Here is a 461373-nt window from a genome sequence, read left to right as displayed (position 1 = left end):
CCTCGACGACGCGGCGCTGGCCGGGCTGGCGCGCGCGTCGGTCGAGGCCAGCAGGGCCCCGGACGACGTCCGCGCCTCGTTGCTGCGTGGGATCGAGGCGTGGCTCGCCGGCACGAACCCCTCCTGATCACCTCCCCCTGTTCGTGATCATGCAATCCCGCCACCCCAGGCCTGCACCGCTCGCCCGCAGGATGCTGGGTTGTTGGCGCGACACGCCGCAAGAAGCCCGAGAAGCACAGCATTTTGTAGCGGCGGGAGGGTGGCGGGATTGCATGATCACGGGGGGAGGGTGGCGGGATTGCATGATCACGGGGGGAGGGTGGCGGGATTGCATGATCACGGGGAGGGGGTTAGAGGGAGCAGCCGACGAGGACGGGCTCGGTGACGAGCTCGACGCCGAAGCGGGCCCGGACGCCATCGCGGACCTCCCGGGCCAGGGCGAGCAGGTCCGCCGCCCGTGCACCGCCCCGGTTGGTCAGGGCCAGGGCGTGCTTGGTGGACAGCGACGCCGGCCCGGGCAGGCCGTGACCGCGACCGAACCCGGCGTGCTCGATCAGCCAGGCGGCGCTCGTCTTGACCCGCCCGTCCCCTACCGGAAAGCGGGGGGCCGCGGCCGGCAGCCGCGCGGCGTCCGCGGCGTCCAGGACGGGGTTCGTGAAGAACGACCCGGCGCTGCACGTGTCAGGGTCGGCCGGGTCGAGCAGCATCCCCTTGCCGGCGCGCAGCCCGAGCACTGCGGCCCGGACGTCGGCGAGCGGCGCCCGCTGCCCCACCTCGACCCCCAGCGTGCGGGCCAGCTCCGCGTACCGGACCGGAGCCGACAGGTCACCCAGCGGCAGCTGGAACGTCACCTCGAGGACGACCCAGCGGTCCGGCTCAGCCTTGAACCGCGACCAGCGGTAGCCGAACCCGCAGTCGGCAGCGGCGAGTGTCCGGACCCGCCGCTCGACGCGGTCCCACGTGCGCACGGTGGCGACGGTGCCAGCGACCTCCTGGCCGTAGGCGCCGACGTTCTGCACCGGGGTCGCCCCGGTGGACCCGGGGATCCCCGACAGCGCCTCCACCCCCGACCAGCCCTCGGCGACCGCCCGGGCGACGACGTCGTCCCAGGAGTGCCCGGCGGCCACCCGCACGGTCGCGCCGGAGCAGGCGTCGGCCGACAGCACCTCCAGGCCCACGCTGCGGACGAGGACCGCGGTGCCGGCGAAGCCGGTGTCGTCGACGAGCAGGTTGGACCCGCCGGCCACGAGCAGCACCGGCTCCCCCGCGTCGTCCGCGTCCCGCACCGCCGCGACGAGCTGGTCGGCGTCGCGGGCCTCGACGCAGCAGCGGGCAGGCCCCCCGACGCGCAGGGTCGTCAGCTCGGACAGCGGAGGGCAGCTCACGAGCACGGCAGGCTAGTCGCCGGCGGACGACGGACCCGGCTGCACCGGCGTCCCGGCCGGGGTCGACGGTGCGGCGGGCCGGGCGGCCGGGACGGCGGCGGCGGCCGGGACGAGCAGGACGGCGACGACGAGCAGCGCGGGCAGCACCCCGAAGCGGTCACCGAGCAGGCCGAGCAGCGGCGGGCCGGCGAGGAACGCGACGTACCCGATGGTGGCGACGACCGACACCCGGACGGCGGCGCGGGCCTCGTCGTCCGCGGCGGCGCTCATCCCGACGGGAAACCCGAGCGAGGCACCGAGCCCCCACAGCAGGATGCCCAGGACGGCGGTGACGAGCGACCCGCCGAGGACGAGGACGAGGACGCCGGCGGCCGCCACCCCCGTCGTCGCGTAGAGCACCGGCACCCGGCCCCAGCGGTCCAGGGCAGCCGGCCCGGCCACCCGTCCCACGGTCATCGCGGTGACGAACAGCGCGAACCCGAGCGCGCCGACGGCCGGGGAGACCCCGTACCCGTCGACGAGGGCGACCGCGAGCCAGTCGTTCGCGGTGCCCTCGGTGAACGCCATGGCCAGGACGAGCACGCCGATCAGCAGGGTGCGGGGCTCCCGCCAGGCGGCCAGCGCCCGCGCCCGGGGTGGGCCGCCGGGCTCGGCGCGGACGACGGGCAGGAAGGTGCGGACGGCGAGCAGCGCGCCGGTGAGGACGACGACGGCGAGCGTGCCGAGGTGCGCCGCGACCGGCAGCCCGACGGCGGAGGCACCGGCCCCGGCGGCGGCCCCCGCGACGGTCCCGATGCTGAACCCGGCGTGGAAGCGGGGCATGACGGTGCGCCGCAGGCGTCGTTCGACCGCGGCGCCCTCGAGGTTCATCGCGACGTCCCAGGCCCCCGAGCCGAAGCCGAGCAGGAAGAGCCCACCGCCGGTGAGGGCCACCTCGCCGAGGACGCCGGCGCCGACACCGGTCAGTGCCAGCCCGGTCGCGGCCACCGCGGCACCGACGGCCACCGTGCGGGCGGCACCGAGCCGGGCGGTCACCGCCCCGACGGCGGGCAGGGCGAGCACGGCACCGGCGGACAGCGCGAGCAGCAGCAGGCCCAGGCGGCCGGGGGTGAGGTCGAGCGCGGTGCGGATCTCCGGCACGCGGGAGACCCAGGTCGCGAACGCCAGGCCGTTGAGGGCGAAGACGGCGAGCACGGCGGTCCGGGCGCGCCGGGCGTCGTCGGTGCTCAGCGCCGCTCCAGGGCGTCGCGCCGGACGACGGCGCGGGCCCGGGACAGGACGGGCCGGCCCTCGCAGGTCACGGTGAGGTCGACGCGGACGGTACCCGCCTCCTCGTCGACCGCCCCGACGGTGCCGACCACCTCGACGACGGCCGCGCCGGGGTCGGGCACGACCACGGGCCGGGTGAACCGGACGCCGTAGTCGAGGACCGCGCCGGGGTCACCGCACCAGTCGACGACGAGCCGGACCGCGGTCGCCATCGTCAGCATCCCGTGGGCGATGACACCGGGCAGGCCCACCTCGCGGGCCACCCGCTCGTTCCAGTGGATCGGGTTGAGGTCGCCGCTGGCGCCGGCGTACCGGACGAGGTCCGCGCGCTCCAGCGGGTAGCTGGCCCGGCCGATCTCGGTGCCGACCTGCAGGCCGCTCACGACTGCTGCCCCCGGACGACGAGCACGGACACCGCGGTGCACACCGGCTCACCGTCCTCGGTGGCGATCTCGTTGCGGGTGGTGACCATGGCGTGGCCACCGGCCTCCCGGACGGCGTCGACGTGCAGGGTGGCGACGAGCCGGTCCCCGGCAGTGATCGGCCGGTGGTGGGTGAAGTGCTGCTCGCCGTGCACGACGCGGGAGAAGTCGATGCCGGCGGCGGGGTCCCGTACGAGACGGGCGTCGCTGCGCTGGGCGACGACGACGGCGAACGTGGGCGGGGCGATGACGTCGCGGTACCCGAGGGCCCGGGCGGCGTCCGGGTCGGTGTGGGCCGGGTGGGCGGCGCCCACGGCCTCGGCGAAGGCCCGCAGCGCCTCGCGACCCACCTCGTAGACCTCCTCGGGTGGGTACTGACGCCCGACGAACGAGGTGTCGACGCCCATCGCTCCTCCTGCGGCGGGTCCTGCTGGACCCGCCGTGTCAGCGGGTCTCGCGGTGGGCGGTGTGCTTGCCGCAGCGCGGGCAGAACTTCTGCATCTCCAGCCGGTCGGGGTCGTTCCGCCGGTTCTTCCTGGTGATGTAGTTCCGCTCCTTGCACTCCACGCACGCCATGGTGATCTTCGGACGGACGTCGGCAGTCTTGCTGGCCACGGGACGGTGCCTTCTCTCGCGGGGTCGGAGGGGCTGCGCGGGCGGGCACAGCCGAGCAGGCCGAGGATACGTGCTGCCCAGGGCCCGGGTCGAATCAGGCAGCCCTCGAGCCGGGCAGCGGGCCCCTCGGCCCGTGGTAGCGGGGGCGGGAGTCGAACCCGCGACACATCGATTATGAGCCGATTGCTCTAACCACCTGAGCTACCCCGCCGGGCGTGCCCCGCCCCGCAGGACGAGGGCACCGCAGAGCCCCAATAGGGAATCGAACCCTAGACCTTCTCCTTACCATGGAGACGCTCTGCCGACTGAGCTATTGGGGCGGCAGTCGCAGAGGCTACACGCCGGTCCGCGGCGACGGGAAATCGGCCCCGCCGACGTCCCGGCCGTCCCGGACGGCGCCCCGGGACGACGCAGGGGCGCCCCCTCGGGGACGCCCCTGGCCGCGGTGGCAGGTGCAGGATTCGAACCTGCGAAGGCTGTGCCGGCTGATTTACAGTCAGCTCCCTTTGGCCGCTCGGGCAACCTGCCGCGGGTGCGCCGCAGCACCGGTCTGCGGCGGCTGGAAGGATAGCAAGCCGACGAGGTGCCGCCGAACGGAGCGGCCCAGCCCCCCAGTGCGAGGAGGATCCGTGCCCAACGAGTCGTCGTTCGACGTCGTCAGCAAGGTCGACCGGCAGGAGGTCGACAACGCCGTCAACCAGGCCGCCAAGGAGATCTCCCAGCGGTACGACTTCAAGGGCACCGACGCGTCGGTCGCCTGGAGCGGCGAGGTGATCCGGATGAGCGCCAACAGCGAGGAGCGGGTCAAGGCCGTCCTCGACGTGCTGCAGACCAAGCTGATCAAGCGCGGGGTCTCGCTCAAGGCCCTCGACGCCGGGGAGCCGCGCGCGTCCGGCAAGGAGTACCGGATCGACGCCCCGCTCAAGGAAGGCTTGTCCCAGGAGGTCGCCAAGAAGATCACCAAACTCGTCCGGGACGAGGGCCCCAAGGGGGTCAAGACCCAGGTCACCGGCGACGAGGTGCGGGTCTCCAGCAAGAGCCGGGACGACCTGCAGCAGGTGATCGCCCTGCTCAAGGAGGCCGACCTCGACGTCGCCCTGCAGTTCGTCAACTACCGCTGAGGGCGCCGACCCGGCCACGGTGACCCTCAGGTCCGTACCAGGCTGACCCTCAGGTCCGTACCAGCGTCGTCGCCGTGAGCGGCCGGTCGGCGGGGACGACCTCGCGGCCCAGCGGCAGCAGCGAGATCGGCACGAGCTTGAGGCTGGCGATGCCCAGCGGGATCCCAATGACGGACACGAAGAACGCGACCGCGGAGACGACGTGCCCGAGGGCGAGCCACCAGCCGAACAGGACGAGCCACAGGACGTTGCCGATCCCGGCGCCCAGCCCGGCGTCCGGGCGGCTGACGAGGCGGCGTCCGAACGGCCACAGCACGTAGCCGGCGGTGCGGAACGCCGCCACGCCGAACGGGATCGTCACCACGAGCAGGAACGCCACCAGCCCCGCGACGGCGTAGCCGACGGCCATCCAGAAGCCGGTGACGACGAGCCAGACGACGTTGAGGACGACGGCGAGCGGGCCGGTCGGGCTCACCGCGGGTAGCCCGCCATCGCCTCGAGCCGGGCGATCCGCTCGGCCATCGGCGGGTGGGTGGAGAACAGCTGCGACACCCCGCCCCCCCGGAACGGGTTGGCGATCATGAGGTGGCTGGAGCTGACGAGGTCCCGCTCCGGCGGCAGCGGCAGCTGCCGGGTGCCGGCCTCCAGCTTGCGCAGGGCCGACGCCAGCGCGAGCGGGTCACCGGTGAGGCGCGCGCCGTCCTCGTCGGCGTCGTACTCCCTGGTCCGGCTGATGGCCATCTGGACCAGGCCGGCGGCGATGGGCCCGAGGATGAGCATGAGCATCGCCGAGACCGGGTTGCCGCCACCGCGCTCCCGGTCCCCGCCGCCGAAGAACATCGCGATGTAGGCCAGGTAGGTGATGACGCTGGACATCGCGGCGGCGACCGAGGAGGTGAGGATGTCCCGGTTATAGACGTGCATGAGCTCGTGACCCAGGACGCCGCGCAGCTCGCGCCGGTCGAGGATCTGCAGGATGCCCTCGGTCACGCAGACCGCGGCGTTGGCCGGGTTGCGGCCGGTGGCGAACGCGTTCGGCGCCATCGTCGGCGAGACGTACAGGCGCGGCATCGGCTGGCGGGCGGCGGTGGCCAGCTCGCGGACCATCGCGTACAGCTCCGGCTGCTCGGCCTCGCTCACCGGGCGGGCCCGCATCGCTCGCAACGCGATGCTGTCGCTCTTCCAGTACGCGATGCCGTTCATGGCCAGGGCCAGGACCAGCCCGATCGTGAGGGCGGAGGAGTCCCCGCCGAACAGCAGCCAGCTCGCGCCCAGCACGACCGCCCCGAGCAGGCCGAAGAGCATCGCCGTCTTCAGCCCGTTGAAGTGCCGGTGACCGACCATCGACGGTTGCAACCTCCTCGTGCGTGGGGACGTACCCCGTCTCTGTCGCCTGCTCCAACGCACTGTGGCACGGCGCCGTTCCCGGGGCGGCCCGGCGCGCGGCAGGTCAGCCCAGCGGGCCGGTGAAGGGCGCGGCGACGAGCCCGGGCAGCACCGGCAGGAGCACGACGACCGCGAACGCGGCCAGGTAGACCCCGGCCAGGCCGCCGAAGGCGACGACCGGCCACAGCGCGGCGAGCGCGACGTCCAGGCCAGTCACGCGTGCCCCGCCGGCGGGCGGCGTCCGGGCCGGGCGGGCCGGGACGCCTGCTCGACCTCCTTGGCCGGCGGGGCGCCGGGGTCGGGTGCGGGCGGGGGCGGCACGGTCCACATCCACTCGCGCAGCCGCTCCCGCTCGTGGGTGAGGTCGGCGATGTCGTACTCGCTGTACTCGAAGTGCGGGCTCCAGAACAGCGCGTCGAACGGGCAGACCTCGACGCAGATGCCGCAGTACATGCACAGCGAGAAGTCGATGGCGAACCGGTCCAGGACGTTGCGCTGCCGGGCCCGCGCCGCCCCCTCGACCTGGACGGACTCCTTGTGCGAGTCGATGTAGATGCACCAGTCCGGGCACTCCCGGGCGCACAGCATGCAGACGGTGCAGTTCTCCTCGAGCAGGGCGATCACCCCGCGCGAACGCGGCGGCAGGTCCGGCAGCACGTCCGGGTACTCGGCCGTCGACGTCCGCTGGGTGAGGGTGCGCAGCGTCACCGCCAGTCCCCGCGCCAGCCCCCGCAACGGCCCCCGCCCCGGCGATCTCTGGAGGCTTTCCGGGGTCTCGGAGGCCGGCTTGACCCCGGAATCCCTCCAGAGATCGGTGGCAGGGGGATCGGTGGCAGGGCGGTCGGTGGCAGGGGGATCGGTGGCAGGGCGGTCGGTCACAGGGCCACCACCAGGACGCCAGTGAGGGCGAGCTGGCCGAGCGCGACGGGCACGAGCACTCCCCACGCGAGGCGCTGCAGCTCGGCAACGGCGGCGACGGCGAAGACCACCGCGGCCGGCGCCTGCCACAGCAGCCACCACGGGCTCCACGCCTCGACGATCCCGCTGAGCCGCAGGGTGCCGGCGGCCATCGCCACGCTCGTCGCGGCGAGCACCAGCGGCAGCTCGTGGAACCCGCCGGCGTACATCGGGCCGAGCCGGCGCCGCATGTGCGCCATCACCTTGTGCTCGAGCTGGCCGGCCACCCGCGGCAGGACGAGGAAGGCGGCGAGCACGGACACCGTCCGCAGCGCGATCTGCCCGATCACGGCGTCGGGTCCGCGGGGTTGCCGTCCGGCTGCCTGGCGTCCTCCCGGAGGGGACCCCAGGACGGGTCGGGCACGCCCGGCGGCAGCAGCGTGCGGCGGCTGGGGGCGGCGTGCCCCTGCCCGCCCTCACCGGGCTCCTTGGCGCCCGGCCACGGCCGGGCCGCCCGCGCGGCGAGCTGGAACGACTTGCGCAGCGGCGTGCCCTCGAACCCGTCGGGCAGCAGCAGGGGGCGCAGACCCAGCCCGGAGGGGTCGGTGAACCCGGTGAACTCCACCCCGAACATCTCGAACGTCTCCCGCTCGTGCCACGCCGCGCCGGCCCACAGCCCGGTCACCGACTCCAGCACGAGGTCGTCGGCGGGCAGCCGGGTCCGCAGCAGCATCCGCCGCAGCCCACCACCTCCCGTCGTGCCGCTGGCGACGAGGTGGACGACGACGTCGACCGCCGGCGGGTCGGCGTCCGGCTCGTCCACCGCGGACAGCCAGTCGAACAGGTCGTGGCCCAGTGCGTCCCGGGCGTGCCGCAGGGCGGCACCCCACGCCTGGCGGGGGACGACGTAGCACGGGGTGCCGGTCGCGTCCTCCTGCTCGACCGGTCCCCCGACGACCTCGGCGAGCGCGTCGCGGACGTCGCTCACGGCGTGCCACCGGTGTACCGCTCGCCGAGGTGCTCGTCGGCGATCTTGTCCTGCAGGGCGACGATGCCCTGCAGGAGCGCCTCGGGCCGCGGCGGACACCCGGGTACGTAGACGTCGACCGGGATGATCTGGTCGACGCCCTTCGTCACGCAGTACGAGTCCCAGTACGGTCCGCCGGAGTTCGAGCACGCCCCGAACGAGATGACGTACTTGGGCTCGGGCATCTGCTCGTACAGCCGCTTGATGGCGGGGGCCATCTTGTCGGTCACCGTGCCGGAGACGACCATGAGGTCGGCCTGGCGTGGGCCGGGCGCGAACGGGATCACGCCGAGCCGGATGAAGTCGTGCCGGGCCATCGACGCGGCGATGAACTCGATGGCGCAGCAGGCGAGTCCGAAGTTGAACACCCACAGGCTGTACCGGCGTCCCCAGTTCAGCACGACGCGCACCGGGTCCCCGGTCACCCGCTGCAGCGGCCCGACGCCGGGAGTGGGCAGGTCTACTGCCACCGCAGCACCCCCCGCCGCCACGCGTGCAGCAGCCCGACCGCCAGCACGCCGAGGAACAGGTACGCGTAGAGGTAGTAGCGGACCCGGGTGTGCGCCCGGCCGGTGCCGACCGGGTCGACGCCGCACTCGTACGTCGTCGACTTCGCCGGCGTCGGCACGCTGGGACGCAGCAGCCGGTTGGCGCCCATCCCGGCCACGACGAACAGCACTCCGGCGGCGAGCACCGCGCCCACGACGACGGAGGGCTCGGCTCCGGACGCCTCACCAACCACACCAGGACTGTAGTGCGGCCGGCCGTACTCTCGGGGGGTGCTCGCTCCCGCCGGCGCCCGGTCCGGTGCCGTCCTGCTCGCCGTGGCGCTCGCGGTCGGCGCGTGCTCCGGCGACGGGTCCGCCCCCGTCCCCTCCGGCGCCACGTCGCCGCCCGCGGCGACGTCAGCAGTGACGTCAGCAGCGCCGTCCGCGGACGCGGCGGTGACGGTCACCGGCGTCCCGGAGGACCTGACCGCCGTCCTCACCGACCTCTACACCGGCGCCCAGGTGCCGGCGTCCGCCACCGCCGCCGAGGCACTGGCCGACCGCGCCCCGGCGGACGACGAGGTGCGCGCCGAGGGTGCGACGGGGACGTGGCGGCAGGAACGGGTGGCCGTGGTCGTCGCCGGGCCGAGCGACCGCCAGGACGTCACGCTCGCCGTGGACGGCGGGGACGGCTGGCGGGTCGTCGGCGGCTGGTGGCCCTCCCTCGCCGTCCCGGAGCCGTCCGTCGGCCCGGTCCCCCGGCTTCTCGCCGTCGTCGGCTCCGACGCCCGCCCCGGGCAGGACCCGGCGCGGGCCCGCGCCGACAGCCTGCACGTCGTGGGGGTGGACGGGACCGGAGCCGGGGGTGTGCTCGGCATCCCCCGCGACACGTGGGTGCCGCTGACGACCGGCGGTGAGGGCAAGATCAACAGTGAGCTGGCGCGTGGCGGCCCGGACGCGCAGCTGCAGGCGCTGGAGTCGTTCACCGGCCTGGACCTCGAGGGGCAGGTGGTCACCGGCTTCGAGGGCTTCGTCGCCGTCGTCGACGCGCTGGGCGGGGTCGAGCTCACCCTCGACCGTGCCCTGGTGGACCGGTTCGCCAAGCTGGACCTGCCCGCCGGTGAGCTCCTCCTGGACGGCGAGGACGCCCTGGCCTACGCACGGACCCGGATGACCCAGCCCCGCGGGGACATCGACCGCCAGCTCAACGGCGGCACCGTGCTGCTCGCCGCGGGCGCGGCCGTCCAGTCCGCCGGACCGCTGGCGGTGCCCGGGCTCATCGAGGCCGCCGACCCGCACCTCGTCACCGACCTCACCGCCGAGCAGGTGCTCACCCTTGCCGGAGCCGTGCTGACGGCAGACCCGGCGCGGGTACCCAACACCGTCGTCCCGTCCCGGCCGGGGACGACGGCCGCCGGCACGAGCATCGTCGTCCCGGAGCCGGAGGCACGCGGCGTCCTCGCCGGGCTGGCCGACGGGGCCCTGACGCCGTGACGCGCTCAGGTACTGGGCGGTCGCAGCGACTCGGCAAGCCGCTCCAGCCGGGAGGCGGAGGACGCCGCCTCCTGGTTGGCCGCCTCCACCTCGGCGTGCACTTCCTCCCGGTGGACGGTGACGTCACGAGGCGCTCGCACTCCTAGCCGGACCTGGTCGCCACGCACCTCCAGGACCGTGACGACGACGTCGGCCCCGATCACGATGCTCTCGTGGAGCCGGCGGGTCAGTACGAGCACACGCCCGACCCTAGCGCGCCCCGGCCCCGTAGGCAGTGAGCTCGTGGGTGCCGACCGGGGAGGCCCCTCGGCGGCGCAGCGAGTAGATGAACGCGAGGACGCGAGCCACCGCGGTGTACAGCTGCGGTGGCACCTCGTCCCCCACCTCGCAGCCGGCGGCCAGTGAGCGCGCCAGCGGGACGTCGCGGACTATCGGCACCCGGTGCTCCTGGGCGCGACGGCGGATGGCGGCCGCGATCTCGCCGGACCCCTTGGCCACCACACGTGGCGCTCCCCGTTCCGGGTGGTACTTCAGCGCCACGGCGACGTGCGTCGGGTTCACCACGACCACGTCCGCCCCGGCGACGTCGGCCATCATGCGGTTGCGGGACATCTGCAGCTGGCGCTGACGGATCGCGCCTCGGACGTGCGGGTCACCCTCTGACTGCTTCATCTCCTGCTTGACGTCCCGCATGCTCATCCGCATGTCCTTGGCGAAGTTCCGCTTCTGCACGGCGTAGTCGACGGCGGCCAGCAGGAGGCCGGCGATCGCGGTGTTGCGCATGAGCGTCACCGTGGCGTCTGCGGCGAGGGCCACGCCGCCCTGGATACTCAGCCCGTCGATGTCGACCAGGCGGGGCAGGACCGAGGCGAGCGTCTGGTAGCCCACCGCGGCCAGGACGGCGAGCTTGAGCACCGACTTCCCGGCCTCCCAGAGCCCCTTGGCGCCGAAGAGCCTCTTGATCCCTTGCACCGGGCTCACCCGGCTCTTCTGGGGCTTGAGCGCCGCCGGCGTGAACGCGACGCCGACCTGGGCGAGACTGGCGACGGTGCCGATCACAGCCAGCACCCCGACGAGGAGCGCGATGGCGAGCAGGCCGTCACGCATCGCGGTGCCGAACAGCCCCAGCGCGACGTCGATGTCCGGGGCGCTCACCAGGTCGGCCACCCCGCGGACCGTCTGCCGGAAGCTGCCGACGACGGACGAGGCGGTGTGCTCCAGCAGCAGCGTGACCGCGAGGATGCTCAGCCACGCCGCGAGCTCCGGGGTCTGCACGACCTGACCCTTCCGGCGCGCGTCCTTGAGCTTCTTCGGCGTGGCCTTCTCGGTCTTGTCGGACTTGTCGCTCACGGCGCGCCCCCGTCCGTCGGCTGGCCGCCGTCGAACACGCCGAACAGCCGGGCGTGCTCGCGGGCCGCGTCGTTCGTCACGGCGTCCACGGCGCCCGGCAGCAACGGGATCGTGAGACCGACGAGCACCAGCGCCAGCGCGATCTTGAGCGGGAAGCCGAGGATGAAGACCTCCATCCGCGGGGCGGCCCGGCTCAGCAGGCCGAGCACCACCTCGGCGAGAAAGAGCGCGGCGATCAGCGGCAGGGCGATCTGGACGGCGGCCACGAAGAAGGCGCCGAGGTCGTGCACGAGCCGCTCGGCGAGCAGCGCCCAGTCCCCCGGCCACGACGGAGTGATCTCGAAGGACGCGAGCAGCCCCCGCACGAGCAGCAGGTGCCCGTCGATGACGAACAGCAGCGTCAGGGCCAGCAGCTGGTAGAGGCGGCCGAACACGGCCTGGTTGACCCCCGACAACGGGTCGACCATCGCGCCCAGGCTGAACCCGACCTGCATGTCGATGAGCTCGCCGGCGGCCTGCACGGCGCTGAAGACCAGGAGGGTGACGAAGCCGAGCGCAAGTCCCATCAGCACCTGGAGCAGGGTCGCGCCGATCAGAGCCGACACCTCCGGCGGTGGCACCTGGTCGACGAGCTGGGGTGCCACCGGGATCGCCAGGGCGAGTGCAACGGCGACCTTGACCTGGACCGGGATCGTCCGGCCGTTGAACGGTGGCACGAGGACCAACCACGCCGACGTCCGCAGCAGCGCGAGCAGAAAGCTCGTCAGCAGCGCCGCCGAGGCCTCGACGACCATCAGCCGTCGATCAGACCAGGGATGGCGTCGAAGAGCCCCTGGGTGAAGTTCACCATCTCGTGCAGCATCCAGTTGCCGCCGAGGAGCAGCACTGCGGCCACGCCCAGCACCTTCGGCACGAAGCTGAGGGTGAACTCCTGCACCTGGGTGACCGACTGGAACAGCGAGACGAGCAGGCCCAGCGCGAGGGTGACCAGCAGGATCGGTCCGGCGATCTTTCCGGCGACGATGACCGCCTGCATGGCGATCTCGATGACAGCGGTGTCGGTCATGGCGGTCCCTGAGGTGGTTGGCGGTCAGGCATAGCTGTTCAGCAGCGACTGGGCGATCAGCGACCAGCCGTCCACCAGGACGAACAGCAGGATCTTGAACGGGAGGGAGATCAGCACCGGCGGCAGCATCATCATCCCCATCGACATCAGCGTGGAGCTGACGACGATGTCGATGACGAGGAACGGGATGAAGATGATGAAGCCGATGATGAAGGCGGTCTTCAGCTCGGAGATGACGAAGGCCGGGACGAGGGTGGCCATCGACACGTCCTGCGGGGTGTCCGGACGCTCCGCCCCGCTGGCGTCCATGAACAGGGCGAGCTCGTCGCGGCCGACGTGGGCGAGCATGAAGTCCCGTAGCGGGGCGATGCCGTCGGCGTAGGCGGTCTCCTGGTCCTTGAGCCCGTCGAGGAACGGCGACAGCCCCTCCGACCAGACCTCCGACAGCACCGGTGACATCACGAAGAGACTGAGGAACAGCGCCAGCCCGACGATCACCGGGTTCGGCGGGATCGCCTGCAGCCCGAGGGCGTTGCGGGTCAGCGACAGCACGATCGCGATCCTGGTGAAGCTGGTCATGAGAACCAGCAGGGCCGGCGCCAGGGAGAGCAGGGTGAGGCCGAGGATGACGATGATGGCCTGGCTGGGGACGGCGTCCGGGTCACCGTCCAGCTCGATCGTGACGGCCGGCTCCTCCGGGGCGACGGCAGCGGCGGCGGGGTCGGCGCCGACCAGCACGGCCGCACCGAGGGCCAGGAGGCTCAGCAGCACCAGGGCGGCGCGGTGAACGCCGCTCATCCGCGTCGCACGGTCCGGTCGCGCAGCGACTGCACCGCACTGCGCACGTCCAGCTGTGCCCTCGGGCCACCGGGGCCGGGGTCGTCCGGCGTCGCGAGGTACGCGGCGAGCCGCTCAGCGTCCAGCTCGGCCAGCAGGTTCACCTGGGTGTCGGTGACCCCGAGGACGAGCGGGACGTCGGCCACGCGCACCACCACGACGGAGGCGTTACGGCCGACGCCGTAGCGGTCCAGCACCTGCACCGCGCGCTGGGAGCCGGGGCGGGCGGCGGGCCCGCCCGAGAACCGGCGCAGCAACCGGGCCGCGACGAGCAGCAGCCCCAGCACGGCCGCGAAGGACAGGACGGCACGCAGCACCGTTCCCACGGACGAGACGTCGTCCACTACCGCCCCTCAGCGACGGGCGGAGTCGCCGGACGCCCCGACGATCTCCACGATTCGGATGCCGAACTCCTCGTCGATCACCACGACCTCGCCGCGGGCGATGAGGGTGCCGTTGACGAGGACGTCGACCGGGCTGCCCGCAGCACGGTCCAGCTCGACGACGGACCCGGGGGTCAGGGCGAGCAGGTCGCGCACCGTCATCCGGGTCCGGCCGAGCTCGGCGGTGACACCCATCGGGACGTCGTGCAGCAGGTCCAGCGAGCGGTCCCGGGCGGGAGGGCGCCGGGAGGCGACGAACGGCTGGAACGACCCGCTGCTGGCGCCGGTCGCCGACTCGGCGCGCTGGGCGGGGACCGGTCCGTCGTCCGTCTGCTCCCCGGCCTCGACGCCGGTCAGCAGCAGGGCGACGGTGGCGACCGGTGCGCCGTCGGCGACGAGCCCGGCGGCAGCGAAGCTGGCACCGGCCGCCCGCTCGCTGAGGGCGATCGCCAGGTCGACCTCGCGGGCGGCCTGCAGCTGCACGCCGCGGCCGGCGAGCAGCTCCAGGGCGTCCCGGACGTCGGCGAGCAGCGGCTCGAGCGCCCCTGCCAGGTCCTGTCGGCCCACCGGCCCGTTCTCCAGGCCGTCAGCGAGGTCGGCGGCCAGGAGCAGCACGAGGCTCCCCCGCAGGCCACCCTCGAGGGTGGCGACGACGGCACGGGCGTCCGGTCCGGGGTGGAACCGCTCGTCCGGCAGCGCCGCGCTCAGCGGGTTGTCGACCGCCAGGTCGCCGGCCGCTGACAGGCCGCGGGCCACCGCCGTGGCGCAGGCGACGACGGCGTCGCGGGTGCTCTCGGACGTGGTCGGGGTGTCGGTCATCGGTTGTCCTTCCCGGCGCCGGGCTGGGCCCCGGAGTCGACGATCATGGCGGCGAGGCGGCGGCCCTTGCCGCCGGAGACTGCGTAGGCGACGTGGGTGCCCTCGGCGGTGACCGAGAGCGGTGCGGAGACCGGGTGCCGAAGCGGGACGACGTCCCCGACCTGCAGGTCGACGATCTGGGCGGAGGTGAGCACGACCGGGTCGAAGCGGACGGCGACGTCCACCAGCGCCGAGCGCATCTGCTCGGCCAGGGCGGCCGCCGCCTGCTGCGGGTCGACGCCGCTGCGGTCGGAGAACAGCGACTGGCTCGTGACGTTCTCCAGCGCCGGCTGGACGGCTGCGTGCGGCAGGGCGAGGCTGGCGCGGCCGGCGACCGCGCCGATCCGGATCTGCAAGGAGAGCACGACCATCATGTCGGTGGGCGCGGCCACCTGGGCGAAGTGCGGGTTGGACTCCAGCTGGGTGACTTTGGGACGCACGTGGCTGAGGGACTCGAAGGCGTAGCCGATCTCGTGCACCACCCGGTCCAGCACCTCGCGCACGAGGGGGACCTCGATGTCGGTCAGTGCCCGTTGGGGCTGCTTGCCGTCGCCGGTGCCGCCCAGCATCCGGTCGACGATCGCCATCGTGACCTCCGACGGCAGCTGGAGCAGTGCGGTGCCCGGCAGCGGCTCGAGATCGACGAGGGTGAGCAGGGTGGGGTTGGGTGAGGACCGGACGTACTCCTCGTACGCCATGTGCTCGATCTGCCCGAGACCGACGTGGCTGACCGACCGCAGGGAGATCGACAGCACCGTGGTGAACTGGCGGGCGAACGTCTCCCCCACGATGTGCAAGGCGCGAACCTGGTCACGGCTCAGGGTCCGCGGGCGACGGAAGTCGAAGGCCTGGAGACCGCCGGAGCGGCGAGAGGCCGCAGAGGCCTGCTCGCGCTCCGCCCCGGGCTCATGCTCGAGACGGTCGCCGTCGGCGGTCCCCTCCACCTGTGCGATCAGGCCCTCGATCTCGGCCAGTGGCATCTCACTGCGAGGTAACCCGGTCCCCGGCTCCTTCGCGGTGTTCTCCGACGTGGGCACGATGGCTTCTTCGGCACCAGGGGCCCCCCGACTTGAGGTCTGCCTCGTCCCCCTTTTTGCCGCTCCTGCGCGAGGGACGTGCCGCTACTGCATGAGGAACCGCTACTGCATGAGGAACCGCTACTGCATGAGGAACTGGGTGAAGTACACCTCGAGGACCTCGCCGTGGTACCGCTCGGCGACCTGAGCCGACAGCTCCGCCTTCGCGGCCTGCCGGCCGTCGGTGCCGATGAGCTCGTCGTAGGTCTTGCCGGAGAAGTACGTGATCGCCTGGTCGAGGGCTACCGCGCCGTTGACCTCCGCCTCTGCTTCGTCACCGCCCTCGCTGAGGGGCAGCTGCAGGGCCAGCCCCACCTTGAGCAGCCGTCCGTCGGCGAGGTTCAGCGTGATCGGCTCCAGGGTGGTGACGGCACCCGGCTGCGGTGCCTCCTCGGCGTGGGCCTCGTCGGAGGGCCGCAGCAGGAACCACCAGGCGGCGGCGAGGACGACGACGAGGACGATCCCGCCGACGACGACGAGGCGGCGGCGGCGGTTCGGTGTGGTGACGGCGCCCGTCTCCTCGTCGGGGGCGGTGGCGGTAGGTGTGCTCATGTGGGTCTCCTGGGACGGCGCGGGCTGGGCGTCAGGGCTCGGGCGTCAGGGCTCGGGCGTCAGGGCTCGGGGGTCAGGGCTCGCCAAGGGCCAGCGGAGCAAGAGCGAGGACGACGACCTCCACCCGGCGGTTGACCTGTCGGTTCGACGGGCTGTCGTTGGGCGCGAGCGGCCGTTGGTCGGCGTAGCCGCTGGCGGAGGCACGGGCCGGGTCGAGCCCGTGCCGGTCGAGGAGGTACCGCAGCACCGTGGTGGCGCGAGCGGTGGACAGCTCCCAGTTGGACGGGAACGGCGCCGTGGAGATCGGCACGTTGTCGGTGTGCCCGTCGACGGTGACGGCGTTCGGCAACGGGGCCAGGGCGGGGCCGATGGCGTCCAGCACCTCCCGACCGTGACTCTGCAGGTCGGCCTCCCCCGGCATGAAGAGCACCTCGTCGGTGACGATGGTGACCACGAGTCCCCGCTCGTCGTACCGGAAGCTGACGGCGTCGCCCATTCCTCGGGCGTCCAGTGCCTGCTGGATCTGCTGGCGGACCCTCTCCAGGGAGGCCATCTCGAGGCTGGCGCCGTCCGCGGACGTGTCGGCGCCGTCCGCTGTGCCCGGGTCGGTCTCCTCGACGTCGCCGGGCCGCACGGCTGGGGCGGCGAGCGCCTGCCGCACGGTCTCCTGCAGGTTCTCCGGGCTGTACTCGTCGACGCCGGGTTGCAGCGGCGCGTCGCCGACGGACGCGCCTGTGGTCAGCAGGCCGGACCCGCCGTCCATCAGGCTGGGCCCGGTGCCGAACTGCTCGGCGAAACCGGCTTTGAGCTGCTCGTACTTGCGCTGGTCGACCTGGCTCATCGAGAACAGCACGATGAACAGCACCATGAGCAGCGTCACCATGTCGGCGTAGGTGACCATCCACCGCTCGTGATTGCCGTGCTCCTCCTCCTCGTGGGCCGGCCCCTGGCGGCGGCGCGCGCTCACGCCGCCTCCTCGGCCGGGGCGCGGTCCTGCTCCTCCTTGACGGTGCCGGGCGGCAGGAAGGACCGCAGGCGGCGCTCGACGAGCCGAGGGTTGCTTCCGGACTGGATCGCCATGATTCCCGCGACGGTCAGCTCCATCTGCCGAACCTCGAGCTCGGTCAGCCGCCTGAGCCGGCTGGCGATCGGCAGCCAGATGAGGTTGGCGCTCATCACACCCCACAGCGTGGCGACGAAGGCTCCGGCGATGAGGTGGCCGAGCTTCTCCGGCTCGCTGAGGTTCTCCAGGACGTGGACGAGTCCGATCACGGTGCCGACGATGCCGATGGTCGGCGCGTAGCCGCCCATGTCGGCGTACAGCTGCGCGTCGGTCTTGCCTGCGTTGCGGACCGCCGCGACCTCGATGTCGAGGATGTCGTGCAGCTCGTCGGGCTCGGTGCCGTCGACGAGGAGCTCCAGGCCGCGGCGCAGGAACGGGTCGTCGACCCGCTGGGCCCGTTCCTCGAGGGCGAGCAGGCCGTTGCGACGCGCGTGCTCGGCGAGCTCCACCATCAGCGCGACCGGCTGCTCCGGGCGGGGCGCCTTCGCCGTGAACGCTCGCTTGAGCGACTTGAGGGAGCCGACGAAGTCCCGGGTCAGGCCGCCGGCCAGGCCCACGCCGAGGGTTCCGCCGAACACGAGGATCATCGGTGGCAGCAGGATGATGCTCATCGGACTGCTGCCCTCGAGGAACACCGAGAGCAGCACTGCGCCGAAGGCGGCGGAGATGCCGATGATGGTTGCCGGGTCCATCGTCAGTCCTCGTCCGTGACGGGCAGCAGCCGCAGCGACGGCGACGGCACGGCCGTCTCACCGGTCGTCTCCAGCAGATGAGCCCGGGCCAGCACCGACGCCCGGAAGTCGCGGACCAGGTCCACGAGCTGCGGGACCGACTCCGCGATCACGAGCTTGGTCCCGTCGGACAGGGTCAGGACGGTGTCCGGGGTCGCTTCGGCGCGTTCGATCAGGTCCGGGTTCAGCGCGAACCGCGCCCCGTTCAACCTCGACACGAGGATCACGGCGACTCCACTCCCTGGACGGCGTGTCGGCGGTCGTCCGTGACCGCCGCCGGCGGGTCGCCCCACCGCTTCTCCTCTTCCCCATCGACGCGGACGTCGTGAATCTGAGGAGTTGCCGGGTCACAGCGACCCGCCGGCCCCTCCCCCGGCTACCGCTTGAGGTTCACCAGCTCCTGGAGCATCTCGTCCGAGGTGGTGATCGTCCGCGAGTTCGCCTGGAAGCCGCGCTGGGCGACGATGAGGTTGGTGAACTCCTGGGCCAGGTCGACGTTGCTCATCTCGAGCATCCCGCTGGCCAAGGTGCCGTACCCGTCCTCACCGGGCGCACCGAGCTCGGGGGCGCCGGAGTTCACCGTGGCCCGGTACAGGGAGTTGCCGGTCTTCTCCAGACCACCGGGGTTGTTGAACGTCACCAGGGCGATCTGGGCCAGGTCCTCGTTGCCGCTGGCGAACACGCCGACGAGGGTGCCGTCGGGCGAGATCGTGTAGGAGAGCAGCCCCTCGCCGGCGCCGTTGGTCTCCGGCCGCACGACCGGCGCGCCGTCGACGCCGAGGATGCGGCCACCGCCAGGCGTCACCAGGGTGCCGGTCTGGTCGAAGCTGAGGTTGCCGGCCCGCGTGTACAGGGTCTCGGCGCCCAGCTGGACGACGAAGAAGCCGTCACCCTCGATGGCCAGGTCCTCGGCGCGGTTGGTCACCTGGACGGCGCCCTGCCCGAAGTTCTGGGTGATCGCGCCGACCCGGCTGCCGAGGCCGACCTGGGCCGGGTTCGTGCCGCCCAGCTCGGCGCCGGGTGCACCCGCACCCTGAACCGTCTGGCTCAGCACGTCCTGGAACACCGTGGAGCTCGACTTGAAGCCGGTGGTGTTGACGTTGGCGATGTTGTTGCCGACGACGTCCATCATCGTCTGGTGGCCGCGGAGCCCGGAGACTCCGGAGTACATGGAACGCAGCATCTCTCTTCTCCTGTCAGGGTTTCTCAGACCTGGGGCGGCGTGCCGGTGGCAGCGCCGATAGCGGTGACGCGGGCCATCGGCACCTGGACGTCGCCGATGGTGAGGACGGCGCCGGCGGCGTCGAACCGGGCACCGCTGACGGTGCCGCTGACCTCGCCGACGGCGTCGTCGTAGTAGGTGACCTCACGGCCCACCAGCGAGCTGGCGCCGAGCATCCGGTTCGCCGACAGCAGCTCGGCGTTCGTGGACGCCATCTCCTCGAGCGTCTCGACCATCGTGAACTGGGCGGTCTGGGCGAGGAACTCGGTGCTGCTCGCGGGGTTCAGCGGGTCCTGGTACCTCAGCTGGGCCACCAGCAGCTGGAGGAATGCGTCCTGGCCCAGGTCGTCCGGCTTGGCGGCGGGGGCTGCCGGTGCGGACGAGGCCGCCGTGACGGCGAGCGCCGCCGGGACTGCGGTGCTGCTCTCAATCATCTGATCTCCTGTCCTCCGGTCTCACAGCCGGACGTCGATGGATCGCCGCGGGTGGCCGTCAGAGCCGCGTTCGGCGAGACGGTGCTCGGTGGGCGCTGTCGTCACGGACCCGTCGGTGCCCGGGACGCCGGGGACCGCCGGGTCCGCGTCGGGCTCTTCCGGGCGCCCGTCCGTGGCCTCGCCGGAGGCAGCGTGCTGGCCTGCGGTCTCCTCGTCCTCGCCGTGGTCGGGGCCGACCTCGAGGTCCGTGACCAGCAGCCCCGCGGTCTCCAGCTGGGCGCGCAGCTCGGGCATAGCCAGCCGGACGGCCTCGACCGCGGCATCGCTGGCGGCCAGGACGGAGACGGTGACCTGGTCGCCGTCCACCCGGACGTCGACACGCACCGCGCCGAGCTCGACCGGGTGCAGCGACATGCGCAGGACGTGGTCGCCGTCAGCACCTTTCAGGGCGGCGACGTGCAGGCCCAGGTCCGCCGGCGGCACCGGCAGCGGGGTCGGCACTGCTCGCGCCGTGACGGCGTGTCGGGTCGTGGCAGGAGCTGCGGTGGTCGGTGCGGACGACTGGCCCGGGGCGGCCGGCTCGGCGTCCCGCTCCGCCTCCGACTGCGACGTGGTCGGCGCCGAGGCCTCGGCGCCGTGGCCCGCTGGGGCCGCAGTCGGCGCGGGCGCACTGTGCACCTCCCCGGCCGGTCGGACGCCGGACCGTGAGGACTCCGACCGGACCTGCGCGGCATGCTCACTGCCCTCCACGTCGCCCGCCGCCGTGTCGCCGGACGCCGCGGCGGCCGTCGGCGTCCCAGCGGGGCTCGTCCCCGGTCCACCGGTCTGCGGTGGACCGACCGTGGGCGCCTCCGCCTGCGACACGTCGGCCGACGGTGCGACGGTGACCGGCACGGCTGCCGGCGGCGTGGCCGGGACAGCGAGGTCGAGCGGGTCCGATCCAGCGTCCGCGTCTGCGGCTACATGCGCGTCCGCGTCCGCGTCTACGTCTACGTCTACGTCTACCTCTGCCTCTGCCTCTGCCTCTGCCTCTGCCTCTGCCTCTACCTCTACCCCTACCTCTACGACGGCGACGGCGACGGCGGCTGGCAGCGACCCGGGTGCCGGCTCCCCGCCCTCCGGCCCCTCGAGGGGCGCCCCCGGACCGGTGACACCCTGCTCAGCGGCCTGAGGCTCGGGAGCGGTCGGGGAGGTCAGTGCGGCCAGCACACCCGCGAACGCCGTGGCGGTCACGGGATCGTCCGCACCGGGTGGTTGCCTCGTGCCCGCACCGCTGCGGGATGCCGTGGCGTTGATGACCGTGCCGATGCTCATGGCGCCGCCAAAGTGTCGGTGATCTTCCGGACGTAGGCCTGGGTCTCCGCGTACGGTGGAATCCCGCCGTACCGGCGAACCGCTGCCGGGCCCGCGTTGTAGGCCGCCAGCGCCAGGTCCACCGAGCCGAAGGTGCCGAGGTGCTGCGCGAGGAGCCGTGCAGCGCCGTCGACGGCCTGGGCCGGGTCGAACGGGTCGGCGACACCCAGCTCCTTGGCGGTGCCGGGCATGAGCTGCATCAGCCCCTGGGCGCCGGCGTGGCTCACCGCTCGCGGGTTGAACGCGGACTCGGCCTTGGCGACGGCTGCCAGCAGCGCCGGGTCGACACCGTGCTGGCGGCCCGCGGAGACGAACAGGTCCGCGTACGGCGTCCCCGCCGGCAGGACGCCGCCCGCCCAGACGGGGGCCGGCAGGCCGCCGGTCGCGGGCACCGGTTGGCCAGGACCGTCCGGCAGGACCCGGCGGATCGCGGTCGGGGTCTCGTAGACGTCCTGGACCTTGACGACGTCGCCGCTGGACGGCGCGACGATCATCTGTCCGTTGCCGAGGTAGATGCCGATGTGGTCGACCGGGTCGTTGAATGCCACCAGGTCACCGGGACGGGCCTGCGCGAGGCTGGGCACTGCCGTGCCGGCTCTCGCCTGGTCCCGGCTCACCCGGGGGAGGTCGACACCCAGGTCGGCGTAGGTACGCTCGACGAGACCGGAGCAGTCCAGACCCTGGGCCGGATCGGTGCCGCCCCACAGGTACGGCACACCGAGGTACTTGCGGGCGGCGGCCACCACGTCGTCGCCGGTGACGCCCCACGGCTGCGCCGAGGACCCCGACCACGACGGCGACGACGTCAACCCGGCGGTCGCCCCTGCCGTCGAGGGGCTCCACGGCCGGAACTGCGGCCCGGGCGGAGCGCCCCCGGTGGCTGCGAGCGCGGACTGGAAGGCGGCCCTGAAGTCGAGCTGCCCGACCGGCGGCGCGGCCGGGGACGCGTCCCCGGACCGGGCCTGCGGCACCGCGGGAACCATGGCGGCGAAGCGGCCCTGGATCTCGGCGATCCGACCGTGGATGGTGGCGAGCCCGGTCACCGAGGCCTCCTGGGGGACGGTGCTGGAGCGGGGGCGGTGGACCGCTGCTGGTGCCGGGCCCCTGCTCGTTCGTCGTTCGCGCGCTGCTCCGCCTTCAGCAGCTCGGCCGCGGCCGCGGCGCGGCGCCGCTCGTCCCACCGCTCGACCGCCGACACCCGGCGGTCGGCGTCCAGCACGTCGGCGCGGCGGGCGGCGAGATCCTCCTCGGCTCCACGCAGGATCGCGCTGGCCTCGGTGATGGCGAGGGCGCGGCGCAGGCCGAGGTCGTGCACGGCGACCAGCTCACCGGCGCTGAGCTCTGCGCCTGGGTCCCCGTCGGCGAGCCGGGCGGCAGCGTCCCGCGCGGCTGCCCGGGCCTGCTGGACGCCGGCGGAGGCGGCCAGGGCGGCGGCCCGGGCGGTGTCACGCTGGATCCGGCGCACTCGCAGGACGCCGTCGAGCCGGCCGCTCACGAGCCGTCCCCAGGACGGGCGAGCAGCGCCCGCAGCGCCGCCCAGCTCTGGTCAACCGGCACCGTCTCGTCGGTGGCCTGCTGCAGGAAGGCGTTCGCCGCGGACTTGAGCTGCAGGGCGCGGTCGACGGTCGGGTTGCTGCCGGCCGCGTAGGCGCCGATCTCGACGAGGTCGCGGGCGTCGCGCTCGGCGGCGAGCAGTCCGCGCAGCTCGGTCGCCGCGGCCCGCTGCTCCGGCGTGGTGAGCACCCGGTCCAAGCGGCTGACCGACTCCAGCACGTCGATGCTCGGGTAGTGCCCGGACGTCGCCAGTCGGCGGGACAGCACGACGTGCCCGTCGAGCAGCGACCGGGCGGCGTCGCCGATCGGGTCGTTGAGGTCGTCGCCTTCGACGAGGACGGTGTACAGGGCGCTGATGCTGCCGGTCTCGCCGGCACCGGCACGCTCGAGCAGCCTGGGCAGCAGGGTGAACACGGACGGCGGGTAGCCGCGGGTGGTCGGCGGCTCGCCGGCGGCCAGGCCGATCTCGCGGGCGGCCATCGCCACCCGGGTCAGGCTGTCCATCATCAGCAGGACGTCGCGACCGGCGTCCCGGAACCACTCCGCGATCCGGGTGGCGGTGAGGGCCGCGCGCATCCGGACGAGTGGCGGCTCCTCCGCGGTCGCCACGACGACGACCGCGCGGGCCAGGCCGTCGGGGCCGAGGTCGTCCTCGATGAACTCGCGCACCTCCCGGCCACGCTCGCCGACCAGGGCGAGCACGACGACGTCCGCGGCACTCCCCCGGGCGATCATCGACAACAGGGTCGACTTGCCCACCCCGGAACCGGCGAAGATGCCGGTGCGCTGCCCGCGCCCGAAGGGCACCAGGGTGTCGAGGGCCCGGACCCCGAGCGGCAGGGGGGTGGTCACCCGCTGGCGTCGCAGCGGGTGCGGCGGGACGCCGTGCACGGTGACGCGTTCAAGGTCGGGCGGCAGCGCGCCGTCCAGCGGCCGGCCGAGGCCGTCGAGCACCCGGCCGAGCAGGGCAGGGCCCACCGGGACGGTCAGCGGGGCCGAGTCGGCCTCCACGGGGGCGCCGGCCCGAACCCCGGTGAGGTCTCCGAGGGGCTGGCAGACGAGGGTGTCGGCGCGGACGGCGACGACCTCGGCGGGCACCAGGTCGTGGTCGCCGCGCTCGATGTGCACGGCGTCGCCGATCGCGGCCTCGACGCCCTCCACCTCGACGGTGCTGCCGAGCAGCTGGCGGACCCGGCCGGTCACGCGCGGCCGGGCGGCACCGGCAGCCGCGGCGACCCGGTCGGCGAGCAGTGCGGCGACGCTCATCCGCCGAGCACCTCCCGGACCCGCTCGAGCGCGGGGCCGAGGCGCGCGTCGACGTGCCGGCCGGCGGAGTCCGCGAGGCAGTCGCCGACTGCGACCGTGTCGTCGGGGACGATCTGGACGGTGCGCTCGGGTGCCAGCAGGGAGAGGTCACCCAGGGCCGCGACGTCCGCCGGGTTCATCCGGACGACGACCTCGGCCGTGCCGGGCAGCAGCGCCAGGGCGCGCGCGATGGCCTCCGTGCCGGGTGAGCTGGCCAGGGCGAGCTCAGCGCCCAGGAGCATCTCGGCGAGGTCGACGGCCGCGCGGGCCAGCGCGTCCTGGACCTCGATGAGAGCCACGGCCTCCCGCGCCAGCAGGTCCCGGGCGGCCTCCTCCAGAGCGGCGACCGCGCGGGCCGACGACGCGCGTCGCCCGGCCTCGACCGCCTGTCTGCGACGCTCCGCCTCGTCGGCCGCAGCGGCGGCCTCCGCTGCGGCGACCCGGCGGCCCTCCTCGTAGCCGGCGACGTACCCGGCGGCGCGTCCCTCCTCGGCGGCCTGCCGGGCCGCCCGGTCGACGACCTCGGCAAGCACCGGGTCGTTCAGCCGGGGGTCGGCCCGGCGTCCGGCGTAGGGACTGGTGCGCAGGTCGACGTCGAAGCGGGCCGGCCGGCACTCGCGGGCCCGTTCGCCGCGCAGCGGCGTACTTGTCAGCAGCACCTCAGACGACGAACTCATCGCGCTCCCCACGGCTCACGGTGATCTGGCCGGCCTCCTCGAGCGCCCGGATCGCCTGCACGATCTGGCCCTGGGCCTCCTCGACGGCGCGCAGCCGGACCGGGCCGAGCAGCTCGATCTCCTCCGTGAGGTTGGTGGCGGCCCGCTGCGAGAGGTTTCTCATGACCTTGTCCCGGACGTCGGCGCGCACGCCCTTGAGCGCGGTCGCGAGGTCCTTGGTGTCGACCTGGCGGAGCACGACCTGCACGGACCGGTCGTCGAGGTTGACGATGTCCTCGAAGACGAACATGTGGCTGCGGACCTCCTCGGCGAGGGCCGGGTCGCGCCGCTCGAGGCCGTCCAGGATGAGCCGCTCGGTGCCGCGGTCGGAGTGGTTGATGATGTCGACCAGCGGTTGCAGGCCACCCGGCTGGGCGTAGTCCGCGGACTGCAGCACGGACGAGAGCTTGCGTTCCAGCACGGTCTCGACCTGCCGGACCACCTCCGGTGAGGTGCGGTCCATCAGCGCGAGCCGGTGGGCGACGTCCGCCTGCAGGTCCTCCGGCAGCGCGGAGAGCACGGCTGCGGCGGGGCCCGCCGGCATGTGCGCGAGCACGAGCGTGATCGTCTGTGGGTGCTCGTCCTGGAGAAACGACAGCACCTGCTGGGGGTCGGCACGGCGGAGGAACTGGAAGGGCATCTCGACGAGCGAGCTCTGCAGGCGCTCGAGGATCTGCCCGGCGCGCTCCGCACCGAGGCTCTCCTGGAGCACCTCGCGGGCGAACTCGATGCCCCCGCGGCTGTAGTAGCGGCGGGCCTGGGCCAGCTCCTGGAACTCGGTGAGGACCGAGTCGACGGTGTCGCTGCTCACCGAGCCGAGGCGGGCGATCTCACCCATCACCAGCTCGACCTCGCTGTCCCGCATGGACCGCAGCACCTTGGCCGAGTGCTCCGTGCCGAGGTGCAGGATGAGCACGGCGGCCTTCTGGACTCCGCTGAGCTCCTGCGCCGCCGGGTCGACGACGACGTCGGACGTGGTGACGGCCACCGGTCAGCCCCTCCGGTCCGCGAGCCAGCCGCGCAGCAGCTGGGCCACCTCGTCGGGCTGCCGCTCGACGAGATCGTTGATCTCGGTCTGGACGGCGAGGCGCCGGGCCTCCTCGGGCTGGAGCTGCCGCGGGACCTGGGCCGGCTGGTCGGCCGCGGTCAGGGCGCCGCGCTCGTCGGCCCCGGTGAGCTGCTCGGCACGCTGCTGCTCCTCGATCCGCAACGGGTACAGGGGGATCGGTACCGGTGTGCGCTCCCGGCGGCGCAGCGAGCGCAGTGCGACCGCGACCAGAGCGCCGACGACGACCAGGATCACCCCGGTGCGGATCATCGACATCATCTGCTCGCGCTCAGCGGCAGCGGCGGCAGCGGCAGCGGCCTCCTGCGCGGCGTCCGCCGCGCTGGTGTCGAAGGCCATCTCGTCGATGGTGATGACGTCGCCGCGGCCGGCGTCGAGCCCGACCGCCGCCGCGACGAGCTCCTGCACCTCGGCCGTCTGGACGGTGCCGGCGGCGGCCTGGTCGAGCACGACGGCCACCGACAGACGCTCCACCGTGCCGGGGGCGGCCGTGACCTCCTCGGTGGTCTTGCCCACCGCGTACGTTCGCTCGGTCTGCTCCTTGCCGTACTCGCTGTCGCCGCCGCCCTCGGGCAGCTCCACGTTCTCTGGTCCGAGCACCCCACCGACGGGGACGCCGGTTCCGGTGTAGTTCTCCACGGAGATGCTCTCGCTGACGGCCGGCGCCTCCGGGTCGGTCTCGAACGACTCCGTGACCGTGGTGCGCTCGTCGTAGTCGAGAACCGCGTTGACGCGCACGACGGAACCGCCGGGGCCGAGCACCTTGTCCAGCATGTCCTGCGCCGAGTCGGCAAGCTGCTGCTCGAAGGCGCGGGTCTGCTCGGACCGCGCGTCCTGCGCAGCGGCCGCCGCGCCGTCCTGCCCGGGCTCGTTGAGGACGTTCCCGGCGCTGTCGGCGACGGTGACGGCGGTGGGGTCGAGGCCCTCGACGCTGGAGGAGACCAGGTGGACGATGGCACGGACCTGACCGGAGTCGAGGGTCTTGCCCGGCGCAGGGGTGAGGAGCACCGAGGCGGAGGCCTGCCGGACGTCGTCCTGGAACAGGGGCTCCTCGGGCATCACCAGGTGCACCGAGGCGGCCTGCACGGAGTCGATGGTGGAGATCGTCGCCGCGAGCTCACCCTCCAGCGCGCGCTGGAAGTCGACGCGCTGACGGAACTCGCTCGTCGTGACGCCCTGCTCGTCGAGCAGGGCGTAGCCGGTCGGCGCCTGCTGCGGCAGCCCGGCCGCGCTCATGTCCAGCCGAAGCTGCTGCACGTCGGCCTGGGGGACGAGCACGGTGCGACCGCCGTCCGCCAGCTCGTACGGTGTGCCGGCGGCACTGAGCTCCTCGACGACGGCGGCGGCGTCGGCGGACTCCATCCCCGAGTAGAGCGGCACCATCGTCGGCTTGGCCGCCCAGGTGGCGAACAGGACGCCGCCGAGGAGTACCGCGAGAACCGCGACCACGGTGACGGCCTTCTGGCCGGTCGTGAAGTCCGCGAACATCTCACGGAACCGGCGGGCAGTCGCGGACAGCTGCCCCGGCATCAGATCTGCATCCGCATGATCTCGGTGAACGCCTCCACCGCGCGGTTACGGACGGCGACGGTCAGCTCGGTGGCCACCGCGGCCTGGGTGCTCGCGATCGTGTAGTCGTGCACGTCGGTCAGGTCCCCGGTGGCAGCGGCCCTGGCCAGCTGGTCGGAGGTGGTGTGCAGGTCCTGCAGCGCCGAGATCTGGCCCGAGAGCATCGCACCGAAGTCGGCGGCCAGCTCCTGCCCGGTGGCGGGTGCGGCCGCCGGGGCGTCGGCCCCGGGCAGGGTCGGCAGGACGGGCGGGGTGGTCAGGCCGCCGACAGGTGGAATCGACACGGTCACTTCCCGATCTGCAGAGCGTGCATGTACGTGTCACGGGCGCGGTCGACGACCGTGAGGTTCGCCTGGTAGGCGCGCTGGGCGATCATCAGCTGGACCATCTGGTCGCCGAGGTCCATGTCGGGGTACCGGACGTACCCGTTCTCGTCGGCCAGCGGGTGGTCCGGCTCGTGCACGAGGCGTCCCTCGGGGTCCCCGAAGGTGGCCCCGGCGACGCGAACGCCGCCGCCCTCGCCGTACTCGTCGGCCTGGACGACGACCATCCGGGCCTGGAAGGCGGCCTGGTCGGTGCCGGTGACGGTGCTGATGTTGGCGATGTTGTCCGAGACGGCGTCGAGCCACTTGCGGTGCGCGAGCAGACCGGACCCGGAGATCCCGATGGCGCCGAAGACGCTCATCGCTGCAACGCCGTCCGCAGCAGCTGGAACTTGCCGCTGACCGCTTGGGCGATCATCTGGTACCGCAGGCCCGTGTCGATCAGGGCGAGGGTCTCCTGGTCGAGGTTCACGTTGTTTCCGTTCGTCCGCGTGGGCTCCAGGGAGCGCGCGACGGTCGGCTCGGCCAGCGAGCCGTCACCGTCGGCCATGGCGTCGCGCAGCGCCGACTCGAAGTCCACACGTCCCGCGAGGAAGTGCGGTGTCTCCACGTTGGCGATGTTGTCCGCGATGATCCGCTGGCGCAGCGCCAGGCCACTCAGTGCGCTGTGCAGCACGTCCAAGGTCGGCTGGGTCACGCCCTGGTTCTCGGAGCCGGGGGCCGGCCTCCTTGAGTTCTCGTCGGGGCATTACCCCCGAATGGCCCAAGACGGCTGGGCCAGTGGCGCTGCCGGGGCGGGCTCCGCGGCGGGCTGCTGTGCCAGCGGTACCACGGTGAGCCGCCCGTTCACCCGGGTGGCGACGACGCGGAACTGGTCCCTCGTCGTGGTCACGACGTCCGCGCCGGAGCGAACCCGCACCGAGCGGCGCATCACCTGGCGGGCGACGACACGGCCGGGCTGCTCGTCGAGCTCCGGCCGGTCGAGCTGGCGCAGCCGGTCGGCGATCTCGCCGACACGCCGCCGCAGCGAGGCCTCCAGCTCCAGCAGCCGGTCGGCGGCCTCCCGCCGGCGACCCTGCAGCTCGGCGATCCGTTCGGGCTCCTGGCGCAGCGGGGTCGTCGTGGCCAGCACCCGCTCGAGGACGGTGCTGTGCTCGCGCAGCTCTGCCGTGAGCAGGGCGAGGAGCTCCACCTCCTGAGGGCTGCGGCCGATGGTGATCTCCGTGGGGATGCCGGCGATGGACCCGATCTCCCCGGCGATCACCTCGACCCCGGCGTGCACCACGCCACCTGCGAGCCGGTTTCGCGACGACGGGAGCACGAGACGGACGCCGGCGAGGATCTCGGCCCCGAGCGTCTCGTGCTCGACGACCACGGAGTCCCCGGCCTCGACGCGTCCCTCCCGGACGGTGCCGATCTTGACGTTGCCGTTGCACCGGACCCGTGCCCGGTCACCGACCAGGGCGCCACGGATCCACACCATGGTGCTGGCGTCGATCCTGGCGTGGTCGACGTCTCCGAGGACCACGACCTTGCCGGTCGCCGTGACGAAGAAGTCGGGGAGCACCGACCCGTGCACGATGACGTCGCCGGCGAAGTCGATGGAGCCGGTGGAGAAGTCCACGTCGCCCTCGACGACGAGGTCCGGGCGGACGGACACCTTCTCCCCGACGATCTCCAGCAGACCGTCGATCCCGGCGTGCAGCCGCGTCCCGTCGTCGCTGACCCACACGTTGTCACCCTCGGGGAAGACCGCCGGCTCCCCGGCGGGAGCCTCGATCACCTCACCGTGAACGTCCCGCCCCGGGACCCCTGGCAGGGGCGGGACGAGGACGGCGAGCAGCTGACCGGCGCGCACGTTCGGCATCCGTGCGACGGAGTGGAAGTCGACGCTGCCGTCGTCCCGGACCCGGTGGCGCAGCTCGTGGTCGACGGAGACCTCGTACTCGAGGAATCCCGGCCGACCCTCGGTGGGAGGCCACCCGGAGGCCACCTGGTAGCTCCCCGGGCGGTCGAGGGGGAGCGTGGCGAGGAGGTTCCGGTCGACCCCGAGGCGCACGCCCGCGTCCCGTAGCGCACGGTCGACGTCGTCGTGGCTGAGTCGGGGTTTCCGCGCGCCCGGCGGCTCGACGTGCAGGACGGCGGTGAGACCGTCGTCACTCACCTCGACCGTGAGCCGGCCGTCGGCAGACGCCGGGCCGAGGACGGCGACCGCACGAGGTTCGCCGTCGACGAGGGTCGCCTGGAGGGCCTCCAGGTCAAGCCGCTCACAGCCGTGCTCGTCGGCCTGGCGGACGGCCTGCTCGAAGGTGAGGTCCTCGCCCGGGTCGGGCACGGCCCACACGTACCCGTCGGCCCGGTGCTGCCACCGCACTGTCGTCCTCCTGTCCGGCGGCGGGCTTCAGCCGGTCCGGTCGACGAAACGGGCGGGGGCCGGGCCGGCGGCGGGGCGAAGCCGTCGAGCGACGTCGCTGTGACGGCGGACGCCGGTCATCGCCGCGGCGAGCCGCCGCTCGACCTCGCGGCTCTCGGTCAGCAGCTCCAGGGCCCGGGGCACCAGGTGGCGCGGGAGGGGCCCGAGGCCGGCAGGAGGCTGGAACGGCACCGGGACCGCGCCGTCGTCCAGGGCCTGGCGCTGGGCGGCGAGGGACGCCGCGAGGTCGCGCAGGCACGCCTCCCACGACGGCGCGGTCATGGCGACACCGTGGCCAGCGCGGCCTGCCGCCACGCGTCGCGGAGCTCCTCGGCGATCTGCCGGCACGGGGTGATGCGGGTGACGTCGCGGTCGACGTTGGCGGCGACCAGCTCGCCGTGCAGGAACGCGTAGAGGTCGGCGAGCCCGGCAGCGGCGTCCCAGGCGTCGAGGTCGAGGCTGGCACGTAGCTCCAGGACGATCTCCTGGGCGTGCAGGAGCGCGTCGCGGGCGTCGCCAGCGGGTGCGCCGCCCTGCTCGACGAGAGCGCGCTCAGCGGTGACGAGGTCACGTACCAGCCGGTCGTAGAGCATGACCAGCAGCCGGGCGGGGGACGCGGTGGTCACCGAGTCGCGGGCGTAGCGGCTGCGGGCCAAGGCGCTGGTGCTCATCAAGAGTTCCCCATCCAGTTCGTGGACAGTCCGGCGAGCTGGCTGGACAGCCAGCTGCTCTGCTGCTGGGCGGCGCTGAGCGCGGTCTCCATCGCGGTGAACTGCCGCAGGAGCGTCTGCTCGCGCATCTCCAGCCGCCGGTCGTAGTCGGCGATGCGGTCGGTGAGGCCCTGGACCTGCCGGTTGCGGGAGTCCAGCGCCGAGGTGATGAGGCCGGGGCCGCCCTCGGCGGACTGAGACCGGGTGGCGTCCCCGGCGACGGCGTCGAGTCGGGCGGCCAGGCCGGGAGCGGAGTCGGTGCCGGCACCGATCGCGGCCTGGACGCCGGCCGGGTCGGCGGCGTACGCCTCGGCGAACCTGGCCTTGTCGAAGGTCAGCGTGCCGTCGCGGGTCACGGTGATCCCGGCAGCGCCGGCGCTGCCGTCCCCGCTGCCGCGCACCGCGTCCACGATCCGCTGCTGGAGCAGCCGGGGCAGCGAGTCGCCCATCAGCACTCCCGCGCTCCCGGTCTCGGCGTCGTAGGCAGTGAGGCGGGAGATCTCACCGAGAGCGGCGTTGGCGGCCGAGACCATCTTGTCCACCTTGGCGGTGATGGCGTCGACGTCCGGGCCCACCTCGACGGTGACCGCCGCGCTCGGGTCCGCCTGCTTGAGGGTGAGGGTCACCCCGTCGAGCAGGTCGCTGACCGTGTTGCTGCTGCGCGTGACGAGGTACCCGCCGGGGCCGCCGACGAGCAGCTCGGCGTCGGTGCCGGCGGACGTCTGGGTCAGCGGGCCGAGCGCCGTGGTGAAGGGGTCGGAGCCGTCGGCTGTCGCGGTGACGCTCACCGTGTCGGTGCCCGTGCTGGTCAGCACGAGCCGGTAGCTGCCGGGGGTGTCCTGCACGGCACTGGCCGTGACGCCGGCGTCGGCGTCGTTGATCGCCTTGACCAGGTCGGCGAGGCTGGTGCCCGCCAGGGTGAGGTCGGTCGTGGAGCCACCTCTGGTCAGCGTGATCGCCGTGGTGGTGACGGCGCCGTCCGTGGGGGACGACACCGTGGCGGTTGAGGTGCTGACCTGGTCGGTGGCCAGCTGCTGCACCGCGACCGTGAGCCGGGCGGCCGGCGCCCCCGGGGTCGCGGTGACACCGACCCGGGCGTCGTCGCTGGAGGTGGCCCTGGCCGCCGTCCAGGTGGCAGCCTCGGCGGCGGCCTCGGCGGCGTTGCCGATGAGCGAGAACTGGGTGTTCAGGCCCTGGTAGCCGGTGATGGTCGTCTTGAGCTGGGACTGCTGATTCGCCAGCCGCACCTGGGGGGCGCGCTCCAGCTGCATGAGCTGCTGGACGAGCGCGGTGGTGTCCAGGCCGGAGACCAGGCCGTCAATGCTGACCATCGCGGTCCTCCTTACGGCGCTGGACGTCCATCGCCCAGGCGATGAGGTCGAGAACCACCTCGGGCGGGACCTGCCCGACGACCTGGCGGGTGTCGGCGTCGACCAGCCGGACGACGCGGTGGCCGGTCTGCTCGTGCTCGGCGAGCTCGGCGACCACGCGGTCGGCGGTGACGCCGGCCTTGTCCACGGCGGACTGCGCCCGTGCCACCAGGGCGTCGGTGGACGGGGCGGCCGGCAGGCCTGGGCGCTGTCGCGGCAGGTCCGCCGAAGCGGCCGGGTGGAGCGGGACGGTGCTCACGAGGTCTCCTCAGGGGTGGAGCGGGCTGGTGCCCGCCCCACCCCGACCAGGGGAGGTGGGTCAGCCCAGCAGACGCAGGACGCTCTGCGGGACCTGGTTGGCCTGGGCCAGCATGGCGGTGCCGGCCTGGGACAGGATCTGCGCCCGGGTGAAGGACGTCATCTCCTTGGCCATGTCGGTGTCCCGGATCCGGGACTCCGACGCGGTGAGGTTCTCGGCCGCCACGTTCAGGTTGTTGATCGTGTGGTCGAGGCGGTTCTGCACCGCACCGAGGGTGGAGCGCTGAGAGGAGACCGAGTCGATCGCCGTCTGGATCGTGGTGATCGCGCTGCTCGCGGTCGCCGCGTCCGTGGAGACGTCGAGACCGGTGGTCACGCCCGTCGCACCGTCGAGGGTCCCCACACCGAGGGTTTGCGCGTCCATCGCCCCGATCGAGACCGAGAGCGTCTGGTCGGCGTTGGCACCGATCTGGAACTGCGCGGCGGTGAAGCTGCCGTCCAGCAGCTTCTTGGTGTTGAACTCAGTGGTGTCGGAGATCCGGGTCAGCTCCGACGCGAGCTGGTCCACCTCCTTCTGGATCTGTGTCCGGTCGGCAGAGGTGTTCGTGTCGTTGGCGGACTGCACCGCGAGCTCACGCATCCGCTGCAGGATCGAGTGCGACTCGTTGAGCGCGCCCTCCGCGGTCTGGATCAGGCTGATGCCGTTCTGGGCGTTGGCGACGGCCTGGTTGAGGCCCTTGACCTGGCCGCGCAGCTTCTCGCTGATGGCCAGGCCGGCGGCGTCGTCGGCAGCGCGGTTGATCCGCAGGCCCGAGGACAGCCGCTCCAGGCTCTTGGAGAGCTGGCCGTCGGTGACCGACAGGTTGCGGTACGCGTTGAGCGCCGCGACGTTCTGGTTGATCTGGAGACCCATGGTCGTCCTTCCTCCGTGAGTTGGTCGCCCGGTGCGGGCGCCGGGGTCCCGTCCGTGGGACTCCGGGTGGTGCCTGGCACGCCGTCCGTGGCGTGCCGGGTGCTCATTCGGCGGCGGCGACCTCTTCCTGAGCGGATCCGCGGAACTTTTCCCGGCCGGACGACGCCGTCCGCGGGGCGGGCACGCTGACCCGGGTCCGGTAGTCCGCGTGCGCCGCGACGGCCGCGTAGTAGGCGGCCCGGCGGCGGGCGGCCGCACCGTCCAGGCGCGGCTCCCGGGCACCGGCACCGGCGTCCAGCTGGGCGGCGATACCTTCCCGCATCAGCGCTACTGCCTCGGCGCGCATCTGGGAGATCCGCGACTCACTGACCCCCAGCTCGGCGGAGAGGGCCGCCATCGGCAGGTCCTCGAAGAAGTACCCCTCGACGACCCGACGCAGCCGGTCGGGCAGGCACTCCACGGCGGCCAGCAGGTACGCCTGCCGCTCGCGTTCGAGGATCACCTGCTCGGGGGTGGGCGCGCCGTCGGGCAGCTCGGCGGCGACGTCCCGCGTCTCGGCGACGTGCTGGTAGCTCAGCACGACGGAGCGGTGGACGTCGTCGTCGACCCCGTCGAGGTCCCGCACGGAGATGCCCAGGGCGGCGGCGACCTCGGCCCGCTCCGGCCGGCGTCCGAGCTGGCAGGTCAGCTCGTCGACGACCCGGTCACGGCGGCGCACCTCGGCACGCACGGAGCGGGCGGCCCAGTCCATCCGCCGCAGCTCGTCGAGCAGGGCACCGCGGATCCTCGTGCGAGCGTACGAACCGAACGGGCCTCGCTCGGGCTGGTAGGAGCGCACCGCCGCGACGAGCGCGGCGTTCCCGGCGGAGACCAGGTCGTCCCGGCTGACGTGACGTGGCAGCCGGCCCGCCAGCTCCGCGACGAGGTAGCCGACCACCGGGAGGTGGTCACGGACCAGTGCGTCCTCGTCCGCCGAGGACAGCAGCGACTTGGGCACGAGGACTGCCTCGGGGCGGCGCCGTCCGTGGTTGAGCCGTGACGGCGGGCGTTCGACCGAATTCACCCGTTCGCCACGGCACCGGCCGGCTGTCTCCGGTCCGCGGGCCGGCCCCGCGCTGCGGAACTGCTCAGGTCTTTCCGCAGCGTGCCGATGGTGCAGCTGTCAGCGCAGCACGGGCCGTCGTCGACGGCCGGACGGATCGAGGGTGGAGTGACCGTGGGCGAAGCCTTGGGCGAGGTGTCCAGCACGCTCTGGCGGGAGCGAGAGCTGCTCGAGCTGCTCCAGTTCAAGCTGGAGGAGGAGCAGCTCGTGCTCGCTGCCCAGCGCAGTCGCTGGCTGCCGCACGCCACCCGCGAGGTGGAGATGGTGCTCGAGGAGATCAAGCGCGCGGAGCTGGCGCGGGCCGTCGAGGTGGAGCGGGTCGCCGAGCTGCTGGGCCTGGCGGCCGCGCCGAGCCTGCACGAGCTCATCGAGACGGCCCCGGCCCCCTGGGGTGACATCCTGGCCGAGCACCGCAAGGCCTTGATGGCGGCGACCGAGGAGATCCAGTCCCTCGCGAACGCCAACCGGGACCTGCTGCAGGCGGCTCACCGGGCAGCGCGCGAGGCGCTCGCCGCCCTCAGCGAGCCGGAGACCACCCGCACCTACACCGCCTCCGGACGCGCGTCCCGCCCCTCGGGACCCCGACTCGTCGACGGGGCGATGTGAGGTGTCGAACTTCTCCGGTCTGAACATCGGGCTGTCGTCCCTGTACGCGCAGCAGCGCGGCCTGCAGGTGACCGGCCACAACATCGCCAACGCCAACACCGACGGCTACAGCCGCCAGCGGGTGGACCTGTCGGCCAACCACGGCCCGGTGAGTCCTGCCGTCCACTCCCGCTGGTCGGGTGCCGGCAACGGCGTCACCGTCGACGGCACGGACCGCGTCCGCGACGAGTTCCTCGAGGGCCGGGCGCTCGTCGAGCACGGCCGCGACGCGGCCCTCCGCGCCGTCAACGGGGTCCTGCGCGAGGTGGAGACCACGTTCGCCGAGCCGGGAGACATCGGCCTGCAGGCGCAGATGTCCGACTTCTTCAACGGCTGGGACGACGTCGCGAACAACCCTGACGACCTGGCGGCCCGCACCCAGCTCCTGGAGCGGGCGGAGACCCTGGCAACCGGCCTGAACCGGGCCGCGGCGGGCCTGACGGGGCTGCGTGACGTCTCCGTCCAGCAGCTCGACGCCCTGACCGAGGAGGTGAACGCGACGGCCACCCGGGTGGCCGAGCTGAACCAGGCAGTCTCGGTGGCGACGCGCAGCGGCCTGTCCCCCAACGACCTGGCCGACCAGCGGGACCGGCTGGTCAGCCAGCTGGCCGACCTCGTCGGCGCGACCCGCCAGGTCGACCAGGACGGCATGGTGACCGTGCTGGTCGCCGGCCGCCCTCTGGTCAGCGGTCCCGACACCCTCGAGCTGGAGCTCTCCGGCACCGACCCCGCACAGCTGACCTGGGCCGCGGACGGAGCCGCTGCCAGCATCATGGGTGGCCAGGTGGGCGGGCTGCTGTCCTCGGTGAACGAGATCCTGCCGCGCCATGCCGCGCGTCTCGACGAGATCGCCGCGGCCCTGGCGGACACGGTGAACACCGTCCACGTCGACGGGGTGGACCAGGCCGGGAACGCCGGGCAGCCGCTGTTCGTGTCCGCGTCGGGGCCGCTCACCGCGACCAGCATCCGGGTGGGCCTGTCGGACCCGACTCAGCTCGCCGCCGCGGAGAGCGGGTCTCCCGCGGGCAGCCGGAACGGCGGGAACGCGATGAGACTGGCCGAGCTGGCGGGTGCGACCGGCAGCTCGGACACGCTGTACCGGGCGTACATCGTCGACCTCGGCGTGGAGGTGCAGACCAGCCTCCGGCGCGTCGACATCCAGGCGCAGATGACGGCCCAGGTCGACGCCGCCCGGGAGGCCGTCTCCGGTGTCAACCTCGACGAGGAGATGACGAACATGATCACGTTCCAGCGGGCGTACGAGGCGGCGGCGCGATTCGTCACGTCGGTCGACCAGATGCTCGACACGCTCATCAACCGCACCGGCCTGGTGGGCCGCTGAGCCGGCCCGGCCGCCTGGCAGGAGACTCCCGTGACCGCGTTCCGCATCACCCAGCGCACCGTCGCCCAGACGTCGTTGCAGGGGCTGCAGGGCAACCTCGACCGCATGCAGCAGCTCCAGGAGCAGCTCTCCTCCGGGCGCTCGCTGAACCGGCCGTCGGACTCCCCTACCCGCACGGTGCAGGCCATGCAGCTGCGCGGCGACAACGCCCGCACCGAGCAGTACGCTCGCAACGCCGAGGACGGCCTGGGGTGGCTGGCCACGGCGGACACCGTGCTGACCCGCAGCCTCGACCTGGTGAACCGCGCCCGGGAGGTGACCGTCGCCGGGATGACGGACGCGATCCCTCCGGCGGCACGCGAGGCGATGGCCATCGAGATCGACAACCTGCGGCAGGGACTGCTCGAGGTCGCCAACACGAGGTACCTCAACGTGCCCCTGTTCGGGGGCACCACCTCGGGCGTGGCAGCGTACGACCCCGCCACCGGCACGTACGTCGGGGACAACGGCGTCCTCAAGCGCACCGTTGCCTCCGGGACCGCGGTCGAGGTGTCCTTCACCGGACCAGCGGTCTTCGGTGACGACGGCGACCCGTCCCAGCTGTTCGCCGTCCTGGACCGCATCAGCCAGCACCTGCGCACCGACGCCGACGCGGACGGCGCCGTCGACCCGAAGGTCAACATGGAGGACCTGACCACCGATCTCGGCGACCTCGACACGGCGATCGACCGGATGCTGTCGACCCTCGGTCAGGTCGGCGCGCGGTTCAACCGGGTGGAGACGCTGCGGGACAACGCGGACGACAAGGTCCTCACCGGGACCAGCCGGCTCGCCGAGACCGAGAGCGTCGACCTGGCCAGGACGATCGTCGACCTGCAGCTCCAGGAGGTCGCCTACCAGGCCGCGCTCGGTGCGACGGCACGGGTCATCCAGCCGTCGCTCGTGGACTTCCTGCGCTGAGGCGTGGAATGCGCTCAGGCGTGGATACAGTCGCTGCCGTGCTGACCGATCTGCCCGGCGAGCTCCCGGAGATCACCATCCCTGCCGGGATCGTCGGGTTCCCCGGAGCCCACAGGTTCGCGCTGGTCTCCGTCTCCGACGACGTGCCGTGCTTCGTGCTGAGGAGCCTGGACGACGAGAACGCCCAGTTCGTCGTCGTCCCGCCCACCGTGTACTTCCCCGAGTACGCGCCCTCACTCGACGACGGCACCGCCACCTCCCTCGGGCTGGAGGACGCCGAGGACGCGCTGCTGCTGTCGGTGGTGACCCTCGGCGAACGGGCTGAGGACTCCACCGCGAACCTGTTCGCGCCCATCGTCGTCAACGCTCGGACCCGGACCGCGGCCCAGGTGCTCCTCACCGGCTCCCCGTACCAGCTGCGCGAACGACTGCCCTTGTCCTGACCTGCGACGCGCTCCGGTGGCAACCGGACGGATCACGGCTTCGGGAACCGCCCAACCTGCCCGAGACCCGCCGACCGGCTCAAGACCCGGCTCAAGACCGGGCAGTCCCGATCCGACACCACAGGTGTGGGCCGCACCGTGATGAAGACCGCCATCCCCGCCGCCGTCGTCCTGATCGTCGTCATGCTCGTCGTCCCGCTGCCCGCGGCGGTGCTCGACATGCTGCTGGTGGTCAACATCACCGCCGGTGTGCTGATCCTGCTCATGAGCATGTCGGTGAAGCGGCCGCTGGACTTCGCGATCTTCCCCTCCCTGCTGCTGATCGCCACGATCTTCCGGCTCGCGCTCAACGTCAGCTCCACACGCCTCGTGCTGCTGGACGGCTACGCCGGGAAGGTCATCGACGCGTTCGGGCACGTCGTGATCGGTGGGTCGCTCGTCGTCGGCATGGTGGTCTTCGCCATTCTGGTCCTCGTCCAGTTCATCGTCGTGACCAACGGCGCGGGCCGGGTGGCCGAGGTGTCCGCGCGGTTCACCCTCGACGCGATGCCCGGCAAGCAGATGGCGATCGACGCCGACCTGAACTCCGGTCTGATCGACGAGGACACCGCCCGCACCCGGCGCGCCGAGGTCACCGCGGAGGCTGACTTCTACGGGGCGATGGACGGCGCGTCGAAGTTCGTCAAGGGTGACGCCATCGCCGGCATCCTCATCACCGTCATCAACCTCGTCGGCGGCTTCTTCACCGGCGTCGTCCAGCGTGGGATGCCGATGGGCGAGGCGGTCAACACCTACAGCCTGCTGACCGTCGGCGACGGCCTCGTCGGGCTGATTCCTGCGCTGCTGATCTCGGTCGCCACCGGGATCATCGTCACCCGCTCCACCTCGGACGGGGACATGGCCAGCGACCTGGTCGGGCAGTTCTCCCGCCAGCGCAAGGCGCTGCGCCTCGGCGGGGCCGCGGTGTGCCTGCTCGCCCTCGTGCCTGGCCTGCCCATGATGCCGTTCCTCGTCGTGGGCGGCGCCGTGCTGCTGGCGACGCTGCGCATCCCGGACCCCGACGCCCCTGCCGTCGCGACGGACGACGGGCACGCCGAACCAGCGGCCCCGGCGGCGGACTCCCCGGAGGCGCTGGCCGCCGAGATGCGCGTCGAACCGCTGCAGCTCGAGGTGGCGTACGACCTCGTCGACCTGGTCGACGTGGCCAGCGGTGGGGACCTGATGGACAGGATGCGGGCGCTGCGCCGCAAGATCGCCCTCGAGCTCGGGATCGTCATCCCCCTGGTCCGTACCCGTGACAACCTGGACCTGCCCCCGCACACCTACGCCATCCGGGTCCACGGAGTGGACGTCGCGAGAGGCGAGGCCCCGGCGGGGCACGTGCTGGCGATCGGGGACGACCTGGGATCGCTGCCGGGGGCCCCCACGACCGAGCCCGTCTTCGGGCTGCCGGCGCGCTGGGTACCGGCCGAGTTCGCGCAGCAGGCCGAGATCGCCGGCGCCACCGTCGTCGACCGGGCGTCCCTGCTCATCACCCACCTGGCCGAGGTGGTCCGCGAGCATGCCGGTCGCCTTCTCAGCCGCGAGGACGTCAGGTCACTGGTCGACATGGTGAAGAGGAGCCACCCGACGGTGGTCGAGGAGCTCACCCCCTCCCAGCTCTCGCTGGGCGAGGTGCAGCACGTGCTGCAGGCACTGCTGGACGAGCAGATCTCGATCCGGGACCTGCCCCGGCTCTTCGAGGCGCTGTCCGAGCGTGCCCGCACCTCCAAGGACCCAGAAGCCCTGGTCGAGGCCGCGCGGACGGCGATCGGCCCGGCGATCTCCTCGGCCCTCGCCGAGGACGGCCGGCTGCGGGTCGTGACCTTCGAGCCGCTGACCGAGCAGCGACTGCTGGAGTCGCTGCGCACCGGCGAGGGCGGCAGCTTCCTGGCGCTGGGGCCGCAGGACGCCGAGCAGCTGATGATCGACCTCGCCCAGGTGTCCCAGACCGCTGAGCAGGCCGGTGAGCAGGTGGTGCTCGTCTGTGCGCCGCAGGTGCGGGCGGCAGTGCGGCGACTGGTCCGGGTCACCGTCCCCCGCATGCCGGTGATCGCCTACTCCGAGCTCTCCAGCAGGCTCCAGATCGAGACGAGAGGTGTGATCGACCTTGCCCGGGATGCAGTTACAGCTTGAGGGACCTGACCTCGACGAGCTGCTGGCTCGGGTGCGCCGAGAGTGCGGTCCCGAGGCCCGCATCGTCCAGGCTGACCGGGTGCGCACCGGGGGGATCGCCGGCTTCTTCAGCCGAGAGCGGTTCGAGGTCCTCGTCGAGGTCGAGGACGTGACCGACCCGACGGAGCTGACCGACACGACCGAGCTGCCCGACCCGACCGGGCTGCCCGACACGACCGGGCTCACCGACACCACCGGGCTCACCGACACCACCGAGCTGACCGAGATGGCCGACCGGGTCAGCACGGCGGAGCGCTTCGCTGCGCTGCGACGTGACAGTGACAGTGACAGGGCCAGTGCCAGTGCCAGTGCCAGTGCCAGTGACGAAGCACAGACCGCCTCACCCGAGGAGCCGGCCGCAGCACCGGCAGCCGCACCACGAGCAGCCGCATCACGAGCAGCCACACCACCTGCCACCGCGAGGCCCGCCGTGTCGACCGAGTCGGCCTCGTTCCGAGAGGTGCTGACCAAGCTCACCAGGCTCTCGGGGGTCGAGGACCGCTCGGGCCTGCCGGCACCCGGCGGCCCCGTACCGGACGGACAGGCACTCACCTCGATGGTCACAGCGGTCATGCGGCTCCCCGAGCCGCCCGCTGCCCGGCTCGGCGACGGGGACGTCCTCGCCCTGGTGGGCGAGACGACCGCCGCGATGCGCCTCGCACGTGACGTGGCGGCCGAGACCCGGCTACCGGCCGACGCGATCACGCTGGTGAGTCGCGGGGGGCCGACCGAGCGGCTTCCCGCCAGACTGCGGGCCAGCGGCCCGGAGAGTGCAGCGCAACGACGGGCCCAGTGGAGCCGGCGAACCCACCCGACGATCGTCGTGGTGGACGCGCCGCTCAGCCTTCGCGGCGTGCAGTGGGCAGCGGAGACCCTCAGTGCACTCCAACCGTGCACGACGTGGGCGGTGGTCGAAGCGTCCCGCAAGCCGGAGGACGTCAGGGCCTGGGTCGAGCGGCTGGGCCGTGTCGACGCCCTCGCCGTCGACGACCTCGACTCGACAGCGGACCCGGCATCGGTACTCGCGGTCGGCGTCCCCGTCGCTCGCCTCGACGGTCGGCCCGCGACCCGCAGTGCGTGGGCGGGCGTGCTGGCCGCACGGCTCGCCGACCAGGGGGCCCGGTGACCGCGGACGACGGCCGGCTCGAGGCCCGAGCATGGCCCAGGGAGGGCACACCGCTGCAGGTGCGGCTCGGCGCCGACCCGGCGCTCGCGCAGAGTCTGGCGCGGGCCTTGACCAGGCACGACCTCGTCGTGTCCGCACCCGTGCGGCTGATCGGCGGGTCCGCGGTCACGGCGCTGCCTCCCGAGGACGGGCGCGTGATGCTCTTCTGGGAGAGCCCCGCGGGCCGAGGGTCGCTCGCCGCACAGCTGCAGGACCATGACCGGCACGACTGGGTCCTTCGTCCCCTGGGCCCAGGGCAGCTGCAGCAGCGCCGGGCGGCGGTGCGCGAGAAGGTCCGGCTGCCGATGACGTTCACGGCGGGCGCTGCGGAGGTCCCGGGGCACACCGTCGACATCAGCGAGACGGGGCTGCGCGCCGTGCTCGTCAGCGAGCCGCCGACGGGCCGGGCGACCGTTGTGCACCTGACGCTGGACGGCGTCGACCTGTCCGTGCCGTTCGTGGTGCTGCGGTGCGAGCAGACCGACAGCGGGACGTGGGTGGTGACCGGCCGCTTCAACCACTCACCACGTGTCGCCGACGTCATTCGCCGGTACGTCTTCACCCGGCAGCGCCAAGCAATCCGGAGAGGGCTGTAGATGGAACCGACACCACCGCCTGCCACCCCGGGGCCTCCGGTGGGGATCGTCCTGCTCGGCACCCTGCTGATCGCCGTCCCCCAGCTCCCGGCCCTGCTCTCACAGCACGAGCCGCTGGAGTCGTTCGCCGTTCGCATCCTCGCGGCACTGCTCATCAGCTGGGCAGGGTGTGAGGTGGTGTACCGGGTGATGCACCACTACGCGCTGCGGAACGCCCTGGCTGCGCGGCAGGAGGAGGATGCGCCGGAGCGGCCCCCGGGGGGCCAGCGACGAGACGACCAGCCGGCGGGACTCCCCGACGACTGAGGACCGAGCCGCTCCTCGAGCACGCCGTCGAACTACCTGTTCAGGCGCACCTCGTCCATCCGGCGGTCCAGCTCGGCGTTGGCCGCGTCGATGACCTCGTGAAGGCTGTGCCGCAGGCGAGAGATGCCGCGCTCCAGCTGCGTGATCCGCTCGATGGCCGCCTGGAGGCCCTCGTCGGACAGCGATGCCGGCACGCTGGTCCGCGGGTCGAGAGCGGCCGCCTCGCACTCCTCCACGGAGTCCGTGACCGCCTCGACGGAGCCGACGGAGCGCTCCGCGACCCGCGCCGAGGTCTCGGCCAGGGCGGGAGCCAACGAGGCGACGAGCTCCTGCATCGTCCGAGCACCGGAGCCGTACACGCCGTCCTCGGCCCGCTGCCGTCGCTGGCGGTCCATGATCAGCACGTCCAGCCGGCCCTGGAGCAGGCGGCGCACGTACGACACCCGGTCCTCGCGAGTCTGGGTCTCGTCCCGACGGGCCCGGATCTCCTCCTCGTCCATGTCGTCGAACCCCAGGACGAGGGCGACGTCGAGGAGGCGCTCGCCGTGCCGCGGGTCCCCGTCCTCGAACGGCGCACGGAGCCCGCCCTGCGGGGAGCTGGCCGGAGACGGCCGATCAGGTGGCACTGTCAGCGCACCTCGCTCGCGGTCGGTGGGACGATCACACCGTCATGGTCGGCCGCTGTCCCGGATTTCTGAGCAGAGTCCCTCCGGGATCACCCACGAGGACCATCACTGGTGGGCGATCGGCCCCGGACGTCCCCCCGCACCTCGTCGACCGTGCCGACGGCACCCTGACGCCGTGAGCGAGTGACCGGTCCAACACCTACCATCGACGTGGAGCAGGCAGAATGCTGGACGACGGAACGTTGACGAGGACATGACGACCAAGCTGGTGCAGCGCGTCGAGCGCGTGGTGATCCGGTTCGCCGGCGACTCCGGCGACGGGATGCAGCTCACCGGCGACCGCTTCACCGCCGAGACCGCGTCCCTGGGCAACGACCTGGCCACGCTGCCGAACTTCCCCGCGGAGATCCGCGCGCCGGCCGGCACGCTGCCCGGCGTGTCGAGCTTCCAGCTGCACTTCGCCGACCACGACGTCCTCACCCCCGGCGACGAGCCCGACGTCCTCGTCGCGATGAACCCGGCAGCCCTGCGGGCCAACCTCGCCGACCTGCCCCGCGGCGGCACCGTCATCGTCGACTCCGACGCGTTCGGCGCCCGCGCACTGGCCAAGGTCGGGTACGCGACCAACCCCGTGGAGGACGGCAGCCTGGAGTCCTACCGGGTGCACGCGCTGCCGCTGACCTCGATGACCGTCGAGGCGCTGAAGCCGTTCGGACTGTCCCGCAAGGACGCCGAGCGGTCGAAGAACATGTTCGCGCTCGGGATGCTGTCGTGGTTGTACGACCGGGGTACCCAGGGCACCGAACGGTTCCTGCGGACGAAGTTCGCCACGAAGCCGGACATCCTCGAGGCGAACCTCACCGCGTTCAAGGCAGGGTGGGCGTTCGGGGAGACCACCGAGGCGTTCGCCGTCCGCTACCAGGTCGCGCCCGCGCCGGCGAAGCCCGGCACCTACCGGAACATCACCGGGAACGTCGCCCTCGCCTACGGCCTCGTCGCCGCGGCGCACCGCGCCGGCCTGCCGCTCGTCCTCGGCTCCTACCCGATCACACCGGCCTCGGACATCCTGCACACGCTCTCGGGGCTCAAGCGGTTCGGCGTCACGACGATGCAGGTCGAGGACGAGATCGCCGGGGTCGGGGCCGCGCTCGGGGCCTCGTTCGGCGGCGCCCTCGGGGTGACGACGACGTCCGGACCGGGTCTGGCCCTCAAGAGCGAGACGATCGGCCTGGCCGTCTCCCTCGAGCTGCCCCTCGTCGTCGTCGACGTCCAGCGCGGCGGCCCGTCGACGGGTCTGCCGACGAAGACGGAGCAGGCAGACCTGCTGCAGGCGATGTTCGGGCGCAACGGGGAGTCGCCGGTCCCGGTCGTCGCGCCCGCCTCGCCGACGGACTGCTTCGACGTCGCGTTCGAGGCGGTCCGGATCGCGACGACCTACCGGACGCCGGTGCTGCTGCTGTCCGACGGGTACCTCGCCAACGGCTCCGAACCGTGGGCGGTGCCGGACGTCGCCTCCCTCCCCGTCATCGACGCCGACCAGGCCACCGCGCCGAACGGGCTCGCCGACGACGGGGTCACCCCGGCGTTCCGGCCCTACCTGCGCGACCCGCAGACCCTCGCCCGGCCGTGGGCGGTGCCCGGCACCGCCGGGCTCGAGCACCGCATCGGCGGGCTGGAGAAGGCCGACGTCACCGGCGAGATCTCCTACGACCCGGACAACCACGACCGGATGGTCCGGCTGCGGCGGGCGAAGGTCGACGGCATCGACGTCCCGGCGCTCGACGTCGACGACCCGGACGGCGCCGCGCGCGTCCTCGTCCTCGGCTGGGGGTCCAGCTACGGACCGGTTGCCGCCGGCGTCCGCGCCGCCCGGGAGAGCGGGCTGTCCGTCGCCCACGCCCACCTGCGTCACCTCAACCCGTTCCCGGCCAACCTCGGCAGCGTGCTGCGCCGCTACGACCGGGTGCTCGTGCCCGAGATGAACCTCGGCCAGCTCGCGCTGCTGCTGCGCGCCCGGTACCTCGTCGACGTCGTCGGCTACAACCGCGTACGCGGGCTGCCGTTCACCTCCGGCGAGCTCGTCGACGCGATCTCGCAGCTCGCCCAGGAGGTCCAGCCCGACCCCGCCCACGACACGGAGGTCCCCGCGTGACCACCGACCTCGGCACCCCCGCGCACCGCACCGGCCTGGACGCCGTCCCCCGGCTGGCCGAGGGTGTCTCCCTCGGCAAGAAGGACTTCACCTCCGCCTCCGAGGTGCGGTGGTGCCCCGGCTGCGGCGACTACGCGATCCTGGCGGCCGTCCAGTCGTTCCTGCCCGAGCTCGGCATCCGCAAGGAGAACGTCGTCGCGGTCTCCGGCATCGGCTGCTCCTCACGCTTCCCCTACTACCTCGACACGTTCGGGATGCACTCGATCCACGGCCGCGCGCCGGCGATCGCGACCGGGCTGGCGACGGCGCGCCCCGACCTCAACGTGTGGGTCATCACCGGCGACGGCGACGCGCTGTCCATCGGCGGCAACCACCTCATCCACGCGATGCGCCGCAACGTCAACCTGACCATCCTGCTGTTCAACAACCGGATCTACGGGCTGACGAAGGGCCAGTACTCCCCGACGTCCGAGATCGGCAAGGTCACCAAGTCGACACCGGCGGGCTCGGTGGACGCCCCGTTCAACCCGGTCTCGCTGGCTCTGGGCGCGGAGGCCACGTTCGTCGCCCGCACCCTGGACTCCGACCGCAAGCACCTCACCTCGGTGCTGCGGGCCGCCGCCGAGCACCGCGGGACGGCGCTGGTGGAGATCTACCAGAACTGCCCGATCTTCAACGACGGCGCGTTCGACGTGCTCAAGGACCGGCAGGAGTCGACGGCCCGGCTCATCCACCTCGAGCACGGCCGCGAGGTGCGCTTCGGCGCACCGGAGGCCGAGCGGGTGGTGGTCCACCGCCCGGACGGCGGGCTCGAGGTCGTCGACGCCGCGGACGCCGGTGACCGGCCCGTCGTCGTCCACGACGTCGCGGCCGAGGACCCGACGGCGGCGTTCGCGCTGTCCCGGCTGGACGACCCGACGATGCAGCACGTGCCGGTCGGGGTGTTCCGCGCCGTCCAGCGACCGACCTACGACCACCTCGTCCGAGCTCAGGTGGACGACGCGCGGCGGGCCGCGGGTGGTGGCGCGGACGACGAGGACCTCGCCCGCCTGCTCGCCGGCTCCGACACCTGGACCGTCCCCTCCTCTCGGTGACGATCCACTCCCCCCTTCGTGATCATGCAGTCCCGCCACCCTCGGCCGGCATCTCTTCGTGATCATGCAATTCCGCCACCCTCGACCCGCGCCCCCTCGTGATCGTGCAATCCCGCCAGCAAAATGCTGGATTCGGCACGGTTTTCGCGGCGTGTCGCGCCACCAACGCAGCATTCTGCGAGGGGGGCGGGGGGACTTGGAGGCGGGGAACAAGGGTGGCGGGATTGCATGATCACGGGTGGGGGTGGGTGGGGGCTGCGGAGTGATCAGGAGGGGGACGGGCGAGTGGTCGGGTAGCGTTCGCCCGTGACGTCCCATGAATCCGAGGTCCACCGCGGCACGCTCTACGGCGCAGCGGCCTACCTCCTGTGGGGGGTCTTCCCGCTGTACTTCCCGCTGCTGCGGCCGGCCGGCGCGATCGAGATCCTGCTGCACCGCGTGGTGTGGTCGCTCGCCGTCTGCCTGGTCCTCGTCGTCGTGCTGCGGACGTGGCGGGAGGTCCGGGCGGTGCTGCACTCGCCGCGGGCGCTGGGCATGCTCGCTGTCGCCGCCGCCGTCATCGCGGTGAACTGGGGGACCTACATCTACGGAGTCAACTCCGGCCAGGTCGTCCAGGCGTCGCTGGGCTACTTCATCAACCCGATCGTGACGGTGGCGCTGGGCGTGCTCGTGCTCGGTGAGCGGCTCCGCAGGGCGCAGTGGGTGGCGATCGCCATCGGCGCCGTCGCCGTCGTCGTGCTCACGATCGACTACGGCGGACCACCGTGGATCGCGCTCACCCTGGCGTTCTCCTTCGGCGTCTACGGACTGGTGAAGAACCGGGTCGGCCGCGGCGTCGGCGCGCTGACCAGCCTCACCGTCGAGACCGCCGTCCTCGCCCCGGTCGCCCTCGTCGTCCTGCTGTGGCTGGGGGCGTCCGGCAGCAGCACGTTCACCACCGAGGGGACGTCGCACGCCCTGCTCCTGGTGACCACCGGCCTGGTCACGGCGGTCCCGCTGCTGTTCTTCGCCTCCGCGGCCAGACGCGTGCCACTGACGACCATCGGGCTGCTCCAGTACCTCGCACCGGTGCTGCAGTTCACGATCGGCGTGCTCGTCTTCCGCGAGACGATGCCACCGTCCCGGTGGGCCGGCTTCGCCCTGGTCTGGACCGCGCTCGTCGTGCTCACCGCGGACACGCTGCGATCGAGCCGGGCCCGCGCGCGGCTCGCTCGTGCGGCCGAGGCTGCGGCGACCTGAGACAGCGCAGAGCACCGAGGTTTCACGTCCGGTTCATCCGGCTTTCGCTGGCGGGGGGTGGGTGCGGCTCCTAACGTCGCACGGGTCCGCTCGAGCCATCCCGGAGGTTCCTGTGACCCTCGCTCCCGAATCCCCGCGGCGCCTGCTGCGGATGCTCGGCCACACCCAGGGCACCCGCAGCGCGACCGTCTGCCACTGGAAGTGCGCCGACCAGTGCGCGGACGCTCACGCCGTCCGCAGCAGCTCCCCGACCTTCGCCGAGGTCGCCGAGACCGCGCTCTCCCGCCGTTCGGTACTGGCCGGGGGACTCGGCGCTCTCGTGCTGGGTGGCATCGCCACCGGCGTCCCCGCGGCTGCGGCCCCGCCAGCCGGTCACGGTCAGGGGCCCGTCGCCACCCGGCCTGGCAGCGGACTGTCCTTCACCCCACTGGACCCCGCTCCTGCCGCGGACGTCGACGAACTGACCGTACCCGCCGGGTACGACTGGACGGCGATCATGGCCTGGGGCGACCCGGTGGTCGCCGGCGCGCCGCTGTTCGACTTCGACCACCAGAGCGCCGAGGCCCAGAAGCAGCAGTTCGGCTACAACAACGACTTCCTCACGTTCATCCCCCTGGCCGGGCGCAACCGGGCCCTGATGGTCGTCAACCACGAGTACACCAACGACGACCTCATGTTCTCCGGCGTCCCGGCCGACGAGGCGGAGCGCGTGGAGCGGCTGGCCATCGCCATGGCCGCGCACGGCATGTCTGTGGTCGAGGTGGCCCGGCGTGGCCCCCGCCGGCCGTGGGAGCCCGTGCCGCGCTCACGGTACGGACGCCGGATCCACCAGCAGACCGAGTTCCGCCTCACCGGCGCGGCCGCCGGCTCGACGTACCTGCGGACGTCCGCGGATCCGAGCGGCACAACCGTCCTGGGCACGGTGAACAACTGCGCCGGCGGGACGACGCCCTGGGGCACCGTGCTCTCCGGAGAGGAGAACTTCCAGGGGTACTTCAAGCGCAACGCCGACCTCGACCCGCGCAACGCCCTCTACGGGATCAGCTCGACCGGGCGCGGCTGGGACGCCGTCGAGCCGCGCTGGGACCTGGCGAACGAGCCCAACGAGGTCAACCGCTTCGGCTGGATCGTCGAGCTCGACCCGAGCGACCCGACGTCGACACCTCGCAAGCACACCGCTCTGGGACGTTTCAAGCACGAGGGCGCGACCGTGAGCATCGCCGCCGACGGCCGCGCGGTCGCGGTGATGGGTGACGACGAGGGCGGGGAGTACCTGTACAAGTTCGTGTCCCGCGACCGGTTCCAGGACGGTCCGAGCCCTGCGGCCCGCCGCCACAACATGACCCTGCTCGAGGAGGGCGACCTGTACGTCGCCCGTTTCGAGGCGGCGGGGGACCCGGCGGCGACCTACGACGGCACCGGCACGTGGCTGCCGCTGGTCGTGGACGGAGAGTCCAAGGTCCCCGGCTTCACGGTGGATGAGGTGCTGGTGTTCACCCGGGCAGCCGCCGACGTCGTCCAGCCGACGCCGATGGACCGGCCCGAGGACGTGGAACGCAACCCCGGCAACGGGTTCGTCTACGCGGCTCTGACCAACAACGCCGGCAGGACGACCGCGGACCCGGCCAACCCCCGGACCCCCAACCGGTACGGCCAAGTGGTGGAGCTGCAGGAGCGGGAGGCGACGGACCTGGAGTTCACGTGGTCCCTCGTCGTGGTCTGCGGAGACCCGCAGGACCCGACCACGTACTTCTCCGGATACCCCAGGGAGCAGGTCTCCCCGATCTCGAGCCCGGACAACGTCGCGTTCGACTCGACTGGCAACCTGTGGATCTCCACCGACGGGCAGGGCAACCTGGGCCTCAACGACGCGCTGCACCTGGTGCCGGTCGAGGGCCCCGAACGAGGGCACGTGCAGCAGTTCCTCGCCGTCCCGACCGGTGCGGAGACCTGCGGTCCGGTGATCGACGACGAGAGCTCGTCGGTGTTCGTCGCCGTCCAGCACCCCGGCGACGTCGACGGGGCCACTCCGGAGCAGCCGGCGTCCACGTTCCCGTACGGCCGGACCGTCTATCGGGCGGACAACGTCAAGGGCCCGCGGCCGGCCGTCGTTCAGGTGTACCGGACACGCTGAGCCAGCGACCTGCCGGGCCCACGCCGCGGTCTGCCTCGGTGTGGGCCCGGCCGCGTCTAGCGGGTGCGGTCGGCAACGCCCCGGGCGAAGGCCTCCAAGGCGTCCCGGGCCGCGCCGGCAGGCAGCGGCGCCAGCGCGTCGACCGCCTCCTGCGCCCAGGACTGGGCGGCGGCCCGGGCCTCCTCCGTCGCCGGGTGCTCGCGCAGCTCCCGGACGACGTCCGCGAGGACCACGTCGTCCGACAGGTCGCCGTCCAGCCGCTTGACCAGCCGCCGCGCCGCGGCCTCGCCGCGCTCGGCGGCCCGCCGCACGAGCAGCACCGGCAGGGTCGGGACGCCCTCGCGAAGGTCGGTGCCCGGCGTCTTGCCGGTGTCCGCGCCGGCGAGATCGATGACGTCGTCGGCGAGCTGGAAGGCGATACCGACCCGCTCCCCGTAGGCGACCATCACCTCGATGACGTCCCGGCCGCAGCCCGCCAGCTCGGCGCCGAAGCGACCCGACGTGGCGATGAGCGAGCCGGTCTTGTCCGCGAGCACCTGCAGGTAGTGGTCCACCGGGTCCTGGCCGGGTCGCGGTCCCACCGTCTCGTGCAGCTGCCCCAGGCACAGCCGCTCGAACGTGGCCGCCTGCACCCGGACGGCCTGCGGCCCGAGCCCAGCCACGATCCGCGAGGCACGGGCGAACAGCAGGTCCCCGGTGAGGATGGCGACGGAGTTGCCCCACACCTGGTGGGCGGCGGGCGCCCCCCGGCGAACCGGCGCGGAGTCCATGACGTCGTCGTGGTAGAGGGTCGCCAGGTGGGTGAGCTCCACGACGACGGCCCCGTCGACGACCTCCGGGCGAGTGGGGTCCCCGAGGTGGGAGGCGAGCAGCGCCAGCATCGGTCGCACCCGCTTGCCCCCCGCCTGGACGAGGTGCCGGGACACGGAGTCGGCGAGCTCGTCGGTGTGCGCGACGGCGTCGAGCAGCCGGGACTCCACCTCAAGCAGCCTGGTGGTGATGTCCTCGGCCAGCACAGGGTCCGCCGCCGGGACGTCCCAGACGCCGTCCACCGTCCCCGCGCGGGCGGAGGGGGCTCCGCTCACGGCAGCGCCAGGGTGCTGGCCGCCAGGTCGAGCACGGGTGCAGGCAGCACGCCGAGTACGAGGGTGACCGCGGCACCGATCGCGATGGCCGCACCCATCAGGGGACTGGGCAGAGCGACCGCGGTCGGCGTCGCCGGGGGCGGCGAGAAGTACATGAGCACGATCACCCGGACGTAGAAGAACGCGGTGACGACGCTGACGAGGACCCCGAGGACGGCGAGCCAGGCGTACCCGCCCTCCACGGCGGCGAGGAACACCGCGTACTTGCCGGTGAACCCGCTGGTCAGCGGGATCCCCGCCATCGCCAGGAGGAACAGCGTGAACACCGCGGCCAGCACCGGGGCGCGGCGGGCCAATCCGGCCCACTGGGACAGGTGGGTGGCCTCACCGGTGACGTTGTCGGCGGCGTCCCGCTCGCGGACCAGCGAGATGACGGCGAAGGCGCCAAGGGTCATGAAGCCGTAGGCCAGCAGGTAGAACAGCACGCCGGTGATGGACAGCTCGCGGGCGCCGGCCACCGTCGACGTGGCCATGGCGGTGAGGATGAACCCGGCGTGCGCGATGGACGAGTACGCCAGCATCCGCTTGATATCGGTCTGCACGACGGCGACCACACCACCGACGATCATCGTTGCGGCGGAGATCACCGCCACGACGAGCCCCCAGTAGTCCTCGAGCACGGGGATGGGCAGGGCGTAGAACAGCAGGTGGAGGATCGCGCCGAACGCGGCGACCTTGGTGGCGGCGGCCATGAACCCGGTGACCGGGGTCGGGGCGCCGGTGTAGACGTCGGGCGTCCAGGCGTGGAACGGCACGGCGCCGACCTTGAACAGCAGACCGGACAGCACCAGGACGATGCCGGTGACGAGCATGAGGCTCGGCGCGCCCTGCGGGTCCGCGAGCAGCTGGGTCGCCCCGCCCTGGGACATCCGGGCCAGCATGCCCGGCAGGGAGACCGTGCCGGTCGTCCCGTAGATGAGCGCGGCGCCGTAGATGAACAGCCCGGAGGAGAACGCTCCCAGCAGGAAGTACTTGACGGACGCCTCCTGGGAGAGCAGCCGGCGCCGCCGGGCGAGGCCGGCGAGCACGTACAGCGGCAGCGACAGCAGCTCGAGGGCCACGAACATCGTCAGCAGGTCGGCCGCCGTGGCAAAGATGATCATGCCGCCGAGGGCGAACATCATCAGCGGGAAGACCTCGGTGGTCTGCAGTCCCGCCCGCCGGGCGGCCTCCTCGTAGTCCGAGCCGGGCACGGACGCCGCCTGCGGGGCGAAGGCGTCCCCGCTGTCCCCGCGCTCGGCGACCGTGAGCACCGCGGTGAGGCCGAGGACGAGCAGCGTGCCGGTGAGGAAGAGGCTGATCCGGTGGTCGAACAGCGCCGAGCCGCCGACCAGGTCCTGGCCGACGGTGTCCCACCGCAGGGCGACGACGACCACCGCGGCCGCCAGCGCGACGACGGCCACGGCCAGCTGGACGACGCGCCGACCGCGCCGCGGGGCCAGCGCCTCGACGAGCACGCCGAGGACCCCGGCACCGAGAACGATGAGCGCCGGCGCCAGCGCGGCCCAGTCGATCTCCGGCGGGGTGAACGTGGTCACCTGCGCGGCGAGGACGTTCACTGGTCATCCCTTCCAGCAGTGGCGGCACCGGGCACGGTCGGCTCGGGGTCGGTCACGCCGACCTCCTGCATGGTCCGCTGCACGGCGGGGTCGAGGACGTCGAGGACGGGCTTGGGGTACACGCCGAGCGCGACGATGATGGCGAGCAGCGGGGCGACCACCCAGGCCTCGCGGGCCCGCATGTCGGGCAGCGCCTTGACCGGCTCGGTCGCCGGCCCGGTGAACATCCGCTGGTAGGGCAGCAGGATGTAGACGGCGGCGAGGATGACGCCGAGGGCGGCGACCACCGCAGCCCACTGCCAGCGGGCGTAGGTGCCGGCGAGCACGAGGAACTCGCTGACGAAGCTCGACAGGCCGGGCAGCGCCAGGCTGGACAGGCCCGCGACGAGGAACGTGCCGGCGATGACCGGCGCGACCCGCTGGACGCCGCCGTAGTCGGCGATCCGGGCGGTGCCGCGCCTGGCCACGAGCATCCCCATGATGAGGAACAGCGCGGCGGTGGTGAACCCGTGGTTGACCATGTACAGGGCCGCGCCGTTCTGCGCGGTCGAGGTCATCGCGAAGATGCCGAGCACGATGAACCCGAAGTGCGACACCGACGTGTAGGCGATGAGCCGCATCATGTCCGTCTGCCCGATGGCGACGAGAGCGCCGTAGAGGATCGAGATCACCGCCAGGACGGCGATCGCCGGGGCGGCCCACCGGCTCTCCTGCGGGAACAGCGGCAGCAGCAGGGTCAGCATCCCGAACGTGCCGACCTTGTCCAGGACGCCGACGAGCAGCACCGAGGTCCCGGGCGGCGCCTGGCCCGCGGCGTCCGGCAGCCAGGTGTGCACCGGCCACATCGGCGCCTTGATGGCGAACGCGATGAAGAAGCCGAGGAACATCAGCCGGCCGGCGGTCTCCCCGTGGTCGAGGCCGACGAGGTTCTCCACCAGGAAGCCCTCGGGACCACGGGGGCCGGACAGGTACAGGGCGATGACGGCGACCAGCATGAGCAGCCCGCCGAGCAGGCTGTACAGGAGGAACTTCACCGCGGCGTACCGCCGCTGCGGTCCACCGAACATCCCGATGAGGAAGTACACCGGGATGAGCATCGCCTCGAACAGCACGTAGAAGAGGAAGACGTCGCGGGCCGCGAAGACCCCGATCATCATCGTCTCCACCAGCAGCAGCAGGGCGAAGAACGTCCGCGTCCGGGCGGGGTCGGTGCCCGCGTCGTGCCAGCCGGCGAGGACGACGACGGGGGTGAGGACCGCGGCGAGCGCGATCATCGTCAGCCCGATGCCGTCGATGCCGAGGGCGTAGGACACGCCGAGCTGGGGGATCCACGGGTACGTCTCGGTGAACTGGTGGGTGCCGGCCGCGGCGACGTCGAACGTCAGCGCCATCGCGACGACGACGAGGAGCGTCAGCAGGGACACGCCGAGCGCGAGGGGCCTGGCAAGCCGGCGGGCGGAGGCCGGCAGCAGCCAGAGCACGAGCGCCCCGACGAGCGGGATCAGTCCCGCCGTCGTGAGCCAGGGGAAGCCGGAGCTCAGCACGTCACCTCACCACCAGGAGCATCAGCAGGACGAGTACGACGCCACCGAGCATCGAGGCGGCGTAGGAGCGGACGAACCCGGTCTGCAGGCGCCGCAACCGGTTGGCCACGCCCCCGACCGCGGAGGCGACCCCGTCGACCGCTCCGTCGACACCACGGCTGTCGACGAACACGAGCGAGCGGGTGAGGTACTGGCCCGGGCGCATGAACACCGCCTCGTTGACGTCGTCCTGGAACAGGTCGCGCCGGGCGGCGCGGGTGGCCAGGGAGCCGCGGGGCGCGGTGACCGGGACCTCGGACGCCGCGTACTGGCGCCAGGCGAGGAAGGTGCCGACGGCGACCAGCAGCAGCGTCAGACCGGTGATGACCGGGACCGGCAGCACCGGGTGGGCCTCGTGGTCGTAGCCGACCGCCGGCTCCAGCCACGAGGTGAACGCCCCACCGACGACGAGCAGCCCACCGAGGGCGACCGAGCCGATCGCGAGCACGACCATCGGCACGGTCATCAGCGCCGGTGACTCGTGCGGGTGCTGCTGGGGGTCCCACCGACGTCGGCCGTGGAAGGTCATGAAGAACAGCCGGGACATGTAGAAGGCGGTGAGCCCGGCGGTGAGCAGGGTCACGGTCCCGAACACCCACGGCCGCCAGCCCTCGCCGACGAACGCGGCCTCGATGATCCGGTCCTTGCTCCAGAAGCCGGACAGGAACGGGAACCCGATGATCGCCAGCCAGCCGGCGCCGAAAGTGAGCCACGTCGTCCGCATCTGACCGGCGAGCTCTCCGAAGCGGCGCATGTCGACCTGGTCGTCCATGCCGTGCATGACGGAGCCGGCGCCGAGGAACATCCCGGCCTTGAAGAAGCCGTGGGTGACCAGGTGGAAGATCGCGTAGACGTAGCCGACCGGGCCGAGCCCGGCGGCGAGCATCATGTAGCCGATCTGCGACATCGTCGAGGCCGCCAGCGCCTTCTTGATGTCGTCCTTGGCCATACCGACGACCGCCCCGTACACGAGGGTGATGGCGCCCACGACCACGACGACGAGCTGGGCGGTCGGCGCACCCTCGTAGATGGGACCGGAGCGGACGACGAGGTAGACGCCCGCGGTCACCATCGTCGCCGCGTGGATGAGCGCGGACACCGGCGTCGGACCGGCCATCGCGTCACCCAGCCAGGACTGCAGCGGGAACTGCGCCGACTTGCCGGCGGCGGCGAGCAGCAGCATGAGGCCGATGAGGGTGAGCAGCCCCTCGGAGGCCTGACCGGCGCCACCGAGGACCGTGCCGAAGTCGACCGCGCCGAACGCGGCGAACATCGCGAAGATCGCGATGAGCATGCCGAAGTCGCCGACCCGGTTGACGAGGAACGCCTTCTTGGCGGCCGCCGCGTACGCCGGGTTGTGGTTCCAGAACCCGATGAGCAGGTAGGACGCGAGCCCCACGCCCTCCCAGCCGACGAACAGCAGCAGGTAGCTGTCGGCCAGCACGAGCAGCAGCATCGCCGCGACGAAGAAGTTGAGGTAGGCGAAGAACCGGCGCCGGTCGGGGTCGTGCTCCATGTACGCGACCGAGTACACGTGGATGAGGGAGCCGACGAAGGTGACGAGCAGGACGAAGGTCATCGACAGCTGGTCGACGAGCAGCCCGGCGTCCAGGGTGAACGCCCCGGCCGGCACCCACTCGAACAGGTGGACCGAACGGGCCCGCTCCTGCGCCGGCGAGCCGAGCATGGCGACGAACACGGCCGCCCCGACGGCGAAGGAGGCCCAGCTCAGCGCGACGGCGAACCAGTGGCCCCACCGGTCGGTGCGACGACCACCGAGCAGGAGCACGGCGGCACCGAGCAGCGGCAGCGCGACGAGCAGCCACGCGGCGGACTGCAGGCCGGTCGCCGGCAGCACGTCGGCCGCGGCAGCAGAGGCGGTGATCACAGGCTTTCGCTCCTCGGTCCGTCTCTAGTACTTCAGCAGGTTGGCGTCGTCGACGGACGCCGACCGGCGGGTCCGGAAGATCGTGACGATGATGGCCAGCCCGACGACCACCTCGGCGGCGGCCACCACCATGACGAAGAAGGCGATGACCTGGCCGGACAGGTCGCCGGTCATCCGGGCGAAGGTGACGAACGCGAGGTTGGTGGCGTTGAGCATGAGCTCGACGCCCATGAACACGACGATCGCGTTGCGGCGCACCAGCACGGTCGTCGCGCCGATGGCGAACAGCAGCGCGGACAGCGCGATGTAGCTGGTGATGGTCATCGGTCCGCTCCGTCCTGCCGCCCCTGCGGCGTCCCGGGCTCCTGGTCGGCGTCGGACACCTCCGTGCTGGCGTCGCCGGCCTCGTCGGTCGGGAACTGCGAGCCGGTGACGCCGCGGCGGTGGTCCGGCCCGATCTCCGCCTCGATGACCCGGACGTCGTCCCGGAACCGCAGCGGCGACGTCGTCTGGCCGCGGGCCCGCAGCACCCGGGAGACCGACAGCTCGCTGGGGGTGCCGTCGGGCAGCAGCGCCGGGATGTCCACCCCGTTGTGCCGGGCGAACACACCTGGGGCGGGCAGCGGCGTGACCTGGGTGCCCTCACGGACCCGGCGCGCCGCGAGCTCGCGCTGGGTCACCCGCGGGGTGAGCCGCGGCCGGTGGGTGAGCAGGACGGCGCCCAGCGCGGCGGTGACGAGCAGCGCACCGGTCAGCTCGAAGGCGATGACGAAGTCGGAGAACACCAGCCGGGCGATGCCGACCGGGTTGCCGTCGGCGTTGGCCTCGGCGAGGCCGACCGGCAGCGGCGCATCACGCACCTCGGTGCCGAGCAGCCCGCTGCCGGTGACTCCGGCGACGAGCACGACCGCGAGCCCGATACCGGCCAGGAAGGACGGCACCCGGTGCCCTCGGATGGTCTCGACGAGCGAGTCCGAGGAGTCGACCCCGACGAGCATGAGCACGAAGAGGAAGAGGATCATCACCGCGCCGGTGTAGACGATGATCTGGGTGACGAAGAGGAACGGCGCCTCCTGCGCCGCGTACAGCACCGCCAGGGAGATCATCACGAACACGAGCATGAGCGCGGCGTGCACGGCCTTCTTGGCGAAGAGCAGCCCCAGGGCGGCGATCACCATGAGCGGCGCGAGCACCCAGAACAGCACCGTCTCCCCGGTGCCGAGGTGCGCCTGGGTCGCCGGGTCGAGCGGCACCTGGGCGAGCGCCGGCGCGGTGAGCAGGCTGGCGGGACTCATCGGGCCTCCTCGCCGTGCGCGGCCGCAGCGGCCGACCGCTGGCGGACCCACTGCTCCTGCTCCGGTACCGCGCCGGTGACCTCACCGCGGTAGTAGCTCTGCTCGTCGGTGCCCGGGACCATCGGGTGCGGCGGCGCGAGCATCCCCGGCTGCATCGGGGCGAGCAGGTCCTGCTTCTCGTAGATGAGGCCGACCCGGCTGGGGCCGGCCAGCTCGTACTCGTTCGTCATGGTCAGCGCACGGGTGGGGCAGGCCTCGATGCACAGACCGCAGAAGATGCAGCGCAGGTAGTTGATCTGGTACACGCGGCCGTACCGCTCACCCGGTGAGAACCGGGCCTCCTCGGTGTTGTCGGCGCCCTCGACGTAGATGGCGTCGGCCGGGCAGGCCCAGGCGCACAGCTCGCAGCCGATGCACTTCTCCAGCCCGTCGGGGTGCCGGTTGAGCTGGTGGCGACCGTGGAACCTCGGCTGGGTCGGGACCTTCTCCTCCGGGTACTGCTGGGTCTCGACCTTCCGGAACATGTTGCCGAGGCTGACGCCGAAGCCGGCGACCGGGGCGAGCAGCTCGGAGAGAAAGCCGCCCTGGCGGTCGTCGTCGTCCTCGCGACGGCGCAGGTCCTTGGACTCAGCCACGGGTGTCCTCCTCGGACGGGGTCGGGGTGTCCGACGTGGTGGTGGAGCCGACGACGGCGGTCTGGCGCATCCGCCGTGGTGAGGCGGGGAGCTGCTGGCCCGGCAGCGGGGGCACCGGGTGGCCGCCGGCGAACGGGTCGAACTCGCCCTGCGGCGGGCCGGCGTCCTCCTCCTGCGGGCTGGGCCACAGGAAGCTCGCGGCGACGAACACGGCGGCGACGCCGACGATGACCCACAGGACGGTGCTGAGGCTGACGTCGGTGAACTGGCGCACGCCCTGGAGCACGGCGACGGCGACGACCCAGGCCAGCGCCGAGGGGATGAGCACCTTCCACCCGAGCTTCATGAACTGGTCGTAGCGCATCCGGGGCAGGGAGCCGCGCAGCCAGATGAAGAAGAAGATGAACAGCCACAGCTTGGCCGTGAACCACAGCAGCGGCCACCAGCCCTCGTTGGCACCCGGCCAGATCGGGCCGCCGAGCGGCCACGGGGCCTGCCAGCCGCCGAGGAAGAGGGTCGTCGCCAGCGCCGAGACGGTGAACATGTTGATGTACTCGGCGAGGAAGAACATCGCGAACTTCATCCCGGCGTACTCGGTGTGGAAGCCGCCGACGAGCTCACCCTCGGCCTCGGGCAGGTCGAACGGCAGCCGGTTGGTCTCCCCGACCATCGACACGACGTAGATCACGAACGCCGGCAGCAGGGTGACCGCCCACCACAGGTTGGCCTGGGAGGCGACGATCTGGGACGTCGACATGGACCCGGCGACGATGAAGACGCTGACCAGGGACAGGCCCATCGCCAGCTCGTAGCTGATCACCTGGGCGGTGGACCGGACCCCACCGAGCAGCGGGTAGGTGGACCCGGAGGACCAGCCGGCCAGCACCAGCCCGTACACGCCGATCGACCCGATGGCCAGGACGTAGAGCACTGCGACCGGCAGGTCGGTGAGCTGGAGCGGGGTGACGATGTCGGTGAACGGGATCCGCACCTCGGGCCCGAGCGGGATGACGGCGAACGCGAGGAACGCGGGGGTCGCCGACAGCGCCGGTGCGAGCAGGTACACCCAGCGGTCCGCGCCGCGAGGAGCGAAGTCCTCCTTGAACATGAGCTTCGCGCCGTCCGCGATGCTCTGCAGGATGCCGAAGGGGCCGGTCCGGTTCGGCCCGAGCCGCAGCTGCATCCGCCCGATGATCCGGCGCTCGGCCCAGATCACGATGACGACGTTGACGACGAGGAAGACGAAGACGAAGAGGATCTTCCCGAAGATGACCCACCCGTTGTCGTTGCTGAAGTCCGCGGACGGGACCGCGGTGGACGCCAGCAGGTTCACGCCTGCACCTCCTCGACGGCGTCGGCCGGGACGGCCGCGACGCGCACGACGGACCCGGCGCCCGCACGCAGCGTCGCGTGCACGGAGCTGCCTGGTGAGTTGGTCGGCAGCCAGACGACCCGGTCGGGCATCGCCGTGACGACCACCGGCAGGCGGACGGCGCCGGCGTCGGTGGCGACCTCGACCAGGCCGCCGTCGTCCACACCGGCCTCCGCCGCGGTGGCCGCGGACAGCCGGGCGTGGGCCCGCTGGGCGGTGCCGGCCAGGAACGGCTCGCCGTCCTGGAGGCGTCCGGCGTCCAGCAGCAGGTGCCAGGTGGCCAGCACGGCCTCTCCCGGGGCCGGTTCGGGCGGGCGGACGGGCTCGGCGGGGGCGGCGGCGAGGCGGCCGCCCTCCCAGGCGCCGAGCTCGGCGAGCTCGCCACGGACGGCCTCGACGGTGGGCGTGCCGAGGTCGACACCCATGGCGGCGGCCAGCTCGTCGAGCACCCGCAGGTCCGGCAGCGCGCGGGACTGCAGGGTGCGCTCGAACATCCGCCAGCGGCCCTCCCAGCTGAGGAAGGTGCCGGACTTCTCGGCGACCGGGGCGACCGGCAGGACGACGTCGGCCCGGTCGGTCACCGCGGACAGCCGGACCTCGAGGCTGACGAGGAACGGCACCCGGCCCAGGGCGGTGAGGGCCAGCTCGGGGTCGGGCAGGTCGACCGGGTCGACGCCGCCGACGACGAGCGCGCCGAGCTCACCGGACGCCGCGGCGGCGAGCATGGCGGTGGTGTCCCGGCCGGGGGCGTCCGGCAGCGAGACGGGCGTGCCCCAGGCGGCGGCGGTGTCGACGCGAGCCTCGGGGTCGGCGACCGGCCGCCCCCCCGGCAGCAGCGTCGGCAGGGCGCCGGCCTCCAGTGCGCCGCGCTCCCCGGCCCGGCGCGGCACCCAGGCCAGGGCGGCGCCGGTGGCGTCGGCCAGGGCGGCGGCCGCGGTGAGCCCGCCGGGGACGGCGGCGAGCCGCTCCCCGACGAGGACGACCGCGCCGGGACGGCGCAGCAGCTCGGCGGTCTCGGCGACCTCTGGCGCCGACGCGGCGAGTGCCCGGAGCACCGACGGCTCGGTGCCGGGGGCGGCCTCGACGAGGGCCCCGGACAGCTTGGTCAGCCCCCGGGTGGCCATCGGCGCGACCGCGGCCACCTGCAGGCCGTGCTTGCGGACCGCCTTGCGGAGTCGCAGGAAGACGATCGGCGACTCCTCCTCGGGCTCGAACGCGACGAGCAGCACGGCGGGCGCCCGCTCGAGGTCGGCGTAGGTGACCGGCATGCCGGCGCCCGCGACCCGTGCGGCGAGCACGTCGGCCTCCTCGGCCGAGTGCGGCCGGGCGCGGAAGTCGACGTCGTTCGTGCCCAGGGCGAGGCGGGCGAACTTGGCGTAGGCGTACGCGTCCTCGACGGTGGCACGGCCGCCGACGAGCACCCCGACCCCAGCGGGCTGCCCGGCGGCGTCGGCGGCGGCGTCCCGTGCGGCGGTCAGTCCCCGGGCGGCCACGTCGAGCGCCTCGCTCCAGGAGGCCGGCACGAGCTGGCCGGTGTCGGCGTCCCGGACCATCGGGGTGGTGACCCGGTCGGCGGCGGTCTGCCAGGTGAAGGCGAACCGCCCCTTGTCGCAGTTCCACTCCTCGTTGACCGCCGGGTCCTCCCCGGCCAGTCGGCGCAGCACCGTGCCCCGGCGGTGGTCGACGCGCAGGGCGCAGCCGGAGGCGCAGTGCTCGCACACCGACGGCGAGGAGACGAGGTCGAACGGGCGGGCCCGGAACCGGTAGGCGGCCGACGTCAGCGCACCGACGGGACAGATCTGGATGGTGTTGCCGGAGAAGTAGCTGGCGAACGGCTCACCCGCCTGGTCGAGCACGGACTCGTCGGGGACGTGGATGCCGAGCACGGCCGGGGAGAACGTGCCGATCTGCTGCTGGGCGCCGCGCTCCTGCAGCTCGATGAACGGGTCCCCGGCGATCTCCTTGGCAAACCTCGTGCAGCGCTGGCACAGGACGCAGCGTTCCCGGTCCAGCAGCACCTGGCTGGAGATCCGGATCGGCTTGGGGAAGGTGCGCTTGACGTCGACGAACCGGGTCTCCGGGCGGCCGTTGCTCATCGCCTGGTTCTGCAGCGGGCACTCCCCGCCCTTGTCGCAGACGGGGCAGTCCAGCGGGTGGTTGATCAGCAGGAACTCGAGCTGCCCCTGCTGCGCCTTGTCCGCGACCGGGGAGGTGACCTGGGTCTTGACCACCATCCCCTCGGTGAGCTCGATCGCGCAGGACGGCTGCGGCTTCGGCATCGGCCGCAGGGAGCCGTCGGGGCCGGGCGTGGCCACCTCGACGAGACACTGCCGACAGGCCGCGACCGGGTCGAGCAGCGGGTGGTCGCAGAACCGCGGGATGGCCACCCCGAGGGTCTCGGCGGCACGAATGATCAGCGTCCCCTTGGGCGCACTGACCTCCATGCCGTCGATGACGGCGCTGACCGTCTCGACCGGCTGGTCGGTCCGCGGCGTACCGGTGGTGGAGGTCATCAGGCGTCAGCTCCGGCGAAGACGGTGGCGGCGACCGGGTCGAAGGGGCAGCCGCCGTGAGGGTTCCCTGGCCCCGGGAGGTGGCGGAGGTACTCCTCGCGGAAGTGCTGGATGCTCGACGTCACCGGCGACGTCGCGCCGTCGCCGAGCGCGCAGAACGCGCGGCCGAGGATGTTGTCGCACTGGTCGAGGAGGTTGTCGAGGTCCTGCTCGGTGCCCTGCCCGGCCTCCAGGCGACGCAGCACCTGCTTCATCCAGAACGTGCCCTCGCGGCACGGGGTGCACTTGCCGCAGGACTCGTGGGCGTAGAACTCGGTCCAGCGCAGGACGGCGCGCACGACGCACGTGGTCTCGTCGAAGATCTGCAGGGCCCGGGTGCCGAGCATCGAGCCGGCCCCCGCCACCCCCTCGAAGTCGAGCGGGACGTCGAGGTGCTCCTCGGTGAAGATCGGCGTGGACGACCCACCGGGGGTCCAGAACTTCAGCCGGTGGCCCTCCCGGACGCCGCCGGCCATGTCGAGCAGCTCACGCAGGGTGACGCCGAGCGGGGCCTCGTACTGGCCGGGGTGGGTGACGTGGCCGGACAGCGAGAACAGCCCGAAACCGGTCGACTTCTCGGTGCCCATCGAGGAGAACCAGTCGGCGCCGTGGGCGACGATCGAGGGCACCGAGGCGACCGACTCCACGTTGTTCACCACGGTCGGCCGCGCGTACAGCCCGGCGACCGCGGGGAACGGCGGCTTGAGCCGGGGCTGGCCCCGGCGGCCCTCGAGGGAGTCGAGCAGCGCCGTCTCCTCACCGCAGATGTAGGCGCCGGCACCGGCGTGCACGGTGATGTCGAGGTCGAAGCCGCTGCCGAGCACGTTCCTGCCGAGGTAGCCCTTGGCGTAGGCCTCCTCGACGGCGTGCATCAGCCGCCGGTAGACGTGCACGACCTCCCCGCGCAGGTAGATGAAGGCGTGGTGGCAGCCGATGGCGTAGGACGTGATGATCGCGCCCTCGATGAGCAGGTGCGGCGAGGCCATCATCAGCGGCACGTCCTTGCACGTGCCCGGCTCGGACTCGTCGGCGTTGACGACGAGGTACCGCGGTCCGCCGTCGGGCTTGGGCAGGAAGCCCCACTTCATCCCGGTCGGGAAGCCGGCGCCGCCGCGGCCGCGGAGCCCGGAGTCCTTGACCAGCTGGACGAGGTCCTCCGGAGAGCGGGTGAGCGCCGTCCGCAGCGCGGAGTAGCCGTCGTGGCGCTCGTAGGTCTCCAGGGTCCAGGACCGCTCGACGTCCCAGGTACGGGACAGCACCGGGGTGAGTTGCGTCGCCATCTCAGCCCTCCTCGCTCGTGCCCTCGGCGGGCTCTGTGCCGGTCGCCTCGTCCTGCGGCCCGGCGGTGGTGTCACCGGACGGCTTGCCGGCCGGAGCCCCGCCCCGGTCGTCCTCGCCGGCCGGGACCGTGGGGGCGTCGTGAGCGCTGCTGCGCTCACGCGGCGGCTGCTGGCCGGCCGCCAGGGCGGGGCCACCACCGGCCGCGCCGTCACGCCCGCCGCCGGCGGGCACGCCGCGCTCCGGCGTCCACCCCTGCTGGCGGGCCACGACGTTGCCGCGCAGCGTCGCGTCACCGGCGCCGACGCCCTCGTCGGCGCGCCCGTCGGGGAACCCGGCCAGTACCCGGGAGACCTCCTTGAACGTGCAGACCTTGGCGGCGCCGCGGGTCGGTGCCACGTCCTGCCCGGCGCGCAGCCGGTCGACGACGTCCCGGGCCGACTCCGGGGTCTGCCGGTCGAAGAACTCCCAGTTGACCATCATCACCGGCGCGTAGTCGCAGGCCGCGTTGCACTCGATCCGCTCAAGGGTGATCGAGCCGTCCTCGGTCGTCTCGTCGTGCCCGACGCCGAGGTGCTCGGAGAGCGCCTCGTAGATCGCGTCGCCGCCCAGCACGGCGCACAGGGTGTTCGTGCAGACCCCGACGGTGTACTCGCCGTTCGGGTGCCGCTTGTACTGCGTGTAGAAGGTGGCGACGGCGGACACCTCGGCCGCGGTGAGGCCGAGCAGCTCGGCGCACAGCGCGATCCCGTCTGGGCTGACGTAGCCCTCCTCGGCCTGCACCAGGTGCAGCATCGGCAGCAGCGCGGAGCGCTCCTGCGGGTACCGGGACATGATCTGACGCATGTCGGCGACCAGCCGCTCGCGCGTCGGGACGTCGTAGGCCATCAGCGGTCGACACCACCCATCACCGGGTCGATCGAGGCGACGGCGACGATGACGTCGGCCAGCTGCCCGCCCTCGCACATCGCGGCCACCGCCTGCAGGTTGTTGAACGACGGGTCGCGGAAGTGCGCCCGGTAAGGTCGAGTGCCCCCGTCGCTGACGAGGTGGACGCCGAGCTCGCCCTTGGCGGACTCGACCGCCTGGTAGACCTGCCCGGCCGGCACCCGGAAGCCCTCGGTGACGAGCTTGAAGTGGTGGATGAGCGCCTCCATCGACGTACCCATGATGTGCCGGATGTGGTCGAGGCTGTTGCCCATCCCGTCGCCGCCGATCGCGAGCTGGGCCGGCCAGGCGATCTTCTTGTCGCCGACCATGACCGGGCCGGGGGCCATCTCCTGCAGCCGGTCGGCGCACTGCTCCACGATCCGCAGCGACTCGCGCATCTCCGCGATCCGGATCCGGAACCGGCCGTAGGCGTCAGCGGTGTCCCACGTGACGACGTCGAAGTCGTAGGTCTCGTAGCCCAGGTAGGGCTGCGTACGGCGCAGGTCCTGGGGCAGCCCGGTGGCGCGCAGGATCGGGCCGGTGACGCCCAGCGCCACGCAGCCGGCCAGGTCGAGGTAGCCGACGCCCTGCATCCGGGCCTTGAGGATGGGGTTCTCCAGCGTGAGCCGCTCGAGGTCCCGGATCCCGCGGTCGATGAGCGGGACGGCCTCGCGGATGCTGTCCAGCGCGCCCGGGGGGATGTCCTGGGCGACCCCGCCGGGACGGATGTAGGCGTTGTTCATCCGCAGGCCGGTGATCAGCTCGATCACCTTGAGCACGTACTCCCGGGTGCCGAACCCGTTGGTCATGACGGTCGTCGCGCCGAGCTCCAGGCCACCGGTGGCGACGGCGACGAGGTGGCTGGAGATCCGGGTGAGCTCCTGCATCATCACCCGGATGACCTGGGCACGCTCCGGAACGTCGTCCTCGATGCCGAGCAGCCGCTCGATGCCCAGGCAGTAGACGGCCTCCTGGTGCATCGGCGTCAGGTAGTCCATCCGGGTGCAGAACGTGACGCCCTGCGTCCAGTTCCGGTACTCCATGTTCTTCTCGATACCGGTGTGCAGGTAGCCGACGCCGCACCGGGCCTCGGTGACCGTCTCGCCCTCGATCTCGAGGATCAGGCGCAGCACCCCGTGCGTCGAGGGGTGCTGGGGCCCCATGTTGACGACGATGCGCTCCTCCTGGAGCGCCGAGGCCTCGGCGGCGAACTCGTCCCAGTCGCCACCCTCGACGGTGAACGACGGCAGGCCCTCGCCCTCGTCGGCCGGGCCGGTGGCGTACGGGTCCCGTGGACTCGTCGGCGTCCCGCCGGGTGCGGTGCTCATCGGTACGACCTCCGGGTGTCCGGCGGCGGGATGGTGGCGCCCTTGTACTCCACCGGGATCCCGCCGAGCGGGTAGTCCTTGCGCTGCGGGTGCCCGGGCCAGTCGTCGGGCATCTCGATCCGGGCCAGGGCCGGGTGACCGTCGAAGACGATGCCGAAGAAGTCCCACGCCTCGCGCTCGTGCCAGTCGTTGCCCGGCCACACCGACACCAGTGACGGGATGTGCGGGTCGTCGTCCGGGCAGACGACCTCGAGCCGCAGCCGCCGGTTGTGGGTCAGGGACAGCAGCGGGTAGACGGCGTGCAGCTCGCGCCCGGCGTCCTCGGGGAAGTGGACGCCGGAGACCCCCATGCACATCTCGAAGCGCAGGTCCGGGTCGTCGCGCAGCGCACGGGCCACCGCGAGCAGGTGCTGCCGACGCACGTACAGCGTCATCTCGCCCCGGTCCACGACGACCTTCTCGATCGCGGCGTCCCACCCCGGCCCGCCGTCCTCGCCGAGCACCTCGGCGAGCACGTCCGCCGCCTCGTCGAACCAGTCCCCGTACGGGCGCGTGCTCGGCCCGGGCATGACGACGGTGCGGACCAGACCGTTGTAGCCGGAGGTGTCGCCGGGCCCGGACACGCCGAACATGCCCTTGCGGACGCTGACGACCTCAGCGGTCGGCTCCGTGGTGGCCGGCAGGTTGTCCGAGCCGGCCTCAGCGGCCGCACGGGCCGGGGTGCGGTCGGCGCCCTCGGGCACGTCGTGAGTGCCGTCAGGTACGTCGTCGGTGGCGTCGCTCACCGCAGCAGCCCCTTCATCTGCGAGCTCGGCGTGGCGGCCAGCGCGGCCTGCTCAGCAGCCCGGGCCGCCTTCACGCGATTGGCGCCCAGCGGCATGTGCTGGATCTGGTCGTGCAGCTCGAGGATCGCGTTGAGCAGCATCTCCGGGCGCGGCGGGCAACCGGGCAGGTAGACGTCGACCGGCACGACGTGGTCGACGCCCTGGACGATGGCGTAGTTGTTGAACATCCCCCCGGACGACGCGCACACGCCCATCGAGATGACCCACTTGGGCTCCATCATCTGGTCGTAGATCTGCCGCAGCACCGGAGCCATCTTCTGGCTCACCCGGCCGGCGACGATCATGAGGTCGGCCTGGCGCGGGGTGGCCGCGAACCGTTCCATCGCGAACCGGGCGATGTCGTACTTCGGGCCGCCGACGGCCATCATCTCGATGGCGCAGCAGGCTAGGCCGAACGTCGCCGGCCACACCGACGACTTGCGGAGGTACCCCACCAGCTGCTCGACGGTCGACAGCACGACGCCGCTGGGCAGCTTGTCCTCGATCCCCATCAGCTCTCTCCTGTCAGTCCCACTCGAGCGCGCCGCGGCGCCACTCGTACACGTACGGAACGGTGATGAGCACGAGGAAGCCCATCATCGCCACGAGTCCGAACAGAGCGAGCTCCCGGAACGCCACCGCCCACGGCACGAGGAACACCACCTCGATGTCGAAGACGATGAAGGTCATCGCGACGAGGTAGTACTTCACCGGGAAGCGGCCGCCGCCGGCGGCCTGCGGCGTCGGGTCGATCCCGCACTCGTAGGCGTCGAGCTTGGCGCGGTTGTAGCGCTTCGGTCCCAGGATCGCGTTGGCCACCAGCGAGAAGACGACGAAGCCGGCGGCGAGAGCCAGTAGTCCGAGGATCGGGATGTACGGGTTGATCACGTCAGACATGCCCGTCTCGCTCCTCTGCTCGCACGGTCCGTGCGCCGTGGTCGGTGCGCTGTCGTAGGCCTGGCCCGACCGAGGCGGCGCCCATCCTAGGGGCCTGCGGTTTGGGGCACGCGGCGGGGCGGTCGGGGGTCATGCGGCCGGCGCGATCCGGGTCAGGCCGTTGATCAGCCGGTCCATCGCGTCCCCGCCGCGTGGGTCCGTGAGGTTCGCCAGCAGCTTGAGCGTGAACCGCATCAGCAGCGGGCGCGGCAGGCCGTAGCGGGTGGCGACCTTCATCACGTGCGGGTTGCCGATGAGCTGGACGAACACCCGGCCGAGCGTGTAGTAGCCGCCGAGGGCGTCCTTCATCACCTGCGGGTAGGCCTGCAGCGCACGCTCCCGAGCGGCGGCGTCCGGACGGGCCAGCGCCTGGGTGACGACGTCGGCGGCCAGCCGGGCGGACTCCATCGCGTAGGCGATGCCCTCCCCGTTGAACGGGTTGACCATGCCACCGGCGTCACCGAGCAGCAGGACCCCGTCGGTGTAGTGCGGCGTCCGGTTGAAGCCCATCGGCAGGGCGGCGCCTCGGACCTCCCCGACCTGGTTGTCCTCGGTGTACCCCCACTCCGGCGGCATCGTCGCCACCCACCGGCGCAGCAGCTCCTTGTAGTCCACCGTGCCGAAGGCCGAGGAGGAGTTGAGGATGCCCAGGCCCACGTTCGACGTCCCGTCCCCGACGCCGAACACCCACCCGTACCCGGGCAGCAGGTTCGACCGCTGCGGCTCGCCGTCCCACAGCTCCAGCCAGCTCTCCAGCCAGTCGTCGTCGTGCCGAGGGCTGCGGAAGTACGTCCGGACGGCGACCCCCATCGGCCGGTCGTCCCGCTTGGCCAGGCCGAGCGAGAGCGCGAGCCGGGCGGAGGTGCCGTCGGCAGCCAGCACCACGGGGGCGCGGTAGACGACCTCCTCACCGGTGCGCCGTCCGCGCTCGTCGACCGGGCGGGCGGTGACCCCGACGACCCGGCCGGTGGCGTCGTCCCGCACCGGACCGGTCACGTTCGTGCGTTCGAGCAGGGTCGCGCCCGAGGCGACGGCGTGCCGGGCCAGCGCCTCGTCGAAGTCGAGCCGGGGCCGCACGAGGCCGTAGTCGGGGAACGTGGCGAGGTCCGGCCACGGCAGCTCCAGGCGCATCCCGCCCCCGAGGATCCGCAGCCCCTGGTTGCGGATCCAACCGTCCTCAGACGGGGTCGGCAGGCCCATGGCGATGAGCTCCTTGACCGCACGGGGAGTCAGGCCGTCGCCGCACACCTTCTCGCGCGGGAACGCGGTCTTCTCCAGCAGCAGGACGTCGACGCCGGACCGGGCGAGGTAGTGCGCGGCGGTGGAACCGGCCGGGCCGGCGCCGACGACGATGACGTCGGCCTCGGCCGCCGTCGGGGGCCTGGGGGTCACGGTGCCTCACTCGTCGCCGTGGCGGGTCGGGTGCTCAAGGTGCTCGGGGTGCTCAAGCTGCTCAAGGTGCTCGGGGTGCTCAGGACGGACGCGGCGCTTGTGAACGTGTTCACGAAGTCCCCGGAAGTCTACGCCTCTACCGGACGGACGGCCCGGTGGAGGGCCACGATCCCCCCGGTGAGGTTGCGGTAGGCGACCTGCTCCCAGCCGGCGCCGCGGACGACGTCCGCCAAAGCCCGCTGGTCGGGCCAGGCCCGGATGGACTCGGCGAGGTAGACGTAGGCCTCGGGGTTCGACGACACCCGCCGGGCCACGCTCGGCAGGGCGCGCATGAGGTACTCGGTGTACACCGTCCGCCACGGCGCCCACGTCGGGTGGGAGAACTCGCAGACGACGAGCCGCCCCCCGGGACGGGTGACCCGCAGCATCTCGGCGAGGGCACGCTGCGGCTCGACGACGTTGCGCAGCCCGAAAGAGATCGTCACCGCGTCGAAGACCCCGTCGGCGAACGGGAGGCGGGTGGCGTCCCCGGCGACGAAGGACAGGTCGGGCCTACGGCGGCGGCCCACCTGCAGCATGCCGAGGGAGAAGTCGCACGGCACGGTGCGGGCCCCGGCGTCCGCGAACGGCTCGCTGGAGGTGCCCGTCCCGGCGGCGAGGTCGAGGACGGTCTCCCCGGGGCGGGCGTCCACCGCGCGCACCACCGCCCGGCGCCACAGCCGGTCCTGGCCCAGGGACAGGACGTCGTTGGTCAGGTCGTAGCGGCCGGCCACGCCGTCGAACATCGCCGCGACCTCGTGCGGCTGCTTGTGCAGGTCGGCGCGGCTCACGTCGGCACAGGGTACGGCTTAGTCTGTGCGCCGATGAGCGCCCTCCCCGCCGCCGGTGCGCGACTCGTGGCCCGCACCACGGCCCTCGACGTCGCAGGCGAGCTGCTCTCCTACCTGCCGCCGCCCTCGGACGACGACCCGCCGGTCGCGTGGGTGCGCCGGGGCGAGGGGATGGTCGGCTGGGGCGAGGCGCTGCGGGTGGACCTGGCCGGGCCGGACCGGTTCGCTGACGCGGCCCGGGTGTGGGCGCGGGTGTCCGCCGACGTCGCCGTCCGCGACGACGTCCGGCTGCCCGGCACCGGGCCGGTCGCGTTCGTCTCGTTCTCCTTCGCCGACGACTCCCCCGCCGGCGGCGTCCTCGTCGTCCCCCGGGTCGTCGTCGGACGCCGTGGTGGGACGTCCTGGGTGACGGCGGTCGCCCCCGAGGGTGCGCTGCCCGCGCCGGCCGCCCCGGCCCCGGCCGGTGCACCCGAGTCGCCGGGACAGGTCCGGTTCGCCGACGGCGTCCGGTCCGGACCGCAGTGGGCGTCCGTCGTCCGGGAGGCGGTGCGCCGGATCGGCGCGGGTGAGGTGGACAAGGTCGTGCTCGCTCGCGACCTGGAGGCGCAAGCGGACCGGCCGGTCGACCCACGACACCTGCTGACCCGCCTGGCCGCGCGGTACCCGTCGGTGTGGACGTTCGACGTCGACGGGCTGGTGGGCGCGACCCCGGAGCTGCTCGTGCGGGTGGAGCGCGGGCTGGTGACGTCGCGGGTGCTGGCCGGGACGATCCGGCGGACCGGGGACGACGAGCGGGACCTCGCGCTGGCCGGGTCCCTGGCTCGGTCGAGCAAGGACCTCGAGGAGCACGAGTACGCGGTGCGCTCCGTCGTCGAGGCGCTGCAGCCGTACTGCACGAGCACGAGCGCGCCGGAGTCGCCGTTCGTCCTGCACCTGCCGAACGTCATGCACCTGGCCACCGACGTCGCCGGAGTACTCGCTGCGGGCTCGGCGTCGCTGCTCGAGCTCGGCGCGGCACTGCACCCCACCGCAGCCGTCTGCGGCACGCCGACCGAGGCCGCCGCCAAGCTCATCGCCGAGCTGGAGGGGATGGACCGGGACCGCTACGCCGGCCCGGTGGGCTGGGTGGACGCCCGCGGCGACGGGGAGCTGGGGATCGCCCTGCGCTGCGCCCGGCTCGACCCGGCGGACCCGCGACGACTGCGCCTGTTCGCCGGCTGCGGCATCGTCGCCGGCTCCGACCCCGAGGCCGAGCTCGCCGAGAGCGACGCCAAGCTCGTGCCGGTGCGGGACGCCGTCAGCCCCGACCCCACCCCACCCCCACCCCCACCCCCACCCCATCCGTGATCATGCAATCCCGCCACCCTGTCGGCCACCGTCCGACTCGCAGAATGCTGGGTTGGTGGCACGACACGCCGTAAGAGTCGTGCCGAATCCAGCATTCTGCGGGCGTCGCCGATGCTCCGCGGCGATGGTGTGCAGCGACCTCGACGGCCCACCTGACCTCTCCTCCCCGTGATCATGCAATCCCGCCACCCAGGCCCGGGAGGTGGCGGGATTGCATGATCACGGGGAGCGGAGTGTGGGGCCAGGGGTGGCGGGATTGCATGATCACGGGGAGCGGAGTGTGGGGCCAGGGGTGGCGGGACTGCATGATCACGGGGAGGGGATCGTGGCCGTCAGGGGACGGTGTACACGGCGTCCCGGGAGTAGCCGGCACCGACGGTGAGGTCGTACTGGAGCAGCCGGTAGTCGGCGAGCACCGCCTGGGCGCGCGGACCGAGCGCCTCGACGTCCGGGACCACGCGCCCCTCGCCGTCCAGCACCGCCAGTGTCCCCAGCGCCGGGACCTCCGCCTGCACCTCGGCCAGCAGCGCGTCGAGCGGAGTCAGCGGCGCACCGGTCGCGGCGATCAGCTGCGGCACGAGCAGGTTCGGGCTGATCGGGTGCTCCGGCCGCACGGGCTCGGTCTCGAAGTTCGCGAACACCACCCACGGGGTCGAGTACTGGGCCAGGCGGTCGTTCTGCGCGAGGACCTCCGCCGGCCAGATCGGCGCGAGGTGGTCGCCGTAGTAGAGGACGACGGTGCGCTCGGGCAGTCGGTCGAGCTCGGCGGCCAGCTCGGCGAGCGCGGCGTCGCTGTGCTGCAGTCCGCGGACGTACTGCCCGAGCGTCTCTGCCTGCTCGGCGCTGAAGGAGCCCTCCACCGGCACCGGGTCGGAGTACCCGCGGTGCGGCACGTGGTTCTGCATCGTCACGACGTTCACGAGCATCGGCTCGGGCTCCGCGCGCAGCTCGTCGACGAGCTCCCGGAACACGGCCGCGTCGGAGACGAACGGGGCGTCCTCGATGGTGCTGCGCTGCGTCATCGTGTCGCGGAACTCGGCGCGGTCGAAACCGAGCGCGGGGTACACGGCGTGACGCTGGTAGAACTCCCCGACGTAGGGGTGCAGGGCCAGCGTCGGCCGGTCGGCGAACCGGTCCAGGTAGGACGGGAACGACGACGCGCGGGACACGAGCATCTGGAACGGGCTGTGCACCTGCGCCTGGTAGCTCGCCACGGCCAGACCGGTGAGCGCCTCGAACTCCACGTTCGCCGTCCCGCCGCCGTAGCCGGACACGAGCAGGGTGCCCGAGCTGTTGTCCGCCATGAGCTCGTGCAGGAACGGCAGCGGGTCCTCGGCCAGGTCGACGCCGTCCAGTCGGGTGGGGTCGGCGGTGCTCTCGGCCAGGACCAGGACGACGTTCGTGTCGGCGAGCGCGTCCTCGTCCCGTCCGACGTTGGCCGCCACGGCAGCCGCGCGGTACCGCTCGACGACCTCGGCGACCGCCTCGGGACCGTAGCCCGGTGGCTCGTCCATCGCGGTGGCCGGCAGGTTGTACAGGGCGCCGGCGACGAAGCCGTTCTTGGCGTAGTTGTCGAGCTGGCTCCACGGCGCCCAGATCGCACCGGCGCGTTCGTACACGTCACGCAGCGGGTTGCCCTCGACGTTGAAGGTCGCCGCGGTGACCACCACCACGCCGGCGACGAGCCCGGCGACGACTCGCAGGCCCGCCACGAGGCGGCGCCGCTGCCGGGTCGGCGACCGTCGTCGTCCCGGCCGGCGGACCAGTCGCGCCACCTGCCAGGTGACGAGGACGGCGGCCGCCATCGCGGCGACCAGGGCGAGCGCGGTGCCGGTGCCGATGCTCTCCACCAGCAGCCCGGCCTGGCGCAGGTAGACGACGTCGGTCGGGAACAGCGGCTCGGAGCGCAGGCTCATCTTGGCGTCGGCGGCGAACGCGACGAACCCGGTGGCCGCGAGGGTCAGGCCGGTGGTGAGCCACAGCCGCCCGGTGACCGCGTGGAGCAGTCCGACCACGCCCCAGACGACGGCGCCGCTGACGGCCAGGACGGGTCGCGGCAGCTGCTCCAGCCGTTCGGCGGCGCCCACCCACGGGTCGTTGAGGGCGTGCGCCCACTCCAGGACGAGCAGGACGACGAGGGCCAGGACGAACGTGGCGGTCACGTGACCGAGGACGCGTGGCCACAGCCGCGGCTGGGACCGGTGCGGCCCGCCCGCCGGACGCCGCTCGCGCACGGGTGGCGCGGGGCGGGTGGCACCGGGGACGGACACGACGGTCGAGAGTACTGCTGCGCCGCTCAGCGCGGGCCGTTCACCGCCACCCGGACGGCGTCCGCGACCCGCGCCTGCAGGGCGCGACGAGCGGACCGGTCGGCGCGGACGTGCAGCACGGAGCGTCCCGGCGGCGGGTTGGCGAGCGCCGTCCGCAGGTCTGCGAGGTCGACGGCCGGCCGGTGCGGGACGCCGATCCCCCGGCACAGCGCGGCGACGTCGCTGCCGTGCGGGGTGCCGAACACCCGCTCGAACACCGTGGCGAACCGCTCGTCCCCGTGCTCGAGCAGACTGAAGATGCCGCCGCCGTCGTCGTCGAGCAGCACGACTTGCAGGTCCGGCTCCGGCTCTGCGGGGCCGGCGAGCAGGCCGTTGAGGTCGTGCAGGAACGCGAGGTCGCCGACCAGCACCCGGGTCCGCCGGCCGGTCGCGAGCGCCACCCCGCTCGCCGTGGACAGCGTCCCGTCGATCCCGGACAGGCCACGGTTGGCCAGCACCCGCCGCGGCCGGTCCCACGGGGCGCCGGCGAGGTCGAGGTCCCGGACCGCGTTGGACGCGGCCGCGACGAGGACGTCGTCCGGGGCGGTGGCGCGGGCGACCTCCCGTGCCAGGACGAGGCCGTCGAGCGGCCGCGGTGCTCCCTGCGCCCGGTAGGCGGCCCGGTCGACGGCGTGGTCGGCGGCGTGGTCGACGGCGTGGTCGGCGGTGTGGTCGAGGACGTCGTCGAGGGCAGCCGTCGCCAGCCGGCCGGCACGCCGCCAGGACTCGAGCCAGCCGCCGTCGTCGCCTCCGGCGCCGGCACGGACGGCGGGCACCCGGCGCACGGCCCGTCCGGCGCGGGGGTCGTCGGCGCGGGGGTCGTCGGCGTGCCGGACGACGTGCACCACCTCGACGTCGTCGCGGGCCAGCAGCCGGGTCACCGGACGGGACAGCGTCGGGCGGCCCAGGACGACGACCCGCTCGACCCGGCCGCCGAGACCGGGCTCGTCGAGCAGCAGCCGGTAGGGCCCGATCGCGTGCGGCCCGCCGCGAGCACCGGACGACGGCTCGGCCAGCAGCGGCCAGCCGGCGGCCTCGGCGAGCCGGCGGGCGTCGTCCCCGGCCCCGGCCCCGGCCACGACGACGGTCCGCGGACCGGCGGCAAGGACGACGGCGGCCGGGTGGTCGGGGACGTCGTCCCGGGCCGGGGCGGCGGGACCGGCCGCAACCGTCCCGGGAGCGAGCGGGTCGTCGTCCACGGCCCGCGGGTCGTCGTCCGGGACCGGCGGGTCGTCGTCCGGGACCAGCGGGTCGTCGAAGGCGAGGTCGACGTGCACCGGGCCGGGGCGGCGGCCACCGGTCCCGCGCGCGGTGGCCACCGCGTCCCGGACGGCACCGGCGAGGCGCCCGGGCGGGTCCTCGGCGGGGACGTCGAGGGCCAGCCGGACGGCGCCGCCGAACAGCCCGGCCTGCAGGGCGGTCGTCTGGTTGGCCCAGGTGCCGCGCAGCCGGTGCGGCCGGTCGGCGGAGAGCACGAGCAGGGGCACGGCCGACTCGTGCGCCTCGAGCACGGCCGGGTGCAGGTTGGCGACGGCGGTGCCGGACGTCGTGACGACGGCAGCCGGCGCCGGTCCGCCGAGGGCCAGGCCGAGGGCGGTGAACCCGGCGGCCCGCTCGTCGACCCGGACGTGCAGCCGTGGCCCGCCGGCGGCGTCCGCGGCGGCCAGGGCGTACGCGAGCGGCGCCGAGCGCGACCCGGGGCACAGCACGACGTCCTGGACGCCGGCCTCGCGCAGTGCGGCGACGACGGCCCGCGCCGCGGCGGTGGAGGCGTTCACGTGCCGGACCCTCCAGTGCGGAGCAGACGGTGGCACCGGGCGACCCGGTCGAGCCACCGGTCCCGGGTGGCCGGGTCGGCGGCCAGGCGGGCCAGCCGTTCGGGGTCCGGCTCGACGGGCTGCACCGGCAGCGACCCGTCACGGACGGCGAGGTCGGCCACGTCGTCGGCGAGCAGCCCGCCGGTGCCGAGCCCGCAGGCCAGCTCGAGCCGCGGCAGGGCGGCGGCCGCGGCCACACCGGCGGCGATCCCGACCGCCGTGTCCAGGGCGCTGGACACGACGACCGGCAGGCCGTGCCGGCGCTCCAGCACCTCGGCGACCGCGAGCAGGCGGTGCACCCCGCCGAGCGGCGCGACCTTGAGGACGGCGACGTCGGCGGCACCGGCCCGGGCCACCGCGAACGGGTCCTCGGCTCGCCGGATGCTCTCGTCGGCGGCGATCCGGACGCCGATGCCGGCCCGGGCGAGCCGGCTGCGCAGGTCCGCGAGCTCGGGCACCGTGCGGCAGGGCTGCTCGGCGTACTCGAGGTCGTGGACGGCCAGGGCGGTGAGGGCCTCGAGCGCCGTCTCGACGTCCCAGCCTCCGTTGGCGTCGACCCGGATCCGCCCGGTCGGGCCGAGCAGGCGACGGACCTGCGCGACCCGGGCGACGTCGTCCGCGAGTCTGCCGCCGGCGGCGACCTTGACCTTCGCCGTGGTGCACCCCGGGAACCGGGCCAGGACGCCGGCGACCTCCTCGGGTCGGACGGCGGGCACGGTGGCGTTGACCGGGACGGCGGCCCGCAGGGGCGGGGGTGGCTCGCTCCAGCCGGCGTCGACGGCTGCGGCGAGCCAGGCCGCCGACTCGGCGTCGTCGTACTCGGCGAACGGGGCGAACTCGGCCCACCCGGCGGGGCCGTGGAGCAGGACGGCCTCGCGCTCGTCGATCCCACGGAACCGGACCCGCATCGGCAGCCGGACGACGACGGCGCCGTGCAGGAGCTCCTCGAGCGGGGGGACGACTCGCGGGACGAGGGTCGGGGTGTCAGTCGTGCGCACGCGCCGCTCCCTGGGTCGTGCCGCGCAACCGGTCCAGCCGCGCCATCGCCGGCGTGGCCAGGACGCCGTGGACGACGATGGAGGCGAGCACGGTGAACGCGACGACCGACCACAGCTCGCGGGCCTGGTCGAACCCGGTCTGCGCGGTGGCGTAGGACAGGTAGTACAGGGTGCCGATGCCACGGACACCGAAGAACGCGACGACGCGCCGTTCGTTGCCGCTGAGTCGCGGATCACCGAGCGGCAGCCGCCGCGACAGGCTCAGTCCCGCCGTCAACGGACGGAGGACGAGCAGCGCGACCAGGCCGACGACGACGCCCTGCCAGGTGAGGTCGGCGAGCAGCCCCCAGGACAGCGAGGCACCGAACAGCAGGAGCAGGAGCAGCGTGAGCAGGTGCTCGAGCCGGCTGATGAAGTCGTGCATCGTCGCGTGGAAGGCGTGCCGGCGCTCGTAGGACCGCAGCGCCAGTGCCGCGGTGAACACGGCGAGAAAACCGTAGCCGCCGACGACCTCGGTGAGGCCGTAGACGACGAACGTCGCAGCCAGGGCCAGGGCGGGCTGCCCGGTCTCGGCCAGCCGGAGCGCGTCGCTGCGCGACCGGAACGCCATCCGGGCCAGCAGCCACCCGAGGGCCCACCCCAGCAGGGCACCGACGGCGACCTTCCCGACGAGCTCCCAGGCGAGCCAGCGGCCGAGCCCGTGCTCGCCGGAGGCGAGAAAGACTGCGAGGTAGACGAACGGGAACGCCAGCCCGTCGTTGAGGCCGGCCTCGCTGGTCAGCGCGAACCGCGCCTCGTCGTCCTCGTCCACCCGGTCGCGGGCGTCCCCTTCGCCGGCGCTGTCACCGCCACCGGGCCCCTCGACCTGGACGTCACCGGCGAGCACCGGGTCGGTGGGCGCGAGGACGGCCCCCAGCAGGACCGCGGTGGCCGGGGCCAGGCCCATCACCCACCAGCCGAGCAGCGCGGCCAGGGCGATGAACAGCGGCATGCCGACGGCGAGCAGCCGCCAGGTCGACGCCCAGCCACGCAGTCCGAGCGGGCGGTCCAGGGCGAGACCGACGCCCATGAGCGCGACGATGACACCGAGCTCGGTGAGCCGCTCGGCCACCACGGGGTGCTCGACCGGGGAGACCACCACCTCGCCGGGCAGCGGCAGCAGGCCGATGAGGACGCCGGCGGCGACGAACGCCATCGGCACCGACATGGCGCGGCGGCTGACGAGGCCCGGCAGCACGACGGCGACGAGCAGCGCGATCCCCCCGATGAGGTAGAGGGCGTCGCCGGGGAGCTCCACGACCGCAGAGCCTAGGCGACCGGCAGTGACTCACCCCGGCGCCGCCGCAGGCCGCAGCGGCAGGCCCCTATCCTCGGACGCCGTGAGCGCGCAGCCGGTCTCGGAGACGTTCGACCCGTCGTCCTGGCGGGAGGTCGAGGGCTTCGGCGACCTCACCGACGTCACGTACCACCGGCACGTCGTCGACGGCCGGGACGCCGGGACGGTCCGGGTCGCGTTCGACCGTCCCGAGGTCCGCAACGCGTTTCGGCCGCGCACGGTCGACGAGCTGTACCGGGCCCTCGACCACGCCCGGATGACACCGGACGTCGGGTGCGTGCTGCTCACCGGCAACGGTCCCAGTCCGCGTGACGGCGGCTGGGCGTTCTGCTCCGGCGGCGACCAGCGGATCCGCGGCCGGTCCGGCTACCAGTACGCCAGCGGCGAGACCGCCGAGACGGTCGACGCCGCCCGTGCCGGCCGGCTGCACATCCTCGAGGTGCAGCGGCTGATCCGGACGATGCCGAAGATCGTGGTGGCGGTGGTGAGCGGTTGGGCGGCCGGCGGGGGGCACAGTCTGCACGTGGTCTGCGACCTGACGGTCGCCAGCCGGGAGCACGCCCGGTTCAAGCAGACGGACGCCGACGTCGGGTCGTTCGACGGCGGCTACGGCTCGGCCTACCTGGCCCGCATGGTGGGGCAGAAGCGGGCGCGGGAGATCTTCTTCCTCGGCCGGACGTACACGGCCGAGGAGATGCGCGAGATGGGTGCGGTGAACATCGTCGCCGACCACGTCGACCTCGAGCGGACGGCGCTCGAGGTGGCCCGCGAGATCAACGGCAAGAGCCCGCAGGCGCAGCGGATGCTGAAGTTCGCGTTCAACCTCGTCGACGACGGCCTCATGGGCCAGCAGGTGTTCGCCGGCGAGGCGACCCGGCTCGCCTACATGACCGACGAGGCGGTCGAGGGGCGTGACGCCTTCCTGGAGAAGCGGGACCCCGACTGGTCCCCGTTCCCCTGGTACTACTGACCCACCCACTCAACCCCTTTCCGTGATCATGCAATCCCGCCACCCTCCCAGCGCGCGCGCCACTCACTCAACCCCAATTGGTGATCATGCAATCCCGCCACCCAGCGCCCACCCTTCTGCGCAGAGAATGCTGGGTTGGTGGCACGACACGCCGACAAACCAGCGCCAGAGCCAGCACTCTGTGAGCCTGCGGGTGGCGGGATTGCATGATCACGGGGGGCGTGGGGGGTGGCGGGATTGCATGATCACGGGGCAACGGGGGGTGGCGGGATTGCATGATCACGAGTGGGGGGTTCTTGGCTGGCCACCGGGCGGGGGGTGGAGTCAGGCAGGGGGTGGAGTCAGGCAGGGGGTGGAGTCAGGCAGGGGGTGGAGTCAGGCGGGAGCTGGGGAGAGACCGTCGTGCAGCAGGTGGTGACGCAGCGCCGCCCGCAGCACCGCCGTTCCGACCGGCGTCGCACTGACCCGGTCCTGCGGCTCGGTCCGCAGCAGCCGGAGCACCCGCCCCGCCTCGATCGACTCGTGCAGCACGTGCCGGCACAGCCCGAGGTCCGGTGCCCCCGACACGGTGCGCCACCCTTCGTCGGCGTAGACCTGCTGGACCGTGCGGGCGAGGTCACCGACCACCGCCTCCCCGTCCGCGGCGAGCGCCAGGGTGAGCACCTCACGAGCCACCGCCTCGGCGTCCCGCGGTGTGCCGAACCAGCGGTCGGCGACCGCGGTAGCCAGCCGCTCCGGGTCGCTCGCGGCCGCGCGGCCGGCGACGGTCAGAGCCAGCGCGCCCCGGTGCACTCGCACGAGCCCGGTCCGCTGCGCCACCCGCCGCAGCCGGGTCAGGTACGGGTTCTGGTGCTCCGGTGAGGTCGCGGAGGGATGGTGGTCGACGCCGGCGGTCACGGCCCAGGCCCGGACGACGTCCCGCGGGAGGTAGCCGCGCGCCGACAGCCGGACGGGCTCGGCAAGAACCGCCAGCAGCGCCTCCAGCAGCGGCATGTCACCGGGGCGACCGGTGAGCCGGTCCGGGACGCCGGAGGTCAGCACCTCGCGCAGCGGCTCGGCCAGCTCGGCCAGCACCGGGGACCGGTCGGTCCACGCGGCGAGCCGTTCCGAGGCGATGCCGTGCAGCGGGCGCAGCCCGGCCGCCTCGCGGAACGGCGCCGTCAGCACGGCGTCCGTCAACCCGGTCCGGACCGCGCGCGAACCCCTCCCGGCGGCCGTGTGAGCGCCGGAGACCATCGACAGCTCGAGGGCGTTGGCCACCCGCTCGTAGGTGTCGGCCTCCGCCGGGCCCATCACCGGCCCCCAGGTGATGAGGTCGGTGTCCGGGGGCTGGATCCCCGAGGCGCGAAGGGCGGCGGCGTAACGGTTGGCCCAGTCCTCGAGGTCGTCCACGGCGAGCAGCACCTCGCGGGTGGTCTCGCTGCGGGCGAGCTCGGCGTACCGGCCCAGGCCGGCCGCGGCGAGCACGTCGCCGAGGCCCCGAGCCAGCCGGACCGTCCACTGCGGGGACCCGTCGCTGCGGCGGGCGAGGACGTCCCACAGGTACATCTGCAGCCACCACTGGCTGACCTCGCGGGCGTCGCCGGTCCCCTGCGTGAGGTCCTCCCAGGCAGCCCGGACGGCGTCGGCCAGGTCGGGCTCCCGACGAGCGACGTCCTGCAGCGCCGACTCGACCCTCGTGTCCACGGCACGAGCCTGCCACTGGTACCCATGGTGCGTGGACAGGGTGCAGCGGGTCGGTGTGCCGACCGGTGACGACGTGCTGAGGTTGCTGCCCGCGCTGGCCGACGCCCTGAGCGGGAGCGGCCCGGCGCTGCTCCCGGTGCCACCTGGCCCGACGGCCGGGCCGCTGCTCGCCGTGGCCCGGGTGGACGAGCCGGTGGCCGAGGGCACCGCCCTGCTGCTGGCGACGTCCGGGTCCACCGGAGCACCCAAGGTGGTCGAGCTCGGCGCGGACGCCCTGCGCGCCTCGGCTGTCGCGACCACCACTGCGCTGGGCGGTCCGGCCCGGTGGCTGCTGGCACTGCCGGTCGCCCACGTCGCCGGGTGGCAGGTGCTCGTGCGCAGCGTCGTGGCCGGCACCGAACCGGTCGTGCTGGACGTGAGTCAGCGCTTCACCCCCGCAGCGTTCGCGACGGCGGCGGGGCGGCTCGGCCACACCCGCGCCTGCACCGCTCTGGTGCCGACCCAGCTGCACCGCCTGCTGGCGGACCCGGCCGGCCGGGAGGCGCTCACCCGGTTCGCCGCGGTCCTGGTCGGCGGGGCGGCCACGTCCCCGGCCCTGCTGGGACGGGCCCGCGCCGCGGGCGTCGCCGTGGTGACGACGTACGGGATGACGGAGACCGCGGGCGGGTGCGTCTACGACGGACGGCCGCTGGACGGCGTCCGGGTGGCCGTCGAGGACGACGGCCGGGTCCGGCTGGGCGGGCCGGTGCTGGCCCGCGGCTACCGCGGGGACGACTCCGCGACCCGGGAGGCGTTCACCGAGGACGACGACGGCCGGTGGTTCCGTACCGCCGACGCCGGCCGGATCGACGACGGGGTGCTCAGCGTCTCCGGGCGGATCGACGACCTCGTCGTCACCGGCGGCCGCAAGGTCGCCCCGGCGGCGATCGAGCGGGTCGTCGGCGAGCTGCCGGACGTCGAGGCGTGCCTCGTCGTCGGCGTCCCGGACGCCGAGTGGGGGCAGGCCGTGACGGCACTCGTCGTCGGCGCGGCGGACGCCGCGGCGGTCCGCGCGCACGTGACCGCGCGGCTGGGCGCCGCCCACGCCCCTCGGCACGTCCTGCACGTGGCGGAGCTGCCGCTGCTCGGGATCGGCAAGCCGGACCGGGCCGCCGCGGTCGACCTCGCCACCCGGGCGCTGGGCAGCGGCGGCTAGCCTGCCCGCCCGTGGCCACGCTCGCGCAGTGGGTCGAGGGCGCTCGACCGCGGACCCTGCCGGCCGCCGTCGCCCCGGTCGCCGTGGGAACCGGCGCCGCGGTGGGGCTCGGCGCGACCGAGCCGGTGCGGGCGCTGCTCGCCCTCGTCGTCGCCCTCGCCCTGCAGGTGGGAGTGAACTACGCCAACGACTACAGCGACGGGGTGCGCGGCACCGACACCGACCGGGTGGGCCCGCTGCGGCTCGTCGGGTCGGGTGTCGCCGCCCCGCCGGCTGTGCGCAACGCCGCCGTCGCGGCCCTCGGGGTGGCCGCGGTCACCGGGTTCGTCCTCGTCGCGCTGTCCGGGTCGTGGTGGCTGCTGCTCGTCGGGGCGGCCGCCGTGGTCGCCGCCTGGACGTACACCGGAGGACGCCGCCCGTACGGCTACGCCGGGCTCGGCGAGGTGTTCGTGTTCGTGTTCTTCGGCCTCGTGGCGGTGCTCGGGACGACGTGGACCCAGGCCGGCGAGGTGTCCTGGCCGACGCTCGCCGGCGCCGTCGGGGTCGGTCTGCTCGCCTGCGCGGTCCTGGTCGCGAACAACCTGCGTGACGTGCCGACGGACGCCGCCGCCGGGAAGCGGACCCTCGCCGTCCGCCTCGGTGAGCGGCGCACCCGCTCGCTGTACGTCGTCCTGGTCGTCGGCTCCCTGGCCGCGGCCCTGCTGGCAGCGGTCACCGGCCGCCCCGGCGCGCTGCTCGGGCTGCTCGCCGTCCCGCTGGCGGTCACGCCGGTGCGCACGGTGCGCGGCGGGGCGACCGGGCCCGCGCTCGTCGCGGTGCTGCGGGACACCGGTCGGTTCGAGCTGGCCTACGGTCTGCTGCTCGGGGTGGGGCTGGCGCTGTAGCGAGGAACCCTGCTGCGCGCAGCACGCGCAGCACGCGCCGTACGCGCCGTGCCGCCACCCCACCTCACCCAGAATGCTGGGTTGTTGGCGCGACACGCGGGCAGACCTGGACTGGATCCAGCATTCTGTGGGCCAGGGTGGCGGGATTGCATGATCACGGGGAGGACGTGCAGGGTGGCGGGATTGCATGATCACGGGGAGGGTGGGGCGGCGGGGTGAGGGGCGGCCTAGCCTTGAGGACGTGTCCCCGTACCTGAAGTACACCGTCCTGCGGCTGGGCCTCTTCGTCGCCGTCCTCGGCGTGCTCTTCGTGCTCGGCGCGCGCGGGTGGCTGCTCGTACTCCTCGCGGCGGTGGTGTCCATGGCGCTGTCGTTCGTCGTGCTCGGCAACGCCCGGGAGGAGATGACCACCGCCATCGCGGCGCGGACCCAGCAGCGGACGACGCAGCGGCGAGGACGGCTCGACCGCGCCATCGACGAGGACGCCGCCGCCGAGGACTCCTCCCTGGAGCGGCCACCCGTCGACGGGGACCGCTGACCGCCGGCCCGTGCCCGTACGCCCGCGACGTACAGTGGTGAGGTGCTTCGAGCGCTCGCCGTCCTGCTCGCGATCGGCCTGACCGTCTACGCCGTCGTGGACTGTCTGGGCACGGACGAGCGCGAGCTCCAGGGCCTGCCTCGCAGTGTCTGGCTGCTCGTCATCCTGCTGCTGCCGGTGTTCGGACCCATCGCCTGGGTGCTGCTGGGCCGTAACCACGCCGACCCCGGTCCCGCACCCCGCGGCGGCCAGACGGTGGCCCCGGACGACGACCCGGACTTCCTCCGGCGGCTCGAGGACCGCAAGCGGCAGCAGGCGCAGGAGGAGCGGCTGCGCCGCTGGGAGGAGGACCTGCGCCGCCGGGACGACAACGGCGGTGGCCGCCAGGAGCCGTGAGCGGCGGCCCGCGCCTCAGCCGATCCCGGCGTAGGAGTGGTTGCCGGGGAAGAAGACGTTGACGATCCCGAAGTTCACGAGGACCGCGGCGTACCCGGCCATCGCCAGGTAGGCCGCCCGCCGCCCGTCCCACCCGCGGGTCGCCCGGGCGTGCAGGTACGCGGCGTAGACCACCCAGATGACGAACGTCCACACCTCCTTGGGGTCCCAGCCCCAGTACCGTCCCCAGGCCACCTCGGCCCAGATGGCACCAGCGACCAGGGTGAAGCTCCACAGCGGGAACGACACGGCGATGAGCCGGTAGGCGAGGCGCTCGAGGTCGGCGGCGGACGGCAGCGCGTCCATGAAGCGGCCGCCGCGCGGTGGGGCGCCGGCGGCCCGGGCCCGCTCCCGGCGGTCCTGGACCAGCTGCAGCACGTTGACCGAGAAGGCGATCGTGAACAGGGCGCTGGAGATGAACGCGACCGAGACGTGGACGATCAGCCACTCGCTCTGCAGTGCCGGCGCCAGCGCACTCGCCTGGGTGTACATCGTCGTGACGGCCAGTCCCAGGGTGAGCAGCACCGGGCCGATGACGAAGGTGCCGAGGTAGCGCAGGTCGCGCCAGGCCAGGGCGACCAGGAAGACCCCGGTCACCACCGCGGCCCCGGAGATGGAGAACTCGTACATGTTGCTCCACGGCGCCCGCTGCACGGACAGGCCGCGAGCGAGCACCCCGCCGACGTGCAGCAGGAACGCCAGCCAGGTCAGCGCCACGGCGATCCCGGCGGCGCGGCGGCGTCCGCCCGGTCCCCCGGCGGCGTCCGCAGCACCGGGCTCGGCATCCGCGGGCGGCGGCACGGACTCGACGGGCGGCGGCACGGACTCGACGGGCGGCGAGACGCCGGCCCCGACGGACGCCAGCTCGCGCTCGGGCTCGGACGCCGTCCGCCCGGCGGTGCGTCCGGTGCCGGACAGGTCGACGGCGAAGGCCAGCAGGGCCACGGTGTAGACGACGATCGCCGAGTACACCAGGGCGTCGCTGAGCAGGGCCAGGTCCACGGTCATCCTCCAGTGCGGGCGGGGGCGCCGACCGAGCGCTCGAGCAGGTCCCGCTGGAGCGCCTCCACCTCGCCGGCCAGGCCGGCGTCGTCACCGCGTGCGAGCCCGGCGACCTCCACGACGGTACGCCCTTCGTCGTCCCGGCCGGCGCGCACCCACACCCGGCGGCGCGGGACGAACAGGGACGCGACGAGCCCGGTGATCGCGAGCACCGCGAAGGCCAGCGCCCACCCCTTCGCCGGGTCGGCGCGCACGGTGAGCCCCGCGAACCGGTCGAGGGAGACGAACTCGACGGTGCCGGCGCCGTCCGGCAGCTCGGCGCTCTCACCGGGCGCGAGGGCGACGGTGAAGGGGGCGCCGTCCGGGGTCCGCAGCTGCTCCATCCCCTCGGTGTCGAGCTCGTACACCGACTGCGGCACACCGTCGTCCAGGCCGAGGTCCCCGACCCACGCGGACAGGAACAGCCGCGGGTCCCGCGCGTCGGGGAACACCGAGACCGGGCCGAGCTCGGGGTCGACGACCGCCGTCGGCAGGAACAGCCCGCCGAGCCCGATCTGCTGCGGAGCGGCGTCGACGACCTTGACCACCCCGGTCGAGGAGTAGTTGTCGTCCTGCGCCAGGAACGGCACCTGGTCGTCGAACGCGACCCGGCCCTCGCCGTCGGTGACCCGGATCCGCGGCGCGTACCCGTTGCCGGCGAGGTACACCTGGGCGTCACCGATGCCGAGCGGGCCGTTGACCTCGATCGTGCGCTGCTGCGGCTGCGCGCCCGGCTCGGGGACGACGGTGACGTCCGCCTCGAACAGCCGCGGCGCGCCGAACTGCGAACCGCCGGCCTGGTCCTCGAAGCGGACCCGCAGGTCGTCGACGGTGAGCCGGAACGGCGGCAGGTCCGCCGGGTCGAACCACACCCCCGGGTCGAAGGTGTCGTAGTCGGCCAGGGAGTTGGCGAAGGCCTGGCCGACCGGGACGACGACCTGGCCGCGATAGCCCACCAGGCCGCCCAGGGCGACCGCGACGAGCAGGCCGACCAGCGACAGGTGGAACAGCAGGTTGCCGGTCTCCCGGGCGTAGCCGCGCTCGGCGGCGACCGCGTCGTCCCGGCGGACCACCCGGTACCGGCGACGGCGCAGCAGCCGCCGGGCGGCCTCCAGCACCTCCTCGGGGGCGGCGTCGGTGACGGCCAGCCGGTGGGCCGGCATCCGGGCCAGGCGGCGGGGCGTGCGCGGCGGGTCGGCCCGCAGGGCGCGTGCGTGGGCGAGGGTGCGCGGCACGACGCAGCCGATCAGCGAGACGAACAGCAGCAGGTAGATCGCCGAGAACCACGGGGAGGCGTAGACGTCGAAGAACCCGAGCCGGTCCAGCCACGGACCGAGCGTGGGTCGTTCGGCGAGGTACTCCTGCACCGCCACCGGGTCCACGCCGCGCTGGGGGATCACCGACCCGGGGACGGCGGCGACGGCCAGCAGTAGCAGGAGGAACAGCGCGGTGCGCATCGAGGTGAGCTGGCGCCAGACCCAGCGCGCCCAGCCTGCCGCCCCCAGCGTGGGGCCCACGGGTGCGGTGCTCACCTCAGATGATCGTCTCGAAGCCGGCAATGGTTCCCTGCAGCGCGGTCATCCACGTCGTCCAGACCCCGCTGACGAGCAGCAGCCCGACGACGACGAGCATCGCCCCGCCGGCCCGGGAGATCGCGAGCCGGTGGCGCCGCAGCACGTCGAGCGTGCGCACACCGCGTCCCAGCCCAGCGGCGACGACGAGGAACGGCAGGCCGAGCCCGAGGCAGTACGCGACGGTCAGCACGGCGCCGCGGCCGGCCGACCCCTGCTGCAGGGTGAGCCCGAGCACCGCGGCCAGCGTCGGCCCCACGCACGGCGCCCAGCCGAGGCCAAACACGACGCCGAGCAGCGGGGCGCCGGCCAGCCCGGCAGCGGGCCGCCACGGCAGCCGGCGCTCCCGCTGCAGTGACGGCAGCACACCGAGGAACACCACGCCCATCACCAGGACGACGACGCCGAGGACCCGGGTGAGCTCCGCCGTCCACTGCTGCAGCAGGCCCCCGAGCCCGCCGAAGGCGGCGCCGAGGGTGACGAAGACGGCGGTGAAACCGAGCACGAACAGCGTGGCGCCGGCGAGGACCCGGCGCCGCGGCTGGTCCTCCAGGTCCTGGCCGGTGAGCCCGGTGACGTAGCCGAGGTAGCCGGGCACGAGCGGCAGGACGCACGGCGAGGCGAAGGAGACGAGGCCGGCGAGCGCGGCGACCGGCAGGGCCAGCAGCATCGGGCCGCTGAGCACGGTCTCGGCGAAGGTGCTGCCGATGCTCACTCGGCACCCCCGCCGGCCTCGGCCAGCACGTCGTCCAGCAGGCCGCGCAGCGTCGAGCCCTCCACCCGGCCGAGCACGCGGGCGGCGACCCGGCCCTGCCGGTCCAGCACGAGGGTGGTCGGCACCGCCTGCGGCGGCACCTTGCCGCGCAGGGCGAGCAGCGCCTCCCCGGAGGTGGCGTCGAGCAGGCTGGGGTAGCCGATGCCGTAGGTGCGTTCGAAGGCCGTGGCGTTCGCCGCGTCGTCCCGGGTGTTGATCCCGAGGAAGCGCACCCCGTCGTCGGCGTACTCGGCCGACACCTCGGCGAGGTCCGGGGCCTCGGCCCGGCACGGGGCGCAGGCGGCGTACCAGACGTTGAGCACCACGACGTCCCCACGCCACGCCGCCACGTCGACCTGCTCGCCGTGCGTGCTCTCACCGGCCAGCTCGACCGGGTCCTCCCGCTCGCCCGGGGCGAGGGTGGTGATGGTGCCGTCGCCGGAGACGTAGTTCTTGGCGTCCCCCGCCCGGGCCTGCTGGGACAGCGGGTCGGACGCCGTGCAGCCGGTGACCGCGAGCAGCACCGCCACGGCCGGCGCGAGGGCTCGGACCGTCCGGTTCACGCCCCGGCCACCTTGTTCGCCCCCGGCAGCAGGTCACCGGCAGGTTCGGAGTAGCTGGTGCCGACGATTCGGCCGTCCTCGTAGTGCAGCGAGGTGAGGCTGGCCAGGGAGCACTGCCGCCGACGCGGGTCGTGCCACAACCGGCGCCCCTCCACGGCGCTGCGCGCCGTCCAGATCGGCAGCTGGTGGCTGACGATGACCGCCTCCCGGCCCTCGACGTGGGCGGCAGCGTCGGCGGCGGCGGCCAGCATCCGCTCGGCGATGAACCGGTAGGACTCCCCCCACGAGGGCCGCAGCGGGTTGCGCAGGTGCCACCAGTGCCGGGGATGGTGCAGCGCCCCGTCGCCGACCCCGAACGTCAGCCCCTGGAAGTGGTTGCCCGCCTCGATCACCCGGTCGTCGGTGTGGACCGGTAGGCCGTAGGCGTCGGCGGTCGGCCGGGCGGTCTGCTGGGCGCGCTCCAGCGGGGAGGCGACGACGAGCGCGACGTCGTGGCCGGCGCCGACCAGGTACTCGGCGACCCGCTCGGCCATCGCCAGACCGAGGTCGGACAGCCGGTACCCGGGCAACCGCCCGTACAGCACCCCCTCCGGGTTGTGCACCTCGCCGTGGCGCAGCAGGTGCACGGTCGTCCTCGCCATGGCCCCAGTGTCCCAAACCCGGTGACGCTGGGGTCCGGCGGTCGGGGTCCGGCGGTCGGGGTTCGGCGGTCAGGGTCCGGCGGTCAGCGTCCGGAGGCGGCCGCCGCCGCGCGGGCGGCGTGCGGCAGCGCGTCGAGCACCTGCTCGACCGCCGCGTCGTCGTGGGCGGCGGAGAGGAACCACGCCTCGAACGCGCTGGGCGGCAGGTGGACGCCGCGAGCGAGCATCTCGTGGAAGAACGCGCGGAACGCCCCGAGGTCCTGGTCGCGGGCCGCGTCGTAGTCGTGCACCGCCTCGCGGGTGGTGAAGAAGACGCTGAACATGCTGCCGGCGTGGTTCACCAGGTGCGGCACCCCGGCGGCCGTGAGCGCCTCGGACGCCGCCGCGGACACCGTGGCGGCGGTGGCGTCCAGGTGCGCGTAGACGTCGTCGGTGCAGCCGCGCAGGGTGGCCAGGCCGGCGGCGGTGGCGACCGGGTTCCCGGACAGGGTGCCGGCCTGGTAGACCGGCCCGGCGGGCGCGAGGTAGGCCATGACGTCGGCCCGGCCGCCGAAGGCCGCGGCGGGGAACCCCCCGCCCATGACCTTGCCGAAGGTGTAGAGGTCGGCGGGCTCGACGTCCGGCTCGCCGGCCGCGGCGCGGCGGGCGGCGGCCAGCCCGTGCCAGCCGGAGCGCGACACCCGGAAGCCGGTCATCACCTCGTCGCTGATCAGCAGGGCGCCGTGCGCCCGGGTCAGCCGGCGCAGCGCGGCCTCGAACTCGGGGAGCGGCGGGACCACACCCATGTTCCCAGCGGCGGCCTCGGTGATGACGGCCGCCACCCGCTCACCGTGCTCGGCGAGGGCCCGCTCCAGGGCTGCGACGTCGTTGTAGGGCAGGACGATGGTCTGGGCCGCGCTGGCACCGGTGACCCCGGGGGTGTCCGGCAGGGCGAAGGTCGCCACCCCGGAGCCGGCCGAGGCGAGCAGCGAGTCAACGTGGCCGTGGTAGTGGCCGGCGAACTTCACCACGAGCTCGCGGCCGGTGACGCCTCGGGCCAGCCGGACGGCGCTCATCGTCGCCTCGGTGCCGCTGCTGACCAGCCGCACCTGCTCGACCGGCGCCACCCGGGCCACGATCTCCTCGGCGAGCGCCACCTCGCGCTCGGTCGGCATGCCGAAGGAGAAGCCCTGCCCGGCGGCGTCCCGGACGGCGTCCAGGACGTCGGGGTGGGCGTGACCCAGGATGAGCGGGCCCCACGAGCAGACGAGGTCGACGTACCGCCGCCCGTCGGCGTCCTCGAGCCACGGCCCGTACCCCCGGGTGGCGAAGCGCGGAGTGCCCCCGACCGCGCGGAAGGCCCGCACCGGGGAGTTCACCCCACCGGGGATGACGGCGCGGGCCCGCTCGAAGAGCGACTGCGAGGCGGGGGCGTCAGCGGGGTAGGGCTGCCGGCTCGTCACGGAGGAGGTCGTCACGGTGGCGATTGTCCCGCTCGCCCCCCACACCCACCCCATCCCCCCCTTCGTGATCATGCAATCCCGCCACCCACGGGCACGACCCTGGTCAGGTCTCCCGCAGGTGGGCGGCGACCTTGGCCATCGCGGACCCGAAGGCCGCGACCTCCTCGGGGGTCATCTGGTCGAACAGGTGGCTGCGGACGCCCTCGACGTGCACCGGGGCGGCCGCGACGAGCTCGTCCCAACCGGCGTCCGTCATGACGCACAGGACGCCGCGCCGGTCGCCGGGACAGGCCTCGCGCCGGACCAGGCCGCGCTGCTCCATCCGCCGGGCGGTGTGAGTGAGCCGGCTGCGGGAGTGCACGAGCCGGTCGGCGAGCTGGCTCATCCGCAGCGCGCGCTCGGGGACCTCCGAGAGCCGCACGAGGATCTCGTACTCCGGCAGGGACAGTCCGCTGCGCTCGTCCAGCTCGCGGGAGAGCCGGTCCCACAGCCGCTGGTCGGCCTCGAGAAAGGCGCGCCACACGCGCTGCTCCTCGGCGTCCAGCCACCGGACCACCCCGTCACCCTACCCCTCGTGATGAGCCCGAACCCCCTGTTCGTGATCATGCAGTCCCGCCACCCACCCGGCCCCCGGCCGGGCTCGCAGAATGCTGGGTTGGCGGCGCGACACGCCGGCACAGCAGCGCCGAACGCAGCATTCTGTGCTGGAGGGCCATGAGGCGTTCCTGCAGTCCGGCATCCCGAGCCCGCCACTCTCGGCGGCGCGCAACGGACGAGCGCCGCGGTGGCCGCCACGTCTCCTGAGGACGAGACCTGCCACCGCGGCGCCGGGGAGGTGGCCCGAGGTCAGGACTGCTTGATGGCGCTGACGTCGAACGCCAGGCGGACCTTCCTGCTGACCAGCACGCCGCCGGTCTCCAGGGCGGCGTTCCAGGTCAGGCCCCACTGCTCGCGGTCGACCTCGGTCTCACCGGAGAAGCCCGCCCGCTGGTTGCCGAACGGGTCGGTGGCCACGCCGGTGAACTCGACCTTGAGAGTCACCGGCTTGGTGACGCCCTTGATGGTGAGCTCGCCGTCGACGAGGTAGTCCTCGCCGTCCGGGCGGACGCCGGTGGTGCGGAAGGTCATCTCCGGGTAGTTCTCGACGTCGAAGAAGTCGGCGGAGCGCAGGTGCGCGTCCCGGTCGGCGCTGCGGGTGTCGACCGAGGCGACCTGGATGGTCGCGGTGGCGCTGGAGTCGGCGGGGTCGTCGCCGATGACGATCGTGCCCTGGACGTCGTTGAACGTGCCGCGGACCTTGGTGACCATCGCGTGCCGGGCGGTGAAACCGACCTCGGAGTGCGCCGGGTCGACGACGTACGTCCCGGGGGTCAGGCCGGCGGGCAGCTGGGTGGTGGTGGTCTCGCTCATGCTCGGGCTCCTTCACGTGGTCGGGGCCGGTGCCGTGACGGCGTCCGGCAGGGACGTGAGCGGGAACCTCCTTGACGATTCAACTATTCCGGGCGTCTCGCGTCCTGAGCACCGCGGCGTCCGCCGAGGCAGGTGTCAGCCGGCCCGCAGCAGGCGGGCGGCCTCGACGGCCCAGTAGGTCAGCACCGCCCCGGCGCCGGCGCGGTGGACCGACAGCAGCGTCTCCAGGACGGCGGCCCGCCGGTCGATCATCCCGGCGGCCGCGGCGGCCTCGACCATCGCGTACTCCCCCGACACCTGGTAGGCCCACACCGGGACGTCGACCGCGGCCGCGACCGCGGACAGGACGTCGAGGTAGGGCAGCGCGGGCTTGACCATGACGACGTCGGCGCCCTCGGCGACGTCCAGGCGGACCTCGCGCAGCGCCTCGACGGCGTTCGCCGGGTCCTGCTGGTAGGTCCGCCGGTCCCCCTGGAGCGCGGAGTCCACGGCGTCACGGAAGGGCCCGTAGAAGGCGGAGGCGTACTTGGCGGCGTAGGCGAGCAGCAGCACGTCGCTGCGACCGGCGTCCTCCAACGCCGCCCGGACGGCGCCGACCTGGCCGTCCATCATCCCGGACAGCCCGAGCAGGTGAGCCCCGGCGTCGGCCTGCGCCAGCGCCATCGCGGCGTAGCGCTCGAGGGTCGCGTCGTTGTCCACCCGGCCGCGCTCGTCCAGCACACCGCAGTGCCCGTGGTCGGTGAACTCGTCGAGGCACAGGTCGGCCATCACGACGGTGCGGTCCCCGACAGCGGCGGTGACCGAGCGCAGCGCCGCGTTGAGGACGCCGTCCGGGTCGGTGCCGCAGCTGCCGACCGCGTCCCGTTCGGCCGGGACGCCGAACAGCATGACCCCGCCCACGCCGGCGTCCACGGCCTCACCGACGGCGTCGACGAGCGAGGACGGGGTGTGCTGCACCACCCCGGGCATGCTGCTCACCGGCGCCGGTTCGCGCAGCCCCTCCTTGACGAAGAGCGGCAGCACGAGTCGCTCCGGGGCCAGCCGGTGCTCGGCCACGAGCGAGCGCACCGCCGCGGTGGAGCGCAGCCGCCGTGGACGCTCCGCCGGGTAGGGCATCAGCGGGCCTTGCGCCGCGCGGACGGACGCCGCTCGCTGGGCCGCAGCACCGGCTCGCCCGCCTCGAGCGCGCTGGCCCGCAGCCCGGTGCCGTACTCGGCCAGGGCGTCGACGAGGGCGGCGCTGCTCGCCTCGGGTGCCAGCACGTCGACTCGCAGCCCGTGCTCCTCGGCGGTCTTCGCGGTCGCCGGCCCGATGCACGCCACCACGGTCGAGGGGTGCGGCTTGCCGGCGATGCCGACGAGGTTGCGCACCGTCGAGGACGACGTGAAGACCACGGCGTCGAACGCCCCGGTCTTGATGGCGTCGCGCACGGGTGCGGGCGGCGGGGCGGCCCGCACGGTCCGGTACGCGGTGACGTCGTCCACCTCCCAGCCGCCCGCCTGCAGGCCGGCGACGAGGGTGTCGGTGGCGATGTCCGCCCGGGGCAGGAAGACCCGGTTGATGGGGTCGAGCACCTCGTCGTAGGGGGGCCACTCGGCCAGCAGGCCCTGAGCGGACTGCTCGCCGGAGGGCACGAGGTCAGGTTCGATGCCCCACTCGCGCAGCGCCTGAGCGGTGGCTCCGCCGACGGCCGCCACCTTGAGCCCGGAGAACGCGCGGGCGTCCAGGCCGAACTCGACGAACTTCTCCCGGACGGCGCGCACGGCGTTGACCGAGGTGAAGCCGATCCACTCGTACCGGCCGGTGACCAGGCCCTTGACCGCCTTCTCCATCTGGTGCGGTGTGCGTGGCGGCTCGACGGAGATCGTCGGCACGACCTCGCTGACCGCCCCGTACGCGGCGAGCCGCTCGACCGTGGGACCGGACTGCTGCTGGGTGCGCGGCACGAGCACCCGCCAGCCGAACAACGGCTTGGTCTCGAACCAGGACGCGTTCTCGCGCACCTCGACGCCCGGTCCGACGACCCCCACCAGGCTCCCGGTCAGCACCGTGCCGGCGGAGCGCAGCGTCGCCGAGACCGAGCCGAGGGTGGTGACGACGGTCCGCTGCTCGGTGGTCGTGCCGGCCGCCGTGATCACGATCTGCTCGTCGGCTCCGCGCCCGGCGTCGACGAGCACCTCGGAGGCGACGACCATGTCGTCCGGGCCGCCGAGGAGCACGAGGGTGTCGGCGCTCGAGGTCAGCGAGTCCGCGACGATGCGGCCGGTGGCGTCGACGACGTGCACGGTGCTGGTGCCCCGGGTACCCAGCGGGACCCCCGCGTAGACCGGTACCGCCACGGACGGCGAGACGCCGGGGACGACCTCGAACGGCACCCCGGCCTTGCGGCAGGCCACCATCTCCTCGGCGATGCCGGAGAACGTGACCCCGTCCCCGTCGAGCAGCCGGACGACGCGCTGACCGGCCTTGGCAGCGCGGACCAGCAGCCGGGCACGGGCGGCGTGGCTCAGCGGCTGGCCGTTCTCCGCGAACGTGGCGTCGATGAGCTCGACGTCGGCGCAGGTGCGCTCGGCGAGGCGCTGCGCGGTCGATCCCTGATCGACGACGACGACCTCGGCGGAGGTGAGCAGGTCCGCTGCCCGGGCGGTCAGCAGGCCCGGGTCACCCGGCCCGGCGCCGACGAACGCGACGGTGCCGAGGGGCTTCTTCTTGGCGGTGCGGGCGGTCACGTCTCAACCCTCCCGGCGGCCGGGGCCGCCGTGTCGTGGTGCGGTTCTGTCGTCTGGTCTGCGGTGGCGGGGTGGCCGCTCAGCACTGCGGCGACGAGGTCGGCGGCGCCGTCCTCGAGCAGCTCGGCGGCGAGCCGGCGGCCGAGGCCGGCGGCGTCGTCCGGTCGGCCGGTGGCGGAGCGGCGCAGCGTCCGGGAACCGTCCGGGGCCGCGACGACCGCCCGAAGGAACAGCTCAGGGCCCTCCTCGCCCTCGGCCAGGTCAGCGAGCGCCCCGACCGGTGCGGTGCACCCGGCCTCCAGGGCCGCCAGCAGGGCCCGCTCGGCCGTCACCGCGCAGCGGGTGGCGGCGTCCTCCAGCGCGGCGCACGCCGCGAGGGTCTCCTCGTCGTCGGCTCGGCACTCCAGCGCGAGCGCGCCCTGCCCGGGGGCGGGCAGCACCTGCAGCGGGTCGAGCACCTCGCTCGCCTCGCCGGCCCGGCCGACCCGCAGCAGCCCGGCCCGGGCCAGGACGACGGCCTCGAGGCGGCCGTCGGCGACGAGGCGGAGCCGGGTGTCGACGTTGCCGCGGACGTCGACGACCTCGAGGCCCAGACCGAGGGCGCGCAGCTGTGCCGCGCGACGTGGGGAACCGGTACCCACCCGGGCGCCGGCACCGAGCTCGCCGAGGGTGGCGCCGCCGCGAGCGACGAGGACGTCCCGCGGGTCCTCCCGGGCGGGGACGGCAGCGAGCACGAGGGCGTCCGCCGGCGCCGTCGGCAGGTCCTTGAGGGAGTGGACCGCGAGGTCGACCTGCCCGGCGAGCAGCGCCTCCCGCAGCGCGGAGACAAAGACGCCCGTGCCACCGATGGACGACAGGGACGCGGTGGAGGTGTCACCGGTCGTGACGACCTCGACGAGGTGGACGTCGCGGCCGGTGGCCGCGCGCAGGGCGGCCGCCACCTGCTCGGACTGGCTGCGGGCCAGCACCGAGCGGCGGGTGCCCAGGCGCAGCGGACGCGCGCCGCTCACGCGTCCCCCTCCCGCGTCGTCGCGGGCGCCGGCGGCGCCGAGCGCAGCACGTCGCTCACGGTGGCCACGCCGCTGATGTCGAGCCCGAACAGCTCGCGCAGCGCCGCGGCGTACGAGGCGCCGCCGGGCTCGGTCGCGGCGAGCCGCTTGACCTGGACGGTCGGGGTGTGCAGGAGCTTGTCGACGACGCGGTTCACCGTCTGGGCGACCTCGGCCTCCGTCTGCGGGTCGAGGTCGTCGCCGAGCCGCTGGCGCAGCCGGTCGAGCTCGGCGCCGACGACCTCGCGCGCGAACCCGCGCAGGGCGACGACGGTCGGCGTCACCTCGGCGGCCCGCTGCTCGGCGAGGTAGGCGTCCACCTCCTGCGCGACGATCGCCCGGGCGGCCTCGATCCCGTCACCGGTCGCGGTGCCGGCCAGGCGCTCCCCCAGGTCGCGCAGGGCGACGAGACGGACCCCGGGCAGCCGGGCGGCCCCCGGGTCGACGTCCCGCGGCAGGCCCAGGTCGAGGACGAGCTGCGGTGCGCCGCCGCGGCGACGGTTCGCCTCGCGCAGCAGCGCCTCGGTCAGGACGTAGCCGACGGCGCCGGTGCACGACAGGACGACGTCAGCGTCGGCGACGGCGTCGGCGAGGGCGTCGGCGTCCTCGAGGGTGAGCCAGTCGCCGCCCACGGCCTCGGCGAGGCGGGCGGCGCGGGCGGCGGTCCGGTTGGCGATCGTCACCGAGGTCGCGCCCATCCGCTGCAGGGTGGTGGCGGCGAGGGCGCTCATCGCGCCGGCGCCGACGACGAGGGTCCGTGCCTGCTCCAGCGGCCCGACGACCTGCTCGACGTCAGCCAGGCCCGCTTCGACGAGGGAGTGACCAGCGTGGTCGAGGCCGGTCTCGGTGTGGGCCCGCTTGCCGACCCGCAGCGAGTGCTGCAGCAGGGGGTCCAGGGTGCGCCCGACGGTGCCGTCCTCCTGGCCGCGGCGCAGCGCCGCCCGCACCTGGCCGAGCACCTGGGACTCTCCCACGGCCATCGAGTCGAGTCCGCAGGCCACCTCGAACAGGTGCTGGACGGCACGGTCGGCGTAGTGGACGTAGAGGTGCTCGGTGAGGTCCTCCAGCGGGACGCCGATCCGGTCGGCGAGCGCGGAGCCGACGTCGGCGACCCCGCCGTGGAAGGTGCTGACCGCGGCGTACACCTCGAGCCGGTTGCACGTCGCGAGCACAACGGTCTCGTGCACGTACTCCCCCGCGGCGACGGTGCGGGACAGCTCTCGGGTGCCGTGGGCGTCCAGGGCGGCGCGCTCGATGAGGTCCAGCGGCGCGGTGTGGTGGGACAGGCCCATGACGAGCACGCTCACGGCGCCACCGCCATCCCGCGGACGGCGTCCGCGGCAGCCTTGCGCTGCTCGTGGAAGGCGAGGATCTGCAGCTCGGTGGACAGGTCCACCTTGCGCACCTCGACGCCCGCCGGGACCTGCAGCACGACCGGGGCGAAGTTGAGGATGGCGGTGATACCGGCCGCGACCATCCGGTCGCACAGCGGCTGGGCGGCGCCGGCCGGGGTGGCCAGCACGCCGATCCGTGCCCCGGTCGAGCGGACGACGTCCTCGAGGTCGTCGACGTGGCTGACCTTGAGCCCCGCGACGTGCTCACCGACGACGTCCGGGTCGGCGTCGAGCAGCGCCGCCACGGTGAAGCCACGGGACAGGAAGCCGCCGTAGTTGGCCAGCGCGTGCCCGAGGTTGCCGATCCCGGCGATCACGACCCGCCAGTCCTGGGTCAGGCCCAGCTCCCGGGAGATCTGGAACATGAGGTGGTCCACCTCGTAGCCGACCCCGCGGGTGCCGTAGGACCCCAGGTACGACAGGTCCTTGCGGAGCTTGGCCGGGCCGACCCCGGCTGCCTCGGCGAGCGCCTGGGAGGACACCGTCGCCACACCCTTGGCAGCGAGCGTGGTCAGTGCCCGCAGGTACACCGGCAGCCTCGCAACCGTCGCGTCGGGCACGCCGCGGGAGGCGGTCGGCGGACGGCGGCGAGTGGTGGTGGGGACGACGGTCACGGCGTGCGCCGGCTCCTAGCAGCAGGGAGGCAACGAAGACTGGAGACGTCCCAGCGTAGGCGTTTGTGAACGCACGCACAAAGTCGCCGGAGCATAGCGGGGCCCCGGCAGGCGGCGTCAGGGGGTCCGGCGATACCGGCGGAGCCAGGTCGGCCCGCGGCGTGGGCCGGTCAGCGCAGCACGCAGACGGTCCGCGTCGACGGTCCAGTACGCGTGCCGCCGGCCGTCGACGAGCACCACCGGGACCAGCTCGGAGTACTCCGCGAGCAGGACCGCGTCCTCGTCGACGGAGCGCTCCTGCCACCCGACCCCGGTCTGCTCTGCGACCCGGCGGACCACCGCGCGGGCGTCGTCACACAGGTGGCAGCCCGGTCGGGTCAGCAGCTCGACTCGGACGACGGCAGGCACCGGCCAAGGGTGGCACGTCGCCGCCCCGGGGGCGAGCTCGGGCGATCCGGCTCAAGCCTCAGCGTGATCAGACCGATACGGAACGTGTATGTCGTGTGACCCATCAGCCTGAAGGAGCGCCCCGTGACTCGTCGAGTGACCGCCTCCGGCGTCGCGCTGGCGCTGGTCCTGGCGCTCATCGGCGCCACCGGGCTGCTGCTGGCGCCGACCGCGCACGCCTCCGGGGGCGCCTTCGTCTCGATGATCAACTCGGCGCGGGCCTCGGCCGGGCTGCCGGCCCTGTCCAGCCGGAGCGACCTGACCTCGGTGGCGGCGGCGTGGAGCCGACAGATGGCAGCCAGTGGCACGCTCGCCCACAACCCGGCCCTGGCCTCCCAGGTCTCGGGGTACCGCTACGTCGGGGAGAACGTCGGGTACGGCCCGGACGCCGCGACCATCCACCGGGCATTCATGGACTCGCCGTCCCACCGCGCCAACGTGCTGGACAGGGACTACACCGAGGTCGGCGTGGCCGTCGTCGAGTCGGGGGGGCGACTGTGGGTCACCGAGGTGTTCCGGGCCCCGGCCGGCGCGACGGCGGCGGCGAAGCCGGCCTCGGGAGACGGCGCGGCAACCGGCCGGTCCGGCGGCTCGTCGGGGTCCGGGACGGCGACCGCGCCCTCGACCCGGTCGGGGACGACGTCCGGGTCGGGGACGACGTCCGGGTCGGGGACGACGGGCCGCGCCCGACCGGCCCCGCCGCCCCCGCCGTCCCCCGAGGAGCTGCTCCGCCGCCGGGCGGCCGCCGCGGCGGCCGGTCCGGGCACCGCGCCGGCCGGCGACCCGGTCCAGCAGGCGCTGCGCTTCGCGGATGTCCTGCGAGCCGTGCGGAGCTGACTGTCCGCCGCCTACGCTGAGGCCGATGGAGCTGTGGCGAACCCGGCGCACCCGGGTCCGGGACGCGGCGTCCCAGGCCGCCCGCGCGTCCGCTGCCAGTGCGTCGACCGCCGAGCCCCGCATCCCGGACCCGGACCCGGTCGCGGCGGCGTTCTTCGACGTCGACAACACCGTCGTCCGCGGCGCCAGCCTGTTCTACCTGGCCCGGGGGATGTACCGGCGCCGGATGTTCCGCTTCCGCGACATCCTTCGCTCTGCGTGGCAGGAGCTGTCCTTCGTCGTCCGAGGGGAGAACCTCGGCCACGTCGCCGACGCCCAGCAGCGCGCCCTCGAGCTGGTCGCCGGGCGCTCGGTCGCCGAGCTCACCGCCCTCGGGGAGGAGATCTACGACGAGGTCATCCGGCGCAAGGTCTGGCCGGGGACCCGCGAGCTGGCCCGTGCCCACCTCGCGGCCGGCCAGCGAGTCTGGCTGGTCACCGCCACCCCGGCCGAGGTCGCCGAGGTGATTGCGCGCCGGCTCGGCCTCACCGGCGCGCTGGGCACCGTCGCCGAGCAGGAGGACGGCGTCTACACCGGCCGCCTCGTCGGCGAGGTGCTGCACGGGGAGGCCAAGGCCCGGGCGGTGCGTGCCCTGGCTGAGCGGGAGGGGCTGGACCTGGCCGCCTGCGCCGCCTACAGCGACTCGGCCAACGACCTGCCGCTGCTGTCCGTCGTCGGGCGCCCGGTCGCGGTGAACCCGGACAAGCGGCTACGGGCGGTCGCCCGACAGCGAGGCTGGGAGATCCGGGACTACCGGCGGGGCCGCCGGGTGGCGCGGGTCGGGGTGCCCACCCTCGGCGCAGGAGGCCTGGTCGCAGGTGCCGCGACGGCGCTGGCCCGTCGCCGGCGTGCCCGCCGGCTCCTCACCGACAAGCCCTGACCCCCCACCCCAACCCCTCCCCCCGGTGATCATGCAATCCCGCCACCCTCCCCCCCGGTGATCATGCAATCCCGCCACCCTCCCCCCGGTGACAGAATGCTGTGCTCAGCACATCGTGACCGGCGTGTCGCGCCACCAACCCAGCATTCTGCGAGCCCGGCCGGCAGCCGGTGGGTGGCGGGATTGCATGATCACGGAGGGGTCAGAAGAAGTCACAGAGGGGTTGGAAGAAGTCACGGAGGGGTTAGAAGAAGACGGAACGGCGCTGCACGAGCAGGGAGTAAAGGGTCTGCTGGATGGTCTCGCGGACCTGGTCGGCGAGGTCGAACACGAGCATCGGGTCGTCCGCCGCGCCCTCGGGGTACTCGTCGGTCGCCACCGGCTCGCTGAACTCGATGAGCCACTTCGTCGGCAGCGGGACGAGCCCGAGCGGACCCAGCCACGGGAACGTCGGGGTGACCGGCACGTACGGCAGGCCGAGCAGCCGCGCCAGCGTGGGCATCGTCGCGAGGATGGGGTAGATCTCCTCGGCCCCCACGATCGAGCACGGCACGATCGGGGCCCCGGTGCGCAGCGCGGCGGAGACGAACCCGCCGCGCCCGAACCGCTGCAGCCTGTACCGCTCGCTGAAGTGCTTGCCGACACCCTTGAAGCCCTCCGGCCAGACGCCGACGAGCTCGCCCCGGGACAGCAACCGCTCGGCGTCGGCGTTCGCCGCGAGCGTGGACCCGGTCTTGCGGGCCAGCTCACCGATGAACGGGGTGGCGAACACGAGGTCGGCGCCGAGCATCCGGAGGTGGCGGTGCGCCGGGTGCTCGTCATGCACCGCGACGAGGGTCATCAGGGAGTCCAGCGCGACGGTCCCGGAGTGGTTCGCGACGACGAGCGCACTACCGGTCCGGGGGATGTTCTCGATCCCCCGGACCTCGACGCGGAACCACCGGCGGTACAGCGGCCGCAGCAGCCCCAGCAGCACGGAGTCGGTCAGCTCGGCGTCGAAGCCGAAGTCGTCGATCGTGTAGTCGCCGGTCAGCCGTCGGCGCAGGAAGGCCAGGGACCGGGCGAGGTACTCCTCGACCTCGTTCGGAGTCGGCGCCTCACGCAGCTCCTCGGCCAGCCGGTGGCCGACGTCCTCGGCCTCCCGGCGCAACCGGGTCCGGCGGTCCTCGTGCTCGGCCGCTGGGGGCTCGGACGCCGAGGCGTGCTCGGCGGCCGCCGGGCCCTGGATGAGCGGGGTGGTGCGGCGTCGGCGTCGGACCCGCTCGTCCCCGGCGCGCGCCGCGCCGACGGCCACGGCGTCCGCCCCGAACGGGAGCACCCGCGCATCAGGCACCACGCACCGCCTCCACCAGCGACTGCGCCCGGCGCAGGGCGGGGGACACGGTGGACAGCACGGTCCGCTCGGCCACCTCGACCACGGCCGGCGACAGCGGCCCGCTCAGGTCGCGGGACCGGACGAAGTCCTCGACCGCCTCCTTCGTCGTCCACCTCGGTTCGAGCCCCAGGTCGGCGCGCATCCGAGTGGTGTCCAGACCGCGGCCGTAGGAGAGGAACCGGACCTGGTCAGGGGTGAAGTCGAGCAGCCCGGCGGAGCGCACCGCCGAGCCCAGCGCCGACATCAGCGGGGCAGCAACGGGAATCGCAGGACGCCCCGCCATCCGGACGGCCTGGTGAACGGTGACGAACCCGTCGCCCGCCACGTTGAGGAAGCCGGTGACGTCACCGAGGGTCGCCAGTCGCAGCGCCTCAAGCCCGTCGTCCTCGTGAACCACCTGGAACCGCGGGTCGAATCCCAGCACGGTGGGCACCACCGGCAGCTCGAAGTAGTCGGTCAGCGCCGTGCGCACGCGCGGACCGATGAAGTTGGCGAGCCGCAGGACCGCGACGTCGACGTCGGACCGGCGACGGGAGAACCCGCGCACGTAGCCCTCCACCTCGACCGAGTCCTTGGCCCAGCCCGTGCGGGGCATCACCTTCGGGCCCATGTCCTCGGTGAACAGCGCCGGGTCGCGCGGGCTGGCCCCGTACACCCCGGCAGTGGACTTCACGACGAGGCGTCGCAGGCTGGCCGCCTTCTGGCAGGCAGCCAGCAGCTGCATGGTGCCGATGACGTTGATCTCCTTCATCGACGCCCGCCCGCCGGCCGAGGTGGGGGTGGCGATGACGTTCATGTGGACGACGGTGTCGACCTCTGCGCGGGCGATCACCTTGGCGATCACCGGGTTCCGGATGTCGGCGCGGACGAACTCCGCAGCCCCGATGGCGTGCGGAGGCGGGACGACGTCCACGCCGATCACGCGGGAGATGCCGGGGTCGCGCGAGAGCATCGAGGCGAAGCGGCCGCCGAGGTACCGGGACACCCCGGTGACCAGGACGACGTCCGCCATGCTGTCCTCCCTGTGCCACGACGCCCGCCACGACGGGGCGTGACGGGCGTCGACGTCCGGCCGGGTACCCGGCCCGACGCTACTTCTTGTTACGACGCTGGTGGCGTGTCTTGCGCAGCAGCTTGCGGTGCTTCTTCTTCGCCATGCGCTTGCGGCGCTTCTTGATGACGGAGCCCACGCGGTTCCTCGCAGTCGGTCTGGGCACCCACCGGGTGCCGGCTTTGTCTCCGGCAGGCGCGCGCCGCCCTGTCCTGCAGCGTCCGGCATCCGCCTGGTCCAGGAGCAGCCTACCGTCCGCGGACGACGGCAGCCTCCGGCGACGCCGGTCAGGCGGTGCCGACGAACCTCAGGCGGTGCCGACGAACCTCAGGCGGTGTCGACGAAGGAGTGCCGCAGGTAGTCGTCCACCGCCTGCTCGGGCACCCGGAACGAGCGGCCGACCCGGACGGCGGGCAGCTCACCGGAGTGCACCAGCCGGTACACGGTCATCCTGGACACGCGCATGATCGCCGCCACCTCGGCGACAGTGAGAAACCGCACCTCGTTGAGGTCTCGGTCAGACGCCATCTCGCACCCGGTCCTTCGCCAGCACGGCCTCGGCCGCGCCGGCACCATGCCTGCACGCCCACCCGTGTCCCAGAGCGCACACCCTAGGGGCTGCTGTGACCGGTGGGAAGTCAGCGGACGACGACCGTCCCCCGGCCGGGTCAGTCGAACCAGGGGTCGAGACCGTGCAGCGGGAACACCGCCTTGCGGGTCGCCATCACGGCACGGTCGACGGCGTCCTCCGGGTCGTAGCCGATCTCCCAGCCCCGCCACCACGGGTCCCGACCGTCCGTCATCCGCAACGGGCCCTGCCGCTCGAGCCGCACCCGGACGTAGTCGAGCCACTCCTGCGGCACCGGTGTCGCCGGGTCCACCGGAGCGTGGGCGGCGATCCCGACGAGGTGGGACCACGCCCGGGGGACGACGTCCACCAGCTCGTACCCGCCCCCACCCGTGGCCACCCACCGCCCGTCGCACACCTCGTGCGCCAACCGGTGGAGGGACTCGGCCGCGACGCGCTGGGCGTCCAGGGAGACCGCCAGGTGTGCCAGCGGGTCGAGGAAGTGCGTGTCACAACCGTGCTGGGTGACGAGCACGTCGGGTCCGAAGGCGCGCACCACCGGGTGGACGACGGCGTGCACGGCCCGCAACCACCCGCCGTCCCCGGTGCCGGGCGGCAGCGCGACGTTGACCGCCGACCCCTCGGCGCCGGACCCTCCGATCTCGTCGGGGAAGCCGGTACCGGGGAACAGCATCCGCCCCGTCTCGTGCACCGACACGGTGAGCACCCGGGGGTCGTCCCAGAACACCGCCTGCGTGCCGTCCCCGTGGTGGACGTCGACGTCGACGTAGGCGACCTTGCGGGCCCCGGCCTCCAGCAGCCGCCGGATCCCCACGGCGACGTCGTTGTAGACGCAGAACCCGCTTGCCCGGTCGGGCATCGCGTGGTGCAGGCCGCCGGAGAAGTTCACGGCGTGGAGCACCTCACCGGACCACACCTCCTCGACGCACTCGACGGTGCCGCTGACCACCCGGGCGCTCGCCTCGTGCATCCCCGCGAACCCCGGATCGTCGTCGGTGCCGATGCCGTGGTCGAGGTCCACGAGAGTGGGGTCCTGGGACACCGCGCGCACAGCCTCGACGTACGTCGCCTCGTGCACCGTTCGGAGCAGCTCGTCGGGTGCGGCGTCCGCCCCCGCGACTCGCACGCCGGGGACGTCGAAGAGACCGAGAGCCTCACAGAGCCGTGCTGTGAGCTCGAGTCGCACCGGGGCCATCGGGTGCGTCGGACCGAAGTCGTACCGGGCGAACGCCGGCTCCCAGACCACACGCACGCCACTCGCCATGACGTGACGCTACCGCCCCGCCTGCCACGCAGCGCCGCCTGCCTGCCCGCAACGCCGCGTGGCGGTAGCGTCGGCGCGCCGGTGGGTGCCGCCGGTCCCGGTCTGCGAGGAGTGCCAGCCCATGACGTCCGCCGAGACGCACCCGCGGCAGCGTCCGGTGCGCCGCAGCGGGCGCTCCAGCGGGCGCCGCTTCGGCGCGCTGTGGTGGCGGGACGCCATCGACGACGCGGCTCGGTCCTCCCCGGCCCGGCTGGCGCTCACGGTGTTCGTGTTCGTCATCGCCTTCTTCACCGCCCTGCTCTCCCTGCCGTTCGCCACCGAGAGCGGGCAGCCCGCCCCGCTGGCCGACGCACTGTTCGTGGCCACGTCCGCGGTGTGCGTCACCGGACTCACGACCGTCAACATCCCGGAGTACTTCTCGCCGTTCGGCGAGGGGGTGCTGCTCGTCGCCATGCAGGTCGGCGGCATCGGCGTGCTCACCCTGGCGTCGATCCTCGGCGTTGCGGTCTCGCGCCGGCTCGGTCTGCGGACCCGGCTCATCGCCGCGAGCGAGACGAAGGCGTTGCGGCTCGGCGAGGTCGGCTCCCTGCTGCGCACCATCCTCATCGTCTCGCTCAGCATCGAGGCGGTGCTCTTCGTCGTCCTCACCTCGCGCTTCCTGGCCCTCGGCGAGCCTCTGGCCCAAGCCAGCTGGCACGGCGTGTTCTACGCGGTCTCGTCCTTCAACAACGTCGGCTTCATCGCCCACCCCGAGGGCCTCCAGGAGTTCGTCGGCGACCCGTGGTTCGTGCTCCCGATGGCCGCGGGCGTGTTCGTCGGCAGCCTCGGGTTCCCCGTCCTGCTCGTCCTCCTGCGCTCCTGGCGGCCGCGCGAGTGGGACCTCCACACCAAGATCACCCTCACCGCGACGACGGTGCTGCTGGTCCTCGCGTTCGTCGTCCTGGGCGCCATGGAGTGGCGCAACACCGCCACCCTGGCCCGCCTGGACGTCGGGGAGCGGCTGCTCGCGACGCTGTTCCTGGCCGTGATGCCACGTTCCGGGGGCTTCTCCACGGTGGAGACCGGGGCGATGAACCCCGAGTCGTGGCTGGTCACCGACGCGCTCATGTTCATCGGCGGCGGCAGCGCGTCGACCGCGGGCGGTATCCGGGTGACGACGTTGGCAGTGCTCGTCCTCGCCGTCGTCGCGGAGGCCAGGGGAGACGTCGACGTCGAGGGCTTCCGCCGACGGGTGCCCGCCGGAAGCATCCGGATCGCCGTCACGGTTCTGCTCGTCGGCGCCACGGTCGTCCTGCTGTCGACGATCGGCCTCATGGCGATGACGAACCACACCCTGGACCGGGCGCTGTTCGAGACCATCTCGGCGTTCGCGACCTGTGGGCTGTCCACCGGTATCACCGGTGACCTGCCCGAGGGCGCGAAGTACCTGCTGACCGCAACGATGTTCGTCGGGAGGACCGGCACGATGACACTCGCCGCCGCCCTCGCCCTGCGGGAGCGCCGCAGGTTGTTCCGGCTACCGGAGGAGAGGCCCATCATTGGCTGACAAGAGGCTGCACGAGGACGCCGCGCTGGTCGTCGGGCTGGGACGATTCGGCAGCGCCATCGCCGACGCGCTGAACCGGCTGGGGCACGAGGTGCTCGCCGTGGAACGCAACCCTGACCTGGTCCAGGAGTGGTCCGGCCGGCTCACCCACGTCGTGGAGGCGGACGCGACAAGCATCGACGCGCTGCGCCAGCTCGGCGTCGAGGACTTCCCGATCGCGGTCGTCGGTATCGGAACCTCCATCGAGGCCTCCGTGCTGGCGACGGCGAACCTCGTCGACCTGGACGTCAAGCAGATCTGGGCCAAGGCCATCACGCCGTCCCACGGCCGGATCCTCGAGCGGATCGGCGCCCACCACGTCGTCTACCCGGAGGCGGACGCCGGTGAGCGCGTCGCTCACCTCGTCAGCGGCAAGCTGCTCGACTACATCGAGTTCGACGACGGCTTCGCGATCGTGAAGATGCGGCCGCCGAAGGAGACCCAGGGGTTCACGCTCGCCGAGTCCAACGTGCGCCGCAAGTACGGCGTCACGATCGTCGGGGTGAAGTCACCGGGGCAGGACTTCACCTACGCGCTGCCGGACACGATGGTCACCTCGCACGACACCCTCATCGTCTCCGGGCACACCGAGCTCATCGAACGGTTCGCAGCCCGCCCGTGACAGGTGGGCGGGACTGCCCTCCCACCCTTTCGTGGTCAGTCGAAAATCCCCTGTTCGTGATCATGCAATCCCGCCACCCACCGGCCACCGGTCCGCTCACAGAATGCTGGGTTGGTGGCGCGACACGCCGGCCAAGTTGTGCCGAGCGCAGCATTCTGTGGTGTGGCTGGGGCGCCGGTGGCCTGGTCGGCGACGACGTCACGTGCTGCCGGCCTGTACGACCAGCAGGTCCGCCACGACGGCGCGACCTGGGGAGACTTCCTGTCCACCGGCGTCCGGCGGACACACCCTGATGATCTTCCGGACGACGGCGCCACCGTCGACCTCGGCCCCGAGCTGTACCCCGTCCTCGGTGCACGCACTGGCTGCCACCCCCGGACATGACACGCAGCCGGCCGACAAGTACCCGACCACGCCCCCTCACAGAATGCTGCGCCCGTCACCGTTCTGCCGGCGTGTCGCGCCACCAACCCAGCATTCTGTGAGCGGGCGGTGGGGGCTGGGGTGGCGGGACTGCATGATCACGGGTGGGTCGTGCGGGGTGGCGGGATTGCATGATCACGAAGGGGGTTGGTGAGGAGGTGGCGGGGGTGGTTACCAGGGAGGTCAGGCGCTACCGGAGGACAGCTCACGGGAGCGGTCCCGGGCGGCCTCCATCGCGGTGAGGAACGCGGCCCGCACCTTGTGGTCGTCGAGCTGGCGCAACGCGGCCATCGTCGTCCCGGCCGGGCTCGACACCTGCTCGCGCAGGACGGTGGGGTGCTCGCCGGTCTCGCGCAGCATCGTCGCCGCGCCGTAGAGGGTCTGGACGACGAGCTCGGTCGCGGTCGACCGGGGCAGCCCGAGCAGCACGCCGGCCTCGATCATCGCCTCGACGACGTAGAAGATGTACGCCGGCCCGGAGCCGGAGATCGCGGTGACCGCGTCCTGGTGGTGCTCGGGCACCCGCAGCACCCGCCCGGTGGCCCGCAGCATGGCCTCGGCCCGCTGCAGGTGCTCCTCGTCGCAGTGCGCGCCGGGGCTGACCGCGGCCATCCCCTCGTCGACGAGCGCGGGGGTGTTCGGCATCACCCGCACGACCGGCGTGCCCGCCGGCAGCCGGGACTCCACGAATGCGGTCGAGATCCCGGCAGCGATGGACACGACGAGGGCGCCGGGGCGCAGTGCCCCGGCGATCTCCTCGAGCAGGGCCGCCATGTCCTGCGGCTTGACGACGAGGACGACGGTGTCCGCGAGCGCCGCGGCCCCGGCGTTGTCGAGCACCCGGACGCCGTAGCGCTCGGCGAGCTCGGCGGCGCGCTCCGCCCGCCGCTCAGTGATCACGATGTCGTCGCTGCTCCACCCGGCGCGCAGCAGCCCCGAGACGAGGGTCTCCCCCATCACCCCGGCGCCGAGCACCGCCACCGTGCCGTTGTCGCCCACCGTCATCCTCTCGTCACCAGCGACCGCAGGAAGAACCCGACGTTGGCCGGCCGCTCCGCCAGCCGCCGCATGAAGTAGCCGTACCAGTCCTGCCCGTACGGCAGGTAGACCCGGACGGTCTCGCCGAGCGCGGCCAGGCGCCGCTGCTCGTCGGGCCGGATCCCGTAGAGCATCTGGAACTCGTACCCGCCCCGGTCCCGGTCGTGCCGGACGGCGAGCGCCCCGGCGATGTCGATGAGCCGGGGATCGTGGGTGGCCACCATCGGGTAGCCGGGGCCGGCCATGAGCACCTTGAGGCAGCGCACGTAGGAGCGGTCCACCTCGTGCTTGTCCTGGAACGCCACCGACGCCGGCTCGTCGTAGGCGCCCTTGCAGAGCCGGACGCGCGACCCGACGGTGGCCAGGTCCCGGCAGTCCGCCTCGGTGCGGCGCAGGTACGCCTGCAGGACGGCGCCTACCCACGGGAAGTCCGCCCGCAGGGTGCGCAGGGTCTCCAGGGTGGCGTCGGTCGTCGTGTGGTCCTCCATGTCGAGGGTGACCGTCGTCCCGGCCGCGGCGGCGGCCTCGCAGATCGTGTGGGCGGCCGCGGTCGCCACCGCGGGACCGTCCGGGCCCAGCGCCTGCCCGACGGCGGACAGCTTCACCGACACCTCGACCGCGCCGTCCGCGGTGAGCCCGGCGTCGGCGAGCCGGCCGAGCAGGGCGATGTAGGCGTCCCGGGCGGCGTCCGCCCGGTCGCGGTCGGTGGTGTCCTCGCCGAGGTGGTCGACGGTGACCCGCAGCCCGCCGGCGAGCAGGCCGCGGGACGCCTCCACGGCGTGCTCGGAGCCGGTGCCGGGGACGAAGCGGCGCACCACCGCGCGCGAGCCCGGGGCGCGTTCCACGACCGTGCGCACCCCGGGGCTGCGGGCGGCCTGCAGCAGCACCGTGCGCAGCGCGTTGTCGAGCATGCGCCGCAGGGTACGCGGGGACCGGCGGGCGCCGGCGTCAGCGCCCGGCCGGGTCGCTCGCCGCAGGGGCGGCCAGGTGCAGGCGGGCGAACGCCAGGGACTCGGCCAGGTCGTCGTCCCGCTCCGCCGCCGAACGCGCCCGGCGGGTGCTGACCTCGACGACGACCGTGCCGGTGAAGGAGATCTCGGCGAGGTGCTCGAGCACCTCCCCGGCGGGCTGCGTGCCGCGCCCGGGCACCAGGTGCTCGTCGCGGGCCAGGCCGACGCCGTCCGCGAGGTGCAGGTGGCGCAGCCGGTCACCGAGCGCCCGGGCCATGACCAGCCCGTCGACGGACGCCGTCGCGGTGTGCGACAGGTCGAGGGTGACGTGCTGGTAGGCGTGCTCGGTGGGGTCCCACCCAGGTGCGTAGGCCATGACCTCCCGGGTCCCGGCCCGCCACGGGTACATGTTCTCGACGGTCACGGAGACGTCCGTGCCCTGCTGGACCTCGGCGACGCCGTCGACGAAACCGGCCGCGTACTCACGCTGCCAGCGGAACGGCGGGTGCACGACGACGGTGGAGGCGCCGAGCTCGTCGGCCATCCGCACCGACCGGGTGACCTTGCCCCACGGGTCCCGGCCCCAGACCCGTTGGGTGAGCAGCAGGGTGGGCGCGTGCACGGAGAGCACCGGGACGCCGTAGTGCCGGGACAGCCGCCGCAGCGCCTCCGGGTCCTGGCTCACCGGGTCGTTCCAGACCATGACCTCGACGCCGTCGTACCCCAGGCGGGCGGCGGCCGCGAACGCCTCCGGGCAGGGCAGCGGGTACACCGAGGCGGTGGACAGCGTCACCGGCACGTCCGGCGTCCGCACCGGGCACCGCTGCTGGCTCGGGTCCACGACCGCCAAGGGTAGATACCTCAGCGGCTCAGCGTCCTGCGGCCATCCGGTCGATCCGGCGCAGGATGATCCCCTCGCGCAGAGCCCACGGGCAGATGCGCAGCTCGGGCACCTCGAGCAGGTCCATCGCCGCCTCGGCGACGACGGCGCCGGCGAGCAGCTGCGGTGCCCGCTCCACGGACACCCCGGGCAGCCGCGCCCGCTCGGCAGCGGGCATCCGGGCCAGCCGGGGCACCAGTGCGGCCAGGTCGTCTCGGCGCAGCACCCGCTGGACGTAGAGGCCCTCGCTGCTCGGGGCCGCGCCGGCCACCCGGGCCAGGGACCGGAACGTCTTGCTGGAGCCGACGACGAGGTCCGGCGTGCCGGGCTTGCGCAGCGGGCGGACGATCTCGGCGACCTCGGCGCGCACGAGGCGGCGCAGGTCCTTGACCTCGCGCGGGTGCGGTGGGTCGTGCCGCAGCCGCTCGCGGGTGAGACGACCGGCGCCGAGCAGCAGGCTGAACGCGACGTCCGGCTCCTCGTCGATGCCAATCGACAGCTCCAGCGAGCCGCCGCCGATGTCGAGCACGAGCAACCGGCCCGCCGACCAGCCGAACCAGCGACGCGCGGCGAGGAAGGTCAGCCGGGCCTCGTCGTCCCCGGGGAGCACCTGGAGGTCGACCCCGGTCCGCTGCCGGACGGCGCTGAGCACGGCCTCGCCGTTGGAGGCCTCGCGGACGGCGGAGGTGGCGAAGGCGAGCAGCTCCTGGCAGCCCTGCTCCTCGGCGACCTCCGCGGCCTCGGCGACGAACGTGGCCAGCGCGTCCACGCCGTCCGGGCGGACCGACCCGGCGGCGTCGAGGTGCTCGGCGAGGCGCAGCGTCCGCTTGTGCGACGTAGCCGGCCACGGGTGCGCTCCGGGGTAGGCGTCGACGACGAGCAGGTGGACGGTGTTGGAGCCCACGTCCAGCACGCCGAGCCGCATACCGAGCGACGCTAGCCCTGCCGGGCCCGCGCCGGGGCCGCCGGTCCCGCCGGCTCGTCGCGCCGTACCCTGCCGGGATGGCCGAGACCCCGCTCGACGTACCCCGGCTGTGGGTGGAGTTCCCCGATCCCGAGCACGACCCGGACGCCGGACCGGCGCCCCAGGTGTTCCGGGTCGACGTCACCTGGCTGACGTCGTCCTGGACCTGCGTGTTCGGCCGCGGGTGCCGCGGGATCTTCGCCGACCGGCCAGCCGACGGCTGCTGCACGCTCGGGGCGCACTTCTCCGACACCGACGACGAGCGCCGGGTGGGGCGCTGGGTGCGCGAGCTGGACGACGCCACCTGGCAGCGCCGGGACGCCGGGCGGCGGCGGGCCGGCGGCTGGGTCGAGGTCGACGAGGACGGCGCCCGCAAGACCCGCGTCGTCGACGGCGCCTGCGTGTTCCTCAACGACCCGGACTTCCCCGGCGGGTACGGCTGCGCGCTGCACCACCTGGCCGCCCGGCGCGGCGTGTCCTACGTGGAGACGAAGCCCGACGTGTGCTGGCAGCTGCCGCTGCGCCGGACCTACCGGACCGTCGAGCGCCCGGACGGGACCAGCTACCTGGAGGTGAGCATCGGCGAGTACGACCGCCGGGGCTGGGGCGAGGGCGGTCACGACCTCGACTGGTACTGCACCGGCAGCCCCGAGGCGCACGTCGCCGCGGTGCCGATCTACCGCTCCAGCGAGGCCGAGCTGCGCGAGCTGGTCGGGGACGCCGCGTACGCGGAGATCGTCCGGCACTGCGAGGCGCTGCGCCCGCGCCGTCGCAGCCTGCCGCTGTACGTGCACCCGGCCACCGCCGCCGCCCGCGGCGAGGCCCGGCGGCCGTGAGCCGGCCGGGCACGCGACGGTGAGGCTGCCGGGCACGGTCCCGAGCCCGAACATCTGGGACCACCCGGACGTCTACGAGGCGGAGAACCGGGGCGTCGACCCGGACGGGGTGATCGAGGCGGCGATGCGCGCCCGGCACGACTGGGCCGGGCAGGTGCTCCTCGACGTCGGCTGCGGCACCGGGTTCCACCTGCCGTACTTCGCGGCGGACGCCGCCCGGGTGGTCGGGGTGGAACCGCACCCTCCGCTGCTCGCCCGGGCCCGGCACCGGGTGCGCGACCTGCCCACGGTGCAGGTGCTCGCCGGGACCGCCCAGGCCCTGCCGCTGCCGGACGCGTCAGTGGACGTCGTGCACGCGCGGTGGGCGTACTTCTTCGGGCCCGGCTGCGAGCCCGGCCTCGCCGAGCTGGACCGGGTGCTGCGCCGCGGCGGTACGGCGTTCGTCCTCGACAACGACGCGACCCGCTCGACGTTCGGGGCCTGGTTCCGGCGTGCGCTGCCCGGGTACGACCCGGCCGCCGTCGAGCGGTTCTGGGCCCGGCGCGGCTGGCAGCGCGAGCCGCTCGACATCCGCTGGGAGATGCCGGACCGAGCGGTGTTCGAGGCCGTCGTCCGGATCGAGTTCACCCCCGCGCTGGCCGAGGAGATCCTGGCCGAGCACTCCGGCAGCGGCGTCGACTACGCCGTGAACCTCTGGTGGCGCACGACGCCGAGCTGACCGCCCCCAGGCCCTCGCGAACTGGTCCTCAAGGCGCAGCGGTCACGCTGTCGGTGGCGCCACCTACGGTGACGCCATGACGAGCAAGGCGTCCCGCCCACGAGCCGGTTTCCGCTGCGCCGAGTGCGGGTGGGAGACGTCGAAGTGGGTGGGCCGGTGCGGGGAGTGCCAGGCCTGGGGCACGGTCGAGGAGACCGCGGCCGCCAGGGCCCGGACGGCGACCGCCACCCCGGTGGGCAACCCGGCCCGGCCCATCGCCGAGGTGGACGTCGATGCGGCCCGCGCCCGCCCGACCGGGGTGGCCGAGCTCGACCGCGTGCTCGGCGGCGGCCTCGTCCCGGGCGCCGTCGTCCTGCTGGCCGGGGAGCCCGGGGTCGGCAAGTCGACGCTGGTCCTGGAGGTCGCCTCGCGGGCCGCCCAGGACGGCCGCACCGTGCTCTACGTGTCCGCGGAGGAGTCCGCGGCGCAGGTGCGCCTGCGCGCCGAGCGGATCGGCGCGCTGCGACCCCGGCTGATGCTCGCCGCCGAGACCGACCTGGGGACCGTGCTGGGCCAGATCGAGCAGGTGCGCCCCGACCTGCTGGTCGTCGACTCGGTGCAGACGGTGGCCTCGGCGGAGGTGGAGGGCTCGGCCGGCAACGTCTCCCAGGTCCGGGAGGTCGCCGCGTCCCTCATCCGGGTGGCCAAGGAGCGCGGGACGGCCACCCTGCTCGTCGGCCACGTGACCAAGGACGGCTCGATCGCCGGGCCGAGGGTGCTCGAGCACCTCGTCGACGTCGTCTGCCAGTTCGAGGGCGACCGGCACTCCCGGCTCCGGCTGGTGCGGGCCGTGAAGAACCGGTACGGGCCGACCGACGAGGTCGGCTGCTTCGACCTGTCCGACACCGGGATCGTCGGCCTGCCGGACCCGAGCGGACTGTTCCTGTCCTCCGGCGACACCCCCATGCCAGGCACCTGCGTGACCGTCACCCTCGAGGGACGCCGTCCCCTGGTGACCGAGGTGCAGGCGCTGGTCGCGCCGTCGTCCGCGGCGAACCCGCGCCGTGCGGTCAGCGGGCTGGACTCCGCCCGCGTCGCGATGGTCGTCGCCGTGATGACCCGGCGTGCCCGGCTGGCCCTCGCCGGACAGGACGTCTACGTGGCCACGGTGGGCGGGGTGCGCCTCGGGGAGCCGGCCGCCGACCTGGCGACTGCCCTGGCGCTGGCCGGCGCGGTGCTGGACCGGCCGCTGGCCGCCGGGACGGTCGCCTTCGGCGAGGTCGGGCTCGCCGGCGAGGTGCGGCCGGTGACCGGGCTGCAGCGCCGCCTCGCCGAGGCCGCCCGGCTCGGCTTCACGGCCGCCGTGGTGCCCCGCGGCGCGGCGGACGTCGGACCGGCCCCCGAGGGGATGCGCGTCATCGAGGTGGAGGACATTCCCGGGGCGCTACGACAGACCCGGCTGCACGCGCTGTGAACGGGATCTGCACGAGTTGGGCACGGACCTGCACACCAGACCGTGGACCGGCCGGGTCGTCCGGCGTCACGATCTTTGCGACGCAGGCGCAAACCGGCTCCCCTAGCCCTAGCCGCGTTCCAGCACGTCGAGGGGGTCCAGACGGGTGGCTCGCCAGGCCGGGTAGGCACCACCGAGGAGCAGAACGAACGTGAGCCCGAGCGCGAGTCCGGGCAAGGCGGCCGGGCGCAGAATGGCTAGGTCAACCTGGAAGGCAGTCTCCCCGAACCGCGTCACCCAGCCGGAGGTGAGCAACAGCAGAGCTAGCGTGAGACCCAAGCCGCTAGCCATGATGATGAGGATGTCGGCGAGGATGAGCCAGGCGACGTTCCAGCGCCGTGCGCCGACGGCGCGCGCCAGGCCGAAGAACCACGTACGGTCCCGAAGCACGATGAGTTCGGCGACAAGCAGCCCGATCCCACCAATCAGAAGAACGCCCCAGCCGATCAGGCCGTACACCAGCTGGATCCCGTCAGAAGCGGAGCGCACGAGGTCCCCGGAGTCCCCCCTGAGGACGACGACGGAGTTCTCTGTGCGGATGGAGGCCTGGGCGGCGGCATCTGCAAAGGCCTCGTGGAGTGCACTGCTCAGCTCCAGAGTCTGGTCTTGCGCAAGGCCGGTCGTGACGACGAAGACGTACTGCGGTGGCTCGGGCTGGGACAGGCGCAGCTGCTGCTCGTAGAGCGGATCCACGACCAGATTGGCACCGAAGCTCCTGTCCTCATAAGGAGTCGCCTCCCGAAGCGCCGTGTTGGGCACGACTAGTCCCGCCAGGCACAGGTCGGCGTCGGTGAAGCTGACACCGCCGTTGCGAAACGGAGCCGGCCCGCCCGCTTCGTCGAGGAGGACTACGGCGGAAACCGCGCCGAACTGCTCGAACGGGGGGCACTCCGGCTGGACGGACGGGAAGTGAACGGCTACTTGAAGTGCCCGCTCAGTGAACGGGGCGACTGCTCCCTGCACGGCCCGTAGCTGCTGGTCGACAGTTAGGCCGAGCTCGGGAGAAGGCTGGATACTGTATGTGCCGGCCACGCCCAGATCGGACTCGATGGCCGCGGTCAGGTCGGCGGTCGATGCCCTGGCGAGCTCCGAGACGGCCAGGAAGACGGTAGTACTGATCGTGACGAGAACGGTGAGCAGGACGAACTTGAGCTTCGAACGGGCGTTGACCGCGGCGGCCAGGCGTACGGTCCGCCATGCCACGGTTAACACCGGACCTGCGCAGCGGGGTGCCCGTCGGCCGTTATACGGCCACGCGCGAGAGTGATGCAGCGATCCGCCCTACGGGCGATATCTGGGTCGTGAGTGACCACGACGACGGCGGTGCCCAAGGACTCGGGTAGGGAGTACAGCGCGTCCGCCACCGCTGACGCCGTGTCCTCGTCCAGGTTCCCGGTAGGTTCGTCGGCAATCAGGAGAGGCGGAGCCGCAAACAGGGCTCGGGCGATCGCTACACGTTGCCTTTGCCCACCCGACATCTGCGAAGGGTGCCGATGAGCCAGCTCCGGAATGCCCAGTGCCTCCAGCAGCTGGGCAGCGCGGGCGCGAGCGCGACGACGGGGCACGGCGCCGCTGAAGTACCAGGGCAGAAGCACGTTGGTCTCGGCGGTGAACCCCGGATCGAGATGGAAACTCTGGAACACGGTCCCTACAGCAGAGCCCCGCAGCCGGGACAGCGCTGGGTCCGACAGCGCACCGGCGTCCCGGTTCCCGATCAGGACGCGACCGGCGGTCGGACGTCTGAGGAGGGACAGCACCGAGACCAACGTTGACTTTCCGGACCCAGACCGGCCCATCACGGACGTCGAGGTGGCCGGGCGGACGTTTAACGTCACGTCCTCAAGCCCCTGCACCGAACCGCTGGGGGTGTCGTAGCGGACACTGACACGATCCAGGGCTACCACGGGGTCATCGGCCATGACCTGTTTCCAGCCTCGCTTCACGGTGAGGACACGGGAATGAGCGCGTCTCCGGACTCCAGCCCCTCAGCGATGACTCTGCGAACCCCATCGGTGACTCCCACCACCACGGCCCGGTCAACGACAGCAGCGCCCTCCCGGATGCGGGCGATGTAGTCCTGCCCGGTCGCGTCCAGCCCGATGTAGATGAGTGGGACGGCGATGACGTCGGCTTGGCGGCTCGAGGTGAGGGTGAGCACGGCCGGCAACCCCGCCGCAGTTTCCACATGAGGGGGAAGACGGCAGTGCACGGCAGACGTCGCAACAGAGTCCGCGTCGTCGCTTGCGGCGGGCAACGCTTCGAGCCATACGGCCATGCATTCCGATTGGCGCTGGCCCAGCACGGTTTCCACCGTTGCGGTACCCGAGAACTCCAAGGCTCGGTAGCGCAGTTCCTGCAACGGCTGAAGGGTCACGACGACGTCCAAACCGGCGGTCTCGACGCGTGCCGCGCCGCCATCGACCTGAACCGTTCCCGCTACCGGCGCGGTCACCTCCCCGGACCGGGCCATGGCCAGCCTGCGCCGGGACTCCTCCACGGTCCCGCCCAGCCTGTCGTCGGCGGTTTCCACGATCTCCAGGGAACCCAGTCGTCCTCCTTCGAGCACGTGCGTGCCGGAGGTGACCGCGGGTGTGAACTGCGTCCCAGGAGGGACGTCGATCCCCACCACCGGACTGCTTGCAACGATCCCGTCAAGCCGGTAGGTGACCTCGAAGGCCGACGGCTGGACAGTCAAGGCAGTGTCAGCTGTTGACGACGGAGGCGCCGTGCCGGGTCCTGCCGCCAACCCCGTCGGTTCATCGTCACCGCTGCAACCCGCCAGTATCGTGAACGACGCCACTGCCAGCACCGCAGTGGCCAGTCGGCGCGAGGTCACAGCCCCCCCTCGACAACCTCAGCTATCGTTGGACCGTTGTAGTCTCCCTGTTCGGCCGGAATCCACACACCGCACCCCGACGGGTCGGTCAGCCGGTCTCGCAGCAGTGTGATGTCGCCGCTGGCCAGATCCTGCTGGACCATCTGAATGTCGCGGTCCATGTCAACCGCCGTCGGTGACGGGTACGCCGGCACGGGCTGCGGCGGTAGCTCCGGCGCGACGCCAGTGCTTATCCACTCTCGGTATGCGGCCAAGGCGTCCCTGCACATGATGAAGTTGCGCACCATCCCTTGGTAACGAGCCAACGCAACGGCGGGCTCGTCACCGGCGACCCGGTCTTGTGCCACCGGGGAGGCCAGCACCTCCTCCACCACATCAGTCGCCAGCCCGGCGAAGGCCTGGTCCGAGGTGCTGGGCGTCTCGTCGTTGCTCAAGGAGCAGCCCGCCAGGACGACAGCCATGACTGAAGCCAGTCCCACCACGGAATGCAGTCGACGGAGCACGACAGGTCCACCCCCCTTAGCCACACTCAGAATGCGTGAAGGTCTGCAATGCCCACTGGAAAGACAGAGACGGGCCGTGCCGGGCGCCGAGAGTCGCCCGGCACGGCTGACGGTCACGGGGTAACGGTCCAGGCCAGGGTGGTGTTGCCCAGCCCGGGGAGAATGCCGTTGCAGTTCTGGTCGGAGACCGTCCGGGTCCTGAACGTATAGTTGCTACTCGCTACGCTGGTCCAGCTCACGGTTCCACCGTCGGTGGCGGCCTTCCGGCTGAAGGAGTTGCCGTTACTCGACACAGCCCAGTAGTACCGGTTGTTGTTCGGGTCCGTATCCCTCTGCTTCACGCTCATGGTGCCGCCGTGGGCAGACCTGCTGCCAGCACGGCGCTGGCGATGCTGCGGATCTTCATCCCTCTTGTCCTCTCCCTTGTCCCCCGAGGACTGGACTTCGGGATGAGCCCTACCCCCGGTGAGGGCGCGCGCCCTCACCGCGAAGACTCGGCGGGGAGGCCCGGTGTTGTCAAGCACCGAACTGCAGCAGTCTCCTGGGTCAAAGCACTGACCCACAGAGCTGCGCCCGGACTGGAGTCGAGACCCAAGACCTGCTCCGTCGATGGAAAGAGTCAGTTCGATCGGCCCATGGTTCTGAACTGCCGGCGTGCCCTTCCCGCACGTCCAGGGTCTGCGCAACGTCGGTCGCCCAACGGATCGCGGAAGGGCCGGCTTGTACCTACCACTCGGTGCCGGCGAATCAGGGCGCCAGCGCCAGACGCACAGCCGCAATACACTGCCCAAGGTCCCGGCACCCGCGGGGACGCCCCGTAACCGAGCCGGGAGGTCACCATGGCGGGGGAACGCTCCGAGGACGAGCTGCTGCTCGCCACGCTCGCCGCGGTGGCTCCCGGCACGGAGCTGCGTGACGGCCTGGAGCGGATCCTGCGCGGCCGGACCGGCGCGCTGATCGTGCTCGGCCAGGACCGGACGGTCGACTCGCTGTGCAGCGGCGGGTTCTCCCTCGACGTCGACTTCTCCGCGACCCGGCTGCGTGAGCTGGCGAAGATGGACGGCGCCATCATCTGCGACCGCGAGGCCTCGAAGGTGCTGCGCGCCGCCGTCCAGCTCGTCCCGGACCCGGCGATCGAGACCACCGAGTCGGGCACCCGGCACCGCACGGCGGAGCGAGTGGCCAAGCAGACCGGCTTCCCGGTCATCTCGGTGAGCGCGTCGATGAACATCGTCGCCCTCTACGTGGGCAACCGCCGGCACGTGCTGGAGCAGTCCGAGGCCATCCTCGCCCGCGCCAACCAGGCCCTGGCCACCCTGGAGCGGTACAAGTCCCGCCTCGACGAGGTGACCGGCACGCTGTCGGCGCTGGAGATCGAGGACCTCGTCACCGTGCGGGACGTGGCCTCCGTCGTCCAGCGCCTGGAGATGGTCCGCCGGATCTCCGAGGAGATCGCCGGGTACGTCGTCGAGCTTGGCACCGACGGCCGCCTGCTGGCCCTGCAGCTCGACGAGCTGATCGGCGGGATCGGCCCGGACCGTGAGCTCGTCATCCGCGACTACCTCGACTCCGCCAAGCGCCCGCGCACCGTCGAGGAGGTGATGGCCGACCTCGCGACGCTGGACTCCGCCGAGCTCGTGGACCTGGCGCAGGTGGCCAAGGTGCTGGCGCTGACCGTGGGCTCGGAGTCCCTCGACGGCGCTGTCACTCCGCGGGGGTACCGCCTGCTGAGCAAGGTGCCGCGTCTGCCGGGCGCGATCGTCGACCGGCTGGTCGACCACTTCGACGGTCTGCAGAAGCTCCTGGCGGCGAACATCGAGGACCTGATGACCGTGGACGGCGTCGGCGAGCAGCGGGCCCGTGCCGTCCGGGAGGGCCTGTCTCGGCTGGCAGAGTCCAGCATCCTGGAGCGCTACGTCTGACCCTGATCAGCCCAATCTGATCAACTCAGCGTGAACACCGCCGGCTCGCCGGCGTCCCCGCCGACGACCGGCGTCACCTGGTAGGTGCCAGGCCGCACGTCGGGCAGGTCGTCCGCGCAGTCCGGGGTGGACCGCAGCCGCTGCCAGCTGACCGAGATGTCCTCGGTGGCACCCGGGGCGAGCGACACCGGGTCACCGGGCGCGGAGTCGCGGCAGTCGGCGCTGGACCAGATCCGGTCGCTGCCGGAGGTGACGACGAGCTCGACGGCGTCCGCGGCGCCGACGTCCACGGTGCACGGAGCGGTCGCCGAGCTCGCGACGGCGACCACGAACCTCGGGACGTCGTCGGGCCCGTAAGCGGTCGCGTCGGTGGACACGGTCACCGACAGGTCCTCAGGCGCGCAGGCTGCTGCGACGCCGCCGGACGCTGCGGTGTCGGACGCCGTGGTGTCGGACGCCGTGGTGTCGGACGCCGTGGCGCCTGCGCCCTCCTGCCCGTCCTGCCCGGCCTCGGCCCCGCCACCGAGCAGCGTCCACAGCACGGCGACGACGGCGACCGCGGCGAGGAGCAGCACCACCCGCCGCCGCCAGTAGACGGCCGGACGGTGCGGACCCACCGGGTGCAGCAGGGTGCTCACGCCCCGACGGTAGGCCTGGCCGGGCGCAGACGGTCAGCACCACGCCGCACCGCTGCGCGGAGTGCCCCCCGGCATAGGGGAGGATCGGTGCCGATGCCCAGGTCCGACCTGCACGCCCCGGTCACCGACTGGTACACGCGCGCCGCGCGGGACCTGCCGTGGCGCCGTCCGGGGACGACGCCGTGGGGCGTGCTCGTCAGCGAGGTGATGCTCCAGCAGACCCCGGTCGCCCGGGTGGTGCCCGTCTGGCAGCGCTGGGTCCAGCGGTGGCCGGAGCCGGCCGACCTCGCTGCGGCAGCCCCGGGGGACGCGGTGCGCGCGTGGGACCGGCTCGGTTACCCCCGCCGGGCGCTGCGGCTGCACGCCGCCGCGGTGGCCGTCGTGGAGCGCCACGGCGGCCGGGTCCCCGGCGACCACGACGTGCTGCTGGCCCTGCCCGGGGTCGGCGGCTACACCGCGGCGGCCGTCGCCGCGTTCGCCTTCGGCCGGCGGCACCCGGTCGTCGACACGAACGTGCGCCGAGTGCAGGCGCGGGCGGTGCGCGGCGCGGCGCTGCCCGCCCCGGCGCTCACCGCCGCCGAGCGCCGCCTCGCCGAGCAGCTGCTGCCCGACGACCCCGCCGCGGCGGCGACCTGGTCGGTGGCGGTGATGGAGCTCGGCGCGCTGGTGTGCACCGCGCGCGGGCCCCGCTGCGGCCAGTGCCCGGTCGTGGACCGGTGCCGCTGGCACCTCGCCGGGCGGCCGGCCGCCACCACGCCGGTCCGCCGGTCACAGCCGTGGGCCGGCACGGACCGGATGGTGCGGGGCCGGCTGCTCGCGGTGCTGCGGGGCGCTGACCGCCCGGTCGCGGCGGCAGAGCTGGCGGCAGCGTGGCACGACGACGACCAGCGGGAGCGGTGCCTGGCCACGCTCGTCGCCGACGGGCTGGCCGAGCTGCGGCCCGGCGGCACGGTCGCCCTACCCGGTGGTGCGCCGTGACCGGGACGGGCCCACCGGTGGGTGAGGAGGACCTGCTGCGCGCGGTGGCCGAGCGGGCGGCCGCCCGAGCGGTGCTCGGGTCGGCGCTGGCCGGGCTCCTGGCCGGACTGCTCGCGCTGGCGTTCCTGTGGCTGTCCGGCAGCAGGGTCGACGCCTCCACGGTGCCGGTCGTCGTGCTGCTGGCCATTGGGCAGCTGGCCGGGGTCGCCGCGGCGGGGTCCACCGCGCTGCGGCTCCGCGACCTGCGCTCCGGGGTGCCGGTGCGCGCGACCGCCGAGCGGGCGCAGCGGAGTCTGCGGACGCTGGCCCGGGTGACCGGGGTGGTCGGCGCGCTGACCGCGGTGGCGATGCCGGTCCTGCTCGAGCCGCGGGCGACGGCCTCGTTCACCGCGCTCGCCGGGCTGGGGGTGCTGGCACAGGTGGTCGTCGTCCTCACCGTCGTGCGCCGGCCGCTGAGCCGGGTGGCGCAGGCGGCTCACAGGTAGCGCAGCATCCGGGTGTTGCCGAGGGTGTTCGGCTTGACCCGGGCGAGGTCGAGGAACTCCGCGACCCCGTCGTCGTGGCTGCGCAGCAGCTCGCCGTAGACGTCCGGGGCGACCGGGGTGCCGTCGATCGGCTGGAAGCCGTGGCGGGTGAAGAAGTCCACCTCGAAGGTCAGGGTGAACACCCGCCGGACGCCGAGCTCGCGGGCGTCGGCGAGCAGCGCCTCGAGCAGGGCCCCGCCGACACCCCGGCCCCGGTACGCCTCGTCGACCGCGAGGGTGCGGACCTCGGCGAGGTCCTCCCACATGACGTGCAGGGCGCCGCAGCCCGCGAAGCACCCGTCGACCTCCGCGACACGGAACTCCTGGACGGACTCGTAGTAGGCGACGGCGTCCTTGGCGACGAGCACCCGGGCCTCGGCCAGCGGCTGGGTGAGGGCGCGGATGTCCCGCACGTCGGCGGTGCGGGCCCGCCGCACGACGATCCGGGACGAGGAACCGGACGCCGGCTCCGCGGACGGCCCGGTCACCGCCGCCGGTGCCCGGCCGGCACCGCGCGGCGGCGGGGCTCACAGTCCATGCCGGGATTGTGCCAGGCAGCGTCCGGCAGGTCAGCGGTGCTGGCTCAGTCCCGCCTGCCGGTCGTCGTCCGGGGCCTCCTTGGCGCTCTCGGCTGCCCTCCGCTCGGCGGCCCTGCGCTCGGCCTCCTCCGGGGGCAGCACCCTGCGCCAGCGCTTGGTGCGCAGCGGCGGGCGCTCCCCGGCGTCCTCCCGCAGCGCGGCGAGAATGCTGTAGATCATCACGTAGCCCATGACGAAGAACGGCAGGCCGACGACGATGATCACCTGCTGCAGGGCCTCCAGGCCGCCGGCTCCGGTGGCACCCAGCAGGGTGCCGGCGACCAGGGCCACGGAGGCGGCCCAGAAGAGCCGCTGCCGGGTGGGGGCCGGGTCCTCGTGGCCGTTGGCGATGGTGTCCATCACCAGCGCGGCGGAGTCCACGGACGTCGTGAAGAAGATGACGACGAGCAGCACCGCGATCACCGACATGACGGTGGTCAGGGGGAAGTTCTCCAGGAAGACGAACAGCGCGGCGGCGACGTCCCCCTGCTCGACGACGGGCTCGACGAGTGTGCCGGGTGCGGTGCGCTCGATGTCGAAGGAGGCCCACCCGAACACGCCGAACCAGATGACGCTGAACCCCACCGGCACGGCCAGGACGCCGAGGATGAACTGCCGGATGGACCGCCCCCGCGAGATGCGGGCGATGAAGATGCCGACGAACGGCGACCACGAGATCGTCCAGGCCCAGTAGAAGACCGTCCACCCGTTCTGCCAGCCGGAGTCGTTCACGGCGTCGGTCCAGAACGCGAGCTCGGGCAGCCAGGCCAGGTAGGTGCCGGTGGACTGGATGACGCCCTTGAGCAGCAGCAGGGTGGGGCCGGTCGCGACGACGAAGAACAGCAATCCGACGGCCACGGCGATGTTGATGTTCGACAACCGCTTGATGCCGCGGTCCAGACCGACCGCGACGGACACCATGGCGATCGCGGAGACGGCGACGATGATGAGGATCTGGACGACGCGGCTCTGCTCGACACCGAACAGCGCACCCAGCCCGCTGTTGATCTGCAACGTGCCGAGGCCGACCGACACGGCGACCCCGAACATGGTGCCGACGACCGCGGTGACGTCGATGAGCGCGCCAAGGGGGCCGTGGATCCGGTCACCGAGGATCGGGTGGAAGATCGAGGACACCCGGGGCGGCAGGTTCCGTTTGTACATGAAGTAGGCGAACGCCAGCGCCGGCAGCGCGAAGATCGTCCAGGTGTGCAGCCCGAAGTGGTAGAGGGTGAACGCCATCGCCTCCTCGAAGGCCGCGACGGTGCCACCCTCGACGTCCTGCATCGGCGGGTTCGCGAAGTGGTTGATCGGCTCGGCGACACCCCAGAACATGAGGATGGTGCCGATGCCGGCGGCGAAGAGCATGGCGAACCACGCGGGCCCGGAGTGCTCGGGCTGCTCGTCCTCGGCTCCCAGGCGCACCCGGCCGAACCTGCTCGCGGCCATGTAGACGAGGAAGACCAGGAACACGGTGACGCCGAGGACGTAGAACCAGCCGAGGTTGTCCAGGATCCAGCCGGTGACGCCGGCGAAGAAGGTGTCGACCGGCTCGGTGAACGCGATCGTGCCGATCACGAAGAGTGCGGTGACCGCTGCCGACGAGAAGAAGATCACCGGACTCGTCCGCAGACCGAGGGAGTCGTGGAGCCGGGTGAGGGCCGCTCGCATGCCTGTTCCTCCACGGATGCACTGTCGTCGGGGACTGGTCGGCTGGCGTGTCACTGGCCCGCGCACCGGCCCGCACGATCCCCTCACGCTCCGGCCTGCGGCGCAACCCGGCACCCGTAGGGTCGGCGCATGACCGTCCCCTCTCGTGGAGTCCTCGTCACCGGCGCGTCCCGCGGTATCGGCGCCGCCGTCGCTCGCGCCTTCGCTGCCGCCGGTGACCGGGTCGCCGTGGCGTACCGGGGCGCCGACGACCGCGCCCGTGAGGTCCTCGAGTCGTTGGCCGGCACCGGCCACGTCAGCATCCGCGCCGACGTCGGCGACCCGGCCCAGGTCGCCCGCATGGTCGACGACGCGGTGGCCGCTCTGGGCCGGGTCGACGTGCTCGTCAACAACGCGGCACTGTTCACCACCGACCCGGCCGGGGGCAGCCGCCGCATCGACCACCCCGTCGACGCGACCGACTACGACGCCTGGGTGAGCGCCTGGCGTCGCACGATCGACGTCAACCTGCTCGGAACGGCGAACGCCAGCTGGTGCGTGGCCCGGCACATGCTCACCGTCCCGCCGGCGGACGGGCTGCCGGTGGGCCGGATCGTCAACGTCGGCTCCCGCGGCGCCTACCGCGGGGAGCCCGACGTCCCCGCCTACGGGGCGAGCAAGGCGGCGGTGCACTCCCTCGGCCAGTCCCTGGCGCTGTCCCTGGGCCGGCACGGGATCGCCGTCACCTCGGTCGCACCGGGGTTCGTCGCCACGGACATGGCTGCCGGCGTCCTGGACGGCCCGGAGGGTGACGCCGTCCGCGCGCAGAGCCCGTTCGGTCGTGTCGCCGAGCCCGAGGAGGTCGCGGCGGCCGTGCTGTGGCTGGCGTCCCCGCAGGCGGAGTGGGCCTCGGGGGCGGTGCTGGACCTCAACGGCGCCTCGTACCTGCGCTGAGTCGTACCCGCGCTGACCCCCCGGAGCGAGTGCTACTCCAGCCCCAGGTACGCCTCGATCACCCGCTCGTCCCGGAGCAGGTCGGCCGCGACCCCGTGGTGGGCGACCTCGCCGGTCTCGAGCACGTAGCCGTAGTCTGCCGCGCGCAGCGCCCGCCGGGCGTTCTGCTCCACGAGCAGGACCGTCGTCCCGTCCGCCCGGATCTCCTCGATCACCCGGAACACCTCGTCGACCACCTTTGGCGCCAGGCCCATCGACGGCTCGTCGAGCAGCAGGACGACGGGGTCCGCGACAAGTGCCCGGGCGATCGCGAGCATCTGCTGCTCGCCCCCGGACAGGGACCCTGCCTGCAGGTGGCGCCGGTCGCCGAGCACCGGGAACCGGTGGTACATCTGCGGGATGCGCTCGGGCCGACCGCGGCGGTGCCAGGTGCCGAGCTGGAGGTTCTCCTCGACCGTCAGCGTCGCGAGGATCTCCCGGCCCTCCGGGACCTGGACCAGGCCGGCGGCGACGAGGCGGTGGGCCGGGGTGCCCGTGATGTCGTTGCCGTCGAAGACCACGCGGCCTCCCCGCGGTCGGACGAGGCCGGCGACGGCGTTGAGCACCGACGTCTTGCCCGCCCCGTTGGCGCCGACCAGCGTGACGAGGGAACCACGAGGGACGTCGAACGAGACGGATCGCACCGCCTGAACGTGCCCGTAGGCGACGACGAGGTCGCGCACGCTCAGCAGCGGGGCGGCGTCGGTGCCCGCCTTCGGCCCCGGCTCAGCCACGGGAGGCCTCCTCCTGGGAGGACACGTCGCCGTGCCCCTCCGACCCCAGGTACGCCTCCACCACCCGCGGGTCGCGGGCGACGGCGGCCGGCTCCCCCTCCGCGATGACCATGCCGAAGTTGAGGACGAGGATCCGCGTGCACGTCTCCAGCACCATCCGCACGTTGTGCTCGATGAGCAGCACGGTGATGCCGTCTGCCGCCAGGGACCGGATGAGGTCCGACAGCGCTGCCGCCTCGACCTGGTTCATCCCGGCGGCCGGCTCGTCGAGCACGAGCACCGCCGGGTGCGCGGCCAGGGCCCGGGCGATCTCCAGGCGCCGCTGGTCACCGTAGGACAGGTCCCCGGCGCTGACGGCGGACTTGTCGGCGAGACCGACACGGGCCAGCTGAGCGGCGGCGTGGGCAAGGGTCCGCCGCTCGTCACGACGTGCCGACGGCAGCCAGGCCAGCCGACGGAGCAGCGTGGGCGGAGTGATCCGGTGGGCGCCGACGAGAACGTTCTCCAGAGCCGAGAGCCGGTCGAACAGCTTGATCTGCTGGAACGTGCGGCTGACTCCCGTGAGCGCCACCCGGTGCGCGGCCACGTTGCCGCTCAGCCGGAGCCCGAGCACCTCGATCGAGCCAGAGCTCGCCGGGACGAGCCCGGTCACCATGTTGACCAACGTCGTCTTGCCTGCACCGTTCGGCCCGATCAGGCCGAGGATCTCCCCGGCACGGATCTCGAGGTCCACGTCTCGGACGGCGTTGACGCCGCCGTAGTGCTTCCCGACGCCGCGCAGCCGGACCAGCGAGGTGCCCGGTGGCGGCAGCGGGGGCAGCTCGGGTGGCGCAACGCCCGTCATCGCCGGTAGACGCTGCCTGCGGCGCGGGATGAGACCCGAGAGCCCGCCGGGCAGGAAGAGGATCACCACGAGGAGGAGCAGACCGCTGATGAACGGGCGGATCCACCCCGCCTCGATCCCCACCGCGCGCTGGAGCTCGGGCAGCAGCGTGAAGAACGCCGAGCCGAGGAGGGGGCCGACGACGAAGGCGACGCCACCGACCACCGCGGTGACGAGGCCGTCGATCGCGGCGGCGAACCCGAAGTCCCCGGGCTCGGCGAACCTGGCGAAGTGGGCGAGGAGGACGCCGTAGAGGCCGGCGACGGCTCCGGACACGACGAACGACGCCATCCGGTACCGCGACACGTCCACGCCCATCGCTCGCGCCGCGAGCTCGTCCTCCCGGATCGCCTCGAGTGCCCGCCCGAAGCGCGAGGAGCCCGCACGCCAGAACCAGTAGGCCACGAGGGCGAGCGCGATCCAGGCGTGCGGCACGTCGACGAGCTTCGGGAAGGACAGGCCCTGGGCGCCGCCCGTCCACTCCTGGTTGTTCAGCACGATACGGACGACCTCGCCGAACCCGAGCGTGGCGATGGCCAGGAAGACGCCCCTGAGCCGCATGACCGGCAGGCCCAGCAGGAACGCGACGACCGCGCCGGCGGCCATCCCGGTCACCACGGCGACCAGCAGCGGCGGCACCACGCCGAGCAGCGGCTCGTCCGGCACCGCGAGCGAGGACCCGAAGGCGCCCAGGGAGGCCAGAGCGGCCTGGGCCAGACTGAGCTGACCGGCGAGGAGGACCGCGTAGTACGAGTAGGCGAGGATGGCGGTGAGCGCGACGAGGGTGATCGTCGCCGAGTAGTCGTCGAGCACTCCCAGCATCAGACCTCCCGAACCCGCTTGCCGCCGAAGAGGCCTTGGGGCCGCAGCAGGAGGATCGCGAACAGCAGGCCGAAGGCGACGACGTCGCGCCAGGACGATCCGACGTACATCACGGCGAGCACCTCGGCGAGGCCGAGGAGCAGTCCGCCGACGAGCGCCCCGGGGAGCGATCCCATGCCGCCGACGACGATCACCGCTAGGCCTTTGAGCTCGATGTTGAAGCCCATCGAGATCTGCGCCGTGTTGACGTTGAGGGCGAACAGGACACCCGCCACCGCCCCGAGCGCCGAAGAGATCGCGAACGTGACGGAGGTGATCCGGTCGACGTTCACCCCCAGCACCCGTGCGGCGTGCGGGTTCTCCGCGACGGCCCGCATCCCGCGCCCGAGCCTTGAGCGCTGGACGAGCACGGCGAGGGCGACCATGAGGCCGAGCGACACCGCGAGGATGACGACCTGCAGCACCGAGACGACGGCGTCGCCGACCTGGAAGCGAACGTCGGGGAAGGCACCCGGCGGGAAGCGCGTGGTGTCCGGACCGTACCTGGCCTGCAGGAGCGCGAGAAACATGGTGCCGAGCGCGATCGAGGAGATCAGCCCGGCGAAGTGCGCGTCGTGCCGGTCACGCAGGGGCCGGAATGCGACACGCTCGACCACGAGCCCGAGCAGGGCGCCGACGACGAGGACGAGCGGCAGGGTGAGCCAGATCGACAGCTGGCCCCTGGTGACGAGCTCGATGCCGACGAAAGCGCCGGTCGTGAAGACCGCTGAGTGCGCCAGGTTGAGCCGGTCCAGGACGCCGAACACCAGAGTGAACCCGATCGCGAACAGTGCGTAGATCGACCCGAGGAACAGCCCGTTGAGCAGCTGCTGCAGCATTCGGTGGCCCTTCTCAGGCGCCGGACCGGGCCTGTCCGAGGAGAGGCCCGGTCCGGGCGTGGCGGTCGCGGTCGGTCGTCCCGGCCTAGTTCAGGACGGCGAACTCCCCGTTCTCCACGATCTGGACGACGGCCGGGTGGTCGGCGTCCCGCGTCTCGGTGATCGAGAAGTCGCCGAGGACGGTGGGGACGTCCTTCAGCTGACCCAGCTGGTCCTTGATGTCGTCGCGCTCACCGGAGCAGCCTGCCCGGACCGCCGTGTCGATGAGGTTCAGCCCCGCGTACGCCTGCGCGGCGAACTGGTCCGGAGGTGACCCGTACTCCTCGGTGTACGCCGCGATGAAGTCCTGGTTCAGCGGGTTGTCGGAGGCGGAGTTCCACGCCGCGCCCACCACGACGCCCTCGGCGGCCTCACCGGCGCCTTCCATCAGCGCCGGCGAGTTGAAGCCGTTGCCGCCGATGATCGGGACCTCGATACCGATCTCCCGAGCCTGAGTCACCAGGGGGATCGCTGCCTCGATCAACGCCGACACGACGATCGCGTCGGGGTCGTGCTCCCGTGCCTGAGTGAGCAGCGCACGGAAGTCGGTGTCGCTCTTGGAGAACGTGATGGTCTCGGCGATCTCGATGCCGTTGTCCTCCAGGGCGGCGGCGAAGGCGTCGTACCCGGACTCGGTGAAGGCGTCGTCGTTGGAGTACATGACCACGACCTTCTCCAGGCCGAGGGCCTCCTTCGCCTTGGCCACCGTCTGCGGGATCACGGCGTCCTCGGTCAGCGAGTCACGGAAGATGTAGTCGCCGATGTCGGTGATACCTGCGGCGGTGTTGGAGATTCCGAGAACGGGGACGCCTTCCTCCTGCGCGACGGGATTCGTCTGCATCGCGGTGTTCGACAGGGTCGGGCCGATGATGACGCTCACGTCGTCCTGTGACGCGAACTGCTCGAAGACGGTGATCCCCTGCCGCGGGTCGGTCTGGTCGTCCTCGACCGTGAGCTCGTAGGTGACCCCGCCCCGCTCGTTCAGCTGCTGCGCAGCAAGCTCCAGGGCGTTGCGCTGGGACTCCCCGTAGTGGGCCGCTGCACCGGTGAGGCTGAGGACTGCGCCGACGGGCACCGGCTCCTCGATCTCACAGCTCTCGCCGGACCCGGTTCCGACCAGGCCACCCTCGCCGGCCGCCTCGCCGGTGCCGTCGCCGCCTCCGTCACCACCGGCACAGGCGCTGAGCGCGAGCAGCAGAGTGGCCGCCGCAGCGGGTCCGTCCCCGTCGTCCAGGAGGCAGGCAGCGCGGCGCCCCCGGTCCTGTAAGGATCCGGGGGCGCTGCGCTGCCGGGGTAGCCGGGCTCAGTCCTTCTCGGCCGTCTCGACGAGGGGCACGTCGGGCAGCGGTGCCTTCGCCGTCCCGGTGAAGGTGAACCGGGCGCCCGGGCCCTCCCCCTCGACGTCGACCAGGACGATCTGGCCGGCGTGAAGCTCGCCGTAGAGGATCTTCTCGGACAGCGCGTCCTCGATGTCGCGCTGGATGGTCCGGCGCAGCGGCCGGGCCCCGAGGACCGGGTCGTAGCCCTTGGTCGCCAGCAGCGTCTTCGCGGCAGGGGTGAGCTCGATGCCCATGTCCTGGTCGCGCAGCCGCTCCTCCAGGCGGGCGACCATGAGGTCGACGATCCTCACGATCTCCTCCTGCGAGAGCTGCGGGAACACGACGACGTCGTCGACGCGGTTGAGGAACTCCGGCCGGAAGTGCTGCTTGAGCTCCTCGTTGACCTTCGCCTTCATCCGCTCGTACGAGGTCGACAGGTCCCCGCCGGCCTGGAACCCGGTCTGCAGGCCCTTGGCGATGTCCCTCGTGCCGAGGTTCGTCGTCATGATGATGATGGTGTTCTTGAAGTCGACGGTGCGGCCCTGGGCGTCCGTGAGCCGACCGTCCTCGAGGATCTGCAGCAGCGAGTTGAAGATGTCGGCGTGCGCCTTCTCCACCTCGTCGAACAGGACGACGGAGAACGGCCGGCGGCGCACCTTCTCCGTCAGCTGACCACCCTCCTCGTAGCCGACGTACCCGGGCGGGGAGCCGAACAGCCGGGAAACGGTGTGCCGCTCGGAGAACTCCGACATGTCGAGCTGGATCAGCGCGTCCTCGTCACCGAAGAGGAACTCGGCGAGCGCCTTGGCGAGCTCGGTCTTCCCGACGCCGGTCGGGCCGGCGAAGATGAACGAGCCACCCGGGCGCTTGGGGTCCTTCAGGCCCGCGCGAGTACGCCGGATCGCCTGGGCCAACGCCTTGATGGCGTCGTCCTGGCCGATGATCCGCTTGTGCAGCTCCTCCTCCATCCGGAGCAGGCGGCTGGACTCCTCCTCGGTGAGCTTGACGATCGGGATGCCGGTCGCGGTGGCGAGCACCTCGGCGACGAGCTCCTCGTCCACCTCGGCGACGACGTCCATGTCGCCGGCCTTCCACTGCTTCTCGCGCTCGGCCTTCTGCGCGAGCAGCTTCTTCTCGTCGTCCCGCAGCGACGCCGCCTTCTCGAAGTCCTGCGCGTCGATCGCGGACTCCTTGCGACGGCGCACGTCGGCGATCCGCTCGTCGAACTCGCGCAGGTCCGGCGGGGCGGTCATCCGCCGGATCCGGAGCCGGGCACCGGCCTCGTCGATGAGGTCGATGGCCTTGTCCGGCAGGTAGCGGTCGTTGACGTACCGGTCGGCCAGGGTCGCGGCGGCGACCAGTGCCTGGTCGGTGATGGAGACGCGGTGGTGCGCCTCGTAGCGGTCCCGCAGGCCCTTGAGGATCTCGACGGCGTGCGCCAGCGAGGGCTCCTGCACCTGGATCGGCTGGAACCGCCGCTCGAGCGCCGCGTCCTTCTCGACGTGCTTGCGGTACTCGTCCAGCGTCGTCGCGCCGATCGTCTGCAGCTCGCCGCGGGCCAGCATCGGCTTGAGGATGCTCGCCGCGTCGATGGCCCCCTCGGCGGCACCTGCACCGACGAGGGTGTGGATCTCGTCGATGAACAGGATGATGTCGCCGCGGGTGCGGATCTCCTTGAGCACCTTCTTGAGGCGCTCCTCGAAGTCACCGCGGTAACGGGAGCCGGCGACGAGCGCGCCGAGATCGAGTGTGTAGAGCTGCTTGTCCTTGAGCGTCTCGGGCACCTCGCCCTTGACGATGTTCTGGGCCAGGCCCTCGACGACCGCGGTCTTGCCGACGCCGGGCTCGCCGATGAGAACAGGGTTGTTCTTCGTCCGGCGGGACAGCACCTGCATGACCCGCTCGATCTCCTTCTCGCGCCCGATCACCGGGTCGAGCTTGCCCTCGCGGGCCGCCTGGGTGAGGTTGCGCCCGAACTGGTCGAGGACCAGCGACCCGGACGGCGTGCCCTCCTGCGGGCCGCCGGCCGTCGCCGGCTCCTTGCCCTGGTAGCCGGACAGCAGCTGAAGCACCTGCTGACGGACCCGGTTGAGGTCGGCACCGAGCTTGACCAGAACCTGGGCGGCCACGCCCTCGCCCTCACGGATGAGCCCGAGCAGGATGTGCTCGGTCCCGATGTAGTTGTGGCCGAGCTGGAGGGCCTCCCGCAGGCTGAGCTCGAGCACCTTCTTGGCACGCGGGGTGAACGGGATGTGGCCAGAGGGCGCCTGCTGCCCCTGGCCGATGATCTCCTGGACCTGCTCACGCACGGAGTCCAGCGAGATACCGAGGGACTCCAGCGCCTTGGCGGCGACGCCCTCGCCCTCGTGGATGAGGCCGAGCAGGATGTGCTCGGTCCCGATGTAGTTGTGGTTGAGCATCCGGGCCTCTTCCTGGGCCAGGACGACAACACGGCGGGCTCGGTCGGTGAACCTCTCGAACATTCAGCGCTCCTCGCGAGCGGTCGACTGCCGGAACAAGCGGGTGCTGCTCCCTCTGCTCATCCCTTTCGATGCTATCCCGGGGTCCGGACGCACAACCGCTGGTCCGGCCCCGTAGGAGGTCCAACCCGTGCTCAGGGCGGGGTGTTCCGGGGTCGCGTTCGCTGCGGGCGTAGCGGTGGGAGGCGGCCGATGCCCACCACGGCCGCCGTCCGGGTCCCAGACGCCTCCGGACGACGACCGCCGGCGCGCCGGCCCGCAGGGTCAGTGGGCGGCCCGGTAGGCCTCCATCACCTGGGCGGAGATCCGGCCGCGGTCGCTGACCTGGTAGCCGTTGGAGCGGGCCCACTCGCGGATCCGGGCGGTCTCGCCGCTGCGGCCGCCGGAGGAGGACGAGGACTGCCGGGAGCGGCGTGCGCTGGATCGCCCGCCGACGCGCCGGGCGTGACCGACCCACGGCGCCAGCTCCTCACGGAGCCGAGCCGCGTTCGCGGTGTTGAGATCGATCTCGTAGCTCACGCCGTCCAGGGCGAAGGAGACGGTCTCCTCCGCCTCGCCGCCGTCGAGATCGTCGACCAGGACGACCTGCACCTTCTGCGCCATGAAAAGGACTCCTTGTGGGAAACGGAATCGCACCGGAAACCCCGGTACGACCCCATACTGCCACGTCGAAATGGCTGCCCGCACGCGGTCCCCATTGTCGCCGCCGTTCCAGCGGTCAATGCGCGGCGATACCGGGTCGGGCGAGCTACCGGTCCGAACGCGGCGAGAGATGCTCGGCGTCGTCCGTGGCCGAGACCGGAGCGTCCCCTGTCAGGGCGTCGCGCCCCTTCTCACGCCTTTCCTGCCCGGCTCTTTCCTGCCCGGCTCTTTCCTGCCCGGCCCGCGCACGGTCAGCCCGTTCCATCGCGGCGACGGCGGCACGTTCACGTCGGTCGGCGTGAATCATCGCCCGGACGACGTACCAGAAGAGCAGGCCGACCCCGATCGAGGGGACGAGCGCTCCCAGGGCCTCCAGCATGGAACCAGGGTACGCCGCGTCACTGCCGCCATCTCGGGCTGGCCCGCGCGACACAATGCGAGGTGGTTACTCGGGGCGCACGAGGGGGAACAGAATGGTCTCCCGGATACCGCGACCGGTGAGTGCCATGAGCAGTCGGTCGACTCCCATGCCGACCCCGCCCATCGGCGGCATCCCGTACTCCATCGCCCGGAGGAAGTCCTCGTCGAGGCGCATCGCCTCCTCGTCGCCGAGCGCGGCCAGTCGTACCTGGTCCTCGAACCGCTCGCGCTGCACGACCGGGTCGTTGAGCTCGGAGTACCCGGTGGCGAGCTCGAAGCCCCGGACGTACAGGTCCCACTTCTCCACGACGCCGGGGACGTCGCGGTGCGCCTTGGTCAGCGGGGAGGTCTCGACGGGGAAGTCCTTGACGAACGTCGGGGCGTACAGGTCGTCGCCGACGAGGTGCTCCCACAGCTCCTCGACCGCCTTGCCGTGGCTGAGCGCGGTGGGGTCGAGCTCGAGCCCGTTGGCGTCCAGGGCGCTCACCAGCCGCTGCAGCGGCGTCTGCGGGGTGATCTCCTCCCCGAGCGCCTCGGACAGCGAGCCGTACATCGTGATCACCGGCCACTGCCCGCCGAGGTCGTACTCCGTGCCGTCGGCGAGGGTGACCGTCGTGGAGCCGAGGACGTCGCGGGCAGCGGTCTGGACGAGCTCGCGAGTGCGCTCGGCCATCACGTCGTAGTCCGCGTAGGTCTCGTAGAACTCGACCATCGCGAACTCCGGGGAGTGCGAGGAGTCGGCTCCCTCGTTGCGGAAGTTCCGGTTGATCTCGAAGACCTTCTCGAGCCCACCGATCGCCGCGCGCTTGAGGAAGAGCTCGGGAGCGATCCGCAGGTACAGGTCCATGTCCATGGCGTTGGAGTGGGTGACGAACGGCCGCGCCGCGGCACCGCCGTGCAGGGTCTGCAGCATCGGCGTCTCGATCTCGACGTAGCCGTGGCGGTGAAACGTCTCGCGCAGGCTCCGCACGACGCCGGCCCGGATGCGGACCATCTCCCGCGCCTCAGGTCGCACGACGAGGTCGGCGTACCGCTGGCGGACCCGGGTCTCCTCGTTCATCTCCTTGTGCAGCACCGGCAGCGGGCGTAGGGCCTTGGCCGCCATCCGCCACTCGGCGGCCATCACCGACAGCTCCCCGCGGCGGCTGCGGACCACCCGGCCGTGGACGGCGACGAAGTCGCCGAGGTCGACGTCCCGCTTCCACCGTCCCAGCGCCTCCTCACCGACCTCGGCGAGGCTCAGCATCACCTGCAGCCGGGTGCCGTCGCCCTCCTGAAGAGTGGCGAAGCAGAGCCGACCGGTGTTGCGGACGAACATCACCCGGCCGACGACCCACACCCGGTCCTGGGTCTCCTCGCCGTCGCCGAGGTGCGCCCAGCGCTCGCGCACCTCCCGCAGCGAGTGGGTGCGCGGGACGGCCACCGGGTAGGGCCCGCCGCCGGGCTCGGCGAGCAGTCGCTCTCGCTTCTCCCGGCGGACCCGCACCTGCTCCGGCAGGTCGTCGGCCTCGGCGGCGTCGGGGGTCGGGATCGGCTCGCTCGTCACGACCGGCAAGGGTAACGGCGGCTCACCGGGCCGGGTCGTCGGCGAGGACGTCGAGCAGAGCCTCCGCCTGCTCGGGGGACAGGGCGCCGGCGGCGAGCGCCCGCTCCGCGGTGGCCCGCGCCAGCGCCCGGTGGGTCTCCGGGACGTCCGGGGTGCCGGCTGCGGCCCCGGCCGCGGTGACGGTGGCGAGCTGCGCCGCGACGGCCGCGGCGTCCCCCCGGGTCACCGGTCCGCGCAGCGCGTCCTCACCGCTGCGCAGCGCGCCGTCCAGGGCCGCGGACAGCAGCGGCTCGAGCACCCGCTGGGTGTGCTCGACGCCGGCGGCGCGCAGCAGCTGAGCGGCCTGGACGACGAGGGTGACGAGGTGGTCGGCGCCGTGCGACAGGGCCGCCTGGTAGAGCGGTCGGGCCTCCTCGGGGACGACGACCGGCTCGGCGCCCATCTCGACGACGAGCGCCTGGGCCACCGGCAGCACCGGACCCGGCGCGGTGACGGCCACACAGCAGTCGGCCAGCCTGGCCAGGTCCATCGAGGTGCCGGTGAAGGTCATCGCCGGGTGCAGGGCGAGGGGGATGGCGCCCTGGCGGCGGGCCGGGTCCAGGACGCCCACGCCGAACCTGCCGCAGGTGTGGACGACGAGCTGGCCGGCCTGCCAGGCGCCGGTCGTCGCCAGCCCGTCGACGAGCGGGCCGAGCACGTCGTCCGGGACGGCGAGCAGGACCAGCTCGGCGCGTTCGACGACGTCCGGGACGTCCAGGACAGGGACGCCGGGCAGCAGCGTGTCCACCCGCTCGCGGCTGGCCTCGGAGACCGCCGAGGCGCCGACGACGGCGTGCCCGGCGGCTCGCAGGGCGCTGGCCAGCACCGCGCCCACCCGGCCGGCGCCGACGACGCCGACCCCGAGCCGTCCGGGGCGACCCTCCGCTGCTGCGCTCACGGCCTGGCACGGTACCGGCCGCCGTAGGGTTGCCGTCGTGGGACGTCATGCGGAGGTCGTCGCCCGGGCCCGGCTCGACACCCACGGCCTCGTCGTCGCCGACCTCGGCTGCGGTGAGGGTCGGCTCGTCCGGGCCCTGCTCGAGCACGACCCGTCCCCGGTGCTCGTGCACGCCGTGGACCAGGTGTCCGCCCTGGACGACGACCTGCTGCAGGACATCCGGGTCCGCAGCCGGATCGCCGACCTCGACGCCCGGCTGCCGCTGGCGGACGCCGCCGTCGACCGGGTGGTGTCCCTCAACGTCGCCGAGCACCTCGCCGACCCTGCCGGGCACCTGCTGGAGTGCCATCGGGTGCTGCGTCCGGGCGGCTACCTCGTCCTCGCCCACAGCGACTGGGACACCGCGCTGTTCACCAGCACGGACGACGCGCTGACCCGCCGGCTCGTCGACCGGTTCGTCGAGGTGGTCCCCCGGGGCGCCGGCCGCGCCGACGGCTTCATGGGCCGCAAGCTGCTCGCCCTGGCCGACGCGGCCGTCGACCGTGGCGCTGCCTTCGACACGGTGGAGGTGGCAGCGTGGGCGGACGCGCACCGCCGGTTCGACGAGGGCTCGGTCGCCTGGAAGGTGGCGACGGGGGTGCTGGCGGCAACCCAGGACGACGCCGAGCTGGCGGCCCGGGCCGCCGGCTGGGTGGAGGGTCTGCGCCGCCTCGCCGGTGCCGGGCAGTTCCTGTTCACCGTCACCGACGTCGCCGTCGTCCTGCGACGCGCGTGAGCCTGGACCGGGATCTACCAGCCATGACGTACCAGCCGTGGCAGGAGGCCTGGCAGGAGGCCTTGTACGGGCCCCGCGGCTTCTACCGGCGCCCCGAGGGACCGGCCGGGCACTTCCGCACCGCTGCTCACGCGTCGTCGTCCGGGCTGCTCGGGCGGGCCTTGGCCCGGCTGGCCCGGCAGACCGGTTGCACCGGCGTCCTGGACGTCGGCGCCGGCCGCGGCGAGCTCGCCGTCCAGATCGCCGCGGCCGATCCGAGCCTCACGGTGACCGCCGTCGACGTCACTGACCGACCGGCCGGGCTCACGGCCGCGGTGGAGTGGTGCACCGACGTCCCGGACCCGACGGGACCGACCCTGCTCCTCGGCTGGGAGCTGCTCGACGTCGTCCCGACCACCGTCCTGGAGGTGGACGACGCCGGGCTTGCCCGGGTCGTGCTCGTCGACGAGACCGGCCGGGAGCGGCTCGGGCCCCCGCCGCGGCCGGACGAGCGCGCCTGGTGCACGCGCTGGTGGCCGCTCGCCGAGCCCGGGGCACGCGCCGAGGTGGGGCTGACCCGGGACCTGGTCTGGTGTGCGCTCGTCGACCGGCTCGCGCGGCACGGCGGGCTGGCCCTCGCCGTCGACTACGGCCACGACGCGGCGACCCGGCCTCCCGGTGGCAGCCTGGCCGGGTACGCCCGGGGCCGGCAGGTGGTACCAGTGCCGGACGGCGGGTGCGACGTCACCGCCTCCGTCGCGCTGGACTCGGTGGCCGCCGCACGACCGGGCGGCCTCCGCCTGGACCAGGCCGCCGCGCTGCGCGCGCTCGGGGTGTCCGCTCCGGCGGCACCTCCCGGCAACGACCCGGTCGCCCGGCTGTGGAGGCTGTCGGCCGCCGGCGAGGTGGCCGAGCTGCTCGACCCGCACGGCCTGGGCTCCTTCGGCTGGGTGCTGCACCCGGTCGGCGAGCAGGCCAAGGAGAGCCTGGCGTGGACATTCCGGACACTGTCTTGACAAGGTGTCCTGCTGTGCGCCGGTCGGGGTCCCTGATAGTTGCGGTCGGCCTGCTCGCCGGGTGCGGGCAGGGCGACAGCGCACCCGTCGCCACGGTCACCCGGACCGTCGTCGAACCGAGCCCAGTCACCGAACCGAGCCGAGTCACCGCCAGCCCGCCGCCGGTGGCGGTCCAACCGGCCAGCGACGTCACCGGGCGCGGTCACGACGTCGGCACGGTCGTCGACGTCCTCGACGACCAGGACGGCCCCGTGGTGCTCCTGGTCGACCGCTGGACGGTCCTCGGGGTGGACGACGCCGTGCTCGCACGTGACGGCGTCCCGCTCGAGCCGACCACGCGGGACCGGTTCACCAACCAGAACACCGAGCGGACCTACCGGGTGCCGGTCGCCGCCGACCCCCAGGTGGTCGTCAACACCTGCGTGCCACCGCAGGCCGACGGCGCCTCGGCCGGGCTCGTGTCCCGGCCCGCGTCGCTGGAGGAGTTCCTGCGCCTACCCGGCCGGGAGAGCCTGCTCGTCGCCGTGGCCTACGCCGGCGGCGAGCTGGTCCGCCTCGACACCGTGCCGCTGTGCGACTGAGGCCGCCGGCCGTGCTCACCCAGGTGGCTGCGGCGGGCCGGTCCCCCGGTCGGCCGGCGCCCCCGGGTCCGCCGGGGGAGCGGCGTCCGCCATCCACCGCTCCGGTCCGGCGCCCCGGCGGGCCCGGCGGGCCCGCTCTGCCTGCTCGGTCAGCAGGCCGAGCGCCACCTCGGCGTCGAGGTGGGACACGGTCGGCTGCACCGGCCCCGGCGTCGGGTGGGCGGCCATCGTGGCCAGCCGGAGCCGGCGCTGGAGCGGTCCCTGGTTGAGGCCGAGGCTCTGGGTGCGCTCGTGCGGGACGACGTCCAGCTGGCGCCACAGCCGCCCGCGGCGCAGCAGCAGCGCGGTGCCCGCGACGAGGTATCCGTTGCGCCGCCACGACACCCAGTCGACCCACCGGGACCGCGAGGGCGCGACGACCCAGCCGCGTTCGGCCGTCGTGCCGCTCAGACCGTCGTCCAGGGCCGCGACCGGGTCCTGCACCCCGAGGTCCGGCAGCACCAGCGACAGCACCGCGACGGCGTCCTCGCGCGGGCCGACCGGCAGCAGCACGTTCGCCGTGCCCTCCTCCTGCCCGCCCCCGTAGCCGGCGACGTTGATCTCGACGCGCCACCAGTCGGGCCGCCGCCACAGCAGCGGCTGGCTGAGCCGCAGCGCCTGCACCCGGCCCGGCGGGACCGTCTGGGCCCGCTGCTCCAGCAGGCCGTGCCGCAGCCGGACCCCGTCGGGGGACACCGCCACCCGGAAGCTGAACTCGTGGCTGAACCGCGTCCAGACCGCGATGGCGGTGGCGAGCAGGGCCGGGCCGAGACCGGCGAGCAGGCCCGGCAGGTCGAGCCACACGACGCCGACGAGAAGGGCCGCCGCGGTGAGGACGAGCGCGACCGTCGTCCCGGAGCGCAGGAGGGAGGCGAGCAGCCGGTCGACCGGCACGGTGAGCACCTCCCGCTCGGGGGCCTCGGGCGCCTCGGCGGTCTCGTACCGGACCCCGGCCGCCCGGGCCAGCAGGGTGTTGCGCAGCCGTTGGGCCTCGGCCTCCTTGAGGTAGGCGAGCCGAACGTCGGAGCCGGCACCACCGGCCACCTCCAGGCGCAGCTCGGCCAGTCCGAGGATCCTGGCCAGCAGGGGCTGGACGACGTCGACGGCCTGGAGCCGGTCGAGCCGCGCCTGGCGCTGCTGCCGGAACAGCACCCCGCTGTGCAGGTGCACGGCCTCGCCGTCCACCTGGTAACGGGTCATCCGCCAGGACAAGGCCGAAGCCGCGACGCCGACGAGGACGCCGATCAGGAGCAGCCCGACGGACACCAGGACCTCGGTGCGGCCGGGCAGTCCCTGGCCGGCGAACAGCGCGTCGCTGCGCTGCTGGACGTAGACGACGAGCAGGACGGCGACGACCTTCCAGCTGCGGATGACCGGGGTCACCGGGTGCAGCCGGTGCCAGCTGCCGTCCGCCTCGGGCGCCAGTTGCGGCGGGGCCCCCGGCTCGGACCACGGGACGCCGGGCTGCTGCTGCGAGGAGTGCTGCTCGTTCACAGACCCGCCAGTCGAGCCTCGCCGCGGCGGGCCAGCCGGTCCCGCAGCCGGGCGGCCTCCTCGGGCGGCAGGCCGGGGATGACGGCGTCGGTGGCGGCGCTCGCGGTGTGCAGCTGCACCCTGGCGATCCCCAGCCGGCGGTCCAGCGGCCCGGCCTGGACGTCGACGTACTGCATGCGGCCGTAGGGGACCACGACCATCGAGCGGAACACGACGCCCTTGCGCACGAGCAGGTCGTCCTCGTGCTCGGCGTACCCCCAGGCGCGCACCTGCCGGCCGATCACCCACCAGGCCCACCCGCCGACGGCGCCCAGCAGGACCACGGCGAGCAGCGGCCAGGCGGTGTCGAACAGGAGCCAGGCCGCGACGAACGGCAGCACGGACACGCCGAGGACGACGCCGAGCACGATCCGGCGGGCGGTCGCGAGCCGGGGGGAGATCGACGTCCAGGTGACGCCCGGGGGCTCGAAGGGGTCCATCTCGCTCCTGTGGTCGGCGGTCTGCAGCGATCGTCCCAGACCCACGACCACGGTGGAGAGGTGGCAGACTCGGCCAGCGTGGCGGAACGGGAGCTGGTCGTCGGTCTGGGTGCCGGCAGCGTGTCCTCCGACCCGGGCCGGCTGCCGACCACCGAGATGCTGCTCAACATCGGCCCGCAGCACCCGGCCACGCACGGGGTGCTGCGGCTGCGGCTCGTCGTCGACGGCGAACGGGTGGTGAGCGCCGAGCCGGTCGTCGGTTACATGCACCGCGGCGCGGAGAAGCTCTTCGAGGCCCGCGACTACCGCCAGATCATCGTCCTCGCCAACCGGCACGACTGGCTCAGCGCGTTCTCCAACGAGCTCGGCGTCGTCCTGGCCACCGAGCGGATGCTGGGGATGGAGGTGCCCGAGCGGGCGGTGTGGGCCCGCACCCTGCTCGCCGAGCTGAACCGGGTGCTCAGCCACCTCATGTTCCTCGGGTCGTTCCCCCTGGAGCTGGGCGCGATCACCCCGATGTTCTACGCGTTCGACGAGCGCGAGAAGCTGCAGGCGGTGATGGAGGAGCTCTCCGGGGGCCGGATCCACTACATGTTCAACCGGGTCGGCGGGCTCAAGGCGGACCTGCCGGCCGGCTGGCTGGACCGGGTGGACGCGGCAGTGCAAGCGGTTCGGCGGCGCCTGCCGGACCTCGAGGGCCTGCTCGTCGGCAACGAGATCCTGCGCGCCCGGACCCGCGGCGTCGGGGTGCTGAGCCGCGAGACGGCGCTGGCCTACGGGGTGAGCGGGCCGATCGCCCGAGCCAGCGGGGTCGACCTCGACCTGCGCCGGGACGAGCCCTACCTGGCGTACGGGGAGCTGTTCGGACCCGGCGGACCGGGGCGGGTGGTGACCCGGACCGAGGGCGACGCCCTGGCGCGGTTCGAGTGCCTGCTCGAGCAGGTGCACGTCTCCCTGGACCTGGCCCGCGCGTGCACCGAGCAGCTGCGGTCCCTGCCACCGGGACCGATCGACCAGCGGCTGCCGAAGGTGCTGCGGGTCCCGGAGGGCGCCTGCTACGCGTGGACCGAGAACCCGTTGGGCCTCAACGGGTACTACCTCGTCTCCCGTGGCGACAAGACGCCGTGGCGGCTCAAGCTGCGGTCGGCCTCGTTCAACAACGTCCAGGCGCTCTCCGAGCTGCTGCCAGGCAACCTCATCTCCGACCTCGTCGCGGTGATGGGCTCGATGTTCTTCGTCGTGGGCGACGTCGACAAGTGAGACCCCCGTCCCAGGGCGGCACTAACGTCCTGGGCATGACCTCCGAGCTCGACGTGCTGGACTGGCGTCGTCAGGTGAGCACCCTGTACGCGAACGTGCGCCGCCAGGCGGCCGGTGACCCGGCCGCCGCGCACGCCACCTGGCGGGCCGGCCGGGACGAGCTGTTCGCCCACCACCCGGCCTCGCCGCTGCTGCTGCCCGACCGGCACACCTTCACGGGGCTCCCGGTGGCCGACTACGACCCCGCGTTCCGGTTCGTCGTCCCGGTGCGCACCGACACGGCGACAGAGAGCTTCGAGTACCCCACCGGCACCGACGGGATCGTTCCCTTCCACCGGGTGGGCACCGTGGAGCTGCCCGGCCTTGGTCCGCTCGCCGTCTGGTGGCTGGACTCCTACGGCGGGGGACTGTTCCTGCCGCTGCGCGACGCGACGTCCGGAACCTCGTCCTTCGGCGGCGGCCGCTACCTGCTCGACACGGTCAAGGGTGCCGACCTCGGCGGAAGCCCGGACGCTCTCGTCGTCGACCTCAACTTCGCCTACAACCCGTCGTGCGCCTACGACCCGGCCTGGTCCTGCCCGCTGGCGCCGCCGGCGAACCACCTGGCCACCCCCGTCCCCGTCGGCGAGCTCACCCCGCCGTGATCATGCAGTCCCGCCACCCGCAGCGGGACCGCAGGGTCACGGATCCGGAGAGACGGGTCAGCCGATGAGGCCCTTCTCCTCGAGCCAGGCCCGGGCGACGTCCGGAGCCTGCTGCCGCTCGGCGTCCACCTGCCGGTTCAGCTCGACGAGGTCCTCGGTGGTGAGCTCGTCGGCGAGCCGGTTGAGCGCCTCGACGAGCGCGTCGCCGGCGGCCTCCTCGTTGACCGCGGGGACGAGGTTGTCAGCCAGCTGGAGGCGCTTGTCGTCCTCGAGCAGCACCAGCCCGTCCTCGGCGAGGCGACCGTCAGTGGTGGCGACGAGGCCGAGCTGGGCGTCGCCGGCGGTGACGGCGGCCTTGGTCTGCGGCGACCCGAACCCGGTCGGCAGGACGTCGGAGATCTCGATGCCGTAGGTCTCCTCCAGACCCGGGGCGCAGAAGGGCCGCTCCGGGCACTCCTCGGTCGCGGCGAGGACGATGGGCTGGTCCAGATCGCCGAGGTCGCTGAGGGTCTGCAGGTCGTTCTCCTCGGCGAACTCCGCGGTGACGGCGAAGCCGTTCTGGTCGGCGGCCTGGGCCGGCTCGAGCAGGATCACGCCCTGCTCCTCGGCAAGGGGCCGCATCGCCTCGACGGTCTCCGCTGCGTCGTTCGTCGCGATCGGCTCGGCGCCCGGGCCGTTCGCCCCGAGGTTGAGGAACTCGGCCAGGGTGGCCGCGTACTCCGGGACGACGTCGATGGCACCACTGGCGAGCTCGGGGAAGTACAGCTCCCGGTTGTCCGCGGAGACGGTCTCGGTGGTGAAGCCCGCGTCCTCGAGGAGCTCAACGTAGATCGCCTGCATGATCTGCATCTCGGTGAAGTTGGCCCCGCCGACGACGACGGTCTGCCCGTCGGCGCCCGACGAGGTCGTGGTGCCGTCACCGGGGTCGAGGGCGTCGTCGCCGGCGCAGGCCGAGAGCGTGAGGGCCGCGCCGGCCAGGACCGCCAACCAGGACGTGCGTCGCACCATGGTCACCGCCTTCTGTGTCCCGCGGCGCCGGGGCCGCGCGTGTCCGGCGGGCACGTGGTTGTCACCCGCTGCCCCGAGTCAATCACCGGTCGGGTGAGGGCCGCAGCCCGGACCGGGTAACGAGTGCGTCACGGTCGCCGGTCAGGTCGCGGGCGTGCCGGCGGCCGTCCTGGCGCGGGCGGCGGAACGGCGGCGAGCGCGCGCTCCCGGGTCGACCGCACGCCCGACCACCTCGAAGACGATCTCGACGAGCAGGGCGAGACCGGCGATCACCGCGGCACCGGCGACGACCTGGCCGACGTCCCGGTTGGCCAGGCCGGCAGTGACGATCCGGCCCAGTCCGCCGAAGGCGGCGATCGCGGCGATGGACACCGTGGCGAACAGCTGCACGGCGGCCAGCCGCACACCGGTCATCAGCAGCGGCGTGGCCAGCGGCAGCTCGACCCGGCGCAGCACCTGCATCCCGGTCATGCCCATGCCGCGGGCGGCGTCCACGGCGCCGGGGTCGACGTCCCGCATCCCCACGTACGTGTTCGTCACGATCGGAGGCACGGCGAAGGCGGTGAACGCGACCAGCGCGGACAGCGTCGTGAGCCCGAACGGCCGGTCTGCCAGCACCAGAATCGTGAGCAGGGCGAGCGTCGGCACCGCCCGGCCGACGTTGCTGATCTGGACGGCGAGGACACCGCCGCGGCCGGTGTGCCCCAGCCAGAGAGCCAGTGGAAGGGCGACCAGGCAGGCCAGCCCGAGGGAGGCGGCGGTCAGCCCGAGGTGCTCGACGAGAAGGGTCGGAACACCCCGGCTGCCGCGCCAGTTCGCCGGGTCGGTGAGCCAGGCGACCGCGTCGTGCAGCCAGTCCATCAGGACCTCCCCCGCTGCCAGGGCGTAAGCGCCCGTTGGGCCCCGAGCAGCATCAGGTCGAAGACGACGGCGAGCACGACGCACAGCACCGAGGCGGTGAGCACCTCGGCGCGGAAGTCGGCTCGCAGACCGCGGGTCAGCAGGTCGCCGAGGCCGCCGAAGCCGACGACGGTGCCGACGGTCGTCAGCGCGACGGTCGACACCGTGGCCACGCGCAGGCCGGCGAACGCGGCCGGGAGCGCGAGCGGCATCTCCACCCGCCACAGCATCCGGCCGGGACCGAACCCCATGCCGCGGGCGGCGTCCCGGACCTCCTCGTCCACGGCGTCCAGGCCGGCCAGCAGGTTGCGAACGAGGATGGTCAACGAGTAGAGCACCAGCCCCGTGACGACGGTGGCCGCGGAGAGTCCGAACAGCGGCAGCAGCAGGGCGAACAGCGCCAGCGACGGGATCGTGTAGAGCGCGGTGGCGACCCCCAGGGTCAGCGGGCGAGCCCCGCGGACACGGTAGGCGAGCACGGCGAGCGGGACGGCGACGAGCACACCGATGAGTACGGCGGAGACGGTGATCGTGACGTGCTCCCGGGTCTCGGCGAGCAGGACCTCGGAGCGGGTCGCGACGTACTCCCAGCACACCCAGTCGTTGCGCGTCAGGCAGTTGTCCGTGAGGGTTGCCGCGTGCACACCGGCCGGAGCAGTCACGACGACGACGCTAGCCGCGATCCGATGATCCGTCTCGACGGCGTCGGCAAGCGGTACCCGGACGGCACGGTCGCGGTCGACTCCCTGACCCTCGACGTCCAGCGGGGCGAGCTCGTCGCCCTCGTCGGCCCCTCCGGCTGCGGGAAGTCGACGACGCTGCGGATGGTCAACCGGCTGATCGAGCCGACCTCGGGGCGGATCATCCTGGACGGCGAGGACGTCACCGGGGTCGACCCGGTGCGGCTGCGGCGGGGGATCGGCTACGTCATCCAGCGGGTGGGACTGTTCCCCCACCTGACCGTCGGCGCGAACGTCGCCACCGTGCCGGACCTGCTGGGCCGGGACGGAGCCCGCACCCGGGAGCGAGTCGCGGAGATGCTCGACCTCGTCGGGCTCGACCACGACCAGTACGCCGACCGGTACCCGCACGAGCTGTCCGGCGGCCAGCAGCAGCGTGTCGGCGTCGCCCGGGCGCTGGCCGCCGACCCGCCGGTGCTGCTCATGGACGAGCCGTTCGGCGCGGTCGACCCCATCGCCCGGGACCGGCTGCAGTCGGAGTTCCGCCGCATCCAGGCGGACCTGCACAAGACGGTGCTGTTCGTCACCCACGACATCGACGAGGCGGTCCGGCTCGCCGACCGGGTCGCCGTCCTGTCCGAGGGCGGGCGGCTCGAGCAGTACGCCGACCCGGCGACCGTGCTCGGCGCCCCGGCCAACGACTTCGTCGCGGACTTCGTCGGGGCGGACCGGGGGCTGCGCCGGCTCGCCGTCACCCCGATCGAGCGGGACGACCTCGTCCAGCCGCCCACCGTGGCTCCGGACGACACGATCGCCGAGGCGCGCCAGGTCGTGCAGCGGGCGCCGGAGCCGTACGCCGTCGTGGTAGGCGCCGACGGCAGGCTGCTCGGCTGGGTGTCCGAGCGGACCCTGCGCGGCGACGGGGTGGTGGCCCAGCGGGTGCACCGCTTCGACGAGATCGCGATTCTCGGGGACTCGCTGCGCCGGGCGTTGGCCGAGATCGTCCAGCACGACGCAGGCTGGCTGCCGGTCGTCGACGACGCGGACCGGTACCTCGGTGTGCTGACCCCGGAGGCCGTCCACGCCGCCCTGCGGCGCACCGCTCCGAGCAGTCGCTGACCGACCGCCACCACGTCGTCCTCCCTGACCGCGACCCAGTCGCACCCTTCGTGATCAGGCCGAAAATCCCCGCTTCGTGATCATGCAGTCCCGCCACCCACCGGCCACCGGTCCGGCTCACAGAATGCTGGGTTGGTGGCGCGACACGCCGGCCAGGCTGTGTCGAGCGCAGCATTCTGTGGTCGAGGCGCCTGACCCGACGTGGGCGGCCATGACCACCAACGCCCACTTTCATCCTTCGAGGCGCCAGCCAGCGGCCATGAGGTGTTCAGTCGAAAATCCCCCCTTCGTGATCATGCAATCCCGCCACCCCGCACGACCCACTCGTGATCATGCAGTCCCGCCACCCCAGCACCCACCGCCCGCTCACAGAATGCTGGGTTGGTGGCGCGACACGCCGGCCAAGCTGCGCCGAACGCAGCATTCTGTGGTCGAAGCACCTGACCCGACGTGGGCTGCCATCGTCACTACGGCCTGTTTTCATCCCTCGGGGGTGGCCGCCAGCGGCCATGAGACGTTCATGCAATCCCGCCACCCACCGGCCACCGGATCACAGAGTGCTGGGTTCGTGGCACAACACGCCGCCAATACGGCGATGAACCCAGCATTCTGTGAGAAGCGGCCACACGCCCGGAGGCATCAGGAGGTTCCCGCACCCGCTCGCTGGGGTGGCGGGATTGCATGATCACGAGGGGTGGGTGCGGGGTGGCGGGATTGCATGAACGCCTCATGGCCCCTGGCGGGGCCACCCCGGAGACTGAAAATGGGCCCTGGCGGCCCTGGCGGCCCGGGAACCCGCGTCGGGTCATGGGCCTCCACCACAGAATGCTGCGTTCGGCACAGTTTCGCCGGCGTGTCGCGCCAACAACCCAGCATCCTGGGAGCCGGGCGCTAGGGGCCGATGGGTGGCGGGATTGCATGATCACGAGGGGTGGGTGCGGGGTGGCGGGATTGCATGATCACGAGGGGTGGGTGGCGGAGGGGCCGTCGTCGGGGGGGTCGTCGGAGGAGTCGTCGTCGGGCGGCAGCGCGCACCACCGCTCGACCAACCAGCCGGCGGCCAGGAGCGCACCGGAGGCCAGGACGGCGACGCCGGCCATCCAGAACCGCTCGCGGCGGGCCTCCACGACCAGGTCCGGCAGGACAAGCAGCGCCTGCGCCGCGTAGAACCCGATGAGGGCAGCGCCGGCGTAGGCGGACGCCCGCGCCAGCACGAGCACCCGAGCGGCACGCAGAGGGTCCAGAGGTCTGGAACGGTCACCTCGCGTCCACCGACGCACCGGCCGCCCCGCGGCGACCACGGCGACGGCGAGCAGCACGAGCGCGACGGGCGCCGTCCAGGGCAGCGCGGGCAGCAGTCCCCCGGAACGCTCCACGAGCCGCAGCACGGCCCACGAGGCGGCACCGACGACGACCGCGATCACCGCGAGCCGGTTCGCTCGCATCGGCGTCACCGGGTCACCACCGCAGATCCGTCCGGCGCACGTGCGGCGCGTCGGCAGCTGTCCTCACCAGGTCGGCCACGCGGCCACCGTCCGGTCCGGGCAGCTCCGCGTCCGGGTCGACCTGGGCCCACGGGACCAGCACGAAGCCCCGGTCCCGCGCCCGCGGGTGCGGCAGCGTCAGCTCCGGGTCCGCGCAGACCGTCCCGCCGTGCACCAGCACGTCGACGTCGAGCGTGCGAGGTCCCCAGCGCACCGACCGCTCCCGGCCGTGCTCGGCCTCCACTCGCAGCGCAGCGTGCAGCAGCTGCCGCGGGGACAGGCTGCAGCGGGCGACGAGGACGGCGTTGAGGTACGGCCCCTGCTCGGGTCCCCCCACGGGCGGGGTCTCGTACATCGCCGACACCCGGACGTCGGTCAGCCCGGCTTCCGCCTGCAGCCGGCGCAGCGCCGAGCGCAGGGTGGCCGCACGGTCGCCGAGGTTGGCGCCGAGCGCCACGGCGACCGGCACGGGTCGGGCGGGGACGGTGTCGGGACCACCGGTGTCGGGGCCACCCGTGTCGTCCGGGCCGCTCACCGCTCGCGCACCACACGGACGACGACGTCGGCGAACGGGACGGGGACCGGCGCCTGCGGCTTGTGCACGGCGACCTCGACGCGCACCACCCGCTCATCGGTGAGGCAGTCGGCGGCGATCCGCTCGGCGAGGGTCTCCAGGAGGTCGACCGGGTCGCCGGCGACCCGGTCGTGCACCCGGCGGGCGACCGCGGCGTAGTCCACGGTCTGGGCGAGGTCGTCGGTGGCGGCGGCGGCGCGCACGTCGGTGTGCAGCACGACGTCGACGACGAACTCCTGGCCGAGGTCCCGCTCGGCGGCCAGCACGCCGTGCCGGCCGCGGGCTCGCAGCCCGAGCAGCTCGATACGGTCGCCGCCGCCGCCGGCCGGCGCGCTGGTGCCGGTCACCGGGTCGCCCCTGGCCGGCCAGCCGCGGCGGCCGACCAGGCGGCCGCGACCCGGACGGCGGAGAAGCTGGCGAGCGCCTCGTGCACCCGGACGCACCAGACGCCCGCGGCGGCGGCGAGCGCGGTGACGGCGGCGCTGGCGTCGTCCCGCTCCAGCGGCGGCGCCGGCTCGCGGCCCGGCCCGGCGAGCAGGTGACCGAGGAACCGCTTGCGAGAGGCCGCGACGAGCACCGGCAGCCCGGTCCCGGTCAGCGCGTCGAGGTGGGCGAGCAGTGCCCAGTTGTGCTCACCGGTCTTGGCGAAGCCGAGCCCGGGGTCGAGCACGAGCTGACGCTCGTCGACGCCCTCGTCGAGCAGCCCGTCCACGCGGCGGAGCAGCTCGCGCCGGACGTCGGCGACGACGTCGTCGTAGACGGCGAGGTCGTCCATCGTCGCGCTGTGCCCACGCCAGTGCATGACGACGTAGGGGGCGCCGGACGCGGCGACGAGCCGGGCCATCACCGGGTCGGCGAGACCGCCGCTGACGTCGTTGACGAGCCGTGCCCCGGCCTCCAGCGCCTGCTCGGCCACGGAGGCCCGCATGGTGTCCACGCTGACGACGGCGCCGGCGTCGGCGAGCTCGGTGACGACCGGCAGGATCCGGCGCAGCTCCTCGTCCTCGGGGACGCGCGGCGCGCCGGGGCGGGTGGACTCCCCTCCGACGTCGAGCAGGTCGGCGCCCTCGGCGAGCAGCTGCAGGCCGCGGGCCACCGCGGCGTCCGTGTCGAACCAGCGGCCCCCGTCGCTGAAGGAGTCGGGGGTGACGTTGACCACTCCCATGACCAGGGCCCGGCCTGTCGCCAGGTCCTCCAGGCCTACCGGCGCCCTCACCGTCGGTTCATCAGGGCCAGTGCCTCGGCCCTGCTCGCCGGGTCGCGCAGCTGCCCGCGCATCGCCGAGGTCACCGTCCGGGCCCCGGGCTTGCGCACACCGCGCATGGACATGCACAGGTGCTCGGCCTCGATGACGACCATCGCGCCGCGCGGACGCAGGACCCGCATGAGGGTGTCCGCGACCTGCGTGGTGAGGCGCTCCTGGACCTGGGGACGGCGGGCGTAGACGTCGACCAGCCGGCCGAGCTTGGAGATGCCGGTGATGCGACCGTCCGGGGCCGGGATGTAGGCGACGTGCGCGACGCCGTGGAAGGGCACGAGATGGTGCTCGCACTGGCTGTAGACCTCGATGTCCTTGACGACGACCATCTCGTCGTGGCCGAGGTCGAAGGTCGTGGTCAGCACCTCCTCGGGGTCCTGCCAGAGGCCGGCGAACATCTCCGCGTAGGCGCGGGCGACCCGGGCCGGGGTGTCCCGCAGACCGTCGCGGTCAGGGTCCTCGCCGAGGGCCAGGAGGATCTCCCGGACGGCGCGCTCCACCCGCTGCGGGTCGTAGGGGCCCTGCCGTCGGTCCACGGCGGCCCGCGCCACCTCGGCCGCCAGCGGCTCGTCGTCCCCGGGCACGACGCTCATCGGCGCGTCCCTCCTCGCTCAGCCCTGCCGGCCGGGGTCGACCGGCTCGGTCTCGGGCACCGGCCGGGTCTCGCTCGGGGGGTGCTCGTCGCCGGCGGCGGCCGCCTCGTCCTGGGGCGCGGGCCGGGCGCCGTTGCCGTTGACCCGGGCGGCCTGCTCGGCCGGGGTCAGCACCGGTGGCTGGTCGGAGACGTGGCGCCGGTCGCTGGAGAGCCAGACCGGACGCAGCGGGCGCTTGTGCACCGGCGCGAAGATCTCGGCGAGCTGCTCCTTGCCGAGCGTCTCGTGCTCGAGCAGCTCGGTGACGAGGTGGTCCAGCACCGGGCGGTGCTCCATGAGCACCTCCCACGCCTCGTCGTGCGCGGCCTCGATGAGTCGGCGCACCTCCTCGTCGACGACCGAGGCGAGCTCCTCGGAGTAGTCGCGCTCGTGCCCCATGTCACGGCCGAGGAACACCTCACCCGTGGACTGCCCGAGCTTGATCGCCCCTACCCGCTCACTCATCCCGTACTGGGTGACCATCTTGCGCGCCAGCGACGTGGCCTTCTCGATGTCGTTGGCGGCGCCGGTGGTGGGGTCGTGGAAGACGAGCTCCTCGGCGACCCGGCCGCCGAGGGCGTAGGCGAGCTGGTCGAGCATCTCGTTGCGGGTGGTGGAGTACTTGTCCTCCGCCGGCAGCACCATCGTGTAGCCGAGGGCCCGGCCGCGGGGCAGGATCGTCACCTTGGTCACCGGGTCGGTGTGCCGCATCGCCGCCGCGACGAGGGCGTGCCCGCCCTCGTGGTAGGCGGTGATCTTCTTCTCCTTGTCGTTCATGATCCGGGTCCGCTTCTGCGGCCCGGCGACGACACGGTCGATCGCCTCGTCCAGCGCGGCGTTGTCGATCACCTTGGCGTTGTTGCGCGCGGTGAGCAGGGCCGCCTCGTTGAGCACGTTGGCCAGGTCGGCCCCGGTGAACCCGGGGGTCCGGCGGGCGACGGCGAGCAGGTCGACGTCGGGTGCCATCGGCTTGCCCTTGGCGTGCACCTGGAGGATGTGGTGCCGGCCGACCATGTCCGGCGGCTCGACGGCGATCTGACGGTCGAACCGGCCGGGGCGCAGCAACGCGGGGTCGAGGATGTCCGGACGGTTCGTCGCGGCGATGAGGATGACGTTCGTCTTGACGTCGAACCCGTCCATCTCCACGAGCAGCTGGTTGAGCGTCTGCTCCCGCTCGTCGTGGCCGCCGCCGAGGCCGGCGCCGCGGTGCCGGCCGACGGCGTCGATCTCGTCCACGAAGATGATCGCCGGGGCGTTGTTCTTCGCCTGCTCGAACAGGTCACGGACCCGGGAGGCGCCGACACCGACGAACATCTCGACGAAGTCCGAGCCGGAGATCGAGTAGAACGGCACGCCCGCCTCACCGGCGACCGCGCGGGCGATGAGCGTCTTGCCGGTGCCTGGCTGGCCGTACAGCAGCACGCCCTTGGGGATCTTGGCGCCGACCGCCTGGAACTTGGCCGGGTCGGTGAGGAACTCCTTGATCTCCTGGAGCTCCTCGACGGCCTCGTCGGCGCCCGCGACGTCCGCGAAGGTGACCTTGGGGGCCTCCTTGCTGACGAGCTTGGCCTTGGACTTGCCGAACTGCATGACCCGCGAGCCGCCGCCCTGCATGTTCGACAGCAGGAACCAGAACAGGCCGAGGATGATGAGGATCGGCAGCATCGTCAGCAGCAGGCTGCCGAGGAAGGAGTCCTGCGGGACCTCGTCGGTGAAGCCCTCCGGGACCGCCTCGCTCACCGCGGCCACGACCTCGTCGCCGCGCGGCTGGACGTAGTGGAACTGGACCTGGGTGCCCTTGTCCTCGTAAGGCTCGGTCAGGGTGAGGTCGACCCGCTGCTCACGGTCGACGATCTTGGCCTGCTCGACCTTGCCGTCCTCGAGCAGCTGCAGGCCCACCGAGGTGTCGATCCGCTGGAAGCCTCCACCGGACAGGGCCTGGGTGCCGATGAGCAGGACGAGCAGGGCGACGATGATCCAGATCGCCGGCCCGCGGAGAACGCGCTTGAAGTCCATCGACTGTTCGGGGCTGCTGGCCCCGTCCCTCCTGGTTTCGGAAACTGCGCACGAAGGTACACCGGCGGCCCGTCGGGCTGTCGCCGAAGCGGTGGTCGCCGGACCGGCGTCCACCAGGGCAAACGGGCCACGTCCTCCCGGTGTTCCTCAGTGCGCGTAGACGTGGGGGGCGAGCGTGCCGACGAACGGCAGGTTGCGGTAGCGCTCGTCGTAGTCGAGGCCGTAGCCGACGACGAAGTCGTTGGGGATGTCGAACCCGACGTAACGGACCGGCACCTCCACCTTCGCGGCGTCCGGCTTGCGGAGCAGGGCCAGCACCTCCACGGACGCCGGCCCGCGCGACCCGAGGTTCGCCAGCAGCCAGGACAGCGTCAACCCGGAGTCGATGACGTCCTCGACGATGAGCACGTGCCGGCCGGTGATGTCCTGGTCGAGGTCCTTGAGGATCCGCACGACACCGGAGGACTGGGTGCCCGAGCCGTACGACGACACCGCCATCCAGTCCATCTCGGCGGGGTGGTGCAGCGCCCGAGCGAGGTCGGCCATGACCATGACGGCGCCCTTGAGGACCCCCACGAGCAGCAGGTCCTGCCCGGCGTAGTCGCGGTCCACCTCGGCAGCCATCTCCGAGAGCCGGCGCTGGATGTCCTCGGCCGTGACGAGGACCTTCTCCAGGTCGTTGCCCATGTCCTGCGCGTCCACCGGGGAGCTCCTCGGTCCGGGATCGGGTCAGCCGGGCGTCAGCCTGCCACAGGCACGCCGGACGACGACACGGCCGGGCAGGTGCAACGGCCCCTGGCCGTGCCAGCCGGTGACGAGGGCGTCGACGGCCAGCACGTGGTCCCGGGTGAGGGACCCGGCCGGGGCGCCGAGGCCGAGCAGCCAGGTGCGCAGCACCCGGGTCCGGACGGCGGCTGGCAGCGCAGCGAGCGAGGCCGCGTCGAGGTCCCCGTCGTCGGTCCGGACGTCGACCGCGGCGCGGGCGGCCAGGTCGTCGAGCGCCTCGGCGTCGGCGCGCAGGGCCTCGGCACTGCGTGCCAGCGCCTCGGCCACCCCAGGGCCGAGCTCCGCCTCCAGCACCGGCAGGATCCGGTGGCGGACCCGGCTGCGGGTGTACGCGGGGTCGGCGTTGGCCGGGTCGGCCCACCAGTGGAGGCCGAGCGCCCGGCACGCCTGCTCGGTGGTCGCCCGGGGCAGTCCCAGCAGCGGCCGGCGGAACGGCCCGCGCCGGCGGGGCATGCCGGCGAGCGAGCGGGCCCCGGCGCCGCGAGCGAGCCCGAGCAGGACCTGCTCGGCCTGGTCGTCCCGGGTGTGCCCGAGCAGCACGACGCCGCCCGCCGCCTGCTCCTCGAGGGCGGCGAGCCGGGCCGTGCGCGCCGCCGCCTCGGTGCCCTCGCCGTCCAGGCTGACCCGCACCCGGACGACGTCCGCGGCCAGCCCGAGGGACCGGCAGGTCGCGGCGGCCCGGGCGGCCACCTCGGCGGAGCCCGGTTGCAGACCGTGGTCGACGACGACCGCCCGGGCGACCAGCCCGGCCCGCGGGGCGGTGAAGGCGGTCGCCGCGGCGAGGGCGAGCGAGTCGGCGCCACCGCTGCAGCCGACGACGACCAGCCGTCCGGCGGGCAGGTCGGCCACCTCCCGGCGCACCGCGGCCCGCACCGCCGCAACCGCCGGGTCGGGACCGCTCACGGCGTCACTCAGCCGTGGACGCGCGCGACCCAGCCCGCGGGGTCGGCGATCTCCTCGGGCGTGGGCAGCGTGTCCGGGGAGTCCCAGACCCGGTTGAAGCCGGTCGTCCCGACGTCGTCGACGACCGACCGGACGAACACCGCGCCGTCGGCGTACTGGCGCATCTTCGCGTCGAGCCCGAGCAGCCGGCGCAGCAGCCGGTCGGGGGCGCCCCGGCCGGAGCGGCGGCGGGAGAACTGGCGGCGGATCGTCGCGACCGAGGGGATCACCGACGGGCCGACCTCGTCCATGACGACGTCCGCGTGGCCCTCGAGCAGCGACATCACCGCGGTGACCTCGGCGAGGGCGCGGCGCTGCTCGGGAGTCTGGACGACGTCGAGCAGGCCGGTCGCGGCGTCCCCCCGGACCACGTCCGGCAGCCGGCCGAGGGCGTCCAGGACCCGGTCCAGGACGGCGCCTGGTTCATCGAGCAGGTCGCTCACCAGTGCGCGGACCCGGGCGGTGAGGTGGTCACGTAGCCACGGGCTCGCGGTGAACTGGACCCGGTGGGTCTCCTCGTGCAGGCACACCCAGAGGCGGAAGTCGGCCGGGTCCGCGGCGAGCTCGCGCTCGGCGTGGACGACGTTCGGCGCCACGAGCAGCAGGCGCCCGCCGCCGGAGCTGAAGACGTCGTACTGGCCGAGCACGCGCGAGGACAGGAACGCCAGCAAAGAGCCCATCTCGGCGCCGGTGACGCGGCTGCCGACGGCACCGACCAGCGGGGCGAGGCTCCCCCCGCGGCGGCCGGCGGCCTCCTCGACGACGGGGGCGAGCAGGGTGCGGAAGGCCTCGACGTTGGCCCGCACCCAGCCGGGGCGGTCGACGACGAGGACGTCCTCCCCCGGCTGCGTGCTCAGGCCGGTGACCTGCTCGACCAGCGGGGTGGAGCGGCGGGCGTCGGCGCGCAGCACGGCGACGACGTCGGCGGCCTCGGCGCGGGACACCTGCGGCCCGGGTCGGGTCAGCCGGGTGGCGGCGGCGACCGCGAGGTCCCAGTCGACGAGCGCGTCGACGGCGGCGGTGCTGGCGGTGGTGGTCACTGCGCCACCGTACGTGGGCACCGCCGCGACGGCGACGTCACCGGCAGCCGCACCCGGCCAGGGCGGCGACGACGGCGTCGATCGCCCGCCGGGCCGGCTCCGTCGCCGGGACGTCGTCGGCGAGCACGGCGAAGGCGAGCAGCCGTCCGTCGGCGGACGGGACGGTGCCGGCCAGGGTGGTCACGCCGCGCAGCGAGCCTGTCTTGGCCCGGGCCGTGCCGAGGGCGCCGGCCGCCGCGTCCCCGGAGAAGCGGTCGAGCAGGGTGCCGGAGAGCCCGGCGACCGGCAGTGTGGTGAGCACCGGTCGCAGGTGCTCGTGGGTGCCTCCCGCGGCGACGACGAGCAGGTCGGTGAGGGCGGCCGCCGGAACCGAGGCGCCGTCGGACAGTCCGCTGCCGTCGGTGAGGGTCATCCCGGTGACGTCGACTCCGAGGCCGGCGACGGTCTCGGTGACCGCCCGGGCACTGCCGGCGAAGGTCGCCGGCAGACCGGCGTCCAGGGCGACGAGCCGGGCCACCGCCTCGGCGACGGTGTTGTCGCTGGCCCGCAGCAGGTACCCGGCGATCTCGGTGACCGGCGCTGACTGCACGGCCGCGAGCACCGGGGCGTCCGGCGGTGCCGTGCCGCGGGTGACGTCGCCGACGACGGTGACCCCGGCAGCGCGCAGCTGCTCGGCGAACGCGGCGCCGGCGGCCAGGGCCGGGTCGGCCACCCGGGGCGCGTACGGCTCGTCCGTGGTGCGCCCGGCGTCCACGGCGATCGAGGTGATCGGCGCGACGAAGCCGAGGTCGACGTCCAGCCGGGTCCATCCCGGGCCCATCCGGTCGTCGGCGAACAGCGAGTCGTCGACCCGGACGGCCGTGCTGGTGCGGCCCTGGGCCGCCAGCGCGGCGGCCGTCGCGGCGGCCAGGTCGGCGAGCCCGGCCCGGCCGCGGACGGCGTCCGGGTCACCGGGACCGGCGCCGAGCAGGACGTCGCCCGACCCGACGAGGACGACCTCCTCGTCCGAGGCGCCCGGCACGACGGTCGTCGTCAGCGTGCGCCGGCCGCCGAGCCGGTCGAGGGCGGCGGCCGCGGTGAACAGCTTCACCGTGGAGGCGGGCTCCCTCGGGGTCGCGGCGTCGGATGCGAGCAGGGGCTCGCCGGTCCGGACGTCGACGACGGAGGCGCCGACGGAGGGACCGAGCGCGGGGTCGGCCAGCAGCGGGGTGAGGGTCGCCGCGAGCGCGTCCCGGTCGGGCAGCGGGGCGCTCGCGTCGAGGACGGGCAGGACGTCGTCCGGCGGCGTGGTCGGGTGCTGGGCGCCCGGCGGGTCCGGGAAGGGCGGCGGGGGTGTCGGCTCCGGCCGGACGGTCAGCACGCCCGGGACGACGTCGTAGGCGTCGGCGACCGCGTACCCGAGCCCGCCGAGCAGCAGGACGACAGCGGTCCCGGCGGCCAGGACGCGTGAGGGCACCGGCACCCCTCCCCTCTGCCGACCTGCGGGCTGGACCTACGGGACACTACTGCCGTCCCCCCGTCCCCGAGGAGCCTCGAGCCGAGGCCGCGCAGGAGCCCGCCGTGCAGTTCGACGTGACCATCGAGATCCCCAAGGGCAGCCGCAACAAGTACGAGATCGACCACCGCACCGGCCGCCTCAAGCTGGACCGGACCCTGTTCACGGCGACCCGCTACCCGGCCGACTACGGCTTCGTCGACGGCACCCTCGGGCAGGACGGCGACCCCCTGGACGCCCTCGTGCTGCTGGACGAGCCGACGTTCCCCGGCTGCCTCGTCCGGTGCCGGGCCATCGGCATGTTCCGGATGCGCGACGAGGCCGGCGGGGACGACAAGGTGATCTGCCTGCCCGCCGACGACCCCCGGGTCGACCACATGCAGGACCTCGAGGACGTCGGCGAGTTCTACCGGCTGGAGATCCAGCACTTCTTCGAGACGTACAAGGACCTCGAGCCGGGCAAGTCCGTCGAGGGCGCGCACTGGGTCGGCCGGGAGGCCGCCGAGCAGGAGATCCGCGACTCGGTGCAGCGGCTGCGGGACTCCGGCGGGGAGCACCGCTAGGCGCGGCAGCCGCCGGTCAGGGCCGGCCCGCCGCGGGCATCGTGCTCGACCAGCGGACCGGGACCACCCGCACCTGCAGCCCGGCACGCGGCGCCTCGACCATCGTCCCGTCGCCGGCGTAGACGGCGACGTGCCAGATGGTGGCCGGGTCGCCGGGGTCGGTGGCGTAGAAGATCAGGTCGCCGGGCCGCATCTGGGAGTACGGCACCTTCGCCACCGCTGCCCACTGCGAGCGCGACGTCCGGGTGATCCAGTGGCCGCCGCCCTGCTGCCACGCCTGTGAGGTGAGGCCGGAGCAGTCGTAGGTGTCGGGTCCCGAGGCGCCCCACTGGTAGCCCTTGCCGACCTGGGTCAGCGCCCAGTCCACGGCCGCCCGTCCGGCGGCGGCGCTCGACGTCGGGGTGCCCGGGTCCGGTGCGGGTGCGGCCCTCGGAACGGGTGGAGGCGCCGGGGCGGGTGCCGGCGCGACGGCCGGGGAGCCGCCGGGGGACGTCGTCCGGGCGGGTGCCGGGGCCGCGGGGCGGCTGGTGGACGGCGTGGGCGCGGAGCGTCCCGGTGCGGGGGACGCCGGTGCCGGCTCCCGCTGGCTGGACCGGCTCGGTGCGCTGTCCCGTCGCGCCTGCAGGGTGGCCGCGCGGTCGGTGGCCGACCGGGTGTCCTGCTGACGCTGCCGGGTGGCGGTGGCGGCGGCCGCCTGCTCGGCCTCGCGCTGCCGGATCGCGGCGAGAGCGGCCTGCTCCTCGCGGCGACGCCGATCGGCCTCCAGACCGTCCTGCCGTGCCCTTTCCAGCTCGACGGTGGTGCTGCGCAGCTCGGCGAGCCGGGCGACCAGATCCTCCCGCTCCTCGGCGACGGCCGTCACCTCGGCTTCGGCAGCCAGCGCAGCCCGCTCCGCGGCGACCCGCAGCTCCTCGGCCCGGGCGGCGGCGGCCTGCTGGTCGGCCCGGGTGGCCGTGGCCTGCTCCTGGAGCAGCCGGGCCACGACGTCCGCCGCGGTCATCCGCTGGTGGGTCTCTTGCCGGCGCTTGCCGACCACGTCCAGGGCGGCAGCCTTGTCGAGCAGGTCCTGCGGACCCCCGGGGCTCAGCAGCAGCTCGAGCTCGCCCAGGCCGGTCCCGCTGCGGTACGCGCCGGCGGCGAGCCGGCCGATCTCGGCGCGGGCGGACTCGACGTCCTCCCGGGCGGCGCCGGCCGCGCGCTCGGCCGCGTCGGCGGCGGCGGTGGCCTGCTCGAGGGCGACGAGAGCGTCGGCGAGGTCCTCGGCGGCCATGCCGGCCGTGACCTGGGACTCCTCGAGGCGGGCGGAGGCCGCGGCCAGGCGCGCCTCGACGGCCCCGATCTCGCCGGCCGTGTCCCGGGCGGCGGCGCGAGCGGCGCTGACCTGCTCCTCGCTCGGGTAGCCGGGGTCGACGGCCGACGGACTGGCGCTGCCCGGCTCGGCGGCCGCCGGAGCCATCACGCCGCCGAGCAGCACGGCGACCGCAACGGCCGGGACCGTCATCCGGACGACCACGCTGCGTGGTCCGGCATGACGGTGAGCACCCACGAGCGGACGGCCTTCCAGAAAGGACACGACGTCGGGACGGCGTGTCGTGTTGACAGAACCAGGTTCAGCGGCATGAAGCGGCCGACCGCCGGGCACGCTACACCTCACGGGCCTCTGCGGGAACAGTCGTCACACAGGTCACATCGTCATCTGGCGGGGGGTTCAGGCGGGGGCTCGTCGAGCCAGCGGGCGAGGCGGCCGGCGCGGGAGACGTCACGGAGCCGCTGCTCGGTGCGGTCTCGGACGTCGCGGTCGGCGACGACGAGGACCTTGTCGTGGGTGCGCAGCACGGTGTTGCGGTCCGGGACCACCGGAGTGCCCTGGCGCACGACGAGGCTGACGACCGCACCGGCAGGCAGCCTCAGCTCGTCGAGGTAGACCCCCGCCAGCCGCGACCCGGGGACGACGGTGAACTGCAGGAGCTCGGCGCGCAGCTCGTCCAGCGGCGCGGAGTCCACCTCCATCTCCTGGGCGTCCCCGGCCGCCTCGACCCGCAGCCGGCGCGCCACGAACGGCAGGATCGGGGCCTGGACGAGGGTGAAGACGACGACGAGGACGAAGACCACGTCGAAGATCTGCTGGGAGCCCGGGACGCCGGCGGTGGCGGGGATGGTGGCGAGCACGATGGGGACCGCCCCGCGCAGTCCGGCCCACGACAGGAACGCCTGCTCGCGCCACGGCATCCGGAACGGCAGCATGCACACCAGGACCGACAGCGGGCGGGCGACGAAGGTCAGCAGCACCCCGACGACGAGGGCCGGGACGACGACGCCGGGCAGCCGCTGCGGGCTGGCCAGCAGCCCGAGCAGGATGAACAGTCCCATCTGGGCCAGGAGCGCGGCGCTCTCGACGAACCCGACCGTGGCCCGGCGGTGCGGCAGCGGGGCGTTGCCGAGCCACAGGCCGGCGACGTAGGCGGCGACGAACCCGCTGGCCGACATCAGCACCCCGCCGGCGTAGGCCAGCAGCGCGAAGGCAAGGGTGGCGACGGGGTACAGGCCGCTCGAGGGCAGGGCCGCCCGCTCCAGCAGCCACTGGCCGCCCCGGCCGACCGCCAGGCCGACGAGCGCACCGACGACGAGCTGGTAGACCACCTGGCCTCCGGTCGCCCACCAGGTCGCAGACGCCCAGTCCTCCTCAGCGAGCAGGGCGACGAAGATGACGGCGAGCGGGTCGTTCATCGCCGACTCGCTCTCGACGACCTTGCCGACCCGGCCACGGAGCGGGAGGTTGCGCAGCACCGAGAACACCGCAGCCGCGTCGGTGGACGACAGCACCGCCCCGATGAGCAGGGACGTCCGCCAGTCGAGTCCGAGCAGGAGGTGGGCCCCCGCGCCGACGACGACGACCGACACGACGACGCCGACGCTGGCCAGCAGCAGCGAGGGCCACAGCGCCGGCCGCAGCGTGCGCCAGCTGGTGGTCAGTCCACCCTCGGCGATGATCAGCGCGAGCGCCAGCAGCCCGAGGTTCTGGGTCAGCTCGACGTCCGAGAACTGCACCCCCAGGCCGCTGTCGCCGATGGCCAGCCCGAGCGCCAGGTAGAGCAGCAGCGTCGGCAGCCCCGTCCGGTGGGCGAGCCGGACGGAGAGCGTCGCAACGATGACGACGACGGCCGCGACCGCGACGAGCGTGTTGATCCCGGACGGCGCCGGGTCTCCCAGCCCGGGGACGAGGTCCGACCACCACGACGTCAGCACGGCGGGCCTCCCGGCGGTCGCACGGGGCGGTCGGTCCCCGTCCCGGGAGTCTACTGATCACCGCCGCCGGCTCCCCCGATCTCGGCCGCCCCGGCACACCCAACCGGTGACATCGGACCCTGGTGGCCGACACCCCGCTGCGCTGTGCTGGGCACCGAGGGCCGCCGCCGGCGGTCCCTGCCCCGCAGGACCCGGGAGGTCCCGATGTCGACCTCGATCCAGACCTGGAAGGTCGAGCTGCACCTGTTCGACCACGACGACAGCACCTCGGCGGACGCGGTGCTCACCACGCACGCCGGCACGCGGGTGCACGGGCACGGTCGGGCCCGCCGCAACCCGGCGGACCCGATGGTGCCGGAGATCGGCGAGGAGCTCGCAGCGGCCCGGGCCCTGCGGCACCTCGCCGACCGGCTGCTCGAGACCGCGTCGACGGACATCGCGGACCTCGAGCACACCGACGTCCACCTGGTGCGCTGAGCTCCTGATGCGGCGCTGACCCGCGGGCCGGGCTCAGCCCACGCTCGCCCGCGGGGCGGGCGTGCGTGCCGGCAGCAGACTCACCGAGCGTTGCTCCCGCTGGACCGGCAGCAGTCGCACGGCCGCCGCTGGGGTGACGACGAGGACGTCGCACGGGAGGCCCCCGACGGCCGACCCGGCCAGGGTCGCCCAGGACCGGACCACCGGTCGCCGTGGCGCCGAGCCCCCCGCGACGACGAGGAGGTCGGCGTCCCCGGCGTGCCGGCCCAGCGCGACCGCCGGCCCCTCAGGGGTCACGACGGTCGCCAGCCCGACGGCGTCCGCGCCGGCCGCTCGGGTCGTCTCCCGGACCAGCCCACGGGCCCGGGCCGGGCCGTCCCCGCGGGTGCCGTCGTAGGCGTGCAGGAGCCGGACCCGCGCGCCGCGGCGGTAGCTCTCGTCGAGTGCCGCGCGCAGCACGGCTGCGCCGGCCGCACCGTCGTCGACGGCCGCGACGACCAGGGCGCGACGCTGCGCCGGCACCGGCAGCTGCCGTGTCCCGACGAGCAGCACCGGGCACGCCGCCCGCCCCAGCAGGGCACGGCTGACCGTGCCCAGGCCCTGCGGCGAGGTGGACCCGAGAATTCCCGGCGCAGTCTGCCGCCCCCGCCCCCTCGCCGCCACGACGAGCAGGACCGCTCGCTCCGCCAGCTCGCACAGCGCTCCGGCCGGCGAGACCGTCGGGTCCCCGCGGACCCGGTGGGCGGTGACCACGAGTTCCGGGCGGCGACGGCGGACCTGCGCGACGAGCTCACGCAGCATGCCCTCCAGCACCGCCGCCTCGGTCGTCGCGGCGGGCAGCACCGACACCACCGCGAGCCTGGTCCGGCGTCGCAGCGCCTCCTCGGCCGCCCTGGCCACCGCACGCTCGGCTGCCACCGAGCCGTCGAAACCCGCCACGACGCCGACCGGCGCCATCCGTCGTTCCGGCACGTCCACCTCCCGGGTCGCTCCCCGTCCTGAGCTGCTGCGACCGATCGTGCGCCGCCCAGGTGCCCGCACGACCGGCGATCCCGGGCGTCGTGCGCGATCCGGTCACCCCGCCCTGACGCAGGTGCGCCGGGGTGGTGGGACCGGAGGGGTGACCTTCGCCCCTTCCGGTGGCGCCAGGGTCCGCCGGACGGTAGAGGCGACAGCCAGGCACCTCGAGGGAGTGGTGGCCATGTCGCACGCAGCGCCGGGCTCGGTGGTCGTCGGCTACGACGGCACGGACCACGCCGCCGCCGCCCTGGACTGGGCGGCCCACGAGGCAGCGCGCCGGTCCGGCACGCTGCACGTCGTCTACGCCGCGGACTACCCAGGACTGGCACCGGGGCCGATCGGCGTCTCCCCCTACCTGCCCGAGCGTGCGATCTCGATCGCCGCTGACGTCACCGCCGAGGGCGTGGCCCGGGCACGCGAGCTCGAGCCCGGGCTCGACGTCACGCACCTGACCGAGGTAGGCAGCGCCTCAGGCGTCCTCGTCCAGGAGTCCTCCGGCGCGGCCCTGCTGGTGGTCGGCACCCGCGGGCACGGCGAGCTCGCCGGGGCACTGCTCGGCTCCGTGGCGTTCACCGTGTCGGCCCACGCGCACTGCCCGGTCGTCGTCGTCCGGGGGGACACCGCCCCGCCGGGACCCGACCGCCCCGTGGTCGTGGGAGTCGACGGCTCCCCGAGCTCGGAGGCCGCCCTGCGGTTCGCCGCTGCGGCGGCGACCGAGGTACAGGCACCGCTCGTGCTCGTCGCCGCCTGGCACCCCGCTGCCGCCGAGACCTGGGAGGCCGCGTACTGGACGTCCGTGGCGCCCGGGGCCGAGCTCGGCGAGGCCGCTCGCCGGGCCGCCACTGACGTGACCACCGCCTCGGAGGCCCTCGTCCACGGCTCCTTCCCCCAGCTCGAGGTGCGCCAGGTGGTCGTCGGCGGTCCGGCTGACCGGGTGCTGGCAGACTTCAGCTCAGGCGCCGGGCTCGTCGTCGTCGGGGCCAGGGGTCGCGGCGGCTTCACCGGGCTGCTTCTCGGCTCGGTCAGCCACGGCGTGATCCACCGATCCGCCTGCCCGGTGGCCGTCGTCCGCAGCTGAGGGAGTCGCATGCTCGTCCGTGAGGTCATGACCAGCCCAGCCGTGACGGTGCAGGAGGACGACACGGTCCGGTACGCCGCAGAGCTGCTGCTGCACCACCGCATCGCGTCCGCGCCCGTCGTCGACGCCGGAGGCCGCCTCGTCGGCATCGTCAGTGAGGCCGACCTGCTGCGCGGCCGGACACAGCGCGATCCGCGCGCCCACCTCACCCCGCCGCCGCAGGAGCCCGTCACGGACCGGCCGGCCAGCTCGGTGCGGGACGTCATGTCCACCCGGCCGCTGTCGGTCCGGGCCGGTGCCGACGTCGACGACGCGGCCCGGATGCTCCTCGACCACGGGATCAAGGCCGCCCCGGTGGTCGAGGGAGGCCGGGTGGTCGGCGTCGTCGCCCGCCGCGACCTGCTCCGCAGCTTTGCCCGCCCGGACGACGACATCCGCCGGGACGTGCTCACGCTGCTGGAGGACCTCGGGCAGGGCAGTGACTGGCAGGTGGACGTCGAGGACGGCGTCGTCCACCTGTACTCCCCCGGCGGAGAGCCCCGGCAGCGCATCGCCTCCGTGCTGGCCCGGACCGTCCCGGGCGTCGTCCGGGTCGTCTGACGCGATCACGTCACCAGCGGCTGGGTCACCCGGTCGGCTAGGTGACCGAAACCGCCACGCGCGGCGGGAACCGCTGGCTAGGGTTCCCGGCATGACGGGTGCCCCGGTCACCGTCCTGATCGCCGAGGACCACCAGCTGGTGTCCGACGGTCTGGCGGCCCTGCTCGAGGGCGCCGGTGACGTGACCGTCGTCGGCCAGGTGGGCACCGCCGAGCGGGCCGCGTCGATGGCCGTCGCGCTGGCGCCGGACGTCGTGCTGATGGACTACCGGCTCCCGGACAGCCGCGGGGCGCTGGGCATCCAGGGCGTGCTGCGGGCCTGCCCCCGCACCCGGGTCCTCGTGGTGACCGCCTCCAGGGAGGACGAGGCGCTCGCCGCGGTCCTCGAGGCCGGGGCGATGGGCTTCCTGCACCAGGACTCCGGCGCCGAGGACCTGCTCACGGCGGTGCGCGCGGTGGCCGGTGGGGAGGCGTACTTCACCCGGGCCGCGATGGCCGCGATCCTGTCCCGTCGGCAGGGGGCGTCCCATCAGGCACTGTCGCCTCGCGAGGTCGAGGTGCTGCAGGCGCTCGCCGATGGCCGGTCGGTCGCCGGGATCGCCGGGGACCTGCACCTCAGCCAGCACACCGTGCGCAACCACATCCGCTCGGCGATGGCCCGCCTCGAGGTCCACACCGCCCTGGATGCCGTCGTGCACGCCGTCCGGGCTGGGCTGGTCGACATCGGCAGCGGTACCGGCCGGTGACCAGGGCCCGCTTCCCTTCAGCGCGCCGGGGCGGCTAGCCGGGACGGTCCCAGCGGCGCACGCGCCGTCCGCGGGGCCACGACGAGCACCGGGCACGGGCAGCGGTCCAGCACGGTACGGGCGACCGAGTCCGCGGTCAGGCCGGCCAGTGCCGCTGGCCCCCGGGTCCCCACGACGACGAGTGCCGAGGCCGCGGCACGGTGCAGGACGACGTCGGCCGGCGTCCCGGGCGGGGTCTCCAGCACGACCTCCACGCCGTCCGCTGACCGGTCCACGTCGGCCACCAGGCCGGAGATCTCGCTGCGAACCCTCTCGACGTCGTCCCCGGGCCGGATCGCCCGCACGGCGTGCACGCCGGTGCCGCGCAGGGCCGCTTCCCGGCGAGCCACGGCCAGCACCTCCTCACCCCCGGCGGGCCCGACGGCAGCCAGGACGGGACCGCGGGTCCCCCCGTCGTCCCACCGGGGCACCGCGCCGGGCCGCCGGTCAGGCACCACGAGGACCGGGCACGCGGTGATCTTCAGCAGGAACCGGCTGACGGTTCCCAGGCCGAACACCGGCCCGGCGTGCGCCCCGTGGGCCCCGAGGACGAGCAGGTCGGCCGCGCCCAGCCGGACCGCCTCGTCCGGCCAGCCGAGGTCGCGGTCGCGCACGAGGTGCGTGGTGACCTCCAGGCCGGGGTACCGCGAGCGGACCCGCACCACGGCCTCACCCGTACGCCAGCGTGCCACCTCGGCGGCGCGCCGCTCCTCGGCCAGCAGCGCGGTGAGGCTGTACCGGGGGTCCGCGACCTCACGGATCACCGTGACGACCGCCAGCTCGGCGCCGCGCAGGGAGGCCTCGCGAGCCGCGACGTGGAGCACCGCGGTGCTGCGCCAGCTGCCGTCAGTGCCGACGAGCACGAGTCCCGTGGCCATCTCCGGCTCCCTTCTGGGCGCGGGTCCCACCCGCGTCCTGCTCACCGCCCCACCCTGGTCGTCGGGGCGTACCTGCCACGCCCGGGGGTCAGCGCGTGTCGGCCTCCGAGGCGCCCTCGGCGAGGACCACCGCTCGTCCGGCCTCGAGCCTGGCCGCCGGTACCCGCGGCGGCGAGCACGACACGTAGTCCAGGCCCACCTCGGCGAAGAACCGGACGGAGGCCGGGTCGCCGCCGTGCTCGCCGCAGATGCCGAGGCCCAGGTCCGGCCGGGTCGCGCGGCCCTCGGCGACCGCGATGCGGACCAGCCGCCCGACACCGTCGACGTCGATCGAGTCGAACGGGTCGGTGGGGACGAGCCCGGACTCCCGGTAGGCGGGCATGAAGCTGGCCTCGGCGTCGTCGCGGGACAGCCCCCACGTGGTCTGGGTGAGGTCGTTGGTGCCGAAGGAGAAGAAGTCGGCGTGCCGGGCAACCTCGCCGGCGGTCAGGGCCGCCCGGGGCAGCTCGATCATGCTGCCGACCGGGATACTCACCGTCGCGCCGCGCTCGTCGGCGACGGCGCGGACCGCCTGCTCGATGACCCGGCGTGCCGCAGCGAGCTCGGCTGCCTCGGCGACGAGCGGGACCATGAGCTCCGGACGCGGGTCGAACCCCTTCTCCAGCAGGTCCGCGGTGGCGTGCGCCAGGGCCCGGGCCTGGACGGCGTACAGCTCGGGCACGACGGCGACCAGGCGCACCCCCCGCAGGCCGAGCATCGGGTTGGCCTCGTGCCAGCGGCGGACGCCGGCGAGCAGACGGGCGGTGTCCTCGTCGGCCCGGCCGGCTGCCTCCTCCAGGGCCGCGTGCACGGAGAGCTCGGTGAGGTCCGGCAGGAACTCGTGCAGCGGCGGGTCGAGCAGCCGGACCACCACCGGGAGCCCGTCCATCGCCTCCAGGACACCGCGGAACTCCTCACGGTGCAGGTCGTGCATCCGGCTGAACGCGGTCTCGCGGTCCCGGTCGAGGACGATGTCCTCGACGATGTGACGACGCTCGCCGAGCAGCATGTGCTCGGTGCGGCACAGCCCGATCCCCTCCGCGCCGAGACGGCGGGCCCGCCGCGCGTCCTCGGGGGTGTCGGCGTTGGTCAGGACTCCGGTCGTGCGGCGCAGGTCCGCGTGGGCCAGCAGCCGGGCGACCGCCTCGACGAGCTCGTCGTCGGGGGCCGCGCCGGGGTCCTCCAGCGCGGCGGCGACGACACTGGCCTCGACGTCCAGCTCCCCGATCGACACCACGCCGGCGGTGCCGTCGACCGAGATGACGTCACCTTCGCGGACCTGGCCACCGGGACCGGTAACGACCCGCTGCTCGAGGTCGACCTGGAGCCCCTCGGCTCCGGCGACGCAGGTGCGGCCCATGCCGCGGGCGACCACGGCGGCGTGCGAGGTGAGCCCACCGCGGGCGGTGACGACGGCGACGGCGGCGACCATGCCGGGCAGGTCCTCCGGACTCGTCTCCGGCCGGACGAGGACGACGGTCCGGCCCTGGGCGGCCCACTCGACGGCGCGCTGGGAGTCCAGCACCGCCTCGCCGACCGCGGCACCGGGGCTGGCGGGCAGGCCCCGAGCGAGCACCCGCCGCTCCTGGTCGGCGGCGAACCGCGGGTGCAGGAGCTGGGTGAGCTGCTCGCCGGTGACCCGGCGCAGGGCCTCGTCGAGGTCGATGACCCCCTCGTCGACGAGCTGGGTGGCGATCCGGAAGGCGGCCCCCGCCGTCCGCTTGCCGACCCGGGTCTGCAGGATCCACAACCGCCCGTCCTCGATGGTGAACTCGACGTCGCACAGGTCGCGGTAGTGGTTCTCCAGCGTGGCGAGGTGCCCCATGAGCTGCTCGTAGGCCGGCGGGTCGATGTCAGCGAGCCGTGCGAGCGGGACCGGCTGCCGAATGCCGGCCACGACGTCCTCGCCCTGGGCGTTGGTCAGGTAGTCGCCGTACGCGCCGCGGTGCCCGCTGGCGGGGTCGCGGGTGAAGCAGACGCCGGAGCCGGAGCGCTCGCCGGTGTTACCGAACACCATCGCGACGACGTTGACCGCCGTGCCGAGGTTCGGGTCGATGCCTTCTCGGGAGCGGTAGAGGACCGCGCGGGGGGAGTTCCACGACTCGAACACGGCACGTACCGCCCGGGTCAGCTGCTCGCGCGGGTCCTGAGGCAGGTCCTCGCCCGCGTGCTCGCGCAGCAGCTCCCGGAACCGGGTGGCCACGTCAGCGAGCGCGGCGGCGTCCAGGCCCTGGTCGTCACGCACCCCGGCGCGCTGCCGAGCCTGGTCCAGCACGTCCTCGAAGAGCTGACCGTCCACGCCGAGCACGGTCCGCCCGTACATCTGCACCAGGCGGCGGTAGCAGTCCTGCGCGAACCGGTCGCCGGCCCGCCGGGCCAGCCCGGGCAGGGTCTCGTCGGTGAGCCCGACGTTGAGGATCGTGTCCATCATCCCGGGCATGGAGAAACGGGCACCGGAGCGGACCGAGACGAGCAGCGGGTCGGCGGGGTCACCGAACCGCCGGCCGGCGGCGTCCTCGACCCGGCGCAGGTGCTCCTCGACCTGCTCGGCGAGGCCCTCGGGCTCGTGACCTTCGGCCAGGTAGGCGCGACACGCCTGAGTGGTGATGGTGAAACCCGGCGGGACCGGCAGTCCCAGGCGGGTCATCTCGGCGAGGTTCGCGCCCTTGCCGCCGAGCAGGTCGGCCATACCCCGGTGTCCCTCGGCGAACGACAGCACCCAGGTGGTGCCTGCGGCGTCCGCGGGACGGTCGGCTTGCGTCGTCATGACCACGACGGTCTCCTCTCCTCGACCCGGCCGACCGGACCGTCGGCTACGGGTTCAGCAGCTCCCTGCAGGCAGGCCCGCCAGGCGAGCGGGACACGCGGCCCCACGGCCGGCAGGTCCATCCCCACCCGCCAGGCGTCGTCGAGCTCGGCGGGGGTGGTGCAGCCGTCCGGGCGCGGCACGGTCCGAGCCAGCTCGTCGAGCAGCGCCTGCCGGTAGATCTCCAGGCATGCCTCGCGGCGGTGCCGGGCACCGTGCGGGACGACGAGGACCGTGCGGGCCGACTCGTCGACGACCCACGGGTACTCGGTGGCGACGTCCCCGCCGAGGACGACGAGCGCGGCGTCCCGGGAGTGGTCGGCGATCACCCTGGGCCCGCCGTCCCCGGTGTGCACGGTCGTGACCGAGACGCCGGCCTGCTCGGTGTCCGCGCCGAGGACCGCGAGCAGCCGAGTGGTGTCACCGCGCACCCGGGCCAGTGCCGCAGCCGGCCGCTCTCCCGACCCTGCCAGGTAGGGGCGCACGACGCGGAGCGCACTGTGCCGCCGGACGGCAGCAGCCACGGCAGCGTCCAGGACCGGGAGCGCGGCAGCGACGCGACCGGCAGCGTGGGCGACGACGACCCCCGGGTCGGCGTCGACGGGACCCGAGCCGCCCCGGGCCACGAGCAAAGGGCACGAGGACGTGCGCACCAGCTCGCGGCACACCGCCGAACCGGCCAGGGCACCTGTCCGGTTCGTGGCCGGGGCTCCAAGGACGAGGACGGAGGACTCGGCGGAGAGCCGGCGCAGCACGTCGACGGCACGGCCGCCGGCGCGCTGGGCCGCGACGGACAGCCCCGGGTAGAGACCGGTCAGCCGCGCGGTGAGGGCGGACAGGGTGCCCACCGGGGTGTCGACGCCGACGAGGCGCAGCGGTGCCCCGCGCAGGAGGGCCTCGAGCGCACCCTCGTGCGCGGCGAGCCGGCTCTCGGGGGAGCCGTCGACCGCGACCACGACCGGGTCCGGCTCGGCGAGCCTGATGTCGAGCGCCTCGTCGGACACGTCCCTCACCACCGCTCCGCGTCGTCCGGCGGACCTGCCTCGGCAGCGAGGCTAGGTGGCCGGGGCGGCGGCGGCGAGGGTCACAAGTCCCGGCGAGGGTGGCGGGACTGCATGATCACGAAGAAGTGGGTCAGGAGCGGTCGAGCCTGGCAGCGAAGACGGCGGCCTGGGTCCGCCGCTCCATGCCGAGCTTCGCGAGCAGGGAGGAGACGTAGTTCTTGACGGTCTTCTCGGCGAGGAACATCTCCTCGGCGATCTGCCGGTTGCTGAGCCCGTCGGCGATGAGCGCCAGGATCCGCTTCTCCTGCGCGGTCAGCGTGGCGAGCCGCGGGTCCTCGGCCGGGCCGCTGCGCAGTCGCTGCAGCACCTGTTCGGTGACGGCCGGGTCGAGCAGCGACTGGCCGGCGGCTACCCGGCGGATGCCGTCGATGAGGTCGGACCCCCGCACGTCCTTGAGCATGTACCCGGCCGCGCCCGCCATGATCGCCGCGAACAGGGCCTCGTCGTCGTCGTAGGAGGTGAGGATCAGCGCCTTGATCTGAGGGTCGCGGGAGCGCACCTCGCGGCAGACGTCGATACCGCTGCCGTCCGGCAGGCGGGCGTCCAGGACGGCGACGTCAGGACGCAACGCCGGGATCCGGCGGGTGGCCTCGCCGGCCTCGCCGGACTCCCCCACGACCTCGATGTCACCGGACAGCTCGAGCAGGTCCTTGAGGCCTCGGCGGACGACCTCGTGGTCATCGACGAGGTACACCTTGATCTTCGCCACCCGTCGATGCTACGCCGTGTCGGCCCCTGTTCGGCCCGGGCCGACGACACGGGACGACGGGGGATCCCGGCCCGCGGGACGAAGGTCCCCCGGGCGGGGGTCCTTCGGGTGTGTTCTGGACCGCACCTGTCGGCGCAGTATCGGCACAGCGGCGTCCGGCACGGCACACCGCGGCGCGGACGCCGAGCCGACAACCGGCGCCCCCGGTCGTCCCAGCAGGAGGTGGTGCGGTGCCCAGGACCGAGGACCGGACGGGCGGACGCACCGGGACGGCGGGCCGTCCGACCCGGGTGGTGGTGGGCTACGACGGATCCTCCTCTGCCGACGAGGCGCTTGCCGCGGGCATCGAGCAGGCGCGCGAGACCGGCGCGCCCCTGCACGTGCTCAGCGCGGTGGAGACGCCCGACAGGGCGCCGGCGTCCGAGACCGCCTACCGCCGCGCCAGCGTGGAGGCCGTGACCCGTGCACTCGATCGGGCGGCCGCCGTCCTCGGTGAGAACCGGGTGACCAGCCTGGTGGAGCCAGGATCCCCCTCGGCGGTCCTGCTGGCGCACACGGAGCCGCAGGACCTGCTCGTCGTCGGCAGCCACGGGCACCGCCCGGTCGCCCGGATGCTGCTCGGGTCGACGAGCACGGCGGTCGCGGCCCACGCCAGCTGCCCGGTGCTCGTCGTCCGAGGCCCACGGATGCGCTCGCGCGGACCCGTCGTCGTCGGCGTCGACGGCTCTCCGGCGTCCGCCGTCGCGGTGGCGTGCGCCGCCCGGGTCGCCGAGCGGGAGGGGACGACGCTGCGCGCCGTCATGGCTCTGTCCCCGGTGACCGACGCCCTCGGGTTCGTCTCCGGACCCGAGGACCCCGAGATCACCCGGGCCCAGGCCCTGCTGTCCGAGGCGGTCGCCATGGTCCCGCTCGAGCACCCGGGCCTGCACCTCGAGCAGGTGCTGGCCCAGACCCATCCGGTCGAGGCGCTGCTGCGGCACTCCCGCGGCGCCCGGCTCGTCGTCGTCGGCACCCGCGGACTCGGGGGGATCGAGGCGATGCTGCTCGGCTCGGTGAGCCGGGAGGTGCTGCACCACGCGTCCTGCCCGGTGCTCGTCGTCCGGGCGGCGAACCCTCCCGGTGACGCGGGTGGGAGCCCGACGGTCCTGGCCGCCACCGCCTGACCTGACCGGCCGTGCTGACCGGACCTGACCGCGGCCCGCCCGGTGGTCTGCCAGGGATAGCATCGGGCGGCGTGGAGCCCAGGACCGGACGGGACCCAGGTCTCGTGCCGGGACTGTCCCGCTTCGACCTCGACGACCTGCTCGCCGAGCTGCGCGAGCGGGCCGGCGCTGTCCGGCGCTCGCAGGAGCGGATGAGCGCCCTCCTCGACGCGGTCGTCGCGGTGTCCTCCGAGCTCGACCTGGCCGCGGTGCTCGAGCGGATCGTCAGCACGGCCTGCCTGCTCTCCGGTGCCCGCTACGGCGCGCTCGGCGTGCTGTCCCGGGACGGCACCCGGCTGGTGGAGTTCGTCACCCACGGCATCGACGCGCAGACCCACGCCCGCATCGGGCACCTGCCCACCGGCCGCGGCGTCCTCGGACTGCTCATCGAGGACCCGCGGCCGCTGCGGCTGAGGGACATCGCCGAGCACCACCGGTCGGTCGGGTTCCCCGAGCACCACCCACCGATGCACGGGTTCCTCGGGGTTCCTGTCCGCACCCACGAGGAGGTGTTCGGGAACCTCTACCTGACCGAGAAGCTCGACGACGAGGGCCGGGTCTGCGACTTCACGGTCGAGGACGAGGAGCTCGTCGTCGCGCTCGCCGCCGCCGCCGGGGTGGCGGTGGAGAACGCGCGGCTCTACGAACGCAGCCGGCAGCGCGAGCAGTGGTTACAGGCCGCCGCCGACTCCACCCAGGCGCTCACCGGCGGCCACGACCTCGCCCACGGGCTGCGCCGGGTGGCCGAGTCGGCGAGGGAGGCCGGGGGCACCGACGTCGTGCTGGTCGTGCTCGCCGGGCGGGAGGGACCGGCCGGGGGCGCGGAGGTGCCGGTCGACCAGGCCGGGCTTCAGGTGGCCGCGGCTGCCGGCGTCGCTGCCGGGAGCCTCCCGGAGACGCTGTCGGCCGCCGCGCTGGACTGGGACCGCCAGGACCGCTCCCCCGTCGAGATCGACGCCTCCGCGCTGGCCGGAGCGCTGGGTCCGGCGGTCGGAGACGTGGGCGGCGCGGTGAGCGTGCCCATGTGGGCCGGGGAGCAGCGGATCGGCGCGCTCGTCCTCGCCGGGCGCCGGACCGGTGACCTCCCGGACGACGCACTCGGCCTCGTGCACTCCTTCGCCGAGCAGGTCGCCCTCGCCATCGAGGTGGCCGCGGCGCACCAGGACCGGGCCCGGCTCGCCGTGCTGGAGGACCGCGACCGCATCGCGCGCGACCTGCACGACCACGTCATCCAGCGGTTGTTCGCCGTCGGGCTGTCGGTGCAGACCGCTGCCCGCGCCGCGGTGCGCCCGGAGCTGTCCGAACGGCTGGAGCGGGTCGTCGACGACCTCGACGAGACCATCAAGGACGTGCGGCGCACGATCTTCCAGCTGCGGTCACGCAACGTCGTCGACGGGCTGCGTCAGGACGTCGAGGGCGTCGTCGCCGACGCGGCCGACGCTCTCGGCTTCGCTCCCCGGCTACGGATCGAGGGCCCTCTGTCCACGGTCCCGGCGGACGTCGGCGACGAGCTGCTCGCCGTGCTGCGCGAGACGCTGACGAACGTCGCCCGGCACGCCGCAGCGCGACGGACGGAGGTCCGTGTTCGGGTGGGCAGCGAGATCGAGGTGTCTGTCCGGGACGACGGCGTGGGCATCCCCGAGCACACGGCGCGCCGCAGTGGGCTGGGCAATCTCGCCGAGCGTGCCGCCGCCCTCGGTGGGAGGTTCGAGGTGACGGCCGCCGACGGTGGCGGCACGGTCGCCAGCTGGCGGGTGCCGCGGGCGCGCCAGGACGCACGCCGATGAAGACGATCGAGCTCGACGCCGTCCACGGGCTGCTGGCCCGCGTCCCGGGCGAGCAGCCGCGGGTCGTGGCCAGCGGGAACTTCGCCACCCCGGCCACCCTGCTGGGAGCCGTCGACGCCGCGCTGCCCGCGTACCGGCTGTTCGTGCTCAACGGCCAGGCCGGCCTGCCCGACCGGGAGGGCGTCGTCCCGGAGACGGCGTTCGTGGGACCGGCACAGCGGCGCCACCCCCGGCTCAGCTACGTGCCGAGCCGGCTGTCGCTGGTTCCCCGGTTGTTCTCCACCACCCTGCCGCCGGACGTCGTGGTCCTGCACACGACGACGCCCCGGGACGGCGCGGTCTCCCTCGGCACCGAGGTGAACGTGCTGCCGGCCGCCGTGGAGGCGGCACGAGCCCGTGGCGGTCTGGTGCTCGTGCAGATGAACCCGCAGATGCCGTGGACGTACGGGGACGCGGTGCTGCCCCTCGACGACGTGGACGCCGGCGTCGAGATCGACGAGCCGCTGCCGGCCCACACCCCGTTGCCGGTCGACGACACCTCCGCGGCGATCGGTGAGCGGGTGGCGGCCCGGGTGGGGGACGGCGCGACCCTGCAGACCGGGATCGGCGCCGTCCCGGACGCGACGCTGGCGGCCCTCACCGACCGCCGCGGGCTGCGGATCTGGACGGAGATGTTCAGCGACGGCGTCCTCGGCCTGGACGCGGCCGGCGCGCTGGACCCGGGGACGCCGCTGACGACCTCGTTCGTGTTCGGCTCCGAGGAGCTGTACCGCTGGCTCGACGGCAACGAGCGGGTCCGGCTGCTGCGCACGGAGCGGACCAACGCCCCGGCAGCCATCGCCCACAACCCGGCGATGACCAGCGTCAACACCGCGCTGCAGGTGGACCTGTTCGCCCAGGCCAACGCCTCACGCATCGCGACCCGGATCTACTCCGGCTTCGGTGGCCAGACGGACTTCATCGTCGGGGCACTGCAGTCACCCGGCGGGCAGGCGCTGATGGCACTGCGCTCGTGGCACCCCAAGGCGCTCGTCTCGACGATCGTGCCGCTCGTCGACGAGCCGGTGACGTCGTTCCAGCCGAGCGCCGTGGTCACCGAGCAGGGAACGGCGGAGATCTGGGGCCGGGACGAGCGTGGCCAGGCGCGCAACCTCATCGAGCACGCCGCCAACCCGCAGGTCCGCGACGAGCTGTGGGAGGAGGCGCACGCCCTCGGGCTGGCCTAGGTGAGCAGCTCCTCCAGCGGGCGGCGCGGGGTGGGCGGGACGTCCACCAGCGGGTGGCCGAGCCGCAGCACGACCTGGGGGAAGCCGAGCACGTCGAGCACCTCGGCGAGCTCCTGGCGGGTCCGGGGGTCCTGGGTGGCCTGGTCGGCGTACGTCGCGACCAGTCCGGCCCCGGTCGCCCGCAGCAGCAGCCGCTCGAGGGCCATCCCTGCGGCCAGCCAGTCCCGTCGCCGGTCGCCCGACGTGCTGATGGCCACGAGGGTGGAGGTGTCCAGGACCTCCTCGACCTCCTCCGCGCGCACGACGCCGGTGTCGGTCTGCTCCTGCACGAGGGAGTCCACGGGGTAGGGAGCGGTGCCCAGCGACCCGACGGGGATCCCGTCGACGGGCTCCTCCCCGGTCCCCCAGTGCCGGATCCACGCGTCGATCTCGCCGACGAGCTCGCCGTTGGTGGCCTGAGTCTGGACCGCCCGGGTCAGCAGCCTGGCCACGGCGCGCCGGGTGGCCCGGTCGACCACCGTGAGCCGGGCCCCCTCGCGGGCCACCGAGCGCTCGAGGTCGCCCAGGACGTCGGAGTCCACCGGCTCCGGGCTGTGCACCCGCCGGTGGGTGCGCCGCCGCGGGACCGCCTCGGCGTCGGCGAGGTCGTCGACGGACGGCGGGTGCGACGGACCGGCGCGGACGACGGCCAGCAGGGTGGAGTCAGGGCCCTCGGGCAAGAGCTCCACCCGCGGCGTGCTGCCGGCCGCGGCGAGGGCGACCACGGCGTTGAGCACTGCGGCGCCGCAGGAGATCGTCCGTAGCCGGCCCTGCGGGTCCAGCACGGGCAGCGCCCGGTCGACGTCCTCGTGGACGGCGAGCCCGTCGGCCAGGGCGCGGAACCGCCAGGGCTGGGTGTTGTGCACCGACGGCGCCAGCCGTGCCGCCTCCGCCATGGCCCGGACCTGCTCGGACAGCTGCGGTTCAGGGGTCCTCGTCGTCATCGGTGCCACCGCCTCCGTCGTCACCCGGTGCACCGATCCTGCGGTCGGCCGGCACCGGGGGGCGAGGGGCTTAGGTCCCGGCGGGCCCGGCGGGGCCGGTGCCCAGCAGCTCGAGCAACCGGTCGACGAGCACGGCCTGGCCGCTGACGAGCAGCCGGCGGGCGTCGTCCGGGGAGAACCACGCGACCCGGTCGACCTCCGGCACCCGGACCCGGTGACCGGACCGCGGCGGCCACTCCAGCTCGAAGGTGCCGGGCACGACGTGGGCCGGGTCGAGGTCGCCCGCCACCGCCCACACGGTGACGACCTTCCCGCTGCGCTGCCGGACCTCGCCCAACAGGACCGGCTCGCCATCGGGAGGCGGCAGACCCAGCTCCTCGGTGAACTCGCGGCGGGCGGCGCTCAGCAGGTCCTCGCCGTCCTCGGGCTCACCCTTGGGGACGGACCACGCTCCGGCGTCCCGACCCGCCCAGTAGGGGCCTCCCATGTGGGCGAGCAGCAGCTCGACGTCCCCGGCCGGCGTCCGTCGGTGGACGAGCAAGCCGCCCGCGACGCGCCGGCTCACCGGCCACCGCCGTGGGGGACGTCCGGCCTCTCGCGAGCGGCCGCGGTGCACGGCAGAATGGGCGCATGAACTCGCAGGAACAGCCCACCAGTCCCCTGGACGACGCTCAGCTCGCCGCGATCGACGCCTGGTGGCGCGCGGCGAACTACCTGTCGGTCGGCCAGATCTACCTCATGGACAACCCGCTGCTGCGGGAGCCGTTGAAGCCGGAGCACGTCAAGCCACGGCTGCTCGGCCACTGGGGCACCTCCCCTGGCCTGAACTTCATCTACGCCCACTGCAACCGGGTGATCATGCAGCGGGACGTCAACATGATGTACGTCATCGGCCCGGGGCACGGGGGCCCGTCGATCGTGTCCGCCGCCTGGCTCGAGGGGACCTACTCGGAGATCTACCACGAGGTGAGCCGGGACGCCCAGGGCATGAAGCGGCTGTTCACCCAGTTCAGCTTCCCCGGCGGCATCCCCAGCCACGTCGCCCCGGAGACCCCGGGGTCCATCAACGAGGGCGGTGAGCTCGGCTACGCGCTCTCGCACGCCTACGGTGCGGTCTTCGACAACCCGGACCTTGTCGTCGCGGCTGTCGTCGGTGACGGTGAGGCCGAGACCGGACCGCTCGCGACGTCCTGGCACTCGAACAAGTGGCTCGACCCCCGCCGGGACGGCGCCGTGCTCCCGATCCTGCACCTCAACGGGTACAAGATCGCCAACCCGACCGTGCTGGCCCGCATCCCGGAGTCCGAGCTGCTCGACCTCATGCGCGGCTACGGGTACGAGCCGTTCGTCGTCGCCGGCTCCGACCCGGCCGACATGCACCAGCGGTTCGCCGCAACGATGGACGCGTGCATGGACCGGATCACTGCCATCCAGCAGGCGGCCCGCTCCGGCGGAGCGACCGAGCGGCCCACCTGGCCGATGATCGTGCTGCGCTCCCCCAAGGGCTGGACCGGTCCGGCGGAGATCGACGGCAAGAAGGTCGAGGACTACTGGCGCAGCCACCAGGTCCCGTTCGCCGACACCCGGCAGAACCCTGACCACCTCGAGGCGCTGCGGACCTGGATGCTCTCCTACCGGCCCGAGGAGCTCTTCGACGAGCAGGGTCGCCCGGTCCCGCAGATCGCCGACCTGCACCCGGCCGGCCAGCGGCGGATGAGCGCGAACCCGCACAGCAACGGCGGCGAGCTGCTCGTCCCGCTGCGGCTGCCCGCCTGGCAGGACTACGCGGTCGACGTCCCGCGGCCCGGCGCGACCGCGGCCGAGGCGACCCGGGTGATGGGCCGGTTCCTGCGCGACGTCATGGCCGCCAACGCCGACCAGTCAAACTTCCGGCTGTTCTCCCCGGACGAGAACAACTCCAACCGCTGGCAGGACGTCCTCGAGGTCACCGACCGGGCCTGGAACGCGCAAACCCTGCCGGAGGACGACGCGCTAGCCCCGGACGGGAGGGTGATGGAGATCCTCTCCGAGCACACCTGCCAGGGATGGCTGGAGGGCTACCTGCTGACCGGCCGGCACGGGTTCTTCTCCTGCTACGAGGCGTTCATCCACATCGTCGACTCGATGGTCAACCAGCACGCCAAGTGGCTGAAGGTGACGAACGAGATCCCCTGGCGCCGTCCGGTCGCGTCGCTGAACTACCTGCTGTCCAGCCACGTCTGGCGGCAGGACCACAACGGCTTCTCCCACCAGGACCCCGGCTTCATCGACCACGTCGTCAACAAGAAGGCCGAGGTGGTGCGGGTCTACCTGCCGCCGGACGCCAACACGCTGCTGTCGGTGACCGACCACTGCCTGCGCACCAAGCAGTACGTCAACGTCATCGTCGCCGGAAAGCAGCCGGCGCCGCAGTGGCTGAACGCCGAGCAGGCCGCGCTGCACTGCGCCCGGGGCATCGGGATCTGGGACTGGGCGAGCACCGACCAGGGCAGTGAGCCGGACGTCGTGATGGCCTGCGCCGGCGACGTCCCGACGATGGAGACGCTGGCTGCCGTGGAGATCCTGCGCGGATTCTTCCCCGACATCCGGATCCGAGTCGTCAACGTCGTCGACCTGATGCGGCTGCAGGACGCCTCAGAGCACCCGCACGGGCTGACCCGCCGGGAGTTCGACGCCATCTTCACCCAGGACAAGCCGATCGTCTTCGCCTACCACGGCTACCCCTGGCTCATCCACCGGCTCACCTACCGGCACACGAACCACGTCAACCTGCACGTTCGCGGGTACAAGGAGGAGGGCACCACGACGACGCCGTTCGACATGTGCGTGCTCAACGAGATCGACCGGTTCTCCCTGGCGATCGACGTCATCGACCGGGTCCCCCGGCTCGGCGACGCAGCCGGCTACGCCCGCCAGGAGCTCAAGGACGCGATCCTGCGCCACCGGCAGTACATCCGCCGGTACGGCGAGGACATGCCGGAGATCGCTCGCTGGCAGTGGCAGAGCTCCGCGCAAGAGGACGCCGAGGGCAGCGCCGGGCACGGGGAGGGCGTGCTGGCCACCGCCGGCGACAACGACTAGCCCTGGCGGTGATCATGCAATCCCGCCACCCCGCACGACCCACTCGTGATCATGCAATCCCGCCACCCGCCCCTTCGATGATCATGCAGTTGCGCCACCTTTTCACCCGCCGCAAGTCCCGGGTACGTAGGTCGACACACTGACCACGACCACAGAATGCTGCGCTCGGCATAGTTTGACCGGCGTGTCGCGCCAGAAACCCAGCATTCTGTGAGCCGGACCGGTGGCCGGGGGTGGCGGGATTGCATGATCACGAGTGGGTCGTGCGGGGTGGCGGGATTGCATGATCACGAAGAGAGGATTTTCGACTGATCACGAAGGGGAGGACGCGACGTCGGGGCACTGACACCACTAGCGCGGGGCCCCGGCCGCTTGACCCCGGTCGACCGCGAAATCATCATGACGACACCGGTCATCCAGACCACTGCGACTGTCAGACGTCGTCACGCAGCAGTTGCCCGCCCTGTTCGAGGAGCCCGTGGTGAAGCGCCAGATGCCTGATCCCCACGACCTGGCGCCGCTGATCAAGTTTCGAAAGCCGACGCTGTCGCCTCGGGACCGCCGCCTGAAGTCCGCCTTGACGATTGAGGACCTGCGGCGGGTGGCCAAGCGCCGCACGCCGAGGGCGGCCTTCGACTACACCGACGGCGCCGCCGACGAGGAGATGTCGTTGGCACGCGCACGCCAGGCGTACCGGGACGTGGAGTTCCAGCCGGCAATCCTTCGGGACGTCTCCACCGTCGACACGTCCGTCGAGGTGCTCGGGGGAAGGTCCGCACTCCCGTTCGGCATCGCCCCGACGGGGTTCACCCGGATGATGCAGACAGAAGGGGAGATCGCTGGGGCCACCGCCGCCGAGGCCGCCGGGATCCCGTTCACGCTGTCGACCATGGGGACGACGTCGATCGAGGACGTGGCAGCCGCAGCCCCCCGAGCCCGCACGTGGTTCCAGCTGTACATGTGGAAGGACCGCGACAAGTCGATGGCCCTGGTCTCGCGCGCCGCCCGAGCGGGCTACGACACGCTGCTGGTCACCGTGGACGTTCCTGTCGCCGGTACCAGGCTGCGGGACGTCCGTAACGGACTCACCATCCCGCCGGCGCTCACGCCCCGGACAGTGATCGATGCGGCTCAGCGTCCGGCCTGGTGGTTCAACTTCCTGACGACAGAGCCACTGTCGTTCGCATCGCTCGGCTCGTGGCCGGGCACGGTGGCCGAGCTCATCGACACGATGTTCGACCCGAGCGTCACCTACGACGACCTGGCGTGGATCCGCGACCAGTGGCCGGGAAAGCTCGTCGTCAAGGGTGTGCAGACAGTCGCTGACGCGGTTCGCGTGGCGACCACGGGAGCCGACGCAGTCCTGCTCTCCAACCACGGTGGCCGTCAGCTGGACCGGGCGACAGCGCCGCTGCACCTGCTCCCTGACGTGGTCAGGGAGGTCGGCTCCCAGGTGGAGGTTCACGTCGACACGGGCATCATGTCGGGGCAAGACATCCTCGCCGCCCTGGCCAACGGCGCGCGTTTCACCCTGATCGGACGCGCGTACCTGTACGGCCTCATGGCCGGAGGTCGACCTGGCGTGGACCGGGCGATCGAGATCCTCACGGGTCAGATCGAGCGAACCATGCGGCTGCTCGGGGTCACCACTCTCGCGGAGCTCGAGCCGCACCACGCACGGATCATCGAGCACCGCTGCCCTCCGCAGAGCCGCCTGTGGGAATCGAACCCACGACCTATTCATTACGAGTGAATCGCTCTGGCCAACTGAGCTAAGGCGGCGCGGCCGGCTCTGCCGACGCGGTCCGCAAGCATAGCAAGGCGTCGTCGCCCGGTTCGAGCCAGCCGACGAGCGGCGGTCAGCCGCAGGTCGCGCCCTCGCCCGGTAGCACGCCGTCGACGAGGTACCGGTCGACGGTGCGGTCGACGCACGCGGAGCCGCGCATGTACGCGGTGTGCCCTTCGCCCTCGTACGTGAGCAGCCGGCCGGAGTCCAGCTGCTCGGCGAGTGCCACCGCCCACGCATGCGGCGTCGCCGGGTCTCCGGTCGTGCCGACGACGAGGATCGGTGGCGCCCCGCTCGCGTGCACCGGGGCCGGTTCGCGCACCGCCTCGACGGGCCACGCGTCGCAGAGGACCTCCCCGTAGGCGAGGGCCTCACCGAACGTCGGGGACACCTCCTCAAGGCGCTGGGCCGTGGCCGCCATCGACTCCGGGTCCGCGTCGACCGGGTAGTCCAGGCAGTTGACCGCGTTGAACACCTCGAGCAGGTTGCTGCCGTAGGAGCCGTCCTCCTCCCGGCCGGCGTAGACGTCGGCGAGCGCGAGCAGACCGGCGCCGTCCCCGGCCAGGGCCTGACCGAGGGCCTGGTCGAGGACCGGCCAGCTGGCCCGGTCGTAGAGCGCCGCGATGAGGCCGTAGAAGGCCAGCGACGCGGTCAGCGGCCGCTGCGGGTCCCCGGTGCGCAGCGGCTGCTGCTCCGCGTCCTCGAGCACCTGACGGACCTGATCGAGGCGCTCGTCCAGGTCACCCCGCAGCGGGCAGTCCGAGCGGTTGCCGCAGTCCTCGGCGTAGGCCCTCAGCGCCCGCTCCATGCCCTCCGCCTGGCCGATGCTGACGTCGGTGAACGACTGCGCGGGATCCAGCGCCCCGTCGAGGACCATCCGCCCCACGCGGCCCGGGTACAGGTCCGCGTAGGTGGCACCGAGCAGGGTCCCGTAGGACTTGCCGAGGTAGTGCAGGCGCTCCTGGTCGAGCGCCGCGCGCAGGACGTCGAGGTCCCGGGCCGCGCTGACCGTGTCGACGTGACCCAGGAGCTCACCGGCGTCCGCCGCACAGGCCCGCCCGAGCTCCTCGGCGTCCGCGCGCATCGCCGCCAGCCCCTCCGGCGTCGTCGGGTCCGCCTCGGCGGCCAGGAACGCGTCCAGCTCGGCGTCGTCGAGGCAGTCGACGGGCTCGGAGGCACCCACGCCACGCGGGTCGAAGCCGACGAGGTCGTAGGCGTCCCGCAGGTCACGGGTGGTGACGAGGTCGCCGTGGTCGCCGACGTACTCCACACCCGAGGCACCCGGTCCCCCAGGGTTCATGAACAGCGCGCCGACGGCGTCCCGGTCGGCGCGTCGGCGGACGACGGCGAGGTCCAGCGTCTCGCCGTCCGGGTCGGCCCAGTCGACCGGGACGGTGACCGCAGTGCACTCCGTCACCGGTCCGCAGTCCTCCCATGCCGGCTCCTGGTCGTAGAACCGGGCGTAGGCGGGGTCGGTCGCGGGGTCGTGCGTCGAGCCACCCTCACCGGCGCCGGCGTCGGCCCCGGTGCCGCCCGTCGCACCGTCAGCGGCGGGCGGGGGCAGGGGTGGCAACGTGGTCGGCGCCCCGGACGGGTCCTGACCGTGCCCACCCGCGTCCGTGCACCCAGCCACGACCGCCCCGGCGAGCAGGAGGGCAACGACCGGGCGAAGACGTCCGAGCAGGCGGCCGCCACGGTCGGAGTGCCCCTTCCCGGTCACGCTCCCACCAGCCGCAGTGTCATCGACTCCACGGCGAGCAGCACGTTGAGGACCGGCTGCTCGGCCAGGTTCGAGCGAGTACGGCTGATCGCGTCCAGGCGGCGCAGCGTGTCCTCGGGGCGCCACTGCCGGGCCAGGTCCTCGAGCCGGTCGCGCAGCTCGGCGTTGACGAGATCGACTCCCGCGCCGAGCTGGAGGACGAGCACGTCCCGGTACACCGAGGCGAGGTCGAGCAGTGCACGGTCGAGGACGTCGAGGCGCAGCCGCCTCTCCCTGCGCTTCTGGTCCTCCTCGAGCGCCTTGAGCTGCGAGCGCAGCGCGGGAGGCAGGCTGCCGGCCGCCTCCGCACCGAGGGAGCGCAGCAGCGCCGCCCGCTCGCTGGCGTTGCGCTCCTCCGTGGCCGCCTTGGCCTCCTCCGTCGCCACGTCCACCAGGGCCCCGGCCTGCGTCACCGCCTCACCGACGTCCCGCAGCGACAGCGCGATGCGCAGCACCTCCTGCCGGCGGATGCGCGCCCCTTCGTCGCGGGCGAGGCGGCGCGCCAGGCCGACGTGGCTCTGGGCGGCGCGGGCGGCGAACGCCGCCATCGCCGGGTCGACGCCGTCCCGCCGGACGAGCAGGTCGGCCACCGCCTCCACCGGGGGGACGCGCAGCTGCACGGGTCGGCACCGAGACCGGATCGTCGGCACGATGTCCTCCGGGCTCGGGGCGCACAGCAGCCACACCGTGTGCTCGGGGGGCTCCTCGATCGACTTCAGCAGGACGTTCGAGGTCTTTTCGGTCATCCGGTCTGCGTCCTCGACGAGGATGATCCGCCAGCGACCCTGGGACGGGTGCTGGTGCGCGACCTGGACAAGGGACCGCACCTCGTCGATCTTGATGGTGACGAGCTCGGTGGCGACGACGAGGACGTCGGCGTGCGTCCCGCCCAGCGTCGTCCGACAGGCCCGGCACTGCCCGCAGCCCTGCTGCTCGCACTGCAGCGCGGCAGCGAACGCGCGTGCAGCCGTCGAGCGACCGGAGCCGGGCGGCCCGGTGAACAGCCAGGCGTGCGTCATGCCGCCGCTGCCGGCACCCGGGACGCCGGCAGCGTCCCGGACGGCGCGGCGGAGCACCTCGACGGACGCCTCCTGCCCGACGACGTCGTCCCAGACGCTCACCGGTTGCTCCGTCCGGACGGATCGGGACCGGCGTCGGAGAACCCGTCGGCGAGGTCGCGGACCCCGGGGACGTCGAGCTGCTCGGTTCGCTCTCCCTGCTCCCCCTTCCGGTGCGGCGGCGGGAGGCTCTCGGCCAGCCGCTCACGGATGCGGGCGTGCACGGTCTGCGGGTCGCTCGCCGCGTCGACCACGAGGTAGCGCCGGTGGTCCTGGCGGGCCAGCTCGAGGAACTGCGCGCGCACCGCGTCGTGGAACTCGCCCGACTCGCCCTCCAGGCGGTCCTCTTCGCGACCGCGGCGGCTGCGCGCGACGTCCGGGTCGAGGTCGAGCAGCACCGTGAGGTCCGGCTGCAACCCGTTCGTGGCCCACCGCGAGAGTGCCGCGACCTCGTCGCTGTCCAAGGCCCTGCCGGCACCCTGGTAGGCAACCGACGAGTCGCTGTACCGGTCGGTGACGACGACGGCGCCACGGTCGAGCGCGGGGCGGATCACCGTGGCGGCGTGCTGGGCCCGGTCCGCCGCGAAGAGCAGCGCCTCAGCTCGTGGGTCGATGTGGTCGCCGTGCAGCAGGACCTCTCGGAGCTGCTCTCCCAGAGCCGTGGCACCGGGCTCCCGGGTGACGACCACGTCGTGGCCCAGTTCCCGCAGCCACGACTCGAGCAGAGACACCTGCGTGGTCTTGCCCGTCCCGTCACCGCCCTCGAAGGCGACGAGGTAGCCGTGACCGGTCCGCGGAAGAGGCGGTGGTGCCGCGAGGTGGCGGCGCCGCCACGCGCGCAGCAGGTCCTCGCGCAGCGGCACGCTCGAGCCGTCGTCCATCTGCCGGTAGGAGACGACGCCGATGGCCACCGCGATGACCGCGGCGACGAGCAGCGTGAGCGCTGCCCCGTTGTACGTCAGGGACACGTTGTCACCGAACCGGATCTCGTGCTGCCCGAGCAGGGCCGCGAGTGCCGGGGCGAACGCCATCACCCCGATGAGGACGATCCGGGAGGCGTACTGGACGAACGCGAAGGTTCGCCCGCGGATCTCGTCGGCGACCTCGAGGCCCAGCATCGTGTACCCGGTGACCCAGGCGATGCCTGCGCCCACGCCGAGGGCCCCGGTGAACAGTGTGGCGAGCACGATGTTCGGGATCAGCGCGACGAGCGCGAGGAAGAAGCCCGCCGCCACGATGGCAGCCGCGAACAGCCGCCACCGTGGCAGCTCGGCCAGCACCCGGGGGCCGACGAACATCCCACCGGCGAGCCCCGCGAACACCGCTGCGAACAGGATCCCGTAGCCAGGAGCACCGGCTCCGAGGTCGGAGGCGAAGGTCGGCGCGACGCCGATGACGAACCCGCCCGCACCGAAGGCGCCCAGCATCCCGATGACGAGACCACGCACCAGCGGGGTCGTGCCGACGAACCGCCAGCCCTCGGTGATGGTCCGCCACACCCCGGGGGCACGCTCGGTGGGCCGCTGGTTCGCGGCAGGGCGCCGCGGCATGTCCAGCTGCCAGATGACCAGGGCGGCGACCAGGTAGGTGAGGGCGTTGACGTAGAGCGCCAGGTCGATGGGCCCGCCGATGACGTTCAGCACCGGGCTCAGCGCGCCGGAGACCAGGGTGAGACCGGAGAAGAGCAGGGCAGCCAGCGGAGCGCTGCCGTACGTCGTGGCCAGGCTCAGCTGGTTGGCGGCCTCCAGGCGCTGGCGGGGTACGAGGTTGGGGACCGTCGCGTCCTTGGCCGGCACCCAGAACAGACCGATGATCTCGATGAGCACCGTGGCGACGTACAGCCACCACAGTGTGCCGATCACCGGGATCGAGACGAAGAGGCCGAACCGCAGGAGGTCCCCGACGACCATGTTGACCTTGCGGTCGAGGCGGTCGGCCATCACACCGGCCAGCGGTCCGAAGACGATCGCCGGTGCCAGCCGCAGGGTGAGGACGCCGGCGACGGCGAGGTTCGCGGCCGCGTACGACGACTCCCCGCCGAGCCGGCTGGCGAACGCCGTGACGGCGAGCAGGCCCAGCCAGTCCCCGAAGCTCGACAGGCCGAGCGAGAGCCACAGCTGCCGGAACGGGCGGATGGCCAGGACCCCCCGGATGTCGTGGTCGGGGGCCTCGGCGTGGGCAGCGAAGGCACCGGTGCGTCGCCTGCCACCGGCCACGCCGGCGGGCTGCGCCCCGCCCTGAGTGCTCACCTGGCCAGCGTAACGAGCGGACCCCCGGATCAGCGTCGCCCGGACCCAGGTCCCCGGGCGGCCGTCGTCTTCTTCGCCGTCGTCTTCTTCGCCGCAGTCTTCTTCGCCGCTGTCTTCTTCGCCGCTGTCTTCTTGGCCGCCGTCTTCTTGGCCGCTGTCTTCTTGGCCCCGCGCTTGCGGGCGGGCCCCTTGGCGCGCTTCTCCGCGAGCAGCTCGGCGGCACGCTCGAGGGTCACCGACTCCACGGAGTCCTCCTTGCGCAGGGTCGCGTTCGTCTCGCCGTCCGTGACGTACGGGCCGAAGCGGCCGTCCTTGACCACGACAGGCCTGCCGCTCTCGGGGTCCTCGCCGAGCTCGCGCAGCGGTGCCGCGGCCGTCCGGCCGCCGCGGCCGCGCTTGGGCTGGGCGTAGATCGCGAGCGCCTCCTCGAGGGTGATGTCGAAGATCTGCTCCTCACTGTCCAGGGACCGCGAGTCGGTGCCCTTGCGCAGGTACGGCCCGTACCGGCCGTTCTGCGCCGTGATCTCCTCGCCGGACTCGGGGTCCGTGCCGACCACCCGGGGCAGTGACAGCAGCCGCAGCGCGTCGTCGAGGGTCACGGTCTCCAGCTGCATGGACCGCAGCAGCGACGCAGTACGGGGCTTGGCGCCCTTGGGCGCGTCGTCCGGCAGCACCTCGGTGACGTACGGCCCGTACCGGCCGGACCGGGCGACCACCCGGTGGCCCGTCTCGGGGTCGGTGCCCAGCTCCCGCTCGCCGTCGTTCTGGGCGGCGAGCAGCTCGCGGGCCTTCTCGGGGGTGAGCTCGTCGGGCGCGACGTCGTCCGGGACCCCGGCACGCAGGGGCTCCCCGCCGTCCTCACCGGTCATCTCGACGTACGGGCCGTAGCGCCCCACCCGCACCACGATCCCGTCCCCGATCGGCACCGAGTTGATGTCCCGGGCATCGATCTCCCCGAGGCCCTCGACGAGGCGCCGCAGGCCCTCGGCGGCGTCCTCACCGCCGCCCTCGGGGCTCTGCCCGAAGTAGAACCGGGCGAGCCAGGACACCCGCTCCTCCTCGCCGGCGGCGATCCGGTCCAGGTCGGACTCCATGGCGGCGGTGAAGTCGTAGTCGACGAGCCGGCCGAAGTGCTCCTCGAGCAGCCTGGTCACGGCGAACGCCAGCCAGGTGGGCACCAGGGCCGAGCCACGGTGCCGGACGTAGCCCCGGTCGGTGATGGTGGCGATCGTGGCCGCGTAGGTCGACGGCCGCCCGATGCCCTTCTCCTCCATCGCCTTCACCAGCGACGCCTCGGTGTAGCGCGGCGGCGGCGAGGTGCGGTGGCTCTCGGGCTCGGCGCGCAGCACGTCCAGCGCCTGGCCGCGCTCCATCTCCGGCAGCCGGCGCTCACCACCGTCGTCCTCGGCCTCGCGCTCCTCGTCCCGGCCCTCCTCGTAGGCGGCGAGGAAGCCGCGGAACGTGATGACCGTGCCGGAGACGGACAGCTCGACGTCCTCGCCGGAGGCCACCCGACCGCCGAGGCGCACGGTCGCGGTCGACCCTCGAGCGTCGGCCATCTGACTGGCCACGGTCCGCTGCCAGATCAGCTCGTAGAGCCGGAACTCGTTCCCGCTCAGGGCACCGGCGACCTGCGCCGGCGTCCGGAAGGTGTCCCCGGCCGGACGGATCGCCTCGTGCGCCTCCTGGGCGTTCTTGGACCGCCCCGCGTACACCCGCGGGCGGTCGGGGACGAACTCCGGGCCGTACAGCTCGGCCGCCTGGTGCCGCGCGGCGCGCACCGCCTGGTCGGACAGCACCGTCGAGTCGGTCCGCATGTAGGTGATGTAGCCGTTCTCGTAGAGCGACTGCGCGACCCGCATCGCGTCCCGGGCGGACAGCCGCAGCTTGCGTGAGGCCTCCTGCTGCAGTGTCGAGGTGGTGAACGGGGCGGCGGGGCGGCGCGTGTACGGCTTCGTCTCGACGCTGCGGACGGCGACCGGCGCCTGCCGCAGGCCGGTCGCGATCCGGGTCGCGACCTCCTCGTCGAGGGCGACGACGTCCCGGCTGCGCAGCCGGCCCAGGTCGTCGTAGTCCCGGCCGGTGGCCACCCGGGAGCCGTCGACGGCGACGAGGCGGGCGGTGAACGCCGACTGCTCCCCGTGCGGGCGCAGCTCCGCCTCGACGTCCCAGTACTCGGCGGCGCGGAAGGCCATCCGCTCCCGCTCCCGCTCCACGACCATCCGGGTCGCCACGGACTGGACCCGCCCGGCCGACAGGCCCTGGCGGACCTTCCGCCACAGCACCGGGGAGACCTCGTACCCGTAGAGGCGGTCGAGGATGCGCCGGGTCTCCTGCGCGTCGACGAGCCGGGTGTCGATGTCACGGGTCGTCTCGATCGCCCGCTGGATCGCCTCCCGGGTGATCTCGTGGAAGACCATCCGCCGCACCGGCACCTTCGGCTTGAGCTCCTCGAGCAGGTGCCAGGCGATGGCCTCCCCCTCGCGGTCCTCGTCGGTGGCGAGATACAGCTCGTCGACGTCCTTGAGGGCGCGGCGTAGCTCGGCGACCTTCTTGCGCTTGTCCGGGTTGACGACGTAGTAGGGGGCGAAGTCGTGCTCGACGTCGACCGCGAACTTGCCGAGCGGTCCCTTCTTCAGCTCGGCAGGGAGCTCGGACGGCTGCGGCAGGTCACGGATGTGCCCGACGCTGGCCTCGACCTCGTAGCCGTCGCCGAGGTAGCCCGCGATAGTGCGGGCCTTGGCCGGGGACTCGACGATGACGAGCCGGCGCACCCCCGGGGATGCCGCCTTCTGCGTGCTGGCCACGGACTGCCTTCCTGCTGCCGGATGAGCGCGTGCGGTGGGCACGGTAACCCGTCGCGAGCCCGAGACGGTCACGCAGCCCACAGGAACGCGTCGGCGGCGAGGGATCCGGACGGCACGTCTGCCCGACTGGGGACACCGCCGTCGCGCCGGCCAGGACTCGACTCAGCGGTCCACCGCCTGCGCGCTTCCGCCGTACTGCTGGCGCAGGACTGTCTTCAGCACCTTGCCGGTTGCTGTACGAGGCAGCTCGGAGACGAACTCCACCCGGGTAGGGCACTTGAAGTGGGCGAGCCGCTCCCGGGCGTACGCGATGAGCTCCTCGGCCGTCGTCTCAGCGCCGTCCTGAAGCGCGACGGTGGCCACTGGGGTCTCGCCCCACCGGGCGTCCGGTACGCCGACGACGGCCACCTCACGGACCGCCGGGTGGCGGTGGAGGACCTGTTCGACCTCAATCGGGTACACGTTCTCGCCGCCGCTGATGATCATGTCCTTCTTGCGGTCGACCAGAGTGATGAAACCCTGCGGGTCTATGCGGCCCAGGTCACCAGTGTGGAACCACCCACCGCGGAACGCCTCCGCGGTGGCCTCCGGGAGACCCCAGTAGCCGGTGAACACATTGGGTCCGCGCAAGACCAGCTCGCCCACCTGGTCCGGGGCAACATCCTTGTCGGCCTCGTCGACGATACGAGCCTCGACATGGAACACTGCCCGACCGATGGATCCCGCCTTCTCCTTGACGTGATCGGCATCAAGGATCGACACAACTGGAGCGGTCTCGGTCATTCCGAAGCCCTCCTGGAAGGGAAGTCCCTTACCTTGGTAGAACTCGATGACGGGCAGAGGGCACGGCGCCCCGCCCGACACAGCGAGCTCCAGCGACGACAGGTCGAAGTCGTCGAAGCCGGGCACCGACATGAGCGCAGCCCACATGGCCGGGACCATGAACTGCACCGTGGCCCTCTCTCGGGACATCGTCTCGAGGGTTCGGACCGGGTCGAACGACGGCAGCAGCACGTTAGTCCCGCCGACGTACAGAAGGGGCAGGGTGTGGATCCCGAGGCCGCCAATGTGAAACATCGGCGCCACCGTCACGGTGACGTCGGACTCACGCAACCCGCGTCCGAAGGACAGGCTGTTCACCACGTTCCACAGGTGGTTGTCGTGGGTCAGCATCGCTCCCTTGGGCTTGCCGGTGGTTCCTGACGTGTACATCAGGCAGGACAGGTCACGTCGATCGACGTCGGACCTCATCGGACGCGAGTCACCGCTGGCCAGCACGTCCTCGTAACGGAGCTCGCCGTGGTCGGGTTCGCCAGCAACGATCAGCCGGGACCTGACGTGAACACCGTCCTCCGCCACTGCCGCGCGAGCCACCGGGGCCAGCGGCGCCGAGTACACGAAGGTATCGGCTCCCGAGTCGGCCAAGAGGTAGGAGATCTCGGCCGGCGCCAGTCGGACGTTCATGGGTACGAACACTGCGCCCAGCTTGGCGGTGGCCAGCATCGTCTCCAGAAACGCGGTGCTGTTGACCAGCAGCCCTGCGACGCGGTCGCCGCGGCGGACCCCCAGGGCTGTCAGTGCCCGGGCCAGCTGATTGGTGCTGCCGTCCAGGTCGGTGTAGGTCAGGCGCCGCGGACCGTCTACGACCGCGATCCGGTCCCCGGAGAGGAACGCCCTTGTCGCGACCCAGCCGCCGATTCCCATGTCCATGCCTGTCCTCCCGGAGAGATGGCCTCAGAGTGAGCGAGATCACGGCAGTTTGGCGAAACCTGACGGTGCCGTCAAGATGGCAGCACACATCTGCTGGAGGACTTCAGTGACGACTAAGGGATCGGGCGTTCCCCCAGTCACCGCACGCGGCCGGCGAACCAGGTCGGCGTTGCTGCTGGCTGGGCGGGAGCTGTTCGAGGAGCACGGGTTCTCGACCGTCGGCATCGATGCCGTCGCGCAGCGCGCTGGGGTGTCTCACGGAACGTTCTACACGTGGTTCGACTCCAAGGAGGCGCTGCTCCGCGAGATCGTCTCCGAGGTGGCCAAGGACATCTTCTCGGCCACCTCGATCGGTAGCCGCCTGCCGCCGGACGCGGCCTACGCCCGCATCGAGGCCGCGAACCGCTCGTTCCTACGAGCCGTCACGCGGCACTCGCGCATCCTGCGGGTGCTCGACTCCCTGGCGGATACTCGGGAGGACTTCCGCGGGCTGCGACTGGAGATCCGGGAGTCGTTCGTCCAGCGCGGGATGGAGGGCCTGATCCGACTGCAGCACCTGGGCCTGGCCGACCCACTGCTGCCACCGCGGGCGACGGCCAGCGCGCTGGGGGCCATGGTGGAGTCCTTCGCCCACCTGTGGCAGGACCCCGTGGAGGGGCTGGACGAGGCGGCTGCCGTCGACGTCCTCACCCGGTTGTGGGCCGGTGCGATCGGCCTGGCGCCATCCGCCTGGCCCGGCGGGGACCGAACGAGCGTGCCGGACACGGAGGCAGTCGCTGACTGGAAGGCGCGCACCGACTGAACGGTGGCACCCGCGCTCAGCGCGGCTCCCACCGCCACGGGAGCTCGCGAGTGCGCGTCACGCGTCCCCTGCTCTCGAGGAGGACCAGGTGCGCCAGCGTCTCCGCTACGGCCGCTCGTCGCATGAAGCCGGAGATCTGATCCCACGGTCGCGACCAGGTCAGCGCGGCGGTCAGCTCCCACGTCGTCGGCCTCGCCGCGGTGGCGGTGCGGATCTCCTCAAGGCGCGCGTCGTGGTGGGCCAGGAGCGCCGACACGCGCGCGGCGAGGCCGGCGAAGCGGTACTCGTGCGCGGGCAGCACCTCGTCCAGCTCGGGATCCAGTGCACCGACACGGGCCAAGGAGTCGACGAAGTCGGCCAGCGGATTGCCTGAGGACTGGGCGTGCACCCCGATGTTGGGCGTGATCCGGGGCAGGACGTGGTCGCCGGAGAACAAGACCCGGCGGCGGTGCTCGTGGAAGCACAGGTGGCCAGGTGAGTGACCGGGTGTGTGCACCGCGCGCAGGTCCCAGCCCGGCAGCGGAAGGCGCTCACCGTCCTGGATGAGGCGGTCCGGTTCGGCCTGGCGCACGTAGTCGACGATCTCCAACGATGCCCGGGACAGGCTGCCCAGCTCCTTCTCCGGGACCCCGCACTTGCGCAGTAACCGGGTCATGTCCTCAAGGAGATCGTTCAGCCCGGCCCCGTACCGAGCAGGCAGCAGAGCCGCGTCGTCCGGATGTAGTCCTACCCAGGCGCCGGAGGCCTCACGAACCCGGCCGGCCAGCCCGTAGTGGTCTGGGTGGATGTGCGTCACCATCACGCCGCGGACGTCGCCGACGGCGTACCCGGCCGTCGCTAGGCCGTGGGTCAGGGCCTGCCACGCCTCCTCGGTGTCCCACCCGGCGTCGATCAGCGCGAGCCCGTCGTCCAGCTCGAGGGCGTACACGAGCACGTACCGCAGCGGGCTGTTGGGGATGGGAACCGGGATGGACCACAGCCCTGGCTGGACCTGCTCCACCGGCGGCAGGAGCCTCTCTGCCCAGGACCGTTCCTGCTCGGTACCAGTGACTCGAAACGAGCGGTCCGGCTCTACGGTCATAACCCCATCCGCTTGCTGATGACCTCGTTCATGATCTCGTTCGTCCCTCCGCCGATCCCGAGGATCCGTGCGTCCCGGTAGTGACGCTCGACTTCCGACTCGCGCATGTAGCCCATGCCGCCGAAGATCTGCACCGCCTCGTCCACCACGAAGTCGCACGCGTAGACGGCGGTGTTCTTCGCCATCGACACCTCTGCGTCGACGTCCTCACCGGCGAGGAACCTCTGCATGACTGCCCGGGTGTAAGAGCGCGCGACGTCGACCTGGCGGGCCATCTCGGCCAGCTTGTGCCGGATCACCTGGCGGGAGGACAGCGGTCGTCCGAACGTCTCCCGGTCCCGCGCCCACCCGAGTGCCAGGTCCAGGGCACGGGCCGCGGTGGCGTAGGCCTGGACAGCAAGGCCGATCCGCTCACTCTGGAACTGTTGCATGATCTGGGCGAAGCCGGTGTTCTCGGTGCCCACCACGTGCGTGACCGGCACCCGGACGTCGGTGAAGGACAGCTCAGCCGTGTCGCTGCACCGCCAGCCCATCTTGTCGAGTCGGCGGGAGACGGTGAATCCGGGTGTGTCCTTGTCGATGACGAGCAGGGAGATGCCTGGGTGACCTGGTCCCCCGGTGCGTACCGCGGCCGTGACGAAGTCGGCGCGCACGCCGCTGGTGATGAACGTCTTGCTGCCGTTGACCACGTACTCGTCACCGTCGCGGACCGCCCTGGTGCGGAGGTTTGCGACGTCGGAGCCCCCACCGGGCTCGGAGACCGCCAGGGACCCGATCAGCTCCCCCGCCAACGTCGGTCGGACGTACCGGTCAACCAGCTCGGGGCTGCCGTAGGCGACGATGTGCGGGACGGCGATGCCGTGGGTGAACAGCGAGGCACAGACGCCGGTGGATCCGCCGCCGTGCAGGATCTCCTCAGTGATGATCGCTGAGTCGATTGCGTCGCCACCGCTGCCGCCCACATGCTCGGGAAAGCCGACGCCCAGCAGCCCTACGGCGGCTGCCTTGCGGTGCAGATCGCGCGGAAGCTCGCCGTCCCGTTCCCACTCCTCCATGTGGGGCGCGATCTCCCGGGCCACGAAGTCGCGGACGAGCCGGCGCAGCGCCACCCGCTCGGGCGTGCGCCACGGGTCACTGGTGGTCGCGGTGACGTCGGTCTCGGTCATGGCCGTCCTCCCGTTGTGAGCGCTGACGAAGTGGCCCAGGACGGTTCTCGCTTGCCGAGCAGCGCGGCGATACCCTCACGCGCTTCGGCGGAGGCGAACCGCTCGGCCGACACCGCGGCCATCTGGCGGAGGTCCTCGTCCAGGTCCGGACCGGGGAGGTCCTGCAGCAGTCGCTTGGTGATGGCCAGCGCTTCGGGTGCGCCCCTGCAGAGCTGTCCGACCAGGACGTCCACGGTCTGGTCGAGCTCGTCGTCGGCGACAGCACGGTCGAGCAGGCCGGCGTCGCGGGCCCGCAGCCCGTCGAACGTCTCGCCGGTGAGGAACAGCTCCCTGGCGGCGCGGCGGTCCATCCGGCGCAGACAGGGGACGGCGATGATGGCGGGGGCCACGCCGATGCGGACCTCGCTGAACCCGAAGGTCGCCCTGGCCAGTCCTACGGTGAGGTCGCAGGCTGCGATCAAGCCGAGCCCGCCGGCGCGCGCAGCGCCGTTGACCCGCGCAACCACCGGTTTGGGAGAGCCGTAGATGAGCGTCACGACGTCCGGCAGCCCCACCGCCGGCTGCGGGCCGCCGGCCAGCTGTTCCTTCAGGTCGGCGCCGGAGCAGAACACCGTTCCAGTCGCAGTGAGTACGACGACTCGGGCCCGGTCGTCGGCAGTCACCCCCGCCAAGGCCGCGTGCAGCTGTTCCAGCAGCGAACTCGACAGCGCGTTGCGATTGTGGGGAGAGTCCAGGGTGACCACGGCAGCCTGCCCTCGGTGGTCGACATGGACCAGCTCCGGCTCAGCCACGGAACCGCTCCCGTAGCTCGTGCTTCTGGATCTTGCCAGTCGCCGTCTTCGGCAGTCCGGAGAGAACCTCGATCCGCTTCGGGACCTGGAAGCCGGCCAGGTGCTCACGGCACAGTGCGATGAGCCGCTCCTCGAGAGCGGCACGGTCGACGGCGGGGTCGGCAGCGACGACGACCGCCGTGACGGCCTCGCCCCACCGGTCGTCGGGTACCCCGATGACCGCTGCCTCCGTGATCTCCGAAGAGCTCAGCAGTACCCGTTCAACCTCGACCGACGAGACGTTCTCCCCACCGGTCTTCACCATGTCCTTGAGCCGGTCTGTGAACCAGACCACGCCTTCGTCGTCGATGTGGCCCACGTCCCCACTGTGGAACCAGCCATGTGCGAAGGCCGCGGTGTTCGCCGCAGGGTTGTTCCAGTAGCCGCTCATCACATGGGGACCACGGTAGACGATCTCGCCGGTCTCTCCCCGGGGCACCAGCTCGCCGGCCGGGCCCATGATCCGGGCGTCGACGGTGACCACCGCCGGGCCCCATGAGGCACTCTTGGTGTCCTGGTGAGCAGGCCACTGCACCACCGTGGCCGGCACGCACTCGGTTTGCCCGGAGCCAAGTAGCACGTCGGCGTTGGGAAAGGCGGCGGCGATCTGACCGATCCGCTCCTGGGGCATCGGCGCCATGGCGTACATGCACAGCCGCACCGAGGACAGGTCTCGCTCGTCGAGCCTCGGCGTGCCCAGTACCGCAGCCCACATCATCGGCAGCAGCAGCAGGTGCGTCGCCCGCCGGCTCTCGACGAGATCGAGATACGCCTCAGGCTGGAATCCGGCAGGAAGGATCACGGTGCCACCGGTGAGCAGCACCGGCAGCAGCAGCGTGTCCAGAGCGGTGGTGTGGAACAGCGGTAGCACGATCGGGGCCACCGAGGGGTCGTGACCGTGCCGATGTCCCAGCTCCAGGGCGTTGCTCAGCGCCGCCACGTGGACGGCGAGGTGGCTCGTCAGCACGCCCTTAGGACGTGCCGTCGTGCCAGAGGTGTACAGGCACTGCACGGTGTCGCGGTCCTCCACCACCACCTGCAGCGGGGTCGGGTCCGCGGCTACGTCGTCCCAGCGCAGCACGGCACGCCCGGCCACCGAGACGGGCGCATCCCCGGTGACGACCACGGTGGTCACCTGGGACAGGTCGGGCAGTACCCGCTCGAGGAGTGGGACGAACGCCGGGTCGGCGACCACTGCGCGCGCTCCCGAGTCGGCCAGGATCCATGCCACGTCGTCAGCGGACAGCACCAGGTTCACCGGCATGGCGACGAGCCCCGCCTTGGCGCAGGCGAAGAAGGTGGCCACGAATCGCCACGAGTTCCCCAGCAGAAAGGCAACGGGCTCCTGGTGCTGGAGGCCGGTGTCGAGCAGGCCTCGACCGAAGGCCTCGGCGGCGGCGTCGAGGCGTGCGTATGTGACCTCCTCACCGTCCTGCACGATGGCGGTGCGGTCCGGGAACTGGAAGGCCGAGCGGGTGAGCATGTCACCTACCGACAACCGCGTCGCCAGGTTCAGCTCAAGGGGGTCGACCCCCGACAGATCAGGACGCATCGCTGTTCCCTTCCTCGGTCTCGGCGACGACGGCCAGCGTCGCGCCTGCCTCCACCTGCGTCCCCACGTGGACGTGGAGAGCCTGTACCACGCCGTCCGTGGGTGACACCACGGGGTGCTCCATCTTCATGGCCTCGAGGACCAGTACCAGCTGGCCGGCGACGACCCGTTCTCCCTCCGACACCGCCACCCGGCTGACCGTGCCGGGCATCGCAGCGGTCAACGACCCCGGCGCCACCTTCGCCGTGGGCTCCGGGAACCGGGGGCGTTCGACCAGTGTCGTCGAGCCGTCGGGCGCGTCGACGAACGAGCGGTCGCCGTGGACGTGCACCTCGTACGTTCCGCGCAACCCCTCGGCCTCCACCTGCAGCCGGACCCGGGTCGACCCGAGGACCTCGGTCTCGAGCACCGTCAGCGGCACCGGCGTCCCGTCGACGTCGGCCGTGAGCCCCGTCCGGTCCAGGCGGTAACGCACCGTACCGGCGTCGAAGACGGTGGTCTGGGGCGCTGTCGGGTTGTTGCGCCAGCCGGTGGGCAGACCGGCGAGCACCGGGGCGGTGGCCCGCCGCAGCGCGGCGCCCGCAAGCGCCGCCACGACGGCATGCCGACGGAGCCGCCCCTCATCGACCAGCGGCGCGGCGAGGACGTCCAGGCCGAGCCGGTCCAGGAACGCGGTGTCGGTCTCGCCGGCGAGGAAGGCCTCACTCCGCAACACGCGCACCAGGAGATCTCGGTTGGTGACCAGGCCGTGCAGCCGGGCGCGCTGCAGCGCTCCGGCCAGGGCCAGCGCGGCGGAGGTCCGGTCCGGAGCCCAGGAGATGACCTTCGCGAGCATCGGGTCGTAGTGCACGCCGACCTCGACGCCGGGAACAACGCCGCTGTCCAGTCGGACACCGGGCCCGTCCGGCAGCCGGAACTGGGAGTCGGCGGGCACGTGGAAGTCCACGAGTCGCCCGGACTGGGGCAGCCAGTTGCGAGCCGGGTCCTCGGCGTAGAGACGAACCTCGATCGCCGCTCCGTTCAGGACCGGCCGCAGAGCGGGGTCGGGCAGCGACCGGCCGGCAGCGACGTCGAACTGCAACCGGACGAGGTCCAGCCCGGTGACCGCCTCGGTAACGGGGTGCTCCACCTGAAGTCGCGTGTTGACCTCGAGGAAGTAGAACTCGCCTCCTTCGTCGAGGAGGAACTCGACCGTACCTGCGCCGACGTAGTCGATGGACCGAGCGGCAGCGATCGCGGCGGCCTGCAAGCGCTCCCGCAGCTCCGGGCCCACCGCCGGAGACGGTGCCTCCTCGACCACCTTCTGGTGGCGCCGTTGAATCGAGCACTCCCGCTCGAACAGCGCCACCGTCCGTCCGTGGCTGTCCGCGAGAACCTGGACCTCGACGTGACGGGGTCGCTCGAGCAGCCGCTCGAGGAACACCGTTCCGTCCCCGAAGGCCGACGCCGCCTCCCGGCGTGCACTCTCGACCGCCTCGGTGAGCTCGCCCGGGGCCCTGACTTCCCGCATCCCACGGCCGCCCCCACCGAAGGAGGCCTTCACCAGCAAGGGGTACCCGACGTCGACGGCTGCCTTCTCCAGCTCTGGTCCGGACAGACCGCTGGCGTCGACACTCGGCAGGGTCGGCACCCCGGCCTCACGCATGCGGGCCTTGGCGGCCAGCTTGCTGCCCATGGCCTCGATGGCTTCAGCGCTCGGACCCACGAAGACCAGTCCAGCCGCCTGCACCGCCCGGGCGAAGTCCGCGTTCTCGGACAGAAAGCCGTAGCCCGGGTGCACACAGTCGGCGCCGGCCTGCAGTGCAGCCGCCACGATCGAGTCGGCACGCAGGTAGGTCTCTGCCGGGGTGCTGCCGGGCAGTCGGACCGCGACGTCGGCGTCGGCGACGAACGGCGCGTCGGCGTCCGCGTCGGAGTACACAGCGACGGTACGCAGTCCCATGGCACGAGCGGTGGAGAACACCCGCCGAGCAATCTCGCCGCGGTTGGCCACCAGGACGCTGCGCAGGGTCACAGGGCTCATAGCCGGAACACCCCCCATCCGTCGTGAAGTCCCCGGACGGGGGCGTTGTGGATCGCTGAGAGCGCCAGTCCCAGCACCGTTCGCGTGTCGCGGGGGTCGATGATCCCGTCGTCGTAGAGACGTCCGGACAGGAACAGGGCGAGCGACTCGCGCTCGATCTGCTGCTCCACGGCCGCCCGCATCGCCGCAGCCGCTTCCTCGTCGTAGTCACGGCCCCGGGCCTGCGCGCTGGCCCGACCCACGATGTCGAGGACGCCGGCGAGCTGCGCCGGTCCCATGACCGCGCTCTTGGCGTTCGGCCAGGTGAACAGGAACCGGGGATCGTAGGCCCGCCCGCACATACCGTAGTTGCCGGCGCCGTAGGACGCCCCGATGTTCAGCGTGATGTGCGGCACGGCGCTGTTAGACACCGCGTTGATCATCTGGGAACCGGCCTTGATGATCCCGTCCTGCTCGTACTCGGTGCCGACCATGTAGCCGGTCGTGTTCTGCAGGAACAGCAGCGGGGTGTCGACCTGGTTGGCCAGCTGGATGAACTGTGCGGCCTTCTCGGCGTCCTGCCGGAACAGCACGCCACGGGCGTTGGCCAGAACGCCGATCGGATACCCGTGAATGCTCGCCCAGCCGGTCACGAGTGACGTTCCGTAGAGCGGCTTGTGCTCGTCGAACCGACTGCCGTCGACGATGCGGGCGAGCACGTCCCGCGGGTCGAGAGGCTGGCGCAGGTCAGCGGGTGCCAGGTCCAAGAGCTCCTCGGGGTCGTGGAGCGGAGGGTCAGCCGGTCGGGACGGTCCAGGACCCGCCTTGCGCCAGTTCAGGTTCCGCACGATCTGGCGGCCCAGCCGGATCGCGTCGACCTCGTCGACCGCCAGGTGGTCAGCACTACCCGAGACACGGGCGTGCATCGCCGCCCCGCCGAGGGACTCGTCGTCGGCGTCCTCGCCGGTGGCCATCTTCACCAGCGGGGGACCGGCGAGGAACACCTTGCTGCGACCCTCGATCATGACCACGTGGTCGCTCATCCCCGGGAGGTAGGCGCCTCCGGCGGTGCTGTTGCCGAAGACAAGGGCCACCGTGGGGATGCCCTGGGCGGACAGCCTGGTGAGGTTTCGGAACGCGCGACCTCCCGGGATGAAGATCTCCGCCTGGGTGGGCAGGTCCGCGCCCCCGGACTCGACAAGGCTGATGAACGGCAGCCGGTTCGTCTGGGCGATCTCGTGGGCCCGTTGGGTCTTGCGGAACGTGTAGGGGTTTGTCGTTCCCCCGCGCACGGTCGGGTCGTTCGCCGAGATCATGACCTCGACGCCTTCCACCACGCCGATACCCGTGACCACGCTCGCCCCCACGGGGAAGTCGGTGCCCCAGGCGGCGTACGGGGACAGCTCCAGGAACGGGCTGTCGCGGTCGAGCAGGAGCTCGATGCGTTCACGGACGGTGAGCTTGCCGCGACTGCGGTGGCGGGCCAGCGCACTCTCACCACCGCCCAGATTGGCCTGGGCGCGCTGCTCTTCGAGCTCCGCGAGACGCTCGAGCAGCGCGGCACGGTTCTCCGCAGCGCGCTCGGCGAGTACGGTCACGTTCTTCCTTCCGGGAGCAGGGACGACGGGACGTCGACCAGGCGTGACCGCAGCCACTCACCGACGGCCTTGGCCTGGGGGTCGAATCGCGTGCTGGCGGCGACGCCCTCGCCGAGGAGGCCGTGGATCTGGAACAGCACCGCCTTCAGGCCGGGCAGCAGCTCTCGGGTCAGCGGCAGGGCGGCCGCCTCCGGCAGCAGCTGCTGGAGCCGCTCCTCGGTGAGGAAGTCCGAAAGCCATAGGTAGGCCTCCGCACTCCGGGCGTACACACCGAGGGTCGCCGAGCCGCCCTTGTCGCCGCTGCGAGCGCCGGCCACCAGGCCCAGGGGGACGCGCCGGGTGGGTCCTTCCGACCTCATCCCGCTGACGTCCACGTCAGCGTCCACGTCCGTGTCCACCGCGTCTGCAGGGACGTCGACCGGCGCGTCGCCCGGTTGTGGCCACGTGGAGGACACGGTCTCGGTGCGGCCGTCGGGCAGGCCCACCAGCTGGTCGACGTCCTCGGCCGGCACCCAGGCCGGGGCGTACACGCCGTAGGCGGACGGGCTGGGCGGGGCGCTGGTGGCGAAGAAGCCGGGGATGCTGGCCAGGCTCAGCTCGATCACGGGCACGGTGAACGCCTTGCCGACCTTCTCCCGGTCCGGGTCCTTGACAACCACATGCAGCAGGGCGCTGGCCTCCTCCTCCGTACCGGCGTCCGGGGAGTCCGTACGAGCCAGGGTGACGACGGCCTCGGCCACTCCCTCCAACGTCGGGGCCAGCTGTCGGCGCAGCAGCTCCGCCTTGCGCTCGACGTCCAGCCCGGCCAGCGGCAGGGTCATGGCGTTGCGGAAGCCGCCCAGACGGTTGGTCGCCACCTTCAGCCAACCCTCGGGCGGCAGGCCGCGAGCCCCCGTGATCTCGACACGGTCAGGCCCCACCTGCCGCAGCTGCAACCGGTCGAACCGCGTGATGACGTCCGGCCCACCGTAGCGACTGCCGGTGAGCTCGTAGAGCAGCTGCTCGGTGACCGTGTCGACGGTGACCGCTCCCCCGGTACCAGGGTGCTTGGTGATGACGGCGGTCCCGTCAGCAGCGATCTCGGCGAGCGGGAAACCGACGCGGTCGAGGGCGCCGGGGTTCGTGTCGAGCAGCTCGGTGAAGAAGCTGAAGTTGCCGCCGGTGGCCTGTGTGCCGCACTCGAGGACATGCCCGGCAACGGTGGCACCGGCCAGCGCGTCGAGGTCGTCGGAGCCCCAGCCGTGGTGCCACGCGGCCGGACCGACGACCAGACTGGCGTCGGTGATCCGCCCGGTGACGACGACGTCCGCCCCCGCCTCCAGGGCACGCACCACTCCCCAGCAGCCGAGGTAGGCGTTGGCAGTCAGGGTGTCGGCGAACTCCCCGGTCCCAGGAGTCCCGTCGTCGTCCGCTGGTGGCCGGTCACCGGTCCGCAGACGGCCGGCGGAGCTGAGCTGGGAGAGCCGCGGCAGCAGATCGTCACCGCTGACCGTGGCCACCCGGACCGGGACCCCGAGCCGTTCACCGAGGGCACGCACCGCGTCGGCCAGGCTCTGCGGGTTCAGCCCCCCGGCGTTGCTGACGACCCGCACCCCGCGGCTCAGAGCGTCACCGAGGCACTCCTCCAGCTGGGTGAGGAAGGACCGGGCGTACCCCGCGGCCGGGTCGGTGGCGCGCTGCCGCCCGAGGATGAACATGGTGAGCTCGGCGAGGTAGTCCCCGGTCAGGACGTCGACGTCCCCACCGTCGAGCATCTCGCGCATCGCCGACAGGCGGTCACCGTAGAACCCGGAGACGTTGGCCACGCGCAGCGGAGCGGTCATGACAGCGGCTCCCGCCCGGCTCCAGGGGGACCGGCGAAGGCCTGCGCGATGGCAGCCCACTCCTGGGCCGCTGCGCCGCGCACGGTCAGCGCCAGGTCGTCCCGGTGCCGGCGCTGGGTGACCAGCAGGCAGAAGTCCAGCGCCGGGCCACTGATGACGTCCGCCGCGTCGGGCGGGCCCCAGGTCCAGGTCTGGCCCTCCGGCCCGGCCAGCTCCAGGCGCACCGGCGCCTCCGGCATGACGGCGCCGCGGACGGCGTAGGAGAAGGCGCGGGTTCGGTAGCCGAGATCGGCCACCGCACGCAGCCGAGATGTTGCAGGGCGCTGCTGCCCGAGAGCGTCGACGACGTCCTGCCCGTGAGCCCAGACCTCCATCAGCCGCGCAGTGACGAACGAGGCCGGGCTCATGGGGGGGCCGAACCAGGGCACGCGGGCCCCGGGGTCCATGCCGCGCAGTGCCGCCGCCAGCGCGACCCGTCCGGTGCGCCAGCGGTCCAGGACCTGGGCGGGGTCGAAGGAGCGGCCCTCGAGCGCGCGCTGCTCGACGTAGTCGTTGCCGGCCACGGTCACGCGCTGCACCAGTGCGCTGAAGGCGTCCGGGTCGGTCACGGCCAGCAGGGCGTCGGCGTCGAAGAAGGCCAGGTGGTTGATGGTGTCGCGGATGTCCCAGCCGGTCGCCGGGGTCGGAGTGCCCCATGCGCCGGTGTCCAACGGGGAGACCCTGGCGTCCAGGTCGGCGCACTCGGCCTCGAAGTCCCCGACGAGCTGCTCCAGCAGCGGGCTACCTCCGGCCGTCATGCCGTGAACCCGTCCATCCGGGCCAGCACCTGCAGCATGACCTCGTCGGCGCCGCCGCCGATGGAGGCCAGCCGGGAGTCGCGGAAGAACCGAGAGGTCCAGGTCTCCTCCATGTACCCCATGCCGCCATGGAACTGCAGACAGGTGTCGGCCACCTCGCGCAGCAGCCGGCCGGCGGTGAGCTTGGCCACCGTGGCCGCCCGGGTGATGTCCTCGCCGTCCATGTACGCCTGGGCACAGGCGTAGTTGTGCGACTGCAGCAGCTCCACCTGGGCGGAGAGCTCGGTCAGTCGGAAACCCACGTACTGGTTGGCCAGCAGCGGCCGCCCGAACGTCTCCCGCTGCAGCAGGTAGTCGCGGGTGCGCTCGAGCGCCCAGCGGCAGCTGCCGACAGCCCCGTAGGCCGCGAACATGCGCTCCACGACGAACTGCGCCATCTGCTGCTGGAAGCCGCGGCCGATCTCACCGATCGTGTTGCTCACGGGCACCCGGACGTCGTCGAAGAACAGCTCCGCGGTGTCCGACGAGCGGTTACCGAGCTTGTCGAGCTTGCGGGAGACCGAGAATCCAGGCGTGCTGGTCTCCACGATGATCTGCGACATGCCGCGATAGCCGCCCTCGTCGGAGGTGCGCGCCAGGAGGCACAACCAGTCGGCCTGGGTGCCGTTGGTGATGTAGAGCTTGCTGCCGTTGATCACCCACTCGTCACCGTCGCGCACGGCTCGGGTGCGCAGACCGGCCACGTCCGAGCCGGCGCCGGCTTCGGTGACGGCGATGGAGCAGACCGCCGTGCCGCGGACAGCCGGTTCCAGGTAACGCCGCTTGAGCTCGTCGCTGCCGAACTCGTGCAGCGACGGCGTGGCCATCATCGTCTGCACGCCGATCGCCATCGGGACCCCCGAGCACCCGGACCGGTGCAGCTCCTCAGCGAGGATCACGGAGTAGAGGTGCTCAGCGCCCTGTCCCCCGTACTCGGGGTCGTACTCGAGCCCCAGCAGCCCCAGCTCGCCGAGCTTCGGGAACAGCTCGTGCGCCGGGAAGGTCCCAGCCCGTTCCCACTCGTCCACGTGGGGAGCGATCTCCTTCTCGACCACGTCGCGGACCAGCTGTCGGAAGGCGCGGTGCTCGTCGGTGAAGCGCACGAGGGCTCCTGGAGGTCACGGGACGCTAGGCCACACGGAATTGACGGTTGCGTCAGGTTAGCCCTTCGCGCACGCGGCACGCAATACCTCAGGGCACACTTCGACCGTGCTCAAGCTTCGAGAGCGGCGCAGCGAGAGGCGTTCGACCTGCCCGGTCCGTTCCGTGTTCCGGCGGGCACCTCGTCGTCCGGGGCGCCAGAGCGAGCCCGGCGAGCGCCGCCGTCCCGACCCACTGCCCCAGCTAGAAGGCGCAGCTGACGAGCTCACCGACGGCGTGCCGGACGGGGCCCGGACGCGGTGCCTCCGCCCGTCGTCATGCCCTGTCCTGCCCGACCAGGACACGAGCGACACCACGAGCGCGCGCCGCAGGCACGAGGTCACACGCTGCTGGTGATCGGAAATGACCGGCGGTAGCCCTCCTAGGCCGTGGCTCCGGCCGGGCGGAGGGGTCGTCGACCAGCCGCGCGAACAGCAGCCCGGCACGCCGCGAGCGGTCGGCGGGCCCACCGCAGGTGCAGCGTCCAGGGTGGCCGTGCCGGATCGACTTCTCCCGGGCCGACTCGCGGTTGATGGCGTCGAGCGGCAGCGCCACCTCGATGAGCTTCCGACGGTATGCGGTCACACCGGCTCCCACTGCGTGCCCTCAGGATGGTCGACCAGGTTCACGTCCGCGCCCTCGGGGACGTCCGGCCTGCCCTCGATGGCCGCGATGACGTCGTCCGCGAGGAAGACTCGGGGCCGCGCCGGCCGGGACAGCTCCCGCAGGATGCCGGCCGCAACGAGCTTCTCGACGTTGAGCGTCGCCGCACGGTGCGTTATCTCGGTGATGGCCATCGCGCGGTTGATCGTCATCACCGGGCTCTCGAACAGTGCGTCGACCAGCTTGAGCGCCAGGCCGGAGGACCGCGCGGTGGACAGCCGCGCGCGGTAGTCGTCGCGTAGCTGCTGCATTCGCTGGGCCCGCTGCACCACGCTGGCCGACTGGGTCTCGACGGCGGCGAGGAAGAACCGCACCCAGCCCGCCCAGTCCCCGCGGGCCGACACTCCCAGCAACCCGGCGTAGTAAGCAGGCCGTCTCGGTTCGATGTACGCCGACAGGTCCAGCAACGGCAACGGCAGCAGTCCCCACTCGATGAGGAGCAGGCCGATCAGCAGCCGGCCGACTCTGCCGTTGCCGTCGACGAACGGGTGGATGGCCTCGAACTGGTAGTGAATGCAGGCGATCTCCACCAGCGGAGGCAGGTCGTGCTCGCGGTGCAGGTACGTCTCGAAGGCGTCCAGGGTCTCCCGCAGCCGTTCCGGCGGCGGCGGGACGTAGGTCGCGTCGACCATCGCCGACCCGGGGGAGCCGATCCAGTTCTGCGAGGTCCGGAACTGGCCGGGAGCCGCGTGGTGGCCACGCACACCCGTCATCAGGATCCGGTGCGCCTCCCGCAGCAGCGGCAGGCTCAGCGGCAGCCGGCGATCGGGGTCGAGGACGTACTCCATGGCGGCGACGTAGTTGGCCACCTCCCGAACGTCGTCGGTGCCAGGCCCGGCGGGCTCCCCCCTCGCCTCGTAGATCAGCAGGTCGGACAGCGACGCCTGCGTCCCCTCGATCCGGCTCGACAGCACCGACTCGCGCCGCATCAGCGAACGCGAGAGCAGGTACGGGTTGGGCAGCGTCTGGCAGACACCGGACAGCAGGCCGACTGCCCGGTCCGCCTTGGAGTTGAGTCGGAGGAGGTCGGGGGTCATGGTCAGGTCCGGAGGCAGCGGCGGAGGCACGAACGCCTGGTAGCCGCCCTCCGCCCGGACGACGTGGCGTCGGCGCGAAGCGTCGAAGAGGTCGGTACGCACTGATACCTACCTCTCCCTCACCTCAGCGAGTGATAACGAACAGCCAGTTGTGTATCACATGTCAGGTCGATTCATACCTACCTCGTGGCCGAGCGGCGGCTCGCCACGCTGCCAGTCGAACACTGCCCGCGTCTGTGCGGCATCCCGGTCATCAGCAGGAGGTGTCGCTCCTTGATGTACGAGCCAGCCATGATCGTCTTGCCGGCGCCGGGGTCGTCGGCGAGGACCAAGCGGAGCGGCTGGCGCGGCAGGAGGTGCCCGTCTCCGTCGAACGTGAAGCCGCGACGCTGCGCCACGACCGCCAGGGACGCCTCGTCGTCCCGGAACAGCAGCCGTTCACCGAGCCGCCCCTGCGCGTCCCGGTAGGTCAGCGTGACCACCGAGTCGCCGTGCGGCTCCACCGACACCACGGTGACGACCTGGTCGGCCAGCACTCCCCGGACGAGCTGACCGGCCCGCAGACTGTCCAGCCGGAGCACGGTCAAGCCCGTGCCGTGCTCAGAGGCGGGCCTCGCGGGACTCGACGGGCTCGGGCTCCTCACCACCGATGGCCAGGTCGCGCCGCTTCGACACGACCACCGCGGCGACGACGACCGCCGCCGCCAGGCCGGCGATGAGCAGCCGGAGCCCGTCGTTGGCGGAGTCGCCGATGCTCAGCGTGACCACGGCGGGCGCGATGAGCACCGATACGAGGTTCATCACCTTGATCAGCGGGTTGATCGCCGGGCCGGCGGTGTCCTTGAACGGGTCGCCGACGGTGTCGCCGATGACCGCCGCCGCGTGGGCCGCCGAGCCCTTGCCGCCGTAGTGACCGTCCTCGACGATCTTCTTGGCGTTGTCCCAGGCGCCGCCGGAGTTGGCGAGCATGACGGCCATGAGCACCCCGGTGCCGATCGCCCCGGCGAGGTAACCGGCCAGCGCGCCGAACCCGAGACCGAACCCGACGGCCACCGGCGCGAGCACCGCGAGCAGGCCAGGAGTGGCGAGCTCGCGCAGGGAGTCCTTGGTACAGATGTCGACGACGCGCGCGTACTCCGGCTTCTGGGTGCCGTCCATGATCCCGGGCATCTCCCGGAACTGACGGCGCACCTCGAACACGATCGCGCCCGCGGCGCGGGTCACCGCGTTGATCGCCAGGCCGGAGAACAGGAACACGACGGCGGCGCCGAGGATGAGGCCGACGAGCACGTTCGGCGACACGATCTGGTAGCCGTCGATCGCCGTCCGGGCGTCCTCGCCGGCCGAGCGCAGGGCGGTGACCACGGCGTCGTTGTAGGACCCGAACAGGGCGGTCGCGGCGAGCACCGCCGTCGCGATCGCGATGCCCTTCGTGATCGCCTTCGTCGTGTTCCCGACCGCGTCCAGCTCGGTGAGGATCTGGGCGCCCTCGCCGTCGACGTCGCCGGACATCTCGGCGATGCCCTGGGCGTTGTCGCTCACCGGGCCGAAGGTGTCCATCGCGACGATGACACCGACCGTGGTGAGCAGGCCGGTGCCGGCCAGCGCGATGAGGAACAGCGACAGGATCACCGACCCGCCGCCGAGGAGGAAGGCGAGGTAGACGGCACCCGCGATGATCGCGGCGGTGTAGACGGCCGACTCCAGGCCGACGCCGAAACCGGAGAGCACGACGGTGGCCGGACCGGTCAGCGCGGTGCGGGCCACGTCCTTGGTGGGCCGGGAGGTGGTGCCGGTGAAGTAGCCGGTGAGCCACAGGATGATCCCGGCCAGGACGACGCCGATGACGACGGCGCCGGTGGCGACGAGCCGCGGGTCGCCGCTCAGCGCGGCGATCTCGTCGGAGACGTTGCCGAGCTCGGCGAAGGTGGCGGGCAGGTAGACGTACGCGAGCACGGCGGAGGCGACGGCCGCCACCGCGGCCGAGATGTAGAAGCCCCGGTTGATCGCCGTCAGGCCACTCTCACCGACCCGGGGCCGGGTGATGAACACTCCGAGGATCGCGGTGAGGGCACCGATCGCGGGCACGAGCAGCGGGAAGACGAGGCCCTCGTCGCCGAAGGCGGCCTTGCCGAGGATGAGGGCGGCGACGAGCGTGACCGCGTAGGACTCGAAGAGGTCCGCAGCCATGCCGGCACAGTCGCCGACGTTGTCCCCGACGTTGTCGGCGATCGTCGCCGCGTTGCGCGGGTCGTCCTCGGGGATGCCCTGCTCGACCTTGCCGACCAGGTCGGCCCCGACGTCCGCGGCCTTCGTGAAGATCCCGCCGCCGACCCGCATGAACATCGCGAGCAGCGCGGCTCCGAAGCCGAAGCCCTCCAGGACGGCGGGCGCGTCGCCCTTGTAGATCAGGACGACGACGGCCGCGCCGAGCAGGCCGAGGCCCACCGTGGCCATCCCGACGGTGCCACCGGTGCGGAAGGCGATCCGCATCCCCGCGTCCCGGCCGCCCGGCTCGCGGGCGGCGGCCGCCACCCGGACGTTGGCCCGCACGGCCAGGGACATCCCCAGGTAGCCGATCGCGGCGGAGAACACGGCGCCGAGGACGAAGAAGATGGAGCGGCCGAGCCGGATGTCCCCGTCACCGGGCAGCAGGAAGAGCAGCCCGAACACCAGGACGACGAACACGGCGAGGGTGCGGAACTGGCGGTTGAGGTAGGCGCTGGCTCCCTCCTGGACGGCGCGGGCGATCTCCTGCATCCGGGCCGTCCCCTCACCGGCCGCGAGCACCTGGCGACGGAAGACGACCCCCATCACCAGGGCCACGGCGGCGACGACGGCGACGAGTACGACAAGTGTGTAGTTGCCGCCGGTCAGGGCGACGTCGGGGGTGCCCACGGACGCGGGCACCCCCCTGGTGGTCAGGGGTGAGAGCCCGAGCATCCGTCCTCCTCGACGTCACACACGGCCGCCCACGCGCTCCAGTGCGCGCCAGGCCGGGAACGCGGCGGAGTCTACGCACCCCCTGTGACCCACGGAACACCACGGGCGTGCGGGACGCGTCACACCCGTCGCAGCGGGTCGCAGCGGTCAGACGGTGCCGGCGGGCCAGTCCAGGCGCAGCCGGCCACCGGGGCCCCCGGGGCCGTCCTCGACGGCGACGGCGGGGGCGAGCCCGGCGAGCAGCGTGAGCGCGAGGTCGTCGGCAGCGGCGTCCGCGCCGGCGTCGTCGGTGACCTCGACGACGAGTCGGCCGCCGTCGTCGTGCAGGTCTACGGTCACGACGCCGACCCGGTCCAGGGCGGCGCTGCGGCGCACGGCACGGGCGCACGCCTCGCCGACGGCCAGCCGGATCTCCTCGAGCTGCTCCACGTCGACGGTGAGGCGACGCGCGACGGCGGTGGCGACGAGGCGAGCGGTGCGGACGTGCTCGGGCAGCGCGGTGAAGGCGAGGTGGACTCGGGGCACGGGCGTCCCGGTCAGGCGCCGGACGAGCCGGACGAGCCGGACGAGCCGGACTCGGCGCCGGCCGAGCCGGACTGTCCGCCGGACGCCGCCACCGCGGCGTCCACGCTGTCGTGGATCGGGAACACCTTGGTCAGCCCGGTGATCCGGAAGACCTTGAGGATCTTCTCCTGGGTGCACACCAGGTGCAGGGACCCGTCGTGGGAGCGCACCCGCTTGAGTCCGCCGACGAGGACGCCGAGCCCGGTGGAGTCGAGGAAGTCGACCTTCTCCATGTCGACGACGAGGTGGTGGTGCCCCTCGCCGACGAGGTCGTTCAAGCGCTCCCGCAGGACCGGCGCGGTGTAGACGTCGATCTCCCCGCTGACCTCGACGACGGTCCGGCCCCCCTGCTCCCGGCTGGTGACGGACAGGTCCACTGGTGTCTCCCTCATCGGCACGCTGGGTCGGCCGCATTCAACCACCGGGACCTCTCGGTGGCACCTCCGGACGACCCGCCGCGCGTGGTGGCGGCGCGGCCACGGACACTGCGGTGGTGACCAGCTCGCTGCCCGCTGCGGGGTCGCCGCCGACGGCGGACGTCGTCGAGCGGCTGCTCGCCGCGCCGGGACGGCGGGACCGGGTGCTGCACGAGCACGTGGTGCCGGGCCGGGACGGCGTGCACTCCGCCTGGCCGGCGTGGACGGACCCGGCCCTTATCGCCGGCCTCGGCCGGCAGGGGGTGCACCGCCCGTGGCGCCACCAGGTGGACGGCGCGGAGCTGGCCCACGCGGGGCACGACGTCGTCGTGGCGACCGGCACGGCGTCGGGGAAGTCCCTCGTCTACCTGCTGCCGGCGCTGACCGCGGTCGCCGAGGGGTCCCGCGCCCCCAGCGGCCGCGCCGCCACGGCGCTCTACCTCGCCCCGACCAAGGCGCTGGCCGCCGACCAGCTGGCAGCCGTCGACACCCTGGCCGTACCGGGCGTGCGGGCCGCGACCTACGACGGCGACACCCCGCCGGCGCAGCGGCGCTGGATCCGGGACCACGCCGGCTACGTGCTGAGCAACCCCGACCTGCTGCACCACTCGATGCTGCCCGGCCACGCCCGCTGGGCCTCGTTCCTGCGGGCGCTGCGGTACGTCGTCGTCGACGAGTGCCACCAGTACCGGGGACTGTTCGGCTCCCACGTCGCAGCCGTGCTGCGCCGACTGCGACGGGTGGCCGCCCGCTACGGCGCCGACCCGGTGTTCGTGCTCGCCTCCGCGACGACCGCCGACCCGGGGCGCACCGCCGAACGGCTCGTCGGGCGGCCGGTCCGGGCGGTCACCGAGGACACCTCACGCCGCGGCGCGACCCGCTTCCTGCTCTGGGAGCCGCCGCTGCAGCCCGGGGGCGGGGAGGACGGGGCCCCGACCCGGCGCAGCGCGACGGCCGAGACCGCCGACCTGCTCACGGACCTCGTCGTCGGCGGCGTCCGGACCCTCGCCTTCGTCCGGTCCCGCAAGGGCGCCGAGTCCGTCGCGATGACCGCCCGGCGGCAGCTGGCCGAGGTGGACCCGGCGCTGCCCGCGCGGGTCGCCGCCTACCGGGCCGGGTACCTGCCGGAGGAGCGGCGCGCCCTGGAGCGCGCGGTGCGCTCCGGTGAGCTGCTCGGGGTGGCCAGTACGAACGCTCTCGAGCTCGGCGTGGACCTGTCCGGGCTGGACGCCGTCCTGCTCGCGGGCTGGCCGGGCACCCTGGCGTCGGTGTGGCAGCAGGCCGGCCGCGCCGGACGGGCGGGCCAGGACGCGCTCGCCGTCCTCGTGGCCCGCGACGACCCGCTCGACACCTACGTGGTGCACCACCCGGACGCCGTGTTCGCCCGCCCGGTAGAGGCGACCGTGCTCGACCCGGCCAACCCCCACGTGCTCGCCCCGCACCTGTGCGCGGCCGCGGCCGAGCTGCCGCTCACCGACGCGGACCTCGACCTGTTCGGGCCGACGGCGGAGGCCGTCATCGACGTCCTGGTCGCCCGGGGTCTGCTGCGACGACGGCCCACCGGCTGGTACTGGACGCGCCCGGACCGGGCGTCCGACCTGGCCGACCTCCGCGGCGTCGGCGGCGAGCCGGTGCGGGTGGTGGAGGCCGGCACGGGACGGGTGCTGGGCAGCGTGGACGCCGCCGCGGCCCACCACACCGTGCACGCCGGCGCGGTGTACCTGCACCAGGGCCAGACGTTCGTCGTCGAGACGCTCGACCTGGCGGACGCCGTCGCGCTGGTCCACGCCGACGACCCCGACTGGACCACCCAGGCCCGGGAGACGACCGAGGTGGCGCTCGTGGCCGAGCAGCGGTCCGTCGCCTGGGGGCCGGTGCGGGTGTCGCTGGGGACCGTGGACGTGACGAGCCGGGTCACCTCGTTCCTGCGCCGTCAGGTCGTCACCGGGGACGTGCTCGGGGAGGAGCCGCTGGACCTGCCGGCGCGGACGCTGCGCACCACCGCGGTGTGGTGGACGCTGCCGCCGGGACTGCTCGAGCGCCACGGGGTGCCGCCGGCGGACGTGCCGGGTGCCGTGCACGCCGCCGAGCACGCCGCGATCGGGATGCTGCCGCTGTTCGCGACGTGCGACCGCTGGGACCTCGGCGGGGTCTCCACCGCGGTCCACCCCGACACGGGGCTGCCGACCGTCGTGGTGCACGACGCGCACCCGGGCGGCGCCGGCTTCGCCGAGCGGGGCTTCGACACCGCGGTGCGCTGGCTGACGGCCACGGCCGACGCGGTGGCTGCGTGCGAGTGCGAGACGGGCTGCCCGTCCTGCGTCCAGTCGCCGAAGTGCGGCAACGGCAACTCCCCCCTCGACAAGGCCGGCGCACTGCGGCTGCTGACCGCGACGCTGGCCGCCGCCCCGGACGTCGTCCGGCGGGCCGATCCGGCCCCGCAGGACTAGCCTCGAACGTGAAGACCGCCGACCCACCTGGGGGGCGGTCGGACCGTCGCCCGAGGAGCCGCCATGATCGTCCTTGCCGCCCTGCTGCTGGTCGCGGTCGCGGCCGTCGTCGTGTTCGTCGTCGTCGCCGGGACCGAGACGGTTCGGATGGAGTGGGAGGCGCTGAGCCTCGCCTGGGAGCCAACCGCGCTGGGGGTGTTCCTGCTCGGAGCACTGGCGATGCTGCTCCTCGGGCTGGCGCTGGTGTCGCTGCGCGCCGGCACCCGGCGCCGGACCGAGCAGCGCAGGGAGCTCAAGCGACTCCAGAAAGTGGAACGGAAGCGCACCGACCCGCAGCCCGAGCATGCCGCAACGGGCAAGGACACCCGACCCGCCCCCGTGGCGGACTCCGGGAGCCAGCGGGACACGTCCCGGCCGGTGGCACCCCGGGACCCCGGCCCGGGCGGCACCTCCCCTGGGGACGACGGCTCGTGGTACGACGAGCCGCGCCGGCAGGGCTGACGCAGGCTCCACTCGTCACCGCGCCGTCGGAGTCGCCTCACCCGGGCCGGCGCGAGCGGAGGCGCGTGCCGCGCCGGTGAGGCCCGCGAACGGCCCCGCCGACCCGGGACGCACGGCGACCTCGACGACCACCTCCTCGCCCTGCACCCAGCAGCCGGTGAGCCGGGCGCCGTTGACGGCGGTGACCCGGCCGGCGCGGACGCACGGGGAGCCGGGGACCCTCCCGGTCGCCACGTCCGCGCCCGCCAGGGCGGCCAGGTCCGCCGCCGCCTCGGCCCGGTGCCGCAGCACCACCGCCGCACCGACGGCCGAGACGGCGAGGACCGTCGCGGCGACGACCGCGACGAGCGCCAGGACCAGCACCGTGCCGCTCCCCGCGTCACGGCACGGGTCCCGGCTCACCGGGTGACCGCCGTCTGCTCCGCCGGCACGGACGCCGTCCCGGTCACCTCCAGCGACGGAGCACCGGGTAGCGCCAGCCGCACCCGGCCGGTGACCGTCACCCGGACCAGGTCCCCGTCCGCGCCGACCGCCACCGTGACCGGGCGGCCGGCGGCGCGCTCGCTGAGCGCGGCGACGGTGGTGGCCGGCTCTCCCCGCGCGACGGCGCGGGCACCGACCCGGGCCGCGTCGGTGACCCGGACCTGCTCGAGGGCCACCGTCCCCACGGAGAACAGCCCACCGAGGAGCGTGACGACGCCGAGCAGGGCCACGGCCAGCTCCGCCGTCACGCCACCACGCTGGTTCCCGGGACGCCGTTCGCGCGGTGGATGCACGTCGCCCGGGTACGGGGGCACGTCGTCACAGCGTGAGCGCACGCTGCACGATGCCGAGCAGCAGCTCGCGCACCTCGTCCCCCCGCAGGATGACGACGAGTAGCCCGGCGAAACCGCAAGCGGCCAGCGTCGCGATCGCGTACTCCGCCGTGGCCATCCCGGCGTCCCGGCCGGTCGTGTTTTGGTCGACCCCGGCTGTGGGCAGCTCGTCGTCCCACACCTCGTCGTCCTGGCACACGTCGTCCTCGCACACGTCGTCCTCGCACACGTCGTCCTGGCACACCTCGTCTTGCCACACCGTGCTCTGCATCAGTGCTCCTCTCCGCCGGCCACGCCGGCCACTGGGTGGAAACCGCTGCCGCCGAGCCTGCGCGGGCACCGCCGCCCGGGCCAGGGAGCACGCCGCGGCGGTGGACGACGCCTCACCAGGAGCGCCTGTGGAGGACCAGTGCCTGCGGCGGGACCAGGCGGGGAGCCACCGGGCCCTCACCCGCCGAGCGCGTCGGCGGCCAGGCCCAGCACGACCGGTACGACGCCCCACGCCGCGAAACCCGGCAGGGCGCACAGGCCGAGCGGCAGCACCACCCGGACGCCGAGCCGCTGGGCAGCGGCCTCAGCCGCCCGAGCCCGCCGGCGGCGCAGCTCCGCGGCCTCCTCGGTCAGCAGCTCCGCGGCCGGAGCCCCAGTCCGGGCCGACAACGTCAGGGCCCGGCGCAGCGGCGCCAGCCTCCCCGGCGTCCCGGCCCAGACCTCGTCCGTGCTCGCTCCCACCCGCATCCGCCCGGCGACCTCCCGCAGACGGTCACCGTCCCCGGGGGGCACGGCGGCAGCGACCACCTCGACGGCCTGCGCCGGCGGGAGCCCCGCCGACAGCGCCGCGGCCACGAGGTCGAGCACCGTCGCCGGGTCGCTCCCCGGCGGCTTCCGGACACGGCGCAGCCCGCCGTACCCGGCGCGCCCAGCCCGACCGGTCCGGGCTCCGGTCCTCGGAGGCGCCGCCCGCAGCCGCCGGCGGGCGAGGGCCCCACCGTCCGGTACCAGCAGCGTCGCCGCGAGGACGAGCAGCCCGGCTGCCAGCGCCGCGCCGCTCACCGGACGGCTCCGGTCGGTTCGGCGTCCCCTGCCCGGCGCGCGGCGGCGAGCAGCCTCGAGGTCCACCACCAGCCGGCCAGCGTGCAGCCGGCGCCCACGGCCGCGCTCACCCGCCCCGCTGCGGAGCCGAGCAGCACACCGACCGGGTCCACCCCGAGGAGCACGCCCAGGCCCAGGCCGGCGAACGGCAGCACGGTCAGCACCCTGGCTGTGGCCCGCGGTGCCGCCAGCGCCGCGGACCGGGCGTCCTCGGCGTCCGCCTCGGCGCGCAGCGACCGGGCGCACCGCTGCAGGACGTCCGCGGCGGGTGCGCCGGTCCGCCGGGACACCTGCCAGGTGGCGGCGAGGGTCCGCAGCGCGGTGGCAGCGCCGGGGTCGAGGCGGGGGTCGTCGGCGGCTGCGGTGAGCGCCACCGAGACGTCGTCGCCGTCCGCCGCTGCCCGGGCGGCGGCGACCAGCACGGGCCGCAGCCCGGCGGGTCGGGTGTCGTCGAGCAGAGCGGTCCACGCGGCTCCGGGGCCCAGCCCGGCCCGCAGCAGGACCGCCAGGTCACCGGCGACGACGGCGACGTCCAGCGGCCCGGCCCGTGCGCCGAGACCGCCGGGGAGGCGGCCCCGGGCCCACGCCGCGGCGTCCGCGCCGGCGGCCCGCACCCACCCGCGCGCCGGCGCGGCCCGGAGCGTCTGCCGGCGAAGCCGCTCGCTCGTCGACCCCGGAGCCACCACCACGGCGGCGAGGACGAGCAGGCCCGCCACGAGGCCAGCGCTCACGGCGGCCCCACACCGAGCCGACCGGCGAGCTCGTCCCAGCCCGGGCCGAGCACCGGGACACCGTCACCCGACGCCGCGGCGGGTGCGCGCAGGGCGGGCACCACCCGCAGCCCGTCGCCGTCCCGGCGGACCAGCCCGACCTCGACCAGCCGGCGCCGCCCGCCGGGGTCGCGGTGCAGGTGCAGGACGACGTCCAGCGCGGTGGCGGCCTGGGCGGCGAGCGCGCGGGGGTCCATCCCGGCCAGCGCCCCGAGCGCCTCGAGCCGGGCCGGCACGTCGGGCGCGGCGTTCGCGTGCACGGTCCCGCAGCCGCCCTCGTGGCCGGTGTTGAGCGCCGTCAGCAGCTCGCGCACCTCCGCGCCGCGGCACTCCCCGACGACGATCCGGTCCGGGCGCATCCGCAGCGCCTGGCGGACGAGGTCCTCCAGCCCGACGGCGCCTGCCCCCTCGACGTTGCCGTGCCGGGTCTCCAGCCGGACGACGTGCGGGTGGTCCGGGAGCAGCTCCCCGGAGTCCTCGACGAGCACGATCCGCTCGCCGGGAGCGACGAGCCCGAGCAGGGTGGACAGCACAGTGGTCTTGCCGGTGCCGGTGCCGCCGCTGACGAGGAACGACAACCGCCGCCGCACCAGCGCCTCGAGCACCGGCAGCCACGGCACCGGCACCGTCCCGGCGTCCGCGAGCGCACTCAGCGTGAACGCCCTGCGGCGGGGCACCCGCAGCGAGACCAGCGTGCCGGCCGGACTCACCGGGGGCAGCACCGCGTGCAGCCGGACGCCGTCCGGCAACCGGGCGTCGACGAACGGGCTGGCGGTGTCCAGCCGGCGCCCGGCGGCCGCCGCGAGCCGGGTGGCGAGCGAGCGGACGGCGGCCTCGTCCCCGAGCCGCAGGTCGACCCGGTGCAGGCCCTCCCCGCGGTCGACCCACACCTCCGCCGGGCCGTTGACCAGGACGTCGGTGACTCCGGGCTCGTCGAGGAGCCGCTGCAGGGGCCCCGCTCCCACCACCTCCGCGGTCACGGCGTCGACGGCCTCGAGCACCCCGCGGGCGCCCAGCAGCGGCTCCACCGCCCGCACCGAGTCCTCGACCGCTCTCGCGTCGACCGGACGGGCGGGCCCGTCGCCGGGGGTCGCCAGCCGGGCACGGACCTCCTCGAGCACGCCCGCGGGGACCGGGCCGCGTCGCCGGCTCACGCCGCCCGGGCCGGCGCGGCGTGGACGTCGGCCAGCAGCCGGCGGCACAAGCGGGCGAAGCCGCTGCGGGGCCGGTCCAGGGCAGGGACCCGGCCGTGGTCGGCGTCCGCGGCCAGCTGGGGCTCGTCGGGACCGAGCAGGGTGACCGGCACGCCGACCGCCTCGGCGACGACGTCCGCGGCCACCCCGGTCGGCGCCGGTCCGCGCACGACCAGCCGCACGTCCGGCACCCTGGCGCGCAACCGGGCGACGAGCAGGGCCGCCGCGGCCGCGGCCCGGACCTCGGCGGGGACGACCACGACGAGGACGTCGAGCCGCCAGAGCACTGCCGAGCGCAGCTCGTCGTCCGCGCGGGGCAGGTCCACCACGACGAGGTCGGCGCCCCGGCGGGCGGCGTCGAGCACGGCCTCGACCGCCTCGATGCCGACTCGGGTCCGGCCCGGGTCCCGGCCGAAGGACAGCAGACGGAGGCCGGCCACCGCCGGCAGCCCGTCCCGCAGCACCGAGGCACGCAGTGCGCCGCGGACGCCGTGCAGGTCCTCCCACCGCAGGCCGGGCTCCTCCTCGGCCCCCAGCAGCAGGTCCAGGCCCCCGCCGTCCGGGTCGGCGTCCACGAGCAGGACGTCCCGGCCGCTGGCGGCGGCGGTCGCGGCCAGCCCGGCCGCGAGGGTGGAGGCGCCCGCGCCGCCCCGGCCCCCGACGACCCCGACGACCCGTCCCGCCGGCCGGTCGCCGTCCGCTGCCGCGGCGAGCCGCTCCAGCAGCCACGCCTCGTCGGCCGGCAGCCGCACGACCGCCTCCGCCGCCACCTCGACGGCTCGGCGCCAGACGCTCTCGCCGGCGCCGTCGTCGACGAGCAGCGTGCCCGTCCGGCGGACCGGCACGCCCGCCGCGGCGGCCTCCTCGTCCAGCAGCACGAGCGGCACGTCCCGCCACCGGGAGCCGGCCGACTCGACGTCCCGGACCCGGTGCGCCGTCAGCCCCACCGCGCCGACGAGCCGCTCGACGCGCTCGGCGAGGTCGTCCCGGCCGGTCACGACGAGGACGCTGGTCGCTGCACTGGTCGGCATGGCGGCACCCTGGCCCGGACCGTCGCCCGGTGCGGCACGCCGGTGCCGCACGTGTGGACGACGACGGGCGGGGACGTTCCTGTGGAGGACCAGCCGACCCGTCCGCCCGCTGCAGCCGTTCGCCCGCGCCGGACGCCGGGAGCCTGCGGGCCGCAAGTGCCGGACGGTACTTCCCAAGCCCGGCGGACAGGAGTAGGAAGGACCCGGTGGCCCTCACCGGGCCAGTCCGCCGCGGGGGAGGCGGCCCTGGGCCGAGAGGACCGCACGGCAGGCAGGTACCCACGCGCGGCCAGTCCTCGTAGGGACTCGTCAGCGCCGGGCTCGTCCCGGCCGGCGACACGCCAAGCGCACGCCTGGTAGCCGGCCCGCCGTGCAGGCGACGGCGTCCCGTCCGACGGGGCGCCGTCGTCCGTCGTCCGGGTCTCGCGTCAGCCGGTGTCGTTCCGCCACGTCCGGGCCGCCCAGCGAGAACAGCCGAGCGTGTAGCTCCACGTCGCCACTGCCACACCCGACGCCAGCACCGCCGGCACGATGTGCGGCTCGAGGTTGCCGGGAGAGCCCGACAGGGGCACCCAGTGGGCGAGGTCCGGCCTCCAGTGCTGGAGGACCATCGTTGCGACGTAGCAGCCCAACGCGACCAGAGGACCGACGACTCTGCCGCCCATCGCCGTGGCCACCAGCGCCACGGACGTCAGGGTCACGACGTTCCAGACGATGTCCCACCACCGTGTCTGGCTGGGCAGCACGACGACGTGGGCGAGCCACGGAAGCAGGCCGGGAAGCACCAGGGCTGTCACCGCCGCAACGCCAGCCCGGGCATGGAGTGCCGGCCGGCCGCCCGTCTCCCAGGAACGCATCCGAGGGGCCAACGCACCGGCCCCCACCGCGGCCACGGTGACGGGCACCGCTTCCCACACCGGGACGTATCGCGGCACCTTCCCCCCGATGAACGCCAGCTCGAGCACGGTGAGGCCGGTGGTGAGGACGACGAGGAGCCCGGCCGCCCAGGCCAGGACGAACACGGTGGTGGCGCGGGAGGCCCAGTACAAGGACCAGGAGCGGGCGGTCACGGGAGCATGCTGCTGCTGGCGCGGCAGTCCTGCAGCGCTTCGGAGTGTCGGGCGAGGAAGGCCTGCACGGCTGGTGGCGACGCTCGATCCAGGCGGTCCGCGACGGCCATGGCGTCGGGCGCGTTGGACACCGGAGATCCAACACCGGCCTGTCGCGCCATCCACACGGCAACACCGCCTGACACGGCGGATGCGTCCAGCTGCGCTGGATCCGTGAGCACACCGGACGCCGACGTGAAGGGGCACGCCGCGGCTCCGGACAGCTGCCACGCCATGTCCTGGATCGCCGCTCGACGCCATCCAGCGCCGTCCTGCAGCTGCAAGGACACCGTGACGGTTCCCGAGCCGGATTCATCCCACAGCGCGGCGTCGACCACCTGACGAGGCGGCCGGGCGTTCCCCGTGACGGTCATGAGGTCCGCGACGGCCTGCGTCAGCGGGCCGAGCACCGGGGCGCGAGCAGCGTGGACGCACACCTCCACGCCGTCCGTCCGCGCGCAGGTCCGGGGTGGGTGGCCCTCGCGGAGCACGGGCGGCGGGGCAGACGACGACAGGACGGCAAGCACCACCGGCACGGCCAGGAGCGCGACACCCTGGACGAAAGACGCCCCCGGCGAGAAGCCTCTGCCGCGCAGCCACAGGCCGGATGCGAGCGCGAGACTCAGCGCAACGCTGAGGAAGAAGAGGACACGGACAACAGCGACGACAGGGTTTTCGTCCTGGCCGGCGACGACGTCGAAGGTCCACACCGGCGCGACCACGGCTCCGAGGCTGTCAGCGGCCAGCCCGGGGAGCATGGACAGGATGAGAGCCACCGCCGAGGCGCCCGTCGAGGGCACCACGATCCCCACGGCGTAGCCGAGGCACGCGTACGCGGCCAGTGCTACCGCGGCGCCGAGAATGACCAAGAGGTTCGGCGTGCCGGCCTGCGCGTCACGTGCGGTGATCGCCAGTGACGGCAGCATGCCGAGGGCCCAGCCACTGAGAGCACCGGCGACCAGGACACGCAGCTGCCGGTGCACCACGGGCGGCCCGGATCGGACGGACGACGCCGGGCACATGATGCTTCGGGCACCGGAGAACCGCGAGGAGCACCAAGCGGCCCACACGGCCGCCCACGGACCCGCGAGCATCAGCGCCTGTCGCGAGTCTGCGGAGACAGCGACCCAGTCGGCGTAGGGCCAGGTCAGGTGACCCACCGTCCGCGCGAACGTCAGTACCGCCACCCCGGCGGCCAGGAGGAGGACCAGGCCACGCGGGACTGGGACCAGAAGTCTGCGAGTCATGCCGGTGGAGCAGTCTGCTCGGCGAGGAGCCACACGTAGGCCGCCTCGGTCGGGCTTGCACTCGACCTGCCCTGCGGCACGAGGGCTCTCATCGCAGCAAGAGCACCGTCGAACCTCACGACCCCGTCGGTGAGAACGCAGACCCGCTCACACACCCTGTCGATGTCGTCGAGCAGGTGCGTGGACAGGACCACGGTCCGGCCGGCGGCCACGTCTCGGACGTGCGCCAGGAACCGCACCCGCTGCTCCGGGTCCAGACCCGACGTCGGCTCGTCGAGCAGGAGCACCCGGGGGTCGTGCGCGAGCACCGCCGCCAGCCCCAGTCGTTGACGCTGTCCCCCCGAGAGGCGGCGGACGCGGTCGCGGGCACGGTCGCTCAGGCCGACCACGGCCAGCACACGCTGTGCCGCTGCGTCGATGCCGCGGTCATCGACCCCGTTGCACCATGCCGCGTAGCTGACGGTGTCGTGCACGGTCATCCCGCCGGCCAGGTCGAAGCGCTGCGGAAGCCAGCCGATCAGTCCTCTGGCGTGCAGGCGACCCGTCGGTGACGCCAGATCGTGCCCGGCGACGCTCACCACTCCCGACGACGGCCTCAGCACGGACGCAAGGACGGACAGCAGCGTCGTCTTCCCAGCCCCGTTGGGTCCGAGCAGCCCGGTGATGCCGGGCCGGAACCGAACCGTGACACCACGCAGCACGTCGGTTCTTCGGTATCTGACGGTGACGTCGGCTGCGTCAACGGTCAAGCGAACCTCACCACGCGCCGAGGCTGGCACCGTCGATGGTCCCCGTCAATGGTGCCCGTGGCAGGCGCCGGGCCTACCGCGGCAGCCGGCCCGCCAGGACGGCGTCAGCGACGACCGTGCCCTCGCCGGCGCCGGCGACGACGGCCCAGGCGCAGTGCCGGATCCAGGCCGCCACCCCCTCGCGGGTGCCGGAGGCGTACCCGGCGGCGGCCGCGACGTAGCCGTTCGCGTCCGACAGGTGCGCCGCCTCCGGCACCGCCACTCCCATCGGGTCCAGGCCGCGGCCGACGACGACCGCGTGCTGGACTGCGCGGGCGACGACACCGTTGGCGGTGGTGAACGGCCGCAGGGTCAGCACCTCCGCGTGGGCGACGGCGGCCACGACCAGCGCAGGAGCCTCCGTCGGCGCCGACAGCAGGTCCCGCAGCCCGTCGAGCCGGCTCGCCAGCGCGGCGGCCCCGGGCACGCCGGTCTCCGCCGGGACGTCACGGGGCCGCTCACCCGCGCCGCGGGGCCGCCCGAGCTGGTCGTCGGGCACGAGCCCCGCGGCGGCCGCCAGGTGCAGCCGGGCCAGCGCCTGCCAGGGGGCGCCGGTCAGGCCCCGGCCTCCGTCAGCGGCCAGCCGCTCGGTCTCGGCGTGCGCCCGCAACGCCCCCCGGACGACGACCCCGGCTGGGTCGTCGGGGAGCTCGCGGGCACCGCGAGCGGCGTCCCGAACCAGCTCGAGCGGCAGCCGCCCACCGTCCAGGGCCGCCGAGCAGCGGGCCGTCCGGACGCCGGCCTCCACCCGGCACTCGGCGGCGCGGCGGCGCATCGCCGGGTGCCAGCGGAGCCGCTCGCAGGCCTCGCGGGCCTCCGCCACCGCGTCGGCGACCCCGGGCAGGCCGGCGAGGGCGGCCAGCGGGTCGGACATGCCGCCACAGTAGGCGGGCCCCTCGGAGGGCCCCGTGGCACCCGGCGTCCCAGTAGGTTCCCCCCGTGACCGGGACGCAGGCGGTCCTCGTCGGCGCCGTGCTGGTCGCCGTCGGTGTCCTGCTGTGGGTGCGCACCGTGCGCCGGCGCGGCGACCTGGGCAGCGACGCCGACCGGGCCACGTTCGCGACCTTGCACACCGCCTCCCTGGCCGCGCCGCACCTGCGCGACGGTCTCACCCCTACGGGGGCCGAGCGCGCCGTCCGGCACCTGCGCGCGCTGCTCGGCACCCCGGCGGTCGCCCTCACCGACGCGACGAGCACGCTCGCCTGGGACGGCGCGGGGGCCCACCACGCCCCGGACGCCGCCCGGCACGCCCAGGAGGTCCTGGGCCGTGGGCGCACCCTGGTGCTCGGCCCCGGGGACGTCGCGTGCCCGGACCCGTCCTGCCCGGTGCAGCACGCGGTGATCGCCCCGCTGGTGGCCGACGACCGGGTGGTGGGGGCGCTGGCCGCTTACGGGAGACAGGCCTCCGCCGGTCTCCTGCGGGCCACCGACGAGGTCGCCCAGTGGGTCAGCGCGAACCTCGAGCTGGCCGAGCTGGACAGGTCCCGCACCCGGCTCATCGAGGCCGAGCTGCGGGCCCTGCGCGCCCAGATCAGCCCGCACTTCGTCTACAACTCCCTCGCCGCCATCGCCTCGTTCGTGCGCACCGACGCCGACCGGGCCCGCGAGCTGCTGCTGGAGTTCGCCGACTTCACCCGCTACGCCTTCCGCCGCGGCGGGGAGTTCACCACGCTGGCCGACGAGCTGCGCAACGTCGAGCGGTACCTGGTCCTGGAGCAGGCCCGGTTCGGCGACCGGCTCCACGTCCGCCTGGTCGTCGCCCCCGAGGTGCTGCCGGTCGCGATCCCGTTCCTGACCGTCCAACCGCTGGTGGAGAATGCCGTCCGGCACGGCCTGGAGGACAAGCCCGGCCCGGGGAACGTCACCATCGTCGCCGAGGACGCCGGCGCGGAGGCCGTGATCTCGGTCGAGGACGACGGCGTGGGCACCGACCCCGAGCTGGTCCGCCGGGTGCTGGCCGGGGAGTCCGGCGCGGACTCCGTGGGGCTGGGCAACGTCGACGCGCGGCTGCGGCAGGTGTTCGGCGACGACCACGGCCTCGTCGTGGAGACCGCCCCGGACGCCGGGACGAAGGTGTCGTTCCGGGTCCCCAAGTACGCGCCCGGCGTCCGGGCCGGCTGAGCCCCTCGACGTCCGGCCACCGTCGACTACCCTCCCCGGTGTGAGCGAGGGCACATCGCTGCGCGCACTCGTCGTCGACGACGAGCTGCCCGCGCTGTCCGAGCTGACGTACCTGCTCGACCGGGACCCGCGGGTCGCCGAGGTGACGACGGCCTCCAGCGCCACCGAGGCGCTCAAGGCGCTGGAGACCCGCACGGTCGACGTCGTCTTCTCCGACATCAAGATGCCCGGGCTCGACGGCCTGGACCTGGCCCGGGTGCTGGCCCGCTTCGCCCGCCGGCCGCAGGTCGTCTTCGTCACCGCCTACGACGAGCACGCCGTCGACGCGTTCGAGGTACGCGCCGTCGACTACGTGATGAAACCGGTGCGAGCGGAGCGGCTCGCCGAGGCGGTGCGCCGCGTCGTCGACGCCGGCACGCCCGAGCCCGCCGGTGCGGCCGCCGCCGACGAGACCATCCCAGTCGAGCTCGGCGGCGTGACCCGCTTCGTCCAGCGCTCGCAGGTCCGCTACGTCGAGGCGCAGGGGGACTACGCCCGGCTGCACACCGAGGACGGCAGCCACCTCATCCGCGTGCCGCTCAGCACGCTCGAGGAGCGGTGGGGCGAGGCAGGTTTCGTCCGGATCCACCGCTCGACGCTCGTCTCGCTCGACCACGTCGACGAGGTGCGCACCGACGGCGGGCGGTGCACGGTGCGCCTCGGCGGCACCGAGCTACAGGTCAGTCGCCGGCACACCCGCGACCTGCGGGCACGGCTGGCGCGGCCCAGCAGCCTCGCCCGGGACCGGTGAACGACCAGCGGCGGGTGCGGGTGACGAGCCCGCGGATGCGCGCCGCCCGGCGCCCGCCGACGCGGTCCGTCGCCCGGGACATCGACGAGCAGACCAGCGTCGGCGAGGTGTTCATGCGCTCGCTGGTGCGGACCCAGCGACGGCTGGCGCTGGCCACCCTCGCCGCGTTCGCGCTGACCGTCGGCGCCCTGCCGCTGCTGTTCGCCGTCGCCCCGGCCCTGCGCACGGCGCAGGTTCTCGGCGTCCCCGTCCCCTGGCTGCTGCTCGGCCTGCTCGTCTACCCGTTCGTCGCCGTCGTCGCGTGGGCGTACGTGCGGGCCGCCGAGCGCGCGGAGCGCGACTTCACCGACCTCGTGGACCGCCGGTGACCGACCAGGTGCTCTCCCCGACCGCCGGCGTCCTGGCCGTGGTGGTCGTCACCGTCGTGACGGTCGGGATCGGCGCGGTCGGGTTACGGGTGTCCCGGACGACGAGCGACTTCTACGTGGCCAGCCGGATGGTCTCGCCGCGCTGGAACGCCTCCGCGATCAGCGGGGAGTACCTGTCGGCGGCGAGCTTTCTGGGGGTCGCCGGTCTCGTCCTCGCCGGCGGCGTCGACATGCTGTGGTTCCCCGTCGGGTACACCGCGGGCTACCTCGTGCTGCTCGTCCTCGTCGCCGCGCCGCTGCGCCGCTCCGGGGCGTACACGCTGCCGGACTTCGCCGAGCAGCGCCTGGAGTCCCGCGCCGTCCGGCGGATCTCCTCGGTCCTCGTCGTCGGCATCGGCGTGCTCTACCTGCTGCCGCAGCTGCAGGGCGCCGGGCTGGCGCTGCGGACCGTCACCGGCGCACCCGCCTGGGTCGGCGCCGCCCTCGTCGCCGCCACCGTCGTGCTCAACGTGCTCGCCGGCGGGATGCGCTCGATCACCCTGGTGCAGGCGTTCCAGTACTGGCTCAAGCTCACCGCGCTGGCCGTGCCGCTCGTCCTGCTGCTGCTGGCCTGGCGTGGCGACGGCGCGCCCACACCGATGGGCGCCGAGCTGCCGGTGGCCCGGGAGACGACGACGGTGACCCTCCCGTCGGGGACCGAGATCCGCGCCGACCAGGCGACCACCGTCCTCGTCGACGGGGACCGGACCGCCCTGGCGGCCGGGGACAGCCTGTCCCTGGACGCCGGGACGACGGTCACCGTCCCGGCCGGGGAGGTCGTCCCGCACGCGGAGCGGCTGACGGCGACCACCGGGGACGAGTGGGCCCTGCCTCTGGTGGGTTCCGGGCGCGAGCACCCGCTGTACGCGACGTACTCGCTGCTGCTGGCCCTGTTCCTCGGCACGATGGGGCTGCCGCACGTGCTCGTCCGCTTCTACACCAACCGGGACGGGGTCGCCGCCCGGCGCACCACCCTCGTCGTGATCGGCCTGCTCGGGGTCTTCTACCTGTTCCCCCCGCTGTACGGGGCGCTCGGGCGCCTCTACGCCACCGACCTGCTGCTCACCGGCCGCACGGACGCCGTGGTCCTCACCCTGCCCGGGCGACTGCTGCCGGACCCGTGGGCGGACCTCGTCGGCGCCCTCGTCGTCGCCGGGGCGTTCGCGGCGTTCCTGTCCACGTCCTCCGGACTCGTCGTCTCGGTCGCCGGGGTGCTCAGCCAGGACCTGCTGCCGGCCGAGTCCTCGCTGAGCGGGCACCGCTTCCGGACGTCGTCGGTACGACTGTTCAGGATCGCCGCCGTGCTGGCCGTCGTCGTCCCGTTCACGCTGTCCCTGCTGTCCTACCGGGTCGGCCTGGCGGACACCGTCGGGCTCGCCTTCGCGCTGGCCGCCTCCACGTTCTGCCCCCTGCTCGTGCTGGGTATCTGGTGGCGCGGGCTCACCGCGACCGGCGCGGTCGCCGGGCTGCTCACCGGCGGGACGCTCGCCGGGGCGGCGGTCACCACCACCATGCTCCGCGGCCCGCTCGACGGCTGGGCCGGCGCCCTGCTGGCCCAGCCGGCGGCGTGGACCGTCCCCGCCGCGTTCGCCGTCATGGTCGTCGTCTCGGTGGCGACCAGCTCGCGGGTGCCGCCGCACGTCGGCCGCACGATGGTCGCCCTGCACGCCCCGGAACGCCGGGTGACACGTGACCGGGTGACCGGGTGACCGGGTGACCGCCCAGCGACGCACCGGCGCCGCTCGCCGTCCACCACTGTCCGGCCGGCCGATCCGTGACTAGCCTCACGAGTCACGATCGAGCGACGCGACGCGACGGAGGATGCGATGACCCAGCAGACCGGCCTGGAGAACCTCTTGCAGGAGAACCGCCGCTTCCCGCCCAGCGAGGAGTTCGCCGCGCAGGCCGTCGCCGGCCCCGACCTCTACGAGGCCGCCGCGGCTGACCGACTGGGGTTCTGGGCCGACCAGGCCCGCTCGCTGCTGACGTGGAGCCAGGACTTCGGCCAGACCCTCGACTGGAGCCAGGCCCCGTTCGCGAAGTGGTTCGTCGGCGGCCGGCTCAACGCCGCCTACAACTGCGTCGACCGGCACGTGGAGGCGGGCCTGGGTGACCGGGTCGCGCTGCACTTCGAGGGCGAGCCGGGCGACACCCGCGACCTCACCTACGCCGACCTGCAGCGGGAGGTGTCCCGGGCCGCGAACGCGCTGACGGACCTCGGTGTGCGCACCGGCGACCGGGTCGCGATCTACATGCCGATGATCCCGGAGACCGCGGTCGCCATGCTCGCCTGCGCCCGGATCGGCGCCCCGCACTCGGTCGTGTTCGGCGGGTTCTCCGCCGACGCCCTGCGCAGCCGGATCGAGGACGCCGAGGCGCGCGTCGTCATCACCGCGGACGGCGGCTACCGGCGCGGCAAGCCGTCCGCGCTCAAGCCCGCCGTGGACGCGGCCCTGGCCAAGGGGGCCGACAGCGTCGAGCACGTGCTCGTCGTCCGGCGCACGGGGCAGGAGGTGGACTGGACCGAGGGCCGCGACGTCTGGTGGCACGACGCCCTGGCCGCGGCCTCCGAGACCCACGATCCCGTGGACGTCGACAGCGAGCACCCGCTGTTCATCCTCTACACCTCGGGCACCACCGGGAAGCCCAAGGGCATCCTGCACACCACCGGTGGGTACCTCACCCACGTCGCCTACACCCACCGGGTCGTCTTCGACCTCAAACCGGAGCGGGACGTCTACTGGTGCACCGCCGACGTCGGCTGGGTGACCGGGCACAGCTACATCGTCTACGGGCCGATGGCCAACGGGGCCACCCAGGTCATGTACGAGGGGACGCCGGACACCCCTCACCAGGGCCGGTTCTGGGAGATCGTCCAGAGGTACGGCGTGAGCATCCTGTACACCGCCCCCACCCTGATCCGGACGATGATGAAGTGGGGGGAGCAGGTCCCGGCCCAGTACGACCTCTCGTCGCTGCGGCTGCTCGGCAGCGTCGGCGAGCCGATCAACCCGGAGGCCTGGATCTGGTACCGCCGGGTCATCGGCGGCGACCGGACCCCGGTCGTCGACACGTGGTGGCAGACCGAGACCGGCGGGATCATGATCAGCCCGCTGCCGGGGGTGACCGCGGCCAAGCCCGGCTCCGCACAGGTGCCCCTGCCGGGCGTCAGCGCCGACGTGGTGGACGACACCGGCCGGCCGGTGCCCCCGGGCGGCGGCGGCTACCTCGTCCTCACCGAGCCCTGGCCCGGCATGCTCCGCGGCATCTGGGGCGACCCGGAGCGGTACAAGGAGACGTACTGGTCGCGGTTCGAGAACATGTACTTCGCCGGGGACGGCGCGAAGAAGGACGAGGACGGCGACATCTGGCTGCTCGGCCGGGTGGACGACGTCATGAACGTCTCCGGCCACCGGCTGTCGACCACCGAGATCGAGTCCGCGCTGGTGTCGCACCCCAAGGTCGCCGAGGCCGCCGTCGTCGGCGCGTCCGACGAGACGACCGGCCAGGCCGTCTGCGCGTTCGTCATCCTGCGGGGCTCGGCCGGGGACGGCGGCGAGGACATCGTCGAGGAGCTGCGCCAGCACGTCGCGCAGGAGATCGGGGCGATCGCCAAGCCCCGTCAGATCATGGTGGTCTCCGAGCTGCCGAAGACCCGCTCGGGGAAGATCATGCGCCGGCTGCTCCGGGACGTCGCCGAGCACCGCGAGGTCGGGGACGTCACGACGCTCGCGGACTCCACGGTGATGGACCTCATCGCCAAGGGCATGTCGACTCCGGGCGCGACCGCGCAGGAGTAGGCCGCGCCCACCCGCCTGGCGTCGGACACCGCGGGCCGCCCTCACCGCGCGTCGGTAGGGTGGCCCGCGGTGTGCCGGGAAGACTGGTCGGCGTCCCGTTGAGCCCTGCCCGCCGAGCCGGACCGAAGGGAGCCGCGTGCTCGCCGTCCTCCTCCTGCACGCCGCGCTGGCGGCGGCCACTCCCGCGCTGTCCCGCCGACTGGGGCCCAAGGTGTTCCTGCTCGCCGCGCTCGCGCCGCTCGCGGGGGTCGTCCTGCTCGTCACCGCCGCGCCGCAGGTCCTCGCCGGAGAGGCGCTGCGCACCGTCGTCCCGTGGATCCCCGGGCTGGACCTGTGGGTGGCTCTCCGGCTGGACGCGTTGGCGCTGCTCATGCTCGTGCTGGTCAGCGGCGTCGGCTTCGCGATCTTCGTCTACACCGCCTGGTACGCCGCGGACGACGCCAAGCTGGCCCGGATGGTGTGGATGCTCACCGCGTTCGCCGGCGCGATGTTCGGTCTGGTCCTCGCCGACGACGTCATCCTGCTGTACGTCTTCTGGGAGCTGACCACGGTCACCTCCTACCTGCTCGTCGGCCTGGACGACGAGGAGGAGACCTCGCGCCGGTCGGCGCAGCAGGCGCTGCTCGTCACCGTGCTGGGCGGGCTCAGCATGCTGCTCGGGCTGATCGCGCTGGCGCAGGCGGCGGGGACCTCCCGGATCTCGGAGATCCTCGCCGACCCGCCGTCCGGAGGCGTCGTCCCGGTCGCCCTGCTGCTCGTCCTGCTCGGCGCGGTGACGAAGTCGGCGCAGGTGCCGTTCCACCCGTGGCTGCCGGCCGCGATGGCCGCGCCCACACCGGTCAGCGCGTACCTGCACGCGGCGGCGATGGTCAAGGCCGGGATCTACCTCGTCGCCCGCTTCTCCCCGGCGTTCACCGACGTCGGCTGGTGGCGGCCGCTGCTGGTCACCGTCGGCGTGGCCACCATGGTCGTCGGCGGGTGGCGGGCCCTGCGCCAGCACGACCTCAAGCGGCTGCTCGCCTTCTCCACGGTCAGCCAGCTCGGGTTCCTCATGGCGGTTGCCGCCTGGGGCACGCCGGAGGCAGCGGTCGCGCTCGCCGTCCTGCTGCTGGCCCACGGCTTCGCCAAGTCGGCGCTGTTCCTCACCGTGGGTGCCGTCGACCACGCCGCGCACAGCCGCGACCTGCGCCGGCTCAGCGGTCTGCGCCGCAAGATGCCGGTGCTGGCGACCGCTGCCGCCGTCGCCGCCCTGTCGATGGGCGGGGTGCCGCTGCTGCTGGGGTTCGTCGCCAAGGAGGCCGTGCTCGCCGCTGTGCTGGGCACCGAAGGGGTGTTCCCCGCAGCCGCGGCAGCGGGACTGGTCGTCGGCAGCGCGCTGACCCTCGCCTACTCGCTGCGGTTCTGGTGGGGCGCCTTCGGTGACAAGGACCTGCCCGACCAGGACCCGGACGCCGCCCCGGCGTCCGGCACCGTCGACCCGGACGCCGTCCACGGGCCCGGGACCGGCCTGGTCGCCCCGGTGGTCGCGCTGTCCGCCGTCAGCGTCCTGCTCGGCGTCGTGCCCTCGCTCGCCGACGACCTCGCGTCCGGGGTGTCCGCCGCCTACCCCGGCGCCGAGCCGGCCCACCTCGCCCTGTGGCACGGGATCAACCTCGAGCTCGTCCTGTCGCTCACCGCGCTGGCCGCCGGTGCCGCCCTGTTCGCCGTGCGTGCGGGGTTCGCCGGCGCGCAGGAGCGGTTCGCCCGAGCGGTACCCGCGGCGCTGGACGCGGACCGTGGCTACGCCGGCACCGTCCGCGTCGTCGACCGGCTCGCCGACGACGTCACCGGCCGGACCCAGAGCGGCTCCCTGCCGGTCTACCTCGGCGTGATCGCGACCACGGCCGCGGTGCTGCCAGGGGCGGCGCTGCTGTGGTACGGCGTCGACCTGTCCGGCACCGTGCTCGTCGACACCCCCCTGCAGCTCGGCGTCGGCGCGCTCGTCGCCGCCGCGGCAGTGGGGGCCGCGCGCGCTCGCGGACGGCTCACCGCGGTGCTGCTGCTCGGTGCGGTCGGGTACGGCGTCGCGCTGCTCTACGTCCTGCAGGGTGGCCCCGACCTGGCTCTGACGCAGTTCCTCGTCGAGACCCTGTCCCTCGTCGTCTTCCTGCTGGTCCTGCGGCTGCTGCCGCGGCGGTTCCCGCCGTCGGTGCACCGGCGGGCGCAGGTGGTGCGGGCGGCGGTCGCCACTGCCGTCGGAGTGTTCGTCACCGTCGCCACGCTGGCCGCGACGAGCGTGCGGACCAGGCCAGGGGTCAGCGAGGAGCTGCTGGCCCGCTCAGCCCCGGAGGCCGCCGGCAAGAACGTCGTCAACGTCATCCTCGTGGACTTCCGCGGGCTCGACACCCTCGGGGAGGTCACCGTCGTGCTCACCGCGGCGCTGGGGATCGCCGCCCTCGTCCTCACCGCCCGCCCGCCCCGCCCGGCGCGCCCTGAGCCGAACGACGAGCCCGACCCGGCGGAGGTGCCCCGGTGACCCCGCCCCGCCCCGCCGGGGCACAGGGCCCGCAGCGCTCGGTCGTCCTCGAGTCGAGCGTCCGGCTGGTGTTCCACGCCATCCTCGCCACGAGCCTGTTCTTCCTCGTCTCCGGCCACAACTCCCCCGGCGGCGGGTTCATCGGCGGCCTGGTCGCGGGGTCCGCCTTCGTGCTGCGCTACCTCGCCGGCGGCCAGCAGCGCGAGGGGTCGCTGCGGTTCCGGCCAGAGAAGGTGCTCGGGCTGGGGCTGCTCGTCGCCTCGCTGGCCGCCGTCGTGCCCTGGTTCAGCGGCGGCCAGGTGCTCGAGAGCGGCTACACCTACCTGACGATCCCGGTCCTGGGGAGGCTGCCGCTGACGTCCGTCCTGGTCTTCGACACCGGGGTGTTCCTCATCGTCGTGGGGATCGTGCTGACCGTCCTGTCCACGCTCGGGTCGCAGGCGACGTCCGCGCTGGGCCGCATCGAGCAGAGCGAGCAGGCCGGCACCGAGCAGAGCGAGCAGGCCGGCACCGAGCAGAGCGAGCAGGCCGAGGGGCAGGTGCGCCCGTGACACCGCTGCTGACCGCCGTCCCACCCCCGGAGAGCGTCGTGCTCGCACCGACCGGCGGGAGCCTGGTCATGGCGCTGGTCGTCGGCGTCCTGTTCGGAGCCGGCACGTTCCTGCTCCTGCAGCGGGCCCTGACCCGGGTGCTCATCGGCCTGACGATGATCACGCACGGGGGGAACCTGCTGCTGCTCGTCGCGGGCGGTCGCGCCGGCGAGCCGCCCTTCGTCGCCGCGGACGGGTCGCTGCCCGAGGGCGTGGCCGACCCGCTGCCCCAGGCGTTCGCGCTGACCGCCATCGTGATCTCCTTCGCCGTCAGCGCCCTGCTGCTGGCACTGGCCTACCGCAGCTTCGTCCTGACCCGGGACGACGCCGTCCAGGACGACGTGGAGGACCGCAGGATCGCCCGGCTGGCGGAGCACCCGTGACCGGCGTCCTGCTCGAGCTGGCCCGCGCCGTCCCCCCCGGCGTGGCCGTCGCCCTGCCCGTCCTCGGTCCGGTCCTGGCCGCCGCCGTCGCACTGCTGCTCGGCGGTGCCTCTCGCACCCAGCGCGTGCTGACGGTCGGCACGCTCGTCGTCGTCACCGTGGACGCGCTCCTGCTGCTGGTCCGGGTGGACGCCGACGGACCTCTCGCCGTCCAGGCCGGCGGCTGGCCGGCCCCGTTCGGCATCACCCTCGTCGCGGACCGGCTGTCCGCCCTGCTGCTGCTCGTCTCCGGCGTCGTCCTGCTGCTCGTCCTGCTCTACGCCCTGGGCCAGGGCATCGCGGACGCCGCCACCGGCCCGGGCACCCGCCGGGTCCGGTACGTGTTCCACCCCGCCTACCTGGTCCTGGCCGCCGGGGTGTCGTTCGCGTTCGTCACCGGCGACCTGTTCAACCTGTTCGTGGCGTTCGAGGTGATGCTCACCGCCTCGTACGTCCTCATCACGCTGCAGGCGGGTCCGCGTGCGGTGCGCTCCGCGATGACGTACATCGTGGTGTCCCTGCTCGCCTCCGGCCTGTTCGTCGCCGCCGTGGGGCTCGTGTACGCGGCCACCGGAACCGTGAACTTCGCCGACCTGCACGGCGCGCTCGCCGAGGTGCCGCAGGGAGTCCGGGTCGCCCTGGCCCTGCTGCTCGTCGTCGTCTTCGGAATCAAGGCCGCGCTCTTCCCGCTGTACTTCTGGCTGCCGGACTCCTACCCGGTGGCCCCGGCCCCGGTGACGGCCGTGTTCGCCGGGCTGCTGACGAAGGTCGGCGTCTACGCCATCATCCGCACCCAGGTGCTGCTGTTCCCGGACGACACCGCGGTGACCGGCCCCGTCCTGCTCGTGATGGCGGGTGCCACCCTGGTCTTCGGCATCTTCGGTGCCATCGCCCAGAACGAGATCAAGCGGGTGCTGTCGTTCACCATCGTCAGCCACATCGGCTTCATGATCATGGGGTTGGGGCTGTTCACGCTGGCCGGCATCGCCGGCGCGATCTTCTACGTCGTCCACCACATCGTCATCCAGACGACCCTGTTCGCCGTCGAGGGCCTGGTGGAACGCCGGACCGGCACGAGCCGGCTCAACCGGATCAGCGGCCTGGCGCACACCTCCCCGCTGCTGGCCGGGCTGTTCGCGCTGCCCGCCCTGTCCCTGGCCGGGTTCCCGCCGTTCTCCGGGTTCGTCGGCAAGGTGGCCCTCATCGAGGCCGGCGCCGCTGCCGGCTCCTGGGTCATCGTCGCCGTGGCCGTCGGCGTCAGCCTGCTCACCGTCTACGCGATGGCGGTCGTGTGGGGGTCGGCGTTCTGGGGCCGCCCGAACCGTCCACGACGGGACCTGGACGCCGAGGACGCGATCCAGGTCGGGGTCCGCACCGTCCCGGCGCTGATGACCTGGTCCACCGCCGCGGTGGTGGCGGTCGGGCTGGCCATCCCGGTCGTCGGAGGCCCGCTCTACGAGCTGTGCTCCCGGGCGGCGCAGGACCTGCTGGCCGCCACCCCGTACGTCACCGCGGTCCTGGGGGGCTGACTCGTGCTGCGCCGACTGCCGACCGTCGCCTGGATCACCGTGGTCTGGGTCGCCCTGTGGGGTGACCTGTCGTGGGGCAACCTCGTAGGGGGCCTGCTCACCGGCGTGGTGGTCGTGCTCGTCGCCCCGCTGCCCGCGGAGCGGGCCGGCTACCGGCCCGCGCCGTGGCCGGCCCTGGTGTACCTGCTGAGGTTCCTGCGCGACCTCGTCGTCGCCACCGCGGAGGTGGCCCGCCAGGTGTTCTGGCCGCTGGACCGGCTACGGCCCGCCGTCCTGGAGGTCCCGCTCACCGGCCGGCACCCGGGGCTGATCTCGCTGGTCGCCAACACCATCTCGCTGACGCCCGGCACCCTGACCCTCGAGGCGGACCCCGGCACGGGCCGGCTGTGGGTGCACCTGCTGCACCTCGAGGAGGGGGCCGAGGGCGACGTCGTCGAGCACGCCCGGGCCCTGGAGCGCCTCGGCGCGCGAGCCCTCGGCGTGGACCTCGGCGTGGACCACGAGGAGCAGCCGTGAACGTCGTCTACGACATCAGCCTGCTGGGGCTCGCGGTCGCGGGCGCGCTCATGCTCGTCCGCCTGCTGCGTGGGCCCTCCGGTGCCGACCGGATCGTCGCGCTCGACACCCTGCTGCTCGTCGTCGTCGGCGCGGTCGCGGTCCAGATCGCCCGGCTCGACACTCCTCGCTACGCCGGGATCCTCGTCGTCGTCTCCCTGCTGGCGTTCCTCGGGACCACGACCGTGGCCCGCTTCCTCGAGCGACGCAAGGAGGACGGATGACCGGCGACACCGTGCTCGGCACCGTGCTCGACGTCCTGGCCGCCGTCCTGCTGCTCAGCGGGGTCGCGCTCACCGTGCTCGCCGGGATCGGCATGCTGCGGCTGCCGGACGTGCTGACCCGGATGCACGCCCAGACGAAGCCGGCGGTCCTGGGGATCCTGCTCATCCTGGCCGGAGTGGCAGCGGCGGCGCGGCAGAGCGGGCTCACCGGCACGCTCCTCATCGTCGCCGCCTTCCAGGTGATCACCGCCCCGGTCGGGGCGCACATGATCGGGCGGGCTGCCCACGGCACCGCTGCCACGGCCCGGCAGACCATGGTCCGCGACGACCTCGCTGGGCGGGACGCCCGCGGCCAGCAGCAGCGGGACGCCCGCAGCCGGCAGGAGCCGGACGCCGGTTCGCCGTAGGCTCCGAGACGGACGCCGAACCGAGGGAGGACCACCGATGACCGAGCGCACCGTGGGCCAGCTGGTCGTGGACGCCAGCCGAGAGCTGTCCGAGCTCGTCCGACACGAGATCGCCCTCGCCAAGGCCGAGCTGGCGGACGACGCCAAGCAGGCCGGCCTGGGCGCGGGACTCTTCGGCGGGGCCGGGTTCCTCGGCGCCGTCGCGTTCGTCCTGCTCACCGTGGCCGCCGCCTACGGGCTGCACGAGGGCGCCGGGTGGCCGCTGTGGCTGTCCTTCCTCGTCGTCGCCGTCGTGCTCCTGGTGCTGGCCGCGGCGATGGCCCTCGTGGGCCGGCAGCGAGTGGCGAGGGTGACCCCGCCGGAGCGGACGATCGCCACGACCAAGGCGACCGTCGCCGCCGCGAAGGGCGACGCCAGCGCCGTCCTGCGCGAGCAGACCGCTGCCGGGACCCGCCCCTGAGCCCCCCGCCGGACGCCGACGTCGTCCTGGTACCGGGACCGTGGCGGCACCGTCTCGTGTCCGCCAACGGCGCCCGCTTCCATGTCGCGGAGGCCGGCCCGGCCGACGGCCCGCTCGTCGTCCTGCTGCACGGCCTACCGCAGTTCTGGTGGGCCTGGCGGCACCAGCTCACCGCCCTGGCGGAGGCCGGCTGGCGGGCGGCGGCGATGGACCTGCGCGGGTTCGGCGCGTCCGACAAGCCCCCCCGCGGCTACGACACCATGACCTCCACCGCGGACGTCGCCGGCGTGGTGCGCTCGCTCGGCGCCCCCCGGGCGGTCGTCGTCGGCCACGGCCTGGGCGGCTGGGTGGCCTGGTCGATGCCGGCCCTGCAACCGCGGGTGACCCGGGCGGTCGTCCCCGTCTCGGTCGCGCACCCGCTGCGGATGCGCTCGACCGGACTGCTGCCGACCGGTCTGCTCAGTGCACGGGCCCTGGCCTCCTACCAGGTGCCGTGGCTGCCGGAGCGGCGGCTGCGCCACGGCGACCACGTCGAGGCCGTGCTGCGCCAGTGGTCGGCCCGGCCCGGCTGGCCGGGCCCGGAGGAGGTCGAGCGGTACACCGCCGGGATGCGGGTGCCGTTCGTCGCGCACAGCGCGATGGAGTACTACCGCTGGGCGGTCCGCTCGCTGCTGCGGCCCGACGGGCTGCGGTTCGCCCGCGCCGTCCAGCGAACGGTCACCGTCCCCGTGCTCCAGCTGCACGGGGCCCAGGACCCCGTCGTGCCGCCGCGGCGGGCCCGCGGCTCCTCGGTCTACGTCGAGGGGCCGTACCGCTGGGAGCTCGTCCCCGGAGCCGGTCACTTCCCCGCCGAGGAGGCACCCGAGGCGGTGACCGCAGCCCTCACCGACTGGCTGGGCGGCCTGCCCGGCTGAACCCGCTGCCGGCTCAGCCGATCGCGCACGGCCCGGTGTCGACGGCGTCCTGCAGACCCGGGGCCGCCGCCAGCACGGGGGCGGACTCGGCGAGGGTGAGCGCGTACCCCGTGCTCGCGTCGTCCAGGGACCGGGCGAAGACCACCCCGACGACCGCGGCCCGCTCGTCGAGCAGCGGCCCGCCGGAGTTCCCCGGCTCCACCCTCGCGTACAGCGAGTACACCTCGCGGACGACGCCCGGCGTCCCGTAGATGTCCTCGCCGCGGGCCTCGAGGACCTGGCGGACCCGGGCCGGGCTGTACTGGTACGGACCGTCGAGCGGGAAGCCGGCGACCACGGCGTCGTCCCCGCGGGCGAGGTCCTCACCGACAGGCAGCGGGGGCGCGTCGAGGCCGGGCACGGCGAGCACGGCGAGGTCGCGCTCGGGGTCGAAGGCGACCACCCGGGCCGGCAGCTCCGGGCCGGTGCCGGTGACCTGGACCAGCGGGGAGTCCACGCCGGCGACGACGTGGGCGTTCGTCACCACCCGCTGCGGGGCGGACACCCACCCGGTGCCCTCCTGACCCCGGGCGCACTCCTCGGCGACCCCGGTCACCTTGACGATGCTGCCGGCAGCGGCGGCGGCGACCGGGTCGGCGACCTCGGCGTCCGGCTCCTCCACCGGGAGGATCTGCTCGGGGTCCATCCCCGCGAACACCCGCGGGAAGGCCTCCACCTCCACGATCCGGCGGAAGTCGGCGAACAGCCGCCCGGCGTCCTGGGGGACGAGGTCGTCGACGGTGGACAGGACGGTCGACCCGGCGATGGCCCGGGACAGGGTCGGGGACGGGCTGGCCCGCAGCGCCCCGGCGAGCAGCCAGCTGACGAGGGCCACGGCGACGACCGCAGCGACTCCTCCGAGCAGCGAGTCGAGCACGCGGGCCGGTCGCCACGTCAGCCCTCCCCGCAGCCGCCGGCCGACGGCGACCCCGGCGATCTGCAGCACCCAGGCGCAGGCGAGGACGCCGAGCAGCACGACGAGCGTGCGGCCGAGGCCGGGCTGCCAGCCGGCCAGCAGCTCGGGGACGACCAGCGTGCCGACGACGGCCCCGCCGACGAAGCCGGCGAGCGAGAGCACCCCCACGACGGCGCCCTGGCGCACCCCGGAGACGGCGTACCCGAGGAGCACGAGCCCCAGCAGGACGTCGAGGACGACGCCGGGCTCGGTGCCGCCGGTCACGGCTGCACCTCACCGGGCTCGTAGTCCTCGACCACGTCGGCCTGCGGGTCCTCGTCGAGCACCCGTTCGCGCTGGCCGGCCACGGCGTAACGGGCCGGCAGCGGGTGCACCCGCTCGACGTCCCAGGGCCGCTCCAGACCGGCGACGGCGAGCAGCCGGGACAGCAGGCCGGCGGTGAAGCCCCACACGAACAGGCCGTCGACGGTGAACGCGGGCCCGACGAACCCGCTGGGGTGCCGGACCGTCCACCGGTTCGCCGGGTCCAGCAGCGCGTCGAGTGGCACCCTGGCCACCCGCGCCACCTCGGCCGGGTCCCCGACCGCGACCTCCCCCGGCTCCCGCCACCACCCCACGACCGGCGTGACGAGGAAGCGTGACGGCGGCAGGTACAGCTCGGGCAGGGTGCCGAGCACCTCGACCCCCGCCGGGTCGAGCCGGGTCTCCTCCCGCGCCTCGCGCAGCGCCGCGCCGACCACGCCGTCGTCGCCGGGGTCGACCGCACCCCCTGGGAAGGCCACCTGCCCGGGGTGGGAGCGCATGGTCGCCGCCCGCTCGATGAGCAGCAGGTCCCCCGCGTCGGCCGTCCCGCCGAAGAGGATGAGCACTGCCGCGGCGCGCGTGCGCTCCCGCTCGGCCGGTGGGCGGGTCCGGGTCAGCCGGTCGGCGGTCACCTCCGGCAGGACGGCCTCGATGGCCCGCAGCCAGTCAGGTCGGCGGCTCACCGGCCCACCACCCTGGGGGCAGCGGCCGGCGTCTCAGTGGCCGGCGTCTCAGTGGCCGGCGTCTCAGTGGCCGGCGCCTCAGCGGCCGGCGTCGGGCCGGGTCGCACGAGCCGACGGGCGGCGTCCGGGTCGGTCTCCCCGATCCCGTAGCTGGGGCAGTCAGCGGCGACCGGGCACGCCCCGCACGCCGGTCGCCGGGCGTGGCACGTCCGTCGTCCGTGGGCGATGAGGCGGTGCGACAGCATGGTCCAGTCGCGGCGCTCGAACAGGGCGGCCAGGTCGGCCTCGACCACCACCGGGTCCGTGGACGTCGTCCAGCCGAGCCGGCGGGCCAGACGTCCCACGTGCGTGTCCACGGTGATCCCCGGGACGCCGAAGGCGTTGCCGAGGACGACGTTCGCCGTCTTGCGGCCCACCCCGGGCAGGGTGACGAGGTCCTCCAGCCGGTCGGGCACCTGCCCGTCGAAGTCCTCGACGAGACGTGCGGCGAGCCGCAGCAGCGCGTCGGCCTTGGCCCGGAAGAAGCCGGTGGGGCGCAGGATCTCCTCGAGCTCGGCCCGGTCCGCCGCCGCCAGGGCAGCCGCGTCCGGGTAGCGGGCGAACAGGCCCGGGGTCACCTGGTTCACCCGGACGTCCGTGGTCTGCGCGGACAGCACCGTCGCGACGAGCAGCTGGAAGGGGTTCTCGAAGTTCAGCTCGCAGTGCGCGTCGGGGTACCGCTGGGCGAGCGCCCGGTGGATCCGACGGGCCCGGCGGACGCGCGCCAGCGGGGTCTCGGTGGTCACGTCGACCCGCCGTCCGCCCATGGCCGGAAGCCTACGGGCCACCCCGGATCGTCCAGCCGGGTGAGTCCGGGTGCCGACCGCTCAAGATCGGGTCCCCGGTGACGAACCACACCGAGTGAACGACTCCCGCACCGACGCAGTGGCCACCGCAGGGGCCGACGCCGACGCCGCCCCGGACCTGACCACGCTGACGCTCGCCGAGCTGCGGGGGTACCGCCGCGCCCTGGTCGCCGAGTCGGCCCGGGCCTCGTACTGGCGGCGTCTGCTCCGCGCCCGGCTGGACCTGCTCGTCGCCAGCCGCAGCATGCCCGACCCGCTCACCCGGCCGTGCGCGGCGCTGCCGGAGCCGCCGGACCGCGACCAGCTGCGGATGCTCGTCGAGGCTCCCGAGTGCGAGGTGGTGGACCTGCTGCGGGCCCTGGACGCGGCCAGCCGCGCACTGGGGAGCTACCGGGCCGAGGTCGTGGCGGCCACCGACGCCGCCACCAGTGAGCTCGTCGAGCGGTACGCCGCCGCGCCGGTCGACTGCCTGCCGCCCGCGGTCGCGGGCTGAGGCCCGTCGCGGCGGAGCACCTCCCTCCTGTCGTGCCCGGTGGGCCCGGTGCGGCAGACTGCCCCCGGACCCGACCCGACGCCAGCTCGCTCCCGGCCAGGGGTCCCGACACAGGAGGAGACACGTGGACGACAAGGTCGTACGGCAGGCCCCGCTGTTCGCGGCCCTCGACGACGAGCAGGCGGCCGCCCTCCTGTCGTCGATGACCCGCGTCGAGCTGCACCGCGGGGAGACTCTCTTCACCGAGGGCGAGCCCGGCGACCGGCTCTACGTGATCATGTCCGGCAAGATCAAGCTGGGTCGTACCTCACCCGACGGACGGGAGAACCTGCTGGCGGTGCTCGGTCCCGGGGAGATGTTCGGCGAGCTGTCGCTGTTCGACCCCGGCCCGCGCACGGCGACGGCGACCGCCGTGTCCGACGCCACGCTGGTCGGGCTCGGTCACGACGACCTGCGCGGCTGGCTGTCCACCCGCCCGGACGTCGCCCAGCACCTGCTGCGGGCCCTGGCCCGCAGGCTGCGACGGACCAACGACGCGCTCGGCGACCTCGTGTTCTCCGACGTCCCGGGGCGCGTGGCCAAGGCCCTGCTCGACCTGTCCGAGCGGTTCGGCCGCCAGACCGACGAGGGTGTGCTGGTGGCCCACGAGCTGACCCAGGAGGAGCTCGCCCAGCTGGTCGGCGCCTCCCGGGAGACGGTCAACAAGGCGCTCGCGGAGTTCGCCTCCCGCGGCTGGCTGCGCCTGGAGGCCCGCGCCGTCGTGCTGCTCGACGTCGAGCGGATGCAGCGCCGCGCCCGCTGAGCCTGCTCCTCCTCCGCCACGACCCTCCCGCGCCCTGACGCCCCTCCCGTGATCATGCAATCCCGCCACCCACCGGCTCGCAGAATGCTGGGTTGGTGGCGCGACACGCCGCACAGGCTGAGCCAGATCCAGCATTCTGTGAGTGGGGTGCGTTCTGTGGGTGAGGTGCATTCTGTGAGTCAGGTCCGGCGCTCCTGAGTCAGCTGTGCCGGCCCTCGCTGCCCAGGTACTCCAGCTGGGCCCGCACGCTCAGCTCGGCCGCCGGCCACAGCACCGGGTCGACGTCCGCGTAGACGGTCTCGACCACCTCGCGCGCACCCGAGGCACCGGCCGCCACCGCGGCGCGGACCTGCTCGAGGCGAGCCGCCCGGTGCTCGAGGTAGTGCTCGATGACGGCGAGGGCGTCGGCGAGGACCGGCCCGTGCCCGGGCAGCACGGTGGCGATCCCGGTCTCGCGGGCCAGGTCCCGCAGCCGGCGCAGGGAGTCGAGGTAGGGCCCCAGTGCGCCGTCCGGGTGCGCGACGACGGTGGTCCCGCGACCCAGCACGGTGTCCCCGGTGAGCACCGCCGCCTGGCTCGGCAGCACGAACGACAACGAGTCCGCGGTGTGCCCCGGGGTGGCGACGACGCGCACCTCGAGGTCGGCGACGGCGACGACGTCACCGTCGCCGAGGCCCTCGTCCCCGAGCCGGTGCGCGGGGTCGAGTGCCCGGACCCTGCGGGTGCCGGCGAGCGCCGCGAACCGTCGCGCCCCCTCGCTGTGGTCCAGGTGACCGTGGGTGAGCAGCACCTCCCGCACCCGGGCGCCCCGCTCCTCGACGGCGGCCAGGACGGCTCGCAGGTGGGTCTCGTCGTCCGGACCGGGGTCGATGACGACGGCGTCCGCGGCGCCCGCCGGGTGCAGCACCCAGGTGTTGGTCCCGTCGAGCGTCATCGGGCCGGGGTTCGGGGCCAGGACGCACAGGGCGTCGCCCACCGCGCCACCCCGCCACCGGCTCTCGTCCGGGGCCCGCCCCGGCAGGCCTGGTCCGCTCACGGCGCGACCGGCAGGTCGGCGACCAGGACGGGCCGTCCGTCGCGGCGGTCCAGCCACGGCAGCACCTCACGCACCACCCGCGGAGCGGCCCAGAGCGTGGCCGTGTCCGGTGCCGCCGCGAGCTCCTCGAGGGTGACGAGGGTCGGCGGCAGCATCAGCACCTCACCACGCACGTAGCGGTCCAGGACGTCGACCGGCCGCCACCAGCCGGACTCGGTCGCCTCCCCCTCCTCGACGTGCCGCGCGTCCTGCCCCACAGGCAGTCGCGCCAGCAGGAAGCGGGTGTCGTAGCGCCGCGGCTCGAACTCCGGCGTGGTCCAGTGCGCCCACGGCCGCAGCAGGTCCGAGCGCAGCACGAGCCCCCGGTCGCGCAGCACCTGGCTGAGCGCACGCTCCCGGGAGACGAGCCGGCGCCGCTCGTCCTCCCAGTCGTCGCCGACCGGCTCGCACAGTGGGGCGGCAGGACCGGGCCCGGCGAGCAGCACGCCGCACTCCTCGAACGTCTCACGGACCGCGGCGCTGACGAACCCCCGGGCGGCCTCCGGGTGGGTGCCGAGCTCACGCCCCCAGGTGTCGACGTCCGGCCCGGCCCACGGCACGTCGTCGCCACTGTCGCGCGGGTCCACCCCGCCTCCGGGGAAGACGTGCATCCCGCCGGCGAAGGCCATCGTGAGGTGACGCCGCAGGAGGAACACCTCGATGCCGGCGTCGGTGTCCCGGACCAGGACGACGGTCGCGGCCCGCCGCGGTGGGGCGACCTCAGCGGCACCGTCCAGCCAGCGGCCGGCCGGGCCGGCCAGAGGATCGGGCAGCGGGAACTCGCGCAGCATCTCACCAGCCTAAGGGCTGGACCGGACCACGGAACCGGCGCGACGTCGCGAGCGCGGTGACGGTCGGTTGTCGGACCCCGCCGGTACGGTGACGACGAGCGCCGACGATAACGGTCGGCGACGATGCGGTACCAGCCCGACAACCACGCACAGACCCGACAACCACGCACAAGGACAACCAGCACAAGCACGACAAGGGCACGGACCGCAGCCGGCGTCCGGGGGACGTCGGCGGTGAGGAGAAGGGACGCACGGGGGTGATCGGTCGCCGTGAGCTCACGCTCGAGGACCTGGCGGTCTCCACGGGGATGACGGCGCGCAACGTCCGCGCCTACCGCGCCCGGGGACTGCTGCCGCCACCGACACGGGAGGGGCGTCGGCTGCGCTACGGGCCGGAGCACGTGGCCCGGCTGCGGCTGATCCGGTCCCTGCACCGCAGCGGGCTGTCCCTCAGGGTGATCGGGGAGCTGCTGGAGCGAGGCGAGGCGGAGGAGACCCTCGCCCGGCTGTCCCGGGAGCGACTCCTCGCCTCGTGGGGCCGGGACGGGCTCGTCCCGCTGCTGCCCGACAACGTCGAGCAGCTCCACGAGGTGGCCCCGCAGCTGCTGGAGGCGCTGGAGTCGACCGGCATCGTCGTCCGGGACGGCGAGTGCCGGCTGGCGAACGCCGCCGCGCTCGGGCTCGTCAGCGCGCTGCTCGCCCGCGACGTCGACCTCGTCGCGAGCACCCGGGTGGCGCTCCTCGCCGGCCGGGCGGCGGCCCACGTCGCCGACGACCTGAGCCGGCTGGTCGACGAGCTCACCGCCCACCTCGACGGCGGCACCCGGCAGGAGGCGACGGGGCTGGCGGTCCAGCTCGCCGCGACGGCGTTCGCGGACGTGCTGGCCCGCCGGCTGGGCCTCGGGGACGTCGGGCGGGCGGCGACCGCCGTTACCGCACCTCGACCATGATCTCGACCTCGACGGGCGCGTCGAGGGGCAGCACCGCCACGCCGACGGCGCTGCGGGCGTGCGCACCGTCCGCACCGAGCACCTCGCCGAGCAGCTCGGAGGCCCCGTTCACCACCCCCGGCTGACCGGTGAACGAGGGGTCGCTGGCAACGAAGCCGACGACCTTGACCACTCGGATCCGGTCCAGGTCACCGACCTGGCTGCGCACCGCAGCCAGCGCGTTGAGCGCACAGGTCGCGGCGAGCTCCTTGGCCCGCTCCGGAGGGACGAGACCGTTCCCCTCGCCGACCTTGCCGGTCACCGGCAGCACGCCGTCGACCATCGGCAGCTGCCCGGAGGTGAGGACCAGCGACCCGCTGGTCACCGCCGGCACGTAGGCGGCCACGGGCGGGACGACGTCCGGCAGGGTCAGACCGAGCTCGGCGAGCCGGTCGTCCACACGCCCCACCTCAGGACCTCTCCCGCTTGAGGTAGGCCACCAGGCCGCTGCCGTCGGGGCCGGGGACCACCTGCACGAGCTCCCAGCCGTCCTCCCCCCACTGGTCGAGGATCTGCTTGGTCGCGTGCACGATGAGCGGCACCGTCGCGTACTCCCACTTCGCCATGGCAGGGCAGGCTACCGTCGGCCGGTGACCTCGCAGGACCGGTCCGTCCTGAGCCGCCCGGCCCGCCGGCCCGATGCGGTGCTGCGCTACGGCGACGACCCGCAGCAGGTGATCGACCTGCGGCTGCCGGCGGACACCGCGCCCGCCCCGCTCGCCGTCGTCGTCCACGGCGGCTTCTGGCGCCCCGACTTCGACCGCACGCACGCGGCCGCCCAGTCCGCGGGGCTGGCTGACGCCGGCTGGGTGGTCGCCACCGTGGAGTACCGCCGCGGAGAGCGGGACCAGCTCGTCGACGACGCGCTGCGGGCGATGGCGGCCGCACCCCGGCTCGCGGCCGCCGCCGCCCCCGGACGGGTGGACCCGGGGCGCACCGTGCTCGTCGGCCACTCCGCCGGCGGCCACCTCGTGCTACTCGGCGCGCAGCGCCCGGGCCTGGCCACCGGCGTCGTCGCCCTGGCGCCGGTCACCGACCTGGTCGCCGCCGAGCGCGACGACCTCGACGGGGGCGCCGTCCGGGCGTTCCTCGGCGGTCCGGCTGCAGAGCACCCCGGGCTGGACCCGGCGCGGCTGCCATCACCGCGGCTGCCCGTCGTGCTCGTGCACGGCGCCGCCGACGACCGCGTCCCGGTGACGCAGTCCACCGACTACGCCCGGGCGCACCCGGCGGTCACCGTGGACGTGCTGCCCGGCACCGGCCACTTCGCGCTCATCGACCCCCGGTCCGCAGCGTGGCCCCGCGTTCTGGCGGCCGCCGAGCAGGCGTCCGGGGGCGCGACTACGCTCGCCTGAGTGGCAGCTCACGACAGCGACTGGGAGGGCGTGCGCCTGCACGTCGTCACCGGCAAGGGCGGCACCGGCAAGACGACGGTCGCCGGAGCACTGGCCCTGGCGCTGGCTCGGGACGGCCGACGGACGCTGCTGTGCGAGGTCGAGGGCCGCCAGGGGATCGCCCGGTTGTTCGACGTCCCGCCGCTGCCCTACGAGGAGCGCAAGGTCGCCGTGGGCCCCGGTGGTGGCGACGTCTACGCCCTCGCGGTCGAGCCCCGCGCGGCGCTGATGGAGTACCTCGAGATGTTCTACAGGCTCGGCCGGGCCGGTCGGGTGCTCGACAAGGTGGGCGCCGTCGACTTCGCCACGACGGTCGCCCCCGGGCTGCGGGACGTCCTGCTCACGGGGAAGGTCTACGAGGCGGTACGCCGCCGCGAGGGCGCGGTGTACGACGCGGTCGTCCTCGACGCGCCGCCCACCGGTCGGATCGCGAAGTTCCTCAACGTCAACAGTGAGGTCGCCGGGATCACCAAGGTCGGCCCGATCCGCAACCAGGCAGACTCGATCATGACCGTGCTGCGGTCCCCGCAGACCGTCGTCCACGTCGTCACCCTCCTCGAGGAGATGCCCGTGCAGGAGACGGTGGACGCGGTCGACGAGCTGCGTGCGGCGGACCTGCCGGTCGGCGGGATCGTGGTCAACCAGGTCCGGGACCGGGTGCTGTCCCCCCAGGACCTGGACGCCGCCGCGCGTGGGGCGCTGCGGACCGACGAGATCCGGCAGGGCCTGGTGGCCTCGGGGATCGTGCGGGCCGCGGACGTCGACGGCCCCCGGGCCGGCCGGCTCGCCGACGGGCTCGTCGCCGAGGCGGCCGAGCACGCCGCCCGGGTGGCGCTGCAGGAGCAGGAGCGCGGCGAGCTCGACGACCTGGACCGACCGGTCTACGAGCTTCCGTTCGTCCCGCAGGGGGTGGACCTCGGGGTGCTGTACCGGCTCGCCGAGCAGATGTGCGCGCAGGGGATGGCGTGAACCGGCTCGACCTCGACGTCCTGCTCGACGACCCGCGGACGGCCATCATCGTGTGCACCGGCTCAGGGGGAGTCGGCAAGACGACGACCGCCGCCGCACTGGCCCTGCGCGCCGCTGAGCGGGGCCGCCGTGCCGTCGTGCTGACCATCGACCCGGCTCGTCGACTGGCCCAGTCGATGGGTCTGACCGAGCTAGACAACACCCCGCGCCCGGTGAGCGGGGTCGACGGGTCGGCCGGTGGGTCTCTCGACGCGATGATGCTGGACATGAAGCGGACGTTCGACGACCTGGTCGAGTCGGCCGCGACACCCCAGAAGGCCGCCGAGATCCGCGCCAACCCCTTCTACGAGGCGATGTCGTCGTCGTTCTCCGGCACCCAGGAGTACATGGCGATGGAGAAGCTCAGCCAGCTGCGCGCGGAGGCCACGGCCGGTGAACGGCCCTGGGACCTCATCGTCGTGGACACCCCGCCGAGCCGCTCGGCACTGGACTTCCTCGACGCGCCGAAGCGGCTGGCGTCCTTCCTCGACGGACGGTTCATCCGCGTGCTCATGGCGCCCGCCCGAGCGGGCGGGCGCGCCTACCTCAAGGTGTTCTCCGCCGCCGTCGGCGGCGTGGCCGGGGTGATGAGCCGGCTGCTCGGCGCGCAGGTGCTGCACGACGTCCAGACCTTCGTCGCCGCCCTCGACACCATCTTCGGTGGCTTCCGGCAGCGCGCCGAGCACACCTACGAGCTGCTCCAGGGTGAGGGCACGTGGTTCGTCGTCGTCGCCGGCCCGGACCCCGACGCCCTACGGGAGGCGTCGTACTTCGTCGAGCGCCTGGAGCAGGAGGGCATGCCGCTAGCCGGGCTCGTGCTCAACCGGGTGCACACCTCGGTCATCGACGACCTGACGAGCGAACGCAGCCTGGCCGCGGCCGAGCAGCTCGAGGAGGACGGCGTCCACCCGCTGACCGCTGGGCTCCTGCGCCTGCACGCCGACCGGATGCGACGACGCGACGGCGAGCAGCAGCTCGCGGCGAGGATGTACGGCGCTCACCCGGACCTGCCGGTGGTCGAGGTGCCGGTGCGCGCGCAGGACGTGCACGACCTCGACGGCCTACGGTCGGTCGGCGCCGACCTCGGCTCCGGCTGATCTCACGCAGAGACGCTGGTCCCCAGCCGCACGTGCTCCTCGCGGGCTGCTTCGAGCAGCCGTCGCCAGGACCGCACGTTGGGTCGCCGCTTGAGCAGCGCCCGCCGCTCACGTTCGGTCATCCCGCCCCACACCCCGAACTCGATCCGGTGGTCAAGCGCGTCGGCGAGGCACTCCGTGCGCACCGGGCAGCCGAGGCACACGGCCTTGGCCCGGTTCTGCGCGGCGCCCTGCACGAACAGCGCATCCGGGTCGCTGCTCCGGCATGAGCCCAGCAGGGCCCACTGGCCGACGCTGCGGCCGACGACGTCACCGGCCTCGGAGTCACCGGGCTCGACGTCACCGGGCTCGGTGTCACCGGGCTCGGTGTCACCGGGCTCGACGTCACAGGGCTCGGTGTCACCGGCCCTCACGTCGCCCGGTTCTGGTTCCTGGTCAGTCCTCATGTGCTAGCCCACCCCCTGAGTGGCAGCGTCGCCGCCGGCGCATCATCACTGACGGTCTACTGCGGGACCGACGCTAGGCCGCGACCGCGACAGTGCGTAACCACCCGATGGGACCACCCTGGCCTGACCCATCTGCACTACCGCCCTGGGGTACCGCACCGGCACAGCGCGGCACGACGGTGGCCTGGCGCGGGCGCCAGCAGGGCCGCGGCGCCACGGGCTGACGGCTGGACCAGCACGTACGCTGGTCCGCATGGGTGGATCCCCCGTCGGCCCGGCGGGCAAGCTGGTCGCGCTGCTCACCGCGTTCGTCACCGCCAGCGTTGTGGGTGGTGTCCTCGTCGCCGGACTGTTCATGCCGGCGGTGGGCGCCACCGGGACCGTGGCCCGCAACTCGGTGGACTTCTTCGACTCGCTGCCCGAGGAGCTCGAGCCGCAGCCGCTGTCGCAGCAGTCCCGCATCCTGTGGGCCGACGGCAGCCAGATGGCCACGTTCTACGACCAGAACCGGATCGTCGTCCCGCTGTCGTCGGTCGCGCCGGTCATGCGCCAGGCGGTCATCGCCATCGAGGACGCCCGGTTCTACGACCACAACGGCGTCGACCTGCGGGGCATCGCCCGCGCCGGCGTCAACAACGTCACCGGGGGCGACACCCAGGGTGCGTCGACGCTGACCCAGCAGTGGATCAAGAACGTCCTCGCCGATGCTGCCCTGCGCGAGGGCGGCCGGGAGGCGTACGCCGCGGTGGTGGGCGACGACTACGGCCGCAAGATCCGTGAGATCAAGCTGGCGATCTCGGCGGAGCAGCGGTTGACCAAGGACCAGATCCTCGAGAACTACCTCAACATCGCACTGTTCGGTGACGGCCAGTACGGCGTGGCCACGGCGGCGCAGCACTTCTTCGGCAAGAGCCCCGCGGACCTCACGCTGGTCGAGGCAGCGACGCTCGCCGGGATGATCCAGCGCCCGACGTTCTACGACCCGATCCGCCACCCTGAGCGCGCCCAGGCGCGGCGCGACGTCGTGCTGCTGCGGATGCTCGAGGAGGACCTCATCGACCGAGCCGCCTACGACGAGGCCGTGGCCACTCCCCTGGACGCCTACCTCAACGTCCAGGAGACCCGCAACGGGTGCGCCGGTGCCGGAAGTGCCGCGTTCTTCTGCGAGTACGTCATCCACACCGTGCTCCAGGACCCGGCGTTCGGTGAGACAGCCGAGGACCGCCAAGAGCTGCTCTACCGGGGCGGGCTGACGATCCGGACGACGCTGGACAAGACCAAGCAGACGCTCGCCGACGCTGCAGTGAAGAACCACGTGGCGCCCGACGACGAGGCAGGTGCCGCGCTCGTGACGGTCCAGCCGGGCACCGGCTACATCGTGGCGATGGCGCAGAACCGGGTCTTCGACCCCCGCGAGGAGGCCGGACCAGAGGGAACGGCGTACAACTACGCCGTCGACTCCGCGATGGGCGGACCCCCGAACGGCTTCCAGGTCGGCTCCACGTACAAGCCGTTCACCCTCGCCACCTGGCTCAAGGACGGCAGAAGCGTCTACGACCGGGTCTACGCCCCCGCTCGCCCCACCTACGACGTCCAGGACTTCACCCGGACCTGCGTGGACCGGGTCGTCTCCGAGGAGTGGCAGCCCCGCAACAGCGAGGGCCAGGGTGGCTTCGAGATGTCGGTGGAGGAGGCCACCTACCGCTCGGTCAACACGGCCTACACCGAGATGGCGCTCCAGCTGGACCTGTGCGACATCCAGGCCACGGCGCAGGCCCTCGACGTCCACCGGACCGACGGCGGGGACGTCGGCTCGGACCCGTCGTCCGTCCTCGGCGCCTTCGAGATCGCCCCGCTGACCATGGCGAGCGCCTACGCCGCCTTCGCCAACAGCGGCACGTGGTGCAAGCCCGTCGCCATCACCGAGGTGACCAACTCGACGGGCGAGGTCATCGGCGGGCAGGAGCCGGAGTGCCGCCAGGCGATCGACCCGGGAATCGCGAACACGGTCGCCCACACCCTGACCAACACCCTCGAGCGTGGGACCGCGCGAGGCAACGACATCGACTGGCCCGCCGCCGGGAAGACCGGGACGACGAACAACAGCTGGGAGACCTGGTTCGTCGGCTTCACCCGCCAGCTGGCCACCGCGGTCTGGGTCGGGACGCCCGACGTCACGCCCGACAGCCTCAACGGGCTCACCATCGGCGGGCAGACCTACAGCCGGGTCTACGGCGGGACGATCGCCGCGCCGATCTGGCAGGAGTACATGTCCCAGGCGATGGAGGGCCTCCCCGAGGAGGACTTCCCACGGCCGCCGAGCCGGCTGGTCCGTCAGCCCGCTCCACCGCCGTCCCTCCAGCCGGAGCCCGAGCCACAGCCGGCCCCGGCTCCGGCCCCCGCTCCGCAGCCGGCTCCGGAGCCCGAGCCGGAACCAGAACCGGAACCACAACCGGAACCACAACCGGAACCTGCACCGGAGCCGGACCCGCCCGTGCCGCCTGGGCAGGGTGGGGACGGCCCGCCGGGACTCGACCCGCCGGGTGAGGACGAGTCGAACGGCTGAGCCGCGGGGGCGGACCGTGGAGCCTGAGGAGGTTCAGCCCTGGAGCTGGCGACGGACCTCGGCTGCCACCCGACCACCCTCGGCACGCTGCCCGGTGCGTGCCCGGACGAGCCCCATCACCCGGCCCATGGCCGCGGTCCCGGTCTGCCCGGACGCCGCCGCCTCTGCCACCGCCTCGGCGACGAGACCGGCGAGCTCGTCGTCGGTCAGCTGGGCCGGCAGGTAGCTCTCCAGCACCTCCTGCTCAGCGCGCTCGCGCTCGGCCCGGTCGGGGCGGCCGGCGGCCGCGAACGCCTCGGCGGCCTCGCGCCGCTTCTTCACCTCGGTGCGCAGGACGGCGAGGACCTCGTCGTCTGACAGCTCACGGGCCGAGGAGCCCGCGACCTCCTGGGACTTCACCGCGGTCAGCGCCAGCCGCAGGGTGGCCGACCGCACCTGGTCCCGGGCGCGGATCGCGTCGGTGAGGTCGGACTGCAACCGGTTCTTCAGCACGGGGGTCGACATGACGAGCAGTCTCCCAGCACGGGAGGATGACCGCGTGCCCCGTCCTGCCGCTGGAGTCGCGCTCCGGCTCGCCGCGCTCGCCGGCGCCGCGGGCCTCGCCTACGCACGGTGGGAGGCGGAGTCCTACCGGCTGCGCCGGGTCGACGTCCCGGTGCTGCCACCCGGCGCCGAGCCGCTGCGGGTGCTGCACCTGTCCGACGTCCACCTGCTGCCCCGTCACCGGCGGCGGCGCCAATGGCTGCGCTCGTTGGCGGCGCTGGAGCCGGACCTTGTCGTGGACACCGGGGACAACATCTCCGCGGCGGACGCGATCGGCCCGCTGCTGGAGGCCCTCGACCCGCTGCTGCGCCGGCCAGGGGTGCTCGTCCTCGGCTCGAACGACTACTTCGCCCCCCGGCTGCGGAACCCTGCCGCCTACCTGGCCGGTCCGTCGGCCGTCGTCGGTCCGCGGCGCCGGCTGCCGACCGAGGAGCTCGTCGCCGGACTGACCCGGCACGGCTGGGTCGACGTCGACAACGCCCGGACGTCGCTGACGGCGCGCGGGCACCGGATCGACGTCGTCGGGGTCGACGACCCGCACCTGGGCCGCGACCGCTACCTCGACGTGGGCGCCCCGGCCGACGCGGCCGCCACGGTGACGATCGGGGTCGCTCACGCGCCCTACCGCCGGGTCCTCGACGCGATGACCGCCGACGGGGTCGACCTCGTACTGGCCGGTCACACCCACGGCGGTCAGCTCGCCGTCCCCGGTCACGGCGCGCTGGTGACGAACTGCGACCTGCCCGCGCGGTACGCCAGCGGCCTGCACCAGTGGACCTACCGGCGGCGACGCTCCTGGCTGCACGTGAGCGCCGGCGTCGGCACCTCGCCGTTCACGCCGGTGCGCTTCGCGTGCCCTCCGGAGGCCACCCTGCTGACGCTGACACCGTCGGCGCTGGGGTAAGGTAGGCGGGCCGCACCGGGGTGTGGCGCAGCTTGGTAGCGCGCTTCGTTCGGGACGAAGAGGCCGCAGGTTCAAATCCTGTCACCCCGACCACGTACCACCCCACTCCTCGGTGATCATGCAATCCCGCCACCCTGCACGCCCCCGTGATCCATCGGGAACACCCTCACCGTGATCATGCAATCCCGCCACCAACTGGCCACCGGCCGGCTCGCAGAGTGCTGGGTTGGTGGCGCGACACGCCGGTGAAGCTGTGCTGAGCCCAGCGTTCTGTGGTGGAGGCGCGATCTGTGGTGGAGGCGCGAGGCCCAGCCGCCACGACCGAATCCGCCGGGGTGTCCGAGCCCCGTGTCATCGTGTCGCCCGTCGACGGGAGGACAGGACATGGGACGCAACAACCAGCAACGCCGCCGGGCGAAGGCGAAGGCACGAACGGCGCGCACCTCCGGTGCCGCCTTCCGAACCACGGCGCAGAGCGACGGCCGGCGGACGGCGGCCTCGGCGCAGGGGAACGGGCACGTCGCCGAGCAGGTGCGCGACCTGGTGCACCTGGCGCTGCGGACATGGAGGCACGACCGGCTGACTGCCGACGCCGCGGTGAGCCGGTTGGCCGAGCTGGCGTCCGGAGGGGTGCCCGGTCGCCTGGCCGTATGCCGCCTGCTCACCGCGATGCTGCGCGAGCACCTGGCGGTGGCATGGCAGGAGGGCTGGCAGCCGGTCGACCTCCATCGTGTGGCCGCCCGGGGCCTCGCCGGCTCCCCGGCAGCGCCGGCCCACCAGCGCGCCGTCCTCCTCGACGCCGTCGCCGACGAGCTCGGTGGCTACGCACCGGACGCCGTCGACGCGCGGTGGTGGGCGCAGCTGGCCGAGCTTGAGGCGGAGCGGTGGTGGCCGTCCGACACCGACTACCTCAGCGCGCGAGCCGGCTCGGCGTCAGGAGGTTGGGCAGAGGTGTGCGGAGGCGCGATGGCGGCGCTCGACCTGATCGTGTGGCTGCCACCCTTGCAGGTCATCGGGCCGCGCCCCGGGGAAGCCACCGCCGCCACCCGAGAGACCGCGACGCGCGCGGCGGCCCTGGACGAGCGGATCCTGAGCCGAGTCCGGGCGCTGCTGGCCAAGGCCGAGTCCACGCCGTACGAAGCCGAGGCCGAGACGTTTACCGCTGGTGCGCAGGCGCTCATGGCCCGCCACAGCATCGACGCTGCCATGCTGGACGCGGCCCAGGCCAACCGCGCCGGGCCGCAGAGCATTCGGATCGGTATCGACCGCCCCTACGAGACGCCCAAGGCGGTCCTCCTGGACGCCGTGGCGCAAGCCAACCGCTGCCGCACGGTCTGGTCCCAGCACTTCGGCTTCTCGACCGTGGTCGGCTTCGGGCCAGACCTGCGCGCGGTGGAGACGCTGTTCACCTCGCTGCTGGTCCAGTCCACCAGGGCGATGCAGCGCGAGGGGACGCGGCAGACCGCGTGGGGCCAGTCCCGCACCCGCTCGTTCCGTCAGTCGTTCCTGCATGCCTTTGCCAGCCGCATCGGCGAGCGCCTGAGCGAGGCGACCCGCGCGGAGGTCGACGCGGCAACCGCGGGAGAGGACGAGCCGGGCGCTGGCGTCACGACGGGCGGCCCCACAGCTCGCCACGAAGCGCTGCTTCCGGTCCTCGCCGCCCGCTCTCGGGCGGTGGACGACGCGCTCGAGGAGATGTTCCCCGACATGGTGCAGCGCACCGCCGGCCGCATCAGCGACGCCGAGGGATGGCACCGCGGTCGCGCCGCCGCCGACCAGGCGACCCTGGACGTCTTCACCCCGGTGGGGCGCTCCGGGTCCTGACCGACGTCGGCACGCCGGACGTCGGCACGCCAGTTCTCCCGTCCCGCTGCTGCACCAGGACCGGGGGATGAACGTCGGGTCCGGGGTGGCGGGATTGCATGATCACGAAGAGGGGTGGCGTGACTAGCGCCCAGGGGTGGGGCGGGCGCGGTGGGGCTCAGGACCCGACCATCTCCTGTGCCACCAGCTCGGCGATCTGGGCGGTGTTGAGGGCCGCACCCTTGCGCAGGTTGTCCCCACAGACGAACAGCTCCAGGGTGTTGGGGAAGTCGAGCGCCTGGCGCACCCGGCCCACCCACGTCGGGTCGGAGCCGACGACGTCCGCCGGGGTGGGGAAGTCACCGGCGCCCGGGTCGTCGAGCAGGACGACGCTGGGGGCCTCGATCAGCGCCTGTCGTGCCTCGTTGACACTGACCCGGTTCTGGAAGGTCGCGTGCACCGCCAGGGAGTGCGTGGTGACGACCGGGACCCGGACGCACGTCGCGGACACCTTGAGGTCGGGGATGCCGAGGATCTTGCGCGACTCGTTACGGACCTTGAGCTCCTCGCTGGACCAGCCGCCGTCCTTGAGCGAGCCCGCCCACGGGACGACGTTGAGGGCCAGCGGCGCCGGGAACGGGGACGGGTCCTCCCCGAGCTTCTCCCGGATGGCCGCGCGGACGTCGCCCGCCCGCTGCCCGATCGACCGGTTGCCGGCCACCACCTCGAGCTCGTCGTAGAGCCGATCGATACCGGGCTGCCCGGCGCCGGAGGCCGCCTGGTAGGAGGCGACGACGAGCTCGGTGAGCCCCCAGCCGCGGTGCAGCGTGCCGAGGGCGTCCATCATCGTCAGCGTCGTGCAGTTGGGGTTGGCGATGATCCCCCGTGGGCGGTTGCGCACCTGGGCGGGGTTCACCTCCGGGACGACGAGCGGCACGTCCGGGTCCATCCGGAACGCGCCGGAGTTGTCGACGACGACCACACCGCGTTGGACGGCGACGGGCGCCCACTGGGCGGACACCTCGTCCGGCACGTCGAACATCGCGACGTCGACGCCGTCGAAGACCTCCGGGGCCAGCGCCCGGACCTCGACCTCCTCGCCGCGCACCCGTAGCCGGCGACCGGCGGACCGGGCTGAGGCGACGAGCCGGATCTCCCCCCAGACGTCCTCGCGGGTCGACAGGATCTGCAGCATGACCGTGCCGACGGCGCCCGTGGCGCCGACGACGGCGAGCGTCGGCTTGCGCGCCGGCGCGTCTGACGTGGTGGCGGTCATCGTCCCGTCCCTCCGTAGACCACGGCCTCGCCCTCGTCGGAGTCGAGGTCGAACGCCGAGTGGATGGCGCGCACCGCGTCGTCCAGCTCGTCGGCCCGGGTGACCACCGAGATCCGGATCTCCGAGGTGGAGATCATCTCGATGTTGACACCGGCCTGGGACAGCGCCTTGAAGAACGTGGCCGAGACGCCGGGGTGGCTCCTCATCCCGGCACCGACGAGGGACACCTTGCCGATCTGGTCGTCGTACTGCAGCGAGTCGAACCCGACGGACTCCTGCACCCGGGTGAGGGCCTGCACGGCGCTCTGGCCCTCGTCCTTGGGGAGGGTGAACGACACGTCGGTCAGACCGGTCTCGGCCGCGGAGACGTTCTGCACGATCATGTCGATGTTGATGCCGGCGGCGGCGACCGCCTCGAAGATCTCGGCTGCCTTGCCCGGCTTGTCGGGCACCCCGACGACGGTGATCTTGGCCTCGCTGCGGTCGTGCGCGACGCCGCTGATGATCGCCTGCTCCACGGTGAGCTCCTCCATCGAGCCTGTGACGAGGGTTCCTGGTCGGGGTGAGAACGAGGACCGGACGTGGATCGGCACACCGGAGCGGCGGCCGTACTCCACGCAGCGGAGCATGAGCACCTTGGCGCCGCACGCGGCGAGCTCCAGCATCTCCTCGTAGGTGACGGTGTCCAGCCGCCGCGCGGTGGGGACGATCCGCGGGTCCGCGGTGAACACGCCGTCGACGTCGGTGTAGATCTCGCAGACGTCGGCGCCGAGCGCGGCGGCGAGCGCGACGGCGGTCGTGTCCGAGCCGCCACGCCCCAAGGTGGTGATGTCCTTGCCCTGCTGGCTGACGCCCTGGAACCCCGCGACGATGGCGATCGCCCCGTCGTCCAGGGCTCCGCGGATCCGGCCGGGCGTGACGTCGATGATCCGCGCCTTGCCGTGCACCGAGTCGGTGATCACCCCGGCCTGGCTCCCGGTGAACGACCGTGCCTCGTGCCCGAGGGTCTGGATGGCCATCGCGAGCAGGGCCATCGAGATGCGCTCCCCCGCGGTGAGCAGCATGTCGAGCTCACGGCCCTGGGTGATCGGGCTGACCTGCTCGGCCAGGTCGAGGAGCTCGTCAGTCGTGTCCCCCATGGCGGAGACGACGACGACGACCTCGTTGCCGGCCTTGCTCGTCTCGACGATGCGCTTGGCGACCCGCTTGATGCCCTCGGCGTCGGCGACGGACGAACCGCCGTACTTCTGCACGACCAGGCCCACGTGCTGGCTCCCTCGCAGGCGGCGGATGACGGACGGTGAAACTCGTGACCCACGGTGACCATGTCGTTACAGAGACTTCAGGCCACCGCGTCCGGCGCCGAGTCTAACGACGTCGGGCCAGGACCCGGCCCATGACCGTTGGACGAGACGGCCGTCCGAGATCTGGTGCCACCGGCGCCGGCCGGGACGACGCGAAGGCAGGTGGACGCGGTGGAGGAGGTCTCCCGCCCGGACGACGGACGCCCCGGCGCCCGTCGCGCCGTCCGGGTCGGTCTGGGCGTCGCCGTGACCGCGGCCCTGCTCACCGGCTGCGGCGCGGCCGGGTCCGACGGGGCAGGAGGCCTCGACGCCGTGCCGGCGGCGGCCACCAGCACCCCGCACGCCGCGCCGACGGCCACCGCAGCCCCTGCCGCGGCACCGAGTCCGCCCGACTGGCGGGCCGCGCTGCGGGCCGCCGCGGACTGGTCCGGGACGGCGCACTACGACGTCCGGGCCCGGGACGGGAGACGCGCGACTGCCGCCGTGGCCCGCGACGGCGACCGGCTCCGGGTCGACGTCGTCACCGACGGGCTCGTGTCCACCGTGCTGACCACCGACACCGGCTGGGTCGCGTGCGCCGGCAGCGGCGAGGACGCCGGCGACGCCGAGGACTGGACCTGCCTCACGGTGGCGGACGCCGACGCGGACCTACCCGCCGCCTGGGACCCCGGGGTCGGCCGGCTCGTCGCGCAGACGGTCCCAGGGCTGGCTGCTCGGGACACGGGCATCTGGGGCGACGGCTGGATCGTCGGCAGCTCGGCGGCGGACCCGGCGGACCAAACTGCGCCGTGCGTGGAGGTCGTCGGCGAGGCGACCGGTCGCTACTGCGTGACGGAGTCCGGGCTGCTGCGCCGGGCGAAGTTCACCGGCGGCGTGCTGGCGCTGGTGTCCTCGACGTCGACGGTGGACGACGGGGCGTTCGTGCCGCCGGCCGAGCCGGTCGACCTGGACTGACGTCGGGCTGCGCCGCGGCGGAGCACGCTCACCCGTGCAGGGCGTCGAACTCCGCGTCCGCGACGACGTCCTCGTCGGCGTCCAGCCGCAGGTGGGCGAGCAGCGACTGCAGCACGCGGAGCGCGCAGGCGGCCCGGTCGCCCCACGCGGACAGGTACGAGAACTGCCACCACCACAGCGCCTCGCTGACCCGGCCCGCCTCGTAGTGCCGCAGGCCGTGCACCAAGGCGAGCGCGATCTCGGCGAGGTCTCCGGACAGGCTGCCCCGCTCGACGTCCGGACGGGTCATCGGGTCCTGGACCTCGGCGTACTCGTCGACACCTTCGAGGAGGTTGGCGAGGCCGGTCCGCACCGGGTCGACGTCGGCGTCCGGACCGGGATCGGGCTCGAACCGCTCGGCCGGCAGCACGTCGGCGATGGCCCCGAGCCTGGCCCCGGTGACGAGCACCTGGGACGTGGCGAGCAGCAGCACCGGCAGCGCGGTCTCGGTCGCGCTCCCGGCCGCGACCTCGGTGACCGCGTCGAGGAAGCCGCGGACCTCGCCCGCGGTCAGGTCCGCGATGCCGGCGAGGTCGTCACCGACGGTCGGGTCGGGTGCGGAGTCGGTGTCAGGCATCCAGCAACCTCCTGCCCTCGAACGCCCGGCCGAGCGTCACCTCGTCGGCGTACTCCAGGTCGCCGCCGACCGGCAAGCCGGACGCGAGCCGGGTGATCCGCAGCCCCAGCGGCTTGAGGGTGCGGGCCAGGTACGTGGCCGTCGCCTCACCCTCGAGGTTCGGGTCGGTGGCGATGATGATCTCGGTGACCTCACCGGAGGCGAGCCGGGTCATGAGCTCGCGGATGCGCAGGTCGTCCGGACCGACGCCCTCGATCGGGCTGATCGCGCCGCCGAGCACGTGATAGCGGCCCCGGAACTCGCGAGTGCGCTCGATCGCCACGACGTCCTTGGGCTCCTCCACGACGCACAGCACCGACGCGTCCCGGCGAGGGTCCCGGCAGACCCGGCAGAGGTCCTCCTCGGCCACGTTGCCGCAGACCTGGCAGAACCGGACCCGCGCCTTGACCTCGGTGAGGGCCGACACGAGCCGCCGGACGTCGGCCTCGTCCGCCTGCAGCAGGTAGAAGGCGATCCGCTGGGCGCTCTTCGGGCCGACGCCGGGCAGCCGACCGAGCTCGTCGATCAGGTCCTGGACCACGCCTTCGTACACTCGGCCGACCCTACTTCCTCACAGGGTCAGGGACCCTCACGGACCTCGATGACGCGCCCGCCGAGGATCTGCTCGACCACTTGCGGCCCGGCGAGCCCGGAGTCCTCCGCGTCCTCGTCGTCACGGCTCCAGGTGTCGTCCTCGGGGGCCACCGGGACCTGGACCGCGGACGCCGGGCCGCCGGCCCCCTCTCCCGCGGGACGTCGTGGGGCCGGCTGGCCGGGGGGGCCGGGGTCGTCGTCCGGGGGGTCAGGTGGGGGGTCGCTGTCGGCCCCGGGACCCGACGGCGACGGGGACGTCGCCGGTGACAGCGACGTGGCCGCCGGGGACGCGGTCTCGGGGGACGTGGTTGTGGGTGGCGTGGTTGCGGGTGGCGTCGTCGCGGGAGACGCCTGGTCGAGCGGCACCGCCTCGACCCGGACGTCGAGCCCGAGGACGTCGATGAGGGCCTGCCGGACCAGCTCGGGGTGCGCTCCCCTGGCGAACATGGCGAGCGCCCCGGAGTTGGAGAACCCCAGCCGCAGGGTCTGCTCGTCCACGCTGAGCACCTGGGCGTACTGGCTGGTGGCACTCCACGTCGTCCGCTTGATCTCGCGGAGCCGGGAGAGCACGTCCGGCCACATCCGGCGGACCGCCTCGGCACCGGCGACCCCGGCGGACGCCGCAGCGGGCTGGGGCGCAGGTTCGGGCTGGTGCTCGGGCTCGGGCTCGGGCTCGGGCTCGGGCGCATGCTCGTCGGCGACGGGCTCGTGCGGGCGCTGCGTCTCCGGCGTCCGCTCAGGGGCGGGCTCGGGCTGGGGCGGTGCCTGCTGCGTGGTCGACTGCGTCGTCGGCTGCGTGGGCTGCGGCACGGACGGCTGGGCGTCGCTGGTCGGCAGCGAGACGTGCAGCCGGCGCTCCAACCGGTCGAGCCGGGCAGCGAGCCCCCGTTCGGTGCTCTCAGCGCCGGGCAGCAGGATCCGCGCGCAGAGCAGCTCGAGGTGCAGCCGCGGCGACGTGGCGCCGACCATCTCGGTCAGTGCTGTGTTCGCCAGGTCCGCCGCCCGGGACAGGGTGGCCGGGGCGAACCCGGCCGCCTGCTGCTGCATCCGGTCGAGCTGGTCCTCCGGCAGCGCCCGGAAGATCGAGCGCGCCCCGTCGCCGACGGCCTGCAGGACGATGAGGTCACGGAACCGCTCGAGGAGGTCCTCGACGAACCGGCGCGGGTCGTGGCCGGACTCGATGACGCGGTTCACCACCCGGAACACCGTGGCGCCGTCGCCGACCGCGAAGGCCCCGACGACGTCGTCCAGCAGCGCCGCGTGGGTGTACCCGAGCAGGGTCACCGCCGTCTCGTAGTCGACGCGGCCACCGGAGGCGCCGGCGACGAGCTGGTCGAGCACGGACAGCGAGTCCCGGACCGACCCGCCGCCGGCCCGGACGACGAGCGGCAGCACTCCCTTCCCGACCTCGACCTGCTCGGCCCGGCACACCTGCTCGAGGTGGTCGAGCAGCCGCTCCGGCGGCACGAGGTGGAACGGGTAGTGGTGGGTCCGGGACCGGATCGTGCCGATCACCTTGTCCGGCTCCGTGGTCGCGAAGACGAACTTCACGTGCTCCGGCGGCTCCTCGACGATCTTCAGCAGGGCGTTGAAGCCCTGCGTCGTGACCATGTGGGCCTCGTCGATGATGAAGATCTTGAACCGGTCGCGGGCCGGGGCGAACACGGCCCGCTCCCGCAGCTCCCGCGCGTCGTCCACGCCACCGTGGCTGGCGGCGTCGATCTCGACGACGTCCAGGCTGCCCGGGCCGCCGCGGGCGAGCTCGACGCACGAGTCGCACTGACCGCAGGGGGTGTCCGTCGGGCCCTGCGCGCAGTTGAGGCAGCGGGCGAGGATCCGCGCCGACGTCGTCTTGCCGCAGCCGCGGGGCCCGGAGAACAGGTAGGCGTGGTGAACCCGGTCGCTGCGCAGCGCCTGCATGAGCGGCACCGTGACGTGCTCCTGCCCGATGACCTCACCGAACGTCTCGGGCCGGTAGCGGCGGTACAGCGCGGTGGACACGGACCGACCCTAACCGCCACCGGGGACAGCAGAGGACCCCCCGCGCACCCGCCAGAGCCCGCCTGCCCTTGCTGCCTTCCGGCCCTGGGGGAGTTCAGCAGGATGACGCCGCACGAGGGGTCTGCCCGCCACTGTACCCGCCGTGGTCCGGCAGCCGCTCGGGACGGGTGGCCCCGGCGGCTCCGCTACCCTGTCCGCGGAGGATTCGCCTAGTGGCCTAGGGCGCACGCTTGGAAAGCGTGTTGGGCGCAAGCCCTCGGGGGTTCGAATCCCCCATCCTCCGCCAGCGTGACCGTGACTTCTCAACCGGTGCTCGGTGAGGGCCGTGCCCCCCGGTGGCGTCCGCGTCGCGGTGCTTCATTGCGCGAGCTGCCGCTTGATCTCCCGGGTGGCCAGCGACCTGATGTGGACCTCGTCCGGGCCGTCGGCGAATCGCAGCGTGCGGACGCTCGCGAACGACTTGGCGAGCGGGAAGTCCTGGGACAGGCCGGCGGCGCCATGGAGCTGGATGGCCTTGTCCAGGATCCAGCCGACGGTGCTCGGGGTGGCGATCTTGATCGCCTGGATCTCGGTGTGCGCCCCCTTGTTGCCGACAGTGTCCATCAACCAGGCGGTCTTGAGCACCAGCAGGCGCAGCTGCTCCACCTTGACCCGGGACTCCGCGATCCACTCCCGGATGACACCCTGCTCCGCCAGGGCCATACCGAATGCGTGCCGGTCGACCGCACGGCGGCACATCAGCTCGATGGCGCGCTCGGCGACGCCGATGGCACGCATGCAGTGGTGGATCCGGCCCGGGCCTAGCCGGGCCTGCGCCATCGCGAACCCAGCCCCCTCCTCACCGATCAGGTTCGATGCCGGGACGCGGACATCGTTGAGCTCGAGCTCGGCGTGTCCGCCGTGGTCGTGGTCGTCGTAGCCAAAGACCTCCATGCCACGCTTCACGATCAAGCCGGGGGTGTCCCTTGGCACCAGAACCATGGACTGCTGCCGGTGACGCTCGGCGGTGGGATCGGTCTTCCCCATGACGATGAATATCTGGCAGTCAGGGTTCATCGCGCCGGTGATCCACCACTTTCGACCGTTGATGACGTAGTCGTCACCGTCCCGGACGATGCTCGTGCTGATGTTGGTGGCGTCGGAGGAGGCCACATCGGGCTCGGTCATCGCGAAGGCGGAACGGATCTCGCCCTGACGCAGCGGTTCGAGCCAGGTCTTCTTCTGGTCGTCGTCAGCGAACATGGTGAGAACCTCCATGTTGCCGGTGTCGGGGGCAGCGCAGTTGAAGGCCGCCGGAGCGAGGGCACCGCTGCGCCCCATGATCTCGGCCAACGGTGCGTACTGGAGGTTGGTGAGGCCGGCGCCGTGCTCACCGGGAAGGAAGAGGTTCCACAGCCCGCGCTTCCTCGCCTCGGTGCGGATCTTCTGCAGGACCGGCGTCTGGGTCCACGCCCACCGGTCGTCGAGCTGCTCGAGCTGATCGTAGAACACCCGCTCGTTGGGGTATATGTGCTCGTCCATGAACGAGAGCAGCTCGTCACGCAGCTCCTCGGTCCGGGAGTCGAAGGCGAAGTCCATCTCAGTGCTCCTTGAATGAGTTGATGCCTGCTGCGGTCAACTGCTCGACGGCGTCCAAACCCGCGCCGTCAGCCCCCGGGCGTGGCAGTGCCGCATGCCCTTCGGACGCCGGCGAACTTGACCGCGACGCTGGGGGCGAGAGGGCATACGGCGGTCGAGGTGAGACCCGGGCAGCTGCTGTCGCGCCGTCAGCATGTCAGGGCACCAGGACGGCGACGATCTCCGCGGCGCAGGCCGGCTTGCCGGAGCCCTCGCGCTCGATGGTCACCCGGACGGTCGAGTGGACGCCGGCAGGGCCGGGCACGAGGGACAGCAGCTCGGCTCCTGCGCGGACACGGGAGCCCACCGGCACCGGCGAGGGAAACCGGACCTTGTTGCAGCCGTAGTTCACGCTCATCGTCAGGCCCTCGACGGTGTAGATCTCCGAGATGAGCATCGGCACCATCGACAGGGTCAGGTACCCGTGCGCGATCGTGGCGCCGAACGGCCCCTGCGCCGCTCGGTCGGGATCCACGTGGATCCACTGATGGTCCCCCGTGGCGTCGGCGAACCGGTCGATCTGCTCCTGGGTGATCGTGTGCCAGTCGCTGTACCCGAGGTGCGTGCCAACTACCTTCTCGAACTCGTCGATCCCGTTGAAGGTCTTCATGGTGTCCTCCTCCTTCGCTGCAGCAGTCCCATCCGACACCTCGGCACCCGTACAACCCGCGGCCGCGGTGGGGGCGGCTGGCTTTGGCTGGTCACGGTGTCTCAGATCTGAGGTCATCGCGCGGACGGGTCCGGTGCGGGTCGGGTCGGCCGGGCCGGCGAGGTCGGTGAGAGGCCCGGCAGCAGTCGGGCAAGCCGCGCGCGCGTGCTGGCTGCGTCGGTGTGGAGCATCGCCTGCAGCCCGGCCGCCCGTGCCCCTTCGACGTTGGGCTCAGCGTCGTCGAGCATCAGGACCCGCTCTGGCGGCAGGCGTAGACGCTCGACGGTCAGCCGGAAGATCGCGGCGTGCGGCTTCCGCAGCCCGACCTCGGAGGAGATCACCAGCGGGTCGAACAACTCGTCGATCCGCGGTCGCGGGTAGGTGCTGCCCCAGCTGTTCGACAGCATCGCGACCCGGATGCCAGCGTCCCGGAGCTCGTCGACGAGCCGGTAGACCTCCTCGTCTGGACGAAGGTCGGCGAAGAGTCGGCCGAGCACCCCCACCGGGTCGACGGGACGACCGTCGTAGCGCACCAGCTCGGCGGCCAGCAACCGGTCGAACTCCTCGACGCCCATCTCGCCAGTCTCGAGCCGGTGGATCGGCGTACCGTCCGGAGCGCTACGAGACAGCCAGGCCCTGAGCGCGCCGGAGAACGAGGCCGGGTCGATCTCCTCTCTAGCCAGCCAGCTGGTGATGGATTGGCCCACCGGAGTGGTCAGCACGCCGCCGTAGTCGAAGACGACGGCATCGATGTCGCGCGGCCGGCTCACCCGACAACTCCCAGCACGGCCGTGACGACGACACCTGCGCCCTGGACGCCCACCTCAGATCCCGCCGATGAGGGTGACGCCGCCGTCGACGGTCACGATCTGCCCGGTCATCCACGCCGCGTCGTCGGAAAGGAGGAAGGCGACGACGCTGCCGACGTCCTCGGGCACGCCGAGCCGCCTCAGCGGATAGACCGATGCGACTGCCTCCTCCTTGCCCTCGTAGAGGGCGGTGGCGAATCTGGTCTTCACGACCGCCGGTGCGACCGCGTTGACCCGGATGCTGGGTCCAAGCTCCAACGCGAGTCCTCGGGTGAGGTGGTTGAGCATCGCCTTGCTGGCGCCGTAGAAGCCGATCCCGGCCGCCGGTTGCAGGCCCGCGACCGAGCCCACGTTGACGATGGAGCCGCCGTACCGCGCCATCCAGGCCTTGTGGGCCTGCTGCACCCACGACAGCGCGGCGAGGCAGTTCACCTCCACGATCTTGCGTGCGGCGCCGAGATCGAGCTCCACCAGCGGCCCGTAGACCGGGTTGATCCCCGTGTTGTTGACCAGCATGTCGAGTCTGCCGAACGTGTCCAGGGTGCGCTGGATCGTCTCACCCTGGTGGTCGGTGTCGTCCGCCTTCCCGGCGACGGCGAGAGCGACGTCCGGACCACCGAGCGCCTCCACGGCTTCGTCCAGCGGCTGCTGCCTCCGCGCGGTGATCACGGCCTTCGCGCCCTCGGCGATCAGGCGCTCCACGATCGCAAGGCCGATGCCCCGGCTCGCGGCGGTGACGATCGCGACCTTGCCCTCGAACCTGTTCGACACGGACGAGCCTCCTCCTGTTGCGGTGTCGGGCAGCGCGGAAGGCTCTCACCCTCGACCCCATGGTCATTCCCTTGCCGCCGCCGACGCACGTCCCCCAGCCCCTACCCGCCTGTCACGGCCCGTCAGCGCTGACCGGCGGCTGACGGTCGGACGCCCGTCACAAGGAACCAGATCGCCCCCGCCGCGTCGTCGCCGCCGTTGACCTTGAACGTGAGGAGGGCGGGCTGGCGCCCAGCTCACGAGCGGACGGCACCGGCCGCACCGCCAACGACGCGCCGACCTCCAACAGCTCGGCACACGAGTCCTCCACGACGACGCACTACCTGCGCCGCCGCAGCCACTTCACTGCCCACAGGAGGAGGTGTCATCCCCACATGCCGGCGGACACTCCCCACCGGGGGGACCGGCGCAGCTGTTGAGCGATGATCTTGCGCTGCACCTGGCTGGTGCCCCCGCCGATCATGAACAGGCGGGCGTCGCGGTAGAGACGTTCGACCTCGTACTCGCGACAGTACCCATAACCGCCGTGGATCTGGACGGCATGGCTGGTCACCTCGTTGGCCAACCGGCCGGCGACGAGCTTGCTGATCGAGCCTTCGGCGACCGATGGCCTGCCCGCGTCTGACAGCGCGGCAGCGTGCCGGTACAGGAGCCGACACTCCAGCAGCGCGGCCGCCATGTCGGCCAGCATCTCAGCGACAGGAGCCAGGTCGGCGATCGGACCACCGAACGCGGTCCGTTGGAGGGCGTAGGCCTGGGAGAGCTCCAGCGCACGCTGTGCCATGCCGGCAGTCATGGCAGGAATGGCGAGCCGCTCGTAGTCGAGCACGTCCATCGCCACCTGCCAGCCCTCGCCGACCTCCCCCAACCGGTCGGTGTCCTCGACCCGGACGTCGTCGAAGACCAGCTCGCAGGTCGGGGACGACCGCAGTCCCATCTTTTCCAGCACGCCAGTGACGCTGATGCCTGGCGCGTCCATCGGGATCACGAATGTCGTCAGCGTCTCCTTGATGCCAGGTCCCCCGGTGCGACACAGCAGGAGCACCGCGTCAGCGATGGTGGCGTTGGTGATGAACATCTTGGTCCCGTTGATCCGCCAACCGTCGCCATCGCGGACCGCCTTGGTGGTGATATTGGCGACGTCGGAACCAGTGTCCGGTTCGGTGACGGCCCACGACGTGATGGTCTCCCCGGCCGCGATCCCGGGCAGCCACCGAGACTTCTGCTCGTCGGTGCCGAAGGACATCAGCGCCCGGGCCGTCAGGTAGGTCGGCATGGTGGACATGGCGAGACCGGCGTTGTGGTAGGCGAGGGCGTCGACCGCTTCGTGCAGGGCCACACTGCTCGGCCCGGTGCCGCCGTACTCCGGGGAGATCACCGTTCCGTACAGTCCAATCCTGCCGACCTCCAGCAACAACGACCTGATGAGGTCCATGTCCTGCGGGTGGGCGTCGAGCCCACCGTTGCGGGGTATCACCTTGTCGCGGCCGAACTTGTGGATCACGGCGGCCCAGTCGGAGGTGACCTCGTGATTGGTGTGGGTCGACATGGTGCGTCTCCTCGGTTCTAGCTGTCCTGCGGCGCGAAGCGCAGCTCTGTCCACGACTCATGGTCGACGTACCTTGCCCCGACTCGCATACCGATGCTGACGGACTCCGGCGGGGCCTCGATGCGGGCGGCGACCCGGGGCCCCTCCTCCAGGTCGACGACCGCGATCGCGAAGGGCAGGTCGGCCTCGAAAGCGGGATGGAACGTGCGGTGGAGGACGATGAAGGAGTAGACCGTTCCTACCCCGGACAGCACCGTCTCCTCTCCGCCCGGCTCCCCGCAGTAGGGGCAGGCGTCAAGGGGAGGGAAACGCACCTTCCCGCACTGGCTGCACCGGGGCAGCCGTACCTCGTGTTCGGCGAGACCGCGCCAGTACCCGGCGCTGTCGGGGTCAATCTGGGGAGCGGGCGGTTCGACAGAGACGACCGGGGTCGACACGGATCCTCCTGGATGATCGAGTGAGCTCAGCGTCCCGTGAACCGGGGCGTGCGCTTGGATGAGAACGCGTCCAGCCCCTCGGGGGCGTCGGAGCTGGTCAGGCAGTAACGAGCGGTGACCTCCCGCTCCAGCCGCATGCCGCTGGGCACGCCCGTGCCCTCCCAGAGTCCGGAGTTGAGCACCTGCTTGGCGTTTCGCACGGCCAGCGGCGACTTCGCCGCCACTTGCTCGGCGAAGCGAACGCCAGCCGGCACGAGGTCGTCATCCTCGACGACCTGCGACACCAGACCCCACTCCAACGCCTCCTGGGGCTTGAGCATCCGGCCTGTGAAGATCAGCTCCCGCGCCCGCGCGGGGCCGACCGCCCGAGGCAGCAGGGTGAGGACACCCCCGCCGCCCATCTGGCCGAACGGTAGGTGGGCGTCGCCGATGCGCGCCGAGGCCGAGGCGATCGCCAGATCGCAGGACAGCACCAGCTCGATGCCCCCGGCCACTGCGATGCCGTTGACCAAGGCAATGTACGGTTTGGGGTACTGGCTGACTGCGGAGAATGTCTCGTGAATGTCAGCGAGGAACTCGGGGAAGCCTTGGGCGTCACGCTGCAGTTGCTGGTACTTCTTCATGTCGCCCCCCGCGCTGAATGCGCGGCCGGCGCCCGTGACCGCGACGACGCGCACCGCCTCATCGTGCCCGAGCTCGTCGAAAACGGCGCTGAGGTGCTTCACGGTGTCCCAGTCGAGCGGGTTCATCTCGTCGGGCCGGTTGAGGGTGACGAGGGCCATCACACCTGGTCCCGCAGTGAGGTCGATCCGCTCGACGAGCACTGAGGACGTGCGGGACGGTTCCGCCTGCGTTGCTGTCACTGGTAGCTCCTTGACCCTGGTGCCTCGATCGTCGAAGTTCTTCTGCCCGCTCTGGCGCGGCCGGCCTGCTGCCCGCTAGAGTCTCAACCATCCGGTCGAATGTCAACCCCCTGGTCGTGAACGGGAAGGAGTGCCCGCGTGACGCATCCGCTGCGCTTCGGCGTGGGGCTCAACAACTTTGGGTCGCCGCTTCGCACGGCGCGCGACGTGGTCGACTCCGCCGTGCTGGCCGAGGAGCTGGGCTACTCATCAGTGTGGTTCGGAGACCACCTGAGTTTTCACGTGCCGCTGTACGAGTGCCTGTCGATGATGGCGGCCACGGCGGCCGTCACCCGGCGCGTGTCCATCGCCTCGGGGGTGCTGCTCGGCGTCCTCCGACATCCAGCATGGGTGGCCAAGTCCGTTGCCACCATCGATGCACTCAGCGAGGGACGGGTCCTCCTGGCTCTCGGTGTGGGGGGAGAGAACCCCGCAGAGTTCGAGTTGGCAGGCGTGCCGATGAGAGACCGGGGCCGGCGGACCACCGAGCTGATGGGCACGCTCCGCGAGATGTGGCGCGCTGACAACCCGCACGGCCTCCTGCCACCTCCGGTGCAGACCCGCATCCCGCTGTGGCACGGGGGACGAGCAGATGGCGCCCTGGCGCGCACCGCTCGGTACGGCGACGGCTGGCTTGGCGCCTTCGTGACACCAGCGCGCTATGCCGAACGGTGGTCGAGGCTCCTTGCCATGGCCAGAGAGGTTGGCCGTGAACCGGAGGAGCTGACACCCGGCCTGCACGTCTACATCCGGGTGGACGACGACGCCGACCGTGCGTGGCGCGAGGCGAGCACCTTCATCGGAGAGGTGTACGCCATGGACCCGCAGCCGATGCGCAGGTACTGCGTGGCCGGAGGCGTCGACCACTGTGCTGACGAGATCACGGAATTCGTCAAGGCCGGCGTCACCGACGTGATCTGCCGGATCGCGGGGACCGACCTCGAGGACCAGATGGCCCGGGTCGTGGACGTGGCCACTGAAGTGCGTAGACGGTTCGAGACCGCTCAGAGCAGCGAGGAGACGCCATGGGCAGACGCAGCAAGCTGATCGACGTACCGACCGCCGCAGCACTCGTGTCCGACGGCGACCTCGTCGCCATTGGTGGCATCCACGCGCACGCGGCACCCATGCCCATCATTCGTGAACTCGCCCGTGCCGGACGACGCAACCTGCGGTTGCTGCCGAACGTGTCGGCCGGGCTCCCCGTCGAGGTCCTCGTCGCTGCCGGGGCCGTCGCGGAGGTCTACACGGCGTATGTGGGCATGGAGGATCTCGGTCTGGCGCCGGCGTTCCGCGCCGCCGCGGAGAAGGGCGAGATCGTCGTGCACGACGTCGACGAACCCTTCACCATCTACGGGCTCAAGGCGGCCGCTGCGAATCTCCCCTTCATGCCGCTGCCACGCGGCCACGAAGCGACCAGTACCCGTGCCCTGTCGGCGGACCTGTTCCGCACGGTGGTGGATCCGTACTCCGGCCGGGAGCACGTCGCGATCCCCGCCATGCGCCCCGACGTCGGCATCGTGCACGCACCCCGCTGCGACCGCTTCGGCAACGTCTTTCTGGACGGGCCCGTCTACCAGGACGACCTGATCCTCCGGGCATCGAGGACCGCGATCGTGGTCACAGACGAAATCGTTCCTGACGGCTACGCCGCGGCTGGCCGGCACAAGGAGGTCACCGTACCGAGCTTCATGGTCTCCGCCGTCGTCGCGCTCCCCTTTGCCGCACACCCGACGTCGTCGGCAGGTCACTACGGACGCGACGAGCTGACCTTGGAGGAGTACATGCGCTCCCCCGACGACTGGATGGCCACGTACGTACAGGGGCCACGCGACCACCACGACTACTTGGAACGGGTAGGGGTCAAGCGTCTCCTCGGCACCCTTCGCGTCGACCCCGCGTCCACCCCGGAGGGGACACGGCATGACTGAGACGTTCACCACCGGTGAGCTGATGGCGGTCACACTGGCGCGGGGCTTGCGGAACGGGGAGTGGGGTGCCTGCGGGGCGAACTCGCAGATTCCGATGGCAGCCTTCCAGCTCGCCCGCCTGATGCACGCCCCGGACCTCAACTGGCTCAGCGGTGGCGGCGGTGCGATCAACTCGACGGCACGACTGGTGAAGTCGACCGCTGACCCGGTGACGCTGGACAGTGCGGAACACGCGTTCCGCCTCGAAGACATCGTTGACTTTGAGCTCGGCGGTTGGCGCAAGGCGCCAACCGTGGGGATCTTCGGCGGCATGCAGGTTGACCGTCGCGGAAACGTGAACATGGTCGGCATCGGGCGTGACTACCCCACGTTGCAGGTACGGGGCCCGGGCACCGTCGGGCTGGTCTTCGCCGCCTACTTCAGCCGGACGATGATCTTCTTGCAGCGCCACGACCGGCGGATCCTCGTCGAGGAAGCCGACTATGTCAGCGCACCAGGACGCACAGCGGCACGGCGCGAGTTCTGCGACCCGCACTCGGACGGGCCACAGCTCGTCGTAACTCCCCTGGCTGTCCTGGACTTCGGTGATGACGACACCCTGCGCCTGAAGTCGGTGCACCCCGGGCGCACCGCCGATGAAGTGCGGGAGCGCACCGGGTTCGACTTGCCGTCGTCGAACAGCGCCGAGGTGCCCTTCACACCGGCGCCCACAGGTGAGGAGCTCACGGTGCTCCGCGAGCGCGTGGATCCGAGCGGCGTGCTGAGACGTTTGCGTCTGGACTGAGCTGATGACACGCCGATGCCGGCTGCACCGTGGGTCAGATGCATCTGTGACGAACGCCGTGCTTCGTCATGGATGACAACGGAAGTTGCAGCACCAGATAGCCTTTTATACGCGTGAGGGAGTGATCGGGAATGTCTTTCTTTGAGAGGTTCGTCCGTCCGGCACTGCTGGAGTTCAGCGATTGGCCGGCGCTCGTGCACAATGGACGGGTCCAGACCTATGCGGAGTTGAACCGATCGTTCAACCGCGTGGGCAACGCCCTTCGAACGTTGGGCCTCGGCCTCGGTGATCACTCGGCGATCTTGCAGCACAACTCTGATCGTTGGCTGGAGTGCGAGGGTGGTCAGGGCAAGTTCGGCATCACCACGGTCCCACTCAACACCCGTCTTTCGCCCCAGGAAGTGGCGTGGCACCTGAACGACAGTGAGTCGCGTGCCGTCATCTTCAGGCCGAGGCAGGCGATGCTCCTGGAGTCCGTCCGCGACCAGCTGACGACCTGCACGCACCTGCTGTGCATCCCGGAGGAGGGTGAGGACGTCCCGGACTGGGCGGTGGACTTCGACGAGCTGCTCGACGCCGCGAGCGACGCAGAGCCCGACACGATCGTCCCACCAGAGACCCTGTACCGGCTCATGTACACCTCGGCCACGACCGGAAAGCCCAAGGGCGTACCGGTCACCCACAGTCATTTCTCACTCCACACGGCGACAACACTGGTCAACCAGCTGGCCGGAGTATCCGAGCAGGACCGCTACCTGCCGGTGACACCCTTCACGCACATGGCCATAGGGTTCGTGTGGCCGTTCCTCTCCCGAGGTGGCACCGTCGTGTGCACCGAAGGATGGAACCCTGCGGAGTTCCTCGAGCTGTGCGCTGAGAACGAGGTCACCTACAGCCTTCTGGCGCCCACCGTCATCATCAGCCTGCTGCGGCATCTCGAGGACCATCCCGAAGCGGTCAGCACGTGGCAGAGGGCTCCCATCAAGGCGGTGTGGTATGCAGCGTCGCCGATTCCGGTAGAGATCGCCAAGCGCGCGGAGGCAACGCTCGGTAACGTACTCAACCAGATGTACGGCCTCACCGAGCTCCTGGGGAACGGGACCTCGATGACGTGCACGCAGCTCACCGCGGAGTGGCACTCGCGCAAGCCGGGAACGTGTGGCCGGGCGCAACGCAACAACGTCGTGCGCGTCGTCGACGACCAAGGGACCCCCCTGCCCGCGGGACAGCTCGGCGAGGTGGTCGTGCTGGCCGAACAGCCTTCCGGTTACTGGAGGCAGCCGGAACAGACCAGCGAGACGATCATCGACGGTTGGTTCCACACAGGCGACGTCGGCCACTTCGATGAGGACGGGTTCCTCACGATCACCGACCGCAAGAAGGATATGATCATCTCGGGCGGGTTGAACGTGTACCCCACCGAGGTCGAGAACATCATGTACCAGCACAGCGGCGTCGAGCAGTGCGCTGTGATCGGCGTAGCAGACGACTACTGGGTGGAGGTGCCCTGCGCAATTGTCGTCCGCAAGCCAGGGGCCACGTGCGACGAGGCAGAGCTCATCGAGTTCGTGCGTGAACGTCTTGCTCACTTCAAGGCACCCAAGTCGGTTGTCTTCGTAGACGAGCTGCCGGTGAGCGCGGCCGGCAAGGTGCTCAAGCGTGAGCTACGCCAGCGCTATGGAGACGTGCGAGCTGGCTCAAGCTCGCGCCCGTGAGGCACGAGGCGTGTGACGCCATCAGGGTCGGTCGGGCACCTGCACACCTGCCCGGTCATGGCACAGGGTCCGCAGCGGCTTCTCGCTGCGGACCCTGTGCACGGTGCAGTTCTCTTACACCTTGAGACCCAGGCTCCGACCGATCAGCATCTGCTGCACCTCGGACGCGCCCTCGCCGATCGTCATCACCCGGGCGTCTGCGTAGAGCCGAGTCACCGCCGTCTCCTGCATGAACCCCGCTCCACCGTGCAACTGGGTCGCGTCGTATGCCACCTTGTTGCAGATCTCGGACGCAACCAGCTTGCACATCGCGGCCTCTTGATCGTAAGGGTGGCCGTGATCCATCTTCCAGCAGGCGTCGTAGGTCATCGCTCGAGCCGTGGCGGTGGCTGCAGCCATCCGGGCGACCTTGAAGCCGACCGCCTGATGATCGCCGAGCCGCTTGTTGAACGACTCGCGTGTCTGCACGAAATCCAGGGTCGCATCAAGGCAGCCCTGAGCTATGCCCACCGAGGCCGAAGCGATCGGGAGGCGCGCCCAGGTCAGGAACCCAAGAGCCTCACGGTACCCGCGGCCCACCTCGCCCAGGAGGGCGTCCGGCCCTAGCCCGGATCTTTCATCCCACCGGTGTTGATCATGGCGCTGCGGGTCGTGACCGCGGCGTGGGGTGATTCTGGCAGGAGGGTGTGACAGCGCCCCGAGTGTCGTCTCGGGTGGTCGCCGGTTCCACTGGCCGGTGGGGTCCTTGGGTTTGTCGGGACGGGTGGGCCGGCGCTCACCCGGGGGCGGCGAGGGCACGGAGTTGGCGGACGCCGTCGTCGACGAGGTGTCCCCAGGGCGCGGTCGTCTTGACGTGCAGGACGACCCGGCGGCCGGTGCGTGCCAGGGTGGCCGGGACGGTGAACAACCGCAGTCGTAGCCGTTTGGGCTCCCAGCGCCGGGCGTCGTGCCCGGTGAGAGCCAGCATCTGCATCCACGCGGTGAGCTCCGCGGCGAGAGCGACGATGGCGCACCAGATCTGGTTCTGCGCGAAGTCGTGCAGCGGCAGGTTCGCCAGACCGGTGTCCTTGGCGCAGCGGATGCGGTCCTCGGCGCGAGCCCGGCGGCGGTGCCGCAGTTCCAGGTCGGCCAGCTGGGTGCCCAGGCCGCCGGGGCCGGTGTTGGTGGCGAACGCGGTGACCCGGTGCCCGTCGACGTCGGTGATGCGCAGCTGCGCGCCGGGGTGCGGGCGTTCTTTGCGGATGATGACCCGCATGCCTTTCGGCCACGTCGACAGATCCAGGAGGTGGGTGACCTCGGTGACCCAGGCTCCCTCGCGGACGTCACCGTCGCCGTCGTAGGCGGGGGTCCACGCCTGCTTCGGAATCAGCTTCAAAGTCGGCTCGAAGTCGGCCGGCAGGGTGAACCCGACCGAGTACGACAAGCGTTGGGACACGACCCAGTTCAGGAACTCGTGGGTGGCCCCGGCGGCGTCGGTGCGGATCAGCACCTTGCGCCCGGCCCGGGTGCCCTTGTGGTGGGACGGCAGCTGCCGCAACGCCTCGCGGGTGACGGTGATGTGGTCGGCGGCGGTGTTCGAACCGGCGTTCCCGGGCCGCAGCAGCACCGACAGCGGCTCCCCGGTCCCGTCGGCCCCATGGTCGACGAACGAGCACAACGGGTGGAAGCCGTATCCCCGTTTGAAGGTCGGCGCGGCGGACTCCTTCTCGCTGTGCGAGGTCACCAGCGTGGCGTCCAAGTCGATGACCAGCGGCCGGTCCCTGCTGGTGCCGGCGTCCGGAGCATGCCTGCCGGCCAGCCGCCACGCCGTCGTGCGCGCGACCTGCCGCGCCGCATTGATCGCCTTCAGTGCTGCGGGGGCGTCCTGGGCCAGCGCGCTGATCGTCCGTGACACCGTCGGGTCCGACGCGACCGGGCCGTACACCTCAGGTGCGGCGCGCAGCACCGCGACGTCGGCCAGGCAGTCCCCGCCGAGCACCAGGCTGACCGCCAGGTCCAGTACCACCTTGGCCGGATCGTGGATCGCCAGCGGCTTGCGCCACGGCGCCAGCGCCTGCGACAGCGCCGCATCCAGCCCGGTCGTGGCGACCGTCTCGGTGATCACCGTTCCGCCGCCGTGGCCGACCCCACCGGTACCGGTCGTGTCGACGTGGAGACGCGGATAGAACCGGCTACGCTGCTTCACCTGAAAGGTGCTCCTCGATCTGGAACGCGTGGACCTTCGACAAGCCACATCATCCCAGGTCAGGAGCACTTTTCATGTGATGAACGCGCCGTCAGGCCGGACCGCGACGAAAGCGCCGGGCTAGCCCGGATCTTTCATCCCACCGGTGTTGATCATGGCGCTGCGGGTCGTGACCGCGGCGTGGGGTGATTCTGGCAGGAGGGTGTGACAGCGCCCCGAGTGTCGTCTCGGGTGGTCGCCGGTTCCACTGGCCGGTGGGGTCCTTGGGTTTGTCGGGACGGGTGGGCCGGCGCTCACCCGGGGGCGGCGAGGGCACGGAGTTGGCGGACGCCGTCGTCGACGAGGTGTCCCCAGGGCGCGGTCGTCTTGACGTGCAGGACGACCCGGCGGCCGGTGCGTGCCAGGGTGGCCGGGACGGTGAACAACCGCAGTCGTAGCCGTTTGGGCTCCCAGCGCCGGGCGTCGTGCCCGGTGAGAGCCAGCATCTGCATCCACGCGGTGAGCTCCGCGGCGAGAGCGACGATGGCGCACCAGATCTGGTTCTGCGCGAAGTCGTGCAGCGGCAGGTTCGCCAGACCGGTGTCCTTGGCGCAGCGGATGCGGTCCTCGGCGCGAGCCCGGCGGCGGTGCCGCAGTTCCAGGTCGGCCAGCTGGGTGCCCAGGCCGCCGGGGCCGGTGTTGGTGGCGAACGCGGTGACCCGGTGCCCGTCGACGTCGGTGATGCGCAGCTGCGCGCCGGGGTGCGGGCGTTCTTTGCGGATGATGACCCGCATGCCTTTCGGCCACGTCGACAGATCCAGGAGGTGGGTGACCTCGGTGACCCAGGCTCCCTCGCGGACGTCACCGTCGCCGTCGTAGGCGGGGGTCCACGCCTGCTTCGGAATCAGCTTCAAAGTCGGCTCGAAGTCGGCCGGCAGGGTGAACCCGACCGAGTACGACAAGCGTTGGGACACGACCCAGTTCAGGAACTCGTGGGTGGCCCCGGCGGCGTCGGTGCGGATCAGCACCTTGCGCCCGGCCCGGGTGCCCTTGTGGTGGGACGGCAGCTGCCGCAACGCCTCGCGGGTGACGGTGATGTGGTCGGCGGCGGTGTTCGAACCGGCGTTCCCGGGCCGCAGCAGCACCGACAGCGGCTCCCCGGTCCCGTCGGCCCCATGGTCGACGAACGAGCACAACGGGTGGAAGCCGTATCCCCGTTTGAAGGTCGGCGCGGCGGACTCCTTCTCGCTGTGCGAGGTCACCAGCGTGGCGTCCAAGTCGATGACCAGCGGCCGGTCCCTGCTGGTGCCGGCGTCCGGAGCATGCCTGCCGGCCAGCCGCCACGCCGTCGTGCGCGCGACCTGCCGCGCCGCATTGATCGCCTTCAGTGCTGCGGGGGCGTCCTGGGCCAGCGCGCTGATCGTCCGTGACACCGTCGGGTCCGACGCGACCGGGCCGTACACCTCAGGTGCGGCGCGCAGCACCGCGACGTCGGCCAGGCAGTCCCCGCCGAGCACCAGGCTGACCGCCAGGTCCAGTACCACCTTGGCCGGATCGTGGATCGCCAGCGGCTTGCGCCACGGCGCCAGCGCCTGCGACAGCGCCGCATCCAGCCCGGTCGTGGCGACCGTCTCGGTGATCACCGTTCCGCCGCCGTGGCCGACCCCACCGGTACCGGTCGTGTCGACGTGGAGACGCGGATAGAACCGGCTACGCTGCTTCACCTGAAAGGTGCTCCTCGATCTGGAACGCGTGGACCTTCGACAAGCCACATCATCCCAGGTCAGGAGCACTTTTCATGTGATGAACGCGCCGTCAGGCCGGACCGCGACGAAAGCGCCGGGCTAGGCGTACGTCATCGAAGTACAGCGGATGAGTGTCGGACGTGCGCCACCCGATCTTGTCGTAGGCCGGGCCGACCTCCACGCCGGGTGCATCCAGTGGTACGAGGAATGCTGAGACCTCCGGCCGACCGGGTCGGCCGTGCCCGGTCGCGGCGAAGAGAATCACGTACTTCGATCTCGGCGTGCCTGAGTTGGTGATGAAGGCCTTGGAACCGGACAGACGCCACCCGTCGCCGTCCCGAACTGCCGAGGTGCGGATGTTGCCGGCGTCGGAACCGCCGCTGGGCTCGGTCAGGCCGAAGGAGATGAACGTCTCGCCACGCGCGGCCAGTGGCAGGATCTCCTTCTTCTGCGTGTCGTTGGCGAGTCGCTCGAACAGCGCGCAGGCAATGCCTTGGACGTGCGCGCTGGCACCGACGCCTCCGTCGACCCGTGAGATCTCCTCGATGGCCAGGCAGAACGAGGTGATGTCAGAGCCGGACCCGCCGTACTCCTCGCTGACGCGAAGCCCGAAGACGCCGAGCTCCCCCAAGCCGTCGATGATGGATTCGTCGAACGCGGCGTCGACCGTGCGCTGTGCGACGGTCGGCGCGAGCACGTTCGTGGTGAAGTTGCGCAGCACCGTGCGCCACGAGCGGTGGTCGTCGGTGAAGCACCAGGGGACGTCGAGGTCGATCCCATACGATGAGCTGTCGATGGCGGGCACGAGCTTCTCCTTAGCGAGTCAGTCGTCCAGGACCCAGTGGAAGTCGGTGACGAGCGCGGAGCGCTCGGCGGCGAACACGGCACTGACGCGGGCACCGATGTGCATCCGCTCCAGCGCGACGTGGTAGTCAGCCAGATCTAGGCCGTGAAGAAAATTGCCGATGGCGGTGTCCGCACGGTCTGGCCGTGCGTAGACGAGAGCATAAGGCGGCTCCGGATAGCCCGGGAAGCTCGTGTACCCGATCGTGGCTGCTTCGACCACAGCCTGCGGGCCTACGTCCAACCAGTCGTCGGAGGTCGGTACGAAGCATTCTTCGCAGAAGTCGCGGGGCGGCACTCGGACACGACGGCACCGTGGACACGGTGACGCCGTCAGCACGCCGCGGTCGCGCAGCGTGGTGAGGAACCGACTGGCTGCCGGACCCGCTGCGTGCTGGAAGTCGAGGTGCCATGCACCGGGGATCATGACGTGGCTGGCCGTGACGTCGCCCATGGTCAACTCCTCTTCACGAAGGCGTCCAGGTGCTCACGGACGTTCGGGCTCGTGGTGATGTGGTCCAGGAAGAGCTGTCGTTCATGGTGAGAGGCGGCTTGCGGCGGCCACTCCTCAGCGGCACGGGCCATCTCGCGGACCGCGGCGACTGCGAACCTGTCACGTGAGGCGAGCCGGTCGACGACGCGGTCCAGCTCCGCGTCGAAGCTCTCCGGTGCCACGGCCAGCGCGGCCAGTCCCCAGGCCTCGGCCTGCTGGCCCGAGATCATCTCACCGCTCTGGAGAAGCCAGCGCGCCCGCGCGCGGGGCAGGGCCCGGACCAGTCGCACCGAGCCACCGGCGCCGGGCAGCAGCGCGTGCTCGAGGTGGCGGTCGCCGATCCGCGCGGTCGTCGAGGCGAGCACCACGTCGCAAGCCAGGAGCATCTCGCAGCCGCCGGCCAGCGCGAACCCTTCGACAGCAGCGAGACTGGTGAACGGACCGGCCTCGATCGCGTCCAGGACGTCGCTCAGCCGGGTGACGTAGGCCTCGAGCTCCCGCCGGTCATGGATCAGGCCTCGCACGAGGTCGAGGTCAGCGCCGGCGCAGAAGTGGCCGCCGGACCCGCGAATCACGAGCAGCGAGGCGTCGCTGCGTGCCATGTCGACAGCGTGCTCGAGCCCCTCGATGACGCCGATGTCGATGCAGTTGCGCCGGTCGGGCCGGTCCAGACGCGCATGGACGACGTGACCGACCCGGTCGATGAGCACCTGTCCTACCCGGGTCATCAGTCGCCACCCCGGAGCACGGCCACGCCCACGAACTGGATCGAGCCGCCCGCGCCGCTCACCACAGCGGTGCGGCAGCCCTCCACCTGGTGATCACCGGCGCGGCCGCGGACCTGGCGCGCCCCTTCGGCGACCCGGGCCAGGGCGCTGACACTGATGGGGTTCGCGCAGAGTACGCCTCCCGACGGGTTGACGGGGATCCTCCCGTCACGATCGAACCGACCCTGCTCGGCGTCGGCGATGCCTCGGCCCGGCGCCGACAGGCCAAGGGCCTCCACAGCGATCGGCTCCATCGTGGCGAAGGGGATGTAGGGCTCTGCGACGTCGATCTCGCGCCCTGGGTCGGTGATCCCGGCCTGGGCGTAGGCCGCGGCTGCCGCGAGGGCGAGCTCAGGGAACAGCCCATGGTCGTTGTCAGAGACCGCGCCCATCTTGTCGCCCAGGAAGTAGGTGTTGGTACGGGCCGCGAACCCGTCGATCCAGGCCGTCGGTCGGGCCATGACGGCTGCACGCTCAGCCGAGGTCATCACCAGCGCGACGCCACCTGATGTCTGGGGACAGGCCATGTCCCTCCGGATCGGAGCAAACAGCAGAGGGCTGGCGAGCACCTCTTCCGGGGTAACAGGCTTGCGGAGGTGCGCCGCGGGGTTGAGCGCTCCGTTGTGCCGCAACCTGGAGGCGACCTGGGCCCACACCTCTTCCGCACGGCGCAGGCCGATGCCGTGGTGTCGCAAGTACCGCTGAGCCTGCAACGCCGTCATGGAGATCGTGTTGAGGGGCAGGAGGGACTCGTAGGCCGGATCCCAGATGAGGTTGAGGGCCTGCTGAGCGGGTTGGAGGGAGTCCCCCATCTTGTCGGCACCGACTACCAGGGCGCATTGAGACTCCCCGGCTGCGATCGCCCACCACGCCATCTGCGCCGCCGAGGTGCCGGTGGCCCCACCGGTGTGCACGCGCACGAGGCGCTTGCCGCGAGCCGCGAGCACGTCGACAATCTCCTGCTCAGGGTGCCCGAGGCCGTGCAAGGCGTCTGGGGCTTGAGAGAGCACGACAAGGTCCACGTCGGCCATGCTCACCGCGGCGTCGTCGAGGGCGGCCACCGCAGCGTCGCGAATGAGCCCGAAGAGGTCGGTGTCGGGTCGACGGGTGCGCATCGGTGTCATCCCGACACCGATGACACCGACCCTCGTTGCGCTCATGAGCAGGCACCCAGCAGAGTGAGGGACTGTCCCTGCCCGGCTCTGCCGTAGGAGGAGTGGGCGAGCGCGGTGGGAGCTCCCCGCTCGATGGCGGCGGCGGCACACACGATGCGCTCGAGTCCAGCGGCATAACCCGCGTTGCGGCGGAACAGGCCGCCCGACGGCTGCAGTCGCGGCAGGCTGCCTTCGATGACGGCGTCCGCGACGTCGACCGGATCGCCAAGCCCGAGAGCATGCGCGGCCATCAGCAGACGGAACACCGTTCGGTCAGTGGTCTCGATGATCTGGGCGCCCGCAGGGTCGACACCTGTACGTCCGAGGATCCGCTCGCGGAGCCTGCCCACCGGGTCCGGGTTCGCCTCGACTGGCAGCGCGCTGTCGGTGGCGAAGTCGACGGCCTTGATCTCTGCGCGAAGCCCGTCGGAAGCCACCAGCACCGCTACGGCGGCGCCGTCGACCGGGGCGAAGTGCGAGACCCGCAGCGGCGCGAACCAGACCCGGTCGTCATCCGTGTCGCGCGACAGGAAGGACGTCAGGGCGTCGAACCGGTCGGCGGTGAGGCCGTGGTCGTGCAACCAACGAGTGACGGCGAGCGCCTCGGCCGCCAGCGGGTGCGCTCCGACGGGCCGGGAGAACACCGGCTCAGGGTCGGGCGAGATCGCGTTGAGGGGGTCCGACTCCCCGGGGCTGTGCCACGAGACGACGAGCACCGCGCGGTCGACGCCTGCGGATACGCGCCACGTAGCCGACGCCAAGGCAACGGTGGGATCGTCGACCACCTTTGTCTCATCGCGGAGGTAGCCACCGGCGGGCCCCGCCAGGTGCATCGATGAGATCAGGCGGCCGTCCAGGGCGTCAGAGCCGGCAAGCACCACTCCGCTGACGTCCGCGCGCTCCAGGCCCGCATGGTCCAAGGCGGCCCGGGTCGCAAGATGGACGCCGAGCGGCAGGTCGAGACGCTCCTGTCCACTCCCGAACTGTGCCATCCCCCAGCCCGCCAGCCCGACCGCCGTCACGCCGGCACCCCTGGTGCAAGAGTCTCGATGATCGCGTCGACGTTGGCCTGCAGCTGGGCAGAGTCCAGCCCGAAGCTCGGCGAGTACAGCAACGTCTGTTCGTACAGCCCCCCGAACCGGTCCTGCAGCTGCTCGCCTACCTCGTCCGGCGTGCCGGCCACCGCGAAGAGGTCCACGACCTTGTCGGGCACGGCGGCGACCATGGCGTCGACGTCGCGTCGCGACCACGCCGCGCGAACCTCAGCCGCCATGGACTCGAGACCATGCACGGCCAAGGCGGGGAGGTAGGTTCGGACAACGGCGTAGAAGCCGATCTGCGCCTTCGCCCACCTCAAGGCCAGATCCGGGTTCTCGTTGACACTGCAGATGACGTACCCCGCGATGGGAACCGAGCAGTTCCGGTCGGCGCGGGATGCGCCGTCCTGGAGGGCCGGTCGCACGATGTCGTCCACGTAGCGACGGCTGAAGATCGGGTGACCCACCAGGCCGTCGGCCACGGATCCGGCGGCCCGCACCATTCGGGCATTGACCCCCGCAAGGTAGACAGGGATGTCTGCCCGCAACGGGGGGCGCACCGCCGCGGTAGGTCTGAGGGCCAGGTGGTAGAAGTCTCCGTCGTGCGACACGCCGGTGTCGTCCATGGACCACAGTCGGCGCAGCAGCGGCACCAGTTCCTCGACCCTTCGGGCCGGGGCCGTGGGATCACTGCCGTGCCAGTCTCGCTGCATGGTGCGCGTGCCGGTCCCCAGACCGAGGATCAGGCGGCCACGACTGAGCTCATCGAGGTCACGCGCCTCGGCCGACAGCACGAGCGGCGATCGCCCGACCGCGTACGCGATCGCACTGCCCAGCTGCACCCTCGAGGACGCCATGGACATCGCTGCCAACGAGACCACGGCAGTGCGCTCGTAGAACTCGGTCGTCCAGACTGAGTCGAAGCCGACCGCCTCTGCCCGACGGGTCACGTCCTGGACGAAGTCGAGGTCACCGCCGAGAAGCACCAGACCTCTGCCAGAGGCGCCAGCAGAATCGGCTACCACGGAATCGTCAGACCGTGGCGGCGCTGGCGGTCGTCATGCCCTGCACGAGTTGTTGTAGGACTTCGCTGGCCTCCCGCGCCATCTGAGGAACGAAGGTGGCCACGTCGATCACGTCGTGGATGCCGCTCGAGACCTGTCCGGCTGCGACCAGGCCGTTCTCGAGATCGCCGGTGGACTGCGCGAGCTGCAGAGCGTGGTCCTTCCACTCGGTCAGCTCATCGATCGTCATCTCCCCGTTGCGGACGATCTCAAGGAGACGGTCCGTAGCGGGAGTGCGTAGACCCCGGGCAGGGCCGTAGACGCCCGGGAACACCACGTCGTCACCCTCCTGTGCGTCGACGACGAACTGTGCGACCGAAGGGTGCCAGTCGGTGTTGTCGGTGGAGGCGATGAACCGTGTGCCCATGGCGACGCCCGATGCGCCGAGCGCCAGTGCGGCGGCAAGGGTCCGTCCGTCGCGCGCTCCACCCGAGAGCAGGACGGGCACCGATACCGCCGCGGTGACGTTCGGCAGGAGGACGAAGGTGTGCACGGGTGACTGGTGCGTGTGACCGCCCATCTCGTACCCCGAGGCGATGATGACGTCGGCGCCGGCCTCTTCGGCCTTGATCGCTTGACGGGTACTACCGACCTTGTGCTGGTGGATCAGGCCAGCGTCCTTGATCCGTGCAGCGAACGACCCGGGGAAACCGGCACTGGTGGTGAGTACCTTGAGCTGCTGCCCAACCTTGTCGTCCGCCTCGCGTGCCTCGATGACGGCGTTGATGTACGCCTCCGTGATCGGAAGCACCTTGCCGGTGTCGTCGGCGCCGACCGGCACGTTGACAGCGAACGGCTTGTCAGTACGGGCGGCGCACTCGGCGATGTGACGGCGCATGATGGCCGCACCCTCGCTCGGTTCCTGCGACATGCCCGGCATGCTGACGGTGCCCATCCCCCCGGCGTTGCTCACGGCCGCTGCCAGGGCCACGGTCTTGAACGGGCCCATGCCCTCCTGGATGATCGGGTGCTCGATGCCGACCAGTTCGGTGTACCGGGTAGCGAGAAACGACATGAACGGCTCCTAGATTTTCGGTCAGAAGGTCTAGCGGTCGGCGGTGAGGATCAAGGCCGAGCCGTCGTTGAGAGCGCCGGAAGTGACCACGGCGACCTCGTGGCGGGGCGCCTGGCGCTCGCCGCACCGACCCTGTACCTGCAGCACGGCTTCGGTGACCGTGTTCATCCCGTGCAGGTACCCTTCGGCAAGCAGGCCACCATGGGTGTTCATGGGGAGTGACCCGTCGACAGCGGTGGCACCGGACCGGATGAACTTGCCAGCCTCACCCCGCTCCACGAGGCCGAGCCCCTCAATGGTCATCAGCACCGTGCTGGTGAAGCAGTCGTAGATCTCCGCGACGTCGACGTCGCCTGGTCCGATGCCGGCGCGCCCGAACAGGTCCTCACGTAGGAGGTAGCCGTAGTTGTAGGTGAAGTCCTCGGTCAACAGCTGGTCGCCGATGTCGAGGCCTGGGCGAGGTCCTGCGGCGTAGGCACCCGATGCGATGCGGACCGGGGGTTGCGCGAGGTCGCGAGCGCGGTCAAGCGTGGTCACCAGTAGTGCGCAGGCTCCGTCGACCTCGGTGGTGCAGTCGGCGGCACGGAAGGGTTCCGCGATCCAGGGGCTGTCGAGGTAGCTCTGCATGTCGAGGGGTTTGCGGAGGATCGCACGCTCATTCAGCTCGGCGTAGGCGCGCTGCGCGATGGCCACCGCCGCTAGATCCGCCTCGGTCGCACCTACCTCGTGCATGTAACGACGCGCCCACATGGCGATGTACATCAGATAGGCGTTGTAACCGATGGGGTAGCGGAACTGGGCGGCTCCACCAGCAAAGCGGCCGCTGCCGACGCGAACGCCAGAGCGTCCGTTGAGGGCGCGGAAAACCAGGACGGCCTCGGCCTGACCGGTCGCCACGGCGGTGGCCGCCTGGTACGTGATGATGCTCGGCGACTGGCCTCCCTGCTGAAAGTCCAGCACGTAGCGGAGGCCGGGCAGCGCCAGCGCCGTCGCGACCGCCTCACAGCTCACCGAGTCGTTGAGCACCGAGAAGCTGGCGACCCCGTCCACCTCGTCCTTGGACATGCCGGCGTCGGCCACTGCGTTGCGGGCGGCCTCGGCAGCCAAGGAGAGAACGGTACGGCCGGACTTGCGGGACAGCTCCGTGTACCCGACTCCGGCGATGGCGACCTCGCGCATGTGCGCCTTCCTCTCATCGTTCTCGAACACTTAGTTGAAGTTCGACTTGCGGGAAGGCTACGTCCCTCCGGTCGCGTTGTCTACTACCCGCTATCGACCGTCAGCCGCGTCAGGCACTCGCCACGGCAGCGACCCCAGCGGTACCGGCGCGGCGCCCGGGCGGACGATCACGTTGGTGCCTCCGGCGCCGTCGGAGACCAGTCGCGCACGAGTCGGTTCCCGGACTGCTCCCGTGCGTGCCGCCGTAAGGACCGCAGCCGTGTCGGTCTGCTGGCACAGAGTCAGGTGATACCGGGTCGGCGGCAGCAGGCGCGGCGTCCACTCTTCACTGTGCAGCACGTCAGCGGGCCGAACCCAGACCGAGTCGACCGCCTCGCCGCTGTCGTGCTCCGATACCTGACCCGCCGGTGCGACTGCGTAGTAGAAGAAGGTGTCAAACCGGCGAGGGGCGCCTTCGGGCGTGATCCACCGGTCGTGGTAGGCGAGCGACGCCGCGTCTAGACGCAACGCTCGCTGCTCGAACGCCGCGGCGAGTGAGGCCCCACGCGCAAGCTCGCTACGCACCTCACGGGCGTGCTCGACACTTGCCGGGGCGCCACTCCGGTCAACGGCGAGCAGAATCAGCGCCTCCTCGCAGGTCTCGCGCACCGCGGCGACGGTGACCTCGTCGACGGCACTCGCGACATGCTCGCCGGTCACGAGCGCAGGGATGTGCTGATCGCTGGGATCGATGCTGCCGCCGGGAAAGACATACCGGTCCGGGGCGAACGCCGCCTTGGAGGTCCGGCGCAGCAGCAGCACCTCGACTCCGTCACGGCCGTCACGGACGACGACCACGCTCGCTGCCCGTCGAGGGGGGACCACCATCGTGTCCTCGATCACCGAACGCTCCCATCCCATCAGACGGATATCGACTTGCTGGTCGAATGATTGTAGACTTCCCGCCACCTCTCGCGCGAGGCACCACCACGCGCGTCGATACCGCGAGCCGAAGGAGCAGCGCTGTGAACGAGGTCGTGATCGTCGACGGTGTGCGTAGTCCGATGGGACGGCGGGGAGGAGGGCTGGCCGGGGTGCACCCGGTTGACCTGTTGGCGCATGTGCTGAGCGAGCTCATCGACCGCACCGGGATCGACGCAGCCACCGTCGACGACGTGATCGGCGGCTGCGTGGGACAGGTAGGCGAGCAGTCCTTCAACGTCACCCGCAACGCGTGGTTGGCTGCCGGACTCCCGATCTCGGTACCAGCGGTCACGGTCGACCGGCAGTGCGGCTCAAGCCAGCAGGCACTGCACTTCGCCGCACAAGGGATCGCCTCCGGCAGCTACGACGTCGCCATCGCGTGCGGCGTGGAGTCGATGAGCCGGATTCCTATCGGCTCCGCTGCGACCTTCCAGGGGTCGCCGTACAGCGAACAGCTGCTCGCGGCCCATCCGCTGGTCTCGCAGGGCGAGTCGGCCGAGCGCATCGCGGAGAAGTGGGGGTTCTCCCGATCCGACCTGGACGCGGTGGCAGTGCGTTCTCACCGCCGGGCGATCGCAGCACGGGAGGCGGGCGTGTTCGCCCGAGAAATCGTCCCGGTCAAGGTGGGCGAGACCCTGGTGGAGCACGACGAGGGGATCCGAGAGCCCGACCCAGAGCGGATCGCCTCTCTCAAGCCGGTCTTCCGGGAGGATGGCGTGATCACCGCCGCGAACTCCTCGCAGATCACCGACGGCGCTGCCGCGCTGCTGCTGATGCGTGAGGACCGGGCACAGGAGCTCGGGCTGACACCACGGGCGCGGTTGGTGTCGATGGCGCTGGCCGGTGACGACCCGGTGATGATGCTCACCGCACCGGCCCCCGCCACTCGCAAGGCCCTCGGCCGAGCCGGGCTGGATGTGGACGACCTCGACGCGGTGGAGATCAACGAGGCGTTTGCGAGCGTCGTGCTGGCTTGGCGAGACGAGCTGAACATCTCCGAGGAGTGGTACGACGCGCACGTCAACCTGCACGGCGGCGCCATCGCCATGGGGCACCCCCTCGGTGGATCCGGTGCCCGACTGATGATCAGCCTGATGTCGGTTCTCGAGGAACATGGCGGGCGCTACGGACTCCAGACCATGTGCGAAGGTGGCGGCCAGGCGAACGCGACGATCATCGAACGCTGGGGCGCCAGTCGATGAGCGCCACCTTCGTCGTGGGGACGGGCATCTCCCCCTTCGACCGCGCCCCCAGTACCCGGTCCGCCGACCAGGTCGAGCACGCCGTCCGCGCGGCGCTCGACGATGCCGCCGTCAGTCTGGACCAGATCGACGCTGTCTACGTCGGCAATGCTGCCGGCGGCCTGCTGACGGGGCAGGAGATGATTCGGGGCCAGGTGCTGCTGCGCGGACTGGACCTCGACGGAACCCCTATCGTCAACTGCGAGAACGCCTGTGCCAGCGGCTCAACTGCGCTGTACCTGGCCGACACTGCACTGCGCGCCGGCCGAGCCGGCACCGTACTCGTCGTCGGTGCGGAGAAGATGGCCAGCGAGGACAAGCAGCGCCCGATGACTGCCTTGGCTGCGGCCGTGGACCAGGAACGGCTGGAGGAGGAGACCCCCGAGATCCGGGGTGACGGCTCACTGTTCATGGACATCTACGCGCAGCTGGCCCGGGACTACCTGACCGACCACGACGCCCGCCCAGAGGACTTCGCCGCACTGGTGGTGAAGAACCGGCGCCACGCCTCGCACAACCCCGTGGCCCAGTTCGCGGCACCCCTGACCGTCGAGGAGGTCCTCAACGCCCGGCTGATCAACGACCCCCTCACCCTCCCGATGTGCTCACCCATCGGCAACGGCGCCGCCGCGGTCGTCCTCACCACCGAGCCCTCGCCTGAAGCCACCCCCGTGAGGCTGCTGGCCTCCAGCCTGGTCTCTGGCCGAGGACGGCACGCCGAACCGGCTGTCACGCACGCGGCGCGGTTGGCGTTCAGCCAGGCCGATGTCTCACCCGACGCGGTGGACCTTGCCGAGGTGCACGATGCCACCGCGCCGGCAGAGCTGATCGCGCTGGAGGAGCTGGGCCTGCTCGCACCGGGCGAGGGCGTCTTCGCCGTGCGCAAGGGGCGGTTGAGCGTCGGTGGCGACCTGCCGACGAACCCCAGCGGCGGACTGGTGTGCAAGGGCCACCCGGTGGGCGCCACTGGCGTGGCGCAGGTGGTCGAGGTCGCCGACCAGCTCCGCGGCCGCGCCGGGGGGCGTCAGGTCGAGGGCGCCCGGATCGGGATCACCGAGAACGCCGGTGGTTGGCTGGGCGGTGATGTCGCGGCGGCCGCGGTACACATCCTGGGCCGATAAGCATGAGCGACAATGATCGGCCTGGCGCCCCGGGGATCGCCTTCGAGCGATCGTTCCGCACGACCCGGTACCTCGACCCGTCCCAGAACTGGGCTCCTGCCCAGATCACCAGCGAGATCCGGCGTGACCCGCTGCTGGGAACCACCGGCCGGCTCGCACACTTTGTCGGATTCGCACCTCAGCCGGAGGACTTCGCGGCACTCGCCGCCACCACGCGTGAGATCTGTCCATTCTGTCCGGACCGACTGGAGGTCGTGACCCCGCAGCTGCCTCCCGACGTCTTCGGCGCCGGCCGCCTTCGTCGGGGGCAGGCGACCCTGGTGCCGAACCTTTCTCCCTACGACGCGTTCAGCGCCGTCACGGTGATCTGCGCAGAGCACTTCGTGCCGATCGGTGACTGGTCCCCCGAGCTTCTCGTCGACGCCATCAGTCTGGCGCGGGACTATGCGGCGGCCATTCGCGCAGCTGGGCATGCGCTGCCCTACACGCTGCTGAGCTGGAACTACATGCCGCCCGCGGCGTCGACGCAGATCCATCCGCATCTGCAGGTGATCGTCACCGACGAGCCGGGGACCAACGTCAAGGCAAGGATCGGGGCCCAGCGGGAGTACCTCAAGCGTTGGGGCCGTCCCTTCTTCGACGATCTGGTGGAGACCGAGCGCGCCGTGGGCGAACGATGGGTCCACGACAGCGAGCACGTGACGGTTCTCACCGACTTCGTCTCGCTCTCAGCACTGTCGGACGTGCGCATCGTCTTCTCCGACCACCAGGTGCTGGACACCCTCGACGACGCAGCGCTGGAGGACTTCTGCGCCGTCATGTCCCGGCTGCTGCGTGCACTGGGGGAGACCGGTGTCTCCAGCTTCAACATGTCCTTCTTTCCCGCCACGGCCGATGCCGCTGACGGCGGCCGGCTGCACGCCGTCCTCACGCCCCGGCTGTCGTTCTCCCCTGCGCTGCACGCCACCGATATCGGCGCGCTGAACCTCCAGCTCGGCGAGCCCTACATGGCACGTAGCCCGGAAGAACTCGCCACCTCGCTACGACCCGCGTTCCGCCCGCCGTTCGCGGGTGCCGCCTCAGGAGGATCGTGATGGACTTCGCCGAATCCGAGCTGCACCGCGACATCCGCGCTTCGGTGCACGCGATCGCCGAGAAGTACGGCCACGCCTACTACCAACGCGCGGCCGCGGAGGGTTCCCACAGCGAGGAGCTGTGGAAGGAGGTTGCAGACGCCGGTTTCGTCGGGGTGAGCCTGCCCGAGGAGTACGGCGGCGGAGGGCTCGGGATCAGCGAGCTGGCGGTCGTCGGTGAGGAGCTGGCCGCACACGGCTGTCCGCTGTTGCTCCTCGTCGTTTCGCCCGCGATATGCGGCACGGTGATCTCTGCCTACGGCACCCCGGAGCAGAAGCAACGATGGCTACCCGACCTGTGCTCGGGATCAGCCAAGATGGCCTTCGCGATCACCGAGCCCGAGGCCGGGAGCAACAGTCACCAGCTCGCTACCCAGGCTCGTCGTGATGGGGAAGAGTGGGTGCTCAACGGCACCAAGCACTACATCTCCGGGGTGGACGAGAGCCGCGAGATCCTGGTCGTGGCCCGAACCGGGCGCGATGACTCCGGTCGCGGGCGCCTGAGCCTCTTCGTGGTGCCCACCGACGCCGCGGGGCTGAGTTGGCATCCGATCTCGATGCAGGTCAACGCCCCGGAGAGTCAGTTCACGGTCAGCTTCGAGAACGTGCGGGTACCCGCCGACCGCCTGCTGGGCGAGGAGGGCGAGGGGCTGCGGCTCATCTTCGCCGGCCTCAACCCGGAGCGGATCATGACGGCCGCCCACGCGTGCGGGCTGGGCCGCTACGCGCTGGGCAAGGCGGCGCGCTACGCGCAGGAGCGCGTCGTGTGGGGCGTACCCATCGGTGCCCACCAGGGGCTGGCCCACCCGCTCGCGGAGGCCTGGATCCACCGGGACCTGGCGTGGCTGATGACCCAGAAGGCTGCTTGGCTGGTGGATGCGGGGACGAGTCCTCGTGAGGCAGGGGTCGCCGCCAACAGCGCGAAGCTCGCTGCCGCGGACGCCGCGGTGGAGGCTCTGGACCGGGCGATCCAGGTACACGGCGGCCACGGCCTGTCCACGGAGTTCGGCCTGGCGGACCTCTGGGGGTTCGTGCGCCTGCACAAGACGGCCCCCGTGAGTCGCGAGATGGTGCTCAACCACGTGGCGCAGCAGGTGCTGCAGCTGCCCAGGTCGTACTGATGTGGCAGGCGGCGCGACCGGTACTGACCGGTGTCAAGGTGCTCGACCTCAGCCTGCAGCTGCCCGGCCCGTACGCCACTCGGCTGCTCTGCGACCTCGGGGCCGAGGTTCACCGGATCGAGCCGCCCGGCGGAGACCCCGCCCGCGCCTTTCCCTCCCTCTACGGCGAGGTCAACGCCGGCAAGCGGGTGGAACAGGTGGATCTGAAGTCCGACGCCGGACGAGCCCGCGTGCTAGGGCTGGCGCGCGAGTGTGACGTGCTCGTGGAGGGCTTCCGACCCGGTGTGCTCGAACGCCTGGGGGTGGGCTACGAGGCGGTGGCCAGGATCAATCCAGGGGTGGTCTACTGCTCGATCTCGGGATACGGGCACGACGGCGAGCGAGCCGACAAGCCTGGCCACGACCTCACGTATCACGCCGACGCCGGGACCTTGGCGCAGGGCGTACCGTCCTTCGCGGCCGTTCCACCGCTCCCCTATGCGGATCTCGCCTCCGGCCTGATGGCGGCCATGACGATCAGCGCCACGTTGGTCGGTCGCGCCACGAGCGGCAAGGGCGCTCATCTTGACGTGAGCATGGCTGACGTGATGGCCTCCTGGACCTTCCCCGTCGCTCTACCGCACGAGGCCGGAGAAGTTGACTTGTTCAATCACACACCGCACTACGGAGTCTTCGACACCGCCAACGGCCAGCGGATCGCGCTCGGCATCGTCCACGAGCAGCACTTCTGGGAACGGTTCTGCGACGAGTTCGACCTCACCGACGAACGCGACTCCACCTTCGCCGCACGCCAAAAGGACTACCACCGTCTGCGGCACCGCTTGGAGAGCCTCTTCGCAAGGCTTCCAGCCGAGGACATCCTGGCTCGCACGGCCCGCGCCGACGTACCGGCAGCCATGGTGCTTCGTCCGGTGGACGTGCTCGACAGTGCGCCCTTCCGGGAACGCGGAGCCATCCGGAGCAGCGAGTCGCGCCCAAGGTACGCTTATCCGGTGAGATTCGCGACAGATTTGACAAATCCATCCCACGAAGGACCGGCGTCCGCGCCTGGGGTGGAATCGTGAGCGGCCCGGCCGGCAACGACGAGCAGCAGCCGCTAAGTCGGGTGGGCCGCAAACGAAACCAGCGCATCGACGCCATCTTGCGCGTCGCCGCCAGGGTAGTCGCCGAGCACGGTTACCACCACACCTCGCTGGAGATGGTCGCCGAACAGGTGGATCTGACCAAGGCGTCGCTCTACCACTACTTCGACAGTAAGGACGCTCTGCTCAGTGCCTGCTTCGAGGCGGTTGCACAGCGGACCATCGATCGCCTGTCGGCGGTCGCCGACGCGGCGCCTACGCCCCTCGACGCATTGCGGGACCTGGTGGCAGAGCAGTTGAAGATCCTCGTGCTCGACGACCCCGACATGGCACGACTGTTCCTGCAGCACCAAGACTGGCCGCCATCGATGCGCGAGGAGCAGCGCCACTGGCGCAAGCTGCACGACGACGTCTTCGTCTCTGTTGTCGAGGCCGGCGTGGCCTCGGGGCAGCTGTGGCCCCGCGACCCACGGGTGGCCTTGCACTGCATGCACGGAGCTATCAACTACGTGCCGATCTGGTTCCGGTCGCGGTCAAAGCGCGAGGACGTGCGGCTGCTGAATCTGATCACCGAAAGCATCCTGGACATCTTTCGACCATCCCCTGAGAGGCACTGATCCATGACGCTCGATGAGTTGTTCGGCCTCGCGGGTCGCACGGCCCTGATCACCGGAGCCAGCCGCGGGATCGGTGAAGCGCTGGCTCAGGCTCTCGACGCCGCCGGTGCACGAGTCGTCCTCGCGGGCCGCGACCGTCAACGGCTCGAGCAGGCCGCCGCGTCCCTCCAGAACAACCCCCTCGTGCTCACGGCCGACCTGCAGACTCCTGAGGGCCCCACGACCCTGGCCCGCGAGGCCCGTGCCGCCGCAGGCACCATCGACGTGCTCGTCAACAACGCCGGTGGATCCTGGAACGAAGCCCTCGGCGACGTGGACGACGAGACCTGGGCGCGCACCATCCAGACCAACCTCACCGCTGCCTTCATCCTCACCCGGGAGCTCGTGCCGCCCATGGTGGACCGTGGCTGGGGTCGCGTGATCAACGTGGCGAGCGTCATGGGCCTGGTCGGCGACACCCACTCCAGTGCCTACGCCGCCAGCAAGGGCGGAATGATCGCCATGACTCGCTCCCTCGCGGCCGAGCTCGGCCGTGGCGGGGTCACCGTCAACGCTCTGTGCCCGGGTTGGGTGGAGACGGACCTGGTCAGCGGCCTACGCTCCGACCAGCGGTTCGAGCAGCGCGTCGTCCGGCGCACGCCCGTCCGTCGCTGGGGGACGCCGGCCGACATGGCTGCCGCGGCGGTCTTCCTGTCCGGCCCTGGGGCGGCGTTCATGACTGGACAGACCCTCGTCGTCGATGGGGGCCTGTCGGCCACCTGGTGATGCTGACGGCCATCCATGACGGCGCAACGTCCTCATGCCTTCGGTCCTCCAGCAACGTAGAGGACTTGACCGGAGACGAAGCCGGCACGGTCGCTGACAAAGAACGACACGGCGTTCGCCACGTCCTCCGGTACGCCGACCCGGCCGACCGGGATCTCCTCGGCTGCGGCGGTCTTGAACTCCTCGAACGAGAGGCCGATCCTGGCTGCTGTCGCGGCAGTCATGTCGGTCTCGATGAATCCCGGCGCAATGGCGTTGGCGGTGACGCCGAACTTGCCCAGCTCGAGGGCTAAGGTCTTCGTGAACCCCTGCAGGCCCGCTTTGGCGGCGGAGTAGTTGACCTGCCCGCGATTGCCGAGCGCGGACGTGCTTGAGAGGTTGACGATGCGCCCCCAGCCGGCCTTTGTCATGAATCCTTGGGTGGCGCGAGCCATGAGGAACGAGCCTCGCAGATGCACATCCATCACGGCGTCCCACTCCTCGACCGTCATGCGGAAGAGCAGGTTGTCCCGGATGATGCCAGCGTTGTTCACCAGTACCGTCGGCTCACCGAGTTCTGAGACGATCCGCTCGATGGCGTCGTGCACGGCGTCTTCGTCACGGACGTCGACGCGGACCGCCAGGGCCCGGCCACCTGCCGCCTGGATCTCCTCGACCACGGAGTAGCACGCCGACTCCTCGAGGTCGGCTACGGCGACGGCGAGGCCATCGGCTGCGAGACGCCGGGCGATGCTGGCACCGATACCTCGCGCTGCGCCGGTCACAACTGCTGTCCGGCTCGTGGTGGTGGCTGTGGTCATACGACACCTTCCGCAGGGTTGTGGTTAGAGGACGGGACGATGCTCGAGCCAGGAGCAGGGCGTCCCACAACGGCATAGTCCATCGTCACGGCCTCGTGAGTGTTCGGTGGGCCAGTTCCAGGTAGGACTGCACCGCATCCCGCGGCGAGTACTGAGCCTGCCCGAGCTCACCCGCAGCGCGCACGCGGTGATCGATACCCGCGGAGACCACGGCGATCTTGTAGTAGGCCAAAGCCATGTGAAAGTCCCAGTGGGCGAGCGCGACGCCACCCGCGGCCTCGTACTGAGCCGCAAGTGTTGGCACGTCCGGCAGACGCGGGCTCGACCAGGCACCGGGGGCGCCGAGGATGAGATCGAGCGCTGGGTCGCGGTAAGCGCACATCATCGCCACGTCGGCGATCGGGTCTCCGAGGGTGGACAACTCCCAGTCGACGACTGCCGCGATCCGAGTCTGTGAGCCAGGCGAGCCGGTGCCGAGGTCCACGATGGTGTTGTCGATGCGGAAGTCGCCGTGCACGATGCTGCTGGTCTTCTGCTCCGGCATCGCAGCGGCGAGCCGCCGGCTCACCTCACGGGCCAAGGGGTCGAGCGCGTCGGCTCCGACGATGTCCCACTGCCCGGACCAGCGCTTGAGCTGACGCTGCGCGTAGGCGTCTGGCCGACCGAATTCCGACAGACCGATGGCGTGGTAGTCCACTTTGTGCAGGGCCGCCAGTGTCTGCACCAGGCGGTCGGCGAGCGTGGAGACGACCTCGTCGTCCAGCTCATCGAGCTCAGCCCGGGTCTGGATGGATCGTCCCGGGACGAACTCGACCAGGGTGAACGGTGCACCGATGAGGGACTCGTCCGTGCACAGCGCCACAGCCCGGGCCACGGGGACGTCGGTCCGCAGCAGACTCGATGTCACGCGAAACTCCCTCGCTACATCGTGAGCCGACGGCGTCCGGCCGGCACGAGGGGGAGTGCGCAGCACCCACCGACGGGTGCCGTCGGTGAGAAGGAACGTGAGGTTGGAGCGACCGCCGGTAATCAGGCGGGCACTGATCGGACCGGCCACGGCTTCGCCGGCCCCTTCGAGAACCTTCGCGATGGCCGCCAGCTCGGCACGGCTCAGGAGCCCCGGAGCCGTACTCACGAGATCTCTCGTCCTGGAGGAGCGGCAACTGGGCCGCCGTCGGCGGACCCTCCATCCGCCTCGCCTGAACCGACCGGCAGATCGACCAGCTCCGCGAGCCGAGACCGGTGCTCCCCGGGCTGGCCAAATGCGAGCTGATCAGTCTTGGCCCGCTTGAGGTAAAGATGCACGGGATGCTCCCAGGTCATGCCGATGCCGCCGTGCAGCTGCAGCGCCTCCTCCGCAGCCGTGACGGCGACATTGCCGCAGTATGAGGCGGCGACGGCGGTCGCGACCTCGGCGTCACTGTCGCCGACGGCCAACGTGGCCGCGGCGTACCGGGCCGCCGCGGTGCCCGACTCCACGCTGACGTACAGATCGGCGAGGCGGTGCTTAAGCGCCTGGAAGCTGCCGACCGGCCGTCCGAACTGGCGGCGCTCGCGCAGGTACTCGACGGTGGTCGCCAGACACCACGACGCGATACCGACTTGTTCGGAGGCCAGCATCGCGGCACCGGTCCGGAGCGCGGCGCGCAGGCTGCCTTCGCCATCACCTCGCACACGTGTACCCGGCGCCGCCTCGAGGACGACATCTGCCAACTGACGCGACATGTCCAGGGAGACAACGGGATTGATCCTCGCACCGGCAACAGGTACCGCGTAGATCGCCAAGCCGTCGGACTCGTCGACTGGAACGAGCAGGACGTCGGCCTCCAGCGCTCCGGCGACGTTCGGCACGGCGCCGGTCACAGTGCCTCCGGTGGCTGAGAGGTGGGGCAGCGCGCCGTGGGGAGCAGTGGTGAACGGAACCGCGAGCGCAGCCGTCGTCCCGCCGGTGGCGAGGTCGGCCACCACGGAGTGGCCAGACCCGATGACGGCCACAGTCGCGACGACGGCGCTGGTGAGGAACGGGACCGGCGCAACCACTCGGCCCAGCTCCTCACAGACAGTGGCGACCTCCCGGGCCGACGCACCGAGGCCTCCCTCGGCCTCGGGTACCAGCAGTCCCGCGAGTCCGAGGTCCTGAGCGATCGTCTTCCAGAGCGGTTCCACGACCGTCCGGTCACCGTCGTACATGGCGATCACGGCAGACGGAGTCACACGATCCCGGAGCGCGTCGCGGACCGTGCGGCGCAGGTCGTTCTCGACGTCGGTGTACAGCAGGTCCAGCTCACTCACTTCGCCAGCTCCTTGAACGGGATCTCACGGTCGACTCGAGGCTCCGGCGGGAGGCCGAGCACACGTTCGGCCACGATGTTGCGCAAGATCTCCGACGTGCCGCCCTCGATCGAGTTCCCTTTCGCCCGTAGGTAGCGGTACCCAGGGCCGCGTCCGAGGAAATCGACCTCGACCGGCCGCCGCAAGGTCCAGTCGTCGTAGCGCAGCCCCTCAGCACCGAGCACTTCCAGCTCCAACCCACTGAGCTGCTGGGCGAGCCGCGCGAAGGTCAGCTTCATCGCCGATCCCTCCGGTCCAGGCTGACCTGCCATGAGCTTCTGGCGCAGTCGCTGACCCGTCAGGCGAGCCGCCTCGGACTCCACCCACAGCTGCATCAAGCGGTCGTGCAGATCGGGCCGTCGCCGAGCCGGGTTCGAGCGCCACGCTGCCGCCGCCACTCCGACCATGCCGCTCTCCCGCGGCACCGGACCGCCGCCGATGGCGATCCTCTCGTTGTTCAGCGTGGCGTTGGCGACCTTCCACCCCTCGCCGACGGCGCCGATGCGGTTGGAGTCCGGGATACGGACACCGGTGAGGAACACCTCGTTGAACTCAGCTTCCCCGGTGATCTGACGAAGGGGACGCACCTCGATCCCGGGGTCGGTCATGTCACAGATGAAATAGGTCAAGCCCGCATGCTTAGGCAGACTGGGGTCGGTGCGTGCCAGGAGGATGGCGAGGTGAGCGTTCTGCGCGGACGAGGTCCAGACCTTTTGCCCGTCGACCACCCAGTCCTCCCCGTCGCGCACGGCTCTCGTGGCCACGGCAGCCAGGTCAGACCCTGCGTTCGGTTCGCTGAACAGCTGGCACCAGATCTGCTCGCCTGTCCACAGCGGGCGCAGGTAGGTGTCGAGCTGCTCCTCAGTGCCGTAGGCGAGAAGCGTGGGCGCCGCCATGCCCAGCCCGATCACGTTGACCCGCGGATGATTGTCGGGCGCACCGGCCTCTTCGAACATGGCGTCCACCATGGGCTGCAGCTCCCGCGGCAGCCCAAGTCCACCGCGGCCCACCGGGAAGTGGACCCACGCGAGCCCCGCGTCGAAGCGAGCTCGCAGGAACTCGATGCGGTCGGTGGTCATGGGGTCGTGGTTGGCCAAGAAGGTGGCGACCTGCTCGGCCAGCCTGGCCACGGCGTCGTCGGTGCTGGGGCTCATCGTGCCTCCGGGTCATCGTGGGTCCATTGCGGCAGCTGGTAGCAGTGGGCACCCGCGTCAGCGCCCTGGTTGAGACGCCGCTGCGCGACCAGGAGCCGCAGGTGCGCATCGGTCTCGAGCACCGCCAGCATGGCGTTGAAGGGGTCTAGGTCGGCAAGCGCGAGGCCACGGCGGGTCCAGGGGATCTCAGTGGCGACGTCTGCGGCGGTGCGACAACCCCCCGCGACGAGCTCCTCGCACCGATGCAGGCGTTCCTCGTGGTGGGCCAACAGCTCATCGACGCGTTGATGCACGCTGGTGGTCACCTGCCCGTGCGCAGGAAGAAGCATCATGTCGGGCAGCGCACGCACCTTGGCCAAGGAGGCGAGGAAGTCACTCAACGGTAGCGGGGAGGGCACTGGCTCGAAACCGATTGACGGAGTGATCGTCGGCAGCACGTGGTCGCCCGCGAACAGCACGCCAGAGGCAACGTCGGCGAAGACGTAGTGGCCGCGGGTGTGCCCCGGCGTGGCGAGGGCAGCCAGCGTGCGGGCGCCGAGACTGATCTCAACGTCTCCCTCCAGCCAGTCGTCAGGCTCTTGCCAGAGCTTGGGGTCGACGCTGTGTCCAGCGGACTCGGTGCGCCATGCTTCAGCCAGGTCTCGCGCGCCGGCCTGGACCAGACGGCGGTACTGGGACTCGACCACGCTCCGCCCCGCGCCGAAGTACTCGATGGCGTCGCGGTCACCGATGCCCAAAGTCACCCGGGCGCCGAACTCCTGGCGCACAGTGACTGCCTGCGTGTAGTGGTCTCGGTGCGCGTGGGTCACTAGGAACCTGGTGACGTCACCGACCTCGTGCCCCAGGCTGCGCAGCGCGGCGTCGAACGCGCTCCGTGACTCCTCAAGCGCCCACCCACCGTCGATGCACACCAGAGCGGCGGGAGTGCGGATGAGATAGACGTTGACGGCGCGCAGGGCGTCGTTGGGCAGCGGCAGCGGGATCCGGAACACTCCCTCAGCGACCGGCTCTGCCGTCGGCTCGGTCCAAGCCGCGCGAGCGCTCACCAACGCGCTTCTTCCGGCGAGGGGACATGCCATGCCAGTGGCCGCCTCATGCCTGCCAGATCTCCCGTGCGTCGACGAGCAGCGGGGACTGGGGGTCGAGCTCCGAGACGATCTCGACGTCGGCGCGCAGCTTGATCTCCTCCCGCAGGACGCGCACAAGCTCCGCCTCCTGCTGCGCACCAAGCGGCTCGGCGATCTGCAACGTCAACGTGTCCTGCCCCGCCGTCCGCCCGATCACGAGTCGTCCTGCATCGAGACCGCAGCGGGACAGGGCGGCCCCTACCTGGTGCTCGTAGACGAACATGCCTCTGACCTTCACCCCCGGCCCTACCCGTCCGAGCACACCGGCGATCCGAGGTGAGGTGCGCCCGCACGCGCAAGGCTCGCGGCTGACGATCCGGGTGAGGTCCCCGGTCGCCAACCGCAGGAATGGGTAGGTGGGCGAGAAGGTGGTCACCGTCACCTGGCCCAGCTCGCCGTCCGTCACCGGATCGCCAGTAGTCGGATCGAGGATCTCAACCACCTTGTCCTCGGTCAGATGCATGCCACTGCGGGCGACACACTCTCCGGCCAAGTACCCAAGATCGGCAGTACCGTACAACTGGGAGACATGCCCCCCGCGCGACTCCAGCACCGCTCGCTCGTCCTCGGTGAGCTTCTCTGCGGCCACGCAGGCGGTTCTGAAGTGCCAGTCGGCTCGCTCCACCAGAGTGGCTAAGAACGACGGAGTTCCCATGTAACCGGTGACCGGTACGTCCTTGAGCAGCCTCGCTTGCTGTTCGGTATTGCCTGTGCCCGCTGGGATGACGACGCAGCCCAGTGACAACGCTCCGGACTCGAAGGCGTGCCCGGCCGGGGTGAGGTGGTAGGCGAAGGTGTTGAGGACGATGTCGCCGCGCGTCAGCCCGCCGGCCCGTAGGCCTCGGGCGAAGCCCCCGATGTCCGTGGTGCCCAGCTGCGCGTCGTAGATCGGACCTGGCGACATGAAGATCCGGGAACTGGCCGTCAGGTCACCGATGAAGAAGCCCCCGAAGGGCGGCTCCTTCGCCTGCAAGGTCACCAGGTCGCTCTTGGCGATCGGTGTCAGACGGCTCAGGGCGTCCACGGTGCCGAGCTCCGACGGCGTCAGGCCAGCCTGCTCCAGCCGGTTTCGCCACGCGGGCGCTGCGTCCCACAACCGGGTGAGCAGTGCACCGATCCTCTGTCGCTGGTCCTCGCGGCGCTGCTCCGGGGTGCGGGTCTCGTCGGGGTCATCGTGGAGGGACGAAGGGGTCATCCGAGCCACCTCTTTCGGCGCCGGTAGGTCTTGACGTCTCGGTAGCTCTTGCGCTCGCCCACACCACTAAGGCCCAGGTAGAACTCCGCGACGTCCTGGTTCTCGCGCAGCTTGTCGGCTGGGCCCTCGAGGACGATGCGCCCGCCTTCGAGCACGTAGCCGTGGTCAGCGATCTTCAAGGCGGCCTCCGCGTTCTGCTCCACCAGCACGATGGTCACGCCTTCCTCGCCGTTCAGCCGTGCGACGATCTGGAAGATCTCCTCCACGAGGACGGGCGCTAGGCCCAGGCTCGGCTCGTCGAGCAGCATCACCCGCGGATGCGCCATCAGGGCCCGCCCGATGGCAAGCATCTGCTGCTCGCCCCCCGACAGGAAGCCGGCCCGCTGGTTGCGACGGTCAGCGAGTCGGGGGAAGTAGCCGTAGACCATGTTCAGGTCGGTGCGACTCTTGTGCATAGAGCCGACGGTGTATCCGCCGGTGAGAAGGTTCTCCTCGACGGTGAGGTGCTCGAAGACACGGCGTCCTTCGAGCACCTGCACAATGCCCTTCCGAACGATGTAGTCGGGCGTACGCCCGTCCAGGGAGTCCTCTTGCCAGGTGATCCGGCCTCGAACCACCTCGCCCCGTTCGTGAGCGAGGAGGCCTGAGACTGCTCGTAGCGTCGTCGTCTTGCCGGCACCGTTGTTCCCGAGCAGAGCAACGATCTGACCCTCTGGGACGCTGAAGGACACTCCCTTCAGCACCAGGGCGACACGGTTGTAGACGACTTCGACGCCATCCAGCTTCAGCATTCTCAGGCCTCCTCGAAGCGCGATCCGTCAGCTAACGTCCGGCTCGTCGGAGACGGGGGGTCCGGTGACGCAGTCGGCTGTCCGTTCCCAGCCGCCGTCGCGGATCTCGTAGATGTTCACCGCACGATTGCCGGAGTGATCCGTCTCGGTGATCGTGATCGGGCACGTCACGCCGTACCCCTCGAATCCTTCGATCGACTCCAACGCCTGCTTCATCACCTCACCGGTCACCTCGCCGTCGTCACCGACGATCCCCAGAGCCTGACGGATCGCTTCCTCGATCACCGTGGCGATGTAGAGGCCGTTGCCGTACAAGGAGTTGCTCTCGAGGACGGGATTGGGCTCGGTGCCACTCTCCTCCCAGTAGTCCCTCAGCATCGTCACGGCCTCGGGTTCGTCGCTCGGCAGCTTGGACATCGATGTACCAAACTTCCCCTCCATGCACTCGGCCCCGGCGCCTTCGATCTCGTTCTGGGTGATGGCCCAGTGCCAGGCGCCGACCGGCAGGTCAGGTGCCTGCTCGCAGAGTCCCTTGAGCAACAGCACCGCCTGCCCGAAGATGGCAGCGTGCAGCAGCACGTCGGCGTCCAGAGCGACGGCGTCACGCACCTGCGCATCGACATTCGCTGCGGCGGCCGGAATGACCACTTCGCCGGCGAACTCAGCACCGAGCTGCTCGGCTGCGTTCTGCACGCCAGTGCAGTACTCCCGGCCCGGCGGCGGCTCCCACGCGACGCAGCCGATGCTGATGTCGCTGCCCAGCTCCTCGACCTGCTGCTGCACCATGGCCGTTGCCTGGTGCGCGTACAACGGACCAGCGGGGAAGGCATAGGGGAACTGCTCACCGTCCACTGTCTGGAGGTTCCCCTGGCCCGGGAAGATGATCGGGATCTTGGACTGCTCTGACACCGGCGTCAAGGCATCGCTGGTCGCGGTGCCCTCCACCGCGACCAGGACGGCGCCGGACTGCTGGAACTGGGCGAAAGCCTCCAGGGCCGGCGGCACCTCGTACCTGGTCTCGATCTCCTCGACCCGCACCGTCCTCCCGTTGATGCCACCGTTGGCGTTCACCATCTCGAACCAGTCGTTGACGGCCTCACCCACGCCCTCGCCAACATTGGCAATGGCCCCCACCCGGGCACCGGCAACACCGATCACGATGTCCTCGCCGGACCCTTCCCCTTCGCTCCCGCCGCCCGAGTCCGCACCGCAGGCGCTGACTAACAGGACCAAGCCGAGGACCCCCGAGACGCTCCTCGCAAATCTGCGCTTCATAACCTCTCCAATCATCGGTTCATCGGTAGTCCGAGACTTCTGTGAGCCCGCCACGCCGTCAGTAGGAGAAGGGCCACATCCGGAAGTAGTCCTTGATGTTCCGGAACAGGCCGTAGAGCCCTCGCGGCTCCAGAATAAGAAAGAGCAGGATGGCAACTCCGAAAAGCAGCGTGAGCAGATGCACCTCAATGCTTGGCGAAAGGTCAATGCCAACGGCGGGCAGCATGTCGCGCAGCCAGATCGGCAGCAAAGTGATGAAAGCGGCCCCAAGGATGGACCCAGGGATCGAGCCGAGACCACCCACGAGGATCATCGCCAGGTACTGCACTGACAGCGCAAACGTAAACACCTCCGTGGAGATGAGACCGGCGTTGTAGCCGTACAGCACCCCAGACAACCCGGCGATCGCCGAGGAGATGAAGAACGCCAGCAACTTGTACCGCAGCGGCGAGACCGCCGATCCGGCGGCAGCGATGTCCTGGTCTCGAACCGCTATCATCGCGCGACCGGTTCGCGAGCGCACAAGGTTCTCCACGAACATGACGACGAGCGCGAGGGCAGTGAGCACCAGCAGGTACTTGCCCACGGGCGTCAGCGTGTCAAAGGGGCCGATCTGGATGGGGTCGAAGATGACAATGCCCTGATGCCCGCCGGTGATGAAGGTCCAGCTCGTCAGAATCCACTGCACGATGTACTGGGCGGCCAGCGTCGCGATCGCCAGGTAGAGGCCCTTCACTCGAAGTGAGGCGACGCCGAAGATGAGCGAGAAGACGCCTGCCGCCACCATGGCAACGGGGATGGCGACCCAGAACGGCGCCTCAGCCCGCGAGATCAGCAGCCCGCTGGTGTAGGCCCCTACAGCCGCGAACGCCGCGTGTCCGAGCGAGATCTGACCTGCGTAGCCAACGAGCAGGTTCAGGCCGGTCGCCCCTATCGCTGCTATACCGACCAGCGTCAGCACCGTCAGCCAGTACTGCGACGCGATAAGTGGAACCGCGACGAATGCCGCTGCGATGACAGACAGGATCCACACCTTGCGATAGGAGGTGTCGTAGATCGCAATCTCTTCTGAGTACGTCTCGTGGAACCGCCCGGTCTCCATGGCGATGAGTGCCATCTGTCAAACCCTCTCGATCTGGGGCCGGCCGAACAGGCCGTGGGGACGGACGAACAGCACGAGAAGCAGAAGTATCAGCGGTGCTACGGTGCTGAACCCGGCCCCGAGGTAGACGTTGAGGTAACCCGCGGACAGGCTCTCCACCACGCCCACCACGATCCCCCCCACGACTGCGCCGACGATGGACTCCAGGCCGCCGAGGATGACCACAGGGAAGATGAGTGCGCCAAGGACGACGAGTCGACTCTCCACCCCGAGCAGGGACCCCCACACGAACCCGCCAAGTGCGGCGACCCCGCCGGCCATCGCCCACGAGACAGCATTGACCAGGCGAATGTTGATGCCGAGTGACTGAGCGGCCACGCGATCGTCGGAGATCGCCTGCATGGCAAGTCCGAGGCGGCTTCGGGAGAAGAAGAGGCCAAATGCTCCCAGAAGCAGCAGCACCATGACCGCCGACCAGAAGGTGGTCGTGGGGATGGATATACCCAGCCACTCGTACCGCGCCTGATCGATGAGGGGCGGGATCGAGCGAAGACCATCACCCCAGATCATCGGCACCAGTCCGCGGATGACGGAGCCGAGAGCGATGGTGGCCATGACCAGAGCGAGCATCGACTCGTTCTCCAGTGGTCGCAGGGCCAGCCGCTCGATGAGCATGCCGACGACGACCATGGCCAGGACCGCGACGGGTATCCCGATCCAGAAGGGCATCCCCAGGTCCGTGAGGAGCCATGCCACCATGAAGGCTCCTAGCAGCACCACCTCGCCTTGCGAGAAATTGATGACACCACTGCCCTTGACGACCACGACGAACCCGATCGCCAGCAGCGCGTAGAGCATCCCGACGAAGACGCCGTTGACCGCCAGCTGCATGAACTCGCTCATCCGGCCGGAACCTCCTTGGGCTGCACTGCGCCGATGGGAACGTCGACCAGGTGCAGCTTCGTGTGGATCTGCACTTTTCGGCCGTCCCGGTAGGTCACCTCGGCATCGACCTCGACCTCGTTGCGATCGGAGTACAGACCGTCAATGATGAAGGCGTAGTTCTGCTCGACCTGAGCACGGCGCACCTTGCGGGTCCGAGTCATCTCCGCGTCGTCAGCATCGAGCTCCTTGTGCAGGATGGCGAGCCGGGGTACGCGCATGAACGGCGGCATCTCAGAGTTGACTCGCTCCGTCTCCGCGCGGATCAGGTCGATCACCTCCGGCCGTTGGGAGAGGTCTGTGTACGTCGTGTACGGGATCCTTCGAGCCTCGGCCCACTTACCGACGACTTCGCCATCGATATTGATCAGTAGCACCGGGTGGTCGCGCCCATCACCGAAACACACTGCTTCTCGCACGTATGGGGAGAACTTCACCTTGTTCTCGATGAAGGTGGGACTGAAGCGCTCTCCCGACGTCAACGTCGCAACGTTCTTGGACCGGTCGACCACCACCAGGTGGCCGTCGTCGTCGAGATACCCTTCATCCCCCGAGCGCAGCAGGTCCCCGACGAAGGCCGCGTCGGTGGCCGCCTCGTTCTTGTAGTAGCCCGCGAACACGCTCGCCGAACGGTGCGCGATCTCGCGATCCTCGGTGATCACGATCTCGACACCGGGGACCGGACGGCCCATGGTCTCGGGCTTCATCTTGTCCCAGTGCGTCGTGGTGATGCCGACCTCGGTCTGGCCATACACCTGCTTCAACGGGATACCGAGGGCGTGGAAGTACTTCATGACGTCGACTCCCAGGGCGGCTCCACCCGAGTAGACCCTCTCGGCCCGGAGGAGACCCAGATGGTCTCGCAACGGCCGGAACACCAGAAACTCCGCGATTGCGACCTGGACGCGCGTCCATAACCCCGCTCTCTGCCCACGGTAGAAGCGCTCGGCACGCCGCTGCCCGACGTTGATGCCCCAGTGGTAGATGCGCCGCTTCAGCCGAGTCGCCTCGCTGATCCGGACCTCGATCCAGGAGAGGTAGTCCTCCCACATCCGTGGCGATCCGAGAAGCTGGTGCGGGCCGATCTCACGGATGTCGTTCCGCAAGGTCTCGGGCCCTTCGGCGAAATTGAGCCGGTAACCCTCGAGGATATGGCCTGCAGTGGAGAAGTAGCGCTCCCCCGCCCAGGCCAGCGGCAGGAACACGAGGCGCTCGTAGTCGGGCTTCATCGGCTCGGCGAGGAAGAAGTTCTTGACGCCTGCGATGACGTTGAGGTGGGTCATCATCGCGCCCTTGGGCTGCCCGGTCGTCCCCGAGGTGTACATGAGAATCGCGACGTCGGAGTTCTTGCCCCTCGACACGATCTCGCGGTACTCCTGCGGATGCTGCTCCGCCCGGCGAGCACCCATCGCCAGGACCTCGTCGAAGAAGGTCGCCATCTCGGGGTCGTACAGCGACATGCCGCGCGGGTCACAGTAGATGATGCGCCGGAGCCCGGGCAGGTCATGCTGCACCGCGAACAGCTTGTCAGCCTGCTCCTGGTCGCGGACCACGACGACCGGGCACTCGGCATGGCGAACGATGAAGGCGACCTCGTCGGGAGACGACTCCGGGTAGAGGATCACGCCGGCACCCTGCAGGGACTGCACGGCCATGTCCGCGATCAGATGCTGCGGCCAGTTGTCCCCGATGATTGCCACGTTCTCACCCGGGCGGAGACCCAGCTCCAACAAACCGAGCGCAAGGCGCTCGACACGCTCGCCGTACTCCCGCCACGTCATCGGCTTCCAGATCCCGCGGTCCTTCACGCGCAACGCGACCGTGTCAGGAGTGTCGCCAACACGTTGCAGCAGCAGCTGCGGCATGGTCTCGGTGGGGTAGGTTATCGACTCGGTCATCGGGCGCTGGCCTCGCCGGTCAGGCTTTCGGTAGACGCACCGATGTAGGCGCTGATCACTGCTGGGTCCGTCCGCACCTGGTCTGGTGGGCCGTGAGCGATGAACTGTCCGAAGTCGAGGACCGAGACCCGATCGGAGATGTCCATGACGACACCCATGTCGTGCTCGATGAGGATGACACTGGTCGGTCGCTCCTGGCGGAGCTCGAGAATGTAGCGCGCCATGTCTTCCTTTTCTTCGACGTTCATGCCAGCCATCGGCTCGTCGAGGATCAGCAACCTCGGTTCCTGCGCCAGCGCTCGGCCGAGATCGACACGCTTCTGCAGCCCGTACGGAAGGAGGCCAACCGGTGTGTTGCGAATGTGCGGCATATCGAGAAAGTCGATAAGGTCCTCCACCACCGCACGCTGCTGCAGCTCCTCGCGTCGCGTGCGGCCGTAGAAGATGCCGTTGGACAGCGCGCCAGCCTTGAGATACCGATGCCGTCCCAGCATCAAGTTCTCAATGACGCTCAAGCCCTGGAACAGCTCGATGTGCTGGAAAGTACGCGCGACGCCCAGCTCGGCGACGCGGTGAGCGGGTCGCCCCGTGATCTCCTGACCGAAGAGCCTGATCCGTCCCTGCTGGGGGTGGTAGAACCCGGTGACGCAGTTCACCAGGGAACTCTTGCCGGCACCGTTGGGCCCGATGAGCGCAGTGATCTCGCCAGCGCCTGCGGTCATCGACACGCTCTTGAGCACGGTCAATCCACCGAAGCGCAGACTCACGTCGGCCACCTCGAGTGCCGTGTCGTGACCCGGGTCCACCATCAACTCCTCGGATGATTTTCGACTCTACCGTCTGACGCAGAAGTATGCGGGGACCACGTCAGGTTGCGCAAGGGTTTCGGGCACGTTGCGCCTCGCCAGCGGCGCAGAAGGCGCCAGCGGCGGCAGGGGGCTGCCCAGGTGCGCATGCCGAGTACGGCGTGCAGCCCGTCGTGAGTCGGGAGGAGCACCGCGCCATGCCACCGCCACCGGGCGGGTGGAGCTGGGACGTCTCGACGTTGCACCAGTTCGAGAGCCTGGCTCCCGCCCGGGCAAAACCGTGGCGGCACCGGGTTCCCAACGCGCGCGGTCAGGGTATTGCGGAGCGAAACGGGAATCTCGGGTCACTTACGACCAAAAGGGGCAGGCGGTCACGTCCGCAACGTCACCACGGAAGAGTGCGTCGTGCCAGCAGACCTCGGCGCGGGTGAGTCCGCCCATGACCAATGCCGTCTGCCGGTGCGTGACGGCGTGGCACCGCGGGAGCCCGCCGCGCAGATGGCACTGTCAGTGGTGCGGTCCACGATGAGACGACGACCCGGGACCTGCCGGGCAGTGGACGGGGAGGACGACATGTCGAGCACGACGGACCTGACGTGGGAGTGGGCGGCGCTGGAGACCCGCGACTGCGTGACCTGCGGCCGAACGATGCCGTTCGAGCTCGTCGACTGCGTCGACGGTCACGGCGAGGACTGCCCGGACCGGGTGTGCGTCGGCTGCGGGACCGTCCTGGTCGTCGGACCGGCCCCGCTCGGCCAGCGCCGCAGCGCCTGACCGAACGGGGCCAGTCCCGGCCGTCCTGACCGGCGGGCGGGCCGGCCAGGTGGTCCTCACGCGACGGCGGGCACCACCTCGTGCGCGTCCGCAGCGTCCTTGGCTGGATGGGGCTTGCCGGACTTGCCGGCGCTGCGCTTGCCGTTGATCTCCGAGGTGTCCGTCGCGAGCGACATCGTCGCCGCGGCGATCGCCTTGGACATGGTCTCCAGTGCGGTCCTGTCGACGTTGTCGAGGTCGTCCTCGGCGGTGTGGTAGTTGGGGTCGTAGGCCAGTCCGGCGGTGCCGCCGAACGTCGCGACCTCCTCGTCGGTCTTCACCCCGTCCGCCCCGGTGAACAGTCCGGACGCCGGGATGCCGTGGACGATGAACGGCTGGTAGTCCGACCGTCCGCTGAACTCGGTGTCCACCCACGGCTGACCGATGGAGTCGAAGTAGTCGGTGAAGACCTGCTCGGTCGCCGCGGAGCCCTCCGGGACGTCGACCGGCGCCTCGTACGTCGACTGGTCGGCGTCATAGACCCCGATGACGTAGTTGGGCGAGCCGACCATGTCGAAGTTGAGGTACGTGGCGATCTCGTCCAGCCCGGCCGGGTCGTTGGCCGCAAGGTCCTCGACGTAGTGCCAGGAGCCGACGAGGCCGACCTCCTCGGCGCCCCACCAGGCGAAGCGCACCGTGTTGTTGAGCTTCTTGGCCTCCGCGAGCTGGACGGCGACCTCGAGGATCGCGGCTGAGCCAGTGCCGTTGTCGTTGATGCCGGGACCCTCCATCGCCCCGTCGAGGTGGGCACCGAGCATGACGACGTTGTCGTCACGACCGGCCTCGGTCTCCGCGAGCACGTTGAACGTCTGCCGCTCCTCGACGAGCACCTCGATCTCCAGCGTCGCCTGCAGGCCGGGGTCCTCCTCGAGTGCGGCCAGCAGGGTCTGCCCGTCCACCCCGGAGATGCCAGTGGTCGGGACGTACCCGTCGTCCGGGGTGCCGAGCGTCCCGTTGAGCGGTTCCGGGGCGTTGTTGTAGACGATCACCGCTTCGGCGCCCGCTGCGGCCGCCGCGAGCGACTTCGCCGCGAAGGGGCACACCCCGCGGCTCACCAGGGCGATCGTGCCGGTCGCGTCCACCCCGCCCCACTCCTCGGCGCTGCACCCGGTCGCGGTCGCCGGCGTGGACAGGCCAGCAGTCAGTGGTCCGTCGGTGTTCGGTGAGTAGGACATGATCCGGCTCTCGTACATCACGCCGCCGACGACGAGGGAGCTGGCGAGCACCTCCTCGTAGGTGAACGGGAAGTACTGCCGCTCGGTCTCGTAACCGGCGTCCTGCAGGACCTGCTCGACGTACTCAGCCGACGCCTCGTACCCCGACGTCCCGGCTGCTCGGTTGCCGCCGTTGGCGTCGGCGATCTCCTGGAGTGCCTCCAGGTGCTCCCACACAGCGTCGACCTCGACGCTCTGGGCGAGCTTGCGGGGGTTGTTCGGGTTGCCTGCGGCAGCCGCTCCAGCGGGCGCAAGCCCAGCGAGCACAAGTCCACCAGCGGCGGCCAGCGCCGCCCAGGTGCGTCGTCGTGTGCGCAACAAAGCCTCCTCGTCGTTGTCACTCCACCCGTGGTCGTGGTCTGGGTCACACGGACGATAGGCAAAATGCCCGAATCGCGAAAGAGGTGTGGTTCTGAGGACCGCCGCCGCGAGCGCCCGCCACCTAGACTGGGAGGGGTGATCTTCAAGGCGGTGGGCCACGGGCGGCCCTACCCGGACCACGGGTTCAGCACGCCCCGCGACTGGGCGGCGGTCCCGCCGCGTCAGGTGCGCCTGGACGAGCTCGTGACGACGAAGAGCGCGCTGGACCTGGACCACCTTCTCGCCGAGGACTCGACCTTTTACGGGGACCTGTTCGCTCACGTCGTCCAGTGGCGCGGGGTGATGTACCTCGAGGACGGACTGCACCGGGCGGTCCGCGCCGCCCTGCAGCAGCGGCCGGTCCTGCACGCCAGGGTGCTGGTCCTCGATGACTGACCCTGGGTGGGGCCCCGACGGCACGTGGACCGAGGAGGACGAGCGCCGCTACCAGGCACGCCGCGCCGCCGAGCGCCGAGCGGCCAGGGTCCGGCGGGCGCAGACCTCGTTCTTCGCGGCCCTGGTCCTCGTCGTCCTCGGGGCCGGTGTCACCGCCGCCGGTGTCTACCAGAGCTGGTGGGCCTGGCCCCCGTGGGGCGGGCAGGACGAGCCGGGCAGTCCGGTGGCCACCGCGACGTCCGCGGCTGCCTGCCCGACCCCCGAGGTGACCGCCGCACCGGTCGCTGACGTCGTCCTCGTCGTCCTCAACGGCACCCGGCGGCCCGGACTGGCTGCCGCGACGGCGGAGGCCCTCACCGCCCGAGGGTTCACCGTCGGGTCGATCGGCAACGACACCAGCCAGGTCGAGCAGGTCGCGCTCGTCCGGCACGGCCCCGAAGGGCTGCTGCACGCCCGGACCGTCGCCGCCCAGATCGAGGGCGCCGAGCTCGTGGACGACGGACGGGAGGGGACGGCGGTCGAGCTGTCCCTGGGTGCCGGGTTCGCCGGCCTTCGCCCGCCGGAGGAGGCCGCCGAGCTGACCCGGCCCACCCCGGTCGAGTCCCGCGCCGGGTGCGTCGTCCCGACGCTGGAGGCCGGCCAGACGAGCTGATCCCACCGGGGGACAGGGTGGCGGGATTGCATGATCACCGAGGGGGTGGCGGGTGACGTGGTGGAGCGCCGGGTGCGTCCGGTTCTCGGGCAGAGTTCCGGGCAAAGTTCCGGGCAGAGTTTCCGGGCGGATTTCTTGATCCGATCAAGACTACGTGCAAGACTCGGTGGCGTGCCGACACGTCCGGACTACGAGCAGATGCTGCGGGCAGCAGCGCTGCGCGTGACCCGTCCACGGCTGGCCGTGCTGGCCGCGGTGCACGGACTGCCGCACGCCGACACCGAGTCGGTCATCGGTGCCGTGCGCCGCGAGCTGCCCTCGGTGTCCCACCAGGCCGTCTACGACGTCCTGCGCGCGCTGACCGGCGCAGGACTGGTGCGGCGCATCCAGCCCGCCGGCTCGGTGGCCCGCTACGAGGCCAGGGTGGACGACAACCACCACCACGTCGTCTGCCGGTCGTGCGGCGCCATCGCCGACGTCGACTGCGCCGTCGGCCACGCCCCGTGCCTCACGGCGTCCGACGACCACGGTTTCACGATCGACGAGGCCGAGGTCACGTACTGGGGCACCTGCCCCGCCTGCTCGACGAGTCTTCGACCAGCCCACAGCCAGGTGAGAGAGGTTGCACCATGACTGACACCCAGCAGAACCCGCCCACGCCCACCGAGGGCAGCCCGCAGGGGGTAGACCGCAAGGCCGAGGGGGGGTGCCCTGTCCTCCACGACAGTGCGACGTCGCACGGCAGCGAGAGCGAGAACCCGGTCATCGACTCACCCACCCCCAAGGCGCACCGGCCCCGGACGATCAGGGACTGGTGGCCGGACCAGCTCGACCTCACGGTGCTGCACCAGCACCACCCCGCAGGAAACCCGCTCGGTGCGGACTTCAGCTACCGCGACGAGTTCGCCAAGCTCGACGTCGAGGCGCTGAAGCGCGACGTCATGGAGGTGCTCACCACCCCGCAGGACTGGTGGCCGGCGGACTTCGGCCACTACGGCGGTCTGATGATCCGCATGAGCTGGCACTCGGCCGGCACCTACCGGGTCCACGACGGCCGTGGCGGTGCCGGCGGCGGCAGCCAGCGGTTCGCGCCGATCAACAGCTGGCCGGACAACGCCAACCTGGACAAGGCGCGCCGCCTGCTCTGGCCGGTGAAGCAGAAGTACGGCCGGAAGATCTCCTGGGCCGACCTGATCGTCTTTGCCGGCAACGTCGCCCTCGAGTCCATGGGCTTCAAGACCTTTGGCTTCGCCTTCGGGCGCGAGGACATCTGGCAGCCGGAGGAGGTCTTCTGGGGACCGGAGGACACCTGGCTCGGCGACGAACGCTTCAGCGAGGAGCGAGAGCTCGCCGACCCGCTCGCCGCCGTCCAGATGGGCCTCATCTACGTGAACCCGGAGGGCCCGAACGGCAACCCCGACCCGGTGGCGGCCGCCCACGACATCCGCGTGACGTTCCAGCGGATGGCCATGAACGACGAGGAGACCGTCGCCCTCATCGCCGGCGGCCACACGTTCGGCAAGACCCACGGGGCCGGCCCGGCCGAGGGGCACGTGGGCCCGGAGCCGGAGGCGGCGCCACTGGAGGCGCAGGGCCTCGGCTGGCTCAGCACCTACGGCTCCGGCAAGGGTCCTGACACGATCACCTCCGGCCTCGAGGTGACCTGGACCGACCAGCCGACCCGGTGGAACAACCGCTTCTTCGAGATCCTCTTCGGCTACGAGTGGGAGCTGACCAAGAGCCCCGCGGGCGCCTACCAGTGGGTCGCCAAGGACGCCCCGCAGATCGTCCCGGACGCCTACGACCCGCAGAAGAAGCACCGGCCCACCATGCTCACCACGGACCTCGCGCTGCGGTTCGACCCGACCTACGAGAAGATCTCGCGGCGGTACATGGAGAACCCCGACGAGTTCGCGCTCGCGTTCGCCAAGGCCTGGTACAAGCTGCTGCACCGCGACATGGGGCCGGTCGGCCCGCACATGCTCGGGCCGTGGGTCCCCGAACCGCAGCTGTGGCAGGACCCGGTGCCGGCCGTCGACCACGAGCTGATCGACGAGCAGGACGTCGCGTCCCTCAAGGCGCGGCTGCTCGACTGCGGCCTGACCGTCTCCGACCTGGTGTCCACCGCGTGGGCGGCGGCGTCCAGCTTCCGCAAGACCGACCGGCGAGGGGGCGCCAACGGCGCCCGGATCCGGCTGGAGCCGCAGCGCAGCTGGGCTGCCAACGAACCGGAGAAGCTGGAGGTGGCCCTGCAGGCGATCGAACGCGTCCAGCGGGACTTCAACGCCGCTCAGACCGGCGGCAAGAAGGTCTCGATGGCCGACCTCGTCGTCCTGGGTGGCTGCGCCGCGGTGGAGAAGGCGGCCCGGGACGCCGGCGTGGAGGTGACCGTGCCGTTCCGGCCCGGCCGCACCGACGCGTCGCAGGAGCAGACCGACGTCGAGCAGTTCCAGTACCTCGAGCCGCGCGCGGACGGCTTCCGCAACTACCTGCGGCCCGGTGAGAAGCTCCAGCCCGAGACGCTGCTGGTCGACAAGGCCTACATGCTCGACCTCTCCGCCCCGGAGATGACGGTGCTGGTCGGTGGCATGCGGGCGCTCGGTGCGAACGTCGGCGGCACCAAGCACGGCGTGCTCACCGACCGGACCGGCGTGCTGACCAACGACTTCTTCGTCAACCTGCTGTCCCCGGGCACGCAGTGGAAGGCGTCGAGCGCCGAGGAGGGCGTCTACGAGATCCGTGACGCCGCTACCGGCGAGCTGCGGTGGACCGCCACGGCCGTCGACCTCGTGTTCGGGTCGAACTCGATCCTGCGCGCCCTGTCGGAGGTCTACGCCGCCGACGACGCGCGGGAGAAGTTCGTCCACGACTTCGTCTCGGCGTGGGTGAAGGTGATGGAGCTGGACCGCTTCGACCTGCACTGAGCCTTCGAGCTGCACTGAGCCTTCGAGCTGCACTGAGCCTTCGACCTGCACTGAGCCGCTGACACGACGAGACCGCCGACACGACCGAGGGACCGGCAACTGCTGCCGGTCCCTCGGTCGTCATGCGGTGGGCCGTCACGCGGTGGGCTGCCGTGTGGCGCGGCCCGTGGCGGTGGCGGTGGGATTTGAACCCACGGAGGAGTTGCCCCCTCACACGCTTTCGAGGCGTGCTCCTTAGGCCGCTCGGACACGCCACCGCCGCACAGGCTACAAGGCGCCCGCCGAGCGCCCCAAACCACCGCGACCGCCGCCGCCCCCGGCGTCCCGGTGGCCGGCGAAGTACTCCTGCAGCACCTGGGCGCACTCCTCCTGGAGGACCCCGCCGACGACTTCGGGACGGTGGTTGAGCCGGCGGTCCCGGACGACGTCCCACAACGACCCGGCCGCCCCCGCCTTGGGGTCCCAGGCGCCGAACAGGACCCGGTCGACCCGGGCCAGCACGGCGGCGCCGGCGCACATCGTGCACGGCTCCAGGGTGACCACGAGCGTGCAGCCCTCGAGGCGCCAGCGCCCCAGCCGTCGTGCGGCGTCCCGCAGGGCGAGCACCTCGGCGTGGGCCGTCGGGTCGACGTCGCGCTCCCGGGCGTTGTGCCCCCAGCCCACGACGTCCCCGTCCGAGGACACGACGAGCGCGCCCACCGGGACGTCGCCCGTGGCGAGCGCCGAGCGGCCCTCGGCGAGCGCACGGCGCACGAGCCGCTCGTCGTCCGCGGGGGACCGCGTCACCGCAGGGCGTCGAGCAGCTCGCCGAACCCGCAGAGCTCTCCGACCTCGGCGAGCGCGGCGGCGGGGTCGTCCCCGTCCTCGGTGACCAGCCGGCGCAGCACACCGCCACCACAGCCCAGGTCCGCGAGCAGGTCGGGCTCGCCGGCCCAGGGGTCCACGTCGGAGGCCACCGGGCCGCCGGGGTCGGCATCCTGGACCAGCTCGGCGACGTCCGGCTCGTGGTCGTCGTCCGGGTCGTGCTCCTCCTCCTGCCGATCGGCCTGGTCCTCCTCCGGACCGTCCTCGTCGGGGTCCTGCCGTGTCGCCGTCGGCAGGGCCGCCCGCTCGTCCTCCTCCAGTGCCGGGGCGAAGAGCTCGGCGTAGGGGCTGCGGGCCGCGGCCGCGAGGTCCGACACGAACACCCGAGGATCGCCGTCCGGGTCGACCCGCACGATCGCGAACCACTCGTCCTCGTGCTCGATCACCGCGAGCACCGGCCCGTCCCGGTACGACGCCGCACGGAGCAGGTCCGCGAGGTCGTCCATCCCCCCGGCGTCCTCGATGTCCACGTCCCGGGCACGCCATCCGCGCCCGTCCCCGGCGATCACTGCGGTGAAGTACGACACGCGGACATCGTGCCCTGCCGCCGATAGGTTTCGCAGCATGCGCCTGCACGTAGCCGACCACCCGCTCGTCGACCACAAGCTCACCGCCCTGCGGGACGAGCGCACCGACTCCCCCACCTTCCGGCGGCTCGCCGACGAGCTGGTCACCCTGCTGGCGTACGAGGCCACCCGTGACGTGCGGACCGAGCCGACGAGCATCACCACCCCGGTGTGCCCGACGGTCGGGGTCCGACTGTCGTCCCCCAAGCCGCTCGTCGTGCCGATCCTGCGTGCCGGGCTCGGGATGCTCGACGGGATGGTCCGGCTGCTGCCCACCGCGGAGGTCGGGTTCCTCGGGATGATCCGCGACGAGGAGACCCTCCAGGCGACGACCTACGCGACCCGGCTGCCCGACGACCTGTCCGGCCGGCAGTGCTACGTGCTCGACCCGATGCTGGCCACCGGCGGCACCCTGGCGGCCGCCGTCCAGTTCCTGTTCGACCGGGGCGCGGACGACGTCACGGCGATCTGCCTGCTGGCGGCCCCGGAGGGGATCTCCAGGATGCGGGAGACGTTCGGGCCGGACGCGCCGGTCACGGTCGTGACCGGCGCTCTGGACGAGCGGCTCGACGAGCGCGGCTACATCGTCCCCGGCCTCGGGGACGCCGGCGACCGCCTGTACGGGGTGGTCTGACCGCCGGTGGGCGCCAGGCGCTGACGGGTCCTGTCCGGTTAAGTGGCGGGGTGGCTGAGTGGCGGCCTGGGCCACGTCGGCCGATGCTGTCAGGGTCCTGATCCCCGACGACTGGAGCACCACCGTGAAGAACAAGCTCGTCTTCGGCCTCGGCGCGGCGGCCGGCTACCTCCTCGGCACCCGCGCCGGGCGTCAGCAGTACGAGAGGCTCCGCGAGCAGGCCCAGGACCTGTGGTCCAGCCCGAAGGTGCAGGAGCAGGTCGAGCACGCCAAGCAGGTCGCCAAGGAGCAGGTCCCGGTGGTCAGGGACAAGGCCACGGAGGCGGCCCGGACGGCGAGCGAGAAGGTCCGCTCCTCGGGATCCGGGGACGGCCCGGAGAGCAGCGGTAGCTAGCGGTCCACCGGCCGCTCAGCGCGTCGCCGGCCGCGCCCGGCGGGCCGCGGCGCGCGCACGGGCCTCGGCGGCGTCCATCTCCCGCGCCCGCTCGGGCGTCGGAGCCGTCCCGCCCAGGTGCTGCGGCAGCCACCAGGCGTCCAGCCCCGGGTCGGCGACCGTGTCCGGGTGGGTGCGCTGGACGTCGTCCAGCAGCGCCTGCATCCGCTGGCGCAGCAGGACGGTGGCCTCCTCGAGCGTCCCCTCGACGGGGACCGGCTCGCCGACGGCGATCGCCACCGACCGGCCGCGGGAGAAGTCCCGCGGGTGGTCCTTGGTCATCATCCGCTGTCCGCCCCAGACCGCGACCGGCAGCAGCGGGACGCCCGCGTCCTGGGCCAGCCGGACGGCGCCGGACTTGATCTCCTTGACCGTGAACGACCGGCTGATCGTCGCCTCCGGGAAGATGCCCACCACCTCCCCCGCGCGCAGCGAGCGCAGCGCGGCGGCGAACGACGCGGCTCCCGCCGTCCGGTCGACCGGGATGTGGTGCATACCGCGCATGAGCGGACCGGACACCGGGTGGCGGAACACCGAGTCCTTGGCCATGAACCGGACCAGCCGGTGCCGGGAGTCCCAGCCGGCCAGGCCGGCGAAGATGAAGTCCAGGTAGCTGACGTGGTTGCTGGCCAGCACTGCGCCACCGACGGCGGGCACGCGGTCGGTGCCGGTCAGGGTGACCCGGACGTCGAGCAGACGGAAGGCGCCGAGCGCGGCGCGGATGACCGGGGGGTAGACGAGCTCCACCGACGGGAGCGTAACCTACGTGGCCGTAACGTGCCGGCCGGCTGCGTCAGGCGGCCTCGACGGGAGCCTGCTCGCGCAGCCGGCGCAGCGCCTTGGCCAGCAGCCGGGACACCTGCATCTGGGTGACGCCGATGTCCTCGGCGATCTGGCTCTGGGTCCAGCCGCGGAAGAACCGCAGCGCGAGGATGCGGCGGTCCCGCGGCGGCAGACCGGCGAGCATCGGCGTGACCACCAGCGTGTCGAGGACCCGGTCCAGCTCGGCGTCCTCGGCGCCGAGGGTCTCCCCGAGCGGCGTCCCGTCGGGTCCGTCCGCCGGGGCGTCCAGCGACGTCGCCGAGTAGCCCTGCGCCGCGGCGAGCGTCTCCACGACGTCCTCCTGCGGGACGTCGAGCTGGGCGGCCAGCTCGGCGACGGTCGGCGCCCGCCCGAGGTCCTGGCTGAGGTCGTGAGCAGCCACCTCGAGGGCCAGCCGCAGCTCCTGCAGCCGCCGCGGCGGGCGGACCTGCCACCCACGGTCGCGGAAGTGTCGGCGCAGCTCGCCGGTGATCGTCGGAACCGCGTACGCGACGAAGCCGCGCCCCCGCCCGGGACAGTAGCCGTGGGCCGCCTTGACCAGCGCCAGGCAGGCGACCTGGACGAGGTCGTCGAGCGGCTCACCGCGGTCCCGGTAGCGGGCCGCGAGGCTGCGGGCAAGGGGCATGTTGAGGAGCACGACCTCGTCGAGCAGGCGGCGGCGCTCGGTGGGCGGGGCCGCCTGGGCACGACGGAGCAGCGCCTCGGTGACGCCGTCCCGCCCCGCCGGGGCCACGGCGTCAGCGACCGCAGAGGCTGGCTCGGCGGCACCGGCGGGCTCGACGGTCGTCAGGTCGGCGGTCATCCGGCAGGTCTCCTCGGTCCATCCGGTGGGCTCTCCGGCAGGGGCGTGGTGGCGACTGCTGCTGGACCACCGCTCCGCCAGTCGACCACCGGCCGACGCCCTCCGCAACCGGTCAGGCCCCGGCGCCGGCAGCCCTCGGACGCCGTCCGACCTTGTGGGTCCCGTCGCAGAAGGGGGCGATGGTGGAGCGCCCGCAGCGGCACAGGGCCATCACCCGGCGCCGCTGCGGGACCGGTTCGCCGTACTCGTCGAGCAGCGCCACCGGGCCGCGGACGATGAGCGGACCGTCGGGGTAGGCGGTGATGGTCGTCTGCTTCGTGTCACCCATGCAGGCCCAGTACCCACGGCGGCGGCTGGCGAACCCGAGCGCACTACAGTCCTCGCCGTGGTGCAGCAGCAGGACGGTCGGCTCGGCCGTGCAGTGGCCGAGCTCGCGGACACTTTGGTTGCGGACTTCGACGTCGTGGAGATCGCGACCCGGGTCGCCCAGCACTGCCTCGAGGTCGTCGACGCAGACAGCGCCGGCGTCCTCCTGCTCGACGCCCACGACCGGCTGCGCCTGCTGGCGGCGACGTCCGAGGAGACCGAGACCGTCGAGACCTTCCAGGTCCGTCAGGGTGACGGTCCGTGCATCGCGGCGGTCCAGGACGAAACCACCGTGACGGCCGACGGCCCGCAGGAGCTGCTCCGACGCTGGCCCGGGTTCGCCCGGGTGGCCACTGCTCAGGGGATCGAGTCGGTGCTCGCCGTCCCGCTGCGTCTGCGGGGCCGGGTGATCGGGTCGCTCAACGTCTTCCGTCACCGGGTGGGCCCGTTCGAGCCGGACGCCGTTCGCCGGGCGGTCGTGCTCGCCGACATGGCGTCGTTGGCCATCGCCCAGGCCGAGACCGTCCGCAGCCACAGCGAGACGGTGCGCCAGCTGCAGACCGCGCTGGACTCCCGGGTCGTCATCGAGCAGGCCAAGGGGGTGGTCGACGCCAGCACCGGCGTCGGTGTCGACGCAGCGTTCGCGCTGCTGCGCGGGCACGCCCGGGCCACGGGGCGTCGCCTCGTCGACGTCGCCCGCGACGTCGTCGAGCGGCGGATCACGGTCGGTGAGCTCGGCGACCCCCGCGGACGCCAGACGCCGGTCGGCGGGGTGTGACCGCTCGGGAGGCGAGCGGCCCTGCGGCGGGCGACGATACGGGTATGCGGATCCCCTCTGCCCGCGGACCGTTCACGGCCGCGCTGGTCGACATCCTCGGTGAGCGCCCTCACGAGGCCGCCGCGCTGTCCGAGGCGGCCGACGCCGCCGGCGGCCGCGCCACGGCGAGGGACGGCGTGCTCGCCGACGACGACGTCCAGCTCGGGCTGACCCTGCTGTACGAGCTGTCCTACCGCGGGCTGGCCGGGGTCGACGACGCGTGGGAGTGGTCGCCGTCGCTGATCGCCGCTCGCGGGGTCCTGGAGAGCGCCGTCGAGCGGGAGCTGCTGCAGCGGTTCGGGCAAGTCCGTGACCGGACCGTCGAGCCCGAGGACGTGCCCGCCGAGCTGTTCGCGATGACCTCCTCCGGCGGCGGACCGTCGGTGGCCGGATTCGTCGCCCGCGAGGCGACCGTCGGGCAGGTTCGCGAGATGTGCGTGCTCCGCTCGGCGTACCAGCTCAAGGAGGCCGACCCGCACACCTGGTCCATCCCCCGGCTGCACGGAGCCGCGAAGTCCGCACTCGTGGAGATCCAGTTCGACGAGTACGGCGAGGGCCGGCCCGGGAGGATGCACTCCGAGCTGTTCGCCGCGACGATGCGGGCCGTCGGGCTGGACGACGCCTACGGGGCCTACGTCGACCTCGTCCCGGCCCGCACGCTCGCAACGGTCAACGCCATGCACCTGTTCGGGCTGCACCGTCGTTGGCGCGGCGCCAACCTCGGTCACCTGGCCGCGTACGAGATGACGTCGTCACTGCCGTGCAAGCGCTACGCGGCCGGGATGGAGCGGCTCGGGCTCCCGCCGGAGGCGGCGGAGTTCTTCACCGAGCACGTCGAGGCGGACGCCGTGCACGAGCAGCTGGCCGCGCACGACCTGTGCGGCTCGCTCGTCGCGGCGGAGCCGGCACTCACCGGCGACGTCCTGTTCGGGGCCGCGGTCTGCCTCGGGCTCGACGAGCTCGCCGGGGCCGCGACCCTGGCCGCGTGGCAGGCCGGTCGCAGCGCGCTGCGCCGTCCTGTGCGCATCGCCGCCACCGCCGCCACCACCACCACCGCCGGCACCACCACCACCGCCGCCTGACCTCGGCCAACGAGTCAAGGTCTTCGTGATCATGCAATCCCGCCACCCTGGTCTCTCCGTGATCATGCAATCCCGCCACCCCGCTCCTGCTGCCCGCCCGCAAAGTGCTGGATTGTGGGCGCGACACGCCGCAGAACTTGTGCCCGAGCCAGCATTCTGTGGGGGCAGCAGGGTGGCGGGATTGCATGATCACCAACAGGGGCGGGCGGCCGGCAGGGGCAGCAGGGTGGCGGGATTGCATGATCACCAACAGGGGCGGGCGGCTGGCAGGGGCAGCAGGGTGGCGGGATTGCATGATCACCAACAGGGGGTTCGCCGGTCACGAGAGGGGTCGGAGAGTGGAGGAGGACGCATGAGAGTCCCGCCGTCCGGTGAGCAGATCGAGCTGCGCCACGGTGACCAGCAGGTCACGGTCGTCGAGGTCGGCGGCGGCGTCCGCGCCTACGAGCGCGGCGGGCGCCGGGTGCTCGACCCGTACGACGTCCACGCGATGGCGGACGGCGCTCACGGGGCGACGCTGGTGCCCTGGCCCAACCGCCTCGGCGACGGCGTCTACACCTTCGACGGCGAGGAGCACCACCTCGCACTGACCGAGCCGGACAAGCGCAACGCGATCCACGGCCTGCTGCGCTGGGTCCCCTTCCGGGTACGGGAGCGCGCCGACGCCTCGGTGGTCCTGGCCGCACGCGTCGTCCCCCAGCAGGGGTACCCGTTCTCCCTGGACGTCACCGTCCGCTACGAGCTGGACGACGAGGGGCTGGCCGTGACGACCACGGCGGTGAACACCGGGGACCGGCCCGCCCCCTACGGGACCGGGCACCACCCGTACCTGTCCCCCGGCGACGGGCTCGTCGACGACTGCGACGTGCAGGTCACCGCCACCACCCGGGTGGACACCGACGACGAGCGGCAGCTGCCGACCGGCGTCGTCCCGGTCGAGGGCACCCTGTACGACTTCCGCAGCCCACGGCGGCTCGGCGGTCTGGCCGTCGACTACGCCTTCGGTGACCTCGTCCGGGACGACGCCGGGCGGGCGTGGGTGCGGCTGACCGGCCCGGACGGGCGGACGGCGTCGCTGTGGGTGGACGGGTCGTACCGCTACCTGGAGGTGTTCACCGGGGACACCCTCGCCCCTGGCCGGGCCCGGCACGGGCTGGGTGCCGAGCCGATGACGTGTCCGCCCGACGCGTTCCGCAGCGGCCAGGACGTCGTCCGGCTGGAGCCGGGCGCCACGGCCACGGCCCGCTGGGGCGTCCGACTGGACTGAGCCTGGACTGCGCAGGGTCAGACCGGTCGCAGCATCTCCGCGGTGATCGACTCCTCCGGGATGCCGAAGCCGTCGACGAGCAGCCGCGCGTGCGGTCGCAGCTCGCGGCACAGGTCGTTGACCGCCCGGGTGACCGCCTTGGCGCGCGCCGGCGTGAGCCGGCCGTGAGCGGTGAACCAGTCGAGGTCCTCCTCGACGTTGCTCAGCACGTACAGGTCGCAGACCCGGTCGAGCAGGGCTGCGGTTCGGGGGTCGTCGCAGGCGTCCACGGCGGCGACGAAGGCCTCCAGGACGACCCGCTCGACGTGCGCCCGTGCTGCGCGCAGCACGTGGTCCTGCGCGGCGGTGAACACCTCGAACGCGCTGACCCCGTCCTGTCCAGCGGCCCGCAGTCGCCGGGCCAGGGAGTCCAGGACGTGCTTCTCCCGGTCCTCGAACAGCTGCACGTGCCACGCCCGGTCGCGCAGGTCGGCGTCGGGGCCCCGGCGCGCCCCGGCGAGCCGCTGCAGCAGCGCGCGAGCGGCGGTCCGCTCGATCACCGTGCCGACGAACTGGTCCGCGACGAACCGGGCGGTGCCCAGGACGTCGAGGTCGCCGAAGTGGTCCCGGTAGCTCGTCAGCAGGCCCTTGGCGACGAGCTGCAGCAGAACGGTGTTGTCGCCCTCGAACGTCGTGAAGACGTCCGTGTCGGCCTTGAGAGCGGGCAGCTGGTTCACGGACAGGTACCCGGCTCCGCCGCAGGCCTCGCGGCAGGTCTGGATCGTCCGGGTGGCGTGCCAGGTGGCGGCCGCCTTGAGTCCTGCGGCCCGGGACTCCAGCTCTCGCTGACGCGCGTCGTCCGGGTGCTCGGCGGACTGGACCTCGTGGAGGGTCGCGACGAGCTCGGACTGGGCGAAGTGCAGGGCGTAGGACCGCGCGAGGGCTGGTAGCAGCCGGCGCTGGTGGGTCAGGTAGTCGAGCAGCGGCACCTCACCGCCGGTGTCCGGGTCGGCGAACTGGCGGCGCTGCTCGGCATAGCGGACGGCGATGGTCAGGGCGACCTGCGTGGCGGCGAGCGCACTGCCGGAGACGCTGACCCGGCCGCGGACCAGCGTGCCGAGCATGGTGAAGAACCGGCGTGACTCACTCTCGATGGGGCTGGAGTAGCTGCCGTCCTCAGCGACGGAGGCGAAGCGGTCCAGCAGTGCCTCGCGCGGAACCCGGACCTGGTCGAAGACGATCCGGCCGTTGTCGACACCGTTGAGTCCGGCCTTGTGGCCGCAGTCCGTGATGGTGATGCCCGGCAGCGGCTGGCCCGCGTCGTCGCGCAGCGGGACGAGGAGGGCGTGCACCCCGTACCCGCGTCCCTGGGTCACCAGCTGGGCGAACACCACCGCCATCCGCCCGTCCCGGGCGGCGTTGCCGATGTAGTCCTTGCGGGCGGACGGGTCCGGGGTGTGGACGACGAACTCGCGACGGTCCGGGTCGTACGTGGCCGTCGTGCGCAGGTTCTGCACGTCCGACCCGTGACCGGTCTCGGTCATCGCAAAGCAGCCGAGCAGGTCGAGATCCATGATCGCGGGGAGGTACCGCTCATGGTGGGTCTTCGTGCCGAGTGCCTGGACGGCCCCACCGAACAGTCCCCACTGCACACCCGCCTTGACGGACAAGGACAGGTCCCCGTAGCCCAGCATCTCGAAGGAGGTGACGCTACCCCCGATGTCGTCGAGCCCGCCGTAGTCCCTGGAGAACCCGCGACGGTGCAGGCCGCTGTCCCTCAGCGCGTGCAGCTCCCGCAGCACCTGGTCGCGGTGCTCCTGCGTGCCGAGTCCCACGGCCGACGGCCGGGTGGTGCTCCGCATCAGGTCACGGGCCTCGGCGCGCACATCGGCCCACCGTCCGTCCAGCACCCGCCGCAGCGACTCGGGGGAGGGGGGCTCGACGAACGACGGGGCCGCGTTGGTGTCCGTCTGCAGTGAGGTCATGACGGCCATTCTGACGGTGATCCGGCGCGGTGGCACGGGGACCGTGCCTCGGCCTGGAGCACTCCACGTCGGCTCAGCGCGGCAGGAGCACGCCAGGGTTCAGCAGACCGGCCGGGTCGAGGGCGCCCTTGACCGCCCGCATCACGGCGATCTCGGCGTCGGAGCGGGTGAGCGACAGCCACTCCACCTTGGCCCGGCCGACCCCGTGCTCGGCGCTGATCGACCCGCCCTCGGCGGCCACCGCGCGCAGCACGGCCTCCTCGACCGCGTGCTCGGCGACCGGGTCACCGGCGACGCCGAGGACGTTGACGTGCAGGTTGCCCTCGCCGAGGTGCCCGAAGACCACGGTGCGCGCGCCGGGAGCGGCAGCGGTGACGACGTCCGGCAGAACCGCGACGACGTCCGCGAGCCGGCCGACCGGGACGGCGACGTCGAGCTTGACCGGCACCCCTTCGGCGCTGACGGCCTCGGTGTGCGCCTCACGGTAGCGCCACAGCCGCTCACGGCCGGGCCCGTCGCTGGCCAGGACGACGTCCCGGACGCCGTCGAGCCCGGTGACCTCCTCGAGTGCGACGAGCAGCTCGTCGGTGGGGTCGGTGCGTCCGGCGACCTCGACGAGCAGGTAGGCGGGGTGCTCGCCCGGCACCGGGGCCGGCAGGCCGGTGTGCCGGCGGACGAGGTCGAGCCCCGCCGCGAGGAACAGCTCGGCGCCCTCGATCGCCGGCAGCTGCTCGCGCAGGACGGCGAGCGCGGCGAGCGCAGTGGCGGTGCCGTCGACGGCGAGCAGGGCGGCGGTGCGGGCGGCGAGCACCGGGACGAGCCGCACCCGGACGGCGGTGACGACGGCGAGCGTCCCCTCGCTACCGGCCAGCAACGAGACGAGGTCGTAGCCGGTGTTGTCCTTGGGCAGCCCGGTGAGCCGGGTCAGCACGGCGCCGTCGGCAAGCACCGCCTGCAGGCCGACGACCTGGGCGCGCATGCTGCCGTGCCGGATCACCTTCTCCCCGCCGGCGTTGGTGGCGACGAGGCCGCCGATGGTGGCCGAGTCGCGGGCGGCGAGGTCGACCCCGAGGTCGAGGCCGTGCGGGCGGACGTGCCGTTGCACGGCGGCCAGCGTCACCCCGGCCCCCACGGTGACCTGGGCGGCGACCGGGTCGACGTCGCCGAGGGCACGCAGCCGGGTGGTGCTCAGCAGCACCTCACCGCCGGCCGGGACGCCGCCTCCGACGAGCCCGGTGTTGCCGCCCTGGACGACGACCGGCGCGCCGGCAGCGCTGCAGGCGCGCAGGACGGCGGCGACCTCCTCGGTGCTACCGGGCCGCACGACGCAGCGGGCGTGGCCGGAGAACCGGCGGGTCCAGTCGGTCTCGTAGGAGGCGGTGACGTCCCGGTCGGTCAGCACGTTGGGTCGGCCGACGACGACGCGCAGCCGGCTCTCGAGGTCCGTCGGGCCGGAACGACCCCCGGGGACGGACGCCACCATCGGCCCGGTCAGGACAGGACCCGCAGCCGGACGGTCTCCTCGAGCGCGGCGAGCTCGGCGACGACGTCCGGGGCGTAGGCGAGGTCGACGTCGGTGAGCACGTACCCGAGGTCACCCCGGGTGGCGAGCAGCTGGCCCTCGACGTTGACGCCGTGGTCGGCCAGCACCCCGTTGACCCGGGCCAGGACGCCGGGGATGTTGTGGTGCAGGTGCGCGAGCCGGTGGTTCTCCGGCCGGTGCGGCAGGTCCAGCGTCGGCAGGTTGACGCTGAGCGTCGTCGTCCCCGTGGCGCAGTAGTCCCGCAGCTTGGACGCGACGAACATGCCGATGTGCTCCTGGGCCTCCTCGGTGGACCCGCCGATGTGCGGGGTGAGGATGACGTTGGGCAGGCCCCGCAGGATGGAGTCGAACGGCTCGCCCTGGGCCTTCGGCTCCGTGGGGAAGACGTCGACGGCGACGCCGGAGAGGTGACCGCTCAGGACGTGCTCGCGCAGCGCCTCGTGGTCGACGACGAACCCGCGGGAGAGGTTGATGAGGATCGAGCCCGGCCGCATCCGGCGCAGCTGCGCGTCGCCGAACATTCCCGCGTTCCCGGGACGGCCGTCGACGTGCAGGGTCACGACGTCCGCCTCGGCGAGCAGCTCGTCGAGCGTCGCGCACCGCCGCGCGTTGCCCAGGGCCAGCTTGTCGGCCGTGTCGTAGAACAGCACCCGCATCCCGAGCGCCTCGGCGACGACGGAGAGCTGGCTGCCGATGTTGCCGTACCCGACGATCCCCAGGGTCCGGCCACGGACCTCGTGGGCGCCGTTGGCCGACTTGTCCCAGACCCCGTCGTGCAGGGCCCGGTCCTTCTGGGTGAGCCGCCGGGTCAACGCGATGATCTCGGCGATCGCCATCTCGACGACACTGCGGGTGTTGCTGAACGGGGCGTTGAACACCGCTGTGCCGTTCGCTGCGGCAGCGCGCAGGTCGATCTGGTTGGTTCCGATGCAGAAGGCGCCGAGCGCAACCAGCTGGGGCGCCTTCTCGATGACCGTCGCGGGGACCTGGGTCTTGGACCGGATGCCCAGGAGCTCGACGCCGTCCAGGGCGGCGGCGAGCTCGACCTCGTCGAGGGCACGGGGGACGGTGCGCACCTGCCAGCCCGCGGTCGCGAGCACCTGCTCGGCGACCGGGTGGACGTTCTCCAGCAGCAGGGCCGTGGGCATAGGCGCGAGTCTAGGCCCGCCGTCTCAGGCCGGGGTGATGAGCCCGTAGTGGCCGTCGTAACGGCGGTAGACCACGTGCCCGCGCCGGCTGCTGGTGTCCCGGTAGAAGACGAACCGCTCCCCACCGTCGTCGAGCCGGCGGCGGGCGGCGGCCTCGTCGAGATCCGCAGGTCCCGGGCGCAGGACGACACCCGCCGGCAGCTCGGCGTCCACCGGCAGCCCGATGGCGCCGTAGCCGCCATCCTCCCGCCGGTACACCACCGCGTCCTGCCCGCTCACTGCGTCGACGAAGAGGTAGAAGTCGTGGTCGAGCACGTCCATGTCGGCGAGGGCCTCCTCGACGCTCTGCGGGGCGACGGCGAACGTCTTGCGACGCAGCACCTCTCGCTCCTCGACGGGTCGCTCGACGGTCCCGGGGCGGCTCCCCGGCTCTGGTGCCGGCGGGCCGGTCCACCGGGACCGGTCCTGCCAGCGGTCGGTCAGCCGTACCAGCCGCCGCTCGATCCGTTCGACGACGGCGTCCACCGCCTCACGCGGCCGCTCCCCCTGCCCGACCGCCCGTACCGAGGTGTGCCCGACGTCCATCGACGCCTCGACACGGAACGGCTCCGGGATCGACGGGTCGGGCAGGTGCGTCACGACGGCACGGACCCGTCGGACGGGTCGGCCCGCGAGGCGGGTCGTGTGGGCGACCTTCTCGGCGGTGTACTCCTCGACGCCGAGCGGCATGTCGCCGCGCAGCAGCACGTCGACGTCCTCGGGCCGGGTCTCGTGCGCGACGGGCTGGACCGACATGAGTCCTCCTGTTCGGGTCAGGACGGTCAGGGCAGGTGCTGCCGACGGACGGCCGGGCGCGAAGCGTCCCTACGGGACGATCACCGCCCGGCCCTCGACCTTGCCCTCGGCCAGGTCGTGGTAGGCCTGGACGGCGTCGTCGAGGGAGTACGTCGTCACCTTCGGGGTGAGCAGGCCGCGGGCGGCGAGGTCGAGGACGTCGGCGAGCTCGGGGCTGGAGCCCCAGTACGTCGTCTGGACGCTGGCCTCGTAGGGAACCGAGAAGAAGCCGACCGGCAGGGTGCCGCCGCCGATCCCGACGATGGTGAGGTCACCGAGCACGGTGACCGTCTGCGCGCCCAGGGCCAGGGTGGAGTCGTTGCCGACGCAGTCGATGACGACGTCCGCGCCACGACCCCCGGTGAGCTCGCGGATCCGGTCGGCCGCGGCGGCGTCGGCGGTGACCAGGTGGTCTGCTCCCATCGACCGGGCGACCTCGAGCGCCTCGTCCCGGACGTCGACCGCGATGACGCGGGCGCCGGTGGTCTGCTTGGCGATCTGGACGGCGAGGTGCCCCAGGCCGCCGGTGCCGATGACGACGCAGGTGGCTCGCGGGCCGAGCTTGCCCCACGACCGGGCGACAGCGTGGAACGGCGTCAGACCAGCGTCGGTGAGCGGCGCGGCGTACGCGGGCTCCAGGCCCTCGGGCAGCGGGAGCAGGTGCCGCTCGGCGGCCGGGACGAGCATGTAGTCGGCCATCCCGCCGTCCGCGCCCAGACCGCCGCCACCACCGGGGGCGGGTGCCTCGGCGGGGTTCTCGCAGTACGTCTCCACGCCGGCGAGGCAGCGCCGGCAGCGGCCGCAGCCCCACGGTCCGTAGACGGCGACGGCCTGGCCGATCTCGAAGCCCGCGACACCCTCACCGAGGGCGTGCACCCAGCCGGCGTTCTCGTGCCCGAGGGTGAACGGGGGCTGCCAGGGCACCGCCCCGGCGTCGAAGTCGTGCATGAGGTGCAGGTCCGAGTGGCAGGCGCCGGCGCCGCCGACCCGGATCACGGCCTCCCCGGGGCCGGGTGTCGGGTCCGGGACCTCGACGAGCTTGGGCTCGGACTTCCAGCTCTCCAGGCGCAAGGCCCTCATCGTGTCCTCCTCAGGTTCGGTGCCTGCTGAGGAGAAGCCAACGCCTCCTGTGCGCCGACGGGCAGGGCCGAAGGTCCGCTCGGCGGCTACACCGCACCGAGCAGCACGGTGGGGGACTCGATGCAGTCGGCGACGTAGCGCAGGAAGCCGCCGGCCACGCCGCCGTCGCAGACCCGGTGGTCGAACGTCAGGCTCACCTGGGTCACCGCGCGGACCTCGAGCCGGCCGTCGACGGCCCACGGCTTGTCGACGATCCGTCCGAGGCCGACGAGCGCGGCCTCGGGGTGGTTGAGGATCGGCGTGGACCCGTCGACGCCGAACACGCCGTAGTTGTTGAGCGTGAACGTGCCGCCGGCGAGCCGCTCCGCAGGCAGCGTGCCGGCCCGGGCCTGCGCGGTCGTCTCGGCGAGCGAGTCGGCCAGCTCGACGGTCGTCAGGGCGTGCGCGTCGCGGACGACGGGCACGAGCAGGCCGCGGTCGGTCTGCGCGGCGAAGCCGAGGTGCACCGCGCGGGAGCGGACGATGTCGTCGCCGTCGACGCGCGCGTTGAGCTCCGGGTACCGGCGCAGCCCCGCCAGGCAGAACCGGGCCACGAGGGCCAGCACGCTGATCCGGTGGTCGGGGTAGGCCGCCTGCAGCGCCCGGCGCGCCTCGAGCAGCCCGGTGGCGTCGACGTCCACCCAGATGGTGACGTCGGGGATCTCCCGGCGGGAGCGGGTGACCTTCTCCGCGACCGCACGGCGCAGCCCGCGCAGCGGGATGCGTTCCTCACCGGGGCCGGCCCCGTCGCGGCCAACCCCGTCGCGGCCCGCCCCGCCGTGGCTGACCCCGTGCGGCGCCGCGGCGGCCGCGGCCTCGACGTCCCGGCGGCGGATCACCCCGCCCGGGCCGGTCGGGGTGAGCGTGTGCAGGTCGACCCCGCGTTCGAGGGCGAGCCGGCGCACGACTGGGGAGATCACCCGGACCGCCTGCCGCGCAGCGACGGGCGCGGACTCGCGCGGGGCGACCGATGCTCCGTTCTGGGACACCTGCGGACGACCGAGGCGACGCCGTCGCCGGGTCCCGCCGGCGGCGCCGGTGCCGTAGCCGATGAGGACGTTGCCGGACCCGGCCCGCTCCTCCTCGCGGTAGGTGGCGTGGGCGGGCGGCTCGGCCCGCTCCTGCTCGCCGCCGGTGCCACCGGCGACCGGCTCGATGGTGATGAGCGGGCGGCCGACCGGGAGCACCTCACCCGGCTCGGCGTGCAGGGCCACGACGCGGCCCGCGTGAGGGCAGGGCACCTCGACGGCGGCCTTGGCGGTCTCCACCTCGACGACGACCTGGTCGGTCTCCACCTGGTCCCCGACGGCGACCCGCCAGGCGACGATCTCGGCCTCGGTGAGCCCCTCACCGAGGTCGGGCAGCGTGAAGACGGCGCTCACGCGACACCGCCCAGGCCGGCACCGGTGAGTCCGTGCCCGTCCAGGCCACGGGTCCAGCGGGTGTCGGGCTCGTCGTCCCACTGCAGCCGGGCGACGGCGTCCAGGACGCGGTCGACGTCCGGCAGGTGGACGTGCTCGAGCTTCGGCGCCGGGTAGGGGATGTCGAAGCCGCTGACCCGCAGCACCGGGGCGTGCAACGAGTGGAACGCCCGCTCCTGCACCCGGGCCGCGATCTCCGCGCCGACCCCGGCGAAGCCCTGAGCCTCCTGCAGCACGACACACCGACCGGTGCGACGCACCGACGCGAGCACGGTCTCGTCGTCGAAGGGGACGACGGTGCGCAAGTCGACGACCTCGACGTCCCACCCCTCCTCGCGGGCGGCCTCGGCGGCCTCGATCGCGACCGGGACCGTGGGGCCGTACGCGACCAGGGTGACGTCGTTCCCCCGCCGGCGGACGACGGCCTGCCCGAACGGCGGCGCGGCCGCGGGCAGCTCGACGTCCGCGCTGGACCAGTAGAGCCTCTTGGGCTCCATGAACACGACCGGGTCGGGGTCGGCAATGGCTTCCCGCAGTAACGAGTAGGCGTCCTCGACGGTGGCGGGGGTGACGACCTTGAGCCCCGGGGTGTGGGCGTAGTAGGCCTCGCTGGAGTCGCTGTGGTGCTCCACCCCGCCGATGCCGCCGGCGAAGGGCACCCGGACGACGATCGGCATCCCGACGGCGCCCCGGGTGCGGTTGCGCAGCTTGGCGACGTGGGAGGTGATCTGCTCGAAGGCTGGGTAGGCGAACGCGTCGAACTGCATCTCGACCACCGGGCGCATGCCGGACATCGCGAGTCCGACGGCGAACCCGACGATGCCGGCCTCGGCGAGCGGGGTGTCGAAGCAGCGCTTCTCCCCGAACTGGTCCATCAGGCCGTCGGTCACCCGGAACACGCCGCCGAGCCGGCCGACGTCCTCACCGAGGACGAGCACCCGCTCGTCCTCGCTCATCGCGTCGCGCAGTGCGGTGTTGAGCGCCTTGGCGAAGGTCGTGCTCACCGGTGGTCCTCCTCGGCCGTGCCCTCGGCGTCCGGCTCGGCCTCCATCTCGGCCCGGACCTGCTCCCGCTGCTCGAGCAGCTGGGTCGTCGGGGTCGCGTACACGTGCTCGAAGAGCTCCAGCGGGTCAAGATCGGGGTCGGTGTTCATCCGCGTCCGCAGGTCCGCGGCGAAGGACTCGGCCTGGGCCCGGACCGCCTCGGCGCCGGCGTCGTCCAGGACGCCGGCGGAGCGCAGGTACGCCTCCAGCCGGGTCAGCGGGTCGCGTCCCGCCCACGCCTCGACCTCGGCGGCGTCGCGGTAACGGGTGGGGTCGTCGGCGTTGGTGTGCGCGTCCATCCGGTAGGTGTGCGCCTCGACGAGGAACGGCCCGTGCCCGCTGCGAGCGTGCTCGACGGCCCGGCGCATGACGGCGAGCATGGCCACCGGGTCGTTGCCGTCGACCTGCTCGGACTCCACGCCGTAGCCGACGCCCTTGTAGGCCAGGGACGGAGCGGCGGTCTGCTTGGCCAGCGGCACGCTGATCGCGTACCGGTTGTTCTGCACGAGGAAGACGACGGGGGCCTTGAAGACGGCGGCAAAGTTCACCGCCTCGTGGAAGTCGCCCTCGCTCGTCGCGCCGTCGCCGATGAACGCCACGGCGACCGTGTCCCGGCCCTGCAGCGACTCGCCGTAGGCCAGGCCGGCCGCGTGGACGGTCTGGGTGGCCAGTGGGGTGCACTGCGGGGCGGTGCGGGTGGCGACCGGGTCGTACCCGCAGTGCCAGTCGCCGCGCAGCAGGGTGAGCACCTGCACCGGGTCGATGCCCCGGGCGACGAGGGCCATCGACTCGCGGTAGGTCGGGAACACCCAGTCGTCGTCGCGGACCGCCATCACGGCGGACACCTGGCAGGCCTCCTGGCCGCGGGCCGAGGGGTAGACGGCCAGCCTGCCCTGCTTGGTCAAGGCGGTGGCCTGGACGTCGAACCGGCGGCCGACGACCATCCGCCGGTACATCTCCAGCAGGTCGGTGTCGGACGGCGCGGGGTAGCGATCGTCGTCGCCGGTGCGTCGGCCCTGCTCGTCCAGCAGCCGGACAGGGTCCGTGCTCGGCAGGAGCCGGGTGGCCCCGCGGGTGGACAGATCGGACTCTGACGTCGTCGTCATGCGGGCCTCCTGCAGGGACCTCTGGACGCTTTGGCAGACCATCGTGCGGCGACCACGAACCTGGCTCAACCCGCTCCGGAATTGCGGGACACTTGGCTCGTGAACGACAGATTGGGAGCACACGTGTCCCAGGTCACGCCCGCTGCCGGGCCGGCGCCGGGACGTTCGGCTCGTCCTCTCGACGAGGTGGACCGGCGGATCGTGGAGCTGCTCGTCGACGACGCCCGGACGTCGGTGCGCCGAGTGGCCGAGCAGGTGCACGTCTCGCGCACGAACGCCTACGCCCGGATCGAGCGGCTGCTGGCCGATGGCGTCATCACGGCGTTCCGGGCGCAGCTGAACCCGGAGCGGGCGGGGTTCGGCACCTCGGCCTACATCTCGATAGGCATCACCCAGAACACGTGGCGAGAGGTCTCGACCGCCCTGCGGGAGATCCCGTTCGTCGTGCACGCCGCGCTGGTGGCCGGCGACCACGACGTCCTGGCCCTGGTTCGGGCACCGGACAACGCCGCCCTGCGCGAGCTCGTCCTCGACCGGGTGCAGTCGGTGCCTGGCGTCCTGTCGACGCGCACCTGGCTGGTGTTCGAGGAGTTCGACATCCCCCGTCCCACGTGGGCCCGTCCGCAGGCAGACTCGCGGGCATGACGACGCCGTCCGGGGACGAGCCCCGGTTGCCTCCGCTCACTCCGGACGTCCTGGACGACGAGCAGCGCGCTCTGTACGACCGGATCGCCGCCGGTCCGCGCGGATCGTCGCCGCAGGGCGGAGTGCCGCTCGTGGGCCCCGACGGGCAGCTCTCCGGCCCGTTCGGGCCGATGCTGCTCAACCCCCCGATCGGGGACGCGCTGCAGGAGCTCGGCGCGACCCTGCGGTACCGGGGTCGGCTCCCCGACTCCGCGCGTGAGCTCGTCATCCTCTGCGTCGCGGCTCACCACGGGAGCGACGTCGAGTGGCGGGTGCACGAGCCGCTGGCCCTGGCCGCGGGCGTCGACCCGGCGGACGTCGAGACGGTCCGGGCCGGTGGCGCGCCGACGCGGGGGGCGCCCGCGGACGTCGCCGCGGCGCGGACGGCGCTGGCGCTGATGACCCACGGCGACCTCGAGGACGATGAGTTCGCGGCGGTACGCGACGTCATCGGCGCCGGCGGCGTGTTCGAGGTGACCGCGCTGGTCGGTTACTACACGACGCTGTCGCTGCAGCTTCGGTTGTTTCGCCGGGACACCCGCGACCTCGGCTGAGTCAGCGAGCGTTACCGGGGCCGTTCCCCAGCGAGAGGCGTCCAGTACGAGCCACCTCGGCGTACGTCCGGGCACTGTCCTTCGGTGTCCGAGCCTGGGTGTCGTAGTCGACCCGGACGATCCCGAACCGTTTGGCGTACCCCTCGGCCCACTCGAAGTTGTCCAGCAGCGACCACGCGAAGTAGCCGCGCAGCGGGACCCCCTCGGCGAGTGCGTCGAGGCACGCGGCGAGGTGGTCGCGCAGGTAGGCGGCCCGCTGCGGGTCGTGCACCTGGCCGTCCCGGGAGACCTCGTCGTCCCAGGCGGACCCGTTCTCGGTGATGACGACCGGGGTGCCGGGGTACTCCCGGTGCAGGCGGCGCAGCAGCTCGGTCAGTCCCTCGGCCCGCACCTCCCAGCCCATCGCCGTCCGGGGCAGGCCGCGGTCGACGAGGACGGCGTCGGGGGCCGTCGGGTAGGCGGGGCCGGCAGGGACGCCGGGTCGGCCGCTGCCGGCCCCGGCGACCTGGAAACCGAAGTAGTAGTTCACGCCGAGGAAGTCCGTGGGCGCGCCGATCACGGCGAGGTCGCCGTCCCGGACGACGTCCAGCGGCCCGATCGTGGCGAGGTCGTCGAGCACGTCGGTCGGGTAGCGCCCGCGCAGCACCGGGTCGAGGAACAGCCGGTTCTGGGTGCCGTCGACGCGGCGGGCGGCCTCGACGTCGGCCGGGTCATCGCTGGCCGCGGTGACGTCGGAGAGGTTCAAAGTGATGCCGACCTGGGCGTCCGGCACGGCCGCGCGGACGACGGGGACGGCCAGGCCGTGGGCGAGCAGCAGGTGGTGGGCGGTCGGCAGCGCCAGCGCGGGGTCGGTGCTGCCGGGGGCGTGGACGCCGGCGACGTGCCCGAGCACGGAGGACACCCACGGCTCGTTGAGGGTGATCCAGTGGCGGACCCGGTCGCCGAGCGCGGCGGTGACCAGGTCGACGTACTCGGCGAACCGCTCGGCGGTCTGCCGGACCCGCCAGCCGCCGGCGTCCTCGAGCGCCTGCGGCAGGTCCCAGTGGTACAGCGTCGTCCACGGCTCGATCCCGGCGGCCAGCAGCTCGTCGACGAGCCGGTCGTAGAACGCCAGACCTGCCGGGTTGGCCGGGCCGGACCCGGTGGGCTGCACTCGCGGCCAGGCCACGGAGAACCGGTAGGCGCCCAGTCCCAGGTCACGTAGCAGGGCGACGTCCTCGCGGTAGCGGTGGTAGTGGTCGCAGGCGACGTCGCCGGTGTCGCCGTTCGCCACCCGGCCCGGAGTGTGGCTGAACGTGTCCCAGATCGACGGGCCGCGGCCGTCCTCCTCGACGGCGCCCTCGACCTGGTAGGACGCCGTCGCGGCACCCCAGGTGAAGTCGGTGGGAAAGGTCCTCGCTGTCGGCTCGCTCACGCCCGGCACTCTAGGGCGGAGAGCCGACACGGCTCACCGGGTCAGGAGGCCGCCGAGTGGTCCGTGCGCAGCCGCAGCAGGTACAGGTCCGCCGTCTCGCCCTGGGCCGTGACCGCCTGCCCGGTCGGGACTGCCACGTACTCACCGAGCCGCAGTCCGTCGTCCCCGGCGTCGAGGCTCAGCAGCTCGGGGACCACCGGCGTGCCGAGCAGGACGCGCAGGTGCGGGGGCGGCGGCGGCGTCCGGCTGTCCAGACGCAGGACGATCTTCTCTGGCACGGCGGGGAGCGTAGTCCCGGTCTGCTGCCTGCGGTGACCGGCCGCCAGCACGCCTTGAAGGTAAGGCTAGCCTTACTTTAGAGTGCTCCGGGTGTCGACGCCCCCCCGTGCCGCCGCGCCGGCCCTCCTGCTCAACCGCGTGCCGTTCGCGAGCGGCCTGGCACGCTTCGGCGACCGCCCGGCGCTGCTCACCCCGGACCGCGCCGTCGGCTACGCCGAGCTGGCGGACCTCGTCGGCACCACCCTGGCCGCCCTCGGGACCACCCGCCGCCTCGTCCTCGTCCCGGCCCGCAACGACGTGCCGACGGTCGTGGCCTACCTCGCCGCCCTCGCCGGGGGCCACCCCGTCGTCCTCGTCCCGCACGACAAGGCGGACGCCGTCACCTCACTGGGCGCGGCCTACGACCCGGACGTCGTCGTCGTCCCGGGCGAGGACGACCTGCCGCGTCTCGACGTCCGGCGCGAGGGCACGGCGCACCGGTTGCACCCGGACCTCGCCCTGCTGCTCAGCACGTCCGGGACCACCGGCTCCCCCAAGCTCGTCCGGCTCTCCGCCACCAACCTGCAGGCGAACGCCGAGTCGATCGTCGAGGCCCTCGGGATCCGCAGCACCGACGTCGCAGTCACGACACTGCCGCTGTCGTACTCCTACGGGCTGTCGGTGCTCAACAGCCACCTGGCCGTCGGCGCCAGCCTGCTGCTCACGGACCTGTCCGTGGTCGACCCGTGCTTCTGGCAGGCGTTCACCGCCCGGCGCGTGACGACCCTGCCCGGGGTCCCGCACACCTTCGAGCTGCTCGACCGTGCCGGCTTCGCCGACCGGGACCTGCCGTCGCTGCGGCTCGTCACCCAGGCCGGGGGACGGCTCGCCCCCGAGCGGGTGCGGCAGTTCGCCGAGCTCGGACGACGCCGCGGCTGGGACCTCGTCGTCATGTACGGGCAGACCGAGGCGACCGCGCGGATGGCGTGCCTGCCGGCGGACCTGGCAGCGCAGCGGCCGCAGACCATCGGCGTCCCGATTCCCGGCGGGACGTTCCACCTGCGTCCGCTGGCCCCGGACGCCGGGTCCGGCGCCGAACCCGGCGCTCGAGACCAACAGGACCCCGACGTCGGGGAGCTGGTCTACACCGGCCCCAACGTCATGCTCGGGTACGCCCACGGCCCGCACGACCTGGCGCTGGGCGCCACGGTGACCGAGCTGCGCACCGGGGACGTGGCCCGCCGGCACCCGGACGGGCTGTACGAGATCGTCGGCCGGCTGAGCCGGTTCGCCAAGCTCTTCGGGCTGCGGATCGACCTCGACCGGGTGGAGGACCTGTTCGCCGGCCTCGGGGTGCGCGCGGCCTGCGCGTCGACCGACGAGCGGATCGTCGCGGCCGTCGAGGGTTCTCACCCGGACGTCGACCTGCTCGCCCGGACCGTCGCCGCGGACCTGGGTCTGCCGGCCCGCTCGGTGGTGGCCCGCGCCGTCCGGGACCTGCCCCGGCTCGGGAACGGCAAGACCGACTACCGGGCGGTCGCGGCGCTGGCCGAGGCGCCCGAGGCATCGGTCGCGGACGGGACGTGGACGACCCAGGAGGTGCCCGCCGAGGTCCGGGGCACCGAGGACCTGCGGCGCCTGTTCGGCGTCCTGCTGGACCGGGACGACGTCCGGGACGAGGACACGTTCGTCGGTCTCGGCGGAGACTCCCTGTCCTACGTCGAGACCTCCATCCGCCTCGAGCAGGTCCTCGGGCACCTTCCCGAGGGATGGCACGTCACCCCGGTCCGGGACCTGGTGCCGCGGTCGGCGCGGACCACCGCGGGCCGCCGGCGCCGGCGGATCGCGACGGTGGAGACGAGCGTCGTCCTGCGCGCGGTGGCGATCGTCCTCATCGTGGCGACCCATGCGAAGCTGCTGGCCCTACCGGGTGGCGCGCACGTGCTGATGGCGGTGGCGGGGTTCAACTTCGCCCGGTTCCAGCTCGGCGGGGGCGACGTGCTGGCCCGGCTGCGCCGGCACCTGGGCAGCATCGCCCGCGTCGTCGTGCCGTCGGTCGCCTTCATCGCCGTCGCCGCCCTCGTCACCGACCGGTACACGCTCGCGAACGTGCTGCTGCTCAACGCCATCGTGGGTCCGCCGACGTGGACGGAGCAGTGGCACTTCTGGTTCATCGAGGTGCTCGTCTACGTCCTCGTCGCCGTCGCCGCGCTGCTCGCCCTGCCGCCGGTGGCGAGGCTGGAACGACGGCACCCGCTCGTCGTCCCGGCGGTCCTGTTCGGAGTCGGGTTGCTGGTCCGCTACGACGTCGTCGACCCGGGCGTGCCGCACACCATGCCGGTGCTGTGGTTGTTCGCCCTGGGCTGGTTCGTCGCCCGCTCCCGGACGACGTGGCACCGACTGGCCGCCTCCGCTGCGGCGGTCGTGACCGTCCCGGGGTTCTTCGGCGACCCGCAGCGCGAGCTGCTCGTCCTCGGCGGGGTGCTCCTGCTGGCCTGGGTCCCGGCACTTCCGGTGCTGCCGGGGCTCAACCGGGTCGCGGGCCTGCTCGCCGCGGCGTCCTTGTACATCTACCTGACCCACTGGCTGGTCTACCCGGCGCTGGACCACCTGCACCCGGCCGTCGGGGTCGTGGCGTCGCTGCTGGCCGGAGCCGCGTACTGGGCGGTCGCGGACCGTCCGGTGCACCGCTGGCGGGCGGTCCGGGACCGGCTCCGGCTCCGGCGGGGCGGCGCCGGCCCCACGTCAAGCCCGCACGACGTGGGGTGACGGGGTCTCGGCCCCACGTCAAGCCCGCACGACGTGGGGTGCAGGTAGGCGTGGGTCACCGCGCGCCGTGCCGGGGGGCGGGCGAGGATCGTCCGCGTGTCGGTCACCGCCTCCCTCGTCGGCGCCCTCGTCGCGACGGCCGTGCTCGCCGCACTGCACCTGTCAGCCCCGCACCTGAGGCGCTTGCCGCTGGTGCCGGAGCGCCGGATGGCGTCCTTCGCCGGCGGGATCGCAGTGTCCTACGTCTTCCTGCACCTGCTCCCGGAGATCGCGGCGGGCAACGAGGCCATCGGTGAGGCGCTCCACGACGTCATCGAACCGACCCCGCTGCTGGAGCTTGCGGTGTTCGGCGTCGCGCTGACCGGGTTCACCGTGTTCTACGGGCTGGAGCGGCTGGCCGCCCGGACGGCGCACGAACCGGGCGCCGGGGTGTACTGGGTGCACCTCGGGGCGTTCATGGTCTACAACGGGCTCATCACCTACACGATGGCCCTGAGGATCCGCACCGGGCTCGGCTTCGCCGTCCTGTTCACCGTCGCGATGGGTCTGCACTTCGTGCTCACCGACCGGGGCCTGTCGGAGGACTACCCGCGGCGGTTCCGGCACAGCGGCCGGCTACTGCTCACCGGCGCGCTGGTCGCCGGCTGGGTGGCGTCGGTGCTGCTGGCGCCGACGAGCACGCTCGTGGTGTCCCTGCTCACCGCCCTCCTCGGGGGCGCGGTGCTGCTCAACGTGGTCAAGGAGGAGGTCCCCTCGGAGCGCCGCGGCAGCTTCGGCTGGTTCGCGGCCGGACTGGTGATCTACGGCGTCCTGCTCGTGGCCGTCACCGTCCTCGGCGCCGAGTAGGACCGCGAGTGAGACGCTGTGTCACGCCGCCTGGAAGGACCGGCGGGACAGGCCGAGGCCGTAGCCGTCGAGGGTCGTCGTCACCGGTGCCGACGGGTCGGTGGCCGCGCCCAGCGCCACGAACAGCGGGATGAAGTGCTCGACCGTCGGATGGGCGTAGGGCATCCCCGGCGCCGCGGTCCGGTAGCGGGCCAGCTCGTCCACGGCGCCGCGGGCCAGGGCGTCGGCCGCCCACGCGTCGAAGTCGGCGGACCAGCCCGGGACGACCTTCCCGGTGAACACCTCCCTGGTCAGGAACGGCAGCCCGTGGGTCATGTGGCCAGACCCGACGACGAGGACGCCCTGCTCGCGCAGCGGGCGTAGTCGCCGACCGAGCGCCAGCAGCTCCTCCGGGTCGTCGGTGGGCAGGCTGAGCTGCAGGACCGGGACGTCGGCCTCCGGGTACATGATCTTCAACGGCACCCAGGAGCCGTGGTCGAGACCGCGGCTGGTGTGCTCGTGGACGTCGTGACCGTCCGGCAGCAGGGCCCGCACCTGGCGGCTCAGCCCGGCGGCGTCCGGGGTGTCGTACCGGAACGCGTAGTACATCGGGTCGAACCCGCCGAAGTCGTAGACGAGCCCCGCCGGCCGGGGCGCGCTGAGCGCCAGGGGAGCTGACTCCCAGTGCGCCGACACGATGAGGACGGCGCGGGGCCGGGGCAGCGAGCGCGCCCAGGCCAGCAGCGGGTCCAACCACGCCGGGTCGGCGAACGGCATCGGCCCGCCGCCGTGGGAGAGGAACAGGCTGGGCAGCGGCCCGTCCTCGGGCGTCCACCGGCGGTGCGGCCGCTGCGCGTCGAGCTCGGCGACCCGCCGCAGGTGCTGGGCGAACGGGTGCGAGGCGGGGATGCGGGCGTCGGCGAGTGCGGTACGGCTGGACGCGTTACCACTAGACGCGTTCTCACTGGACATGGCGGTCCTCCGGCTCGGTGGTCCCCCAACCTGGATGCTCATGATAGTTGACGGCTCAACAATCGTGAAGGGTCCATGACGAGACCGACTGACGCCAGCACACCAGGTCGCGACGGGGTCAGGAGGCCTTTGACTCGCTCTGGTACCCGAACCGCTCGCCGCCAGGTTCGAGGAGGGACCCGTCCGCGAGAGAGCCGATGACCGTCGGGGCCAGGCCGATCGTCCTCAGGAAGCTCGCGACGGTGCGGGCCGCCTCGGCGGAGTCCGTGGCGACGTCCATGGGCTGAGGCCGCTCCGGGCTCTCCTCGAGGTCGTGGTAGCCGATCTGGTTGAGGGTCTTCACCCAGACGAGCGCGGGGTGGTTCGCGGCGATGGCCTCACTGGTGCTGAGCCCGTCCAGGTCCGGGCGCGGCCCGTCGACGGGCTCCCAGTGGTTGGTCGGGTCGATGACGATGGTGCCTGGCCGCAGGGGCAGGTCGAGGGTGAGGGCAGTCGAGAACGGAACGGCGAGGATCGCCAGGTCGACGGCGTCCCACTCGGTGACAGGGGCGGCAGTGGCACCGGGAACCATGACCTCGATGACGAGATCTGTCCCGACGGCTCCTGGCCGCCCCGCGATCAGCACTTCATGCCCGGCGGCGACGGCTCGGCGGGCGACGGCTGTGCCGAGCTTGCCGGCCCCGATGATCCCGATCCTCATGAAGCGGGCACCTCCTCGTCGGCAGCGGCGTCGGCGGCAGTCTCCCGCCGGATCACCGGAAGCACCTCGGTGAGGTACAGCTCGAGACTCTGCTCAGTCAGAGCCTCGGTCATGCCGGGATCGAACTGTCCGACGAACCGGTCGGCGCCGAGCACCTCACGGTGGGACAAGATGCCCTCGATGACCTGCTGCGGGCTGCCGACCAGCAAACCGGAGGTGATCCACTGGTCGTAGACGGTCCGGGGCATCCCACCGCGGAAGCTGGGATGCACGGACAGGTACTGGGAGTAGTGCGGGAAGAACTCGTCGCGTGCTCCCTGGGAGGTGCGGCCGACGAAGACGTGGCCGCCGGTCGCCAGTCGCAGCGTCGCCGGGTCATGGCCGGCCTGCTCACCCGCCCGGCGGTACAGCTCGACCAGGCGAATGCCACTGTGCGGGCCGGCGAACAAGGACAGGAACATGGGCTGACCGAGGAGGCCGGCGCGGACGGCGCTCTGCGGAGTCCCGCCCACGCCGATCCAGATCGGCAGTCGCTCCTGCACTGGGCGGGGCCCGATGTGCACGTCGCGCAGGGGCGCCCGGTGCTGGCCGTGCCACGGCCGGGTGGGGTCGTCCCGGAGCTGGATGAGCAGGCGCACCTTCTCGTCGAAGAGAGATTCGTAGTCCCGCATGTCGTACCCGAACAGCGGGTAGGACTCGGGGAACGCGCCCCTACCGACGGTGATCTCGGCGCGGCCGTGCGAGAGGTTGTCGAGGGTGCCGAACTGCTCCATGAGGCGAACCGGGTCGGCCGTCGACACCACGACGACGGACGTCGTCAGTCGGATCCGGGTCGTCGTGGCCGCAACCGCCGCGAGCACCACTTCCGGGGCGGAGACGACGTAGTCGGGCCGGTGGTGCTCTCCGACCGCAAAGACGTCCAGTCCGGCTGCGTCAGCGAGTCGCGCGTGGCGGACGAGCGCGTCGAGTCGCCTCTGTGGTGCATGAGGGTCGTCCGGGTCGAGGATGTCGCCGAAGGAGTAGATGCCGAGCTCCATGTGGGCCACGTTAGTATGCTCGGGATACTGGTTACCAAGGAGATACCCATGGCGGCCATGGTGGAAGACCCGTGCCCGTTCGCGCCGATGGCGGAGATCGTGTTCGGCAAGTGGACGGCGCACGTCCTGTGGGTGCTGGGCGAGCACGGCCGGCTGCGCTTCAGTGAGTTGCGCGCTCTGCTGCCCGGCGTGACACCCAAGGTCCTCACCGAGCGGCTGCGCCGTCTGGAACGCGATGGGCTGGTGACGCGCACGTACCATGCGGAGGTGCCGCCGAGGGTGGAGTACGAGGCGACCGAGCTGGCCGACACGCTGGTGCCCATCTTCCGCCAGCTCACCGACTGGAACAGCAAGCACCTCCACGAAGTGCATGCGGCTCAGCTGCGTTACGACCGGGCGTGACCTGCGTCCCAACCTCGTCCCGGCCCACGTTGGAGGCGCCCACGGTCGGCTCGGCGGTGAGCGTCGGGTGCCGGCACAGCACCCCGACGAGTGGCTCCGGCCCGGTGAGTCCGCCAGGCACTGGACCGCTGCGGGGATGGACGACGACCGGGACGCCGGGCTCGCGGAAGAAGGTCACGGACGGCGCACACTCCGGCGTCCTGAGGCCCGTCCGGCGGCGACCTTCGGGCACGCTGCAACGACACGGCTGCCCGACGACCGGCTACCCAATGAGGGTTCGCGCGCCGTCGACCACTGCCAGCAGACCGCCGGCACCGGCGAGCAGCACCACCACGTTGCGGGCGAGCGCTGGGGACGGTACGACCCGTTCACCGAGGACGAGGCCCACCACCATGGCTGTCGCCAGACAGGCCCACACCGGGAGGCTGAGTCCTGGCCAGGTGCGGGGATCGGCGAGGAGTCGCCCGGTGATGGTGATGACGCCCAGGAGAGCGAAGTACGGCTGCATCGTCGCGGCGAAGTCCTTCGCCTCCCAGCGTGTGAGGATGGCGAGCACGGCCATGGCGGACCCTCCCACGCCTGCGAGCGCACCCATCAGACCCGACGCGGTCCCCGCCACCGCCGTGACCGTGGTAGTCCGGGCGACCGACGTCGTGCGGACGACGAGGACGGACGTGCCGACAGCGAGCATGATCACTGCTCCGGCGGCGATCTGGGCTGCCGCCACGGAAAGGGCTCGAGTGATGACCACACCGAGCAGAACGCCGACCGCGGCGGACGGCAGCAGCCCACCGACTGCCGGCCAGTGAATGTCCTGCCGGACCCGCACCATCACGAGGACGGCCGAGACGATACCCAGAGCGTTCACCAGGACCACTCCGGGGCCGGGGCCAAGGGCTAGGACGGCGAAGGGGGCCACGAGCATGGCGAACCCGATCCCAGTGAGTCGCTGGACGGCGGAGGCGACGAGCACAGCGATGACGAGGAGCGCTGTCACGAGGTGGGTCTCGCGTCAACCAGCTCAGCGCCGCGTCGGTGGGTCAGGACCATGTCGGGCGTGTGCGGTCGCTCAGCTGCTCCGCCGGGTCTGCGTCCCGGTTGATTGCCTCGGCGGGAGGCAGCTCGGCCAACTCCGCAGCGATCGTGCGCAGGACGTCCCACGGCAGCACTCCGATCAGGCTGGTGGCCGCCCGGTACAGCGAGATCTCGCCGCAGACCCGACCGAAGGGGCCGACCGCGACCGGTTTGCAGTGACGACGCAGGACGTCAGCGGACGGCGGGTGGGCGAGCAGGTCCTTGACCCGAGTGCGGACCCCGAAGGGAGAGTCCGGGAACTCGTCGACCGGCGGCGCTCCTCTCCGCGACGCCTGCACCTGGTCATGCTGGTCGGCGCACAGGAGGTGGTCGTCAGCAACCGGGCCGACCTTGGGCAGGCCGAGACGTTCGTACTGACTTTCCGGCGCCTCGCTCTCGCGGAGCAACTGCACCAGCGCCGTAGCCATCCGGCGTTCGATCTCGTCGTCGACGAGCGGATGCTGTTGCCGGGGATCATCGTCCAGGTCGAAGAGCAGTGTCCCGAAGGCGTAGGGGTCGTTGAAGACGTGGCCCTCGGTGCGCAGTACAGGCACGTTCTTGGTGAAGGAGAACCCCTGGTGGAGGCTCGCGCTGGCCAGCTCGTCGTGGCTGAAGAAGCCGCGCATGTGGGTGGGCATGAGCGTGTGCTCGTACAGGGGGCGGTTTCCCGGTTCCCGGCAGGCGCGCATGTACACGTACCGGCCGTCGGTGACGGAGACATGGCCGCCGAAGGCTCCGAAGAGGGCGTACTCGCGCACGGGTCGGCCGGCTTCGATCACTTCGCGCAGGGGGACGCCCTGCATCGCGGGCGTCCGGTCGACGCCGAAGAACTCCAGCAACGTGGGACCGAGGTCGATCGTCTGGACCAGCTCGTCACGACGCTCACCGCGCACGCCGGTACGGGGGTCCCACACGAACAACGGCGTGTGGATCGTCTCGTCGTACCAGGGCTGCACGCTCTTGCCCCACCAGCCCTGCTCACCCAGCAGGAACCCGTGATCGGTACAGACGACGAGCAGCGTGTCGTCCCACAGCTCGAGCTCGTCCATCGCGTCCAGCACTCGCCCCAGGGAGGCGTCGCACATGGAGACGAGCGCCGCGTAGTGTCGCCGGACGTTTGCCTGCACGTCCTCACTCTCGGTGACCTGCGCGTAGTCGGGCCAGTCGTACTCGGGCACGGATGTGTCGTTTCCGCCGTACATCGCCAGGAAGGAGGGATCGCTGAAGAACGGCTCGTGCGGGTCGAACGTCTCGATCTGCACGAACCAGTCCTGCTCGCTGGCGTTGTCGCGGACGAACTCCAGGCCGGCGTCGAAGGTGCGGGTCTGGGGATGGTCCGGCACCCCGTTCAGGTACAGGCGGTTGACGCGGTCCTGTCGCCAGGTGCCGCTTCGGTTGACCCGCAGGCTGTCGGGAACGGGAGGGTCCGCGACGCGGCCCTTCCACGGGTCGCCCTGCTGGCCACGGATCAGCGAGCACGTGCCGTACCGCGTGTGGTACGTGGCGCCGCCGTCCTCCCAGTAGTGCATGTGGTCGGTCGCCAGGTGAGTCGTGACGCCCGCGTCGCCCAGCAGTGCAGGGACGGAGTCGTCGAACGGCTCCAGCGGGCCCCAGCCACGATGAAGAAAGTTGTACCTGCCGGTGTGCAGCTCTCTGCGAGCCGGCATGCACGGCATGCTCCCGGCGTAGGCGTTCTCGAAGCGAACACTGTTACGAGCCAGCCGCTCGAAGTTCGGAGCGGCGATCCCGCAGTCGGGGTGGTACGGCGGCAGGTACCGGCGGTTGAGGCTGTCGAACATGACGACGATGGCGCGCACAGGGACGTCACCTTCCTGCAGCAGTTGAGGCTTACGCGTTGGGCGCGGCCCGGGGATTCAGTGGGGGTTCCGGCGGCGGGACGGCACCGGACAGCACGGGGTCGTCGCTTCGCTGGAGGTGCTCCAGGAGTCGAGCTGCCATCTCCTGGCGGAGAGTCGCGCACTGTGGGTCCTCGGCGCGGTTGTCCAGCTCCCACGGGTCGCTCTCCAGAAGGTAGAGCTCCTCCTCCGGTCGTGGGGCCAGGTGCGCGTCCCCCATGCCCTTTCTCGTCTCGCTCTCCTCGAGATCCTGCGCCAGCGGCAGGCGCGGGCCGGCCACGAAGTTGCGGATGTACTTGGTCGACTCGGTTCGGACAGCCCGAATGGGGTCGTAGCGGTCGTGGTAGGTCTTCTCGAGGAAGAGCTCCCGGCTGCGTTCACCTTCAGAGCCGCCCCTGATCTGGTCGAGGATGCTGACACCTTCGAGGTCGTCCGGCGCTTCCACCCCGGCCAGCTCGATCAGTGTCGGGGTGATGTCGAGGTGGCTCACGAGACCCGCGTGGCGCCCTGGAGGGACGCCCCAGGCCGGAGGTGGACTCACGATCAGCGCGACCTTGACGCCGGCGTCGTACAACGTGCTCTTAGCCCGCGGGAACGGCACCCCGTGATCCGTCGTGAAGATGATCAGGGTGTTGTCCCCGTCAGGCCCGGACCGCAGAGTGCGCACGATCCTGCCGACGGCCTCGTCCATCTGCCGGATGGCCCCGTAGAACGCGCTGATGTCGCGCCGGCTGTGCTCGTTGTCCGGCAGGTAGGGAGGCACGGTCACTGACGCCGGATCGACCGGCTCGTAGTCCTCGGCCGGCCACGGTCGGTGAACCTCCCACAGACCGATCACGGCGAAGTAGGGCTGGTCGGCACCCGGCTTGCTGCCGTCCATCCACCGCTGGGTGAGCCGTGCGACCTCCAGGGCGCGGGGCAGGAAGCCCAGCCCGTGGACCTCGTCATAGCCGAGCACGCGAGCGTCCAGGTCCTCGTGCTGCAGGCCCAGCAGGGTCGTGCGGTAGCCGGCCTTCGACAGGAGCTCCGGCAGGGTGACGACGCCGCTGCGGTACCGCCAGCCCTGATGGGCGAGCCCCATGAGCCCGTTGGAGTGCGGCAAGCGGCCGGTGAACAGCGAGGCGCGCGCCGGCGTGCACAGCGGGGCCGTGGCGAAGGCCTTGTCGAACACGATCGCGTTGTCGGCGAACTCCTGAAGGTGAGGACTGGGCACCCCGTCCCACCCGTAGCAGCTGAGCCAGTCGCCAAGGTCGTGGCAGTGGATCAGGGCGACGTTCGGCAGCGGGTTCGTCATGAACTCTCCTGGCTAGTGGTAGTCAGCCCTTGACCGCGCCGCGTGTCAGCCCGGCGACGATCTGGCGGTTCGCGATGACTGCGAGAAGGATGATGGGGATGGCGGTGACGGCACCGACCGCAGCCATGGGCCCGAACTTGATCTCCTGCGGCTGAATCAGTGTGGCGATGCCCACGGTGATCGGGGCCTCCCGCCCGCCGGCGGTGAACACAAGACCGAAGAGGAACTCGTTCCAGACCTGAATGGCGGTGAACACCGCCACGGACGCAACTCCGGGCGCCGCGAGAGGGAGCATGATCTTGCGAAAGGTCATGAACTCGCTGGCACCGTCGATCGCGGCCGACTCCCGCAGCTCGCCGGGCAACGTGTCGAAGTAGAACTTGATCAGGATGACGGCGAACGGCAGGTTGAACACGATGTTCAGCAGGATCAAGCCGGTGAGCGTGCCGTTCAGGTTGATGGTCTGCAGGGTCGCGAACAACCCCGGGACCAGTGTCATCGGCGGGATCACCTGGAGCAGACCGGCGCCCGCGAGAACGAGCGCGACTGTCCGCCGAGACCAGTGCAGCTGGCTGAGGCTGTAGGCGGCGAAGGCCGCGATGACCAGCGTGACTGAGGTTGAGACCACCACCAGGATGACGCTGTTGAGGACCTGCGCGCCGTACACCTCGCGCGGGCCGAACACCTCCTCGAAGTTGGCCAGCGAGAAGTCGAAGGTCCAGCCCGGCGAGACGATCGCCCGAGGGCGCTGAAAGGCGATGAGCAGCAGCCACAGGATCGGGACGACGGTCCAGACGACCGCAGCTCCGAGGAGAATGCGCACGAGCCACGAGCCATGACGGTTGTGCACGGTCTGATCAGGCATGACGGACACCTCGAACCACGCGGCGGACCAGGAGCACGGCGAGCAGCGTCACGAGGACGAGGACGACCACGGTGACACTGAGCGCGGAGCCGAACCCGTACTGGAAGGACTCGAAGAACACCGACCTGAGGTAGATGCTGATCACGGTCGTCGCGGTGCCCGGACCCCCGAAGGTCAGCAGGTACATCTCGTCGAACACCTTCACTCCCATCAGCACGCGAATGGCCACCGCGCCGAGGATCGCCGGCGTGAGCAGCGGCAGGACGATGTAGCGAACGGTGGCGAGGTAGCTCGCCCCGTCGATGCTCGCCGCCTCGAGCACGGAGGAGTCCAGAGAACGCAGCGCGGTGTAGATGAGCAGGAAGACGATGGGCGTCCAGTGCCAGACGTCGACGACGATGACGCTGGCCATCGCACCGACAGGCTCGCCCAGCCAGGTCTGCGGGGACGCGCCGACCGACGTCAGGATCTTGTTCAGCAGGCCCACCTGCGGGCTGAGAATCAGCAGCCACGCGACACTGATCACGACCGGCGCGACGATGGCGGGCCACAGGAGCACGTTCTGGATCAGCCTCTGACCGCGGACCAGACGGTCCGCGGCAAGGGCCAGCGCCACGCCCAGCACTACCGTGATCAGGACGGTGAAGAAGATGAAGACGAGCGAGTTCCACAGCGAGACCCGGAAGGTCTCGTCCTCGAGCATCCGCTGGTAGTTGGCCAGGCCCGCGAACTCCCACACGAGGTCCCCTGCGGAGAGCCGCACGTCACCAAAGGACATCCAGACCATCTGCCCGATGGGGAAACCCACGAGCAGAACCAGGACGAGGATCAGCGGGAGCAGCGACAGGACCTTGAAGGCCGAGAGGCGTCGGCGGTCCCGACCGCCGCCGGCGCGCCCGGCACCGCGCGAGCCGACGGCCGTCGGGACCACACTGGTCGGCGTCGCCGTCATGAACCGAAGCCGGCTTCCTCCACCACCCGGGTCAAACCGTCTTGGATCCGGGTGACGGCTTCGTCCAACGACACCGTGCCCGCGAGGTACTCACCGATGGTCGGGTCCGTGACCTCGAGCATGAGCGGTGTGAACGTGTATCGCAGTCCGCCGCGAATCATGTCGGCGGAGTCGATGATGACCTGCAGCTCGGGGCGGTCGCTGTCGACGTCCGTCCGCGTCGTGATGCCTCCCGCGTCCGCCCACGCCTGCATCGTCTCCTGGCTGGTGAGCCAGGTGATGAAGTCGTAGGCAGCCTGGGTGCGCTCCTCAGGTAGTCCGGTGGGGATGCCGACCGTCCACGTGCCACTGACCGGCGTCTGACCGGGGAGGACGGCGTAACCGATCTGCCCTGCCACGGTGGAGGCGCCTTCGTCCTCCAGGGGCGCCGCAACCGCTGAGACGAGCGTTGCCTGGAGGACGGACCCGCCCTGCATGAGCGAGGTCGCCTCCGCCTGGGCGACGGTCTGCGGTGCGTCCGGCCCGATCTCGGCCAGCGCCTTGAACTGCTCCAGCGCCGCCCGGAACTCGGGCGTGTCCGCCTGAGGCGTCCAGTCACCGTCCTGCTCGCCAGCGAACCAACGCCCACCGTGGGAGAAGAGCACTGCGCTGAAGTCGTAGGTCGGCGTCTTGCCACGCAGCACGTACCCGTGCTCGACACCGCCGGCCAGGCCTGCCTCGCCGTTGGCGATGACCTCGTCCCAGGTCGTCGGTACCTCGAGGCCGAGCTCGTCGTACAGGTCCGCCCGGTACATGAACTCATGAATGTTGCCGTTGATCGGCAACGCGTACGGCACGCCGTCCACCGACGTGGTCCGGTTCTCGGCGTCCCACCGACCGACGCCGTCGAACTCGATGAGATTGGGGTCCCACGCGAAGTCCGGGTCGACCTCTGGCAGCGGCTGGACCCACTGGTTGTCGTAGAACTGACCGACCCACTGCTCGTTGAGCTGGAACACGTCGAAGGCGTTCGACCCGTTCTGGGCGGCGTTTGCCTGCTGCGTGAGGAGACCGTCGAAGGGGAAGGTCCGCATAGTGACCCTCACCCCCGTCTCCTCCTCGTAGAGGTCCGCCATCTCCTCATAGCTGGCCAGCCACGGCGTCTCGGCGGTAGCGATCACGATCTCGTCGACGGCGACGTCGTCGCCGTCGCCGTCGCCGTCAGACTCGGCTGCGCCGTCCGAGCCGCAAGCCGACAGGGCTACGAGGGCACCCAGCCCGACCGCAGCGGCTGGTGCAACCCGCGCGAAAGGTCGACGTGTCATGTGACTCTCCCTTGGATCGATCTAACCGTCAGTGGATACAGCCGGTATCAGTGACTCGCTCAGCGGCTTCCCGGACGTCGCGGCGGGCCCTGAGGTGATGCTCATCACCTTGGATCGATCCGAACGCTAGGTGGCGACCATGGAGCCTGTCAACGACTTCGGCCGCGTCTCGTCCAGCGAGCGCTCGCGGGCCCAGGTCCTCTCCGCGGGGGCTACGCGTGGGCGCCGCAGGACTCCCGGAGCTGCAGTGTGGGCGTGAAGACGGCGGTTCGTGCGCTCGCCGAGCGACCGGGACGCTCAATTCGTTCAAGGAGCAGCGCGGCGGCCGTGCGACCCATCTCGTCACTGGAGACGGAGATCGAGGTGACGGACGGCGACCACGACCTAGCGTGCTCGACGTCGTCGTAGCCGATGACTCGGACCTGCTCTCCCACTGACCAGCCGGCATCCCGTAGGGCGCGCATGGCACCGAAGGCGATGGCGTCGCTGTGGCACGCCAGTCCCTCCGGTGGCGGGCCGGACTGCAGCAGCGCTCGTGCCGCCTCATAACCGGCCGAGCTGGAGGTCTCGGTGCCTTGAGACCACTCCTCGGCGAACGTCACGCCGGCCGTGAGAACTGTGTCGGCAAAGGCGTCGTGCCGAGTGGCGCGTGCGTACGTGTCCACCGGCCCGCCGAAGTAGGCCAGTGACTGGCAGCCGTGGTCGAGCAGGTGCTCGGCCGCCAGCTGTCCCCCTCGACGGTCGTCCGAACCGACCCAGTCACCCTCAGCTGCCCCGGCGATTCTTCGGGTGAGCAGGACGTGGGGCACGCCGTAGTGATCCAGCGGTTGAAGGACGTCAGGACCCGAGCCAATTGCTGGAACGATGAGCAGACCGTCGACCCGGTACTCCAGGAGTGTCTCCAGCACAGCGATCTGCCGATCAGGGCTCTCGAGTGTGTTGGCGAGCAGGACGGTGAAGCCTGACGGGCTCAGCTGCTCCTCGACCGCCTGAACGAGTGCAGCGAAGAACGGGTTCGCGAGACCCGGGATCAGCAAGCCGATCGTGTGACTCTTCCGGGTCCGCAGGGCGGCGGCACGGCGGTCGTACACGTACCCGAGGTCTTTCGCGGCGGTGAGCACCGCCGCCTTCGTCGCGGTCGCCACCAGCGGGCTGTCCTGGAAGACGAGTGACGCCGTGGACCGCGAGAAGCCTGCGTGACGTGCTACGTCCGCAAGGGTCACCCGCCGCGGCGTCCGTGTCGAGTCCAAGGCCGTGTCGCCTCTCCAAGGCCGGGCGCTCCTTGACGAGCCAGCCCGCTTGGACCGATCCTACGACGACACGGAGGCGAAGCTCGGAGTGCTTGAACGCCTCTGGGAGGTTGCTTCCTTGCCCGACAGGTCCGCCCATCACCGTGACCGCGGCCACGAGGTCGCCGGGTCGACGTACTTAGAGGGGACGTGAGCCGTGACGGACGGAGAGGGTCGTGCACCCGCCGCCTGCTGCGCCCCGTCGCGGTCGCACGAGACGCTCACGGCACCGGCCCGGAGCGGCCCGCGGCCGACCGGCGACGGTGGGATCCATGCGATTGAGCAGGTGACGGTCCCTGGCGGCGCATTCTTGATGGGCGACCACCACGGTGACGGGATCGCGTCCGACGGAGAGCGACCCGTTCACCGCGTCGAGCTCGAGGCGTTCTCCATCGACGCCACCAGCGTGACGAACGAGGCGTTCTCTCATTTCGTCGAGGACACCGGCTACGTCACCGAGGCCGAGCAGTTCGGGTACTCAGCGGTGTTCCATCTGGCGCTGGCAGCTGACCCTGACGACATCGTCGGACGGCCACCAGCTACTCCGTGGTGGTTGGGCGTCCGGGGCGCAAGCTGGCGGCACCCCGAGGGGCGCCGGTCCAGCACCGAGGGGCGCGAGGACCACCCTGTCGTCCACGTCAGCTGGAACGATGCACAGGCATACTGCGCGTGGGCCAACCGGCGACTCCCGACCGAGGCCGAGTGGGAGTACGCGTCCCGGGGAGGGCTCGAAGGAGCCCGCTACCCGTGGGGAAATGACCTGGCACCGCCACACGGAAATGAATGGCGATGCAATATCTGGCAGGGGCGGTTCCCGGTGCTGAACACCCAGGAAGACGGTTTCCTCACCACTGCACCGGTTCGCACCTACGCGCCGAACGGGTTCGGCTTGTGGCAGACGGTCGGCAACGTGTGGGAGTGGTGCAGCGACTGGTTCTCTCCGAGGTACTTCGAGAACTCGCCGACCGTAGCGCCTCAGGGCCCTGACAGGGGAACCGCGCGGGTCATGCGCGGCGGCTCGTTCCTCTGTCACGACTCGTACTGCAACCGGTACCGGAACGCCGCGCGTTCCTCCAACACTCCGGACTCGTCCATGGCCAACGGGGGCTTCCGTACCGTCGGGGCGTAGGCAGGGCCTGGCGCGGTGGAGACCAGCCGGCCATGTCGGTGCTGCGTCGAAGAATCTCAGCCAGTTGCGCCCTCGTCACGGTCCGCGCCGTTCCCGCACTGAACGACCGTCCCCGTCGTGCGCGTAGCTGATGTCAATGTCAGGAAGCTGGTTCTGCAACTCGTAGGCCAGGTTCAGGCCCTCACGAATCCAGGCGTCCTCCACCTCGGGACTCTCCCACTCAAAGTTCGTCGCGGCGAGGTTCTCAAACTGCTCATTCCACCCTCGGAGACGACTGACGAGTTGCGGTGTGACACCGAGGTCGGTGAGTCGTACAGGCCCGCCGTGACCCGTCGGCCTGGCCCACACCGGATCCTCCACGCCGTACTCGGCCATGACCAGGAGAGCACTCGGGCGAGCGTCAGCCTCGCCGGCGAAGCGGTCCGGAGGAGCGCCACACGGACGGTCAGCGCTCCCCTCAACCTCGCTGGGCCGATCAGTCACCGCCAACCTTCCTCCTCCGGCCCAGTATCGCCCTGCCTCGGTTCGTCCCCGTCGCCGGCACCAGAGCCCGCAGGGCCCCACCCGTCGTCCGAGTACGACGACTGCGGGGACCGGGCCGTCGAAAAGGGTCTCGCCCCGGACCCATCGGCGCAGGCTGACCCACGCCCCAGGCGAGGCGGGGCTCGGCCAGCGGGTCGACGCGCCTGCCGGAATCAGCGTCGGTGATGGTGGCGTCGCTTGTCGATCGCGTCCGCGGCGAGGACAGCACCAACCGACAGGACGGCGATCACCCAGCCGGCGAGCGGTGGTACCGCGTGCCCGAGCTCGTTGGCAATGGGCTCCACGAACAGCACGAGCAGCGAGAACGCGAGCCCAAGGCAGATGGCGGGGGGCAGGAGCCGGTTGGTCGTCCACCCGAGGGCGCCGGGCCAGTGGATGAAGCTCCGGCAGGCGAACGCGTTGGCCGTCTGGGCGAGCACGACGGTCATGAACGCGGCCCCCGAGGCCGCAGCAGCGGTCGCGCCGCCGGGGAACGGCTCGCCGGGCCGCCATCCGGCGGCGGCGAAGGACACCACGAACGCCGTCATCGACATCGCCGCTTCGGTGGGGCCGAGGACACCGAAGGCGCGGCGGGCGACGGCCCGGTTGAGCAGCGGGCCCGACACCGGTGGCTGCTCGAGCACCCCTCTGGCGGGGGGTTCGGCGCCGAGCGCGACGGCTGAGAGGGTGTCGGTGCCGAGGTCGAGGGCGAGGATCTGCAGGACGCCGAGGGCGAGGGGGAAGTGCCCGCCCGACAGAGCCCAGACGAGGAAGGGGACGAGCTCAGCGACGTTGTCGGTGAGGTGATAGGTGAGAAACCGGCGCACGTTGACGAACGTCGTCCGCCCCTGCTCGATGCCGGCAACGATGGTGGCGAAGTGGTCGTCGAGGAGCACCAGGTCGGCGGCCTCGCGGGCCACGTCCGTGCCCGAGGCGCCCATCGCGATCCCGATGTCGGCTTCGTGCAAGGCGGGGCCGTCGTTGACCCCGTCGCCTGTCATGGCCACCACGTGGCCGCGGGCCCGCAAAGATCGAGCGATGCGAAGCTTGTCCTCGGGCGACACCCTGGCCACGACGAGGCCGTCCCGGTCGAGCAGTGCACCGAGCACCTGATCGTCGGCGGGCAGCTCATCGCCGGACAGAACCGGGTCGTCGGGCCGGCGCAGGCCCACTTGGGTGGCGATAGCGGCAGCAGTCGCCGGGTGGTCGCCAGTGATCATGGCCACCTTGATCCGGGCACGGCGGCAGGTCTCGATCGCCTCGGCGACATCGGGGCGGGGCGGGTCCTCCATCGCCACCAGGCCCATCAGCGAGAGACCGGCTTCGGCGTCTTCCGCCGAGCTCGGCGCCGACCCGGCCGTCGCCTTGCCGGCAACCGCGAGAACCCGCAGGCCCTTGTCGGTGAGCGCAGTCAGCGCCTGCGCCGCGCCCTCGACGTCCGAGCAGAGGGGTAGGACCGTGTCGGGCGCGCCCTTGACGAGCACCTCGTCGTCGATGACGATCGACATGCGCCGGCGGCGAGGGTCGAACGGGAACCGGACACTCGGCCGGTGGCTGGTCCGGTCGTCGTCCGTGTCGAGTCCCAGGCGACGGGCGAAGGCGTCGAGTGCTGCCTCCATCGGATCGCCGTGGGGGGCCCAACCGCCGTCGACCGGGTGCACGTACCCAGCCGAACAGCGCACCGCGGACAGGGCCAGCACCTCGAGACCGTGGCGGGCACCGGGGTTGGAGAGCACCACTGTCGCAGTGGGCTCGTAGCCCGGCGTGTCGATCACAGCCGTGCCCCCCGGCGTCCACGCCTCGACCACCGTCATCTGGTTGCGGGTGAGTGTGCCGGTCTTGTCCGTGCAGATGAACGTGGTCGAACCCAGCGTCTCCACTGCCTCCAGCTCCCGCACGAGCACCTCGCGCTTGGCCATCTGCTCGGCGCCCCACGCCAGCGACAACGTGACGGTCGGCAGCAGGGCCTCGGGGACCAGGGCCACGGTCACCCCGATGGCCAAGACGAGTCCGTCCGAAGCCGAGTCGCCCAGGACGAGCGCGAGCACGAAGAAGCCGCCACCGACGGCCACGGCGATTGACGCTATCGCCCGCACCACCCGGTGCAGCTCCCGGGCCAGAGGGCTCGGCGGACTCGGCGTCTGCACGGTGAGACGAGCGATGCCCGCCAGGCGCGTCGATACCCCGGTGGCGGTCACCACCGCGTCGGACTCGCCCTCCACCACGAAGCAGCCGGCGTACAGCGTCCCTTCGTCAACCGGTGACGGCTCGCTCTCGCCGGTGAGGGAGGAGGTGTCGACGAGCAGGTTGCGGGCCACCACCACGGTGGCATCAGCAGGCACTCGGTCCCCGGGCCCCAGGGCCAGCACGTCGCCGACCACGACCTCTCCCGCGTCAATCTCCTGCAGGCGGCCGTCCCGCCTGACCGTCACCCGACGAGGCAGCAGTTCCCGCAACCGCTCCGCGGCCCGGTCAGCCCGGCTCTCCTGGACGAACGCAAAGACCGCGTTCACCACGATGACCAGGAAGATCGCCACCCCGAGCTGCGGCAGACCAGCGGCGAACGCCAGCGCCCCAGCCGCCCACAGCATCACCGCGAAGAAGTGGACGAGCTGGCCGGCAAAGCGGCGCACCATGCTCGTCCGGCGGGGCGCAGGCATCCGGTTCGGGCCGTCACGAGCACGCCGAGCCGCCGCCTCAGTCGAGGAGAGGCCGGACTGGAGGTCGATGCCGTCGCCCATCCGCGCCATCGTGCGGTGTGGTCACGGGCGCAGACCAGAGGCCGAAGGCACGGATCCCTGTGGTCGACGACGAGCCGCCGACTGCCCTGCGCTGGGACAGTGAGCGTACGGCCGGTCCCACTACCTCACGGCTGACGCCCCTATCAGTCTGAACCCGTTGTGCCAGAGCACGTCTCGCAGCCAGTCGTCTCCCATCTCGAGGCGCTCGAGCGCCTCCAGCTGGTGTGCGTACGGGTAGGGGAGGTTCGGGAAGTCCGACCCGAGCACGACCCGGTCCTGCAGGTCGGCGAGCCGGGGCAGCAGCGCGCGCGGGAACGGCGCCGTCTCCTCGAAGAAGTCGGTGAACACCATCGTGGTGTCCAGGTGGACGCGCGGGTACCGCTCGGCGATCTCGATGAAGCCCTCGTACTCCGGCGCCCCCATGTGGGCGACGACGGCGGTCAGCGTCGGGTGCCGGCGCAGCACCCCGGCGAGTGGCTCCGGTCCGGTGAGTCCCGCGCGAGGCACTGGACCGCTGCCGGCATGGATGACGACCGGGACGCCGACCTCCGCGAGGACGCCCCACACGGCGTCCAGCACCTCGTCGCGCAGGTCGAACCCCCCGACCTGGACGTGCACCTTGAAGACGGCGGCCCCGCGGTCGAGCGCCGAGCGCACGTAGTCCAGCACGCCGGGCTCGGGGAAGAAGGTCGCGGACGGCGCGCACTCCGGCGTCCGATCGGCGAACTCCAGCGCCCACTCGGTGAGGTCGACCGCCATCCCGGGCCGGTGAGCGTACGGCAGCGCGGTGAAGTGCCGGACTCCCAGCGCGCGCAGGTGCGCCACCCGGTCTGCCTCGCTCCAGCGGTAGGTGATCGGCCACGCCCGGCCGATGAGCGGTCCCGTCTCGTCGAAGTGCGCCCACACGCGGCGCAGCATCCGCGGCGGCAGGAAGTGGGTGTGGACGTCGGCCAGCCCCGGGATGCCGAGACGCTGCCAGCGGGCAGTGACCTCGGCGTCCTCGGCTGGCGGGACGGCGGCCTCGACCTGAAGCTCGCTCACGTCGGGAGAGCCTAGCCGCGGGACCGAGGTCTACCACCGAGCCGGAATGGCCCGGTGCGGCCGGCGGTTGCGCAGGACATGAAGATCGATATCTGGTCCGACGTCGTCTGCCCGTTCTGCTACATCGGCAAGCGTCGCCTCGAACAGGCACTGGAGTCGTTCCCGCACCGGGACCAGGTCGAGATCGTGTGGCACAGCTTCCAGCTCGACCGGACCGCCCCCGCCACGAGCACCGAGACCACCACCGAGCACCTGTCGCGCAAGTACGGCACGGACCTGGAGCAGGCCCGCCAGATGAACGCGCGTATCGAGCGGATGGCCGCAGAGGTGGGTCTGGAGTACCACCTGGAGGAGGCCCGGCTGGGCAACACCTTCGACGCCCACCGGCTGATCCACCTGGCCGCCACGCAGGGGCTGGCCGGTGCGGCGCACGAGCGGTTCATGCGCGGGTACTTCACCGAGCGCGAGCAGATCGGTGACCACGACACCCTCGTCCGACTGGCCACCGACGTGGGCCTGGAGGAAGCCCGGGTGCGCGAGGTGCTCGCCGGGGACGAGTTCGCCGACGCGGTGCACCAGGACGTCGCCCGGGCCCAGGCGTACGGCGCCACGGGCGTCCCGTTCTTCGTCCTCGCCGAGGCGGTGGGCGTCTCCGGGGCCCAGCCCGTCGAGGTGTTCAGCCAGGCGCTGGAGCAGGCGTGGGCCAAGGCCAACCCCTTGCAGATGGTCGGCGCCGGAGCGACCACCGGCACCGGACGGCAGGACGGGGACGGCTGCCAGGACGGCTCCTGCTCGGTCTGACCCGCACACCCACTCACCACGTCTGCGCACTGGGGAGGGTTTGCGCCGCCGTGGGGCCACTACCGTCCCCCGGCCGCCTCGATGACTACCAAGGCATCCCACGGGAGCTCTCGCCGCACTCGTCGGGACGTGGCACGCTGCAGGGATGGAGATCCTCTACACCGTTGAGGCCCTCTCCACCGGCGCCGGTCGCAACGGTCACGTGCGCACCAGCGACGGGCAGGTGGAGTTCGATCTTGCCGTCCCCAAGGAGATGGGCGGACCCGGTGGCGGCGTCAACCCCGAGCAGCTGTTCGCCGCGGGCTACGCCGCCTGCTTCCACTCGGCGCTCCAGGGCGCTGCCAGGCAGGCGAAGACGTCGGTCGAGGGATCGACCGTCGGTGCCAGGGTGGCCATCGGGCCACGCGAAGAGGGAGGCTTCGGCCTGGCCGTCACGCTCGAGGTGACGATCCCCGACCTGCCTCACCAGGAGGCGGTGGCCCTCGCCGAGCAGGCGCACCAGATGTGCCCCTACTCCAACGCCACGCGCGGCAACATCGACGTCGACGTGCGGGTCGCCGAGGACTGAGACTCCGCCAACCGCCGCCTCACCATGAGAGGGTGGCTGGCCGCGCGCTGGCGGCGCCGTCCACAGCGAAACGAGCAAGGCCTCCGCCCGGCGTTTCCGCTGGTCAGAGGCCTTGTGTCGCTGTCTCAACGCGACGCGCGCCCGGAGGGACTCGAACCCCCAACCTTCTGATCCGTAGTCAGATGCTCTATCCGTTGAGCTACGGGCGCATGGAGCGCGCCGAGTCTAGCCCGACTCCCGCGCGCCCCTGAAATCCAGGCCGACACCTGCCCGCCCCTCGGCGAGTCGACGTCCTGCCGCCGAACGGACAAACGAAGACCACCGACCTACCCTGCCCCGGTGACCTCCCGCCGCCTGCCCGCCACCGTCGCCGCCGGTCTCGCCGCCGGCGCCGTGGCGCTGGCGGGGTGCACGGACGGCGGCGGCTCGGCCTCTCGAACCGCAGCCAACGACGGAACCGACACTCCGGCGACCTCGGGCCTGCACGTCGAGCCGGCGCGGTTCGACACGAGTGCGCCCGCCGAGCCGACGACGGTCCTCCCGGACCAGGACGCCGCCAGCGCGGCGCTCACCACGGTCCGTGACCTCTTCGAGACTGCTCCTGTCATGGCCGTCGCGGCGCCGTCGGACGCCGCAGTCGTCGAGGCGGCCGTGGATCGCGGCGCGCCGGTGCTGCACCCTGCCACCGACCCGGCCGAGCTGACCGCCGAGCTCCACCGCCTCGGCACCGAGAGCGTCCTCCTCGCCGAGCCGGGACCTCCGGAAGCCACGCCAACCTCCACGCCGGCCTCGGCTCCCACGTCCACCCAGAGCTCTGGCCGAACGACCGCCCCGAGCCCCACGTCGTCCGGAGCCTTGGACCACGAGACCGTCGCTGCCGCCGTCCATGCCGCCGGCGCCGAGGTCGTCACCGATCCGGCGGACCTGCCGGCCACGACGGCCGCCGAGCCGCTGGGCGACGTCGTCGTCCTCACCGACGGCGCGGACTGGTCGTCCACCGCCGTCGCCGCCGCCTCGGCGGCCGGGGCACGCGTGCTCGAGCTCCCGGACGGCGACCCGCGGACCGAGCCCGATGCCATCGCCCAGCTCGCCGAGCACCCGCCGTCGCACGTACTGGCGCTCGGCGACGCGTTCGGCGACGTCGACACCGTCGAGGCGCGGGTGGCCACCGCAGCGACCGGCGTCCAGCTGCCCGGTGGAGGCCAGGTCGTCTTCCCGCACCGGCGCGTCGTCGCGCTCTACGGGCACCCCGGCACGAGCGCACTCGGCGTGATGGGAGAGCAGCCGCTGGACGAGGCCGTGGACCGTGCCCACCGGACGGCGGCCGAGTACGCCGAGCTGTCCGACGTCCCGGTGGTCCCGGCCTTCGAGATCATCACCACCGTCGCCTCGAGCGAGCCCGGCCGCGACGGCGACTGGTCGAGTGAGTCCACAGTCGAGGAGCTCCGCCCGTGGGTGGACGCCGCTCGTGAGGCGGGCATGCTCGTCGTCCTCGACCTGCAGCCCGGGACCACCGACTTCCTCACCCAGGCCAAGCGGTACAAGGAGCTGCTCGTCGAGCCGCACGTCGGACTCGCCCTCGACCCCGAGTGGCGGCTCCAGCCGGGGCAGCGGCACCTGGCGCAGATCGGGTCGGTGAGCGTCGAGGAGGTCAACGGCGTCATCACCTGGCTTGCGGACCTGACCCGCGAGCACGCCCTGCCGCAGAAGGTCCTCGTGCTCCACCAGTTCCGGCTCTCGATGATCAGGGACCGTGAGCTGCTCGACACCTCACGAGACGAGCTCGCGGTCACGATTCACGCCGACGGCAACGGCACCCCCCAAGAGAAGTTCGCCACCTGGAACGCCCTGCGCACCGGGGCCCCGGACAACGTCCACTGGGCCTGGAAGAACTTCTACGACGAGGACCGCCCGACGTTCACGCCGGCGCAGACCATGGACGTCGAACCGGCCCCCGTCTTTGTCTCCTACCAGTAGCAAACCCGCAAGAACTCAACGCCTTTCGCAAGGAAGCGACAGCGGGTTGTCGCTTGTGAGCCAGTTCACGAGTGGGCCCCTCATTCGCGGTGTCGCTGTGCGAGACAGCGGGATACGGTGAAAAGCGACACCCGGGCGTCCCGCGGTCGACAGCCGACCGCGGGTGACCCCTACCCGGGTCCACGACCGGTCAACGACGACCACGGAAGGACTCAGGAGGAGACATGAGCACCGACACCTCTCCCGACATCATGGTCACCGGCCGGCCGACCACCCACCCCCGGCTCGCCGAGTGGGTCGCCGAGGTCGCCGCCCTCACGACCCCCGACGCCATCCACTGGGTCGACGGCACTGAGGAGGAGTGGACGCGGCTCACCGACCTCCTCGTCGAGACCGGAACGTTCACCCGCCTGACGAAGAAGCCCAACTCGTTCCTCGCCCAGTCCGACCCGACCGACGTCGCCCGGGTCGAGGACCGCACGTTCATCTGCTCCCGCGAGGAGAAGGACGCCGGTCCGACGAACAACTGGATGGACCCGGACGAGATGAAGGAGCGCATGACCGCGCTCTACCGGGGGTGCATGCGGGGCCGCACGATGTACGTCATCCCGTTCGTCATGGGCCACCTCGACGCACCCGAGCCGATGTTCGGTGTCGAGATCACCGACTCCGCCTACGTCGTCACGTCGATGCGGATCATGGCTCGAATGGGCGAGACCGTGCTGCGTCGGATGGAGGAGCTCGACGCCGACTTCGTGCCGGCCCTGCACTCCGTCGGCTACCCCCTCGAGCCCGGCCAGCAGGACGTACCGTGGCCGTGCAACGACACGAAGTACATCACCCAGTTCCCCGAGGAGCGGGCGATCTGGAGCTACGGCTCCGGGTACGGCGGCAACGCCCTGCTCGGCAAGAAATGCTACGCCCTACGCATCGCGTCGGTGATGGCCCGCGACGAGGGCTGGATGGCCGAGCACATGCTCATCCTCAAGCTCACTTCCCCCGAGCAGCAGACGTACTACGTCGCCGCCGCCTTCCCGTCCGCGTGCGGCAAGACGAACCTCGCGATGCTCAAACCCACCATCCCGGGGTGGAAGGTGGAGACGCTGGGCGACGACATCGCCTGGATGCGCTTCGGCGAGGACGGCCGGCTCTACGCGGTCAACCCCGAGTTCGGGTTCTTCGGCGTCGCCCCCGGCACCAACCAGAAGACGAACCCGTACGCGATCGAGACCATCAACCGCGGCAACAGCATCTTCACCAACGTCGCGCTGACCGACGACGGCGACATCTGGTGGGAGGGCATGGAGAACCCGCCCGCCCACGCCCGGTCCTGGAAGGGCGAGGACTGGACGCCGGACTCCGGCGAGCCGAGCTCGCACCCGAACAGCCGGTACTGCACCCCGATCAAGCAGTGCCCGATCCTCGCCCCCGAGTACGACGACCCCCGCGGCGTCCCGATCTCGGCGATCCTCTTCGGCGGACGACGCGCGACGACGGTCCCGCTCGTCACCGAGGCCCGGGACTGGGTGCACGGCGTCTTCATGGGGGCGACCCTGTCCTCGGAGACCACCGCCGCCGCGACCGGCCAGGTGGGCGTCGTCCGTCGTGACCCGATGGCGATGCTCCCCTTCATCGGCTACAACGGGGGCGACTACTTCCAGCACTGGATCTCGATGGGCAAGGACGCGGACGTCGCGAAGCTCCCCAGGATCTTCTACGTCAACTGGTTCCGGCGGAACGAGGACGGCGACTTCGTCTGGCCCGGCTTCGGCGAGAACTCGCGTGTGCTCAAGTGGATCATCGAGCGCATCGAGGGGCGTGCGGCGGCCACCGAGACGCCGATCGGCCACGTGCCGACGCCGGAGTCCCTCGACACCGACGGGCTCGACCTGACCGAGGAGGAGCTGCGGATCTGCCTGACCGTCGACCCCGAGGAGTGGCGCCAGGAGGTCCCGCAGATCCAGGAGTGGTTCGAGAAGTTCGGCGAGCACCTGCCGGCGATGCTGTGGACCGAGCTCGACGGCCTCAAGCACCGTCTCGGCATGGACTGACGTCCCACCCCACCCCCCGCACGACCCACCCGTGATCATGCAATCCCGCCACCCGCACGAGCTGGGCCGGGGTGGCGGGATTGCATGATCACGAAGGGGGACGCACGGGGCGGGCCCGGCTCTCAGGTGAGAGCCGGGCCCGTCGTGGTGCCGCGGAGGCGGCGGGATTTGAACCCGCGATGGGGTTGTAGCCCCAAACCCGCTTAGCAGGCGGGCGCCATAGACCGGACTAGGCGACGCCTCCAAGGTGCCGGGCCAGCCTAGCCGGACCGGCGGACGCGGACCAAAGGCGGCCGACTCCCCCAGGCGTGGTGGAATGGGGCCGGACATCCGCCGGTGCGCCGTGGCGTCGTGCACCCACCGGCCTGCTGGGAGGGGAGCGTCGTTGGTCAGCGAACCCGTCGCCTACCCCTCCCGGCGCACCATCCGGGCCCAGGCCGCGCGGGCCAACGCACGGCACGCCCGGCATTCTGGGCGCGGCGTCCGGATCACCGGTGGCCAGGCCCGGCACGCGACCGACGCCGGACAGGGGTTCACCTGGCTGACCGTGCTCACCGCCCTCGGCGCCCTGCTGCCCGGTGCGGGTCTCATCGCGGCCGGCCGGCGACGCAGCGGTGCAGTGGTCCTCGGGCTCTTCCTCCTGGCCGTCGGGGCTCTCGGCGCCGTCGTCGCCGCCGGCGGCGTCACCGAACTCGGGCTGCAGGTCGCCACCCGGCCCGACGCGCTGCTCGTGGCGGCCGTGGTCGCGGTCGCCGTCGCCGCCTCGTGGTCCCTCGTCGTCGTCGTCGGGCACCTGCTGCTGCGCCGCACCCGCCTCACCGTGCTTCAGCAGGTGGTGAGCGGCCTGCTCGTCACCGCCCTTGTGGGTCTGGTCGCCGCCCCGGGGGCCACGGCCGCTCGTTACGCGCTGACCCAGCGCTCACTCATCCTCACCGTCTTCGACGAGGACGAGGACGACGGACGCAAGGGCGGCCTGGCCTCCCCGGACGTGGGTGCGCAGGACCCATGGGCGGACGAGCCCCGGGTGAACGTCCTGCTGCTCGGCTCGGACGCCGGGCCCGGACGAGTCGGGACCCGCACCGACACGATGATCGTGGCCAGCATCGACACCGCCTCCGGCGAGACGGTGCTGTTCAGCGTGCCCCGCAACCTCGAGGGCCCGGTCTTCGCCGCGGGCAGCGTGGGGGCCGAGCTGTTCCCCGACGGCTTCCACCCGTCCGGTCCGGGCACGTGCGTGCAGAACGACTGCCACCTCAACGCGGTCTGGGGCTGGGCGAAGGACAACCCGCAGCACTTCCCCGGCGTCACCGACCCCGGACTGCGCGCGACCCGCGACGCGATCAGCGGCGTCCTGGGGATCCCGCTGGACTACTACGCGATCGTCAACCTCCAGGGCTTCGAGGACGTCATCGACGCGATCGGCGGCATCCGGATGACCGTCGACCGCCGGATCCCGATCGGGGGCGGGACCAACCTGCTCACCGGCGAGCGGTACCCGATCAGGGGGTACATCGAGCCCGGTCCGCAGGTCCTCGACGGGTACCACGCGCTGTGGTACGCGCGTTCCCGGGAAGGCTCGGACGACTACGACCGGATGACCCGCCAGCAGTGCCTCATCGCAGCGGTCGCCGAGCAGGCCGACCCGGTCCGACTCGCCCGGGCCTTCCCCCGGCTCGCGTCATCGGCGGAGCGCAACGTCTTCACCGACGTCCGCGGCTCCGAGCTCGAGGCCTTCGTCGAGCTGGCCCTGCGGGTGCAGGACGCCCACATCCGCAGCGTCTCCTTCGACCGGGACGTCATCAGGCCCGAGAACCCGGACTTCGAGGCCATGCACGAGATCGTGGCCGACGCGCTCGAGCCCCGGCCGGAGCCGACGACTAGCCCGACACCGGGTGAGATCACGACATCTCCTGGGACCCCCACGCCGTCCGGCCCGGACGACGACGGCTCGACCGCGGAGAACCCCACCCCGACGCCGACCGTCACCAGCGACCCGACCGAGCCGGTCGACGTCGAGGACGTCTGCGGCTGAGCGTGCCGAGCGTGCACGGCCCTCACCGCCTCAGGCGGCGAGCGCCCGGGTCCGCCGCCGGCGCCACGCCTGGTGCAGCGGCAGCACCACCGTGCCCTGCTCGGCGAGCCGGCGGCGTGCGCTCCGCCGGCTGCGCAGGATGCCGAGTACCCCGATTCCCCAGACGAGGTACTGGACGGCGAACGCTGCCTTGAAGGCACCGAGGGAGTAGGTCTGCCCGGACGGCGTCCCGAGGTCGAGCAGGACCCCGATGGCCAGGATCGTGAGCAGGGAGGCGACGAAGCCACCCACGTTGACGACTCCGGTGGCGCTGCCGAGCCGGGTGGGCGGGTTGAAGGTCCGGGCGAAGTCGAACGCGACCATCGACGCCGGACCGTTGACCGCCAGCACGACGACGAGCCCGACGAGCACCCACAGCGGCGCCGGCCCGGGCCACAGGAGGACGACGGTCCACGCCGCGACCGTCAGGCCGACGACTCCCAGGACGAGGTTCGAGCGGTACAGCGGGTGCCGGGCGGTGAGCCGGGCGAGGACGGGCCCGGCGAGCACGCCGACGGCCACCATGGCGGTGAGCAGGCCGGCCGCGGTCTGCGGCGCCAGCCCGTGCCCGGCGGTGAGGAACGGGTAGCCCCACAGCAGGACGAAGACCAGGCCGGCGTACTGGACGGTGAAGTGGGTCCACAGGCCCAGCCGGTTGCCCGGCTCACGGACGGCGGCGAGCAGCTCGCCGCGGACCTCGGCCGCCGAGCGCCGGCGACGCTGCGGCTCGCTGCCGGGTGGCTGGTCCCGCAGGGCGAGGACGACGAGCAGCAGGGACCCTGCGGCGAGGGCCGCGGCGCCGGCGAAGGCTGTCTCCCACCCGGGCCCGCGCAGCATCGCCACCAGCGGGACGGCGCTGGCGACCTGGCCGAGCTGGCCGAGGATGCCGGTGAGCTGGGTCATCAGCGGGGCGCGCCGGGCCGGGAACCACGCCGGGATGAGCCGCAGGACGCTGACGAAGACCATCGCGTCGCCGGTGCCGACGAGTACCCGCGCGGCGATCGCCTCCGGCACCGAGCCGGCCACCGCCAGCAGCCCCTGCCCGACGGCCATCAGCGCGGGGCCGGCGATGAGCAGCCGGCGCGAGCCGTACCGGTCGAGCAGCACGCCGACCGGGACCTGCATCAGCGCGTAGACGAGCAGCTGGACGACGACGAACGTGCTGACGACGCCGGCACCCGTGCCGAACCGCTCGGCGGCGTCCTGGGCGGCGACGCCGAGGGAGGTGCGCTGCAGCACGGCGACGACGTAGGCCAGGACGCCGACGCCCCAGACGACCCAGGCCTGGCGGGGCACCTGCGGTGCAAGCCGGGAGGGACGGCGAGCCGAGTCGGTCACGACGCGTTTCGGTCGGCCGCGGAGACGGTGGCCAGGTGGGCGGCGGTCCGTTGCGCGAAGAGGTCGGCGTCGCCGGCGACCAGCGCCTCGAGCAGCCCCTCGTGGTCGGCGAGCGCGGCGCGGGCCCGGGCGGGGTCGCCGGACATGGTCGCGGCACTGAGGCACAGCTGACGGTCCCGCAGGGAGACGTAGAGCCGGTGCAGGATCGAGTTGCCGGCGGACTCGACGACCGCCTCGTGGAAGGCCCGGTCCGCGGCCGCCGCGGCAGCTGCGTCACCCGCTGCCACGGCGGCGCGCATCTCGCCGACGAGGACGGTGAGCCGCTCACGCAGCGCCTCGCCGCCGGACCGGACGGCGCGGGGCGCCGCCCACTGCTCGACGAGGCAGCGGGCCTCGAGCATCTCCTCGGCCTCCCGCGGGGTCACCGGCACGACGAGCGCCCCCCGCTTGGGGTAGAGCCGCACGAGGCCCTCGGCCTCGAGCCGCAGCAGCGCCTCGCGGACGGGGGTGCGGCTGACGCCGACCTGCTCGGCGAGGTCTCCCTCGGTGAGCAGGTCCCCTGCGGGGAAGGTCTGGTCGAGGATGCCGGCGCGGACGTGCGTGTAGGCGCGCTCGGTCGCGCTGCCCGAACCTGTTGGACTCATGTTGTATCTATGATGCACCCAAGCGAACGGCAGACTCAACCCGGCCCGGCTCAGCGGCGGGTGTCGACCCGCTCAGGGACGTCGTCCGCCGGTTCCCGTCGGCGCAGCCGGCGGACCAGGACGACGGCTGCGGCCACCGCGACCACGACGAGGACGACGACGTCGATCCGGGCGTCGACGACCGAGCGGATCCAGGACTGGGCCGCGAACTCGAGCTCCACGGTGTCCCCGAGGCCGAACGCCCCGGTGATCCCCGCGGTGCCGTCGAAGGCCAGGAAGAGCACGCCGATGACGACGAAGAGGACGCCGGACAGCAGCTGGGTGGTGTGCAGGCGAACCCGGCCGACCCGGACCTCCCGGCCGCGCAGCCAACCGCGGCGGCCGAGCGAGAACCGGTCCCACACCAGGGCGAGCACGAACAGCGGTGCCGCCATGCCGAGCGCGTACACGGCCAGCAGCAGCCCGCCGGTAACGGGTGACCCGGAGGTCGCGGACACGGTGAGGACGGCGCCGAGGATGGGCCCGGAGCAGAACCCGGCGAGCCCGTACACCGCGCCGAGCGCGACGGTGGGCAGCACTCCGCGCCGTCCGGCAGACCAGGCGGTCACCCGGGCGCTGAGCCGCTCCACACCCGGCACGGTGAAGCCACGGCCGAGCACGAGCAGCACCCCCATCGCGATGATCGTCCAGCCGGCGACGTCGATGAGGGTGTCCCGGTGGCCGTAGAACAGCCGGGAGGCCAGGCTCGAGCCGACCCCGAGCGGCACGAGCGTGACGAGCAGGCCCAGGTACAACAGCCCCGTCCGGACGGCGAGCTCGGTGGGCCGGGCGAACGCGTAGGCGAAGAACGAGGGCAGCAGCAGGGCGCTGCACGGGCTGAGCAGCGAGAGCAGCCCGCCGGCGAAGGCGGCGACGAACCCGACGTCCACGCCGGTCACTCGCCGGCGTCGGCGGCCTCGGCGGCCGCGGCCTCGATCGCCTGCTGGAAGACCTCCAGCGGCTGGGCGCCGACGACCGGCTGCGTGCCGACGAGGAACGTCGGGGTGCCGGTGATGCCGAGCATCTGTCCCTCGGTGAAGTCGGCGTCGACGGCCTCGGCGTTGGCCGGGTCGTCCATGGCCGCGGCGAACGCCTCGCCGTCCAGACCGAGCTCCTCGGCGACCTCGACGAGCCGGTCGGCGTCGAGCTGCCCGGAGTTGGGGCTGGCCTCCAGGGCGAACACGGCGTCGTGGAACTCCCAGAACGCCTCCTGCTCGGCGGCCGCCCGTCCGGCCAGTGCCGCCGTCCGCGACTCCTCACCGAGGTAGGGGAAGTCGCGCCACTCGATCCGGAGCACGCCGTCCTCGACGTACTGCTCGACGAGCTCGGGCTTCGTCTCCCGGGCGAACCGGCCGCAGAACGGGCACTGGAAGTCCGACCACTCGATCATGACGACGGGGGCGTCGACGTCCCCGAGGGCGTACGGGTCACCCTCGTCGCGGTGGGCGAGGGCAGCGATGGCCTCGTCGACGGACTGCTCGTCGGTCCCGTCGTCCGGGGCGGCCTCCTGGTCGTCGGCCGCCCCGGCGTCGGCGTCTTCGGACGGCGAGGCCGCGGGTGCCGCCGTGTCGTCGGTATCGCCGGCGGAGCCACCGGTGCCGACCAGGGCCGCGACGACGAGGGCCCCGGCCGCGAGGAGGACGACGAGCGGAGCGAGCCAGCCGCGTCCGGAGGACCGCATGGCCCGCGCGGCCTCGCTGCCGGCGGGTGCGGGCGGGGTGGGGCTGTCCGACATCGGGAGAGGCTCCTGTGGTTGTCCGGTCAAATCGGTCTCGCCGCCGCAACGACAGCGCCGCCTCAGCAGTTCCCGGCGGCCACCGGGACGCCGGCGGAGCCGGCCTGGTCGTACTCCGCGTCGACCTGGACGACGTCGCGACCGAGCCGGCGCAGCAGGCTGGCCGCGACCCCGCTGCGGTAGCCGCTCGCGCAGTGCACCCACAGCCGGCCCTCGGGCAGCTCGCGGTAGCGGGTGAGCAGGTCGTGCAGCGGCAGGTTCACCGCGCCCTCGACGTGCGAGGTGGCGTACTCGTCCTCGCGCCGCACGTCCAGCACGGTCTCGCCGCCGGCCTTCAGGGCCTCGGCGACCTCCGCCCACCCGACCCGCGGGATGGTGTCGGTGGGCGCGCCGGGGGCGAGGTCGGCCGGCCGCTCACCGAGGGCGGCGTCCGGGCCGTCGATGCCGATCCGGGACAGGTCACGGACGGCCTTCTCGACGTCCTCGCGGCTCCCGACGAGCGTGACCCGGTCGCCGTACGGCAGCGTCCAGCCGAGGAACGTGGTGAAGCTCGACCCGTCCCCGTACTCGAAGCTCACCGACCCCTTCAGGTGCTCGCTGGCGAACGCCACCCGGTTGCGCAGGTCGACCACCCACTCGCCGGCCTCCAGCCGGCGGGCCAGCTCCGCGCCGTCCAGGGGCTCGGGGACGGACAGGTCGGGCGAGCCCGGACCGCGGCGGTTCTGCGGGCCCATGTGCGCGTAGTACGACGGGTAGGCCGTCAGTCCGGCGATGAGCTCTCGGACGAAGTGGTCCTCGTCGTCGTCGGTGAGCACGTGGTTGGTCCGGCGCTGCTCGGCGACGGTCGAGCACTGCGCGCCGGACGCCGGGCCGCTCGAGCAGAACGACCCGAACCCGTGGGTGGGGTACAGCTGCGCGGCGTCCCCGGCGACCTCGGCGAGGCGGCGCGCGGACCGGTACTGGTGGCGGGTCAGCGGCTCGGTGTCCGCCGGGGCGATGAGGTCCGTGCGGCCCACCGAGCCGTACAGCAACGACCCGCCGGAGAACACCGCCTCCTGGCCGCCGTGGCGGACGACGTAGGACACGTGGTGGTGGGTGTGCCCGGGGGTGGCGACGACGAGCACCTCGAGCTCGCCGACGTCGAAGACGTCGCCGTCCCGGACGCCGGTGCGCTTGTACTCGACCTCGTCGTCGGCGTCGACGAGGTACTCGGCGCCTACCGTCCGGGCCAGGGCCAGGCCACCGGTCAGGTAGTCGTTGTGCAGGTGCGTCTCGGCGACGTGGGTGATCCGGACGCCGGCATCGCGGGCGGCGGCCTCCATCCGGTCGTGGTCACGCTGGGGGTCAACGACGAGGGCGACGCTCCCGTCGTGGATGAGGTAGCTGCGGTCCCCCAGCGGAGGGGTCTCCAGGACGACGACGTCCATCTGTGTCCTCCCGGTTCCCCGGAGCCCCGGCTCCGGTGCTCGGTGTGGGTCAGCTGTCCGCGGCTCGGTCGCGGGGCGGCTCGCTCTCGCGATGAGCGGATGCCGAATGTACGGACATTCGGACTTTGACGTACAGTCTCCCACAGCACCCCCTCGTCCGCACTCTGACGACAGACTTTTCGCACGAGAGGCCCTGCCCGTGATCGCGCTGACCGTCGTCCTCGCCGTCCTCATCGGCCTGTCCCTCGGACTGCTCGGTGGCGGCGGGTCGATCCTTACCGTCCCGCTGCTCGTCTACGTCACCGGCCTGCCCGCCAAGGAGGCCATCGCGCTGTCGCTGCTCGTCGTCGGGGTGACCAGCGCCGCGGCTGCGGTGTCGCACGCCCGGGCCGGGAGGGTGCAGTGGCGCACCGGCATCCTGTTCGGGCTGGCCGGGATGGTCGGCGCCTACGCCGGCGGGCGGCTCGCGGAGCTGATCCCAGGACGCATCCTGCTGCTCGCCTTCGCGGTGATGATGGTCGCCACCGCCATCGCCATGCTCCGCGGCCGCAAGAACGTCGACGCGGACGCCGCCTCCCACCGCCTCCCGCTCGGGCGGATCCTGCTCGACGGCACGGTGGTCGGGCTCGTCACCGGCCTGGTCGGGGCCGGTGGCGGCTTCCTCGTCGTGCCGGCCCTGGCCCTGCTCGGCGGGCTGCCGATGCCGGTGGCCGTGGGGACCTCGCTGGTCGTCATCGCGATGAAGTCCGCGGCCGGGTTCGCCGGCTACCTGGCCAGCGTGCAGATCGACTGGACGCTGGCGGCCATGGTCACCGCAGCGGCCGTCGTCGGCAGCGTCCTCGGCGGCCGGCTGGTGAGCCGGGTCCACCCGGAGCACCTGCGCAAAGGCTTCGGCTGGTTCGTGCTCGTCATGGCCACGGTCATCCTCGGCCAGGAGCTGGGCTGGCTGGTCGGTGGCGTCGCCGCGGCTCTCGTCGCCGGTGCCGCGGTGGTGGTCGTGCTGCGCGGCCGTCGTCGCCGCCCGGCGCCCGCAGCGGCACCGGCCGAGCCGGTGGCCTCCGAGCGGTGAGCCGCTCGCGGCTCGACCGCACCTCACCGCTGCCGCTGTGGGCGCAGCTGCACCGCGACCTGCTGCGCCGGGCCGGCGCGGGAGAGTTCGACGACGCCTTCCCCGGCGAGCACGAGCTGACGGCCGCCTACGACGTGTCGCGGCACACCGTCCGGGAGGCGTTGCGCCGGCTGCGCGACGACGGCGTCATCGACTCCGCCCGGGGCCGCGGCACGAGCGTGCGGCGCACGGTGGTCGAGCAGCCGCTCGGCGCCCTCTACTCGCTGGTCCGGGCGGTCGAGGAGGCCGGGCTCGAGCAGCGCAGCGACACCCTGCACCAGGGGCTGGTCCGCTCCGCCGAGGTCGCCGGCCTGCTGGGGCTGCCCGCCGACGCGGAGCTGTTCCACCTCGAGCGGCTGCGCTACGCCGACGGCGTCCCGCTGGCCCACGACGCGGTCTGGCTGCCCGGGGACGTCGCCGGCCCGCTGCTCGACGCCGACTTCACCCGGGCCGCCCTGTACGACGAGCTCGCGACGCGCTGCGGCGTCCGGGTCACCGGTGGCGCCGAGCGGATCGGGTCGGTCTGCCCCTCCGACGCCCAGCGGGAGCTGCTCGCCGTCCCCGCCGACGTGCCGGTGTTCGTCGTCGAGCGCAGGACCGTCGAGCGGGCCACCGGCGCCGGCGAGCGCCCGGTCGAGCTGCGCCGGACGGCGATCCGGGCCGACCGGTGGTCGGTGACTGCCGCGTGGACCTCGGCCGGCTACACCCTCGGCGCGGTCGCCGCCGGCACCTGACAGCTGGTCGCGGACTGCAGCCGGCGGCGCAGGGCCCAGCCGAGCAGGCCGATCGCGAGCACCGAGAGCACCGGCTGGATCGGCTCGAACCACTGCATCGCCCCGGTCGTGCCGAGAGCGAGCAGGACGATCTTGTTGCACACCGGGCAGCCGACGGCGAAGAAGGTCAGCAGGCCCCCGGCGCCGCCGGCCCGGCTCGCGGCGACGTCCTCGACGTCCGCGTCCCCGTCGGTGGGCTCACGCACGTAGGTCGCCAGCAGCAGGCCCGACAGCACCGCCGCCACGATCAGCACCGGCCAGGACCACCACGTCGGCGGGACCTCCCGGCCGAAGACCGGCGTGTCGATGAGGTCGGTCGGGACGGCGACGACGAGCACGGTCGCCACCGCGCCGACGGCGGCGGCCACCCACCGACGGGTGCTCCAGGTGCGCACGAGAACTCCTCCACGAGTTGTCCGGACACGGAGCGTACGCTCGGTCTCCATCTCTCCGCCAGAGCCGCGACCGGTGACGCCGTGTCCCATCGCGGGTACTCTCCGGCACAGAGACGATCCCCGGGGGCACCGATGGAGAGCGTTACGGGTGGGTTCGCCGTCGCCATGGCCGAGCTGGCCTCACTCGCCTTGGGATGGCAGGAGACCGCGATCGTCATCCCGGACTGCGCGGACGACGTCCGGTGCGGTGGCGCTGCGCTCAGCGGCTAGCGCGGCTGACGCCTACGCCGACGCCCTGGAGTCGCTGCGGCGGCGCGGTGAGGAGCTGGCCGACCGGCACGTCACGCTGCGCTTCGCGGTCACGTCGTTCGCCGACGAGGCCCGGTGCACCCTCGCGGGAGAGGTCACGGCGGACGTCGTCGCGCTCCTGCAGGACGAGGCACGACGGCTGCGCGGCGAGGTCGAGGTGCTCGCCACCGACAGCGCGCTGCTGCGGGCGGACACCCTCGCGGCCGAAGACGCGTTCACCGCTGTGTTGCGCCGCTACGCCGGCGCCGAGGCGACGGCCCGCGCGCTGGCTACCACGGGCGGTCAGGACCCGGCCCTGCACATCGCCCTCGCGCGGGCGGGGACAGGCGCCGACGGCCTGGCTCAGCTGGCCCCTAACGCGGCCGCCAGCTGGTGGGCCTCGCTCACCGCCGCCGAGCGGGATGCCGCCCTCACCACCCTGCCTGAGGTGGTCGGCGCCCTCGACGGCGTCCCGGCCGGAGCCCGCGACGAGGCCAACCGGCTGCTGCTGGACCGGGACATCACGCTGCTGCAGGCCCGCGGTGAGACCGGGTGGCTGACCGGCCCCCAGCAGGACGCACTGGCGAACGCGCTGGCGGTCCGCGACGAGATCGCGGCGATCGAGGAAACCGAGGACCCGGTGACGCTCGAGCCGCTCACCGCCCGGTTGTACGGCTACGGCCCGCACGCCTTCGGAGGCGACGGTCGCGTACTGCTGTCGGTCGGCGACCTGGCCGAGGCGGATACTGTGGCCTTCACCGTTCCTGGGCTGACGACCACCGTGCACGGCAGTCTGGCCGGCAACGTGGACAACGCCGTCAACCTCTACCGGGAGGCCCGGTTCGCCGACCCTCGCACGGCGACGGCCGGCCTGGTCTGGATCGGCTACGACGCGCCGTCCGACTGGAACAGCGTCACGGTCGCCGGGGAGAGCCGGGCGCGCGACGGCGGCGCCCTGCTAGCCCGCGACGTCACCGGGTACCTCGCCAGCCGCGGTGAGGACCGGCCTCACCTCACCGTCATCGGCCACAGCTACGGCAGCACCACGGCCGCGCGCGGCGCCACCGACGTCGGCTACGACGCGGACGACATCGTCCTCATCGGATCGCCGGGCGCGGGGGCGAACGCCGACCACGCCGAGGACCTCGGGGTCGGCGCCGACCGGGTCTGGGTGGGCAGCGCCAGCACCGATTACGTCACTTACCTCGGCGGCAACGGGTGGGCGAACCTCGGCAGCCTCGGGGGGCTCGGTCTCGGCGACGACCCAGCCGAGGACGACTTCGGTGCCCGCCGGATTCAGGCCGGGCTCACCGACCGCAGCCAGGCTCCGACGGTGCACGACCACACCCAGTACTTCCGCCCCGGGTCGGAGTCGCTGCACAACCTCGCCAGCATCGTCACCGGCCGCGACGACGACGTCGTCCCCGCCGAGCACCGCACGGACCCGTGGTGGCGCACCTCCGACGAGCCGGAGGAGGATCGGACCCCCACCGAACGGAGCCACGCCCCGTGACCGCCGACCCCTTCTTCGACGAGTTCCGACGACTCCGGCCGGACGTGCCGGTCGTCCTGCTGCCCGCGGACGCGGCCAGAGCCGGGGACGCCGACGTACCGCCGGTCAGAGCCGACGCCGCCGCCGAGCGTGCGGCGGCCGCGCGGGAGGAGGCGCTCGCCGTGCTCGAGGAGCTCTGGCCGGTCGTCGGAGACGGACGGCCCGTCCCGGGCGAGGTCCGCCACTCCTGGGACGGCGAGGGCCCCGGCCGGGTGCGGGCCCGGGTCCGCGCCCGCTCGGGACCCGAAGCCAGCCACGCCGACATCGTGGCGTCAGGCCCAGACGAGGCAGCGGGCGCCGTCGCCCGCGTCGCCGTCCGGCTGCAGGCCCGCGGGTGGGAAGTCGCCACCCGATCGGTCGGCGGGAGCGGGACCCGGCTGACCGGCGTCCGCGGCGGCGAGGGACGCCCCGCAACGGTCGAGGTCGTCGGGTGGGGACCCGCGCAGCCCTGGGACGTCACGGTCGCGTCGGCGCCCGTCGAGGTCGGGGCGGCGGTCACGGCCCTGCGCCGGACGTCGGTCGTGCTGGGGTGGGGCGCACGGCCGGGGGACCCGAGGTGAGAAGGTTCCGCGGGCCCGCCCTGCTGGCGAGTGCCGTGCTGCTCGGTGCATGCGCCGGACCGGGCGAGCCTGCCGCAGAGCCGGAGGGACAGGAGCAGTCCGTGGGTGCCGAGGACACGGTCGACCTCGATCAGGTACGGGCGACCGGGGACGTCGTCCGGGACCGCACCCGGGACGTGGTGGCGGCGGCCGCCGGTCGCGGGTTCACCCCCGCCGGAGCGTCGGGCTCGTGGACGACGTGCACGGACGACGCGTCTGCCTGGCAGTACGCCGCACAGGCCCGACTCGACGCGCCGTCCGGGTCGTCGTCCGGAGAGCTGCTCGACGACGTTGCCGCCGCAGTGGCCGAGGAAACCGGCTGGACGCCCGGCGACATCGAGGACCTGACCGGCCGCCGGCGGGTGGGTGGCCCGCTCGCCGACGTCGACGTCAGCCTCAGCGCCTACCCGGACCTGCCGCTGCTGCTCGTCTCGGTGCTCGGCCCGTGCCTGCCGGTCGCAGAGGCGGACCGGGACGGCCTTCCCGCCGGGTCGCAGGACATCGACGTCGGCGGGGCCGGTGGCTGACGACACGCGGAGGGCAAGGGATTCGAACCCTTGAGGACGGGTTGGGTACCGCCCTAGCGGTTTTCAAGACCGCCTCCATCGGCCACTCGGACAGCCCTCCCGGAGTGGGGCCAGTGTGCCGTATCCGCTGGCCGAGCACGCCTGCACGCCGGCACGGGCACTGGGCGGCTACTGGCGCGCCGACGTCACCGACTGGTACACCAGCGTCTCGACGGGCTGCTACGCAGGGGGCTGACACCACATGCGGCTTTGGCACACACCGCGCACCACGTCCGCCCTGGTGCTGGCGGCCGGCGTGAGCCTGGTGGCTGGCTGTGCTGCCGACCCCGACGAGCCGGACGGCCCGGACCGCAGCGCGCCGCCCACGTCGCAGGCCACCGCGACGACGTACGAGCAGTACGACGGCTTGTTCGCCGAGTGGCAGGACGCGTTCATCGAGTGCGCCCGGTCCGAGGGCCTGCCGGCGTCGGCACCGGTCGACGGCCGAGGGATCGACAACGGCTCCAGCCCGGACCGTCCGGTGGCCGAGGGCGTCGGACTCGACCGTGAGTGCATCGAACGGGTCGGCCTCCCACCACGGGCGCCGTCGCTGACACCGGACACGCTCAGCGGTCTGTACGACCTGAGCCTGGAGCAGGCCGAGTGCCTGCGCCGCGCCGGCTACCCGGTGACGCCCGCGCCTTCCCGCGAGGTGTGGATCGAGACCTACACCTCCGACGAACCGGCCTGGCTGCCGATGCAGGCCGTGTACGACTCCGGCGGTGACGCCGCCGCAGCGGTGGCGGCGTGCCCGGACCCGGACCCCCGGGACGTCGCCCCGTGACGGCGCCGGACCCGGACGACGCGGCGACGGCGACCCTGCACACCTCGGTCTCCCGGCCCCTGCGGCTGCGGACGGCGGCGCTGGTCTGGGCCGTGTCGGGGGCGCTGCTGTTCGGCGCGGGCTGGTGGGCGGCCGGTGTCACCACCGATCCGCCGTCGGTGCCCGAGGAGGACCTGCCGACCATCGACGTCGAGGTCGAGCTGGGCACCGTGGAGCAGGCCGTCACGTACGCGGCCTCGGCGTCCTGGCCCTTTCGACCGGCCGGAGTCAACGGCCACACCGGCACCCTGACCTCGGTGGACGTCTCCCCCGGCAGCACCGTGGACGCCGGGACGGTGCTGTACACGGTGGACCTGCGACCGGCGGTGGCCGCAGCAGGAGCGGTCCCGGCCTTCCGGGACATCGGCATCGGAGCGACCGGCGCCGACGTGGAGCAGCTCGAGGGCTTCCTGCGCGACCAGGGACTGTTCACCGGCACCCCCAACGCCGCCTTCACCGAGACGACGGACCAGGCCGTCCGGCGCTGGCAACGACAGGTCGGCACCACCCCGGACGGCGTCGTCCGGCGCGGCGACCTGGTGTTTCTCCCCGAGCTGCCGACCGCCGTGTTCGTCGACCCGGACCTGGAGGTCGGCGCCGCTGTCGAGACCGGCCGGTCGGCGGTGCTGGCCGTGACCGGGCCTCCGGAGTTCACCGTCACCCTGGTGCGGGACCAGGCCGACCTGGTCCCGCTGTCCGCTCCGGTGCGGGTCAGCTACGGCCCGGAGGAGGAGCAGGTCTGGGACGGCGTGGTGGCCTCCACGACCGCCGTCCCACCGGGGGAGGTCTCCTTGACGCTCACGGCACCCGACGGCACGGCGCTGTGCGGCGAGACCTGCGCCGACGTCGTGCCCGTCGCGGAGGAGTCGATGTACACGGCGGACCTGTACGTCGTCCCGCCCACCGAGGGACCCACCGTCCCGACCGCGGCGATCACCACCGGGCCCGACGGCGGCACCGGCGTCCGGCTCACCGACGGCACCCGGGTGCCGGTCGACGTCCTGGCCTCTGCAGACGGCCGCAGCGTCGTGTCGGGGGTCGACGTCGGGGACCGGGTCCGGCTGCTGCAGGACCGGCCGTGACGGCCCCCACGGCACCCCCGGCCCGGCTCGCCGTCCACGAGCTGTCGTTCGGCTACCGGCAGTCGGCTGCCCCGGTGCTGGCCGGGATCTCGAAGGAGTTCCGCGCCGGAGCGCTGACGGCCGTCACCGGCCCCTCCGGGTCCGGCAAGTCCACCCTGCTCTACGTCATCGGTCTGATGCTCACCCCCACCGCCGGGACGGTGCGCTGGGACGGGGTGCCCGTGACGCGGTGGCGGGACGCCGAGCGGTCCGCGCTGCGGGCCAGCCAGATCGGGTTCGTCTTCCAGGACGCCGTCCTGGACCCCTCCCGCACGGCCCTCGCCAACGTCACCGAGGCAGGCACCATCGCCGGGATGCCGGAGCGTGAGGCGGCCACGCGAGGCATCCGGCTGATGGAGCGCTTCGGGGTCGCGGACCGGGCCCGGCACCGACCGGGGGAGGTCTCCGGTGGCCAGGCGCAGCGGATCGCGCTGTGCCGGGCACTGGTCAAGAACCCCGCCGTGATCCTCGCCGACGAACCCACCGGCAACCTGGACGCCGACTCCGCCGACGTCGTCTGGGACGCCCTGCACGCTGCCGCCCGCGACGGCGCCACCGTCGTGGTGGCCACCCACGACCGGGCCCGGGCGGCCGGCGCCGACGACCAGGTGCTGATCGAGGGATGAGGCCCTCCGCCCTCGGCGCAGCGGTCACGGCGGCGCGGGACGCCGTGCTCGCCGTCCGGGGACAGCGCGTCGCGAGTGCCGTGTCCGCGCTCGTCGTCGCCGGTGTCACCGCGGCCATCCTGGCCACGACGGGGCAGACCGTCGCCTCCGAACGCCGGGTGCTGTCCGAGATCGACTCCCCGGCGGGACGACTGATCACCCTCACGGACGACCAGGACCGGGCCCGGGTCAGCGCCGTGAGCGTGCCTGCCGTCGCGGCTCTCGACGGCGTCGAGTGGGTCATCGGGCTCGGGCAGGCGTTCGACGTCACCAACCCCGCCGTCCCGAGCGGGGCCGCCGTGCCGGCCCGCCGGGTCTACGGCTCCTGGCCGCCCGGCCTGCAGACCGCGGCCTACCGCGCCCCCCGCGCCGGCGACGCGCTCGTCGACGCCGGCGCGATGACGCGACTGGGCCTGCTCGAACCGGTCGGCGGCGTCGCCTCCCCCACCTCGCACGCCCCGGTCGTCGGCACGTTCACCGCCACCGGCCCGCTCGCCGGCCTCGGCGACAGCGTCCTCGTCCACGACGAGCCCGCGCGCGGGGAGACCGTCCGCACGATCATGATCAGCGTCGCCACCGTCCGGGACGTCGAGGACCTCGCCCGCGCCGCGACCGCGGTGCTCGTCGCGCAGGACCCGAACCAGCTCACCGTCACCACACAGGGCAGCCTCGCCCGGCTGCAGGACGTCATCGGGTCGCAGCTGGCGCAGACCAGCCGGCGGCTGGTGTGGGTGGTGCTCGCCGCCGGGATGGTGCTCATCACCGTCACCCAGTTCGGCGCCGTCGCCCAGCGGGCCCGCGACCACGGCCGGCGGCGGGCTCTCGGTGCGACCCGGACCGGGATCCTCGTGCATGTGCTGCTCCAGGTGGGCCTCTGCTCGGTGACCGGCGCGCTGCTCGGGGTCCTCGTCGGACTGCTTCTCGACTGGCGCCTCGCCGGTGCCCTGCCGGGCGTCGCGTTCACGGTCGCGGTGGCCACGCTGGCGGTGATCGCAGCGCTGGTCGCGGCCGTGCCGCCTGCGCTGCGGGCGGCCTACCGCGACCCGGTGCGGATCCTGCGGGTGCCCTGACCTGCCCGCCCAGGAGCCGGGTTCTGGGCGGCCTGCTCGCGGTCAGTCCGCCAGCAGGCGCTGGACGACGAGGTCGGCGATGGGCAGCGCCGACGTCGCGGCCGGCGACGGAGCATTGCAGACGTGCAGGGACCGGCCGGTGCGCCGGAGCAGGAAGTCGTCGACCAGGGTGCCGTCGTGCCGCACCGCCTGGGCCCGGATGCCCGCCTCGTGCGGCAGCAGGTCCTCCACGGTGAGGTCGGGCCAGTAGCGGCGCACGGCGGCCAGGTAGCCGCGGCGGGACAGCGAGTTGCGTGCCTCCGCCAGCCCGGAGCGCCAGTGCCGCCGGGCCAGCCGCCAGGTGCCCGGGTAGCCGAGGGCGTCGACGGCGTCCCGCCACACCACCTGCCCCTTGCGGTACCCCTCGCGGGCCAGGCCCGGGACGGCGTTAGGTCCCACCGTCACCGAGCCGTCCACGCCGGGGGTGACGTGGACGCCGAGGAAGGGTAGCCGCGGGTCCGGCACCGGGTAGACCAGGTGACGGATCTGCTCGGCCCGCTGCGGGGCGACCCGGTAGTACTCCCCGCGGAACGGTACGACCCGGAAGTCCGGCTCCACCCCGGCCAGCCGCAGCAGCCGGTCCGCCTGCAGGCCGGCGCAGACGACGAGCCGGCGGGCGCGGTGCACCTGCCCGCCGGCGACCACGGTGACGGCGTCCCGGGTCTCGTGGACCGACGTCACCGCGGCACCCGTCAGCACCCGCCCGCCGGCGTCGGCGACGAGCCTGGCCAGCGTCCGGGTCACCGCCCGGTAGTCGGTGACCCCGGTCTCGGGGACGAGCATCGCGGCCCGCCCGGCGATGGCCGGCTCACGCCTGCGCAGCTCGCCAGCGCCCAGCCACTCGGTGGTCAGGCCGTTCGTCGTCGCCCGCTCGCGCAGCGCCCGCAGCCGGTGCACCTCGTCGTCGGAGGTGGCGACGACGAGCTTGCCCGGGGTGGCGAGCGGGATGCCGTGGTCGCGGCAGAAGTCCTTCGTCGCCCGCAGCCCCGCGCGGCACAGGCGGGCCTTGAGGCTGCCGGGCTGGTAGTAGACGCCGGAGTGGATGACCCCGCTGTTGTGCCCGCTCTGGTGCCGGCCGACCTCGGTCTCCTTCTCCAGGACGACGACGGAGTCGGCGGGGCGGGCCTGCAGCAGCCGCCACGCGGTCGCCAGCCCGACGATGCCGCCGCCGACGACGATCACGTCCTCCATGGCGAGACGTTAACGCGCCGGGAGATCACCCCGGACGTCGGCCGATGTGGTCACAGCTGCGGCGTGGTCGCAGCTGCGACGTGGTCACAGCTGCAGGTGGAGACGCAGTGCGTCGTCCAGCTGCACCATGACGTCAGCGGGTGCACGGCCGACGACCGCGCCGACCCGCTCGACTGCGACCGAGCGGACCTGCTCGGCCTGAGCCTTGGAGTCTTGCTGCAGGCCGGTCGCAGCTGCCGGCAGCAGTGCCTGGAACGGGAAGATCCGGTCGGTGTTACCGGTAACCGGTACGACGGTGACCACTCCGCGTCCGAGGCGCGCCGCCGTGGAGTTCGCTCGGTCGTTGCTGACGATCACCGCCGGACGTCGCTTGTTGGCCTCACTCCCGCGCACAGGATCTAGGTCGACGAGCCGAATCTCACCGCGCAGCATCGGCGATTCCGTCTGCCACGGTCACGCTCCACGCCTCGTGGTCGCCTGATACATCCCACTCGCGCCAGGCCGCTTCGTAGTCCTGCTCCAGGTCGGGCAGACGGAGCATGCGGACAGCGTGGTGCAACGCGGCCGACCTCGAGGGGAGGCCGGCGGCGCGGGCGAACTCGTCGAGGATGGCCACATCCTCCTCGGGCAGACTGACGCTGAGTTTCATACCGCAATGCTACCGCGGTACTACTGTGGGCCTCCGCCACAGAATGCTGCGCTCAGCACGGCTCGTCCGGCGTGTCGCGCCACCAACCCAGCATTCTGTGAGCCGGACGGCACGGCCGGGGGGTCAACGCAGCGGGACGACTCCGGGCCTTCCCCGCGGTGGGAGAATGTGGGCGTGCTGCCACCCGAGGAGCTCTTCGAACTCGTTGCCGACGTCTCGCGGCGCACGCCGGACCAGGTGCCGGCGGCGCCGGTTCTCGTGCACGTCCTCGACGGGTTCGTCGACGCCGGCTCGGCGGCCTCCCTCGCCGCGGCCCACCTGCTCGACCAGCTGCCGCACCGGCTCGTCGTCCGGTTCGACGTCGACCAGCTGCTCGACTACCGCTCCCGCCGGCCACGGATGGCGTTCTCCGCCGACCGGTACACGTCCGTCGACGTGCCCGAGCTCGTCGTGCACGAGCTGCGGCTGCCCGACAGCTCGCTGCTGTACCTGCTCGCCGGTCCGGAGCCGGATACCCAGTGGGAGCGGTTCGCGCTCTCGGTCCGGATGCTCGTCGAGCAGCTCGGCGTCCGGCTCACCGTGGGTCTGCACGGCGTTCCGTGGGCCGCACCGCACACCCGGCCGGTCGGGCTGACCGCACACGCCAGCGACCGCGAGCTCATCGCCGGACGTCCCCGCTGGATCGGTGACGTCCAGGTCCCCGGGCACGTCGGGGCCATGCTGGAACTGAGGCTCGGTCAGTGGGGCCACCCCACCGTGGGCTTCACCGCCCACGTCCCGCACTACCTCGCAGCCGCGGAGTTCCCGCCGGCGGCGGTCGCGCTCCTGGAGGCGCTGTCAGACCTGGTCGAGGTTGAGCTCCCGACAGAGAAGCTGCGGGCGGCCGGTGCGGAGGTCCTCGCGCAGGTCGACGCGCAGGTGGCCGACTCGGCCGAGACGCTCGAGGCGGTGCGCGGCCTGGAGCGTCAGTACGACGCGATCGTCTCCGGCCGCACACTGGGCGGGCCCGGGCTGATGGGCCCGTCGCTGCCGGAGGACGAGATGCCGGACGCCGACGCCCTCGCCGCCGACGTGGAGAGGTTCCTCCGCGAGCTCGGCGACTGAGGGGTCGGCGTCCTGGATACCGTTCCGGCGGGGGTCCGCCGCCATTCAGCGGCGGCGTCCCCGTCGGGGATCAGCCGGCGGTCACCTCGCCCTTGAGCGGGGCCTCGCCGACCGCCTCAGAGGCGCCGTCCTTCTTGACGTCCACGGCGATCCGGCGCGGCTTGGCCTGCTCGGCGACCGGGATGGTCAGCGACAGGACGCCGTGCTCGTAACTGGCGTGGATGTTGTCGATGTCGAGGCCGTCACCGAGGTTGAGCTGGCGCATGAACGTGCCGGCCGGCCGCTCCTGGGCGAGCCACTGCGCGTCCTCGGGGTGCAGGGTGCGCTCGGCGCGCACAGTGAGCGTGTTGCCGTCGACCTGCAGGTCGATCGAGCCGGGGTCCACCCCGGGCAGGTCGACGTTCATGACGAAGTGGTCACCGGAGCGGTACAGGTCCATCGGCATCCAGCGCGGCGCACGCGTCGCCGTCGTGGTGGCGCCGATGAGCTGGCTCGCCAACCGGTCCATCTCACGGAAGGGGTCAAAGGTCAGGGCCACAACAACCACCTCCTCGTCCACGAGGCCGCCGCGGGCGCGACGGCCCGAACAGTTGTGGCAGAAGTTTGCGAGCGCCAAACTAGCACTCGTACCTCTAGAGTGCCAGCCGGCCCCGATTTATTCCCGGCTGCCGCGGCTCAGATGAGCAGGGCCGGGTCGACGAGGTCCTCGCCGCCGCCGGTGCCCCGGACCCGGCCGGGGATGCCGACGACGACGGCACCCGGCGGCACGTCCTTGACGACGACCGCGTTCGCGCCCACCTGGGCCCCGGCCCCGACGGTGATGTTCCCGAGGATCCGGGCCCCCGCGCCGACGGTCACCCCGTCCTCCAGGGTCGGGTGCCGCTTGCCGCGGCTCGAGCTGCGGCCGCCGAGGGTGACCCCGTGGTAGAGCATGACGTCGTCACCGACGACGGCGGTCTCGCCGATGACGACGCCCATCCCGTGGTCGATGAAGAAGCGGCGGCCGATGACCGCGCCGGGGTGGATCTCGATGCCGGTGAGCGCCCGGTTGAGGTGCGAGAGCACCCGGGCGGCGAGCCGCAGGCCGGGGCTCGCCCACATCCGGTGCGCCACCCGGTGCAGCCACAGGGCGTGCAGCCCGGGGTAGGCCAGGACGAGCTCGACGCGCGAACGGGCCGCGGGATCCCGGCTGGCAGCGGTGCGCAGGTCCTCGGCCAGTCGCCGCCGCCAGCCCAGCCGGACCGGCGCGACGGCCGGAGGACGGTTCATGTGCACCGGGTCAGTCCATGAGGTCGCTGTACAGGACCGTGGACAGGTAGCGCTCACCGAAGGAGGGGATGACGACGACGACGAGCTTGCCGGTGTTCTCCTCCCGGCGGGCGACCTGGACGGCGGCCGCCAGTGCGGCGCCGGAGGACAGTCCGACGAGCAGGCCCTCCTCCCGGGCGGACCGGCGGGCCCACTCGACCGCGGTGTCGGCGTCGACGTCCACGACCTCGTCGTAGATGCCGGTGTCGAGGATCTCCGGGACGAAGTTCGCCCCGATCCCCTGGATCTTGTGCGGGCCGGGCTGCCCACCGGTGAGGATCGGGGACTCGGCCGGCTCGACGGCGACCATCCGCACCGACGGCTTGCGCTCCTTGAGGACCTGCCCCACACCGGTGATCGTCCCGCCGGTGCCGATACCGGCCACCACGACGTCCACCTGGCCGTCGGTGTCGGCCCAGATCTCCTCGGCGGTGGTCCGCCGGTGCACCTCGGGGTTGGCCTCGTTCGCGAACTGGCGGACCAGCACGGCGTTGTCCCGGGCGCCGATCTCCTCGGCCCTGGCGACCGCCCCCTTCATCCCCTCGCTGCCGGGGGTGAGGACGAGCTCGGCTCCGAAGGCACGCAGCAGCGCCCGGCGCTCCTTGGACATCGTCTCGGGCATCGTCAGCACGACCCGGTAGCCCTTGGCGGCACCGACCATGGCCAGGGCGATGCCGGTGTTGCCGCTCGTCGCCTCGACGACGGTGCCGCCCGGGCGCAGCTGGCCCGAGCGTTCAGCGGCCTCGATCATGGAGACCCCGATCCGGTCCTTGACACTGCCTCCGGGGTTGCTGAACTCGAGCTTGGCGGCGACGGTGGCGCCGCACCCCTCGGTGAGACGGTTGAGCCGCACGAGCGGGGTCCGGCCGACTACCTGGGTCACGTCGTCATAGATGCGCACGATCACACCCAACAGCCCGTCGCCGCGGCAGGCTTCCCCGCAGGGGCGCTGTCTCACATTCCGGACGTCCGGTCCGGACACTCCACCGGGTCAGGGCTCAGGCCGTGAGGCGCTGCATCGCCAGCTGGACGAGGGTGACGAGGACCTGCTTGGTCGCCCCACGGGAGCGAGCGTCGGTGTAGACCATCGGCACGTGGGCGGGGACGGCGAGCGCCTCGCGGACGTCGTCCAGGGAGTGCCGGGCGATGCCGTCGAAGCAGTTCACCGCGACGACGAACGGGATCGCGCGGGCCTCGAAGTAGTCCACCGCGGGGAAGCACTGCTCGAGCCGCTCGGTGTCGACGAGCACGACCGCCCCGATGGCGCCGCGCACCAGGTCGTCCCACATGAACAGGAACCGGTCCTGGCCGGGCGTGCCGAACAGGTAGAGCCACAGGTTGCCCGGCAGCGCGATCCGGCCGAAGTCCATCGCGACGGTCGTCGTCGTCTTGCGGTCGGTGACCCCGCCGGCGTCGTCGATGCCGAGGGAGTGCTCGGTCATCGGCGCCTCGGTGGTCAGCGGCTCGATGTCGGAGATGGAGCCGATGAACGTCGTCTTGCCGACGGCGAACCCGCCGGCGACCACGATCTTGACCACGGTGGGCGCGGCGTCCGGGCCGTCCGGGGTCCCGGCGCCACCCGGCTGAGCGGCCTGCGCCGGCACGGCGGAGGCGACGTCAGAGCGAGGAAATGCCATTGAGAACACTCTCCAGGACGCTGAGGGTGGCTGCGGGGGTGTAGCCGTCGGACCGGGACGTCCCGTGGACCCGCACCGACCCGGACGACGTGAGGTCGCCCAGGACGATCCGGACCACCGGTACCGGCAATCGCAGGTGCGCCGAGAGCTCGGCGACGGACAGGTACTGGTGCTGCGTGAGCTCGACGATGCGCCGCTTCTCCGGCGTCATCGTGACGTCGGGCTCGGCGAGCGCCTGGACGAGCGCCTCGACCGGGATCTGGGTGGAGGCGGACGCCGTCCGGCCGCCGGTGACGGCGTAGGGCCGCACCGCGTAGGTCTCCTCCTCGACGGAAGGGTCCTCGCCGGGCCCCAGGTGCCCGGGCGGGTCGTCGACGTGTCTCACGCCGTCCTCACCCCATCACCGGCGCGCGGGTGCTGCCGTGGACCGGCAGGCGGGAGCGCATCTCCGAGACCAGCTGTGGGGTCAGGGTCGCCTCGGTGCGGCTGACGAGCATGGCCATCTCGTAGCCGATGAGCCCGACGTCGCAGCTGGAGTCGGCCATCGTGGCGAGCACGGAACCGTCGGAGATCGCCATGAGGAACATGAAGTACTCGTCCATCTCGACGATCGCCTGGCGCACCTCGCCGGCGTCGAGCTGACGGGCCGCACCGCGGGTGAGGCTCGACATCCCCGACACGATCGCGGACAGCTGGTCGCCGCGGGTCCGGTCGAGGTCGTCGGACATGGCCATGAGCAGGCCGTCGGCCGACACCACGAGGGTGTGGCGGACGCCGGGCACGCTCTTGACGAAGTTGTCGAGAAGCCAGCTGAAGTTGGCTGCCTCGGTGCTCATCGTGGTCACGCTTGTCCTCCGGTCGTGCTGGCGGTGTCGGTCGTCGGGGCGGTCGGGGACGGGTCGGTGGCCGGCTGGTCGGTAGCCGGCTGGTCGCCGTTCGGCGAAGGTGGACCCGCCGGGTCGGTGCGCCCGCGGTTCACCCCGGCCTGGAAGCCGGCGAGCATCGAGCGGACGTCGGCGGCGTCACGGCCCGGACGGCGTGCGGCGGCCGGTCGCGGCACCGCCACCTGGGCGGCCGGACTGGCGGCCGGGGTGCGCCGGGTGAGGGTCGCCGGCGGCTTGCTGTCGACGGCGGCGGGGGTGTAGGCGGACAGTCGGCTCAGCTCGGTCAGCGCCTCGGAGGCCAGCGCCGACCGCTCCCGCAGGACGTCGGACCCACCGTCGGTGGACGTCGCGGGGCCGGGTGCCGGCCGCGTCGGCAACGGGATCGGGCCGTCGCCGGGCACGGGCAGGGCCACCCGACCGGCCGCGCGAACGCCGGAGCCGACCGGCTCGGGCACCGGAGCCGGGGACTCGGCGCGATCCGCCGCCTGCGGCGGGACGCCGAACAGGCTGCTCGGCGCAGGGACGGGCTCAGGTCGCTGGGCGGCCGGGGCGCCGTCCGGCGTCGGCGCCTCCCGGTCGCGCGCCGCGGCGTCGTCCCGCGGGCGCGCTGGAGGCTGGTGCCGAGGGACGTACGCGCCGACCGGCTCGCCTGGGGAGTCCGCGGTGCTCAGCGCCTGCTCGAGGTTCCGCATCTCCCGGCGAGTGACCGGGACGACGGTGGACGGCTGGGCGACCCCGCGACGTCCGAGGAAGCCCCGCGACTGCCGGCGGCGCAGCGTGGCCCGCTTGGGCAGGATGTCCAGGGCGGGTGCCGCCAGATGAGGCTGGGGCTCAGGCTCGGGCTGGGGCGCGGGCTCGGGCTCGGGCTGGGGCTGGGGCTGGGGCTCGGGCTGGGGTTCGGGCGTCTGCGCGGCCTCGGGCTGGGGCGCGACCGGCTGCTGCTCGACCGGCTCCTGCTCGACGGGCTGCTGGGCGTCCGGCTCCGCGGCGTGCTGCCGGTGGGCCGGCGCGCGGGTGTGGCCGTTCGTCGGCACCTCGTCCGCGCCGGTCTGGGACGCCTCACCGGGGCGACGCGGACGGAAGGAGCTGAACAGCCCGCCACGGGAGACCGGCGAGGGATCCGGCACGGCCTCGGGTACGTCGTCCGGTGCCGTCACGTCGTGAGGTGCCGTCACGTCGTCCGGTGCCGTCACTGCCAGGGAGGACGGCTCGATCGACGGCTGCCGCAGGGGCAGGCCGCTGCCGCGACGGGGCAGGCCTGCGTCGGTGCGAGGCCTGTCCGGGGCCGGCTCGGCGTCCGGAGCGGGGGACCCCAGCGGCGCCGGCTCGACCCGGGCAGGCAGTCCAGCCGGGGTCAGGTCGTGAGCCGGTGGCGCCTCGTCGCCGTCCGGCTCCGGGACCTCGGCGACCGACCCGGGCACGAACAGCGCCGTGGGCAGGTCGACGCGCACGACGGTGCCCCGCTCGGTCCCAGGCTCCAGCGAGACGGTCGCGTCGAGGCGGCGGGCGAGGCGTCCGACGACGAAGAACCCGAGGCGCTGGGCGCCGACGACCTCGGCGACCGGTGGCTCGGCGATCCGGGCGTTCGCCTCGGCGATCTCCTCCGCGGACATCCCCAGGCCCTCGTCGGCGATGCTGACGACGACGCCGCGCGGGCCGGCCGCCGTGCTCACCACGACCCGGGTGCCGGGGTCGGAGAAGTTCGTCGCGTTCTCCAGCAGCTCAGCGAGCAGGTGGGCGGCCGTGAGGGCGACGTGCCCGACCATCGGCGGGTCGGCCTGCAGCACGAGGTCGACCCGCTCGTAGTGCTCGATCTCGGACGTCGCGGTGCGGACGACGTCCGACAGCGGCATCGGACGGCGCAGGCGACGGCCGGTGTCGATACCCGCGAGCACGAGCAGCGACTCGGCGTTGCGACGCATCCGGGTGGCGAGGTGGTCGAGCCGGAACAGGTTCTCCAGCGTGCGCGGGTCGTCCTCGGTGCGCTCGAGCTGGTCGATGAACGCGAGCTGGCGGGAGAGCAGGACCTGGTCGCGGCGGGCGACGTTGACGAACATCGCCGCGATCGACCCACGGAGCGCGGCCTGCTCCTGGGCGACCTGCACGGTCGTGCTGTTGACGTCGTTGAACGCGGCGGCGAGCCGGCCCACCTCGTCCCGGGAGGTCACCGGGATCTCCGGCAGCGTCAGACCCGGGCCCTCGCCCGGGGTCTGCATCCGCTCGACCATCGTCGGCAGCTCACGCCGGATCTCGCCGGCGGCGTCGGTGAGCCGCCGCAGCGGACCGGTGATGCTGCGGGAGAGCAGCAGCGCCAGCAGCACCGGGACGACGACGAGCAGCGCCGTGCCGGCCCCCACCTGGATCGCCCAGGTCCGTGCGTCGTCGGCGAGGGTCGCGCTGCGCGCGGCGGCGAGCTCAGCGAGCTCGGCCTCGACCGCGCCGAGCGAGGCGACCTCGGTCTCGGCGGCCCGCTGCCACGTGGCCGGGTCGATGTTCTCCAGCACGCCGTCGGCGTCCTCGACGGTCTTCTGCCGGGCCATCTGCAGGGCGTACCCGGTGGTCGGGACCCGGACGCCGACGCTCTCGGCGAGCTCGGTCGCCTGGTCACGGACGACGTCCTGGCGGGCGATCAGGTCAGCGACCCGGGACTGCAGCTCCGGTGACATCACCCCCGCGGCGACGGCGGGGGCGACCAGGTCGCGCTCCACGGTGACGAGCTCGGCCAGCTGCTCGGTCGCGGTGTACGTGGTGAGCATGTCGGCGAGCGCCCGGTCGTCGACGGCGTCGCCGATCCGGCCGGGGAGCGCGACGTCCGCCGCGATCGCGTCGGTGTAGCGGTCGTAGGCGAGCGTCGGGGACAGTGCGGAGCCGTCGATCTGCCGGCGCAGGACGTCGACGTCGTCATGGGCGGCGGCGGACGCGGCGACGCCGCTGGCGGCGGCCTCGTCGAGCAGGTCGAGCTCGACCGTGCCCACGCCGGCGCGGACCATCTCGATGCCCTCGCTGACCTGGGCGCGGACCTCCTGCAGCGCGGGCTCGGCGCTCGTGTCACCGGCCATCACCTGCATGCTGAGCGCCCGCTCGGCCTGCAGGCCACGGACGAGCGTGGTCAGCCCCGGTGCCTGGCCCGCGAGGGACTCGACCTGCACGGCCCGGCGCGCGTCGGTGAGGGCACCGACGGAGATGACGGTGGCTGCGAGCAGCAGGACGAGCACAGGCAGTGCAAGGACCGCCAGGATCTTCGACCTGATGCCGGTGTTGCGCAGCATGGGCGACCTTCCGCTCGAGAAACCGCCCGCGACGCAGTGCCGCGGTTCCTCTCTGCTTCGGGCCGGCTCCGGGCTCTATTGACGGTGACGACCGGCCGCACCGGTGCGGTTCACCCGATCGGAGCAGTCCAGCTGGGCGTGTCGCCCTTGCCCCTCACCCCACCCCCACCCCCGCCGTGATCATGCAATCCCGCCACCCTGCACACCCCCGCCCACCCCTGCCCCGCCGTGATCATGCAATCCCGCCACCCCACTGACCACCGACCAGCTCGCGGAATGCTGGGTTGGTGGCGCAACACGCCGGCCAGGCCGGGACGAGCGCAGCATTCTGTGGCCACAGTTCCGCCCACCCGCCGGACCTCAGGCGCGCACGCTCTCCCCTCTCAGCCGAGCGCGCGCCGCTCGCCGGGCCGCCTCGAGGTCCGCCGGGGTGTCGACGTCCAGGGTCGCCTCCTGGGCGACCGGGACGACGACGACCGCGAGGTGGTCCATCAGCGCCCGAGCAGGTCGGTGGAGGAGCTGGCCGGTCGTCGTCCGGGCCAGCGCCTCGCGCCGGTAGACGGCGAGCAGCGGCTGCGGCGGGCCGTCCGGCGGGGCTGCGACCGCCACGTCCGCATGCGGGTCACGGCGCAGGGCTGCGAGAAGCGCGGGGACGGCAGCCGGTCCGAACGGGGCGTCACCGGCGAGCACGACGACGTGTGCAGGGGTTCCGGTGAGGGCACGCACCCCGGCGCCCACCCCGGCGGCCGGACCACTGCCCGGAGGATCTTCACGGGTCGTGCGGACCGGGCGGGCGGTGGACCGGGACGGTCCGACGACGACGACCTCCACGTCGTCCGGGACGCCGGCGAGGACGGCGTCGAGCACGGTGAACGGGCCGGTGGTGCCGGCGGCGGGGGCGAGAGTGTCCGCGAGCTTGTCGTGCCCCATGCGGCGTGACCGGCCGCCCGCGAGGACGACGACCGCGCACCCCTCCCACGAAGTGACCCGTCTCGGCATGCCACCAGTGTCGCCCACGCACGGCCTCGGCAGGTGCACGCCAGGGTGGCGGGATTGCATGATCACGGGTGGGTCGCGGGGGGGTGGCGGGATTGCATGATCACGGGGGGGCGTGCGGGGGGTGGCGGGATTGCATGATCACGGGGGGGTCGGGGGGCGGGGGCTAGGGTCGGGGGTGTGCGCGCAGTGGTGATCCGGGAGCCCGGTGACGCCGACGTCCTGGAGCTGCAGGAGGTCGAGGCCCCGGCGTGCGGGCCCGGTGAGGTCCGCATCGCCGTGGCCGCGACCGCGGTGAACCGGGCCGACGTCATGCAGCGACGGGGGCACTACCCCCCGCCGCCGGGCGCGTCGCCGTACCCCGGTCTGGAGTGCTCCGGGCGCGTCACCGAGGTCGGCGAGGGCGTCGACGGGTTCAGCGTCGGCGACGAGGTGTGCGCCCTGCTGTCCGGCGGCGGCTACGCCGAGCAGGTCGTCGTCCCGGCCGGCCAGGTGCTGCCGGTGCCGGCGGGGGTCGACCTCGTCGACGCCGCGGCCTTGCCCGAGGTCGTCTGCACGGTCTGGTCCAACGTGTTCATGACCGCGGGCCTGCAGCCGGGCGAGACACTGCTCGTGCACGGCGGGTCATCGGGCATCGGCACGATGGCGATCCAGCTGGGTCGCGCCGTGGGCGCCCGGGTCGCCGTCACCGCGGGCACCCCGGAGAAGCTCGAGCGCTGCCGGGACCTGGGCGCTCAGGTCCTCGTCGACTACCGGCAGGAGGACTTCGTCGAGCGCGTGAGGGAGGCCACCGACGGGCACGGGGCGGACGTCGTCCTGGACAACATGGGGGCGGCCTACCTGGGACGCAACGTCGAGGTCCTGGCGACCAACGGCCGCCTCGTCGTCATCGGCCTGCAGGGCGGACGCCGGGCCGAGCTCGACCTGGGCACCCTCCTCGCCAAGCGCGCCGCGGTCATCGCCACGTCGCTGCGCGCCCGGCCGGCCGCGGAGAAGGCCACCATCGTCGCGGCGGTGCGCGAGCACGTGTGGCCGCTGCTGGAGTCCGGGGACGTCCGCCCCGTCGTCCACACCCGGATGCCGCTGGCGGACGCCGCGGAGGCCCACCCGCTGCTTGAGTCCAGCAGCCACGTCGGCAAGATCGTGCTGACCGTCTGAGCTAGCCGAGGTCCCCGAGCGCGGCGAGCAGGCGGTCGACGTCCGACCGGTCGTTGTAGTGCACGAGACCGGCCCGGACGGCGGACCCGGAGTCCCGGATCCCCAGCAGACCGGTGAGCTCCCACGCGTACATGTGCCCGGCCCACACGTTGACCTGAGCGGCGGCGCAGTGCTCGGCGACCTGCTGCGGCGTCCACCCGTCGACGGTGAGGTACACGGTCGCGGTTCGCCGGGCCGGGGAGCCGATGAGGTGGACGTGCGGCATCGCGGCGAGGCCGTCGAGCAGGACGCCGAGCAGGTCCGTCTCGAACGCCTCGACGGCGGCCATCGTCGCCAGCAGCCGCTGCCGGCGGGTCCCGCCCGGTGCGGGGGTGACCGGCAGGCCCGCCAGGTGCTCGACGGCCGCGGCGAGACCGGCGTGCTGGGCGAACGGTGGTGTGCCGGTCTCGAACCGGTAGGGCACCTCGTCCGGGGACGACGCGAGCTTGTCCGGGTGCAGCTCCTCCCACAGGGCCGGGTCGGCGACCAGGGCGCCGAGGTGCGGCCCGGACCACTTGTAGGAGCTCGTCGCGTAGACGTCGGCGCCCAGGGCGGCCATGTCGACCGGCCCGTGGGGGGTGGCGTGCACGCCGTCGACGTAGACGAGTGCGCCGTGCTCGTGGGCCAGGTCGGCGATCGCCCGCACGTCCGGGCGGGTGCCGACGACGTTGCTCGCGGCGGTGACCGCGACCAGCCGGGTCCGTGGGCCGACGAGGTCGGCGAACGCGTCGACCGGCAGGTCCAGGGACGGCAGCACCGGGTCGGCGAACCGGACGCTCGCCCCGGCCCGCGCCGCCGCCTGGACCCAGGGGCGCACGTTGGCGTCGTGGTCCAGCCGGGTGAGGACGACCTCGTCACCCGGGCCCCAGGTCGCCGCGAGCGCGTTCGCGACCCGGTAGGTCATCGTCGTCATGTTCGGCCCCAGCAGGACGCCGTCCGGGGACGGCCCGCCGACGAGGTCGGTGACGGCCAGGCGCGCTGCGGCGGTCAGCTCGTCCGAGCGCCGGGACGCCGCGAAGGCGCCGCCGTGGTTGCCGATCCCGGCCCGCCAGGCGCCGGCGACGGCGTCGATGACCGAGGTCGGCACCTGGGTGCCTGCCGCGCCGTCCAGGTAGGCCGAGCCGTCCGCCAGCGCCGGGTACCGGGCGCGGACGGCGGCGACGTCGAGCGTCCCGGTCATGCGGCGGCCCCCCCGGCGACCCGGGCGTGCTCGAGCAGGAGCCGCAGCGCGTGCTCGGTGGTCGCCTCCACCACCTGCGGCGGGTCACCGTCGAACCGCTGCTTCTCGGCGTGCACCCGCCCGTGGGCCAGGACGGCGAACCACACCGTGCCCGGCGGCTCCCCCTCCTCCTCGTCCGGGCCCCCGGCCCCGGTCAGCGCGACGGCCAGGTCGGCGCCGAGGAGACGGGCGACGGACGCGACCATGGTCCGCGCGCACTCCTCGGTGATCACGGGACCCTCGGGCACGCCGAGGACGGAGAACTTCACCTCCGGTGCGTAGGCCACCACGGCCCCGCGGAACCAGGTGGACGCCGACGGCGCGGCGCCGAGGCGGGCCGCCACCTGGCCGCTGGTCAGGGACTCCGCGGTGGCCACCGTGAGCCCCTGCTCCATCGCCTGCTCGGCGACCTGCTGCGCCAGCTCCTCGCTCGTCACCTGTTGGCTCCTCCTCGGCGGTCCTTGGCTGTTCGGTGGTACGGGCCGTCAGCGGACGACGAGGTCACGGTGCCACGACTCGGTGACGTAGCGCGTGCGGAAGCCCATGGACTGGTAGAGACCGACCGCGCCCGTCGGTGAGTCGGCGTCGACCTCGAGACCGACCCGGTCCCGGCCGCGGGCCGCGGCGTCGCTGATGAGGGCGTGCAGCAGGGACCGCGCCACTCCCCGTCCGCGCGCGGCACTGGTCACCCCGAGGTACGCGACGTAGCTGCCGTCGGGCTGCCCGTCCGCGCCGGCCGAGACCTCCCCGACGAGCGCACCGACGGGCTCACCGTCCTCGAGCTCAGCCAGCCACCAGTGGTCCCAGGCGTGACCCACCTCCTGCTGCTGACGGGTGACGAACTCGTCGAACGTCTCCTCGTGGTAGTTGAAGTGGTCGGTGAACGCGGCCTCCAGGACGTCGTGCACGGCCCGCAGGTCGCGCTCGTCCGGCGTGCCGTCGTCCCGGACGACCTGACGCACGGTGATCCCCTCGCCAGGCGGGGGGAAGGCGTCGGCCGCGGCCTCGGCGGCCTCCACCGGACGGGACATCTGCCACCACGTCCGCACGTGCACGTAGCCGGCGGCGGTCAGCCACCGGTGCTGGCGGTCGTCGCCGGCGAACGCACCGGCGTCGAGCTGCGTCGCCTCCAGGCCACGTTCGAGCGCCAGGCGACGACCCTGCTGCTCGGCCCAGTCGAACAGGAAGGCTGCGACCCGGTCGGCGGTCCCGTCGTCCGGTTCGGCACCGGCCGGGCCGGGGTCCACGAGCCCCGGGTCCACGAGGACGGCGACGACGGTGCGGCCGGCGGCCCGGTCGTGCACCTCCCCCCAGGCCCGGATGACGCCCGCAGGGTCCCGGACGACGCAGTGCTCCCGGGTCTGCGCCCCGGGGCCGACGACACGGGCGGCGACCGACTCCGGTGTCGTCGTCGGCCTGCCCAGCCCGGACCGGTCGTGGGCGGCAGCGACCCGGAACAGGTCGTCGACGTCCCGCGGGACGGGACGACCGGCCGTCCACCCCGGAGGCAGGTCTGCCCCCGTGCCGGAACGGCTCGGCCCGGTCGGCGTCCGGTCGTGCTCTGCGGAGTCCACGGTCGGTCAGTCTTTCGCACCCCGGACCGGCGCCCCCACCCGGACGGCGCGGCGGCGAACCAGGGGGCAGGATGGAGGGCATGACCGAGCAGCCGAAGCAGTCCCAGCCGCAGGTCCCTCCCGGTACGCCGGCGGACGACGACCAGCAGCGGGTCGTGGTCGTCACCCCGCAGGGCATGGGCGTCGTCGACGGTGACGACGAGGCCGGCGACATCGCCGGGATGGTCGAGCAGCCGGCCAAGGTGATGCGGATCGGCAGCATGGTCAAGCAGCTGCTCGAGGAGATCCGCAACGCCCCCCTGGACGAGGCCGGGCGCGCCCGGCTCGCGGAGGTGCACGAGCGCTCGATCGCCGAGCTCGAGCAGGCCCTGTCGGGCGAGCTGGTCGAGGAGCTGCGCCGGATCACCCTGCCGTTCGCCGAGGAGAGCACTCCTACGGACGCCGAGCTCCGGATCGCGCACGCCCAGCTCGTCGGCTGGCTGGAGGGCCTCTTCCACGGCATCCAGACCGCGCTGTTCGCCCAGCAGATGGCGGCGCGAGCCCAGCTCGAGCAGCTGCGCCGCGCCCTGCCGGGTCACCCGCAGCCGCCGGGGATGCCTGGTCAGCCCCAGCCCGACCAGCGGCCCGTTCCGCAGCACGGCACCGGTCAGTACCTCTGAGAGGCCTCTCACACAGGACGAACGGGTGCGGACGACGCGGGGCCGGTGACGATGTCGCTCCGGGGACGGCTGTTCCGACGCCGCGAACCCGACCCCCTCGGTGACGGGGTGTGGCGGCGGGCGCACGACCGGTTCCGCCGAGCCGTCGACCGGTTCCACCAGGTGATCGAGCCGGTACCCCCCGGTCCGGAGCGCGACCGGCTGGAGCTCGTCGGCGCGTCCCTCGCCGAGTCGCTCGACATCGTGCGCGCTGTGTGCGTCCGGGCTCAGGCGCAGGCGCCGAGCTCGGGACTCGACGTCCCGCGAGGCCCGGACGGACGCGCACCGGACCTGCACCGGCGGCTCTCCCGGGCAGGCGCCCTGGCCGCGCAGGCGGCCGAGGCGGCGGCGATGTGCCGGGTCGCGCTGCGATCAGCCGCGGCGGACGGGCGGGACGCGGCGGACCGGCGGGACGCGGCAGAGCGGGTCACGGCAGCCGAGCGGGCGGCCGGTGCCGTCCGGGAGCTCGTCGCTGGCTGAGGGACCCCGGACGACGCCGCCCCCGCCAAGCGTGATCATGCAATCCCGCCACCTCTGGCGGGGGGCGTCGACCCGACCTAGCGTGCTCGGTGACCGACGTTCCACCGAGACCACTGGAGACGAGATGGCTACTCGCACGTCCACCACCCGCTGGCACGGTTCCCTGCAGGAAGGATCCGGTCGCGTCGAGCTCACCTCCTCCGGCGCCACCGGCTTCGACGTGACCTTCCCGCGGCGCGTCGGCGAGCCCGAGGGCAGCACCAGCCCCGAGGAGCTCATCGCCGCCGCACTCTCCTCGTGCTTGGCGATGAACTTCTCCGGCGTGCTCGGCAGGAACGACCTGACCGCGCAGTCCCTCGAGGTCACCGCGGACGTCACGGTCGACCGGGTCGACGGGGGACTGGCCATCACCACCGCCGCCTCTCGGATCCGCGCGAAGGTCGACGGCGTCGACGAGGCCCGGTTCGCCGAGCTGGCCGCGCTCGCCCACGAGACGTGCCCGGTCAACAAGGCCCTGGCCGGTACCGAGCGCACCCTCGACGCCCAGCTCCTGCCCTGAGCACCATGTCGACCGCCCCCGCCGCTGCCCGGCCCCGCGTCGTCGTGGTCGGCGGGGGCTTCGCCGGGCTGGCCGCCGTCCGTGAGCTGAGCCGGGACGACGTCGACGTCCTGCTCCTCGACCGCAACCCGTACACGACCTTCCAGCCACTGCTGTACCAGGTCGCCACCGGGGGCCTGAACCCTGGAGACGTCACCTTCGCACTGCGCGCCTACAGCGGGCGCTACCGCAACGTGAGGTTCCGCCGCACGGCCGTCACGGGGCTGGACACCGCCGGACGCCAGGTGCTGTGCGCCGACGGCACCCGTGAACGCTACGACGCCCTGGTGCTCTCCCCGGGGGTGACGGCGAACTTCTTCGGTGTGCCCGGCGCCGAGCAGAACGCACGGACCATCTACTCCCGTCGCGAGGCGATCGGGGTCCGTGACGCTGTCCTGGCGAACCTGGAGCTGTTCGCCCAAGGCCGTCCCGAGGCGAAGGAGCCGGTCACGGTCGTCGTCGGGGGCGGACCGACCGGTGTGGAGATGGCCGGCGCCCTCGCCGAGCTGCGAAACGCCGCCCTGCCGGTCGCCTACCCGGAGGTCGACCCGGCGCGAGCCCGCGTCGTGCTCGTGGAGATGACCGACAGCCTGCTGGCCCCGTTCGTCCCGCGGCTCCAGCGCTACACCGCTCGGGAGCTGCGCCGCCGTGGCGTCGAGCTGCGTCTCGGCACCGCCGTCGAGGAGGTCCGGCCGGACGGCGTGCGCCTCTCGGACGGCGAGGAGCTGGCCTGCGCGGCCACCGTCTGGGCCACGGGGGTCAAGGTGGCCGACGACGTCCGCGACTGGGGACTGCCCCAGGGCAGGGGAGGGCGGATCCTCGTCGAGCCGGACCTGCGGGTGGTCGGCCACGACCGGGTGTTCGCCGTCGGCGACGCTGCGGCTCCCGCGGACGGCGAGCCGCCGCCGCAGCTGGCCCAGCCCGCGATCCAGGAGGGACGCCACGCCGCTGAGCAGATCCGGCGACTGCTGGCCGGTGAGACGACAGAGCCCTTCTCCTACCGGGACAGGGGCATCATGGCCACGATCGGCCGGACGGCGGCCGTCGTCCAGCTGCCCTGGGGACCGCGGTTCGGCGGGTTCGTGGCCTGGATCGCCTGGGTCGTGCTGCACATCGTCACGCTCATCGGCAACCGCAACCGGCTGGCGACGATGACGAACCTGTCGGTCCGCTACCTCGCCTGGCCGGGCAGCCTCAACGTCATCGTCGGCGACCCGCCGGAGTGACCGTCCGGGCCACGTGTAGGACGACGCCGGCCGGGGTAGCCCGGTGAGTGCACCCGATGAGAGGAGCACTCATGAGCACGGTCGAGAAGACGGTCACGGTGGACGTCCCCGTCCGCACCGCCTACGACCAGTGGACGCAGTTCGAGTCGTTCCCCGAGTTCATGGAGGGCGTCGAGTCCGTCCAGCAGCTCGACGACAAGCGCCTGCACTGGAAGGCCGAGATCGCCGGTGTCACCCGGGAGTGGGACGCCGAGATCGTGGACCAGACCCCCGACGAGCGGATCACGTGGCGCTCGCTCGCGGGCACGAAGAACGACGGCACGGTGCTGTTCCGGACCGACCCGGGCAACCCCGGCTCCACGCAGATCACCCTGCGCCTGGAGTACGAGCCCGAGGGCGTCGTGGAGAAGGCCGGTGACCTGCTGAACATCGTCGACCGGCGGGCCCAGGGCGACCTGGACCGGTTCAAGAAGTTCATCGAGTCGCGTGGCACCGAGACCGGCGCCTGGCGCGGCGAGGTCAAGCCGAGCGGTGAGGTCCACCACTGACCTGCGGTTTCGTCACCCGACGACGAGAGGCCCTCGGCACCGTGCCGGGGGCCTCTCGTCGTCCGCCGTCAGCGCGGGCGCTGGTCCACGATCCGGCGCATCTTGCCCACCGACCGCTCGATGCCCTCGGGCTCGAGAACCTCCACGCCCACCGTCACCCCGATCGTGCTCTTGACGAGGTGCCGCAGCTCCTCCCCGGCGCGGGCTGCGACGTCCGCGTCGGCGTCCGGACGCCGCTCGACCTTGACCGTCATCTCGTCCATCCGCCCGGGCCGCGACAGCCAGCACTGGAAGTGGGGAGAGAGGGCCGGCGTGCGCAGGATGAGCTCCTCGATCTGGGTGGGGAAGAGGTTCACCCCACGCAGAATGATCATGTCGTCGGTGCGGCCGGTGACCTTCTCCATCCGCCGCATGGTGCGGGCCGTACCCGGCAGCAGCCGGGTGATGTCGCGGGTCCGGTACCGGATGGCGGGGGTCGCCTCCTTGGTGAGTGTCGTGAAGACCAGCTCGCCCTCCTCGCCGTCCGGCAGCACCTCCCCGGTCACCGGGTCGATGACCTCCGGGTAGAAGTGGTCCTCCCAGATGTGCAGGCCGTCCTTGGTCTCGACGCACTCGATCGCGATACCGGGCCCCATCACCTCGGACAGCCCGTAGATGTCGAGCGCGTGCATGTCCAGGCGCTGCTCCATCTCCCGGCGCATGTCGTCCGTCCACGGCTCCGCGCCGAAGATGCCGATCTTCAACGAGGTCGACGCCGGGTCCACGCCCTGCCGCTCCATCTCGTCGATGATCGCGAGCATGTACGACGGCGTCACCATGATGATGTCGGGCTTGAAGTCGCCGATGAGCATGACCTGCCGCTCGGTCATCCCCCCGGACATCGGGATGACGGTGCAGCCGAGCGCCTCGGCGCCGTAGTGCGAGCCCAGACCGCCGGTGAACAGGCCGTAGCCGTACGCGACGTGCACCTTGTCACCGGGCCGGCCCCCGGAGGCGCGGATCGAGCGCGCCATGACGTGCGCCCAGGTGCGGATGTCGTTGGCGGTGTAGCCGACCACGGTCGGCCGGCCCGTGGTCCCGGACGACGCGTGGATCCGGCTCACCTGCTCCTGGGGGACGGCGAACATCCCGAACGGGTAGTTCTCCCGCAGGTCCTGCTTGGTCGTGAACGGGAACCGGGCGAGGTCCTCCAGGGAGCGCAGGTCGTCGGGGTGCACGCCGGCGTTGTCGAACGCCGCCCGGTAGTGCGGGACGTTGTCGTAGGAGTACCGCAGGCTCCACCTCAGCCGCTCGAGCTGCAGCGAGCGCAGCTCGTCCACCGACGCGGTCTCGATCGGCTCGAGGTCACCGGGCTGCGGGCTGAGGTCCTTCACGGGGTCTCCTTCTTCGGACGGTTCTTCGGACGGCGGGGCGAGAGTTCTTCGGACGGCGGGCTGGGACGACGAGGTGGGTCAGGTGCGCTCGAGCAGGACCGAGATGCCCTGGCCGACGCCCACGCACATCGTGACCAGCGCCCGCCGCACGTCCCGGACGGCGAGCTCGGTGGCCGCGGTGAGGGCGAGCCGGGCGCCGGTCATCCCGAGCGGGTGCCCGAGGGCGATACCGCCACCGTTGGGGTTGACGTGCTCGGCGTCGTCCGGGATCCCCAGCTGACGCAGCACCGCGAGCACCTGCGCCGCGAAGGCCTCGTTGAGCTCGACGACGTCCAGGTCCGCCACGGTCAGGCCGAGCCGGTCGAGCAGGCGACGGCTCGCAGGCACCGGGCCGATGCCCATGATCCGCGGCGGCACACCGGCCGTGGCGGCACCGACGACCCGGGCCAGCGGCTGCAGGCCGAAGCGCTCGACCGCCGCCTCCGACGCGACGAGCAGCGCCGCGGCCCCGTCGTTGACGCCGCTGGAGTTGCCCGCGGTCACCGTGCCGCCCTCGCGGAACGCGGGCCGCAGCGCGGCCAGAGCCTCCCGGCTCGTCCGCCGCGGGTGCTCGTCGGTGTCGACGAGGACCGGGTCGCCCCGGCGCTGCGGGACCGGGACGGGGACGATCTCGCGGACCAGCCGCCCGGACGCCTGCGCGGCCGCCGCCCGCTCCTGGGAGCGCAGGGCGTAGGCGTCCTGGTCCTCACGGGAGACCCCGAACTCGGCGGCGACGTTCTCCGCGGTCTCGCCCATGGAGTCGGTACCGAAGCGCTCCTCGAGCACGGGGTTGACGAACCGCCACCCGATCGTCGTGTCGTGGACCTCGGCGCGCCGGTCGAACGCGCTCTGCGCCTTGGCCATGACGAACGGGGCCCGGCTCATCGACTCGACCCCGCCGGCCAGGACGAGGTCGGCCTCCCCGGCGCGGATGCTCCGGGCGGCGACGGCCAGCGCGTCGGCGCCGGAACCGCACAACCGGTTGACGGTGGTCCCGCTGACGGTCTCGGGCAGGCCGGCGAGCAGCAGCGCCATCCGCGCGACGTCCCGGTTGTCCTCCCCCGCCTGGTTGGCGCAGCCGAGGACGACGTCGTCGAGGGCCTCCCAGTCGACGTCCGGGTGCCGAGCGGTCAGCTCGCGCAGGACGTGGGCGGCCAGGTCGTCCGGGCGCACGGAGGACAGCGCGCCTGCGTACCGACCGACGGGCGTGCGGACCCCGTCCACGAGGAAGGCCTCTGGCATGGGCGGGCAGTCCTCTCTCCCGAGTGTGCTGGCATCCGACCGAACGGTCGGTCCTATGCTGCCGGTCGGCCCGTGCACTATCAAGGCCTGGACCATCAAGCCTGGACCATCAACCCCTGCGGGAGGCCGCCCGTGTCGCAGATGCCCGCCCCGCCGGCGGGAGCCGGTGAGCGGCACCCTGGCCGGCGCCGGCACGACGCCGACTCCGTGCTCGACGTCGCCGTCACCGTGTTCATCGAGCGCGGCTACGACGGGACGTCGATGGAGCACCTGTCCCGCGCGTCCGGGCTGTCCAAGTCGTCGCTCTACCACCACATCGCCAGCAAGGAGCAGCTGCTGCGCACGGCGCTGGAGCGCGCCGTCGGGCCGCTGTTCGACGTCCTCGCCGAGCCGCAGGCCAGCACCGGGCGGGCCATCGACCGCCTGGAGCACGTCGTGCGCCGCACGGTGGCGGTGCTCGTCGAGCGGCTGCCCTACGTGACCCTGCTGCTGCGGGTGCACGGCAACACCGAGACCGAGCGCTGGGCGCTGGAGCGCCGCCGGGAGTTCGACCGGACGGTGGCCGCGCTCGTCGTCGAGGCGGCCGCGGACGGCGACGTCCGGGACGACGTCGACCCCGCGGTGGTCACCCGGCTGCTGTTCGGGATGATCAACTCGCTGGTCGAGTGGTACCGGCCCTCCGGCTCTCCGCACGTGGCTCCGGCAGCCACCGGTCACCACGGGCTGGGGCCGAAGGAGCTCGGGGACGCCGTCGTCCGCATCGCCTTCGACGGCCTGCGCCGCTGAGCCACGTGCGCCGCGCGACGGGCGCCGGACACCGACAGGCCCCGGACACCGACAGCCCCGGACGCCGCGGGCTCCGGTTGACGGTGCGCAGGTCCCTCCCGCATCCTGGGAACCGACCGTTCGGTCGGTTGGAGCAGACACGTGGAGGGTCTCGTGTACGGCAACGACTTCGGTGAGCAGCCGGACCAGCGCCCGTCGGGGGTCGCCGCGCCCGCTGCGCCGTCCTCGGAGGAGGACGCGGCCCTGCAGGCGGAGTTCGACCGCCTGATCGCGGCCGACGAGCGGATCGAGCCACGGGACTGGATGCCGCAGGGCTACCGCAAGACCCTGATCCGCCAGATCGCCCAGCACGCGCACTCGGAGATCATCGGGATGCAGCCCGAGGGCAACTGGATCACGCGAGCCCCCAGCCTGCGCCGCAAGGCGATCCTCATGGCGAAGGTCCAGGACGAGGCCGGCCACGGCCTCTACCTCTACAGCGCCGCGGAGACCCTCGGGGTCGACCGCGCCGAGCTGCTGGACCTCCTGCACACCGGCCGCCAGAAGTACTCGTCGATCTTCAACTACCCGACGCTCACCTGGGCCGACATGGGCGCCATCGGCTGGCTCGTCGACGGCGCCGCCATCGTCAACCAGGTGCCGCTGTGCCGCTGCTCGTACGGTCCCTACGGCCGGGCGATGGTGCGGATCTGCAAGGAGGAGTCCTTCCACCAGCGCCAGGGCTTCGAGATCCTGCACACCCTCAGCCACGGCACACCGGAGCAGAAGCAGATGGCGCAGGACGCCGTCGACCGGTGGTGGTGGCCGTCGCTGATGATGTTCGGCCCCCCGGACGACCAGTCCCCGAACAGCGCCCAGTCGATGGCGTGGGGCATCAAGCGCCACTCCAACGACGAGCTGCGTCAGCGCTTCGTCGACATGACCGTCCCGCAGGCGCAGGTGCTGGGACTCACTCTGCCGGACCCCGAGCTGCGCTTCGACGAGGAGTCCGGCCACTGGCGGTTCGGGGCCATCGACTGGGACGAGTTCTACGACGTGCTCAAGGGCAACGGCCCGTGCAACGCCGAGCGGCTGCAGACCCGGCGGGCCGCGCACGAGGAGGGGGCCTGGGTCCGCGAGGCCGCCGCCTACGCCGCCAAGCAGGCCGCCGACCCGCAGGCGGTGGTCGCGTGAGCACCGGCACCCCGGACGCCGCTCAGGCCCCGGACGTCGCCCAGGCCCCGGACGCCGCCCGCCGGGACTGGCCGCTGTGGGAGGTGTTCGTCCGGCCGCGCCGCGGCCTGAGCCACCAGCACGTCGGGTCTTTGCACGCCCCGGACGCCCAGCTCGCCCTGCAGAACGCCCGCGACCTGTACACCCGCCGCAGCGAGGGGGTGAGCATCTGGGTGGTGCCGGCCGCGCAGATCACCGCCAGCAGCCCGGACGAGAAAGACGCGTTCTTCGACCCGGCGGCGGACAAGGTGTACCGGCACCCGACGTTCTACGACATCCCCGAGGGGGTGCCGCACCTGTGAGCGCACGGGCCACCCCCGCGACCCGGGCGCTGCCCGATCTCGCCCGGTACGCGCTGTCCCTCGGCGACGACGCGCTCGTGCTCTCGCACCGCTGCGCCGAGTGGATCGCGCACGCCCCTGAGCTGGAGGAGGACGTCGCGCTCGCCAACATCGGGCTCGACCTGCTCGGTCAGGCCCGGATGCTGCTCACCTACGCCGGCGAGGTCGAGGGTGCCGGCCGCGACGAGGACGACCTGGCCTACCTGCGCGAGGAGCGCGACGTCCTCAACGTCCAGCTGGTGGAGCTGCCCAACGGTGACTTCGCCGTGACCATGGCGCGGCTGCTCGTCTTCTCCGCCTACGCCCAGGCGCTGTACCGGCGGCTCGAGCGATCCGCCGACGAGCGGCTCGCCGCGGTCGCCGGCAAGGCCGTCAAGGAGGTCTCCTACCACCTCGAGCACGCGTCGTCCTGGGTGATCCGGCTCGGCGACGGCACGTCGGAGAGCCACCGGCGGATGCAGGCCGGTCTCGCCGCCGTCTGGCCGTACGTCCCGGAGCTGTTCGACGGCTCGTGGGTCCCCGAGGGGCTGCTGGAGGACGGCGTCGCCGTCGACCCGGCGTCCCTGCGCGCCGAGTGGGAGCACACCGTCACCCCCGTCGTCTCCGCGGCGACTCTCGCCGTGCCCGAGCCGAGCCGGCGGCTGCCGCTCGGCGGTCGCGACGGCGTCCACACCGAGCACCTCGGGTACCTGCTGGCCGAGATGCAGCACCTGCACCGTTCGCACCCCGGGGCGACCTGGTGAGGACGGCGACGTCCCGCGCGCAGACGGCCCGCCGGGTGGCCGGTGAGGTGGCCGACCCGGAGGTACCCGTCCTCACCATCGCCGACCTCGGCGTGCTGCGGGACGTCGAGGTCACCGAGGACGGGCGCGTCGTCGTCACCATCACGCCCACCTACTCGGGCTGCCCGGCGATGGACACCATCCGCACCGACGTCGTGGACGCCTTGCGGCGCAACGGGTTCGCCGACGTCGAGGTCCGCACCGTGCTGTCCCCGGCGTGGACGACGGACTGGATGACGGACGAGGGCAAGAGGCGCCTCGCCGAGTACGGGATCGCCCCACCCGGACGCCGCCGGGCCGGCGGGGCGGTCCCGGTCACCCTGTCGGTGCGCTGCCCGCACTGCGGCTCCCTCGACACCCGAGAGCTGTCGCACTTCGGCTCGACCGCGTGCAAGGCGCTGTGGCAGTGCCGCGCCTGCTCCGAGCCGTTCGACCACTTCAAGGCGATCTGAGGGGCCCCGACGTGACGACTGAGGTGAGCGGCGACGTGACGGACGAGGCCGGCACCACCTCGACGCACCAGCAGGTGGCGGCCTCCCGCGGGCACAGCACCTTCTACCCGCTGCGGGTCTCCCAGATCGAGCAGCTGACCGACGACGCCGTCGCGGTGTCGTTCGACGTGCCCGACGACCTCGCCGACGTGTTCGCGTTCACCCCGGGCCAGCACCTCACCCTGCGCGCGCACCTGGACGGCGAGGAGGTCCGCCGCTCGTACTCGATCTGCTCGGCGCCGTCCGAGCACCGGCTGCGGGTCGCGGTCAAGCGCCTGGAGGGCGGGCTGTTCTCCGGGCACGTCAGCACCGGCCTGCAGGTCGGCGACACCCTTGAGGTGATGCCGCCCGCCGGCCGGTTCGGCGTCGCCGTCGACCCGGCGAACGCCAAGCACTACGCCGCCGTCGTCGCGGGCAGCGGGACCACGCCCGTCATGTCGATCCTGCGCACGGTGCTGGAGACAGAGCCGGCCAGCCGGTTCACCCTCGTCTACGGCAACCGGACCACCGCGTCGGTGATGTTCCTCGAGGAGCTCGCCGACCTCAAGGACCGCTACCCCGACCGCCTCCAGCTGGTCCACGTGCTGTCCCGCGAGTGGTGGCAGGACGCCGACCTGCTCCACGGCCGCATCGACGAGGAGAAGCTGCACAGCCTGCTGGACACCCTGCTGCCCCCCGACGACGTCGACGAGTGGCTGCTGTGCGGTCCCTACGCCCTGGTCCAGCAGGTGCACGCCACGCTCGTCGAGCGCGGCGTGCCCAAGCCCGACATCCACCTCGAGCTCTTCCACGTCGAGGGCGAGGCGCCGCGGATGACCCGTCGGGTCAGCCTGGACGGCGAGGAGTCGGGCAGCGAGGTGACCGTCCGGCTGGCCGGGCGGACGACGACGTTCCCGATGCCCGAGGAGGGCTCGATCCTCGACGCGACCCTCGCCGTCCGCAACGACGCCCCGTACGCGTGCAAGGGGGGCGTGTGCGGCACCTGCCGCTGCAAGGTGGTGGAGGGTGAGGTGGAGATGGCCCGCAACTACGCCCTCGAGGACGCCGAGATCGCCGCCGGCTTCCGGCTGGCGTGCCAGTCGGTGCCGACGACCCCGAAGGTGGTCCTCGACTTCGACGCCTGACCCGCGGAACCCCCCTCCACCGTGATCCCTCCTCCCCCCTGTTCGTGATCATGCAATCCCGCCACCCTCGTACCGCCATCACGTGTGCCGCCACCACAACCGACCGCGGCCGGGTCGGCGGCCCCGTCGCCGAGGACAAGCAGTCGCCTCGGCCTCAGCGGCGGGCCGAGGACACTGCCGCCCGCCCCGAGACCGCGGCGTAGACGCCGGCCACCCGGGACGACAGCTCCGGCCAGGCGTACGCCGCGGCCCGGGCGCGGGCCGCCCGGCCGAGGCGGCCCCGCAGCTCGTCGTCGGCGACCAGCCGGTCGAGGGCCGCCGCGAGCGCGTCGACGTCACCCTGGGGGACCAGCAGCCCCGTCTCGCCGTCCCCCACGACCTCGGGGATGCCGCCGACGTTGCTGGCCACGACCGGCAGGCCGGTGGCCATCGCCTCGACCAGGACCGACCCCATCTCCTCGTAGGCGGACGGGAGCACCAGGACGTCCAGCCCGGCGAGAACACCGGGGATCGCGTCGTGCGGGACGAACCCCGACAGGCTGATCCGGTCGCGGGCGGGGCTGTCGGCCACCAGCGACTCGACGCGCGAGCGCTCGGGGCCGTCCCCCACCACCACCAGCTGCGCCGGCTGGGCCATCCGCGTGAACGCCTGCACCACGAGGTCCGGCCGCTTCTGCGGGGCCAGCCGCCCGACGTAGCCGATCCGCAGGCCGCCGGCTCGCTCCGGTGGCCGGTCGGCCGGGGCCGCGAAGATCGAGGGGTCGAAGCCGGAAGGGATGACGTGGACGCGCTCCGCGGCGATCCCGTCGGCCAGCAAGCCCGCCCGCGCCCGCGTGGTGAGGACGACGACCGCGTCGGCCCGGCGCAGGGTCGCCCGCTCGACCGCCCCGCCGAGCCGGTGCAGCAGTAGGGCCCGCAGGCCGCGTCCGCGCAGGGTGTGCTGCACGCTGCAGTGAACGGTCGCCACCAGCGGGCACCGGTGCCGGCGGGCGGCCAGCCAGGCCAGTGGCAGGACGGCGAGGTCCTCCCCCTGGTGAGCGTGGACGACGTCGACCCCCGACCGCCGTCGCAGCGCGGCCGGCAGCGCCGCGAGAGCCCAGAACTGGCGCAGAAACCGGACCGGCAGGCCGACCCGGACCACCAGCGCGCCCGCGCCCAGCCGAGTCGTCCCACGGGGCCCGGCGAGCCGGGAGGTCAGGACGGTCTGTGCGACGCCTCGGGCGTCCAGGTAGCGGGTGAGCACCGCGGTGTGGTTCTGCATCCCGCCGACGGGGTCGAACCCGGCGGTGCGGCCGTCGAGCTCTTCGCCCAGTCGGCGGCTGGGGTCGGGCGCGGGCTCGAAGACACTGCAGAGCCGGAGGACCCGCAGTCCGTCGGCGGCGATCGCATCTGTGCTGGTCACGGGCACACCGTGGCACAGTGCACCGGTCGGTGTCGTGGAACGCGCCACCGACCTGAGCAGCGGGGCCGCCGTGGGTGTCGTCACCGCAGACGCGGCGGCGTCATCCCGATGCGCCGATCTCCTCCACCGCCCTGTTGATCCTGCGGGCGAGTTCCACGTCCATGTCGGTCACGCGGTCGAGGGAGTGCGTCCAGACCTCGAACGTGACCGCTCCCTGGTCCTGCGTGACTCGTGCGTGATGGTCCAGCTCCCGCTCGACACGACCGACGGCGTCACGGAGCGGCCGCACCCGGTCCGGCGGGAGCACCACGGTTCTCCGCAGCCGGAGCTCGTCACCCTCCCATCCGGTCAGTCCGTCCAGCTGTCGGGCGATCTCGTCTCGGTCGAGAATGCGGGGGCTCTGCCGGGTGGGTACCCCGGACCCCCGAGCGGTGACTCCCTGGTCGATCGGTGAGAACAGGTCGTGGCCGTCCGGTAGCCGCCGGGCGATCAGCTCCGCCACCTCGGGCTCGGCGTCGGCCACGGTGGCGAGCACGGCCTGGGTGTAGAAGCGGGCCCGTTCAGCCGGGCAGCCGCTCCGCTCGCTCACCGTGCGCACCAGGGCCGCACTGCTGGCCACCGGTGTGGCCGGACCCGGGAGTGCTGCGGCGCCGCGGAGCGCACCGGGCAGGACGTCGGCCAACCGCCCCCGCTCGTCGTCGTCCAGCGCCAGTGCGACGACGGTGACGACCGCCTCCACCGCCTGCCGTGCCTCGTTGCTGTCGGCAGCGTTCGCCCGCGCTCCTGCTGTCTGGATCAACGTCGAGTAGTCGATCACTGAGTCCCTCCGAACAGTCGACGGTGGACGTCTGCGCGACGGGCCGAGGTGATCGCTGCGTGCTCGACCCGGGCGACGTCCATCCTCCTCCGCGAGGGGAGCACGTGCAGCCAGAGGACGAGCGCTGCAGCCGAGCCCGGGCCGCGGCGACCCAGCACGGTGGATACGTTGTCGCGTCAGCCCTCGACGACGGACGTCGGCGCGCCGTGCACGGCCGGGACCCGGCCGAGGCGGCCGGCCTGGAAGTCCTCGAACGCCTGGACCACCTCGGCGCGGGTGTTCATCACGAACGGCCCGGCCCAGGCGACCGGCTCATGGATCGGCCGGCCGCCGAGCAGCAGCACCTCGAGGTTCGGCTCGGCCTGCGGCTGGGTCGGGGCCGCGGCGACCGACAGCGCCCCACCGGCGCCGAGGACGGCGAGCTGGCCCTTGCGGATCCGGTGGCCCTGCGGGCCGACCGTGCCCTGCCCGGCGAGCACGTAGACGAGCGCGTTGAAGTCCGGCGGCCAGGCCGTCTCCAGCCGGGCGGCCGGACTCACCGTGGCGTGCGCCATCGTGATCGGAGTCGTCGTCACCCCGGGCCCGCGGTGGCCGCCGAGGTCACCGGCGATGACCCGGACCAGCGCACCGCCGTCGTCCGAGCTGACCAGAGCCGACTCGTTCCCGCGCAGGTCCTGGTAGCGCGGCTGGGCCATCTTCTGGGCCCGTGGCAGGTTCACCCACAGCTGGACGCCGTGGAACAGCCCGCCGCTGAGCACCAGCTCCTCCGGCGGCCGCTCGATGTGCAGCAGCCCGCTGCCAGCGGTCATCCACTGGGTGTCCCCGTTCGTGATCACGCCGCCGCCGCCCTCGGAGTCGGCGTGCTCGAACGTCCCGTCGAGGATGTAGGTGACGGTCTCGAAACCGCGGTGCGGGTGCCACGGGGTGCCCTTCGCCTCGCCCGCGGCGTACTCCACCTCGCCCAGCTGGTCCATGTGGATGAACGGGTCCAGGTCGCGCAGGTCGACGCCGGCGAACGCACGCCGGACCGGGAAGCCCTCGCCCTCCAACCCGTCGGGCGCGGTCGTCACCGAGCGGACGGGCCGCTCGGTGAGCACGCTGCGGTCGACCCGCGGCAACCGGGGCAGCACGGTGAGATCAGGAACGGTGATCGCGGGCACGGCAGGCCCCTTCCGGCAGTGGTTAGACATTCAACCACCGCCAACGGTAGCCCGGTCGCCGGCATTCCGGTCACGGCACCACCTCCAGGACGCCGTGCGCGCCGCGCTCGGCGTCCACCATGGCGTGCGTGACGAACGGGTAGCGGCCTGGCTCGGGTAGCTCCAGCTCGACGAAGCCGCCCTGCGCCGGGGCAAGAGCCAGGACCTGCGCCCCGCCCGGACCCGGCCGCAGCCGGTAGTCGCCCTCGGACCACACCGTGTCGAACTGCCCGCCGACGACGTGGAACGCACTGCCCCGCTGCGGACCAGCCGCCAGCACCCACACCCGCACCCGCTCCCCCACCCGGGCGGTCAGCGGCTCCCGGTCGTACTGGTTCGCGTACCCGTTGAACACGACGAGGTCCGGTCGCTCGGCGGCGACCCGGTCGGCGTCCGCCACCCCGCCCTGCGGCCCGAGGTAGTACTCGGATTGCACGAGCACGTACTCCTGGTCGACCTGCGGCAGGTCCGGCGGGTCGATGACGACGGCGCCGAACATGCCGTTGGCGATGTGCAGTGACATCGGCGCCGTCGAGCAGTGGTACATCCAGATGCCGGCCCGGGTGGCGGTGAACCGGTAGCGCAGGGACTCCCCCGGCTGGATCGTCCGCATCGGCCGGTCGGGCGCGAGCGCACCGGCGTGGAAGTCGATCGAGTGGCCGATGCTCCCGTCGTTGACGAGGGTGACGTCGAAGACGTCACCGATCCGGCCGCGCAGCGTCGGTCCGGGCGCCGTCCCGCCGAAGGTCCAGAGCGTCTGCCGGACGCCGGGGGCGACCTCCCGCTCGACCTCCCGGACGAGGAGGGTTACCTCGTGCACCGCGCCGGCCGGTGCGGGGTCGAGCCGCGGGTCGTAGGGGTCGAAGGCCGGTCCCGGGTCGGCCTGCACGTCGAGGTCCCCGACGGCGCGGACGGTCAGCACCATGCCCATCTGCCGGTGCCCGGCGACGGAGCACCACCCGTCGAGGTCCGCCGTGACGACACCGGCGTCCAGGCGGGTCCGCTCCTCGGGGCCGACGCGGTCGCTGCGGGCCCCGTTGGCGAGGACGAGGTCGTGCCGGTCGTCGCCGGTGTTGTCGAGGACGACGACGAGCCGGTCCCCGGCGGGCACCTCGACGACGTCCGGCACGTACCGCATCCCCTCGACCCGGACGGTGACCGTCGTCGTCCGGCCGGTCTCCCCGGCCGGGGCGGCACCGGCCGCGGGGGAGGCGGTGGTGAGCGGGATGCCGGCGGCTGCGGGGTCGAGCGCCACGCCGCCGGCCGTGCCGGCGAGGACCACGGCGAGGCCGGCGGCAGCCATGCCCAGTCGGCGCTGGGCGGTCGGGTGCCGTTGCGGACCGGCAGGCTGCGGCGGCGCCCCGCGCAGCCGGCGGGCGAGCAGGACGGCGCCCACGAGCAGGGGCAGGGCGGACCCGAGCGCGACGAGGACGACGACGGAGAGCACGACTCGCACGAGGCTCGGCACCGGGAGGACGGCGAGCAGCAGACCGGCGTTGGCAGCGGTGAGCCGGGCCCAGCCGGAACGTCCGAGCAGCGTCGAGGTCGCCCGCTGCACGGACGGCCCGCCGCCGAGCACCACCGGGACGAGGTAGCTGAGCGCGCCGAGCAGCACCTGGGCGGCGAACCCCGCCAGCAGCGGCGCGGTCAGCGCACCGGCCCGCTCACCGGCGACGGCCCAGTCCCCCGCGGTCGCCAGCCCGACCGCGAGGACGACGAGCGACCCGGCCAGCCACAGCATCCCGGCGAGCACGGAGGCGGTCGGCAGCTCGACCGGCGCCTTACGGCGCACCTCCTCGGCGTGCGGGACGGCAACCGCGACGACGCCGGCGAGGACGACGAGCACGCCGACCGCGGCGAGGACGAGCGAGCCGGCCAGGGCCGCAGCCGCCGCAGCGGCGACCCCGCCGACGAGCACCGGCAGGGCCCGCCGGGCGGCGCGCTCTGCGCCGTCCGCGACCCGGGTGCGCAGCATCGTCGGCCACAGGGTGACGAGCGTGCCGACGACGGTCAGCCCCACCCAGCCGAGCAGGTTGACGACCTCGTGGGCGACGACGAGGCGACCGTGCCCGGCATCGGACAGCCCCGGTCGGCCGAGCAGCACCCCGAGCACCGCCCCGACGGGCAGGGCCAGGCCCGCGGCGACGTAGTAGCGGACGGTCACACCGAACCGGGACGGCAACGCGGCCCGCGCCCGGCGCAGCAGCGCGGTGGCGTGCCAGCCGGAGACCCCGGCGACGACCACCGCGCCCGCCGTCACGAGGACCCGGGCACCGGTGACCGTGCCGACGACGACACCGAGCGCGCCCGCGTTGAACAGCACGAGCCGCAGCCCCTGGCCTCGGCGCAGCGACTCGGTCGGCAGCCGCAGCAGGGCCGCCGCGAAGTGCCAGGTCCAGATCAGGATGGCGTTGCTCACCGCGCCGAGCACGAGCAGGTGCACCAGCAGCCACCGCGCGGCCGGGACGAACGGGTGGACCAGGGCGACGACGACGAGGGCGAGCAGCCAGGCCGCGACGACCGCACCGGTCCGCAGGTGCCAGGCGGCACGGCTCACGACGACGTCCGGGGACGGTTGGCCGTGGCGGCGGACCACACGGCGACCGCGACGAAGAGCAGGACGGCGACGACGTTGAGCAGGCCCCCGAGCTGCCAGGCCGAGCCGACGTCGCCCAGGTCCCCGACCGCGATGCGCAGGGCGAGCGAGACGTGCAGCAGGATCAACGGCGCGTACATGGCTGGCCGGTAGGGAAGAGGCCGGCGCAGCACCGCGGGCAGGATGACCGGGGCGTGCGCGATGATCATCGAGATCACGAAGCCGAGGAAGACGGCGTGCACCACGGCGTCGTAGCCGGGGCCGGCGGTGACCGGCCCGCCGAGCAGCCAGATCCCTCCGGCGACGGCGAGCCAGCCGTACCCGGCGAGCAGGGCCCAGCCCGTGAACCGCGGCAGCCCGGTGCCACGGACGGTGTGCCGGGCGACGTCGTAGCGGGCCAGCCAGGCTGTCGTGGCGAGCAGCGCGGCACCCGTGCCGGCCGCTCCCGCGACCGGCCACAGCAGCCCGACGAGGACGCCGGCGGCGAGCAGGCCGGTGGCCGCGACCACGACGGGCTCCGCCCGCGGGTCGAGGACGGCGACCCGGGCGAGCTCGACCCGCTCCCCGGCGACGGTGAGAACGAGGAAGCCTGCCAGCCAGGGCAGCAGGTGCGGGACCGGGACGCCGCCCCACCACAACAGCGCTGCCCCCACCGCCAGCACGGCACCGAGAGCCTGGACGACGACCGCCGCAGCCGGCTGACGACCCCACAGCGGCAGGTAGACCGCGACGAGGGCCGCTGTCCCGGCAGTGAGCAGCGCACCGGCGAACGCCGGGGACGGTACGGCGACGAGGGCGAGTCCGCCGGCGCCGAGACCCGCAGGGGCCAGGTAGCCCCAGCGGCTGCCGAGGGCGACGGCCCGTTCGAGGGCGACGAGGGTGCCGGCGAAGCCGAGGACGAGGAGCACCCCGTGCACCTCCCCCAGCCGGGGCGCGGCGAGCGGGGCCGGCAGCCCGAGCAGCGTCACGGCGGCGTCGAGGCCGAGCAGCAGGGCGGCGGCGGCGGGCAGCAGGAGCAGCAGCCGCGGCCAGGGCAGCCTCCGCCTGGTCGGCGGGTGGCCGGCCGCGCCAGCGGTGACGGGTCCAGCCAGCAGCTCAGTCACGGAGGGCCTTCAGGCCGCCGTCAGCAGGTGCAGGCGGCACGCGCCGACCTCCGCGAACGGGATGAGGGCGGTGCGTTCGGGCTGACCGCCGTAGGCCTCCATGGCGCCCCGGACGATCCCGAGGTGCACCTGGCAGACGACCTCGGGGTACCGGCTGGCGACGTCGAGCAGCGGGCACCGGCGCAGGGCGGCCGTCGTGCAGCGGGCGTCGTCCTGCGGGGCGAACCCGAGCTCGTCGAGCAGGGCGACCACCCGGCGGCGCACCGCGGTCGCCGACGGCGGCCGCTCGAACGGGTGGGCGGCGGCAAGCCCGCGGCCCCAGTCCCGACCGGCGGCCAGGGCGTCGCCCGTCGGGTCCGCGCTCCTCAGCGCGATGTGCGCAGCCAGTGCGGTCGCCAGACATGCGTAGTCGCGGACCCTGGTGTCAGGCTCGACGAGGTCGGCCGCGGCCGCGTAGGTCCACGCCGGCCGCCCGCGTCGCCCGGTCGCCTGTCGCCCCCGGACGACGAGGCCCCGCTCGACCAGCGCGTCGAGGTGCTCGCGGACGGTGTTCGGGTGCAGGCCCAGCTCGGCGGCGAGCCCGGTGACGGTGAGCGGCTCACCGCTGTGCTGCAGGCGTTCCAGGACGACGGCGCGCTGGCCCGACAGCGAGCGGCCCGTCGCCCCGGTCCGGACGGGTGCCGGCCCCATACCGGGTTTAATTTCCACGGGTACTATTGTAGTAAAACAAGACGCCGGGCCACCAGCCCGGTCCCGCTCCCTCCTTAGAAGGGTCCTCCCATGCAGCAGTCGGTCTCCATCAGCGGTCACGACTCGGGCGGGTGTGCCTGCGGCGAGCACGACACCGCGCTGCCTGAGCTCGACGTCCGGGCCATCCCGCACGCGATCCGGCACGGCGCCGTCCTCGGTGCGGTCGACGCCCTGCCGACGGGCGGCGCCCTCGTCCTCGTCGCCCCGCACGACCCGCAGCCCCTGCTCCGGCACCTCACCGAGCGGCACGGCGGGGCGCTGGACGTGGCCTACCTCGAGCGCGGCCCAGAAGCGTGGCGGCTGCAGCTCACTCGCCGCTGACCCGTCCGGTCGCGGCGCGACCGCCGGCGGACGGCCTCAGGACAGCCCGACGACCTCGCCGTCGTCGTCGAGGTCGATCCGCTCGGCGATCGGGTGCCGCGGCAGACCGGGCATGGTCCGCATGTCACCGCAGACCGCGTAGACGTACCCGGCGCCGGCGGCGAGCCGGACCTCGCGCACGGGCAGCCGCCACCCGGTCGGCGCACCGAGCAGCCGCGGGTCCGACGACAACGACAGGTGCGTCTTGGCGACAACCACCGGCAGGTGCCCGAAACCCAGCTCGGTGAACCGGCGCAGGTCCGCGGCGGCCGCCGGGGCGAGGTCCACGCCGTCCGCCCCGTAGATCTCGCGGGCGATCCGCTCGATCTTGTCGGGCAGCGGCACCTCCGGCTCGTACAGGAAGCGCAGGGTGGACGGCTCCCCGGCGGCGGCCACGACGGCCTCGGCCAGGGCGAGCGCGCCCTTGCCGCCCTCGGCGACGTGCGTCGTCACGGCCACCCGGGCCCCGGCGTCCTGCGCGAGCCTGCGGATCACGGCGTGCTCGCTCGGGTGGTCGCCGGGGAAGGCGTTGATCGCGACCACGGGGGAGATGCCCAGCCGTCGGGCGATCCGCAGGTGCGCCAGCAGGTTGGGGGCCCCCGCGCGCACGTCGTCCGGGTTCTCCTCGAGCATCTCCGGCGGGAGCGGCCGGCCCGCGACCACCCGGTAGCGCCCGGAGTGGGCCTTGAGCGCGCGGACGGTGACGACGAGGACGGCGGCGTCCGGGACCAGCCCGGAGACCCGGCACTTGACGTCGACGAACCGCTCCAGCCCCATGTCGGCGCCGAACCCCGCCTCGGTGACGAGGTAGTCCCCGGTGCGGACGCCGACGAGGTCGGCGACCACCGAGGAGTTCCCGGTGGCGATGTTCCCGAACGGCCCGGTGTGCACGAGGGCCGGAGTGCCCTCGAGGGTCTGCAGCAGGTTCGGCTGCAGGGCGTCGCGCAGGATGACTGCCATCGCCCCCGCCGCGCCGAGCATCTCGGCGGTCACCGGCGCGCCGTCCCGGGTGGAGGCGACGACGATCCGGCCGAGCCGGCGCCGCAGGTCGGCCAGCGAGGTCGCCAGCGACAGGATCACCATCACCTCGCTGGCCGCGGTGATGTCGAAGCCGCTCTGCCGCGGCACCCCGTCGACCCGGTCGCCGAGGCCGATGACGACGTTGCGCAGTGCCCGGTCGTTGACGTCCAGGACCCGGCGCCAGGAGACCGTGCGCTCGTCGATGCCCAGCTCGTTGCCGTGGTGCAGGTGGTTGTCGACCTGTGGCTTCGTTCGCTTGGTGGCGGGGTTTTTGCAGCGCTCCGTGGCGGTCTTGTTGCCGCGATCACGCAGGACTGGCTGCAGGTAGGTGTCGCGGTCTGAACCGAGAGGGGTGCGCCCGGTCGGGGCCGTTTGGATCGCTGCCGCTACGTCAGAGTCCGAAGGCTCCGCCGCTGACGAGGATCACGATGCCGAGGCCGATGAGAACGATGGGGAAGAGGATGTGCTCCCAGCGTTCGAGCACTTCGGCGATCGGGGGGCGGGTGGCGACGAACTTTGCCAGGGCCACCAGGACCGCGACGAGCGCGAGGAAGACGATGCAGTAGGCGACTACTGTGAGAGGTTCCACGATGAGGAAGACAGGGGTGTAGACGCCGATGTTGTCGCCGCCGTTGGCAAAGGTGACGCCTGCGACTGTCCACACGCCGACCTTCTTGCCGGCAACCTTGGCCTCGTCGTCATCGTCGTCATCGTCTCCGCGCCAGGCCTGCCATGCGGCCCAGAGGCCGAGGCCCAGTGGGATGAGACCGAAGTACGGGATGGCTGCCGAGGGCAGGAATGCTCCGGCACCGATGGTCACCAGGACCGCGGCACCGAGGATGCCGGCGAATCCGAGGTACTGGCCGGCCAGAATGCGGGCGGTAGTGCCGCGCTGGCCTGCCCCTCGCGCGAAGAAGAGGGAGAGCACGATGATGTCGTCGATGTTGGTCGCTGCGAACAGGCCCATCGCCTGCAAGACCGAGGTGAGGATCATGCGCCCTCCCCAGCTGCGTCGCATCCGGGAAGCGAGCAGGCGGGATCGATGCACGGGGCGTCTTCGTCCACTGCCAGGGTGGCATCGACCAGTGCCGTCAGCGCCTGCGCCAGGTGTGAATCGGCGATCTCATATCGTGTCCGACGACCCTCGGGCTCGGAGACGACGATCCCGCAATCGCGCAGGCATGCCAGGTGGTTGGACACGTTCGGGCGTGTCAGGTCCAGATCTCGGGCCAGTTCCGCCGGGTAAGCGGGATGGTCGAGCAGGGTCAAGATGATCCGGGATCGAGTGGGGTCGGCCAGTGCACGACCCAGGCGGTTCATCACGTCGAGACGCGAAGCAATAGTCAGCATGGACTGAACTATACAGCGCGCACTGAACACTCGGTCACAGGCGTCAGCCCAGATCGCATGCCCGTATGGGGAACCCGGCTCTTCACGATTGAGGGTGTAGTCGCGGTCTGAAGCCTCCGGTCTCGAGCAGGGACCGCGCGATGTAGTTGGTCAGGTTGCGGAAGCCGAGGGCGGAGCCGCGGAGGTGCTCGAGGCGACCGTTGATCGCCTCGGTCGGTCCGTTCGATGTGCCGGGGCGGTCGAAGTAGGCCAGGACGTCGGCGGCGCGGCGCGTGAGGGTCCGGCCCAGTTGGCGCAACTCGGTCAGGCCGGTGGGCACCGCGCTGGCGAGGGAGTCGATGATGGCGGCCATGACCTCGCGGCCGCGGGTCTTGTCGGGGTCGCGGTAGGCGGTGATCATCCGCTGGTAGACGGCCCAGGTGGTCTCCACAGCGACGTGGGCGTCAACGGCGAACAGCTCCTGCAGGCGGTGAGTCTGCTTGCCGGTGAGCAGGTCAGCGCCGGTGAGCAGGGTCCGCCTGGCGTTGTAGAGCGGGTCGCCCTTACGGCCACGGTGCCCGCGGGTGTCCTGTTGGACGCGGCGTCGGCAGTCCTCCAGGGCGTCCCCGGCCAGCCGTACGACATGAAATGGGTCCATGACCGCGACGGCGTCGGGCAGCTCTTCGGCGGTGGCGGTCTTGAAGCCGGTGAACCCGTCCATCGCGACGACCTCCACGCCGCGGCGCCAGTGCTGGGGCCGGGCATCGAGCCAGGCCTTGAAGGCCTGCTTCGAGCGGCCCGCGACCATGTCCAGTAACCGTGCCGGCCCGGTGCCCTCGCGCACCGGGGTGAGGTCGATGATGACGGTGACGAACTTGTCGCCGCGGTGGGTGTGCCGCCAGGCGTGCTCGTCCACGCCGATGGTGCGCACGCCGTCGAAACGGTGCGGGTCGTCGATCAGGACGCGTTTGCCTTCGGCCAGGACCGCGGTGTTGGCGGTGTTCCACGACACCGCCAGGGCCTCGGCGATCCGGGCCATGGACAGGTGCTCGATCACCAGTCCCTCCAGCGCCCACCGCAACGCCCGACGCGACAGCTTCGCGCGCGGCTCAGCAGCCTTGGTGGTGTCCTGGCGCCACACGTGCCCGCACCCGGTGCACCGGTATCGGCGCACCGTGACCAGCAGGGTCGTGGGACGCCACCCCAGCGGTTCGTGGGCCAGGCGCCGGGTGACGGTGTCCCGAGCCACGCCCTCGGCTCCGCACCGCCGGCACCACTGGTCCGGCTCGACGACCCGGCAGGTGAGCACCGCCCGATCGGGCTTGAGCAGTTGCCCGGTGACCTCAAGACCGAGCTCATCGAGACGGGCGAACGTGGTCAGGTCCGGTGCAGCGAAGGTAGCGTCAGGCATGTCGAGGTCTTTCGGATGGGCAGCGTCAGAACTCCCATCATCGGAAGACCTCGACCCCTACCCGGCCAACGACGCGCCGTCGCCACCTACACCGTCAACTGCGAAGAGCCCGTTTCACTGGCTCGCTTGCCCAACGTGCCGATAGCACACCGACATTCGTTGAACTAAGTGTCCAGTCGCCATCCGACGACGGGACCTCGGTCCCGCCCGGGTAGCCTCCGCTCGACGTCCGTGCCCAGGAGGACCCCCGTGCCCGTCCCGCGACCACGCCTGCCCGGCGACCTGCCGCGCGAGGTGTGGGCCCTGTCCGCGGTCGCGTTCGCGGTAGCCATCGGGTTCGGCATCGTCGCCCCCGCGATCCCGCTGTTCGCCCAGGAGTTCGGCGTCGGCGCGACGGCGGCCGCGGCGGTGGTGTCCGCGTTCGCGTTCATGCGCCTGGTGTTCGCGCTCGCCGGTGGGCGTCTCGTCGACAGGTTCGGCGAGCGGTGGGTGCTGGCCACCGGGCTCGCGATCGTCGCGGTGTCGAGCCTGTTCGCCGGCCTCGCGCAGACCTACACCCAGCTGCTCGTGCTGCGCGGGCTCGGCGGGGTCGGGTCGGCGATGTTCACCGTCTCGGCGATGAGCCTGCTGCTCCGGGTGGCCCGGCCCGAGCAGCGCGGGCGGGCCACGAGCCTGTGGCAGGCCGGCTTTCTCGTCGGCGGGCTCGCCGGACCGGCCCTCGGCGGCATCGTCGCGACCATCTCCTTGCGGGCCCCGTTCTTCGTCTACGCCGGGACGCTCGCCCTCGGCGGCGTCGTCGCCGTCGCCACCCTCGCCGGCGCCCGGCTGCGCGACGACGTCGGCACGGGGGAGGGCGCGCCGCAGCGGATGACGCTGGGCGCCGCGCTGCGCCGGCCCGCCTACCAGGCGGCACTCGTGGTGAACCTCGGCACGGGCTGGGCGCTGTTCGGCGTCCGGTCGGCGGTGATCCCGCTGTTCGTCGCGGACGCGCTGGGCCGCGGACCGTTCTGGGTCGGCATCGGCTTCCTCGTCGGCTCCGCCGCCCAGACCGCGCTGCTGTGGCCGGCCGCCCGGGTTGTGGACGCCGTCGGACGCCGCCCCGCGATGCTCGCCGGGACGGTGGTGACCACGGCGGGGGTGGCGGCCCTCGCCCTGTGGCAGACGCTGCCGGTGTTCCTCGTCGCGATGGCGGTGTACGGCGGGGGAGCGGCCTTCCTCGGTGCCGCGCCGGCCGCGGTCGTCGGGGACGTCGTCCGCGGCCGCGGCGGCACCGTCGTCGCCGCGTTCCAGATGTCCTCCGACGTCGGCGCCGTCGCCGGCCCGCTCGTCGCCGGCTGGCTCATCGACGGGATGTCGTTCGGGGCCGCGTTCTGGGTGACCGCCGCCGTCCTCGCCGTCGGCGCGGTGCTGAGCGTCCGGATGCCGGAGACCGGCGTCACCACCCGCGTCAAGCGGGCTTGACGCGAGCGACCCGGCGCTGCCGCAGACCCTGCCGTCGGTACCACCCGGCCAGCACGAGGACGGCGAGGGCGACCTCCGCGACGTCCCCGCCGTAGTACATCCACTGGGCGGCGGCCTGGACCTGCTCCACCGGGTGCATCCCGGCCAGCGGCGGCTCGGCGGCCCTCGCGTAGACGAGCTTCGCCAGCCAGGCGTGGGCACCTGCGGCGACGACGAGCACACCGAGCCGGGTCGTCGTCCCCGGCCTGCCGGGGGCCGGCTCGACCGCGGCGACCGACCACGTGAACAGGGAGCCGGCGAGCAGCAGGTGCAGGTTGACGAGGTGGTGCACGACGGGGTCGGTCATCGCCAGGTGGTACAGCGGGGTCAGGTAGAGCACGAACAGCCCGCCGATGTCGAGCACCGCCGCGACCACCGGGTGAGCCAGGACCCGCAGCGGCGCCGAACCGAGGACGGCGACAAGCCGGCGGCGGCCACCGGGTGGCAGGGCGCCGAGGGCGAGGGTGACCGGAGCGCCGAGGACCAGCCCGAGCGGCGCGTACATCGCCAGCAGCAGGTGCTGGAGCATGTGGCCACGCGCGTCGTGCGCGGCGAACCCGGCGACGGGAGGCGACAGTGCGACGGCGACGGCCAGGGCGCCGAGGAGGAACGCCGCCGTCCGCCACGCCGGCCACGAGCGCCGCAGCCGCCGCCGGGCGACAGCGGCACCGGTCAGGTAGCCCCCGGCCAGCAGGAGGCCGACGGCGGGCCCGAGGGGCAGCGGGTCACCCACGACCTTCGTCCCGGCTGCGGCGCAGCATGACGATGCCGGCGACGAGCAGGACGACGCCGACGAGGTTCCACGCCAGGTCGTAGGGCAGCAGGTCCACGCCGTAGCGGACCTGGTGCACCCGGAGCACCTTGTGGTCGACGATGCCGTCGAACAGCTGGAAGACGGCGAGCCCGGTGACGAACCGGGCCCACGCGGACCGTACCGCCAGCGCCTGCCGGCGGCGCAGGTCGGCGACGAGGAAGAAGCCGCCGACGATCGCCACCAGCTCCGCGGCGTGCAGCAGACCGTCGGACATGAGGCCCACCGCGGGAGTCGACCGGTCGTAGAAGTGGTGCCAGGCCAGCACCTGGTGGTAGACGATCTCGTCGATGGCGGCCATGATCCCGACGCCGATCAGCAGCGCCGCCGTGACGGAGCGGCGCCGGTCGAGGTGTGTCGTGACGGTCCCGGTGTCCACGCTCATGCCGGCACCGCTACCCCGTGGGGGCGCCCCTCACGCCTCCGGCGGGGTGAACCGGCCGTCGACCGCCGTCCAGCCCCCGTCGACGAACAGCTGGCTGCCGGTGACGAAGGTCGACGCGTCCGAGGCGAGGTAGACGACCGCGCCGGCCAGCTCGGACGGCGTCGACCAGCGCCCCAGCGCGCTCTTCGTCGCGTACGCCTGCGCCCACTGCGGCACGGCCCGGATCGGCGCGGTCAGCGGCGTCTCGACGACGCCGGGGGCGATGGCGTTGACCCGGACCCCGTGCGGCCCCAGCTCGGCGGCCGCGGTCCGCAGCAGCTGGACGAGCCCGGCCTTGGTGGCCGCGTACACCCCCTGGCCGGGTTCGACGGTGACGGCGCGGATCGAGGAGAAGGCGACGATGCTGCCCCGGCCGCGGTCACGCATCCCTGCACCGAACGCCTGGACGAGGTGGAACGCGGCGCGCAGGTTGAGCGCGACGACCCGGTCGAAGTCCTCGGCCGTGTAGTCGAGCAGGCGCCTGCGGACGTTCATCCCCGCGGTGACGACGAGCACGTCCGCGGGCAGCTCGACGGCCGCCCGGGCGACGGCGTCGGCGTCCAGGACGTCGAGGGGGTAGGCGCTCAGCGCACCTCCGGCTGCGGCCGTCGCCTCGGCAGCGGCCAGGTCCCGGTCGGCGCACACGACGCTCGCGCCGTGGGCGGCGAGGGCGTACGCGCTCTCGCGGCCGATACCGCTCCCGGCGCCGACGACGACGGCGGTGCGCCCGTCGAGGCGGAACAGGTCGGCGTAGCGGGCCACCTCCGGTGAGAGGTCCATCAGCTGCTCCTCGGGGTCGGCCGGATGACGGCCATCCGGGTGACGGTGAGCTCCTCGATCGCGAACCGCGGTCCCTCCCGACCGGTCCCGGAGTCCTTCACGCCCCCGTAGGGCATGACGTCGGAGCGGAACCCGGGCACCTCGTTGACGACGACGCCACCCACCTCGAGCTCGTCCACGGCCCGCAGCGCGCTCTCCAGCGAGGAGGTGAAGACGCTGGCGTGCAGCCCGTAGCGGGAGGCGTTGACGGCGGCCAGTGCCGCGTCGAGGTCGGGCACCGACCGGACGGCGACGACGGGGCCGAACACCTCCTCGTCCCAGGCGGCGACCCCGTCCGGGACGTCGAGCAGGACGGCCGGGGCCAGCACGCCGTCCGGACCCACCCGGCCCCCGTCCACGAGGGTGGCGCCGGCGGTGACGGCGTCCCGGACCCACGCCTGCACCCGGGCGGTCGCGGCCGGGTCGATGAGCGCGGAGACCTGGGTCGCCGGGTCCCGCGGGTCGCCGACGACGACGCCGGCCACCCGGTCGGCGAGGCGGCGCAGGAACTCCTCCCGGACGGCCTCGACGACGAGCACCCGCTGGACGCTGATGCACGCCTGCCCGGAGGCGTAGTACCCGCCGCGGACGACGGCGTCGGCGGCGGCGTCGAGGTCGGCGTCCGCGGCCACGACGAGCGCGGAGTTGGAGCCGAGCTCGAGCAGCACCTTCGTGGGTGCGGCGTCCCGGGCGATCCGGTGGCCGACCGCGGCCGAGCCGGTGAAGGACACGGCCCCCACCCGGCGGTCGGTGGTCAGGGTGCGTCCGACGTCCGGCCCGCCGGTGACCAGCTGGACGGCGGACGGCGGCCCACCAGCCGCGGCGAGCGCCTCCCGGACGGCGTGCACGAGCAGCAGGGTGGCCAGCGGGGTCTGCGGGGCCGGCTTGACCACCACCGGGCAGCCGGCGGCGAGCGCGGGGGCGACCTTGTGCGCGGCGAGCAGCAGCGGGTAGTTGAACCCGGCGATGCCGACGACGACGCCGACCGGCTTGCGGACCCAGAACCCGATCAGCCCCTCCCCCGACGGCAGCAGGTCCAGCGGGACCGTCTCGCCGTGCAGCCGGGCGACCTCCTCGGCCGCGGTCCGCAGGGTGAGCAGGGTGCGCTCGACCTCGACCCGGCAGTCCACCCGCGGCTTGCCGGTCTCCAGCACGAGCAGCTCGACGAGGTCCTCGCCGGCGGCGGCCAGGACGTCGCTCGCCGCCAGCAGCGCCCGGCGCCGGACGTGGGAGGGCAGCCGGCCGACCCGGTCGCGGACGGCGACCGCCGCGTCGAGGGCCGCCGTCGCCGTGGCGACGTCCCCCACCGGGGCGGCGGCGACCGGCGTCCCGTCGTAGGGGAAGCGCACCTCGGCCCGCTCGGCGACCTGCACCCACCCGTCCCCGACCGGCAGGCCCGCGGGCAGCCGGTCGAGCAGCCGGGCCGCGCCGCTCACCGTCCGCCCCCGGTGCCGGGCCCGGCGGCGGCCCCGGCTGCGGTCCCAGCCGGGCGGCCCGCCGACGGGTACGCCTCGAGGTAGGAGGGCAGCCGGCCGTCGCGGGTGTCGGCGCCCTCGGCGGCGAGCAGCGCGTGCCCGACGGCGCGGGTCAGGCAGTCCCCGGCGGCGCCCAGGACGGACTGCAGCCCGGCCAGGTCCGGCTCGCCGCGCTCGCCGGTGGCCAGGGCGAACACGGTGTCCCCGTCGAGCATGGTGTGCACCGGCCGGATGCCGCGGGCCATCCCGTCGTGGGCGATGCCGGCGACCTTGGCGCACTGCGCCTTGGTCAGCGTGGCGTCCGTGGCGACGACCGCAAGCGTCGTCGCCAGCGACGGCGCCCCGGCGGCCGCGGCCGCCCTGGCCCGCTCGACGTCCGCGGGGTCGGGGACCCGGACGGCGTCGAACTCGCCGGGCAGCCCGAACCGGGTGGCGTAGAGCTCGCCGGTGGCCGGGTCGACGCACGAGCCGACGGCGTTGACGACGACGAGCGCCGCGACCGTCGTCCCGTCGTCCAGCACGACGCTGGCCGACCCGACGCCGCCCTTGAGCGCGCCGGCGCGGGCGCCCGCGCCGACCCCGACGGAGCCCTGGGCGACCGGGCCGTCCCCGCCGTCGCCACGGGCCGCGGCGTAGGCGGCGGCACCGAGCTCGGGGCCGGGCCGGCAGGTGAAGTCCCCGCCCCGGCCAAGGTCGAAGATCACCGCGGCGGGCACGATCGGCACCACCTCGCCGGGCCCACCGACCGGCAGCCCCGTGCCGTCGGCGGCGAGGGCGTCGGCGACGCCGCTGGCGGCGGCGAGACCGAACGCGCTGCCGCCGCTCAGCACGACGGCGTCGACGCGGGGGACCATCGCCCGCGGGTCGAGCAGGTCGGTCTCCCGGGTGCCGGGGCCGCCGCCGCGGACGTCGACGCCGGCGGTGGCGCCGCCGTCCGGGGCGAGGACGACGGTCGTGCCGCTGAGCCAGCCGCCGCCGCGCCGCTCGGCGTGCCCGACGCGCAGGCCGCGGACGTCGGTGAGGGTGTTCGTCGGTCCGGGCCTCATGGCCGGTCCTCCTGGAGGTCGGGGTCGAGCTCGGGATCGGGGTCGGCGACGAGGTCGGCGGGGGTGGCGCCGGCCAGGGCCCGCTCGACCGTCGGGATGGCGGCGACGAGCCGCCGCGTGTAGGGGTGCTGGGGGTCGGTGTAGACCTGCTCGGTGGGGCCGGTCTCGACGACCAGGCCGTCGTACATGACCGCCACCCGGTCGCACACGTGCCGGACGACGGACAGGTCGTGGGAGACGAGGACCAGGGTGAGGGACAGCTCCTCGACGAGGTCCGCGAGCAGGTTGAGCACCTGGGCGCGCACCGACACGTCCAGGGCACTGACCGGCTCGTCGGCGAGCAGGATCCGCGGCCGGGTCACCAGCGCCCGGGCGATGGAGATCCGCTGCCGCTGCCCGCCGGAGAACTGGTGCGGGTACCGGTCGACGGCCTCGGGGCCGAGCCCGACCTCGCGCAGCGCCTCCACGACCCGGGCGCGGCGGTCACCGATCCCCTGGGCGACCAGCGGCTCGGCGACGATGTCACGCACCCGCATCCGCGGGTCCAGGGAGCTCATCGGGTCCTGGAAGACGAGCTGCAGGGTGCGTCGCAGCCCGCGCAGCCGGCGCTCGGGGACCCCGGCGATCTCCTCACCGTCGATGCGCACCGACCCGGTCGTCGGGTGGTCCAGGCCGGCGAGGATCCGCAGCAGGGTGGACTTACCGCAGCCGGACTCCCCGACGATGCCGAACCGCTCACCCGCGGCGACGTCGAGGTCGATGCCGCGCAGCGCGTGCACCGGGGGGCTCGCCCGCAGCAGCGAGGTCCTGGGCCGCCGGTAGGTGCGGGTCAGGCCGCGGACCCGGACCGCCGGAGTGGGCTCGGCCGCGGCCGTCCCCGCGGGGACGGGCTCAGCCACGGCGGTCCTCGCCCGCGGGGTGGAAGCAGGCGTACCCGGTGTCCGGGCCGGTCGCCGTCCACGGGGGGCGCTGGGCGCACACGGCGGTGGCGGCCGGGCACCGGGTGCGGAACACGCACCCGGCCGGGAACCGGCCCGCCGGCGGCACGGAGCCGGGGATCGTGGCGAGGCGGCCGCGCTCGTCGACCGTCGTGAGGTCGGAGGCGCCGACGAGGCCCTCGGTGTACCGGTGCCGGGGCCGGGTGAGCACCTCGTGCACGGGCCCGGACTCGACGACCCGGCCGCCGTACATGACGAGCACTCGTTCGCACGCAGTGGCCACGACGGGCAGGTCGTGGGTGATGAGCAGCAGCGCCGAGCCGTGCCGACCGGCGGCGCGGACCAGGAGGTCGAGGACGAGCGCCTGGACGGTGACGTCGAGGGCGGTGGTGGGCTCGTCGGCGACGAGCACGGCCGGGTCGTTGGCCAGCGCAAGGGCGAGGACGATCCGCTGGCGCTGGCCGCCGGAGAACTGGTGCGGGTAGGCCGCCGCGGCGGCCCGCGGGTCGGGCAGGCCGACCTGGTCGAGCAGGTCGACGGCGCGCTCCCGGGCGGCGCGGCGGCTCGGTGCGGCACCGTGCACGCGCAGCGCCTCGGCGACCTGGCGGCCGACCCGCATCGTCGGGTCCAGCGCGGTCATCGGCTCCTGGAACACCATCGCGATCCGCCGTCCGCGGACCCGGGACAGGCGTCGCTCGCCGGCGCCGACGAGGTCGTGGTCGACGCCGGCGACCCGGACCGACCCGTGCGGGTGCAGCTCCTCCGGGAGCAGGCCCATCAGGGCGAGCGCGGTGAGCGACTTGCCGGAGCCGGACTCGCCGATGAGACCGACCCGCTCGCCGGCGCGCACCGTCATCCCGACGTCGTCGACGAGCCGGACGTCGCCGGCGGTGACGCCGAGCCCGGTCACGGTCAGCACGTCAGTCACCGGAGGTCCTCCAACCGGGGGTCGAAGCGGTCACGCAGCCCGTCGCCGAGCAGGTTGAAGCCCAGGACGGCGAGCGCGATCGCGACCCCGGGGACGACCGCCAGGCGCGGCGCCGTCCACAGCAGCTCCTGGCTCTCCTGCAGCATCCGGCCCCAGGACGGCGTCGGCGGCGGGGTGCCGAGCCCGAGGAAGGACAGCGCAGCCTCGGCGAGGACGGCGATCGCGAAGCTCACCGAGGCCTGCACGATGACCAGACCGGCGACGTTCGGCAGCACGTGCCGCACGCCGATCGCCACCGGGCGCCGGCCGGCGGCGCGGGCGGCGAGCACGTACTCGGTGCGCATGACCTGCAGCGTGCCGCTGCGGATGATCCGCGCAAAGCTCGGCACGGTGGCGATGCCGATGGCCACCATCGCGGTCAGCGTGCTGCCGCCGTAGACGGCGGCGAACATGATCGCCAGCAGCAGGGCGGGGAAGGCGAGCAGCAGGTCGTTGCCGCGCATGATGAGCTGGCCGGCCCAGCGCGGGGCCATCCCGGCCAGGATGCCCAGCGGGACGCCGACCACGGCTGCCACCCCGACGGCGACGACGCCGACGAACAGGGTGGTGCGGGCGCCGACGAGGATCTGGCTCAGCACGTCGCGGCCGAACTTGTCGGTGCCCAGCCAGTAGGACGACGACGGGCCGAGCAGCCGGTCGGCGGCGTTGACGAGGGTGGGGTCGTGCGGCGTCCACAGGAACGACAGCAGCGCCGCGCCGAGGACGAGCGCGACGAGCGAGCCGCCGACGACGAGGTTGCCGCCGAGCCGCCGGCGGGACGTGGTGGGGACGGCCTCCTCCGGGGGGCCGACGGCGGGCTCGGCGGGCAGGCCAGCGGTCTCCGGTGCGCTCACGTCGTCACCGTCCTCAGCCGCGGGTCGATGGCCAGGTAGAGCAGGTCGACGACGAAGTTGGTCACGAGCACGGCGACGACGAGCAGCATGACGACGTCCTGGACGACGATGAGGTCGCGGTTGGCGACGGCGTCCAGCAGCAGGCTGCCCAGACCGGGGATGACGAAGACCCGCTCGATGACGACGGCGCCGATGAGCAGCGTGGCCAGCTGGAGGCCGAGGACGGTGACCACCGGGATCGCGGCGTTGCGCAGCCCGTGCCGCACCAGCGCCTGGCCCGGCCGCAGGCCGGTTGCCCGGGCGGTGCGCAGGTAGTCCTCGCGCAGCACGTCGAGGACGGCGCTGCGGACGTACCGGGTGAGGACGGCGCCCTGGACGAGCGCCAGGGACAGCACCGGCAGGACGAGCTGGCGCAGGAACATCCCCGGGTCGCGGTTCGGCGGCGTCCAGCCGTTCGCCGGCAGCCAGCCGAGCCCGACGGCGAACACGGTGATCAGCAGGATGCCGGCGAGGAAGGCCGGGACGGCGACACCGACCTGGGACAGCGCGGACAGCACGACGCCGGAGAGCCGGCGGTGCCGGACCGCCATCAGCACGCCCACCGGGACGGCGACCACGACGGCCAGGACCATGGCGGTGACGACGAGCCACAGCGTGACCTGCAGCCGGTCGGTGATCTGCGGGCCGATCTCGGCGCCGGTGACGTACGACGTCCCCAGGTCCAGGGTGACCAGCCCGCCGACCCAGTCGAGGTAACGGGTGAGCGCCGGCCGGTCCAGACCGAACTCGGCGCGCAGCTGGGCGACGGCCTCCTCCGAGGCGTTGACACCGAGCGCGACCCGGGCGGGGTCGCCCGGCAGCACGGCCATGAACGCGAACACCAGCACCGAGCTGACCGCCAGGCTCGCCAGCAGGACGGCGACACGCTGCAGCACCCGGACGGTCATCGGCTCGGTGGGCCCGACTGGCGCGGCGCAGGGACGGTCAGGACCGCGCCAGCCCGGTCAGGTCGAAGGACTCGCCGATCGCGTTCTCCGGCAGGCCGGTGATGCCCTGCTCGGCGACGATGAGGTTCGGCAGGAGGAACAGGAAGTCGGCGACGGCCTCCTGGGAGATGAGGGCCGCCGCGGCCTTCATGTTCTCCACCTGCTCCTCCTCGGTGCCGCTGTCGGCCGCCTCGAGCAGCGCGACGAGCTCGGGGTCGCCGTAGCCGGTGTAGTAGTCGGGGTTGCCGAACACGGCGCCGAGGTCGCGCGGCTCGACGTGGGCGATGATCGACATGTCGTAGTCGTGGTCGGTGAACACGGTCTGCAGCCAGGCGGCCGGGAACTCGAGCTGGTCGAGCTCGATGGTGAAGCCGGCCTCCTCCAGCTGGCTCTCGACGACGGTGCCGCAGGACACCGCGTAGGGCAGGGCCGGGATCCGCAGCCGGATCGGCGTGCCCGCGACGCCGGACTCCTCGAGCAGGCGGCGCGCCTCCTCGACGTCGTACTCGTAGTCGCCGGTGCGGTCCTCGTACCACGGGTCGGTCGGGGGGACCATGCTGCCGATCAGCGTGCCGCGCCCGCCCCAGCAGGTGTCGAGCAGCGCCTGGTGGTCGATGGCGTGGCGCACCGCCTGGCGGACCCGCTTGTCGGTCATCGGCCCCTCGGCGTTGTTCATCGACAGGACGACCTCGCCGTTCGTCATCCCCTCGATGATCTGGAACCGGTCGTCGCCCTCGAACTGGCCGAGCGACTCGGGGGCCTGCACGGTGCCGACGACGTCGATGGTCTCGGTGAGCAGCGCGTTGTTCAGCGCGGTGGCGTCGTCGAAGTACCGCAGGGTGACCTCGGCGAAGTAGGGCGCCTCACCCCAGTAGTCGTCGTTGCGGACGAGGGTGATCGAGTCGCCGCGGGCCCACTCCCCCAGCAGGTACGGGCCGGTGCCTACCGGGTTGTTGGCCAGGTCGTCGACGCCCTCAGTGTCGAACATGGCGCCGATCCGGGTCGTCATCCGGTACAGCCAGTCGTTGCTGGGCCGGCTCAGGGTGACCCGCAGCTCGGTCGGGGAGACCGCCTCGGCGCTCTCCACGACGTCCATCCCGGCCTTCAGCGACGTCGTCCAGTCCTGCTGCACCCGTTCGATGGAGAACACGGCGTCCTCGGCGGTGAACTCCTCGCCGTTGCTGAACACGGCATCCTCGACCAGCTGGAAGGTGTAGGTCCGGCGGTCCTCGGAGACCTCCCAGGACGTCGCCAGCAGCGGCTCGATGTCGCCGTCCTGGTTCAGCTTGACGAGGCCCTCGTAGACGTTGACGAGCAGCGCCTGCGGGATGGCGGCCCCGTCGGTGGTGGTGAAGTCCAGGTTGGCGGGCTCGGCGACGAGGCCGACGGCCAGCGTGTCGTCGCTGCCGCCGGAGCCAGTCGTGCCAGTGGTGCCGGTGGTGCCGGTGGTCGCGTCGCCGTCCGGCTCGCTGCCGGACCCGGCCGAGCACGCGCCGAGCAGCAGGGTCGCGGCCGCGGCGGCCGCCACGGCGGCCCGCCTCCTGTGGTGCCTCACGTCAGGTCTCCGTCCTGTGCCGGTGGGCGCCGGCCCACCGCTGTCGCGGTCACCGTCCGCCGGGGCGTCCGGTGGTTGCGGCATTCTGACAGCCCGGACGCGGCCCGTGGTGAGACCTGGGACACACTTGACGTGCGTCGTCCGGGCCGGTGTGCTCCGCACAGACGTGGCGAGCGGGGCGCCGGACCGACCGGGAGGTGCCGAAGGATGACGCAGCACGCGGACCCGCAGACCACGGCCGCGAGCCGGGACCGGGACCCGGCGACGCTCACTGCGCGGGAGCTGGTGGCCCGCTACCGGGACGGGACGCTGAGCCCGGTCGACGTCCACGACGCCGTACAGGCGGTGATCGACCGGCGGGAGCCGGTGCTCAACGCGTTCTGGGTGCGGGACGCCACCGCGTCCCGGGCCCAGGCCGAGGCGAGCGCCCGCCGCTGGCGGTCCGGTGAGCCCCTCGGCCCGCTGGACGGCGTCCCGGTGACGCTCAAGGAGAACCTCGCCCGCCGCGGCGTCCCGATGCCCGCCGGCACGGCCGCCGTCGACCCCGTGGTTCCCGACGACGACGCGCCGGTGACCGCCCGGCTGCTGGAGGCAGGGGCGGTCGTCCTCGGCTCCACCGTGATGCCGGACTGGGGGATGCTCTCCTCGGGCGTGTCGAGCAGGCACGGCGTCACCCGCAGCCCGTGGGACCCGGCCTGGACGACGGGCGGGTCCAGCTCGGGGGCCGGGGCAGCCGCGGCCGGCGGGTACGGACCGGTGCACGTCGGCACGGACATCGGCGGGTCGATCCGGCTGCCGGGCACCTGGCTCGGCCTGGCCACCCTCAAACCGACCGGTGGCCGCGTCCCGCTCGCCGCGCCGTACCTGGGCCGGGTGGCCGGGCCGATGGCCCGCACCGTCGGCGACCTCGGCGTGCTGCTGTCGGTGATCGCCCGGCCCGACGCCCGGGACTGGACGAGCCTGCCACCCGCCGGGGACGCCGACCGGGTGGTGCGGCCCCGCCCGCCGCGGGGGCTGCGCGTCGCTGTGCACCTGGACGCGGGGTGCGGCGCACCGGTCGACCCGCAGGTGCGAGCAGTGGTGGAGCGGGCGGCGGCAGTCTTCGCCGACGGCGGCGCCCGGGTCGAGGAGATCCCCCCGTTCGCCACCCAGGACCTGCTCGACGACCTCGACCTGTTCTGGCGGGTGCGCTCGTGGAACGACGTGCGGTCGCTGCCACCGCAGCGGCGGGCTGCGGCGCACCCGTTCGTGGCGCAGTGGGCGCTCGGCGGCGCGGACCTGACCGGCGTCCGGGTGCTGCAGGCCTACCAGTCGATCGGTGAGCTGGCGGCCCGGACCACCGCCGCGACGTCCGGGTTCGACCTCGTGCTGTCCCCGGTGGCGCCGGTGGCCGCGTTCCCGGCGGAGCAGCCGATGCCGTTCACCGAGCCGGGCCGGGAGATGGCGCACATCGCCTTCACCGCGCCGTACAACATGAGCGGCCAGCCGGCGGCCACCGTCAACGCCGGGTTCACCGGCGACGGGCGGCCGGTGGGGGTGCAGCTCGCCGGGCGCCGGTTCGCCGACGCCGACGTGCTCGACGCGGCGGCCTGGTTCGAGGAGCAGCGGCCGGACGACGCGGTGCCCCGCTGGCCGGACGCCTGACTCTCCCGGTCAGCTGACCCCGGTCAGCGGGCTCCGGTCAGCGGGCTCCGGTCAGCGGACGTGGGCGTCGGCGGCCTCGAGCGCGACGTCCAGGGCCGCCAGGCCCTCCTCCGCCTCGGCGGCGGTGATCGTGCACGGGGGGACGACGTGCAGCCGGTTGTAGTTCGTGAACGGCAGGACGCCGTTCGCCGTGCAGGCCGCGACGAGGTCGGTCATCGCCTGGCTGGTGCCGCCGTAGGGAGCCAGCGGCGTCCGGGTCTGCCGGTCCTCGACGAGCTCGACGGCCCAGAACACCCCGAGCCCGCGGACCTCACCGACCGAGGGGTGCCGGTCGGCGAGCCGGGCCAGGCCCGGGCCGAGCACCTCCTCACCGATCCGCGCGGCGTTCTCGACGATCTTCTCCTCGCGCATGGCCGTGATCGTCGCGACGGCGGCGGCCGTGGCCAGCGGGTGGCCCGAGTAGGTCAGCCCGCCGGGGTAGGGGCGGTCGGCGAACGTCGCCGCGATCGCCGGGCTGATCGCCACCCCGCCGAGCGGCACGTACCCGGAGTTCACGCCCTTGGCGAAGGTCAGCAGGTCCGGGACGACGTCCCAGTGGTCGACCGCGAACCAGGCGCCGGTGCGGCCGAAGCCGGCCATCACCTCATCGGCGATGAGGACGATCCCGTAGCGGTCGCACAGCTCACGCACGCCGGCCAGGTACCCCGGCGGGGGCGGCATGATCCCGGCCGTACCGGGGATGGTCTCCAGGATGACCGCGGCGATGGTCGCCGGGCCCTCCATCTCGATCACCTGCTCGAGGTGGGCCAGGGCGCGCTCGCTCTCCTCCTGCTCGGTGGTGGCGTGGAACACCGACCGGTAGAGGAACGGTCCGTGGAAGTGGACGACGCCGGCCGTGCCGGAGTCGGACGGCCAGCGGCGCGGGTCGCCGGTGAGGTTCACCGCCAGGTGGGTGCCGCCGTGGTAGCTGCGGTAGCGGGACAGCACCTTGGGCCGGCCAGTGTGCAGCCGGGCCATCCGGACGGCGTGCTCGACGGCGTCCGCGCCGCCGTTGGTGAAGAACACCCGGTCCAGGTCGCCGGGGGTCACCTCGGCGACGAGCCGGGCGGCCTCCGAGCGGGCGGCGTTGGCGTGCTGCGGGGCGATCGTGCACAGCAGCCCAGCCTGCTCCTGGATGGCGGCGACGACCGCCGGGTGCTGGTGCCCGATGTTCGTGTTGACCAGCTGGGAGGACAGGTCGAGCAGCCGGCGGCCCTCGCCGTCCCAGACATAGCTGCCCTCGGTCCGGGTGATGACCATCGGGGTGATCCGCTCCTGCGCGGACCAGGAGTGGAAGACGTGCTTGCGGTCGAGGTCGTAGACCTGCTGCGGGGTCAGGTCGGGGAGCGTCATGTCCGTCCTTACTGCTCAGGTCACTGCTGGGGTCACTGCTGGGGCTGGGTCACTGCTGGGTCGGGAAGCCGAGGTTGAGCCCGCCGTGGGAGGGTTCGAGCCACCGGGAGGTGACGACCTTGCCGCGGGTGAAGAAGTGCACGCCCTCGGTGCCGTGCGCGTGCGAGTCGCCGAAGAGGCTGTTCTTCCACCCGCCGAAGGAGTAGTACGCCATCGGCACCGGGATGGGCACGTTGACCCCGACCATGCCCACCTCGACCTCGTGCTGGAAGCGGCGGGCGGCGCCGCCGTCGTTGGTGAAGATGGCGGTGCCGTTGCCGTAGGGGTTGGCGTTGACGAGCGCGAGCGCCTCGTCGTAGGACGCGGCCCGGACCACGGACAGCACCGGACCGAAGATCTCGTCGGTGTAGACCGGCATCTGCGGGGTGACCCGGTCGAAGAGGGTCGGGCCCAGCCAGAAGCCGCTCTCCTCGCCGTCCGGGTGGACGTCCCGGCCGTCGACGACGAGCTCGGCGCCCGCCTGGACGCCGGCGTCGAGGTAGGAGGCCACCTTGTCCCGGTGGGCGGCGGTGACGAGCGGCCCCATGTCGCACCCGCGCCGCCCGTCGCCGGTGCGCAGGGTGGCCATCCGTTCGGCGATCCGGGCGACGAGCTCGTCGGCGACCGGCTCGACGGCGACGAGCACCGAGATCGCCATGCAGCGCTCGCCGGCCGACCCGAACCCGGCGTTGACGGCGGCGTCCGCGGCCAGGTCGAGGTCGGCGTCCGGCAGCACGACCATGTGGTTCTTGGCGCCGCCGAGGGCCTGCACCCGCTTGCCGTTCCGGGTGCCGGTCTCGTAGACGTAGCGGGCGACCGGGGTGGACCCGACGAAGCTGACCGCCCGGACGTCGGGGTGCTCGAGCAGGCGGTCGACCGCCGGCTTGTCGCCGTGGACGACGTTGAGGACGCCGTCGGGCAGGCCCGCGTCCGCCCACATCTGCGCCATCAGCACCGCGGCGGAGGGGTCCTTCTCGCTCGGCTTGAGCACCACCGCGTTGCCGGCGGCGATGGCGACCGGGACGAACCACAGCGGGACCATCGCCGGGAAGTTGAACGGGGAGATCACGCCGACGACGCCGAGCGGCTGACGGATCGAGTAGCTGTCGATCCCGGTCGAGACGTTCTCGGAGAACCCGCCCTTGAGCAGGTGCGGGATCCCGCAGGCGAACTCGACGACCTCGAGGCCGCGGGTCACCTCGCCGAGCGCGTCGGAGACGACCTTGCCGTGCTCAGAGGTGATCACCTCGGCCAGCTCGGCCTTGCGCTCGTTCAGGATCTGCCGGACGGCGAACAGCACCTGGGTGCGCCGGGTCAGCGAGGCGTGCCGCCACTCCTGCCACGCCTCGTGGGCGGCGGCGACCGCCTCGTCGACGGTGCCGGCGTCGGCGAGGTCGACGTGACCGGTGACCTGGCCGGTCGCCGGGTCGAACACCGGCCCCGTGCGCGCCGCGTCGCCGGTCCAGGGCTTGCCGCCGATCCAGTGGGTGATCCGTCTCGTGGTCATGCGGCGAAGTCTGAGCGCTGGAGGGGTGCGGCGACAACCTGCCGGCCGTCACAGGTCACGGGACCTGCCGGCTCGGGGTCGTCGTCGGCTGTTCGTGGGCTCCTCGTGGTCGTCTCCTCACACGCCGTGCGCCATGTCGACGAAGCGGGAGTAGTGGCCCTGGAACGCCACGACGATCGTGTCCGTGGGGCCGTTGCGGTGCTTGGCGACGATGATGTCCGCCTCGCCGGCCCGCGGTGACTCCCGCTCGTAGGCGTCCTCCCGGTGCAGCAGGATCACCATGTCGGCGTCCTGCTCGATCGAGTTGTGGACGGCGATGCCGTTGGCCACGAAGTTGTGCGTGCCGAGCACGGTGGCGTCGAAGACCTCCTCCTCGCCGTCCGGCTCGATCGCCACGACGCGGTCCCACAGCAGGTCGTTGACCGCCATCACCTCGAGCTCGGCGTCACCGAGGACGTCGGCAACACGCGCCAGGCGCTCGCGTGACGGGGCGGGCTTCCACATCGCGTTCCCGCAGAACTGCGTGCCCATCGCGGAGGCGAGCTCGCGGTGGGTCATGCCCTCCTCGGCGAGGACGTCGCGCACCCGGTCCCAGACCTGAACCGGGACGGTGTCGACGTTCGGGTTGCCGGATCGTGCCGTGACGACGGGCAGCAGTCGCGCCACCGCCTTGGCCCGCTCGCCGTGCACGCCGATCTCCTGCAGGAAGCGCCGCTGGTCGTCGACGCCGGAGATGTCGAGGGTGTACCCGCGCCGGTCGTCACCCTTCGCGGTCGCGGTACGCAGCCGGGCGGAGATGCCGAAGCGCAGCAGCAGGCGGGACAGGTCCTCGACCAGGCGACGGCTGGTCGAGGCGTAGGAGATGCGCCCACCCGCCCCGTCCTTCTGGACGGTCACCGACCCGTCAGTCGCCCAGAGGTGCCGCAGGAACAGCGCGATCTGGCGCTTCGGCAGGTGGAACACGCCCTCCGGCACGAACTTCTCGTGGCTGCGCAGGCCGAACAGGCCGAGGGTGTCGAGCCACGCCGCGATGGGATTCCGGCGCCCGTGGGTGAGGTGGTAGGGCGCGGGCAGCCGCAGCGTGGTGCACCGAGCCGCCGCGTGCTCGTCACGGACCGCGGTGACGCCGAAGTGCCGCGCCGCGTCCGTCACCGCCGTGAGGTTCGCCTCGTCCACACTGGCGTAGCGGATGGGCTGCCGCCGGACGAACGAGCCGTCACCCAGCAGGTGCGCCAGCAGCACCACCTCGGCGTCGTCCCAGACGGCGACGAGCTCGGGTGCCGGCACGTGCCGAGGCACACCCAGCCGGTCGCCGACCCGCAGGTCGCCGAGCGCCGTCCACCCGTCGTAGGTGAGGAACGGGTGGTTCGCGGTCGCCCGCACCTGCTTGCCCGAGGCGAGCCGCAGCCGGAAGACAGGCTTGCGGCCGGTCGGGAAGACATGGGTGAGGTGACGGCGCACGTACCGCAGCGAGTCGTCCAGCGCCCACACCGGCACGTCGGTGGTGCCGGCGGCGTACAGCTCACCCATCGTCGTCTCCGCACCGGTGTCCGCCCGCAGGATCCGCGTGTCGGCGGTGAGACACCCCGACTCGCGCAGGTCCGACATCGCGGGCCGCTTGTCGGTGCGCTGCTCCGGGCCGCGGTTGAGCTGCGAGATGGCGATGACCGGCACCTCGAGCTCCTTGGCGAGCAGCTTCAGCGCGCGGGAGAACTCCGAGACCTCCTGCTGGCGGGACTCGACCCGCTTGCCCGAGGTCATCAGCTGCAGGTAGTCGACGATGACGAGCTTGAGGTCGTGGCGCTGCTTGAGCCGGCGGCACTTGGCCCGGATCTCCATGAGCGTCATGTTCGGGCTGTCGTCGATGAACAACGGCGCCTCGGAGACCTGGCCCATCGTGCGGGCGAGCTTGGTCCAGTCCTCCTCGCGCATCGTGCCCTTGCGCATGTTCTGCAGCGGGATCCGCGCCTCGGCGGACAGCAGCCGCATCGTGATCTCGTTGCGGCTCATCTCCAGGGAGAAGATCACGGTGGCGAGCTGGTGGCGGATCGCGGCCGACCGGGCGATGTCCAGGCCGATCGTCGAGTTGTGGACGACGACGTCGTCGGCGACGAAGTTGTGCGTGCCCTCCACGGTGAGGTCGTAGACCCGCTGGACACCGGCCGGCTCCACCGCGACCACCTCGTCCCACCACACGTCGGACGTCGCGAGCGCCCGCAGCTCCCCGGCGTCCAGGCCCCCGGCGGCCAGGTCCCCGGCGGCCAGGCCCTCGGCGGCCAGGTCCTCGGCTGCCTGGGCCAGGTCGGCCCGCCCGAGACCCGCGCCCCGGGAGTGACCGCTGGCCCCGTCACCGGCGGCGGCTGGGGGGGTCACGTCGTCCGTCGCGGCCCCGGCCTTGACCAGCAGCCGGGTGACCTCGGCCGGCAGGGTCTCCACCCGTGCCGCTTGGGCGCAGGCGGCGAGCACCTCGGCGCAGCGGTTCTCCTGGCCGAGCACGCCGACGTCTCGGCAGAAGGTGGCCACCTGCTCCGGGTCGCGGACCAGCACCTGCCAGCCGGCGGTGTCGTCGCGGCGAACCTCGGCCAGGACGCCGAACCGCAGCAGCAGGTGGGCGACGTCCCGGGCCAGCCGTTCGGTGCGCGCCGCGAGGCGCACCTCGACCCGGCCGGCACCGGCGCTCAGCTCTCCGGCGGCCGCGAACAGCCGGCGCAGCAGCAGGCGCACCTGGCGGTCCGGCAAGGCGAAGAAGCCGTCCGGCACCCGCATCCCCGTGCCGGTCAGACCGGCGAGACCGACGGCGTGCAGCGCGACCGCGAGGTCGTTGCGTCCGCTGGTGCCGGGGCCCAGCAGCAGGGTCCTTCCGCTGGCCCGCACGTCGAGGCCCGACTCGGCGGCCCAGGCGCGCACGTCCGCCGCCACCGCGTCGTCCCGGACGTCGACACCGACGACGTCCGCGGCGACCAGCCGGCCGGACCCGAGCACGAACCCGGTCAGGGCCACGACGGCGTCCCCGTACGGGGAGGGGCGGCGGCGCGACCACGACGGCAGCCGCCGGGGGACCGCGATCCGGTCCCCGGGGCGCAGGTCCGCCAACGGCACCCAGCCCTCGAGAGTCCGCAGCGGGTGGTGCGGCGTCGCCGTCACCTCGCGGCCGGAGGCGAGCCGCAGCCGCAGCACCTGCCGCAGCCCGTTGTCGACGACGTCGCTGGGCGACACGATCCGCAGTCGCCACCGCTCGTCGAGGGTGTGCACGCCCAGGCGCTCACCGACCTGACCGCGGGCGACGAACTCGGCGATCGTCATCCGGCGCCCGGTGTACGCGTCGGTGATCAAGGACCCGGCGGCGAGGCACTTGCCGATCGCGGGTCGGGCGGCGATGACGATCATCTGGCCCGGGTGCAGGCCGTTGGTGAGCCGGTCGAGGTCGGCGAACCCGGTCGGGACGCCGATCATGCCGTCGCCGCGGTGGCTCGAGGCCTCGATCTCGTCGATCGTGCCCTCGATGATCTCGGAGATCGGCAGGTAGTCCTCGCTGCTGCGCCGGTCGGTGACCTGGTACACCTCGGCCTGGGCGCTGTTGACGATGTCGTCGACGTCCCCGGAGGCGGAGTAGCCGAGCTGGACGATCCGGGTACCCGCCTCGACGAGCCGCCGCAGGACCGCCCGCTCGTGCACGATCCGGGCGTAGTAGCCGGCGTTCGCGGCCGTCGGCACCGAGGAGATCAGGGTGTGCAGGTACGCCGCGCCGCCGATCCGGGCGAGCTCGCCGCGCTTGGTCAGCTCGTCGGCCACCGTGACCGCGTCGGCCGGCTCCCCGCGGCCGTACAGGTCGAGGATCGCCTCGTAGACGAGCTCGTGGGCGGGGCGGTAGAAGTCGGTGCCGCGCAGCACCTCGATGACGTCGGCGATGGCGTCCTTGCTGAGCATCATCCCGCCGAGCACGCTCTGCTCCGCCGCGACGTCCTGGGGCGGGGTGCGCCCGAGGTCCTCCGACGGCGGACCGGCCGGCTCGTACTCGCCGAGGTCCGCGACCGAGGTCATCGCCGCGTCACCTGCTCCCCCGTCGTCATGTCCGCCTCCTCCTCGGCACCGCCGCGTCGCGACGTCCGTGCCGTCCGCGTCCGCCGTCTGGCCTGTCAGACACCAGTACGACACGGACCACCGACAACGCCGGTGCCGGCCGTTGCTCGCTGCTGCGCGGTGGCACGCTAGGCCCGGTGCCGACCCAGTCCCAAACGCCGCTGTGCACCCACCTGTGCACAGCGTGTGGACGCCGTGTGGAAGCCCGCACGCGCGTCGTCCACAGGTCGTGGACAACCCTGGGGACAACCATGACGGGACAACTCCGGCGCGTGCTCCTGACCGGCGTCGACGCTCCTCCACCGACTGTGGACAGAACTTTTCTCGCGGGACATCGACTCCGGGAGGACGGGGGCTGTTCACGCGTGGTTCAACTGGCCGACGCCTGCCCCATCACCCACTCCCACCCGTGATCATGCAATCCCGCCACCCCCCGCACGCCCCCCCGCGTGATCATGCAATCCCGCCACCCTCCGGGCCGCACCCCTCGGTGATCATGCAATCCCGCCACCCCGAGAGACGAAAGCTGGTCTTGGTCGCCATGTCAGTCGCCGTCGGGTGGGGCGCCGCCACCACAGAATGCTGGGCTCAGCACAGCCTGGCCGGCGTGTCGCGTCACCAACCCAGCATTCTGCGAGCCGGAGGGTGGCGGGATTGCATGATCACGACGAGGGGATTGTCGACTGATCACGAACAGGACGTCTCGAGCGCTCACCGAGGGGAGGGAGAGAGGCAGGGTGGCGGGATTGCATGATCACCGAGGGAGGGGGAGGGGGGAGGGGCGGGGACACGACCGGGAGATCCTCCGGCTGGCCGTGCCGGCGTTCGGCGCGCTCGTCGCCGAACCGCTGTTCCTGCTCGCCGACTCGGCGATCATCGGCTACCTGGGCACCGCCCCGCTCGCCGGTCTCGGCGTCGCCGGGGCCGCGCTGGCCACCGCGGTGGGGATGTTCGTCTTCCTCGCCTACGCGACCACCGGCGCCGTGGCCCGCCGGTTCGGCGCCGGGGACCTGCGGGCCGCACTGGCCCAGGGCGTCGACGGGATGTGGCTGGCCGCCGGGCTCGGCGTGCCGACAGCGGTCGCCGGCTGGCTGTGGGCGCCCGAGATCGTGGCTGCGCTGGGGGCGTCGACCGCGGCCGCGCCGCACGCCGAGGCCTACCTGCGCTGGTCGCTGCCCGGGCTGCCGGCGATGCTCGTCGTGCTCGCCGCGACCGGGGTGCTGCGGGGGCTGCAGGACACCCGGACCCCGCTCGTCGTGGCGGCGACCGGCGCCGGGGCGAACGTCGTCCTCAACGTCGTGCTCGTGCACGGGCTGGGGCTGGGGATCGCCGGGTCGGCGATCGGGACGGTGCTCGCCCAGCTGGGGATGGCCACCGCCCTCGCGGTCGTCGTCGTGCGGGGAGCGCGCCGCCACGACGTGTCGCTGGCCCCCCGGCGTCGGGGGGTCGCGGCCGCCGGCCGGTCCGGCCTGCCGCTCGTCGTGCGGACGCTGACCCTGCGGGTGGCCCTGCTCGTCACCACCGCCGTCGCGGCCCGGCAGGGCGACACCGCACTGGCCGCCCACCAGGTGGTCTCGACGCTGTGGACGTTCCTCGCGTTCGCTCTCGACGCGGTCGCCATCGCCGGCCAGGCGATCACCGGCCGGGCACTGGGCGCCGGCGACGTGGCCCAGGCCCGCGGCGCCACCCGCCGGATGCTGCAGTGGGGCGTCACCAGTGGCGTCGTCCTCGGCGCGCTGCTGCTCGCCACCTCCCCGGTGCTGCCGGCCCTGTTCACGCCGGACCCGGCGGTCCGCTCGGCGGTCACCGCGGCACTCGTGGTCGCGGCGCTCGCCCAGCCGGTCGCCGGCTGGGTGTTCGTGCTCGACGGGGTGCTCATCGGCGCCGGTGACGGCCGGTACCTGGCGGTGGCCGGCGTGCTCACCCTGGTCGCCTACCTGCCGCTTGCCGGGCTCGTGCTCCTTGCTGCCCCGGGCGGCACGACCGGCCTGGTCTGGCTGTGGGTGGCGTTCGGGCTGGGCTTCATGCTGGCGCGAGCGGTCACGCTGGGTCTGCGGGCGCGAGGGGACGCGTGGCTGGTCACCGGGGCGGCCCGCTGACCATCCCGGACGACGACCCCGGACGGCGACGGGCCTGCCCCAGCCGGGGCAGGCCCGTCGTGACGGCGGCTGTCGTGGCGGTGTTGCGCCGGCGTCAGGACGCGGCGACGACCTCGACGTCGATGGTCGCCTGGACCTCCGGGTGCAGGCGGACCTGCACCTGGTGGGAGCCGAGCGACTTGATCGGCTGGTCGATCTCGACCTTGCGCCGGTCGATCTCGGCACCGGTCGACGCCTTGACGGCCTCGGCGACGTCCGCGGGGGTCACGGCGCCGAACAGCCGGCCGGACTGGCCGGCCCGGACCGGCAGGCGGACCCGGCCGGACTCCAGCGAGGCCTTCACCGAGCGGGCCTCCTCGAGCGTCGCGATCTCCCGGCTCTGCCGGGCCTTGCGGATCGCCTCGACCTGCTTCTGGCCGCCCTTGGTCCAGGCGGTGGCCAGGCCGCGGGGGACGAGGTAGTTGCGGCCGTAGCCGTCCTTGACCTCGACGACGTCACCGGGCTCGCCGAGACCGGTGACCTCCTGGGTGAGGATGAGCTTCATCTGTCGTCCCTCCTCAGCGCGCCGAGCTCGAGTACGGCAGGAGGGCCATCTCGCGGGCGTTCTTCACGGCCTTGGCGATCTGACGCTGCTGCTGGACCGTGACCCCGGTGACCCGGCGGGCGCGGATCTTGCCCCGGTCGGAGATGAACTTCCGCAGCAGCGCGGTGTCCTTGTAGTCGACGTACTCGACGCCCTTGAGCGGGTTCTGCTTCTTCTTCGGCTTTCGCACAGCCGGCTTGACCATCGTGGTGCTCCTTCGGTGGGAGCCCGGGTTCTGCTGTGGTGACCCGGGATGGGGGGTGGATGAGTGGTTCAGGGAGCGGTTCAGCGGATCAGAACGGCGGTTCCTCGGAGTACGAGCCGCCGCCCCAGCCGCCGCCTGCCTGGCCGGCCTGACCTGCGCCGGACTGGCCGCCGGAGCCGGGGCTGGTGGCCCACGGGTCCTCCTGCTGCTGGCCACCGGCCTGACCGGCCTGGCCGCCGCCGAAGCCCCCGCCGCCGCGGCTGGTCTTGTTGACCTTGGCGGTGGCGTAGCGCAGCGACGGGCCGACCTCGTCGACCTGCACCTCGTTGACGGTGCGGCGCTCGCCCTCCTTCGTCTCGAACGAGCGCGACACGAGGTTGCCGGTGACGATGACGCGGCTGCCGCGGACGAGGGACTCGGCGACATTCTCCGCCGCGTCCCGCCACACCGAGCAGCGCAGGAACAGCGTCTCGCCGTCCTTCCACTCGCTGGTCTGGCGGTCGAAGTTGCGCGGAGTGGACGCCACGGTGAAGTTGGCGACCGCGGCCCCGGACGGCGTGAACCGCAGCTCGGGGTCGTTCGTGAGGTTGCCGATCACCGTGATCTTGGTCTCGCCGGCCATGGGGCCTCCCTCGTCTCGGACGTGTCTGCAGGACGGTAGCGGCGTGCTCCGACAAGCAGCGGTCAGTGCACCTCGGGGCGCAGCAGCTTGGTCCGCAGCACGGCCTCGTTGAGGTTCAGCTGCCGGTCGAGCTCCTTGGCGACCTCCGGGGTGGCGGTGAGGTCGACCACCGCGTAGATGCCCTCGGACTTCTTCTGGATGTCGTACGCCAGCCGGCGACGACCCCAGATGTCGACGTTCTCCACGGAGCCGCCGCCACTGCGGACGACGTTGAGGAACCTGTCGAGAGACGGGGCGACGGTGCGCTCCTCGAGCTCGGGGTCGAGGATCACCATCAGCTCATAACGACGCATGCTCAGAACCCACCTCCTCTGGACTCAGCGGTCACGGTCTCTCCGTGACAGGAGGGTTGGTGCGTCAGACGACGGACGCCGCACCTGCGGCGTCCGACGGTCCAGGGTACCTGCTGTCAGCGGAAGCGGACGACGACGGCGTCCGTGGCCCCCTCGAGCGGACCGGCCGCGGGGTCGTCGCGGCCCAGCCCCGGGGCGTCGGCCGGAGCCCGCACGGGGTCCCGCTCGGGGGACCGGGACAGGGCCACGGCTCGGGCCGCCAGCCAGCCGATCGCGGCCAGCCGGAGCACCAGCAGCGTGCCGTACGCCCACGGCGGCAACCCGCGGTCGGGCTCCTGCAGCCCGTACAGGTACAGCCAGGTGCCGGTGGCGTAGGCGAGCTCGGCGGCCCCCCACAGAAGGTGGTCGCGCCACACCGGGACGGCGAGCGCGGCGAAGGGCAGCAGCCACAGCGACGTCTGCACCGGCACGGCCGGGGACACCACGAGCACGCCGGCGACGAGGACGACGACGAGCGCGGGCAGCCGGGGCCTGTGCGCCAGGGTGAGTGCCCAGGCCAGCACCCCGACGACGACGGCGATCACCGCGCTGAGCGCCAACCACCGGACGACGCCGGCGGGCAGCGGCGCCCCGGCGAGCTGGGGCAGCAGCCACAGCGACCCGTAGCCGGCGTCCAGGCTGAGCGTCCCCTGCCACGACGCGGTGAAGGCGGCGGGACTGACCGCGAGCACCGGCAGGCTCACCGCCCCCCACCCGGCGAGGGCCGCCCCGGCGAGGGTGCCGGCCGTCCGACGCCGCCCGGCGCGCACGGCCAGGACGAGCACGGCGAGCAGCACGAGCAGGGCGGTCGGCCGGACGACGACCGCCAGGCCGAGCAGGACGCCGGCCACCCCGGGGCGGCTGCGGGCCTGCGCGAGCACGCCGAGCACGGCGAGCGCGACCGCGACGAGGTCGAGGGAGACCAGGGCGGCAGCCGGGACGACCGGGGACACGGCGACGAGCGCCGCGTCCCACGGCCGCCGACCTGCGAGGGCCGCGACGGCCAGCACGGTGACGACGAGGGCGACGGCGACGAGCACCACCGCGAGGTCGAACACCCACACCACGGCGTCCGCCCCGTCCGGGGCGAGCGCGGCCAGGGCGGCGAGCAGCCAGCCGGTGCCGATCGGCTCGGTCAGACGTGTCCCGTCCGCGCTCGACGGGTCAGGGGTCGACAGGTAGGGGAGCACGCCGCGGTCCAGCCCGGCGGCCGAGACCACCGCGGGGACGTCGGAGTAGCAGGCGTGGGTGAGCTGGTCCGGGGACGCGAACCGCAGCGCCCGGCACGGCTGCCGCAGCAGGACGGCGAGCACCAGGGTGGGGACGGTCAGCAGGGCGAGGACCGAGGTGGCGGGCCACCGGCCGCGCCCGGCGGCCAGGTGCCGGCCGGCCGGTCCTCCGGCGACCTCGCTGGCCACCCGGGCGACCGGGTCCTCGCGGGTCGGCGCGACCGGCCTCGTCACGGGGTCCCCGTCAGGCGCCCGGCTCGACCGGCGGCTGCTCCCCGACGCCGTCCCCCGCGTCCCCGACGTCCCCGCCGGTGGGCTCCGGGTCGGGGCAGAACGGCAGCGTGGGGTCGATCTCGCACAACCGGCGCCGGTCGCCCTCCGGCGGCGGCGGCGTGGTCGTCGGGCTCGGTGTGCTCGTGGTCGGGGTCGGGGTCGGCGTGGTCGTCGTCGTGGTCGTCGTCGGCGTCGGGGTGGTCGTCGTCGTGGTCGTCGTCGGGGTCGGGGTGGTCGTGGTGGTCGTCGGCGTCGGGGTCGGCGTGACCTGCTCGCGCGGGACCTCCCCGACGTCCCCTCGGGGCGGGAAGTCGACGACCTCGACGCCCTCGAGCGCCGAGCTCATGTACGCCGTCCAGATCTGCGCCGGGAACGAGCCGCCGGTGATGGAGCGCCGCCCACCGAACGGCGGGATCTCCAGCTGCTCCCCGTTCGGCCCGACGTTGTAGATGCCGACGACGGTGGCGAGCTGGGGCACGAAGCCGGCGAACCAGGCCGACCGGCTGTCGTTGGAGGTGCCGGTCTTGCCGGCGGCCGGGCGGCCTAGGGCGCTGGCGGCGCGGCCGGAGCCGGCCTCGACGACGGCCTGCAGCGCGTACGTGGTGTCGGCCATGACGTCCTCGGCGATGACCCTCCGCTCCTCGATGTCCGCGGCGTAGACCGTCGAGCCGTCCTGGTCGATCCGCTCGACGAGGTACGGCTCGTGGTGGACGCCCTGGGCGGCGAACGTCGCGTAGGCCTCGCCCATGGCCATCGGGGTCACCGACGGGCTGCCCAGCACGTTCGAGGGGGTGGGCGGGGTGACCGCGTCCTGCGGGATGCCGGCGCGGACGGCGACGTCGGCCGTCGCGTCCGGCCCCACCATCTCGTTGAGACCGACGTAGACGGTGTTGACGGAGTTCTGGGTCGCCCGGACCAGGTCGATCTCGCCGTACTGGGCGTTGTCGAAGTTGTTCACCGGTACCGGCTCGCCGGACTCGTCGACGTAGAAGTCGGGGAACTCCATCGGGCTGTATCCGGGCAGCTCGGTGCGCAGGGAGATGCCCTGCTCGAGGGCGGCGACCAGGGTGAACGGCTTGAACGTCGACCCGGCCTGGGCGATGTCCTGGGTCACGGCGTTGCGCTGGCGGGTGAGGTAGTCCTCACCGCCGTACATCGCGCGCACCGCCCCGGATGCCGGGTCGATGGACACCAGCGCGGCCTGCAGCGTCTCCGGGCGGCCCTCGACCGGCAGGTTCTCCGGGTCCTGGACGGCCGCCACCGCGGCCTCCTGGGCGTCCTTGTCGATGGTGGTGACGATGGACAGGCCGCCGCGGTCGAGGTCGTTCTCGGTGAACGCGGTACGGGCCAGCACCTCGTCCCGGACGCCGGTGAGCAGGTAGCCGGTCGGCCCGGCCAGCCGGTCGGTCGGCTCGTAGGCGATCGTCTCGGGCATCGGCTGGGACGCCGCGGTCTCGTCGACGTACCCGAGGTCGGCCATCCCGGACAGCACGTACTCGTAACGCTCCTGCGCCCGCTCGGGGTTCTCGGCCGGGTCCCACCGGCTCGGGGCCGGGATGATCCCGGCGAGCAGGGCGGCCTCGTTCACGGTCAGCTCCCCGGCGTCCTTGCCGAAGTAGGCCTGGGCGGCGGACTGGATCCCGTACGCGCCGCGCCCGAAGTAGATCGTGTTGAGGTAGTCGGCGAGGATCTGCTCCTTGTCGAGCTGCTGGTCGATCTTGATGGCGATGAACGCCTCTTGGATCTTGCGGGTGAGGGTGCGGTCGGACTCCAGGTAGTAGTTCTTCACGTACTGCTGGGTGATCGTCGACCCGCCCTGGGTGGAGTTGCCGCGCAGGTTGTTCCAGAAGGCCCGCGCGATACCGGTCAGGGAGATCCCGCGGTTCTCGTAGAAGGTGCGGTCCTCGGCGGCGATCACGGCCTGCTTGACGTGCTCGGGGATCTCCTCGGGAGCCAGGATCGTGCGGTCCTGGGCGGCGAACTCGCCCATCACCGACTCGCCGTCGCTGTAGTAGACCGTCGTCGTCTGGGCGTCGACGAGCTCGTTGGGGTCCGGGATGTCGGTGGCCGCGTAGCCGACGGCGAACAGCCCCCCGGCCAGGACGACGCCGAGCAGGACGAGTCCCCCGAGCACCGCGGCCCAGCGGCGTCCGCGGTTGCCCGGGCGCTCGCGGCGTCCGGCGGGGGCCGACCGGTTACCGGCGGGACGAGGCTGGTCTGGACGTGCCACGGTCTCTCTTCCAGGTCTACGGGACGCTGCCTGCGGGCAGCCCGGTCAAGTATGGACGAGATCGGCCGGTGCCCCCCGCCGGTAGCCACGCGGTGTACCGGCGGTGACGCCGAACCGACGGGCCGGTTCCCGGTTTGCCAACACCCCGGCCCCCGCCTATCGTTCCGATGTATCGAACCGATACATCGAGCCGGTACATCGGGCCGGTACATCGTGCCGGGACGTCGAGCCGGTACATCACCACCGTGCCCGTGACACCGCCGGCCGGCCAGTCGAGAAGGGGGCGTGCCAGGTGAGCCGTCGCAGCAGCGTCATGACGCTCGCCGTCCTCGGCCTGCTGCACGAGTCCCCGATGCACGGCTACGAGCTGCGCAAGCGGCTGAACTCCATGCTCGGCTCGTTCCGCGCGTTCTCCTACGGCACCCTGTACCCCTGCCTCAAGGAGCTGCTCGCGAACGGCTGGATCGCGGAGTCCAGCACCGCCACCGCGGACGCCGCGCTCCCGCACCCGTTGTCAGGCAAGCGGGGCCGCATCGTCTACCAGCTCACCGCTGAGGGCAAGGAGCACTTCCAGGCCCTGCTCGGCGAGGTCGGCCCGACGGCGTGGGAGGACGAGCAGTTCGACGTCCGTTTCGCGTTCTTCGGCCGGACCGACGCCGAGACCCGGCTGCGCATCCTCGAGGGGCGGCGCAGCCGGCTGCAGGAGCGTCTGGACGGCGTCCGCCAGTCGATGGCGCGCACCTGGGAGCGGCTCGACTCGTACACCCTCGAGCTGCAGCGCCACGGCCTGGAGTCCGTGGAGCGGGAGGTCCGCTGGCTGGACACCCTCATCGAGGACGAACGACTCGGTCGGTCCGACGGCTCGGCCAGCACCCGAGGCCGGCCGTCGGCAGGCCACGACGACAACTAGAAGGAGCAACCGAATGGGTTCCGTCCGCGTCGCCCTCGCGGGGGTCGGCAACTGCGCCGCCTCGCTCGTCCAGGGCGTCCACTACTACCGCGACGCCGACCCGGCCGGCACGGTGCCGGGCCTCATGCACGTGCAGCTGGGGGACTACCACGTCCGGGACGTGCAGTTCGTGGCCGCCTTCGACGTCGACGCCAAGAAGGTCGGCTTCGACCTCTCCGAGGCCATCCTGGCCAGCGAGAACAACACGATCACGATCGCGGACGTCCCGCCGCTCGGGGTGACCGTCCAGCGCGGGCCCACCCTCGACGGTCTGGGTCGCTACTACCGGGAGACGATCGAGGAGTCCGACGCCGACCCCGTCGACGTCGTCCAGGCCCTCCGGGACGCCGAGGCCGACGTGCTCGTCTGCTACCTGCCGGTGGGCTCGGAGGACGCGGCGAAGTTCTACGCCCAGTGCGCCATCGACGCCGGTGTGGCGTTCGTCAACGCCCTGCCGGTGTTCATCGCCGGCACCCCCGAGTGGGCGAAGAAGTTCACCGACGCCGGGCTGCCGATCGTCGGCGACGACATCAAGAGCCAGGTCGGCGCCACCATCACCCACCGGGTGCTGGCGAAGCTGTTCGAGGACCGCGGCGTCGTGCTCGACCGGACCTACCAGCTCAACGTCGGCGGCAACATGGACTTCAAGAACATGCTCGAGCGGGAGCGGCTGGAGTCCAAGAAGATCAGCAAGACGCAGGCCGTGACGAGCAACGTCCAGCACGACATGGGCCGGCGCAACGTGCACATCGGCCCGTCGGACTACGTCGAGTGGCTGGACGACCGCAAGTGGGCGTACGTGCGGCTCGAGGGCCGGGCGTTCGGCGACGTGCCGCTCAACCTGGAGTACAAGCTCGAGGTCTGGGACTCCCCGAACTCCGCCGGCGTGATCATCGATGCGGTGCGGTGCGCCAAGATCGCCCTGGACCGCGAGATCGGCGGCCCGCTGCTGTCCGCGTCGTCGTACTTCATGAAGTCCCCGCCGGAGCAGCACGCGGACGACGTCGCCCGCACCAAGGTCGAGCAGTTCATCCGCGGCGAGGTGGACCGCTGAGGCGGCACCGCAGCTGACCCGCGGCACCCGGCGCCCGGGTGGGTCCCGGCGGACCCGCCCGGGCGCCGTCGCGCGCACCGGCCGCCCCTAGGTTGACCGCGTGACCCCTCCCGGCACCGCCCTCGGCGACCTGCGTGCCGTCCTCGCCGGACCGGGGTTCCGCCGGCTGCTCGCCGTCCGGGTGACGAGCCAGGGCAGCGACGGGCTGATGCAGGTGGCGCTGGCGTCGCTGTTCTTCTTCTCCCCGGAGCGACAGGCCACGACCGCCGGGGTCGCCTCGGCGTTCGCCGTCCTGCTCCTGCCGTTCACCCTGGTCGGACCGTGGGCGGGGGTGCTGCTGGACCGCTGGCAGCGCCGGCAGGTCCTCGTCTGGGGGAACGTCGTCCGGGCGGTGACCGTCACGGCGACCGGGTGGGCGCTGGTCGAGCTCGGGACCGGTCCGGTGCTCTACGGGCTCGTGCTGCTGGCCCTGTCGGTCAACCGGTTCCTGCTCGCGGCGCTGTCCGCCGCCCTGCCGCACGTCGTGGCCGCCGACCGGCTGGTGACGGCGAACGCGGTGAGCCCGACGATCGGCAGTGCCAGCGCCTTCGTCGGGGCGACCGTGGGGTTCGCCGTGCGCCCCGCCTTCCCGGACGGCGACACCGGCGACGCCCAGCTCCTCGGGGTCGTCGTCGCGGTGTGCCTGACGGCGGCCCTGCTGGCCACCCGGCTGGGGCGGCGGAGCCTGGGGCCCGACGAACCGGAGCGAGTGTCCGCGGCCGAGGCGCTGCGCCGGCTCGTCGCCGATCTCGTCGCCGGCGTCCGGCACGTCCGCGACCGGCCGGTCGCGGGCTGGTCGCTGCTGTCGGTGGGAGCACACCGGCTCGCCTTCGCCGTGACGTTCATCGCACTCATCCTGCTGTCCCGGAACCGGCTGAACCCGCCCGGCGACCCGGACGCCGCGCTGGCCACGCTGGGCGTGGTCGTCGCGGCGTCCGGGGTGGGGTTCGTGGCGGCGGCGGTGGTCACGCCGGTGGTGGTCCGGCGGCTCGGCGCCCCCGCGTGGGTCAGCGCGACCCTGCTGCTGGCCGCCGCCACCCAGGCCACGCTCGTCGTCGGTGTCTCGACCGCCTGGGCCGTCGTCGTCGGCCTGGTGCTGGGGCTGGCCGCGCAAGGACTGAAGATCAGCGTGGACACGATCGTCCAGCACGAGGTGGACGACGCCTTCCGCGGGCGGGTGTTCGTGCTCTACGACGCCATCTACAACGCCGCCTTCGTCGGGGCCGCCGCGCTCTCGGTGCTCATCGTCCCGGACGACGGGTACGCCCGCTGGTTGTACGCCGGTATCGCCCTCTGGTACGCCGGGGCGGGGCTGGCCTACCGGCACCTGCTGCGGCCAGGGCGCTGATCCCGAGCCCGACGAGGGCTGCGCCGGCGATGGCCGGGACCACCGCGACACCGCCGGTGCGCGGCAGCTCGGGCACGGCCGGGGGAACCGTCGCCTCCGGTGGGGCTGACACCTCCGGTGGGGCTGACGCCTCCGGCGGTGCGGGCACCTGCGGCGGTGCCGTGGCCTCGGGAGGTGCCGGGCTCGGCGGCGGTGCGCCCTCCGGCACCGGGGGCACGGTCGGCTCCGGTGGCGCGGGCGCCTCGACGAGCGTCGTCTCGGCGGCCAGCCCGAACCGGCCGGCCCACCCGGGCTGCCGCTCGTCAGCGGGCACCCGCTCGGTCCAGACGTACCAGCCCGGGTGCTCCGGCGTGAGCGGCGGGGTCTCGTACCTGCCCGGGCCGGTCACCACGGTCTCCACCGTGCCCACTGCCGGTGCGCCCGGGGGTGCCTCCGGTGCCGGTGCCGGGGCCTCGGGGAACGGTCCCCACAGCGTCGAGGTGACGACCACGGCGTGGCCGTCGGGCCACGTCCCCTCGACGAGGCCGACCTCGAGGTGGTCGGTGACCGGCGTCCCGGCCGTGACGCGCTCCGCGGAGGTGCGGGTCACCACGGACGGCGCGAACGGCAGCAGCACGTCCGCGGTGGCCTGCCCGGTCACCGGGACCGGTGGCACCGGGGTGACCACGCGCTGCACGCCGGCCCGGTCGGCGGTGTGCAGCGTGACCGTGCCGGCCGGCACCGTGGCCTTCGCCGCCACGGTGACCGTGCCGTCCCCGGTGAGGCGCAGAGGCACCTCGAGCGGGCGAGTTGCGGACACCCGCGGCTCCTCGGTGCCCCCAGCGTCCCCGCCGTCCCCGGCCGGTTCGGCCGGGCCCGTGACGGTCACGTCGACCGGCCACCCGGCGACCGGGGCGCCGGAGGCGCTGGCCAGCAGCACCCGGGCCGTCGCAGACCGGGCCTGCGGGTCGACGTCGAGGGACACCTGGAGGTCGTAGGGCCCCGCGGCTGCGGCCGCCTCCGCGGCCAGGGCGCGCACCGTGGGGCCCAGGTCCACCCCGTGCAGGGTCGGCGGCTCGGACGGTACCCGCGTGCGGGGGTCGTGCGGCAGCTCCGCGGAGGTGTGCACGAGGTAGGCGAGCGCGGCGTGGACCTCGTCGGTCTCCTGGGCCGCGTACCGGGTCAGCAGGTAGCTGGTGCGGGGCGCCTCGAGCGGCCGGCCGGTCCAGGTGAAGCCCGGCTCGGGGGCGGCCCGGCCTGCGTCGACGCACCACGCCCACGGGTCACCGCCGAACGTGCCGTGGCTGCCCAGCCACGTCGCCGGGTGGGCCAGACCGGGACCTCGGTTCCGCTCGTCCACCTGGGCCCAGACCCCGGTGGCGCCGAGCCCCAGCACGCTGGCGACCGCGACGAGCAGCGCCCACACCAGCCGGAGCAGCCGCCGGCTCCCCACGTCGTCCCTGTCCGTGTCCGCCATGCCGGCGAGCGTGGACCGAACCGGCGGACGGGACGGGTCACCGGTCCCGGGCTGTGGACGACGGGACGTGGCCGGGGGCTGTGGAGGACAGGACCGGCCGGGTCAGGACCGGGACTCGGGCTGCTGCGCCCACCACTCCAGCAGCGCGGCCCGGGCCTCCTCCTCGCTCATCGGCCCCCGGTCGAGCCGCAGCTCGAGCAGGTGCTTGTAGGCGCGGCCGACGACCGGGCCCGGTCGCACCCCGAGGATCTCCATGATCTGGTTGCCGTCCAGGTCGGGGCGTGCCGCTGCCAGCTCCTCGCGCTGGCGCAGCTCGGCGATCCGCTGCTCGAGGTCGTCGTAGGCACGGGACAGCCGGGCCGCCTTGCGCTGGTTGCGGGTGGTGCAGTCCGCGCGGGTCAGCCGGTGCAGGCGCTCGAGCAGCGGACCGGCGTCGGCGACGTACCGGCGGACCGCGGAGTCCGTCCACCGCCCCTCGCTGTACCCGTGGAAGCGCAGGTGCAGCGCCACCAGCGTCGACACCTGGTTGATCGTGCTCTTGTCGAACCGCAGCGCCTTCATCCGCTTGGCGGTGAGCTTCGCACCGACCACCTCGTGGTGGTGGAAGGAGACGCCGCCGCCGGGCTCGAAGCGTCGGGTCGCCGGCTTGCCGACGTCGTGGAAGATCGCGGCCAGCCGCAGCACGAGGTCCGGCCCGGGGACCGGCCCCTCGGGGCCGTCCTCGAGGGCGATCGCCTGGTCCAGCACGGTCAGGGTGTGCTGGTAGACGTCCTTGTGCCGGTGGTGCTCGTCGATCTCCAGCCGCAGCGCCGGCAGCTCGGGCAGCACGTGGTCGGCCAGGCCGGTGGAGACCATGAGCTCGAGGCCGGCTCGCGGGTCCCGGGCGAGCACGAGCTTCTCCAGCTCGGTGCGCACCCGCTCGGCCGAGACGATCTCGATCCGGCCGGCCATCGCCTGGATCGCCGCGAGCACGTCCGGGGCCACCCGGACGCCGAGCTGGGCGGCGAACCGGGCCGCGCGCATCATCCGCAGCGGGTCGTCGTCGAAGGACTGCTCGGGCGACCCTGGCGTCCGCAGCAGCCCCCGGGCCAGGTCCGTCGTCCCGTCGAACGGGTCGACGAACTCCATCTCGGGCAGCCGCAGGGCCATCGCGTTGATGGTGAAGTCGCGCCGGGACAGGTCGCCCTCGAGGGTGTCCCCGTAGGCGACGACGGGCTTGCGGGAGGACGGGTCGTACACCTCGGACCGGTAGGTGGTGACCTCGACGACGAGGTCGCCCTTGCGGGCGCCGATGGTGCCGAACTCCCGACCGATGTCCCAGTGCGCGTCCGCCCACGGCGCCAGCAGCGCGAGGGTCTCCTCCGGGCGCGCGCTGGTGGCCAGGTCGAGGTCGAACACCGAGTCGCCGAGGCGCCCGAGCAGCGCGTCCCGCACCGGCCCGCCGACCAGGGCCACCTCGTGCCCGGCCCGGGAGAACAGCTCGCCCAGCTCGACGACCACCGGCGCGTTGCGGAGCACGGCTGCGACGGCGTCCGCCCGGGCGGCCTCGAACGCCGCACGGACCGGGTCGGGGGCCACGTCACCGGTCTGGCCGGGGGTCGAGCTCTGCTGGGGCACGACGTCCAAGCCTGCCAGACCGGGCCGGGACGTCGGACCAGGGCCGCGGCAGGGCCGCTGGTTACAGTGAGCCGCATGCCCGCCGCCCCCCGTCGAGCCCGGCCCCGTGGCGGCCGTTGGCGCACGGTCGAGGAGACCTCGGCGGGCGGGCTGGTCGTCGACCTCGCCGCCAGCCCGCCGACCGTGGCCGTCATCGCGCGGGTCAACCGGGCCGGGCGGCTCGAGTGGTGCCTACCGAAGGGTCACCTCGAGGGCGCCGAGACGCCTGAGCAGGCGGCCGTCCGGGAGATCGAGGAGGAGACCGGCATCCGCGGCCGAGTGGTCGGCGATCTCGGCACCATCGACTACTGGTTCGCGGTCGAGGGCCGCAGGATCCACAAGACCGTGCACCACTACCTGCTGGAGGCGACGGGGGGTCGCCTCACCGTGGAGGGGGACCCGGACGCCGAGGCGGTCGACGTCGAGTGGGTGCCGATCGACGAGCTCGGGTCCCGGCTGGCCTTCGCCAACGAGCGGAGGATCGCCCGGGCTGCGACCGCGCTGCTCGCGGACAGTGCGTGACGGCCAGGCGATGAGGGGCCGCCTGCTGCTCGTCGTGGTGCTCGCGCTGCTCACCGTCCTGCCCGCCACGGTGCCGGCGGCGGGACAAGACGGTGTCCCCGCCCCACCGCAGGACCCGGCTCCGGTCGGCGACCGGATCGTCCTCGACGTCCACGAGGTGACCCCCACCGTGCTGCGCCCCGGCGGGGAGGTGGCGGTGACCGCGACCCTGCGCAACACCGGTGGGGTCGCCGCCACCGACCTGCTCGTCCGCCTGCAGGCCTACACCGTGCGGCTGCCCACCCGGGACGCCGTCGACGCGTGGGCGCAGAACCGGTCGGGCATCCGAGCGGGCAACCAGCCGCTCGCGGAGACCCGGATCGACGAGCTCCCGCCGGGCGGCACCGCCGGGATCACCCTGAGCGCACCGGCCGAGGCCCTCGGGCTGTCCACCGCCGCGGTGGCCTGGGGACCGCGCGGCCTGACCCTGGAGGTGCTGCGCCGCCCGAGCTTCGAGCAGGCGGCGGTGGCCCGCGCGTTCACCGTCTGGGACCCCCGCGAGGAGGTCCCGGCGGACGAGCGGATGCCGCTGTCGGTGCTCGTCCCGGTGACCGCGGGCCCCCCTGACGTGGCGAGCGCCCGCCTGCCGGCGTCCGCCGTGGACGCGCTCACCGCCGACGACGGTCGGCTCGGGCGCCTGCTCGCCGCGACCTCGCCGTCGCACGCCGCGTGGGCGGTCGACCCCGGCCTGCTCCGCTCGGCGGCGGACACCCCGGCCGGCCAGCAGTGGCTGGCCGCGGCCCGGGACGCCGCCGACGGACGTGACGTGCTGGCCCTGCCGCAGTGGGACCCGGACCTGGTCGCCCTCGCGGCCGCCGGAGGGCAGGCCGGGGACCTCTACGCGCTGGCGCGCCGCCAGGGCCGGGACGCCGTCGGTGACCTGCTTGACAGCCCGGTCCGGGCCGAGGCGGCGTGGCCGGCCGGGGGCGGGGCGGACGAGCAGACCCTCGCCCTCGCCGTCCGGGCCGGGGCCACCGCCGTCGTCCTCGGCGCCGGAGCCCACCCGCCGCTCGACCCGGACGCGGTGGTCTCCGGCCGCAGCACGGTGCCGGCCGGCACCGACCGGCTCGACGGCCTGCTCGCCGACACCTCCCTGTCCACGGTGCTCACCGACGCGACGGACGGCGACGGCGACGTGCTGGCCCGGTCCCGGCTGGCCGCCGAGACGGCGGTGCTGGCCCGGGCGGCCGGGGACGACGTCCCGCACCTGCTCGTCACCCTGCCCCGCGGGTGGGACCCGTCCCCGGACGCCGCCGCCGACGCCTTCGCCACGCTGACCGGGACGCCGTGGACCCGTCCGGCCCCCCTCGACGCGCTGCTCGACGCCGCCCCGCCCGAGGTGGAGCGGGCAGCGGTCCGCCAGTCCGCCACCGGCCGCTCCGCCGCCCTGCCCGCCGAGGGCCTGCGCCAGGTCGCGGAGGCGCTGGAACAGGTTCGCCGGGTCTCCTCCGCCCTGAGCCGCCCGCAGGACGTGCTCGAGTCCGCCGAGGCCTCGGCCGTGGCGGCCACGTCGGTGTCCTGGCGGGAGGCCAGGCCCGCCTGGCAGGACGCCGTCGCGGAGCTCGGCGCCCGGGCCGAGCAGGTGGTGTCCGGCGTCCACGTCGTCGAGGGCAGCACGGTGAACGTCGTGTCGGCCGCCGCCGACCTGCCGGTCACCGTCGCCAACGAGCTGGACCAGGACGTGTCGGTCGTCGTGTCGGTACAGCCGCGCAGCCCGCGGCTGGTCGCCGACGACCCGGTGGAGGTCGTCGTCGACGCGGGCGGGGCGCAGCGCGTCGCCGTCCCGGTGCGTGCCGTGGCGAACGGCGACACCGAGGTGGAGATCGCCCTGTCCGCGCCCGACGGCACCTCGCTGGGGTCCCCGGTGGTCGTCCCGGTGCGGGTGCGCGCCGACTGGGAGACCCGGGGCCTGCTCGTCGTCGGCGCCGTCCTGGCACTCGTCCTGGTGAGCGGCCTGGTCCGCACCATCCGCCGCGGCCGACGGCGCAGCGAGTCCACCGGGGTGGTCCGGTGAGCCTGCTGCGCTCCACGGCGGTGATGGCGGCGGGGACCGCGACCTCGCGGGTGCTCGGGTTCGTCCGTGCGGCGGTGCTGGCGTGGGCGATCGGCGTCAACGCCCCCGCCGCGGACGCCTTCGCCCTGGCGAACACCATCCCGAACAACCTCTACATGCTCATCGCCGGCGGTGTCCTCAACGCCGTCCTGGTCCCGCAGATCGTGCGGGCGGCCCGGCGCGGCGACGGCGGCCAGGAGTACACCGACCGGCTGCTGTCGGTCGCCCTGGCGGTCCTGCTCACCCTGGCCGTCGGGCTCACCGTCGGCGCACCGCTGGTCGTGACGCTGTACGCCAACGACTTCGACGGGGACCTGCTCGCGCTCACCGTCGCCTTCGCCCTGTGGTGCCTGCCCCAGGTGTTCTTCTACGGGCTGTACACGCTGCTCGGCCAGGTGCTCAACGCCCGTGGGTCCTTCGGCCCGTACATGTGGGCGCCGGCACTCAACAACGTCGTCGCGATCGGCGGCCTGCTGGTGTTCGTCGCGCTCTTCGGCTCCGGCGCCGCCGCGCACCCGGTCGAGGACTGGACCCCCGAGCGGATCGCCGTACTGGCTGGCACGGCCACCCTCGGCGTGGTGTCGCAGGCGCTGGTGCTCGTCGTCCCGCTGCGCCGGACCGGCTTCCGCTTCCGTCCGCGGGGCGGGTGGCGCGGGATGGGTCTGGGGACGGCGGGCCGGGTCGCGTCGTGGACGTTCGCCGGTGTCCTGGTCGGGCAGCTGGGCTACCTGCTCGTGACGAACATCGCCGCCGCCGCACGGGAGGCGACCAAGGACCTGCCCCCGCAGCTCGCCGCGCAGACCCCCGGCTACGCGGCCTGGGGGCTGGCGTACCTGCTGTTCATGCTGCCGCACTCGCTGATCGCGGTCTCCCTCGTCACGGCCCTGTTCACCCGGATGAGCGGTGCCGCCGCGGACGGGGACGTCGCCGCCGTCCGCCGGGACGTCTCCGGCGGGCTGCGGGTGCTGGGCGTGGCCTCGGTGCTGGCGACGGTGGGCCTGCTCGTGCTGGCCGGCCCGGCGGGCCGGCTGATCAGCGCCCAGGCCACGGACGCCGAGGCGCAGGCGATCGCCCGGGTCGCCGCCGGGATGGCCCTCGGCCTGGTGGCGTTCAGCGCCTCGTACCTGCTCAACCGGGCGTTCTACGCCTTCGAGGACGCCCGGACGCCGTTCGTCGTCCAGGCCGTGGTCGTCGCCGTCTGGTCGGTCGGCAACGTGCTGGCCTGGGCGCTGCTCCCGCCGCGGGCCATGGTGGTCGGGGTGGCGGTCGCGATGAGCGTCGCGCACGTCGTCGGGGCCGTGCTGTCCGCGGTGCTGCTGCGCCGCCGGCTCGGCGGGCTGGACACCGCCCGGGTGGTCCGTACCCACGTCCGGCTGCTGGCCGCCGGGACCGTCGCCGGACTCGTCGGCGTCGGCGTCTCCGCCGTGCTGTCCGACCTCACCTGGTCCAGCCGGACCGGCGCGCTCGGCACCGCGCTCCTCGCCGGCTCGGCGATCACCCTGACCTACCTGCTCGCGCTGCGGGTGCTCCACGTCGACGAGCTCGACGCCGTCCTGCGCCGGGTGCCCGGGCTGCGCCGGTTCGCCCGACCGGGACGGCGCGGCGAGGTCCGGTAGGGCCGGGCTCAAGTCGGGGCCGCCGGGTGCCGATGCGCAGGCCGTGGAGGGGGTCCGTGCCCGCCGCCGGGACGACGCCGGCGGCATCATCGTGGGCTGGCTGACCAAGCTCGTCGTCGTCGGGGCGGTCGTCGGCGTCGTCGCGTTCGACGCGGTGTCGATCGGGGTGTCTCGCCTGGCCGTCGAGGACGACGGTGCCCTGGCCGCCCGCGAGGCGAGCACCGACCTCGGCCGCACCCGCAGCGTCCAGTCCGCCTACACCGCGGCGCTGTCCGCGGCGACGGAGGCGAACCCGCTCAACGAGGTGCCGCCGCAGTCCTTCGAGGCCCTGCCGGACGGGACGGTCCGGCTCGTCGTCGGCCGGGACGCCACGACGTTCGTCGTCCACCGGATCGGCTGGATCGCGGACTGGGCGCACGTCGAGGCGCACGTCGAGGGCCACCCGCTGCCCTGACGCTCCACCACGACCGACCGGGCGACACGGCCGGCGCCGGGCCTGCCGAGCACCGCCGGCACCTAGCATGAGGGCGCCGCGGCGACGGACGCCCCGGCGCGCCCGGTCGGCGCAGACTCAGGTGGAGGTGACGGTCCTGGACGGCGTGGGCCACGGCACGGTCCTGGCGGGGCGGTTCCGGCTCGAGGAACGGCTGCAGGTCGCCCCGGGCACCTCGCTGTGGCGGGCCGTCGACGTCGCCCTGGAGCGGCCTGTCGGCGTCCGGGTGGTGAGCGGGCAGGCGGCCGCGGACGCCCTGGACGCGGCCCGGCGCGCCGCCGTCGTCGACGACCCTCGGCTGCTGCGGGTGCTCGACGTGGGCACCGAGACCGTCGGCACGGGTCCTGGGACGGGACAGGTCGCCTACGTCGTCTCCGAGCTCGTCGCCGGGGAGTCTCTCGCCGAGCGGCTGCGGTCCGGTCCGCTCCCCGCCGCCCGGGTGCGGGTCCTGGTCGGCGAGGCGGCCCGGGCCCTGGCGACCGCCTCGCAGGCGGGCCTGCACCACACCCGGCTGACGCCCGCCTCCCTCGTGCTGGGCACCGACGGGGCGGTGAAGGTGGCCGGGTTGGCCGTGGACGCCACCCTGGCCGGACCGCCGGACAGCCGCGAGGACGTCGACCCGCACGACGCCGCGGCGGCCAGCCGGGCGGACGCGGTCGGCCTGGTGGCGCTGCTGTACGCCGGGCTCACCGGACGCTGGCCGTTCGGCAGCGTCGACGGCGTGCCGGCCGCGCCGCTGGTCGCCGGCCGCCCGGTCCCGCCGGCGGACATCGTGCCCGGGGTGCCGAACGACCTCGACACGCTGTGCGCCGTCACGCTCGGCCCGCACGGCGACGGTCCGCGCACCCCGGCCGAGCTCGCCGACGAGCTGGCCCCGTGGGACCGCAGCACGACCGTCGACGACGCCGTCGTCACCGGCCCGGACGTCGAGGGGCCGGACGTCGAGGAGCCTGGGACGCGACCACCGAGCCGGTTCCCGGTGCAGCTGGCCGCCGGGACCACCGGGCCGACAGCGGCCTTCTCGTCGCCGGATCCCGCCGGCGGCGCAGGGCTGCCGGACGACGACGTCACGGTCGGCCGCTCCCGGCGGACGCAGACCGCGGTCGCACTGGTCGTCGTCGCCGCCCTCGTCGTCGCCGGCCTGTACCTGGCGGTCGGGTCGCTGCGCACCATCGGTGAGCGCGACCCTGCCGCCGCACCGGTGACCCCGACGTCGTCCGCGGCACCGTCCGTGGAGCCGACGCCGACGCCGACGCGGACGCCCACCGCCACCGCGAGCCCGCAGCTGCCGGCCCCGCAGGTCCAGGGAGTGCGCACCCTCGACCCGCTCGGGGACGGGGAGGAGAACGACGGCGAGGCGCCGCGTGCCGTCGACGGTGACGACGCCACGGCCTGGACGTCCAGCACGTACAGCACCGCGGCCTTCGGCAACCTCAAGGACGGTCTGGGCCTCGCGGTGGACCTCGGCCGGCCCAGTCTCGTCTCCGGCGTCGACCTCCTCGTCCGCGGCAGCGGCGGGGTCGTCGAGGTCCGCAGCGCCCCCGGTCCGGGGGTGGAGGACTCCGAGGTGCTCGCCACCGTGGAGACGACCGGCGAGGCTCAGGCGATCGATCTCGAGACGCCGGTGGAGACGCAGTACCTCGTGCTGTGGTTCACCACGCTGCCGCAGGTCGGTGGCGACTACCGGGTCGAGCTGGCCACGGTCGGGGTGCGCTGACGGTGGCGGGCGAGGTCGGCGACCGGGGTCTGCGGGACCACGGGGACGGCAGGAGCGACCGGGACCTCCTCACCGCCCACGCCGACGGCGACCCGGACGCCTTCGGCGAGCTGGTCCGACGGCACCGCGACCGGCTGTGGGCGGTGGCCGTGCACACCCTGGGCGACCGGGAGGAGGCCGCCGACGCGCTGCAGGAGGCGCTGGTGTCGGCGTTCCGGCACGCCGGCTCCTTCCGCGGTGACGCGGCCGTGACGACGTGGCTGCACCGGATCGTCGTCAACGCCTGCCTGGACCGGGTGCGCCGGGCCCGGGCCCGGCGCACCGACCCGCTCCCGCCGGCCGACGTGGCGGACCGCCGGGACGACCATGCCGCGACCGAGGCGCGCCTCGACGTCCACGCGGCGCTCGCCCGGCTGCCCGAGCACCAGCGGGTCGCGCTGGTCCTCGTCGACCTGCACGACCTCACCGTCGCGGAGGCCGCCCAGGTCCTCGGGATCGCCGAGGGCACGGTGAAGTCACGGTGCGCCCGTGGTCGCGCCGCGCTGGCGCAGGCGCTGCGTCCGGGGAACCCTGCCGTCGCCGAGGACGTCCCACCACCGACGACCGGTTCGACCCCGACGTCCCCGACGCCCCGTTCGAACCCGACGTCCCCCGCGACACCGACCCAGCCCGCGACACCGACCCAGCCCGCTCCCCGCACCCCCGGAGACCCGACGTGAGCACGGACGCCGGCCGCGCCCACCCCGCACCCGAGGAGCTCGACCTCCTGCTCGGGCCCGGGGCGGAGCCGGACGCCTCCGCCGAGGCGACCGAGGTCCGCGCGCACGTCCGGGACTGCGCGACCTGCGCCGCTCTCGTGGCGGAGATGGCGACGGTCCGCGAGCTGCTGCGCACGGCGGGCCGTGACGTCCCGCCGCCGCCGGCGGACCTCGACACGCGGATCGCCGCCGCGCTGGTCGCGGCGGCAGCCGGCCCGGAGCCGGCCGGGGGCACCACCGGCACCACCGTCGTCCCGCTGCAGCGGCCGCAGCCGAGGGTCCCGCGCTGGGCGACCGTCGCCGCCGGCCTCGTCGTCCTCGCCGGCAGCGCGCTGACCGCCGGCCAGCTGATCGGCGGCTCCGGGTCGGACCAGGCGACCAGTGCGTCGGACCAGGCCGAGAGCACCGACGCCGCAGGTGAGGTGGCCGGGGCCGCGGCCACCCCGGTCCTGCGCAGCGGCACCGACTACGGGCCGGACACCCTGCCCCGGCAGGTGCTGGCCCTGCTGAACGACCCGCAGGAGCGGGCCGAGGAGCCCGCCCAGGAGCCCGCCGAGGAGTCCGCCGACGGCCCGGCGGGGACGCTGGCGGCGCCCGTCGAGGAGCCGGTGGCGACGCCGCAGGGGCTCGCCGAGTGCCTGGTGGCGCTCGGCGCCCCGGGCGCGGTGCCGCAGGTGGTCGACCTCGCCACCTGGCAGGGGGAGCCGGTCGCCGTCATCGTCCTCGACGAGGGCGACCGGCGCGGGGTGTGGGTGGTGGAGCGCACCTGCGCCCCCGGCGCGGACGGCCTCGTCCACTACGCGTCCGTCACCGGCTGAGGCGGGAACAGCCGGGGCCTACGATCAGTTGACCGCCACGGACCGTCAGACATACCCCGCGCGGTATCCGCGGGCCCCGACCGGAAGCAGGCAGGCGAGGCAGTGAGCGAACAGACCACCGACCAGATCCGCGACGTCATCATCGTCGGCTCCGGGCCCGCGGGCTACACCGCGGCGCTGTACACGGCCCGGGCCAACCTCCAGCCGCTCGTGCTCACCGGGTCGGTGACCGCCGGTGGCGCGCTGATGAACACCACCGAGGTGGAGAACTACCCCGGCTTCCCCGAGGGCCTCATGGGTCCCGAGCTGATGGAGCGCTTCCAGCGCCAGGCCGAGCGCTTCGGCGCCGAGCTCGTCTGGGACGACGCGGTGGCGCTCGACCTCACCGGCGAGGTGAAGACGGTCACCACCGGCAGCGGCGCGGTGTACCGGGCCCACGCCGTGATCCTGGCGACCGGGTCGGCCTACCGGGAGATCGGGCTGGAGAACGAGCGCCGGCTCTCCGGGCACGGCGTCAGCTGGTGCGCGACGTGCGACGGCTTCTTCTTCCGCGACCAGGACCTCGCCGTCGTCGGCGGAGGTGACTCGGCGATGGAGGAGGCGACCTTCCTCACCCGGTTCGCCCGGTCGGTGACGATCGTGCACCGCCGCGACTCGCTGCGGGCATCGAAGATCATGCAGGAGCGGGCGATGAAGGACCCGAAGATCCGGTTCGCCTGGAACTCCGAGGTGGTCGACGTCCTCGGCGAGGACAAGGTCACCGGTATCCGGCTGCGGGACACCGTCACCGGCGAGGAGCGGGACCTCGAGGTCGGCGGGCTGTTCGTGGCGATCGGCCACGACCCGCGGGTGGAGCTGTTCAAGGACGTCGTCGCGCTCAACGAGAAGGGGTACGTGGCGGTCGAGGGCCGGTCCTCCCGGACGTCGGTGCCCGGCGTGTTCGCCTGCGGTGACGTCGTCGACCACGAGTACATGCAGGCGGTCACCGCAGCCGGCTCGGGCTGCGTCGCGGCGCTGGACGCCGAGCGGTTCCTCGCCGCCCGCGGGGAAGCCGGCGACCCGGACCAGGACGTCGCCCAGGCGGCGGGCCGCCCCGAGCCGGCCGAGCCCGCCGGTCTGCGGCCCTGAGCAGGCCCACCACCGCTGTCACCGGCCTGCCGTACGGTGACTGTCTGCACGACATCCCTGTCCGCACCCGACCGAGAGGAGACGCCCCGTGGGCGCCACCCAGGCCGTGACCGACGCCACCTTCGAGGCCGAGGTCCTGCAGTCCGACAAGCCGACCCTCGTGGACTTCTGGGCTCCGTGGTGCGGCCCGTGCCGCCAGGTCGCCCCGATCCTCGAGGAGCTCGCCGAGGAGTACGCCGACAAGATCAAGGTCGTCAAGCTCAACACGGACGAGAACCCGCGGACCGCGGCGTCCTACGGCGTCACCTCCATCCCGACCCTCAACGTCTACCGGGGTGGGGAGCTCGTCAAGACCGTCATCGGCGCCCGGCCCAAGCCGGTGCTGGTCAAGGACCTCGCCGAGTTCCTCGGCTGAGCGCCGGCGCAGTCCCTCCGCGCGACCGGGTGTTCCGGGCGGACCGGACCGTTCCGGCGTAGCATCGCCGGAACCTGCCGGCGTGGGTGTCCGGGTGCAGAGGTGGGGGTCCGGGTGGAACGTCTCGACGAGCTGCTGCGCCGCGGTGACCGGGGGCCGCGGGTCGCCGCCGTGCGCGAGCAGCTCGCCGCCGTCGGCCTGGACTGCGCCACCGCTCCCGGCGAGGACCCCGGGCTGTTCGACGCCCGCCTCGAGCGCGCCGTCCGGGGCTTCCAGCAGCAGCGGGGGCTGACCTCCGACGGGGTGGTCGGCGCCGAGACGTCCCGCGCCCTGGACGCCGCCCGGTGGCGGCTCGGCGACCGGATCCTGCGCTACACCCCCGGCCACCTGGTGCACGGCGACGACGTCACCGCCCTGCAGGAGCGGCTGAGCTCGCTGGGCCTGCTCGACGACCGGGTGGACGGCGTGCTGGGCCCGGCCACCGAGCGGGCGCTGCGCGAGCTGCAGCGCGGTCTCGGCCTCACCCCGGACGGCACCTGCGGCCCGGCGACGCTGCGGGCCCTGCAACGGCTCCAGCGGACCGTGCGCGGCGGTGACGTCGGCGCACTGCGGGACACCGAGCGGGTGCGCCGGTCGGGCAGCAGCCTGGTGGGCCGCGTCGTCGTCGTCGACCCGGGTCACGGCGGGGACGACCCCGGTGCCGTCGGGAACGGGCTGCGGGAGGCGGACGTCGTCCTCGACCTCGCGCTGCGCCTCGAGGGCCGGCTCGCCGCCTCGGGGGTGACGGCGGTGCTGACCCGGGGGGCGGGGCAGAACCCGAGCACCAGGGACCGGGCGCGGCTGGCGGACGACGTCCGCGCCGACCTGTTCGTCTCCCTGCACTGTGACGCCGCCACGGGCACCGCGGGGCAGGGGGTGGCCACGTCGTACTGGGGCGACCCCCGCGTCGGCACCCGGTCACCGGTCGGGGCCCGGCTCGCCGACCTCGTGCAGCGCGAGCTCGTCGCCCGCACCGACCTCGTCGACTGCCGGACCCACGCCCGCACCTGGGACCTGCTCCGGCTCACCCGGATGCCCGCGGTGCGGGTCGAGCTCGGCTACCTCACCGACCCCGGCGACGCCCGCCGGCTGGCCGACCCCGCGTTCCGGGACACCTGCGCGGAGGCCCTGCTCGTCGCCGTCCAGCGGCTCTTCCTGCCCGAGGACGAGGACCCGGCGACCGGGACCTTGCGCGTGGACGACGTCCTGGCCCGGGTCCGGGCGGCCGACGGCCCTGCCTGATCAGGACCTGATCAGGAGCCGGTGAGCACGGGGTGGCGCACCCCGGCGAGAATCCGCTCCAGCGCGGCCTCGACGTCCTCCCGCCAGGACAGCGCCGTGCGCAGGTCGAGCCGCAGCCGCGGGTAACGGGGGTGCGGCCGCACGGTGGTGAAGCCGACCGCGAGCAGGAACTCCGCCGGGACGACGCAGCCCCCCGGGGGGGCCTCAGCCGTCCGGACGTCCGCCGGGTCAGGCGGGACCGCAGGCGGGGAGGCGTCCCCGAACGCCTCGATGGCCCGCAGCCCGCGCCGGGTGAGGTCCTTCGCCGCACCCTGGACGAGCATCCGGGCCAGGCCCCCACCCCGGTACAGGGGCAGCACGGCCGCGGTCATGAGCAGCACCGCGTCCGGGGACACCGGGGAGGTCGGGAACGCCGTCGAGCGGGGCACGAACGCGGGGGGCGCGTACGTGACGTACCCGGCCGGGACGTCGTCGACGTAGGCGATGCGGCCTGCGGTGCCCCACTCCAGCAGCACCGCGGACAGCCAGGCCTCCTTCTCGAAGGCGGCGTCCCCGGCCCGGACGGCGCGCTCGCCGGCCACCGGGTCGAGCTCCCAGTGCACGCAGCGGCGGCAGGCCGCCGGGAGGTCGTCCAGACGGTCCAGCGTCAGCGGGGCGAGGAAGCGGCTCATCCTCCCCGACCGTCAGCCGCCCGCCACGGGACGACGCCGGCGGCGCGGCCGGAGCAGCTCCGCCACGAACGCCACGACGGCGCCCGCAAACAGCCCCGCAGCGACGGTCCGGGCGACTCCCATGCGACACTCCCAGGCGACGATCTGCTGCAGCGGCCCGCCGGTGCGGGTTGCACGCGAGGCGGGTAGGAAACATCGTACGGCGAGGGAGGGACCCGATGGCCACGGGGAACCGGCTCGACCCGTGGGTGGACACGTACGCCACCCGCACCCGCGGGATGACGGCGTCCGCCATCCGCGCCCTGTTCGCGGTCGCCAACCGTCCGGAAGTGGTCTCACTCGCGGGGGGCATGCCGAACCTCGCGGCGCTGCCGATGGACGCCGTCGCCGACGTCGTCGACGACCTCGTGCGCACCTCCGGGGCCACCGCGCTGCAGTACGGGTCCGGCCAGGGAGACCCGGTGCTGCGGGAGCTGATCACCGAGGTGATGGCTGAGGAGGGGATCGCGGCGTCCGCCGAGGACGTCGTCGTCACCACCGGCTCCCAGCAGGCGCTCGACCTCGTCACCCGGGTGTTCGTCGACCCGGGGGACGTCGTGGTCGCGGAGGCACCGAGCTACGTCGGGGCGCTCGGGGTGTTCTCCGCCTACCAGGCCGACGTCGTCCACGTGCCGATGGACGCCGACGGCCTCGACCCGGTCGCGCTGGAGGAGACGCTGACCCGGCTGCGGGCCGAGGGCCGCCGGGTCAAGCTGCTCTACACCGTGCCCAACCACCACAACCCCGGCGGCGTCACGCTCGCGGCCGGGCGCCGGGCCGCCGTGCTGGAGACCGCCCGCCGCCACGGCGTCCTCGTCCTGGAGGACAACCCCTACGGCCTGCTCGGGTTCTCCGGCGACCCGCTGCCGGCCCTGCGGGCCACGGACGCCGAGGGGGTCGTGTACCTCGGGACGTTCTCGAAGACCTTCGCGCCCGGGCTGCGGGTCGGCTGGGCCCTGGCCCCGCCCGGCGTCCGGGACCGGCTCGTGCTGGCCAGCGAGGCGGCCATCCTGTGCCCCAGCGCGTTCGCCCAGGCGGCCGTGGCCGGCTACCTGTCCCGCCACGACTGGCGGGGGCAGATCAAGGCGTTCCGGGAGCAGTACCTCGAGCGGCGGGACGCGATGCTGGCGGCACTGGAGGACCACCTGCCGACCGCGTCGTGGACCGTGCCCGGCGGCGGGTTCTACGTGTGGCTCGGCCTGCCGGCCGGCCTGGACGCCGCTGCCATGCTGCCGCGCGCGGTCACCGAGCGGGTCGCCTACGTGCCCGGGACGGCGTTCTACGCCGACGGCTCCGGAGGCAGCCACCTGCGGCTGTCGTACTGCTACCCCTCCCCCGACCGGATCACCGAGGGGGTGCGGCGCCTGGCCGAGGTGGTCCGGGCCGAGACCGAGCTGATCGACACGTTCGGTGCCGCCCCGGGCGCCACCGGCCGCGGTCCCGCCGGCGACGCCCCCGGGCCGGACGTCACCTGACCGCCAGGCCGACCCTCCAGGTGACGCCCCGACGACGACCCCGACGACGAGCCAGGTCCGACAAGAACCGAGGAGCCCGACGATGGCGAGCAGCGGCACCGGTCCCCGAGTCCTCGTGCTGGCCGGCGGCCTGTCCCACGAGCGTGACGTGTCGCTGCGGTCGGGGCGCCGTGTCGCCGAGGCGCTGCGCGCCGCCGGCTGCGAGGTCACCACCCGCGACGTCGACGCGGACCTCCTGCCCTCCCTCGAGTCCGACCGTCCGGACGTCGTGTGGCCGCTGCTGCACGGCTCGACCGGCGAGGACGGCGCGGTCCGCGACGTCCTGGAGCTGCTCGACCTGCCGTACGTCGGCGCCGAGCCGGCCGCGTGCCGCCGGGCGTTCGACAAGCCGGTGGCGCGGTCCGTGGTGGCCGCAGCCGGGCTCGCCGTGCCGACCGGGGTGGCCCTGCCGCACTCGGTGTTCCGTGAGCTCGGGGCGCGGGCGGTGCTCGCAGCCCTCGTCGACCGGCTCGGGCTGCCCCTGGCGGTCAAGCCGGCCCGCGGCGGCTCCGCGCTGGGGGTGAGCGTCGTCGAGGAGCCCTCGGAGCTGCCGCGGGCGATGGTCGACTGCTACGGCTACGGCGAGGTCGCCCTCGTCGAGCGCGCGGTTCGCGGCACGGAGGTGGCCGTCAGCGTGGTCGCCGACGAGGAGGCACCGCGCGCCCTGCCCGCGGTGGAGATCGTGCCTGCCGCCGGCACGGTCTACGGCTACGACGCCCGGTACACCGCCGGCGGGACCGAGTACTTCGTTCCGGCCCGGCTCGAGGAGAAGGCGGCGAGCGCGGCAGCCGAGGCAGCGCTCACCGCGCACCGCACGCTCGGCCTGCGCGACCTGTCCCGGACGGACCTCATCGTCGACGCCGAGGGCACGCCGTGGTTCCTGGAGACCAACGTCGCGCCCGGCATGACGGAGCTGTCACTGCTGCCGCAGGGACTCACCGCCGCCGGTGACGACCACGGCTGGGTGTACCGGCGACTCGTCGAGCGGGCCCTCGCCCGACGGGGGTGAGGACGGACCCGGCCTTGTCGAGGACCGGGGCGAGGCAGGCGGCGGCAGCCCGTCGAGAGCGAGGCAGGCTGTCAGTTGTCGTACGTACGTTCGAGTCACAGTTCCGTTGTCGTCCCGCCGGCTCGACGGCTCGTCGGTGCGGCTCGGTGAACCTGGCTTTCCACACCCGACGCGAGCACCGCCTCCAGTCGCGTACTTCCGCACGACATCACTGAAGAGCAGAAGGTACAAGAGGAACGAGGCCACGCCTCGGTCTCCGTGCGCAATCGATGCGGGAGCCCAGGACTGCCGGGCAGGAGTGTCCGGCTCAGTCCTGGTCGGGCGCCGACGAGGTACGGCCGCGCAGCACGCCGGCGTCACCAGGGGCGAGCATCTCGACGATCCGGTTGAGGTCCTCGAGGGTCGCGAACTCCACCGTCAACCGGCCCTTCCGGCGTCCGAGGGCGACGGAGACCCGGGTGTCGAACCGGTCGGACAGCCGCTCGGCGAGCGCGTCGAGCGCCTCGTGCCGCTCGCCAGCTCGAGGGCGACGCCGGGGAGCCGGTGGCTCGTCGTCGCCCCCGACCGCGACGATCTCCTCCGTGGCCCGCACCGACAGGCCCTCGGCGACGATCCGCTGGGCGAGTCGTTCCATCGCCGCGCCGTCGGACAGCCCGAGCAGCGCCCGGGCGTGCCCGGCGGACAGCACGCCCGCCGCCACCCGCCGCTGGACCAGAGGCGGCAGCCGCAGCAGACGCAGGGTGTTGGAGATCTGCGGTCGCGACCGGCCGATGCGGGCGGCCAGCTCGTCGTGGGTACAGGCGAAGTCGTCGAGGAGCTGCTGGTAGGCGGCGGCCTCCTCCAGCGGGTTCAGGTCGGCCCGGTGGAGGTTCTCCAGCAGCGCGTCCCGCAGCAGATCGTTCTCGCCGGTGTCCCGGACGATGGCCGGCACGGTCTCCAGCCCGGCCCGCTGGGCGGCCCGCCACCGCCGTTCGCCCATCACCAGCTCGTAGCGCGACTCACCCTCGGGGACGTCGTCCGGAACCTCCCGGACGACGATCGGCTGGAGCACCCCGATCTCCCGGACCGAGTGCACGAGCTCAGCGAGAGCGTCCTCGTCGAACACCTGGCGAGGCTGTCGCGGGTTGGGCCGGATCCAGTCGACGGGGATCTCCGCGAACTGGGCGCCGGGTACCGGCAGCAGACCCTCCGGTGCCGCGGTGCCACCGGCGTCCGCGTCGTCGTTTCCCGTGAAACCATCACGACTGTCAGCGGACGGGGTGGCGCCGCCGCCTGTGTCAGAACCAGAGACCCCCTCGGTCTCCGCCTCGTCGTCCCGCGCGGCGCCCGGGAAGAACACGTCGACCGGCCGGTCCCCGACCGGTCGGCCACCGGCAGGGGCGGCCGGGATGAGCGCTCCCAGTCCCCGGCCCAGACCACGACGCCTGTCGCTCACCGTGTCTCCTCGCTCGTCATGGTCTCCTCGTTCGTCACACAGATGCCCCGTGCTGCTCAGCCCGCTCGGCCAGCTCCCGGGCGGCCGCCAGGTAGGACAGCGCGCCACTTGATCCCGGATCGTAGGTCATCACCGTCTGACCGTGGCTCGGCGCCTCGCTGATCCGTACCGATCGGGGGACGGTCGTCCGCAGCACCACGTCGGGAAAATGGTTGCGCACCTCCTCGGCGACCTGGGCGGCCAGCCGGGTCCGTCCGTCGTACATGGTCAGCAGAATCGTCGACACGTGCAGCGTGGGGTTGAGGTGACCTCTGATGAGTTCGATGTTCTTCAGCAGCTGCGTCAGTCCCTCCAGGGCGTAGTACTCGCACTGGATCGGGATGAGCACCTCCTGCGCGGCGCAGAACGCGTTGACGGTGAGCAGGCCCAGGCTCGGCGGGCAGTCGATGAGCACGTAGTCGACGCGCGGCTCTCCTCGCTCCTCAGCACCCTCGAGAAACGTCTCGAGCGCACGCCGGAGCCGGGTCTCCCTGGCGACCATGGAGACGAGCTCGATCTCCGCTCCGGCGAGGTCGATGGTGGCCGGAGCGGCGCGCAACCCCGGGACGTCGGGACAGGGCTGGACGACGTCCGCGAGCGGGACACCCTCGACGAGTACGTCGTACACCCCCGGCACCTCGGCGTGGTGCTCGATCCCGAGGGCGGTCGAGGCGTTGCCCTGGGGGTCGGTGTCGATGACGAGCACCTGCAGACCCGCCTGGGCGAGCGCGGCGGCGATGTTCACCGCGGTGGTCGTCTTGCCGACCCCGCCCTTCTGGTTGGCGACGGTCAGGACCCGGGTCTGCTCCGGTCGCGGCAGACGACGCCCGGACAGCTGGATCCGCCGACGAGCGTCCTCGGCGACACTGCGGGCCAGGGGGGTGGTGTCATCCGCCTCCGGGATGACGTCGGCGAGCTCGCGCCGAGTGTCCTCGTCCGGCTCCGTTTCACGTGGAACCGGATCCTCGCCGCTCGATTCACGTGAAACAGCTGCGGGTCCATGTCCCTCGGTGCTGGCCTTGACGCTGGCCTCCGAGGACGGACGCGGTCCTGGCCACCCGAGCCCGGTAGGCCGGGCTCGCGGTGCGGAACCGGTCGAGGACCTGTCCGGCTCGGGCCAGCCCAGGCCACGTGCGACACGGACCGCCTCACTCACCGCGCCCTCCTCCCAGTCCGTCCGCTGGCGACCGCGACCCTAACCCGGACCACGGTCGTCGGGGTCTGCAGGAGGTCGGCGCCGCACTCGACGACGTCGGCGCCAGCGGCTCCCAGACGACTGAGGGCGGGGCGGGCGGCGTCCAGCTCGTCCCGCGCCGTCCGCCCCTTGATCGCCAGCAGCTCCCCACCGGGCTCGACCAGCGGCAGCCCCCACTCCGCGAGACGTCGCAGTGGAGCAACGGCACGGGCGGTGACGACCGGCGCGGCGAGCTCGCCGTGGAGGTCCTCGGCCCGGGCCCGACGCACCACGACGTCGAGGCCCAGGTCGGCGACGACGGACTCCAACCAGGCCACCCGGCGTTCCAAAGGCTCGACGAGAGTGATCCGCAGGTCGGGTCGCGCGACGGCGAGCGCGATGCCGGGTAGCCCCGCGCCGCTGCCGAGGTCGACGACCGCCACACCTTCGGGCACGAGCTCGGCGAGCACTGCGCAGTTGAGGACGTGCCGGCTCCACAGTCGCGGCAGCTCACGGGGGCCGAGCAGGCCCCACTCGACGGCCGTCGTCGCCAGGTGCTCGACGAAACGCTCCGCGACGGGCAGTCGCGCACCGAAGACGGTGGACGCGGCGGCGGGCGCGGGCTCCACGTGACCGCGTGCTGGCGATGTCGGGTCCGTCACCGGCAGCCCCTCGCGGAGAACCGGTACCGACGCTGCATGGTCACTCCTGCGGTGACAGCACGACGACGCGCCGCTCGGGCTCCTCGCCCTCGGACTCGCTGCGCAGGCCGGCGGCGGCCACCGCGTCGTGAACCACCTTGCGCTCGAACGGCGTCATCGGCTCGAGCCGCACCGGCTCCCCGCTGCGCCGCACCTCGGCGACGGCGCGCTCGGCGAGGGCCTCGAGCTCCTCACGGCGGGCGGCCCGGTACCCCGCGACGTCGAGCATGAGCCGGCTGCGCTCACCGGTACTCGTCTGCACGGCAAGTCGCGTGAGCTCCTGAAGAGCCTCGAGCACCTCTCCGTCCCGGCCGACAAGAGCGCGCAGGGACCGGGAGGCGACCGGGTCGGCCACGATGGAGACCGTGGCACGTCCGTTCTCCACGTCGATGTCGATGTCGCCGTCCAGGTCGGCGATGTCGAGCAGCTCCTCGAGGTAGTCCGCAGCGACGTCGCCCTCCTCCTCGAGGCGGGACGAGGCAGCGGACCCGGATCCCGTGCGGCTCCGCGAGCCGGGAGCGGACGCCGCCGGTGGTGCATCCACGTCGGGCGTCAGGTGAGGGGAGTCGGTCACGACAGGCTCCTTGCGTCGGTGCGGTGGTCGGCCGACCACCAGGGTCTCGCAGCGTCTCGGCGGGTTCTCGAAGGGTCTAGCGGCATCTAGAAGGATCTAGCAGGAGATGTAGCGCAGGTCAGCGGCGTCAGGTGGAGCGGCGGGCTCCCGACCCACCGCCCGAGCCCTTGGCTGGGCGGGTCCCCGACCGACGACGGTCCTTGCGCTTGGGCTGCGGCCGCTGACCCCGGGGCTTGGTCGGCTCGATCACCTGCGTCGTCCCCCCGCCGGCCGTCGTCCCGGCCTCGGCGGCCGGCGTCACCGCCGACGATCCGCGGCCGCGCCGGGCCTTGCGCTCCTGGAGCGCCTTCTCAGCCGGGGAGCCGGGCGCCGGCATCCGCCGGATGACGAACAGCTGCTGCCCCATCGACCACAGGTTCGTCGTGAGCCAGTAGATGAGCACGCCGATCGGGAAGTTCACGCCCGACACGGCGAAGATCACCGGCAGGGCGTACAGCATGATCTTCTGCTGCTGGGCGAAGGGGTTGTCCAGCGCCGCGGCCGGCATGTTCTTCGTCATCAGCTGCTTCTGCGTGATGAACGTCGTCGCCGACATCGCGACGATCAGGATGACTGTCAGCACCTTGACGCTGATGTCGTCCGAGTTGAGGAACGTGGACGACAGCCGGGCACCCATGAGGCTCGCCTCGTTGGCCTGGACGGCGAGCTCCTCGGTGAGCGGACCGATGGCCTGCCGCTTGCCGACGTACTCGTTGAGCACCCGGAACAGAGCGAAGAAGATCGGTGCCTGCAGCAGGATCGGCAGGCACGAGGAGAAGGGGTTCGTCCCGGAGCTCTTGTAGAGCGCCATCGTCTCCTCGGTCATCGCCTGACGGCTGGCCGGGTCGGTCTTCCCCTTGTACTTCGCCTGGATCTTGCGCAGCTCCGGCTGGATGAGCTGCATGCCGCGGGACGCCTTGATCTGCCGGACGAACAGCGGGATGAGCAGGATGCGGATGACGACGACGAGGCCGACGATGCTCAGCGCCCAGGTCCAGCCGCCCGCCTCGTCCATCCCGAGGGTCGTCAGCAGCGCGTGGAACTGAACCATGATCCACGCGACGGCGATCTCGAGCGGCTTGAGAATTCCCACGGTCGGGCTCCTGGCGGTCGGGCGGGTAGCAACCGGCAGGCACGGCTACCGGTCTCTGGTCTAGGTCTACGGCACGCGGGTCGGCTGCCGGTCCCGGCGGGGCGGGACGTGGTCGACGCCGCCGGCGCTCCACGGGTTGCACCGCAGCACTCGCCACACCGCCATACCGGTGCCACGGACGGCGCCGTGCTCGCGCAGGGCACCCACCGCGTACGCCGAGCACGACGGGTAGTACTTGCAGGTCTGCCCCAGCAGCGGCGACACCAGCAGCTGGTAGACCCGCACGAGGCCGATGAGGGCGAGAGCGGGCAGGCGACGGAGCAGGCCCAGGACGCCGTCCGGCCGGGCGCCGTTCACGACGTCCCGTGCCGGGACGATCGCCGGAGGACGACGCGGACGGCGGAGTCCAGCTCCGCGCCGAGCTCGGCGGACGAGGCGCTCGCCGCCGGGGGCAGGGCGCGGACGACGACCCCGGCCCCTGCGGGCAGGGCCCCGAGACGGGCGGCCATGAGGTGCCGCAGCCGCCGCCGGACCCGGTTGCGGGTGACGGCGTTCCCGACAGCGCGCGAGACCGCGAACGCCACGGTCACCGGAGCGTCCGGCCCGTGCTGCAGGTCCGGGACCAGGTGCACGACGAGCCGGCTGCGTCCGGCGCGCACCCCACGCCGGACCGTCCGGTCGATGTCCTTCGACCGGCGCATCCGGTGAGCGGCCGGCAGCACGACGTCGCGACTCGGATCAGGCGGAGAGCTCGCTGCGGCCCTTGCGACGACGGGCAGCCAGGATGGCCCGCCCGGCGCGGGTACGCATCCGGTGCCGGAACCCGTGGTTCCTGGCGCGGCGACGGTTGTTCGGCTGGAAGGTCCGCTTGCTCACTGTTTCTCCACACTCCACGGCTCCGACCGTGCGGGGCGCACGGGGACGGCGGTCGTCGGCCGCCACCGGACGTCCACGCACGCAGAGCGCGTGGACATGCGACAGGGGCCGGTGACACGGCAGCACCCCACGGTACGGTCCGTCCCCGACGGGGGTCAAACAGAGTGCCGCCGACCAGCTCAACACCTCGCCGCGACCCTTGTCCCGGGGCGGCGGTGTTGTTACCGTCCTGCGCCGTCGGTCACCCGTCGCCGTCCACGGCCGCGGACAGGGGCGCGGTCCCAGCGACGCCCCGAGGACGGGTCTCTCCACAGCGTGTGGACAACCCTGTGGACGGCGAGCGTCCCCGATGCGGTCTACTAGGACGCCGGACGGGTCGCCGTCCGGCGTCGACGGCACCGCGCGCCGACGTGCACAGGGCACCGTCGTAGAGGGGGACCGGTCGTGGAGGAGCACAGGCTCGTGGACCAGCGCCGATGAGTGAGCCGACGGACCTGCACCAGCTCTGGCGGACGGTGGTCGGCGCCCTCGGCTCGGACGACCGGGTGAGCGCCCAGCAGCTGGGCTTCCTGCGCCTGACCCGCCCGCTCGGCGTCCTCGACGGCACGGCGCTGCTCGCCGTCCCGAACGAGCTGACCAAGGAGATCCTCGAGCAGCGGGTGCGTGAACCGGTCCTGGAGGCGCTCGCCGACCAGCTGGGTCAGCCGGTGCGGCTCGCGGTGACCGTCGACCCCGCCATCGACCTGGACCACCTCGCCGACGACAGCAGCGACCACGGCGACGGCACCGAGGACACCGACCTGCTCGGCACCGACAGTCCGGACGTCGCCGACGTCTTCCCGCCCCGGCCGGTGGGCTCACGTCGTGAGCGTGAGCGCGGCCGGGAGGTGGAGCCGGCCCGGCTCAACCCCAAGTACACCTTCGACACCTTCGTCATCGGTGCCTCCAACCGGTTCGCGCACGCCGCGGCGGTCGCCGTCGCCGAGGCCCCGGCCAAGGCCTACAACCCGCTGTTCGTCTACGGCGAGTCCGGGCTGGGCAAGACGCACCTCCTGCACGCGATCGGCCACTACGCCCAGCACCTCTACGGCGGCGTGCGGGTGCGGTACGTGAACTCCGAGGAGTTCACCAACGAGTTCATCAACTCGATCCGGGACGACAAGGCGAGCGCCTTCCAGCGCCGCTACCGGGACGTCGACGTCCTGCTCATCGACGACATCCAGTTCCTCCAGGGAAAGGTGCAGACCCAGGAGGAGTTCTTCCACACCTTCAACACGCTGCACAACGCCAACAAGCAGGTCGTCATCACCTCGGACCTGCCGCCCAAGCAGCTCTCCGGCTTCGAGGAGCGGATGCGGTCCCGGTTCGAGTGGGGCCTCATCACCGACGTCCAGCCGCCGGACCTGGAGACCCGGATCGCCATCCTGCGCAAGAAGGCGGTCGGTGAGCGGCTGCAGGCACCACCGGAGGTGCTGGAGTACATCGCCAGCAAGATCTCCACCAACATCCGGGAGCTCGAGGGCGCCCTGATCCGGGTCACCGCGTTCGCGAACCTCAACCGCGCCGAGGTCGACCTCGCCCTCGCCGAGGTCGTGCTCAAGGACCTCATCACCGACGACGACGCCGGCGAGATCACGGTGTCCACGATCATGGCGCAGACCGCCGACTACTTCGGGCTGACCATCGAGGACCTGTGCGGGACGTCGCGCTCACGGGTCCTCGTCACCGCCCGGCAGATCGCGATGTACCTGTGCCGGGAGCTCACCGAGCTGTCCCTGCCCAAGATCGGCCAGGCCTTCGGTGGCCGCGACCACACCACGGTCATGCACGCCAACCGCAAGGTCCGCGAGCTCATGACCGAGCGGCGCTCGATCTACAACCAGGTCACCGAGCTGACCAACCGGATCAAGCAGCAGCACCGCGCCTGACCGGTCCGTCCGCATCAGCACCCTCTTGGGCGGGCCCGGAGCAGATGAGGACCCGACGCAACCATGTCACCCGTTTCCCACACCTGTGGACAACTCTGTG

At 72.8% G+C, this 461373-nt stretch carries 448 protein-coding genes, 10 tRNA genes, 1 other RNA gene and 1 pseudogene (1 of these 460 only partly in view); 153 read left to right on the top strand and 307 right to left on the bottom strand.

What is annotated here, in order from left to right; translation table 11 throughout:
- A protein-coding gene (locus HJG43_02300) for an adenosine deaminase (protein UER55635.1) crosses the window boundary here: on the top strand, nucleotides 1–127 show its 3' portion. 893 nt of this gene lie to the left of the window's left edge; only the last 127 of its 1020 coding nucleotides appear in the window; its start codon lies off the left edge, out of view; the stop codon is at nucleotides 125–127.
- Nucleotides 128–350: 223 nt separating this feature from the next.
- On the opposite strand, the gene HJG43_02295 is transcribed toward HJG43_02300, so the two are convergent.
- From HJG43_02295 to HJG43_02260, 8 genes are all read right to left on the bottom strand, one after another.
- Nucleotides 351–1385, bottom strand: coding sequence for a UDP-N-acetylmuramate dehydrogenase (locus HJG43_02295; GenBank protein UER53575.1), 1035 nt, complete (start codon nucleotides 1383–1385; stop codon nucleotides 351–353).
- Nucleotides 1386–1397: 12 nt separating this feature from the next.
- A complete protein-coding gene (locus HJG43_02290) occupies nucleotides 1398–2615 on the bottom strand; it encodes an MFS transporter (GenBank protein ID UER55634.1) in 1218 nt (405 codons plus the stop codon).
- A complete protein-coding gene (locus HJG43_02285) occupies nucleotides 2612–3079 on the bottom strand; it encodes a MaoC family dehydratase (protein UER53574.1) in 468 nt (155 codons plus the stop codon). Before HJG43_02285 ends, HJG43_02290 begins: the two co-directional genes overlap by 4 nt.
- Entirely contained in the window at nucleotides 3034–3483 is a 450-nt protein-coding gene (locus tag HJG43_02280) for a MaoC family dehydratase (protein UER53573.1), read from the bottom strand. The genes HJG43_02285 and HJG43_02280 overlap by 46 nt, the downstream gene beginning before the upstream one ends.
- Nucleotides 3484–3520: 37 nt before the next feature.
- The gene (gene rpmG, locus HJG43_02275) at nucleotides 3521–3691 is read right to left on the bottom strand and encodes a 50S ribosomal protein L33 (protein ID UER53572.1); all 171 of its coding nucleotides are present in this window, start codon (nucleotides 3689–3691) and stop codon (nucleotides 3521–3523) included.
- A gap of 134 nt (nucleotides 3692–3825) precedes the next feature.
- Nucleotides 3826–3902 (bottom strand) — tRNA-Met (locus tag HJG43_02270).
- Between the two features lie 36 nt (nucleotides 3903–3938).
- Nucleotides 3939–4011 (bottom strand) — tRNA-Thr (locus tag HJG43_02265).
- 126 nt (nucleotides 4012–4137) lie between these two features.
- A tRNA-Tyr gene (locus HJG43_02260) sits at nucleotides 4138–4219 on the bottom strand.
- A 101-nt stretch (nucleotides 4220–4320) separates the two neighbouring features.
- Here HJG43_02260 and HJG43_02255 point away from each other — a divergent pair.
- Nucleotides 4321–4812 carry a YajQ family cyclic di-GMP-binding protein gene (locus tag HJG43_02255; GenBank protein UER53571.1) on the top strand — a complete coding sequence of 164 codons (492 nt, stop codon included), beginning with the start codon at nucleotides 4321–4323 and terminating at the stop codon, nucleotides 4810–4812.
- Nucleotides 4813–4861: 49 nt separating this feature from the next.
- Here HJG43_02255 and HJG43_02250 read toward each other — a convergent pair whose 3' ends face one another.
- From HJG43_02250 to HJG43_02215, 8 genes are all read right to left on the bottom strand, one after another.
- The gene (locus HJG43_02250) at nucleotides 4862–5221 is read right to left on the bottom strand and encodes a YccF domain-containing protein (protein UER55633.1); all 360 of its coding nucleotides are present in this window, start codon (nucleotides 5219–5221) and stop codon (nucleotides 4862–4864) included.
- 62 nt (nucleotides 5222–5283) lie between these two features.
- The gene (gene htpX / locus HJG43_02245) at nucleotides 5284–6156 is read right to left on the bottom strand and encodes a zinc metalloprotease HtpX (protein ID UER53570.1); all 873 of its coding nucleotides are present in this window, start codon (nucleotides 6154–6156) and stop codon (nucleotides 5284–5286) included.
- Nucleotides 6157–6262: 106 nt separating this feature from the next.
- On the bottom strand, nucleotides 6263–6415 hold the full coding sequence (locus HJG43_02240) for a hypothetical protein (protein ID UER53569.1): 153 nt from the start codon (nucleotides 6413–6415) through the stop codon (nucleotides 6263–6265).
- Nucleotides 6412–6933 (bottom strand): 4Fe-4S binding protein, encoded by a 522-nt coding sequence (locus HJG43_02235; GenBank protein UER53568.1) that lies wholly within the window; start codon nucleotides 6931–6933, stop codon nucleotides 6412–6414. The genes HJG43_02240 and HJG43_02235 overlap by 4 nt, the downstream gene beginning before the upstream one ends.
- A gap of 140 nt (nucleotides 6934–7073) precedes the next feature.
- Complete coding sequence (locus HJG43_02230; protein ID UER55632.1) at nucleotides 7074–7355, bottom strand: hypothetical protein; 282 nt, start codon at nucleotides 7353–7355, stop codon at nucleotides 7074–7076.
- An 86-nt stretch (nucleotides 7356–7441) separates the two neighbouring features.
- Complete coding sequence (locus HJG43_02225) at nucleotides 7442–8182, bottom strand: NADH-quinone oxidoreductase subunit C (protein ID UER53567.1); 741 nt, start codon at nucleotides 8180–8182, stop codon at nucleotides 7442–7444.
- Complete coding sequence (locus HJG43_02220; protein UER53566.1) at nucleotides 8080–8592, bottom strand: NADH-quinone oxidoreductase subunit B; 513 nt, start codon at nucleotides 8590–8592, stop codon at nucleotides 8080–8082. Before HJG43_02220 ends, HJG43_02225 begins: the two co-directional genes overlap by 103 nt.
- Nucleotides 8583–8780 (bottom strand): NADH-quinone oxidoreductase subunit A, encoded by a 198-nt coding sequence (locus HJG43_02215; GenBank protein UER55631.1) that lies wholly within the window; start codon nucleotides 8778–8780, stop codon nucleotides 8583–8585. Before HJG43_02215 ends, HJG43_02220 begins: the two co-directional genes overlap by 10 nt.
- A 121-nt stretch (nucleotides 8781–8901) precedes the next feature.
- Between HJG43_02215 and HJG43_02210 the strand changes: the two genes are divergently transcribed.
- Nucleotides 8902–10104: a hypothetical protein gene (locus HJG43_02210; GenBank protein UER53565.1), complete on the top strand. Its 1203-nt coding sequence runs from the start codon at nucleotides 8902–8904 to the stop codon at nucleotides 10102–10104.
- Nucleotides 10105–10109: 5 nt separating this feature from the next.
- Here the strand turns inward: HJG43_02210 and csrA are convergent, their stop codons facing one another.
- From csrA to HJG43_02055, 31 genes are all read right to left on the bottom strand, one after another.
- Nucleotides 10110–10343: a carbon storage regulator CsrA gene (csrA, locus tag HJG43_02205; protein ID UER53564.1), complete on the bottom strand. Its 234-nt coding sequence runs from the start codon at nucleotides 10341–10343 to the stop codon at nucleotides 10110–10112.
- Nucleotides 10344–10353: 10 nt separating this feature from the next.
- Nucleotides 10354–11454, bottom strand: coding sequence for an EscU/YscU/HrcU family type III secretion system export apparatus switch protein (locus tag HJG43_02200; protein ID UER53563.1), 1101 nt, complete (start codon nucleotides 11452–11454; stop codon nucleotides 10354–10356).
- On the bottom strand, nucleotides 11451–12248 hold the full coding sequence (gene fliR / locus HJG43_02195; protein UER53562.1) for a flagellar biosynthetic protein FliR: 798 nt from the start codon (nucleotides 12246–12248) through the stop codon (nucleotides 11451–11453). The genes HJG43_02200 and fliR overlap by 4 nt, the downstream gene beginning before the upstream one ends.
- Nucleotides 12248–12520, bottom strand: coding sequence for a flagellar biosynthetic protein FliQ (locus HJG43_02190; protein UER53561.1), 273 nt, complete (start codon nucleotides 12518–12520; stop codon nucleotides 12248–12250). Before HJG43_02190 ends, fliR begins: the two co-directional genes overlap by 1 nt.
- Nucleotides 12521–12544: 24 nt before the next feature.
- Nucleotides 12545–13318 carry a flagellar type III secretion system pore protein FliP gene (gene fliP, locus HJG43_02185; protein ID UER53560.1) on the bottom strand — a complete coding sequence of 258 codons (774 nt, stop codon included), beginning with the start codon at nucleotides 13316–13318 and terminating at the stop codon, nucleotides 12545–12547.
- Nucleotides 13315–13671, bottom strand: a complete 357-nt coding sequence (gene fliO, locus HJG43_02180; GenBank protein UER55630.1) for a flagellar biosynthetic protein FliO — start codon at nucleotides 13669–13671, stop codon at nucleotides 13315–13317. Before fliO ends, fliP begins: the two co-directional genes overlap by 4 nt.
- Before the next feature lie 39 nt (nucleotides 13672–13710).
- Nucleotides 13711–14559 (bottom strand): flagellar motor switch protein FliN, encoded by an 849-nt coding sequence (fliN, locus tag HJG43_02175; protein ID UER53559.1) that lies wholly within the window; start codon nucleotides 14557–14559, stop codon nucleotides 13711–13713.
- Nucleotides 14556–15635 carry a flagellar motor switch protein FliM gene (locus HJG43_02170; protein UER53558.1) on the bottom strand — a complete coding sequence of 360 codons (1080 nt, stop codon included), beginning with the start codon at nucleotides 15633–15635 and terminating at the stop codon, nucleotides 14556–14558. The genes fliN and HJG43_02170 overlap by 4 nt, the downstream gene beginning before the upstream one ends.
- A 120-nt stretch (nucleotides 15636–15755) precedes the next feature.
- Nucleotides 15756–16226 carry a flagellar basal body-associated FliL family protein gene (locus tag HJG43_02165; GenBank protein UER53557.1) on the bottom strand — a complete coding sequence of 157 codons (471 nt, stop codon included), beginning with the start codon at nucleotides 16224–16226 and terminating at the stop codon, nucleotides 15756–15758.
- Between the two features lie 73 nt (nucleotides 16227–16299).
- A complete protein-coding gene (locus HJG43_02160) occupies nucleotides 16300–17193 on the bottom strand; it encodes a flagellar motor protein MotB (GenBank protein UER53556.1) in 894 nt (297 codons plus the stop codon).
- Nucleotides 17190–17981, bottom strand: coding sequence for a flagellar motor protein (locus tag HJG43_02155; protein UER53555.1), 792 nt, complete (start codon nucleotides 17979–17981; stop codon nucleotides 17190–17192). Before HJG43_02155 ends, HJG43_02160 begins: the two co-directional genes overlap by 4 nt.
- 2 nt (nucleotides 17982–17983) lie before the next feature.
- Nucleotides 17984–18247: a flagellar FlbD family protein gene (locus tag HJG43_02150; protein ID UER53554.1), complete on the bottom strand. Its 264-nt coding sequence runs from the start codon at nucleotides 18245–18247 to the stop codon at nucleotides 17984–17986.
- 149 nt (nucleotides 18248–18396) lie between these two features.
- Nucleotides 18397–19203: a flagellar hook-basal body complex protein gene (locus HJG43_02145; protein UER53553.1), complete on the bottom strand. Its 807-nt coding sequence runs from the start codon at nucleotides 19201–19203 to the stop codon at nucleotides 18397–18399.
- Between the two features lie 23 nt (nucleotides 19204–19226).
- Nucleotides 19227–19676 (bottom strand): flagellar hook capping protein, encoded by a 450-nt coding sequence (locus HJG43_02140; GenBank protein ID UER53552.1) that lies wholly within the window; start codon nucleotides 19674–19676, stop codon nucleotides 19227–19229.
- Between the two features lie 21 nt (nucleotides 19677–19697).
- A complete protein-coding gene (locus HJG43_02135; protein UER53551.1) occupies nucleotides 19698–20540 on the bottom strand; it encodes a hypothetical protein in 843 nt (280 codons plus the stop codon).
- Nucleotides 20541–20986: 446 nt separating this feature from the next.
- Nucleotides 20987–22012: a transglycosylase SLT domain-containing protein gene (locus HJG43_02130; GenBank protein UER55629.1), complete on the bottom strand. Its 1026-nt coding sequence runs from the start codon at nucleotides 22010–22012 to the stop codon at nucleotides 20987–20989.
- 56 nt (nucleotides 22013–22068) lie between these two features.
- Nucleotides 22069–22524: a hypothetical protein gene (locus HJG43_02125; protein ID UER53550.1), complete on the bottom strand. Its 456-nt coding sequence runs from the start codon at nucleotides 22522–22524 to the stop codon at nucleotides 22069–22071.
- Nucleotides 22521–23849 carry a FliI/YscN family ATPase gene (locus HJG43_02120; protein ID UER53549.1) on the bottom strand — a complete coding sequence of 443 codons (1329 nt, stop codon included), beginning with the start codon at nucleotides 23847–23849 and terminating at the stop codon, nucleotides 22521–22523. The genes HJG43_02125 and HJG43_02120 overlap by 4 nt, the downstream gene beginning before the upstream one ends.
- On the bottom strand, nucleotides 23846–24565 hold the full coding sequence (locus HJG43_02115) for a hypothetical protein (GenBank protein ID UER53548.1): 720 nt from the start codon (nucleotides 24563–24565) through the stop codon (nucleotides 23846–23848). The genes HJG43_02120 and HJG43_02115 overlap by 4 nt, the downstream gene beginning before the upstream one ends.
- On the bottom strand, nucleotides 24549–25592 hold the full coding sequence (fliG, locus tag HJG43_02110; GenBank protein UER53547.1) for a flagellar motor switch protein FliG: 1044 nt from the start codon (nucleotides 25590–25592) through the stop codon (nucleotides 24549–24551). Before fliG ends, HJG43_02115 begins: the two co-directional genes overlap by 17 nt.
- Nucleotides 25593–25595: 3 nt before the next feature.
- Nucleotides 25596–27200, bottom strand: a complete 1605-nt coding sequence (gene fliF / locus HJG43_02105) for a flagellar M-ring protein FliF (GenBank protein ID UER53546.1) — start codon at nucleotides 27198–27200, stop codon at nucleotides 25596–25598.
- Nucleotides 27200–27523, bottom strand: a complete 324-nt coding sequence (fliE, locus tag HJG43_02100) for a flagellar hook-basal body complex protein FliE (protein ID UER53545.1) — start codon at nucleotides 27521–27523, stop codon at nucleotides 27200–27202. Before fliE ends, fliF begins: the two co-directional genes overlap by 1 nt.
- Before the next feature lie 2 nt (nucleotides 27524–27525).
- Nucleotides 27526–27924 (bottom strand): flagellar basal body rod protein FlgC, encoded by a 399-nt coding sequence (gene flgC / locus HJG43_02095; GenBank protein ID UER53544.1) that lies wholly within the window; start codon nucleotides 27922–27924, stop codon nucleotides 27526–27528.
- Nucleotides 27921–28259, bottom strand: a complete 339-nt coding sequence (gene flgB, locus HJG43_02090) for a flagellar basal body rod protein FlgB (GenBank protein ID UER53543.1) — start codon at nucleotides 28257–28259, stop codon at nucleotides 27921–27923. The genes flgC and flgB overlap by 4 nt, the downstream gene beginning before the upstream one ends.
- Before the next feature lie 51 nt (nucleotides 28260–28310).
- On the bottom strand, nucleotides 28311–29936 hold the full coding sequence (locus HJG43_02085) for a DUF342 domain-containing protein (GenBank protein ID UER53542.1): 1626 nt from the start codon (nucleotides 29934–29936) through the stop codon (nucleotides 28311–28313).
- 27 nt (nucleotides 29937–29963) lie between these two features.
- A complete protein-coding gene (locus HJG43_02080; GenBank protein ID UER53541.1) occupies nucleotides 29964–30257 on the bottom strand; it encodes a hypothetical protein in 294 nt (97 codons plus the stop codon).
- Nucleotides 30254–30646 carry a flagellar export chaperone FliS gene (gene fliS, locus HJG43_02075; GenBank protein ID UER53540.1) on the bottom strand — a complete coding sequence of 131 codons (393 nt, stop codon included), beginning with the start codon at nucleotides 30644–30646 and terminating at the stop codon, nucleotides 30254–30256. The genes HJG43_02080 and fliS overlap by 4 nt, the downstream gene beginning before the upstream one ends.
- Nucleotides 30646–32016: a flagellar filament capping protein FliD gene (gene fliD / locus HJG43_02070; protein UER53539.1), complete on the bottom strand. Its 1371-nt coding sequence runs from the start codon at nucleotides 32014–32016 to the stop codon at nucleotides 30646–30648. The genes fliS and fliD overlap by 1 nt, the downstream gene beginning before the upstream one ends.
- Nucleotides 32003–32314, bottom strand: a complete 312-nt coding sequence (locus tag HJG43_02065) for a hypothetical protein (GenBank protein UER53538.1) — start codon at nucleotides 32312–32314, stop codon at nucleotides 32003–32005. The genes fliD and HJG43_02065 overlap by 14 nt, the downstream gene beginning before the upstream one ends.
- Nucleotides 32315–32374: 60 nt before the next feature.
- Entirely contained in the window at nucleotides 32375–33226 is an 852-nt protein-coding gene (locus tag HJG43_02060; protein UER53537.1) for a flagellin FliC, read from the bottom strand.
- A gap of 103 nt (nucleotides 33227–33329) precedes the next feature.
- The gene (locus tag HJG43_02055) at nucleotides 33330–34184 is read right to left on the bottom strand and encodes a sigma-70 family RNA polymerase sigma factor (GenBank protein ID UER55628.1); all 855 of its coding nucleotides are present in this window, start codon (nucleotides 34182–34184) and stop codon (nucleotides 33330–33332) included.
- Between the two features lie 192 nt (nucleotides 34185–34376).
- On the opposite strand from HJG43_02055, the gene HJG43_02050 reads away from it, so the two are divergent.
- The 8 genes from HJG43_02050 (at nucleotide 34377) to HJG43_02015 (ending at nucleotide 41999) form a co-directional block, all read left to right on the top strand.
- Entirely contained in the window at nucleotides 34377–34934 is a 558-nt protein-coding gene (locus HJG43_02050; protein ID UER53536.1) for a flagellar protein FlgN, read from the top strand.
- A gap of 1 nt (nucleotide 34935) precedes the next feature.
- Nucleotides 34936–36315, top strand: coding sequence for a flagellar hook-associated protein FlgK (flgK, locus tag HJG43_02045; protein UER53535.1), 1380 nt, complete (start codon nucleotides 34936–34938; stop codon nucleotides 36313–36315).
- Nucleotides 36316–36345: 30 nt separating this feature from the next.
- Nucleotides 36346–37275 (top strand): flagellar hook-associated protein FlgL, encoded by a 930-nt coding sequence (gene flgL, locus HJG43_02040; protein UER53534.1) that lies wholly within the window; start codon nucleotides 36346–36348, stop codon nucleotides 37273–37275.
- A 38-nt stretch (nucleotides 37276–37313) separates the two neighbouring features.
- On the top strand, nucleotides 37314–37718 hold the full coding sequence (locus HJG43_02035) for a flagellar assembly protein FliW (GenBank protein UER53533.1): 405 nt from the start codon (nucleotides 37314–37316) through the stop codon (nucleotides 37716–37718).
- 141 nt (nucleotides 37719–37859) lie between these two features.
- Nucleotides 37860–39893 carry a flagellar biosynthesis protein FlhA gene (flhA, locus tag HJG43_02030; protein ID UER53532.1) on the top strand — a complete coding sequence of 678 codons (2034 nt, stop codon included), beginning with the start codon at nucleotides 37860–37862 and terminating at the stop codon, nucleotides 39891–39893.
- Nucleotides 39877–41058, top strand: coding sequence for a hypothetical protein (locus HJG43_02025; protein UER53531.1), 1182 nt, complete (start codon nucleotides 39877–39879; stop codon nucleotides 41056–41058). The genes flhA and HJG43_02025 overlap by 17 nt, the downstream gene beginning before the upstream one ends.
- On the top strand, nucleotides 41055–41693 hold the full coding sequence (locus HJG43_02020) for a PilZ domain-containing protein (protein UER53530.1): 639 nt from the start codon (nucleotides 41055–41057) through the stop codon (nucleotides 41691–41693). The genes HJG43_02025 and HJG43_02020 overlap by 4 nt, the downstream gene beginning before the upstream one ends.
- Nucleotides 41694–41999 carry a hypothetical protein gene (locus HJG43_02015; protein UER53529.1) on the top strand — a complete coding sequence of 102 codons (306 nt, stop codon included), beginning with the start codon at nucleotides 41694–41696 and terminating at the stop codon, nucleotides 41997–41999.
- A 32-nt stretch (nucleotides 42000–42031) separates the two neighbouring features.
- On the opposite strand, the gene HJG43_02010 is transcribed toward HJG43_02015, so the two are convergent.
- Entirely contained in the window at nucleotides 42032–42625 is a 594-nt protein-coding gene (locus HJG43_02010; GenBank protein ID UER53528.1) for a hypothetical protein, read from the bottom strand.
- Between the two features lie 253 nt (nucleotides 42626–42878).
- On the opposite strand from HJG43_02010, the gene HJG43_02005 reads away from it, so the two are divergent.
- The 4 genes from HJG43_02005 to HJG43_01990 all read left to right on the top strand — a co-directional run bounded on the left by HJG43_02005 (nucleotide 42879) and on the right by HJG43_01990 (nucleotide 49244).
- Entirely contained in the window at nucleotides 42879–44777 is a 1899-nt protein-coding gene (locus HJG43_02005; protein ID UER53527.1) for a 2-oxoacid:acceptor oxidoreductase subunit alpha, read from the top strand.
- Nucleotides 44774–45871: a 2-oxoacid:ferredoxin oxidoreductase subunit beta gene (locus HJG43_02000; GenBank protein UER53526.1), complete on the top strand. Its 1098-nt coding sequence runs from the start codon at nucleotides 44774–44776 to the stop codon at nucleotides 45869–45871. The genes HJG43_02005 and HJG43_02000 overlap by 4 nt, the downstream gene beginning before the upstream one ends.
- A 306-nt stretch (nucleotides 45872–46177) precedes the next feature.
- Entirely contained in the window at nucleotides 46178–47110 is a 933-nt protein-coding gene (gene rarD / locus HJG43_01995; GenBank protein UER53525.1) for an EamA family transporter RarD, read from the top strand.
- A 151-nt stretch (nucleotides 47111–47261) separates the two neighbouring features.
- Nucleotides 47262–49244 carry a PhoX family phosphatase gene (locus HJG43_01990; GenBank protein ID UER55627.1) on the top strand — a complete coding sequence of 661 codons (1983 nt, stop codon included), beginning with the start codon at nucleotides 47262–47264 and terminating at the stop codon, nucleotides 49242–49244.
- A 56-nt stretch (nucleotides 49245–49300) separates the two neighbouring features.
- Here the strand turns inward: HJG43_01990 and HJG43_01985 are convergent, their stop codons facing one another.
- The 17 genes from HJG43_01985 to HJG43_01905 form a co-directional block, all read right to left on the bottom strand.
- A complete protein-coding gene (locus tag HJG43_01985; protein ID UER53524.1) occupies nucleotides 49301–50329 on the bottom strand; it encodes a polyprenyl synthetase family protein in 1029 nt (342 codons plus the stop codon).
- Entirely contained in the window at nucleotides 50326–51927 is a 1602-nt protein-coding gene (gene nuoN, locus HJG43_01980; protein UER55626.1) for an NADH-quinone oxidoreductase subunit NuoN, read from the bottom strand. The genes HJG43_01985 and nuoN overlap by 4 nt, the downstream gene beginning before the upstream one ends.
- 17 nt (nucleotides 51928–51944) lie before the next feature.
- Complete coding sequence (locus tag HJG43_01975) at nucleotides 51945–53489, bottom strand: NADH-quinone oxidoreductase subunit M (protein ID UER55625.1); 1545 nt, start codon at nucleotides 53487–53489, stop codon at nucleotides 51945–51947.
- A 4-nt stretch (nucleotides 53490–53493) separates the two neighbouring features.
- On the bottom strand, nucleotides 53494–55371 hold the full coding sequence (gene nuoL / locus HJG43_01970; protein ID UER55624.1) for an NADH-quinone oxidoreductase subunit L: 1878 nt from the start codon (nucleotides 55369–55371) through the stop codon (nucleotides 53494–53496).
- 72 nt (nucleotides 55372–55443) lie between these two features.
- Complete coding sequence (nuoK, locus tag HJG43_01965; protein ID UER53523.1) at nucleotides 55444–55743, bottom strand: NADH-quinone oxidoreductase subunit NuoK; 300 nt, start codon at nucleotides 55741–55743, stop codon at nucleotides 55444–55446.
- On the bottom strand, nucleotides 55740–56714 hold the full coding sequence (locus tag HJG43_01960) for an NADH-quinone oxidoreductase subunit J (protein ID UER53522.1): 975 nt from the start codon (nucleotides 56712–56714) through the stop codon (nucleotides 55740–55742). Before HJG43_01960 ends, nuoK begins: the two co-directional genes overlap by 4 nt.
- A complete protein-coding gene (gene nuoI / locus HJG43_01955; protein UER53521.1) occupies nucleotides 56711–57349 on the bottom strand; it encodes an NADH-quinone oxidoreductase subunit NuoI in 639 nt (212 codons plus the stop codon). Before nuoI ends, HJG43_01960 begins: the two co-directional genes overlap by 4 nt.
- Nucleotides 57342–58682, bottom strand: coding sequence for an NADH-quinone oxidoreductase subunit NuoH (gene nuoH / locus HJG43_01950; GenBank protein UER53520.1), 1341 nt, complete (start codon nucleotides 58680–58682; stop codon nucleotides 57342–57344). Before nuoH ends, nuoI begins: the two co-directional genes overlap by 8 nt.
- On the bottom strand, nucleotides 58679–61234 hold the full coding sequence (locus HJG43_01945) for an NADH-quinone oxidoreductase subunit G (GenBank protein ID UER53519.1): 2556 nt from the start codon (nucleotides 61232–61234) through the stop codon (nucleotides 58679–58681). The genes nuoH and HJG43_01945 overlap by 4 nt, the downstream gene beginning before the upstream one ends.
- Nucleotides 61234–62553 (bottom strand): NADH-quinone oxidoreductase subunit NuoF, encoded by a 1320-nt coding sequence (gene nuoF, locus HJG43_01940; protein ID UER53518.1) that lies wholly within the window; start codon nucleotides 62551–62553, stop codon nucleotides 61234–61236. The genes HJG43_01945 and nuoF overlap by 1 nt, the downstream gene beginning before the upstream one ends.
- Before the next feature lies 1 nt (nucleotide 62554).
- The gene (gene nuoE / locus HJG43_01935) at nucleotides 62555–63439 is read right to left on the bottom strand and encodes an NADH-quinone oxidoreductase subunit NuoE (protein UER53517.1); all 885 of its coding nucleotides are present in this window, start codon (nucleotides 63437–63439) and stop codon (nucleotides 62555–62557) included.
- A complete protein-coding gene (locus tag HJG43_01930; protein ID UER53516.1) occupies nucleotides 63439–64809 on the bottom strand; it encodes an NADH-quinone oxidoreductase subunit D in 1371 nt (456 codons plus the stop codon). The genes nuoE and HJG43_01930 overlap by 1 nt, the downstream gene beginning before the upstream one ends.
- Nucleotides 64806–65552 carry an NADH-quinone oxidoreductase subunit C gene (locus HJG43_01925; protein ID UER55623.1) on the bottom strand — a complete coding sequence of 249 codons (747 nt, stop codon included), beginning with the start codon at nucleotides 65550–65552 and terminating at the stop codon, nucleotides 64806–64808. The genes HJG43_01930 and HJG43_01925 overlap by 4 nt, the downstream gene beginning before the upstream one ends.
- Nucleotides 65553–65590: 38 nt before the next feature.
- On the bottom strand, nucleotides 65591–66145 hold the full coding sequence (locus tag HJG43_01920) for an NADH-quinone oxidoreductase subunit B (GenBank protein UER53515.1): 555 nt from the start codon (nucleotides 66143–66145) through the stop codon (nucleotides 65591–65593).
- A 13-nt stretch (nucleotides 66146–66158) separates the two neighbouring features.
- Nucleotides 66159–66518, bottom strand: coding sequence for an NADH-quinone oxidoreductase subunit A (locus HJG43_01915; protein UER55622.1), 360 nt, complete (start codon nucleotides 66516–66518; stop codon nucleotides 66159–66161).
- Nucleotides 66519–66659: 141 nt separating this feature from the next.
- Complete coding sequence (locus HJG43_01910; GenBank protein ID UER53514.1) at nucleotides 66660–67961, bottom strand: geranylgeranyl reductase family protein; 1302 nt, start codon at nucleotides 67959–67961, stop codon at nucleotides 66660–66662.
- Nucleotides 67962–68089: 128 nt separating this feature from the next.
- Nucleotides 68090–68791, bottom strand: a complete 702-nt coding sequence (locus HJG43_01905) for a demethylmenaquinone methyltransferase (GenBank protein ID UER53513.1) — start codon at nucleotides 68789–68791, stop codon at nucleotides 68090–68092.
- A 33-nt stretch (nucleotides 68792–68824) separates the two neighbouring features.
- On the opposite strand from HJG43_01905, the gene HJG43_01900 reads away from it, so the two are divergent.
- A complete protein-coding gene (locus HJG43_01900; GenBank protein ID UER53512.1) occupies nucleotides 68825–70138 on the top strand; it encodes a chorismate-binding protein in 1314 nt (437 codons plus the stop codon).
- 332 nt (nucleotides 70139–70470) lie between these two features.
- Here the strand turns inward: HJG43_01900 and HJG43_01895 are convergent, their stop codons facing one another.
- Genes HJG43_01895 through HJG43_01880 form a run of 4 tightly spaced genes read right to left on the bottom strand, consistent with a single transcriptional unit; the run spans nucleotide 70471 to nucleotide 76559 of the window.
- On the bottom strand, nucleotides 70471–72408 hold the full coding sequence (locus HJG43_01895) for an LTA synthase family protein (GenBank protein ID UER53511.1): 1938 nt from the start codon (nucleotides 72406–72408) through the stop codon (nucleotides 70471–70473).
- A gap of 26 nt (nucleotides 72409–72434) precedes the next feature.
- Nucleotides 72435–74225 (bottom strand): 2-succinyl-5-enolpyruvyl-6-hydroxy-3-cyclohexene-1-carboxylic-acid synthase, encoded by a 1791-nt coding sequence (gene menD, locus HJG43_01890; protein ID UER53510.1) that lies wholly within the window; start codon nucleotides 74223–74225, stop codon nucleotides 72435–72437.
- A complete protein-coding gene (locus HJG43_01885) occupies nucleotides 74222–75262 on the bottom strand; it encodes an o-succinylbenzoate synthase (GenBank protein ID UER53509.1) in 1041 nt (346 codons plus the stop codon). Before HJG43_01885 ends, menD begins: the two co-directional genes overlap by 4 nt.
- A complete protein-coding gene (locus HJG43_01880) occupies nucleotides 75249–76559 on the bottom strand; it encodes a sodium:proton antiporter (protein ID UER53508.1) in 1311 nt (436 codons plus the stop codon). The genes HJG43_01885 and HJG43_01880 overlap by 14 nt, the downstream gene beginning before the upstream one ends.
- A gap of 25 nt (nucleotides 76560–76584) precedes the next feature.
- Here HJG43_01880 and HJG43_01875 point away from each other — a divergent pair, with 25 nt between their 5' ends.
- The gene (locus HJG43_01875; GenBank protein ID UER53507.1) at nucleotides 76585–77568 is read left to right on the top strand and encodes a 1,4-dihydroxy-2-naphthoyl-CoA synthase; all 984 of its coding nucleotides are present in this window, start codon (nucleotides 76585–76587) and stop codon (nucleotides 77566–77568) included.
- 375 nt (nucleotides 77569–77943) lie between these two features.
- Here HJG43_01875 and HJG43_01870 read toward each other — a convergent pair whose 3' ends face one another.
- The gene (locus HJG43_01870) at nucleotides 77944–79254 is read right to left on the bottom strand and encodes a hypothetical protein (protein UER53506.1); all 1311 of its coding nucleotides are present in this window, start codon (nucleotides 79252–79254) and stop codon (nucleotides 77944–77946) included.
- A gap of 55 nt (nucleotides 79255–79309) precedes the next feature.
- Here HJG43_01870 and HJG43_01865 point away from each other — a divergent pair, with 55 nt between their 5' ends.
- The 4 genes from HJG43_01865 to HJG43_01850 all read left to right on the top strand — a co-directional run bounded on the left by HJG43_01865 (nucleotide 79310) and on the right by HJG43_01850 (nucleotide 82267).
- Nucleotides 79310–80449 carry an AMP-binding protein gene (locus HJG43_01865; protein UER55621.1) on the top strand — a complete coding sequence of 380 codons (1140 nt, stop codon included), beginning with the start codon at nucleotides 79310–79312 and terminating at the stop codon, nucleotides 80447–80449.
- Between the two features lie 11 nt (nucleotides 80450–80460).
- Nucleotides 80461–81333 carry a 1,4-dihydroxy-2-naphthoate polyprenyltransferase gene (locus HJG43_01860; GenBank protein ID UER53505.1) on the top strand — a complete coding sequence of 291 codons (873 nt, stop codon included), beginning with the start codon at nucleotides 80461–80463 and terminating at the stop codon, nucleotides 81331–81333.
- A 241-nt stretch (nucleotides 81334–81574) separates the two neighbouring features.
- A complete protein-coding gene (locus tag HJG43_01855; protein UER53504.1) occupies nucleotides 81575–81871 on the top strand; it encodes a DUF4229 domain-containing protein in 297 nt (98 codons plus the stop codon).
- Nucleotides 81872–81913: 42 nt separating this feature from the next.
- The gene (locus tag HJG43_01850; protein UER53503.1) at nucleotides 81914–82267 is read left to right on the top strand and encodes a hypothetical protein; all 354 of its coding nucleotides are present in this window, start codon (nucleotides 81914–81916) and stop codon (nucleotides 82265–82267) included.
- A gap of 15 nt (nucleotides 82268–82282) precedes the next feature.
- Here HJG43_01850 and ccsB read toward each other — a convergent pair whose 3' ends face one another.
- The 14 genes from ccsB to HJG43_01780 all read right to left on the bottom strand — a co-directional run bounded on the left by ccsB (nucleotide 82283) and on the right by HJG43_01780 (nucleotide 95922).
- Nucleotides 82283–83314 carry a c-type cytochrome biogenesis protein CcsB gene (gene ccsB / locus HJG43_01845; GenBank protein UER53502.1) on the bottom strand — a complete coding sequence of 344 codons (1032 nt, stop codon included), beginning with the start codon at nucleotides 83312–83314 and terminating at the stop codon, nucleotides 82283–82285.
- A complete protein-coding gene (locus HJG43_01840; GenBank protein UER55620.1) occupies nucleotides 83311–84804 on the bottom strand; it encodes a cytochrome c biogenesis protein ResB in 1494 nt (497 codons plus the stop codon). The genes ccsB and HJG43_01840 overlap by 4 nt, the downstream gene beginning before the upstream one ends.
- Nucleotides 84805–84880: 76 nt before the next feature.
- The gene (locus HJG43_01835; GenBank protein ID UER55619.1) at nucleotides 84881–85588 is read right to left on the bottom strand and encodes a cytochrome c biogenesis protein CcdA; all 708 of its coding nucleotides are present in this window, start codon (nucleotides 85586–85588) and stop codon (nucleotides 84881–84883) included.
- A 41-nt stretch (nucleotides 85589–85629) separates the two neighbouring features.
- Entirely contained in the window at nucleotides 85630–86235 is a 606-nt protein-coding gene (locus HJG43_01830; protein ID UER53501.1) for a TlpA family protein disulfide reductase, read from the bottom strand.
- Nucleotides 86232–86876, bottom strand: a complete 645-nt coding sequence (locus tag HJG43_01825) for a histidine phosphatase family protein (GenBank protein UER53500.1) — start codon at nucleotides 86874–86876, stop codon at nucleotides 86232–86234. The genes HJG43_01830 and HJG43_01825 overlap by 4 nt, the downstream gene beginning before the upstream one ends.
- 83 nt (nucleotides 86877–86959) lie before the next feature.
- On the bottom strand, nucleotides 86960–88372 hold the full coding sequence (gene hemL / locus HJG43_01820; protein ID UER55618.1) for a glutamate-1-semialdehyde 2,1-aminomutase: 1413 nt from the start codon (nucleotides 88370–88372) through the stop codon (nucleotides 86960–86962).
- Nucleotides 88373–88421: 49 nt separating this feature from the next.
- Nucleotides 88422–88874 carry a MarR family transcriptional regulator gene (locus tag HJG43_01815; GenBank protein ID UER53499.1) on the bottom strand — a complete coding sequence of 151 codons (453 nt, stop codon included), beginning with the start codon at nucleotides 88872–88874 and terminating at the stop codon, nucleotides 88422–88424.
- A 290-nt stretch (nucleotides 88875–89164) separates the two neighbouring features.
- Nucleotides 89165–89728 (bottom strand): YceI family protein, encoded by a 564-nt coding sequence (locus HJG43_01810; GenBank protein UER53498.1) that lies wholly within the window; start codon nucleotides 89726–89728, stop codon nucleotides 89165–89167.
- 135 nt (nucleotides 89729–89863) lie between these two features.
- Nucleotides 89864–90844, bottom strand: a complete 981-nt coding sequence (hemB, locus tag HJG43_01805) for a porphobilinogen synthase (protein ID UER53497.1) — start codon at nucleotides 90842–90844, stop codon at nucleotides 89864–89866.
- On the bottom strand, nucleotides 90844–92457 hold the full coding sequence (locus HJG43_01800; protein ID UER53496.1) for a bifunctional uroporphyrinogen-III C-methyltransferase/uroporphyrinogen-III synthase: 1614 nt from the start codon (nucleotides 92455–92457) through the stop codon (nucleotides 90844–90846). Before HJG43_01800 ends, hemB begins: the two co-directional genes overlap by 1 nt.
- The gene (gene hemC, locus HJG43_01795) at nucleotides 92454–93467 is read right to left on the bottom strand and encodes a hydroxymethylbilane synthase (protein ID UER53495.1); all 1014 of its coding nucleotides are present in this window, start codon (nucleotides 93465–93467) and stop codon (nucleotides 92454–92456) included. Before hemC ends, HJG43_01800 begins: the two co-directional genes overlap by 4 nt.
- On the bottom strand, nucleotides 93464–94813 hold the full coding sequence (locus HJG43_01790) for a glutamyl-tRNA reductase (GenBank protein UER53494.1): 1350 nt from the start codon (nucleotides 94811–94813) through the stop codon (nucleotides 93464–93466). Before HJG43_01790 ends, hemC begins: the two co-directional genes overlap by 4 nt.
- On the bottom strand, nucleotides 94810–95514 hold the full coding sequence (locus HJG43_01785; protein UER53493.1) for a redox-sensing transcriptional repressor Rex: 705 nt from the start codon (nucleotides 95512–95514) through the stop codon (nucleotides 94810–94812). Before HJG43_01785 ends, HJG43_01790 begins: the two co-directional genes overlap by 4 nt.
- A 117-nt stretch (nucleotides 95515–95631) precedes the next feature.
- Complete coding sequence (locus HJG43_01780) at nucleotides 95632–95922, bottom strand: glutaredoxin family protein (GenBank protein UER53492.1); 291 nt, start codon at nucleotides 95920–95922, stop codon at nucleotides 95632–95634.
- A 123-nt stretch (nucleotides 95923–96045) separates the two neighbouring features.
- Between HJG43_01780 and HJG43_01775 the strand changes: the two genes are divergently transcribed.
- A complete protein-coding gene (locus HJG43_01775) occupies nucleotides 96046–96798 on the top strand; it encodes a CAP domain-containing protein (GenBank protein ID UER53491.1) in 753 nt (250 codons plus the stop codon).
- Nucleotides 96773–97717, top strand: coding sequence for an HAD-IB family hydrolase (locus HJG43_01770; GenBank protein UER53490.1), 945 nt, complete (start codon nucleotides 96773–96775; stop codon nucleotides 97715–97717). Before HJG43_01775 ends, HJG43_01770 begins: the two co-directional genes overlap by 26 nt.
- Nucleotides 97718–97961: 244 nt before the next feature.
- Here HJG43_01770 and HJG43_01765 read toward each other — a convergent pair whose 3' ends face one another.
- The 5 genes from HJG43_01765 to HJG43_01745 all read right to left on the bottom strand — a co-directional run bounded on the left by HJG43_01765 (nucleotide 97962) and on the right by HJG43_01745 (nucleotide 101996).
- Complete coding sequence (locus HJG43_01765; GenBank protein UER55617.1) at nucleotides 97962–99050, bottom strand: acyltransferase family protein; 1089 nt, start codon at nucleotides 99048–99050, stop codon at nucleotides 97962–97964.
- Nucleotides 99043–100104, bottom strand: a complete 1062-nt coding sequence (locus HJG43_01760; protein UER53489.1) for an NAD-dependent epimerase/dehydratase family protein — start codon at nucleotides 100102–100104, stop codon at nucleotides 99043–99045. The genes HJG43_01765 and HJG43_01760 overlap by 8 nt, the downstream gene beginning before the upstream one ends.
- 79 nt (nucleotides 100105–100183) lie before the next feature.
- Nucleotides 100184–100282, bottom strand: a complete 99-nt coding sequence (locus HJG43_01755) for an AURKAIP1/COX24 domain-containing protein (GenBank protein ID UER53488.1) — start codon at nucleotides 100280–100282, stop codon at nucleotides 100184–100186.
- 188 nt (nucleotides 100283–100470) lie between these two features.
- Entirely contained in the window at nucleotides 100471–100671 is a 201-nt protein-coding gene (locus HJG43_01750) for a helix-turn-helix domain-containing protein (protein UER53487.1), read from the bottom strand.
- Nucleotides 100672–100811: 140 nt separating this feature from the next.
- Entirely contained in the window at nucleotides 100812–101996 is a 1185-nt protein-coding gene (locus HJG43_01745; GenBank protein UER53486.1) for an acetoin utilization protein AcuC, read from the bottom strand.
- 121 nt (nucleotides 101997–102117) lie between these two features.
- On the opposite strand from HJG43_01745, the gene HJG43_01740 reads away from it, so the two are divergent.
- From HJG43_01740 to HJG43_01730, 3 genes are all read left to right on the top strand, one after another.
- Complete coding sequence (locus HJG43_01740) at nucleotides 102118–103542, top strand: TrkH family potassium uptake protein (protein UER53485.1); 1425 nt, start codon at nucleotides 102118–102120, stop codon at nucleotides 103540–103542.
- Nucleotides 103535–104203: a TrkA family potassium uptake protein gene (locus HJG43_01735; GenBank protein ID UER53484.1), complete on the top strand. Its 669-nt coding sequence runs from the start codon at nucleotides 103535–103537 to the stop codon at nucleotides 104201–104203. Before HJG43_01740 ends, HJG43_01735 begins: the two co-directional genes overlap by 8 nt.
- Before the next feature lie 162 nt (nucleotides 104204–104365).
- Complete coding sequence (locus tag HJG43_01730) at nucleotides 104366–104587, top strand: hypothetical protein (GenBank protein ID UER53483.1); 222 nt, start codon at nucleotides 104366–104368, stop codon at nucleotides 104585–104587.
- Between the two features lie 222 nt (nucleotides 104588–104809).
- Here HJG43_01730 and HJG43_01725 read toward each other — a convergent pair whose 3' ends face one another.
- From HJG43_01725 to HJG43_01710, 4 genes are read right to left on the bottom strand one after another with little or no spacing between them, the layout of a single operon-like run.
- Nucleotides 104810–105631, bottom strand: coding sequence for a pyrroline-5-carboxylate reductase (locus HJG43_01725; GenBank protein UER53482.1), 822 nt, complete (start codon nucleotides 105629–105631; stop codon nucleotides 104810–104812).
- The gene (locus tag HJG43_01720; protein ID UER53481.1) at nucleotides 105628–106575 is read right to left on the bottom strand and encodes a proline dehydrogenase; all 948 of its coding nucleotides are present in this window, start codon (nucleotides 106573–106575) and stop codon (nucleotides 105628–105630) included. Before HJG43_01720 ends, HJG43_01725 begins: the two co-directional genes overlap by 4 nt.
- A gap of 37 nt (nucleotides 106576–106612) precedes the next feature.
- Nucleotides 106613–107428: a sugar phosphate isomerase/epimerase gene (locus HJG43_01715; GenBank protein UER55616.1), complete on the bottom strand. Its 816-nt coding sequence runs from the start codon at nucleotides 107426–107428 to the stop codon at nucleotides 106613–106615.
- 55 nt (nucleotides 107429–107483) lie between these two features.
- A complete protein-coding gene (locus tag HJG43_01710; GenBank protein ID UER53480.1) occupies nucleotides 107484–108419 on the bottom strand; it encodes a Ppx/GppA family phosphatase in 936 nt (311 codons plus the stop codon).
- Between the two features lie 77 nt (nucleotides 108420–108496).
- Here HJG43_01710 and HJG43_01705 point away from each other — a divergent pair, with 77 nt between their 5' ends.
- From HJG43_01705 to radA, 3 genes are all read left to right on the top strand, one after another.
- Nucleotides 108497–109294 (top strand): hypothetical protein, encoded by a 798-nt coding sequence (locus HJG43_01705; GenBank protein ID UER53479.1) that lies wholly within the window; start codon nucleotides 108497–108499, stop codon nucleotides 109292–109294.
- A gap of 25 nt (nucleotides 109295–109319) precedes the next feature.
- Nucleotides 109320–110012 (top strand): class I SAM-dependent methyltransferase, encoded by a 693-nt coding sequence (locus tag HJG43_01700; protein UER55615.1) that lies wholly within the window; start codon nucleotides 109320–109322, stop codon nucleotides 110010–110012.
- A gap of 76 nt (nucleotides 110013–110088) precedes the next feature.
- On the top strand, nucleotides 110089–111465 hold the full coding sequence (radA, locus tag HJG43_01695) for a DNA repair protein RadA (protein UER53478.1): 1377 nt from the start codon (nucleotides 110089–110091) through the stop codon (nucleotides 111463–111465).
- A 108-nt stretch (nucleotides 111466–111573) separates the two neighbouring features.
- Here radA and HJG43_01690 read toward each other — a convergent pair whose 3' ends face one another.
- The 5 genes from HJG43_01690 to HJG43_01670 form a co-directional block, all read right to left on the bottom strand.
- A complete protein-coding gene (locus HJG43_01690) occupies nucleotides 111574–112716 on the bottom strand; it encodes an ABC transporter permease (GenBank protein ID UER53477.1) in 1143 nt (380 codons plus the stop codon).
- Complete coding sequence (locus HJG43_01685; GenBank protein ID UER53476.1) at nucleotides 112710–113447, bottom strand: ABC transporter ATP-binding protein; 738 nt, start codon at nucleotides 113445–113447, stop codon at nucleotides 112710–112712. The genes HJG43_01690 and HJG43_01685 overlap by 7 nt, the downstream gene beginning before the upstream one ends.
- The gene (locus tag HJG43_01680) at nucleotides 113444–114340 is read right to left on the bottom strand and encodes a hypothetical protein (protein UER53475.1); all 897 of its coding nucleotides are present in this window, start codon (nucleotides 114338–114340) and stop codon (nucleotides 113444–113446) included. Before HJG43_01680 ends, HJG43_01685 begins: the two co-directional genes overlap by 4 nt.
- Nucleotides 114337–114801 (bottom strand): hypothetical protein, encoded by a 465-nt coding sequence (locus HJG43_01675; protein ID UER53474.1) that lies wholly within the window; start codon nucleotides 114799–114801, stop codon nucleotides 114337–114339. The genes HJG43_01680 and HJG43_01675 overlap by 4 nt, the downstream gene beginning before the upstream one ends.
- A 155-nt stretch (nucleotides 114802–114956) precedes the next feature.
- A complete protein-coding gene (locus HJG43_01670; GenBank protein UER53473.1) occupies nucleotides 114957–115367 on the bottom strand; it encodes a hypothetical protein in 411 nt (136 codons plus the stop codon).
- 315 nt (nucleotides 115368–115682) lie between these two features.
- On the opposite strand from HJG43_01670, the gene disA reads away from it, so the two are divergent.
- A complete protein-coding gene (gene disA, locus HJG43_01665; GenBank protein UER53472.1) occupies nucleotides 115683–116765 on the top strand; it encodes a DNA integrity scanning protein DisA in 1083 nt (360 codons plus the stop codon).
- 20 nt (nucleotides 116766–116785) lie between these two features.
- On the opposite strand, the gene HJG43_01660 is transcribed toward disA, so the two are convergent.
- Nucleotides 116786–117403 carry a hypothetical protein gene (locus tag HJG43_01660; protein UER53471.1) on the bottom strand — a complete coding sequence of 206 codons (618 nt, stop codon included), beginning with the start codon at nucleotides 117401–117403 and terminating at the stop codon, nucleotides 116786–116788.
- A gap of 93 nt (nucleotides 117404–117496) precedes the next feature.
- Between HJG43_01660 and HJG43_01655 the strand changes: the two genes are divergently transcribed.
- Nucleotides 117497–118381, top strand: a complete 885-nt coding sequence (locus tag HJG43_01655) for an A/G-specific adenine glycosylase (protein ID UER53470.1) — start codon at nucleotides 117497–117499, stop codon at nucleotides 118379–118381.
- Nucleotides 118378–118866, top strand: a complete 489-nt coding sequence (locus HJG43_01650; protein UER53469.1) for a hypothetical protein — start codon at nucleotides 118378–118380, stop codon at nucleotides 118864–118866. The genes HJG43_01655 and HJG43_01650 overlap by 4 nt, the downstream gene beginning before the upstream one ends.
- Here HJG43_01650 and HJG43_01645 read toward each other — a convergent pair.
- Nucleotides 118857–119393: an amino-acid N-acetyltransferase gene (locus tag HJG43_01645; GenBank protein UER53468.1), complete on the bottom strand. Its 537-nt coding sequence runs from the start codon at nucleotides 119391–119393 to the stop codon at nucleotides 118857–118859. The genes HJG43_01650 and HJG43_01645 overlap by 10 nt on opposite strands.
- A gap of 81 nt (nucleotides 119394–119474) precedes the next feature.
- Nucleotides 119475–121154 (bottom strand): BCCT family transporter, encoded by a 1680-nt coding sequence (locus HJG43_01640; GenBank protein ID UER53467.1) that lies wholly within the window; start codon nucleotides 121152–121154, stop codon nucleotides 119475–119477.
- A gap of 129 nt (nucleotides 121155–121283) precedes the next feature.
- Here HJG43_01640 and HJG43_01635 point away from each other — a divergent pair, with 129 nt between their 5' ends.
- Nucleotides 121284–122087, top strand: a complete 804-nt coding sequence (locus HJG43_01635; protein ID UER53466.1) for an SDR family oxidoreductase — start codon at nucleotides 121284–121286, stop codon at nucleotides 122085–122087.
- Nucleotides 122088–122119: 32 nt separating this feature from the next.
- On the opposite strand, the gene HJG43_01630 is transcribed toward HJG43_01635, so the two are convergent.
- The 9 genes from HJG43_01630 to HJG43_01590 all read right to left on the bottom strand — a co-directional run bounded on the left by HJG43_01630 (nucleotide 122120) and on the right by HJG43_01590 (nucleotide 132826).
- Nucleotides 122120–122818, bottom strand: coding sequence for an ABC transporter ATP-binding protein (locus HJG43_01630; protein UER55614.1), 699 nt, complete (start codon nucleotides 122816–122818; stop codon nucleotides 122120–122122).
- A 34-nt stretch (nucleotides 122819–122852) separates the two neighbouring features.
- Nucleotides 122853–124556: a branched-chain amino acid ABC transporter ATP-binding protein/permease gene (locus HJG43_01625; GenBank protein UER55613.1), complete on the bottom strand. Its 1704-nt coding sequence runs from the start codon at nucleotides 124554–124556 to the stop codon at nucleotides 122853–122855.
- A gap of 8 nt (nucleotides 124557–124564) precedes the next feature.
- Nucleotides 124565–125440 (bottom strand): branched-chain amino acid ABC transporter permease, encoded by an 876-nt coding sequence (locus tag HJG43_01620; protein ID UER55612.1) that lies wholly within the window; start codon nucleotides 125438–125440, stop codon nucleotides 124565–124567.
- Nucleotides 125441–125528: 88 nt separating this feature from the next.
- Nucleotides 125529–126716 (bottom strand): ABC transporter substrate-binding protein, encoded by a 1188-nt coding sequence (locus tag HJG43_01615; protein ID UER55611.1) that lies wholly within the window; start codon nucleotides 126714–126716, stop codon nucleotides 125529–125531.
- A gap of 69 nt (nucleotides 126717–126785) precedes the next feature.
- Nucleotides 126786–129284, bottom strand: a complete 2499-nt coding sequence (locus HJG43_01610) for an ATP-dependent Clp protease ATP-binding subunit (GenBank protein ID UER53465.1) — start codon at nucleotides 129282–129284, stop codon at nucleotides 126786–126788.
- A gap of 261 nt (nucleotides 129285–129545) precedes the next feature.
- Entirely contained in the window at nucleotides 129546–129884 is a 339-nt protein-coding gene (locus tag HJG43_01605) for an Lsr2 family protein (protein UER53464.1), read from the bottom strand.
- A gap of 145 nt (nucleotides 129885–130029) precedes the next feature.
- Nucleotides 130030–130302 carry a hypothetical protein gene (locus tag HJG43_01600; GenBank protein ID UER53194.1) on the bottom strand — a complete coding sequence of 91 codons (273 nt, stop codon included), beginning with the start codon at nucleotides 130300–130302 and terminating at the stop codon, nucleotides 130030–130032.
- 66 nt (nucleotides 130303–130368) lie between these two features.
- Complete coding sequence (lysS, locus tag HJG43_01595) at nucleotides 130369–131874, bottom strand: lysine--tRNA ligase (GenBank protein ID UER55610.1); 1506 nt, start codon at nucleotides 131872–131874, stop codon at nucleotides 130369–130371.
- Nucleotides 131875–131911: 37 nt separating this feature from the next.
- Entirely contained in the window at nucleotides 131912–132826 is a 915-nt protein-coding gene (locus tag HJG43_01590) for a DUF2520 domain-containing protein (GenBank protein UER53463.1), read from the bottom strand.
- Between the two features lie 37 nt (nucleotides 132827–132863).
- Between HJG43_01590 and HJG43_01585 the strand changes: the two genes are divergently transcribed.
- Genes HJG43_01585 through HJG43_01575 form a run of 3 tightly spaced genes read left to right on the top strand, consistent with a single transcriptional unit; the run spans nucleotide 132864 to nucleotide 135177 of the window.
- On the top strand, nucleotides 132864–133601 hold the full coding sequence (locus HJG43_01585; protein ID UER53462.1) for a methyltransferase domain-containing protein: 738 nt from the start codon (nucleotides 132864–132866) through the stop codon (nucleotides 133599–133601).
- Between the two features lie 23 nt (nucleotides 133602–133624).
- Nucleotides 133625–134596: a hypothetical protein gene (locus HJG43_01580; protein UER53461.1), complete on the top strand. Its 972-nt coding sequence runs from the start codon at nucleotides 133625–133627 to the stop codon at nucleotides 134594–134596.
- A gap of 14 nt (nucleotides 134597–134610) precedes the next feature.
- Entirely contained in the window at nucleotides 134611–135177 is a 567-nt protein-coding gene (locus HJG43_01575; GenBank protein ID UER53460.1) for a hypothetical protein, read from the top strand.
- A 15-nt stretch (nucleotides 135178–135192) separates the two neighbouring features.
- Here HJG43_01575 and HJG43_01570 read toward each other — a convergent pair whose 3' ends face one another.
- Complete coding sequence (locus HJG43_01570) at nucleotides 135193–136641, bottom strand: PH domain-containing protein (GenBank protein UER55609.1); 1449 nt, start codon at nucleotides 136639–136641, stop codon at nucleotides 135193–135195.
- A gap of 65 nt (nucleotides 136642–136706) precedes the next feature.
- Nucleotides 136707–137189: a PH domain-containing protein gene (locus HJG43_01565; GenBank protein ID UER53459.1), complete on the bottom strand. Its 483-nt coding sequence runs from the start codon at nucleotides 137187–137189 to the stop codon at nucleotides 136707–136709.
- 156 nt (nucleotides 137190–137345) lie between these two features.
- Between HJG43_01565 and HJG43_01560 the strand changes: the two genes are divergently transcribed.
- Complete coding sequence (locus tag HJG43_01560) at nucleotides 137346–138449, top strand: NADH-quinone oxidoreductase subunit D (protein UER55608.1); 1104 nt, start codon at nucleotides 137346–137348, stop codon at nucleotides 138447–138449.
- A 35-nt stretch (nucleotides 138450–138484) separates the two neighbouring features.
- Nucleotides 138485–139093, top strand: coding sequence for a DUF1684 domain-containing protein (locus HJG43_01555; protein ID UER53458.1), 609 nt, complete (start codon nucleotides 138485–138487; stop codon nucleotides 139091–139093).
- Between the two features lie 57 nt (nucleotides 139094–139150).
- On the opposite strand, the gene HJG43_01550 is transcribed toward HJG43_01555, so the two are convergent.
- The 3 genes from HJG43_01550 to HJG43_01540 form a co-directional block, all read right to left on the bottom strand.
- Nucleotides 139151–140101 carry an ABC transporter substrate-binding protein gene (locus tag HJG43_01550; GenBank protein ID UER53457.1) on the bottom strand — a complete coding sequence of 317 codons (951 nt, stop codon included), beginning with the start codon at nucleotides 140099–140101 and terminating at the stop codon, nucleotides 139151–139153.
- A 141-nt stretch (nucleotides 140102–140242) separates the two neighbouring features.
- Nucleotides 140243–140962: an ABC transporter permease gene (locus tag HJG43_01545; GenBank protein ID UER53456.1), complete on the bottom strand. Its 720-nt coding sequence runs from the start codon at nucleotides 140960–140962 to the stop codon at nucleotides 140243–140245.
- Entirely contained in the window at nucleotides 140962–141645 is a 684-nt protein-coding gene (locus HJG43_01540; GenBank protein UER55607.1) for an ABC transporter permease, read from the bottom strand. The genes HJG43_01545 and HJG43_01540 overlap by 1 nt, the downstream gene beginning before the upstream one ends.
- 42 nt (nucleotides 141646–141687) lie before the next feature.
- On the opposite strand from HJG43_01540, the gene HJG43_01535 reads away from it, so the two are divergent.
- A complete protein-coding gene (locus HJG43_01535; GenBank protein UER53455.1) occupies nucleotides 141688–142800 on the top strand; it encodes a betaine/proline/choline family ABC transporter ATP-binding protein in 1113 nt (370 codons plus the stop codon).
- A 959-nt stretch (nucleotides 142801–143759) separates the two neighbouring features.
- On the opposite strand, the gene HJG43_01530 is transcribed toward HJG43_01535, so the two are convergent.
- The 10 genes from HJG43_01530 to dacB form a co-directional block, all read right to left on the bottom strand.
- On the bottom strand, nucleotides 143760–144254 hold the full coding sequence (locus HJG43_01530; protein UER53454.1) for a DUF3180 domain-containing protein: 495 nt from the start codon (nucleotides 144252–144254) through the stop codon (nucleotides 143760–143762).
- Between the two features lie 4 nt (nucleotides 144255–144258).
- Nucleotides 144259–144753 (bottom strand): 2-amino-4-hydroxy-6-hydroxymethyldihydropteridine diphosphokinase, encoded by a 495-nt coding sequence (gene folK / locus HJG43_01525; protein UER55606.1) that lies wholly within the window; start codon nucleotides 144751–144753, stop codon nucleotides 144259–144261.
- A gap of 62 nt (nucleotides 144754–144815) precedes the next feature.
- Complete coding sequence (gene folB / locus HJG43_01520) at nucleotides 144816–145205, bottom strand: dihydroneopterin aldolase (protein UER53453.1); 390 nt, start codon at nucleotides 145203–145205, stop codon at nucleotides 144816–144818.
- The gene (gene folP / locus HJG43_01515) at nucleotides 145202–146023 is read right to left on the bottom strand and encodes a dihydropteroate synthase (GenBank protein ID UER55605.1); all 822 of its coding nucleotides are present in this window, start codon (nucleotides 146021–146023) and stop codon (nucleotides 145202–145204) included. The genes folB and folP overlap by 4 nt, the downstream gene beginning before the upstream one ends.
- Nucleotides 146024–146070: 47 nt before the next feature.
- Nucleotides 146071–146709, bottom strand: coding sequence for a GTP cyclohydrolase I FolE (folE, locus tag HJG43_01510; protein UER53452.1), 639 nt, complete (start codon nucleotides 146707–146709; stop codon nucleotides 146071–146073).
- A gap of 18 nt (nucleotides 146710–146727) precedes the next feature.
- The gene (locus tag HJG43_01505; protein ID UER53451.1) at nucleotides 146728–148764 is read right to left on the bottom strand and encodes an ATP-dependent metallopeptidase FtsH/Yme1/Tma family protein; all 2037 of its coding nucleotides are present in this window, start codon (nucleotides 148762–148764) and stop codon (nucleotides 146728–146730) included.
- A 147-nt stretch (nucleotides 148765–148911) separates the two neighbouring features.
- Nucleotides 148912–149451, bottom strand: a complete 540-nt coding sequence (hpt, locus tag HJG43_01500) for a hypoxanthine phosphoribosyltransferase (GenBank protein ID UER55604.1) — start codon at nucleotides 149449–149451, stop codon at nucleotides 148912–148914.
- Nucleotides 149452–149493: 42 nt separating this feature from the next.
- Complete coding sequence (tilS, locus tag HJG43_01495; GenBank protein UER53450.1) at nucleotides 149494–150453, bottom strand: tRNA lysidine(34) synthetase TilS; 960 nt, start codon at nucleotides 150451–150453, stop codon at nucleotides 149494–149496.
- Nucleotides 150454–150461: 8 nt separating this feature from the next.
- Nucleotides 150462–151532, bottom strand: a complete 1071-nt coding sequence (locus HJG43_01490) for a zinc-dependent metalloprotease (protein ID UER53449.1) — start codon at nucleotides 151530–151532, stop codon at nucleotides 150462–150464.
- A 37-nt stretch (nucleotides 151533–151569) separates the two neighbouring features.
- The gene (gene dacB / locus HJG43_01485) at nucleotides 151570–152994 is read right to left on the bottom strand and encodes a D-alanyl-D-alanine carboxypeptidase/D-alanyl-D-alanine-endopeptidase (protein UER53448.1); all 1425 of its coding nucleotides are present in this window, start codon (nucleotides 152992–152994) and stop codon (nucleotides 151570–151572) included.
- Nucleotides 152995–153092: 98 nt separating this feature from the next.
- On the opposite strand from dacB, the gene HJG43_01480 reads away from it, so the two are divergent.
- Nucleotides 153093–153590 carry an inorganic diphosphatase gene (locus HJG43_01480; protein UER53447.1) on the top strand — a complete coding sequence of 166 codons (498 nt, stop codon included), beginning with the start codon at nucleotides 153093–153095 and terminating at the stop codon, nucleotides 153588–153590.
- A 16-nt stretch (nucleotides 153591–153606) separates the two neighbouring features.
- Here HJG43_01480 and HJG43_01475 read toward each other — a convergent pair whose 3' ends face one another.
- Both HJG43_01475 and HJG43_01470 read right to left on the bottom strand, forming a co-directional pair.
- Complete coding sequence (locus tag HJG43_01475; GenBank protein UER53446.1) at nucleotides 153607–155091, bottom strand: C40 family peptidase; 1485 nt, start codon at nucleotides 155089–155091, stop codon at nucleotides 153607–153609.
- Nucleotides 155092–155282: 191 nt separating this feature from the next.
- Complete coding sequence (locus HJG43_01470; protein ID UER55603.1) at nucleotides 155283–156800, bottom strand: potassium/proton antiporter; 1518 nt, start codon at nucleotides 156798–156800, stop codon at nucleotides 155283–155285.
- A gap of 240 nt (nucleotides 156801–157040) precedes the next feature.
- On the opposite strand from HJG43_01470, the gene HJG43_01465 reads away from it, so the two are divergent.
- Entirely contained in the window at nucleotides 157041–157313 is a 273-nt protein-coding gene (locus tag HJG43_01465) for a DUF1876 domain-containing protein (protein UER53445.1), read from the top strand.
- A gap of 33 nt (nucleotides 157314–157346) precedes the next feature.
- Here HJG43_01465 and HJG43_01460 read toward each other — a convergent pair whose 3' ends face one another.
- Nucleotides 157347–158285 (bottom strand): universal stress protein, encoded by a 939-nt coding sequence (locus tag HJG43_01460; protein UER53444.1) that lies wholly within the window; start codon nucleotides 158283–158285, stop codon nucleotides 157347–157349.
- Nucleotides 158286–158514: 229 nt separating this feature from the next.
- On the opposite strand from HJG43_01460, the gene HJG43_01455 reads away from it, so the two are divergent.
- From HJG43_01455 to HJG43_01445, 3 genes are all read left to right on the top strand, one after another.
- Nucleotides 158515–159411, top strand: a complete 897-nt coding sequence (locus HJG43_01455) for a universal stress protein (protein UER53443.1) — start codon at nucleotides 158515–158517, stop codon at nucleotides 159409–159411.
- Nucleotides 159412–159420: 9 nt separating this feature from the next.
- Nucleotides 159421–160011, top strand: coding sequence for a CBS domain-containing protein (locus HJG43_01450; protein UER53442.1), 591 nt, complete (start codon nucleotides 159421–159423; stop codon nucleotides 160009–160011).
- Nucleotides 160012–160102: 91 nt separating this feature from the next.
- Nucleotides 160103–160756 (top strand): response regulator transcription factor, encoded by a 654-nt coding sequence (locus tag HJG43_01445; GenBank protein UER53441.1) that lies wholly within the window; start codon nucleotides 160103–160105, stop codon nucleotides 160754–160756.
- A gap of 17 nt (nucleotides 160757–160773) precedes the next feature.
- Here the strand turns inward: HJG43_01445 and HJG43_01440 are convergent, their stop codons facing one another.
- The 4 genes from HJG43_01440 to HJG43_01425 all read right to left on the bottom strand — a co-directional run bounded on the left by HJG43_01440 (nucleotide 160774) and on the right by HJG43_01425 (nucleotide 166282).
- Nucleotides 160774–161673 carry a universal stress protein gene (locus HJG43_01440; protein UER53440.1) on the bottom strand — a complete coding sequence of 300 codons (900 nt, stop codon included), beginning with the start codon at nucleotides 161671–161673 and terminating at the stop codon, nucleotides 160774–160776.
- A gap of 88 nt (nucleotides 161674–161761) precedes the next feature.
- Complete coding sequence (locus HJG43_01435) at nucleotides 161762–164479, bottom strand: pyruvate, phosphate dikinase (GenBank protein UER53439.1); 2718 nt, start codon at nucleotides 164477–164479, stop codon at nucleotides 161762–161764.
- Nucleotides 164476–165531, bottom strand: a complete 1056-nt coding sequence (locus HJG43_01430) for a universal stress protein (GenBank protein UER53438.1) — start codon at nucleotides 165529–165531, stop codon at nucleotides 164476–164478. The genes HJG43_01435 and HJG43_01430 overlap by 4 nt, the downstream gene beginning before the upstream one ends.
- Before the next feature lie 121 nt (nucleotides 165532–165652).
- Entirely contained in the window at nucleotides 165653–166282 is a 630-nt protein-coding gene (locus HJG43_01425; protein ID UER55602.1) for a response regulator transcription factor, read from the bottom strand.
- A 239-nt stretch (nucleotides 166283–166521) separates the two neighbouring features.
- On the opposite strand from HJG43_01425, the gene HJG43_01420 reads away from it, so the two are divergent.
- The 3 genes from HJG43_01420 (at nucleotide 166522) to HJG43_01410 (ending at nucleotide 170506) form a co-directional block, all read left to right on the top strand.
- A complete protein-coding gene (locus tag HJG43_01420) occupies nucleotides 166522–167454 on the top strand; it encodes a universal stress protein (protein UER53437.1) in 933 nt (310 codons plus the stop codon).
- Between the two features lie 104 nt (nucleotides 167455–167558).
- Nucleotides 167559–169280 (top strand): GAF domain-containing sensor histidine kinase, encoded by a 1722-nt coding sequence (locus tag HJG43_01415; GenBank protein ID UER55601.1) that lies wholly within the window; start codon nucleotides 167559–167561, stop codon nucleotides 169278–169280.
- Nucleotides 169277–170506: an acetyl-CoA hydrolase gene (locus HJG43_01410; GenBank protein ID UER53436.1), complete on the top strand. Its 1230-nt coding sequence runs from the start codon at nucleotides 169277–169279 to the stop codon at nucleotides 170504–170506. The genes HJG43_01415 and HJG43_01410 overlap by 4 nt, the downstream gene beginning before the upstream one ends.
- Here HJG43_01410 and HJG43_01405 read toward each other — a convergent pair.
- Both HJG43_01405 and HJG43_01400 read right to left on the bottom strand, forming a co-directional pair.
- Nucleotides 170503–171489 carry a nitroreductase gene (locus HJG43_01405; GenBank protein UER53435.1) on the bottom strand — a complete coding sequence of 329 codons (987 nt, stop codon included), beginning with the start codon at nucleotides 171487–171489 and terminating at the stop codon, nucleotides 170503–170505. The genes HJG43_01410 and HJG43_01405 overlap by 4 nt on opposite strands.
- 70 nt (nucleotides 171490–171559) lie before the next feature.
- Nucleotides 171560–171976, bottom strand: coding sequence for an NUDIX domain-containing protein (locus HJG43_01400; protein UER55600.1), 417 nt, complete (start codon nucleotides 171974–171976; stop codon nucleotides 171560–171562).
- 143 nt (nucleotides 171977–172119) lie between these two features.
- Here HJG43_01400 and HJG43_01395 point away from each other — a divergent pair, with 143 nt between their 5' ends.
- Together HJG43_01395 and HJG43_01390 are read left to right on the top strand one after the other, a co-directional pair.
- Nucleotides 172120–174570 carry a phosphoketolase family protein gene (locus HJG43_01395; protein ID UER53434.1) on the top strand — a complete coding sequence of 817 codons (2451 nt, stop codon included), beginning with the start codon at nucleotides 172120–172122 and terminating at the stop codon, nucleotides 174568–174570.
- A 493-nt stretch (nucleotides 174571–175063) separates the two neighbouring features.
- Complete coding sequence (locus HJG43_01390) at nucleotides 175064–176323, top strand: alpha-hydroxy-acid oxidizing protein (GenBank protein UER55599.1); 1260 nt, start codon at nucleotides 175064–175066, stop codon at nucleotides 176321–176323.
- Here the strand turns inward: HJG43_01390 and HJG43_01385 are convergent.
- The 6 genes from HJG43_01385 to HJG43_01360 all read right to left on the bottom strand — a co-directional run bounded on the left by HJG43_01385 (nucleotide 176279) and on the right by HJG43_01360 (nucleotide 185939).
- Nucleotides 176279–176352: transfer RNA gene (locus tag HJG43_01385), tRNA-Thr, on the bottom strand. The genes HJG43_01390 and HJG43_01385 overlap by 45 nt on opposite strands.
- A gap of 77 nt (nucleotides 176353–176429) precedes the next feature.
- Nucleotides 176430–178076 carry an alpha/beta fold hydrolase gene (locus HJG43_01380; protein ID UER53433.1) on the bottom strand — a complete coding sequence of 549 codons (1647 nt, stop codon included), beginning with the start codon at nucleotides 178074–178076 and terminating at the stop codon, nucleotides 176430–176432.
- Nucleotides 178073–179236 carry a DNA polymerase III subunit delta' gene (locus HJG43_01375; GenBank protein ID UER53432.1) on the bottom strand — a complete coding sequence of 388 codons (1164 nt, stop codon included), beginning with the start codon at nucleotides 179234–179236 and terminating at the stop codon, nucleotides 178073–178075. The genes HJG43_01380 and HJG43_01375 overlap by 4 nt, the downstream gene beginning before the upstream one ends.
- On the bottom strand, nucleotides 179233–181389 hold the full coding sequence (gene tmk, locus HJG43_01370) for a dTMP kinase (protein ID UER55598.1): 2157 nt from the start codon (nucleotides 181387–181389) through the stop codon (nucleotides 179233–179235). The genes HJG43_01375 and tmk overlap by 4 nt, the downstream gene beginning before the upstream one ends.
- A gap of 62 nt (nucleotides 181390–181451) precedes the next feature.
- Nucleotides 181452–184229, bottom strand: a complete 2778-nt coding sequence (gene topA / locus HJG43_01365) for a type I DNA topoisomerase (GenBank protein ID UER53431.1) — start codon at nucleotides 184227–184229, stop codon at nucleotides 181452–181454.
- Between the two features lie 162 nt (nucleotides 184230–184391).
- The gene (locus HJG43_01360; GenBank protein UER53430.1) at nucleotides 184392–185939 is read right to left on the bottom strand and encodes a long-chain fatty acid--CoA ligase; all 1548 of its coding nucleotides are present in this window, start codon (nucleotides 185937–185939) and stop codon (nucleotides 184392–184394) included.
- A gap of 169 nt (nucleotides 185940–186108) precedes the next feature.
- Between HJG43_01360 and HJG43_01355 the strand changes: the two genes are divergently transcribed.
- Nucleotides 186109–186741: a TetR/AcrR family transcriptional regulator gene (locus tag HJG43_01355; GenBank protein UER53429.1), complete on the top strand. Its 633-nt coding sequence runs from the start codon at nucleotides 186109–186111 to the stop codon at nucleotides 186739–186741.
- 16 nt (nucleotides 186742–186757) lie between these two features.
- Here HJG43_01355 and HJG43_01350 read toward each other — a convergent pair whose 3' ends face one another.
- From HJG43_01350 to HJG43_01280, 15 genes and pseudogenes are all read right to left on the bottom strand, one after another.
- The gene (locus tag HJG43_01350; GenBank protein ID UER53428.1) at nucleotides 186758–187822 is read right to left on the bottom strand and encodes an MBL fold metallo-hydrolase; all 1065 of its coding nucleotides are present in this window, start codon (nucleotides 187820–187822) and stop codon (nucleotides 186758–186760) included.
- Entirely contained in the window at nucleotides 187819–188988 is a 1170-nt protein-coding gene (locus tag HJG43_01345; GenBank protein UER53427.1) for an acyl-CoA dehydrogenase, read from the bottom strand. Before HJG43_01345 ends, HJG43_01350 begins: the two co-directional genes overlap by 4 nt.
- On the bottom strand, nucleotides 188985–189764 hold the full coding sequence (locus HJG43_01340; protein ID UER55597.1) for an enoyl-CoA hydratase: 780 nt from the start codon (nucleotides 189762–189764) through the stop codon (nucleotides 188985–188987). The genes HJG43_01345 and HJG43_01340 overlap by 4 nt, the downstream gene beginning before the upstream one ends.
- A gap of 7 nt (nucleotides 189765–189771) precedes the next feature.
- On the bottom strand, nucleotides 189772–191370 hold the full coding sequence (locus HJG43_01335) for an AMP-binding protein (protein ID UER53426.1): 1599 nt from the start codon (nucleotides 191368–191370) through the stop codon (nucleotides 189772–189774).
- Nucleotides 191360–193393: an ATP-grasp domain-containing protein gene (locus HJG43_01330; GenBank protein UER53425.1), complete on the bottom strand. Its 2034-nt coding sequence runs from the start codon at nucleotides 193391–193393 to the stop codon at nucleotides 191360–191362. The genes HJG43_01335 and HJG43_01330 overlap by 11 nt, the downstream gene beginning before the upstream one ends.
- Nucleotides 193390–194970 carry an acyl-CoA carboxylase subunit beta gene (locus HJG43_01325; protein UER53424.1) on the bottom strand — a complete coding sequence of 527 codons (1581 nt, stop codon included), beginning with the start codon at nucleotides 194968–194970 and terminating at the stop codon, nucleotides 193390–193392. The genes HJG43_01330 and HJG43_01325 overlap by 4 nt, the downstream gene beginning before the upstream one ends.
- Complete coding sequence (locus tag HJG43_01320; GenBank protein UER53423.1) at nucleotides 194967–196793, bottom strand: DUF1446 domain-containing protein; 1827 nt, start codon at nucleotides 196791–196793, stop codon at nucleotides 194967–194969. The genes HJG43_01325 and HJG43_01320 overlap by 4 nt, the downstream gene beginning before the upstream one ends.
- Nucleotides 196790–197590, bottom strand: a complete 801-nt coding sequence (locus tag HJG43_01315; GenBank protein ID UER53422.1) for a TIGR03084 family protein — start codon at nucleotides 197588–197590, stop codon at nucleotides 196790–196792. The genes HJG43_01320 and HJG43_01315 overlap by 4 nt, the downstream gene beginning before the upstream one ends.
- Entirely contained in the window at nucleotides 197587–198732 is a 1146-nt protein-coding gene (locus HJG43_01310) for an acyl-CoA dehydrogenase (protein UER53421.1), read from the bottom strand. The genes HJG43_01315 and HJG43_01310 overlap by 4 nt, the downstream gene beginning before the upstream one ends.
- 430 nt (nucleotides 198733–199162) lie before the next feature.
- Nucleotides 199163–199354, bottom strand: a pseudogene (locus HJG43_01305) (DUF1156 domain-containing protein).
- On the bottom strand, nucleotides 199351–200571 hold the full coding sequence (locus HJG43_01300; GenBank protein UER53420.1) for a Fic family protein: 1221 nt from the start codon (nucleotides 200569–200571) through the stop codon (nucleotides 199351–199353). The pseudogene HJG43_01305 and the gene HJG43_01300 overlap by 4 nt, the downstream one beginning before the upstream one ends.
- A gap of 77 nt (nucleotides 200572–200648) precedes the next feature.
- Nucleotides 200649–201056 (bottom strand): hypothetical protein, encoded by a 408-nt coding sequence (locus HJG43_01295; GenBank protein ID UER53419.1) that lies wholly within the window; start codon nucleotides 201054–201056, stop codon nucleotides 200649–200651.
- 13 nt (nucleotides 201057–201069) lie between these two features.
- Nucleotides 201070–203412, bottom strand: coding sequence for a sodium-translocating pyrophosphatase (locus HJG43_01290; protein UER53418.1), 2343 nt, complete (start codon nucleotides 203410–203412; stop codon nucleotides 201070–201072).
- Between the two features lie 147 nt (nucleotides 203413–203559).
- Nucleotides 203560–203937 (bottom strand): ATP-binding protein, encoded by a 378-nt coding sequence (locus HJG43_01285; protein ID UER53417.1) that lies wholly within the window; start codon nucleotides 203935–203937, stop codon nucleotides 203560–203562.
- An 11-nt stretch (nucleotides 203938–203948) separates the two neighbouring features.
- Nucleotides 203949–204353: an STAS domain-containing protein gene (locus HJG43_01280; GenBank protein ID UER53416.1), complete on the bottom strand. Its 405-nt coding sequence runs from the start codon at nucleotides 204351–204353 to the stop codon at nucleotides 203949–203951.
- 113 nt (nucleotides 204354–204466) lie between these two features.
- On the opposite strand from HJG43_01280, the gene HJG43_01275 reads away from it, so the two are divergent.
- Together HJG43_01275 and HJG43_01270 are read left to right on the top strand one after the other, a co-directional pair.
- Nucleotides 204467–206842 carry a DEAD/DEAH box helicase gene (locus HJG43_01275; protein UER53415.1) on the top strand — a complete coding sequence of 792 codons (2376 nt, stop codon included), beginning with the start codon at nucleotides 204467–204469 and terminating at the stop codon, nucleotides 206840–206842.
- A 63-nt stretch (nucleotides 206843–206905) separates the two neighbouring features.
- Complete coding sequence (locus HJG43_01270) at nucleotides 206906–207343, top strand: hypothetical protein (GenBank protein ID UER53414.1); 438 nt, start codon at nucleotides 206906–206908, stop codon at nucleotides 207341–207343.
- A 15-nt stretch (nucleotides 207344–207358) separates the two neighbouring features.
- Here the strand turns inward: HJG43_01270 and HJG43_01265 are convergent, their stop codons facing one another.
- The 11 genes from HJG43_01265 to HJG43_01215 all read right to left on the bottom strand — a co-directional run bounded on the left by HJG43_01265 (nucleotide 207359) and on the right by HJG43_01215 (nucleotide 216262).
- The gene (locus HJG43_01265; protein ID UER53413.1) at nucleotides 207359–207745 is read right to left on the bottom strand and encodes a hypothetical protein; all 387 of its coding nucleotides are present in this window, start codon (nucleotides 207743–207745) and stop codon (nucleotides 207359–207361) included.
- Complete coding sequence (locus HJG43_01260; GenBank protein ID UER55596.1) at nucleotides 207742–208119, bottom strand: hypothetical protein; 378 nt, start codon at nucleotides 208117–208119, stop codon at nucleotides 207742–207744. The genes HJG43_01265 and HJG43_01260 overlap by 4 nt, the downstream gene beginning before the upstream one ends.
- Nucleotides 208120–208144: 25 nt before the next feature.
- Nucleotides 208145–208429 carry a DUF4244 domain-containing protein gene (locus tag HJG43_01255; protein ID UER53412.1) on the bottom strand — a complete coding sequence of 95 codons (285 nt, stop codon included), beginning with the start codon at nucleotides 208427–208429 and terminating at the stop codon, nucleotides 208145–208147.
- 176 nt (nucleotides 208430–208605) lie between these two features.
- A complete protein-coding gene (locus HJG43_01250) occupies nucleotides 208606–209211 on the bottom strand; it encodes a type II secretion system F family protein (protein UER53411.1) in 606 nt (201 codons plus the stop codon).
- Nucleotides 209208–209981, bottom strand: a complete 774-nt coding sequence (locus tag HJG43_01245; protein UER53410.1) for a type II secretion protein F — start codon at nucleotides 209979–209981, stop codon at nucleotides 209208–209210. Before HJG43_01245 ends, HJG43_01250 begins: the two co-directional genes overlap by 4 nt.
- Nucleotides 209978–211174 carry a TadA family conjugal transfer-associated ATPase gene (locus tag HJG43_01240; protein UER53409.1) on the bottom strand — a complete coding sequence of 399 codons (1197 nt, stop codon included), beginning with the start codon at nucleotides 211172–211174 and terminating at the stop codon, nucleotides 209978–209980. The genes HJG43_01245 and HJG43_01240 overlap by 4 nt, the downstream gene beginning before the upstream one ends.
- Complete coding sequence (locus HJG43_01235; GenBank protein UER53408.1) at nucleotides 211171–212244, bottom strand: septum formation initiator; 1074 nt, start codon at nucleotides 212242–212244, stop codon at nucleotides 211171–211173. Before HJG43_01235 ends, HJG43_01240 begins: the two co-directional genes overlap by 4 nt.
- A gap of 428 nt (nucleotides 212245–212672) precedes the next feature.
- Nucleotides 212673–213314 carry a hypothetical protein gene (locus tag HJG43_01230; protein ID UER53407.1) on the bottom strand — a complete coding sequence of 214 codons (642 nt, stop codon included), beginning with the start codon at nucleotides 213312–213314 and terminating at the stop codon, nucleotides 212673–212675.
- The gene (locus tag HJG43_01225; protein UER53406.1) at nucleotides 213311–214339 is read right to left on the bottom strand and encodes a hypothetical protein; all 1029 of its coding nucleotides are present in this window, start codon (nucleotides 214337–214339) and stop codon (nucleotides 213311–213313) included. Before HJG43_01225 ends, HJG43_01230 begins: the two co-directional genes overlap by 4 nt.
- Before the next feature lie 257 nt (nucleotides 214340–214596).
- Nucleotides 214597–215349, bottom strand: coding sequence for an ATP-binding cassette domain-containing protein (locus HJG43_01220; GenBank protein UER53405.1), 753 nt, complete (start codon nucleotides 215347–215349; stop codon nucleotides 214597–214599).
- 73 nt (nucleotides 215350–215422) lie between these two features.
- A complete protein-coding gene (locus HJG43_01215; protein ID UER53404.1) occupies nucleotides 215423–216262 on the bottom strand; it encodes a cell filamentation protein Fic in 840 nt (279 codons plus the stop codon).
- Nucleotides 216263–216399: 137 nt separating this feature from the next.
- Between HJG43_01215 and HJG43_01210 the strand changes: the two genes are divergently transcribed.
- The 14 genes from HJG43_01210 (at nucleotide 216400) to HJG43_01145 (ending at nucleotide 230122) form a co-directional block, all read left to right on the top strand.
- Entirely contained in the window at nucleotides 216400–217509 is a 1110-nt protein-coding gene (locus HJG43_01210; protein ID UER55595.1) for a histidine kinase, read from the top strand.
- 40 nt (nucleotides 217510–217549) lie between these two features.
- Entirely contained in the window at nucleotides 217550–218299 is a 750-nt protein-coding gene (locus tag HJG43_01205) for a response regulator transcription factor (GenBank protein UER53403.1), read from the top strand.
- A 35-nt stretch (nucleotides 218300–218334) separates the two neighbouring features.
- Complete coding sequence (locus tag HJG43_01200) at nucleotides 218335–218667, top strand: DUF485 domain-containing protein (GenBank protein ID UER55594.1); 333 nt, start codon at nucleotides 218335–218337, stop codon at nucleotides 218665–218667.
- Nucleotides 218668–218675: 8 nt separating this feature from the next.
- Nucleotides 218676–220415, top strand: a complete 1740-nt coding sequence (locus tag HJG43_01195; protein UER55593.1) for a cation acetate symporter — start codon at nucleotides 218676–218678, stop codon at nucleotides 220413–220415.
- Between the two features lie 117 nt (nucleotides 220416–220532).
- Complete coding sequence (acs, locus tag HJG43_01190) at nucleotides 220533–222506, top strand: acetate--CoA ligase (GenBank protein ID UER53402.1); 1974 nt, start codon at nucleotides 220533–220535, stop codon at nucleotides 222504–222506.
- 136 nt (nucleotides 222507–222642) lie between these two features.
- Nucleotides 222643–225021 (top strand): DUF4040 domain-containing protein, encoded by a 2379-nt coding sequence (locus tag HJG43_01185; protein ID UER53401.1) that lies wholly within the window; start codon nucleotides 222643–222645, stop codon nucleotides 225019–225021.
- A complete protein-coding gene (locus tag HJG43_01180) occupies nucleotides 225018–225572 on the top strand; it encodes a cation transporter (protein ID UER53400.1) in 555 nt (184 codons plus the stop codon). Before HJG43_01185 ends, HJG43_01180 begins: the two co-directional genes overlap by 4 nt.
- Before the next feature lie 68 nt (nucleotides 225573–225640).
- Complete coding sequence (locus tag HJG43_01175) at nucleotides 225641–225994, top strand: sodium:proton antiporter (GenBank protein UER55592.1); 354 nt, start codon at nucleotides 225641–225643, stop codon at nucleotides 225992–225994.
- Nucleotides 225995–226035: 41 nt separating this feature from the next.
- Entirely contained in the window at nucleotides 226036–227562 is a 1527-nt protein-coding gene (locus HJG43_01170) for a Na+/H+ antiporter subunit D (GenBank protein ID UER55591.1), read from the top strand.
- Between the two features lie 3 nt (nucleotides 227563–227565).
- Nucleotides 227566–228078 (top strand): Na+/H+ antiporter subunit E, encoded by a 513-nt coding sequence (locus tag HJG43_01165; GenBank protein UER53399.1) that lies wholly within the window; start codon nucleotides 227566–227568, stop codon nucleotides 228076–228078.
- Nucleotides 228075–228341, top strand: a complete 267-nt coding sequence (locus HJG43_01160; protein UER53398.1) for a sodium:proton antiporter — start codon at nucleotides 228075–228077, stop codon at nucleotides 228339–228341. The genes HJG43_01165 and HJG43_01160 overlap by 4 nt, the downstream gene beginning before the upstream one ends.
- Nucleotides 228338–228748, top strand: a complete 411-nt coding sequence (locus HJG43_01155; protein UER53397.1) for a monovalent cation/H(+) antiporter subunit G — start codon at nucleotides 228338–228340, stop codon at nucleotides 228746–228748. The genes HJG43_01160 and HJG43_01155 overlap by 4 nt, the downstream gene beginning before the upstream one ends.
- Before the next feature lie 37 nt (nucleotides 228749–228785).
- Nucleotides 228786–229208 (top strand): phage holin family protein, encoded by a 423-nt coding sequence (locus tag HJG43_01150; protein UER53396.1) that lies wholly within the window; start codon nucleotides 228786–228788, stop codon nucleotides 229206–229208.
- Nucleotides 229205–230122, top strand: a complete 918-nt coding sequence (locus tag HJG43_01145) for an alpha/beta hydrolase (protein ID UER55590.1) — start codon at nucleotides 229205–229207, stop codon at nucleotides 230120–230122. The genes HJG43_01150 and HJG43_01145 overlap by 4 nt, the downstream gene beginning before the upstream one ends.
- Before the next feature lie 13 nt (nucleotides 230123–230135).
- On the opposite strand, the gene HJG43_01140 is transcribed toward HJG43_01145, so the two are convergent.
- From HJG43_01140 to nth, 3 genes are read right to left on the bottom strand one after another with little or no spacing between them, the layout of a single operon-like run.
- Nucleotides 230136–231341 (bottom strand): MarP family serine protease, encoded by a 1206-nt coding sequence (locus tag HJG43_01140; GenBank protein ID UER53395.1) that lies wholly within the window; start codon nucleotides 231339–231341, stop codon nucleotides 230136–230138.
- Nucleotides 231338–232063, bottom strand: coding sequence for a CoA pyrophosphatase (locus HJG43_01135; GenBank protein UER53394.1), 726 nt, complete (start codon nucleotides 232061–232063; stop codon nucleotides 231338–231340). Before HJG43_01135 ends, HJG43_01140 begins: the two co-directional genes overlap by 4 nt.
- Nucleotides 232060–232869, bottom strand: coding sequence for an endonuclease III (gene nth / locus HJG43_01130; GenBank protein UER53393.1), 810 nt, complete (start codon nucleotides 232867–232869; stop codon nucleotides 232060–232062). The genes HJG43_01135 and nth overlap by 4 nt, the downstream gene beginning before the upstream one ends.
- A gap of 94 nt (nucleotides 232870–232963) precedes the next feature.
- Between nth and HJG43_01125 the strand changes: the two genes are divergently transcribed.
- Nucleotides 232964–233401, top strand: a complete 438-nt coding sequence (locus HJG43_01125; GenBank protein UER53392.1) for a hypothetical protein — start codon at nucleotides 232964–232966, stop codon at nucleotides 233399–233401.
- A gap of 202 nt (nucleotides 233402–233603) precedes the next feature.
- Nucleotides 233604–234203 (top strand): Crp/Fnr family transcriptional regulator, encoded by a 600-nt coding sequence (locus HJG43_01120; GenBank protein ID UER55589.1) that lies wholly within the window; start codon nucleotides 233604–233606, stop codon nucleotides 234201–234203.
- 199 nt (nucleotides 234204–234402) lie between these two features.
- Here HJG43_01120 and HJG43_01115 read toward each other — a convergent pair whose 3' ends face one another.
- Together HJG43_01115 and HJG43_01110 are read right to left on the bottom strand one after the other, a co-directional pair.
- Nucleotides 234403–235137, bottom strand: a complete 735-nt coding sequence (locus tag HJG43_01115; protein ID UER55587.1) for an MBL fold metallo-hydrolase — start codon at nucleotides 235135–235137, stop codon at nucleotides 234403–234405.
- Nucleotides 235138–235235: 98 nt separating this feature from the next.
- Entirely contained in the window at nucleotides 235236–236015 is a 780-nt protein-coding gene (locus HJG43_01110) for an NUDIX domain-containing protein (protein UER55588.1), read from the bottom strand.
- Between the two features lie 311 nt (nucleotides 236016–236326).
- Here HJG43_01110 and HJG43_01105 point away from each other — a divergent pair, with 311 nt between their 5' ends.
- A complete protein-coding gene (locus HJG43_01105) occupies nucleotides 236327–237019 on the top strand; it encodes a MerR family transcriptional regulator (protein UER53391.1) in 693 nt (230 codons plus the stop codon).
- Here the strand turns inward: HJG43_01105 and HJG43_01100 are convergent.
- On the bottom strand, nucleotides 237000–237467 hold the full coding sequence (locus tag HJG43_01100; protein UER53390.1) for a RidA family protein: 468 nt from the start codon (nucleotides 237465–237467) through the stop codon (nucleotides 237000–237002). The two genes, HJG43_01105 and HJG43_01100, sit on opposite strands and share 20 nt — an antisense overlap.
- A 1-nt stretch (nucleotide 237468) precedes the next feature.
- Nucleotides 237469–237624 (bottom strand): DUF4177 domain-containing protein, encoded by a 156-nt coding sequence (locus HJG43_01095; GenBank protein UER53389.1) that lies wholly within the window; start codon nucleotides 237622–237624, stop codon nucleotides 237469–237471.
- A 24-nt stretch (nucleotides 237625–237648) separates the two neighbouring features.
- Between HJG43_01095 and HJG43_01090 the strand changes: the two genes are divergently transcribed.
- The 3 genes from HJG43_01090 to HJG43_01080 are packed head-to-tail and all read left to right on the top strand — an operon-like array spanning nucleotide 237649 to nucleotide 240557.
- Complete coding sequence (locus tag HJG43_01090; protein ID UER53388.1) at nucleotides 237649–238413, top strand: prolyl oligopeptidase family serine peptidase; 765 nt, start codon at nucleotides 237649–237651, stop codon at nucleotides 238411–238413.
- On the top strand, nucleotides 238414–239421 hold the full coding sequence (locus HJG43_01085) for an ATPase (protein UER53387.1): 1008 nt from the start codon (nucleotides 238414–238416) through the stop codon (nucleotides 239419–239421). It begins immediately after the preceding gene.
- On the top strand, nucleotides 239400–240557 hold the full coding sequence (locus tag HJG43_01080) for an ArsA family ATPase (GenBank protein ID UER53386.1): 1158 nt from the start codon (nucleotides 239400–239402) through the stop codon (nucleotides 240555–240557). The genes HJG43_01085 and HJG43_01080 overlap by 22 nt, the downstream gene beginning before the upstream one ends.
- Nucleotides 240558–240559: 2 nt before the next feature.
- On the opposite strand, the gene HJG43_01075 is transcribed toward HJG43_01080, so the two are convergent.
- Nucleotides 240560–241003 (bottom strand): WhiB family transcriptional regulator, encoded by a 444-nt coding sequence (locus HJG43_01075; protein ID UER53385.1) that lies wholly within the window; start codon nucleotides 241001–241003, stop codon nucleotides 240560–240562.
- Nucleotides 241004–241256: 253 nt separating this feature from the next.
- On the opposite strand from HJG43_01075, the gene HJG43_01070 reads away from it, so the two are divergent.
- Complete coding sequence (locus tag HJG43_01070; GenBank protein ID UER53384.1) at nucleotides 241257–243569, top strand: penicillin-binding protein; 2313 nt, start codon at nucleotides 241257–241259, stop codon at nucleotides 243567–243569.
- A gap of 33 nt (nucleotides 243570–243602) precedes the next feature.
- Here the strand turns inward: HJG43_01070 and HJG43_01065 are convergent, their stop codons facing one another.
- Entirely contained in the window at nucleotides 243603–244073 is a 471-nt protein-coding gene (locus HJG43_01065; protein ID UER53383.1) for a GatB/YqeY domain-containing protein, read from the bottom strand.
- Here HJG43_01065 and HJG43_01060 point away from each other — a divergent pair.
- From HJG43_01060 to HJG43_01050, 3 genes are all read left to right on the top strand, one after another.
- Nucleotides 244072–245016 (top strand): metallophosphoesterase, encoded by a 945-nt coding sequence (locus HJG43_01060; GenBank protein ID UER53382.1) that lies wholly within the window; start codon nucleotides 244072–244074, stop codon nucleotides 245014–245016. The genes HJG43_01065 and HJG43_01060 overlap by 2 nt on opposite strands.
- A gap of 16 nt (nucleotides 245017–245032) precedes the next feature.
- A tRNA-Pro gene (locus HJG43_01055) sits at nucleotides 245033–245109 on the top strand.
- Between the two features lie 291 nt (nucleotides 245110–245400).
- Entirely contained in the window at nucleotides 245401–246840 is a 1440-nt protein-coding gene (locus HJG43_01050) for a DUF2786 domain-containing protein (GenBank protein UER53381.1), read from the top strand.
- 157 nt (nucleotides 246841–246997) lie between these two features.
- On the opposite strand, the gene HJG43_01045 is transcribed toward HJG43_01050, so the two are convergent.
- Both HJG43_01045 and HJG43_01040 read right to left on the bottom strand, forming a co-directional pair.
- Nucleotides 246998–248095: an aspartate-semialdehyde dehydrogenase gene (locus HJG43_01045; protein UER53380.1), complete on the bottom strand. Its 1098-nt coding sequence runs from the start codon at nucleotides 248093–248095 to the stop codon at nucleotides 246998–247000.
- Nucleotides 248092–249360, bottom strand: coding sequence for an aspartate kinase (locus tag HJG43_01040; protein ID UER53379.1), 1269 nt, complete (start codon nucleotides 249358–249360; stop codon nucleotides 248092–248094). Before HJG43_01040 ends, HJG43_01045 begins: the two co-directional genes overlap by 4 nt.
- Nucleotides 249361–249570: 210 nt before the next feature.
- On the opposite strand from HJG43_01040, the gene HJG43_01035 reads away from it, so the two are divergent.
- A complete protein-coding gene (locus tag HJG43_01035; GenBank protein UER53378.1) occupies nucleotides 249571–250353 on the top strand; it encodes a hypothetical protein in 783 nt (260 codons plus the stop codon).
- Nucleotides 250354–250381: 28 nt separating this feature from the next.
- Here the strand turns inward: HJG43_01035 and HJG43_01030 are convergent, their stop codons facing one another.
- The 4 genes from HJG43_01030 to ffs all read right to left on the bottom strand — a co-directional run bounded on the left by HJG43_01030 (nucleotide 250382) and on the right by ffs (nucleotide 253728).
- Entirely contained in the window at nucleotides 250382–250969 is a 588-nt protein-coding gene (locus HJG43_01030; GenBank protein ID UER53377.1) for a DUF5063 domain-containing protein, read from the bottom strand.
- Entirely contained in the window at nucleotides 250962–251561 is a 600-nt protein-coding gene (gene recR / locus HJG43_01025) for a recombination protein RecR (GenBank protein UER53376.1), read from the bottom strand. Before recR ends, HJG43_01030 begins: the two co-directional genes overlap by 8 nt.
- Before the next feature lie 26 nt (nucleotides 251562–251587).
- Nucleotides 251588–253603 carry a DNA polymerase III subunit gamma and tau gene (locus HJG43_01020; GenBank protein ID UER53375.1) on the bottom strand — a complete coding sequence of 672 codons (2016 nt, stop codon included), beginning with the start codon at nucleotides 253601–253603 and terminating at the stop codon, nucleotides 251588–251590.
- 28 nt (nucleotides 253604–253631) lie between these two features.
- An RNA gene (gene ffs / locus HJG43_01015) (signal recognition particle sRNA small type) lies at nucleotides 253632–253728 on the bottom strand.
- A gap of 73 nt (nucleotides 253729–253801) precedes the next feature.
- Here ffs and HJG43_01010 point away from each other — a divergent pair.
- A tRNA-Ser gene (locus HJG43_01010) sits at nucleotides 253802–253889 on the top strand.
- A gap of 71 nt (nucleotides 253890–253960) precedes the next feature.
- Here the strand turns inward: HJG43_01010 and HJG43_01005 are convergent.
- From HJG43_01005 to HJG43_00975, 7 genes are all read right to left on the bottom strand, one after another.
- Nucleotides 253961–255181, bottom strand: coding sequence for an acyl-CoA dehydrogenase (locus HJG43_01005; protein ID UER53374.1), 1221 nt, complete (start codon nucleotides 255179–255181; stop codon nucleotides 253961–253963).
- Between the two features lie 196 nt (nucleotides 255182–255377).
- Nucleotides 255378–255830 (bottom strand): MaoC family dehydratase, encoded by a 453-nt coding sequence (locus tag HJG43_01000; protein UER53373.1) that lies wholly within the window; start codon nucleotides 255828–255830, stop codon nucleotides 255378–255380.
- Between the two features lie 113 nt (nucleotides 255831–255943).
- A complete protein-coding gene (locus HJG43_00995) occupies nucleotides 255944–256639 on the bottom strand; it encodes an HAD family phosphatase (GenBank protein UER53372.1) in 696 nt (231 codons plus the stop codon).
- Between the two features lie 54 nt (nucleotides 256640–256693).
- Nucleotides 256694–257449 (bottom strand): SDR family oxidoreductase, encoded by a 756-nt coding sequence (locus tag HJG43_00990; protein ID UER53371.1) that lies wholly within the window; start codon nucleotides 257447–257449, stop codon nucleotides 256694–256696.
- A 364-nt stretch (nucleotides 257450–257813) separates the two neighbouring features.
- A complete protein-coding gene (locus HJG43_00985; GenBank protein UER53370.1) occupies nucleotides 257814–258998 on the bottom strand; it encodes an acyl-CoA dehydrogenase in 1185 nt (394 codons plus the stop codon).
- Between the two features lie 17 nt (nucleotides 258999–259015).
- Nucleotides 259016–259435 (bottom strand): Zn-ribbon domain-containing OB-fold protein, encoded by a 420-nt coding sequence (locus HJG43_00980; protein UER53369.1) that lies wholly within the window; start codon nucleotides 259433–259435, stop codon nucleotides 259016–259018.
- A gap of 26 nt (nucleotides 259436–259461) precedes the next feature.
- On the bottom strand, nucleotides 259462–260220 hold the full coding sequence (locus HJG43_00975) for an enoyl-CoA hydratase/isomerase family protein (GenBank protein ID UER53368.1): 759 nt from the start codon (nucleotides 260218–260220) through the stop codon (nucleotides 259462–259464).
- A 216-nt stretch (nucleotides 260221–260436) separates the two neighbouring features.
- Here HJG43_00975 and HJG43_00970 point away from each other — a divergent pair, with 216 nt between their 5' ends.
- The 4 genes from HJG43_00970 (at nucleotide 260437) to HJG43_00955 (ending at nucleotide 264767) form a co-directional block, all read left to right on the top strand.
- Nucleotides 260437–261384: an LLM class flavin-dependent oxidoreductase gene (locus HJG43_00970; protein UER53367.1), complete on the top strand. Its 948-nt coding sequence runs from the start codon at nucleotides 260437–260439 to the stop codon at nucleotides 261382–261384.
- The gene (locus tag HJG43_00965; GenBank protein UER53366.1) at nucleotides 261363–262268 is read left to right on the top strand and encodes a CoA transferase subunit A; all 906 of its coding nucleotides are present in this window, start codon (nucleotides 261363–261365) and stop codon (nucleotides 262266–262268) included. Before HJG43_00970 ends, HJG43_00965 begins: the two co-directional genes overlap by 22 nt.
- A complete protein-coding gene (locus tag HJG43_00960; GenBank protein UER53365.1) occupies nucleotides 262261–263052 on the top strand; it encodes a 3-oxoadipate--succinyl-CoA transferase subunit B in 792 nt (263 codons plus the stop codon). Before HJG43_00965 ends, HJG43_00960 begins: the two co-directional genes overlap by 8 nt.
- 131 nt (nucleotides 263053–263183) lie before the next feature.
- Nucleotides 263184–264767 (top strand): AMP-binding protein, encoded by a 1584-nt coding sequence (locus tag HJG43_00955; protein UER53364.1) that lies wholly within the window; start codon nucleotides 263184–263186, stop codon nucleotides 264765–264767.
- A gap of 114 nt (nucleotides 264768–264881) precedes the next feature.
- On the opposite strand, the gene HJG43_00950 is transcribed toward HJG43_00955, so the two are convergent.
- The 12 genes from HJG43_00950 to HJG43_00895 all read right to left on the bottom strand — a co-directional run bounded on the left by HJG43_00950 (nucleotide 264882) and on the right by HJG43_00895 (nucleotide 277110).
- Nucleotides 264882–265565, bottom strand: a complete 684-nt coding sequence (locus HJG43_00950) for a hypothetical protein (GenBank protein ID UER53363.1) — start codon at nucleotides 265563–265565, stop codon at nucleotides 264882–264884.
- Complete coding sequence (locus HJG43_00945) at nucleotides 265543–266952, bottom strand: IS1380 family transposase (protein ID UER53362.1); 1410 nt, start codon at nucleotides 266950–266952, stop codon at nucleotides 265543–265545. Before HJG43_00945 ends, HJG43_00950 begins: the two co-directional genes overlap by 23 nt.
- 293 nt (nucleotides 266953–267245) lie before the next feature.
- Nucleotides 267246–268655, bottom strand: a complete 1410-nt coding sequence (locus HJG43_00940; protein UER53361.1) for an IS1380 family transposase — start codon at nucleotides 268653–268655, stop codon at nucleotides 267246–267248.
- Between the two features lie 91 nt (nucleotides 268656–268746).
- Nucleotides 268747–269472, bottom strand: coding sequence for a hypothetical protein (locus HJG43_00935; GenBank protein ID UER55586.1), 726 nt, complete (start codon nucleotides 269470–269472; stop codon nucleotides 268747–268749).
- A gap of 27 nt (nucleotides 269473–269499) precedes the next feature.
- Nucleotides 269500–269973 (bottom strand): hypothetical protein, encoded by a 474-nt coding sequence (locus tag HJG43_00930; protein ID UER53360.1) that lies wholly within the window; start codon nucleotides 269971–269973, stop codon nucleotides 269500–269502.
- A 2-nt stretch (nucleotides 269974–269975) separates the two neighbouring features.
- Nucleotides 269976–270740 (bottom strand): enoyl-CoA hydratase/isomerase family protein, encoded by a 765-nt coding sequence (locus HJG43_00925; protein ID UER53359.1) that lies wholly within the window; start codon nucleotides 270738–270740, stop codon nucleotides 269976–269978.
- Complete coding sequence (locus HJG43_00920) at nucleotides 270740–271903, bottom strand: thiolase family protein (protein ID UER53358.1); 1164 nt, start codon at nucleotides 271901–271903, stop codon at nucleotides 270740–270742. The genes HJG43_00925 and HJG43_00920 overlap by 1 nt, the downstream gene beginning before the upstream one ends.
- A 32-nt stretch (nucleotides 271904–271935) precedes the next feature.
- The gene (locus HJG43_00915) at nucleotides 271936–272955 is read right to left on the bottom strand and encodes a hypothetical protein (GenBank protein ID UER53357.1); all 1020 of its coding nucleotides are present in this window, start codon (nucleotides 272953–272955) and stop codon (nucleotides 271936–271938) included.
- Entirely contained in the window at nucleotides 272952–273956 is a 1005-nt protein-coding gene (locus tag HJG43_00910) for an LLM class flavin-dependent oxidoreductase (protein ID UER53356.1), read from the bottom strand. Before HJG43_00910 ends, HJG43_00915 begins: the two co-directional genes overlap by 4 nt.
- 46 nt (nucleotides 273957–274002) lie before the next feature.
- Complete coding sequence (locus HJG43_00905; GenBank protein ID UER53355.1) at nucleotides 274003–275049, bottom strand: nitronate monooxygenase; 1047 nt, start codon at nucleotides 275047–275049, stop codon at nucleotides 274003–274005.
- A gap of 30 nt (nucleotides 275050–275079) precedes the next feature.
- Nucleotides 275080–276228 carry a hypothetical protein gene (locus HJG43_00900; protein ID UER53354.1) on the bottom strand — a complete coding sequence of 383 codons (1149 nt, stop codon included), beginning with the start codon at nucleotides 276226–276228 and terminating at the stop codon, nucleotides 275080–275082.
- A gap of 90 nt (nucleotides 276229–276318) precedes the next feature.
- Nucleotides 276319–277110, bottom strand: coding sequence for an NUDIX domain-containing protein (locus HJG43_00895; GenBank protein UER53353.1), 792 nt, complete (start codon nucleotides 277108–277110; stop codon nucleotides 276319–276321).
- Between the two features lie 122 nt (nucleotides 277111–277232).
- Here HJG43_00895 and HJG43_00890 point away from each other — a divergent pair, with 122 nt between their 5' ends.
- The 7 genes from HJG43_00890 to HJG43_00860 are packed head-to-tail and all read left to right on the top strand — an operon-like array spanning nucleotide 277233 to nucleotide 284271.
- Nucleotides 277233–278393: a thiolase family protein gene (locus tag HJG43_00890; GenBank protein ID UER53352.1), complete on the top strand. Its 1161-nt coding sequence runs from the start codon at nucleotides 277233–277235 to the stop codon at nucleotides 278391–278393.
- Nucleotides 278390–279553 carry a thiolase family protein gene (locus tag HJG43_00885; protein UER53351.1) on the top strand — a complete coding sequence of 388 codons (1164 nt, stop codon included), beginning with the start codon at nucleotides 278390–278392 and terminating at the stop codon, nucleotides 279551–279553. The genes HJG43_00890 and HJG43_00885 overlap by 4 nt, the downstream gene beginning before the upstream one ends.
- Nucleotides 279554–279555: 2 nt before the next feature.
- Complete coding sequence (locus tag HJG43_00880; protein UER53350.1) at nucleotides 279556–280647, top strand: hypothetical protein; 1092 nt, start codon at nucleotides 279556–279558, stop codon at nucleotides 280645–280647.
- Complete coding sequence (locus tag HJG43_00875; protein UER55585.1) at nucleotides 280647–281807, top strand: acyl-CoA/acyl-ACP dehydrogenase; 1161 nt, start codon at nucleotides 280647–280649, stop codon at nucleotides 281805–281807. The genes HJG43_00880 and HJG43_00875 overlap by 1 nt, the downstream gene beginning before the upstream one ends.
- Before the next feature lie 38 nt (nucleotides 281808–281845).
- Nucleotides 281846–282871, top strand: a complete 1026-nt coding sequence (locus HJG43_00870) for a CoA transferase (GenBank protein ID UER53349.1) — start codon at nucleotides 281846–281848, stop codon at nucleotides 282869–282871.
- Entirely contained in the window at nucleotides 282868–283506 is a 639-nt protein-coding gene (locus tag HJG43_00865; GenBank protein ID UER53348.1) for a TetR/AcrR family transcriptional regulator, read from the top strand. The genes HJG43_00870 and HJG43_00865 overlap by 4 nt, the downstream gene beginning before the upstream one ends.
- A gap of 3 nt (nucleotides 283507–283509) precedes the next feature.
- Nucleotides 283510–284271, top strand: coding sequence for an SDR family oxidoreductase (locus HJG43_00860; protein UER53347.1), 762 nt, complete (start codon nucleotides 283510–283512; stop codon nucleotides 284269–284271).
- 32 nt (nucleotides 284272–284303) lie between these two features.
- On the opposite strand, the gene fabG is transcribed toward HJG43_00860, so the two are convergent.
- The 12 genes from fabG to HJG43_00800 form a co-directional block, all read right to left on the bottom strand.
- Nucleotides 284304–285071: a 3-oxoacyl-ACP reductase FabG gene (gene fabG, locus HJG43_00855; protein UER53346.1), complete on the bottom strand. Its 768-nt coding sequence runs from the start codon at nucleotides 285069–285071 to the stop codon at nucleotides 284304–284306.
- A gap of 85 nt (nucleotides 285072–285156) precedes the next feature.
- Nucleotides 285157–286206, bottom strand: coding sequence for a phosphotransferase family protein (locus HJG43_00850; GenBank protein UER53345.1), 1050 nt, complete (start codon nucleotides 286204–286206; stop codon nucleotides 285157–285159).
- Nucleotides 286203–287363, bottom strand: a complete 1161-nt coding sequence (locus HJG43_00845) for an acyl-CoA/acyl-ACP dehydrogenase (GenBank protein ID UER53344.1) — start codon at nucleotides 287361–287363, stop codon at nucleotides 286203–286205. The genes HJG43_00850 and HJG43_00845 overlap by 4 nt, the downstream gene beginning before the upstream one ends.
- Nucleotides 287360–288556, bottom strand: coding sequence for an acyl-CoA dehydrogenase (locus HJG43_00840; GenBank protein ID UER53343.1), 1197 nt, complete (start codon nucleotides 288554–288556; stop codon nucleotides 287360–287362). The genes HJG43_00845 and HJG43_00840 overlap by 4 nt, the downstream gene beginning before the upstream one ends.
- Entirely contained in the window at nucleotides 288553–289635 is a 1083-nt protein-coding gene (locus tag HJG43_00835; GenBank protein UER53342.1) for an MBL fold metallo-hydrolase, read from the bottom strand. Before HJG43_00835 ends, HJG43_00840 begins: the two co-directional genes overlap by 4 nt.
- A 13-nt stretch (nucleotides 289636–289648) precedes the next feature.
- On the bottom strand, nucleotides 289649–290878 hold the full coding sequence (locus tag HJG43_00830; protein UER53341.1) for a phenylacetate--CoA ligase family protein: 1230 nt from the start codon (nucleotides 290876–290878) through the stop codon (nucleotides 289649–289651).
- Nucleotides 290875–291669 (bottom strand): ABC transporter ATP-binding protein, encoded by a 795-nt coding sequence (locus HJG43_00825; GenBank protein ID UER53340.1) that lies wholly within the window; start codon nucleotides 291667–291669, stop codon nucleotides 290875–290877. The genes HJG43_00830 and HJG43_00825 overlap by 4 nt, the downstream gene beginning before the upstream one ends.
- Nucleotides 291670–291696: 27 nt before the next feature.
- The gene (locus tag HJG43_00820) at nucleotides 291697–292902 is read right to left on the bottom strand and encodes an ABC transporter substrate-binding protein (GenBank protein ID UER53339.1); all 1206 of its coding nucleotides are present in this window, start codon (nucleotides 292900–292902) and stop codon (nucleotides 291697–291699) included.
- A gap of 100 nt (nucleotides 292903–293002) precedes the next feature.
- The gene (locus HJG43_00815) at nucleotides 293003–294061 is read right to left on the bottom strand and encodes a branched-chain amino acid ABC transporter permease (protein ID UER53338.1); all 1059 of its coding nucleotides are present in this window, start codon (nucleotides 294059–294061) and stop codon (nucleotides 293003–293005) included.
- A gap of 3 nt (nucleotides 294062–294064) precedes the next feature.
- Nucleotides 294065–294937 carry a branched-chain amino acid ABC transporter permease gene (locus tag HJG43_00810; GenBank protein ID UER53337.1) on the bottom strand — a complete coding sequence of 291 codons (873 nt, stop codon included), beginning with the start codon at nucleotides 294935–294937 and terminating at the stop codon, nucleotides 294065–294067.
- Nucleotides 294938–294945: 8 nt separating this feature from the next.
- A complete protein-coding gene (locus tag HJG43_00805; protein ID UER53336.1) occupies nucleotides 294946–296886 on the bottom strand; it encodes an AMP-binding protein in 1941 nt (646 codons plus the stop codon).
- Nucleotides 296883–297695, bottom strand: coding sequence for an ABC transporter ATP-binding protein (locus tag HJG43_00800; GenBank protein ID UER53335.1), 813 nt, complete (start codon nucleotides 297693–297695; stop codon nucleotides 296883–296885). The genes HJG43_00805 and HJG43_00800 overlap by 4 nt, the downstream gene beginning before the upstream one ends.
- A 570-nt stretch (nucleotides 297696–298265) precedes the next feature.
- Here HJG43_00800 and HJG43_00795 point away from each other — a divergent pair.
- A complete protein-coding gene (locus HJG43_00795) occupies nucleotides 298266–298466 on the top strand; it encodes a hypothetical protein (protein ID UER53334.1) in 201 nt (66 codons plus the stop codon).
- Between the two features lie 56 nt (nucleotides 298467–298522).
- Here the strand turns inward: HJG43_00795 and HJG43_00790 are convergent, their stop codons facing one another.
- A complete protein-coding gene (locus tag HJG43_00790) occupies nucleotides 298523–300037 on the bottom strand; it encodes a M20/M25/M40 family metallo-hydrolase (GenBank protein ID UER53333.1) in 1515 nt (504 codons plus the stop codon).
- Between the two features lie 138 nt (nucleotides 300038–300175).
- Here HJG43_00790 and HJG43_00785 point away from each other — a divergent pair, with 138 nt between their 5' ends.
- The 4 genes from HJG43_00785 (at nucleotide 300176) to katG (ending at nucleotide 304051) form a co-directional block, all read left to right on the top strand.
- Nucleotides 300176–300475 (top strand): type II toxin-antitoxin system VapB family antitoxin, encoded by a 300-nt coding sequence (locus tag HJG43_00785; protein UER53332.1) that lies wholly within the window; start codon nucleotides 300176–300178, stop codon nucleotides 300473–300475.
- On the top strand, nucleotides 300468–301127 hold the full coding sequence (locus HJG43_00780; GenBank protein UER53331.1) for a LytR C-terminal domain-containing protein: 660 nt from the start codon (nucleotides 300468–300470) through the stop codon (nucleotides 301125–301127). Before HJG43_00785 ends, HJG43_00780 begins: the two co-directional genes overlap by 8 nt.
- 171 nt (nucleotides 301128–301298) lie before the next feature.
- On the top strand, nucleotides 301299–301760 hold the full coding sequence (locus HJG43_00775; protein ID UER53330.1) for a transcriptional repressor: 462 nt from the start codon (nucleotides 301299–301301) through the stop codon (nucleotides 301758–301760).
- Nucleotides 301757–304051: a catalase/peroxidase HPI gene (katG, locus tag HJG43_00770; protein ID UER53329.1), complete on the top strand. Its 2295-nt coding sequence runs from the start codon at nucleotides 301757–301759 to the stop codon at nucleotides 304049–304051. The genes HJG43_00775 and katG overlap by 4 nt, the downstream gene beginning before the upstream one ends.
- 167 nt (nucleotides 304052–304218) lie before the next feature.
- On the opposite strand, the gene HJG43_00765 is transcribed toward katG, so the two are convergent.
- From HJG43_00765 to HJG43_00755, 3 genes are all read right to left on the bottom strand, one after another.
- A tRNA-Ser gene (locus HJG43_00765) sits at nucleotides 304219–304308 on the bottom strand.
- Nucleotides 304309–304318: 10 nt separating this feature from the next.
- Complete coding sequence (locus tag HJG43_00760) at nucleotides 304319–304804, bottom strand: nucleoside deaminase (protein ID UER55584.1); 486 nt, start codon at nucleotides 304802–304804, stop codon at nucleotides 304319–304321.
- 29 nt (nucleotides 304805–304833) lie between these two features.
- Nucleotides 304834–305442, bottom strand: coding sequence for a tRNA adenosine deaminase-associated protein (locus tag HJG43_00755; GenBank protein ID UER53328.1), 609 nt, complete (start codon nucleotides 305440–305442; stop codon nucleotides 304834–304836).
- Between the two features lie 37 nt (nucleotides 305443–305479).
- Here HJG43_00755 and upp point away from each other — a divergent pair, with 37 nt between their 5' ends.
- Together upp and HJG43_00745 are read left to right on the top strand one after the other, a co-directional pair.
- The gene (upp, locus tag HJG43_00750) at nucleotides 305480–306115 is read left to right on the top strand and encodes a uracil phosphoribosyltransferase (protein ID UER53327.1); all 636 of its coding nucleotides are present in this window, start codon (nucleotides 305480–305482) and stop codon (nucleotides 306113–306115) included.
- Between the two features lie 124 nt (nucleotides 306116–306239).
- Nucleotides 306240–306509, top strand: coding sequence for a YtxH domain-containing protein (locus tag HJG43_00745; GenBank protein ID UER53326.1), 270 nt, complete (start codon nucleotides 306240–306242; stop codon nucleotides 306507–306509).
- Nucleotides 306510–306524: 15 nt separating this feature from the next.
- On the opposite strand, the gene HJG43_00740 is transcribed toward HJG43_00745, so the two are convergent.
- The 3 genes from HJG43_00740 to HJG43_00730 form a co-directional block, all read right to left on the bottom strand.
- Nucleotides 306525–307295, bottom strand: a complete 771-nt coding sequence (locus tag HJG43_00740) for a 1-acyl-sn-glycerol-3-phosphate acyltransferase (GenBank protein ID UER53325.1) — start codon at nucleotides 307293–307295, stop codon at nucleotides 306525–306527.
- Nucleotides 307296–307341: 46 nt separating this feature from the next.
- Complete coding sequence (locus HJG43_00735; GenBank protein ID UER53324.1) at nucleotides 307342–308172, bottom strand: SigB/SigF/SigG family RNA polymerase sigma factor; 831 nt, start codon at nucleotides 308170–308172, stop codon at nucleotides 307342–307344.
- Nucleotides 308173–308284: 112 nt separating this feature from the next.
- Nucleotides 308285–308500, bottom strand: a complete 216-nt coding sequence (locus HJG43_00730) for a CDGSH iron-sulfur domain-containing protein (protein ID UER53323.1) — start codon at nucleotides 308498–308500, stop codon at nucleotides 308285–308287.
- Between the two features lie 57 nt (nucleotides 308501–308557).
- On the opposite strand from HJG43_00730, the gene HJG43_00725 reads away from it, so the two are divergent.
- The 3 genes from HJG43_00725 (at nucleotide 308558) to HJG43_00715 (ending at nucleotide 311704) form a co-directional block, all read left to right on the top strand.
- Complete coding sequence (locus HJG43_00725; GenBank protein UER53322.1) at nucleotides 308558–309316, top strand: GAF and ANTAR domain-containing protein; 759 nt, start codon at nucleotides 308558–308560, stop codon at nucleotides 309314–309316.
- Between the two features lie 44 nt (nucleotides 309317–309360).
- Nucleotides 309361–310437 carry an iron-containing redox enzyme family protein gene (locus tag HJG43_00720; protein UER53321.1) on the top strand — a complete coding sequence of 359 codons (1077 nt, stop codon included), beginning with the start codon at nucleotides 309361–309363 and terminating at the stop codon, nucleotides 310435–310437.
- Nucleotides 310438–310789: 352 nt separating this feature from the next.
- Nucleotides 310790–311704, top strand: coding sequence for an aldose 1-epimerase family protein (locus tag HJG43_00715; protein ID UER53320.1), 915 nt, complete (start codon nucleotides 310790–310792; stop codon nucleotides 311702–311704).
- Between the two features lie 17 nt (nucleotides 311705–311721).
- Here the strand turns inward: HJG43_00715 and HJG43_00710 are convergent, their stop codons facing one another.
- The 8 genes from HJG43_00710 to pdhA all read right to left on the bottom strand — a co-directional run bounded on the left by HJG43_00710 (nucleotide 311722) and on the right by pdhA (nucleotide 321882).
- Complete coding sequence (locus HJG43_00710; GenBank protein UER53319.1) at nucleotides 311722–313668, bottom strand: acyl-CoA oxidase; 1947 nt, start codon at nucleotides 313666–313668, stop codon at nucleotides 311722–311724.
- A 73-nt stretch (nucleotides 313669–313741) separates the two neighbouring features.
- Nucleotides 313742–315151: an FAD-binding oxidoreductase gene (locus tag HJG43_00705; GenBank protein ID UER53318.1), complete on the bottom strand. Its 1410-nt coding sequence runs from the start codon at nucleotides 315149–315151 to the stop codon at nucleotides 313742–313744.
- An 8-nt stretch (nucleotides 315152–315159) separates the two neighbouring features.
- Complete coding sequence (gene serA, locus HJG43_00700; protein UER53317.1) at nucleotides 315160–316359, bottom strand: phosphoglycerate dehydrogenase; 1200 nt, start codon at nucleotides 316357–316359, stop codon at nucleotides 315160–315162.
- Between the two features lie 24 nt (nucleotides 316360–316383).
- Nucleotides 316384–317154 carry an HPF/RaiA family ribosome-associated protein gene (locus HJG43_00695; GenBank protein ID UER53316.1) on the bottom strand — a complete coding sequence of 257 codons (771 nt, stop codon included), beginning with the start codon at nucleotides 317152–317154 and terminating at the stop codon, nucleotides 316384–316386.
- 69 nt (nucleotides 317155–317223) lie between these two features.
- Nucleotides 317224–318273, bottom strand: a complete 1050-nt coding sequence (locus HJG43_00690; GenBank protein ID UER53315.1) for an NAD(P)-dependent alcohol dehydrogenase — start codon at nucleotides 318271–318273, stop codon at nucleotides 317224–317226.
- An 86-nt stretch (nucleotides 318274–318359) separates the two neighbouring features.
- On the bottom strand, nucleotides 318360–319694 hold the full coding sequence (locus HJG43_00685) for a 2-oxo acid dehydrogenase subunit E2 (GenBank protein UER53314.1): 1335 nt from the start codon (nucleotides 319692–319694) through the stop codon (nucleotides 318360–318362).
- Nucleotides 319691–320737 carry an alpha-ketoacid dehydrogenase subunit beta gene (locus tag HJG43_00680; GenBank protein UER53313.1) on the bottom strand — a complete coding sequence of 349 codons (1047 nt, stop codon included), beginning with the start codon at nucleotides 320735–320737 and terminating at the stop codon, nucleotides 319691–319693. Before HJG43_00680 ends, HJG43_00685 begins: the two co-directional genes overlap by 4 nt.
- A complete protein-coding gene (gene pdhA / locus HJG43_00675) occupies nucleotides 320734–321882 on the bottom strand; it encodes a pyruvate dehydrogenase (acetyl-transferring) E1 component subunit alpha (protein ID UER53312.1) in 1149 nt (382 codons plus the stop codon). Before pdhA ends, HJG43_00680 begins: the two co-directional genes overlap by 4 nt.
- A 186-nt stretch (nucleotides 321883–322068) precedes the next feature.
- On the opposite strand from pdhA, the gene HJG43_00670 reads away from it, so the two are divergent.
- Complete coding sequence (locus HJG43_00670) at nucleotides 322069–322527, top strand: Lrp/AsnC family transcriptional regulator (GenBank protein UER53311.1); 459 nt, start codon at nucleotides 322069–322071, stop codon at nucleotides 322525–322527.
- The gene (locus HJG43_00665) at nucleotides 322524–323120 is read left to right on the top strand and encodes a carboxymuconolactone decarboxylase family protein (GenBank protein ID UER53310.1); all 597 of its coding nucleotides are present in this window, start codon (nucleotides 322524–322526) and stop codon (nucleotides 323118–323120) included. The genes HJG43_00670 and HJG43_00665 overlap by 4 nt, the downstream gene beginning before the upstream one ends.
- Before the next feature lies 1 nt (nucleotide 323121).
- Here the strand turns inward: HJG43_00665 and HJG43_00660 are convergent, their stop codons facing one another.
- On the bottom strand, nucleotides 323122–324534 hold the full coding sequence (locus HJG43_00660; protein ID UER53309.1) for a beta-glucosidase: 1413 nt from the start codon (nucleotides 324532–324534) through the stop codon (nucleotides 323122–323124).
- A 41-nt stretch (nucleotides 324535–324575) separates the two neighbouring features.
- A complete protein-coding gene (locus tag HJG43_00655) occupies nucleotides 324576–324812 on the bottom strand; it encodes a hypothetical protein (GenBank protein UER53308.1) in 237 nt (78 codons plus the stop codon).
- Between the two features lie 91 nt (nucleotides 324813–324903).
- Here HJG43_00655 and HJG43_00650 point away from each other — a divergent pair, with 91 nt between their 5' ends.
- Together HJG43_00650 and HJG43_00645 are read left to right on the top strand one after the other, a co-directional pair.
- Nucleotides 324904–327561, top strand: coding sequence for an AMP-binding protein (locus HJG43_00650; GenBank protein UER53307.1), 2658 nt, complete (start codon nucleotides 324904–324906; stop codon nucleotides 327559–327561).
- 96 nt (nucleotides 327562–327657) lie between these two features.
- Nucleotides 327658–328407 (top strand): hypothetical protein, encoded by a 750-nt coding sequence (locus HJG43_00645; GenBank protein UER53306.1) that lies wholly within the window; start codon nucleotides 327658–327660, stop codon nucleotides 328405–328407.
- A gap of 21 nt (nucleotides 328408–328428) precedes the next feature.
- Here HJG43_00645 and HJG43_00640 read toward each other — a convergent pair whose 3' ends face one another.
- The 3 genes from HJG43_00640 to HJG43_00630 all read right to left on the bottom strand — a co-directional run bounded on the left by HJG43_00640 (nucleotide 328429) and on the right by HJG43_00630 (nucleotide 331095).
- Nucleotides 328429–329358: a dioxygenase gene (locus HJG43_00640; protein UER53305.1), complete on the bottom strand. Its 930-nt coding sequence runs from the start codon at nucleotides 329356–329358 to the stop codon at nucleotides 328429–328431.
- A gap of 118 nt (nucleotides 329359–329476) precedes the next feature.
- Nucleotides 329477–330058: an NAD(P)-binding domain-containing protein gene (locus HJG43_00635; GenBank protein ID UER53304.1), complete on the bottom strand. Its 582-nt coding sequence runs from the start codon at nucleotides 330056–330058 to the stop codon at nucleotides 329477–329479.
- A complete protein-coding gene (locus tag HJG43_00630) occupies nucleotides 330055–331095 on the bottom strand; it encodes an LLM class flavin-dependent oxidoreductase (GenBank protein ID UER53303.1) in 1041 nt (346 codons plus the stop codon). Before HJG43_00630 ends, HJG43_00635 begins: the two co-directional genes overlap by 4 nt.
- Nucleotides 331096–331143: 48 nt before the next feature.
- Between HJG43_00630 and HJG43_00625 the strand changes: the two genes are divergently transcribed.
- Nucleotides 331144–331497 (top strand): helix-turn-helix transcriptional regulator, encoded by a 354-nt coding sequence (locus HJG43_00625; GenBank protein ID UER53302.1) that lies wholly within the window; start codon nucleotides 331144–331146, stop codon nucleotides 331495–331497.
- A gap of 262 nt (nucleotides 331498–331759) precedes the next feature.
- Here HJG43_00625 and HJG43_00620 read toward each other — a convergent pair whose 3' ends face one another.
- The 7 genes from HJG43_00620 to HJG43_00590 form a co-directional block, all read right to left on the bottom strand.
- Nucleotides 331760–332494 carry a TSUP family transporter gene (locus HJG43_00620; GenBank protein UER53301.1) on the bottom strand — a complete coding sequence of 245 codons (735 nt, stop codon included), beginning with the start codon at nucleotides 332492–332494 and terminating at the stop codon, nucleotides 331760–331762.
- Nucleotides 332495–332537: 43 nt separating this feature from the next.
- The gene (locus tag HJG43_00615) at nucleotides 332538–334388 is read right to left on the bottom strand and encodes a sulfatase (GenBank protein UER53300.1); all 1851 of its coding nucleotides are present in this window, start codon (nucleotides 334386–334388) and stop codon (nucleotides 332538–332540) included.
- Nucleotides 334389–334419: 31 nt separating this feature from the next.
- Nucleotides 334420–335721 (bottom strand): sulfatase, encoded by a 1302-nt coding sequence (locus HJG43_00610; GenBank protein UER53299.1) that lies wholly within the window; start codon nucleotides 335719–335721, stop codon nucleotides 334420–334422.
- Nucleotides 335722–335743: 22 nt separating this feature from the next.
- Nucleotides 335744–336586 (bottom strand): carbohydrate ABC transporter permease, encoded by an 843-nt coding sequence (locus HJG43_00605; GenBank protein ID UER53298.1) that lies wholly within the window; start codon nucleotides 336584–336586, stop codon nucleotides 335744–335746.
- A complete protein-coding gene (locus tag HJG43_00600; protein UER53297.1) occupies nucleotides 336579–337538 on the bottom strand; it encodes a sugar ABC transporter permease in 960 nt (319 codons plus the stop codon). The genes HJG43_00605 and HJG43_00600 overlap by 8 nt, the downstream gene beginning before the upstream one ends.
- Nucleotides 337535–338842 carry an extracellular solute-binding protein gene (locus HJG43_00595; GenBank protein UER53296.1) on the bottom strand — a complete coding sequence of 436 codons (1308 nt, stop codon included), beginning with the start codon at nucleotides 338840–338842 and terminating at the stop codon, nucleotides 337535–337537. The genes HJG43_00600 and HJG43_00595 overlap by 4 nt, the downstream gene beginning before the upstream one ends.
- Before the next feature lie 212 nt (nucleotides 338843–339054).
- Nucleotides 339055–340065 (bottom strand): LacI family DNA-binding transcriptional regulator, encoded by a 1011-nt coding sequence (locus tag HJG43_00590; GenBank protein UER53295.1) that lies wholly within the window; start codon nucleotides 340063–340065, stop codon nucleotides 339055–339057.
- A gap of 223 nt (nucleotides 340066–340288) precedes the next feature.
- Between HJG43_00590 and HJG43_00585 the strand changes: the two genes are divergently transcribed.
- Entirely contained in the window at nucleotides 340289–341260 is a 972-nt protein-coding gene (locus tag HJG43_00585) for a formylglycine-generating enzyme family protein (GenBank protein ID UER53294.1), read from the top strand.
- A gap of 75 nt (nucleotides 341261–341335) precedes the next feature.
- On the opposite strand, the gene HJG43_00580 is transcribed toward HJG43_00585, so the two are convergent.
- The 3 genes from HJG43_00580 to HJG43_00570 form a co-directional block, all read right to left on the bottom strand.
- The gene (locus HJG43_00580; protein UER53293.1) at nucleotides 341336–341635 is read right to left on the bottom strand and encodes a hypothetical protein; all 300 of its coding nucleotides are present in this window, start codon (nucleotides 341633–341635) and stop codon (nucleotides 341336–341338) included.
- 320 nt (nucleotides 341636–341955) lie between these two features.
- Complete coding sequence (locus HJG43_00575; protein ID UER53292.1) at nucleotides 341956–344523, bottom strand: cation-transporting P-type ATPase; 2568 nt, start codon at nucleotides 344521–344523, stop codon at nucleotides 341956–341958.
- A 120-nt stretch (nucleotides 344524–344643) separates the two neighbouring features.
- The gene (locus HJG43_00570; GenBank protein UER53291.1) at nucleotides 344644–345564 is read right to left on the bottom strand and encodes an amidohydrolase; all 921 of its coding nucleotides are present in this window, start codon (nucleotides 345562–345564) and stop codon (nucleotides 344644–344646) included.
- Nucleotides 345565–345642: 78 nt separating this feature from the next.
- Between HJG43_00570 and HJG43_00565 the strand changes: the two genes are divergently transcribed.
- Together HJG43_00565 and HJG43_00560 are read left to right on the top strand one after the other, a co-directional pair.
- Nucleotides 345643–346365: a DsbA family oxidoreductase gene (locus tag HJG43_00565; protein ID UER53290.1), complete on the top strand. Its 723-nt coding sequence runs from the start codon at nucleotides 345643–345645 to the stop codon at nucleotides 346363–346365.
- Between the two features lie 145 nt (nucleotides 346366–346510).
- Complete coding sequence (locus tag HJG43_00560; protein UER53289.1) at nucleotides 346511–346933, top strand: organic hydroperoxide resistance protein; 423 nt, start codon at nucleotides 346511–346513, stop codon at nucleotides 346931–346933.
- A 136-nt stretch (nucleotides 346934–347069) separates the two neighbouring features.
- Here HJG43_00560 and HJG43_00555 read toward each other — a convergent pair.
- Nucleotides 347070–347142, bottom strand: a tRNA-Arg gene (locus tag HJG43_00555).
- A 130-nt stretch (nucleotides 347143–347272) separates the two neighbouring features.
- On the opposite strand from HJG43_00555, the gene HJG43_00550 reads away from it, so the two are divergent.
- Both HJG43_00550 and HJG43_00545 read left to right on the top strand, forming a co-directional pair.
- On the top strand, nucleotides 347273–348910 hold the full coding sequence (locus HJG43_00550) for a hypothetical protein (protein ID UER53288.1): 1638 nt from the start codon (nucleotides 347273–347275) through the stop codon (nucleotides 348908–348910).
- 224 nt (nucleotides 348911–349134) lie between these two features.
- A complete protein-coding gene (locus HJG43_00545; protein UER53287.1) occupies nucleotides 349135–350961 on the top strand; it encodes a phosphoenolpyruvate carboxykinase (GTP) in 1827 nt (608 codons plus the stop codon).
- A gap of 153 nt (nucleotides 350962–351114) precedes the next feature.
- On the opposite strand, the gene HJG43_00540 is transcribed toward HJG43_00545, so the two are convergent.
- Nucleotides 351115–351205: transfer RNA gene (locus HJG43_00540), tRNA-Ser, on the bottom strand.
- 141 nt (nucleotides 351206–351346) lie between these two features.
- Here HJG43_00540 and HJG43_00535 point away from each other — a divergent pair.
- Complete coding sequence (locus HJG43_00535; GenBank protein UER53286.1) at nucleotides 351347–352993, top strand: LytR family transcriptional regulator; 1647 nt, start codon at nucleotides 351347–351349, stop codon at nucleotides 352991–352993.
- A gap of 30 nt (nucleotides 352994–353023) precedes the next feature.
- On the opposite strand, the gene HJG43_00530 is transcribed toward HJG43_00535, so the two are convergent.
- The 5 genes from HJG43_00530 to HJG43_00510 all read right to left on the bottom strand — a co-directional run bounded on the left by HJG43_00530 (nucleotide 353024) and on the right by HJG43_00510 (nucleotide 358215).
- Complete coding sequence (locus tag HJG43_00530) at nucleotides 353024–354328, bottom strand: MFS transporter (protein UER55583.1); 1305 nt, start codon at nucleotides 354326–354328, stop codon at nucleotides 353024–353026.
- Nucleotides 354329–354366: 38 nt separating this feature from the next.
- Nucleotides 354367–355014 carry a GntR family transcriptional regulator gene (locus HJG43_00525; protein UER53285.1) on the bottom strand — a complete coding sequence of 216 codons (648 nt, stop codon included), beginning with the start codon at nucleotides 355012–355014 and terminating at the stop codon, nucleotides 354367–354369.
- Between the two features lie 50 nt (nucleotides 355015–355064).
- The gene (locus tag HJG43_00520) at nucleotides 355065–355943 is read right to left on the bottom strand and encodes a cytochrome c biogenesis protein CcdA (protein UER55582.1); all 879 of its coding nucleotides are present in this window, start codon (nucleotides 355941–355943) and stop codon (nucleotides 355065–355067) included.
- A gap of 5 nt (nucleotides 355944–355948) precedes the next feature.
- On the bottom strand, nucleotides 355949–356734 hold the full coding sequence (locus tag HJG43_00515; GenBank protein ID UER55581.1) for a thioredoxin domain-containing protein: 786 nt from the start codon (nucleotides 356732–356734) through the stop codon (nucleotides 355949–355951).
- A gap of 116 nt (nucleotides 356735–356850) precedes the next feature.
- On the bottom strand, nucleotides 356851–358215 hold the full coding sequence (locus HJG43_00510; protein ID UER53284.1) for an MBL fold metallo-hydrolase: 1365 nt from the start codon (nucleotides 358213–358215) through the stop codon (nucleotides 356851–356853).
- Nucleotides 358216–358414: 199 nt separating this feature from the next.
- On the opposite strand from HJG43_00510, the gene HJG43_00505 reads away from it, so the two are divergent.
- Entirely contained in the window at nucleotides 358415–359284 is an 870-nt protein-coding gene (locus HJG43_00505; GenBank protein UER53283.1) for a sulfite exporter TauE/SafE family protein, read from the top strand.
- The gene (locus HJG43_00500; protein UER53282.1) at nucleotides 359281–360057 is read left to right on the top strand and encodes a GntR family transcriptional regulator; all 777 of its coding nucleotides are present in this window, start codon (nucleotides 359281–359283) and stop codon (nucleotides 360055–360057) included. The genes HJG43_00505 and HJG43_00500 overlap by 4 nt, the downstream gene beginning before the upstream one ends.
- Here HJG43_00500 and HJG43_00495 read toward each other — a convergent pair.
- Entirely contained in the window at nucleotides 360024–360542 is a 519-nt protein-coding gene (locus HJG43_00495; protein ID UER53281.1) for a hypothetical protein, read from the bottom strand. The genes HJG43_00500 and HJG43_00495 overlap by 34 nt on opposite strands.
- An 81-nt stretch (nucleotides 360543–360623) precedes the next feature.
- On the opposite strand from HJG43_00495, the gene HJG43_00490 reads away from it, so the two are divergent.
- Genes HJG43_00490 through HJG43_00475 form a run of 4 tightly spaced genes read left to right on the top strand, consistent with a single transcriptional unit; the run spans nucleotide 360624 to nucleotide 363457 of the window.
- The gene (locus HJG43_00490) at nucleotides 360624–360761 is read left to right on the top strand and encodes a hypothetical protein (protein UER53280.1); all 138 of its coding nucleotides are present in this window, start codon (nucleotides 360624–360626) and stop codon (nucleotides 360759–360761) included.
- Entirely contained in the window at nucleotides 360739–362292 is a 1554-nt protein-coding gene (locus HJG43_00485) for a hypothetical protein (protein UER53279.1), read from the top strand. The genes HJG43_00490 and HJG43_00485 overlap by 23 nt, the downstream gene beginning before the upstream one ends.
- Nucleotides 362289–362891, top strand: a complete 603-nt coding sequence (locus tag HJG43_00480; protein UER53278.1) for a hypothetical protein — start codon at nucleotides 362289–362291, stop codon at nucleotides 362889–362891. The genes HJG43_00485 and HJG43_00480 overlap by 4 nt, the downstream gene beginning before the upstream one ends.
- A complete protein-coding gene (locus HJG43_00475) occupies nucleotides 362888–363457 on the top strand; it encodes a hypothetical protein (GenBank protein ID UER53277.1) in 570 nt (189 codons plus the stop codon). The genes HJG43_00480 and HJG43_00475 overlap by 4 nt, the downstream gene beginning before the upstream one ends.
- A 7-nt stretch (nucleotides 363458–363464) precedes the next feature.
- On the opposite strand, the gene HJG43_00470 is transcribed toward HJG43_00475, so the two are convergent.
- Nucleotides 363465–363557: transfer RNA gene (locus tag HJG43_00470), tRNA-Ser, on the bottom strand.
- 141 nt (nucleotides 363558–363698) lie between these two features.
- On the opposite strand from HJG43_00470, the gene HJG43_00465 reads away from it, so the two are divergent.
- The 4 genes from HJG43_00465 to HJG43_00450 are packed head-to-tail and all read left to right on the top strand — an operon-like array spanning nucleotide 363699 to nucleotide 367175.
- Nucleotides 363699–364280 (top strand): hypothetical protein, encoded by a 582-nt coding sequence (locus tag HJG43_00465; GenBank protein ID UER53276.1) that lies wholly within the window; start codon nucleotides 363699–363701, stop codon nucleotides 364278–364280.
- Nucleotides 364277–365401: a peptidoglycan-binding protein gene (locus tag HJG43_00460; GenBank protein ID UER53275.1), complete on the top strand. Its 1125-nt coding sequence runs from the start codon at nucleotides 364277–364279 to the stop codon at nucleotides 365399–365401. Before HJG43_00465 ends, HJG43_00460 begins: the two co-directional genes overlap by 4 nt.
- On the top strand, nucleotides 365398–366066 hold the full coding sequence (locus HJG43_00455; GenBank protein UER53274.1) for an ABC transporter ATP-binding protein: 669 nt from the start codon (nucleotides 365398–365400) through the stop codon (nucleotides 366064–366066). Before HJG43_00460 ends, HJG43_00455 begins: the two co-directional genes overlap by 4 nt.
- Entirely contained in the window at nucleotides 366063–367175 is a 1113-nt protein-coding gene (locus tag HJG43_00450; protein ID UER53273.1) for a hypothetical protein, read from the top strand. Before HJG43_00455 ends, HJG43_00450 begins: the two co-directional genes overlap by 4 nt.
- Before the next feature lie 42 nt (nucleotides 367176–367217).
- On the opposite strand, the gene lhgO is transcribed toward HJG43_00450, so the two are convergent.
- The 3 genes from lhgO to HJG43_00435 form a co-directional block, all read right to left on the bottom strand.
- Nucleotides 367218–368405 (bottom strand): L-2-hydroxyglutarate oxidase, encoded by a 1188-nt coding sequence (gene lhgO, locus HJG43_00445; protein ID UER53272.1) that lies wholly within the window; start codon nucleotides 368403–368405, stop codon nucleotides 367218–367220.
- Nucleotides 368406–368489: 84 nt separating this feature from the next.
- Nucleotides 368490–368837, bottom strand: a complete 348-nt coding sequence (locus HJG43_00440) for a type II toxin-antitoxin system PemK/MazF family toxin (GenBank protein UER53271.1) — start codon at nucleotides 368835–368837, stop codon at nucleotides 368490–368492.
- Complete coding sequence (locus HJG43_00435) at nucleotides 368824–369054, bottom strand: ribbon-helix-helix protein, CopG family (protein ID UER53270.1); 231 nt, start codon at nucleotides 369052–369054, stop codon at nucleotides 368824–368826. The genes HJG43_00440 and HJG43_00435 overlap by 14 nt, the downstream gene beginning before the upstream one ends.
- A gap of 168 nt (nucleotides 369055–369222) precedes the next feature.
- On the opposite strand from HJG43_00435, the gene HJG43_00430 reads away from it, so the two are divergent.
- Nucleotides 369223–370158, top strand: coding sequence for a PAC2 family protein (locus HJG43_00430; protein ID UER53269.1), 936 nt, complete (start codon nucleotides 369223–369225; stop codon nucleotides 370156–370158).
- Nucleotides 370159–370228: 70 nt separating this feature from the next.
- Here HJG43_00430 and HJG43_00425 read toward each other — a convergent pair whose 3' ends face one another.
- The 8 genes from HJG43_00425 to HJG43_00390 form a co-directional block, all read right to left on the bottom strand.
- Complete coding sequence (locus HJG43_00425; protein ID UER53268.1) at nucleotides 370229–370717, bottom strand: Hsp20/alpha crystallin family protein; 489 nt, start codon at nucleotides 370715–370717, stop codon at nucleotides 370229–370231.
- 116 nt (nucleotides 370718–370833) lie between these two features.
- Nucleotides 370834–371427 (bottom strand): serine O-acetyltransferase, encoded by a 594-nt coding sequence (cysE, locus tag HJG43_00420; protein UER53267.1) that lies wholly within the window; start codon nucleotides 371425–371427, stop codon nucleotides 370834–370836.
- A gap of 10 nt (nucleotides 371428–371437) precedes the next feature.
- The gene (gene cysK / locus HJG43_00415) at nucleotides 371438–372370 is read right to left on the bottom strand and encodes a cysteine synthase A (GenBank protein ID UER55580.1); all 933 of its coding nucleotides are present in this window, start codon (nucleotides 372368–372370) and stop codon (nucleotides 371438–371440) included.
- Between the two features lie 94 nt (nucleotides 372371–372464).
- The gene (locus HJG43_00410; GenBank protein UER53266.1) at nucleotides 372465–373103 is read right to left on the bottom strand and encodes an ATP-binding protein; all 639 of its coding nucleotides are present in this window, start codon (nucleotides 373101–373103) and stop codon (nucleotides 372465–372467) included.
- The gene (locus HJG43_00405) at nucleotides 373084–373413 is read right to left on the bottom strand and encodes a DUF742 domain-containing protein (protein ID UER55579.1); all 330 of its coding nucleotides are present in this window, start codon (nucleotides 373411–373413) and stop codon (nucleotides 373084–373086) included. Before HJG43_00405 ends, HJG43_00410 begins: the two co-directional genes overlap by 20 nt.
- Before the next feature lie 82 nt (nucleotides 373414–373495).
- Nucleotides 373496–373948: a roadblock/LC7 domain-containing protein gene (locus HJG43_00400; protein ID UER53265.1), complete on the bottom strand. Its 453-nt coding sequence runs from the start codon at nucleotides 373946–373948 to the stop codon at nucleotides 373496–373498.
- Complete coding sequence (locus tag HJG43_00395) at nucleotides 373945–377256, bottom strand: HAMP domain-containing protein (GenBank protein ID UER53264.1); 3312 nt, start codon at nucleotides 377254–377256, stop codon at nucleotides 373945–373947. Before HJG43_00395 ends, HJG43_00400 begins: the two co-directional genes overlap by 4 nt.
- Nucleotides 377257–377616: 360 nt before the next feature.
- Nucleotides 377617–378255 carry an NTP transferase domain-containing protein gene (locus tag HJG43_00390; protein UER53263.1) on the bottom strand — a complete coding sequence of 213 codons (639 nt, stop codon included), beginning with the start codon at nucleotides 378253–378255 and terminating at the stop codon, nucleotides 377617–377619.
- 177 nt (nucleotides 378256–378432) lie between these two features.
- On the opposite strand from HJG43_00390, the gene HJG43_00385 reads away from it, so the two are divergent.
- The gene (locus HJG43_00385; GenBank protein ID UER53262.1) at nucleotides 378433–379410 is read left to right on the top strand and encodes an NAD(P)H-quinone oxidoreductase; all 978 of its coding nucleotides are present in this window, start codon (nucleotides 378433–378435) and stop codon (nucleotides 379408–379410) included.
- 1 nt (nucleotide 379411) lies between these two features.
- On the opposite strand, the gene HJG43_00380 is transcribed toward HJG43_00385, so the two are convergent.
- The 3 genes from HJG43_00380 to HJG43_00370 form a co-directional block, all read right to left on the bottom strand.
- On the bottom strand, nucleotides 379412–380629 hold the full coding sequence (locus HJG43_00380) for a cysteine desulfurase-like protein (GenBank protein UER53261.1): 1218 nt from the start codon (nucleotides 380627–380629) through the stop codon (nucleotides 379412–379414).
- Nucleotides 380626–381063 carry a CinA family protein gene (locus HJG43_00375; GenBank protein ID UER55578.1) on the bottom strand — a complete coding sequence of 146 codons (438 nt, stop codon included), beginning with the start codon at nucleotides 381061–381063 and terminating at the stop codon, nucleotides 380626–380628. The genes HJG43_00380 and HJG43_00375 overlap by 4 nt, the downstream gene beginning before the upstream one ends.
- Nucleotides 381064–381153: 90 nt before the next feature.
- Nucleotides 381154–382242, bottom strand: coding sequence for a GNAT family N-acetyltransferase (locus HJG43_00370; GenBank protein UER53260.1), 1089 nt, complete (start codon nucleotides 382240–382242; stop codon nucleotides 381154–381156).
- 80 nt (nucleotides 382243–382322) lie between these two features.
- Between HJG43_00370 and HJG43_00365 the strand changes: the two genes are divergently transcribed.
- The 5 genes from HJG43_00365 (at nucleotide 382323) to HJG43_00345 (ending at nucleotide 385792) form a co-directional block, all read left to right on the top strand.
- Entirely contained in the window at nucleotides 382323–382901 is a 579-nt protein-coding gene (locus tag HJG43_00365; GenBank protein UER53259.1) for a bacterial proteasome activator family protein, read from the top strand.
- Between the two features lie 51 nt (nucleotides 382902–382952).
- Entirely contained in the window at nucleotides 382953–383420 is a 468-nt protein-coding gene (locus HJG43_00360; protein ID UER55577.1) for a hypothetical protein, read from the top strand.
- A gap of 124 nt (nucleotides 383421–383544) precedes the next feature.
- Entirely contained in the window at nucleotides 383545–383979 is a 435-nt protein-coding gene (locus tag HJG43_00355; GenBank protein ID UER53258.1) for an OsmC family peroxiredoxin, read from the top strand.
- A 5-nt stretch (nucleotides 383980–383984) separates the two neighbouring features.
- Nucleotides 383985–385244 (top strand): NAD(P)/FAD-dependent oxidoreductase, encoded by a 1260-nt coding sequence (locus HJG43_00350; GenBank protein ID UER53257.1) that lies wholly within the window; start codon nucleotides 383985–383987, stop codon nucleotides 385242–385244.
- Nucleotides 385245–385315: 71 nt separating this feature from the next.
- Nucleotides 385316–385792, top strand: coding sequence for an SRPBCC family protein (locus tag HJG43_00345; protein ID UER53256.1), 477 nt, complete (start codon nucleotides 385316–385318; stop codon nucleotides 385790–385792).
- A gap of 68 nt (nucleotides 385793–385860) precedes the next feature.
- Here the strand turns inward: HJG43_00345 and paaF are convergent, their stop codons facing one another.
- Together paaF and pcaF are read right to left on the bottom strand one after the other, a co-directional pair.
- Nucleotides 385861–387165, bottom strand: a complete 1305-nt coding sequence (gene paaF / locus HJG43_00340; protein UER53255.1) for a phenylacetate--CoA ligase — start codon at nucleotides 387163–387165, stop codon at nucleotides 385861–385863.
- Nucleotides 387166–387243: 78 nt separating this feature from the next.
- A complete protein-coding gene (gene pcaF / locus HJG43_00335; GenBank protein ID UER53254.1) occupies nucleotides 387244–388446 on the bottom strand; it encodes a 3-oxoadipyl-CoA thiolase in 1203 nt (400 codons plus the stop codon).
- Between the two features lie 141 nt (nucleotides 388447–388587).
- On the opposite strand from pcaF, the gene HJG43_00330 reads away from it, so the two are divergent.
- The 6 genes from HJG43_00330 to paaK all read left to right on the top strand — a co-directional run bounded on the left by HJG43_00330 (nucleotide 388588) and on the right by paaK (nucleotide 393182).
- Nucleotides 388588–389232: a TetR/AcrR family transcriptional regulator gene (locus HJG43_00330; GenBank protein UER55576.1), complete on the top strand. Its 645-nt coding sequence runs from the start codon at nucleotides 388588–388590 to the stop codon at nucleotides 389230–389232.
- Nucleotides 389233–389385: 153 nt separating this feature from the next.
- The gene (paaA, locus tag HJG43_00325; protein ID UER55572.1) at nucleotides 389386–390405 is read left to right on the top strand and encodes a 1,2-phenylacetyl-CoA epoxidase subunit A; all 1020 of its coding nucleotides are present in this window, start codon (nucleotides 389386–389388) and stop codon (nucleotides 390403–390405) included.
- Nucleotides 390402–390746 carry a 1,2-phenylacetyl-CoA epoxidase subunit B gene (paaB, locus tag HJG43_00320; GenBank protein ID UER53253.1) on the top strand — a complete coding sequence of 115 codons (345 nt, stop codon included), beginning with the start codon at nucleotides 390402–390404 and terminating at the stop codon, nucleotides 390744–390746. The genes paaA and paaB overlap by 4 nt, the downstream gene beginning before the upstream one ends.
- A gap of 29 nt (nucleotides 390747–390775) precedes the next feature.
- Nucleotides 390776–391528, top strand: a complete 753-nt coding sequence (paaC, locus tag HJG43_00315) for a phenylacetate-CoA oxygenase subunit PaaC (GenBank protein ID UER55575.1) — start codon at nucleotides 390776–390778, stop codon at nucleotides 391526–391528.
- Nucleotides 391522–392019: a phenylacetate-CoA oxygenase subunit PaaJ gene (paaJ, locus tag HJG43_00310; GenBank protein UER55574.1), complete on the top strand. Its 498-nt coding sequence runs from the start codon at nucleotides 391522–391524 to the stop codon at nucleotides 392017–392019. Before paaC ends, paaJ begins: the two co-directional genes overlap by 7 nt.
- On the top strand, nucleotides 391908–393182 hold the full coding sequence (gene paaK, locus HJG43_00305) for a phenylacetate-CoA oxygenase/reductase subunit PaaK (GenBank protein UER55573.1): 1275 nt from the start codon (nucleotides 391908–391910) through the stop codon (nucleotides 393180–393182). The genes paaJ and paaK overlap by 112 nt, the downstream gene beginning before the upstream one ends.
- A gap of 154 nt (nucleotides 393183–393336) precedes the next feature.
- On the opposite strand, the gene HJG43_00300 is transcribed toward paaK, so the two are convergent.
- The 6 genes from HJG43_00300 to HJG43_00275 form a co-directional block, all read right to left on the bottom strand.
- Nucleotides 393337–394566 (bottom strand): glycosyltransferase, encoded by a 1230-nt coding sequence (locus HJG43_00300; GenBank protein ID UER55571.1) that lies wholly within the window; start codon nucleotides 394564–394566, stop codon nucleotides 393337–393339.
- Between the two features lie 118 nt (nucleotides 394567–394684).
- On the bottom strand, nucleotides 394685–395401 hold the full coding sequence (locus HJG43_00295; GenBank protein ID UER53252.1) for a DUF2267 domain-containing protein: 717 nt from the start codon (nucleotides 395399–395401) through the stop codon (nucleotides 394685–394687).
- A 176-nt stretch (nucleotides 395402–395577) separates the two neighbouring features.
- The gene (locus HJG43_00290) at nucleotides 395578–396561 is read right to left on the bottom strand and encodes a pirin family protein (protein ID UER53251.1); all 984 of its coding nucleotides are present in this window, start codon (nucleotides 396559–396561) and stop codon (nucleotides 395578–395580) included.
- A 70-nt stretch (nucleotides 396562–396631) separates the two neighbouring features.
- The gene (locus HJG43_00285; protein ID UER53250.1) at nucleotides 396632–399157 is read right to left on the bottom strand and encodes a multicopper oxidase domain-containing protein; all 2526 of its coding nucleotides are present in this window, start codon (nucleotides 399155–399157) and stop codon (nucleotides 396632–396634) included.
- Nucleotides 399154–400233 carry a hypothetical protein gene (locus tag HJG43_00280; protein ID UER55570.1) on the bottom strand — a complete coding sequence of 360 codons (1080 nt, stop codon included), beginning with the start codon at nucleotides 400231–400233 and terminating at the stop codon, nucleotides 399154–399156. Before HJG43_00280 ends, HJG43_00285 begins: the two co-directional genes overlap by 4 nt.
- A gap of 75 nt (nucleotides 400234–400308) precedes the next feature.
- Nucleotides 400309–400989, bottom strand: coding sequence for a helix-turn-helix domain-containing protein (locus tag HJG43_00275; GenBank protein ID UER55569.1), 681 nt, complete (start codon nucleotides 400987–400989; stop codon nucleotides 400309–400311).
- Nucleotides 400990–401079: 90 nt separating this feature from the next.
- Here HJG43_00275 and HJG43_00270 point away from each other — a divergent pair, with 90 nt between their 5' ends.
- Entirely contained in the window at nucleotides 401080–401370 is a 291-nt protein-coding gene (locus HJG43_00270; protein ID UER53249.1) for a DUF2249 domain-containing protein, read from the top strand.
- Between the two features lie 36 nt (nucleotides 401371–401406).
- On the opposite strand, the gene HJG43_00265 is transcribed toward HJG43_00270, so the two are convergent.
- The 4 genes from HJG43_00265 to HJG43_00250 form a co-directional block, all read right to left on the bottom strand.
- On the bottom strand, nucleotides 401407–402807 hold the full coding sequence (locus HJG43_00265) for a formate--tetrahydrofolate ligase (GenBank protein ID UER55568.1): 1401 nt from the start codon (nucleotides 402805–402807) through the stop codon (nucleotides 401407–401409).
- A 13-nt stretch (nucleotides 402808–402820) separates the two neighbouring features.
- Nucleotides 402821–403423, bottom strand: coding sequence for a cadmium transporter (locus tag HJG43_00260; GenBank protein UER53248.1), 603 nt, complete (start codon nucleotides 403421–403423; stop codon nucleotides 402821–402823).
- On the bottom strand, nucleotides 403420–403779 hold the full coding sequence (locus HJG43_00255; GenBank protein UER53247.1) for a winged helix-turn-helix transcriptional regulator: 360 nt from the start codon (nucleotides 403777–403779) through the stop codon (nucleotides 403420–403422). The genes HJG43_00260 and HJG43_00255 overlap by 4 nt, the downstream gene beginning before the upstream one ends.
- 82 nt (nucleotides 403780–403861) lie before the next feature.
- Entirely contained in the window at nucleotides 403862–405169 is a 1308-nt protein-coding gene (locus HJG43_00250) for an ISL3 family transposase (protein UER53246.1), read from the bottom strand.
- A gap of 231 nt (nucleotides 405170–405400) precedes the next feature.
- On the opposite strand from HJG43_00250, the gene HJG43_00245 reads away from it, so the two are divergent.
- On the top strand, nucleotides 405401–406630 hold the full coding sequence (locus tag HJG43_00245; protein UER53245.1) for an MFS transporter: 1230 nt from the start codon (nucleotides 405401–405403) through the stop codon (nucleotides 406628–406630).
- Here the strand turns inward: HJG43_00245 and HJG43_00240 are convergent.
- The 10 genes from HJG43_00240 to HJG43_00195 all read right to left on the bottom strand — a co-directional run bounded on the left by HJG43_00240 (nucleotide 406617) and on the right by HJG43_00195 (nucleotide 416628).
- Entirely contained in the window at nucleotides 406617–407402 is a 786-nt protein-coding gene (locus tag HJG43_00240; GenBank protein UER53244.1) for a cytochrome c oxidase assembly protein, read from the bottom strand. The two genes, HJG43_00245 and HJG43_00240, sit on opposite strands and share 14 nt — an antisense overlap.
- Complete coding sequence (locus HJG43_00235) at nucleotides 407395–407865, bottom strand: DUF2243 domain-containing protein (GenBank protein ID UER53243.1); 471 nt, start codon at nucleotides 407863–407865, stop codon at nucleotides 407395–407397. The genes HJG43_00240 and HJG43_00235 overlap by 8 nt, the downstream gene beginning before the upstream one ends.
- Before the next feature lie 30 nt (nucleotides 407866–407895).
- Nucleotides 407896–408684, bottom strand: a complete 789-nt coding sequence (locus HJG43_00230) for an SDR family oxidoreductase (GenBank protein ID UER53242.1) — start codon at nucleotides 408682–408684, stop codon at nucleotides 407896–407898.
- Nucleotides 408684–410141: an aldehyde dehydrogenase family protein gene (locus tag HJG43_00225; protein UER55567.1), complete on the bottom strand. Its 1458-nt coding sequence runs from the start codon at nucleotides 410139–410141 to the stop codon at nucleotides 408684–408686. Before HJG43_00225 ends, HJG43_00230 begins: the two co-directional genes overlap by 1 nt.
- A gap of 14 nt (nucleotides 410142–410155) precedes the next feature.
- Nucleotides 410156–411244, bottom strand: coding sequence for a P1 family peptidase (locus tag HJG43_00220; protein UER53241.1), 1089 nt, complete (start codon nucleotides 411242–411244; stop codon nucleotides 410156–410158).
- Nucleotides 411241–412143, bottom strand: a complete 903-nt coding sequence (locus tag HJG43_00215) for an ABC transporter ATP-binding protein (protein UER53240.1) — start codon at nucleotides 412141–412143, stop codon at nucleotides 411241–411243. The genes HJG43_00220 and HJG43_00215 overlap by 4 nt, the downstream gene beginning before the upstream one ends.
- Nucleotides 412136–413038 (bottom strand): ABC transporter ATP-binding protein, encoded by a 903-nt coding sequence (locus tag HJG43_00210; protein UER55565.1) that lies wholly within the window; start codon nucleotides 413036–413038, stop codon nucleotides 412136–412138. The genes HJG43_00215 and HJG43_00210 overlap by 8 nt, the downstream gene beginning before the upstream one ends.
- A gap of 68 nt (nucleotides 413039–413106) precedes the next feature.
- The gene (locus HJG43_00205; protein ID UER55566.1) at nucleotides 413107–413979 is read right to left on the bottom strand and encodes an ABC transporter permease; all 873 of its coding nucleotides are present in this window, start codon (nucleotides 413977–413979) and stop codon (nucleotides 413107–413109) included.
- A gap of 20 nt (nucleotides 413980–413999) precedes the next feature.
- Nucleotides 414000–414950 carry an ABC transporter permease gene (locus HJG43_00200; protein UER53239.1) on the bottom strand — a complete coding sequence of 317 codons (951 nt, stop codon included), beginning with the start codon at nucleotides 414948–414950 and terminating at the stop codon, nucleotides 414000–414002.
- Nucleotides 414951–414987: 37 nt separating this feature from the next.
- Nucleotides 414988–416628 (bottom strand): ABC transporter substrate-binding protein, encoded by a 1641-nt coding sequence (locus HJG43_00195; GenBank protein UER53238.1) that lies wholly within the window; start codon nucleotides 416626–416628, stop codon nucleotides 414988–414990.
- 123 nt (nucleotides 416629–416751) lie between these two features.
- On the opposite strand from HJG43_00195, the gene HJG43_00190 reads away from it, so the two are divergent.
- Complete coding sequence (locus HJG43_00190; protein UER53237.1) at nucleotides 416752–418188, top strand: amidase; 1437 nt, start codon at nucleotides 416752–416754, stop codon at nucleotides 418186–418188.
- 51 nt (nucleotides 418189–418239) lie between these two features.
- Here the strand turns inward: HJG43_00190 and HJG43_00185 are convergent, their stop codons facing one another.
- The 3 genes from HJG43_00185 to HJG43_00175 form a co-directional block, all read right to left on the bottom strand.
- A complete protein-coding gene (locus HJG43_00185; GenBank protein UER53236.1) occupies nucleotides 418240–419580 on the bottom strand; it encodes an aspartate aminotransferase family protein in 1341 nt (446 codons plus the stop codon).
- Nucleotides 419581–419629: 49 nt separating this feature from the next.
- Nucleotides 419630–421126, bottom strand: a complete 1497-nt coding sequence (locus HJG43_00180) for a CoA-acylating methylmalonate-semialdehyde dehydrogenase (GenBank protein UER53235.1) — start codon at nucleotides 421124–421126, stop codon at nucleotides 419630–419632.
- Between the two features lie 117 nt (nucleotides 421127–421243).
- Nucleotides 421244–425056 (bottom strand): replicative DNA helicase, encoded by a 3813-nt coding sequence (locus HJG43_00175; protein UER55564.1) that lies wholly within the window; start codon nucleotides 425054–425056, stop codon nucleotides 421244–421246.
- A gap of 887 nt (nucleotides 425057–425943) precedes the next feature.
- Here HJG43_00175 and HJG43_00170 point away from each other — a divergent pair.
- A complete protein-coding gene (locus HJG43_00170) occupies nucleotides 425944–427305 on the top strand; it encodes an MATE family efflux transporter (protein ID UER53234.1) in 1362 nt (453 codons plus the stop codon).
- A gap of 94 nt (nucleotides 427306–427399) precedes the next feature.
- Here the strand turns inward: HJG43_00170 and rplI are convergent, their stop codons facing one another.
- From rplI to HJG43_00140, 6 genes are all read right to left on the bottom strand, one after another.
- On the bottom strand, nucleotides 427400–427849 hold the full coding sequence (rplI, locus tag HJG43_00165) for a 50S ribosomal protein L9 (protein ID UER53233.1): 450 nt from the start codon (nucleotides 427847–427849) through the stop codon (nucleotides 427400–427402).
- Between the two features lie 13 nt (nucleotides 427850–427862).
- A complete protein-coding gene (locus HJG43_00160) occupies nucleotides 427863–428093 on the bottom strand; it encodes a 30S ribosomal protein S18 (GenBank protein ID UER53232.1) in 231 nt (76 codons plus the stop codon).
- Nucleotides 428094–428181: 88 nt separating this feature from the next.
- A complete protein-coding gene (locus tag HJG43_00155) occupies nucleotides 428182–428715 on the bottom strand; it encodes a single-stranded DNA-binding protein (protein ID UER53231.1) in 534 nt (177 codons plus the stop codon).
- A 62-nt stretch (nucleotides 428716–428777) separates the two neighbouring features.
- Nucleotides 428778–429068, bottom strand: a complete 291-nt coding sequence (gene rpsF, locus HJG43_00150) for a 30S ribosomal protein S6 (GenBank protein ID UER53230.1) — start codon at nucleotides 429066–429068, stop codon at nucleotides 428778–428780.
- Nucleotides 429069–429184: 116 nt separating this feature from the next.
- Nucleotides 429185–430570: a DUF2029 domain-containing protein gene (locus tag HJG43_00145; GenBank protein UER53229.1), complete on the bottom strand. Its 1386-nt coding sequence runs from the start codon at nucleotides 430568–430570 to the stop codon at nucleotides 429185–429187.
- 10 nt (nucleotides 430571–430580) lie between these two features.
- Entirely contained in the window at nucleotides 430581–432839 is a 2259-nt protein-coding gene (locus HJG43_00140) for a penicillin-binding protein (GenBank protein ID UER53228.1), read from the bottom strand.
- Between the two features lie 292 nt (nucleotides 432840–433131).
- Between HJG43_00140 and HJG43_00135 the strand changes: the two genes are divergently transcribed.
- From HJG43_00135 to HJG43_00125, 3 genes are all read left to right on the top strand, one after another.
- Nucleotides 433132–433749 (top strand): PadR family transcriptional regulator, encoded by a 618-nt coding sequence (locus HJG43_00135; protein ID UER53227.1) that lies wholly within the window; start codon nucleotides 433132–433134, stop codon nucleotides 433747–433749.
- A 13-nt stretch (nucleotides 433750–433762) separates the two neighbouring features.
- Nucleotides 433763–434842: an inositol-3-phosphate synthase gene (locus tag HJG43_00130; GenBank protein ID UER53226.1), complete on the top strand. Its 1080-nt coding sequence runs from the start codon at nucleotides 433763–433765 to the stop codon at nucleotides 434840–434842.
- Between the two features lie 100 nt (nucleotides 434843–434942).
- Nucleotides 434943–436229, top strand: a complete 1287-nt coding sequence (locus HJG43_00125; protein ID UER53225.1) for an MFS transporter — start codon at nucleotides 434943–434945, stop codon at nucleotides 436227–436229.
- On the opposite strand, the gene HJG43_00120 is transcribed toward HJG43_00125, so the two are convergent.
- Nucleotides 436123–437685 carry a hypothetical protein gene (locus HJG43_00120; protein UER53224.1) on the bottom strand — a complete coding sequence of 521 codons (1563 nt, stop codon included), beginning with the start codon at nucleotides 437683–437685 and terminating at the stop codon, nucleotides 436123–436125. The genes HJG43_00125 and HJG43_00120 overlap by 107 nt on opposite strands.
- A gap of 102 nt (nucleotides 437686–437787) precedes the next feature.
- Entirely contained in the window at nucleotides 437788–439263 is a 1476-nt protein-coding gene (locus HJG43_00115; protein UER55563.1) for a CCA tRNA nucleotidyltransferase, read from the bottom strand.
- 114 nt (nucleotides 439264–439377) lie between these two features.
- Here HJG43_00115 and HJG43_00110 point away from each other — a divergent pair, with 114 nt between their 5' ends.
- The 10 genes from HJG43_00110 (at nucleotide 439378) to HJG43_00065 (ending at nucleotide 450181) form a co-directional block, all read left to right on the top strand.
- On the top strand, nucleotides 439378–439863 hold the full coding sequence (locus HJG43_00110; protein UER53223.1) for an NUDIX hydrolase: 486 nt from the start codon (nucleotides 439378–439380) through the stop codon (nucleotides 439861–439863).
- 10 nt (nucleotides 439864–439873) lie between these two features.
- Nucleotides 439874–441916 (top strand): hypothetical protein, encoded by a 2043-nt coding sequence (locus HJG43_00105; GenBank protein ID UER53222.1) that lies wholly within the window; start codon nucleotides 439874–439876, stop codon nucleotides 441914–441916.
- Nucleotides 441917–441939: 23 nt separating this feature from the next.
- The gene (murJ, locus tag HJG43_00100) at nucleotides 441940–443571 is read left to right on the top strand and encodes a murein biosynthesis integral membrane protein MurJ (GenBank protein ID UER55562.1); all 1632 of its coding nucleotides are present in this window, start codon (nucleotides 441940–441942) and stop codon (nucleotides 443569–443571) included.
- 43 nt (nucleotides 443572–443614) lie between these two features.
- Nucleotides 443615–444025: a hypothetical protein gene (locus HJG43_00095; protein UER53221.1), complete on the top strand. Its 411-nt coding sequence runs from the start codon at nucleotides 443615–443617 to the stop codon at nucleotides 444023–444025.
- 127 nt (nucleotides 444026–444152) lie between these two features.
- Nucleotides 444153–445781, top strand: coding sequence for a hypothetical protein (locus HJG43_00090; protein ID UER53220.1), 1629 nt, complete (start codon nucleotides 444153–444155; stop codon nucleotides 445779–445781).
- 29 nt (nucleotides 445782–445810) lie between these two features.
- Nucleotides 445811–446500, top strand: coding sequence for an RNA polymerase sigma factor SigM (gene sigM / locus HJG43_00085; protein UER55561.1), 690 nt, complete (start codon nucleotides 445811–445813; stop codon nucleotides 446498–446500).
- Nucleotides 446497–447357 carry a hypothetical protein gene (locus tag HJG43_00080; protein UER53219.1) on the top strand — a complete coding sequence of 287 codons (861 nt, stop codon included), beginning with the start codon at nucleotides 446497–446499 and terminating at the stop codon, nucleotides 447355–447357. The genes sigM and HJG43_00080 overlap by 4 nt, the downstream gene beginning before the upstream one ends.
- Nucleotides 447358–447459: 102 nt before the next feature.
- A complete protein-coding gene (trxB, locus tag HJG43_00075; GenBank protein UER53218.1) occupies nucleotides 447460–448485 on the top strand; it encodes a thioredoxin-disulfide reductase in 1026 nt (341 codons plus the stop codon).
- Nucleotides 448486–448573: 88 nt separating this feature from the next.
- Nucleotides 448574–448900 carry a thioredoxin gene (gene trxA / locus HJG43_00070; protein ID UER53217.1) on the top strand — a complete coding sequence of 109 codons (327 nt, stop codon included), beginning with the start codon at nucleotides 448574–448576 and terminating at the stop codon, nucleotides 448898–448900.
- 132 nt (nucleotides 448901–449032) lie between these two features.
- Nucleotides 449033–450181 carry an N-acetylmuramoyl-L-alanine amidase gene (locus HJG43_00065; protein UER55560.1) on the top strand — a complete coding sequence of 383 codons (1149 nt, stop codon included), beginning with the start codon at nucleotides 449033–449035 and terminating at the stop codon, nucleotides 450179–450181.
- 11 nt (nucleotides 450182–450192) lie between these two features.
- On the opposite strand, the gene HJG43_00060 is transcribed toward HJG43_00065, so the two are convergent.
- Nucleotides 450193–450852, bottom strand: coding sequence for a GNAT family N-acetyltransferase (locus tag HJG43_00060; GenBank protein UER53216.1), 660 nt, complete (start codon nucleotides 450850–450852; stop codon nucleotides 450193–450195).
- A gap of 218 nt (nucleotides 450853–451070) precedes the next feature.
- Here HJG43_00060 and HJG43_00055 point away from each other — a divergent pair, with 218 nt between their 5' ends.
- Entirely contained in the window at nucleotides 451071–452366 is a 1296-nt protein-coding gene (locus HJG43_00055) for a PLP-dependent aminotransferase family protein (GenBank protein UER53215.1), read from the top strand.
- An 82-nt stretch (nucleotides 452367–452448) separates the two neighbouring features.
- Nucleotides 452449–453414, top strand: a complete 966-nt coding sequence (locus HJG43_00050; protein UER53214.1) for a D-alanine--D-alanine ligase — start codon at nucleotides 452449–452451, stop codon at nucleotides 453412–453414.
- A 307-nt stretch (nucleotides 453415–453721) separates the two neighbouring features.
- On the opposite strand, the gene HJG43_00045 is transcribed toward HJG43_00050, so the two are convergent.
- From HJG43_00045 to rpmH, 8 genes are all read right to left on the bottom strand, one after another.
- Nucleotides 453722–454849 (bottom strand): ParB/RepB/Spo0J family partition protein, encoded by a 1128-nt coding sequence (locus tag HJG43_00045; GenBank protein ID UER53213.1) that lies wholly within the window; start codon nucleotides 454847–454849, stop codon nucleotides 453722–453724.
- A gap of 34 nt (nucleotides 454850–454883) precedes the next feature.
- Entirely contained in the window at nucleotides 454884–456014 is a 1131-nt protein-coding gene (locus HJG43_00040; protein ID UER55559.1) for a ParA family protein, read from the bottom strand.
- Nucleotides 456015–456040: 26 nt separating this feature from the next.
- Nucleotides 456041–456691, bottom strand: a complete 651-nt coding sequence (gene rsmG, locus HJG43_00035; protein ID UER53212.1) for a 16S rRNA (guanine(527)-N(7))-methyltransferase RsmG — start codon at nucleotides 456689–456691, stop codon at nucleotides 456041–456043.
- Nucleotides 456692–456764: 73 nt separating this feature from the next.
- On the bottom strand, nucleotides 456765–457307 hold the full coding sequence (locus HJG43_00030; protein ID UER55558.1) for a single-stranded DNA-binding protein: 543 nt from the start codon (nucleotides 457305–457307) through the stop codon (nucleotides 456765–456767).
- Between the two features lie 157 nt (nucleotides 457308–457464).
- Entirely contained in the window at nucleotides 457465–458427 is a 963-nt protein-coding gene (gene yidC / locus HJG43_00025; GenBank protein ID UER55557.1) for a membrane protein insertase YidC, read from the bottom strand.
- 108 nt (nucleotides 458428–458535) lie between these two features.
- Nucleotides 458536–458826 (bottom strand): membrane protein insertion efficiency factor YidD, encoded by a 291-nt coding sequence (gene yidD, locus HJG43_00020; GenBank protein UER53211.1) that lies wholly within the window; start codon nucleotides 458824–458826, stop codon nucleotides 458536–458538.
- Nucleotides 458823–459191: a ribonuclease P protein component gene (gene rnpA, locus HJG43_00015; protein UER53210.1), complete on the bottom strand. Its 369-nt coding sequence runs from the start codon at nucleotides 459189–459191 to the stop codon at nucleotides 458823–458825. The genes yidD and rnpA overlap by 4 nt, the downstream gene beginning before the upstream one ends.
- 16 nt (nucleotides 459192–459207) lie before the next feature.
- The gene (rpmH, locus tag HJG43_00010) at nucleotides 459208–459345 is read right to left on the bottom strand and encodes a 50S ribosomal protein L34 (GenBank protein ID UER53209.1); all 138 of its coding nucleotides are present in this window, start codon (nucleotides 459343–459345) and stop codon (nucleotides 459208–459210) included.
- Between the two features lie 476 nt (nucleotides 459346–459821).
- Between rpmH and dnaA the strand changes: the two genes are divergently transcribed.
- Nucleotides 459822–461273 (top strand): chromosomal replication initiator protein DnaA, encoded by a 1452-nt coding sequence (gene dnaA, locus HJG43_00005; GenBank protein UER53208.1) that lies wholly within the window; start codon nucleotides 459822–459824, stop codon nucleotides 461271–461273.
- Nucleotides 461274–461373 lie beyond the last annotated feature (100 nt).

It is taken from the genome of Kineosporiaceae bacterium SCSIO 59966, from assembly GCA_020881835.1.
In the GTDB taxonomy this organism is placed as follows: Bacteria; Actinomycetota; Actinomycetes; order Actinomycetales; family SCSIO-59966; genus SCSIO-59966.
Note: the sequence above shows the minus strand (reverse complement) of the source record. Positions and strands in the feature narration are given on the sequence as shown.

Bases quoted from the DNA above. Each gene is read 5' to 3' on its own strand.
- HJG43_02280 (UER53573.1), bottom strand. From the start codon at position 3,483: ATGGGCGTCGACACCTCGTTCGTCGGGCGTCAGTACCCACCCGAGGAG.
- HJG43_02250 (UER55633.1), bottom strand. From the start codon at position 5,221: ATGGCCGTCGGCTACGCCGTCGCGGGGCTGGTGGCGTTCCTGCTCGTG.
- htpX (UER53570.1), bottom strand. From the start codon at position 6,156: ATGGTCGGTCACCGGCACTTCAACGGGCTGAAGACGGCGATGCTCTTC.
- HJG43_02230 (UER55632.1), bottom strand. From the start codon at position 7,355: ATGGCGCACATGCGGCGCCGGCTCGGCCCGATGTACGCCGGCGGGTTC.
- HJG43_02215 (UER55631.1), bottom strand. From the start codon at position 8,780: ATGGGCGCCAACCGGCTGCTGCGTCCCAGCGTGCCGACGCCGGCGAAG.
- fliR (UER53562.1), bottom strand. From the start codon at position 12,248: ATGGTCGTCGAGGCCTCGGCGGCGCTGCTGACGAGCTTTCTGCTCGCG.
- HJG43_02190 (UER53561.1), bottom strand. From the start codon at position 12,520: ATGACCGACACCGCTGTCATCGAGATCGCCATGCAGGCGGTCATCGTC.
- fliP (UER53560.1), bottom strand. From the start codon at position 13,318: ATGAGCGGCGTTCACCGCGCCGCCCTGGTGCTGCTGAGCCTCCTGGCC.
- fliN (UER53559.1), bottom strand. From the start codon at position 14,559: ATGACCGACACCCCGACCACGTCCGAGAGCACCCGCGACGCCGTCGTC.
- HJG43_02165 (UER53557.1), bottom strand. From the start codon at position 16,226: ATGAGCACACCTACCGCCACCGCCCCCGACGAGGAGACGGGCGCCGTC.
- HJG43_02155 (UER53555.1), bottom strand. From the start codon at position 17,981: ATGGACCCGGCAACCATCATCGGCATCTCCGCCGCCTTCGGCGCAGTG.
- HJG43_02145 (UER53553.1), bottom strand. From the start codon at position 19,203: ATGCTGCGTTCCATGTACTCCGGAGTCTCCGGGCTCCGCGGCCACCAG.
- HJG43_02140 (UER53552.1), bottom strand. From the start codon at position 19,676: ATGATTGAGAGCAGCACCGCAGTCCCGGCGGCGCTCGCCGTCACGGCG.
- HJG43_02130 (UER55629.1), bottom strand. From the start codon at position 22,012: ATGGTTCCCGCGGTGCCGCAGGCCCGGTCCGGGGACGCGTCCCCGGCC.
- HJG43_02120 (UER53549.1), bottom strand. From the start codon at position 23,849: ATGAGCGTCGCCGCACTGCTCGCCGACCGGGTCGCCGCGGCTGCCGGT.
- HJG43_02115 (UER53548.1), bottom strand. From the start codon at position 24,565: ATGAGTTCGTCGTCTGAGGTGCTGCTGACAAGTACGCCGCTGCGCGGC.
- fliF (UER53546.1), bottom strand. From the start codon at position 27,200: ATGCCGGGGCAGCTGTCCGCGACTGCCCGCCGGTTCCGTGAGATGTTC.
- flgC (UER53544.1), bottom strand. From the start codon at position 27,924: ATGAGCGTCTTCGGCGCCATCGGGATCTCCGGGTCCGGTCTGCTCGCG.
- HJG43_02080 (UER53541.1), bottom strand. From the start codon at position 30,257: ATGACCGCGCCGTCGTGGGAGGCGTGCCTGCGCGACCTCGCGGCGTCC.
- fliS (UER53540.1), bottom strand. From the start codon at position 30,646: ATGAGCACCAGCGCCTTGGCCCGCAGCCGCTACGCCCGCGACTCGGTG.
- fliD (UER53539.1), bottom strand. From the start codon at position 32,016: ATGGTCAGCATTGACGGCCTGGTCTCCGGCCTGGACACCACCGCGCTC.
- HJG43_02060 (UER53537.1), bottom strand. From the start codon at position 33,226: ATGGGTCTCCAGATCAACCAGAACGTCGCGGCGCTCAACGCGTACCGC.
- HJG43_02050 (UER53536.1), top strand. From the start codon at position 34,377: ATGGTGCAGCTGTCAGCGCAGCACGGGCCGTCGTCGACGGCCGGACGG.
- flhA (UER53532.1), top strand. From the start codon at position 37,860: ATGAAGACCGCCATCCCCGCCGCCGTCGTCCTGATCGTCGTCATGCTC.
- HJG43_02025 (UER53531.1), top strand. From the start codon at position 39,877: ATGCAGTTACAGCTTGAGGGACCTGACCTCGACGAGCTGCTGGCTCGG.
- HJG43_02015 (UER53529.1), top strand. From the start codon at position 41,694: ATGGAACCGACACCACCGCCTGCCACCCCGGGGCCTCCGGTGGGGATC.
- HJG43_02005 (UER53527.1), top strand. From the start codon at position 42,879: ATGACGACCAAGCTGGTGCAGCGCGTCGAGCGCGTGGTGATCCGGTTC.
- HJG43_01990 (UER55627.1), top strand. From the start codon at position 47,262: ATGCTCGGCCACACCCAGGGCACCCGCAGCGCGACCGTCTGCCACTGG.
- nuoK (UER53523.1), bottom strand. From the start codon at position 55,743: ATGACCATCACCAGCTACATCGCGCTGTCCGCGCTGCTGTTCGCCATC.
- HJG43_01960 (UER53522.1), bottom strand. From the start codon at position 56,714: ATGAGTCCCGCCAGCCTGCTCACCGCGCCGGCGCTCGCCCAGGTGCCG.
- HJG43_01945 (UER53519.1), bottom strand. From the start codon at position 61,234: ATGACCTCCACCACCGGTACGCCGCGGACCGACCAGCCGGTCGAGACG.
- nuoF (UER53518.1), bottom strand. From the start codon at position 62,553: ATGGCGACGCAACTCACCCCGGTGCTGTCCCGTACCTGGGACGTCGAG.
- nuoE (UER53517.1), bottom strand. From the start codon at position 63,439: ATGGCCTACGACGTCCCGACGCGCGAGCGGCTGGTCGCCGACATGCGT.
- HJG43_01930 (UER53516.1), bottom strand. From the start codon at position 64,809: ATGAGCACCGCACCCGGCGGGACGCCGACGAGTCCACGGGACCCGTAC.
- HJG43_01920 (UER53515.1), bottom strand. From the start codon at position 66,145: ATGGGGATCGAGGACAAGCTGCCCAGCGGCGTCGTGCTGTCGACCGTC.
- HJG43_01900 (UER53512.1), top strand. From the start codon at position 68,825: ATGAGCGCCCTCCCCGCCGCCGGTGCGCGACTCGTGGCCCGCACCACG.
- ccsB (UER53502.1), bottom strand. From the start codon at position 83,314: ATGACCGTGGACCTGGCCCTGCTCAGCGACGCCCTGGTGTACTCGGCG.
- HJG43_01840 (UER55620.1), bottom strand. From the start codon at position 84,804: ATGCGCACCGCGCTGTTCCTCCTGCTACTGCTGGCCGTCGCCGCCGTC.
- HJG43_01835 (UER55619.1), bottom strand. From the start codon at position 85,588: ATGCTGCTGGCCCTGCCGGTCGCCGCGCTCGCCGGCCTCGTCTCCTTC.
- HJG43_01825 (UER53500.1), bottom strand. From the start codon at position 86,876: ATGGCGAGGACGACCGTGCACCTGCTGCGCCACGGCGAGGTGCACAAC.
- hemL (UER55618.1), bottom strand. From the start codon at position 88,372: ATGGGGTGGGTGTGGGGGGCGAGCGGGACAATCGCCACCGTGACGACC.
- HJG43_01810 (UER53498.1), bottom strand. From the start codon at position 89,728: ATGAGCGAGACCACCACCACCCAGCTGCCCGCCGGCCTGACCCCCGGG.
- hemB (UER53497.1), bottom strand. From the start codon at position 90,844: ATGCCCTACCCGGCGGAGCGTCCACGGCGGCTGCGCTCCACCGCGGCG.
- HJG43_01770 (UER53490.1), top strand. From the start codon at position 96,773: ATGTCCTGCGAGCCGTGCGGAGCTGACTGTCCGCCGCCTACGCTGAGG.
- HJG43_01760 (UER53489.1), bottom strand. From the start codon at position 100,104: ATGGCGGACGTCGTCCTGGTCACCGGGGTGTCCCGGTACCTCGGCGGC.
- HJG43_01750 (UER53487.1), bottom strand. From the start codon at position 100,671: ATGGCGTCTGACCGAGACCTCAACGAGGTGCGGTTTCTCACTGTCGCC.
- HJG43_01745 (UER53486.1), bottom strand. From the start codon at position 101,996: ATGGCGAGTGGCGTGCGTGTGGTCTGGGAGCCGGCGTTCGCCCGGTAC.
- HJG43_01740 (UER53485.1), top strand. From the start codon at position 102,118: ATGACGTCCGCCGAGACGCACCCGCGGCAGCGTCCGGTGCGCCGCAGC.
- HJG43_01725 (UER53482.1), bottom strand. From the start codon at position 105,631: ATGACGGTGGGCGACAACGGCACGGTGGCGGTGCTCGGCGCCGGGGTG.
- HJG43_01720 (UER53481.1), bottom strand. From the start codon at position 106,575: ATGCTCGACAACGCGCTGCGCACGGTGCTGCTGCAGGCCGCCCGCAGC.
- HJG43_01710 (UER53480.1), bottom strand. From the start codon at position 108,419: ATGCGGCTCGGCGTGCTGGACGTGGGCTCCAACACCGTCCACCTGCTC.
- HJG43_01705 (UER53479.1), top strand. From the start codon at position 108,497: ATGGCCGAGACCCCGCTCGACGTACCCCGGCTGTGGGTGGAGTTCCCC.
- radA (UER53478.1), top strand. From the start codon at position 110,089: ATGACGAGCAAGGCGTCCCGCCCACGAGCCGGTTTCCGCTGCGCCGAG.
- HJG43_01675 (UER53474.1), bottom strand. From the start codon at position 114,801: ATGGCTGTCGTCCTGGCGGGCTGCTCCTTGAGCAACGACGAGACGCCC.
- disA (UER53472.1), top strand. From the start codon at position 115,683: ATGGCGGGGGAACGCTCCGAGGACGAGCTGCTGCTCGCCACGCTCGCC.
- HJG43_01655 (UER53470.1), top strand. From the start codon at position 117,497: ATGCCCAGGTCCGACCTGCACGCCCCGGTCACCGACTGGTACACGCGC.
- HJG43_01640 (UER53467.1), bottom strand. From the start codon at position 121,154: ATGCGAGCGGCCCTCACCCGGCTCCACGACTCCCTCGGTCTGCGGACG.
- HJG43_01635 (UER53466.1), top strand. From the start codon at position 121,284: ATGACCGTCCCCTCTCGTGGAGTCCTCGTCACCGGCGCGTCCCGCGGT.
- HJG43_01610 (UER53465.1), bottom strand. From the start codon at position 129,284: ATGTTCGAGAGGTTCACCGACCGAGCCCGCCGTGTTGTCGTCCTGGCC.
- HJG43_01605 (UER53464.1), bottom strand. From the start codon at position 129,884: ATGGCGCAGAAGGTGCAGGTCGTCCTGGTCGACGATCTCGACGGCGGC.
- HJG43_01600 (UER53194.1), bottom strand. From the start codon at position 130,302: ATGCTGGAGGCCCTGGGAGCGCTCGTCCCCTCGATCGGGGTCGGCCTG.
- HJG43_01580 (UER53461.1), top strand. From the start codon at position 133,625: ATGACGTACCAGCCGTGGCAGGAGGCCTGGCAGGAGGCCTTGTACGGG.
- HJG43_01565 (UER53459.1), bottom strand. From the start codon at position 137,189: ATGGACCCCTTCGAGCCCCCGGGCGTCACCTGGACGTCGATCTCCCCC.
- HJG43_01560 (UER55608.1), top strand. From the start codon at position 137,346: ATGCTGCTCAACATCGGCCCGCAGCACCCGGCCACGCACGGGGTGCTG.
- HJG43_01555 (UER53458.1), top strand. From the start codon at position 138,485: ATGACCTCCGAGCTCGACGTGCTGGACTGGCGTCGTCAGGTGAGCACC.
- HJG43_01550 (UER53457.1), bottom strand. From the start codon at position 140,101: ATGGTGCGACGCACGTCCTGGTTGGCGGTCCTGGCCGGCGCGGCCCTC.
- HJG43_01545 (UER53456.1), bottom strand. From the start codon at position 140,962: ATGGACTGGCTGCACGACGCGGTCGCCTGGCTCACCGACCCGGCGAAC.
- HJG43_01535 (UER53455.1), top strand. From the start codon at position 141,688: ATGATCCGTCTCGACGGCGTCGGCAAGCGGTACCCGGACGGCACGGTC.
- folP (UER55605.1), bottom strand. From the start codon at position 146,023: ATGGGAGTGGTCAACGTCACCCCCGACTCCTTCAGCGACGGGGGCCGC.
- folE (UER53452.1), bottom strand. From the start codon at position 146,709: ATGAGCGTCGTGCCCGGGGACGACGAGCCGCTGGCGGCCGAGGTGGCG.
- HJG43_01505 (UER53451.1), bottom strand. From the start codon at position 148,764: ATGGACTTCAAGCGCGTTCTCCGCGGGCCGGCGATCTGGATCATCGTC.
- hpt (UER55604.1), bottom strand. From the start codon at position 149,451: ATGGGCAACGACCTGGAGAAGGTCCTCGTCACGGCCGAGGACATCCAG.
- HJG43_01475 (UER53446.1), bottom strand. From the start codon at position 155,091: ATGACGGTCCCGGCCGTTGCGGTCGCCGTGCTGCTCGGCGGCGTGATG.
- HJG43_01465 (UER53445.1), top strand. From the start codon at position 157,041: ATGTCGACCTCGATCCAGACCTGGAAGGTCGAGCTGCACCTGTTCGAC.
- HJG43_01455 (UER53443.1), top strand. From the start codon at position 158,515: ATGTCGCACGCAGCGCCGGGCTCGGTGGTCGTCGGCTACGACGGCACG.
- HJG43_01450 (UER53442.1), top strand. From the start codon at position 159,421: ATGCTCGTCCGTGAGGTCATGACCAGCCCAGCCGTGACGGTGCAGGAG.
- HJG43_01445 (UER53441.1), top strand. From the start codon at position 160,103: ATGACGGGTGCCCCGGTCACCGTCCTGATCGCCGAGGACCACCAGCTG.
- HJG43_01440 (UER53440.1), bottom strand. From the start codon at position 161,673: ATGGCCACGGGACTCGTGCTCGTCGGCACTGACGGCAGCTGGCGCAGC.
- HJG43_01435 (UER53439.1), bottom strand. From the start codon at position 164,479: ATGACGACGCAAGCCGACCGTCCCGCGGACGCCGCAGGCACCACCTGG.
- HJG43_01410 (UER53436.1), top strand. From the start codon at position 169,277: ATGAAGACGATCGAGCTCGACGCCGTCCACGGGCTGCTGGCCCGCGTC.
- HJG43_01405 (UER53435.1), bottom strand. From the start codon at position 171,489: ATGACGACGAGGACCCCTGAACCGCAGCTGTCCGAGCAGGTCCGGGCC.
- HJG43_01400 (UER55600.1), bottom strand. From the start codon at position 171,976: ATGGGAGGCCCCTACTGGGCGGGTCGGGACGCCGGAGCGTGGTCCGTC.
- HJG43_01395 (UER53434.1), top strand. From the start codon at position 172,120: ATGAACTCGCAGGAACAGCCCACCAGTCCCCTGGACGACGCTCAGCTC.
- HJG43_01390 (UER55599.1), top strand. From the start codon at position 175,064: ATGCCTGATCCCCACGACCTGGCGCCGCTGATCAAGTTTCGAAAGCCG.
- HJG43_01360 (UER53430.1), bottom strand. From the start codon at position 185,939: ATGGACATGGGAATCGGCGGCTGGGTCGCGACAAGGGCGTTCCTCTCC.
- HJG43_01350 (UER53428.1), bottom strand. From the start codon at position 187,822: ATGACCGTAGAGCCGGACCGCTCGTTTCGAGTCACTGGTACCGAGCAG.
- HJG43_01345 (UER53427.1), bottom strand. From the start codon at position 188,988: ATGACCGAGACCGACGTCACCGCGACCACCAGTGACCCGTGGCGCACG.
- HJG43_01335 (UER53426.1), bottom strand. From the start codon at position 191,370: ATGCGTCCTGATCTGTCGGGGGTCGACCCCCTTGAGCTGAACCTGGCG.
- HJG43_01330 (UER53425.1), bottom strand. From the start codon at position 193,393: ATGAGCCCTGTGACCCTGCGCAGCGTCCTGGTGGCCAACCGCGGCGAG.
- HJG43_01320 (UER53423.1), bottom strand. From the start codon at position 196,793: ATGACCGCTCCGCTGCGCGTGGCCAACGTCTCCGGGTTCTACGGTGAC.
- HJG43_01315 (UER53422.1), bottom strand. From the start codon at position 197,590: ATGACGGCCGGAGGTAGCCCGCTGCTGGAGCAGCTCGTCGGGGACTTC.
- HJG43_01290 (UER53418.1), bottom strand. From the start codon at position 203,412: ATGCTCGGGCTCTCACCCCTGACCACCAGGGGGGTGCCCGCGTCCGTG.
- HJG43_01270 (UER53414.1), top strand. From the start codon at position 206,906: ATGATCGTCCTTGCCGCCCTGCTGCTGGTCGCGGTCGCGGCCGTCGTC.
- HJG43_01255 (UER53412.1), bottom strand. From the start codon at position 208,429: ATGCAGAGCACGGTGTGGCAAGACGAGGTGTGCCAGGACGACGTGTGC.
- HJG43_01235 (UER53408.1), bottom strand. From the start codon at position 212,244: ATGCCGACCAGTGCAGCGACCAGCGTCCTCGTCGTGACCGGCCGGGAC.
- HJG43_01215 (UER53404.1), bottom strand. From the start codon at position 216,262: ATGTCCGACCCGCTGGCCGCCCTCGCCGGCCTGCCCGGGGTCGCCGAC.
- HJG43_01200 (UER55594.1), top strand. From the start codon at position 218,335: ATGCGCGCCGCCCGGCGCCCGCCGACGCGGTCCGTCGCCCGGGACATC.
- acs (UER53402.1), top strand. From the start codon at position 220,533: ATGACCCAGCAGACCGGCCTGGAGAACCTCTTGCAGGAGAACCGCCGC.
- HJG43_01175 (UER55592.1), top strand. From the start codon at position 225,641: ATGGCGCTGGTCGTCGGCGTCCTGTTCGGAGCCGGCACGTTCCTGCTC.
- HJG43_01155 (UER53397.1), top strand. From the start codon at position 228,338: ATGACCGGCGACACCGTGCTCGGCACCGTGCTCGACGTCCTGGCCGCC.
- HJG43_01150 (UER53396.1), top strand. From the start codon at position 228,786: ATGACCGAGCGCACCGTGGGCCAGCTGGTCGTGGACGCCAGCCGAGAG.
- nth (UER53393.1), bottom strand. From the start codon at position 232,869: ATGGGCGGACGGCGGGTCGACGTGACCACCGAGACCCCGCTGGCGCGC.
- HJG43_01120 (UER55589.1), top strand. From the start codon at position 233,604: ATGACCCGCGTCGAGCTGCACCGCGGGGAGACTCTCTTCACCGAGGGC.
- HJG43_01115 (UER55587.1), bottom strand. From the start codon at position 235,137: ATGACGCTCGACGGGACCAACACCTGGGTGCTGCACCCGGCGGGCGCC.
- HJG43_01095 (UER53389.1), bottom strand. From the start codon at position 237,624: ATGGCGAAGTGGGAGTACGCGACGGTGCCGCTCATCGTGCACGCGACC.
- HJG43_01075 (UER53385.1), bottom strand. From the start codon at position 241,003: ATGAGGACTGACCAGGAACCAGAACCGGGCGACGTGAGGGCCGGTGAC.
- HJG43_01070 (UER53384.1), top strand. From the start codon at position 241,257: ATGGGTGGATCCCCCGTCGGCCCGGCGGGCAAGCTGGTCGCGCTGCTC.
- HJG43_01060 (UER53382.1), top strand. From the start codon at position 244,072: ATGACGAGCAGTCTCCCAGCACGGGAGGATGACCGCGTGCCCCGTCCT.
- HJG43_01065 (UER53383.1), bottom strand. From the start codon at position 244,073: ATGTCGACCCCCGTGCTGAAGAACCGGTTGCAGTCCGACCTCACCGAC.
- HJG43_01050 (UER53381.1), top strand. From the start codon at position 245,401: ATGGGACGCAACAACCAGCAACGCCGCCGGGCGAAGGCGAAGGCACGA.
- HJG43_01045 (UER53380.1), bottom strand. From the start codon at position 248,095: ATGACCGCCACCACGTCAGACGCGCCGGCGCGCAAGCCGACGCTCGCC.
- HJG43_01030 (UER53377.1), bottom strand. From the start codon at position 250,969: ATGCCTGACACCGACTCCGCACCCGACCCGACCGTCGGTGACGACCTC.
- HJG43_01005 (UER53374.1), bottom strand. From the start codon at position 255,181: ATGGACTTCGCCTTCGACTCCCGGACCGAGGAGCTGCGTGACGAGCTG.
- HJG43_01000 (UER53373.1), bottom strand. From the start codon at position 255,830: ATGAAGACCTTCAACGGGATCGACGAGTTCGAGAAGGTAGTTGGCACG.
- HJG43_00985 (UER53370.1), bottom strand. From the start codon at position 258,998: ATGTCGACCCACACCAATCACGAGGTCACCTCCGACTGGGCCGCCGTG.
- HJG43_00965 (UER53366.1), top strand. From the start codon at position 261,363: ATGGGCAGACGCAGCAAGCTGATCGACGTACCGACCGCCGCAGCACTC.
- HJG43_00960 (UER53365.1), top strand. From the start codon at position 262,261: ATGACTGAGACGTTCACCACCGGTGAGCTGATGGCGGTCACACTGGCG.
- HJG43_00955 (UER53364.1), top strand. From the start codon at position 263,184: ATGTCTTTCTTTGAGAGGTTCGTCCGTCCGGCACTGCTGGAGTTCAGC.
- HJG43_00930 (UER53360.1), bottom strand. From the start codon at position 269,973: ATGGGCGACGTCACGGCCAGCCACGTCATGATCCCCGGTGCATGGCAC.
- HJG43_00925 (UER53359.1), bottom strand. From the start codon at position 270,740: ATGACCCGGGTAGGACAGGTGCTCATCGACCGGGTCGGTCACGTCGTC.
- HJG43_00920 (UER53358.1), bottom strand. From the start codon at position 271,903: ATGACACCGATGCGCACCCGTCGACCCGACACCGACCTCTTCGGGCTC.
- HJG43_00905 (UER53355.1), bottom strand. From the start codon at position 275,049: ATGTCGTTTCTCGCTACCCGGTACACCGAACTGGTCGGCATCGAGCAC.
- HJG43_00900 (UER53354.1), bottom strand. From the start codon at position 276,228: ATGCGCGAGGTCGCCATCGCCGGAGTCGGGTACACGGAGCTGTCCCGC.
- HJG43_00885 (UER53351.1), top strand. From the start codon at position 278,390: ATGAGCGCCACCTTCGTCGTGGGGACGGGCATCTCCCCCTTCGACCGC.
- HJG43_00880 (UER53350.1), top strand. From the start codon at position 279,556: ATGAGCGACAATGATCGGCCTGGCGCCCCGGGGATCGCCTTCGAGCGA.
- HJG43_00875 (UER55585.1), top strand. From the start codon at position 280,647: ATGGACTTCGCCGAATCCGAGCTGCACCGCGACATCCGCGCTTCGGTG.
- HJG43_00860 (UER53347.1), top strand. From the start codon at position 283,510: ATGACGCTCGATGAGTTGTTCGGCCTCGCGGGTCGCACGGCCCTGATC.
- fabG (UER53346.1), bottom strand. From the start codon at position 285,071: ATGACCACAGCCACCACCACGAGCCGGACAGCAGTTGTGACCGGCGCA.
- HJG43_00840 (UER53343.1), bottom strand. From the start codon at position 288,556: ATGAGCCCCAGCACCGACGACGCCGTGGCCAGGCTGGCCGAGCAGGTC.
- HJG43_00835 (UER53342.1), bottom strand. From the start codon at position 289,635: ATGGCATGTCCCCTCGCCGGAAGAAGCGCGTTGGTGAGCGCTCGCGCG.
- HJG43_00830 (UER53341.1), bottom strand. From the start codon at position 290,878: ATGACCCCTTCGTCCCTCCACGATGACCCCGACGAGACCCGCACCCCG.
- HJG43_00825 (UER53340.1), bottom strand. From the start codon at position 291,669: ATGCTGAAGCTGGATGGCGTCGAAGTCGTCTACAACCGTGTCGCCCTG.
- HJG43_00815 (UER53338.1), bottom strand. From the start codon at position 294,061: ATGGCACTCATCGCCATGGAGACCGGGCGGTTCCACGAGACGTACTCA.
- HJG43_00810 (UER53337.1), bottom strand. From the start codon at position 294,937: ATGCAGCTGGCGGTCAACGGCGTCTTCGTCGGGATGCTCTACGCGCTG.
- HJG43_00805 (UER53336.1), bottom strand. From the start codon at position 296,886: ATGACCGAGTCGATAACCTACCCCACCGAGACCATGCCGCAGCTGCTG.
- HJG43_00800 (UER53335.1), bottom strand. From the start codon at position 297,695: ATGGTGGACCCGGGTCACGACACGGCACTCGAGGTGGCCGACGTGAGT.
- HJG43_00795 (UER53334.1), top strand. From the start codon at position 298,266: ATGTCGAGCACGACGGACCTGACGTGGGAGTGGGCGGCGCTGGAGACC.
- HJG43_00780 (UER53331.1), top strand. From the start codon at position 300,468: ATGACTGACCCTGGGTGGGGCCCCGACGGCACGTGGACCGAGGAGGAC.
- katG (UER53329.1), top strand. From the start codon at position 301,757: ATGACTGACACCCAGCAGAACCCGCCCACGCCCACCGAGGGCAGCCCG.
- upp (UER53327.1), top strand. From the start codon at position 305,480: ATGCGCCTGCACGTAGCCGACCACCCGCTCGTCGACCACAAGCTCACC.
- HJG43_00735 (UER53324.1), bottom strand. From the start codon at position 308,172: ATGACCGCCGACCTGACGACCGTCGAGCCCGCCGGTGCCGCCGAGCCA.
- HJG43_00730 (UER53323.1), bottom strand. From the start codon at position 308,500: ATGGGTGACACGAAGCAGACGACCATCACCGCCTACCCCGACGGTCCG.
- HJG43_00720 (UER53321.1), top strand. From the start codon at position 309,361: ATGCGGATCCCCTCTGCCCGCGGACCGTTCACGGCCGCGCTGGTCGAC.
- HJG43_00715 (UER53320.1), top strand. From the start codon at position 310,790: ATGAGAGTCCCGCCGTCCGGTGAGCAGATCGAGCTGCGCCACGGTGAC.
- HJG43_00710 (UER53319.1), bottom strand. From the start codon at position 313,668: ATGACCTCACTGCAGACGGACACCAACGCGGCCCCGTCGTTCGTCGAG.
- HJG43_00705 (UER53318.1), bottom strand. From the start codon at position 315,151: ATGGTGGCGTCCGTCCCCGGGGGTCGTTCCGGCCCGACGGACCTCGAG.
- serA (UER53317.1), bottom strand. From the start codon at position 316,359: ATGCCCACGGCCCTGCTGCTGGAGAACGTCCACCCGGTCGCCGAGCAG.
- HJG43_00695 (UER53316.1), bottom strand. From the start codon at position 317,154: ATGTCGGTCCAGCCCGTCGCGCACGAGACCCGGCCCGAGGACGTCGAC.
- HJG43_00690 (UER53315.1), bottom strand. From the start codon at position 318,273: ATGAGGGCCTTGCGCCTGGAGAGCTGGAAGTCCGAGCCCAAGCTCGTC.
- pdhA (UER53312.1), bottom strand. From the start codon at position 321,882: ATGACGACGACGTCAGAGTCCGATCTGTCCACCCGCGGGGCCACCCGG.
- HJG43_00665 (UER53310.1), top strand. From the start codon at position 322,524: ATGACGACGCCGTCCGGGGACGAGCCCCGGTTGCCTCCGCTCACTCCG.
- HJG43_00640 (UER53305.1), bottom strand. From the start codon at position 329,358: ATGTCCAGTGAGAACGCGTCTAGTGGTAACGCGTCCAGCCGTACCGCA.
- HJG43_00635 (UER53304.1), bottom strand. From the start codon at position 330,058: ATGAGGATCGGGATCATCGGGGCCGGCAAGCTCGGCACAGCCGTCGCC.
- HJG43_00630 (UER53303.1), bottom strand. From the start codon at position 331,095: ATGGAGCTCGGCATCTACTCCTTCGGCGACATCCTCGACCCGGACGAC.
- HJG43_00625 (UER53302.1), top strand. From the start codon at position 331,144: ATGGCGGCCATGGTGGAAGACCCGTGCCCGTTCGCGCCGATGGCGGAG.
- HJG43_00610 (UER53299.1), bottom strand. From the start codon at position 335,721: ATGACGAACCCGCTGCCGAACGTCGCCCTGATCCACTGCCACGACCTT.
- HJG43_00605 (UER53298.1), bottom strand. From the start codon at position 336,586: ATGCCTGATCAGACCGTGCACAACCGTCATGGCTCGTGGCTCGTGCGC.
- HJG43_00600 (UER53297.1), bottom strand. From the start codon at position 337,538: ATGACGGCGACGCCGACCAGTGTGGTCCCGACGGCCGTCGGCTCGCGC.
- HJG43_00595 (UER53296.1), bottom strand. From the start codon at position 338,842: ATGACACGTCGACCTTTCGCGCGGGTTGCACCAGCCGCTGCGGTCGGG.
- HJG43_00580 (UER53293.1), bottom strand. From the start codon at position 341,635: ATGGCCGAGTACGGCGTGGAGGATCCGGTGTGGGCCAGGCCGACGGGT.
- HJG43_00575 (UER53292.1), bottom strand. From the start codon at position 344,523: ATGGGCGACGGCATCGACCTCCAGTCCGGCCTCTCCTCGACTGAGGCG.
- HJG43_00565 (UER53290.1), top strand. From the start codon at position 345,643: ATGAAGATCGATATCTGGTCCGACGTCGTCTGCCCGTTCTGCTACATC.
- HJG43_00560 (UER53289.1), top strand. From the start codon at position 346,511: ATGGAGATCCTCTACACCGTTGAGGCCCTCTCCACCGGCGCCGGTCGC.
- HJG43_00545 (UER53287.1), top strand. From the start codon at position 349,135: ATGAGCACCGACACCTCTCCCGACATCATGGTCACCGGCCGGCCGACC.
- HJG43_00525 (UER53285.1), bottom strand. From the start codon at position 355,014: ATGAGTCCAACAGGTTCGGGCAGCGCGACCGAGCGCGCCTACACGCAC.
- HJG43_00515 (UER55581.1), bottom strand. From the start codon at position 356,734: ATGCGGTCCTCCGGACGCGGCTGGCTCGCTCCGCTCGTCGTCCTCCTC.
- HJG43_00510 (UER53284.1), bottom strand. From the start codon at position 358,215: ATGGACGTCGTCGTCCTGGAGACCCCTCCGCTGGGGGACCGCAGCTAC.
- HJG43_00495 (UER53281.1), bottom strand. From the start codon at position 360,542: ATGGAGACCGAGCGTACGCTCCGTGTCCGGACAACTCGTGGAGGAGTT.
- HJG43_00490 (UER53280.1), top strand. From the start codon at position 360,624: ATGGAGAGCGTTACGGGTGGGTTCGCCGTCGCCATGGCCGAGCTGGCC.
- HJG43_00465 (UER53276.1), top strand. From the start codon at position 363,699: ATGCGGCTTTGGCACACACCGCGCACCACGTCCGCCCTGGTGCTGGCG.
- HJG43_00450 (UER53273.1), top strand. From the start codon at position 366,063: ATGAGGCCCTCCGCCCTCGGCGCAGCGGTCACGGCGGCGCGGGACGCC.
- lhgO (UER53272.1), bottom strand. From the start codon at position 368,405: ATGGAGGACGTGATCGTCGTCGGCGGCGGCATCGTCGGGCTGGCGACC.
- HJG43_00440 (UER53271.1), bottom strand. From the start codon at position 368,837: ATGCTGCGCGGTGAGATTCGGCTCGTCGACCTAGATCCTGTGCGCGGG.
- HJG43_00435 (UER53270.1), bottom strand. From the start codon at position 369,054: ATGAAACTCAGCGTCAGTCTGCCCGAGGAGGATGTGGCCATCCTCGAC.
- cysE (UER53267.1), bottom strand. From the start codon at position 371,427: ATGAACCGTCCTCCGGCCGTCGCGCCGGTCCGGCTGGGCTGGCGGCGG.
- HJG43_00410 (UER53266.1), bottom strand. From the start codon at position 373,103: ATGGCATTTCCTCGCTCTGACGTCGCCTCCGCCGTGCCGGCGCAGGCC.
- HJG43_00395 (UER53264.1), bottom strand. From the start codon at position 377,256: ATGCTGCGCAACACCGGCATCAGGTCGAAGATCCTGGCGGTCCTTGCA.
- HJG43_00390 (UER53263.1), bottom strand. From the start codon at position 378,255: ATGCCGAGACGGGTCACTTCGTGGGAGGGGTGCGCGGTCGTCGTCCTC.
- HJG43_00380 (UER53261.1), bottom strand. From the start codon at position 380,629: ATGACCGGGACGCTCGACGTCGCCGCCGTCCGCGCCCGGTACCCGGCG.
- HJG43_00375 (UER55578.1), bottom strand. From the start codon at position 381,063: ATGGAGCAGGGGCTCACGGTGGCCACCGCGGAGTCCCTGACCAGCGGC.
- HJG43_00365 (UER53259.1), top strand. From the start codon at position 382,323: ATGACCGAGCAGCCGAAGCAGTCCCAGCCGCAGGTCCCTCCCGGTACG.
- HJG43_00360 (UER55577.1), top strand. From the start codon at position 382,953: ATGTCGCTCCGGGGACGGCTGTTCCGACGCCGCGAACCCGACCCCCTC.
- HJG43_00355 (UER53258.1), top strand. From the start codon at position 383,545: ATGGCTACTCGCACGTCCACCACCCGCTGGCACGGTTCCCTGCAGGAA.
- HJG43_00350 (UER53257.1), top strand. From the start codon at position 383,985: ATGTCGACCGCCCCCGCCGCTGCCCGGCCCCGCGTCGTCGTGGTCGGC.
- HJG43_00345 (UER53256.1), top strand. From the start codon at position 385,316: ATGAGCACGGTCGAGAAGACGGTCACGGTGGACGTCCCCGTCCGCACC.
- pcaF (UER53254.1), bottom strand. From the start codon at position 388,446: ATGCCAGAGGCCTTCCTCGTGGACGGGGTCCGCACGCCCGTCGGTCGG.
- HJG43_00330 (UER55576.1), top strand. From the start codon at position 388,588: ATGCCCGCCCCGCCGGCGGGAGCCGGTGAGCGGCACCCTGGCCGGCGC.
- HJG43_00275 (UER55569.1), bottom strand. From the start codon at position 400,989: ATGGGGCCGGCACCCGTCCGGACCGGGGCGACGGGCCGCTCGCTGTCG.
- HJG43_00270 (UER53249.1), top strand. From the start codon at position 401,080: ATGCAGCAGTCGGTCTCCATCAGCGGTCACGACTCGGGCGGGTGTGCC.
- HJG43_00260 (UER53248.1), bottom strand. From the start codon at position 403,423: ATGATCCTCACCTCGGTCTTGCAGGCGATGGGCCTGTTCGCAGCGACC.
- HJG43_00255 (UER53247.1), bottom strand. From the start codon at position 403,779: ATGCTGACTATTGCTTCGCGTCTCGACGTGATGAACCGCCTGGGTCGT.
- HJG43_00250 (UER53246.1), bottom strand. From the start codon at position 405,169: ATGCCTGACGCTACCTTCGCTGCACCGGACCTGACCACGTTCGCCCGT.
- HJG43_00235 (UER53243.1), bottom strand. From the start codon at position 407,865: ATGAGCGTGGACACCGGGACCGTCACGACACACCTCGACCGGCGCCGC.
- HJG43_00230 (UER53242.1), bottom strand. From the start codon at position 408,684: ATGGACCTCTCACCGGAGGTGGCCCGCTACGCCGACCTGTTCCGCCTC.
- HJG43_00220 (UER53241.1), bottom strand. From the start codon at position 411,244: ATGAGGCCCGGACCGACGAACACCCTCACCGACGTCCGCGGCCTGCGC.
- HJG43_00210 (UER55565.1), bottom strand. From the start codon at position 413,038: ATGACGGTGCGCGCCGGCGAGCGGGTCGGTCTCATCGGCGAGTCCGGC.
- HJG43_00200 (UER53239.1), bottom strand. From the start codon at position 414,950: ATGACCGTCCGGGTGCTGCAGCGTGTCGCCGTCCTGCTGGCGAGCCTG.
- HJG43_00195 (UER53238.1), bottom strand. From the start codon at position 416,628: ATGCCGCAACCACCGGACGCCCCGGCGGACGGTGACCGCGACAGCGGT.
- HJG43_00190 (UER53237.1), top strand. From the start codon at position 416,752: ATGACGCAGCACGCGGACCCGCAGACCACGGCCGCGAGCCGGGACCGG.
- HJG43_00185 (UER53236.1), bottom strand. From the start codon at position 419,580: ATGACGCTCCCCGACCTGACCCCGCAGCAGGTCTACGACCTCGACCGC.
- HJG43_00180 (UER53235.1), bottom strand. From the start codon at position 421,126: ATGACCACGAGACGGATCACCCACTGGATCGGCGGCAAGCCCTGGACC.
- HJG43_00175 (UER55564.1), bottom strand. From the start codon at position 425,056: ATGATGCTCAGCAAGGACGCCATCGCCGACGTCATCGAGGTGCTGCGC.
- rplI (UER53233.1), bottom strand. From the start codon at position 427,849: ATGAAGCTCATCCTCACCCAGGAGGTCACCGGTCTCGGCGAGCCCGGT.
- HJG43_00160 (UER53232.1), bottom strand. From the start codon at position 428,093: ATGGTCAAGCCGGCTGTGCGAAAGCCGAAGAAGAAGCAGAACCCGCTC.
- HJG43_00155 (UER53231.1), bottom strand. From the start codon at position 428,715: ATGGCCGGCGAGACCAAGATCACGGTGATCGGCAACCTCACGAACGAC.
- rpsF (UER53230.1), bottom strand. From the start codon at position 429,068: ATGCGTCGTTATGAGCTGATGGTGATCCTCGACCCCGAGCTCGAGGAG.
- HJG43_00130 (UER53226.1), top strand. From the start codon at position 433,763: ATGGGTTCCGTCCGCGTCGCCCTCGCGGGGGTCGGCAACTGCGCCGCC.
- HJG43_00120 (UER53224.1), bottom strand. From the start codon at position 437,685: ATGGCGGACACGGACAGGGACGACGTGGGGAGCCGGCGGCTGCTCCGG.
- HJG43_00110 (UER53223.1), top strand. From the start codon at position 439,378: ATGCCCGCCGCCCCCCGTCGAGCCCGGCCCCGTGGCGGCCGTTGGCGC.
- HJG43_00105 (UER53222.1), top strand. From the start codon at position 439,874: ATGAGGGGCCGCCTGCTGCTCGTCGTGGTGCTCGCGCTGCTCACCGTC.
- murJ (UER55562.1), top strand. From the start codon at position 441,940: ATGGCGGCGGGGACCGCGACCTCGCGGGTGCTCGGGTTCGTCCGTGCG.
- HJG43_00060 (UER53216.1), bottom strand. From the start codon at position 450,852: ATGAGCCGCTTCCTCGCCCCGCTGACGCTGGACCGTCTGGACGACCTC.
- HJG43_00055 (UER53215.1), top strand. From the start codon at position 451,071: ATGGCCACGGGGAACCGGCTCGACCCGTGGGTGGACACGTACGCCACC.
- HJG43_00050 (UER53214.1), top strand. From the start codon at position 452,449: ATGGCGAGCAGCGGCACCGGTCCCCGAGTCCTCGTGCTGGCCGGCGGC.
- yidC (UER55557.1), bottom strand. From the start codon at position 458,427: ATGGTTCAGTTCCACGCGCTGCTGACGACCCTCGGGATGGACGAGGCG.
- dnaA (UER53208.1), top strand. From the start codon at position 459,822: ATGAGTGAGCCGACGGACCTGCACCAGCTCTGGCGGACGGTGGTCGGC.